Annotated in this window: 408 protein-coding genes, 4 tRNA genes, 5 pseudogenes and 1 riboswitch (2 of these 418 running past the window's edge); of the genes and pseudogenes, 147 read left to right on the forward strand and 270 right to left on the reverse strand. The window is 68.2% G+C overall.

From position 1 onward, the window contains the following. On the reverse strand, positions 1–1,002 hold the 5' portion of the coding sequence (locus tag CKW34_RS16625; RefSeq protein WP_059382278.1) for a 5-(carboxyamino)imidazole ribonucleotide synthase. 273 nt of this gene lie to the left of the window's left edge; the window shows 1,002 of its 1,275 coding nt (coding positions 1–1,002); its start codon is at positions 1,000–1,002; its stop codon lies off the left edge, out of view. Positions 1,003–1,191: 189 nt separating this feature from the next. On the opposite strand from CKW34_RS16625, the gene CKW34_RS16630 reads away from it, so the two are divergent. Continuing rightward, positions 1,192–1,728, forward strand: coding sequence for a GtrA family protein (locus tag CKW34_RS16630; RefSeq protein WP_059382279.1), 537 nt, complete (start codon positions 1,192–1,194; stop codon positions 1,726–1,728). A 69-nt stretch (positions 1,729–1,797) separates the two neighbouring features. Here the strand turns inward: CKW34_RS16630 and CKW34_RS16635 are convergent, their stop codons facing one another. The 4 genes from CKW34_RS16635 to CKW34_RS16650 form a co-directional block, all read right to left on the reverse strand. Further along, a complete protein-coding gene (locus CKW34_RS16635; RefSeq protein WP_059382280.1) occupies positions 1,798–3,105 on the reverse strand; it encodes a sensor histidine kinase in 1,308 nt (435 codons plus the stop codon). Positions 3,106–3,115: 10 nt separating this feature from the next. After that, positions 3,116–3,799, reverse strand: a complete 684-nt coding sequence (locus CKW34_RS16640; protein WP_059382393.1) for a response regulator transcription factor — start codon at positions 3,797–3,799, stop codon at positions 3,116–3,118. A 75-nt stretch (positions 3,800–3,874) separates the two neighbouring features. Next, positions 3,875–4,438: a PH domain-containing protein gene (locus CKW34_RS16645; protein WP_059382281.1), complete on the reverse strand. Its 564-nt coding sequence runs from the start codon at positions 4,436–4,438 to the stop codon at positions 3,875–3,877. A 55-nt stretch (positions 4,439–4,493) separates the two neighbouring features. After that, positions 4,494–5,339 carry a biotin--[acetyl-CoA-carboxylase] ligase gene (locus CKW34_RS16650; protein WP_059382282.1) on the reverse strand — a complete coding sequence of 282 codons (846 nt, stop codon included), beginning with the start codon at positions 5,337–5,339 and terminating at the stop codon, positions 4,494–4,496. Positions 5,340–5,455: 116 nt separating this feature from the next. On the opposite strand from CKW34_RS16650, the gene CKW34_RS16655 reads away from it, so the two are divergent. The 3 genes from CKW34_RS16655 (at position 5,456) to CKW34_RS16665 (ending at position 8,243) form a co-directional block, all read left to right on the forward strand. Then, the gene (locus tag CKW34_RS16655; RefSeq protein WP_016694905.1) at positions 5,456–7,096 is read left to right on the forward strand and encodes an acyl-CoA carboxylase subunit beta; all 1,641 of its coding nucleotides are present in this window, start codon (positions 5,456–5,458) and stop codon (positions 7,094–7,096) included. A 156-nt stretch (positions 7,097–7,252) separates the two neighbouring features. Further along, positions 7,253–7,579, forward strand: a complete 327-nt coding sequence (locus tag CKW34_RS16660) for an acyl-CoA carboxylase subunit epsilon (RefSeq protein ID WP_059382283.1) — start codon at positions 7,253–7,255, stop codon at positions 7,577–7,579. A 1-nt stretch (position 7,580) separates the two neighbouring features. Continuing rightward, positions 7,581–8,243 (forward strand): Maf family protein, encoded by a 663-nt coding sequence (locus tag CKW34_RS16665; protein ID WP_059382284.1) that lies wholly within the window; start codon positions 7,581–7,583, stop codon positions 8,241–8,243. A gap of 30 nt (positions 8,244–8,273) precedes the next feature. Here CKW34_RS16665 and CKW34_RS16670 read toward each other — a convergent pair whose 3' ends face one another. Then, the gene (locus CKW34_RS16670) at positions 8,274–8,690 is read right to left on the reverse strand and encodes a group III truncated hemoglobin (protein WP_059382285.1); all 417 of its coding nucleotides are present in this window, start codon (positions 8,688–8,690) and stop codon (positions 8,274–8,276) included. A gap of 62 nt (positions 8,691–8,752) precedes the next feature. Between CKW34_RS16670 and CKW34_RS16675 the strand changes: the two genes are divergently transcribed. From CKW34_RS16675 to CKW34_RS16725, 11 genes are all read left to right on the forward strand, one after another. Further along, positions 8,753–9,646, forward strand: a complete 894-nt coding sequence (locus tag CKW34_RS16675; RefSeq protein WP_059382286.1) for a sulfurtransferase — start codon at positions 8,753–8,755, stop codon at positions 9,644–9,646. Next, complete coding sequence (locus CKW34_RS16680; RefSeq protein WP_059382287.1) at positions 9,643–10,056, forward strand: SufE family protein; 414 nt, start codon at positions 9,643–9,645, stop codon at positions 10,054–10,056. The genes CKW34_RS16675 and CKW34_RS16680 overlap by 4 nt, the downstream gene beginning before the upstream one ends. Before the next feature lie 7 nt (positions 10,057–10,063). Next, the gene (locus CKW34_RS16685; protein WP_059382288.1) at positions 10,064–11,524 is read left to right on the forward strand and encodes a condensation domain-containing protein; all 1,461 of its coding nucleotides are present in this window, start codon (positions 10,064–10,066) and stop codon (positions 11,522–11,524) included. Between the two features lie 120 nt (positions 11,525–11,644). Beyond that, on the forward strand, positions 11,645–13,435 hold the full coding sequence (locus CKW34_RS16690; RefSeq protein WP_059382289.1) for an acetyl/propionyl/methylcrotonyl-CoA carboxylase subunit alpha: 1,791 nt from the start codon (positions 11,645–11,647) through the stop codon (positions 13,433–13,435). A gap of 136 nt (positions 13,436–13,571) precedes the next feature. Beyond that, positions 13,572–13,949 (forward strand): DUF1707 SHOCT-like domain-containing protein, encoded by a 378-nt coding sequence (locus tag CKW34_RS16695; RefSeq protein WP_059382290.1) that lies wholly within the window; start codon positions 13,572–13,574, stop codon positions 13,947–13,949. A 119-nt stretch (positions 13,950–14,068) separates the two neighbouring features. Beyond that, on the forward strand, positions 14,069–14,506 hold the full coding sequence (locus CKW34_RS16700) for a DUF1707 SHOCT-like domain-containing protein (protein WP_059382394.1): 438 nt from the start codon (positions 14,069–14,071) through the stop codon (positions 14,504–14,506). A gap of 3 nt (positions 14,507–14,509) precedes the next feature. Continuing rightward, the gene (locus CKW34_RS16705; protein WP_059382291.1) at positions 14,510–14,872 is read left to right on the forward strand and encodes a VanZ family protein; all 363 of its coding nucleotides are present in this window, start codon (positions 14,510–14,512) and stop codon (positions 14,870–14,872) included. A 97-nt stretch (positions 14,873–14,969) separates the two neighbouring features. Further along, on the forward strand, positions 14,970–15,287 hold the full coding sequence (locus tag CKW34_RS16710) for an SAV_915 family protein (RefSeq protein WP_059382292.1): 318 nt from the start codon (positions 14,970–14,972) through the stop codon (positions 15,285–15,287). After that, on the forward strand, positions 15,284–15,565 hold the full coding sequence (locus CKW34_RS16715; protein ID WP_059382293.1) for a hypothetical protein: 282 nt from the start codon (positions 15,284–15,286) through the stop codon (positions 15,563–15,565). The genes CKW34_RS16710 and CKW34_RS16715 overlap by 4 nt, the downstream gene beginning before the upstream one ends. A 2-nt stretch (positions 15,566–15,567) precedes the next feature. Beyond that, positions 15,568–16,713 carry a hypothetical protein gene (locus tag CKW34_RS16720; RefSeq protein WP_229565202.1) on the forward strand — a complete coding sequence of 382 codons (1,146 nt, stop codon included), beginning with the start codon at positions 15,568–15,570 and terminating at the stop codon, positions 16,711–16,713. Further along, on the forward strand, positions 16,700–17,635 hold the full coding sequence (locus CKW34_RS16725; protein WP_059382295.1) for a hypothetical protein: 936 nt from the start codon (positions 16,700–16,702) through the stop codon (positions 17,633–17,635). Before CKW34_RS16720 ends, CKW34_RS16725 begins: the two co-directional genes overlap by 14 nt. A gap of 3 nt (positions 17,636–17,638) precedes the next feature. On the opposite strand, the gene CKW34_RS16730 is transcribed toward CKW34_RS16725, so the two are convergent. From CKW34_RS16730 to CKW34_RS16740, 3 genes are all read right to left on the reverse strand, one after another. After that, positions 17,639–18,469, reverse strand: a complete 831-nt coding sequence (locus tag CKW34_RS16730) for a tyrosine-protein phosphatase (RefSeq protein ID WP_059382296.1) — start codon at positions 18,467–18,469, stop codon at positions 17,639–17,641. Between the two features lie 48 nt (positions 18,470–18,517). After that, a complete protein-coding gene (lat, locus tag CKW34_RS16735) occupies positions 18,518–19,852 on the reverse strand; it encodes an L-lysine 6-transaminase (protein ID WP_059382297.1) in 1,335 nt (444 codons plus the stop codon). A gap of 67 nt (positions 19,853–19,919) precedes the next feature. Further along, positions 19,920–20,327, reverse strand: coding sequence for an Lrp/AsnC family transcriptional regulator (locus CKW34_RS16740; protein ID WP_229568375.1), 408 nt, complete (start codon positions 20,325–20,327; stop codon positions 19,920–19,922). Positions 20,328–20,420: 93 nt separating this feature from the next. On the opposite strand from CKW34_RS16740, the gene amaB reads away from it, so the two are divergent. Beyond that, positions 20,421–21,926, forward strand: a complete 1,506-nt coding sequence (amaB, locus tag CKW34_RS16745) for an L-piperidine-6-carboxylate dehydrogenase (protein WP_059382298.1) — start codon at positions 20,421–20,423, stop codon at positions 21,924–21,926. Between the two features lie 93 nt (positions 21,927–22,019). Here amaB and CKW34_RS16750 read toward each other — a convergent pair whose 3' ends face one another. Then, positions 22,020–22,277 carry a DUF7218 family protein gene (locus CKW34_RS16750; protein WP_059382299.1) on the reverse strand — a complete coding sequence of 86 codons (258 nt, stop codon included), beginning with the start codon at positions 22,275–22,277 and terminating at the stop codon, positions 22,020–22,022. A gap of 100 nt (positions 22,278–22,377) precedes the next feature. On the opposite strand from CKW34_RS16750, the gene CKW34_RS16755 reads away from it, so the two are divergent. From CKW34_RS16755 to CKW34_RS16775, 5 genes are read left to right on the forward strand one after another with little or no spacing between them, the layout of a single operon-like run. After that, positions 22,378–23,925 carry an AMP-binding protein gene (locus CKW34_RS16755; protein ID WP_059382300.1) on the forward strand — a complete coding sequence of 516 codons (1,548 nt, stop codon included), beginning with the start codon at positions 22,378–22,380 and terminating at the stop codon, positions 23,923–23,925. Next, on the forward strand, positions 23,922–25,307 hold the full coding sequence (locus CKW34_RS16760) for an FAD-binding oxidoreductase (protein WP_059382301.1): 1,386 nt from the start codon (positions 23,922–23,924) through the stop codon (positions 25,305–25,307). The genes CKW34_RS16755 and CKW34_RS16760 overlap by 4 nt, the downstream gene beginning before the upstream one ends. Before the next feature lie 37 nt (positions 25,308–25,344). Beyond that, positions 25,345–25,905: a hypothetical protein gene (locus tag CKW34_RS16765; RefSeq protein WP_059382302.1), complete on the forward strand. Its 561-nt coding sequence runs from the start codon at positions 25,345–25,347 to the stop codon at positions 25,903–25,905. A 51-nt stretch (positions 25,906–25,956) separates the two neighbouring features. Then, positions 25,957–30,519, forward strand: coding sequence for an ATP-dependent helicase (locus CKW34_RS16770; RefSeq protein ID WP_059382303.1), 4,563 nt, complete (start codon positions 25,957–25,959; stop codon positions 30,517–30,519). Position 30,520: 1 nt separating this feature from the next. Further along, positions 30,521–31,321, forward strand: a complete 801-nt coding sequence (locus tag CKW34_RS16775; protein WP_059382304.1) for a DNA-formamidopyrimidine glycosylase family protein — start codon at positions 30,521–30,523, stop codon at positions 31,319–31,321. Here CKW34_RS16775 and CKW34_RS16780 read toward each other — a convergent pair. Next, positions 31,291–31,947, reverse strand: coding sequence for a TetR/AcrR family transcriptional regulator (locus tag CKW34_RS16780; protein ID WP_059382305.1), 657 nt, complete (start codon positions 31,945–31,947; stop codon positions 31,291–31,293). The genes CKW34_RS16775 and CKW34_RS16780 overlap by 31 nt on opposite strands. Before the next feature lie 163 nt (positions 31,948–32,110). On the opposite strand from CKW34_RS16780, the gene CKW34_RS16785 reads away from it, so the two are divergent. Further along, positions 32,111–32,632 carry a hypothetical protein gene (locus CKW34_RS16785; protein ID WP_059382395.1) on the forward strand — a complete coding sequence of 174 codons (522 nt, stop codon included), beginning with the start codon at positions 32,111–32,113 and terminating at the stop codon, positions 32,630–32,632. A 6-nt stretch (positions 32,633–32,638) separates the two neighbouring features. Here CKW34_RS16785 and glpD read toward each other — a convergent pair whose 3' ends face one another. After that, the gene (gene glpD / locus CKW34_RS16790; RefSeq protein WP_059382306.1) at positions 32,639–34,369 is read right to left on the reverse strand and encodes a glycerol-3-phosphate dehydrogenase; all 1,731 of its coding nucleotides are present in this window, start codon (positions 34,367–34,369) and stop codon (positions 32,639–32,641) included. A 139-nt stretch (positions 34,370–34,508) separates the two neighbouring features. Here glpD and glpK point away from each other — a divergent pair, with 139 nt between their 5' ends. After that, the gene (gene glpK / locus CKW34_RS16795) at positions 34,509–36,023 is read left to right on the forward strand and encodes a glycerol kinase GlpK (RefSeq protein ID WP_059382307.1); all 1,515 of its coding nucleotides are present in this window, start codon (positions 34,509–34,511) and stop codon (positions 36,021–36,023) included. Positions 36,024–36,062: 39 nt separating this feature from the next. On the opposite strand, the gene CKW34_RS16800 is transcribed toward glpK, so the two are convergent. Continuing rightward, positions 36,063–37,460 carry an NAD(P)H-quinone dehydrogenase gene (locus CKW34_RS16800; RefSeq protein ID WP_059382308.1) on the reverse strand — a complete coding sequence of 466 codons (1,398 nt, stop codon included), beginning with the start codon at positions 37,458–37,460 and terminating at the stop codon, positions 36,063–36,065. 212 nt (positions 37,461–37,672) lie between these two features. Here CKW34_RS16800 and CKW34_RS16805 point away from each other — a divergent pair, with 212 nt between their 5' ends. Further along, complete coding sequence (locus CKW34_RS16805) at positions 37,673–38,143, forward strand: gamma-glutamylcyclotransferase (protein ID WP_059382309.1); 471 nt, start codon at positions 37,673–37,675, stop codon at positions 38,141–38,143. Between the two features lie 4 nt (positions 38,144–38,147). Here CKW34_RS16805 and CKW34_RS16810 read toward each other — a convergent pair whose 3' ends face one another. The 3 genes from CKW34_RS16810 to CKW34_RS16820 all read right to left on the reverse strand — a co-directional run bounded on the left by CKW34_RS16810 (position 38,148) and on the right by CKW34_RS16820 (position 41,239). Beyond that, complete coding sequence (locus CKW34_RS16810; protein ID WP_059382310.1) at positions 38,148–39,305, reverse strand: M20 family metallopeptidase; 1,158 nt, start codon at positions 39,303–39,305, stop codon at positions 38,148–38,150. Continuing rightward, positions 39,302–40,462: a M20 family metallopeptidase gene (locus CKW34_RS16815; RefSeq protein ID WP_059382311.1), complete on the reverse strand. Its 1,161-nt coding sequence runs from the start codon at positions 40,460–40,462 to the stop codon at positions 39,302–39,304. Before CKW34_RS16815 ends, CKW34_RS16810 begins: the two co-directional genes overlap by 4 nt. Positions 40,463–40,540: 78 nt before the next feature. Further along, positions 40,541–41,239 carry an enoyl-CoA hydratase/isomerase family protein gene (locus CKW34_RS16820; RefSeq protein WP_059382396.1) on the reverse strand — a complete coding sequence of 233 codons (699 nt, stop codon included), beginning with the start codon at positions 41,237–41,239 and terminating at the stop codon, positions 40,541–40,543. Positions 41,240–41,305: 66 nt separating this feature from the next. Here CKW34_RS16820 and CKW34_RS16825 point away from each other — a divergent pair, with 66 nt between their 5' ends. After that, complete coding sequence (locus CKW34_RS16825) at positions 41,306–42,118, forward strand: purine-nucleoside phosphorylase (protein ID WP_059382312.1); 813 nt, start codon at positions 41,306–41,308, stop codon at positions 42,116–42,118. After that, positions 42,115–43,614: a phospho-sugar mutase gene (locus CKW34_RS16830; RefSeq protein ID WP_059382313.1), complete on the forward strand. Its 1,500-nt coding sequence runs from the start codon at positions 42,115–42,117 to the stop codon at positions 43,612–43,614. The genes CKW34_RS16825 and CKW34_RS16830 overlap by 4 nt, the downstream gene beginning before the upstream one ends. A gap of 54 nt (positions 43,615–43,668) precedes the next feature. Here the strand turns inward: CKW34_RS16830 and CKW34_RS16835 are convergent, their stop codons facing one another. Next, the gene (locus tag CKW34_RS16835; RefSeq protein ID WP_080968240.1) at positions 43,669–44,316 is read right to left on the reverse strand and encodes an MspA family porin; all 648 of its coding nucleotides are present in this window, start codon (positions 44,314–44,316) and stop codon (positions 43,669–43,671) included. A gap of 219 nt (positions 44,317–44,535) precedes the next feature. Further along, positions 44,536–45,159, reverse strand: a complete 624-nt coding sequence (upp, locus tag CKW34_RS16840; RefSeq protein WP_024101551.1) for a uracil phosphoribosyltransferase — start codon at positions 45,157–45,159, stop codon at positions 44,536–44,538. Positions 45,160–45,271: 112 nt separating this feature from the next. Between upp and CKW34_RS16845 the strand changes: the two genes are divergently transcribed. The 5 genes from CKW34_RS16845 to CKW34_RS16865 are packed head-to-tail and all read left to right on the forward strand — an operon-like array spanning position 45,272 to position 48,649. Continuing rightward, complete coding sequence (locus CKW34_RS16845) at positions 45,272–45,631, forward strand: type VII secretion target (protein ID WP_059382315.1); 360 nt, start codon at positions 45,272–45,274, stop codon at positions 45,629–45,631. Beyond that, positions 45,628–46,623, forward strand: a complete 996-nt coding sequence (locus tag CKW34_RS16850) for a C40 family peptidase (protein WP_059382316.1) — start codon at positions 45,628–45,630, stop codon at positions 46,621–46,623. The genes CKW34_RS16845 and CKW34_RS16850 overlap by 4 nt, the downstream gene beginning before the upstream one ends. 59 nt (positions 46,624–46,682) lie before the next feature. Then, positions 46,683–46,997: a hypothetical protein gene (locus CKW34_RS16855; protein ID WP_059382317.1), complete on the forward strand. Its 315-nt coding sequence runs from the start codon at positions 46,683–46,685 to the stop codon at positions 46,995–46,997. Beyond that, positions 46,994–47,341, forward strand: a complete 348-nt coding sequence (locus tag CKW34_RS16860; RefSeq protein WP_059382318.1) for a YbaB/EbfC family nucleoid-associated protein — start codon at positions 46,994–46,996, stop codon at positions 47,339–47,341. Before CKW34_RS16855 ends, CKW34_RS16860 begins: the two co-directional genes overlap by 4 nt. Before the next feature lie 60 nt (positions 47,342–47,401). Then, positions 47,402–48,649 carry a hypothetical protein gene (locus CKW34_RS16865; RefSeq protein WP_059382319.1) on the forward strand — a complete coding sequence of 416 codons (1,248 nt, stop codon included), beginning with the start codon at positions 47,402–47,404 and terminating at the stop codon, positions 48,647–48,649. An 86-nt stretch (positions 48,650–48,735) separates the two neighbouring features. On the opposite strand, the gene CKW34_RS16870 is transcribed toward CKW34_RS16865, so the two are convergent. Genes CKW34_RS16870 through CKW34_RS16880 form a run of 3 tightly spaced genes read right to left on the reverse strand, consistent with a single transcriptional unit; the run spans position 48,736 to position 51,574 of the window. Beyond that, positions 48,736–49,821 carry an adenosine deaminase gene (locus CKW34_RS16870; protein ID WP_059382320.1) on the reverse strand — a complete coding sequence of 362 codons (1,086 nt, stop codon included), beginning with the start codon at positions 49,819–49,821 and terminating at the stop codon, positions 48,736–48,738. A gap of 57 nt (positions 49,822–49,878) precedes the next feature. Then, positions 49,879–51,162, reverse strand: coding sequence for a thymidine phosphorylase (locus CKW34_RS16875; protein ID WP_059382321.1), 1,284 nt, complete (start codon positions 51,160–51,162; stop codon positions 49,879–49,881). Continuing rightward, positions 51,155–51,574, reverse strand: a complete 420-nt coding sequence (locus tag CKW34_RS16880) for a cytidine deaminase (protein WP_080968241.1) — start codon at positions 51,572–51,574, stop codon at positions 51,155–51,157. Before CKW34_RS16880 ends, CKW34_RS16875 begins: the two co-directional genes overlap by 8 nt. A gap of 326 nt (positions 51,575–51,900) precedes the next feature. On the opposite strand from CKW34_RS16880, the gene sdhC reads away from it, so the two are divergent. From sdhC to CKW34_RS16900, 4 genes are read left to right on the forward strand one after another with little or no spacing between them, the layout of a single operon-like run. Next, on the forward strand, positions 51,901–52,236 hold the full coding sequence (gene sdhC, locus CKW34_RS16885; RefSeq protein WP_006550128.1) for a succinate dehydrogenase, cytochrome b556 subunit: 336 nt from the start codon (positions 51,901–51,903) through the stop codon (positions 52,234–52,236). A gap of 1 nt (position 52,237) precedes the next feature. Then, positions 52,238–52,678, forward strand: a complete 441-nt coding sequence (locus tag CKW34_RS16890) for a succinate dehydrogenase hydrophobic membrane anchor subunit (RefSeq protein WP_059382323.1) — start codon at positions 52,238–52,240, stop codon at positions 52,676–52,678. Positions 52,679–52,693: 15 nt separating this feature from the next. Beyond that, positions 52,694–54,445 carry a succinate dehydrogenase flavoprotein subunit gene (gene sdhA, locus CKW34_RS16895; RefSeq protein WP_059382324.1) on the forward strand — a complete coding sequence of 584 codons (1,752 nt, stop codon included), beginning with the start codon at positions 52,694–52,696 and terminating at the stop codon, positions 54,443–54,445. Beyond that, positions 54,445–55,221: a succinate dehydrogenase iron-sulfur subunit gene (locus tag CKW34_RS16900; protein WP_059382325.1), complete on the forward strand. Its 777-nt coding sequence runs from the start codon at positions 54,445–54,447 to the stop codon at positions 55,219–55,221. Before sdhA ends, CKW34_RS16900 begins: the two co-directional genes overlap by 1 nt. Before the next feature lie 195 nt (positions 55,222–55,416). Here the strand turns inward: CKW34_RS16900 and CKW34_RS16905 are convergent, their stop codons facing one another. The 4 genes from CKW34_RS16905 to CKW34_RS16920 form a co-directional block, all read right to left on the reverse strand. Further along, positions 55,417–55,647 (reverse strand): LapA family protein, encoded by a 231-nt coding sequence (locus CKW34_RS16905; protein ID WP_059382397.1) that lies wholly within the window; start codon positions 55,645–55,647, stop codon positions 55,417–55,419. A gap of 68 nt (positions 55,648–55,715) precedes the next feature. Beyond that, on the reverse strand, positions 55,716–56,744 hold the full coding sequence (locus CKW34_RS16910) for a YhjD/YihY/BrkB family envelope integrity protein (protein WP_059382326.1): 1,029 nt from the start codon (positions 56,742–56,744) through the stop codon (positions 55,716–55,718). Between the two features lie 16 nt (positions 56,745–56,760). Continuing rightward, entirely contained in the window at positions 56,761–57,801 is a 1,041-nt protein-coding gene (gene trpS, locus CKW34_RS16915; protein ID WP_059382398.1) for a tryptophan--tRNA ligase, read from the reverse strand. Between the two features lie 74 nt (positions 57,802–57,875). Then, a complete protein-coding gene (locus CKW34_RS16920; RefSeq protein WP_059382327.1) occupies positions 57,876–58,679 on the reverse strand; it encodes an exodeoxyribonuclease III in 804 nt (267 codons plus the stop codon). 217 nt (positions 58,680–58,896) lie between these two features. Here CKW34_RS16920 and CKW34_RS16925 point away from each other — a divergent pair, with 217 nt between their 5' ends. From CKW34_RS16925 to acnA, 3 genes are read left to right on the forward strand one after another with little or no spacing between them, the layout of a single operon-like run. Further along, positions 58,897–59,673, forward strand: a complete 777-nt coding sequence (locus tag CKW34_RS16925; RefSeq protein ID WP_059382328.1) for an IclR family transcriptional regulator — start codon at positions 58,897–58,899, stop codon at positions 59,671–59,673. Beyond that, complete coding sequence (locus CKW34_RS16930) at positions 59,670–60,872, forward strand: CaiB/BaiF CoA transferase family protein (protein ID WP_059382329.1); 1,203 nt, start codon at positions 59,670–59,672, stop codon at positions 60,870–60,872. The genes CKW34_RS16925 and CKW34_RS16930 overlap by 4 nt, the downstream gene beginning before the upstream one ends. After that, on the forward strand, positions 60,869–63,499 hold the full coding sequence (gene acnA / locus CKW34_RS16935; protein ID WP_059382330.1) for an aconitate hydratase: 2,631 nt from the start codon (positions 60,869–60,871) through the stop codon (positions 63,497–63,499). Before CKW34_RS16930 ends, acnA begins: the two co-directional genes overlap by 4 nt. 45 nt (positions 63,500–63,544) lie before the next feature. Here the strand turns inward: acnA and CKW34_RS16940 are convergent, their stop codons facing one another. After that, positions 63,545–64,759, reverse strand: coding sequence for a hypothetical protein (locus tag CKW34_RS16940; RefSeq protein WP_059382331.1), 1,215 nt, complete (start codon positions 64,757–64,759; stop codon positions 63,545–63,547). Between the two features lie 144 nt (positions 64,760–64,903). Further along, positions 64,904–66,121: an NADP-dependent isocitrate dehydrogenase gene (locus CKW34_RS16945; RefSeq protein ID WP_059382332.1), complete on the reverse strand. Its 1,218-nt coding sequence runs from the start codon at positions 66,119–66,121 to the stop codon at positions 64,904–64,906. Between the two features lie 268 nt (positions 66,122–66,389). Then, a riboswitch (SAM riboswitch) is annotated at positions 66,390–66,500 on the forward strand. 134 nt (positions 66,501–66,634) lie between these two features. Here CKW34_RS16945 and metX point away from each other — a divergent pair. Continuing rightward, positions 66,635–67,762 carry a homoserine O-acetyltransferase MetX gene (gene metX / locus CKW34_RS16950; protein ID WP_059382333.1) on the forward strand — a complete coding sequence of 376 codons (1,128 nt, stop codon included), beginning with the start codon at positions 66,635–66,637 and terminating at the stop codon, positions 67,760–67,762. On the opposite strand, the gene CKW34_RS16955 is transcribed toward metX, so the two are convergent. The 3 genes from CKW34_RS16955 to CKW34_RS16965 are packed head-to-tail and all read right to left on the reverse strand — an operon-like array spanning position 67,759 to position 70,405. Beyond that, positions 67,759–68,043: a DUF3017 domain-containing protein gene (locus tag CKW34_RS16955; protein ID WP_059382334.1), complete on the reverse strand. Its 285-nt coding sequence runs from the start codon at positions 68,041–68,043 to the stop codon at positions 67,759–67,761. The two genes, metX and CKW34_RS16955, sit on opposite strands and share 4 nt — an antisense overlap. A gap of 26 nt (positions 68,044–68,069) precedes the next feature. Next, entirely contained in the window at positions 68,070–68,924 is an 855-nt protein-coding gene (locus CKW34_RS16960) for a bifunctional methylenetetrahydrofolate dehydrogenase/methenyltetrahydrofolate cyclohydrolase (protein WP_179161825.1), read from the reverse strand. A gap of 5 nt (positions 68,925–68,929) precedes the next feature. Next, entirely contained in the window at positions 68,930–70,405 is a 1,476-nt protein-coding gene (locus tag CKW34_RS16965) for a wax ester/triacylglycerol synthase domain-containing protein (protein WP_197700674.1), read from the reverse strand. A gap of 119 nt (positions 70,406–70,524) precedes the next feature. Between CKW34_RS16965 and CKW34_RS16970 the strand changes: the two genes are divergently transcribed. After that, positions 70,525–71,739: a glycosyltransferase gene (locus tag CKW34_RS16970; RefSeq protein WP_059382336.1), complete on the forward strand. Its 1,215-nt coding sequence runs from the start codon at positions 70,525–70,527 to the stop codon at positions 71,737–71,739. Between the two features lie 10 nt (positions 71,740–71,749). On the opposite strand, the gene CKW34_RS16975 is transcribed toward CKW34_RS16970, so the two are convergent. From CKW34_RS16975 to CKW34_RS16990, 4 genes are all read right to left on the reverse strand, one after another. After that, entirely contained in the window at positions 71,750–72,364 is a 615-nt protein-coding gene (locus CKW34_RS16975; protein ID WP_059382337.1) for a maleylpyruvate isomerase N-terminal domain-containing protein, read from the reverse strand. A 115-nt stretch (positions 72,365–72,479) separates the two neighbouring features. Continuing rightward, complete coding sequence (locus tag CKW34_RS16980) at positions 72,480–73,208, reverse strand: GNAT family N-acetyltransferase (RefSeq protein WP_059382338.1); 729 nt, start codon at positions 73,206–73,208, stop codon at positions 72,480–72,482. 1 nt (position 73,209) lies between these two features. After that, positions 73,210–74,241 carry an aldo/keto reductase gene (locus tag CKW34_RS16985; protein WP_059382339.1) on the reverse strand — a complete coding sequence of 344 codons (1,032 nt, stop codon included), beginning with the start codon at positions 74,239–74,241 and terminating at the stop codon, positions 73,210–73,212. Between the two features lie 187 nt (positions 74,242–74,428). Continuing rightward, positions 74,429–75,142 (reverse strand): DUF2510 domain-containing protein, encoded by a 714-nt coding sequence (locus CKW34_RS16990; RefSeq protein WP_080968243.1) that lies wholly within the window; start codon positions 75,140–75,142, stop codon positions 74,429–74,431. Positions 75,143–75,286: 144 nt separating this feature from the next. Here CKW34_RS16990 and CKW34_RS16995 point away from each other — a divergent pair, with 144 nt between their 5' ends. Then, positions 75,287–75,751, forward strand: coding sequence for a tRNA (cytidine(34)-2'-O)-methyltransferase (locus tag CKW34_RS16995; RefSeq protein WP_080968244.1), 465 nt, complete (start codon positions 75,287–75,289; stop codon positions 75,749–75,751). Here the strand turns inward: CKW34_RS16995 and CKW34_RS17000 are convergent. From CKW34_RS17000 to CKW34_RS17010, 3 genes are read right to left on the reverse strand one after another with little or no spacing between them, the layout of a single operon-like run. Beyond that, on the reverse strand, positions 75,748–76,056 hold the full coding sequence (locus tag CKW34_RS17000) for a rhodanese-like domain-containing protein (RefSeq protein ID WP_016692855.1): 309 nt from the start codon (positions 76,054–76,056) through the stop codon (positions 75,748–75,750). The two genes, CKW34_RS16995 and CKW34_RS17000, sit on opposite strands and share 4 nt — an antisense overlap. Beyond that, entirely contained in the window at positions 76,049–76,903 is an 855-nt protein-coding gene (locus CKW34_RS17005) for a DUF4349 domain-containing protein (protein WP_059382342.1), read from the reverse strand. The genes CKW34_RS17000 and CKW34_RS17005 overlap by 8 nt, the downstream gene beginning before the upstream one ends. 11 nt (positions 76,904–76,914) lie before the next feature. Continuing rightward, positions 76,915–80,166: an error-prone DNA polymerase gene (locus CKW34_RS17010; RefSeq protein ID WP_059382400.1), complete on the reverse strand. Its 3,252-nt coding sequence runs from the start codon at positions 80,164–80,166 to the stop codon at positions 76,915–76,917. A gap of 189 nt (positions 80,167–80,355) precedes the next feature. Between CKW34_RS17010 and CKW34_RS17015 the strand changes: the two genes are divergently transcribed. After that, a complete protein-coding gene (locus CKW34_RS17015; protein WP_059382343.1) occupies positions 80,356–80,814 on the forward strand; it encodes an SRPBCC family protein in 459 nt (152 codons plus the stop codon). Beyond that, positions 80,801–81,133 (forward strand): ArsR/SmtB family transcription factor, encoded by a 333-nt coding sequence (locus CKW34_RS17020; RefSeq protein ID WP_006550100.1) that lies wholly within the window; start codon positions 80,801–80,803, stop codon positions 81,131–81,133. Before CKW34_RS17015 ends, CKW34_RS17020 begins: the two co-directional genes overlap by 14 nt. On the opposite strand, the gene CKW34_RS17025 is transcribed toward CKW34_RS17020, so the two are convergent. Beyond that, positions 81,127–82,032, reverse strand: coding sequence for a D-isomer specific 2-hydroxyacid dehydrogenase family protein (locus CKW34_RS17025; protein ID WP_059382344.1), 906 nt, complete (start codon positions 82,030–82,032; stop codon positions 81,127–81,129). The genes CKW34_RS17020 and CKW34_RS17025 overlap by 7 nt on opposite strands. 112 nt (positions 82,033–82,144) lie before the next feature. Here CKW34_RS17025 and CKW34_RS17030 point away from each other — a divergent pair, with 112 nt between their 5' ends. From CKW34_RS17030 to CKW34_RS17045, 4 genes and pseudogenes are all read left to right on the forward strand, one after another. After that, positions 82,145–82,552: a YciI family protein gene (locus tag CKW34_RS17030; protein ID WP_006550097.1), complete on the forward strand. Its 408-nt coding sequence runs from the start codon at positions 82,145–82,147 to the stop codon at positions 82,550–82,552. Positions 82,553–82,554: 2 nt separating this feature from the next. Continuing rightward, positions 82,555–83,694 carry an RNA polymerase sigma factor gene (locus CKW34_RS17035; RefSeq protein WP_006550096.1) on the forward strand — a complete coding sequence of 380 codons (1,140 nt, stop codon included), beginning with the start codon at positions 82,555–82,557 and terminating at the stop codon, positions 83,692–83,694. A 74-nt stretch (positions 83,695–83,768) separates the two neighbouring features. Further along, a pseudogene (locus CKW34_RS17040) lies at positions 83,769–85,288 on the forward strand (multicopper oxidase family protein). A gap of 285 nt (positions 85,289–85,573) precedes the next feature. Further along, entirely contained in the window at positions 85,574–87,697 is a 2,124-nt protein-coding gene (locus CKW34_RS17045) for an MMPL family transporter (RefSeq protein WP_059382345.1), read from the forward strand. Positions 87,698–87,724: 27 nt separating this feature from the next. On the opposite strand, the gene CKW34_RS17050 is transcribed toward CKW34_RS17045, so the two are convergent. Further along, positions 87,725–88,603 (reverse strand): sucrase ferredoxin, encoded by an 879-nt coding sequence (locus CKW34_RS17050; protein ID WP_059382346.1) that lies wholly within the window; start codon positions 88,601–88,603, stop codon positions 87,725–87,727. A 55-nt stretch (positions 88,604–88,658) separates the two neighbouring features. Beyond that, positions 88,659–89,183, reverse strand: coding sequence for a hypothetical protein (locus CKW34_RS17055; protein WP_059382347.1), 525 nt, complete (start codon positions 89,181–89,183; stop codon positions 88,659–88,661). 51 nt (positions 89,184–89,234) lie between these two features. Here CKW34_RS17055 and CKW34_RS17060 point away from each other — a divergent pair, with 51 nt between their 5' ends. Beyond that, positions 89,235–90,341, forward strand: coding sequence for an alcohol dehydrogenase catalytic domain-containing protein (locus CKW34_RS17060; protein WP_059382348.1), 1,107 nt, complete (start codon positions 89,235–89,237; stop codon positions 90,339–90,341). 36 nt (positions 90,342–90,377) lie between these two features. Here the strand turns inward: CKW34_RS17060 and CKW34_RS17065 are convergent, their stop codons facing one another. The 4 genes from CKW34_RS17065 to CKW34_RS17080 are packed head-to-tail and all read right to left on the reverse strand — an operon-like array spanning position 90,378 to position 94,446. Next, positions 90,378–91,292: an exodeoxyribonuclease III gene (locus CKW34_RS17065; protein ID WP_059382349.1), complete on the reverse strand. Its 915-nt coding sequence runs from the start codon at positions 91,290–91,292 to the stop codon at positions 90,378–90,380. A gap of 11 nt (positions 91,293–91,303) precedes the next feature. After that, positions 91,304–92,092, reverse strand: coding sequence for an alpha/beta fold hydrolase (locus CKW34_RS17070; protein WP_059382350.1), 789 nt, complete (start codon positions 92,090–92,092; stop codon positions 91,304–91,306). A gap of 15 nt (positions 92,093–92,107) precedes the next feature. Further along, the gene (locus tag CKW34_RS17075) at positions 92,108–93,688 is read right to left on the reverse strand and encodes a DNA polymerase Y family protein (RefSeq protein WP_059382351.1); all 1,581 of its coding nucleotides are present in this window, start codon (positions 93,686–93,688) and stop codon (positions 92,108–92,110) included. Beyond that, complete coding sequence (locus CKW34_RS17080; RefSeq protein WP_059382352.1) at positions 93,685–94,446, reverse strand: hypothetical protein; 762 nt, start codon at positions 94,444–94,446, stop codon at positions 93,685–93,687. Before CKW34_RS17080 ends, CKW34_RS17075 begins: the two co-directional genes overlap by 4 nt. Before the next feature lie 274 nt (positions 94,447–94,720). Between CKW34_RS17080 and CKW34_RS17085 the strand changes: the two genes are divergently transcribed. Continuing rightward, entirely contained in the window at positions 94,721–95,869 is a 1,149-nt protein-coding gene (locus CKW34_RS17085) for a serine/threonine-protein kinase (RefSeq protein WP_080968245.1), read from the forward strand. Positions 95,870–95,882: 13 nt separating this feature from the next. On the opposite strand, the gene CKW34_RS17090 is transcribed toward CKW34_RS17085, so the two are convergent. Beyond that, on the reverse strand, positions 95,883–96,569 hold the full coding sequence (locus CKW34_RS17090; protein WP_059382354.1) for a response regulator: 687 nt from the start codon (positions 96,567–96,569) through the stop codon (positions 95,883–95,885). Beyond that, the gene (locus tag CKW34_RS17095; RefSeq protein ID WP_228525701.1) at positions 96,566–97,888 is read right to left on the reverse strand and encodes an ATP-binding protein; all 1,323 of its coding nucleotides are present in this window, start codon (positions 97,886–97,888) and stop codon (positions 96,566–96,568) included. The genes CKW34_RS17090 and CKW34_RS17095 overlap by 4 nt, the downstream gene beginning before the upstream one ends. Positions 97,889–97,985: 97 nt before the next feature. Between CKW34_RS17095 and CKW34_RS17100 the strand changes: the two genes are divergently transcribed. Together CKW34_RS17100 and CKW34_RS17105 are read left to right on the forward strand one after the other, a co-directional pair. Next, entirely contained in the window at positions 97,986–99,461 is a 1,476-nt protein-coding gene (locus CKW34_RS17100) for a PspC domain-containing protein (RefSeq protein ID WP_059382401.1), read from the forward strand. Next, positions 99,454–99,687, forward strand: coding sequence for a hypothetical protein (locus CKW34_RS17105; protein ID WP_059382356.1), 234 nt, complete (start codon positions 99,454–99,456; stop codon positions 99,685–99,687). Before CKW34_RS17100 ends, CKW34_RS17105 begins: the two co-directional genes overlap by 8 nt. Before the next feature lie 139 nt (positions 99,688–99,826). Here the strand turns inward: CKW34_RS17105 and guaA are convergent, their stop codons facing one another. The 4 genes from guaA to guaB all read right to left on the reverse strand — a co-directional run bounded on the left by guaA (position 99,827) and on the right by guaB (position 106,103). Further along, positions 99,827–101,401, reverse strand: coding sequence for a glutamine-hydrolyzing GMP synthase (gene guaA / locus CKW34_RS17110; protein ID WP_059382357.1), 1,575 nt, complete (start codon positions 101,399–101,401; stop codon positions 99,827–99,829). Positions 101,402–101,468: 67 nt separating this feature from the next. Continuing rightward, positions 101,469–103,193, reverse strand: a complete 1,725-nt coding sequence (locus tag CKW34_RS17115; protein WP_059382358.1) for a GMC family oxidoreductase N-terminal domain-containing protein — start codon at positions 103,191–103,193, stop codon at positions 101,469–101,471. 181 nt (positions 103,194–103,374) lie between these two features. Further along, entirely contained in the window at positions 103,375–104,508 is a 1,134-nt protein-coding gene (locus tag CKW34_RS17120; protein WP_059382359.1) for a GuaB3 family IMP dehydrogenase-related protein, read from the reverse strand. Between the two features lie 71 nt (positions 104,509–104,579). Beyond that, the gene (guaB, locus tag CKW34_RS17125; RefSeq protein WP_059382360.1) at positions 104,580–106,103 is read right to left on the reverse strand and encodes an IMP dehydrogenase; all 1,524 of its coding nucleotides are present in this window, start codon (positions 106,101–106,103) and stop codon (positions 104,580–104,582) included. Between the two features lie 260 nt (positions 106,104–106,363). On the opposite strand from guaB, the gene CKW34_RS17130 reads away from it, so the two are divergent. After that, the gene (locus CKW34_RS17130; protein WP_006550077.1) at positions 106,364–106,774 is read left to right on the forward strand and encodes a DUF5319 domain-containing protein; all 411 of its coding nucleotides are present in this window, start codon (positions 106,364–106,366) and stop codon (positions 106,772–106,774) included. 93 nt (positions 106,775–106,867) lie between these two features. Here the strand turns inward: CKW34_RS17130 and CKW34_RS17135 are convergent, their stop codons facing one another. The 3 genes from CKW34_RS17135 to CKW34_RS17145 form a co-directional block, all read right to left on the reverse strand. After that, on the reverse strand, positions 106,868–107,944 hold the full coding sequence (locus CKW34_RS17135) for an anti-sigma-D factor RsdA (RefSeq protein WP_059382361.1): 1,077 nt from the start codon (positions 107,942–107,944) through the stop codon (positions 106,868–106,870). After that, positions 107,937–108,515, reverse strand: coding sequence for a sigma-70 family RNA polymerase sigma factor (locus CKW34_RS17140; RefSeq protein ID WP_059382362.1), 579 nt, complete (start codon positions 108,513–108,515; stop codon positions 107,937–107,939). Before CKW34_RS17140 ends, CKW34_RS17135 begins: the two co-directional genes overlap by 8 nt. Before the next feature lie 128 nt (positions 108,516–108,643). Then, positions 108,644–109,585: a hypothetical protein gene (locus CKW34_RS17145; RefSeq protein ID WP_059382363.1), complete on the reverse strand. Its 942-nt coding sequence runs from the start codon at positions 109,583–109,585 to the stop codon at positions 108,644–108,646. Between the two features lie 524 nt (positions 109,586–110,109). Here CKW34_RS17145 and CKW34_RS17150 point away from each other — a divergent pair. Continuing rightward, a complete protein-coding gene (locus CKW34_RS17150; protein ID WP_006550073.1) occupies positions 110,110–110,403 on the forward strand; it encodes a WhiB family transcriptional regulator in 294 nt (97 codons plus the stop codon). Between the two features lie 259 nt (positions 110,404–110,662). Here CKW34_RS17150 and groL read toward each other — a convergent pair whose 3' ends face one another. Beyond that, entirely contained in the window at positions 110,663–112,273 is a 1,611-nt protein-coding gene (gene groL / locus CKW34_RS17155) for a chaperonin GroEL (RefSeq protein WP_059382364.1), read from the reverse strand. 87 nt (positions 112,274–112,360) lie between these two features. Further along, positions 112,361–112,663: a co-chaperone GroES gene (groES, locus tag CKW34_RS17160; protein ID WP_006550071.1), complete on the reverse strand. Its 303-nt coding sequence runs from the start codon at positions 112,661–112,663 to the stop codon at positions 112,361–112,363. Positions 112,664–112,974: 311 nt separating this feature from the next. On the opposite strand from groES, the gene CKW34_RS17165 reads away from it, so the two are divergent. Further along, positions 112,975–114,696: an Hsp70 family protein gene (locus tag CKW34_RS17165; RefSeq protein WP_059382365.1), complete on the forward strand. Its 1,722-nt coding sequence runs from the start codon at positions 112,975–112,977 to the stop codon at positions 114,694–114,696. A gap of 38 nt (positions 114,697–114,734) precedes the next feature. Here the strand turns inward: CKW34_RS17165 and tsaD are convergent, their stop codons facing one another. From tsaD to glmS, 8 genes are all read right to left on the reverse strand, one after another. Continuing rightward, complete coding sequence (tsaD, locus tag CKW34_RS17170; protein WP_059382402.1) at positions 114,735–115,763, reverse strand: tRNA (adenosine(37)-N6)-threonylcarbamoyltransferase complex transferase subunit TsaD; 1,029 nt, start codon at positions 115,761–115,763, stop codon at positions 114,735–114,737. Between the two features lie 44 nt (positions 115,764–115,807). Beyond that, complete coding sequence (gene rimI / locus CKW34_RS17175) at positions 115,808–116,323, reverse strand: ribosomal protein S18-alanine N-acetyltransferase (RefSeq protein WP_059382366.1); 516 nt, start codon at positions 116,321–116,323, stop codon at positions 115,808–115,810. Beyond that, the gene (gene tsaB, locus CKW34_RS17180) at positions 116,320–116,988 is read right to left on the reverse strand and encodes a tRNA (adenosine(37)-N6)-threonylcarbamoyltransferase complex dimerization subunit type 1 TsaB (RefSeq protein ID WP_059382367.1); all 669 of its coding nucleotides are present in this window, start codon (positions 116,986–116,988) and stop codon (positions 116,320–116,322) included. Before tsaB ends, rimI begins: the two co-directional genes overlap by 4 nt. A 79-nt stretch (positions 116,989–117,067) precedes the next feature. Beyond that, positions 117,068–117,526, reverse strand: a complete 459-nt coding sequence (gene tsaE, locus CKW34_RS17185; protein ID WP_080968248.1) for a tRNA (adenosine(37)-N6)-threonylcarbamoyltransferase complex ATPase subunit type 1 TsaE — start codon at positions 117,524–117,526, stop codon at positions 117,068–117,070. A 22-nt stretch (positions 117,527–117,548) separates the two neighbouring features. Next, on the reverse strand, positions 117,549–118,607 hold the full coding sequence (locus CKW34_RS17190; protein ID WP_059382369.1) for an alpha/beta fold hydrolase: 1,059 nt from the start codon (positions 118,605–118,607) through the stop codon (positions 117,549–117,551). 4 nt (positions 118,608–118,611) lie between these two features. Next, on the reverse strand, positions 118,612–119,784 hold the full coding sequence (gene alr, locus CKW34_RS17195) for an alanine racemase (RefSeq protein WP_059382403.1): 1,173 nt from the start codon (positions 119,782–119,784) through the stop codon (positions 118,612–118,614). A gap of 58 nt (positions 119,785–119,842) precedes the next feature. Beyond that, entirely contained in the window at positions 119,843–121,294 is a 1,452-nt protein-coding gene (locus tag CKW34_RS17200) for an NAD(P)H-hydrate dehydratase (protein WP_059382404.1), read from the reverse strand. A 28-nt stretch (positions 121,295–121,322) separates the two neighbouring features. Then, positions 121,323–123,188 carry a glutamine--fructose-6-phosphate transaminase (isomerizing) gene (glmS, locus tag CKW34_RS17205; RefSeq protein WP_059382370.1) on the reverse strand — a complete coding sequence of 622 codons (1,866 nt, stop codon included), beginning with the start codon at positions 123,186–123,188 and terminating at the stop codon, positions 121,323–121,325. A 128-nt stretch (positions 123,189–123,316) separates the two neighbouring features. Between glmS and CKW34_RS17210 the strand changes: the two genes are divergently transcribed. Further along, on the forward strand, positions 123,317–124,165 hold the full coding sequence (locus CKW34_RS17210) for an alpha/beta hydrolase family protein (protein ID WP_016690935.1): 849 nt from the start codon (positions 123,317–123,319) through the stop codon (positions 124,163–124,165). A 24-nt stretch (positions 124,166–124,189) separates the two neighbouring features. Here CKW34_RS17210 and CKW34_RS17215 read toward each other — a convergent pair whose 3' ends face one another. From CKW34_RS17215 to eccCa, 9 genes are all read right to left on the reverse strand, one after another. Continuing rightward, positions 124,190–125,227, reverse strand: a complete 1,038-nt coding sequence (locus CKW34_RS17215) for a hypothetical protein (protein ID WP_059382371.1) — start codon at positions 125,225–125,227, stop codon at positions 124,190–124,192. Beyond that, entirely contained in the window at positions 125,224–125,613 is a 390-nt protein-coding gene (locus CKW34_RS17220; protein WP_059382372.1) for a hypothetical protein, read from the reverse strand. The genes CKW34_RS17215 and CKW34_RS17220 overlap by 4 nt, the downstream gene beginning before the upstream one ends. 119 nt (positions 125,614–125,732) lie before the next feature. Continuing rightward, complete coding sequence (gene glmM, locus CKW34_RS17225; RefSeq protein ID WP_059382405.1) at positions 125,733–127,073, reverse strand: phosphoglucosamine mutase; 1,341 nt, start codon at positions 127,071–127,073, stop codon at positions 125,733–125,735. 152 nt (positions 127,074–127,225) lie between these two features. Continuing rightward, positions 127,226–127,729, reverse strand: a complete 504-nt coding sequence (gene rpsI / locus CKW34_RS17230) for a 30S ribosomal protein S9 (protein WP_006550056.1) — start codon at positions 127,727–127,729, stop codon at positions 127,226–127,228. Continuing rightward, the gene (gene rplM / locus CKW34_RS17235) at positions 127,726–128,169 is read right to left on the reverse strand and encodes a 50S ribosomal protein L13 (protein ID WP_006550055.1); all 444 of its coding nucleotides are present in this window, start codon (positions 128,167–128,169) and stop codon (positions 127,726–127,728) included. Before rplM ends, rpsI begins: the two co-directional genes overlap by 4 nt. Positions 128,170–128,473: 304 nt before the next feature. After that, positions 128,474–128,764 (reverse strand): WXG100 family type VII secretion target, encoded by a 291-nt coding sequence (locus tag CKW34_RS17240; RefSeq protein ID WP_059382373.1) that lies wholly within the window; start codon positions 128,762–128,764, stop codon positions 128,474–128,476. A 64-nt stretch (positions 128,765–128,828) separates the two neighbouring features. Then, complete coding sequence (locus CKW34_RS17245) at positions 128,829–129,182, reverse strand: WXG100 family type VII secretion target (protein WP_229565273.1); 354 nt, start codon at positions 129,180–129,182, stop codon at positions 128,829–128,831. Between the two features lie 130 nt (positions 129,183–129,312). Then, positions 129,313–130,833 carry a type VII secretion-associated protein gene (locus CKW34_RS17250; RefSeq protein ID WP_229579409.1) on the reverse strand — a complete coding sequence of 507 codons (1,521 nt, stop codon included), beginning with the start codon at positions 130,831–130,833 and terminating at the stop codon, positions 129,313–129,315. Beyond that, positions 130,833–134,816 (reverse strand): type VII secretion protein EccCa, encoded by a 3,984-nt coding sequence (gene eccCa, locus CKW34_RS17255; protein WP_059382406.1) that lies wholly within the window; start codon positions 134,814–134,816, stop codon positions 130,833–130,835. Before eccCa ends, CKW34_RS17250 begins: the two co-directional genes overlap by 1 nt. A gap of 193 nt (positions 134,817–135,009) precedes the next feature. Between eccCa and eccD the strand changes: the two genes are divergently transcribed. Beyond that, positions 135,010–136,464: a type VII secretion integral membrane protein EccD gene (gene eccD / locus CKW34_RS17260; protein ID WP_064059800.1), complete on the forward strand. Its 1,455-nt coding sequence runs from the start codon at positions 135,010–135,012 to the stop codon at positions 136,462–136,464. Next, positions 136,461–137,825, forward strand: coding sequence for a type VII secretion-associated serine protease mycosin (mycP, locus tag CKW34_RS17265; RefSeq protein ID WP_059382376.1), 1,365 nt, complete (start codon positions 136,461–136,463; stop codon positions 137,823–137,825). Before eccD ends, mycP begins: the two co-directional genes overlap by 4 nt. A 1-nt stretch (position 137,826) precedes the next feature. Here mycP and eccB read toward each other — a convergent pair whose 3' ends face one another. Beyond that, positions 137,827–139,281, reverse strand: coding sequence for a type VII secretion protein EccB (gene eccB, locus CKW34_RS17270; RefSeq protein ID WP_059382377.1), 1,455 nt, complete (start codon positions 139,279–139,281; stop codon positions 137,827–137,829). A 244-nt stretch (positions 139,282–139,525) separates the two neighbouring features. Here eccB and eccE point away from each other — a divergent pair, with 244 nt between their 5' ends. After that, positions 139,526–141,100: a type VII secretion protein EccE gene (eccE, locus tag CKW34_RS17275; RefSeq protein ID WP_226949862.1), complete on the forward strand. Its 1,575-nt coding sequence runs from the start codon at positions 139,526–139,528 to the stop codon at positions 141,098–141,100. Here eccE and CKW34_RS17280 read toward each other — a convergent pair. Continuing rightward, entirely contained in the window at positions 141,088–141,663 is a 576-nt protein-coding gene (locus CKW34_RS17280; RefSeq protein ID WP_059382378.1) for an NADPH-dependent FMN reductase, read from the reverse strand. The genes eccE and CKW34_RS17280 overlap by 13 nt on opposite strands. Then, positions 141,660–142,265: a TetR/AcrR family transcriptional regulator gene (locus CKW34_RS17285; protein WP_059382379.1), complete on the reverse strand. Its 606-nt coding sequence runs from the start codon at positions 142,263–142,265 to the stop codon at positions 141,660–141,662. The genes CKW34_RS17280 and CKW34_RS17285 overlap by 4 nt, the downstream gene beginning before the upstream one ends. A gap of 69 nt (positions 142,266–142,334) precedes the next feature. Between CKW34_RS17285 and CKW34_RS17290 the strand changes: the two genes are divergently transcribed. Then, positions 142,335–143,477 carry an acyl-CoA dehydrogenase family protein gene (locus tag CKW34_RS17290; protein WP_059382380.1) on the forward strand — a complete coding sequence of 381 codons (1,143 nt, stop codon included), beginning with the start codon at positions 142,335–142,337 and terminating at the stop codon, positions 143,475–143,477. A gap of 59 nt (positions 143,478–143,536) precedes the next feature. Then, on the forward strand, positions 143,537–144,403 hold the full coding sequence (locus tag CKW34_RS17295) for a phosphotransferase family protein (RefSeq protein WP_059382381.1): 867 nt from the start codon (positions 143,537–143,539) through the stop codon (positions 144,401–144,403). A 252-nt stretch (positions 144,404–144,655) separates the two neighbouring features. Here CKW34_RS17295 and CKW34_RS17300 read toward each other — a convergent pair whose 3' ends face one another. The 9 genes from CKW34_RS17300 to infA form a co-directional block, all read right to left on the reverse strand. Next, positions 144,656–145,657 (reverse strand): alpha/beta hydrolase, encoded by a 1,002-nt coding sequence (locus tag CKW34_RS17300; protein WP_059382382.1) that lies wholly within the window; start codon positions 145,655–145,657, stop codon positions 144,656–144,658. Positions 145,658–145,692: 35 nt separating this feature from the next. Then, positions 145,693–146,529 carry a tRNA pseudouridine(38-40) synthase TruA gene (gene truA, locus CKW34_RS17305; RefSeq protein ID WP_231921738.1) on the reverse strand — a complete coding sequence of 279 codons (837 nt, stop codon included), beginning with the start codon at positions 146,527–146,529 and terminating at the stop codon, positions 145,693–145,695. A gap of 65 nt (positions 146,530–146,594) precedes the next feature. Further along, complete coding sequence (gene rplQ, locus CKW34_RS17310; protein ID WP_006554582.1) at positions 146,595–147,149, reverse strand: 50S ribosomal protein L17; 555 nt, start codon at positions 147,147–147,149, stop codon at positions 146,595–146,597. A 30-nt stretch (positions 147,150–147,179) separates the two neighbouring features. Then, on the reverse strand, positions 147,180–148,241 hold the full coding sequence (locus CKW34_RS17315; protein WP_016694607.1) for a DNA-directed RNA polymerase subunit alpha: 1,062 nt from the start codon (positions 148,239–148,241) through the stop codon (positions 147,180–147,182). Positions 148,242–148,342: 101 nt separating this feature from the next. Continuing rightward, positions 148,343–148,948, reverse strand: a complete 606-nt coding sequence (rpsD, locus tag CKW34_RS17320) for a 30S ribosomal protein S4 (RefSeq protein WP_059382408.1) — start codon at positions 148,946–148,948, stop codon at positions 148,343–148,345. Between the two features lie 22 nt (positions 148,949–148,970). Then, positions 148,971–149,384, reverse strand: a complete 414-nt coding sequence (gene rpsK, locus CKW34_RS17325) for a 30S ribosomal protein S11 (RefSeq protein ID WP_006554585.1) — start codon at positions 149,382–149,384, stop codon at positions 148,971–148,973. After that, a complete protein-coding gene (rpsM, locus tag CKW34_RS17330; protein ID WP_016694609.1) occupies positions 149,384–149,752 on the reverse strand; it encodes a 30S ribosomal protein S13 in 369 nt (122 codons plus the stop codon). The genes rpsK and rpsM overlap by 1 nt, the downstream gene beginning before the upstream one ends. A gap of 209 nt (positions 149,753–149,961) precedes the next feature. Beyond that, complete coding sequence (rpmJ, locus tag CKW34_RS17335; RefSeq protein WP_003938068.1) at positions 149,962–150,075, reverse strand: 50S ribosomal protein L36; 114 nt, start codon at positions 150,073–150,075, stop codon at positions 149,962–149,964. Positions 150,076–150,167: 92 nt separating this feature from the next. Continuing rightward, positions 150,168–150,389: a translation initiation factor IF-1 gene (gene infA, locus CKW34_RS17340; protein WP_006554587.1), complete on the reverse strand. Its 222-nt coding sequence runs from the start codon at positions 150,387–150,389 to the stop codon at positions 150,168–150,170. A gap of 219 nt (positions 150,390–150,608) precedes the next feature. On the opposite strand from infA, the gene dtd reads away from it, so the two are divergent. After that, positions 150,609–151,046: a D-aminoacyl-tRNA deacylase gene (gene dtd / locus CKW34_RS17345; RefSeq protein WP_059382409.1), complete on the forward strand. Its 438-nt coding sequence runs from the start codon at positions 150,609–150,611 to the stop codon at positions 151,044–151,046. Positions 151,047–151,098: 52 nt separating this feature from the next. Here dtd and map read toward each other — a convergent pair whose 3' ends face one another. The 25 genes from map to CKW34_RS17470 all read right to left on the reverse strand — a co-directional run bounded on the left by map (position 151,099) and on the right by CKW34_RS17470 (position 165,871). After that, a complete protein-coding gene (map, locus tag CKW34_RS17350) occupies positions 151,099–151,896 on the reverse strand; it encodes a type I methionyl aminopeptidase (RefSeq protein WP_059382410.1) in 798 nt (265 codons plus the stop codon). 14 nt (positions 151,897–151,910) lie between these two features. Then, the gene (locus tag CKW34_RS17355) at positions 151,911–152,456 is read right to left on the reverse strand and encodes an adenylate kinase (RefSeq protein ID WP_006554590.1); all 546 of its coding nucleotides are present in this window, start codon (positions 152,454–152,456) and stop codon (positions 151,911–151,913) included. Continuing rightward, the gene (gene secY / locus CKW34_RS17360) at positions 152,453–153,766 is read right to left on the reverse strand and encodes a preprotein translocase subunit SecY (protein ID WP_059382411.1); all 1,314 of its coding nucleotides are present in this window, start codon (positions 153,764–153,766) and stop codon (positions 152,453–152,455) included. The genes CKW34_RS17355 and secY overlap by 4 nt, the downstream gene beginning before the upstream one ends. A gap of 227 nt (positions 153,767–153,993) precedes the next feature. Further along, complete coding sequence (rplO, locus tag CKW34_RS17365; RefSeq protein WP_059382412.1) at positions 153,994–154,437, reverse strand: 50S ribosomal protein L15; 444 nt, start codon at positions 154,435–154,437, stop codon at positions 153,994–153,996. Positions 154,438–154,439: 2 nt separating this feature from the next. Further along, positions 154,440–154,619, reverse strand: coding sequence for a 50S ribosomal protein L30 (gene rpmD / locus CKW34_RS17370; RefSeq protein ID WP_006554593.1), 180 nt, complete (start codon positions 154,617–154,619; stop codon positions 154,440–154,442). Continuing rightward, positions 154,619–155,266, reverse strand: coding sequence for a 30S ribosomal protein S5 (rpsE, locus tag CKW34_RS17375; protein WP_006554594.1), 648 nt, complete (start codon positions 155,264–155,266; stop codon positions 154,619–154,621). The genes rpmD and rpsE overlap by 1 nt, the downstream gene beginning before the upstream one ends. Positions 155,267–155,297: 31 nt before the next feature. Further along, positions 155,298–155,705 carry a 50S ribosomal protein L18 gene (gene rplR / locus CKW34_RS17380; protein ID WP_006554595.1) on the reverse strand — a complete coding sequence of 136 codons (408 nt, stop codon included), beginning with the start codon at positions 155,703–155,705 and terminating at the stop codon, positions 155,298–155,300. Positions 155,706–155,707: 2 nt separating this feature from the next. Further along, complete coding sequence (rplF, locus tag CKW34_RS17385; RefSeq protein WP_016694616.1) at positions 155,708–156,247, reverse strand: 50S ribosomal protein L6; 540 nt, start codon at positions 156,245–156,247, stop codon at positions 155,708–155,710. A 15-nt stretch (positions 156,248–156,262) separates the two neighbouring features. Beyond that, on the reverse strand, positions 156,263–156,661 hold the full coding sequence (gene rpsH / locus CKW34_RS17390) for a 30S ribosomal protein S8 (RefSeq protein WP_006554597.1): 399 nt from the start codon (positions 156,659–156,661) through the stop codon (positions 156,263–156,265). 173 nt (positions 156,662–156,834) lie between these two features. Next, complete coding sequence (locus CKW34_RS17395; RefSeq protein WP_006554598.1) at positions 156,835–157,020, reverse strand: type Z 30S ribosomal protein S14; 186 nt, start codon at positions 157,018–157,020, stop codon at positions 156,835–156,837. 4 nt (positions 157,021–157,024) lie between these two features. Beyond that, entirely contained in the window at positions 157,025–157,591 is a 567-nt protein-coding gene (gene rplE, locus CKW34_RS17400) for a 50S ribosomal protein L5 (RefSeq protein ID WP_059382413.1), read from the reverse strand. 1 nt (position 157,592) lies between these two features. After that, a complete protein-coding gene (rplX, locus tag CKW34_RS17405) occupies positions 157,593–157,910 on the reverse strand; it encodes a 50S ribosomal protein L24 (RefSeq protein WP_006554600.1) in 318 nt (105 codons plus the stop codon). After that, positions 157,910–158,278, reverse strand: coding sequence for a 50S ribosomal protein L14 (rplN, locus tag CKW34_RS17410; protein WP_059382414.1), 369 nt, complete (start codon positions 158,276–158,278; stop codon positions 157,910–157,912). Before rplN ends, rplX begins: the two co-directional genes overlap by 1 nt. A gap of 315 nt (positions 158,279–158,593) precedes the next feature. Beyond that, positions 158,594–158,878, reverse strand: a complete 285-nt coding sequence (rpsQ, locus tag CKW34_RS17415; protein WP_024101619.1) for a 30S ribosomal protein S17 — start codon at positions 158,876–158,878, stop codon at positions 158,594–158,596. Continuing rightward, a complete protein-coding gene (rpmC, locus tag CKW34_RS17420) occupies positions 158,875–159,111 on the reverse strand; it encodes a 50S ribosomal protein L29 (protein ID WP_006554603.1) in 237 nt (78 codons plus the stop codon). Before rpmC ends, rpsQ begins: the two co-directional genes overlap by 4 nt. After that, entirely contained in the window at positions 159,111–159,527 is a 417-nt protein-coding gene (rplP, locus tag CKW34_RS17425) for a 50S ribosomal protein L16 (RefSeq protein ID WP_006554604.1), read from the reverse strand. Before rplP ends, rpmC begins: the two co-directional genes overlap by 1 nt. A gap of 4 nt (positions 159,528–159,531) precedes the next feature. Then, complete coding sequence (rpsC, locus tag CKW34_RS17430; protein ID WP_059382415.1) at positions 159,532–160,329, reverse strand: 30S ribosomal protein S3; 798 nt, start codon at positions 160,327–160,329, stop codon at positions 159,532–159,534. Continuing rightward, a complete protein-coding gene (rplV, locus tag CKW34_RS17435) occupies positions 160,329–160,721 on the reverse strand; it encodes a 50S ribosomal protein L22 (protein ID WP_006554606.1) in 393 nt (130 codons plus the stop codon). The genes rpsC and rplV overlap by 1 nt, the downstream gene beginning before the upstream one ends. Then, positions 160,718–160,999 carry a 30S ribosomal protein S19 gene (gene rpsS / locus CKW34_RS17440; RefSeq protein ID WP_003938088.1) on the reverse strand — a complete coding sequence of 94 codons (282 nt, stop codon included), beginning with the start codon at positions 160,997–160,999 and terminating at the stop codon, positions 160,718–160,720. Before rpsS ends, rplV begins: the two co-directional genes overlap by 4 nt. A 19-nt stretch (positions 161,000–161,018) precedes the next feature. Next, positions 161,019–161,852 carry a 50S ribosomal protein L2 gene (gene rplB / locus CKW34_RS17445; RefSeq protein WP_059382416.1) on the reverse strand — a complete coding sequence of 278 codons (834 nt, stop codon included), beginning with the start codon at positions 161,850–161,852 and terminating at the stop codon, positions 161,019–161,021. A gap of 38 nt (positions 161,853–161,890) precedes the next feature. After that, complete coding sequence (gene rplW, locus CKW34_RS17450; RefSeq protein WP_006554608.1) at positions 161,891–162,196, reverse strand: 50S ribosomal protein L23; 306 nt, start codon at positions 162,194–162,196, stop codon at positions 161,891–161,893. Further along, entirely contained in the window at positions 162,193–162,876 is a 684-nt protein-coding gene (rplD, locus tag CKW34_RS17455) for a 50S ribosomal protein L4 (protein ID WP_016694619.1), read from the reverse strand. Before rplD ends, rplW begins: the two co-directional genes overlap by 4 nt. Further along, positions 162,873–163,526 (reverse strand): 50S ribosomal protein L3, encoded by a 654-nt coding sequence (gene rplC, locus CKW34_RS17460; protein WP_006554610.1) that lies wholly within the window; start codon positions 163,524–163,526, stop codon positions 162,873–162,875. The genes rplD and rplC overlap by 4 nt, the downstream gene beginning before the upstream one ends. A gap of 45 nt (positions 163,527–163,571) precedes the next feature. Then, positions 163,572–163,877: a 30S ribosomal protein S10 gene (gene rpsJ, locus CKW34_RS17465; protein ID WP_003938093.1), complete on the reverse strand. Its 306-nt coding sequence runs from the start codon at positions 163,875–163,877 to the stop codon at positions 163,572–163,574. Positions 163,878–164,362: 485 nt separating this feature from the next. Then, the gene (locus CKW34_RS17470) at positions 164,363–165,871 is read right to left on the reverse strand and encodes an amidase (protein ID WP_059382417.1); all 1,509 of its coding nucleotides are present in this window, start codon (positions 165,869–165,871) and stop codon (positions 164,363–164,365) included. Between the two features lie 282 nt (positions 165,872–166,153). Between CKW34_RS17470 and CKW34_RS17475 the strand changes: the two genes are divergently transcribed. The 4 genes from CKW34_RS17475 to CKW34_RS17490 all read left to right on the forward strand — a co-directional run bounded on the left by CKW34_RS17475 (position 166,154) and on the right by CKW34_RS17490 (position 169,801). Beyond that, a complete protein-coding gene (locus tag CKW34_RS17475; RefSeq protein WP_059382418.1) occupies positions 166,154–166,849 on the forward strand; it encodes a GntR family transcriptional regulator in 696 nt (231 codons plus the stop codon). Between the two features lie 150 nt (positions 166,850–166,999). Then, positions 167,000–168,079 (forward strand): daunorubicin/doxorubicin resistance ABC transporter ATP-binding protein DrrA, encoded by a 1,080-nt coding sequence (locus CKW34_RS17480; protein WP_059382419.1) that lies wholly within the window; start codon positions 167,000–167,002, stop codon positions 168,077–168,079. Then, positions 168,076–168,942 (forward strand): ABC transporter permease, encoded by an 867-nt coding sequence (locus CKW34_RS17485; protein WP_059382420.1) that lies wholly within the window; start codon positions 168,076–168,078, stop codon positions 168,940–168,942. Before CKW34_RS17480 ends, CKW34_RS17485 begins: the two co-directional genes overlap by 4 nt. Positions 168,943–168,946: 4 nt before the next feature. Further along, the gene (locus tag CKW34_RS17490; RefSeq protein ID WP_059382421.1) at positions 168,947–169,801 is read left to right on the forward strand and encodes an ABC transporter permease; all 855 of its coding nucleotides are present in this window, start codon (positions 168,947–168,949) and stop codon (positions 169,799–169,801) included. A 22-nt stretch (positions 169,802–169,823) separates the two neighbouring features. Here CKW34_RS17490 and CKW34_RS17495 read toward each other — a convergent pair whose 3' ends face one another. The 17 genes from CKW34_RS17495 to mftE form a co-directional block, all read right to left on the reverse strand. After that, the gene (locus CKW34_RS17495) at positions 169,824–170,720 is read right to left on the reverse strand and encodes a glycosyltransferase family 2 protein (RefSeq protein ID WP_306303672.1); all 897 of its coding nucleotides are present in this window, start codon (positions 170,718–170,720) and stop codon (positions 169,824–169,826) included. Positions 170,721–170,885: 165 nt separating this feature from the next. Beyond that, positions 170,886–171,953, reverse strand: coding sequence for an alpha/beta hydrolase (locus CKW34_RS17500; protein WP_174479622.1), 1,068 nt, complete (start codon positions 171,951–171,953; stop codon positions 170,886–170,888). A gap of 123 nt (positions 171,954–172,076) precedes the next feature. Further along, on the reverse strand, positions 172,077–187,430 hold the full coding sequence (locus tag CKW34_RS17505) for a non-ribosomal peptide synthase/polyketide synthase (protein WP_331717185.1): 15,354 nt from the start codon (positions 187,428–187,430) through the stop codon (positions 172,077–172,079). A gap of 212 nt (positions 187,431–187,642) precedes the next feature. Beyond that, the gene (locus CKW34_RS17510; protein ID WP_059384664.1) at positions 187,643–209,224 is read right to left on the reverse strand and encodes a non-ribosomal peptide synthetase; all 21,582 of its coding nucleotides are present in this window, start codon (positions 209,222–209,224) and stop codon (positions 187,643–187,645) included. 136 nt (positions 209,225–209,360) lie between these two features. Then, positions 209,361–233,366 carry a non-ribosomal peptide synthase/polyketide synthase gene (locus CKW34_RS17515; protein ID WP_231921739.1) on the reverse strand — a complete coding sequence of 8,002 codons (24,006 nt, stop codon included), beginning with the start codon at positions 233,364–233,366 and terminating at the stop codon, positions 209,361–209,363. Positions 233,367–233,751: 385 nt separating this feature from the next. After that, positions 233,752–234,102, reverse strand: a complete 351-nt coding sequence (locus CKW34_RS17520) for a hypothetical protein (RefSeq protein ID WP_059383257.1) — start codon at positions 234,100–234,102, stop codon at positions 233,752–233,754. A 65-nt stretch (positions 234,103–234,167) separates the two neighbouring features. Then, a complete protein-coding gene (locus CKW34_RS17525; protein ID WP_059383258.1) occupies positions 234,168–236,138 on the reverse strand; it encodes an acetoacetate--CoA ligase in 1,971 nt (656 codons plus the stop codon). A gap of 139 nt (positions 236,139–236,277) precedes the next feature. Further along, positions 236,278–236,547 (reverse strand): GlsB/YeaQ/YmgE family stress response membrane protein, encoded by a 270-nt coding sequence (locus tag CKW34_RS17530; RefSeq protein ID WP_059383259.1) that lies wholly within the window; start codon positions 236,545–236,547, stop codon positions 236,278–236,280. A gap of 146 nt (positions 236,548–236,693) precedes the next feature. Beyond that, positions 236,694–238,361 (reverse strand): AMP-binding protein, encoded by a 1,668-nt coding sequence (locus tag CKW34_RS17535; RefSeq protein ID WP_059383406.1) that lies wholly within the window; start codon positions 238,359–238,361, stop codon positions 236,694–236,696. Positions 238,362–238,502: 141 nt separating this feature from the next. Continuing rightward, positions 238,503–239,903: an MFS transporter gene (locus tag CKW34_RS17540; protein WP_059383260.1), complete on the reverse strand. Its 1,401-nt coding sequence runs from the start codon at positions 239,901–239,903 to the stop codon at positions 238,503–238,505. Positions 239,904–240,050: 147 nt separating this feature from the next. Continuing rightward, positions 240,051–240,599 carry a hypothetical protein gene (locus tag CKW34_RS17545; RefSeq protein ID WP_059383261.1) on the reverse strand — a complete coding sequence of 183 codons (549 nt, stop codon included), beginning with the start codon at positions 240,597–240,599 and terminating at the stop codon, positions 240,051–240,053. 133 nt (positions 240,600–240,732) lie between these two features. Further along, positions 240,733–241,257: a DUF779 domain-containing protein gene (locus CKW34_RS17550; RefSeq protein WP_059383262.1), complete on the reverse strand. Its 525-nt coding sequence runs from the start codon at positions 241,255–241,257 to the stop codon at positions 240,733–240,735. Between the two features lie 93 nt (positions 241,258–241,350). Next, positions 241,351–242,874: an aldehyde dehydrogenase gene (adh, locus tag CKW34_RS17555; RefSeq protein WP_059383407.1), complete on the reverse strand. Its 1,524-nt coding sequence runs from the start codon at positions 242,872–242,874 to the stop codon at positions 241,351–241,353. Between the two features lie 66 nt (positions 242,875–242,940). Next, positions 242,941–244,239, reverse strand: coding sequence for a GAF domain-containing protein (locus CKW34_RS17560; RefSeq protein WP_059383263.1), 1,299 nt, complete (start codon positions 244,237–244,239; stop codon positions 242,941–242,943). Between the two features lie 36 nt (positions 244,240–244,275). Next, a complete protein-coding gene (gene mftG / locus CKW34_RS17565) occupies positions 244,276–245,736 on the reverse strand; it encodes a mycofactocin dehydrogenase MftG (RefSeq protein WP_059383264.1) in 1,461 nt (486 codons plus the stop codon). 1 nt (position 245,737) lies between these two features. Then, entirely contained in the window at positions 245,738–247,171 is a 1,434-nt protein-coding gene (gene mftF / locus CKW34_RS17570) for a mycofactocin biosynthesis glycosyltransferase MftF (protein ID WP_059383265.1), read from the reverse strand. Further along, positions 247,168–247,851 carry a mycofactocin biosynthesis peptidyl-dipeptidase MftE gene (gene mftE, locus CKW34_RS17575; RefSeq protein ID WP_059383266.1) on the reverse strand — a complete coding sequence of 228 codons (684 nt, stop codon included), beginning with the start codon at positions 247,849–247,851 and terminating at the stop codon, positions 247,168–247,170. Before mftE ends, mftF begins: the two co-directional genes overlap by 4 nt. A 97-nt stretch (positions 247,852–247,948) precedes the next feature. Here mftE and CKW34_RS17580 point away from each other — a divergent pair, with 97 nt between their 5' ends. Next, on the forward strand, positions 247,949–248,932 hold the full coding sequence (locus tag CKW34_RS17580; RefSeq protein ID WP_059383267.1) for a GNAT family N-acetyltransferase: 984 nt from the start codon (positions 247,949–247,951) through the stop codon (positions 248,930–248,932). Here CKW34_RS17580 and CKW34_RS17585 read toward each other — a convergent pair. From CKW34_RS17585 to mftA, 7 genes are read right to left on the reverse strand one after another with little or no spacing between them, the layout of a single operon-like run. After that, positions 248,907–250,892, reverse strand: coding sequence for a mycofactocin system FadH/OYE family oxidoreductase 2 (locus CKW34_RS17585; RefSeq protein WP_095092043.1), 1,986 nt, complete (start codon positions 250,890–250,892; stop codon positions 248,907–248,909). The genes CKW34_RS17580 and CKW34_RS17585 overlap by 26 nt on opposite strands. A gap of 2 nt (positions 250,893–250,894) precedes the next feature. Continuing rightward, on the reverse strand, positions 250,895–251,707 hold the full coding sequence (locus tag CKW34_RS17590; RefSeq protein WP_024101647.1) for a mycofactocin-coupled SDR family oxidoreductase: 813 nt from the start codon (positions 251,705–251,707) through the stop codon (positions 250,895–250,897). A 50-nt stretch (positions 251,708–251,757) separates the two neighbouring features. Next, a complete protein-coding gene (locus tag CKW34_RS17595) occupies positions 251,758–253,659 on the reverse strand; it encodes a mycofactocin system FadH/OYE family oxidoreductase 1 (protein WP_059383268.1) in 1,902 nt (633 codons plus the stop codon). A 13-nt stretch (positions 253,660–253,672) separates the two neighbouring features. Continuing rightward, positions 253,673–254,881, reverse strand: coding sequence for a pre-mycofactocin synthase MftD (gene mftD, locus CKW34_RS17600; protein WP_059383269.1), 1,209 nt, complete (start codon positions 254,879–254,881; stop codon positions 253,673–253,675). 23 nt (positions 254,882–254,904) lie between these two features. Next, positions 254,905–256,146, reverse strand: a complete 1,242-nt coding sequence (mftC, locus tag CKW34_RS17605) for a mycofactocin radical SAM maturase (RefSeq protein WP_059383270.1) — start codon at positions 256,144–256,146, stop codon at positions 254,905–254,907. A 19-nt stretch (positions 256,147–256,165) separates the two neighbouring features. Next, positions 256,166–256,480, reverse strand: coding sequence for a mycofactocin biosynthesis chaperone MftB (mftB, locus tag CKW34_RS17610; protein ID WP_370670861.1), 315 nt, complete (start codon positions 256,478–256,480; stop codon positions 256,166–256,168). Position 256,481: 1 nt separating this feature from the next. Continuing rightward, on the reverse strand, positions 256,482–256,577 hold the full coding sequence (mftA, locus tag CKW34_RS17615; protein ID WP_006553546.1) for a mycofactocin precursor MftA: 96 nt from the start codon (positions 256,575–256,577) through the stop codon (positions 256,482–256,484). A gap of 120 nt (positions 256,578–256,697) precedes the next feature. Between mftA and mftR the strand changes: the two genes are divergently transcribed. From mftR to CKW34_RS17630, 3 genes are all read left to right on the forward strand, one after another. Then, positions 256,698–257,363 carry a mycofactocin system transcriptional regulator gene (gene mftR, locus CKW34_RS17620; RefSeq protein ID WP_059383272.1) on the forward strand — a complete coding sequence of 222 codons (666 nt, stop codon included), beginning with the start codon at positions 256,698–256,700 and terminating at the stop codon, positions 257,361–257,363. Next, positions 257,360–258,163 (forward strand): mycofactocin oligosaccharide methyltransferase MftM, encoded by an 804-nt coding sequence (gene mftM / locus CKW34_RS17625; RefSeq protein ID WP_059383273.1) that lies wholly within the window; start codon positions 257,360–257,362, stop codon positions 258,161–258,163. The genes mftR and mftM overlap by 4 nt, the downstream gene beginning before the upstream one ends. An 82-nt stretch (positions 258,164–258,245) precedes the next feature. Then, positions 258,246–258,692 (forward strand): hypothetical protein, encoded by a 447-nt coding sequence (locus CKW34_RS17630; RefSeq protein ID WP_059383274.1) that lies wholly within the window; start codon positions 258,246–258,248, stop codon positions 258,690–258,692. Here the strand turns inward: CKW34_RS17630 and CKW34_RS17635 are convergent. Further along, on the reverse strand, positions 258,615–259,520 hold the full coding sequence (locus CKW34_RS17635) for an NAD(P)H-dependent oxidoreductase (RefSeq protein ID WP_059383275.1): 906 nt from the start codon (positions 259,518–259,520) through the stop codon (positions 258,615–258,617). The two genes, CKW34_RS17630 and CKW34_RS17635, sit on opposite strands and share 78 nt — an antisense overlap. Positions 259,521–259,652: 132 nt before the next feature. On the opposite strand from CKW34_RS17635, the gene CKW34_RS17640 reads away from it, so the two are divergent. Next, positions 259,653–259,997, forward strand: coding sequence for a winged helix-turn-helix transcriptional regulator (locus CKW34_RS17640; protein ID WP_059383276.1), 345 nt, complete (start codon positions 259,653–259,655; stop codon positions 259,995–259,997). Positions 259,998–260,018: 21 nt separating this feature from the next. On the opposite strand, the gene CKW34_RS17645 is transcribed toward CKW34_RS17640, so the two are convergent. From CKW34_RS17645 to ggt, 4 genes and pseudogenes are all read right to left on the reverse strand, one after another. After that, positions 260,019–260,696: a MadR family response regulator transcription factor gene (locus CKW34_RS17645; protein WP_059383277.1), complete on the reverse strand. Its 678-nt coding sequence runs from the start codon at positions 260,694–260,696 to the stop codon at positions 260,019–260,021. Continuing rightward, positions 260,693–262,066: a MadS family sensor histidine kinase gene (locus tag CKW34_RS17650; protein WP_059383278.1), complete on the reverse strand. Its 1,374-nt coding sequence runs from the start codon at positions 262,064–262,066 to the stop codon at positions 260,693–260,695. Before CKW34_RS17650 ends, CKW34_RS17645 begins: the two co-directional genes overlap by 4 nt. Then, positions 262,063–263,295 (reverse strand): iron-containing alcohol dehydrogenase, encoded by a 1,233-nt coding sequence (locus CKW34_RS17655; RefSeq protein ID WP_059383279.1) that lies wholly within the window; start codon positions 263,293–263,295, stop codon positions 262,063–262,065. The genes CKW34_RS17650 and CKW34_RS17655 overlap by 4 nt, the downstream gene beginning before the upstream one ends. Before the next feature lie 205 nt (positions 263,296–263,500). Beyond that, positions 263,501–265,499 (reverse strand): annotated as a pseudogene (gene ggt, locus CKW34_RS17660) (gamma-glutamyltransferase). 159 nt (positions 265,500–265,658) lie between these two features. Here ggt and CKW34_RS17665 point away from each other — a divergent pair. Both CKW34_RS17665 and CKW34_RS17670 read left to right on the forward strand, forming a co-directional pair. Further along, positions 265,659–266,018, forward strand: coding sequence for an ArsR/SmtB family transcription factor (locus CKW34_RS17665; RefSeq protein WP_059383280.1), 360 nt, complete (start codon positions 265,659–265,661; stop codon positions 266,016–266,018). Positions 266,019–266,103: 85 nt separating this feature from the next. Beyond that, positions 266,104–266,589 carry an SRPBCC family protein gene (locus tag CKW34_RS17670; RefSeq protein ID WP_059383409.1) on the forward strand — a complete coding sequence of 162 codons (486 nt, stop codon included), beginning with the start codon at positions 266,104–266,106 and terminating at the stop codon, positions 266,587–266,589. A 7-nt stretch (positions 266,590–266,596) separates the two neighbouring features. On the opposite strand, the gene madC is transcribed toward CKW34_RS17670, so the two are convergent. From madC to mdo, 3 genes are all read right to left on the reverse strand, one after another. Then, positions 266,597–268,051, reverse strand: coding sequence for a MadC family VWA domain-containing protein (gene madC / locus CKW34_RS17675; RefSeq protein ID WP_231921940.1), 1,455 nt, complete (start codon positions 268,049–268,051; stop codon positions 266,597–266,599). Positions 268,052–268,169: 118 nt separating this feature from the next. After that, entirely contained in the window at positions 268,170–269,258 is a 1,089-nt protein-coding gene (locus tag CKW34_RS17680; protein ID WP_059383281.1) for a MadB family AAA-type ATPase, read from the reverse strand. Between the two features lie 80 nt (positions 269,259–269,338). Next, positions 269,339–270,610 carry an NDMA-dependent methanol dehydrogenase gene (gene mdo, locus CKW34_RS17685; protein ID WP_059383282.1) on the reverse strand — a complete coding sequence of 424 codons (1,272 nt, stop codon included), beginning with the start codon at positions 270,608–270,610 and terminating at the stop codon, positions 269,339–269,341. A gap of 299 nt (positions 270,611–270,909) precedes the next feature. Here mdo and CKW34_RS17690 point away from each other — a divergent pair, with 299 nt between their 5' ends. Further along, entirely contained in the window at positions 270,910–271,965 is a 1,056-nt protein-coding gene (locus tag CKW34_RS17690) for a ferredoxin--NADP reductase (RefSeq protein ID WP_059383283.1), read from the forward strand. A gap of 52 nt (positions 271,966–272,017) precedes the next feature. Here the strand turns inward: CKW34_RS17690 and CKW34_RS17695 are convergent, their stop codons facing one another. From CKW34_RS17695 to CKW34_RS17705, 3 genes are all read right to left on the reverse strand, one after another. Next, positions 272,018–273,268: an MFS transporter gene (locus CKW34_RS17695; RefSeq protein WP_016690903.1), complete on the reverse strand. Its 1,251-nt coding sequence runs from the start codon at positions 273,266–273,268 to the stop codon at positions 272,018–272,020. Between the two features lie 139 nt (positions 273,269–273,407). Then, entirely contained in the window at positions 273,408–274,211 is an 804-nt protein-coding gene (locus CKW34_RS17700) for a glutamate racemase (protein ID WP_059383284.1), read from the reverse strand. Between the two features lie 67 nt (positions 274,212–274,278). Then, positions 274,279–275,484, reverse strand: coding sequence for an NAD(P)/FAD-dependent oxidoreductase (locus tag CKW34_RS17705; protein WP_059383285.1), 1,206 nt, complete (start codon positions 275,482–275,484; stop codon positions 274,279–274,281). A 210-nt stretch (positions 275,485–275,694) separates the two neighbouring features. Between CKW34_RS17705 and CKW34_RS17710 the strand changes: the two genes are divergently transcribed. Genes CKW34_RS17710 through CKW34_RS17730 form a run of 5 tightly spaced genes read left to right on the forward strand, consistent with a single transcriptional unit; the run spans position 275,695 to position 278,224 of the window. Continuing rightward, the gene (locus tag CKW34_RS17710) at positions 275,695–276,156 is read left to right on the forward strand and encodes an Asp23/Gls24 family envelope stress response protein (RefSeq protein WP_026060889.1); all 462 of its coding nucleotides are present in this window, start codon (positions 275,695–275,697) and stop codon (positions 276,154–276,156) included. Further along, positions 276,153–276,464 (forward strand): hypothetical protein, encoded by a 312-nt coding sequence (locus tag CKW34_RS17715; protein WP_059383286.1) that lies wholly within the window; start codon positions 276,153–276,155, stop codon positions 276,462–276,464. The genes CKW34_RS17710 and CKW34_RS17715 overlap by 4 nt, the downstream gene beginning before the upstream one ends. Further along, positions 276,461–276,655, forward strand: coding sequence for a hypothetical protein (locus tag CKW34_RS17720; protein ID WP_006552248.1), 195 nt, complete (start codon positions 276,461–276,463; stop codon positions 276,653–276,655). Before CKW34_RS17715 ends, CKW34_RS17720 begins: the two co-directional genes overlap by 4 nt. Then, positions 276,648–277,664, forward strand: coding sequence for a DUF6286 domain-containing Asp23/Gls24 family envelope stress response protein (locus CKW34_RS17725; protein ID WP_059383287.1), 1,017 nt, complete (start codon positions 276,648–276,650; stop codon positions 277,662–277,664). The genes CKW34_RS17720 and CKW34_RS17725 overlap by 8 nt, the downstream gene beginning before the upstream one ends. After that, positions 277,661–278,224, forward strand: a complete 564-nt coding sequence (locus CKW34_RS17730; RefSeq protein ID WP_059383288.1) for a hypothetical protein — start codon at positions 277,661–277,663, stop codon at positions 278,222–278,224. The genes CKW34_RS17725 and CKW34_RS17730 overlap by 4 nt, the downstream gene beginning before the upstream one ends. A 21-nt stretch (positions 278,225–278,245) precedes the next feature. Here the strand turns inward: CKW34_RS17730 and CKW34_RS17735 are convergent, their stop codons facing one another. Further along, positions 278,246–279,421: an oxygenase MpaB family protein gene (locus CKW34_RS17735; protein ID WP_059383289.1), complete on the reverse strand. Its 1,176-nt coding sequence runs from the start codon at positions 279,419–279,421 to the stop codon at positions 278,246–278,248. A gap of 45 nt (positions 279,422–279,466) precedes the next feature. Between CKW34_RS17735 and CKW34_RS17740 the strand changes: the two genes are divergently transcribed. After that, a complete protein-coding gene (locus CKW34_RS17740; protein WP_059383290.1) occupies positions 279,467–280,099 on the forward strand; it encodes a TetR/AcrR family transcriptional regulator in 633 nt (210 codons plus the stop codon). A 150-nt stretch (positions 280,100–280,249) separates the two neighbouring features. Continuing rightward, positions 280,250–281,413, forward strand: coding sequence for a serine hydrolase domain-containing protein (locus tag CKW34_RS17745; RefSeq protein WP_059383291.1), 1,164 nt, complete (start codon positions 280,250–280,252; stop codon positions 281,411–281,413). A 129-nt stretch (positions 281,414–281,542) separates the two neighbouring features. On the opposite strand, the gene tuf is transcribed toward CKW34_RS17745, so the two are convergent. From tuf to CKW34_RS17780, 7 genes are all read right to left on the reverse strand, one after another. Further along, entirely contained in the window at positions 281,543–282,733 is a 1,191-nt protein-coding gene (gene tuf, locus CKW34_RS17750; protein WP_016690893.1) for an elongation factor Tu, read from the reverse strand. A 92-nt stretch (positions 282,734–282,825) separates the two neighbouring features. Further along, the gene (gene fusA, locus CKW34_RS17755; protein WP_024101663.1) at positions 282,826–284,928 is read right to left on the reverse strand and encodes an elongation factor G; all 2,103 of its coding nucleotides are present in this window, start codon (positions 284,926–284,928) and stop codon (positions 282,826–282,828) included. Between the two features lie 146 nt (positions 284,929–285,074). Further along, the gene (gene rpsG, locus CKW34_RS17760) at positions 285,075–285,545 is read right to left on the reverse strand and encodes a 30S ribosomal protein S7 (protein ID WP_016690891.1); all 471 of its coding nucleotides are present in this window, start codon (positions 285,543–285,545) and stop codon (positions 285,075–285,077) included. Further along, positions 285,545–285,919, reverse strand: coding sequence for a 30S ribosomal protein S12 (gene rpsL, locus CKW34_RS17765; protein WP_006552258.1), 375 nt, complete (start codon positions 285,917–285,919; stop codon positions 285,545–285,547). The genes rpsG and rpsL overlap by 1 nt, the downstream gene beginning before the upstream one ends. A 324-nt stretch (positions 285,920–286,243) precedes the next feature. Next, complete coding sequence (locus tag CKW34_RS17770) at positions 286,244–286,777, reverse strand: DUF3558 domain-containing protein (RefSeq protein WP_059383292.1); 534 nt, start codon at positions 286,775–286,777, stop codon at positions 286,244–286,246. Next, the gene (locus CKW34_RS17775) at positions 286,774–287,325 is read right to left on the reverse strand and encodes a DUF3558 domain-containing protein (protein WP_059383293.1); all 552 of its coding nucleotides are present in this window, start codon (positions 287,323–287,325) and stop codon (positions 286,774–286,776) included. The genes CKW34_RS17770 and CKW34_RS17775 overlap by 4 nt, the downstream gene beginning before the upstream one ends. Positions 287,326–287,335: 10 nt before the next feature. Beyond that, positions 287,336–287,965, reverse strand: a complete 630-nt coding sequence (locus CKW34_RS17780; RefSeq protein WP_016690888.1) for a TetR/AcrR family transcriptional regulator — start codon at positions 287,963–287,965, stop codon at positions 287,336–287,338. 161 nt (positions 287,966–288,126) lie between these two features. Here CKW34_RS17780 and CKW34_RS17785 point away from each other — a divergent pair, with 161 nt between their 5' ends. Further along, positions 288,127–288,771 carry a TetR/AcrR family transcriptional regulator gene (locus tag CKW34_RS17785; protein ID WP_059383294.1) on the forward strand — a complete coding sequence of 215 codons (645 nt, stop codon included), beginning with the start codon at positions 288,127–288,129 and terminating at the stop codon, positions 288,769–288,771. A 44-nt stretch (positions 288,772–288,815) separates the two neighbouring features. Here the strand turns inward: CKW34_RS17785 and CKW34_RS17790 are convergent, their stop codons facing one another. The 3 genes from CKW34_RS17790 to CKW34_RS17800 form a co-directional block, all read right to left on the reverse strand. Continuing rightward, a complete protein-coding gene (locus CKW34_RS17790; protein WP_059383295.1) occupies positions 288,816–289,976 on the reverse strand; it encodes an acyl-CoA dehydrogenase family protein in 1,161 nt (386 codons plus the stop codon). Between the two features lie 68 nt (positions 289,977–290,044). Continuing rightward, entirely contained in the window at positions 290,045–291,193 is a 1,149-nt protein-coding gene (locus tag CKW34_RS17795) for an acyl-CoA dehydrogenase family protein (protein ID WP_059383296.1), read from the reverse strand. Positions 291,194–291,260: 67 nt separating this feature from the next. Then, positions 291,261–292,055 carry a TIGR03084 family metal-binding protein gene (locus tag CKW34_RS17800; RefSeq protein WP_059383297.1) on the reverse strand — a complete coding sequence of 265 codons (795 nt, stop codon included), beginning with the start codon at positions 292,053–292,055 and terminating at the stop codon, positions 291,261–291,263. A gap of 94 nt (positions 292,056–292,149) precedes the next feature. Between CKW34_RS17800 and CKW34_RS17805 the strand changes: the two genes are divergently transcribed. After that, the gene (locus tag CKW34_RS17805; RefSeq protein WP_059383298.1) at positions 292,150–293,013 is read left to right on the forward strand and encodes an EamA family transporter; all 864 of its coding nucleotides are present in this window, start codon (positions 292,150–292,152) and stop codon (positions 293,011–293,013) included. A gap of 21 nt (positions 293,014–293,034) precedes the next feature. Here CKW34_RS17805 and CKW34_RS17810 read toward each other — a convergent pair whose 3' ends face one another. Then, positions 293,035–293,928, reverse strand: coding sequence for a LysR family transcriptional regulator (locus tag CKW34_RS17810; protein WP_016690882.1), 894 nt, complete (start codon positions 293,926–293,928; stop codon positions 293,035–293,037). A 101-nt stretch (positions 293,929–294,029) separates the two neighbouring features. Between CKW34_RS17810 and CKW34_RS17815 the strand changes: the two genes are divergently transcribed. After that, positions 294,030–295,055 carry a YeiH family protein gene (locus CKW34_RS17815; protein WP_059383411.1) on the forward strand — a complete coding sequence of 342 codons (1,026 nt, stop codon included), beginning with the start codon at positions 294,030–294,032 and terminating at the stop codon, positions 295,053–295,055. A 3-nt stretch (positions 295,056–295,058) separates the two neighbouring features. Here CKW34_RS17815 and CKW34_RS17820 read toward each other — a convergent pair whose 3' ends face one another. The 4 genes from CKW34_RS17820 to CKW34_RS17835 all read right to left on the reverse strand — a co-directional run bounded on the left by CKW34_RS17820 (position 295,059) and on the right by CKW34_RS17835 (position 298,019). Beyond that, on the reverse strand, positions 295,059–295,391 hold the full coding sequence (locus CKW34_RS17820; RefSeq protein ID WP_059383299.1) for a DUF202 domain-containing protein: 333 nt from the start codon (positions 295,389–295,391) through the stop codon (positions 295,059–295,061). Between the two features lie 13 nt (positions 295,392–295,404). Beyond that, positions 295,405–295,770, reverse strand: a complete 366-nt coding sequence (locus tag CKW34_RS17825; RefSeq protein ID WP_059383300.1) for a YidH family protein — start codon at positions 295,768–295,770, stop codon at positions 295,405–295,407. Positions 295,771–295,795: 25 nt separating this feature from the next. Then, a complete protein-coding gene (locus tag CKW34_RS17830) occupies positions 295,796–296,251 on the reverse strand; it encodes a Rieske (2Fe-2S) protein (RefSeq protein ID WP_059383301.1) in 456 nt (151 codons plus the stop codon). A gap of 91 nt (positions 296,252–296,342) precedes the next feature. Then, complete coding sequence (locus CKW34_RS17835) at positions 296,343–298,019, reverse strand: FAD-dependent oxidoreductase (RefSeq protein WP_059383302.1); 1,677 nt, start codon at positions 298,017–298,019, stop codon at positions 296,343–296,345. Between the two features lie 166 nt (positions 298,020–298,185). Between CKW34_RS17835 and CKW34_RS24925 the strand changes: the two are divergent. Beyond that, positions 298,186–298,998 (forward strand): annotated as a pseudogene (locus CKW34_RS24925) (acyl-[acyl-carrier-protein] thioesterase). Next, a complete protein-coding gene (locus CKW34_RS17845) occupies positions 298,995–299,486 on the forward strand; it encodes a SixA phosphatase family protein (protein WP_059383303.1) in 492 nt (163 codons plus the stop codon). The pseudogene CKW34_RS24925 and the gene CKW34_RS17845 overlap by 4 nt, the downstream one beginning before the upstream one ends. 135 nt (positions 299,487–299,621) lie before the next feature. Here CKW34_RS17845 and CKW34_RS17850 read toward each other — a convergent pair whose 3' ends face one another. The 26 genes from CKW34_RS17850 to CKW34_RS17975 form a co-directional block, all read right to left on the reverse strand. Next, the gene (locus CKW34_RS17850; protein ID WP_059383304.1) at positions 299,622–303,593 is read right to left on the reverse strand and encodes a DNA-directed RNA polymerase subunit beta'; all 3,972 of its coding nucleotides are present in this window, start codon (positions 303,591–303,593) and stop codon (positions 299,622–299,624) included. Positions 303,594–303,708: 115 nt separating this feature from the next. Beyond that, the gene (gene rpoB, locus CKW34_RS17855; protein ID WP_059383305.1) at positions 303,709–307,215 is read right to left on the reverse strand and encodes a DNA-directed RNA polymerase subunit beta; all 3,507 of its coding nucleotides are present in this window, start codon (positions 307,213–307,215) and stop codon (positions 303,709–303,711) included. A 389-nt stretch (positions 307,216–307,604) separates the two neighbouring features. Then, positions 307,605–308,426 carry a hypothetical protein gene (locus tag CKW34_RS17860; RefSeq protein ID WP_059383306.1) on the reverse strand — a complete coding sequence of 274 codons (822 nt, stop codon included), beginning with the start codon at positions 308,424–308,426 and terminating at the stop codon, positions 307,605–307,607. A gap of 31 nt (positions 308,427–308,457) precedes the next feature. Then, a complete protein-coding gene (locus tag CKW34_RS17865; RefSeq protein ID WP_059383307.1) occupies positions 308,458–309,054 on the reverse strand; it encodes a hypothetical protein in 597 nt (198 codons plus the stop codon). A gap of 140 nt (positions 309,055–309,194) precedes the next feature. Continuing rightward, positions 309,195–310,442 carry an MCE family protein gene (locus CKW34_RS17870; RefSeq protein ID WP_059383308.1) on the reverse strand — a complete coding sequence of 416 codons (1,248 nt, stop codon included), beginning with the start codon at positions 310,440–310,442 and terminating at the stop codon, positions 309,195–309,197. Further along, a complete protein-coding gene (locus tag CKW34_RS17875; RefSeq protein WP_059383309.1) occupies positions 310,439–311,752 on the reverse strand; it encodes an MCE family protein in 1,314 nt (437 codons plus the stop codon). The genes CKW34_RS17870 and CKW34_RS17875 overlap by 4 nt, the downstream gene beginning before the upstream one ends. Before the next feature lie 14 nt (positions 311,753–311,766). Then, positions 311,767–313,017, reverse strand: a complete 1,251-nt coding sequence (locus CKW34_RS17880; RefSeq protein WP_059383310.1) for an MCE family protein — start codon at positions 313,015–313,017, stop codon at positions 311,767–311,769. Next, on the reverse strand, positions 313,017–314,015 hold the full coding sequence (locus CKW34_RS17885) for an MCE family protein (RefSeq protein ID WP_059383311.1): 999 nt from the start codon (positions 314,013–314,015) through the stop codon (positions 313,017–313,019). Before CKW34_RS17885 ends, CKW34_RS17880 begins: the two co-directional genes overlap by 1 nt. After that, the gene (locus tag CKW34_RS17890) at positions 314,012–315,091 is read right to left on the reverse strand and encodes an MCE family protein (RefSeq protein WP_059383312.1); all 1,080 of its coding nucleotides are present in this window, start codon (positions 315,089–315,091) and stop codon (positions 314,012–314,014) included. The genes CKW34_RS17885 and CKW34_RS17890 overlap by 4 nt, the downstream gene beginning before the upstream one ends. Further along, entirely contained in the window at positions 315,088–316,461 is a 1,374-nt protein-coding gene (locus tag CKW34_RS17895) for an MCE family protein (RefSeq protein WP_059383313.1), read from the reverse strand. Before CKW34_RS17895 ends, CKW34_RS17890 begins: the two co-directional genes overlap by 4 nt. Next, positions 316,458–317,318 carry an MlaE family ABC transporter permease gene (locus CKW34_RS17900; protein ID WP_024101684.1) on the reverse strand — a complete coding sequence of 287 codons (861 nt, stop codon included), beginning with the start codon at positions 317,316–317,318 and terminating at the stop codon, positions 316,458–316,460. The genes CKW34_RS17895 and CKW34_RS17900 overlap by 4 nt, the downstream gene beginning before the upstream one ends. A 4-nt stretch (positions 317,319–317,322) precedes the next feature. After that, positions 317,323–318,114 (reverse strand): MlaE family ABC transporter permease, encoded by a 792-nt coding sequence (locus CKW34_RS17905; RefSeq protein WP_006552286.1) that lies wholly within the window; start codon positions 318,112–318,114, stop codon positions 317,323–317,325. Between the two features lie 67 nt (positions 318,115–318,181). Further along, a complete protein-coding gene (locus CKW34_RS17910; protein WP_059383412.1) occupies positions 318,182–319,255 on the reverse strand; it encodes an ABC transporter ATP-binding protein in 1,074 nt (357 codons plus the stop codon). Positions 319,256–319,567: 312 nt separating this feature from the next. After that, on the reverse strand, positions 319,568–319,954 hold the full coding sequence (gene rplL, locus CKW34_RS17915; RefSeq protein ID WP_024101686.1) for a 50S ribosomal protein L7/L12: 387 nt from the start codon (positions 319,952–319,954) through the stop codon (positions 319,568–319,570). 123 nt (positions 319,955–320,077) lie between these two features. Further along, entirely contained in the window at positions 320,078–320,605 is a 528-nt protein-coding gene (gene rplJ, locus CKW34_RS17920) for a 50S ribosomal protein L10 (protein WP_059383314.1), read from the reverse strand. Positions 320,606–321,020: 415 nt separating this feature from the next. Further along, a complete protein-coding gene (gene rplA / locus CKW34_RS17925) occupies positions 321,021–321,734 on the reverse strand; it encodes a 50S ribosomal protein L1 (protein ID WP_059383315.1) in 714 nt (237 codons plus the stop codon). 115 nt (positions 321,735–321,849) lie between these two features. Then, positions 321,850–322,284 carry a 50S ribosomal protein L11 gene (gene rplK, locus CKW34_RS17930; RefSeq protein WP_006552290.1) on the reverse strand — a complete coding sequence of 145 codons (435 nt, stop codon included), beginning with the start codon at positions 322,282–322,284 and terminating at the stop codon, positions 321,850–321,852. A 95-nt stretch (positions 322,285–322,379) separates the two neighbouring features. After that, positions 322,380–323,216 (reverse strand): transcription termination/antitermination protein NusG, encoded by an 837-nt coding sequence (gene nusG / locus CKW34_RS17935; protein ID WP_016694306.1) that lies wholly within the window; start codon positions 323,214–323,216, stop codon positions 322,380–322,382. A gap of 50 nt (positions 323,217–323,266) precedes the next feature. Further along, positions 323,267–323,692 carry a preprotein translocase subunit SecE gene (gene secE, locus CKW34_RS17940; RefSeq protein ID WP_059383316.1) on the reverse strand — a complete coding sequence of 142 codons (426 nt, stop codon included), beginning with the start codon at positions 323,690–323,692 and terminating at the stop codon, positions 323,267–323,269. A gap of 32 nt (positions 323,693–323,724) precedes the next feature. Continuing rightward, a tRNA-Trp gene (locus CKW34_RS17945) sits at positions 323,725–323,797 on the reverse strand. A gap of 179 nt (positions 323,798–323,976) precedes the next feature. After that, positions 323,977–324,402: a (3R)-hydroxyacyl-ACP dehydratase subunit HadB gene (gene hadB / locus CKW34_RS17950; protein WP_019291230.1), complete on the reverse strand. Its 426-nt coding sequence runs from the start codon at positions 324,400–324,402 to the stop codon at positions 323,977–323,979. Next, positions 324,389–324,964 (reverse strand): (3R)-hydroxyacyl-ACP dehydratase subunit HadA, encoded by a 576-nt coding sequence (hadA, locus tag CKW34_RS17955; RefSeq protein WP_016694308.1) that lies wholly within the window; start codon positions 324,962–324,964, stop codon positions 324,389–324,391. The genes hadB and hadA overlap by 14 nt, the downstream gene beginning before the upstream one ends. 84 nt (positions 324,965–325,048) lie before the next feature. Beyond that, entirely contained in the window at positions 325,049–325,216 is a 168-nt protein-coding gene (rpmG, locus tag CKW34_RS17960) for a 50S ribosomal protein L33 (protein ID WP_003941903.1), read from the reverse strand. A gap of 59 nt (positions 325,217–325,275) precedes the next feature. Further along, a tRNA-Met gene (locus CKW34_RS17965) sits at positions 325,276–325,351 on the reverse strand. Between the two features lie 43 nt (positions 325,352–325,394). Next, a tRNA-Thr gene (locus CKW34_RS17970) sits at positions 325,395–325,467 on the reverse strand. Positions 325,468–325,842: 375 nt separating this feature from the next. After that, positions 325,843–325,925: transfer RNA gene (locus CKW34_RS17975), tRNA-Tyr, on the reverse strand. Positions 325,926–326,074: 149 nt separating this feature from the next. Here CKW34_RS17975 and CKW34_RS17980 point away from each other — a divergent pair. After that, on the forward strand, positions 326,075–326,566 hold the full coding sequence (locus CKW34_RS17980) for a YajQ family cyclic di-GMP-binding protein (protein WP_059383317.1): 492 nt from the start codon (positions 326,075–326,077) through the stop codon (positions 326,564–326,566). Between the two features lie 117 nt (positions 326,567–326,683). On the opposite strand, the gene htpX is transcribed toward CKW34_RS17980, so the two are convergent. Continuing rightward, positions 326,684–327,544, reverse strand: a complete 861-nt coding sequence (gene htpX / locus CKW34_RS17985) for a zinc metalloprotease HtpX (protein WP_059383413.1) — start codon at positions 327,542–327,544, stop codon at positions 326,684–326,686. A 101-nt stretch (positions 327,545–327,645) separates the two neighbouring features. Next, positions 327,646–328,692, reverse strand: coding sequence for a polyprenyl synthetase family protein (locus CKW34_RS17990; RefSeq protein ID WP_059383318.1), 1,047 nt, complete (start codon positions 328,690–328,692; stop codon positions 327,646–327,648). Positions 328,693–328,801: 109 nt separating this feature from the next. Here CKW34_RS17990 and CKW34_RS17995 point away from each other — a divergent pair, with 109 nt between their 5' ends. Continuing rightward, positions 328,802–330,076: a geranylgeranyl reductase family protein gene (locus CKW34_RS17995; RefSeq protein ID WP_370670863.1), complete on the forward strand. Its 1,275-nt coding sequence runs from the start codon at positions 328,802–328,804 to the stop codon at positions 330,074–330,076. Between the two features lie 24 nt (positions 330,077–330,100). On the opposite strand, the gene CKW34_RS18000 is transcribed toward CKW34_RS17995, so the two are convergent. The 3 genes from CKW34_RS18000 to menD all read right to left on the reverse strand — a co-directional run bounded on the left by CKW34_RS18000 (position 330,101) and on the right by menD (position 332,953). After that, positions 330,101–330,802, reverse strand: a complete 702-nt coding sequence (locus CKW34_RS18000; protein WP_080968322.1) for a demethylmenaquinone methyltransferase — start codon at positions 330,800–330,802, stop codon at positions 330,101–330,103. A gap of 82 nt (positions 330,803–330,884) precedes the next feature. Beyond that, positions 330,885–331,337 carry a DUF3592 domain-containing protein gene (locus CKW34_RS18005; RefSeq protein ID WP_059383320.1) on the reverse strand — a complete coding sequence of 151 codons (453 nt, stop codon included), beginning with the start codon at positions 331,335–331,337 and terminating at the stop codon, positions 330,885–330,887. Continuing rightward, positions 331,334–332,953, reverse strand: coding sequence for a 2-succinyl-5-enolpyruvyl-6-hydroxy-3-cyclohexene-1-carboxylic-acid synthase (gene menD / locus CKW34_RS18010; protein WP_059383321.1), 1,620 nt, complete (start codon positions 332,951–332,953; stop codon positions 331,334–331,336). The genes CKW34_RS18005 and menD overlap by 4 nt, the downstream gene beginning before the upstream one ends. A 52-nt stretch (positions 332,954–333,005) precedes the next feature. On the opposite strand from menD, the gene CKW34_RS18015 reads away from it, so the two are divergent. Next, positions 333,006–333,611, forward strand: a complete 606-nt coding sequence (locus CKW34_RS18015; RefSeq protein ID WP_059383322.1) for a flavin reductase family protein — start codon at positions 333,006–333,008, stop codon at positions 333,609–333,611. A gap of 80 nt (positions 333,612–333,691) precedes the next feature. Then, positions 333,692–334,552 (forward strand): siderophore-interacting protein, encoded by an 861-nt coding sequence (locus tag CKW34_RS18020; protein ID WP_059383323.1) that lies wholly within the window; start codon positions 333,692–333,694, stop codon positions 334,550–334,552. Between the two features lie 106 nt (positions 334,553–334,658). Here the strand turns inward: CKW34_RS18020 and CKW34_RS18025 are convergent, their stop codons facing one another. The 3 genes from CKW34_RS18025 to CKW34_RS18035 form a co-directional block, all read right to left on the reverse strand. After that, positions 334,659–335,099 carry a DUF6918 family protein gene (locus CKW34_RS18025; RefSeq protein WP_033096107.1) on the reverse strand — a complete coding sequence of 147 codons (441 nt, stop codon included), beginning with the start codon at positions 335,097–335,099 and terminating at the stop codon, positions 334,659–334,661. A 98-nt stretch (positions 335,100–335,197) separates the two neighbouring features. After that, positions 335,198–336,127: an o-succinylbenzoate synthase gene (locus CKW34_RS18030; protein WP_059383415.1), complete on the reverse strand. Its 930-nt coding sequence runs from the start codon at positions 336,125–336,127 to the stop codon at positions 335,198–335,200. An 80-nt stretch (positions 336,128–336,207) separates the two neighbouring features. Beyond that, positions 336,208–336,840, reverse strand: coding sequence for a PaaI family thioesterase (locus CKW34_RS18035; RefSeq protein ID WP_059383324.1), 633 nt, complete (start codon positions 336,838–336,840; stop codon positions 336,208–336,210). A gap of 64 nt (positions 336,841–336,904) precedes the next feature. On the opposite strand from CKW34_RS18035, the gene CKW34_RS18040 reads away from it, so the two are divergent. Next, positions 336,905–337,798, forward strand: a complete 894-nt coding sequence (locus CKW34_RS18040; RefSeq protein ID WP_059383325.1) for a 1,4-dihydroxy-2-naphthoyl-CoA synthase — start codon at positions 336,905–336,907, stop codon at positions 337,796–337,798. Positions 337,799–337,885: 87 nt separating this feature from the next. Here the strand turns inward: CKW34_RS18040 and CKW34_RS18045 are convergent, their stop codons facing one another. Then, positions 337,886–338,182, reverse strand: coding sequence for a DUF4193 domain-containing protein (locus CKW34_RS18045; RefSeq protein ID WP_016694322.1), 297 nt, complete (start codon positions 338,180–338,182; stop codon positions 337,886–337,888). Positions 338,183–338,367: 185 nt separating this feature from the next. Here CKW34_RS18045 and CKW34_RS18050 point away from each other — a divergent pair, with 185 nt between their 5' ends. The 7 genes from CKW34_RS18050 to CKW34_RS18080 all read left to right on the forward strand — a co-directional run bounded on the left by CKW34_RS18050 (position 338,368) and on the right by CKW34_RS18080 (position 343,203). Further along, on the forward strand, positions 338,368–338,814 hold the full coding sequence (locus CKW34_RS18050) for a hypothetical protein (RefSeq protein ID WP_059383416.1): 447 nt from the start codon (positions 338,368–338,370) through the stop codon (positions 338,812–338,814). 2 nt (positions 338,815–338,816) lie between these two features. Then, on the forward strand, positions 338,817–339,200 hold the full coding sequence (locus CKW34_RS18055; protein WP_059383326.1) for a VOC family protein: 384 nt from the start codon (positions 338,817–338,819) through the stop codon (positions 339,198–339,200). Between the two features lie 193 nt (positions 339,201–339,393). Further along, the gene (locus CKW34_RS18060) at positions 339,394–340,575 is read left to right on the forward strand and encodes an inorganic phosphate transporter (RefSeq protein WP_016694325.1); all 1,182 of its coding nucleotides are present in this window, start codon (positions 339,394–339,396) and stop codon (positions 340,573–340,575) included. Beyond that, a complete protein-coding gene (locus CKW34_RS18065) occupies positions 340,572–340,832 on the forward strand; it encodes a hypothetical protein (RefSeq protein WP_016694326.1) in 261 nt (86 codons plus the stop codon). Before CKW34_RS18060 ends, CKW34_RS18065 begins: the two co-directional genes overlap by 4 nt. A gap of 12 nt (positions 340,833–340,844) precedes the next feature. Continuing rightward, positions 340,845–341,144 (forward strand): DUF3349 domain-containing protein, encoded by a 300-nt coding sequence (locus CKW34_RS18070; RefSeq protein ID WP_006552314.1) that lies wholly within the window; start codon positions 340,845–340,847, stop codon positions 341,142–341,144. After that, entirely contained in the window at positions 341,117–342,286 is a 1,170-nt protein-coding gene (gene menE / locus CKW34_RS18075; protein ID WP_059383327.1) for an o-succinylbenzoate--CoA ligase, read from the forward strand. Before CKW34_RS18070 ends, menE begins: the two co-directional genes overlap by 28 nt. A 47-nt stretch (positions 342,287–342,333) precedes the next feature. Next, positions 342,334–343,203, forward strand: a complete 870-nt coding sequence (locus CKW34_RS18080) for a 1,4-dihydroxy-2-naphthoate polyprenyltransferase (RefSeq protein ID WP_059383328.1) — start codon at positions 342,334–342,336, stop codon at positions 343,201–343,203. Between the two features lie 41 nt (positions 343,204–343,244). On the opposite strand, the gene CKW34_RS18085 is transcribed toward CKW34_RS18080, so the two are convergent. Next, positions 343,245–343,634 carry a phage holin family protein gene (locus CKW34_RS18085; protein ID WP_059383329.1) on the reverse strand — a complete coding sequence of 130 codons (390 nt, stop codon included), beginning with the start codon at positions 343,632–343,634 and terminating at the stop codon, positions 343,245–343,247. Positions 343,635–343,745: 111 nt separating this feature from the next. Between CKW34_RS18085 and CKW34_RS18090 the strand changes: the two genes are divergently transcribed. Continuing rightward, positions 343,746–344,732 carry a hypothetical protein gene (locus tag CKW34_RS18090; protein WP_059383330.1) on the forward strand — a complete coding sequence of 329 codons (987 nt, stop codon included), beginning with the start codon at positions 343,746–343,748 and terminating at the stop codon, positions 344,730–344,732. A 12-nt stretch (positions 344,733–344,744) separates the two neighbouring features. Here the strand turns inward: CKW34_RS18090 and CKW34_RS18095 are convergent, their stop codons facing one another. The 4 genes from CKW34_RS18095 to CKW34_RS18110 all read right to left on the reverse strand — a co-directional run bounded on the left by CKW34_RS18095 (position 344,745) and on the right by CKW34_RS18110 (position 347,099). Continuing rightward, positions 344,745–345,308, reverse strand: coding sequence for a Clp protease N-terminal domain-containing protein (locus CKW34_RS18095; protein ID WP_059383417.1), 564 nt, complete (start codon positions 345,306–345,308; stop codon positions 344,745–344,747). Positions 345,309–345,313: 5 nt separating this feature from the next. After that, on the reverse strand, positions 345,314–345,529 hold the full coding sequence (locus CKW34_RS18100; RefSeq protein ID WP_016694332.1) for a helix-turn-helix domain-containing protein: 216 nt from the start codon (positions 345,527–345,529) through the stop codon (positions 345,314–345,316). 101 nt (positions 345,530–345,630) lie between these two features. Further along, positions 345,631–346,728 (reverse strand): L-cysteine desulfhydrase Cds1, encoded by a 1,098-nt coding sequence (cds1, locus tag CKW34_RS18105; RefSeq protein WP_059383331.1) that lies wholly within the window; start codon positions 346,726–346,728, stop codon positions 345,631–345,633. Then, entirely contained in the window at positions 346,725–347,099 is a 375-nt protein-coding gene (locus CKW34_RS18110; RefSeq protein WP_059383332.1) for a DUF4229 domain-containing protein, read from the reverse strand. The genes cds1 and CKW34_RS18110 overlap by 4 nt, the downstream gene beginning before the upstream one ends. Before the next feature lie 208 nt (positions 347,100–347,307). On the opposite strand from CKW34_RS18110, the gene CKW34_RS18115 reads away from it, so the two are divergent. Both CKW34_RS18115 and CKW34_RS18120 read left to right on the forward strand, forming a co-directional pair. Further along, positions 347,308–347,517, forward strand: coding sequence for a BldC family transcriptional regulator (locus CKW34_RS18115; protein WP_006552323.1), 210 nt, complete (start codon positions 347,308–347,310; stop codon positions 347,515–347,517). A 190-nt stretch (positions 347,518–347,707) separates the two neighbouring features. Beyond that, a complete protein-coding gene (locus CKW34_RS18120) occupies positions 347,708–347,908 on the forward strand; it encodes a hypothetical protein (RefSeq protein WP_059383418.1) in 201 nt (66 codons plus the stop codon). Between the two features lie 50 nt (positions 347,909–347,958). Here the strand turns inward: CKW34_RS18120 and CKW34_RS18125 are convergent, their stop codons facing one another. The 7 genes from CKW34_RS18125 to hemL form a co-directional block, all read right to left on the reverse strand. Then, the gene (locus CKW34_RS18125; protein ID WP_095092045.1) at positions 347,959–348,924 is read right to left on the reverse strand and encodes a MinD/ParA family ATP-binding protein; all 966 of its coding nucleotides are present in this window, start codon (positions 348,922–348,924) and stop codon (positions 347,959–347,961) included. A gap of 51 nt (positions 348,925–348,975) precedes the next feature. Beyond that, a complete protein-coding gene (gene ccsB, locus CKW34_RS18130) occupies positions 348,976–349,965 on the reverse strand; it encodes a c-type cytochrome biogenesis protein CcsB (RefSeq protein WP_059383333.1) in 990 nt (329 codons plus the stop codon). Next, complete coding sequence (gene resB / locus CKW34_RS18135) at positions 349,965–351,629, reverse strand: cytochrome c biogenesis protein ResB (protein WP_059383334.1); 1,665 nt, start codon at positions 351,627–351,629, stop codon at positions 349,965–349,967. Before resB ends, ccsB begins: the two co-directional genes overlap by 1 nt. Further along, on the reverse strand, positions 351,626–352,444 hold the full coding sequence (locus CKW34_RS18140; protein WP_059383335.1) for a cytochrome c biogenesis CcdA family protein: 819 nt from the start codon (positions 352,442–352,444) through the stop codon (positions 351,626–351,628). Before CKW34_RS18140 ends, resB begins: the two co-directional genes overlap by 4 nt. 2 nt (positions 352,445–352,446) lie before the next feature. After that, a complete protein-coding gene (locus CKW34_RS18145; RefSeq protein ID WP_059383336.1) occupies positions 352,447–353,052 on the reverse strand; it encodes a TlpA disulfide reductase family protein in 606 nt (201 codons plus the stop codon). Further along, the gene (locus CKW34_RS18150) at positions 353,049–353,699 is read right to left on the reverse strand and encodes a histidine phosphatase family protein (protein ID WP_059383337.1); all 651 of its coding nucleotides are present in this window, start codon (positions 353,697–353,699) and stop codon (positions 353,049–353,051) included. Before CKW34_RS18150 ends, CKW34_RS18145 begins: the two co-directional genes overlap by 4 nt. A 61-nt stretch (positions 353,700–353,760) precedes the next feature. After that, on the reverse strand, positions 353,761–355,086 hold the full coding sequence (gene hemL, locus CKW34_RS18155) for a glutamate-1-semialdehyde 2,1-aminomutase (RefSeq protein ID WP_059383338.1): 1,326 nt from the start codon (positions 355,084–355,086) through the stop codon (positions 353,761–353,763). 126 nt (positions 355,087–355,212) lie between these two features. On the opposite strand from hemL, the gene CKW34_RS18160 reads away from it, so the two are divergent. Continuing rightward, positions 355,213–357,159, forward strand: a complete 1,947-nt coding sequence (locus CKW34_RS18160) for an acyl-CoA dehydrogenase family protein (RefSeq protein WP_059383339.1) — start codon at positions 355,213–355,215, stop codon at positions 357,157–357,159. Here the strand turns inward: CKW34_RS18160 and CKW34_RS18165 are convergent. From CKW34_RS18165 to CKW34_RS18200, 8 genes are all read right to left on the reverse strand, one after another. Beyond that, positions 357,141–357,629 carry a hypothetical protein gene (locus CKW34_RS18165; RefSeq protein ID WP_059383340.1) on the reverse strand — a complete coding sequence of 163 codons (489 nt, stop codon included), beginning with the start codon at positions 357,627–357,629 and terminating at the stop codon, positions 357,141–357,143. The genes CKW34_RS18160 and CKW34_RS18165 overlap by 19 nt on opposite strands. Before the next feature lie 251 nt (positions 357,630–357,880). Further along, positions 357,881–358,414, reverse strand: coding sequence for a hypothetical protein (locus tag CKW34_RS18170; protein WP_228526014.1), 534 nt, complete (start codon positions 358,412–358,414; stop codon positions 357,881–357,883). Next, positions 358,411–359,388, reverse strand: coding sequence for a porphobilinogen synthase (gene hemB / locus CKW34_RS18175; RefSeq protein ID WP_059383420.1), 978 nt, complete (start codon positions 359,386–359,388; stop codon positions 358,411–358,413). The genes CKW34_RS18170 and hemB overlap by 4 nt, the downstream gene beginning before the upstream one ends. An 86-nt stretch (positions 359,389–359,474) precedes the next feature. Continuing rightward, positions 359,475–361,040: a bifunctional uroporphyrinogen-III C-methyltransferase/uroporphyrinogen-III synthase gene (locus CKW34_RS18180; protein ID WP_016693742.1), complete on the reverse strand. Its 1,566-nt coding sequence runs from the start codon at positions 361,038–361,040 to the stop codon at positions 359,475–359,477. A 63-nt stretch (positions 361,041–361,103) separates the two neighbouring features. Beyond that, positions 361,104–362,114 carry a hydroxymethylbilane synthase gene (gene hemC / locus CKW34_RS18185; protein WP_059383342.1) on the reverse strand — a complete coding sequence of 337 codons (1,011 nt, stop codon included), beginning with the start codon at positions 362,112–362,114 and terminating at the stop codon, positions 361,104–361,106. Next, on the reverse strand, positions 362,111–363,532 hold the full coding sequence (locus tag CKW34_RS18190) for a glutamyl-tRNA reductase (RefSeq protein WP_059383343.1): 1,422 nt from the start codon (positions 363,530–363,532) through the stop codon (positions 362,111–362,113). Before CKW34_RS18190 ends, hemC begins: the two co-directional genes overlap by 4 nt. Beyond that, positions 363,529–364,398 (reverse strand): redox-sensing transcriptional repressor Rex, encoded by an 870-nt coding sequence (locus CKW34_RS18195; protein WP_026061479.1) that lies wholly within the window; start codon positions 364,396–364,398, stop codon positions 363,529–363,531. The genes CKW34_RS18190 and CKW34_RS18195 overlap by 4 nt, the downstream gene beginning before the upstream one ends. Positions 364,399–364,557: 159 nt before the next feature. Beyond that, on the reverse strand, positions 364,558–364,848 hold the full coding sequence (locus CKW34_RS18200; protein WP_059383344.1) for a glutaredoxin family protein: 291 nt from the start codon (positions 364,846–364,848) through the stop codon (positions 364,558–364,560). A gap of 242 nt (positions 364,849–365,090) precedes the next feature. Between CKW34_RS18200 and CKW34_RS18205 the strand changes: the two genes are divergently transcribed. Then, on the forward strand, positions 365,091–366,047 hold the full coding sequence (locus tag CKW34_RS18205) for an HAD family hydrolase (RefSeq protein ID WP_059383345.1): 957 nt from the start codon (positions 365,091–365,093) through the stop codon (positions 366,045–366,047). 12 nt (positions 366,048–366,059) lie between these two features. Here CKW34_RS18205 and CKW34_RS18210 read toward each other — a convergent pair whose 3' ends face one another. The 7 genes from CKW34_RS18210 to CKW34_RS18240 form a co-directional block, all read right to left on the reverse strand. Further along, entirely contained in the window at positions 366,060–367,043 is a 984-nt protein-coding gene (locus CKW34_RS18210; RefSeq protein WP_016693736.1) for a lysophospholipid acyltransferase family protein, read from the reverse strand. Next, positions 367,040–368,071, reverse strand: a complete 1,032-nt coding sequence (locus CKW34_RS18215) for an NAD-dependent epimerase/dehydratase family protein (protein ID WP_016693735.1) — start codon at positions 368,069–368,071, stop codon at positions 367,040–367,042. Before CKW34_RS18215 ends, CKW34_RS18210 begins: the two co-directional genes overlap by 4 nt. A 224-nt stretch (positions 368,072–368,295) precedes the next feature. Further along, complete coding sequence (locus CKW34_RS18220) at positions 368,296–368,397, reverse strand: 30S ribosomal protein bS22 (protein WP_003402602.1); 102 nt, start codon at positions 368,395–368,397, stop codon at positions 368,296–368,298. Positions 368,398–368,658: 261 nt separating this feature from the next. Continuing rightward, on the reverse strand, positions 368,659–368,895 hold the full coding sequence (locus CKW34_RS18225) for a helix-turn-helix domain-containing protein (protein WP_059383346.1): 237 nt from the start codon (positions 368,893–368,895) through the stop codon (positions 368,659–368,661). 237 nt (positions 368,896–369,132) lie between these two features. Beyond that, the gene (gene proC, locus CKW34_RS18230) at positions 369,133–369,993 is read right to left on the reverse strand and encodes a pyrroline-5-carboxylate reductase (protein ID WP_059383347.1); all 861 of its coding nucleotides are present in this window, start codon (positions 369,991–369,993) and stop codon (positions 369,133–369,135) included. A 51-nt stretch (positions 369,994–370,044) separates the two neighbouring features. Continuing rightward, complete coding sequence (locus CKW34_RS18235; protein WP_059383348.1) at positions 370,045–370,902, reverse strand: thioesterase family protein; 858 nt, start codon at positions 370,900–370,902, stop codon at positions 370,045–370,047. Next, complete coding sequence (locus tag CKW34_RS18240; protein WP_059383349.1) at positions 370,899–371,564, reverse strand: MerR family transcriptional regulator; 666 nt, start codon at positions 371,562–371,564, stop codon at positions 370,899–370,901. Before CKW34_RS18240 ends, CKW34_RS18235 begins: the two co-directional genes overlap by 4 nt. 93 nt (positions 371,565–371,657) lie before the next feature. Between CKW34_RS18240 and CKW34_RS18245 the strand changes: the two genes are divergently transcribed. After that, a complete protein-coding gene (locus tag CKW34_RS18245; RefSeq protein ID WP_059383350.1) occupies positions 371,658–372,074 on the forward strand; it encodes a hypothetical protein in 417 nt (138 codons plus the stop codon). On the opposite strand, the gene CKW34_RS18250 is transcribed toward CKW34_RS18245, so the two are convergent. Genes CKW34_RS18250 through CKW34_RS18260 form a run of 3 tightly spaced genes read right to left on the reverse strand, consistent with a single transcriptional unit; the run spans position 372,033 to position 375,200 of the window. Beyond that, positions 372,033–372,986: a sugar phosphate isomerase/epimerase family protein gene (locus tag CKW34_RS18250; RefSeq protein ID WP_059383351.1), complete on the reverse strand. Its 954-nt coding sequence runs from the start codon at positions 372,984–372,986 to the stop codon at positions 372,033–372,035. The two genes, CKW34_RS18245 and CKW34_RS18250, sit on opposite strands and share 42 nt — an antisense overlap. Positions 372,987–372,990: 4 nt before the next feature. Continuing rightward, entirely contained in the window at positions 372,991–374,250 is a 1,260-nt protein-coding gene (locus CKW34_RS18255; RefSeq protein ID WP_059383352.1) for a hypothetical protein, read from the reverse strand. Then, positions 374,247–375,200, reverse strand: a complete 954-nt coding sequence (locus CKW34_RS18260; protein ID WP_080968326.1) for a Ppx/GppA family phosphatase — start codon at positions 375,198–375,200, stop codon at positions 374,247–374,249. Before CKW34_RS18260 ends, CKW34_RS18255 begins: the two co-directional genes overlap by 4 nt. Positions 375,201–375,245: 45 nt before the next feature. On the opposite strand from CKW34_RS18260, the gene CKW34_RS18265 reads away from it, so the two are divergent. Further along, positions 375,246–376,076 carry a hypothetical protein gene (locus CKW34_RS18265; RefSeq protein ID WP_059383354.1) on the forward strand — a complete coding sequence of 277 codons (831 nt, stop codon included), beginning with the start codon at positions 375,246–375,248 and terminating at the stop codon, positions 376,074–376,076. Here the strand turns inward: CKW34_RS18265 and CKW34_RS18270 are convergent. From CKW34_RS18270 to CKW34_RS18280, 3 genes are all read right to left on the reverse strand, one after another. Beyond that, on the reverse strand, positions 376,058–376,747 hold the full coding sequence (locus tag CKW34_RS18270) for a response regulator transcription factor (RefSeq protein ID WP_059383421.1): 690 nt from the start codon (positions 376,745–376,747) through the stop codon (positions 376,058–376,060). The genes CKW34_RS18265 and CKW34_RS18270 overlap by 19 nt on opposite strands. Positions 376,748–376,809: 62 nt before the next feature. Further along, positions 376,810–377,991 (reverse strand): sensor histidine kinase, encoded by a 1,182-nt coding sequence (locus CKW34_RS18275; RefSeq protein ID WP_059383355.1) that lies wholly within the window; start codon positions 377,989–377,991, stop codon positions 376,810–376,812. 199 nt (positions 377,992–378,190) lie between these two features. Further along, complete coding sequence (locus tag CKW34_RS18280; RefSeq protein ID WP_059383356.1) at positions 378,191–378,937, reverse strand: phosphoglyceromutase; 747 nt, start codon at positions 378,935–378,937, stop codon at positions 378,191–378,193. Between the two features lie 195 nt (positions 378,938–379,132). Here CKW34_RS18280 and CKW34_RS18285 point away from each other — a divergent pair, with 195 nt between their 5' ends. Continuing rightward, the gene (locus CKW34_RS18285; protein WP_080968328.1) at positions 379,133–380,905 is read left to right on the forward strand and encodes a hydroxysqualene dehydroxylase; all 1,773 of its coding nucleotides are present in this window, start codon (positions 379,133–379,135) and stop codon (positions 380,903–380,905) included. A gap of 76 nt (positions 380,906–380,981) precedes the next feature. On the opposite strand, the gene CKW34_RS18290 is transcribed toward CKW34_RS18285, so the two are convergent. The 6 genes and pseudogenes from CKW34_RS18290 to CKW34_RS18315 form a co-directional block, all read right to left on the reverse strand. Beyond that, positions 380,982–382,568, reverse strand: coding sequence for an AMP-binding protein (locus tag CKW34_RS18290; protein WP_059383358.1), 1,587 nt, complete (start codon positions 382,566–382,568; stop codon positions 380,982–380,984). Positions 382,569–382,793: 225 nt separating this feature from the next. Then, positions 382,794–383,120 (reverse strand): annotated as a pseudogene (locus CKW34_RS18295) (transglycosylase family protein); the annotation flags it as partial. 442 nt (positions 383,121–383,562) lie between these two features. Continuing rightward, entirely contained in the window at positions 383,563–384,117 is a 555-nt protein-coding gene (locus CKW34_RS18300; protein ID WP_059383360.1) for a type III secretion system chaperone family protein, read from the reverse strand. Beyond that, positions 384,114–385,448 (reverse strand): D-inositol-3-phosphate glycosyltransferase, encoded by a 1,335-nt coding sequence (gene mshA / locus CKW34_RS18305; RefSeq protein ID WP_059383361.1) that lies wholly within the window; start codon positions 385,446–385,448, stop codon positions 384,114–384,116. The genes CKW34_RS18300 and mshA overlap by 4 nt, the downstream gene beginning before the upstream one ends. Beyond that, positions 385,445–386,344: an alpha/beta fold hydrolase gene (locus CKW34_RS18310; RefSeq protein WP_059383362.1), complete on the reverse strand. Its 900-nt coding sequence runs from the start codon at positions 386,342–386,344 to the stop codon at positions 385,445–385,447. Before CKW34_RS18310 ends, mshA begins: the two co-directional genes overlap by 4 nt. A 5-nt stretch (positions 386,345–386,349) precedes the next feature. Continuing rightward, complete coding sequence (locus CKW34_RS18315) at positions 386,350–387,543, reverse strand: MFS transporter (protein ID WP_059383363.1); 1,194 nt, start codon at positions 387,541–387,543, stop codon at positions 386,350–386,352. A gap of 185 nt (positions 387,544–387,728) precedes the next feature. Between CKW34_RS18315 and CKW34_RS18320 the strand changes: the two genes are divergently transcribed. After that, positions 387,729–388,823 (forward strand): tocopherol cyclase family protein, encoded by a 1,095-nt coding sequence (locus CKW34_RS18320; protein ID WP_059383364.1) that lies wholly within the window; start codon positions 387,729–387,731, stop codon positions 388,821–388,823. Positions 388,824–388,839: 16 nt separating this feature from the next. On the opposite strand, the gene CKW34_RS18325 is transcribed toward CKW34_RS18320, so the two are convergent. Together CKW34_RS18325 and CKW34_RS18330 are read right to left on the reverse strand one after the other, a co-directional pair. Then, entirely contained in the window at positions 388,840–390,165 is a 1,326-nt protein-coding gene (locus CKW34_RS18325; RefSeq protein ID WP_059383365.1) for an ROK family transcriptional regulator, read from the reverse strand. Positions 390,166–390,448: 283 nt separating this feature from the next. Next, positions 390,449–391,126 carry a TetR/AcrR family transcriptional regulator gene (locus CKW34_RS18330; RefSeq protein ID WP_059383366.1) on the reverse strand — a complete coding sequence of 226 codons (678 nt, stop codon included), beginning with the start codon at positions 391,124–391,126 and terminating at the stop codon, positions 390,449–390,451. Positions 391,127–391,209: 83 nt separating this feature from the next. Between CKW34_RS18330 and CKW34_RS18335 the strand changes: the two genes are divergently transcribed. Beyond that, positions 391,210–391,959 carry an SDR family NAD(P)-dependent oxidoreductase gene (locus CKW34_RS18335; protein ID WP_059383367.1) on the forward strand — a complete coding sequence of 250 codons (750 nt, stop codon included), beginning with the start codon at positions 391,210–391,212 and terminating at the stop codon, positions 391,957–391,959. A 64-nt stretch (positions 391,960–392,023) separates the two neighbouring features. Continuing rightward, a complete protein-coding gene (locus CKW34_RS18340) occupies positions 392,024–393,058 on the forward strand; it encodes a DUF2804 domain-containing protein (RefSeq protein ID WP_059383368.1) in 1,035 nt (344 codons plus the stop codon). 18 nt (positions 393,059–393,076) lie between these two features. Here CKW34_RS18340 and CKW34_RS18345 read toward each other — a convergent pair whose 3' ends face one another. Beyond that, on the reverse strand, positions 393,077–394,123 hold the full coding sequence (locus tag CKW34_RS18345; RefSeq protein WP_059383369.1) for a UDP-N-acetylmuramate dehydrogenase: 1,047 nt from the start codon (positions 394,121–394,123) through the stop codon (positions 393,077–393,079). Positions 394,124–394,194: 71 nt separating this feature from the next. On the opposite strand from CKW34_RS18345, the gene CKW34_RS18350 reads away from it, so the two are divergent. The 3 genes from CKW34_RS18350 (at position 394,195) to CKW34_RS18360 (ending at position 396,124) form a co-directional block, all read left to right on the forward strand. Next, positions 394,195–394,704: a DUF2505 domain-containing protein gene (locus CKW34_RS18350; protein WP_059383370.1), complete on the forward strand. Its 510-nt coding sequence runs from the start codon at positions 394,195–394,197 to the stop codon at positions 394,702–394,704. A gap of 76 nt (positions 394,705–394,780) precedes the next feature. Then, a complete protein-coding gene (locus tag CKW34_RS18355; protein ID WP_059383371.1) occupies positions 394,781–395,281 on the forward strand; it encodes a DUF2505 domain-containing protein in 501 nt (166 codons plus the stop codon). A gap of 3 nt (positions 395,282–395,284) precedes the next feature. Then, the gene (locus tag CKW34_RS18360; RefSeq protein ID WP_059383372.1) at positions 395,285–396,124 is read left to right on the forward strand and encodes a hypothetical protein; all 840 of its coding nucleotides are present in this window, start codon (positions 395,285–395,287) and stop codon (positions 396,122–396,124) included. An 11-nt stretch (positions 396,125–396,135) separates the two neighbouring features. Here the strand turns inward: CKW34_RS18360 and CKW34_RS18365 are convergent, their stop codons facing one another. Continuing rightward, positions 396,136–396,753, reverse strand: a complete 618-nt coding sequence (locus CKW34_RS18365) for a type IV toxin-antitoxin system AbiEi family antitoxin domain-containing protein (protein ID WP_006552373.1) — start codon at positions 396,751–396,753, stop codon at positions 396,136–396,138. Positions 396,754–396,857: 104 nt separating this feature from the next. On the opposite strand from CKW34_RS18365, the gene CKW34_RS18370 reads away from it, so the two are divergent. Further along, positions 396,858–397,607, forward strand: coding sequence for an LmeA family phospholipid-binding protein (locus tag CKW34_RS18370; RefSeq protein WP_059383373.1), 750 nt, complete (start codon positions 396,858–396,860; stop codon positions 397,605–397,607). 36 nt (positions 397,608–397,643) lie between these two features. On the opposite strand, the gene deoC is transcribed toward CKW34_RS18370, so the two are convergent. Next, complete coding sequence (gene deoC / locus CKW34_RS18375) at positions 397,644–398,309, reverse strand: deoxyribose-phosphate aldolase (RefSeq protein ID WP_059383422.1); 666 nt, start codon at positions 398,307–398,309, stop codon at positions 397,644–397,646. A gap of 100 nt (positions 398,310–398,409) precedes the next feature. Here deoC and CKW34_RS18380 point away from each other — a divergent pair, with 100 nt between their 5' ends. From CKW34_RS18380 to purU, 3 genes are all read left to right on the forward strand, one after another. After that, positions 398,410–398,943 carry a GNAT family N-acetyltransferase gene (locus CKW34_RS18380; RefSeq protein ID WP_059383374.1) on the forward strand — a complete coding sequence of 178 codons (534 nt, stop codon included), beginning with the start codon at positions 398,410–398,412 and terminating at the stop codon, positions 398,941–398,943. Next, the gene (locus CKW34_RS18385; RefSeq protein ID WP_080968329.1) at positions 398,940–399,830 is read left to right on the forward strand and encodes a class I SAM-dependent methyltransferase; all 891 of its coding nucleotides are present in this window, start codon (positions 398,940–398,942) and stop codon (positions 399,828–399,830) included. Before CKW34_RS18380 ends, CKW34_RS18385 begins: the two co-directional genes overlap by 4 nt. 91 nt (positions 399,831–399,921) lie before the next feature. After that, complete coding sequence (gene purU / locus CKW34_RS18390) at positions 399,922–400,809, forward strand: formyltetrahydrofolate deformylase (protein ID WP_016693701.1); 888 nt, start codon at positions 399,922–399,924, stop codon at positions 400,807–400,809. A gap of 65 nt (positions 400,810–400,874) precedes the next feature. Here purU and CKW34_RS18395 read toward each other — a convergent pair whose 3' ends face one another. The 6 genes from CKW34_RS18395 to CKW34_RS18420 form a co-directional block, all read right to left on the reverse strand. Further along, on the reverse strand, positions 400,875–401,912 hold the full coding sequence (locus CKW34_RS18395) for an alpha/beta fold hydrolase (protein WP_059383375.1): 1,038 nt from the start codon (positions 401,910–401,912) through the stop codon (positions 400,875–400,877). A 40-nt stretch (positions 401,913–401,952) separates the two neighbouring features. Then, positions 401,953–402,876, reverse strand: coding sequence for an AurF N-oxygenase family protein (locus tag CKW34_RS18400; protein ID WP_059383376.1), 924 nt, complete (start codon positions 402,874–402,876; stop codon positions 401,953–401,955). A 164-nt stretch (positions 402,877–403,040) separates the two neighbouring features. Further along, on the reverse strand, positions 403,041–403,331 hold the full coding sequence (locus tag CKW34_RS18405) for a DUF2516 family protein (protein ID WP_024101750.1): 291 nt from the start codon (positions 403,329–403,331) through the stop codon (positions 403,041–403,043). Between the two features lie 64 nt (positions 403,332–403,395). Beyond that, positions 403,396–404,322, reverse strand: coding sequence for a hypothetical protein (locus CKW34_RS18410; RefSeq protein WP_059383377.1), 927 nt, complete (start codon positions 404,320–404,322; stop codon positions 403,396–403,398). Beyond that, a complete protein-coding gene (locus CKW34_RS18415) occupies positions 404,319–404,795 on the reverse strand; it encodes a helix-turn-helix domain-containing protein (RefSeq protein ID WP_059383424.1) in 477 nt (158 codons plus the stop codon). The genes CKW34_RS18410 and CKW34_RS18415 overlap by 4 nt, the downstream gene beginning before the upstream one ends. A 61-nt stretch (positions 404,796–404,856) precedes the next feature. Continuing rightward, positions 404,857–406,068, reverse strand: coding sequence for a DUF445 domain-containing protein (locus tag CKW34_RS18420; RefSeq protein ID WP_226950083.1), 1,212 nt, complete (start codon positions 406,066–406,068; stop codon positions 404,857–404,859). A 156-nt stretch (positions 406,069–406,224) separates the two neighbouring features. Between CKW34_RS18420 and CKW34_RS18425 the strand changes: the two genes are divergently transcribed. The 3 genes from CKW34_RS18425 to CKW34_RS18435 are packed head-to-tail and all read left to right on the forward strand — an operon-like array spanning position 406,225 to position 408,252. Further along, positions 406,225–406,968: a TetR/AcrR family transcriptional regulator gene (locus tag CKW34_RS18425; protein ID WP_026061465.1), complete on the forward strand. Its 744-nt coding sequence runs from the start codon at positions 406,225–406,227 to the stop codon at positions 406,966–406,968. A gap of 44 nt (positions 406,969–407,012) precedes the next feature. Then, entirely contained in the window at positions 407,013–407,366 is a 354-nt protein-coding gene (locus CKW34_RS18430) for a DUF4873 domain-containing protein (RefSeq protein ID WP_059383379.1), read from the forward strand. Positions 407,367–407,394: 28 nt separating this feature from the next. Then, a complete protein-coding gene (locus CKW34_RS18435) occupies positions 407,395–408,252 on the forward strand; it encodes a polyphosphate kinase 2 family protein (protein WP_059383380.1) in 858 nt (285 codons plus the stop codon). Positions 408,253–408,401: 149 nt separating this feature from the next. Here CKW34_RS18435 and CKW34_RS18440 read toward each other — a convergent pair whose 3' ends face one another. The 4 genes and pseudogenes from CKW34_RS18440 to CKW34_RS18455 form a co-directional block, all read right to left on the reverse strand. Then, the gene (locus tag CKW34_RS18440; protein WP_059383381.1) at positions 408,402–408,623 is read right to left on the reverse strand and encodes a hypothetical protein; all 222 of its coding nucleotides are present in this window, start codon (positions 408,621–408,623) and stop codon (positions 408,402–408,404) included. Positions 408,624–408,686: 63 nt separating this feature from the next. Then, positions 408,687–409,251: pseudogene (locus tag CKW34_RS18445) on the reverse strand (dihydrofolate reductase family protein). After that, positions 409,248–410,231, reverse strand: a complete 984-nt coding sequence (locus tag CKW34_RS18450) for a helix-turn-helix transcriptional regulator (protein WP_059383382.1) — start codon at positions 410,229–410,231, stop codon at positions 409,248–409,250. The pseudogene CKW34_RS18445 and the gene CKW34_RS18450 overlap by 4 nt, the downstream one beginning before the upstream one ends. 67 nt (positions 410,232–410,298) lie before the next feature. After that, the gene (locus CKW34_RS18455; protein WP_059383383.1) at positions 410,299–411,156 is read right to left on the reverse strand and encodes an SDR family oxidoreductase; all 858 of its coding nucleotides are present in this window, start codon (positions 411,154–411,156) and stop codon (positions 410,299–410,301) included. A 105-nt stretch (positions 411,157–411,261) separates the two neighbouring features. Here CKW34_RS18455 and CKW34_RS18460 point away from each other — a divergent pair, with 105 nt between their 5' ends. Further along, the gene (locus tag CKW34_RS18460; RefSeq protein ID WP_080968330.1) at positions 411,262–412,281 is read left to right on the forward strand and encodes an iron-containing redox enzyme family protein; all 1,020 of its coding nucleotides are present in this window, start codon (positions 411,262–411,264) and stop codon (positions 412,279–412,281) included. A gap of 79 nt (positions 412,282–412,360) precedes the next feature. On the opposite strand, the gene CKW34_RS18465 is transcribed toward CKW34_RS18460, so the two are convergent. The 3 genes from CKW34_RS18465 to CKW34_RS18475 all read right to left on the reverse strand — a co-directional run bounded on the left by CKW34_RS18465 (position 412,361) and on the right by CKW34_RS18475 (position 414,390). Continuing rightward, positions 412,361–412,633, reverse strand: coding sequence for a hypothetical protein (locus CKW34_RS18465; RefSeq protein ID WP_016693687.1), 273 nt, complete (start codon positions 412,631–412,633; stop codon positions 412,361–412,363). A gap of 79 nt (positions 412,634–412,712) precedes the next feature. After that, on the reverse strand, positions 412,713–413,819 hold the full coding sequence (locus tag CKW34_RS18470; protein ID WP_059383384.1) for an NAD-dependent epimerase/dehydratase family protein: 1,107 nt from the start codon (positions 413,817–413,819) through the stop codon (positions 412,713–412,715). A 25-nt stretch (positions 413,820–413,844) separates the two neighbouring features. Beyond that, positions 413,845–414,390: a Dps family protein gene (locus CKW34_RS18475; protein WP_059383385.1), complete on the reverse strand. Its 546-nt coding sequence runs from the start codon at positions 414,388–414,390 to the stop codon at positions 413,845–413,847. 218 nt (positions 414,391–414,608) lie between these two features. On the opposite strand from CKW34_RS18475, the gene CKW34_RS24485 reads away from it, so the two are divergent. Beyond that, positions 414,609–414,764 carry a DUF6131 family protein gene (locus tag CKW34_RS24485; protein WP_006552398.1) on the forward strand — a complete coding sequence of 52 codons (156 nt, stop codon included), beginning with the start codon at positions 414,609–414,611 and terminating at the stop codon, positions 414,762–414,764. 207 nt (positions 414,765–414,971) lie between these two features. Here the strand turns inward: CKW34_RS24485 and CKW34_RS18485 are convergent, their stop codons facing one another. The 4 genes from CKW34_RS18485 to CKW34_RS18500 form a co-directional block, all read right to left on the reverse strand. After that, the gene (locus CKW34_RS18485; RefSeq protein ID WP_059383386.1) at positions 414,972–415,250 is read right to left on the reverse strand and encodes a CDGSH iron-sulfur domain-containing protein; all 279 of its coding nucleotides are present in this window, start codon (positions 415,248–415,250) and stop codon (positions 414,972–414,974) included. Positions 415,251–415,254: 4 nt separating this feature from the next. After that, positions 415,255–415,881: a HemK2/MTQ2 family protein methyltransferase gene (locus tag CKW34_RS18490; RefSeq protein ID WP_059383387.1), complete on the reverse strand. Its 627-nt coding sequence runs from the start codon at positions 415,879–415,881 to the stop codon at positions 415,255–415,257. A gap of 199 nt (positions 415,882–416,080) precedes the next feature. Beyond that, positions 416,081–417,673 (reverse strand): phytoene desaturase family protein, encoded by a 1,593-nt coding sequence (locus CKW34_RS18495; RefSeq protein ID WP_059383388.1) that lies wholly within the window; start codon positions 417,671–417,673, stop codon positions 416,081–416,083. Then, positions 417,670–418,113 carry an SRPBCC family protein gene (locus CKW34_RS18500; RefSeq protein ID WP_059383389.1) on the reverse strand — a complete coding sequence of 148 codons (444 nt, stop codon included), beginning with the start codon at positions 418,111–418,113 and terminating at the stop codon, positions 417,670–417,672. The genes CKW34_RS18495 and CKW34_RS18500 overlap by 4 nt, the downstream gene beginning before the upstream one ends. Positions 418,114–418,228: 115 nt before the next feature. Here CKW34_RS18500 and CKW34_RS18505 point away from each other — a divergent pair, with 115 nt between their 5' ends. Together CKW34_RS18505 and surE are read left to right on the forward strand one after the other, a co-directional pair. Next, positions 418,229–419,188, forward strand: a complete 960-nt coding sequence (locus CKW34_RS18505; RefSeq protein ID WP_059383390.1) for a 1-phosphofructokinase family hexose kinase — start codon at positions 418,229–418,231, stop codon at positions 419,186–419,188. Next, entirely contained in the window at positions 419,185–419,976 is a 792-nt protein-coding gene (surE, locus tag CKW34_RS18510; RefSeq protein WP_059383391.1) for a 5'/3'-nucleotidase SurE, read from the forward strand. The genes CKW34_RS18505 and surE overlap by 4 nt, the downstream gene beginning before the upstream one ends. 101 nt (positions 419,977–420,077) lie before the next feature. Here surE and CKW34_RS18515 read toward each other — a convergent pair whose 3' ends face one another. Further along, positions 420,078–421,133, reverse strand: a complete 1,056-nt coding sequence (locus CKW34_RS18515; protein WP_059383392.1) for an alpha/beta hydrolase — start codon at positions 421,131–421,133, stop codon at positions 420,078–420,080. Positions 421,134–421,319: 186 nt separating this feature from the next. Between CKW34_RS18515 and CKW34_RS18520 the strand changes: the two genes are divergently transcribed. From CKW34_RS18520 to CKW34_RS18530, 4 genes are all read left to right on the forward strand, one after another. Further along, a complete protein-coding gene (locus CKW34_RS18520) occupies positions 421,320–422,846 on the forward strand; it encodes an FAD-dependent oxidoreductase (protein ID WP_059383393.1) in 1,527 nt (508 codons plus the stop codon). Positions 422,847–422,937: 91 nt separating this feature from the next. Further along, complete coding sequence (locus CKW34_RS18525; protein WP_059383394.1) at positions 422,938–423,504, forward strand: type 1 glutamine amidotransferase domain-containing protein; 567 nt, start codon at positions 422,938–422,940, stop codon at positions 423,502–423,504. Positions 423,505–423,608: 104 nt separating this feature from the next. Next, the gene (locus CKW34_RS24490) at positions 423,609–423,755 is read left to right on the forward strand and encodes a hypothetical protein (protein WP_167388363.1); all 147 of its coding nucleotides are present in this window, start codon (positions 423,609–423,611) and stop codon (positions 423,753–423,755) included. A 139-nt stretch (positions 423,756–423,894) separates the two neighbouring features. Next, positions 423,895–425,337: an alpha,alpha-trehalose-phosphate synthase (UDP-forming) gene (locus CKW34_RS18530; protein WP_059383395.1), complete on the forward strand. Its 1,443-nt coding sequence runs from the start codon at positions 423,895–423,897 to the stop codon at positions 425,335–425,337. An 84-nt stretch (positions 425,338–425,421) separates the two neighbouring features. Here the strand turns inward: CKW34_RS18530 and CKW34_RS18535 are convergent, their stop codons facing one another. Beyond that, the gene (locus CKW34_RS18535) at positions 425,422–425,619 is read right to left on the reverse strand and encodes a hypothetical protein (RefSeq protein ID WP_059383396.1); all 198 of its coding nucleotides are present in this window, start codon (positions 425,617–425,619) and stop codon (positions 425,422–425,424) included. A gap of 199 nt (positions 425,620–425,818) precedes the next feature. Between CKW34_RS18535 and CKW34_RS18540 the strand changes: the two genes are divergently transcribed. The 3 genes from CKW34_RS18540 (at position 425,819) to CKW34_RS18550 (ending at position 428,342) form a co-directional block, all read left to right on the forward strand. After that, positions 425,819–426,478, forward strand: a complete 660-nt coding sequence (locus CKW34_RS18540; protein ID WP_059383426.1) for a PAS and ANTAR domain-containing protein — start codon at positions 425,819–425,821, stop codon at positions 426,476–426,478. A 114-nt stretch (positions 426,479–426,592) separates the two neighbouring features. After that, positions 426,593–426,949 carry a hypothetical protein gene (locus CKW34_RS18545; protein WP_033096139.1) on the forward strand — a complete coding sequence of 119 codons (357 nt, stop codon included), beginning with the start codon at positions 426,593–426,595 and terminating at the stop codon, positions 426,947–426,949. 154 nt (positions 426,950–427,103) lie between these two features. After that, positions 427,104–428,342, forward strand: a complete 1,239-nt coding sequence (locus CKW34_RS18550) for a glycosyltransferase (protein WP_231921743.1) — start codon at positions 427,104–427,106, stop codon at positions 428,340–428,342. A gap of 32 nt (positions 428,343–428,374) precedes the next feature. Here the strand turns inward: CKW34_RS18550 and CKW34_RS18555 are convergent, their stop codons facing one another. Together CKW34_RS18555 and CKW34_RS18560 are read right to left on the reverse strand one after the other, a co-directional pair. Further along, positions 428,375–428,869 (reverse strand): hypothetical protein, encoded by a 495-nt coding sequence (locus CKW34_RS18555; protein ID WP_059383398.1) that lies wholly within the window; start codon positions 428,867–428,869, stop codon positions 428,375–428,377. 187 nt (positions 428,870–429,056) lie between these two features. Continuing rightward, entirely contained in the window at positions 429,057–429,500 is a 444-nt protein-coding gene (locus CKW34_RS18560) for an STAS domain-containing protein (protein ID WP_059383399.1), read from the reverse strand. A 307-nt stretch (positions 429,501–429,807) separates the two neighbouring features. Between CKW34_RS18560 and CKW34_RS18565 the strand changes: the two genes are divergently transcribed. Together CKW34_RS18565 and CKW34_RS18570 are read left to right on the forward strand one after the other, a co-directional pair. After that, on the forward strand, positions 429,808–430,227 hold the full coding sequence (locus tag CKW34_RS18565) for an anti-sigma factor (protein WP_059383400.1): 420 nt from the start codon (positions 429,808–429,810) through the stop codon (positions 430,225–430,227). Further along, on the forward strand, positions 430,224–431,006 hold the full coding sequence (locus tag CKW34_RS18570) for a SigB/SigF/SigG family RNA polymerase sigma factor (protein ID WP_059383401.1): 783 nt from the start codon (positions 430,224–430,226) through the stop codon (positions 431,004–431,006). Before CKW34_RS18565 ends, CKW34_RS18570 begins: the two co-directional genes overlap by 4 nt. Before the next feature lie 43 nt (positions 431,007–431,049). Here CKW34_RS18570 and CKW34_RS18575 read toward each other — a convergent pair whose 3' ends face one another. The 4 genes from CKW34_RS18575 to aceA form a co-directional block, all read right to left on the reverse strand. Beyond that, on the reverse strand, positions 431,050–432,108 hold the full coding sequence (locus CKW34_RS18575) for an NAD(P)-dependent alcohol dehydrogenase (RefSeq protein ID WP_059383402.1): 1,059 nt from the start codon (positions 432,106–432,108) through the stop codon (positions 431,050–431,052). 79 nt (positions 432,109–432,187) lie between these two features. Continuing rightward, complete coding sequence (gene metE, locus CKW34_RS18580; protein WP_059383427.1) at positions 432,188–434,488, reverse strand: 5-methyltetrahydropteroyltriglutamate--homocysteine S-methyltransferase; 2,301 nt, start codon at positions 434,486–434,488, stop codon at positions 432,188–432,190. A gap of 105 nt (positions 434,489–434,593) precedes the next feature. Next, positions 434,594–435,490, reverse strand: coding sequence for a 3-hydroxybutyryl-CoA dehydrogenase (locus CKW34_RS18585; protein WP_059383403.1), 897 nt, complete (start codon positions 435,488–435,490; stop codon positions 434,594–434,596). Between the two features lie 168 nt (positions 435,491–435,658). Then, positions 435,659–436,948 carry an isocitrate lyase gene (aceA, locus tag CKW34_RS18590; RefSeq protein WP_006553580.1) on the reverse strand — a complete coding sequence of 430 codons (1,290 nt, stop codon included), beginning with the start codon at positions 436,946–436,948 and terminating at the stop codon, positions 435,659–435,661. A 535-nt stretch (positions 436,949–437,483) separates the two neighbouring features. On the opposite strand from aceA, the gene CKW34_RS18595 reads away from it, so the two are divergent. The 15 genes from CKW34_RS18595 (at position 437,484) to atzF (ending at position 454,861) form a co-directional block, all read left to right on the forward strand. Further along, on the forward strand, positions 437,484–438,629 hold the full coding sequence (locus CKW34_RS18595) for a globin domain-containing protein (protein ID WP_059383404.1): 1,146 nt from the start codon (positions 437,484–437,486) through the stop codon (positions 438,627–438,629). 53 nt (positions 438,630–438,682) lie between these two features. Continuing rightward, positions 438,683–440,095 carry an acetate metabolism transcriptional regulator RamB gene (gene ramB, locus CKW34_RS18600; RefSeq protein ID WP_006553582.1) on the forward strand — a complete coding sequence of 471 codons (1,413 nt, stop codon included), beginning with the start codon at positions 438,683–438,685 and terminating at the stop codon, positions 440,093–440,095. Positions 440,096–440,114: 19 nt separating this feature from the next. Beyond that, positions 440,115–440,516: a PPOX class F420-dependent oxidoreductase gene (locus tag CKW34_RS18605; protein ID WP_059383405.1), complete on the forward strand. Its 402-nt coding sequence runs from the start codon at positions 440,115–440,117 to the stop codon at positions 440,514–440,516. Positions 440,517–440,629: 113 nt separating this feature from the next. Further along, on the forward strand, positions 440,630–441,082 hold the full coding sequence (locus CKW34_RS18610) for a hypothetical protein (RefSeq protein WP_059384853.1): 453 nt from the start codon (positions 440,630–440,632) through the stop codon (positions 441,080–441,082). Continuing rightward, positions 441,055–442,095, forward strand: a complete 1,041-nt coding sequence (locus CKW34_RS18615) for a DDE-type integrase/transposase/recombinase (protein WP_226949771.1) — start codon at positions 441,055–441,057, stop codon at positions 442,093–442,095. Before CKW34_RS18610 ends, CKW34_RS18615 begins: the two co-directional genes overlap by 28 nt. Positions 442,096–442,232: 137 nt before the next feature. Then, positions 442,233–443,117: a type IV toxin-antitoxin system AbiEi family antitoxin domain-containing protein gene (locus CKW34_RS18620; RefSeq protein WP_059384731.1), complete on the forward strand. Its 885-nt coding sequence runs from the start codon at positions 442,233–442,235 to the stop codon at positions 443,115–443,117. A gap of 184 nt (positions 443,118–443,301) precedes the next feature. Further along, the gene (gene urtA, locus CKW34_RS18625) at positions 443,302–444,576 is read left to right on the forward strand and encodes an urea ABC transporter substrate-binding protein (RefSeq protein ID WP_059384724.1); all 1,275 of its coding nucleotides are present in this window, start codon (positions 443,302–443,304) and stop codon (positions 444,574–444,576) included. 26 nt (positions 444,577–444,602) lie between these two features. After that, entirely contained in the window at positions 444,603–445,487 is an 885-nt protein-coding gene (urtB, locus tag CKW34_RS18630; protein ID WP_059384723.1) for an urea ABC transporter permease subunit UrtB, read from the forward strand. After that, entirely contained in the window at positions 445,487–446,623 is a 1,137-nt protein-coding gene (gene urtC / locus CKW34_RS18635) for an urea ABC transporter permease subunit UrtC (protein ID WP_059384722.1), read from the forward strand. The genes urtB and urtC overlap by 1 nt, the downstream gene beginning before the upstream one ends. Then, positions 446,620–447,402 carry an urea ABC transporter ATP-binding protein UrtD gene (urtD, locus tag CKW34_RS18640; protein WP_016693072.1) on the forward strand — a complete coding sequence of 261 codons (783 nt, stop codon included), beginning with the start codon at positions 446,620–446,622 and terminating at the stop codon, positions 447,400–447,402. The genes urtC and urtD overlap by 4 nt, the downstream gene beginning before the upstream one ends. Next, positions 447,402–448,094 (forward strand): urea ABC transporter ATP-binding subunit UrtE, encoded by a 693-nt coding sequence (urtE, locus tag CKW34_RS18645; protein WP_059384730.1) that lies wholly within the window; start codon positions 447,402–447,404, stop codon positions 448,092–448,094. The genes urtD and urtE overlap by 1 nt, the downstream gene beginning before the upstream one ends. Then, a complete protein-coding gene (locus CKW34_RS18650; protein ID WP_059384721.1) occupies positions 448,094–448,780 on the forward strand; it encodes a GntR family transcriptional regulator in 687 nt (228 codons plus the stop codon). The genes urtE and CKW34_RS18650 overlap by 1 nt, the downstream gene beginning before the upstream one ends. A 53-nt stretch (positions 448,781–448,833) precedes the next feature. After that, a complete protein-coding gene (locus CKW34_RS18655; RefSeq protein WP_059384729.1) occupies positions 448,834–449,364 on the forward strand; it encodes a carboxymuconolactone decarboxylase family protein in 531 nt (176 codons plus the stop codon). A gap of 101 nt (positions 449,365–449,465) precedes the next feature. Further along, on the forward strand, positions 449,466–453,107 hold the full coding sequence (gene uca, locus CKW34_RS18660) for an urea carboxylase (RefSeq protein WP_059384720.1): 3,642 nt from the start codon (positions 449,466–449,468) through the stop codon (positions 453,105–453,107). Further along, complete coding sequence (gene atzF, locus CKW34_RS18665) at positions 453,107–454,861, forward strand: allophanate hydrolase (protein ID WP_231921744.1); 1,755 nt, start codon at positions 453,107–453,109, stop codon at positions 454,859–454,861. The genes uca and atzF overlap by 1 nt, the downstream gene beginning before the upstream one ends. Before the next feature lie 73 nt (positions 454,862–454,934). On the opposite strand, the gene CKW34_RS18670 is transcribed toward atzF, so the two are convergent. From CKW34_RS18670 to CKW34_RS18685, 4 genes are all read right to left on the reverse strand, one after another. Further along, positions 454,935–456,371 (reverse strand): fatty acid desaturase family protein, encoded by a 1,437-nt coding sequence (locus tag CKW34_RS18670; RefSeq protein WP_080968449.1) that lies wholly within the window; start codon positions 456,369–456,371, stop codon positions 454,935–454,937. A gap of 28 nt (positions 456,372–456,399) precedes the next feature. After that, positions 456,400–457,497: a ferredoxin reductase gene (locus tag CKW34_RS18675; RefSeq protein WP_059384719.1), complete on the reverse strand. Its 1,098-nt coding sequence runs from the start codon at positions 457,495–457,497 to the stop codon at positions 456,400–456,402. Positions 457,498–457,565: 68 nt separating this feature from the next. Continuing rightward, positions 457,566–457,898, reverse strand: coding sequence for a cupin domain-containing protein (locus CKW34_RS18680; protein WP_059384718.1), 333 nt, complete (start codon positions 457,896–457,898; stop codon positions 457,566–457,568). Next, positions 457,898–458,710 (reverse strand): class I SAM-dependent methyltransferase, encoded by an 813-nt coding sequence (locus CKW34_RS18685; protein WP_059384726.1) that lies wholly within the window; start codon positions 458,708–458,710, stop codon positions 457,898–457,900. Before CKW34_RS18685 ends, CKW34_RS18680 begins: the two co-directional genes overlap by 1 nt. Positions 458,711–458,889: 179 nt before the next feature. Between CKW34_RS18685 and CKW34_RS18690 the strand changes: the two genes are divergently transcribed. After that, positions 458,890–459,567: an ArsR family transcriptional regulator gene (locus tag CKW34_RS18690; RefSeq protein WP_228526005.1), complete on the forward strand. Its 678-nt coding sequence runs from the start codon at positions 458,890–458,892 to the stop codon at positions 459,565–459,567. A 74-nt stretch (positions 459,568–459,641) separates the two neighbouring features. On the opposite strand, the gene lpdA is transcribed toward CKW34_RS18690, so the two are convergent. Next, positions 459,642–461,045, reverse strand: coding sequence for a dihydrolipoyl dehydrogenase (gene lpdA / locus CKW34_RS18695; protein ID WP_059384716.1), 1,404 nt, complete (start codon positions 461,043–461,045; stop codon positions 459,642–459,644). Between the two features lie 63 nt (positions 461,046–461,108). Next, positions 461,109–461,373 carry the final stretch of an ABC transporter permease gene (locus CKW34_RS18700; RefSeq protein WP_059384715.1) on the reverse strand. The gene runs 557 nt beyond the window's last position, so 265 of the gene's 822 nt are visible here — the last part of the coding sequence; the start codon falls outside the window, past its right edge — the gene reads right to left on this strand; its stop codon occupies positions 461,109–461,111.

The raw sequence follows: 461,373 nt of genomic DNA on the forward strand, positions 1-461,373 counted from the left end.
GAGCACGTTCGCCATCACTGTCACCGGGGCGATCGGGCTCGTGTCGCCGAGGGGGTAGTCGAGCACGGCGCGCAGGTGCTGTTCGAACTGGCCGGTGCGAGCACCGTCCATGCCCCAGTGCCCGGAGTTGTGCGGACGCATCGCAAGTTCGTTGACGATCAGCTCACCGGAACGTGTCTCGAACAGCTCGACCGCCATGACACCGACGACGCCGAGCTCTCCGGCGATGCGCAGCGCGAGTTGCTCGGCGGCGGTGGCGACGTCCTCGGGCAGATCCGGGGCGGGTGCGATGACGACGGCGCACTGGCCGTCGCGCTGGACGGTCTCGACGACCGGCCACGACGCGCCCTGGCCGAACGGGGACCGCGCGACCATCGCCGACAGTTCGCGAGTCCACTCGACCTTCTCCTCGGCGAGGAGCGGGACACCTGCGGCTAGCTGCTCGGCGACGACCTTCTCGAGTTCGGCGCGGTCGTCGAGGATCCACACGCCGCGGCCGTCGTAGCCGCCGCGTGCGGCCTTGAGCACGTACGGATCGCCGAGCGTGTCGAGGGCGGCGCGGGCGTCCTCGACGGAGGTGATCTCCGCAAACTTCGGCATCGGTGCGCCGAGCTCACCGAGCCGCTTGCGCATCGCGATCTTGTCCTGGGCGTAGATCAGGGCCTGCGGGGGCGGCAGCACGGCGACGCCTTCGCGCTGCAGGACCTCGAGATGCCGGGTCGGTACGCCCTCGTGGTCGAAGGTGAGGGCGTGCGCGCCGGTCGCGGCGCGGCGGAGGGCGTCGAGGTCGTCGTGGCTGCCGAGCACCACGTCCGGGCTGACCTGCGCGGCGGGTTCGTCGACGCTCCCGGCGAGGACGCGCAGCGTCTGACCGAGCGCGATCGCCGCCTGATGGGTCATCCGCGCGAGCTGTCCACCACCGATCATCGTGACGACCGGCATACCCGTCGTCAGGGTGCGGGGCGTGTCGGATCTGGGGGACGATTCAGGTCTGCCTGTCACGGCTGTCCATGGTGTCACAGCATGTCGTGGCGTCGTTCCGCTGCTCCCCTGCCGAGCGGCGAGGGACCTCCCACCGACCCGTTGCGGCGTGTGCCGACGCTGCGGGACGACCCGCGCGGCGGTGTGGGAATGCCGACATGTGCGGTCGGGTTTCGGAAATTCACATCTTCGTTTCGTACACTTCTCCAAGTGACAATCGTCGATGAAGCGTTGAGCAGAGTTCCCCAGCCTTTCCGGGGGCTGTTGCTCCGGCATCGCGAATTGATCAAATTCGCCATCGTCGGCGGCACCACCTTCGTGATCGACTCGGTGATCTTCTACACGCTCAAGCTCACAATTCTGTCCGACAAGCCGGTGACCGCCAAGATCATCGCCGGTGTCGTCGCGGTGATCTGCTCGTACATCCTCAACCGCGAATGGTCCTTCCGTAATCGCGGCGGCCGCGAGCGCGCCCACGAGGCGTTCCTGTTCTTCTTCGTCAGCGGTATCGGCGTCGTGCTCTCGTTCATCCCGTTGTGGATCTCGAGTTATGTCTTCAACCTGCGCGTACCCGAGGTGAGCCTCGCGACGGAGAACATCGCCGACTTCGTCAGCGCGTACATCATCGGCAACCTGCTGCAGATGATCTTCCGCTTCTACTGCTTCAAGAAGTTCGTCTTTCCGGAAGAGATGGTTCCGGACGCTCCCGTCGACGAACCCTCCGAGCAGCAGCTCGACCCGTCCTGAGCCCGAACCGTCCTGAGCCCCGACCCGTCCTGAGCAGAGCACCCCGACCGGTCCCGACCGGATGACGGTCTAGCGCGGTTCGCGCGTGCCGTTCGGCACGGGGGCGTCCCGATCGCGGGGCGCGCCGAGGAACAGCGCGAACAGTGCGGGCCGGCGTCGTTGCAGTTCGAGACGACCGCCGTCCGCCTCAGCGAGGGCGCGCGCGAGCGCCAGCCCGACCCCGGTCGACCCACCGCCGGAGAAGCCGCGGTCGAAGACGTACGGCGCGACCTCGTCGCTGACGCCCTCTCCCTCGTCGGCCACCTCGACACACACGGTGGCGTCGCCGCGGGTCGCGACCTGCCTGACCGAGACCGTGCACGTGCCGCCTCCGTGCACGAGCGCGTTGTCGACGAGCACCGCCACGGCTTCACGCAACCGCGAACCGGTGACCGCCGCCCGCAACGACGGATCGCCGCGCAGCACCAGCTCCCGTCCCGCCTCCTCGTAGGGGCCGCGCCAGTCGGCGACGACCCCGGTGAGTTCGCCGACCACGGAGACGTCGGTGCGTTGGTCGGCGCTGCTGTCGCGGGACTGGCGCACGAGGCCGTCGATCGCGGTGGTCAGCCGGTCCACCTGCGCCATGGCCGCCTCGGCCTCCTCCACCACGGCGGGATCGTCGTGTGTGGACAGCTCGTCGAGCCGCAGCCGGATCGCGGTCATCCGGGAGCGGAGCTGGTGCGAGACGTCGCCGACGAGCGCGTGCTCGCGCTGCAGGCGGTGCGAGATCTCCACGGCGGCCGAATCCAGGACGTCGGAGACGCGATCGAGTTCGGGGATACCGTGGCGCCGGGCCACCGGGCGGAAGTCGCCCTCGGCGAGACGGGCCGCCCGGTTCGCCACGTCGCGCAGCGGGTCGGCGAGCCGTCGGGCGGTCGCCACCGCGACCAGCGCTCCGGCCGCGACGGACAGCAGCACCAGCAGGCTCACCGCGGCGAGCACCTGCTGCTGCAGGGAGCGCATGCTCTCCGAGGGGACCTCGATGAGCAGCGAGCCCGACGTTCCCATCGACAACGATTCGACGATCGACGCCTCGAGCACAGGGGTGCCGATGTCCAGCCGCGCCGCGACGTTCTCGGGTGTCGGGTAGACCACGACGGCCCGCCCGTCGGTGGGGACGAGCAGGCGCAGGGAGCTCGTGTCGAGGCCACCGACGACGAATCCGTCGGTGCCCTCCTGGGCGATGATCTCGTCGGCCATGCGTTCGAGCCGGTTCTGCAGGTCGCGGCGGGCGGTGTCCTCGACGAACAGGAATGCCGTGTAGGCGAGCGGGATGCCGAGCAACAGCGCGACGAGCAACACGGTCGCCAGGACGGCGTTGAGGATGCGGCTGCGCACGCCGGAGACGCTAGTCGGTGTTCAGCCGGAAACCGACACCGCGCACCGTGGCGATGCGACGTTCCCCGGCCGGCCCCTCGTCGCCGATCTTGCGGCGCAACCACGACATGTGCATGTCGAGTGTCTTGGAACCGCGCAGGTCGGCGTCTCCCCACACCTCCTCGAGGATGGCGTCGCGGGAGACGACCTGCCCCGCGTGCTCGAGCAGCACGCGCAGGAGCTCGTACTCCTTGTTGGCGAGCGTCACCTCGGAGCCGTCCACGAGAACACGGCGGGCGGCCCGTTCGAGCCGGATCCCGGCGACGTCCACGATGTCGTCGTTCTCCGGTCCGCCGCGCCGGCGCAACAGTGCGCGCACGCGCGCCATGAGCTCGGCGAGACGGAACGGTTTGCCGACGTAGTCGTCGGCGCCGGCGTCGAGACCGACGACGAAGTCGACCTCGTCGGTGCGGGCGGTGAGCATGAGCACGGCCAGATCGGAGCGGCTCGCCCGGATCTGGCGACACACCTCGAGTCCGTCCATCCCGGGCAGACCGAGGTCGAGGATGAGCAGTTCGAACCTGCCCGACAGTGCCTGTTCGAGCGCGGCCGGACCGTTGTCCTCGACGGTCACCTCGTACCCTTCGCGTCCCAGCGCGCGGGACAGCGGTGCAGCGATTGCGTCGTCGTCTTCGGCGAGTAGAACGGCAGTCACCACGCCAGCCTACGGATCGGGGTTCGCTTTGTCGGGATTACCGGTGGGTCGTGTCGGTGCCCCTGCAACTCGTGGTCACCAGGCCTTGCGGTGCTCGTGCTCGTCGCGCCGATAGCGGGTGGTGTGACGGTCGTCGGGACGCTGGTCCTGCGCATCGAAGGCCTGCCGGTAGAGCAGGGCGTGCACCTGCTGGACGTCGGGGATGTCGTCGAACTCGATGGGATCGTCGGCGGCGGAGACCACGACGAGCGTGCCGGTCCGGAGCATCCGGTCGACGAGGCCGTGCCGGAACTGGACGTTGCTGATCCGGCCCATCGGGATGTCGATGCCCGTGTGGGTGAGCACACCGGTGCGGACGAGGACGCGCCGGTCCGTGACGATGAAATGCGTGGTGAGCCACCCGACGAAGGGAGGGACGCACCGCCAGCCGACGAGGCCGATCCACGCCGCGACCACGGCGAGGCCGCACCAGGTCGCGGCGGCACCGTCGAGCCGCGCCTGGACGAGTCCCAGCAGGAAACCCGCAACCATCGTCGACACGAGGAAGGTCGCCGTCGGCAGCACGAGAGACTTCCAGTGCGAATGCCGATGCAGAAGCAACTCTTCCTCGGGTGCGAGGGCGTCCTCCGGGTATCCCATACCGCCCACGATGGCATATGTCGGTCTTGTACCGATGCGAGCGGTCGCAGGGGGCTCAGACCGGTCGCAGATGTGTGATGTCGCCCGCAGCGACCGCCACGGCTTCGCCCCCACCGTCGGGCCGGATCACGATCCGTCCCTGGTCGTCGACGTCGGTCGCGACACCGTGCAGTTCGGTGTCGCCGGGCAGGATCGCGCGGACACGCTGCCCGACCGTGCTGCACCGTTCGCGGTAGGCCGCGGCGAGTTCGGTGGTGTCCCATCCCGCTCGGGCCCACGCCCGGATCCGGTCGCCGAAACCGGCGAGCAGCGCCTGCGCGAGCGGAGTGCGATCGAGTTCGGTGGCGTCCTCGAGCAGCAGCGAGGTGGCGGTGGGGACGGGCAGTTCGTCGCGTCCGAGGGTGGCGTTGATGCCGATCCCCGCGACCACCGTGGGCGCCGGCGAGGTGGCTGCGACCTCGACGAGGATGCCGGCGAGCTTGCGTCCGTCGACGAGGACGTCGTTGGGCCATTTCAGTTGTGCAGCAACGCCGGTGACGGATCGCACGGCGTCGACGGCGGCGATACCGCACAGCAGCGGGAGCCAGCCGATGTTCTGCAGCGGGCACTCGGGCAGCCGCAGCAGGACCGACACGATGACCTGCGCTCCGGGCACACCGTTCCAGGTGCGCGAGTGGCGGCCGCGGCCACCGTGCTGGAACTCGGCGAGCAGCACGCGGCGGTCGTCGCCGTCCGCGGCGACGGCGAGCAGATCCGCGTTCGTCGACGCCGTGTCCGCGACGACGTCGAGGCGTGTGTAGAAGCCCTCGCGCTCGGCGCCGACGAGGGCATCGCGCAGCGCCGCCTCGTCGAGCGGTGTGCGGAGGGCGAGAAGATCGGTCGTGGGCCGGTCGGATGCCATGTACACAGCCTAAAGTGGACCTTCGCTACCTACCCGCCGGTAGGTCCGGAGTGGTGGTCCGGCCTTCGGGACCTCGATGCAGCGGCCTTGTATGACGATCGCTAAGCTGACTGGCCATGACCACTGTCCAGGAGCCGTCCGCGCCCGAGGCGGCGAGTACGCCCGATATCCACACCACCGCCGGCAAGCTGGCCGACCTGCGCAACCGTCAAGCACAGGCCCGGGTCCCGGTCGGTGAGGCCGCAGTCGAGAAGGTTCACGCCAAGGGCAAGCTGACCGCTCGCGAGCGCATCCAGGCGCTCCTCGACGAAGGATCGTTCGTCGAGCTCGACGCCCTCGCTCGCCACCGCAGCACCAACTTCGGCCTGGCCGACAACCGTCCGCTCGGCGACGGCGTCGTCACCGGCTACGGCACGATCGACGGCCGCGACGTCTGCGTCTTCTCGCAGGACGCCACCGTCTTCGGCGGCAGCCTCGGCGAGGTCTACGGCGAGAAGATCGTCAAGGTCATGGACCTGGCCCTCAAGACCGGCCGTCCGCTGATCGGCATCAACGAGGGCGCCGGCGCGCGCATCCAGGAGGGGGTCGTCTCCCTCGGCCTCTACGGTGAGATCTTCCACCGCAACGTGCAGGCCTCCGGTGTCATCCCGCAGATCTCGCTGATCATGGGCCCCGCGGCCGGTGGTCACGTCTACTCCCCCGCGCTCACCGACTTCGTCGTGATGGTCGACCAGACCAGCCAGATGTTCGTCACCGGCCCCGACGTCATCAAGACCGTCACCGGCGAGGACGTCACGATGGAGGACCTCGGCGGCGCCCACACCCACATGGTCAAGTCGGGTGTCGCGCACTACGTCGCCGACGGCGAGCAGGACGCCCTGGACTACGTCAAGGACCTGCTGTCCTACCTGCCCAGCAACAACCAGGCCGCTGCGCCGCGTCTCGCGCCGAGCGACCCGATCGAGGGCGCGATCGAGGATTCCCTCACCGCGGAGGACATCGAGCTCGACACGCTCATCCCGGATTCGCCGAACCAGCCGTACGACATGCACGAGGTCATCCGTCGCCTGCTCGACGACGACGAGTTCCTCGAGGTCCAGGCCGAGCGCGCGAAGAACATCATCGTCGGCTTCGGTCGCGTCGACGGCCGCAGCGTCGGCATCGTCGCCAACCAGCCCACGCAGTTCGCCGGCTGCCTCGACATCGACGCATCCGAGAAGGCCGCGCGCTTCGTCCGCACCTGCGACGCGTTCAACGTGCCGATCATCACGCTCGTCGACGTTCCCGGCTTCCTGCCCGGCACGGAGCAGGAGTACAACGGCATCATCCGCCGCGGCGCCAAGCTGCTCTACGCCTACGGCGAGGCGACCGTCGGCAAGATCACGGTCATCACCCGTAAGGCCTACGGCGGCGCGTACGACGTCATGGGTTCCAAGCACATGGGTGCCGACGTCAACCTCGCATGGCCCACCGCGCAGATCGCCGTCATGGGTGCCTCCGGCGCCGTCGGCTTCGTCTACCGCAAGCGCCTGCTCGAGGCCGCCAAGAACGGCGAGGACGTCGACGCGCTGCGCCTCGAGCTGCAGAACGAGTACGAGGACACCCTGGTGAACCCGTACGTCGCGGCCGAGCGCGGTTACGTCGACGCGGTGATCCCGCCGTCGCACACGCGCGGTCAGATCGTTTCCGCGCTGCGCCTGCTCGAGCGGAAGATGGTTTCGCTCCCGCCGAAGAAGCATGGAAACATTCCGCTGTGACGCTCCGCGGCAGGACCGGGCGCATCCCGGTCCTGCCGCGACCGTACGGCGTAGCACGTCGCCGACGACGTGCGATGAACCCGAGAGAGGGATCGACATGACAGCGACCCGGTGGGCATCCGATGCCCGTGTGGACGCGTATCCGGGGGGTGCCCTGTGACAGCGACGGCAGAGGACAAGATCATCACCGAGTTCGAGGTCGAAGAGCAGTCGCCCGCGGTCGAGGCCACGGCCGCCGACGGTGCGGCCGAAGCGCCCCAGGAGAACACCGCGGTCGCCGAGACCGCGGCCGCCATCCGCATCGTCAAGGGCAACCCGTCCGACGAGGAGATCGCGGCTCTCGTCGCCGTGCTCGCCGCTGCCGCTGCGTCGGCGAGCGACGAGGTCGTCGACACCCGGCCGCCCGAGACCTGGGGTGATCCGACGCGGATGCACCGTCGGTGGGCGCCGTTCTCGCCGTATTCGTACCCGAACCGCGGCTGACATGCCCCGGCTCGTTCTGGCCTCGGCTTCACCCGCCCGCCTCGCGGTTCTCCACGCGGCGGGCGTGAAGCCGTTGGTGCAGGTGTCGGAGGTCGACGAGGACGCACTGATCGCGTCCCTCGGGCCCGGCACGCCACCGGCGCAGGTCGTCACCGAGCTCGCCCGAGCCAAGGCCACCGACATCCTGCCCGTCCTGCGCGAGCAGAGGCTGCGCGACGCCGTCGTCATCGGATGCGATTCGATGCTGCTGATCGACGGTGCTCTGCAGGGCAAGCCCGGCACCGTCGAGGCGGCCCGGAAGCGCTGGCGGACGATGGCCGGTCGCAGCGGTGAGCTGCTCACGGGCCACGCCGTGCTCCGCATCCGGGACGACGAGGTCGTCGCGGAGGCCGCCGACCACAGCGGCACCGTCGTACACTTCGGCACCCCCACCGACGAGGAACTCGAGGCATATCTCGACAGCGGTGAGCCGCTCGAGGTGGCCGGTGCCTTCACGCTCGACGGTCACGGGGGCTGGTTCGTCGAGCGCATCGAGGGCGATCCGTCGTCGGTGATCGGCATCGGGTTGCCGCTGGTGCGGCGCCTCCTCGCCGAGGTCGGCATCTCCGTCGCACGCTTGTGGGCCGAGAACGCCGCGATCCCCCTCGAGTCGCTCGAGAACTGAGCCGGACCGGCGAATCCGGTCGCGCGGGCTCTATCGAGCCGTGCCGCCGTACAGGGTCTTCTGCAACGAGCCCACCATCGCCGCGGCCTTGCTCTTCGCGCGCTCCGCGTCCACGCCGTGGAACATCTCGTCCACGGTCCCGCACCACAACTGCAGCCACCGCTCGAATCGGGCGGGGGTCAGTCCGTGGTGTCCGTGCAGCGCCCGGTGCACCGGCACGAATGCTCCGCGATAGCGGGTCGTGCGGAAGAGGATCTGCTCCCAGAAGTCGCCGACGACCACCAGATGGTCGTCGAGTCCGACCACAGCGAGCACGTCGAAGGCCGGCGCGAGCACGGGATCGTCGAGGGCCCGTTCGTAGAACCGCCGGACCAGCAGGTCGATGTGCTCCCGCGATGCGAGCTCGACCGGGACCGCCCGGTCGCCGTTGGTGTCACTGCGGGTCACGTCCCGTCACGGTACCGCCTAGAATCGACGGCGCACCTGCCACCACAGCCTCAGGAGCCCATGTGCCCGTCGCACCCGATAGCAACCCTTCGTTCGCCGTCTACGCGGATCCCAACCGTCTCGTGTCGACGGAATGGTTGTCCGCTCATCTCGGCCATCCCGAAGTGAAGGTCGTAGAGTCCGACGAGGACGTCCTGCTCTACGACGTGGGGCACATCCCCGGTGCGGTGAAGATCGACTGGCATCTCGATCTCAACGACCCCGTCACCCGCGACTACATCGACGGCGAGCAGTTCGCCGCGCTGATGGACCGCAAGGGCATCCGCCGCACCGACACCGTGATCATCTACGGCGACAAGTCCAACTGGTGGGCCGCCTACGCGCTGTGGGTCTTCACCCTCTTCGGTCACGAGGACGTCCGTCTGCTCGACGGTGGCCGCGACGCGTGGATCTCCGAGAACCGCGACACCACCCTCGACATCCCCGTCGCCACGACGAGCGGCTACCCGGTCGTCGAGCGCAACGACGCGCTGATCCGCGCGTTCAAGGACGACGTCCTCGCGCACCTGGGCAAGGGCCCGCTGGTCGACGTGCGGTCGCCGCAGGAGTACACCGGCGAGCGCACCCACATGCCCGACTACCCGGAGGAGGGCGCCCTGCGCGGCGGCCACATCCCCACCGCGGTGTCGATCCCGTGGGCGAAGGCGGCGGCGCCGGACGGCCGGTTCCGTTCGCGGCCCGAACTCGAGGAGATCTACGGCGACATCGACAAGGATGCCGACGTGATCGCCTACTGCCGGATCGGCGAGCGTTCGAGCCACACCTGGTTCGTGCTCACCTACCTGCTCGGATACTCGAACGTGCGCAACTACGACGGTTCGTGGACCGAGTGGGGCAACGCGGTCCGCGTGCCCATCGTCAAGGGCGAGGAGCCCGGAGAAGCGCCGGCAGCATGAGCATCCCCGCCCCGCTCGCCGAGATCGTCGACGACTTCGCCGCCGTCGAGGGTCAGGACAAGCTGCAGTTGCTACTGGAGTTCAGCCGCGAGCTCCCGCCCCTTCCCGCGGAGCTGGAGGAGGCGGCGATGGAGCCGGTGCCCGAGTGCCAGTCGCCGCTGTTCCTGTCCGTCGACGCATCCGACCGTTCGCGGGTGAAGCTCCACTTCAGCGCCCCCGCGGAAGCGCCGACCACGCGCGGCTTCGCGTCGATCCTGCATCAGGGACTCGATGGTCTGAGCGCGCAGGAGATCCTCGACGTACCCGACGATTTCTACGCGTCGCTCGGGCTCGCCGAGGCGGTCAGCCCGCTGCGGCTGCGAGGAATGAGCGCGATGCTCACGCGTATCAAGCGGCACCTCCGAGCCTGACGCGGTCATGGAGTTCACCGAGCTCGCCGACTACCGGATCCCCCCGGGTGTTCTCACCGAATGGCTGCCGTGCGCGGCCGAGGACGACTGGCGCGAGGACCCCCGCCCCGCCTCGTACATCCACGAGGCGCATCTGAGGCGTACCTCGGGGGTCCGGTACGGCGGGGGCCGCGACTCGTGGCTCGGCACGGCCTTCGAGGTCGCCGGTCCGCTCGACACCGAGCGGTTCCGGCGGTCCCTGCAGCGGTGGATCGACCGGCACGAACCGTTGCGCAGCCACGCGCACCTCGCCGAGGAGCAGAGCGGCGGCGGTCTGGTGCGGCGCACCGCTCCCCCGGGCCGGGTGTCGGTGCGGCCCATCCGGCACGATCCCGCCGATCCCGGCACCATCCACGACCACCTCCTCGGCCTGTTCGACGACTACACGACGCCGCACCTGTGGCCGTCCTACGTCTTCGCGACGCTCGAGCGGACACCGGACGGGAATGCCGACGACGCGGGGAGCGCGAAGGACACCGACGAGCGGTTCACGGTCTTCTTCGGCGCCGACCACTCCATCATCGACGGGTACTCGGTGGTGCTCGTGGCGCACGAGATCTCGGCGCTCTACGAGGAGGAGCGCACCGGTCGCGCCGCCGACCTGTTCCCGGTGGGCAGTTACATCGATTTCGGCGCCGCCGAACGCGACGACTCCGCGCAGCTCGACGACCACGACGAGGCCGTGCAGATCTGGCGGCGGACCCTCACCGAATGCGGCGGCGAACCGCCCGCCTTCCCCCTTCCGATCGGTCCGCGACCCGCGCACGCCACACCCCAGCAGCGACTCTCGGAACGCTGGTTCGACGACGACGAGGCGAGTGCCTTCGCGGCGTGCTGCCGGCGCGCCGGGACGGGTTTCTTCGCCGGTGTGCTGGCGTGTTTCGGCCGGGCGACGGCCGAGTTCACCGGCGCGGAGCGGTTCCGGACGGTCGCGCCCGCACACACCCGCGCCGGGCCGATCTGGGCGGGTTCGCTCGGTTGGTTCGTCGGCCTGCGCCCGATCGATCTGAAGCTCACGGACACAACGGATTTCGACACTCTGGCGATGCGGGCCGGCGACGAACTGCACCGCACCCGCGCGAGCGCCCGGGTGCCGTTCGTGCGGGTGGGTGAACTCCTCGGCGTGCCCATTCGTCCCCGTTTCGTCGTCTCGTACATGGACGTGCGGTTCGTGCCGATGGCGGCCCAGTGGCCCGAATGGAACGCCCAGGCGCTGCGCAGCCGCAGCTTCACGCACGACGTCTACGTGTGGATCAATCGCACGCCCGAGGGTGTGAACATGTCGGCGCGATTCCCCGACAACACCATCGCGGGCGAGAACGTTCCGAGCCTTCTCACGCGCACTCGCGAACTGATGCACGAGGTCGCGGTGGGTGGGCCGTGGATCGCGCAGCCGGAAACGGCAGCAGTCCCACCTACCGGTGAGTAGCATTGTGCGCTCGAACGGCCGCCGTAATGTATATGGGCATCCGGTTACATCGTCGATCCGATCGCCGCTTAGACTGCCCGTCGACGGAAATAACCTAACGATCGATCAACAGGAGGCTCCGTGCCCAGTCATGCCAGCGCGCAGATCACGAAGGTGCTCGTCGCGAACCGCGGCGAGATCGCTGTGCGGGTCATCCGAGCCGCCAAGGACGCGGGCTACGGCAGTGTCGCCGTCTACGCCGAACCGGACGCAGACGCACAGTTCGTGAAGCTCGCCGACGAGGCGTTCGCGCTGGGCGGCAACACCTCGGCCGAGTCCTACCTGGTGTTCGACAAGATCCTCGACGCCGCCGCCAAGTCCGGCGCCGACGCCATCCACCCCGGCTACGGCTTCCTCTCCGAGAACGCCGACTTCGCCCAGGCCGTGATCGACGCCGGCCTCATCTGGATCGGCCCCTCGCCGCAGTCCATCCGCGACCTCGGCGACAAGGTCACCGCCCGCCACATCGCCGAGCGCGCCAAGGCTCCGATGGCGGCCGGCACCAAGGACCCGGTCAAGAACGCCGACGAGGTCGTCGAGTTCGCGAAGAAGTACGGCGTGCCGGTCGCGATCAAGGCAGCCTTCGGCGGCGGTGGACGCGGCATGAAGGTCGCGCAGACCATCGAGGAGATCCCCGAACTGTTCGAGTCGGCCACTCGTGAGGCCGTCGCCGCCTTCGGTCGCGGCGAGTGCTTCGTCGAGCAGTACCTCGACAAGGCCCGCCACGTCGAGGCCCAGGTCATCGCCGACCAGCACGGCAACGTCATCGTCGCCGGCACCCGCGACTGCTCGCTGCAGCGCCGCTTCCAGAAGCTCGTCGAGGAGGCCCCCGCGCCGTTCCTGACCGACGAGCAGCGCAAGCGCATCCACGACTCCGCCAAGGCCATCTGCCGCGAGGCCGGTTACTACGGCGCCGGCACGGTCGAGTACCTCGTGCAGGGCGACACCGTCTCCTTCCTCGAGGTCAACACCCGCCTGCAGGTCGAGCACCCGGTCACCGAGGAGACCGCCGGCATCGACCTCGTGCGTCAGCAGTTCCGCATCGCCAACGGCGAGAAGCTCGAGCTCACCGAGGACCCGACCCCGCGCGGCCACTCCTTCGAGTTCCGCATCAACGGTGAGGACGCCGGTCGCGGCTTCCTCCCCGCCCCCGGCCCGATCACCGTCTACAAGGAGCCCACGGGCCCCGGCGTGCGCGTCGACTCGGGTGTCGTCCAGGGCGACGTCATCGGCGGTCAGTTCGACTCGATGCTCGCCAAGCTGATCGTCACCGGTGAGACCCGCGAGCAGGCGCTGCAGCGCGCTGCCCGTGCGCTGGCCGAGTTCGAGGTCGAGGGCCTGGCCACGGTGATCCCGTTCCACCGCCACATCGTCCGGAACCCGGCGTTCGTGGGCGACGGCGAGAAGTTCGACGTCTACACCAAGTGGATCGAGAACGAGTGGGAGAACACCATCGAGCCGTACACCGGTGGTGCCCCGATCGAGGACGAGGACGAGGCCCTGCCGCGTCAGAACGTCGTCGTCGAGGTCGGCGGACGCCGCGTCGAGGTGTCGCTGCCCGGCCAGTTCTCGCTCGGCGGTAACGGCGGCGGTGCCGGCGCGATCCGCAAGAAGCCGAAGCCCCGCAAGCGCGGTGGCGGCGGCGCCGGCAAGGCGTCGGGCGACGCGGTGACCGCACCCATGCAGGGCACGGTCGTCAAGGTCGCGGTCACCGAGGGCCAGGAGGTCGCCGAGGGCGAACTCATCGCCGTGCTCGAGGCCATGAAGATGGAGAACCCGGTCAACGCTCACAAGGCGGGCGTCGTCACCGGCCTGGTGGTCGAGCCGGGTGCCGCGGTCACCCAGGGCACCGTGCTCACCGAGATCAAGTAGGACGCCGCTCGAGCAACGCTCGGGCAACACGGCAGCTCCCGACGAGTCCCCCGCATCGCTCACGATGCGGGGGACTCGTCGTATCGGCCGTGTCGCGGCCCGGCTCCTGCGCGCGAAAAACCACTAGCCTGGAGTCATGGCCGACCGCCCCGACATCCGCATAGGCACCGCCGAGCGTGAAGAAGCCGTCGCGCTGCTCGGCGAGCACTTCGCCGCGGGCCGTCTCAGCCTGGCGGAGTTCGACGAGCGGGTCGCGCTCGCCACGCAGGCCACGGTGCGCGGCGACCTGATCCCCCTCTTCGCCGACCTGCCCTCCGCGCCGGCGGCGATGGCTACGACCGGGCCGCGTGATCTGGTGGAACAGCTGCTCACGCTGGTTCCGTTCATCCTGGTCGCGTTGCTCGTGATCGTCGTCTTCCGGCATCCGATCGCGCTGCTCATCGCCTTCGGCGTGCTGTTCGTCGTCGGTCGCCGGGCCTACCGGCTCCTCGGCGAGGGCCGCGGCCCGTCCTGACCTCGCGGTGCCCGGCCGCGCCTTCCTACTCCGGCGGAGATCCTGTAGCGGGTATCACAGCCTTTCGAGGAGCGCCCGTGGCTGTCGCCGGCCCGACGGCACAGGTTAGTGTGACCGGCATGTCAGAACACCCCGACATCCGGATCGGCAACGCAGAACGCAGTGAGGCGCTCGACCTGCTCGGCGAACACTTCGCACTCGGCCGGCTGACACTGTCGGAGTTCGACGAACGCAGCGCGAAGGCGTCGGCCGCCACGACGCGGGGCGATCTCCAGGTGCTGTTCACCGACCTGCCCGCCAACGTCACGGAGCTGCCCACCACGACCCGCGACGACCTGCCGGTGATCACCCCGAAAAACGATTCCGAGCGCTGGCGCGAGATCGTGATGGGACTGACCCCACTCGTCGCGCTCGTGTTGTTCTTCACGTTCGACACGTGGTTGTTCTTCCTGTTGATCCCCGCGATGGGCATCGTCCTGTTCGCCGGTCGCGACCGGGACGGGCACAGCACCGACAGCGACGCCGACGCCCGGCGGGGCGAGAAGAAGAACGCCTGAACCGTGCCGTCCACGCTCCTCCGGCACCGCACTCTGCCACTGATCGTCGCGGTCGTCGTCATCACCGCGATGCTGCTCTCCCCCGGCGGCACCGTGCCGAGCGGTCCGCCGCACGCCGACAAGGTCACGCACGCACTGATGTTCGTGGCCCTCGCGCTCTGCTCCCGCTACGCACGGATCTCCCCCGTCGTCACGGTGGTGTGGCTGGGCCTCTACGGCGTGCTGACGGAGATCCTCCAGGCCACCGTCGCGGTCCGGCGTTCCGGATCGTTCTGGGACTGGTGCGCCGATCTCGTCGGCGTTGCGATCGGCCTCGCCGTCGCGGCCGTCGTCGGCTCACGTTCTCGCACGCGGTCGAAACCGTAAGCATCAACCCGTGATTCGTCACAAACCCTGACGCTGGTAGCCTCCTCCGCGCCGACAGTCCGACGGGGGATCGGACGGGCTGCTCACGGGGGAACGAATGTCGCAGGAACAGGTCGCGGACGCACTACCGACGGTGCTCCCGCCGTATCTCTACCTACCGTGCGCGGAAGCGGTCTCGGATCCGGCCGATGCCACCGTCGACTATCGATATCTCAGCGACGGCCGCATCGCGCTGCTCGCCTACACGGCACTCGACCGTCTCCACTCCTGTTGCGGCGCCGGGCAACCGTGGCTGGTGCTGCCCACGCACGTGCTCCCGCGACTGCGTGAGGCACAGCCGTGGGATTCGCTGCTGCTCGACGTCCCGATACCCGAAGCGGAACGTCGACACCCGGCCTCCGGAGACGCGAGATGAGCCTGTACGTCGATCCCGACGAACTCGATCGGGCCGCAGGCATCTACACGGGTGCGGCCACGGACACCGCAGATCTCGTCGACACCTGCCCCACAAGCGTGGACGCGGGTCTCGCGACCGGCCCGCTCACCGGCATGCTTGCGCAGATCGTCACCGACCTCGCCGGCATGGTCGAGCTCCTCGGCGGAACGGGTGGCCTGCTGACGACCACAGCGCAGACGTACCGGGACGCCGACGACGAGGCCGCCGCCGCGCTCGTCCGGACCTGGTCGGAGTGACCGTGCCGATCGACACCTTCATCGCCGGCAACCCCACCGACATCCGACGGGTCGAGGACTGGATTCGCACGACGCTGGGCACCACGATCGGGAACGTCGCCGACGCCGCGGCCCGGGCGCGTCGCATCGCCGACGACGCCTGGGACGGCGACGCTTCCGAGACCTACCTCGACAGGTCGAGCGAACACGTCCACGCCATCGACGATTTCCACGAGCGGACATCGAGGACCGCCGATGTCTTCGCGGGCCTGGCGGGCGAACTGTCGCGCGCCCTGTCCGACATGGCCGACATCCGCGCTCGCGCCGCGGCCGCGGGACTGCCGGTGGTGTGCAACACGATCAGCGATCCTCCCCCGGGTGACGACGAAGCCGCTTTCCGAAGGACCTCGGCGTATCAAGAAGCGAGCGCAGCCGCCGAGGCGGTGCACGCTCGATGGTCGGTCGCAATCGCAACTGCCGTGAACACCTGGATCGGACACGTGTGGTCCGCGACTTTTCTGACAACCACCGGGTTCGACTCCGCCGACCTGTACCGGAGTGGTCGGGTGAAGGCATTGCTCGAGCTTCGGGAGAGTCTTCGTAACGCAGCACTCCTGTCGATGGAACGATTTCTCGCACTGCCGGACGGCACACCCTACGGTGAACTGCGACGTCTGTTCGATATCGCTCAGCATCCGCTTCAAGACCTCGCCGACACAGGCAGACACCTCGACGACGCGGTACCGCTGTCCCGAACTGCCGCCAGAGTCGCAGGGGCCGCAAACGCTCTCGGTTTCGTCGCCGGCGTCGGGCTGGACTTTTTCGCCGGCGGCGAGTCGCTCGAACAGGCTGTGGCCTCCAACAGCGCGGGTCTGATGGCATCGATGACGACCGGCGCCGCGGTAGGAGCCGCAGTCGGATCGGTCGTTCCCATTGCCGGCACCGCTGTCGGCACTGTGATCGGTGTGCTGGCGGGAACCGCCGGCGGAATCTTCACATCCGGCATGGTCGACCACATCTACGAGTCGGGCACGAGCTCCGCCTTGGGAACGGTCATGGCCGGGGTGAACGAACTCGGAGGTGCAGCAGACGCTACGGCGGATCTCCTCGACGCGACCGTCGGTGGAGTGACGCGACTGGGACGAGGAGTTCTCGATGCAGTTTTCTGACGGTTCCGACCTCCGCACCTACGGAAATCCGCGGGCACTGTACGTCATCGTGTTCACAGCCGTCGTCGGCCTGTTGTTCCCCGCACTTCTCGTCGGCGTCTTCGTCGAACAGGCAACAGCAGGAATGCCACTCGAAGCACCCACCGGCACGACCTTCCTGTTGGCTCTGGGGGCAACGGTTCTGGTGTATCCGGTGATCGGTTTCCTCATGTACAGCCCACGCACCCGAGCGGAGCACATCGTCGCGGAAACCGAAACCGACTTCCCGGCCTTGGTTCTGCGACAGTCACCTTCGGTCTTCTGGGCCGCTCCCGCTCAGATCGGGATGCTGACGCTGATGTTGCTCGCCGCCGTCTGGACGACCCCGAACGCCGGAGACCGGACGAGCGAGAACGTGATCATGACGATCGTCATCTGCTCGTGGCAGGTCGGTTTCTACTTCTTCGTCGCCCGGCGGACGCTGCGCCCCGGCCGGATCGCACTCTCCGTGGACGGAATCCGCTTCAGCGATCACGCCACCGACACCTGGATACCCTGGAACGCCACGGCATCCGGCGTTCAACCCGATCCCCTGTACGTCGTGCTGGTCGCCCTGCCGCAGTGGGGCGCCGTGACGAGCGCACGAGTTCCGTTGCCGTGGCGGATCATCGACGACCGCAAGGACAGCGACCTACGTCCCTCATCCCGACGCCGCCCCGGTCATACTGCCCGCATCGACCGGCGCCGGTTCGAGATCGCACCCGAACTCCTCGACGCCGTGCTCGACCACTATCTCCGCGACCCCGACGCCCGCGCCGAACTCACCGATCCCGACGCTGTCGCACGCCGAGTCGACGAGCTGCGCTCCTACGCACCCGGACCGCGGTGGCGACGCTACGGTCCGGTCCCCGTGCCGACCCTGAGCACGCCGGCGCCGAGGTGACGGTCAGGCGGTCACGTTCGAATCGACGAGCCGGGTCCGCAGGGCCTGCAGGGTGTCGTCGTCGAGACCGAGTCCGGCGGCGAAGTACTGCTCGATGGTTCCGTAGCGCGACAACGCCTCGTCGATCGCCACCTCGAGGTACTCGCGGCGCACACCGAGCAGGGGCGTGATCAGGTCCGGATCGCCGCCGAGCGATGCGAACCGGGCGAAGAAGTCGTCGAAATGCGGGAGCAGTTCGTCGTTGGTGCGGAGATAGTCGGTGAACACGGCCTCCTGGTCGGCGCCGGCGAACAGGAGCAGCGACGCCGCCGCCCACCCGGTGCGGTCCTTGCCGGCACTGCAGTGCACGAGCCCCGGAACGTCGCCGTGCGCGACGGTGTCGGCCAGGGTCCGGTACGACGCCACTGCGCTCGGAAGAGTGACGAAATCGCGGTAGCTCTGACGTAGGTAGTCGGTGGCGCGACCGTCGCCGAGTATCTGCGACACCAACTCCGGATTCGACACGAGTTGCGGCAGCGCCGCCGCGATCGATCCGCCTTCACGATCGGCGAGGACGTCGAGGCCGAGGTGCCGGGCGCCGTCGGGGACGCGATCGGGACGGGCCTGCTGCTCCTCGAGCGTGCGCAGGTCGAAGACCGTCGCGATACTCAGGGCATCGAGGGTCTCGATGTCGGTGTCGGTCAGGCGGCTGAGGTCGGTGGAGCGGAAGACCACCCCGGTGCGGACCACGCCGCCGAACGAACTACGGCAACCGCCGATGTCCCTCAGGTTGGCGAGCGACGGAATCGCGAAGGATTCGCCGCCGGTCACGGTCTCGTCCAGTGCATCGGCCATATCCGACAAGCTACCGCCGTGCGGCCCCGAACAGGGGGACCCGCCCCGTCATTCGTACTGCGAGGTCACCCTGTCGAGCGCGTCGAGGGCCTCGTCGAGCTCGTGGGTGGTGACGATCAGCGGCGGCCGGAAGCGGATGCCGCGCGTGCCCGTCCCGATCACGAGGACGTGCTCGTCGCGGTACAGCCGTCGCAGCACCTCGTCGCGGATCTCCGGAGTCGGGAGATCGACCGCGCACATCAGTCCGCGTCCCCGCGGTTCGGTGACGACCGGTCGTCGCGCGGCGATCTGCTGCAACCCCGACAGCAGGTGCGCTCCGCTCAACCGGGCGCGGTCGATCAGCCTGTCGTGTTCGACGACCTCGAGGATGCGGCGGGCCCGCACCATGTCGGTGAGATTGCCGCCCCACGTCGAGTTGATCCGCGAGCTCACGGCGAACACGTTGTCGGGTACCTCGTCGATGCGTTCACCGGCCATGATCCCGCACACCTGCGTCTTCTTGCCGAAGGCGACGATGTCGGGGGTGACGCCGAGCTGCTGGTAGGCCCACGCGGTGCCGGTCGTGCCGGCACCCGTCTGCACCTCGTCGAAGATCATCAGCGCGTCGTTCTCCCGGCACAACTGTGCGATCGCCCGGAAGAACTCGGGACGGAAGTGATGGTCGCCGCCTTCCCCCTGGATCGGTTCGGCGATGAAGCACGCGATGTCGTGGGGACGTTCGGCGAAGGCGCGGCGTGCCTGTTCGAGGGCCTTCTCCTCGGCCGCGGCGACATCGCGTCCCTCGGCGAGATAGGGCGCGTCGATCCGCGGCCAGTCGAACTTGGGGAACCGGTCGGTCTTGACCGGATCGGTGTTGGTCAGAGACAGGGTGTACCCGGTGCGGCCGTGGAAGGCCTCGGTCAGGTGCAGCACCGATCCGCCCAGGTGGGCGGGCAGACCACGGGACTCGTTGAGGCGGCTCTTCCAGTCGAACGCGACCTTGAGCGCGTTCTCCACTGCGAGCCCACCACCGTCGACGAAGAACAGGTGCGGCAGCGCCGGATCGCCGAGGACGCGCACGAAGGTCTCGACGAAGCGTGCCATGGGCACGGTGTAGATGTCGGAGTTGCTGGGCTTGTTCGCCGCGACGGCGGCGAGTTCGTGCGCTGCCTCCGGATCGGTCAGCGCCGGATGGTTCATCCCGAGCGTGGACGACGCGAAGAACCCGAACATGTCGAGCCACGTGGTTCCGTCCCGGGCGTCGACGAGGCGTACTCCGCGGGAACGGTCGAGATCGAGGACGAGGTCGAAACCGTCGGCGAGCATGTGCCGGCCGAGGATGCTGTGTACCCGGTCGGGGGCGAGGTTCTCGGCACCGTCCGGGTTTCGGAATGCAGTGCTCATGACCCCACCGTACGCGATAATCAACGGGGCAAACCCGGTATCACAGCAACACTTACGGCGTAGATGCCTATCGTTCGTAAAATGTTTGCAGGACGACGGTGCTGCGGGTCGCGACGTTGGCGGTCGCACGGATCTCCTGCAGCAGCCGTTCGAGAGCGCGAGGAGACTCGACACGTACGAGGAGGATGTAGCTTTCGTCGCCCGCCACCGAGTGACACGATTCGATCGCGGAGATGTGCCGGAGACGGGCCGGTGCGTCGTCGGGTTGCGACGGGTCGAGAGGGGTGATCGCCACGAACGCCGACAACATCAGCCCGAGCGCTTCGGGATCGACGCGCGCACTGTATCCGCGGATCACGTTGCGCGCCTCGAGTCGGCGCACCCGCGACTGCACAGCCGAGACGGACAGTCCTGCCTTCTCGGCGAGCGCCGCGAGCGTCGCGCGACCGTCGGCGACCAGTTCGCGCAGCAGCATCCGATCGATGTCGTCCAGCGACTCCTTCGACGAGTCGTTTCTCGAGGATTCGGGCACCAGCGCAGGGTATCCGAGCAGTAAAGGAGCTCACCGATGAATGCGACCACCGATCTCGCCGATCGCGCGGCGACCGCTCTGAGGCAGTGCGGCGTCGACGCCCTGCCCGACGACGCGGCGCTCGCGGTGACCAGCCCGATCGACGGCAGCGTGATCGGGCACCTCCCGGTCCACTCGGCCGCCGAGGTCGACGCGACGATCACAGCGGCGGCACAGGCCTTCGAACAGTGGCGGGACATCCCCGCTCCGGTGCGCGGCCGCGTGGTGCGAAGGCTCGGCGAGCTTCTCGTCGAACACAAGTCGGATCTCGCCGAACTCGTCACTCTCGAGGCGGGAAAGATCCCGTCGGAGGCCGCAGGCGAGGTGCAGGAGATGATCGACGTCTGCGAGTTCGCCGTCGGTCTGTCGCGACAGCTCTACGGGCGGACGATGCCGTCCGAGCGACCCGGGCACCGCCTCATGGAGATCTGGCATCCGCTCGGCGTGGTGGGCGTGATCTCCGCGTTCAACTTCCCCGTGGCGGTGTGGTCGTGGAACACCGCGATCGCGCTGGTGTGCGGCGACCCGGTGGTGTGGAAGCCGTCGGAGACCACCCCACTCACCGCGCTCGCGTGCGACGCCCTGCTGCGCCGAGCTGCCGCCGAGGTCGGCGCACCCGAAGGACTCCATCACCTTCTGCTCGGCGACCACACGGTGGGTGAAGCGCTCGTCGACGACCCTCGTATCGCGCTGGTCAGTGCGACCGGCTCCACCCGGATGGGGCGGATCGTCGGGCCGCGGGTCGCGGCGCGATTCGGCCGGAGCCTGCTCGAGCTCGGCGGCAACAATGCGGCGATCGTCGCTCCGTCCGCCGATCAGGATCTCGCCGTCCGAGGCGTCGTGTTCGCCGCCGCCGGAACGGCGGGCCAGCGCTGCACGACCCTGCGCCGGCTCATCGTGCACCGGTCGATCGCCGACGAGTTCGTCGAGCGCATCGCGAAGGCGTACTCGGGTCTGCGGGTGGGGAATCCGCTCGACGAGGGCGTCCTGGTGGGTCCGCTCATCTCCGAACGGTCCTACGAGGCGATGACCGCGGCGCTCGACCGTGCACAGACCGACGGGGGCACGCTCGTCGTCGGCGGCGAACGGGTGGAGGTCGCCGGTGGCGGCGTGTACGTCTCGCCCGCGCTGGTCCGGATGCCCGCGCAGACCGAGGTGGTGCGCGAGGAGACCTTCGCCCCGATCCTGTACGTCCTCGTCTACGACGACCTCGACGAGGCGATCGCGTTGCACAACGATGTACCGCAAGGACTCTCGTCGTCGATCTTCACACTCGACCAGCGTGAGGCCGAACTGTTCCTCGCCCGATCCGACTGCGGCATCGCCAATGTCAACATCGGCACCTCGGGTGCCGAGATCGGTGGTGCCTTCGGCGGGGAGAAGCACACCGGCGGTGGGCGCGAATCCGGATCGGATGCGTGGAAGGCGTACATGCGCCGGGCGACGAACACCGTCAACTATTCGACGGATCTGCCACTCGCCCAAGGAGTCGAATTCGGCTGATCCCGAACGACGTTCGCGCGCCGGAACGAGGCTCGCCGCCCCCACAGCAGGGGCGAAGCTCGTTTCGGCGCGCGAACTCGGGGGTCCGGTCGGCTAATGGTTGCGCAGTGCGTCGATCAGTTCGTCCTTCTTCATGTCGGAGTAACCGGTCATGCCCAGTTCCTTCGCACGCTTCTTCAGGTCGTCGACCGTCCAGTCGTCGTAGGAGCCGGACTTGCCGCCTTTCTTCCCGACCTGTGACTTGCCCTCGTTCGCAGCCGCGTTGGAGATCCGGGCCGCCTTCTCCTTCGAGGCGCCGTCCTCGCGGAGCTCCTCGTACATCTTCTCGTTCTTGATCGACGGATTCGGCATCGTCTTCTCCTTCCGTGGTCCTTCCGCACGGGTACCCGACGACACTGCGCCCAATCAGAGGATATGTGGTCTGCACCACATCCTGTGGTAGACCTTGGGCATGTATCCAGGGAACTTCGTCGCCACCACGCCCGACAAACCCGCGATCATCCGCCCCGCCACCGGGGAGTCGCTGACCTATCGCGAACTCGACGAACGCTCGATCCGGCTGGCGAAGTACCTGAGGTCCCTCGGCCTCGAGCGCGGCGATCACATCGCCCTGATCTCGAACAACGACCTGCGGGTCATGGAGGTCTACTGGGCAGCGCTGCGCTCGGGTCTCTACATCACCGTCGTCAATCGGCACCTGACCGCGGCCGAGGCCGCCTACATCGTCGACGACTGCGGCGCGAAGGCCCTCGTCGTATCTGCTCAGGCGGTCGATGCGGTCGACCTGTCCCCCGGCGCCTATCCCGGCGTCACCCACCTGTTGGTGTTCGGCGGGGCGCTGGACGGTTTCGAGGAGTACGAGGCCGCGCTCGCCCCGTTCGACGCGGCACCGCTCGACGACCAGCCGCGCGGCCAGGACATGCTGTACTCGTCGGGCACCACGGGCCGGCCCAAGGGCATCAAGCCGAAGCTTCCGGACGGGCAGGTCCAGGACATCCCCGACCCGTACACCGCGGTCTTCGCCCCGATGTACGGGTTCGACGACAGCACCGTCTACCTGTGCCCCGCGCCGCTGTACCACGCTGCGCCGCTGCGTTTCTGCGGCACGATCCAGTCGGTCGGCGGCACCGTGGTCCTCATGGACCGTTTCGATCCCGAGGAGGCACTCGCGCTCATCGACCGGTACTCGGTCACGGCGAGCCAGTGGGTGCCGACGATGTTCGTCCGGATGCTCAAGCTCCCCGAGGAGACCCGCGCGAAGTACGACGTGTCGAGCATGAAGGTCGCGATCCACGCCGCGGCACCGTGCCCGCCCGAGATCAAGCGCGCGATGATCGAATGGTGGGGACCGGTGATCAACGAGTACTACGCCTCCACCGAGGGCGCCGGTGCGACGTTCATCGACTCCGCACAGGCGCTCGCGCATCCAGGCTCGGTGGGCCGCGACGGAGGCCTGGGCACCGTCCACATCTGCGACGACCAGGGGCAGGAGCTGCCCACCGGATCGATCGGCACGGTGTGGTGGGAACGCGACGAGCGTCCGTTCGAGTACCACAACGACCCGGTGAAGACGGAACAGGCGACGCACCCCGAACATCCGACGTGGACGACCAGCGGGGACATCGGTTATCTGGACGAGGAGCGCTATCTCTACCTCACCGACCGGGCCGCGTTCACGATCATCTCGGGTGGCGTGAACATATACCCACAGGAATCCGAGAACGTCCTCACTCTGCATCCGAAGGTGTTCGACGTCGCGGTGATCGGCGTGCCGAACGAGGAGATGGGTGAGGCGGTCAAGGCCGTCGTGCAGCTCGTCGACGGGGTCGAACCGAGTCCCGAACTCGAGCAGGAACTGCTCGCCTACGTCCGCGACCGCGTGTCGCACTTCAAGGCGCCGCGCAGCATCGACTTCTCCGACGACCTCCCGCGCACCCCCACGGGCAAACTCGTCAAGCACAAGCTCCGTGCGCGCTACGTGGAGCCGGTGCGCGGATGAGCCGCCCGACCACCGACCCGACCCTGGTGCTCGACGAACTTGCCGGGCGGTTGCCCGCCGGCGCGCTGGTCACCGATCCCGACATCCTCGCCGGTTACCGGCAGGACCGCGCGCAGGATCCGGACGCCGCGGTTCCGCTCGCTCTCGTGCGCGCGACGTCCACCGCGGACGTGCAGGCGACACTGCGGTGGGCGAACGCCCACCGGGTGCCGGTGGTGCCCCGCGGTGCCGGCACGAGTCTGTCGGGCGGGTCCGGCGGGCTCGCCGACGGGATCGTGCTCAGCACCGAGAAGATGCGGGCGATCACCGTCGACACCGCGACCCGCACCGCCGTCGTCCAGCCCGGTCTGCTCAACGTCGAGGTGAAGCAGGCCGCGGCCGAACACGGGCTCTGGTATCCGCCGGATCCGTCGTCGTTCGAGATCTGCACGATCGGCGGCAATGCGGCCACCAACGCCGGTGGGTTGTGTTGCGTGAAGTACGGGGTGACGACCGACTACGTGCTCGGACTCGAGGTGGTCCTCGCCGACGGCACCGCGGTGCGGCTCGGCGGCCCTCGGGTCAAGGACGTCGCGGGTTTGTCGCTGACGAAGCTGTTCGTCGGCAGCGAGGGCACCCTCGGGGTCATCACCGAGGTGACCCTGCGGCTCGTCCCACCGCCGCCACCGGCCTCCACGATGGTCGCGACCTTCGCCACCGTGCAGGCCGCCGCCGACGCCGTCGTCGCGATCACCGCGGTCCTGCGCCCGGCGATGCTCGAGTTCATGGACCGGGCGTCGATCGGCGCGGTCGAGGACATGCTGCGCATGGGACTCGACCGCACCACCGAGGCGATGCTCATCGCCCGCTCCGACGCACCCGGCAGCGCGGCCGCGGAGGAGATCGAGATCATGGTGCGGGCGTGCCGCGAAGCCGGTGCCGACGACGTGTTCGCGACCGACGATCCCGAGGAAAGCGAGGCGTTCACCGTCGCCCGTCGCATGGCGATCCCGGCCGTCGAGCGCACCGGCAGTCTGCTGCTCGAGGACGTCGGGGTGCCGATCCCCGCACTGCCGGAACTGGTGAGCGGGATCGCCGATCTCGCAACCGAACACGATGTCACCGTGGCCGTGATCGCCCACGCCGGGGACGGCAACACCCATCCGCTGATCGTCTACGACCCCGCCGACGCGGACATGACGGCGCGAGCACAGGTGGTCTTCGGGAAGATCATGGATCTCGCGATCGAACTCGGCGGCACCATCACCGGGGAGCACGGTGTCGGCCGGCTCAAGAAGGCCTGGCTACCCGATCAGGTGGGGCCGGACGTGATGGCGTTGACCGAGCGGATCAAGGCCGCACTCGACCCGAACGCGATCCTGAATCCCGGCGTGGTGATCTGATGACCCGCACCACATCGACAGCGGTCATAATCGTCGCGTGAACACCCGTGTGCCCCCGTCGACGGCGGCCCTGCCGCTGCGTGAGACCAAGTACCGCGAGCTCGAACAGTATCCCGAGTTCGGCTCGGTCACGGCCTGGCTCCGCGACGTCGTGTCGTCGATCGTGCCCAACGCCCGCATGAGCGAATGCGAGTACTGGTCCGTCGTGTGTCTTCCCGCCGGGGATCCGGACGACCCGCGGAAGCCGCTGGTGTCGGTGCATGCCGGCAACATGGCGGTCGCCGGGGTGTTCCTCGATCTCTCCGACGGGCAGCGGCGCCTCGCCGGTTACGTCCGCGTGTCGGGGGCCGAACTGGAGAAGGCGTCGGGCTCGACCCGCGAGCAACTCGTGGCGGACTCCCCCGACCTCGTGTTCGTCGACGAGGGCTCCGTGGTGTGCGTGGTGTGGAGCGACGAGCCGGCCGTGCGGGAGCAGTTCGAGGCGCTGCCGTGGCGGGCCCCGGCACGGACGCTCGTGACGGAACTGATGCGCTACGGACGCAACTCCTGGGCCGACGATCACTGTCGGCAGATCGCACGGTTCGCATACAGCGACTGATCGGGTTCACGTGCGACGACTGAGTGTGTCGGTCGGCGGGTAGACGATGGGATGGTGACCGACATCCTCGATCGTTTCTCCGCGCCGACCCGGGCGTGGTTCGCCGGGGCATTCGAGTCCCCGACCCCGGCCCAGCTCGGCGCGTGGGATTCGATCTCCTCGGGAGCCCACACACTCGTCGTCGCCCCCACCGGGTCGGGCAAGACCCTGTCGGCGTTCCTGTGGTCGCTCGACCGGCTCTCGTCCACTCCGGCCGACGAGCACGCCGCGCGTGAGCACCGCACCCGCGTCCTGTACGTCTCGCCGCTCAAGGCCCTCGCCGTCGACGTCGAGCGCAATCTGCGCTCCCCGCTCGTCGGCATCACGCAGACCGCGAAACGTCTCGGCCTGACGCCACCCGACATCACCGTCGGTGTGCGTTCCGGCGACACCTCCCAGGCCGATCGTCGCGCCCTGGCGCGCACGCCACCGGACATCCTCATCACGACGCCCGAGTCGCTATTCCTCATGCTCACCTCGTCCGCGCGGGAGAACCTCGTCGGTGTCGAGACGGTGATCGTCGACGAGGTCCACGCGGTGGCGGGGACGAAACGCGGGGCGCATCTCGCGCTGTCGCTCGAGCGTCTCGATCAGCTCCTGCGCGCGCCGGCCCAGCGCATCGGGTTGTCGGCCACCGTGCGACCGCACGAGGAGGTCGGCCGGTTCCTCGCCGGTTCCGCCCCCATCCGGATCGTCGCGCCGCCCTCGGCGAAGACGTGGGATCTCACGGTGCGCGTACCGGTCGAGGACATGACCGAACTCGGGGTCTCCGAACCCGACGAGGAATCGTTCTCCCCATCACCGCAGGCCGGGTCGATCTGGCCGCACGTCGAGGAACAGATCGTCGACCTCATCACCGAGCATCGGTCGACGATCGTGTTCGCCAACTCCCGACGACTGTCCGAGCGTCTCACCGCCCGGCTCAACGAGATCCACGCCGAACGCCTCGGTGAGGATGTGGACCGCGAGAGCGCACCGCCTTCGCAGCTCGGGTCGCCCACCGAGACCAGCGCCGGTGCTGCACCCGTGCTCGCCCGCGCCCATCACGGGTCGGTGAGCAAGGACCAGCGCGCCCTGATCGAGGACGACCTCAAGTCGGGCCGGTTGCGGTGCGTGGTGGCGACGTCGAGTCTCGAACTCGGCATCGACATGGGTGCGGTCGATCTCGTGATCCAGGTCGAGGCTCCGCCCTCGGTCGCCAGCGGTCTGCAACGCGTCGGCCGCGCCGGTCATCAGGTGGGCGAGACCTCGCGCGGCGTGCTGTTCCCCAAGCACCGCACCGATCTCGTGCACTGCGCGGTGACCGTCGAGCGGATGGTCGAGGGGCACATCGAGGCCCTGCAGGTTCCGGCGAATCCGCTGGATGTGCTCGCCCAGCAGACTGTCGCGGCCACGGCCCTCGAACCCGTCGACGTCGACGACTGGTTCGACACGGTGCGGCGCAGCGGGTCGTTCGCGACGCTCTCCCGCGGCGTCTACGAATCCGTGCTCGACCTGCTCGCCGGTCGTTATCCGTCCGACGAGTTCGCCGAGCTCCGTCCCCGCGTGGTGTGGGACCGCACGGCCGGCACACTCACCGGCCGGCCCGGCGCCCAGCGGCTCGCCGTCACTTCCGGCGGCACGATCCCCGATCGCGGTCTGTTCACCGTGTACATGGTCGGCGAGAAGAACACGCGGGTGGGCGAACTCGACGAAGAGATGGTCTACGAGTCGCGGGTGGGCGACGTCTTCGCGCTCGGTGCCACCAGCTGGCGGATCGAGGAGATCACATTCGACCGGGTCCTGGTCTCCCCCGCCTACGGGCGGCCCGGCCGATTGCCCTTCTGGCACGGCGACAGTCAGGGTCGTCCCGCCGAACTCGGTGCCGCGCTCGGCGCCTTCCTCCGCGAGATGGGGCACGCCTCACCGGAGGACGCCGAGACCCGCTGCCGCAAGGGTGGTCTCGACGACTATGCGACCGGCAACCTCATCCGTCTGCTCGACGAGCAACGCACCGCCACCGGGCACCTGCCCACCGACCGCACGCTCGTCGTCGAACGGTTCCGCGACGAACTCGGCGACTGGCGGCTGGTGCTGCACTCGCCGTTCGGGTTGCGGGTGCACGCACCGTGGGCGCTCGCGGTGGGCGCGCGGCTGCTCGAACGCTACGGCGTCGAATCGCATCCCACTCCGTCCGACGACGGCATCATCGTCCGGCTGCCCGACACCGACGACGCCCCACCGGGTTCGGAGATCTTCGTCTTCGACACCGAGGAGATCGACGACATCGTCACCGAGCAGGTCGGTGGCTCCGCATTGTTCGCGTCCCGCTTCCGGGAGTGCGCGGCGCGGGCCCTGCTCCTGCCCCGCCGCAACCCGGGCAAGCGGGCCCCGCTGTGGCAGCAGCGCCAACGGTCGGCGCAGCTGCTCGACGTCGCTCGGCGCTATCCCGACTTCCCCGTCCTGCTCGAGACGGTTCGCGAGTGCCTGCAGGACGTCTACGACCTACCTGCCCTGCGCGACCTGCTCGGCAGCATCGCCCAGCGCAAGATCCGGCTGGTGGAGGTCGAGACCCCCACGGCCTCACCGTTCGCGACGTCGCTGCTGTTCTCCTATGTGGGCGAGTTCCTGTACGAAGGCGACAGCCCGCTCGCCGAACGGCGGGCCGCGGCACTGTCGCTCGACTCGACGCTGCTCGCCGAACTCCTCGGCCGGGTCGAGCTGCGCGAACTGCTCGACGCCGACGTCATCACCGAGGCCGAGCACGAACTGCAACGACTGACCCCGCAGCGACGGGCACGAGACGCCGAGGGCGTCGCCGATCTGTTGCGCCTGCTCGGTCCGCTCACCGACGCCGAACTGCGCGAGCGCACCACCGACGACCCGACGTCGTGGATCGAGGATCTCGAAGCGCAGCGACGCGCGCTGCGTGTCTCGTACGCGGGTGAGTATCGGTGGGTGGCGATCGAGGACGCTTCGCGTCTGCGCGACGCGCTGGGCGTGCCTCTGCCGATCGGCGTTCCGACGGTGTTCGTCGAACCGGTCCCCGACCCGCTCGGCGATCTGATCGCCCGGCACGCCCGCACCCACGGTCCGTTCACCACCGCGCAGGCCGCCGCCCGGTTCGGGCTGGGCACGGCGGTCGTCGAATCCGTCCTCGAGCGACTCGCCTCCGAGAAGCGCGTCACGGCAGGCGAATTCCGCCCCGGTGCGAGCGGTTCGGAATGGTGCGACACGGAGGTGCTCCGGAGGCTGCGGCGCCGGTCGCTCGCCGCCGCCAGGCAGGACGTCGAACCCGTCAGCACCACGACCCTCGGACGATTCCTGCCCGACTGGCACCATCTCGGCACCGGCACGGGCACGAGCGCGCTCTACGGCATCGACGGTGTCCTCACCGTCGTCGAACAGCTCGCCGGCGTACCGGTGCCCGCGAGCGCCCTCGAACCGCTGATCCTCGCTCCACGTGTCCGCGACTACACGCCGACGATGCTCGACGAGCTCACCACGACCGGCGAGGTCCTGTGGTCGGGTGCCGGGTCCATCTCCGGGAAGGACGGTTGGGTGGCGCTGCACCCGGCCGATCTGGCTCCGGTGAGCCTGGCTCCGGTCGACGACATCGAACTCGGGCCGGTGCACCAGGCGATCCTCGAGTCGCTCTCGGGCGGCGGGGCGTTCTTCTTCCGGCAACTCGTCGACGCCGTCACCACCCTCCACACGACGGCGAGCGACACGACGGTCGCCGATGCGCTGTGGGAGCTGGTGTGGAGCGGGCACGTCGCGGGCGACACCCTCGCCCCGCTGCGCGCCCTGATCGGCGACACCTCCCGCGCCAAGCCTGCCCACCGCACCCCGCGCCGGGCGCCGCGTGCCCGGATGTACCGCGCCCGGCCCACCCTGCCGAGCCGCACCGGGCCACCGACCGTCAGCGGGCGCTGGTCGATGCTGCCCGAGCGCGAGACCGACGCGACGGTCCGCGCGCACACCACCGCCGAACTGCTGCTCGAGCGGTACGGCGTGGTCACCCGCGGTGTCGTCGTCGGCGAAGGTGTGCCCGGCGGTTTCGCGACGATGTACAAGGTGCTCAGCCGGTTCGAGGAGACCGGCCGGTGCCGGCGGGGCTATTTCGTCGATTCGCTGGGCGGAGCGCAGTTCTCGACACCGTCGGTCGTCGACCGCCTGCGGTCGTTCTCGGATTCGATCGAGGGTCGGCACTCGGAGACCGCGGCCGTCACCCTCGCGGCGTGCGATCCCGCCAACCCGTACGGTGCGGCGCTGCCGTGGCCGAAATCGTCGGCCAACGACGACGCGCCGCGGCACCGGCCGGGCCGCAAGGCCGGTGGTCTCGTGGTGCTCGTCGACGGGGCGCTCGTACTGTTCGTCGAACGCGGCGGACGCACATTGCTCACCTTCGACGACGATCCGGGCCGGTTGCGCAGCGCATGCGCGTCGCTCGCAGCGACCGTCAAACGCGGAGGTGTCGACAAGATCGTCGTCGAGAAGGTCGACGGTGAGTCGATCCACGGGCACGAGTTCGCCGGATACCTTGCCGAAGCGGGATTCTCGGCGACACCGCGCGGCTACCGGTTGAGGTTCTGACGTGCCCGAGGGAGACACCGTGTTCCGCGCCGCGCACCGCCTCCGGACCGCTCTGGAGGGAAAGGTCCTCACCGAAACCGACTTCCGCGTGCCGCGTTTCGCCACCGCCGATTTCACCGGGTGCACGGTCGAGGAGGTGGTCTCGCGGGGCAAGCACCTGCTCGTCCGCGTCGCCGACGTCTCGATCCATTCGCACCTGAAGATGGAAGGTGAATGGCACGTCTACCCACGTGGAACACGCTGGCGCAAGCCCGGATACAAGGCACGCGTCGTGCTCGGCACCGAGGACGTACAAGCCGTGGGGTTCGAGCTCGGCATCGTCGAGGTACTCGCTCGCGACCGGGAGGACGACGCAGTGGGGCATCTCGGGCCGGATCTGCTCGGCCCCGACTGGGATCCCGAGCGCGCGGCGGCGAATCTCGCGGGCGACCCGAACCGCCCCATCGGGGTGGCCCTGCTCGATCAGCGCATCATGGCCGGCGTCGGCAACGTGTACCGCTCCGAGCTGTGCTTCCTGCGTGGCGTCGATCCGTGGACACCGGTCGCGCAGGCCGGGGATCCTGCGGCGTGGGTCGACCTCGCGCACCGGTTGCTGATCGCGAACCGCGACCGGACGACCCGCATCACCACCGGCGACCGGCGCCCCGGCCGCAATCTGTGGGTCTACGGACGTCGTGGGAAGCCGTGCAGGCGGTGCCGGACTCCGATCCGGTCCGGTGAGATCGGCACCGCGACCGATCCCGAGCGCGTGGTCTACCGGTGCCCGCGATGTCAGCCGCGTCCGGAAGGATCTCCGGCCTGATCGCCCTGCAGGCACGCCGCCCTGCCGGCGTCCTCGACGAGCGCGACACAGTGCCGGACGAGGGTCTCTCGCGACACCGCGAGGTCGCCTTCGAGATATCCCATGAACAGGCTGGTGAGGGCACCGACGACACCCACGGCCACCATGTGGCGCTGCCCCTCGTCGCCGCCCGGCGGTAGCTGGTCGCGGACCAGCGCGACGAAGGCCGGGGCGAGTTCGATACCGCGCCGGCTGATCGCGGGTTCGCGCAACGGAGCGAGGAGGAGCACGCGTCCCTTCGGGGGATCGTCGACCATGAGCTCGACGAACGCCCGCACCGCGGCCTCGGCGCGGCCGGTGGGGGGCGCGGAGAGCACCGCGTCGGCCAGCGCGTCGCGGGCGCGGTCTGCGACACGGGCGTAGACCTCGCGGACGAAGGTGTCGCGGTCGGTGAAGCTCTCGTAGAAGTACCGTTCGGTGAGTTCGGCGGCCCGGCACACGGCCCGGACGTTCGCCGCCGCGCCGTCGGGCGCTCCGAGCAGTTCGACGCCTACGGCGAGGAGACGTTCTCTGCGCAGCCGACGGCGTTCGTCGATGCCGACGCCCGCCCAGCTGCGGCGCGTGGTGTCCACCTTCTCGCTTCCCATCGTCGACTGCATGCCGGCCGAATCCTACTCCGACGAGGAAGAACGACCCGGCGATGTAGTGCAGCCCGAAGGTGACGGAGCGCCACCGTCCCACCGCCGTTTCACCCTGACACGACCTTCCGGTGGACGCGTCACCGGGGACGATGTGTGTCACGCTAGCGAAGTGTCCACACCCTCGTTCCTGTTGACCCAACAGCGCCATCCCCTGTCGCCGAGTTCGGCGGCCTCCCGTATCAGCGCATATGTCTACGGCAACATCCTGGTGCTGGCTGCGCTCGTCCCCATCACGACGTCTCCCGAGTACGTGGGAATCGCCATCGTCCTCGGCACCGCACTGTCGACATTCATCGCCCACGTCTTCGCGGAGACGGTCGCGCAGGCCGTCCGGTCGGGTGAACAACTCACGCGCAGCGAACGCATCGAGGAACTCCGCGACTCCGTTCCCATCCTGTCGTCCGCGGTGTTGCCCTGCCTGATCCTCCTGACGGCCTGGATCGGCTGGCTCGAACCACGCACCGCCCACATCCTCGCCGAGGTCGCGGTGCTCGTCCGTATCGGGTCGACGATCTTCGTCGTGCGCCGGCTCCAGGGCCGCAGACCGACCACCCGGACCGTGGTCACCGCGATCGGCCTCGCTCTGGTCGCCACGGTGGTGGTGATCGTCAAGGTGATTCTCACGCACTGACGCCGGTCAGGTGATCGGCACCGGTTCGAGGATCTCCGGCCGAGCCTCGGGGGCCGCTGCCCTCAGTGCGTCCGCGGATTCGTCGTCGGGTCGGTTCTGCGACTCGATCTCCGCCTCGACGCGCGCCCGATAGGTCGCGACCTCCCGGTCGATCATCGCGTCGTCCCAGCCCAGGACAGGAGCGACCAGCCGGGCCGTCTGCTCCGCGCAGTGCAGGCCGCGGTGCGGGTACTCGATCGAGATGCGGGTCCGGCGCGCCAGCAGGTCCTCGAGGTGCAGAGCGCCCTCGGCGGCCGCCCCGTAGACCACCTCGACCTGCAGGTACTGCGGGGCATCGGTCAGCGGTTCGAGCAGCTCGGGCCGACCCTTCGCGAGGCTCAGCACGTCCTCGACGAGGGAGCCGTAGCGGTCGAGCAGATGCTTGACGCGGTAGGGATGCAGACCGTACTGCTCGGCGAGGTGCATGGTCTGGTTGACCAGCGCGAAGTATCCGTCGGCCCCGACGAGGGGCACCTTCGCGGTGATCGACGATGCGATCCGGGCCGGGATGTCCTCGGCCGCGAGATCTATGGCGTCCTCGGCCATGACGCGGTAGGTCGTGTACTTGCCGCCGGCGACGGCCACGAGCCCGGGTGCCACCCGGGCGACCGCGTGCTCACGCGACAGCTTCGACGTCTCGTCGCTCTCTCCCGCCAGCAACGGTCGCAGACCGGCGTAGACGCCGTCGATGTCGTCGTGGGTGAGCGGGACGACGAGCACGCGGTTGACGTGGTCGAGGATGTAGTCGATGTCGACCTTCGTCGCCGCCGGGTGCGCCAGGTCGAGATTCCAGTCGGTGTCGGTGGTGCCGATGATCCAGTGGTTGCCCCACGGGATGACGAACAGCACCGACTTCTCGGTGCGCAGGATGATCGCCGAGTCGCTGACGATCCGGTCGCGGGGCACGACGATGTGCACGCCCTTCGACGCGCGGACCCGGAATCGGCCGCGTTGCCGCGACAACGACTGGATCTCGTCGGTCCACACACCGGTCGCGTTGATCACCGCGTGCGCCCGTACTTCGGTGACCGAACCGTCCTCGCTGTCGCGCACCCGCACACCCGACACGCGGTCGGCCTCGCGCAGGAAACCGACGACCTGCGTCGAAGTGCGTACGACCGCACCGTAGTGCGCGGCCGTCCGCGCGACGGTCATGGTGTGCCGGGCGTCGTCGACGACCGTGTCGTAGTAGCGGATTCCACCGACGAGCGAATTGCGCTTGAGACCGGGAACCATCCGCAGTGCACCCGACCGGGTCAGGTGCTTCTGCGCCGGAACGGACTTCGCGCCGCCGAGACGGTCGTAGAGGAAGATGCCCGCCGCGACATAGGGCCTCTCCCACACGCGATGGGTGAGCGGGAAGAGGAACTTCAGCGGCCTGACCAGGTGCGGGGCCAGGGTCGTCAATGCGAGTTCGCGCTCGCGCAAGGCTTCCCGCACCAGACCGAATTCGAGCTGTTCGAGATAGCGCAGGCCGCCGTGGAACATCTTCGACGACCGGCTCGACGTACCGGACGCGAAGTCGCGGGCCTCGACGAGCGCGACCCGCAGGCCCCGGGTCGCGGCGTCGAGCGCTGCTCCCGCCCCGACGACGCCACCGCCGATGACGACGACGTCGAACTGTTCGGTGGCGAGACGACGCCAGGCGTCGGCGCGCTGTTGCGGTCCGAGGAGTTGCACACCCGATTGGTTGGTCACCGCACCCGCTCCCGTGAGTCGCCGACGTATCCCGATCAAGGCTAGTAGCTTATCCCGATCAAGGCTAGTAGCTTCGGACCCGCAGCGCGCAGCGGAAGCGTTGCCGAACCGAGCCGTCCCCTTCACCCGAGGACCACCTGTGAACCAGTTCATCGCGGCGATCGACCAGGGCACCACGTCCAGCCGGTGCATCATCTTCGACCACGACGGGCGCATCGTCTCGCTCGCGCAGAAGGAGCACCGCCAGTTCCTCCCGCGGTCGGGATGGGTCGAACACGACCCGGAAGAGCTGTGGCTCAACACCCGTGAGGTGGGCGCCGCGGCACTCGCCAAGGCAGATCTGCGACGCAGCGACATCGCGGCGATCGGTCTGACGAACCAGCGCGAGACCACGGTGGTGTGGGACCGCACCACCGGAAAACCGGTGTACAACGCGATCGTCTGGCAGGACACCCGCACCGACAGGCTCGTCGAGGAACTCGCCGGTGACGCCGGGCCCGACCGTTACCGCGAGGTCACCGGCCTGCCGCTGTCGACCTATTTCGCCGGACCGAAGGTGCGGTGGATCCTCGACAACGTCGACGGTGCCCGCGAGCGCGCCGAGGCCGGCGACCTCGCGTTCGGCACCGTCGACAGCTGGATCCTGTGGAACCTCACCGGCGGTGTCGGCGAGGAGGGCCAGCCACCCGGACTGCACATCACCGATGTGACCAACGCCTCCCGCACACTGCTGATGAATCTCGGGACGCAGCAGTGGGATCCGGAGATCTGCGCCGAACTCGATATCCCGGAGTCGATGCTGCCGGAGATCCACAGCTCGTCGGAGGTGTACGGGCACGCCCGCGAACGTGGACCGCTCGCCGGGGTTCCGATCGCCGGCATCCTCGGCGACCAACAGGCCGCGACCTTCGGTCAGGGCTGCCTGTCCCCCGGCGAAGCGAAGAACACCTACGGCACCGGCAACTTCCTGCTGCTCAACACCGGCACGACCCCGGTCCGCAGCGAGCACGGCCTGATCACCACCGTCTGCTATCGAATCGGCGACGCTCCCGCGGTCTACGCCCTCGAAGGGTCGGTGGCCGTGACCGGTTCGCTCGTGCAGTGGCTGCGCGACAATCTCGGGCTCATCCGGTCCGCCGACGAGATCGAGGCGCTCGCTGCGAGCGTCCCCGACAACGGCGGGGCGTATTTCGTGCCGGCCTTCTCGGGTTTGTTCGCGCCGCGCTGGCGACCCGACGCGCGGGGCGTCATCGCCGGCCTGACACGCTTCGTCGAGAAGGGGCACCTCGCCCGGGCGGCGCTCGAGGCGACGGCCTACCAGACTCGGGAGGTCATCGAGGCGATGAACGCCGACTCCGGCGTCGACCTGCGCACCCTCAAGGTGGACGGCGGCATGGTCGCCAACGATCTGCTCATGCAGTTCCAGTCCGACATCCTCGGTGTGCCGGTCGTACGGCCCACCGTGTCCGAGACCACCGCGCTCGGTGCCGCCTACGCGGCCGGTCTCGCCGTGGGTTTCTGGGAGGACGAGGAGGACATCCGCCGTAACTGGACCGCGGACCGCACGTGGGAACCGGCGATGCCGGTCGACGAGCGCGAGCGCTTGTTCGGCGAATGGAACAAGGCGGTCGAACGCACCTACGACTGGGCCTGAGCAGGGCGGGATCGCCGTCTATCCCGCCCTGTCCGGTGTCTAGTCCAGATCGTCGTGGCGCATCAGCTGGCGGGCGGCCTCGGTGACCGATCCACTCAGCGACGGGTAGACCGAGAAGGTCTGCGCGAGGTCGTTGACCGACAGGTTGTTCTGCACCGCCAACGCGATGGGGAGGATGAGTTCTGACGCGGTCGGCGCAACGACCACACCGCCGATGACCACACCGGTCGCAGGACGGCAGAAGATCTTCACGAAACCGCGTCGCAGACCGGACATCTTGGCGCGCGGGTTGGTGTTGAGCGGGAGCATGACGGTGCGGGCGGGCACCTCGCCCTTGTCGATCGTCGCCTGACTGACACCGACGGCGGCGATCTCGGGTCGCGTGAACACCGCGGCTGCAACGGTTTTCAGCTTGATGGGGCTCACGCCCTCACCGAGCGCGTGGTAGATCGCGATGCGGCCCTGCATGGCCGCGACCGACGCGAGCGGCAGCAGTCCGGTGCAGTCGCCCGCGGCATAGATGCCGGGGACGGCGGTGCGGGAGACGCGGTCGACGGGAAGGTAACCACCCCGGTCGAGTTCGAGTCCGACCTTGTCGAGACCGAGATTGCGAGTGTTGGGCACCGAGCCGACGGTCATCAGCACGTGGCTGCCCTCGACGATGCGGCCGTCGGCGAGGAGCACGCGGACGCCGTCCTCCGTGCGTTCGACCCGGTCGGCGCGGGCGTGCTTGACGAGGGTCACACCACGCTCGGTGAGGACGTCCTCGAGCACGAGAGCCGCGTCCTCGTCCTCGTGCGGCAGGATCCGGTCGCGGCTCGAGACGACGGTGACCCGCACGCCGACCTCGGTGTAGGCGGAGACGAACTCGGCGCCGGTGACGCCCGAACCGACGACGACGAGGTGCTCGGGCAGCTTCTCGAGGTCGTAGAGCTGACGCCAGGTGAGGATCCGCTCACCGTCCGGCTCCGCACCCGGCAGGATGCGCGGGCTCGCGCCGGTCGCGATCAGCACGACGTCGGCGTCGAGCACCTTCTCCTCGCCGGTCAGCAGCTTGGCGCGCACCTGGTGGGCAGCCATGCCGGGCTGCGCGTCGACGAGTTCGCCGTAACCGGAGAACAGCTTCACCCCGGCGGCCTCGAGCTTGGTGCGGATGTCGGCGGACTGCGCGCGGGCCAGGCTCTTCACACGGCCGTGGACCTGAGGCAGCGACACCTCGGCGCGTTCGAGCTCGATGCCCAGGTCGGCGGCGCGGCGCATGTCGGTGCGCACGCCGGTCGAGGCGATGAAGGTCTTGGAAGGGACGCAGTCGAAGAGCACGCAGGCGCCACCGATCCCGTCCGAATCGATCAGTGACACCGTCGCGCCGTACTGGGATGCCACCAGCGCCGCCTCGTATCCTGCGGGGCCGCCGCCGATGATGACGATCCGGGTCATTGTTCTCCTCTGTATCGATTCCGAAGGGTGCCGGGTCGGGCTGCACGTGGGCGCCTGGTGGGCACACACGTCGGTCCTAACGCTATGCCAATGCCCCCACCTCGCGCACAAGGACCGGTGGACCCGGCACATCGGAGCCCTTCGACACTCCTCGTCCGCCCCTGCGCCGCCCCTCCGACGACTCCGGTGGACGACGGGTTAGCCTTAACCTCGTGCCGATCTACGCCGCCTACGGGTCCAACATGCATCCGGAGCAGATGCTGACGCGCTGCCCGCATTCGCCGATGGCGGGAACCGGGTGGTTGCACGGTTGGCGACTGACCTTCGCCGGCGCCGACATCGGCTGGGAGGGCGCCCTCGCGACGGTCGTCGAGGATCCCGATTCCAAGGTGTTCGTGGTGCTCTACGACGTGCCGGAGGACGACGAGCGCAGTCTCGACCGTTGGGAGGGGGCCGAACTCGGTTTCCACCGCAAGATCCGCGTGCGTGTCGACACCGCCGACGGCCCGGTCCTCGCATGGCTGTACGTCGTCGACGGCTACGAGGGCGGACTGCCGTCGGCCCGCTATCTGGGTGTGATGGCCGACGCGGCCGAGATCGCCGGAGCGCCCGCCGACTACGTGCGGGATCTGCGGACCCGCAACAGCCGCAACGTCGGACCGGGACGACCCGGCAGCTTCTGAGTCCTCAGCCGGCGCCGAGCACCAGATTCGTCATCACCCGCACACCCACGGCGAGCGCACGCTCATCGAGATCGAAGGTGGGCTGGTGGATGTCGAGCTCGGGTCCGACCCCCGGCCACACCCCGAGGCGACCCATGGCGCCGGGGACGTGTTCGAGGTACCACGAGAAGTCTTCTCCCCCACCGGATTGCGGGGTGTCCGCCAGGGCGTCGGGGCCGGTCGCGCGGATCGCGTCCTCGAACATGCGCGCCGACACCTCGTCGTTGACCACCGGCGGCACACCGCGGCGGTAGTTCAGTTCGTAGCTGACGCCCGTGGGTGCGAGCAGACCGTGCACGATCTCGCGGACCATCGGTTCGAGCAGTTGCCAGGTGTCGTGATCGCCGGTGCGCACGGTGCCCGCGAGCATGCCCGTCCGCGGGATCGCGTTCGGTGCCTTGCCTGCGCTGACCGCACCCCACACCATGACCGTGCCGGTCCGCGGATCGATGCGACGACTGAGCATGCCGGGAAGACCCGTGATGACGGCACCGAGGCCGTAGACGAGATCGCCGGTCAGGTGCGGCCGGGAGGTGTGCCCACCGGGCGAGTCGAGGACGAGTTCGACGGTGTCGGCCGCCGAGGTGATCGCTCCGACCCTCATACCGACCTTGCCCGCCTCGAGACGCGGGTCGCAGTGCAGCGCGAAGATCCGCGAGACCCCGTCGAGCCCGCCCGCCGCGACGACGTCGAGCGCTCCGCCGGGCATGACCTCCTCGGCGGGCTGGAAGACCAGCCGGACACCGACCGGGAGTTCGGGCATCGAGGCCAGGGCCAGGCCCGCACCGAGCACGACGGTGGTGTGAGCGTCGTGCCCGCACGCATGCGAGACGCCGGGAACGGTCGATTCGAACGGCAGTCCGGTGGTCTCCTGCATCGGCAGGGCGTCCATGTCGGCCCGCAGCGCGATCCGCGGTCCGTCGGCCGGGCCGAGATCGCAGATCAGACCGGTGCCGCGCGGCAGAACCTTCGGGTCGAGCCCGGCGGCGCGCAGGTGCTTCGCGACGAACTCGGTGGTGGCGTACTCCTGCCGGGCGAGCTCCGGATTCGCATGGATGTGGCGGCGCCAGAGCGAGAGGTCCTCGGTGTGGCGGTCCAACCACTTCTCGACGTACGGGTTCATCGGCGGCCGACCTGTTCCAGGAGCCGTGCCCGGTGTACCGGATCGGTCGCCGCGCGCACGGCGGTCGCTGCGAGCGCACGCGCTCCGTCGAGTACTGCCCGATCGGCGGACTCGGTGACGCATGCGGCCGCGAAGGCGGCCTGATGTGTCACCGCGCCACCGGAGTCGAGTCCGATGACCGGATGGATTCCCGGCACCACGTTCGTCACGTTTCCCATGTCGGTACTGCCCAGGGGGCGCGCTCCTTCCTCCTCGACGGGCAGCGGTCGGCGCCCGAGATCGATGATCTCCTCACGATATGCCTGCACCAGCCACGGGTCGGGAGTGAGTTCGGTGTAGGTCGGCGAGACCGTCCGGATCCGGTGGTTGCATCCGGTGGCCAGCGCCCCTGCGGCGAAGCAGTTGCGTGCGCGTTCGACGAGGTCGTCGAGGAGTTCGCTCGTCCCGGCCCGCAGGTAGTACAGCAGTTCGGTGTGGCTGGGCACGATGTTCGGTGCCGTCCCGCCCTGCGCGACGATCCCGTGGATCTGCTGCCCGGGATGCAAATGCTGCCGCAGCAGACCGACCGCGACCTGGGCGACGGTCGCAGCGTCGGCGGCGTTGAGCCCGTATTCGGGCGCCGCGGAGGCGTGCGCCTCGCGGCCGTCGTACTCGACGGCGATGTCGGCGAGGGCGAGCGACGTCGCCCCGGTGATGTCGAACGGGCCGGGATGCACCATCATCGCCGCACCGACACCGTCGAAGACGCCGCGTTCGAGCATGAGGACCTTGCCGCCGCCGGTCTCCTCCGCGGGGGTTCCGATGACGCGGACGGTCACGTCGAGTTCGTCGGCGAGCGCGGCGAGACCGATCCCGGCGCCCACGGCCGACGCCGCGATGATGTTGTGGCCGCACGCGTGCCCGATGCCCGGCAGCGCGTCGTACTCGGCGCAGAACGCGAGGACGAGTTCGCCGCTGCCGAACCGCGCATCGAAGGCGGTGGGCAGGTCGGCGATGCCGGTGGTGACCTCGAAATCGTGGTCGCGCAGCACCTCGACGATCTTCGCGGCGCTCCGGTGTTCCTCGAACGCGAGTTCCGGTTCGGCGTGGATGGAATGCGACAGGCCGACGAGGGTGTCGGAAGCAGCCTCGATCGCCGTGGCGTAGTCGGTCGTCACGGGGTCCAGTCTGTCATGCTCACCGCGTCCCGATCGATCGGCGCGTACGACCGGTTCGTCGACTTCGCGGCGGGGCGATCAGCCGAACCGGAAGTTCGACGCGTCGGTCCGGATCTCCAGTGCCGAGATCAGCGGCGCGTGCAGACCGCGCTTGATGCCCGACAGATTCGGCCCGCGGGTGGCAGTGAGCGCCGCTGCGCGCTCGACCGCCGCTGCGAGCACGGCGTCACCGGTGACGGCCTGCTCGGCGATGCCCGCGGCCACGGCGTCCTCACCGCCGTAGCGACGACCTGTGGTGATGGCCTCGACCGCCGTCTGGATCGGCAGGCGGGAACGGATCAGTGCGGACATCCCGACGGTGAACGGCATGTTCAGCTGCACCTCGGGCAGGCACCAGTAGCCGCGATCGCCGCGCATCACCCGGAAGTCGTGGACGAGCGCGAGCATCGCGCCGGCACCGAAGGCGTGCCCCTGCACGGCCGCGACCGTCGCCGCGGGGAAGGTGAGCAGCCGCACGTAGAGGTCGTGGACGGAGTCCAGATAGCCCGGCAGATCCGGCAGGTTCGCGCCGACCCAGTCGATGTCGAGTCCGTTGCTCCAGAACTTTCCGGTCGCCGCGGTCACGAGGGCGGCGGGTCCGTCGTGCGCTTCCACCTCGTCGAGGAGGGAGTGGATCGCGGCGAGACGATCGGGGTGGAACCGGTTCTCGGAGACCTCCACGTCACGGTCACCGAGATGCAGGACGAAGACGTCGCCGTCACGTTCGAGGTAAGGCATGCGCGTCAGCATACCGCGCCTACTTACCCGCGAGTAACATGCCGTGAGCGATTAGGGTCCGATGCCATGGGAGAACCCGATCACGTCTTCGACCCCGCCGCGGCCGCCGACGCCGCAGCCGCCGCTCTCGCCGAACGGACGGGGGTCGCCGAACACTCCGTCGCCGTCGTCCTCGGGTCCGGCTGGCGGGCCGCGGTCGAGAGTTTCGGCATTCCCGTCGCCACGATCCCCATGAACGAGCTGCCCGGCTTCGCACCGCCGACGGCAGCAGGCCATGCCGGGAACATCCACTCGGTGCGCGCCGGCGACAACGCCGTCCTCGTCCTCGCCGGTCGCATCCACGCCTACGAGGGGCACGATCTCGCCCGCGTCGTCCATCCCGTGCGCACGGCGGTCGCGGCGGGTGCCCGCACCGTCGTCCTCACCAATGCGGCCGGTGGCATCGACCCCGAGTTCTCCGTGGGGCAGCCGGTTCTCATCTCGGACCACCTCAACCTCACCGGCCGCTCACCCCTGGTGGGTGCCCAGTTCGTCGACCTCGTCGACGCCTACTCGCCGGACCTGCGCGCGCTCGCCCGCGAGATCGATCCGTCGCTGCGCGAAGGGGTCTATGCCGGTCTGCCCGGGCCGCACTACGAGACCCCGGCGGAGATCCGGATGCTGCGCACCCTCGGCGCCGACCTCGTCGGCATGTCCACGGTCCACGAGACCATCGCGGCGCGCGCGGCCGGAGCGCGGGTGCTCGCGGTCTCGCTGGTGACCAACGCCGCGGCCGGCATCACCGGTGCTCCCCTCGACCACACCGAGGTACTGGCCGCGGGGCGTGCGGCCGCGACCCGGATGGGCGATCTCCTGCGCGATCTGGCGGCCCGGCTGTGACGCTGCGGTTCGGCACCGCGGGGTTGCGCGGCCCGGTCGGCGACGGACCGGACTGCATGAACGTGCCCGTCGTCGTCCGCACCACCGCCGGACTCGGGGCGTGGCTCGAGGCGAACGGGCAGGGCGGTGGCACCGTCGTCGTCGGCCGCGACGCCCGTACGGGCTCGGCGGAATTCCACACCGCCGCGGCAGAGGTTCTCGCCGCGGCCGGCTTCGAGGTCGTCGCCTTCGGAGAGCCACTCCCCACGCCGGTGACCGCCTTCGCGGTACGGGCGCTGGGCGCCGTTGCGGGCGTGCAGATCACGGCATCGCACAATCCCGCCGCCGACAACGGGTACAAGGTCTATCTCGCCGACGGAGCGCAACTGGCCGCGCCCGCCGATCGGGAGATCGAAACGGCAATCGACGCCGTCGGCGATGCCGCGGACGTGCCCCGGGTGCCGGTCGCGCCGTCGGGGGACGACCTCGTCGACCGCTATCTCGCCCGGGTCGCGTCGCTCCCCCGCTCCCCGCATCGAGGCGTGCGTATCGCCCTGACGGCACTGCACGGTGTCGGTGGCGAGACGGCGGTCGCAGCCCTGCGTTCCGCGGGATTCGACGACGTCCACGTCGTGGCGTCCCAGTTCGCGCCGGATCCGGAGTTTCCCACGGTCGCCTTCCCCAACCCCGAGGAACCGGGCGCAACCGATGCTCTGCTCGCGCTGGCGGCCGAGGTCGACGCCGACATCGCCCTGGCGCTCGATCCCGACGCCGATCGTTGTGCCGTCGGTGTCCCGGGCCCGCAGGGATGGACGATGCTGCGCGGCGACGAGACCGGGGTCCTGCTCGGCGACCGGATCCTCGCGTCGTCGCCGCCCGGCTCGCTGGTCGCGACAACCATCGTCTCGTCGACCATGCTGGGACGGCTCGCGGCCGCACGCGGCGCGCGATATGCGCAGACGCTCACGGGTTTCAAGTGGCTCGCCCGTGCCGGTGACGGCCTCGTCTACGCGTACGAGGAGGCGATCGGGCACTGCGTGGATCCGGACGCTGTGCGCGACAAGGACGGCATCGCGACCGCCGTGGTGGTCGCCGACTACGTCGCGGACCTGAAGCAGTCCGGCCGGACCCTGATCGACGCACTCGACGACCTGCATCGCGAACTCGGTGTCCACGTCGGCGATCAGGTGTCGATCCGCGTCGACGACCTGCAGCGCATCGGCGCCGTGATGACGCGACTGCGTGCGGAGCCTCCGACGACCCTCGCGGGTCTGGCGGTGACCGCGACCGATCTCGCCGAGAGCCCGGGACCGATGAGCACCGACGCCCTCGTCCTCGTCGGTCGCGCGGATGCCCCGGACGGGCCGGCGGTACGCGTGGTGGTGCGTCCGTCGGGCACCGAGCCGAAGCTCAAGGTCTACCTGGAGGTGGTCACGGAACGAGACCGCCCGACCGCGGAGGCGACACTCGACGCCCTGCGCGGATGGGCGGCCTCGCTCGGTGACGAGAACCCCTGACCCGGCCGGATCCGGCCGGGTCAGGACCCGATTCGATCAGGCCTGCTGCTGCAATCAGACCTGCTGCGGCACACCGTAGGTGACGACGGTGTTCCGGTCGGCGGTGACAGCCTTCAGGTACGGACGGATCATCACCGGTCCGATGGCTCCCGAGACCGAGCCGTGCACGCCGACGATCCGGATGGTCGTCGAGCTGCCGTCGAACTCGAAGTCCTCGACGATCGGGACGGACGTGATGCCGCCCGGCTCGAGCGGGATCTCGATCTCCTGGGACGGGGTGATGTCGCCGCTGAGCGAACCACCCGCCTCCAGGCCGAGATCGAGCGAGGCACCACCTTCGTTGTCGAGCGAGAGGCCGATGGCTGCACCGTTCTCCACGCCCCAGGACAGACTCGGAGTGATGACGGTGACCGTCGCCCCCGGCAGCGCGACCGGGTAGCCGACCTGGAAACCGACCTCCACCGCCGTCCCGGCGAAGTTCGCCGCGTTCGGACCGGTGATCCGAACGGTCGCAACCTCGTCGTGGAAGAACTCGACACTCAGCGGTGAGCTGTCGAGCGGCGGCACCGACTGTGTCGAGGTGTCGGCCTGGATCACTTCGATCGCGTGCCCTCCGTCCAACGGGAGGATGCGCGAGTTGTCGACAGCGGCCGCAGCCGTGCCGTGACTCGTCACGGCAGCGAGGACGGCGACCGCGCCCACCGAAGCCGCTCTGACACTTCCACGAATCAGTTTGCGGGAGAAGATTCTTGCCATTCCGCCGACCCCATCTCTGGCTGTACCTACGCAGTGGACTTCACACGGAGCACACCGCGCGTAGGAAGAAATCGAGACCTGCGGGTTGTTTTCGGATAACGAGATGACTGCGGTCGTGTGTCACATTCGTACCGCCAGTCACACGAGTAACAGGCGGCGGACGATCTATCGCGGTCCGAACTGCCTGTCCCCCGCGTCACCGAGGCCCGGCACGATGTACTTGTTCTCATTGAGACCTTCGTCGACCGACGCCGTGACCAACCGGACCGGATGCCCCGACGCAGCAAGGGCCTCGACGCCCTGCGGTGCTGCGACCACACAGATCGCGGTGATGTCCGTGGCGCCGCGCTGGGCGAGGATGTCGAGGGTGTGCACCATCGACCCGCCGGTCGCGAGCATCGGGTCGAGCACGAAGACGGGAAGACCCGACAGGTCCTCCGGCAGCGACTCCAGATAGGGCACCGGCTCGAAGGTCTTCTCGTCGCGAGCGAGACCGACGAAACCGACCTGCGCCTGAGGAATCAGGGCGTGGGCCTGTTCGACCATGCCGAGGCCGGCGCGAAGGACCGGGACGAGCAACGGCGGCTGCTGCAGCCGCACTCCCGTCGTCACCGCGACCGGCGTCTTGACGTCGAACGTCTCGGTGGGCGCATCGCGCACCGCCTCGTAGACGAGCATCTGGGTGAGCCGCCTCAACGCGTGCCGGAAGGCAGCGTTGTCGCTGCGTTCGTCGCGAAGGATGGTCAGGAGCGAAGCAGCGAGCGGGTGGTCGACGACGAGCGAATCCATGTCCGAAGGATAGAACGACGGAACCGATCGGCAGTCGGGTGCGTCGAACCCGGCAGGGACGGAACCCTCCGAAGGTGCCGAATCCCACAGGAACGACGCGAGGGGCGACGAGGTGACCGAGAACTCCGGCAGGGACGCGATACGGATCGACACGAGTGCCGTCAGGAGGTTCGGCGACGACGCCGCCGAACTGGCCGCGCGCCTGCACGAGGCCGCCGAACGGACACGGCACGGCGCCCCCTCGGCGCTGAGCGCCGCACTGGGTCCGATCGGGGCACCCGTGCTCGCCGCTCTCACCGCGACCCACACCGCGCACGTGCGCGATCTCGGCCGACTCGGCGACCTGCTCGGCGGAATGGGAGACGCCGCGAAGGTCTCCGCGGCCGCCTACGAGCGGACCACCCACGAGACCGCCACACGACTCGGCTCCACCACCGCCACACGACTCGGCTCCGCCTCGGAGACGCTGTGATCTCCGCCGATGTGCTCGCTGCACCGTTGACCGGCCTGCTCGACGCGTTCGGCACCACGCTGCCACCCGGCGTCGATCCGGGCGAGATGGTGCGCATCGGTGCGCAGTGGGCCGAGGAGGTGCACGCGGCCGGACGCGACGCCGTCGCCGAGCTCGCCTGGGCCTGGTGCGGCACGGCCGCCTCGCAGGCCGTCGCGAGTGCCGAGCAGCTGCTCGCCGACGTCCTCACTGCGGCCGATCGTGGGTCGGCGCTGGCCGGGATCGCGCTCGAAGCGACCGTCACGGTGGTCACCGGTGCGGCCGAGATCGCGCGTCTCGTCGACTCGTTCGTCACCTTCGCCGAGCGGGCCGCACCCGCGACGTCGCTCCCGCAAGGTCGGCTCGCGCTCCTCGCGGTGGCGATCGACCACCTCGTCGCCGGGTTGGACGTGCTGACACGGGTGACCGGAACGCTCGCGGAGCTGACCGATCGGACGTCCGCGCTCCTGCCGCCCGAGCCCTCCGCTCCCCCGCTCGGCTCCGGCGACCACCGCGACCCCGACCCGGCCGGCGACGAGCCACGCACGTTGCACACCTTCGGTGGAGGATTCTCCGCGGGCGTGGAGGTGAGACTCCCGGACGGAAGCGTCAGCCTGGCACCGAACGAGACGGCAGCGGCAGCGGTGCGCCACGCCCTTGCCCAGCAGGGCACTCCGTACGTGTGGGGCGGCACGAGCCCCGGCTCCGGGCTCGACTGCAGCGGACTGACGCAGTACGCCTACGCGCAGGCCGGCGTCGAACTGCCGCGGTTGGCGCAGGAACAGGACGTCGGCACACGGGTGGATCCTGCGGCCGCCCTGCCCGGAGACCTCGTCGTATGGGACGGGCACGTGGCGATGGTGGTGGGCAACGGCCTCATGGTCGAGGCGGGCGACCCCGTCTCCGTGACGCCGATGCGCACCGGCAACGGAGGAATGGCCTTCCACGGCGTCTACCGACCCACCGCCGGCTGATTCCCGAGAATTCCGCACCGGGCGGGAACCGGCCGGGCTCGCGCTGCGTCCAACCCGGTATGGACAGCACGACGACGGAACCGATCACGGCCACCGCCCACAACCGGGCCGGGACGATCTCGGTGCGGACGACGGACGGTGGACTGCCCGTGGACCTTCGCATCGACCCCCGCGAGTTGCGTTACGGAGCCCGGCAACTGGCCGATCAGATCCTCGCCCTGAACCGGCAGGCCGCTCTCGAGGCCGCGGTGGTCCGCGGTGAACACCTCGCCGCCGAAGGGGTCCCTCGCGAGATCCTCGACCGGATGCGGCTGCCGTCCCGCGCCGACCTCGCGGACGGACCGGCCGCTCATCGACGAGGTCTCGTCCGATGAGCGAACGGATGGTGGAGGCGATCGTCGACCGAGCCCACGTCGGGCTCGATGCACTCGAACGCACAGTGGAGAGGCTCGGTGCGGTCCGGGGCACCGCGAGCAGCCCCGATGGACGGGTGACCGCCCGCGTGGACGGTTCGGGAGCGCTCGAAGGACTCGAGCTGGCCGAGCCGATCGGCGGTACCGATCCCCGGGAGCTGGCCGCGGTGATCCTCGCGACCGTGCACGAGGCCGCACGGCGGGCCGCTGTCGCGCGCGTCTCCGCGATGGACGATCTCCGCGCGGCACTCGCCGCGAGCGACTGCGGCCCGGTCACCGCGGGCGACCGTGCGGTAACGCAATGAAACCGGTACCGAGCTGCCCCCGGCTATATTCTCGGCGCGGACATGGCTAGGCTTCGCGCCATGGCTGGAGACATCGTCCCGATCGAGCTCGGTCTCACCGACGGCAACCTCGTGACGCTCTGGGCGCCGCGCTGGCGCGAAGGCGACGACGAGTGGGAGGCATTCCTCGGCCACGGCGACGACCTGTACGCCTTCCCGTCGGTTCCCGAACTCGTCGCGTTCGTGCGTTCGGGTGCCGACAACGACCTCGTCGAGCACGAGGCGTGGCCGATCGTGTCCAAGCTCGCGGCCTCGGAGTTCGAGCCCGACGAGCCGCACACCTACGACCTCGTCGGCGTACCCGAACTCGTGGCCGACGACCCGGATCCCGTCTCGGTGTCCGAGCTGCAGGACACCTTCGACATCGTGAGCATCCTCGGCGATGTCTGCGATCTCGACGTCGTGACGAAGTTCTTCGAACGCGAGGAGATCGACCTCCTGCTGCAGCACGGTGTCTCGGCCTTCCGCACCCGTGAGGGCCTCGACCTGTGGAATCGCATCGGGACCGCGGTCGCGCAGGACTGGGACGACGTGATCGACGCGCTCGACGCCGTGATCTCCACTCCCGACGTCGACGCCGCGGTGGTCGCCGAGATCGAATCCGAGCTCGTGGCGGTCGACGAGAACGAGGTCGAGGCGGACGACACGGTCGAGGACGTCGACGCCGACGACGAGTACGAGTTCATCGACGGCGAGGACGATGACGACGAGGACGACGGCTACGAGTTCTGGGCGCGGGTCGGCATCGATCCCATCCGGATCATCACGACCGACGGCACCTGGTACTCGCTGCGGTGCTACGTGAACGACGACGCAGTCTTCCTCGGCCACGACGGCACCATCGACGTCTTCCCGTCCGAGCGCGCGCTGGCCCGCCACCTCGCCGACAACCACGACCACGACCTCGCGACGCTCGAGCCGTACACGGAGATCCAGCTCGCGGCTGTCGACGGATCGCTCGACGTGACGGTCACCGATGACAACGTCTACGTGCTCACCGGAATCGCCGACGACATCGCCCAGGGTGTCGCGGCCGTCGACCCCGATCAGCTCGAACTGGCGGTCGAGTTGTTCGTCGACGCAGCGAACTTCGCGGACGACGACTCGACGGAGGCCGCGCTCGCCGCGTCCACGGAGCTCGGCTGGTTCGTCAACCACGTGATCGAACCCGATTCGGAACGCACGGCGCCCAAGCCGCCGTTCGACGCCGAGTCCCTCGCCTGGCGCGAGCTCGAGCGCGAGTTCGACGCGCGACTGCGCCGGCACTGACGCGCGGGTCGCGTCGGGTCGGCACTGACGCGGGTCGCGTCGGGTCGGCACTGACGCGGGTCGCGTCGGGTCGGCACCGACGCGGGTTACCCGACGAGGACGGCGTATCCCGGCTTGATGACGTCGTCGATCAGTTCCAGTCGCTGGTCGAACGGGAGGAAGGCCGACTTCATCGCGTTGATCGTGAACCGTTCGAGGTCGACCCAGCCGTAGTCGAAGGTCTCGACGAGCCGAACCATCTCCTGCGTCATCGTGGTGTCGCTCATCAACCGGTTGTCGGTGTTGACGGTGACGCGGAAGCGCAGGCGGGCCAGCAGGTCGAAGGGATGCTCGGCGAGGGTGCGAACCGCGCCGGTCTGCACGTTCGACGACGGGCACAGTTCGAGCGGGATGCGCTTGTCGCGGATGTAGTTGGCGAGCCGGCCCAGGGTGGCGGTCCCGTCGTCGTGCACTTCGATGTCGTCGACGATGCGCACGCCGTGGCCGAGCCTGTCGGTGCCGCAGAAGGCGACCGCTTCGTGGATGGACGGGAGCCCGAACGCCTCACCGGCGTGGATCGTGAAGTGCGCGTTGGCCGCGCGGGTGTACTCGAAGGCGTCGAGATGACGGCTCGGCGGATTGCCCGCCTCGGCGCCGGCGATGTCGAAACCCGCCACGCCGCGATCCCGGAAGCGCACGGCGAGTTCGGCGATCTCCAACGAGCGCGCCGCGTGCCGCATCGCGGTGAGCAGGCAGCGCACCCGGATGCGACGACCTCCCGCAGCCACCTCCGATTCCCCGGCGCGGAAGCCTTCGAGGACGTGCTCGACGACCTCGTCCAGCGACAGTCCCTTCTCCAGGTGCTGCTCGGGTGCGAACCGCACCTCGGCGTAGACGACGCCGTCGTCGGCGAGGTCGAGGACGCATTCGCGTGCGACGCGTTCGAGTCCTTCGGCCGTCTGCATCACGGCGACGGTGTGCTCGAAGGTTTCGAGATAGCGCTCGAGCGACCCGCTGTCGGCGGACTCGCGGAACCACCGGGCGAGATCCGCTTCGGTGTCCGCGGGCAACGACCACCCGCACGCGTCCGCGAGTTCGAGGACCGTCCTGGGACGGAGGCCGCCGTCCAGGTGGTCGTGGAGGACCACTTTGGGTGCGGTGCGAACGAGTTCGGGAGTCAGACGGCCGTTCATGATCGGGACGGTAGTCGGCGGCGGCCGGTTCCGCTCGGTCTCCGGCCGCCGGACCCGCTACGCCCGGATCCGCTCGATCACGAGCGGCTGCCGGTCGGGTGCCGTGTCGGAGATGCGGAGACCGCCGCGGAGGGCGGCGAGCGCGTCGGGAATGCGTCCCGGGGTGTCGGTGTGCAGCGTCGCGATCGACTGGCCCGCGCGGACACGATCACCGAGGACCGCGTGCAGTTCGATGCCGGCCCCGGGCTGGACGTCCTGGCCCTGCCGTTCGCGACCGGCTCCCAGACGCCACGCGGCGATGCCGACCGCGTACGCGTCGAGTTCGGAGATCACCCCGTCCGCGTCGGCGTGGAAGGTCTCGGTGTGGGTCGCGACGGGCAACGGCGCCGTGGGGTCGCCACCCTGGGCGGCGATCATCGCGTTCCATCGGTCCATCGCAGTGCCGTCGCGCAGGCGGTCGGCGGGATCGACGTCGTCGACACCGGCGGCCTCGAGCATCTCACGGGCCAGGGCCAGGGTCAGCTCGACGACGTCGTCGGGTCCGCCGCCGGCGAGCACCTCGACGGCCTCCCGGACCTCGAGCGCATTGCCCGCCGTACGCCCGAGCGGGCTGTCCATGCGGGTGAGCAGGGCCGTCGTGGGCAGCCCTTCGTCGGTGCCGAGCTCGACCATGGTGCGTGCCAGCTCGCGGGCCTCGCCGAGTTCCTTCATGAAGGCACCGCTGCCGACCTTCACATCGAGGACGAGGGCTCCGGTGCCCTCGGCGATCTTCTTGCTCATGATCGAGCTGGCGATGAGCGGGATCGACTCGACGGTCCCGGTGACGTCGCGCAGTGCGTAGAGCTTGCGGTCGGCGGGTGCGAGATCGGCGCTCGCCGCGCACACGACCGCACCGACGGCCGGGTCGGTGAGGATCTCGGCGATTTCCGCGGTGGTCAGATCGGCCTTCCAGCCCGGGATCGCTTCGAGCTTGTCCAGGGTGCCGCCGGTGTGACCGAGACCGCGGCCCGACAGCTGCGGGACGGCGACGCCGCAGGCGGCGACGAGCGGTGCGAGCGGCAGGGTGATCTTGTCTCCCACACCGCCTGTCGAGTGTTTGTCGACGGTGCGCAGTCCGAGCGCGGAGAAATCGAGGCGACGACCGGAGTCGATCATCGCGGTGGTCCAGCGTGCCGTCTCCGCCCGGCTCATGCCGCGGAACCAGACGGCCATCGCCAGGGCCGACATCTGGGCGTCGGAGACGATGCCGTGGGTGAACGCTTCGATGACCCAGTCGATCTCGGTGCCGGAGAGTTCGTGTCCGTCGCGCTTGCGGCGGATGACGGTGACGATGTCAGGCACGGCGGTCCTCGTTCTCCCGCACGGCCGCGAGATCGTCGGGGCCGAACGCGTCGGGGAGGAGCGCGGAGAGACGACGCGGGCCGCCCTGGGCGTCGACCTCGAGATCGGGGCCGCCGTGTTCGAGAAGCACCTGCCGGCACCGGCCGCACGGGGTCAGAACGTGGCCCCGGGAGTCGCACACGGCGACGGCCCGAAGGCGGCCTCCACCCTGGGCGATCAAGTTACCGACGAGTACACATTCGGCACATAGGCCCAGTCCGTGTGAGACATTTTCCACATTGCACCCGAGGACCATCCGACCGTCGACGGTGAGGCCGGCAGCCCCCACCGGGAACCCGGAGTAGGGGGCGTAGGCTCGACCCATCACCTCATGTGCTTTGGCGCGCAACATTTTCCAGTCGATGTCCGGCATGGTTCATCATCCTGTCACGGTGGCGTGGGCGACGGTAGGCGACCCCCACCGCGCCAGATCACAGTTGGAAAGGCAAACCTAACTTCGCATTTGGAGCCCTGTACGAATGGGGCGGGAGATTAGTTCCCGAGTTTGGGATGGGTCTAGAGTCGATCCAAGTCGGTTCAGGTTCACGTCGGGCCCGTACTGCGGAATCCCCCACAGGTAGGAGCAGCTCGACGCGTCCACCATTGACGTTGGAGGCACAGCACTCGATGAGCAGCACGACTGAAGCCGCCCCCGCAAAGGCGGGGCGCACACGGTCGCTTTACCGGGGAGACCCCGGCATGTGGTCCTGGGTATTGCACCGGATCACGGGCGTGGCGACATTCTTCTTCCTTTTCGTCCACGTCCTCGACACCGCACTCGTCCGGGTCAACCCCGAGACCTACGACGCGGTGATCGATACGTACAAGAACCCGATCGTCGGCCTCATGGAGCTCGGCCTGGTCGCGATGGTCCTGTACCACGCACTCAACGGCCTGCGGGTCATGCTCGTGGACTTCTGGTCGAAGGGCCCGAAGTACCAGCGCGTGATGCTCTGGACGATCCTCGCGATCTGGTTCGTGGTGATGATCCCCGCGGCCGTTCGCATCCTCTTCAACACATTTGCGGGGCACTGACATGACCGAAGCGAAGACTCTGGGTAAGGAATACGACCGGCCTGCCGGCCTCGACAACCCGCGCTCGCCGCGGCGCGCCGCGAAGAACAACTTCGAGCTCTACGCCTGGTTGTTCATGCGCCTGTCCGGCCTGGCCCTGATCATCCTGGTCCTCGGTCACCTCTTCATCATGCTGATGCTCGATGACGGCGTGCACCGCATCAACTTCGCGTTCGTCGCAGGCCGCTGGTCCAGCCCGTTCTGGCAGGTCTGGGACCTGTCGATGCTGTGGCTCGCTCAGCTCCACGGCGGTAACGGTCTGCGCACCGTCATCGCGGACTACGCACGTAAGGACTCCACCCGGTTCTGGCTCAACACGATCCTCGTCGTGTCGATGATCCTGATCATGGGCCTGGGCACCTACGTGATCTTCACCTTCGACCCGAACATCACGGCGAGCTAGGGGAGCCGAACCTTCATGCAGGAACATCGTTACGACGTAGTCATCGTCGGCGCCGGCGGCGCCGGCATGCGCGCGGCCATCGAAGCCGGCCCGCGTGCGCGCACCGCAGTGCTCACGAAGCTCTACCCCACCCGCAGCCACACCGGCGCCGCTCAGGGTGGCATGTGCGCCGCCCTCGCGAACGTCGAAGAGGACAACTGGGAGTGGCACACCTTCGACACCGTCAAGGGTGGCGACTACCTGGTCGACCAGGACGCTGCGGAGATCATGGCCAAGGAGGCCATCGACGCCGTTCTCGACCTCGAGAAGATGGGTCTTCCGTTCAACCGGACGCCCGAGGGCAAGATCGATCAGCGTCGCTTCGGTGGTCACACCCGCGACCACGGTAAGGCCCCGGTCCGTCGCGCGTGCTACGCCGCCGACCGCACCGGCCACATGATTCTGCAGACGCTCTACCAGAACTGCGTCAAGCACGACGTCGAGTTCTTCAACGAGTTCTACGCGCTCGACATCACCCTCACCGAGACCGAGAACGGTCCCGTCGCGACGGGTGTCATCGCGTACGAGCTCGCGACCGGCGAGATCCACGTCTTCCACGCCAAGGCCATCGTCTTCGCGACGGGCGGCTCGGGCCGTATGTACAAGACGACGTCGAACGCCCACACCCTCACCGGTGACGGCCTCGGCATCATCTTCCGCAAGGGCCTGCCGCTCGAGGACATGGAGTTCCACCAGTTCCACCCGACGGGCCTGGCCGGTCTCGGCATCCTCATCTCGGAAGCCGTGCGTGGTGAGGGCGGCATCCTCCGCAACGCCGACGGCGAGCGGTTCATGGAGCGCTACGCCCCCACCATCAAGGACCTCGCGCCCCGCGACATCGTCGCCCGCTCGATGGTGCTCGAGGTGCTCGAGGGTCGCGGCGCCGGACCGAACAAGGACTACGTCTACATCGACGTGACCCACCTCGGCGAGGACGTCCTCGAGGAGAAGCTCCCCGACATCACGGAGTTCTCCCGCACCTACCTCGGTGTCGACCCTGTCACCGAGCTCGTGCCGGTGTTCCCGACCTGCCACTACGTCATGGGCGGTATCCCGACCAACGTCGACGGCGAGGTCCTCCGCGACAACGAGAACGTCGTGCCCGGCCTGTACGCGGCCGGCGAGTGCGCATGCGTGTCCGTCCACGGCGCCAACCGTCTCGGCACCAACTCGCTGCTCGACATCAACGTCTTCGGTCGTCGCGCCGGCATCGCCGCCGCGGAGTACGCCAACAGCACGAAGCACGTCGAGATGCCGGACGAGCCGACGAAGTACGTCGACGAGTGGCTCGACCTGATCCTGCACCAGGGCGGCAAGGAGCGGGTGGCCGACATCCGCACCGAGCTGCAGCAGACGATGGACAACAACGCGTCGGTGTTCCGCACCGAGGAGACGTTGACGCAGGCGCTCAACGACATCCACGCGCTGAAGAAGCGCTACAAGGAGATCACCGTCCACGACAAGGGCAAGCGCTACAACAGCGACCTGCTCGAAGCGCTGGAGCTCGGTTTCCTCCTCGAGATGGCCGAGGTCACCGTCGTCGGCGCGCTGAACCGCAAGGAATCGCGCGGCGGCCACGCCCGCGAGGACTACCCGAAGCGCGACGACGAGAACTTCCTCAAGCACACCATGGCGTACAAGGTGGGCGAGGAACTGATCTCCGACATTCGCCTGGACTACAAGCCGGTGGTCCAGACCCGGTACGAGCCCATGGAGCGTAAGTACTGATGACAACCATCGAGAAGACCGACACGGGCGCGTCGTCACTGCCTCCCGTGCCCGAGGGCGCGACGATGGTCACCCTCAAGATCGCTCGGTTCAACCCGGAGGACGACAAGGGTCAGCACTGGGATTCGTTCCAGGTGCCGGCGCTGCCGTCCGACCGTCTGCTCAACCTGTTGGGCTACGTCAAGGGTTACCTCGACGGCACGCTCACCTTCCGTCGCAGCTGCGCCCACGGCGTGTGCGGCTCGGACGCGATGCGTGTCAACGGCGTCAACCGTCTCGCCTGCAAGATCCTCATGAAGGACCTGCTGGACAAGAACGGCAAGGACGTCACGATCACGATCGAGCCGATCCGTGGCCTTCCGGTCGAGAAGGACCTCGTCGTCGACATGGAGCCCTTCTTCGACGCCTACCGCGCCGTGAAGCCGTTCCTCATCGCCTCCGGCAACGAGCCGACCCGCGAGCGCATCCAGTCGCAGGCCGACCGTGCCCGGTTCGACGACACCACCAAGTGCATCCTGTGCGCGTGCTGCACCACCTCGTGCCCGGTGTACTGGAGCGACGGCAGCTACTTCGGCCCCGCCGCGATCGTCAACGCGCACCGGTTCATCTTCGATTCGCGTGACGAGGGTACCGCCGAGCGTCTGGACATCCTCAACGACAAGGAAGGCGTGTGGCGCTGCCGCACCACCTTCAACTGCACCGACGCGTGCCCCCGTGGCATCCAGGTGACGAAGGCGATCCAGGAGGTCAAGCGCGCGCTCATGTTCGCTCGCTGATCACCTCGCACGACGGCAGGCCCGCCCCTTCGGGGACGGGCCTGCCGTCGTCTGTGCTCACTCCGCTGTCCTCACTCCGCTGTTCTCACTCCGCTGTTCTCACTACGTGTCGTCCCGAACTTCATCGAGGAACAGGCCCGGCAGTCGATGGAGCAGGATTCCGCGCGCGGGTGAACCCGAACCGAGACGATCGGATCAGCGTCCGCGTGCGAACAGGAAGCCCGCGACCCACCCGAGCGCGAAGATGACGACGAGCACCAGCCACAACGGTGCCTGCAGCGAGATCCAGAAGAGGTCGATGCTCGTGCTCTTGCGGTTCTGGAGGACGAACAGCGCGGCGAGCAGGACCAGGACGGCCGCGAGAACTCTGCGCGGAGTCACCTGGAACGAGCGTCGGGGCGCGGCGGAGCGCGTCTGTTTTGCCACGCCTCCATCGTCGCCCGTCCGCGGCACGATCGGCACCCCCGAACCGGGTTTTCACCCCGGGAGTTCGTTCATTTCCTCCGGAATCGCAACCCGGCGAGGAGCCCCCCGAGCAGACCCGCTCCGAGGAGTACGGCCCCGCGGCGCGCGTCGAAACCTTCGTGCACCTCGAGACGCGGAGTGATGACAGCTCCCGTGGGCGCGGGATGGTGTGCGAGTGCGAGGCTCGCGCGGGACGTCGCTGCGAACGCGGTGCAGAAGAGCACAAGACGAGCCGTGAGATTACCGAACACGAGAATGCCGAGAATGGGCCCGAAGGCGACGCCCGCCGGCCCGTTGAGCACCCGTTCGAGATAGATCGAACCGGTCTGCTTGAGCAGTTCGAAACCGATCCCGGCGATCACACCTGCGACGATCGCGCTGCGGAACGGGACCGGTTCGCGGGGCAGGCGCGCGATCACCCAGGTGAACACCAGGGCGGTCGCGGCCGTGGCCGTGATCAGTGCCAGGATCCGCAGAACCACGCCGATGCCGACGAGGTTCTCCATGTTGAGCAGCTCGACGATTCTGCGCGCGATCGGCCCGCTGCTCAGCGCCGAGAGCCCCAACGACACTGTCATCGCGAGCCCGAGACTGACGAGCGCGCCGCCGTCGCGCAGCTTGACCACGAAGAAGTTGCCCTTGTCGCGCGGGTGCTCCCACATGGCGGTGAGTGCTTCACGCAGATTCGTGATCCAGCCCAGGCCCGCATACGAGGCGGTGAGCAGACCGATGAGACCTACCGCGCCGCGGGATTCGATCGCCGAGTCGATCAGGCTCTGGACGGTGCCACCGAGCTGACCGGGGATGTTCTCGGAGATGATCTGCCGGATCTGGTCGAGCAGCTCGGGGCGACCGGCGAGCACGAAGCCGGCCAGCGAGAATACGACCATGATGATCGGGACGATGGCCAGCACCGTGAAGAAGGTCAGACCGGCCGCGTAGTAATCGCCTTTGTTCTCCTGATACCGCACCCCGGCCCGGAGGATGCGGTCGAGCACCGGATGGGCCGCGCGTTGACGCTCGAGAAATCCCGGCTTCTCGTCGGGTTCGCCGGCCATCCGGGTGCTCCTTCGTCTAGGTCCGCGGCAGGAAACCCACCTTGTCATAGACCTGCGCCAAGGTGCGGGATGCGACCTCGCGAGCGCGGTCCGCGCCGCCCGAGAGAATGCGGTTCAGTTCGGCCGGGTCGGCCAGGTACTCGTCGACCTTGGTGCGGATCGGCGTGACGAACTCGGTGAGAACCTCTGCGGTGTCGGCCTTCAGGTCGCCGTAGCCCTTGCCCTCGTAGCCGGCGACGAGCTCGTCGATACTGCGGCCCGACAGAGCCGACTGGATCGTGAGCAGGTTCGAGACCCCGGGCTTGTTCTCGCGGTCGAAACGGATCTCGCGCTCGTTGTCGGTCACCGCGGAGCGGATCTTCTTCGCCGAGACCTTCGGATCGTCGAGGAGGTTGATCAGGCCCGCGTCGGTCGCCGCGGACTTGCTCATCTTCGACGTCGGATCCTGCAGGTCGTAGATCTTCGCGGTCTCCTTCACGATCGTCGGCTCGGGGACGACGAAGGTCTTGCCGAAGCGGGAGTTGAAGCGCTGCGCGAGATCTCGCGTCAACTCGAGGTGCTGACGCTGGTCCTCCCCCACCGGCACGTGGCTCGCGCGGTAGAGCAGGATGTCGGCGGCCATGAGGATCGGATAGGTGAACAGGCCGACGCCGGCGTGCTCGGTGCCCTGCTTGGCGGACTTGTCCTTGAACTGTGTCATCCGGCTGGCCTCACCGAAACCGGTGATGCAGCTCAGGACCCAGGCGAGCTCGGCGTGCTCGGGCACCTGGCTCTGCACGAACAGGACGGACTTCTCCGGATCGATACCGATTGCGAGCAGCTGCGCCACGGAGACGAGCACACGCTTGCGGAGCAGCTTCGGCTCGTGCGGAACGGTGATCGCGTGCAGATCGGGGATGAAGTAGAAGGCGTCGTTCTCGTCCTGCGCCGGAACCCACTGCGCCAGCGCCCCGAGGAAGTTCCCGAGGTGGAACGAATCCGAGGTGGGCTGGATGCCGGACAGCACACGGGGGCGGGCCTTCGGCTTCGTGGCGTTCTGTTCTGCAGTGCTCGACATGCCGTCGATGATTCCACGCAGGCCCCACCGCACTGCGACCGAGGTGGGCACTTCCGGGCGATCCGCAGAAGCGGTCAGCGATCGAAGGCCACCGTCACCGGTGCATGGTCGGACCAGCGCCGGTCGTAGCTCGCTGCGCGTTCGACGCGGGCCTCGGTCGCGCGGGCCGCCAGGCCCGGGGTCACGAGGTGGTAGTCGATGCGCCAGCCGGCGTCGGTGTCGAATGCCTTGCCGCGGTACGACCACCACGAATAGGGACCGGCGACGTCTCCGTGGAGGTCGCGCACCACGTCGCGCCAGCCCGCGTCGAGCAGGTCGCCGACCCAGGCGCGCTCCTCCGGCAGGAAGCCGGACTTCTTGACGTTGCCCTTCCAGTTCTTGATGTCCCGCTCGGTGGGGGCGATGTTCCAGTCGCCGCATACCACCATGTCGCGACCTGCGGCCGTCACCGCGGCGTACCGCTCGGCGAGATAGGTCGCGAAGCTCTTCATGAAGTGTTCCTTCTCGTCCTGCTTCGGCGTCTGCGCCTCACCGGTCGGAAGGTAGAGGCTTCCCACCGTCACGTCGCCGAAGTCGGCCTCGATGTAGCGGCCGGCCGACGCGAACTCGTCGACGTCGAATCCGACGCGGACCGCGTCCGCCGGTACACGCGAGAGGATCGCCACCCCGGCGCGGCCCTTGGCCGAGGACTCCGCGCCGACGCAGTGCCATCCGGCCTCGAGTGCAGGGGCGATCGCAGCGTGGAACTGCTTCTCGGTGGCCCGCACCTCCTGCAGGCACACGATGTCGGCGGCCGACGAGGCCAGCCAGTCGACGAGACCCTTGGCTGCGGCTGCGCGCACGCCGTTGACGTTCACGGTGGTGATCACGAGAGGCACCGGGTCACCGTAGCCGACACCCGCGACGCAACGGCTTCCCTGTGGGAGGGGCCTCCCGCGAGGGTGGTCCACCCCACGACCGGTCGTTCCACGGGACGGAACGAATTCACCACGTTCTCTCATACAGCGGAACGGACGAATGCACTTCCAGCTGAAATGCTGCATCGATCCATTCTGCGGATTGTTGAAACCGTTCTACGGACCTAGAGTGACTCACATGACACAGGCATCGACGGTCACCGGAGCCGACGGCGGCGTGCGGAGCGTCGCTCGCGCGTTCGATCTGCTCAACGCATTCGACGCCGAGCACCCGATCCGGACGCTGCGCGAACTCGTCGAGATCACCGGGCTCCCCAAGTCGACGGTGGTGCGCCTGCTGGGCACCCTCACCACGCAAGGGATCGTCGCCACCCGAGGCGATTCGACGACCTACAGCGTCGGCCCCGCCTTCCTTCGCTGGATCGGTCTGGCCGACGCGATGTGGGAGATCGGCGCCGAGGCACGGCGATCGATGACGGAACTGCGCGATCGATGCGGAGAGACCGTCAACATCTACATCCGACAGGACCTGCACCGCGTCTCCGTCGCTCAGGTCGAGGGCACGACGACGGTCCGCAGCGTCGTCCAGGTGGGTGCTCAGTACCCGCTCGTCGTCGGCGCCGCCGGCCGGATCCTGCTCGGTGGCTGTCCGGACAACGTTCTCGAAGCGCTCGCCGAGCAGGAGGGCACCACCAGCACGGCGGACCTGAGGACCGAGGCCGCCGGAGCACGGGAGGCGGGTTACGCCATCACCCACGGCGATCGGGAGCTGGGCGCTTCCGCGGTCGCCGCGCCGATCCTGTCCGCCGACGGCCGTGTCATCGCAGCCCTGTCGATCAGTGGCCCCACGTCGCGCTTCACCGCCGACCGGGTCGCCGCCTACGTCGATGCCGTAACCGACACCGCCCGGCAGATCAGTGCTGCCGGGCTCGGAACCGTGGAGGCCTTCCTGTGACCACCAACCTTCTGGAGGGCGTGCGCGTCCTCGATATGACCAACGTCCTGGCCGGACCCTTCGCGGGCTACCAATTGGCCCTGCTCGGCGCGGATGTGATCAAGGTCGAGACCGCCGGAAGCGGCGACCTGGCCCGTCAGCTCGGCGCCGATCCCGACCTGAGCGCCGAATACATGGGCGTGTCCTTCCTCGCCCAGAACGCCGGCAAGCGCTCGGTCACGGTCAACCTCAAGACCGAGGGCGGCAAGAAGGTCTTCGAGCAGTTGCTCGCGGACGCCGACGTGCTCCTCGAGAACTTCCGTCCGGGCGTGCTCGCCCGCCTCGGCTTCGACTGGGAACGTCTGCACGAGCTCAATCCCCGCCTGATCTACTGCGCGGTCTCCGGATTCGGCGCCACCGGCCCGATGAGCAGCCGACCCGCCTACGACCAGGTGGTCCAGGGACTGTCCGGCATCATGAGCGTCACCGGCGACACCGAATCCGCGCCGCTGCGCGTCGGCTATCCCGTCTGCGACAGCTTCGGCGGTATGGCCGCGGCCATGACCGTGTGCGCCGCCATCGTCCGCCAGCGACAGACCGGGCAGGGCGCGTACCTGGACACCTCGATGCTCGACGCGGCCATCACGTCGATGGGCTGGGTGGTCTCGAACCATCTGGTGACCGGCAAGGAACCGGTGCCGATGGGCAACGAGAACATGACCTCGGCGCCGTCGGGTGCGTTCCGCACGGCCGACGGAGTCCTGAACATCGCGGCGAACAAGCAGGAACAGTACGAGATCCTGTGCAAGGTGCTCGGCCGCGAGGAACTCGTCACCGACCCCCGTTTCGTCACCCGCGAGGACCGCAAGCGCAACCGCGAGATCCTGCGCGACGAACTCGAGATCTCCCTCAAGGAGAGGACCGCGGCCGAGTGGGACGAGATCCTGCTCGACACCGGCGTTCCCGCCGCGCCCGTCGCTCCGGTGTCGGAGGCGCTGCGCTCCGATCAGATCCGCCACCGCGGGTTGATCTCCGAACTGGACGTGGCAGCCGGCTCCGGCACGGTCCAGGTCCTCGGTCTGCCCACGCACGTCGACGGTGAGTCGGTCCGTCCCGATACTCCGCCGCCGACGCTCGGAGAGCACACCGACGAGATCCTCCGCGAGATCGGCTTCAGCGCCGAGCAGATCACCCGTTTCCGGGAAGAAGGCGCAGTATGACGACCGATCCCTTCCGCTCCCTGACCGCTCTGCCGGTCTCGGTCGAGGCCGGCGCTCCCCTGCACTACTACAGCCTGGCCGAGGCCGAAGCACACGGTGCCGGGCCGATCGCCGACCTGCCGTGGTCGCTGAAGACGCTCGTCGAAGGGATCCTGCGTCACCAGGGTCATCCGCAGGCGCTGCCCGAGCACGTCCACGCCGTCACCCGCCGCGACGAGACGGCCGCGATCCCGTTCTTCCCGGGTCGTGTGCTGTTCCAGGACGCCTCCGGGATCCCGGTACTGGCCGACATGATCACCCTGCTCGAACGCGCCCGGGCCGAGGGGTTGGACACGTCCGCGCTCGAACCCGCGTTGCCCCTCGACCTGGTCGTCGATCACGCACTCGAGGTGGATGAGTACGCGAATCCGGAAGCGGCACTTCGCAACATCGATCTGGAGTACGAGCGTCACCGCGATCGGTACCGTTTCCTGCGCTGGGCGCAGGACCGGCTTCCGGGCCTTCGGGTCGTGCCGCCGGGGCTCGGGATCTGTCACCAGCTGAACCTCGAGGTCCTCGCGCCGGTCGTGACCGCCACCGAATCCGGGGGCCGGCACGTCGCAGCGCTGGACAGCCTGGTCGGCACCGACTCGCACACCACGATGATCAACGCGCTCGGCGTCACCGGCTGGGGCGTCGGCGGCATCGAGGCCACCGCCGCGGCCCTCGGGCAGGCCGTCATGATCCGCGTGCCCCGCGTCGTCGGCATCGAACTCACCGGACGTCTCGCACCCGGGGTGTTCGCCTCCGATCTCGCCCTCACCCTCGCCGAGAAACTGCGCGCACTGAATGTGGTCGGCGCCGTCGTCGAGTTCCACGGTCCCGGCCTGGAGGCACTGTCGGTGCCCGACCGCGCGACCGTCGCCAACATGGCACCCGAATACGGCGCGACCATGGCCTGGTTCCCGGCCGATCGCCGGACGATCGAGTACCTGGCCGCGACGGGCCGCTCCCCCGAGCGTGTCCACCTCGCCGAGCAGTACCTGCGAGCCCAGGGACTGTTCCGCACCCCGAGCAGCCCGGCACCACGGTTCGAGACCGGCCTGTCGATCGACCTCGCGAGCATCACCACCACCCTCGCCGGTCCGTCCCGACCGCACGATGCCCTGTCGCCCTCCGAGGTCCCGACCTCCCGCGGCGAGAGCGGACCGCTCGATGGCGACATCGCGATCGCTGCGATCACCAGCTGCACCAACACCTCCAATCCCCGGTCGCTGGTCGCGGCGGGGTTGCTGGCGCGCAACGCCGTCGCGGCCGGTCTGCGTCCACCGGGCTGGACGAAGACGTCGTTCACGCCCGGCTCGCGGGCCGCCGCCGACCTGCTGGCCTCGGCGGGTCTGCAGGATCACCTCGACCGGCTCGGCTTCCAGGTCGCGGGATTCGGATGCGGCACGTGCATGGGCAATTCCGGGCCGCTCAGCCCGGCCCTGTCCGAGTCGGACCGGACGAAGGACACCGCGCTCGCGGCGGTGCTGTCGGGCAACCGCAACTTCACCGGACGCATCCACCCGGCGATCGCGCACGCCTACCTCGCCTCCCCGGCGATGGTCGTGGCCTACGCCCTCGCGGGCAACGTCCGGATCGACGTGACGCGCGACCCGATCGGGCGCGCCGAGGACGGCACCGACGTCACCCTCGCCGACCTGTGGCCCTCCGACGAGGAGATCGACGCGATGCTGGCCGAGCACGAGGCCGCCGCGCTCGGGCGTGACGCTCACCGGGAGTTGACCACCACGCGCTGGCAGGAACTCGAGTACCCGCGCGGTGAGCACTACCGCTGGGACGGGGAGGCCGGCAGCATCCGTCGCCCGCCCTTCACCGATCCGGAACTGACGTCGCCCACCCTCACCGGCGATCTGACCGCGCGGCCCCTGCTGGTCCTCGGCGATGCGGTCACCACCGACCACATCTCGCCGGTCGCACGGGTCCTGCCCGACTCCGCGGCGGGTCGCTGGCTCCGCGAGCGCGGTGTGGGCGACCGGGCACTGGGCACCTTCAGCTCCCGGCGGCTCAACCACGACGTCATGATCCGCGGCGGCTTCGCCAACACCCGCCTCGCGAACCTGCTCGTGCCCGAGAAGCAGGGCGGCTGGACGCGCACGGCACCCGGCGAGGAGCCGGTGCCCGTCCACGAAGCGGCCGAGTACCACCGCCGGCAGGGCACCCCGGTCGTGGTGGTCGCCGGTGAACTGTACGGCGCCGGGTCGGCGCGGGACTGGGCCGCGAAGGTCACGCGGCTGCTCGGCATCCGCGCGGTCCTCGCCCGTAGCTTCGAACGCATCCACCGCACCAACCTGGTCGCGATGGGTGTCCTGCCGATCCAGTGGCAGGGCCCCGCCCCGGAGACCTTCGACGGCAGCGAGGAGATCGACCTGCTCGGACTGGCCGATCTCGGGTCGACCACCGAGATCACCGTCCGGGTCCGCCGTGCGGGCGAGATCGTGTGGCAGGGCACGGCACTCTGCCGGATCGACACTCCCCTGGAGTGGGAGTGGCTGCGCGCCGGCGGTCTGTTCGGCCATCTGCTGACCGAGCAGACGGAGCGGCAGGGCGCACCGCACCGCGATCCGGTGGGCGCACACCGGTAGACGAGTGGATCGACGGGGACGTCCTCCGAGGGGGCGTCCCCGTCGTCATGTCCGGTCCGCCGGGGCGGCGCGGGCGACGGTGCGCGCCCGCACGATCAGATGACGGAGCGGCGGGACGGAACCCTCCGCTCGACCGTCCCTCCGGCCACCGTCGACCTCGGCACGCCGCACCCGGTACCGCTCGCGCAGCACAGCGGCGCGCAGGGCGGCGGTGACACCCGGGAAGCGACCGTGACGGCCGAACCCGACGGTGCCGAGGAGCAGGACAGCGGCCGGCAGGATTATCCAGGCGTACAGCACGGCGGCGGAGGCGATCGCCTCGGCGACGGCATCCTCGTCGAGCGCCGCCCATACGATTCCTGCGCCGACCACGACGTAGAGGGTGCCGCCCAGCGCCGCGGCCAGGACGGCACCGACGTATCGACGGAGCAACCAGCACCGGACCGTCCACAGCACGAGGACGGCGGCCGTGAACATCGTGATCGCGGACATGACCACGACGAAGACGACGTCCGAGGAGTCCGGCAGCGGTCCGGAACCCGACTCGTCGTCGAACACCACGACCATCAGGAGCCCTGTCGCCACCGTGACGACGGCCAGGAGAGCGAGTTCGACGGCGAGCGCCGCGAAGGGGTGCCCGGCGGCCCGTGAGTCGGCGGGGCGCAGCCTCGCCGCCGTGGCGAGCAGTTCGCGGCGGCGCAGCAGTGACGCCTCCCGGCGCAGACGACGACGGGCACCGACACCGCGCTGGGTCGCGAGGAACAGATCCTGGCTGAGCACCACGATCACGAAGACCGCCGGGAACAGCAGCAGCGCCGCCAGATCCACGGAGTGCGGAAGGCCGTCGAGCAGCGCGGCGACGAAGGTCATCGTCGCCCCGACGCCGAACACCGACCCGCACAGTTCGAGGTGTTCGAGGCGCAGCGCCTCGGTCGACCGGGACGAGCCCTCGGCGGTGATGGCCGGTCCGAGCGACCACGCGATGAGATTGAGCGCGATGACGAGGGCGGCGAGCACACCGAGGACGGCGGCGGCCTCACCCATCGTGAGGGTGGTGAGTACGCCGCTGCGCACCGGCGTGGACCGGTCGTAGGCCAGTTCGTCGGTACGGCGGGCGACCGCGTGGATCAGGTTGGGGGCGAGGGCGACCGGCAGATAGGCCAGCGCCGAGCCGAACATCAGCATCCATACCCGGGTCCAGAACCGCCGGCGGGCGTGCGCTCCACCGCGGGCTTCGGAGTCGGTGGCAGTGGTGGTCACGGCCGTCCCTCCTCCCGGACCTACGGTGATGCGACTGACAGTGGTACACGAAACGGTAACCGGTGCCGGGAGTGCTCGGGAAACACGACACGGGACGCCCGGTGCGGGCGTCCCGTGTCGTGTTGTCGAGAACGGAGCGGAAGGTCAGGCGCGAGCCTTCTGCAGATTCTCGTCGAGTGCGCCGAGGAACTCCTCGGTGGTCAGCCAGCTCTGCTCGGGGCCGACGAGCAGTGCGAGGTCCTTGGTCATCTGACCGGCTTCGACGGTCTTGATGACGACGTCCTCGAGCTGCTGCGCGAACTCGATGACCTCGGGGGTGTTGTCGAGCTTGCCGCGGTGCTCGAGGCCACGGGTCCAGGCGAAGATCGACGCGATCGGGTTGGTCGACGTCGGCTTGCCCTGCTGGTGCTGACGGTAGTGCCGGGTGACGGTGCCGTGTGCGGCCTCCGCCTCGACGGTCTTGCCGTCCGGGGTCATCAGGACGGAGGTCATCAGGCCCAGCGAGCCGTAGCCCTGCGCGACGGTGTCGGACTGGACGTCGCCGTCGTAGTTCTTGCAGGCCCAGACGTAGCCGCCCTCCCACTTGAGGGACGATGCGACCATGTCGTCGATGAGGCGGTGCTCGTAGGTGAGACCGGCGGCGTCGAACTCCGCCTTGAACTCTTCCTCGTAGATCCGCTGGAACTCGTCCTTGAACATGCCGTCGTAGGCCTTCAGGATCGTGTTCTTGGTCGACAGGTAGACCGGGTAGTTGCGCTGCAGGCCGTACGAGAGCGAGGCGCGCGCGAAGTCCTGGATGGACTTCTTGTAGTTGTACATACCCATCACGACGCCGCCGTCCTCGGGGATCCGGCAGACCTCGTGCTGGATCGGCTCGCTGCCGTCCTCGGGCGTGAAGGTGATGGTGACGGTGCCCGGGCGGTCGACCTTGAAGTCGGTGGCGCGGTACTGGTCGCCGAACGCGTGGCGGCCGACGATGACGGGCTTGGTCCAGCCCGGCACCAGGCGCGGCACGTTCGAGATGATGATGGGGGCGCGGAAGATGGTGCCGCCGAGGATGTTACGGATGGTGCCGTTGGGCGACCGCCACATCTTCTTCAGACCGAACTCCTCGACGCGCGCTTCGTCGGGGGTGATGGTGGCGCACTTGACGCCGACGTTGTACTTCTTGATGGCGTTCGCCGCGTCGACCGTCACCTGATCGTCGGTGGCGTCGCGGTTCTCCACGCCGAGGTCGTAGTACTCGAGATCCACGTCCAGGTACGGGTGGATCAGCTTGTCTTTGATGAACTGCCAGATGATGCGGGTCATCTCGTCGCCGTCGAGTTCGACGACCTTACCCTCAACCTTGATCTTGGACATATGCGCTTCGTGTCCTCCTAGGACGTTTCTGTGGTCCCCAATCGACCGCACTTTGTGGGTGCGATCGCCGTCGGCTCGCGAGCAGCGAGCATGGCCGTGTCCACGTCCTGGACTCCGGCCAAACATGACAAGCGTACTGCTATTGGTGAAGTCCGCAAAGCGCCTCGTCCCGCCCTCGCGCCCTACCGACCGGTAACTTTCCTGCTGGTCAGCGATGTTCAGAGGGTGCATAAGACCCTGCGACGGAGAGTCGCTAGACTGCCGGGAAAGTCATGAGTGCCAGCGTCAAGCCCCGGCTTGCTGGCCGGCAACCCTCCGACGGGGTGGGGTGCTCCGGGTGATGACACGGTCGGTGGAACCCCACCGACAAGCCTGTTGTCGGGAGGACTGAGATGATGATGTGCTGTCGCACGCAAGCCACGATCACACCTCCCATCGCCGCCGGAAGGACACGATGACCGACATCCGCAGCCGGCGCTGCCAGCCCACCGCGAGCCTCGAGGCGGTCACCTCTTGACGGCGGGCACCGAGCGGCGTCGCGTCGAACTGCCCCCGGCGGACGGACGCCTCGACACCATCGACATCGGCGATCTCGCGCTCGAGAGCGGCGAGACGCTGCCGAACGTCACCGTCGCCGTGCAGAGGTGGGGCGAACTGTCCCCCGCCCGCGACAACGTGGTGCTCGTCGAACACGCCCTCACCGGCGACTCGCACGTCACCGGCCCCGCCGGACCGGACCATCCCTCGCCCGGCTGGTGGTCGGGCATGGTCGGCCCGGGCGCTCCTATCGACACCGACCGCTGGTGTGTGGTCTCGACGAACATCCTCGGCGGGTGCCGCGGCACCACCGGCCCCGGCAGCACGGCGCCCGACGGCAAGGCCTGGGGATCCCGCTTTCCGCTGATCACCGTCCGCGACCAGGTGGCCGCCGAGGTGGCGCTGCTCGACAGGCTCGACATCGACGTCCTCGCCGCCGTGACCGGCGGATCGATGGGCGGCATGCGCACTCTCGAGTGGATCATCGCGTACCCGGAGCGCGTGCGGGCGTCGCTCGTCCTCGCCACCGGTGCCCGCGCGACCGCCGACCAGATCGGCACCCAGAGCGCGCAGATGGCGGCCATCACGGCCGATCCCGACTGGCAGGGCGGCGACTACTACGGCACGGGGCGGCGTCCCGAAGCCGGACTCGCCATCGCCCGGACCATCGCGCACCTCACCTACCGGACCGAATTCGAACTCGACACGCGCTTCGGGAATCTCCCCCAGGACGACGAGGACCCGTGGCGCGGCGGCCGGTACGCCGTGCAGAGCTATCTCGAGCACCAGGCACGCAAGCTCGTGGCGCGCTTCGATCCCGGCACGTACGTGGTGTTGTCCGACGTGATGAACCGGCACGACGTCGGTCGCGGACGCGGCGGTGTCGAGGCCGCACTCGCGTCCACCCCGGTCCCGACGATCGTCGCCGGCGTCGACTCCGACCGGCTGTACCCACTGCGCCTGCAGCAGGAGATCGCCGATCTGCTCCCGGGATCGGGCGACCTGCGTGTGCTCGTCTCCCGCGACGGGCACGACGGATTCCTCACCGAGGCCGACGAGGTGGCGAAGCTCCTCGTCGAGCTGATGAAGCTCGCCGAGGGCTAGTCGGTTCCCAGCGGGTCGATCGACGCGGCGAGTGCCACCACGATTCCGCCGACGACCATCATCGAGGCGACGTCGAACGTCTTGCCGCGCACCGCGAGGACACCGACCTTGTCCTCGTCGATCACCCAGCGGAACAGTCCGGCGAGGATGGTGGCGCCGCCGAAGACGAACGCTCCGCGTCGCCACCGGTCGGCGATCACCAGGATCACCGCTGCCGCGATCACCAGGGTGACCGCGAGCAGCGGCAGGTTCAGACGCGTGAATCGCAGAGCCTGAGCCATGTCGTCTCCCGGGTTCGTCGACCTGCTTATCGGGCCGCGAGCTGCTCGGCCCGCTCCACGACGTTGGTCAGCAGGAAGGCGCGGGTCAGCGGCCCGACGCCACCGGGGTTCGGGGACACGAAGCCCGCAACCTCACGCACGTCCGCGGCGACGTCGCCGCGCAGGCCGTCCTCGGTGCGGGAGACACCCACGTCCAGCACCGCGGCGCCGGGCTTGACCATGTCCGCCGTCACCAGGCCGGGAACGCCCGCGGCTGCAACGACGATGTCGGCGCGACGCACCTCTGCAGCGAGGTCGCGGGTGCCGGTGTGGCAGAGGGTGACCGTCGCGTTCTCCGAACGCCGGGTCAGCAGCAGACCGATCGGGCGACCGACGGTGACGCCACGACCGATGACCACCACGTGCGCGCCGGCGATCTCCACGTCGTAGCGGCGCAGCAGATGGATGATGCCGCGCGGCGTGCAGGGCAGCGGAGCCTCCTTGCCGAGCACGAGACGACCGAGGTTGACCGGGTGCAGTCCGTCGGCGTCCTTACCCGGATCCATGCGCTCGAGCGCCGCGTTCTCGTCGAGGTGCTTCGGCAGCGGGAGCTGGACGATGTATCCGGTGCAGGCGGGATCGGCGTTGAGCTCGTCGATCGCCTCGAACAGCTGCTCCTGGGTGATATCGGCGGGCAGATCCTTGCGGATCGACGTGATGCCGACCTTCGCGCAGTCGTTGTGCTTGCCGCGCACATAGGCCGCGGATCCCGGATCGTCGCCGACGAGGATCGTGCCGAGGCCGGGCGTGACGCCCTTGGCCTTCAGCGCATCCACGCGGACCTTCAGGTCCTCGAAGATTTCGTCGCGGGTTGCTTTGCCGTCCAGGATCGTCGCAGTCACGTCGCTCATTCTTCCAGGCGCCCGTCCGCCGTCGAATCGCGGCCGGTACCGGAAACCGTCCGAGCACCCGGAGGCAGGCAGTCCCGGGACAGTTCCGCGAAGGCTTCGGCGAGATACCTCTCGTACTGTTCGGGGTCCGGCATGCAGGAGTCCGAGACCAGAAAAGACAAGGTGAGAACCTCTCCGAGCGAGGTCACGGAGTGGACGAGACCGTAGTTCCGGTTGAGCATCGGAGTACCGATCGCCTCGACGGCGGGACTGTCACCGAAGCGGAGGCCCTCGACCGGCCCACGAGGCACATTCGTCACGGTGGTGTTGGCCAGCGGCACCACGTCTCCCGTGGGACCCACCCGCCCGCGGTACGCACGGCGGATCGACATCGCCAGGTCGAACGCGGGCGATGCATCCACCGCGGCAGCGGAGGCAGCTGACTCCGGACGCCGGATGCGCTGTTTCTCGAGGGCGGCGGACTCGTGGACGCTGTGGAGTCGTTCGCGCGGGTCGGCGCGATCGATGTGGAGGTCGACATACATCAGCGTGACCTTGTTCTCCGATTCCGCCCCCGCCCGGTCCCGGATCGATCCCGGGACGATCGCCGCCGGAGCGACGGCCGGAATCTCCTCGTAGGACGCGAGGTAGGAGCGCAGTCCTCCCGAGACGATCGTCAGGATCACGTCGTTCACCGAGGTATCCGTGGCGCGTGCGACGGCACGTACCTCCGGCAGCCGCATACGGACGACGCCGAGCTGCCAGGGACCACCGGCATCGGTGTCGAAGCGGGTCCGGGGACGCTGGGGCCGGGGCGCGACGATCTCCCCCGAGGCGGTGAGGTCACCCAGCGCTCGTCGAGCGCGACGTGCTGCGACCAGGGCCGGGAGCATCCTCGCGTACCGGAAGGGCAGGGCTGCCGCCGCGCCGACCGTTCCCGGCACGGCGACGACACGTCCACCCGACGACGGTGCGGCCGCAGGATCGTCGAACAGCGCACGAGCGATCTCGACGGCTCCGAGTCCGTCGGTCACCGAGTGGTGCAGGAGCAGCGCCACGATCGTCGCGACCTCGGGAAGGTCGTCGACCCCGCGGATGTCGGTCAGGACGTGCACTTCCCACGGCGGCACGGACAGATCGAGGCGGCGTTCCTTCATCGACGCGAGCAGCCGATGCAGCCCGCTGCGCGAGGTCGGGCCGATCGTCTCGTACCGGACGTGATCGTCCGGATCGACGTCCGTCTCCACCCAGTAGGGGAAGTCGAGGTCTGCCGGCACGCGGTGCAGGCGTCGGGTGAGCGCCGGTGTGCGATGCAGGCGGTCCCCGATCCACGTGACGGCATCCTCACGGGTACGGATGGGAGCCTCGCCTGCCCGGGCGTCGAACACGTAGAAACTCACCATGGTCGGTGGTGGAGCGTCGGGGTCGGTGTCCCCCACGAAGATGTGGAGCGCGTCCCGCGCGGCCAGTCGGATTCCGCGTCGGCGTGTCATCGCGATGGTTCTCTCCCGGGTCGCCCGCTGCTCGTGCCTCTCGATTGAACCAGTTACCGCTCGGGACCACACCCGATCGGCGGTTCGCGAACACGAGCCTCACGCGGTGTAATTCGGCCATGGCGTACCGAGCCGGATCGACGACCGGCACCGAACGAGACCGGGCCGCGCGTCGTGTCCTGTTCTCGTTCGCAGGCGGCCTCGGCCATCTCGCACCGATGCTCCCGATCGCCGACGTCCTGCGCGAGGCCGGTCACCGTCTCGGCGTGTGCGGCGACGCGGACGTCCTCGCAGGCACCGAAGGCTTCGACGCGTACTTCCCCGAGGGAGACACGACATTCGTTTCCGGTCGGTCCACCGGCACGCTCGTTCCTCCGGATCTCGACCACGAGTACTCGGTGATCGGCACCCACTTCGCCGGTGTGCTCGCGGCGCGACCATTCGACCTGGTCCGCGATGTCATCGACCGCTGGAGTCCGGATCTGGTGATCTGCGACGAGATGGACTTCGGTGCGATGACGGCAGCCGAACACGCCGCCGTTCCCCGCGTGGTGGTCGACGTCATCGCGTCCGGAGCACTCACCCGGATCGACCGCATCCGTGAGCCACTGGGACGACTACGGGCGACCCATGGACTCCCCTCGGATGCCGAGTTCTCCTTCCTGAAACGGGATCTCGTCATCTCACCGTTCCCGCCGTCGTTCCGCGATCCCGACTTCCCGTTGCCTCCCGCAGCCGTCTCCATAGGGCCGGGCCCGTCGCGCGCGTCCCACGGACACCCCGCGATCGACTGGCTTCGTAGCGGCGAGGAGCCCCACCGCGTGTACGTCACGCTGGGTACCGTCTTCAACACCGAGTCCGGTGATCTCTTCGTCCGCCTCGTCCGGGGGCTGCACCGACTGCCTGCGCGCGTGCTCGTCACCGTCGGCTGCGACGTCGACCCGACCACCCTGCCGTCACCGGACGACAACGTCCGCATCGAGCGGTTCGTGCCGCAGTCGACCGTGCTCCCACACGTCGATCTCGTCGTCAATCACGGCGGATCGGGCAGCGTCATCGGTGCACTCACCCACGGCGTTCCGGTCGTCGCGCTTCCGATGGGTGCGGATCAGGAACTCAACGCCCGACGGCTGGTCGCGCTGGGCGCAGGGACCACGATCGATCCCGTCACCGTAACCTCGGCAGAGCTCGGAGGGATCACCCTCGACGCGCTGTCCTCGGGCTCTCTCCGCCGCGGTGCCGAGCGATTGCGCGACGAGATCGCACGATTGCCTCCCCCGGCATCCGTGCTCGCGTTGCTGGAGGACCGAATGTTCCGGTCCCGGCTGCGCTGAACGTCGCCGCTCACACGACGGAGTAACCGTCCGGTAGCGACGTCCGCCCGGTCAATGCCCGCAGCACGGTCGTGCCGTCGCCGAGTGCCAGCGCGATCCTCGTGGCCAGCAGGGTTGCTTCTTCGAGGACGTCGGCCGGAGGCGTGAAGGGGACGTCCGCCGCAGCTGCGATGTCGAGACCGTGGACGGCGAGCTCGAAGGTGCGCGTCGGCAGATAGGAGTGCAGACGGATCCCCTTGTCTCCGATCACCCGGATCAGACGGTCCTCGCCGGCACCGAGCCGTTCGATCACCGCGGTCGACAGAGCATCGATCGTGGCCACCGGGTCGTCGCCGAGGTCGGCACCGGCACGACGTCCGCGTTCGACGATGTCCTCCGCGCCGAGAACCGAGGTGAGTTCCTTGACGTGGACGTAGTACTGCTCCGCGCTCGCGAGGTCCTCGGTGTCGGCGGGACCGTCCAGATAGGTCGTGACGGTCGTCAACGAGCGCGAGGTGTGGCCGATCAGCGCTCGGAGATCCCATTCACCCAGGCCCGGGCCGCCCCAGCGGTCGTCCGGTACGGCACGTACCAGCTCCGAGAAGCTGCGCACCGCCGAAACGTACGTCGCTACCGGTGATTCCATGACATCTCCCGAGGTCGACCGGACCGGACCCGACACGAGAATGAAAGCACGCGTCCCGCGGCTGTGAACGAAAGCGCGCGTTCCACGGCTGTGAACGAAAGCGTGCGTTCCGAGGTTATGCCGACGGTGTGCGCACACGGATCAGCACGGATCGTTTGCGCAGCGTGAATCCCAGGTTCTCGTAGAGCCGGATCGCGGTCATGTTCGCGGCCGACGCGTGGAGGAACGGGATCTCGCCGCGTGCGCGGATACCGGCACCGACAGCCTTGACCAGGCGCGTGCCGAATCCGCATCCCCGGAAATCGGCGTCCGTGCACACCGCGCTGATCTCGGTCCATCCCGGCGGATGCAGCCGCTCCCCCGCCATCGCGACGAGACGTCCGTTCACCCTGATACCCGGATAGGTGCCCATCTCGACGGTCCGCGGCAGGTACGGTCCCGGCCGGGTGCGGGCGACGAGTTCGAGTATCTCCGGGACATCGGTGGGGCCGAGCACCACGAGTTCCGGATCGGGTTCGACGACCAGGCCCGTCCCGTCCATCTGGACGAGCCCGAACGAGCCGAGCACCTCCCAGCCGGGTGGTGGTGTGTGCCCCGGTCCGCGCACGGCCACCTCGGCCGACGGGCCCACGAGTGCGGCCAGGTGCGCCCAGTCGTCGTCCGTCATCGCCGTCGGGTGCCCGATGTGCCCCGCGACGTCGGGGTGGTATCCACCGATCCGGCCCGACCACCGCGCGAAATGTGCGTGCACTCCGCGCAGCGACTGCCGGATCGGATCGTCGAGCGGATGGACGTCCTCGTCCACCTCGACGGCGTCGACCGCCGGCGAAGCACCCGCGGTCATGTCAGAGACCGAGTCCGGTGCCGTGGACGCCGTACTCGTCGATGACGGCGAGCTCGTCGTCGGTGAGCGGCGGGAAGCTCAGGGCCTCGAAGTTGTGGTCGAGCTGCCAGGTCGAGCTCGCGCCGACGAGCGCCGAGGTCACCGCCGGTTGCCGGAGCACCCACTGCAGCGCCAACTGGGCCAATGACTGCCCACGCGACCGGGCGAGTTTGTCGAGTTCGGTGACGCGCTGCCGGTAGGTCTCGTCGATCACGTCCGGGGAGAGGAACGCACTGTCCGCCGCTCGCGCGCCGTCCGGGATGGTCTCGAGATACTTGTCCGTCAGAAGTCCCTGTGCGAGCGGCGAATACACGACGAGCCCGAAGCCGCCCTGCTCGGCCGCGTCGAGCAGACCGTTCTGCTCGATGCTCCGGTCGAAGATCGAGTAGCGCGGCTGGTGGACGAGCAGCGGGACACCGGCCTCCCGCAGAAGTGTCGCGGCCTCGTGCGCACGATCCGGCCGGTAGTTCGAGATGCCGACGTAGAGCGCCTTCCCCTGCTCGACGGCGGAGACGAGTGCCCCGACCGTCTCCTCGAGCGGCGTCGACAGGTCCGGACTGTGGCTGTAGAAGATGTCGACGTAGTCGGTGCCGAGATCACGCAGGCTGTGATCGAGCGAGCCCAACAGCGACTTGCGCGACCCGCCCTTCTGGTAGGGACCGGGACCGATCGGGTTGCCGGCCTTCGTCGACAGGATGATCTCGTCCCGGTAGGGCGCGAGATCCTTGCCGAGGATCCGGCCGAAGTTCTTCTGTGCGGCGCGGTGCGGCGGACCGTACCGGTCGGCGTTGTCGAAGTGGGTGATGCCCAGATCGAAGGCGTGGAGGATGATCTCCCGCTGCGTCTCGAACGGATGGTCGGTGCCGAACTTCTGCCACAGCCCGAACGAGAAGGCCGGCAGGTCGAGGCCGGACCGCCCCGAGCGCCGGTAGGGAATCGTCTCGTAACGGTTCTCGGATGCGGTGTACGGGGTTTCGATGGTGCCGTGCGACATCGGGCGGGGTTCGCCTTTCGGTTCCAGCGGAATTCGAGTCCACGGGTACATCGCCCACCGAAGGATTCGGCGGGCGACATATCCGTTCGACACTCGATCACGGGCGCGTCCGGCCTGTCACCGGTTCCGCTCAGGCTGCGCAGAATGCATCCGCCGAGCGCCGGTGCACTGACGTCGACGGGTGGTTCTAATTCGGTGACTGCCAACGGTCCCGGCCATCCGAGCCGGGAGCGCACACCATCGGAGTCCCCTTGGTCGTAACTCCGGTGGCACCTGGGGTGGAACAGAACGAACCGCCGTGCACAGTTCCGCCCGATTGCTGGGCAGGAGCCGGTGGCGGCGTGTACGCAGGCGCCGGCGGGGGCGTGTACTGCGTGACCGGCGGCGGGGTGTACTCGGGCGTCGGGGGCGGCGTGTACTCCGTCGTCGCAGGCAGGGTGTATGCGGGCGCGGGCGGGGTGTACTCCGTCGTCGTTTCGACGACGGTCGTTCCGGCCTGGGGAACCAACGGCACCACGGCAGGCGAGTCGGAGGTCATGATGGGCGCCGGTGTGGTCGTCCGGGGCGTCGTCGTGGTGGGCTTCGCCGTCGTCGTGGTCGGCGCCACCGAACTGCTCGTCGTGGACACCACCGAGGAGGTTTCCGTCTTCGGCTCCTCGTCACCGACAGCGGCGCCGAGAGCCACGAGTCCGACGAGGCCGGCGCCGAGCGCCCACGGCCACTTGCGCCGCTTCTGTTCGCCTCCGGCAGGAGGATTGCCGCCCTGGCCGACAGCCCCGAACACCTGCGTGGGGTCGCCGCTGCCCTTGGGCCTGGTCTGGTTCGTCCACTGCTGACCGTCCCAGTAGCGATCGATGGACGGGTCGTAGGGGTCGGGATGCCAACCGGCAGGAGGGTTCATGCTCGATCCGTTCTGAGGAAAACGTTCCGCAGAACGTCGCCGGTACCGATCGGTGTGTTACACCGACGATTCGGAAACCTCACAGCGGCAGGTCGGGGAGACGTGCGAGCCGGGACACACAGTGCCGACTTGTTAACCTGCGTTGTGTTCAGAGTGATGTTCCACGAGCCGCGCATTCCCCCCAACACCGGCAATGCCATACGCATGGTCGCCGCGACCGGCGCGGAACTGCACCTGGTGGAGCCCCTCGGTTTCGACCTGTCCGAGCCGAAACTGCGCCGCGCGGGGCTCGACTACCACGATCTCGCGTCGGTCACCGTGCACAGCAGCCTCGACGCCGCATGGGCGGCGCTGGCCCCCGAGCGGGTGTTCGCGTTCACCGCGCACGGCACGTCGAGCTACGCGGAGATCGAGTACCGGGCCGGCGACGTGCTGCTGTTCGGACCCGAACCGACAGGGCTGTCGCCCGAGGTGCTCGCCGACCCGCACATCACCGAGCAGATCCGTATCCCCATGCTGCCCGGGCGGCGTTCGTTGAATCTGTCGAACGCCGCCGCCGTCGCCTGTTACGAGGCGTGGCGGCAGCACGGTTTCCCCGGAGCGGTCTAGGCGCCGCTCTCCACCGGACGACCCGAGCGGGCCCATCCGTCGGTGCCGCCCGCGACGGAGACGGCGTCGACACCGCGACCGGCGAGATACTGCGCGGCCTGCAGGCTGCGGCCACCCACGGCGCAGACGACGTACACGGTGCCCTCGGTGGGGATCTCGTCGATCCGCGCGACGAACTCGCTGAGCGGGATGTTCGTGACGCCGGGTACGCGCACCTGGGCGTATTCGTCGCGTTCACGCACGTCGATGACGGTCGCCCCGTCGGTGAGCGCGGATTCGAGTGCGGCCAGGTCGACCTCACGCATCGCTGTCGGTCCTCTCGGTATCGGGCGTCCCGGTGGTTCCGGACGAACGTCCCCGTCGGGTGATGAGCCGGATGACCAGGTAGAGGACACCTGCACACACGAACAGGAACGCCACCCACGGTATCGCGGCGCCGATACCGACCACCGCGGCCCCCAGCGCGGCCCACAGGCTGTTCCATCCCGCGACCAGCCCGTCCCAGAAACTGTCCTGCTCGGAGGGGAGGCGATCGGTGGTGATGTCGACGGTGAGCGTGGACAGTTCGATCCGGTCGCCCAGCTGCCGTCGCTGCGCCTCGAGACTGTCGAGTTCGGCCTGTCGTTCGGCCAGGGCGGTCTCTGCGGCGATCAGCGCTTCGACGTCGGCCGACGACTCGAGCAACGCGCGCAGGCGGTCCACCGAGGCCCGCAGCGCACCCACCCGGGCTTCGAGATCGGTGTACTGCATCGTCACGTCGTCGCGTGTGGTGCTCAGGCTCGTGACACGGCCGAGCGTACGGATCTCGTCGACGACCTCGTCGAGCCGGTCGGCGGGCACCCGCACCGTGAGCACGCTGCTCGCCTCGGGTTGCTCGGTGAGCGAGTCGACGCGCCCACCGGCCTCCTCGACGACCGTCACGACCCGGCGGCCCGTTGCCACGGGGTCACCGGCATCCATCTCGAGGTAGCCGGTGACGACCTCCTTGCGGTCGGCCTCTTCGGGTTGCGACTCCCGGAGACCGCCGTCGACGATCGCGGGTGCCGAGATCGCAGGCGCGGACGCCGAGGAGCCCTCCCCACCCCCACCCTCGTCGCAGCCGGTGACGACCAGAGCGAACAGAGCCAACGAGACCGGCCACAGGCGTTTCACACTCGGCGATGCTAGCGAAAGTCGCGTGATCTGCTCGGCATTCGCAGATCCATGGCTTCGAGATGGTCGGCGAGGAGCGTGACCACGCCCTCGGCGTTCTGGAGCCGGCCGCGGACGAGCAGGGCGGGAGCCGTGTGGGCCACGGTCCGGTAGCGCGCCCACAGACCGACCGAGCACACCACGTTCACCATTCCGGTCTCGTCCTCGAGGTTGAGGAAGGTGACACCGGCGGCGGTCGCCGGACGCTGCCGGTGGGTCACGGCCCCGCCGACGAGGATGCGCGTCCCGTCGGGGACCTGCAGCAGCTCCGCGGCCGGGATCACCCCGAGTTCGTCGAGCCTCTCGCGCAGGAACTGGGTCGGATAGCTGTCGGGCGAGATTCCCGTGGCCCAGACGTCGGCGGCGGCGAGTTCGAGAGCGCTCATGCCCGGCAGGGCCGGAGCCGGCACCGTCCCGATCCCGGGAAGCCGGCCGGGGCGTTGTGCCGCCGCCGGAGCCGCACCCCAGAGGGCTTCGCGGCGGGTGACACCGAACGAGGAGAACGCTCCCGCGGTGGCCAGTGCCTCGACCTGCGCGGTGGTGAGACCGACGCGGGCGGCGAGGTCGGCGGGCGAGGTGTACGGGCCGTGGGCACTGCGTTCGGTCACGATGCGTTCGGCGAGGTCGTCGCCGATGTGCCGCACCGTCGCCAGGCCGAGCCGGACCTCTCGCCCTTCGTTCTCGAGGGTGGCGTGCGCGAGGCTCGCCCCGATGTCGGGGCCGTGGACGACCACACCGTGACGGCGGGCATCGGCGACCAGCGATTGCGGCGAGTAGAAACCCATCGGCTGAGCACGCAGCAGACCCGCGCAGAACGCTGCGGGATGGTGCAGTTTGAACCACGCCGAATAGAACACCAGCGAGGCGAAGCTCTGCGAATGACTTTCGGGGAAACCGAAATTCGCGAAGGCGTAGAGCTTCTCGTAGATGCGGTCGGCGACGTCCCCCGTGATGCCGTGCAGGTCCCGCATGCCCTGATAGAGGCGTCCCCGCAGACGCTCCATCTTCTCCGTCGACCGTTTCGATCCCATGGCGCGACGCAACCGGTCGGCCTCCGCCGCGGTGAATCCCGCGGCGTCGACGGCCATCTGCATGAGCTGTTCCTGGAAGAGCGGAACGCCGAGGGTGCGTTCGAGGGCCTTCTCGAGGCACGGATGGTCGTAGGTGACGGGTTCGAGACCGTTGCGCCGCCGGATGTAGGGGTGCACCGAACCGCCCTGGATCGGGCCGGGCCGGATGATGGCCACCTCGATGACCAGATCGTAGAAGCAGCGCGGCTTCAACCGCGGCAGAGTGGCCATCTGCGCCCGCGACTCCACCTGGAAGACACCCACCGAGTCGGCGCGGCACAACATCTCGTAGACCCCCGGCTCGGAGAGGTCGAGGTGCGCGAGATCGACTCGGATGCCTTCGTGTTCGTCGACGAGGTCGATCATGTAGTGCAGCGCGGAGAGCATGCCGAGGCCGAGCAGATCGAACTTCACGAGACCCGCTGCAGCACAGTCGTCCTTGTCCCACTGCAGAACGGTGCGTCCTTCCATTCGCGCCCATTCGACGGGGCACACGTCGGCGACGGGCCGGTCGCAGATCACCATGCCGCCCGAGTGGATGCCGAGATGCCGTGGGAGACCTTCGATCTGTTCGGCGAGATCGAGAACCGTCTCCGGGATCCGTTCGTCGGTCTCTACCCGCACCCCACCCCACCGGCCGATCAGCTTGCTCCACGCGTCCTGCTGTCCCTGCGAGTATCCGAGAGCACGGGCCATGTCGCGGACGGCGGAACGACCGCGGTAGGTGATGACGTTCGCGACCTGCGCCGCATTGATGCGGCCGTACTTGCGGTAGACGTACTGGATCGCCTCCTCGCGCCGGTCGGATTCGATGTCGAGGTCGATGTCGGGTGGGCCGTCGCGTTCGGGCGACAGGAAGCGTTCGAACAGCAGCTTGTTGCCGACGGGGTCGACGTTGGTGATGCCGATCGCGTAGCAGACCGCCGAGTTGGCGGCCGATCCTCGTCCCTGGCAGAGGATGTCGCTCCGCTTGCAGAAGTCGACGATGTCGTGGACGACGAGGAAGTATCCCGGGAATCCCAGCCGGCCGACGACGTCGAGTTCGTGTTCGATCTGCCGATAGGCGTCGGGGCGGCGCTCGACCGGACCGTAGCGGCGACGCGCCCCGTCGTAGGTGAGTTCGCGCAGCCAGGTGAACTCGGTGTGCCCGTCGGGAACATCGAAGGGCGGCAGTTTCGGGGCGACGAGACGCAGATCGAAGGCGCATTCACGACCGAGTTCGGCGGCATGGTGCACGACACCCGGAAAGGCCTCGAACAGCCGCGTCATCTCCTCCCCCGACCGCAGGTGCCCGCCTCCGGTCGGGGGGATCCGGCCGACGGCGTCGTCGAGGCTCTGCCGGTCGGAGATCGCCGCCACGGCCATCGCCAGACGTCGTCGATGGGGATGCGCGAAGTGCGCCGCCGTGCTCGCGATGCACGGAATGCCATGTCGCGCGGCAAGTTCGAAGAGGGCTGCGTTGCGTTCGTGGTCGTCGGGATATCCGTGACGGGTGAGTTCGACGGTCACGCGGTCGGCGCCGAACCGGTCGACGAGATCGAGCAATGCTGCTTCGGCGGCAGGGATCCCGCCCGTGGCGAACGCCTGTCGCACATGCCCCCGACGGCAACCGGTGAGGATCTGCCAGTGCCCACCGGCGGCGTCGGTGAGCGCGTCGTAGTCGTACGTCGGGTTGTTCTTCTCCCCTCCTGCGAGGTGGGCGTCGGCGATCTGCCGCGACAGGCGTCGATAGCCCTCCTGACCGCGGGCGAGGACGAGCAGGTGCGCATCGTCGAGACCCAGCTCGGCTCCGAAGACGGTGCGGATGCCGAGTTCGCGTGCGACTTCGGCGAATCGCACCGCTCCGTACAGTCCGTCGTGGTCGGTCACCGCGAGGGCCTCGAGTCCGAGTCGTGCCGCCTCCTCGGCGAGTTCCTCCGGCGTGGAGGCACCGTCGAGGAAGCTGAACGCGGAGTGGGCGTGCAGTTCGGCGTAGGGCACGACCGGCCCTTCCGGACGTCGGACCCGCGCCTCGTACTCGGTGCGGGTGCGCGACCACGCCGGGCTGTCGCTCCCGTCGCCGGGATGTTCGGCATCGCGGCGGGAAGTGCCGGGTCGTCCCGAGAGCACACGTTCCATCTCCGACCAGGTCGGCGGACCGTTTCCCCATCCCACTCCGACACCTCCTCGACCGGTCCAGTATCGCACATGTGTTCGAACGAGACGTTCGAACACATGTGCAGTTCTCGTCGCGACACGCCGGGAGTCGTCGGCGAGAACTGCACGATCGGCTGCAACCAAGGGGTTGCATCATGAGCGAGCAAGTGCAACGCTGGGGTTGCATTCCCATCGAAGGAGGCAATCATGACCGACGAACTCGACCGCATCGAACGCGACATCACCATCGACGCCCCCGTGGACCGGGTGTGGACACTCGTGGCCGAACCCGGCTGGTACATCAACGACAACGAGTGGACCGAGCACCGCCTCGAACACGACGGAGATCTCACCACCGTGCACGATCCGGTCCACGGCGCCTTCGTCTTCCGCACCGTGACCCTCGACGAACCGCACTACGCGGCCTTCCGCTGGCTCGCCGACCACACCGATCCCGACAGCCCGTCGACCCTCGTCGAGTTCCGGCTCACCGCCCTCGACACCGACACGACCGAATTACGCGTCACGGAAACCCGATTCGACTCCCTGCCCGGCGACGCGAGCGAACGCCGCACCCGCTTCGAGGAGAACTCCCGGGGCTGGACCACCGAACTGGAGATCGCCAAGCACCATCTCGAGAAGGACGGAAGCGTTGCCCGACGCTGAGTTCTCCGCCGACCTGCATCCCGTCTTCGCGGCCCTGGCCGACGACACCCGGTGGCGCATCCTGCAGCGACTGGGCCGATCCCCGGCGTCGGCGTCCGGGCTCGCGGCCGAGTTCACGGTCTCCCGTCAGGCCATCGCCAAGCATCTGGCGGTGCTCGAACGGTGCGGTCTCGTGACCTCCGAGCGCGCCGGACGGGAGATCCGCTTCTCCGCCGTCGGATCGCGGCTGAGCGCGGTCGGGCGTGCGATCGACGCCGTGGGGGCAGGCTGGGACCGCCGCCTGTCCGCGATCAAGAAGGCGGCCGAACGGCCTCAGTAACCCGCGTTCGGATCGACCCGGGCGATCAACTCCTCACCCGCGGCGAACCGGCGCACGTTCTCCTCGAGGGTCGGCGCGAACGTCTGCGTCAGCCGGCTGCGCGTATTGGCGATGTGCGGTGTGATCACGGCGTTGTCGAGATCCCACAGCGGATGACCGTCGGGCAACGGTTCGGGATCGGTCACGTCGAGGACCGCCCCGGCGATCGCACCGTCCCCGAGCGCCTTCACCAGCGCGTCGGTGTCGACGAGGTTGCCCCGCGCGACGTTCACGAGCCACGCCGACCCGGGCATCGCCGCGAGCGCGGCGGCGTCGACGAGATGATCGGTCTCGGCGGTCGCGGGTGCGGCGACGACGAAGTGATCGGCCATCGACCACACCTCCGACGTGCGGTCGGCCGGCAGCGTGACCTTCGCGCCGTCGACGGGACGGCCCGAACGATTGACCGCGACGACGGACGCGCCGAGGGCATGCAGGCGCGGGATCATCGCCCGGCCGATACCGCCGCATCCGACGATGGCCACGGTCGAGCTGTGGAGGGTCCGCACCCGCGGGTCGAGAACGTCCTTGGTCCACCGCTTCGCGGCAACCGAGGCGTGGAACTGCCGCAACCCCACGAGCAGCGCTCCCACCGCGTACTCGGCCACGTTGTCGGCGTACACACCGGACGCATTCGCCCACAGCCGCCGGTCGTCGATCACGCCCGCCCGGAAGAACGGTTCGATACCCGCGTAGGTGAGCTGCACCCAGCGCACCCGGTCGGGCAGATCCGGGAACTCCTCGGCGCTGCCGTCCCACACCAGGGCATCGGCCTCGTCCAGTTCGGAGAGGGTTCCACCGCCGGAGACGATCGCGGCGGCGAGGTGTTCGTCGTGGCCCGGTCCGAGATGAATACGCATGCCGCGACCCTAACCTCGAATCGTTCGCGGAGGGATGTCGAGAATCCGGAAGCGGCTCCGTCTCCTCCATGAACGCGGCCACAATGGGCCGTACCGCACGGAGGAGAACATCATGGCCAAGTACCTGCTGCTCAAGCATTACCGCGGCGCCCCGGCAGCGGTGAACGACGTACCCATGGATCAGTGGGAGCCGGACGAGGTGTCGGCCCACATCCGGTACATGCAGGATTTCGCCGCCCGTCTCGAGAGCACCGGCGAGTTCGTCGACGCGCAGGCGCTCTCCCCGGAGGGCACCTTCGTCCGTTACGACGGTGAGGGACGTCCCCCGGTCACCGACGGGCCGTTCCCGGAGACGAAGGATCTCATCGCCGGGTGGATGGTGATCGACGTCGACAGCTACGACCGGGCACTGGAGTTGGCCGCCGAACTGTCGGCCGCGCCGGGAGCCGGCGGGAAGCCGATCCACGAATGGCTCGAGGTGCGCCCGTTCATGTCCGAGCCGCCGACCGTCACGGAGTAGACGTGGACGAGGCTCTGCTGCGCACGCTCGTCCCCACCGTGATCGGCATCCTCGTCCGCCGCGGAGCGGATTTCGCAGCGGCCGAGGATGCCGTGCAGGACGCGCTCGTCGAAGCCCTGCGGGTGTGGCCGGAGGATCCGCCACGCGACCCGAAGGGCTGGCTGGTCGCGGTGGCGTGGCGCAGATTCCTCGACACCGTACGCGCCGACGCATCCCGCCGGCGCCGCGAGATCCTCGTCGACGCCGAGCCCCGGCCCGGTCCGGGCACACCGGTGGACGACACCCTCGCGTTGTACTTCCTGTGTGCCCACCCGTCGCTCACGCCCGGGTCGGCGGTCGCGCTGACCCTGCGGGCCGTCGGTGGGTTGACCACCCGGCAGATCGCGCAGGCCTATCTCGTCCCGGAAGCGACGATGGCCCAACGCATCAGCCGGGCCAAGCGCACGATCGCGGACGTCCGGCTGGATCGGCCGGGCGATGTCGCGACGGTGCTGCGGGTGCTCTATCTCGTGTTCAACGAGGGTTATTCGGGTGACGTCGACCTGGCCACCGAGGCCATCCGGCTCACGCGCCGGCTGGCAGCGGTGATCGACCACCCCGAGGTGTCGGGTCTGCTCGCGTTGATGCTGCTCCACCACGCCCGGCGAGCGGCGCGCATCCGGCCGGACGGCAGTCTCGTCCCCCTCGCCGAACAGGACCGCAGCCTGTGGGACACGCGCATGATCGCGGAGGGCGTGGAGATCCTGCAGGCCGCACTCGCCCGCGACAGGCTCGGCGAGTTCCAGGCACAGGCCGCCGTCGCCGCCCTTCACGCCGACGCACGCACTGCGGAGGAGACCGACTGGGTGCAGATCGTCGAGTGGTACGACGAGCTCCTGCGGTTCACCGACAACCCGGTGGCCCGCCTCAACCGCGCCGTCGCGGTCGGTGAGGCGGACGGACCGCAGGCCGGTCTCGCGGCGCTGGCCGAACTCGACCCCGGCTTGCCTCGGTACACGGCGGCCGCGGCATATCTCCACGAACGCGCCGGCGACACGGCCACGGCGGCCCGGCTCTACACGGAGGCCGCACACCTGGCGACCAGCGTCCCCGAGCGGGACCATCTCGTGCGGCAGGCGGCACGTCTGCACAGCGTTTCCTGAGGGTCGGTCAGGGTTCTCCCCCACCACGAAATCCGGTGCCACGCCGGATGTGCCGAGAGTGCGGGAGAACGAGCATGGATGTCGTGAAACTCCTGGTGCGTCTGCTCGCCATACCCTTCGTGCTCTTCCTCGCGTTCGTGGCGGTCATCGGTGGCCTGGCCGTCCACGCGTGGACCACGCGCGCGATCGACACCACCGGACGCGTCGACTTCGACACCGCCCTGCGCATCCCTCCCGTCGAGTCGGGCACCGTCGACGCCGACGGCACACGCGTGTTCGACCTGACCATGCAGCGCGGCACGACCGACCTCGGGCACGGCCCCGACACCCGGACGTGGGGAGTGAACGGCAGCTATCTCGGGCCCACCCTCCGCGCCGTGCGGGGTGAGAACGTGCGCGTGAACGTCACGAACGAACTCGACGAGACGAGCACGATGCACTGGCACGGCATGCACCTGCCCGCGGCGATGGACGGCGGACCGCACCAGCCGATCGAGCCGGGAACGACATGGTCGCCGTACTGGACCGTCGATCAGCCGGCCGCGACCCTCTGGTACCACCCGCACCTGCACGGTTCCACCGCCGCGCACGTGTACCGGGGTGTCGCGGGCATGTTCCTGATCGACGAACCCGGCACGTCGCCGCTCCCCCACGACTACGGGGTCGACGACATCCCCTCATCGTCCAGGACCGGAAGTTCGAGGGCGATCAGCTCGACGACAGCAACGCGATCTTCGCCGACGTCGGGACGCTCGGCGACGAGATCCTCGTCAACGGCACACCGCGACCGTTCCTGGACGTCGGCACCGAGACGGTCCGGCTCCGGGTGCTCAACGCGTCGAACGCGCGCGTCTACAACTTCTCGTTCGACACCGGGATGCCGTTCCTCGTCGTCGGCAGCGACGGCGGTCTGCTCGAGGAACCGCAGGCCGTCCGCAGCCTCCAGCTGTCGCCGGGTGAGCGCGCCGAGATCGTCGTCCGGCCGGAAGCAGGTTCGAGCCACGTGCTGCGCAGCACCCCACCCGAGCTGAAGGCCGGCTTCTTCCAGGACCGCTTCTCCGGTGGTGACGATCGCCTGGACGTCCTCGAACTGCGGGCGGCACCCGTGCTCGGGTCGTCGGCCGCGATCCCGGAGAAGCTGACGACCCTCCCGGAGCTCGGGGAGCCGAGCAACACCCGCCGCATCGACCTGACGTCGTCGACGACCATCAACGATCGCGAGATGGACATGAGCCGGATCGACGAGGTGATCGTCGCCGGCACCACGGAACTGTGGGAGGTGACCAACGCCAGCGGCACGATCCACAACTTCCACATCCACGACGTGCAGTTCGAGATCCTCGGCATGACCGGGATGAGTCCCGACCATCCGTCCCTGGCGGGGCGCAAGGACACCGTCTTCATCCCGCCGGCGGCGACGGTGCGGCTGCTCGTTCCGTTCGGTAGCCACACCGATCCGGCGATGCCGTACATGTACCACTGTCACCTGCTCAAACACGAGGACGCCGGGATGATGGGGCAGTTCGTGGTGGTCGGCGCCGACGAGGTGACGCAGGTGGCCGGCACGGCCCACCATGCCCACGACGGCGGGTGAACCCGGTCACGTCCGGCAGGGCGGGGAATGGATCCCCGCCCACCCCTGTTGAGGAGTGTGGATCGGCGCGTCGCGTACGCCCCGGAGCCAATGAGAAACCGCCTTCGTGGAATACCGTCCGGCTGGAGCCACGTTGCGCACCGTGCCGTGAGGCATCCGGCGCGTCGGTCCACCTACTTCCTCCCCTGATCTCGTGCCCGTTCCGGCCGAGCAGGGTAAAGCCCTCCCACTCCACGCCAGTACAGTTGCCGATCGTCACAATCGTCAGCGGAACCGGGAGTGGGCATGAGTCGCTGGGCCGAGATCGTCGTCACCAGGAGCCGATGGGTACTGGCGATCGTGCTGCTCGTCGTGCTCTTCGCCGGCGCCTGGGGCGTCGGGATCTTCGGCAAGCTGACCGGCACGGGCTACTACGACCCGAACAGCGAGGCCGTCGAGGTCGAGCAGATCATCTACGAGAACTTCGGGTCGCAGGCCGCGGACATCATCGCGCTCTACGCCGCACCCGAGGGACGCACGATCGACGACATCCGTCCCGACATCGAGAGAACCCTCGCCGAGTTCCAGGACGCCGTCCCCGCCGAGTCGATCCAGACCTACTGGACCGCTCCCCCGCCGATGAACCAGCTGCTGCTGGCGACCGACCAGCGCAGCGTGGCAGCCTCGATCACGCTCGGCGCGAATTCCGGACTCACCGCCGCGAACTTCCCCGATGCCCTCGAGCTGCTCGAGGTACCCGGTGTGGAATCACAGTTCGCCGGCAACACCGTGGTCGCGATCGAATTCACCGACACCCTGGAGAGCGACCTCATCCGCTCCGAGCTCATCGCGGTGCCCATCACGCTGGTGCTGCTGGTGTTCATCTTCGGCGGCGTGATCGCCGCTGCGGTCCCGGTCTTCGTGGGTGTGCTCGCGATCTTCTCGTCCCTCGCCACCCTGCGTCTGCTGTCGAACTTCACCGAGGTGTCGTCGTACGCACTGAACATCACGTCGCTGATCGGTCTGGGTCTGGCGATCGACTACGGCCTGTTCATCGTCAGCCGCTACCGCGAGGAACTCGCCGCCGGTTCGGACGTCACGTCGGCGGTCAAGCGGACGATGTCCACCGCCGGTCACACCGTGATGTTCTCCGCTGCCCTGCTGATCTGCGCGTTCGCGGGCATGCTCGTCTTCCCGCAGACCGTGCTGCGGTCGCTGGGCCTCGGTGCCATGGCCGCCGTCCTCGGTGCCGCCGTCCTGTCGCTGACTGCAGTTCCCGCGCTGCTGACGATGCTCGGCCACCGCATCAACGCGTGGACCTGGGACCGTGAGACCTCCACCCGCGCCGAAGCGCGGGCACGCCGCTTCTGGGGTGGGGTCGTCCGCAAGGTCGTGCGCCGTCCCGCCCTGATCGCCGTGGTGATCACCGGCGGTCTGCTCGTGCTCGCGTCGCCCGTGGTGGAGGCACGGTTCGGGGAGATCGAATACACCGCGCTGCCCGAGGACAGCCAGGCCCGCGCGGCCACCCAGACCCTGCTCGACGAGTTCCCGAGCACCGGCAACGGCGCCACGCTCGTCCTGCGCGGCGAGAACGGGCAGGCGCCGGACAGCGCTGCCGTGCGCACGGTGTCCACCGAGGTCGCCAAGGTCGACGGCATCTCCCAGACCGTCATCGTCGGGCAGGAGTCCGACGTCGTGGTCCTGCAGGGCCTCTACGCGCAGGGCGTGGACGGCACCACACGGGCGAGCGAGATCACCGGCGAGCTGCGCGCCCTGGACGTGCCGGACGGCACCGACCTGCTCGTCGGTGGTGGCCGGGCCCTCGTCGACGACGCCAACCAGGCCGTCTCGGATTCGCTTCCCTGGATGATCACCATCATGGTGCTCTCGACCCTGGTGCTGCTGTTCCTGGCATTCGGGTCGGTAGCACTGCCGATCAAGGCGGTGCTCATGGCGGCACTGAGCCTCGCCGCGACCTTCGGTGTGCTGACCTGGGTGTTCCAGCTGGGACACGGCGCCTCGTGGCTGCACGTCGTGCCCGCGGCGATGGAGCCGACCTTCGTCGTCCTCATCCTCGCCGTGGTGTTCGGCCTGTCGACCGACTACGAGGTGTTCCTCATGTCGCGCATGATGGAGGCCCGCGCGGCCGGGGCGACGACCGTCGAGGCCGTCGAGTACGGCATCTCCCGCACCGGGCGTGTCGTCACCGCCGCCGCACTGTTGCTGATCGTGGTCACCGGGGCCTTCACCGTCTCCGGCCTGTCGATCATGCGTTTCCTCGGTGTCGGCATGATCGTCGCGCTCATCATCGACGCGACGATCGTGCGCATGCTGCTCGTACCGTCGCTGGTCAAGCTCATGGGCGAGGCCAACTGGTGGGCACCGGCATGGATGAAGCGCGTGCACGCGAAGGTCGGCCTCGGTCATTAGACCGCAGGGCAGGTGTTCGGGACGTCGCTACAGCGGCGTGATCGTCGTCGCGACGACGGGGCGTGCAGGCTTGGCCGCGGCACCGCAGCTCGCCGGCCGAGCCGGTAGTTCCGAGGTTTCCACCCCGACCCGCCATGCGCGGCCGTCGCGATGACGCACGATCGGCTCGTCCCCGTCCTCGACCGTCACGGCGTCGACCGCGAACTCGTCGATCGCCTCGCGCACCGCGATCTCGGCGGCCTGCCCGGCCGCACCCCAGGTACTGCGCCCGCGCAGGCCACCCGCATGGATGTGCCCGTTCCGGGCGTCGCGGACCGTGGCGAGGCTGTCGTCCTCGTCGAGCCGTCCATAGGTGTATCCGGTCGGCAGCGTGATCATCGACGGCGCGAAACGGTGTCCGCCGGTGTGCGAGCACTCCCACACGTCCTGCCCGAACTCGGCGGTCAGAGCCGCCGCGATCGGACGCCCCAGCACAGCGCAGCACCGGTCCCGTTTGCCGTGGGCACACACCAGGGCGATCGGGTCCTGCACGGCGGCACCGATACCGGGGGCGGGGCCCGCGACCACGCGCGGGACGATGTCAAGCAGTTCCGCCGGCTCGGTGATCTCGAGCCGCTCGCACCAGGTGTTCCCCGGTTCGGTGCGGGCCAGCAGGACGGTCCGGGTCTCCCGCACCACGTCGCGGCCGGGTCTCCGGATGAACAGGATCCGCACGTCCGCGGCCTTCGCCCGAGCGGACAGCTCGTCCGACAACTCGGCGCCGAGGGCGGTGCCGTCGAGCACGTCGCGTCCCCAACCCGTCGGCACCTCGAGGCACACGTAACCGGGCGCGGTGGCCGCCGTACCGGGCAGCGGCTCGTCGAGCGCGGACAGTGCGGAACAGGTGGGAGCGGCAATGGTGGTCACGCGGACATTGTGGCCCGGACACCCTGGTGACGGCCCGGCACCCCGCGGTGACCGGTCAGCCGCGGCGAAGAAGCCGCCGTGCCGCACCGCCCCACATCCGCAGGAATCCCTGCGACAGGTACGCGAAACTGCCCAGCGCCAGCACCCACTTGGTGACGCTGACGGTCGAGGCGGCCCGGACCGTCCGATCGTCGATCCGGGTGCGGTGATCCAGCAGGTACAGGCCGACGACGTTCTCGACGTAGTCCCCCGCTGCGGCAACGACGGGCGCCGCCATCAGGATCCGACGCGTGCCCGACGACAGCGGGCGGTGTTCGTCGAGCGATCGTGCACCGGCCCGCAACGCGATCGCGAAGGTCGCCGGATGGACCATGTCCCAGTAGTAGTGCTGCCGGTAGCGCTCGATCTCCTCGGGACCGAGATTGTCGAGGATCTTCCGGTACTTCGCGGCCGAGAAGGTGGTCTGGAGGGTGCCCACCGTCGGGGCCGTGGAGCCGAGAACCCGACCGATGTTCGCCTGGGACACGAGGAAGACTGCGGTAGCACCGATGAGGAAGCGGTCGGCCCGGGTGAGTGTCATGCTCGTGATGCTAGGGGTAGATGAACCCGCGACCCTACGGAAGGGAGACCCGTGCAGATCACCGGAGCAGTCCTGGAGGAGATCGGACGTCGACGGCGGTACGAGGAGTCCACCCCGCTCAGCGTGGACCTTCTCGAACTCGACCCACCGGGACCGGGTGAGGCGCTGGTCGAGATCGAATGCGCCGGTGTGTGCCACTCCGATCTGTCCGTGGTCGACGGCAACCGGCCCCGCCCGGTGCCCATGCTCCTCGGGCACGAAGCGGCCGGACGCATCGTCGAACTCGGCGACGACAGCACCGGGTTCTCCGTCGGCGAGCGGGTCGTCATGACCTTCATGCCCCGCTGCGGCGAGTGCGAGGGTTGCGCGAGCAACGGCATCCGCCCCTGTATCCCGGGATCGGCCGCGAACGCTGCGGGAACCCTGCTGTCGGGTGCCCGGCGGCTGCACCGCGACGGGAACGACCTCCATCACCACCTGGGAGCATCGGCCTTCGCGACCCACGCCGTCGTCGACACGCGGTCGCTCGTCGGTGTCGGCGACGACGTCCCCGCCGAGGTCGCCGCGCTGATGGGCTGTGCCGTGCTGACCGGTGGCGGTGCGGTCGTCAATGCTGCTCGTCCTCAGGCCGGAGACACGCTGGTCGTCGTCGGTCTCGGCGGAGTGGGCATGGCCGCACTGCTCGTGGCGCTGGCCCACGACGACGTCACCGTGATCGCCGTAGACACCTCCCCGGACAAGCGCGATACGGCCCGCTCGCTGGGAGCCGAACGCGTCCTCTCACCGGACGAGGCCGTCGAGCAGGGTGTGAAGGCGCGGCTGGTCATCGAGGCCGCGGGGAGCGTGCCCGCGCTCGCCACGGCGGTCGCGCTCACCGGGCCGGGTGGCACCACGATCACCGTCGGACTGCCCGCCCCCGACGCCCGACTCGAGATCTCACCCACCGCTCTCGTGGGCGAGGGCCGCTCACTCGTCGGCAGCTACCTCGGATCCGCCGTCCCGGCCCGCGACATCCCCCGGTTCGTGGACATGTGGCGCGAGGGGCGACTGCCGGTCGAGCGGCTCGTCACCGACCGTCTGCCGCTGGGCCGAATCAACGAGGCGATGGACGCACTGGCCGACGGAACCGCCCTCCGTCAGATCCTCACCATGGACTGAGCCTCGGCCCACGCCGGTGGTCGGTCGTTCAGTGGTTCAGATGTCGTAGTCCACGACGACCGGCGCGTGATCGCTGATCCTCCGGTCCGGCGCCGGATCGCGGTCGGTCCCTGCGGAGATCGCGGTCCGGGCCAGTCGCGGCGTGGCGAGGTGGTAGTCGATCCGCCACCCGGAATCGGAGGCGAACGACTCCCCCAGCCACGACCACCACGAGTAGGGACCGTCGACCTCGGGATGATGCCGGCGGACGACGTCGACGAGCGTGCGCGGCGACAGTAGCGAATCGAACCAGGCGCGTTCCTCGGGCAGGAAACCCTCGGCCTGCCCGCGACGCCGCCAGTTGCGCACGTCGTAGCGCGTGTGGGCGACGTTGAAATCACCCATGATCAGGAACTCCCGCCCCTGGGCGCGCGCCGCGAGCCGGCTGCGGGTCAACTGCCGGGCGAAGGCGGACAGGAACCGCATCTTGCGCTGGTAGCGCACCCCACCGTCCGGTTCGTCGCGCATGCGCCCGGGCTTCTGGAGGTGCGCCGGGAGCCCGCCCTTCGGCAGGTACAGCGACGCCACGGTGATCGGGGCATCGGCGAGATCCACCTCGACGTACCGCCCCTCCTGGGCGAATTCGGACAGTCCGCGTGCCAGCGGCCCCCGATCGAACCCGATCCGGTCGACGTGTTCCTCACCGGGAAGTCGCAGCAGTGCGGTACCGCTCCAGGTGCGCACGGCGGCGGGTTCGTGCAGGGTCAGGATCCCGACGCCGTTCCGGCCGGGAAGGGTGCCCTCCTCGTAGGCGAGGTGGTACTTGCCGAAGACTCCCTGCGGGATCGCGGCCGCCGGGGCGCGTACCTCCTGCAGGGCCACCACGTCGGGGTTGCGCTCACGCAGCCAGTCCTCGAATCCGCGTCGCTGTGCGGCGCGGATTCCGTTGATGTTGAAGGTCGCGATGCGCACGATCGTCCAGTCTAGGCAACCGTTCGATCCGTGAGGAACGGGACGACGGCCGCTGCGAAATCGCGGGCACGGTCACGGTGGATGCTGTGCCCGCAGCCGATCTCCCGCACGGAGGCCGAAGGCAGCGCGTCGACTGCCGCCGTCAGCAGGCGCGGGTCGACCATGCTGCCGCGCCGCACTCCGCGCAACAGCAGGGTCGGGGCGTCGAGGGACGGAAGATGCTGCCACCACACCGGATTCGGTGTGTGGAACTGGGCGACGACGGACGGCGTCATCGAGCGGTCGAAGGCGGTGACCGCGCGCGGGTTGAGCGCCATGCTGGTCGCGGCGTGCCACAACTCCGCGGGAGTCGGACGGTGGGCCGGCACCTCCGGAACCGGATCCCCCTCCCGCAGCGGCAGGGGTGTCTCCTCGAGGACGAGCCGCCGGACGAGGCCGGGATTCTGTTGCGCGACCAGCGATCCCACATGACCGCCGAGCGAGTGTCCGACGAGGTCGACGGCCTCGACACCGAGGTGGGCGCACAGGCCGGCGATGTCGGCGGCGAACTCGTCGAAACGGTACGAGGGGGCCCGGCCGCTGCGTCCGTGCCCGCGCAGGTCGATGGTGATCACCCGTCGGCCCGCCTTCACCAGGTTTCCGGCGAACCGGGTCCATGTGCGCCCGTCACCACCCATCCCGTGCACCAGCAGTACGGGCACGGAACGGGCGGCGGACCCCGCGGATTCGCGGGACGCAGCGTATTCGCGATACGCCAGGGCGACCCCGTTCGGCGCGACGGTGAGGACCGGAGATCTCATGATGTCCGAGCCTACTCAGTCGTAGACGCCCTCCACCCGCCAGCCGTCGGCGCCGAAGAACACCAGCAAGGCCCGTGATTCCTCGAGCAGCACCTGCAGACGGGCGGCGCACCGGGCTGCGGCCGGATCCCACCAGTACTCGTCCACCGGCCACGGACCGGCCCATCCGATCACCGTCCAGCTGCGACTTCCCCATCGCAGCCGAGCAGGCGACCCGCTGAGCAGTCCGCGCTCGGTCACCGAGACCGGATTCCCCACGTCGTCGTCCAGTCGGATCGCGGGAGGTGTGTGCAACACCAGCGCGGGAGCCGGGGGCGGGAGCCGGCCCGGCCACGGTGCGTCCGGGTCTGAGTGCGGTATCGCCTCGTCGCCGACGGGCACGAGGACGATCCGTTCGGTGGGTCCCCGGCCGCCGCCGAGCACTCCGATCCGGACGGCGTCCCCACCGAGCAGGCCCTGCACCCGGACGAGCGCCCGACGTGCGCGTTCGTCCTCGTCGCCGACACCGCCCCAGAGCCCGAGCTGCAGCGCGCCGGCGGCCACGACCTCGACCGGTTCGAGACGTAGCAGCACGATTCCCGCCGTGGGCCGGTTCGTGTTGCGGCCGGTGAGCCATCCGTCGAGCTGCCATCGCACACGATCGGCCGTGCCCTCGGGGGTGAGCGGTTCGGCGCAGCGCCAGGTGCGCGCGAGTTCCTCCCCTGCCCCGGTGCGTGCCGTCACGAGCAGTCGCGTGCAGGCGACTCCCGCTGCCGCGAGCCGGGTGTGGAGCAGTTCGGCCAGTGCGCGACCGGCGAAGGCCGCAGCGTCGACCCGCTCCACCGGCGGGTCGCAGGGTTGCTCGACCGTCAGGTCCGGAGGGATCGGCCGTCCCGACGGGGGACGTTCCGGCAGTCCCCGCGCGCTCCGGTGCGCAGCGACGACGTCCGCGTCGAAGCGTGACGCCACATCGATCGGGGACAACGCGGCGAACGCTCCGATGGTGCGGATACCGAGACGACGCAACAGATCCACCGTGTCGGCCCGCCGAGGAGCCGCCAACGCCGGTTCCACCGCGAGATACGAGACCGGCAACGGCGCCAGGAACTCGGCACACCTCCCTGTCGGGACCAGCGCGTTCCGTCGCGCGGCGAGGACCGCGGTGGACAACTCGTCGGCGACACCGACCTGGCATTCCACGCCGGTCGCCGCGACCGCGTCGATCAGGGCCTCCGCGGCGGCCTCCTCCGAACCGAACCACCGGACCACACCGCGCGCGGCGAGGACCACCAGACCCGGGCGCAGCACCTCCACGCCCGGGGCCACCGCATCGATCGCGGCCACCACCGCCTCGAACGTCCGCGCTTCCAGGTCGGGATCCGAGCGGGCCACATGCAGTTCCGGGCAGCGTGCCTGCGCCTCCCGTCGCCTCAGGCCGCGCCGGACACCCGCGGCCCGCGCCGAGGCCGAGCAGGCGACGACACGATTCGCCGAGACCACCGCCACCGGGACGATCGCGGGCAGCTCCGCGGCGGCGGCGACGGCGACGGCGGGCCAGTCGGGGCACCAGAGGGCCACGACCCGCGCGGGTGCCCGCAGAGAGGACGAGTCGTTCACCGGACCGCCTTACGGAAACGCCCGTCCTCCAGCCGATTCCGCTCTTCACTCGCCCATTCGACGGCACTGCGGTCGGCGCACACCTCCACGCGGGTGGCGCGCGGAGGGAATGCCCGCCCGTGCGCTCGGACCGACAGGCGGGTCGCGCACAGGCGATCCCGGCCGGGACCGTCCACACCCCGATACCCGTCGACCCGCGCCTCCAGCCGCACGTGGGCACCTTCCCAGCGACCGTCCGTGACCACGAGGACCGACTGCTTGCTCCGCGCCCGGGCGGCGACCGCACGAGCGCGGGACGGGGGCACCGATGCTCCACCGAGTCCCAGCACCACCAGGTCGATCCCGTCGAGCAGCACCGCGGCGATCTCCACGGGATCCGGTCCGGGATCGGGGATCACGGCCAGCCGGTGCAGACGGGCGCCCATTTCGGCGGCGGCGAGCAGACCCAGCCGGCGCTGACCGATCACGGCGGCGTACCCGCCGGAGGCCGTCACGGACGCGAGCATCCCGAGGAGAAGCGAGGTGGCTCCGGACACCGAGACGACGCTGCCGCGTACCAGTCCGCCCTGCGGCAACAGTTCCGCGAGCGGAGTCGGGACGGGCAGGATGCGGTCGGAGGCGGCCTCGACCCGGCCTCGCGCGACGGACTGGACCTCACCGCGTGCCGGCACGGCCGCGATCCGACGCCGCAGTGCCTCGATCCGCTCCGCACGACCCGCTTCCTCGTCGTCCACCGGAAATTCGGCCACCTCGCCCACTGTCACCCCTGTCATCCGCCTGCCGCCTGACACACACGACCGGCCGACCACGGGGAAGTCGTGGCCCGGCTCGCACTCTATTCGAACATACTTTCGATCTTCATCAAGTAGAACCGACCCGAATCCTTCCCGTCAAGCCGGAAGCACCGCCCCCGCCGGTGACTACAGTGCAGCTCACACGTTTTTCGGCCGGGCCGGACACCTCCGATCGACTACTCTCGATCGAGTGGCGGAGCAGGCGTGGGCAGGACGGGCCGTAGGGCCGGATCACTTGGTGGCCGGTCGATATCGGCTCGACTCCAAGCTCGGCGGTGGCGGCATGGGTGCCGTCTGGCTCGCCCGCGACAACCGTCTGGGCCGCGACGTCGCCGTCAAGCAGGTGATCTCCACCGCAGACCTCGATCCCGACGAGGCCGAGGATCTGCGCCGCCGAGCGCTTCGCGAGGGCCGGGCCGCCGCCCAACTCGCCCACGAGCACGCCATCTCGATGTACGACATGGCACTGCACTACGGCGAACCGTGGCTCGTCATGGAACACCTGCCGTCCCGCAGCCTGGCGCAGGTGATGAACGTCGTCGACACCCTCCCGCCGTACGTGGTGGCGCAGATCGGCGCGAACGTCGCCGACGCCCTGGCTGCCGCGCACGCCGCCGGCATCGTCCACCGCGACGTCAAGCCCGGCAACATCCTCATCGCCGAGCGCGGCCGCGACGCCGGCATCGTGAAGATCAGCGACTTCGGCATCGCCCGCGCGAAGGGCGACAACGACCCCGACGGCGTGATCATCGGCACCCCCGCCTATTTCGCACCCGAGGTCGCGCGCGGCAACGACCCCACCGAGGCCAGCGACGTCTTCTCGCTGGGCGCGACCCTCTACACCGCGGTCGAGGGGCAACCGCCCTTCGGTTTCGAGACCGACTCGATCGCATTGCTGCACCGGGTCGCCCGGGCGGAGATCATCATGCCCACGCACACCGGTCCGCTCACCGAACCCTTGCTCGAGATGCTCCAGCCCGATCCGGCGCGACGCCCGACGATGGCGCAGGCACGCGATCTCCTCGCCCGCGTGGTCCTCGGACCGGGCGGATCGGCGGCGGCCCTGCGCGGCCGTCCCATCCAGAACGAGGACGGCACGATCCCGTCATGGGCGCAGCGTTCCGCGCACTTCGCCGAACCCGCACGTCCCCGTGGATCCTTCGTCGACCGCCCCCTCGGTGCCGCGACGCAGTCCACCGGTGGTCCGAGGAAGTCGGCGAAGGGTTTCGCCCCGGCGGATCTGCTCGACCGACTGCTGCCGAAGGGTCCCGTACCCGACAACCCGCAGGACCGCATCGTCGCCTATGCGCCCCTGGCGATGGCGGCGATGGTCGCGGTGATCCTGGTGGCGCTGCTCGTCGCCCTCGTCATCGCGCTGGTCGTCTGATCCGACCCCACCCTCAGTCGATACGGCGCCGGTGCGCCCACCGGGTCAGCGCGTTGCGGTTCGACTGCTGTGTCTTGCGCAGCACGTTCGACGCGTGCGTCTCGACGGTCTTCACCGAGATCACGAGTTCCTCGGCGATCTCGCGGTAGGTGTAGCCGCGAGCGAGCAGACGCAGCACCTCGAGTTCGCGCGGCGTCAGCGAGTCGAGTTCGGGATCGAGGGGCGGTTCAGGTGCGGCCGACCGGCCGGTGAACGAGTCGAGCACGAAACCGGCCAGACGCGGGCTGAACACGGCGTCTCCCCCGGCGACCCGCCGGACGGCGTCGGCCAGATCCGGGCCGGAGATCGTCTTCGTCACGTACCCGCGGGCGCCCGCGCGGATGACGGCGATGACGTCCTCGGCCGCGTCGGACACGCTGAGTGCAAGGCAGACCGGGCCGTCCGGGATCCGTGGGAGGACGGCGACACCGCCGCCGTCGGGCATGTGGACGTCGAGGAGCACGACATCCGGTTTGCTCGCCTCGATCCCGGCGACGGCCTCGGCGACTCCTCCGGCCTCGCCGACGATCTCCATGTCGGCCTCGCGCCCCAGTTCGGTGCGCACTCCGGAGCGGAAGACCGCGTGGTCGTCCACCAGGAAGACACGATAGGGACGGTTGTTCTCGGTGGCATCGGAGGATGTCGCCGGAATCGAAGTCACTGTGTCTGCTCCTCGGGGTGGGGGTCGTTCACCCCCCACTCTAAGGTCGACTCGGTGTCCTGTTCGCGTTCGGTATCCGTCCGGCCGGCACGCGGCACATGGATGCGCACCTCGGTTCCCTTGCCGGGACTCGACTTCACGACCGTCCGGCCGCCGCGACGTTCGATGCGCGCCCGGATGGACTTGGCCAGCCCCTGCCGGTCGGCCGGCACCTCGTCGGGATCGAATCCGACGCCGCGATCGCGCACGAACACGCTCACCTGATGCGGTTCCACCTCCGCGAAGAGGTCGACGCTGTCCACCCCGGCGTGCTTGGCGGCGTTGACGAGTGCCTCGCGGGTCGCGCCGAGCACGGCGGTCGCGGCCTCCGGGGTCAGATCGCTGTCGTCCGGCGCGACGTCGCCGACGATGACGGGTTGGACGGACAGGCCGTACTGGTCCTCCACCTCACCGGCGATGGTGCGCAGCGTCTCGGCGAGAGAGGTACTCGGCGTCTCGTCCCCGCCGAACAGCCAGCGGCGCAGTTCGCGTTCCTGGCTGCGCGCGAGCCGCACGACCTCCTGCTGGTCGCCCGCCTGCTTCTGGATGAGCGCGAGGGTCTGGAGCACCGAGTCGTGCAGGTGCGACGCGATCTCCTCGCGCTCCTCGTTGCGCACCCGGGCGGCACGTTCGGTTTCGAGGGCACGCCACATCCGGATCCACAGCGGAACCGACAGCAGGACCGCACCGACCAGCGTGACCACCACGGCGACCAGCGACGACCGCAGCGCCGCGACGTCGACCTGCGCGATGACCATCACCCCGAGTCCGGTGACGACGAGGGTCAGGCCGCCGAGTACGCGGGCCCACGTGAGGACCGTCGGGTGCGCGGGCAGGCCGAGTACCGATCGGGGACCTTCGACGTCGAATTCGCGCCATACGAGCGCCGCACCGACGACCACCACGACGATCGGCAGCACCACGCCTGCGGCACCACCGCTGAACAGCCACGAAAGGCCCACCGCCAGGCCGATACCCATGAAGGCGAGGCCGATGGCGCGGCGACGTTCGGGGCCGGTGGGACGATCGGTGTCGGAGCCGGGGGGCACGAACATCCACAGCAGGCCGTAGGCCGCGATCCCGAAGCCGCCGAGGGCGGCGAGCACCGTGAACGCGACCCGCACCTTGGTGGCGTCGATGCCGAGATGATCGGCGACACCGCCGGCCACACCACCCACGATGCGACCGCCCACCCGCCGTTCGAGGCGGGGAACGGTCACGGGTAATCCAGGTACCGGTTGCACACCTCGATACTGGCACGGAGATCGCCGGCCCGGCATCGGGGACGAACCCTGATGTCCGGGTTCCGATCGGACCCTCGGAAATCAGGGTTGGTCCCTGATGTGCCGCGCGCAGAAGCCCAGCAGGATGGGTGCCATGGACACGAGGAGCTTTCAGGACCAGGTGGCGGACATGTGGCGGACCCGCCCCGTGCGTCTGCCGAAGGAGGGGCACATCGCGGGTGTGTGCTCGGGTATCGGAGTGCGCTACGGCGTCGATCCCGTGCTGATCCGTGTCGTCTTCGTCGCGTCGGCGTTGTTCGGCGGTGGCGGTCTCGTCCTCTACCTGGCTGCCTGGCTGATGTTCCCCCGTCACGGCGACCAGGTCTCCTCGCTCGAATCGCTCGTCGGGCGGGGTCCGAGCTCGGACTCGACCACCAAGGTCGTCGTGATCCTCGTGGCCCTGGCGATCGCGGCGGGCGCCATCGGACCGGTGGGTGCGGGTTCGGGTGGTTCGGGATTCATCGGAACGCTCCTGTTGCTCGGCGGCTGGTGGCTGCTCTATCAGCGGCGTCCCGAACCGCCGGTACTGCCGGCGCCCGAGGGAACGTCCTTCCCCACCCAGGGGGCCTTTCCTCAGCCTCCGGTGACGAACTCGTACTGCTCCCCGTGGGGCGCGCACACCGGTGCATGGAACATGCACGCGGGTCCGGCGGCCACGGCGACACCGAGCGCGGAGGCGACCCCGCCTGCGCAGGCCACCGACGCGACGGAGGCCATGGACATCACCGACGCCTCGGCCACCGGCACCCCCGCCCAAGGCACCGACGCCCCTGCTCCGGGCACCGGAACCACAGCGTCCACCGATACGACGGAGAGGAAGACGTCCCCGATGCCCGACCTACGCAAGGACACCGACGTTCCGCTCCCGGGTGTCGACGAGCTCACGCCCCACCGTTCGGCACCGCCGGCATGGGATCCCCTCGGGGTCGCCCCGTTCGCATGGGATCTGCCCGAGCCGGCGCCGAAACACGAACCCGCGGTCGTCACGAATCGTCGCTCGCGCCTGACCACGACGGTTCTCGGCCTCGCCGTGATCGCCGCTGCCGTGACCGGCGCGCTCGGCGCCGCCGCCGACCTGGCCTGGGTGACCCCCGCCCGGGTGGGTGCCGTGGCCCTCGCGGTCATCGGTCTGGGCCTGCTGATCGGCGCGTTCCTGCACCGTGGTCACGGACTGCTCGTCGTCACCGGTCCCCTGCTGGGATTCGTCGTCCTCGCCTCGATCGCCGGACCGGTCGACACCTCGAACTGGGGTAACCGGACCTGGGCTCCGACCAGCGCCGACCAGCTCGAGCCCGAGTACAGCTTCCAGTTCGGGGCGATGACCCTCGACCTGCGGGGACTCGAACTCACCGAGGACCGGACGGTGCAGGTCGACGGCCGCTTCGGCAGCGTCGAGGTGCTGCTTCCGGAGAACCTCGACGTCCGCGCCGACTGCACGGTCGGCCCCGGTGAGATCAGGGGATGCCCCGCCCCCGGCATCGACGGCGGCGCCGACGGAGTCGACGACGGGCCGGTTCTGAACCTGAACGCGAACATGGAATTCGGATCTCTGGAGGTGCGTCGTGGCTGATCACGAAACCGGAACACACACCGAGGATCGGGCCGAGCGCACCCGCAAGGGACCGTCGCTCCTGCTCCTCCTGGCCGCACTGGCAGCGCTGGTCGTGAGCGGATGGGCCATGATCGGACCGTTCTCCGTCGAGTTCCTCGCAGCCGTCGACCTCGGGTGGGTCCTGGTGGGCGCGGCCCTGCTGATCGGAGCGGTGCTGGTCTTCCTCCCCAACCGCCGGAGGTAGCCACCCACCTACACGACGTCCCCCGGACCTGATCGGTCCGGGGGACGTCGTCGTCTCACCGCCTCCGGTGAGCGAGGATCACTCCCACGCAGTCACACGCGAGTGGGATCACTCCCACTCGGCCACACGCGAGTGAGGATCACTCCCACTCGATCGTTCCCGGGGGCTTGCTCGTCACGTCGAGCACCACTCGGTTGACCTCCGCCACCTCGTTGGTGATGCGGGTGGAGATCCGCTCGAGGGTCTCGTAGGGCAGGCGCGTCCAGTCGGCGGTCATCGCGTCCTCGCTGGAGACCGGGCGCAGCACGATCGGGTGACCGTAGGTGCGGCCGTCGCCCTGCACACCCACGCTGCGGACGTCGGCGAGCAGCACGACCGGGCACTGCCAGATCTGTCCGTCGAGTCCGGCGGAGGTGAGCTCCTCGCGGGCGATCGAGTCGGCGCGGCGCAGGATCTCGAGGCGGTCGCGGGTGACCTCACCGATGATGCGGATGCCGAGGCCGGGGCCGGGGAACGGCTGGCGGCCGACAATCTCCTCGGGCAGGCCGAGCTGACGTCCGACCGCGCGCACCTCGTCCTTGAACAGCAGTCGCAACGGCTCGACGAGCTCGAACTCGAGGTCCTCGGGAAGTCCACCGACGTTGTGGTGGCTCTTGATGTTCGCGGTGCCGGAGCCGCCGCCGGACTCCACGACGTCCGGGTACAGGGTGCCCTGCACGAGGAACTTCACGGTCTCGCCCTTGTCGGCGCCCTCGCCGAGCACCTCGGAGACCGCGCCCTCGAAGGACCGGATGAATTCACGGCCGATGATCTTGCGCTTGGTCTCGGGGTCGGTGACGCCGGCGAGCTCGCGCAGGAAGGTCTCGGATGCGTCGACGGTGATCAGGCGGGCACCCGTCGCGGCGACGAAATCCTTCTCGACCTGCTGCCGTTCACCCTCGCGCATGAGACCGTGGTCGACGAACACACAGGTCAGACGGTCGCCGATGGCGCGCTGCACCAGTGCGGCCGCCACAGCGGAGTCGACACCGCCGGACAGGCCGCAGATCGCACGTCCGTCGCCGATCTGCTCACGAACCTGCTCGACGAGCGCGTCGGCGATGTTCGCTGCGGTCCAGTCGCCCGGGATCCCGGCGATGTCGTGCAGGAACCGGCTCAGCACCTGCTGGCCGTGGGGCGAGTGCAGAACCTCGGGGTGGTACTGGACACCGGCGAGGCGGCGGGCGCGGTCCTCGAACGCCGCGACCGGGGCGCCGGCGCTGGTGGCCGTGACCTCGAAGCCCTCGGGAGCCTCGGTGACACCGTCGCCGTGGCTCATCCATACGGGCTGCGTCTCGGGCAGGCCGTCGTGCAACACACCTCCGGACACCGACAGCTCGGTGCGGCCGTACTCGCGCGAGCCGGTGTGCGCGACCGTGCCGCCGAGCGCCTGCGCCATCGCCTGGAAGCCGTAGCAGATACCGAAGACGGGGACGTCGAGATCGAACAGCGAGGGATCGAGGCGCGGTGCGCCCTCCTCGTACACGCTGGCGGGGCCACCGGACAGCACCACTGCGCGCGGATTCTTCGCCGCGATCTCCTCGACACCGGCCGTGTGCGGCACGACCTCCGAGTAGACGTTGGCCTCACGAACGCGCCGAGCGATCAGCTGCGCGTACTGAGCTCCGAAATCGACGACGACGACCGGTCTGGACTGCTGGCTTTGCGACGACACCCGAACAGTCTAAGCGGCCGCGCCGGGTGTTCCCGACGCGGCCGCTCATCCGATCGTTTCCGGGTCGCTACGCGACGCCGCTGTGCTTGACCTCGACGACCGGCAGTCGCAACGCACCGGGCGCGTCGACGGGCACCACCGGGTTCTTCGGTTCGACCGGCGCGACACGACGGTAGGGCTGTCCCTGCTCGGGACGCTGGTCGTCCTCACCCTTGTTGGGCCACAACGACGCAGCGCGTTCGGCCTGCGCCGCAATGGTGAGCGAGGGGTTCACGCCGAGGTTCGCGGAGACCGCGGCCCCGTCGACGACGCTCAGCGTCGGATAGCCGTGGACGCGGTGGTACGGATCGATCACCCCGTGGTCGCGATCGGATCCGATCACGGCACCGCCGAGGAAGTGTGCGGTGAGCGGAATGTTGAAGATCTCACCCCACGTGCCGCCCGCGACACCGTCGATCTTCTCGGCGATGCGGCGCGTTGCCTCGTTGCCGGCCGGGATCCAGGTGGGATTCGGCTGCCCGTGGCCCTGTTTGCTGGTGACCTTGCGACGGCCGAACAGACCCTTGGTCGTGTAGGTGGTGATGGAGTTGTCGAGGTTCTGCATCACCAGCGCGATGATGGTGCGCTCGCTCCACCGGTGCACCGAGAGCATCCGCAGCATCTTCACGGGGTTCCGCGCGACTTGCCCGAGGAACTTCACCCAGCGCGGGGTGCGTCCGTCGCCGTCGGTCATGAGGGTCTGCAGCAGGCCCATCGCGTTCGATCCCTTGCCGTACCGCACGGGCTCGATGTGCGTGTCGGGGGTGGGATGGAACGACGAGGTGATCGCGACACCCTCGGTGAGCTTCAGATCGGGGTCGATCCTCATCTTCCCGGCACCGACGATCGATTCGGAGTTGGTGCGGGTGAGTTCGCCGACCTTGTCGGACAGCTCGGGCAGCGCACCGGTGTCCTTGAGGTGGTGCAGCAGGTGCTGCGTGCCCCACGTTCCGGCCGCGAGGACGACGTGCGCGGCCGTGTAGGTGCGCCGCCGCTTGCGGACCCACGCGCCGGTGCGTTCGGTGATCACGTCCCAGGTGCCGTCGGCGGCCTGCCGGAGATCGGTGACGGTGGTCAGCGGGACGATCTCGGCTCCCGCACTCTCGGCGAGACCCAGATAGTTCTTCACGAGGGTGTTCTTGGCACCGTGCCGGCAACCGGTCATACACTCGCCGCACTCGATGCAGCCGGTGCGGTCGGGGCCGGCGCCGCCGAAGTAGGGATCGGCCACGGTGCGGCCGGGTTCGCCGAAGAAGACGCCGACGGGGGTCTGGACGAAGGTGTCTCCGACGCCCATGTCCTCGGCGACGGACTTGATGACCTTGTCGGCGTCGGTCATCCGTCCGTACTGCACCACGCCCAGCATGCGCTTGGCCTGCTCGTACCAGGGGCTGAGCTCGTCGTGCCAGTCGGTGATGCCGGCCCACTGGCGGTCCTCGAAGAAGGCTGCCGGCGGCTTGTACAGGGTGTTGGCGTAGTTCAGCGACCCGCCGCCGACGCCCGCGCCGGCGAGGATGAGGCAGTCGCGTAGCAGGTGGACACGCTGGATGCCGAAGCAACCGAACTTCGGCGCCCAGAGGAAGCGGCGCAGGTCCCAGCTTGTCTTCGCGAAGTCGGCGTCGGCGTAGCGACGACCGGCCTCGAGAACGCCGACCTTGTAGCCCTTCTCCACCAGGCGCAACGCCGTGACGCTTCCACCGAAACCCGATCCGACGATCAGGACGTCGTAGTCCGTGACCCGTTGCTTACCCATGGAACCTCCAGCGACGAGAGTTGTTACCGGCCAGTATGCACCTCGGCGGTGTGACTACAGGCACAGCTCCGACTCTACCCGTTACGTGGAGTTGCACGAAAACCATGGGCGAAAACGCCGATGGCCGGTCACCGCGTCCTGCGACGCTGTGACCGGCCATCGGGATGTACCGGGAAGGTCTTTATCCGCGAACGGACAGACCGACCTTCTGGAATTCCTTCAGATCGGAGTATCCGGCCTTCGCCATCGATCGACGCAGACCACCCACGAGGTTGAGCGAGCCCGACGGATCGTCGGACGGGCCGAACAAAACCCGGCCGAGGCCCGGTCGTTCGTCCTCTGCGATCCGGACGGCAGCGCCGCGCGGCATCGACGGATGTCCGGCCACCGACGGCCAGTACCAGCCCTTGCCTGCGGCCTCCTCGGCGAGAGCCAGCGGCGCGCCGAGCACGACCGCGTCGGCGCCGCACGCGATCGCCTTCGCGAGGTCGCCGGCATTCTCGATGTCGCCGTCGGCGAGCACGTGGACGTAGCGGCCACCGGTCTCGTCGAGGTAGTCGCGCCGGGCCGCAGCGGCGTCGGCGATGGCGGTGGCCATCGGGATGCCGATGCCGAGCGAGGAAGACGTGGTGGTCGCCTGCTTCGTGGAGCCGAAGCCGACGATGACACCGGCCGCACCCGTGCGCATCAGGTGCAGCGCGGTGCGGTGATCGCTGACACCACCGGCGATGACCGGCACGTCGAGCTCCGAGATGAACGTCTTGAGGTTCAGCGGCTCGTCCTCACCGTGGGCCACGTGCTCGGCCGAGATGATGGTGCCCTGGACGACGAGGAGATCGATACCCGCCTTCACGAGCTCGGGCGTGAGCGCCCGAGCGTTCTGCGGGCTGACGCGAACCGCGGTGGTGACACCCGCATCCCGCACCTGTGCGACGGCGGCGGCCAGCAGATCACCCTGCAGCGGAGCCGCGTGCAGCTCCTGCAGGTAGCGGACGGCCGCGCGCGGATCCGTGCTCGCGATCTCCGCGAGACGGGCCACGACGGCATCGACATCGGCATGGCGACCCCACAGGCCCTCGCCGTTGATGACGCCGAGACCGCCGGCCTTGCCCAGCTCGATCGCGAAGGTGGGCGACACCAGCGCGTCGGTGGGATGCGCCAGCACCGGGATGTCGAAACGGTAGGCGTCGATCTGCCAGGCCGTCGACACCTCCTTCGACGAACGCGTCCGGCGCGACGGGACGATGTCGACGTCGCCCAGCTCGTACGTACGTCGGGCCGTGCGACCCATGCCGATTTCAACGAGGTCGCGCACGCGCGCCCCTTTCTCCTCTTGGACGATGCTCCCGCCCTACTCGGAACGGGACCCTGCTGCGGACGCGAAAACTACCGGACCACGTAGTTCGGTGCCTCGGCGGTGATCGTGATGTCGTGCGGGTGGCTCTCCTTGAGGCCGGCGGCGGTGATCTGCACGAACTGCGCCTCCTGCAGCTGCTCGATCGTCGTCGCACCGGTGTAGCCCATCGCTGCACGCAGACCACCGATGAGCTGGTGCGTGACCTGCTGCAGCGGACCGCGGAACGGCACACGTCCCTCGATGCCCTCGGGCACGAGCTTGTCCTCGGAGAGCACGTCGTCCTGGAAGTAGCGGTCCTTCGAGTACGACTTGGCCTCGCCGCGGCTCTGCATCGCGCCGAGCGACCCCATGCCGCGGTAGCTCTTGAACTGCTTGCCGTTCACCAGGATCAGCTCACCCGGCGACTCGGTGGTGCCGGCGAGCAGCGAACCGAGCATCGCGGTGGACGCACCGGCCGCCAGGGCCTTGGCGACGTCGCCGGAGAACTGCATACCGCCGTCGGCGATGACCGGCACGCCGTGGGCGCGCGCCACCGTGGACGCCTCGAGGATCGCCGTGATCTGCGGCGCGCCGACACCCGCGACGACACGCGTGGTGCAGATCGAGCCGGGGCCGATACCGACCTTGACCGCGTCGACACCGGCGCCGATGAGCGCCTCGGTACCCGCGCGGGTCGCGACGTTGCCGCCGATGATCTGCACGCGGTCGCCGACCTCGGTCTTGAGCTTGGAGATCATCGACAGCACGTTGGCCGAGTGGCCGTGGGCGCTGTCGACGACGAGGACGTCGGCTCCGGCGTCGACCAGCGTCATGGCGCGGGTCCAGGAGTCGTCGCCGACACCCACGGCGGCGCCGACGAGCAGGCGGCCGTCGCGGTCCTTCGTGGCGTTGGGGTGCTGCTCGGTCTTGACGAAGTCCTTGACGGTGATCAGGCCGGTGAGCTTGCCCTGACCGTCGACGATCGGCAGCTTCTCGATCTTGTGGCGACGCAGGAGACCGAGCGCGGCCTCCGCGGTGACGCCTTCGCGGGCCGTGACCAGCGGAGCCTTCGTCATGACCTCGGCGACCGGGCGGTTCTGGTCGACCTCGAACCGCATGTCGCGGTTGGTGATGATGCCGACGAGCTGACCTTCGTCGTCGGTCACCGGCAGACCCGAGATGCGGAATCGCGCACACATCGCGTCGACCTCGGCCAGCGTGTCGGTCGGCTTGCAGGTGACGGGATCGGTGACCATGCCGGCCTCCGACCGCTTGACGGTCTCGACCTGCCCGGCCTGCGTCTCGGTAGGCATGTTGCGGTGCAGCACGCCCATGCCGCCGGCCCGGGCCATCGCGATGGCCATGCGGGACTCGGTGACGGTATCCATCGCGGAGCTGACCAGCGGGATCCGCAGACGGATCTCGCGGGTGAGCTGACTCGACGTGTCGACCTGACTCGGGACGACGTCGGAAGCCGCGGGAAGCAGCAGCACGTCGTCGAAGGTCAGACCCAGCATTGCGACCTTGTTCGGGTCGTCACCGCCGGTGTGCACGCGCCCTCCGGTACTACTCATGCGGTTCGGACCCTCCGTGACAGTCGATGGGAGCGGACGGCAGAACCGTCCGGCAGCGGGAATGAATGAAGGCAGTGCACGCTCGTCGCACCGACGGGCGGTTGGAGAGCGGCACGCACCCATTCATGTTATCTGCTCCGGGGAACAAGCTCGGCTCCCACCCTGTTCCCTGATGTTCGTCACATCACCTCGTGTGATTTCACGGCGTGTCCCCTGGCGACCGCTGGCGCAGACCCCCTCGGTCTGCGTACCGTGGAGTCGTGCGTGATCAGTTGCCTCCCGGACTCCCACCGGACCCGTTCGCAGGAGACCCCGACGATCCGTCCGCAGCACTGGACGCGATCGAGCCGGGCCAGCCCCTGGATCCTGCGGAGCGGCTCGCGGTGGAAGAGGACCTCGCAGACCTGGCCGTCTACGAGGCGCTGCTGGCTCCCCGCGGCGTCCGCGGACTCGTGGTGTGCTGCGAGGACTGCCACCAGGACCACTACCACGACTGGGACATGCTGCGGGCGAACCTGCTGCAGCTGCTCGTCGACGGCACCGTCAGACCGCACGAGCCGGCCTTCGATCCGTCACCCGACGCCTATGTCACCTGGGACTACTGCCGCGGCTATGCGGATGCGTCCATGAACGAGGCTCTTCCCGTCGACCCCTACGGTCTGGATTCCTGAGTCCTTCCGCCCACTGCGAACCACGCATCACGGCACTTCGACAAGAGAACGGGCCCGGCAGCATCTGCTGCCGGGCCCGTTCTCTCGTTGGTTCTACTCGCCTTCCGGCGTCGTGAGCGACGCCGGCGCCATATCGGCGGCGGGCCCGTCCTGCGTCGACCGCGGCGACGACGCGGTCGTGGTGGGTGCAGTGGTCTGGGACTCCGACGTCGCCGGCGGCGGTTCGCTCGGCGCAGGTGACGGCTGCGTGCTGGAAGACGACGACTGCGGCGCGGTCTGCGACGGCGTGGACGTGTCGGACACCGGAGGCGGCGCCTGCAGGATGGTCGGATCCACGGTCGACGACGACGTGGGCGGCGCGGTGGTGCCCGTGTCGGTACCCGTGCCCGTCGTGGGAGCGGGCTGCTGACCTTCCGTGCCGGGTGTCGTGACCGGCGGCGGAACGACGGCGCCCGGAGCCACCGGTACCTCGGGTGCCACCGGCACCGCCGGCGGCGGAGGCACCTGCGGAATCAACCGGCCGAGTTCCTCGGCGAGGCGTTCCAGCCAGTCGCCGAGCGCATCGCGCTCCTCCGCGTCCCGGACATCGCCGGAACGGGACTCCGCGGACGTCAGCAACTCGCGTGCTTCCTCCGTGTTGCCCTCGGCGATGAGTTGTTCTGCACGTTCCAGGGTGGATGTGGTGTCGATCCGGGCCTCGGTGGATTGCGCCTGCTCACTGAACACGACCTGCTTGACGCCCCACAACGGGTCGCCGGGTTCGGCGCCGTAGGACACCGCGGTCGCGCTGCCGACGGCGACGGCGACGAGCGCTGCTGCACCTGCGAGCGGACGGAGCAACCGGAGTTGCCCCTTCGATCTCGGGCGCAGAGGGGTGACCTCCGGGGCCGGAGCGAGCGTTTCCCGTGTTCCCAGTTCCCGGTGGACGGCGGCGACCACTTCGTCGAGGTCGGGGCCGGCGGGCATCGGTTCGGCGAGGATCTCCGCACGCCAGTCGGCGAGCCGCGTGGCAAGTTCGTACTCCTCTGTGTCCTTCGTCTCGACGAGCCCGTTACCGGAGATCGCGTCGATCAGCGCGTCGTCACGGCGCACGGCGGCGAGGTCCACGGAGGTTTCGTCGTCGGGAAATTCGTCGTCGAAGCCGTCGCCCGAGAAACGCCCCCTACCCATTCCGCTCACCTGCTCTCGTGACTTCCTTCTTGAGTCTCGCGATGGCCCGGTGCTGGGCCACCCTGATCGCTCCTGCAGTACTACCCACAGCTGCGGCCGTTTCCTCGGCCGACAATCCCATGACGAGACGGAGGATGAGGATCTCGCGCTGCTTCTCCGGCAGGATGCCCAGCAGCCGCTTCATCTGCCGGCCCGCCTCGGAGTTGATCGCGTATTCCTCGGGGCTGTCGTCGAGCGACATCACCTCCGGCACATCCGCCACGGGTTCCGCGCGGTTGCGGGCCGCACTGCGGTGCGCGTCGGCGACCTTGTGAGCAGCGATCCCGTATACGAACGCCATGAAGGGGCGGCCTTGGTCCTGATATCTCGGCAGAGCGGTCATCACGGCCAGGCACACCTCCTGTGCAACGTCGTCTGCAGAGAGCTGGCCGCGCTCTGCAGATCCGACCCGTGCGCGGCAATACCGCACGACGAGGGGCCGGACACTTGCAAGAACCTGAGCGAGAGCCGCCCGGTCGCCTTGCGCAGCCGCAGCAACCGCGGAGTCCAGCTCCTCACCCATAACAGTCATCGATTGCGCAAGTCCTGGCGTTACAGACGGCACCACCCCCCCGGGCGGGCTTCCACCTGACCGTGGAACACCCCCAGAGTAGCTACAACGACCGACCGGTCGGGTCACCCCCCGCGCGCGAGTGGAACTCAGCAGGCAGAGGAGGTCACGAACCGGCCCCCACGCCCCACGATGGTGGTCGCGCAGAGATCACGGACGCGACCCGCATCGAGATCACGGACGCGACCCGCATCTCTCCCCGCCCCCAGCCCGTCGAGGAGCATCGCCGCGGCCCATTGCAACGGAATCAGTCCGTGTTCCTCCGCGCGCGCGAGGACGTCGGCGGCCAGGTCCATGGCCGGACCGTGGTCCGGCAGTCCGGTCAGAGAGGCCGACCGCACGAGGTCCGACTTCACGGAGTGCCGGATCGATCCGAATCCGTCCGCAAGTTCCACCGCGCGGTCCGCCCGGCTGCGCGCACGGGTGAAGTCGCCTGCCGCGAGAGCGGATTCGGCCCCGACCCATGCGAGACGGATCCGCTGTCGCACGAAGGCCTTCTCCCCCGCTTCCGATTCGGCAGCGTCGAGAGCGGCTGCACATCGGTCGAGGAGCGACCCGCACACCGCGAGACGGCCCCGCCCGAGCGCATCGGCCGCCAACCCCGTGGCGGCGTCGCACCATGCAGCGACAGCATCGGCGTCGCGCGATGCGGCGACAGGGTCGACGTCGCGCCGTGCGGCGACAGTGTTTCCGGAGCTGGTTCGCAGCGACCCCGCCTCGGCGAGAGCACGTCCGTCCAGGACGGCGGCGGCGCGATGTCCGCCCAACTGACGGAGAAGGGAGGCCTCGGTGCTCGCTCCGAACGACGACCACACTCCTCCGGTTCCACGCACTCGGGCCAGCTCGGCCCGCGCGGCGGCGTAACGTCCCTGCCCACCGAGCGCGACGGCCCGCAACCAGTTCTGTTCGGGTCCGTGCGCCGCAGGGAGCGGATGTGCCCCCGGGGACGGGCCGAAGGCCGCGGCGACCAGGATCGCGTGGCGGTCGGACGGTGTCGGTGCCGTGTGCCGGCGGGCGTCGGAATGTGCCATCGCGGAATCATCGCACCAGCGGATAGCGGCGATACGCGGGGCTCCGGGCCGACGCCGGGCATTTGTCGGAGAGAAATTATCACCGTGAGCGCAAATTGTCTCGATGATTGGAACGCAGGGATGCACAGAAGACATTTCCGAACATTTTGTTAAACATCGCGTTAAAACATGCGTGGTGCATGTATGGTGCCGCCCCCGCCCTCCGAACCCGAGTCGGAGCCACATCCGGCCGCCGAAAGGCCGGGTTACCAGCGAGTAAGGGACCTTCTACCCACGTCGGGTGCGGAGAGCACCCCGGATCGTCCCCGCTCGCAGCGCACAGGCACGACTCCTTGTGAAAGTAAATATTTCCGCGGTTAAATCTTGGCCGTTCGGTTATGGACTATCCCACTTGTCGAAAATATTGACGACGAATCGATACAGATCCTACGGTGAGTTTGTTTGATTCGGATCACAGCGGGAATCCCGATGTGTCCACGGTCCGCTCGCACAACTCACGCGAGCTTGCTGCAAAGGAGTGCCACATGCCTGCACCACACACACTGCCCGGCCCCAACGCGGACCTCTGGGATTGGCAGATGCACGGTAAGTGTCGTGGTGTGGACTCCTCGGTGTTCTTCCACCCCGACGGAGAGCGCGGTCGTGCCCGCGCCCAGCGGGAGAACCGCGCAAAGGAGCTGTGCCGCACCTGCCCCGTGCTGGCCCGTTGCCGCGACCACGCCCTCGCCGTCGCCGAGCCGTACGGCATCTGGGGCGGCATGTCGGAGACCGAGCGGGAGATGTACACGAGGCAACGACGGCGGAAGGTCGCTGTGTGAGGCGGTCACCCGCCCCGTGACGACACCGTCACGGTCGTGACCATGTCGACACCGTCACGGTCGTGACCATGTCGACACGACCGTGACGGTACGACCGGGAGGCCGGTTGGAGGAGATGCGTCGATACGACGAAGGCCCCGCAGGGAATGCGAACATTCCTTGCGGGGCCTCGCTGTATTCGTGCCGTCCGGAACGACTTTCACGTCCGGCTCGACCTACGGACCCGCCGGGCGGCGGGTCCGCGGCCCTGACCGGTCGCTCAGTGCGCGTGACCGTGGCCGTGCCCGGCCTCGGCCTCTTCCTCCGGCTTGTCGACGACGGCGCTCTCGGTGGTGAGCACCATGCGTGCGACCGACGCGGCGTTGACGACGGCGGAGCGCGTCACCTTCACCGGGTCGACGACGCCCTCGGCGACGAGGTCGCCGTAGGAGAGGGTCGCGGCGTTGAAGCCCTGACCGCTCTCGGCAACCTTGCTCACGACCACCGCACCGTCGATGCCGGCGTTCGTGGCGATCCAGTACAGCGGCGCGGTGAGCGCGGTGCGCAGCGCGGCGACGCCCGTGGCGGCGTCGCCGGAAAGGGACGCCTGGAGCTCCTCGAGCGAGCGTGCGGCCTGCACGAGAGCCGACCCGCCACCGGGGACGATGCCCTCCTCGATGGCCGCCTTCGCGGCGTTGACTGCGTCCTCGACGCGGAACTTGCGCTCCTTGAGGTCCGTCTCGGTCGCCGCACCCACACGGATGACGGCGACGCCACCGGCGAGCTTCGCGAGGCGCTCTTCGAGCTTCTCGCGGTCCCAGTCGGACTCGGTGGCCTCGATCTCACGACGCAGCTGAGCGGCGCGCGCCTCGATGTCCTCGGCGGTACCGGCACCGTCGACGATCGTGGTGCTGTCCTTCGTGACGACGACGCGGCGGGCCGAGCCGAGCAGGTCGAGTCCGGCCTCCTTGAGGGACAGACCCAGATCGGAGTTGATGACCGTACCCGCGGTGACGACGGCGAGGTCTTCGAGGAAGGCCTTCCGGCGATCACCGAAGTACGGAGCCTTGACGGCAACGGCCTTGAGGGTCTTGCGGATCGCGTTGACCACCAGGGTCGACAGCGGCTCGCCCTCGATGTCCTCGGCGATGATCAGGACCGGCTTGCCGGACTCTGCGATCTTCTCGAGGAGCGGGAGGAAGTCGGGAAGCGAGCTGATCTTCTCGCGGTACAGCAGGACGAGCGCGTCCTCGAGGACGGCTTCCTGCGCGTCGATGTCCGTGATGAAGTAGGGCGACAGGAAGCCCTTGTCGAACTGCACGCCCTCGGTGACGACCAGTTCGGTGCTCAGCGTGGAGGATTCCTCGACGGTGACGACACCGTTCTCCCCGACTCGGGTCAGCGCCTCGCCGACCATCTCACCGATCTCCTCGTCGCGCGAGGACACGGTGGCGACCTGCGCGATGGCGGTCTTGCCCTCGACGGGAGTTGCGGCAGCGAGCAGAGCCTCGCTCACCTTGTCGGCACCCTGGGCGATACCGGCACCGAGCGCGATCGGATTGGCGCCTGCGGCAACGTTCTTCAGGCCGGCCTTGACGAGCGCCTGGGCGAGAACGGTCGCGGTGGTGGTGCCGTCACCCGCGACGTCGTTGGTCTTGGTCGCGACACTCTTGACGAGCTGGGCGCCGAGGTTCTCGAACGGATCCTCCAGCTCGATCTCACGGGCGATGCTCACACCGTCGTTCGTGACGGTGGGACCACCGAAGGCCTTGGCGAGCACGACGTGCCGGCCACGCGGGCCGAGCGTCACCTTGACGGCGTCGGCCAGCTGGTCGACACCGCGCTCGAGAGCCCGCCGCGCGGTCTCGTTGAACTCGATTTGCTTGGACATGTTCTGCGACTACTCCTGGACTCGGATGTTCCCCAACGTATTCCGCCCCGGGTCCGAAACGGGACACCGGGGCGGAATGCAAGCGGCCTACTTGGCGACGACAGCCAGGACGTCGCGCGCAGACAGGATCAGGTACTCCTCACCGGCGTACTTGATCTCGGTTCCGCCGTACTTGCTGTAGATGACGACGTCGCCTTCCTTGACGTCCAGCGGGATGCGCTTGTCGCCATCTTCGTCCCAGCGGCCGGGGCCGACGGCGACGACGGTGCCCTCCTGGGGCTTCTCCTTCGCCGTGTCCGGGATGACCAGGCCGGAGGCAGTCGTCGTCTCGGCCTCGTTGGCCTGGACGAGGATCTTGTCCTCGAGCGGCTTGATGTTCACGCTCGCCACGATGAGCCCTCCACTTTCAGGGGTAATGGGGTCCGAGAACCGGTGTTCTCGAACACGGGTGTGTTCAGTCATCACGGTGACTCCGCACGCGTCCCGTCGTCGCGGGTGCCGGGCCGACGCTCGGTGTCACTAGCACTCTATACACGAGAGTGCCAGCGCTCAAGGGCAGCGGGTGCAAACACGCCGGAAGGCGTGAAACCAGGCACCATGTTACGGTTGAATAACGGAAACCCATGAGCGTGATCGTTCGGTGACCTCAGCCGAGGTAGGCCCTGGACGCCTGGTCGTCGATCACGCACGGAAGGTGAACAATGCCCACGTCGCTCGGCATCTCCGTCGGCGCCTCCGGCGTCGGCTCGGCCCTGCGCGTCGATGCTGCACACGCGCCCACAACGGAATTCCGCAGACTCGCCTCCGAGTCACAGCCGGGGCGCGATCTCGGAGATCTCGTCTTCGACGCCGTCTCTCTCACGACTCCTCGCGGAACCGCCCGCGGAGCCGACGGCCCCGACATCGTCACGGTCGCATACCGCACCGAGGAGCAGGCGAACGAGATCCGCACGGCCGCCGAACGGACGGGCAACATGGTCCGCCTCGTCCCGGAGACCACCGCCGCCCTCGAATACCTCTACACCGTAGGGGTCCGTCGCGAGCCCGGCGCGATCGCGCTCGTGGACATCGGGGCCACCGGCACCACCGTCTCCGTCCTCGACTGCGAGACCGGCACCCTGCTGCGGTCCGCACGCACCGAGACGGTCGGCGGCGACGCCCTGACCGCACGCGTGCTCGATCATGTCCGCAACGCGACCGAGCGGATGCGCACCCGCCGGCAGATCGACCCCGGCCTGCTGGCTGCCCGCTGCCAGGGCGCGCAGGAGGCCCTCGCCACGGCGTCCACGACCCGCATCGACATCGCCGAGGCCGGTCCCGACGCGACGGTCACCCTCACCCGCGCGCAACTGGACGAACTGACGACCGATCTCGCCGACGAGGCGGCAGCGTTCACCCGGCGCATCTGCTCGAGCACCGATCCTGTTCCCGAGACCATGGCCCTGATCGGGGGCGCGGCCGCGTCCCCCGTCCTCGCCGCGGCGATCTCCGCGGAATTCGACGGCGAGATCGTCACCGTCCCCGAACCGGGAGCGGCTGCCGCGATCGGTGCGGCTCTGTCGGCCGACTCCCCGTCCTCGGTCGGATACACCGTGGTCGGCGCCCTGTCGCACACCGGCAACCGATCCTCGGGTCGTGTCTCCGGCGCGGTCGCCGGACTGCTGGTGCTCAGTGCGATCATGGCCGGCTTCGCCACCCAGCACTTCACCGAACACGAGAGCAGCGACGCCCAGGTGTCGCCGCGGTTCACGAGCGGCGACGTCCCCACGCAGGAGGTCGGTCCCGGCGAGTCGGCCGTCCCGTCCCACGATCCGCCGCCCGAACCCGTGACGTCCCGGAGCACCCAGGACGCCCCCGCTCCGACGACTGTTCCCTGGCCGTTGCCGACCGTCGAGCACACCGTTCCGTCGACCCAGGATCCGTGGCCCACTGTGCCCGAGTCATCGAGCACCACCGTGACACCCACGCCGATCGATCAGGTGCCGACCCCCGGGTCGACAGCGGAGGAAGAGTCCGACACGGACCGACCGTTCACGTCGCCGGATTCCGAGACCGCACCGAGGCCCGATCCGGACACCACGGCTCCCGACACGACCGCTCCGGACACCACGGCTCCCGACACGACGGCTCCCGACACCACCGAGCCGACCACGCCGCCGGAGACGACGAGCCCTGCGCCCACCGATCCGGAGACGACCGAACCGAGCACCGATGTGAGCCCGACACCCCCGTCGACCACATCGCCGACCGAGACGCCGTCCGCGTCGTCCACCGGCGCATATCCGACCGACGTGTCCTCCACGATCGCGTCCGTCACGGAGGAGGGCACGACCGTGCCGTCCACCGGACAGACCACGACGGGGGAAACGACCACCGGGGAGACCACCACCGGATCCGGGACCTCGGAGATCGCCCCCACCTAGGCAGCGCGCCCTCCTCGGGTGGGGGTCGGTCGGGACGGTCAGGCCACGACCTGCGACACCGAGACCGACAGGCCCGGATCCGTCGCAGCGCCCAGCGAGGACGGCTGCGCCCCCGCGGCGATGAGGTGCGCGCCCAGCGACGCGATCATGACGCCGTTGTCGGTGCACAGCTTCGGTCGCGGCACGCGCAGGGTGATCCCTGCGGCAGCACAACGCTCCTCGGCGAGTTCGCGCAGCCGGCTGTTGGCGGTCGCTCCGCCACCGAGGACGAGCGTGTCGACACCGAGATCCTGGGCGGCGCGCACGGCCTTCATCGTGAGCACGTCCGCCACCGCTTCCTGGAAGCCCGCGGCGACGTCGGCGACCGGCACCGGTTCGCCCGCACGTTCCTTCGCTTCGACGAATCGGGCCACTGCGGTCTTGAGGCCGGAGAACGAGAAGTCGTGACGCGCGTCGCGCGGACCGGTCATGCCGCGAGGGAAGACGACCGCGGTGGGGTCGCCCTGCCGTGCCAGCCGGTCGACCTCGGGACCGCCCGGGTAACCGAGCCCCAGCAGTCGCGCGACCTTGTCGAAGGCCTCACCGGCGGCGTCGTCGACGGTGGTGCCGAGTTCGACGATCGGTTTGCCGAGATGTTCGACGTGCAGAAGATGGGTGTGACCACCGGAGACGAGCAGCGCCACGCAGGGCGGCATCGGTCCGTGTTCGAGGGTGTCGACCGCGACGTGGCCCGCGAGGTGGTTGATCGCGAAGAACGGCACGTTCCACGCTGCCGCGTAGGCCTTCGCCGCGGCGACACCGACGAGCAGCGCTCCCGCGAGGCCCGGCCCGATCGTCACGCACACCGCGTCCGGCTTCTCGATCCCGGCCTCGTCGAGGGCGCGCCGCATCGTCGGCCCCATGGCCTCGAGGTGGGCGCGGGATGCGATCTCCGGCACCACACCACCGAAGCGGGCATGTTCGTCCACACTCGACGCCACGGCGTCGGCCATCAGCTCGAGGGTGCCGTCGCCCACCCAGCGGACGATGCCGACACCGGTCTCGTCGCACGAACTCTCGATGCCCATCACGACGGGGCGCTCGGGCAGCTCGAATCGGGGACTGGTGGTGCTCACGCCGGTGACTCCTCTCGCGGATCCGGACGACGCATCGTGTACGCGTCCGCACCGCTCGGCTGGTAATAACGCTTCCTGGTTCCGACGATCTCGAAGCCCTCGCGCCGGTACAGGGCGATCGCCGCATCGTTGTCGGTGCGCACCTCGAGGAAGACCGGCCCTCCCCAGCGGTCGGCGACGGCCAGCAGCTCCCCCAGGAGGGCTCCGCCGATCCCCCGGCGGCGCGCCGCGGGGTCCACGCCGATGGTGTGCACCTCGGATTCGGGGTCGATGGCCGTACCGAGTCGCGCGAGGCCCGCGTAACCGATCAGCCGGCCCTGCGGGTCGCGCGCCGCGAAGTAACGGTTGTGGGGCGAGGCCAGTTCCGAACGGAAGGCGTCGGCACTCCACGGGTCGTCACCGGGGAACAGGATCTGTTCGAGTTCGGCACAGCGGGGTGCGTCCTCCGGACGCAGTGCATCTATGACGACCGGGTTCTCGGCGGCCGGGTTCTCCTCGGGTGTGCTGTTCATGCTCGGCGGTTCGCGGTCTCCACCGCGTCGGGCCGGCGCAGGTACAAGGGCACGAGCGGCTCCGGTTCGGCTCCGGCGCGCAGGTCGTCGGCAGCGACGGTCACCAGGCCCGCCGGGGACGGCGTCTGCACGTCCACCGCCGGGAGGTCGAACAGCGCGACGTGCGACGGCGAACCCGCCACCCGTACCGACGGCTCGGCGGGCACGTCGGCGGGCTTGCGCACCTCGGGTCCTTCGACGCGGCGGCCGCCGGAATAGCGCGCCCAGTAGATCTCGCGACGGCGGGCGTCGGTGACCACGAGCAGGTCGTCGTCCGTACCGTGCTCGCGGTGGACGTCCGCGGCGATCGCGTCGAGGCTGCACACGCCGTGCACGGGGATGCCGAGCGCATCACCGAAGGCCGCGGCGGTGGCCATACCGACGCGGAGACCCGTGAACGGGCCGGGTCCGATACCGACGACGATCGCGTCGAGATCGGTGGGTGCGGCGCCGGCCTCGGCGAGGCATTCGAGGATCTGCGGGGTCAGGACTTCGGCGTGCGCTCGCGGATTGTCGAGCACGCGCGCGGCGACCGTCTCGGGCCGGGCATCGTCCCGACCGCGGTCGAGACGGACGACTCCCGAGGTCACGGCGGGGGTGGCGGTATCGACGGCGAGCACGAGCACGATGTACCAGCCTACCCCGCACGACCTGCCCGGTCGGTGCGCAGTGACGGAAGCCACCGGCACGCGGGGTGCCGGTGGGTCAGCCGATCCACTCCCACGAGGCGCGGCGGACGTCGGTGCCCGGGTCCCGCCGGAGCCGGACCCTCAGATGCCGATCGGCGAGCTGTTCGACCAGGCCACCGCCCCATTCGACCACCACGACGGTGTCGGTCAGGTCGGTGTCGAGGTCCAGGGCGTCGAGTTCGTCGAGGGCGCCCGGGCCGTCGCCGAGACGGTAGGCGTCGACGTGGACGAGCCCCACCGGTGCGCGGCCCTCCGGACTACCGGGACGGTGTTCGCGGGCGATGACGAAGGTCGGTGAGGTCACGCGTCCCTCCACGCCGAGGCCGGCGGCGATTCCGCGGGTCAGCGCCGTCTTGCCCGCGCCGAGCGGCCCGTCGAGCACGACGAGGTCGCCGGCCCGCAACTCGGCTGCGAGCCGCCGCCCGAACGCCTCGGTGTCCTCCACGGTCGGCAGTTCGATGCTCTGCTCCCCCACCTGCGGCCCCCTCGATTGCGACTCACCCAATTGCGATCTGCTTTCCGTTCACACCCTGCGTGAAACTCCGCTGGATCAGGCGATCGAGGGCACGATCGACGACCTCGGGGAACTCCAGCTGCACGAGGTGCCCGGCACCACGCACCCGCTTGAGTTCGACGTCGGGCAGTTCCTCCGCCAGCGCCTCGGAACTCGCGTACGGGATGACCATGTCGGCGTCGCCGGACAACACCAGCACGGGCACGGTGCCCAGGACCGGAAGCGCCGCGGACTCGTCGTGCAGTTCGAGGGTGCGGAGGAAGTTGACGATGGTGAGCACCGACGTCTCGTCGAGCATTCGGTCGGACAACTTCACCAGGCGGGGGCTCACCACCGTGCCGTAGGACGCCGCGCGCAGGATCGGGGTCACGACGGCACGGGCCGCGCCGCGCGCGAACTGCACGAATCCCGGGGCGGTACGCGCCGCGTACCGGAACGCGTCGATCACCGGGTTCTCGAGATTGCGTCCGATACCGGTCTTGCTCAGACCTGCTGCGGTGGTCGCGAGGAGACCGACCCCCACGATGCGTTCGCCGAACAGGTCCGGTCGCTGGGAGGCGAGGGCGATCGCGGTCATGCCGCCCATCGAGTGGCCCACGACCACCACCGGACCGGTGGGCGCGACCTCGTCGATCACCCGGCCCAGATCGCGGCCGAGCTGCGCGATGGTGCACTTCTCGGCGCCGGAGAAACCGGATTCGCCGTGGCCACGCTGGTCGTAGAAGACGGCGCGCACATCGCGTCCCCACTGTTCGCGCAGGTGCCGGTACTGCATGTGCCAGGACTGCATGCGCAGGCAGTAGCCGTGGACGAACACGACGGTGAGCGGAGCCAGGGCAGAGCCGCTCTCGCGGACCACGAGCGGAACACCGTCCTCCGTGGTCACGGTGCGGCGCGGGAGCCGGAGGATCTCGTCGAAGTCCTCGTTCTGATAGATCTCGTGGGCGGGCGCACCCGCGGTCTTGACCGCGTACAGTCCCGCCGACGATGCGAGCGTCGCGAGGCTCGCACCGAGGAGTCCCATCCTGTTCACGAGGGACATGACGTCACGCTCCCTTCGCTCCGACATAGGTCCGGACGGTCCGTCCACCGATGCCGGTCACGATCTCGTAGTTGATCGTGTCCAGCTTGTCGGCCCAGTCCTGGGCGTTCGGCTCTCCGTGACGCCCGTCTCCGAAGAACAACGCCTCGTCGCCCTCGCTTACTCCTGCCCCGTCGGGACCGAGGTCGACGACGACCTGATCCATGCACACGCGGCCGATCTGCGGGCACCGGCGCCCACCGAGCTGCACCTCGATCCGCCCGCTGAGATTGCGGCGGATCCCGTCCGCATATCCCATGGGCAGCAGCGCCACCGTCGTATCCGCGGGAGCGGTCCAGGTGTGCCCGTAGGACACGCCGTCCCCCGCCTTCACCTTCTTCACCAGCACCACCCTCGTCCGCACGGTCATCACCGGCCGGAAGCCCAGGTCGCCGAGTTCCGGGATCGGTGTCAACCCGTACATCGCAATTCCGGGCCGAACCATGTCGAATCGCAGGTCGGGACGGGTGACGGTGGCCGCGGAGTTCGACAGGTGCACCACCTCGGGAGCCAGATGGTGCCGCCGCAGATCCGCGACGGCCTCACCGAGCCGGTCGCGCTGCTCGGCGTTGCCCGGATGCTCGGGTTCGTCGCCGTGAGCGAGGTGCGAGAAGGCTCCGCGCACGCGCACGACACCTTCGGACTGAGCCCGGCCCAGATCGCGCAGCATGTCGTCCCACTCGTCGACGGCGACACCGTTGCGGTTGAGACCGGTGTCGACCTTGACCGTGACGGTCGCGGTGACCCCGACCTGCCGGGCCGCCTCGACGACAGCAGCGAGGTGCCGCGGCGAGGACAGGCCGAGTTCGACCCCGGCCTCGACGGCGGGCGCGAAATCGGAATCGGCGGTGTGCAGCCACGACAGGATCGGGGCCTCGATACCCGCGGCGCGGAGTTCGAGGGCCTCGCCGAGCGTCGTCACACCCAGTTCGCGGGCACCTGCGGCGAGCGCGGCCCGCGCGACCGGCACGGCCCCGTGGTTGTAGGCGTCGGCCTTGACGACGGCCATCACGGCAGCCGGACCCGCGTACTCCCGGAGCGCTCGTACGTTCTCCGCCACGGCATCGAGATCGATGACGGCTTCGGCTTGGGGAAGAACGGTACGTGCAGGTCGCGGGGTGCGTTGGGTCGTGGTCACGTCTGTCGATCCTGCCACTGCGCCGTCGGACGCCGACGGCGTGTCCCCGTGTGCCACGTCACGATTCGGCAATGTGGGTGCGCAGCAGTCGAATCGAGTCGCCGAGTCGCGCGAGGATCGCGCTCGCCGAGATCGGCGCCGCTCCGGGAGAGTCGGGGTCCTGCGCAGCGAGGTTCGCGGCGAGCGCATGGGCCCGTGCACCGGCGGCTGCGGCCAGGTCGACAGGCATACCCGACGAGAGCAGCGACCCGATGATGCCGGACAGCACGTCCCCCGCGCCCGCGGTCGACGCCCACGACCCGCCCGCATCGTTGACGAAGACGTGCCCGTCGGGTCGTGCCACGAGGGTCGCGCGGCCCTTGAGCAACACGTGCACGCCCCAGTCGGCGGCGAGGGAACGTACCGCCGCGACCCGGTCCGGTTCGGGGGGCTGCCCGGTCAGGCGTGCGAACTCGCCGGCATGCGGGGTGAGCAGGGTGGGCGCGGACCGGCCCCGCACGAGACCGGGCTCGCGGGCGAGGAGCGTGAGTCCGTCGGCGTCGACGAGCACCGGCAGGTCGGTGGCGAGGATGTCGCGCAGGTTCGCGCAGGCGTCGTCGTCGGTACCGGCTCCCGGCCCCACGACCCAAGCCTGTACCCGCCCGGTCTCGGCCACCGACGGCGACACGACGACCTCGGGGAACCGGGCGAGCACCTCGGAGGCACCCGACCCGGCATAACGCACCATGCCGGAGGTCGCGGCCACGGCCGCTCCCGTACACAGCACACCCGCCCCCGGATACCGGGCACTGCCTGCACGGATACCCACCACACCCTGGGAGTACTTGTCGTCGTCGGCACCGGGCACCGGCCAGATCGCACCGATCTCGGACGGTTCCGCCGCGACCAGTCCGGCTTCCGGGAGTGTGAGTCCGATGTCGACGAGGTCGACGCGGCCGCAGCGCGCGGCGGCGAGGGCATGGACCGGTTTGTAGGCACCGAAGGTGACGGTCACCGCGGCGGTGATCGCCGGTCCGTCCACGGCACCGGTATCGGGGTCGACACCGCTCGGTGTGTCGACGGCGATGATCGGCGCGGTGATCTCGTCCACGACCGAGGCCGCCGCCGGTCGCAGCGGGCCGCGTCCGGAAATGCCGACGATGCCGTCGAGCACGAGGTCCGGGTCGCCGACGTGCTCGGGAGTCGCCGGGAGGATCCGCCCGCCGGCCTTCCGCAGCGCCCGCAGACCCGCGGGGTGCGCCCGGTCGGGGTCGAGCAGCAGTGCCGTGACGGACACGCCGCGGCGGCGCAGGAGGGTTCCTGCCCACAGCGCGTCGCCGCCGTTGTCGCCGGATCCGACGAGCAGGCTCACCCGCCGACCGGCGATCCCACCGGTGCGTTCGCGCAGCTCGGAGGCCACGACCCGCGCGAGTCCGTAGGCGGCGCGCCGCATGAGCGTTCCCTCGGGGAGGGACGCCAGCAGCGGGGCTTCCGCCGCACGGACCACGTCGGACGGGTGAAAACTGCGCATCATCCCTCCTGCACCGGCGGACGGGCCGCTATTCGACGGTGACCGACTTCGCGAGGTTGCGGGGCTTGTCGACGTCGTAACCACGAGCCTGCGCGACCTCCGCAGCGAAGACCTGCAGCGGCACCGTCGACAGCAGCGGCTGCAGCAACGACGGCGACGACGGGATCTCGACGAGGTGGTCGGCGAACGGCCGGACCGTCTCGTCGCCCTCCTCGGCGATGACGACGGTGACCGCTCCGCGGGCCTGGATCTCGCGGATGTTGCTGAGCAGCTTGCTGTGCAGCACGGCGCGGCCCTTCGGCGACGGCATCACGACGATGACGGGCAGCCCGTCCTCGATCAGCGCGATCGGGCCGTGCTTGAGCTCACCGGCGGCGAAGCCCTCGGCGTGCATGTACGCCAGCTCCTTGAGCTTGAGCGCCCCTTCGAGCGCGACCGGGTAGCCCACGTGCCGGCCCAGGAACAGCACGGCCGGCGAGGCCGACAGCTCACGCGCCAGCGCCCGCACCGGCTCCATCCCGGTCAGCAACTCGGCGATCTTCTCCGGCATCGCCGCCAGGTCCTGGTACTCGCGGGCCACCTCGTCGGGATACTTCGTGCCGCGCGCCTGCGCCAGCGCCAGACCCACGAGGTAGTTCGCGGCCATCTGCGCCAGGAACGCCTTCGTCGACGCCACACCGATCTCCGGGCCGGTGCGGGTGTAGAGCACCGCGTCGGCCTCCCGCGGGATCTGCGCGCCGTTGGTGTTGCACACCGCCAGCACGCGCGCCTTCTGATCCTTGGCGTGCCGGACCGCTTCGAGGGTGTCGGCGGTCTCACCGGACTGCGAGATCGCCACGACCAGCGTGGACCGGTCGAGCACCGGATCGCGGTAGCGGAACTCCGAGGCCAGTTCGACCTCGACGGGCAGGCGGGTCCAGTGCTCGATCGCGTACTTGGCGACCAGGCCCGAGTGGTACGAACTACCGCAGGCGACGACGAACACCTTGTCGATGTCGCGCAGTTCCTGATCGGACAGGCGCTGTTCGTCGAGCACGATGCACCCGTCGACGAAGTGACCACGCAGGGTGTCGGCGACCGCGGCCGGTTGCTCCTCGATCTCCTTGAGCATGAAGTAGTCGTGGCCGCCCTTCTCGGCGGCGGCGAGATCCCAGTCGATGGTGAACGGACGCGTCGCCACGTCGGTGTTGCCGTCGAAGTCGGTGACCTCGTAGGAGTTGTTCGTGATCACCACGACCTGGTCCTGACCGAGCTCGACCGCCTCCCGGGTGAACTCGATGAACGCCGCGACGTCCGAGGCGATGAACATCTCGCCGTCGCCGACCCCGACGACCAGCGGCGTCGACCGGCGCGCGGCGACGATCGTGCCCGGATGATCGGCGTGCGCGAAGACCAGCGTGAACGCACCCTGCAGCCGGCGCAGCACACTGCGGGCACTGTCGACGAAGTTGCCCGCCGTCGGGCCCTCGGCGTAGGCGCGGGCCACCAGGTGCACCGCGACCTCGGTGTCGGTGTCGCTGGCCAGCTCCACGCCCGACTTCTCGAGCTCCTCACGCAGCGGCGCGAAGTTCTCGATGATGCCGTTGTGCACCACTGCGACCTTGCCGGTCGCGTCGCGATGCGGGTGCGCATTGCGGTCGGTGGGACGACCGTGGGTGGCCCACCGGGTATGCCCCATCCCCGCGGTACCGGCGAAGTGCTCCTCGCCGATCTCGGCGAGCTCGGCCTCCAGATTGACCAGCCGCCCCGCCTTCCGCTCGACGGCCAGACCACCCTTGCCGTCGAGGATGGCGATTCCCGCCGAGTCGTAACCCCGGTACTCCATCCGCCGCAGCGCTTCCACCACGACGTCGAGAGCACGACGGTGCCCGACATAGCCCACGATTCCGCACATGCCTAGCAGGGTACTGGTCGACCCCCGTCCGGGAACAACACACCGGTGAGCCCGTACACCTGCATCGGGGCACGCCGTCCGGTACGCACCGACCCCGCCGCGCAGCGCCATCCGCTAACGTTCAGGCCGTGGCGGCGAACCCCAAGAAACTGGCTCAGGAACTCTCCCGGCGCGGCCCGCACTCGGTGCTGCGTGGCGACCTGGCGCTCGCCGGTCAGCCGGGTGTCGTGTACACCCCCGCGGAAGGCTTCGATCTGCCCGCGATCGCGTTCGGGCACGGCTGGCTCACCGGGGTCACGAAGTACACGAAGCTCTTCGAGCATCTCGCGTCCTGGGGAATCGTGGTGGGCGCCCCCAACACCGAGCGCGGACCGGTGCCGTCGGCGATCGGCTTGTCGACCGACCTGCTCACCACCCTCGACATCTGCACCGGCGTGCGTCTCGGCACCGGGCGGATCAGTGTCCACCCGTCGAAGCTCGCGCTGGTGGGCCACGGCTCGGGCGCCGGAGCGGCAGTGCTCGCCGCAGCGAGGCGTGAGGTGGCGGCCGTCGCCGCGCTCTACCCCTCGCCCGTCTCCCCCGCCGCCTCCGACGCCGCGGGCCGCGTGCGGGCACCGGGCCTCGTCCTCGTCGGTGAGAAGAGCATCGGGTCGATGACCAGCGATGCCGTCGCGGTCGCCCGGGGCTGGGGCAGCGACGACGTGCAGCTGCGGGTCGTGGACAAGGCGAACGACGAAGGACTCGTCGAGGGGCGCCGCCTGCTCGGAGCTCTCGGCGTCGGTGGTGCGGAGCGTCGCACCCAGGAACGCACTCGTGCGCTGCTCACCGGCTTCCTTCTGCACCGTCTCACGGGCGACAAGACGTACGCGATCTTCTCCGACCTCACCACGGAACTGCCCGGCTCCACGGTGATCTCCGACCCCGACGTCGTCGATCGTGATCTCGGCACGCAGGTCAACCTGCTCCTCGGGCGCTGACGGACCTCCGTTCCGTCGTTCGCGTCACAGCGGCCCGGCTTCCGCGAGCACGACTCCCGTATCGCCCTCATCGTTCTCGTCCTGCCGGCGGTCGCCCTCGAGCGGTCCGGAGGCATGTTCGCGTCTGCGTTCGCCCGGGCGGATCCCGGGAACCGGTGGCAGTGCACCTTGATTCGGCGGGTCGCTCGGTCCGTGCTGCATCGACCCGTTGTCGACGACGGGAGCCACCGTCCCGGCACCGGACGCGCCCACGGCCACCCCGGCACCCTCGGCGACGCGTTCGGTGGTCGTCGCCAGGTCGGTGACACTGCCGGCGATCCGGCGGCCGGCCTCCTCACACGCCCCGAGCACCACGTCGACGGCGTACCGGACCGCCGGGGCCAGATGTTCCTCGACCCATTTCCGGCACTCGGCGGCAGGGTCGGCCACGTCGCAACCGGGCGGGTCGCCCACGTCGCCACCGGGCGGGTCGCCCACGTCGCCACCGGGCGGGTCGCCCCCGTCGCAACCGGGCGGGTCGCCGAACCAGCGTGTGTGCTGCTCCGGGGTCGGTCCGTGCGGGATCCCGCTCGCTCCGGCGACGATCGTGTCGATCTCGTCCCTCGTGCGACCGTCGACGGTGCCTTCCGCGAGATCCCCGACGACGCGGGCCTTCTCACGCAACGCCGCGGCGATCGCGGTGGCGGCCGACTCCAGGGCGACCGCGAGATCGGTCAGCGACGCACACAGCGCCACTCCGGCACGGACGGTGGCCGTCAGCTCCGCGCGAGCCCGGTCGGCGGCGGATCCGTCCCACGAGTCGTCGAGTTGCAGCAGGAGACGACGCTGTTCGTCGGTCCGACGACCGAGGGAGGTCGCGAGCGAGCGCGTCGTTGCGGCGTCGTCGGCGAGGGCGGGCAACGCGAGGGTTCGTTCCTCGTCGTAGCGTGCCCGGACGTCCGCGACACAACAGCCGGACTCGAGTCCGAGAGCATGCAGGGACTGCACGAGTTCGGTCAGACGGGCCAGGCCGGGCGCTCCTGCGTCGAGGATCTCGCCTGCGCTCTCGGGAGAGGTCCTCACGGCTGCCGGGTCCCTGCGTCGCCGAACCCGGCGCTATCGAGTTCGGCACCGGTCACAGCGGTGAGAGCGATGCCGGTCGCGTCGTCCTGGTGCCGGTAGGTGTCTGCCGCCACGCGCAGCGCGTCGGCATGCGCCTGCACGGTCGCCGCCCAGCTCTCGCAGGCAGCACGCATCCTGCGATATCCGGTCTCGACGCGGACGCCGGCCGGCCGGTGCGTCGATCCGGCACCGGCACCGTCGAAGACGAGACCGCCGAAGCCGCGACGGATCTCGTCGTCGGCGTCCTCGGCGACCTCCGCGAGTCGTGCCGCGACGGCGCGCACCGCCTCGCCGTCGAACCTGATCGTGCCGTGCTGTGTCGCCGCGCTCTGCTGCTGTGTGTCCATGTCTGCCCTTCGCCCACCGAACCCTCTCGAAGAGTTAGGACGCAGCAAAGGGCGATCCGGTTCCACCGCAGCGGGACTACCCGTGGAATGCGGCTACGAGGAGCCGGTGACCGCGCAGATCAGACGGCGGCGACGACTCCCGCGAGACGGTCGGCGACCGTCCGGGCGTGATCGTCGTCGGCGGCTTCGACCATGACGCGCACGAGCTGCTCGGTACCCGACGGACGCAGCAGCACCCGGCCGGTCTCACCGAGTTCGCGCTCGGCCTCCGCGACCGCAGCTGCCACCGCAGGATCGTTCGCGACGGCGACCTTGTCGTGGACCCGCACGTTCACGAGAACCTGCGGGAGCGACGTCATCACCGAGGCGAGCTTCGCGAGCGGCAGGCCCGTCGTGGCGATCCGCTCCATCAGGCGCAGACCCGTGAGCACGCCGTCGCCGGTCGTGCCGTGCGCGGGCAGGACGATGTGACCGGACTGCTCACCGCCGAGGCCGTAGCCACCGCGGCGGAGCTCCTCGAGCACGTAGCGGTCGCCCACACCGACGGTGCGCACCTGGATTCCCGCCGCGCGCATCGCGAGATGCAGACCGAGATTGCTCATCACCGTGGCGACGAGGGTGTCGTCGGGAAGTTCGCCGGCTTCGTGCATGCCGAGGGCGAGGATCGCCATGATCGCGTCGCCGTCGACCACCGTGCCGGTCGCGTCGACGGCGAGGCAGCGGTCGGCGTCGCCGTCGTGCGCGAGACCGAGGTCGGCGCCGTGCGCGAGCACGGCCTGCTGCAGCACGGACAGGTGCGTGGATCCGCAGCCGTCGTTGATGTTCAGTCCGTCGGGTTCGGCGTTGATCGCGATGACCGTCGCACCTGCGGCCGCGTAGGCGGCCGGGCCGGCCTGTGAGGCGGCGCCGTGCGCGCAGTCGACCACCACGGTCGTACCGGTGAGCGGCTTGTGCACGGCCGTCGCGAGATGCGCGAGGTAACGGTCGAGGGCGTCGGACACGACGCGTACCCGGCCGATGTCCGCGCCGGTGGGGCGTGCGGCGCTCTCGGCGTCGCCGTGCAGCACCGCTTCGATCCGGTCCTCGACCTCGTCGTCGAGTTTGTGCCCGCCGGCCGCGAAGATCTTGATGCCGTTGTCGGGCATGGGATTGTGCGACGCGGAGATCATCACGCCGAGGTCGGCGCCGTAGTCACCCGTGAGGTACGCGACCGCGGGCGTGGGCAGCACGCCCACCGAGACCACGTCGACTCCGGCTGCGGTGAGTCCGGCCGTGACGGCCGCCTCGAGCATCTCCCCGCTCGCGCGCGGATCTCGACCCACGACTGCGACCGGTCGCCGCTCGGCACCCTGAGGGGCCAGGACCGCTGCTGCAGCGCCTGCCAGACGTACTGCCAGCTCCAATGTGAGCTCGGCGTTGGCCAAGCCCCGGACTCCGTCGGTGCCGAACAACCGACCCATGTACACAGCCTCCCAGTCGTGTGCGGCCCCCGCCGCGGATGTCGATAGAGGTCAGAATGCACGAAAGCAGGCGCCGGTAGGAGATGTCTACCGACGCCTGCTCTCGTGGTGGAACAGGTGCCGACTCTGACGAAATCAGCGTCGGCGGCACATCAGCGCTTGGAGTACTGCGATGCCTTACGGGCCTTCTTCAGGCCGTACTTCTTGCGCTCGACGGCACGCGGGTCACGCGTGAGGAAGCCGGCACGCTTGAGCGCGGGGCGATCCTCGGGGGTGACCTCGGTGAGTGCACGCGCGATGGCGAGACGCAGCGCGCCGGCCTGGCCGGACGGGCCGCCGCCGTGCAGGCGTGCGTGGATGTCGAACGACTCGGTGCGCTCGACCGTCACCAGGGGCGACTTCACGAGCTGCTGGTGCACCTTGTTCGGGAAGTAGTCCTCGATGGTGCGGCCGTTGAGGGTGAAGTTGCCGGTGCCGGGCACGAGGCGGACGCGGACGACGGCCTCCTTACGGCGACCGACGGTCTGGACCGGACGGTCGAACACGATCGGGGCAGCAGGTGCCTCGACGACGTCCTCGACGTACTCGTCTGCAGCGACCTCGACGTTCTCGACGTACTCTTCGGGGTTCACGTTCTGTTCCTCGGGCGTCGTCACTGTGCCACCTGCTTGATCTCGAACGGCACCGGCTGCTGCGCGGCGTGGGGGTGGTTCGGGCCCGCGTAGACCTTCAGCTTCTTCGCGATGGCGCGACCGAGCTTGTTCTTCGGGAGCATGCCGGTGACGGCCTTCTCCACGAGGCGGTCGGGGTTCTTCTCGAGAACCTCGCCGACGGAACGAGCCCGCAGACCGCCCGGGTGACCGGAGTGGCTGTAGAGGAACTTGTCGGTCCGCTTGTTGCCGGAGACGGCAACCTTGTCGGCGTTGATGATGACGACGAAGTCACCACCGTCGACGTGCGGCGCGAATGTGGGCTTGTGCTTGCCGCGGAGCAGGTTTGCCGCCTGCACCGCGAGGCGGCCGAGCACCACGTCGGTGGCGTCGATGACGTGCCACTGATGGGTCACGTCGCCGGCCTTCGGTGTGTACGTAGACACAGATCTTCCTCGTCTATCGTTTCGCTGCTGGCCTGCATGCCGACGGTTGCCACGCCCGGCGGCCAGTTGGGACCCGGGAGAGGTGTTCGTCGCGCCACAGGGCACGACGACGTGCGACACGCCGAGGGGACACTCTACCGGGCGGACGCGGGGCCGGTCAAAGCGCCGCAGTGCCTCCCTGACCCAGCACCTCCCTGACCCAGCGCCCCCGGACGGAGCACCCGGACACAGCAGCACGTCCCGGCGGCCTCTCCACCACCGGGACGTGACAGCGCCGGATCGGTCCGGATCCGGCGGACCCGGATCAGCCCGGGAAACGCTGCTGGTTCAGTCGCTCGACCTCCTGCATGTTGTCGTTACCGGTCGAGACCACTCGACCGATGTCGTGCAGCACCTGGATGAGGCCGGCCTCGGCCTCGTTCCAGCGGGCCTGCGTGGCGGCGTACCGTTCCTGCGCCCCGCTGTCCCAGGTGGCGATGAGGGGCGCGACCTGCCCCTCGATTCGGTCGAGCGTCGCCTCGATCGCCTTCTGACCGGATACGAGCTGGGCGTGCAGGTCGGCGACGCCGCCGAAGTTCTGATAGATCTCGGACACGGATCGTTTCTCCTTGTTCTCTCGTATGTGTGCCGGAGGGCCTGTGCGCCGGAGGGACCGGCGATCAGGTGAACGAGCCGTTGAGAACCGAACCGCCGTCGGGGTCGATCGCCGACAGGGACTGTGCCTGCTGGTCCTCGGCCGCGGCGTACGACCGTCCGCTGGTGCGCACGGCCTCGGCCAGTTCGTCCAGGGCGTTCGACAGCTTGGTGTGGTTGACGTTCCAGCGCTCCATGATTCCGGCGAACTGTTCCGCCGAGCGGCTCCGCCAGACCGACGGCGCGGACTGCACCACGCCCGTCAGTCGACCGAGGATCGCGTCGAGTTCGGCGCGGGAGTCCTGGAGTTGTCCCGCGACGACCTCCATGGTCGCCACATCGGTGGTGAGGTGATTCGAATTGCCGGTCGGTTGGGTCAACGGCGTACTCCTTCGCTCGTGCGTGGGTCGTCCGGCTCGGCGTCGAGCCGGTCCTGGCTCCTACATGTGGTTGGACGCACCCGATCCGGTATCGGTTCCACCCCTTCCGAAATTCGTGGACCTTCTTTCCTCACCCGACCCGGAGGGTGTGGACGGCCTGCTCGCATTCGCTGCGGATACGAGTCCATTCCTCCTCGAGGTACTGGCACCCCACGGAGACCTGAAGCCCGCGCCCGGTCGGCGTCGCCGATGAGGGGAAGACCAGGACCGACCACCGCACCACCGAGTAGTCGTCGGGAACCTCGGTGTACGCCACGACCTTGCGGTCGGCGAAGGTCGTGTCGGTGTCGAGGTCGCGGATGACCGGTGCACGTTCGGCGGCCCGTTCCGCCAACGCGGCGGCGACCGAGTGCTCGTCGGTCCCGCCGGGGAGATCGCGGTACACCACCAGGATCCGACGATCGGTTCCGCCGACCGGTACGAGTTCCGCGCGACCCTCGGGCACGGTCGCGGCGTCGCGGACACGCCAGTCCTCCGGCAGGTCGAGGTGCAGTGGGCCGGCGTCGATCCGCGTCGACGGGGACGGACCGGCGTCGGCGGCCGATTCGTGCTCACGCGCGTCGGCCGGCACCTCCGCTGCAGCAACGACTTCCGGTGGATCCGGGGCCTCCGCATCTCCGCCTTCTCCGGCGAGACGCGGCCACAGGAAGATCGCTGCGGCGAGCAGGGACGGAATCACCGCACCGGCGACGACCAGCGTGCGCACCGCGCCGGCCCGTCCGGCACGAGGGGGATCCGGGCGTGCGCGCACCTCGCTCAGCCACGGCAGTGTCCTGTCGGGTCCGTCGGTCGTCGACGCGACGGCCGGGGTCCTCGCGGTCGATCCGTTTCCGGCCGGCGGCGCAGGAGGGCCGGTCACCGCGACCAGCATCTCCGAGGCCGCGACGGGCACCACCCGGCGACCCGCGCCCACGAGATCGTCGGCGAGAGCGAACGATTCGACACCGGACGGTTCGCCCGGCCCGCCGGTCACCACCACGACCTCCGGTCCGGCCCCACCGCACACCGAGGTCAGCAGATTCTCGAGTCGCGACGCGGCGTCGGAGGAGTGCACCGACAGACCCGGATCGCGCGCGAGTCGTTCGACGGTCGGCCCGTCGGGCCCGGGCGGAGCCATGCTCACGGCGGTGACTCCCCCGGCGGCGAATTCGAGCACCACGCACCGCTCGTGCGGCGCAGGGTCGGCGGCGCGCACGGCGGCCACCGCGACCGGGAGCAGGATCGTGTCGCCCGCGACCTGCCGTACGGCGGTGCGGAAGAGATCGCGTCGCCGCTCGTTCCACCAGGTGGGGTGTATCGCGCACGCCACCCCACCGATGTCCGGTGCACCCACGGTCGCTGCGGCGTAGGAGACGAGCCCGCTCAGCAGTTCTCCGAGTTCGGCCTCCGTTCCGACCGCGGCCGTATCCACCAGCTCTGCGAGGCCTACCGGCTCCGACTCCTCCCCCGCTGCCGCTCCGTACACGCGCCGGTCACCGAGATCGGCTGCGAGAGCGGGCACACTGCGCGTCGTTCCGGGCCACCCGATGTGGAGGGACCCGGGTGTCAGCGTGAACGCGACCGCGGCGACCGGCTCGTCCCGGATCGCCATCACGCCTCCGGCGTCCAGGCGGTCTGGACGAGCGCGGTGCCGTCGCGTCGTACGAACGTGCCGCGGCCCGGCGGCATGGGCGACGGACGGACCGCGCCGACGAGCGCTCCCTCGTCGCGGCTACCGCTCATGATCAGACCCGGAGTCGACAACTCCCGCAGACGCCCGAGGATCGGTTCGTACATCGCGCGACCTGCACCACCCGAGCGACGCGCGACCACCAGGTGCAGGCCGATGTCGCGTCCCTGCGGAAGGTAGTCGAGCAACGGCAACAGCGGGTTCTGGCCCGAGGTGGCGACCATGTCGTAGTCGTCGATCACCACGAACACCTCGGGTCCGGTCCACCACGATCGATCGCGCAGTTGTTGTTGCGTCGTGTCCGGGCCCGGCAACCGACCCTCGAAGATGCCGGTGAGTTCCCGGACCATGGCGGCGAGGACCGTCGCCGACGGGGCGTATCCCCCGAGATGGTCACCGCCGACGACTCCGAGCATCGTGCGGCGGTAATCACCGATGATGATCCTGGTCTGCGAGCCGCTACCGGCTTCGACCAGTCCGCGACACAGCCCTCGCAACAGGTTCGTCTTGCCGCATTCCGAGTCACCGAAGATCAGCAGGTGCGGGTTGTCGGCGAAATCCACCGATACGGGTGCGAGTTCGGACTCGTCGATGCCGATCGGGACGGAGAGCCGGACCGCCGGGGACGCGTCGGAAGGCGGCGGCCACCCGGTCCGCAGAGTTGCGAGGAGGTCGGACCGGTCGATGCGTTCGGGCAGCATGCGCACCGGCGGCGCCGAACGTCCCGGCGTGGCCGCACGGACCGCTTCGACCGCCGCCGCGACACCGACCGCGAGATCGGCCGGATCGGAGCTTCCGTCCACCCGGGGCAGCGCCCCCAGGATGTGCAGGCCGTCGCGGTCGATACCGCGTCCCGGTCGCCCTTCCGGCACCGTCGCCGCTCTCTTGCGGCCGTACTCGGAGTCGGACGGGTCGCCGAGACGGAGTTCGAGCCGTGTACCCAACAGGTCGCGCATGGCGGGCCTGACGTCACCCCAGCGCGGGGCGCTGAGCACCACGTGGATGCCGTAGGACAGGCCCTGGGCGGCCAGGATCCCGATCGTCTGTTCCAGCGCCTCGAAGTCCTGCCGGATGCTGGGCCAGCCGTCGACGACGAGGAAGACGTCGCCGAACGGATCGTCGGCGGCCGGTGCGATCGCGTCGGCGCGCATCCGCCGCAGCTGGGCCATGGACTCGATGCCGTTGTCGGCGAAGGACCGTTCGCGACGACGCAGCAGCGACATCATCTCCGCGACCGTGCGGCGCACCCGGTCGGTGTCGTGTCGTCCCGCGACGGAACCGACGTGCGGCAGGCCTGCCAGACCGGACAAGGTGCCACCGCCGAAATCGAGACCGTAGAACTGCACCTGTTCGGCGGTGTGCGTGAGGGCCATCGACAGGACGAGGCTGCGCAGCAGTGTGGACTTTCCGGACTGCGGGCCGCCCACCACCACGACGTTGCCGGCGGATCCCGACAGATCGACCACCAGCGGATCGCGGCGTTGCTCGAAGGGCCGGTCGACGACACCGACGACGCAGCGCAGGGTCGCGTGACGCGGCACGTCGCCGGTGAGCACCGACCTGGGCAGCAGCATATCGAGCGACGGGGATTCGTCGAGCGGAGGAAGCCACACCTCGTGCGCCGGTGTTCCGTGCCCCCGGATCCGGTCGACGACCACGTCGAGCACGCTCCGTCCGTCGCCGACGGGAAGAACCGGGAGCGGCTCCATGACCGAGGCGGGAGGACCGGCGCCGACCGGCACCGCCCGGGCGGTGAAGAGCCGGGGCCCGGACGTGCCGGCCGGCACCGCCGATCGGGTGCGCCGGGTGGGTCGGCCGGGCTCGTACGGTCCCGAGACGTACGCCGCGGAGAACCGCTGGATGTCGGCGGAATCGGTCCGCAGATATCCGGCGCCGGGTGTCGACGGCAGGTGGTAGGCGTCGGGAACGCCGAGGACGCTCCGCGATTCGTTGGCGGAGAAGGTCTTCAGACCGATGCGGTACGACAGGTGGCTGTCGAGGCCGCGGAGGCGACCCTCGTCGAGACGTTGACTGGCGAGCAGCAGGTGCATGTGCAGCGACCGGCCCAGACGTCCGATCGCCGCGAAGAGGTCGGCGAATTCGGGCTGTTGCGAGAGCAGTTCGGAGAACTCGTCGACCACGATGAACAGCGCGGGCAACGGACCGAGTGGTGCACCTGCCGCCCTGGCCTTCTCGTAGTCGCCGACGTTGGCGAAGTTGCCGGCGGTCCGGAGGAGTTCCTGCCGGCGGTTCATCTCGCCTTCGAGGGCGTCCTTCATGCGGTCGACCATCGCGATCTCGTCGGCGAGGTTGGTGATCACCGCCGCGACGTGCGCGAGCCGCTCGAGACCGAGGAAGGTCGCGCCACCCTTGAAGTCCACGAGGACCAGGTTGAGCGCCTCCGGTGGGTGCGTCGCCACGAGACCGAGGACCAGCGTCCGCAGGAATTCACTCTTCCCCGAACCGGTTGCGCCGATGCACAATCCGTGCGGTCCCATCCCGTTCTCGGCAGCCTCCTTGAGGTCGAGTTCGACGGGCGCACCGTCGATGCCGACACCGATCGGTACCCGCAGGCGGTCGCGTCCGCGGCGCGGCACCCACGCCTGGGCAGGGTCGAAACGGGCCACGTCCCCGAGTCCCAGCAGCTCCTGCCAACTCGACGGCCGGTCGTCGCCGGCGCTCTCGTCCACCGCCCCGCTCACCACCCGGTACGGCGCGAGCCGCCTGGCCAGCGTCTGTGCCTGCGGAGTCCCGATACCGTCGGCATCGGCGAAGATGTCGACGTCGGTGCCCGTGGCGACCCCGACCCGTCCGTCCTCGACCACCAGGCGCAGGCCACGCGTCGCGCTGAGTCGTGTGGCGTAACCCGAGAGATCGAGCACGGTCACCGCGTCGAGACCGTCGTCGAGCACACCCGAACCCGATCCCGTGACCCCGCCGTCGACGACCACGACGAGGTGCACGACACCTTCGCCGGCCGGGGTGTTCCGGACGAATCTGCTGCGACCGGCGAGGACCGCCGCGAGATCGGTCTCGAGTTCGAACAGCGAACCGAACACCGTGCGTGCGCTGCCCGCACCGTCGCGCAGGACCGGGTTCTGCGCGTGCGGCAGCCACTTGATCCATTCCCATTCCACGGCGGTGTCGGGACCGCACACGACGGCGACCTGCAGCGTGTCGGGACCGTGGAAGGTACACGCCTGCGCGAGCATCGCCCGCGCGAGCGAGCGCGCCGCACCGCGATCGCCCTCGATGCCGATCGCGGCGAAACCCCGCAGCGACACGGCCGTGGGCAGCGCCTGCACCACCGAGTGCGCGCGCACGAACCTGCGCAGCGACAGGGCGGCGACGGGTTCGAGATCCTCGACCGGTCCGGTGTCGGGAGGCACGAGCCGGGTCGCAAGTCGTTGCCCACCGCGCCCCACCCGGAGATGGCCGAAATCGAGATCGGCGCTGCGCCGCTCCCACATCCGGACAGTGCCGGCCAGGGTCCACAGCAGGGCCGGGTCGGGATGCGACCATTCGAGCGCCCGACGCTGCTCGTGCGCCGTGTCGGTGACCTCGCGCCGGAGTTGGTCGAGATAACGCAGATAGTCCTTGCGATCCTCGTTCGCCTCGGCGGTTCTCGTTCCGCCGCTGCGACCACCGTTGGCGAGCATGCCCACCAGGGACACGACCATCATGAGCGGGAAGATCATCGCCATGGGGCTGCGTGCGGCGCCGGTGGTGAACATCAGCGCGACCATCCCGATCATCGCGGCGACCATCACGAGAGGGAGCAGCCTGGTCACCAAGTTCCCGGGCGTGGCCCGGGGGATGTCCGGTGGCGGTTGGACACTCACCTCGCCGCTGGGAGCGCGCGGCGCCTCCCGCCGTGCTCTGCGCACGAAACGCACGGTACTCACGTTCGTCACCCCCGGGACGCCGTCGGCCGCCCCCTACGGCCCCACGGTCGTGGAAGACTAACCCATGGCGTGACCTTCCGTGTTCCTGCTCGCTCGTCGGTCCCTCGACGGGCAACTCGGGCAGGACACCGGTCGGGACGATGTCGTATGGTCTGCGTCGTTCGGACTGCAGTGACGGGGGGAACCGAGGCCGATGACATCTGTGCGTGCGCGATCCGAGACCCCGGGGCAGGTGGGAGCCCCGGATCTGTGCCGGATCACCGTGCTCGCCCGCCACACCGAGGTCGATCTCGCGCTGCCCCTCGATGTTCCGGTGGCACTGCTGCTCCCGGGGATCGTGGATCTCGTCGCCGGTCACCGGCCCGACAACGACTTCGACGCGACACCCGAACGCACGGAACCCGACGGCTGGGCGCTCGCCCGGATCGGCCGGGCCCCGCTCTCCGGTGCGCTGAGCCTCGACGAGCACGGTGTCCGCGACGGCGAGATCCTCGTCCTGGAGGATGCCGGATCCCCTGCTCCTCCACCGTTGTTCGACGACGTCATGTACAGCGTCGCGGCCTCGGACCGGACCACGACGCCGTGGGGTGCGGGTCCGTCGGGTCTCGTCGCGGCCGTCCTGGGTCCGGTCGCGCTCGCGGCGGGCTGCGTGCCGTTGCTGTTCCTGCCCGACGGTGCGAGTCGTCTCGCCCTCGGGGGCGTGTGCGCCGCGCTGCCGCTCCTGGTGCTGCTCGCCGCAGGCATCCTCGCCCGGCTCCACGGCGATCGACGGACCGCCACCGCACTGCTGTGGTGCACCTTCCCCCTCGCGTCGACCGCCGGTGCGTTGCTCGTTCCCGGCGATTCGCCGGCGCCGCGTCTCGTCCTCGCGGCGGCACTGACCGGTGCGGTCGCAGTGCTCGCCGTGCGTGTCACCCGCATCGGCCTCGCACCGTGCACGGCGGTCGCCGCGATCGCCGCGGGTGTCGTCGTGACGGCCTCCCTCGCGTCCACCACCGATCTCGATGCGCGTGCCCTCGGGGCCGGAACGGTCGTGGCGGCGCTGCTGCTCGCAGGCACGGCACCCCGCCTCGCGGCGATGCTCGCGAAGCTCCCCATCCCCCCGGTCCCCGCTCCGGGCGCTCCGCTCGAACCGGAGAGCACCGAGAGCAGCAGCGTGTCCGGGTTGCCGTCACCGGCGGAGCTCGAAGACCGGGCCGACCGGGCACGCAGCGCGCTGACCGGCATCGTCCATGCCGTCGTCGTACTCACGGCGGGCGGGGCGTGGTGTGCCGCATTCCCTCGGGACGGAGAGGTGTTCGTCCCCGCGGTGGCACTGGCCGTCGCTGCGGCCGTGGTCCTGGTCTTCCGTGGTCGCACCTACACCGCGACCGCGCAGGCGGCTCCCCTCGTGGCGGGTGGCGCGGTACTGCTGGTCGGGCTGCTCATCGGCGCGGCAGCGAGCGGGGCGTTGCCGCCGTGGGCGGTGTTCGCGTCCGCTACGGCTCTCGCGTGTGCCGGTTTCCTCTTCGGTGTGGTCGCGCCGCGACGGACGTTCACCCCGGTGCAGCGCCGGATCGCCGAGCTCGCCGAGTACGCAACGATCGCGACCGTCGTGCCGTCGGCCTGCTGGGTCGCCGGTGTGTACGCGGCGATCCGCGGACTGTGACGGTGCGGCTGGCACACCGGTTCGCGGTCCTGGCCCTCACCGCCCTGGTGGCGACGACCACGCCGGGTCTCGCGATCGCCGCGCCGCCGGTACCCGATCCGGCGCAACTGCCTGCCGGCGCGACACCTGCGCCTCCCGAGGCCACCGAGATGCGCGTGCTGTGCGCGGAACTGCCGGATGCTCCCGACGGACCACAGATCCCTCGGGCACAACGCATCCTCGACTTCACGTCCGTCTGGCCCATCACCCGGGGAGCCGGGCAGGTGGTCGCCGTCATCGACACCGGGGTCCGTCCGCATCCGCGGCTGCCGGCCCCGATACCCGGGGGCGACTACGTGTCCACGGGTGACGGCACCGAGGACTGCGACGCGCACGGCACCCTCGTCGCCGGACTGATCGCGGCGCGGCCGACACCCGGATCGGGTTTCGCCGGCGGCGCACCCGATGTCGAGATCATCACCATCCGCCAATCCAGTGGCCATTTCTCCGACCGCTCCCGATCGGACGACGAGGCCGCACGCAACGCCTCCGGATACGGCGACGTACGGACCCTCGCTGCGGCCGTCCGACGGGCAGTGGACCTCGGCGCCACCGTCGTCAATATCTCCGAGGTCGCCTGCCGGACGGTAGCCGAGGGCCTCGTCGACGGTCCGCTGGGAGCGGCGGTGCAGTACGCGACGGATGTGCACGACGCGGTCGTCGTCGCGGCGGCCGGCAACACCGACACGTGCCGCGAGGGCAATCCACGCTCGGTGGATCCGGCCGATCCCGGTGCGGATCCCTGGGATTCGATCGTCACCATGGCGTCACCGGCCTGGTACGACGAGTACGTCCTCACCGTGGGTGCGGTCGAGGACGACGGCACACCGGCCGAGTACAGCCTGCCCGGGCCGTGGGTCGACGTCGCCGCCCCCGGGAGCGGGCTCGTCTCGCTCAATCCCGGCACCGACGGTCTGGCCGACCTGATCCCCGGCCCCCAGGGCGGCAGGCCGGTGTCCGGGACGAGTTTCGCGGCACCGCTCGTCGCGGCGACGGTCGCGCTGGTGCGCTCGCGGCATCCGCAATTGTCCGCCCGGGAGGTGATGGCTCGCATCGAGCGCACCGCCCACTCCCCCGCGGAGGGATGGAATCCGCGGGTGGGGCACGGGGTCGTCGATCCGCTCGCCGCGGTCACCGCGCCGCTACCGGTCGAGCGCGTGCAGCCGGTACCGGTTGCCGTCGCCGCGCCGAGTCCTCCGCCGGTACCGGATCACCGGCCGCGCACTATCGCGCTGATCTCGGCTGCGGCGGTGCTCGCCGCGACCGTCCTCGTTCTCGTTCTCACCGCCCCGGCACGACGACTCGCCCGATCGCGGACCTGAGTCAGTTGCCCGCCCGGACGGGAACCGCCCCCGGGTCGGCGGCGACACCGTCGTGTGCGAGCAGCGCCTGCTCCCGGCCGAGCGCAGGTCCCGGAGCGAGCAACTGCAGGATCGGCCACGGGACCCGGGCGGGTGGAGCCGTGAAGCCGAGCGCCGCTGCGGCGTCCGCATCGGTGATGCCGTATCGCACACCGGTGTCGGCGACGTAGAACAACGAGCCGAGACGGTCGGTCTCCGAGGTCAGCGAGGTGGTCTGCACGTATCTGCCGTGACCCGGCGGGATGTGGATCGCGTCGACCTGCGGTCCGGCGCCGTCGGCCTGGGCCGGGACCACGGGCACGGCGTCCTTGTCGGTGGGCAGGGCCGTCCCCGCGGACAACCGCAGAGCCGAACGGTGCCGGTCGTCCTCGGCCGCGCCCGGCTGCCAGGTCGAGCACGCCACGGGCCTCTCCCCCGGATCGACGACGCGCGGAACGACCTCGGGAAAGGTGTCGACCGGCAGTTCGTGCACGACCGGCGCGGCCGCGAGGGCATCGGGCGGAACCACCGGAATCTCCGGTGTTCCTTGCGAATCGGAGAAGTGGATGAGATGTGCGGTGGCCCGCGAGACCTCCTGCACACCGTCCTCGAGCACCACGTGGAAACTCTGACCGTCCGGTTCGGACACCGCGACGACCGAGCCGACGCGCGCACCCGGGATCGACATGCTCGGGGTACCTCCGGCACCGGCGATGAGGGGTGCCGTCAGTTTCGGCACCTCCGGGACCGCAGCGAGCAATCCGGGGCTCGCGGGGCGCGCACGGGAGACGTCGATACCCAGCAGGCGCACGAGCGACCGGTCGTCCGGGTCGATCTCGGCGCGTCTGCCCTCGTAGAGCAGGTAATATCTGCCGTCCGCGGTCACGAGGAGCGCTTCGTCGGCGGCGAGCACCGAGCCTGCCCGGTGCTCGGGGGTGCCGGCGAGCACGGCGGTGGTCGAGGACTGCAGGCCGTTCGGATCGGCGACGTCGCACACCGTCCACGGCACTTCCTCCGCGTCGTGGGCCAGGGAGGACGGTGCGCCCGGGATCCCCACCAGCGGTCCGCGCGGGCGTGTCGTCAGTTCCTCGTCGGCGACGACCGCCGGTTCGGCGGGAGATCCGAGGATCAGCCGCGCCGACGCGAGGTTCAGGACGGGATGGAAGGTCCTGTCGATCGCGACGTAGAGCGCACCGGAGTCGCGCCCGACGACGACGGAAGCATCACCGATCCGGTCCTGGGGCCGGAACAGTGCAAGGGCGGCACAGCCTCCCAGGACGACACAGGCGACGACCACTCCGACGACGAGTGCCCGGAACTGGGAACGCATGGGATCGTGGATCATTCGTACGTCGCCCCGCACCAGCGCATGATCCATGCGCCGTGCCAGGAAACGGTATCCACTGACCTGCCATCGCGTGGTCGGTTGCGCTGCCATCGATCTCCCCCCGTACGGCACGCTCTCTGGCGCAACACAGTACAGTCCTGTCGGGCGCTCACCACACGCGCTCCGCGCGGTCAGGGGGTAGGTCGGCACCGCGCCGGAACCATTGCCGTCGTCGGGGGGATCGATGCAACGGACTGCGTCCGAGTCGGAGGATGCACGGGTCGATACAGCGCCCGACGGTGCACGGGCCCGCACAGCAGCAGGTGATGCGAGAAGTCGTGTCGCGGTACGACTGGTGGGCGCGCAGTGCGTGGCCGTCCTGGTGTGGGCGTTGGCTGTGGCGTCGGGGGCGTCCGTGTGGGTGGCCTGCGTGATCGCCGTGCCGCCGGCCACGCTGTGCCTCGTGCGGATCGGTGGGCGCGGCACGGCCGAATGGATCGCGACCGTTCTGCGCCGGCGCCCGGACGATGTCCCGGTTTCGGGTGTCCTCCGCGACTTCCACATCGGGTCGGCGGTCCCGGTGGGGGTGCGATGGGACGGCCCGTACGCGACCGTGGTGCTCGAACTCGCCTCACCGGCCGGCGCGATCACCCGCCTCGGGCGCGACAGTGAGGAGACGGGGCGAATCCTTCCCCTCGACGCCATCGCCACCTGCCTGTACCGGCACGATGTCGTCCTCGACGGGATCGATGTCGTGGTGCAGGGGCGTCGGGTTCGCGACTCGACCCCGGCGGGGCAGGCATACGCGCAGTTGCTGGGTCCGCTTCCCGCCGCGGCCGAACGCACAGTGCGAGTGGTGCTCCGTCTCGATGTCACGTCCTGCGCGGCCGCTGCCGCTCGTCGGGGCGGCGGCTCCGAGGGTGCGGCCCGGACCGTCGTCGCGGCGGCGCGGCGCGTGATCCGGGCGCTCGGCGACGCCGGGTACGGCGCGCGACTGCTCACCGCGAACGAGATCGAACAGGCCGCACTGCGCATCTCCCATGGGGTGCCGGCGACGGAGTGGGTCCCGGCGCACCGGCACGTCGCCCTGTCCTCCGCCTTCGACTCGGGCGGCGCCTTCGACCCCCGACGGATCGATCGCCACCACACGGCCGCGATCTGGTCGCATCCGACCCTGGCGTCGACGCTGGTCCTCCGGTTGCGACCGGGTGATCACGGTTCGATCCGGGTCGGGGCGCTGGCACGGTTCACCACGCGGGAGGCGGACCTCCCCTCGGTGGCCGGACTGCTCCCGGCATATGGACGCCACGCCGAACTCCTCACCGCTGCACTGCCCGTCGGGGTTCCGCAGCTGGAGGACCGGGTTCCGTTGCGCGAATCACGCACCGGGGAACTCGACGCCCTCGCACTTCCGGCCGGTGGGTGCGGGCAGCTCGTCGGATCGGACGACGCCGGTCGCGCCGTCACCGTCCGTCTCACCGGTCCCGGAGTCCGCTCGGTCCACATCGCGGGCGAGCGGTATCTCGCCCAGCAGGTGGTCTTCCGTGCCGTCGCGGTGGGGGCGCGGGTCGTCGTCCACACCGATCGTCCCGGCGCGTGGCGTGGCCTGGTCGAATCCGCGGCCGGACCCGACCGGCTGCGTCTGGCGGGCGAGTACGCGGGCGACCGCGATTTCGACACGGTCGTCTACGACGGCGTCCCGCCCACCTCGTCCATGCCGCACGCGACCGCGATCCACGTGCACGTCCACCCGGACGGATGGCCGCGCGAGCGTCCCACGGTGTCGCTGCTCCAACCCGGGGCGGCCGGGGACCGTGTCGTGCTCACGGCGGGCGACGAGCGCACACTCCTCACTCTCGTGACGATCGCGGCGGAGAGCACCCATCTCGGCCGGTCGCGCATGCCGGATCCGGCGCCTCAGCCGGGATAGCGGTCGAGAGCGGTTCCGGCGCGGACGGTGCGTGCCCACCACGCGATCTGGTCGAGCATGCGTTCCGCGCCGTCGATCGCGGCCTCGTCCGTGGTGGTGCCGTCGGCAGCGAAGGCGTGCTTGACGCGGGGGAAGCTCACCGACTGCCGCACCGGCACCATGTGGACCTCGACGACGACCTGCCGTAACTGTTCGACCGCGCGCAGGCCGCCGGACAGGCCACCGTAGGAGACGAATCCGACCGGTTTGGTGCGCCATTCGTGTTTGACGGTGTCGATGGCCGTCTTCAGCGCGGCGGGATAGCCGTGGTTGTACTCGGAGGTCACCACCACGAAGGCGTCCGCGGCACCGATACGACGGGTGAAGGCGTCGGCGGCGGGCCCGCCCGAGAGGTCCTGTGGGAGCGGGGTCTCGGCGAGATCGAGAACGCCGACGTCGAACTCGGTGCGCTGCCGCGCGGTGGCCGCGAACCAGTCGGCGACGACCGGGGCGATGCGCCCGGCGCGGACACTGGCTACGACGACCTCGAGGCGGATCGGATCGTTCGGTGCTGCCGTGGTCATGGAGTCGATCGTAGGTGCGGTGCGGCCGAGAGCCCGTGCGCGAGCAACGCGGCGAGTTCCCGATAGGCACGTGCGTCCTCGACACCGGTCGCCTCGGCCACCTGTCGTTGCTGGATGCGCACCATGACCGAGGCGACGACGTCGGCGACGAAGGCGGCATGGACGTCGCGCAGTTCACCGGCCTCGACGCCGTCGGAGATGAGCTGGCGGACGCGGTCGGCGGCGAACCGGGTGTTGCGTTCGTAGACCTCGCGCGCGACCGGCGTGTGGGCGATGTCCTCCATGAACCGCGTGGAGGCGGGTTCGAGTTCGCGCCCCACGGCCTCGAGGTAGGCGCCGATGCGTGCCTGCGCGTCGGCGGCCCGCGCGACGTCGGCCTCCACCCGGTCGGCAGCGCCCTTGAAGAAGTGGACGGTCGCTGCGTAGACGAGCCGGTCCTTGTTCTCCGCGAGTGCGTAGAGCGTCGATTTCGAGCAGCGCAGGCGCGCGGCGATGTCGTCGAGGGTCAGGTGCGCGAAGCCTTCTGCCAGGAACAATGCGACCAGATCGTCGAACAGTTGCGCCTGCCGGGCGGTGGGTCGCCGGCTACCGACTCTTGCCATACCGAAAACAGTACTGCAGTATCGTCCCCAGTACTATTTTCGGTCCCCAGCCTTCCAGGAGGAACCACCGTGCCCGTCGAGCGTCTGCTTCCCACCCGCGAGGCCTACGACCTGATCGATCTCACCCGCGACGTCGCCGACAAGGTACTCGCCCCGCGCGTCGACGAGCACGAGCGCAACGAGACCTTCCCCGAGGGCGTCTTCCCCGCACTCGGCGCCGCGGGACTGCTGAGCCTGCCGTACCCCGAGGAGTTCGGCGGCGGCGACCAGCCCTACGAGGTGTACCTGCAGGTCCTCGAGGAACTCGGCGCCCGCTGGGCGGCCGTGGCGGTCGCGGTGAGCGTTCACGGACTGTCGTGCTTCGCGCTCGCCACCCACGGCACCGACGAGCAGAAGAACAAGTGGCTCCCGGAGATGCTGGGCGGCAACACCATCGGCGCGTACAGTCTGTCCGAGCCGCAGGCCGGATCCGATGCCGCCGCCCTCGCATGCCGCGCGAAGCCCGTCGACGGCGGCTACCGCATCACCGGTTCGAAGGCGTGGATCACCAACGGCGGCAAGGCCGACTTCTACACCCTGTTCGCCCGCACGGCCGACACCGGCAGCAAGGGCATCTCGTGCTTCCTCGTGCCCGCCGGCACCGAGGGCCTGTCCTTCGGCAAGCCCGAGGAGAAGATGGGTCTGCACGCCGTCCCCACCACCTCCGCCCACTACGACGACGCCTTCGTCCCGGCCGAGCGCCGGATCGGCGCCGAGGGACAGGGACTGCCGATCGCGTTCAGCGCACTGGATTCCGGACGTCTGGGAATCGCCGCCGTCGCGACGGGTCTCGCCCAGGCCGCCCTCGACGAAGCGACGGCCTACGCCAAGGAACGACAGGCCTTCGGCAAGCGCATCATCGACCATCAGGGCCTCGGCTTCGTCCTCGCCGACATGGCTGCCGCCGTCGACTCGGCCCGCGCCACCTATCTCGACGCCGCCCGACGCAAGGACGCCGGGCTGCCCTACTCGCGGCAGGCATCGGTGGCCAAGCTCGTCGCGACGGATGCCGCCATGAAGGTCACGACCGACGCGGTCCAGGTGCTCGGCGGATACGGCTACACCCGCGACTTCCCGGTCGAGCGTTTCATGCGCGACGCGAAGATCACGCAGATCTTCGAGGGCACCAATCAGATTCAGCGACTCGTGATCGCACGATCCCTCGCGGGGTGATCGATCGTGAGCCGGAAGCGGCAGGGGTCCTCGCGGCGAAACATCGCTAGAGTGCCTCCATGCCGGATGCCCTGGAGCGGCTCACTCCACAGCAACGCCACCTGCTGACGCAGCGGTTCGGCCGCATCGTCGTGGTCTCCGACATGAGTTGGGGGCTGGTGTCGACCACCGTCCTCGCGGTCGACACCGACGACGGCCGGTTGGTCGTGAAGGCGGGCGGATCTCCGGATCGGCACATCGGCCGCGAGATCAGCGCCCACGAGCGGTGGACCGCTCCGTGGGTACGGCACGGTCGGGCCGCCCGCATGGTGTTCGCCGACCGCGCGTCGAAACTCGTCGTGACGGAATACCTTCCGGGCCGGCTGATCCAGGGCACCGCCGCGTCGTCCCGTCTCGACGTCTACGAACAGGCCGGCGCGCTGCTCGCCCAGTTCCACCGCCAGGAGCGCGTGGTGGACGAGGGTTACGAGCGATCGGCGAACACGAAGACGCTGCGGTGGCTCGCGGCGCCGCACCGGATCGGCCCCGACGTCGCAGGCCGGCTACGCTCGATGGTCGAGGGGTGGCCGACACCGACGGTCACCCTGGTGCCCACCCACGGCGACTGGCAGAGCCGGAACTGGCTCGCCGACGACACCGGCGTGGTGAAGGTGATCGACTTCGGGCGGGCCGCGATGCGCCCGGCAGGTGAGGACTTCGAGCGGCTCGCGGTGCGCGAGTTCCTCCGGGTCCCCGGGGCCGAGCAGGCCTTCCTGCGCGGCTACGGCGAGGATCCACGTGAGGAGGACGCCTGGTTCCGCCAACGTGTCCGTGCGGCGGTCGCGGTCGCGGTGTGGTCCTTCCATGTGGGCGACGACTGTTACGAGGCGGAGGGTCATCGCATGATCGCCGAGGCGCTCGCTCGGACGTCGGCCGCCGCGCGTTAACACCTTTTCATCGGATATTTGTCACACTCGAGAAGGTTGCCTGTTACCGGCGGTTTTCGCTTGAATCAGATCTGGACATACGTCCGATTCTTTTCCGACATGGAGGTCACCACATGCTTCTCGGTTCGCTCGACGCGCTCATCAGCAACGTCCTCCACTTCCTGGACTGGCTGATCTGACGAGCATGTGAGAACGCCCGAGGGGGTGAGGTCGCAGACCTCACCCCCTCGGTGCTTTCTCGGCGTGTCCGGCTCAGGCGCCGATGGCCTCGCCGAGCACGGGCCACGAGTCGTGCAGGGCCTCCTGCCAATAGCCCCAGGTGTGGGTTCCGTCGGGTCGGACCGCGTAGGTCGCCTCGACCCCGGCTGCGTCCAGCGCACCGCGCAATCGCGTCGTGCAGTCGTTCACGCCCGCCTCGATGAGCCCGAGCAGAGCCACATCGGGAAGGACGGCGACACCGTCCTGCTCCCATGCCTTCAATTCGTACGGGCCCGGGACACCGCTGCTCGTGGAGACGTACACGGCCTTGCCGCGCAGCTTCTCGGCATTGAGCACGACGTCCTGTTCGGTCCAGTGCTCACCGGCGACCGGCCCCCACATGTTCTCGACCTCGCCTCCGCCGAACGCGACGACGATCTCGGCGTAGCGCGAACCGATGTCCGACGCCGTCTCGGCGCATCCGCTGTACGAACCCACCGCCTGGTAGAGATCGGGCGCCTGCTGGGCGAGCGCGAGCGCCGACGTCGCCGACATCGACACACCGGCGATCGCGTTGCGGCCGCTCGCGCCGAGCGTCTCGTCGACCACCGACGGGACCTCCTCGGTGAGGAAGGTCGTCCACTTGTTGCGTCCGAGAACAGGATCGTCCTCGAGCCAGTCGGTGTAGTAGCTGAACGCGCCACCGACCGGGGTGACGACGTTGACGTTCTTGTCGCCGAAGAACTCCACGACGTCGGTCTGGTCGCGCCAGGTCGCTCGGTCCAATCCCCCACCGGCACCGTTGAGCAGGTAGAAGACCGGTCGCGGCGCGCTCGTGTCGGCCGGGCGCAACACCTGCAGCTCGATGGTGCGTTCCATCGACGGCGAGTACACGAACAGCGACCAGTCGCGGTCGGTGTGCTTCTCGATGCGTTCGACAGTCGCGCTCTGCGACCGGGTCTCGCCGGTCGCGGCGGCCGGGAGGTCCTCGGCGTGGGCGACCGCGGCACCGGGCAGGACCAGCGACGAGACGGCGAGCGCCCCGATCGTCCCCATCAACGCAAACCGTCGTGCGCGCACATTCGTTCCCTTCATCCGCAACAGCCGGGCGTGATGGGCCCGCGCATCTCCCGCGTCGCAGCGTTGCGCGCGGCCAGTTCCTCGTCAGCAGGGTAGTCGACGCGGACCAGTGACAGGCCGTGGGCCGGTGCCACCGCGACGGAGGCCGCACGTTCGCGTTCCTCCAGCAGAGCCGTCATCCACTCGACGCTGCGGCGCCCCTCCCCCACGGCCAGCGCCGCCCCGACGAGACTGCGCACCATCGACCAGCAGAAGGCGTCGGCGCTGACGTAGGCGGTGAGGATGTCACCCTCGCGAGTCCAGTCGTATCGCTGCAGTTCGCGTACGGTCGTCGCACCCTCGCGTCGCTTGCAGAAGGCAGCGAAGTCGTGCAGGCCGAGCAGCGACTGCGACGCGCGTTGCATCGCAGCGAGATCCACGGCCTTGGGCCACGCGACGGTGTCGCGGGCACGCAGCGGCTCGGCGCCGTACACCGCTGTGGTGAGGCGGTATTCGTAGTGACGCCGGATCGCCGAGAACCGGGCGTCGAAATGTTCGGGGGCGACGGAGATCCCGGTGACCCGCACGTCGCGGGGCAGGAACCGTGCGAGACGGCGGACCCAGCGCGACGGATCGTCGGGCAGCGCCGCGGTGGGGATGTCGACGTGGGCGACCTGCCCGGACGCGTGCACGCCGGCGTCGGTGCGACCGGCGACGGTGAGCAGCACGGGGGTACGGACGATTGCGGAGAGCTTCTCCTCGATCTCCCCGCACACGGTGCGACGTCCGGGTTGTCGTGCCCAGCCGGAGAAGTCGGTGCCGTCGTACGAGATGTCGAGTCGCAGACGGGTTGTCTCGTGAGAAGCCACGAGCCCGCCGCCCTCGGAAGGGACGGCGGGCTCGTGAGCTTCAGCAGATGCCGAAACCAAGTGGACTAGTCCTTCTTGGCCTCGTCCGCCTCGGGTGCGTCGGCAGCCGTGGCGTTGGTGTCCTCGACACCCTCGACGACGGCGTCGGCGTTCGCGACCTCGGCGTCGGTGGCCTCGGCCTCGACGGCCTGGACCGCGTTGTCCTCGGCGGGTGCCTGCGAGGCGGCGACGCGACGAGCGCGGTCGGCCTCGGAGGTGACGGTCTTCTCGCGCACCAGCTCGATGATGGCCATGGGGGCGTTGTCGCCCTTGCGCGGCATCGTCTTGATGATGCGGGTGTAGCCGCCGTTGCGGTCCTCGAAGGAGGGACCGATCTCCGCGAACAGCGAGTGGACGACGTCCTTGTTGCGGATGACCTTCAGCACCTCACGACGCGAGGCCAGCGTGCCGGCCTTGGCGTGCGTGACGAGCTTCTCGGCGTACGGGCGCAGGGCCTTGGCCTTGGCCTCGGTGGTGGTGATGCGGCCGTGCTCGAAGAGCGCGGTGGCCAGGTTGGCCATGAGCGCCTTCTGATGCGAGGCCGATCCGCCGAAGCGGGCGCCCTTCTTGGGCTTGGGCATGATTTTCTCCTAGTAACGGACCGTGAGCTGCTACAGCTGCTCGGTCTCGGCGTAGTCCTCGTTGCCGTCGTTGTCACCGAAGGAGCCGGCCTCGGTATCGCTCCAGGTACCGGTCGCGGCGTCGTAGCCGGCAACGGTGCTGGGGTCGAACGATGCCGGGCTGTCCTTGAGGGACAGGCCGAGCGAGTGCAGCTTGACCTTGACCTCGTCGATGGACTTCTGGCCGAAGTTGCGGATGTCGAGCAGGTCGGACTCCGTCCGTGCCACGAGCTCGCCGACGGTGTGGACACCTTCGCGCTTGAGGCAGTTGTAGGACCGGACCGTCAGGTCGAGGTCCTCGATCGGAAGTCCGAAGGAGGCGATGTGGTCGGCCTCGGCGGGCGAGGGACCGATCTCGATGCCTTCTGCTTCGACGTTCAGCTCACGAGCCAGACCGAAGAGCTCCACGAGGGTCTTGCCCGCCGAGGCGAGCGCGTCCCGCGCGCTGATCGAGTTCTTGGTCTCCACGTCGAGAATGAGTCGATCGAAGTCGGTGCGCTGCTCGACGCGGGTCGCTTCCACCTTGTACGTCACCTTGAGCACCGGCGAGTAGATCGAGTCGACCGGGATACGGCCGATCTCGGCGCCGGACGCCTTGTTCTGCACGGCAGGAACGTAGCCGCGACCGCGCTCGACGACGAGCTCGATCTCCAGCTTGCCCTTGTCGTTCAGGGTGGCGATGTGCAGATCCGGGTTGTGGATGGTGACACCGGCCGGGGGCACGATGTCGCCGGCCGTGACGGTTCCCGGTCCCTGCTTGCGGACGTACATGGTGACCGGCTCGTCCTCTTCCGAGCTCACCACGAGACCCTTGAGGTTCAGGATGATGTCGGTGACATCCTCCTTCACGCCGGGAACGGTGGTGAACTCGTGGAGCACGCCGTCGATGCGGATGCTGGTGACAGCGGCGCCCGGGATCGACGAGAGCAGGGTGCGACGAAGCGAGTTGCCGAGGGTGTACCCGAAGCCAGGCTCGAGCGGCTCGATGACGAACTTCGAGCGGTTTTCAGCGATGACCTCTTCGGTCAGTGTGGGTCGCTGAGAAATGAGCATCTGTTGCCTCCTTGTGGGCGTCCGCCATATGACGCCCTAGTGGAATGGAGCGGTGTCCTCCCGTCCGGACGGACCGGAGGACACCACGACACCGAGGTGTCTTACTTCGAGTAGTACTCGACGATCAGCTGTTCCTGCAGCGGGATGTCGATCTGCGCGCGCTCGGGGAGCTGGTGGACCAGCACCCGCAGACGCGGGCCGACGACCTGCAGCCAACCCGGAACCGGGCGCTCGCCCTGGGTCTCGCGGGCGACCTGGAAGGGCAGCGTGCTCAGCGACTTCTCGCGGACATCGATGATGTCGTACTGCGAGACGCGGTAGCTGGGGATGTCGACCTTCTTGCCGTTGACCAGGAAGTGGCCGTGGCTCACCAGCTGGCGGGCCTGACGACGCGTGCGGGCGAGGCCGGCACGGTAGACGACGTTGTCCAGGCGCGACTCGAGGATGGTCAGCAGAACCTCACCGGTCTTGCCGGGGCGGCTTGCGGCCTCTTCGTAGTAGCGGCGGAACTGCTTCTCCATGACGCCGTACGAGAAGCGGGCCTTCTGCTTCTCCTGCAGCTGGAGCAGGTACTCGCTCTCCTTGATCCGCGCGCGGCCGTGCTGGCCGGGCGGGTAGGGGCGACGCTCGAAGGCCTGATCGCCTCCGACCAGGTCGACGCGAAGACGACGCGACTTACGGGTAACGGGACCGGTATAACGAGCCATTATTCTTTACCTTCCTTTCCCGTTAGACGCGACGCCGCTTGGGCGGACGGCAACCGTTGTGCGGCTGCGGGGTGACATCGGAGATGGTGCCGACCTCGAGGCCTGCGGCCTGGAGGGAACGGATCGCCGTCTCGCGGCCCGAGCCCGGACCCTTGACGAAGACGTCGACCTTCTTGACACCGTGTTCCTGCGCCTTGCGGGCGGCGTTCTCGGCGGCGAGCTGCGCGGCGAACGGGGTCGACTTGCGCGAACCCTTGAAGCCGACGTGGCCGGAGGACGCCCAGGAGATCACGTTGCCCTGCGGGTCCGTGATGGACACGATGGTGTTGTTGAACGTGCTCTTGATGTGAGCGGCACCGTGCGGAACGTTCTTCTTGTCCCTGCGCCGTGCCTTCTGGGTCTTCTTCGGACCGGTGCTGCGTGACTTGGGAGGCATTACTTCTTCTTTCCTGCGACGGTGCGCTTCGGACCCTTGCGGGTGCGGGCGTTGGTCTTGGTGCGCTGTCCACGCACGGGCAGACCACGACGGTGTCGCAGGCCCTGGTAGCAGCCGATCTCGATCTTGCGGCGGATGTCCGCCTGAACCTCGCGACGGAGGTCACCCTCGACCTTGTAGCTCTCCTCGATGTACTCGCGGAGCTTGGCGAGGTCCTCGTCCGTCAGATCCTTGCTGCGCAGGTCCGGGTTGACACCCGTGGCCTCGAGGATCTCCTTGGAGCGGGTACGGCCGATGCCGTAGATGTACGTGAGTGCGATCTCCATCCGCTTTTCGCGGGGAAGATCGACACCTGCGAGACGTGCCATGTGGCATTCCTATTCGGTGTGCGGAGGTCTGCTCCCAGCCCGTCCCCTGCGTCGAAGAACTGTGTGATTCATAAACACAGTGGGGCCCCGGCCTCCGTACCGGGGGTTGATCGCGCAGCTCCTCGACGGATCGAGGATCGTAACCACGCGACTGGTGCTGGAAGGTCTTCGTGCTTGTTGCCAAGCAGATCTTCGAGACGAAGGTGGATCTAGCCCTGACGCTGCTTGTGGCGCAGGTTCTCGCAGATCACCATGACCCGACCGTTACGGCGGATCACCTTGCACTTCTCGCAGATCTTCTTGACGCTAGGCTGAACCTTCACGTAAGTCCGATCTCCTGTATGTGCGCCGCCGGACACGGCAGAGCCGGCCCGGCGACATGATTCTCCCCGACCGTGTGGCCGGGGAAGCTTCGTTACTTGTAGCGGTAGACGATGCGTCCACGCGTGAGGTCGTAGGGAGAAAGCTCCACGACAACGCGGTCCTCGGGAAGGATACGAATGTAGTGCTGGCGCATCTTTCCGCTGATGTGGGCGAGAACCTTGTGCCCGTTCTCCAGCTCGATGCGGAACATCGCATTGGGCAGCGGTTCGATTACCCGGCCCTCGACCTCGATTGCCCCGTCTTTCTTAGCCATATCCTCCGCGATCCGTTGTTCGGCGTTGTGGTTGCATCGGCATCCGTTACCGTGACGCTCGGCAACTCCGGGACCGGACACGAACCGAGATTCGAAGGAATTCGACACGAGACCGATCGGAGCGCAGCGCGCACCACCGATCAATGGTACGGGAAGTTGACCGTCCAGGACAAATGAGCTCGGGCACACTCGTGCCCACGACCAGGAGGAGGACCGCACGTGCGGGCGTTGATCCAGCGGGTGACCACGGCGGCAGTGGCGGTGGACGGAGCCGAGGTGGCCCGTATCACGCCGGCCGAAGGTGGTCACGGCCTGCTCGTGCTGGTCGGCGTCACGCACGACGACGACGAGGCCAAGGCCGCGACACTCGCCCGGAAGGTGTGGACGATGCGCATCCTCGAGGACGAGCGCTCCGCCTCCGACGTCGGCGCCCCGATCCTGGTGGTCAGTCAGTTCACGCTCATGGCCGACACGAGGAAGAGCCGGCGTCCGTCGTGGTCGGCCGCCGCTCCCCGCCCGATCGCCGAACCCCTCGTCGATGCGTTCGCGAACGCTCTACGAGATCTCGGCGCGACGGTGGAGACCGGGAAGTTCGGGGCCCACATGGAGGTGAGCCTCGTCAACGACGGACCGGTCACGCTCCTCGTCGAGGTCTGAACCCACGCGGCGTGACCACGACCGTCACTCCGGCCGGACGGTGAGGATGCCGTCACTCCGGCCGGACGGTGAGGATGCGGGGGCCGTCCTCGGTGACCGCGACCGTGTGCTCCCAGTGCGCGGCGCGGCTGCCGTCGACGGTCACGACCGTCCACTCGTCGTCGAGGACCTCGGTCTCGTAGGTACCGAGCGTGAGCATCGGCTCGACGGCGAGCACCGACCCGACGACGAGCTTCGGCCCCTTGCCCGGCTTGCCCTCGTTCGGGAGGAACGGATCCATGTGCATCTCGCGCCCGATGCCGTGACCGCCGTAGCCGTCGACGATCCCGTACGAGCGGCCGTGCAACTTCTCGGCGGCATGCGTGCCCTGCTCGATCGCATGCGAGACGTCGGTCAGGCGGTTACCCGGGAGCATCGCCGCGATACCGGCCTCGAGCGACAGGCGGGTGGCCTCGCTCAGGTCGATGTCGGCCTGCGACAGCTCCCCGATCCCGAAGGTCCACGCCGAGTCGCCGTGCCAGCCCTCGAGGATCGCACCGCAGTCGATCGAGACGAGGTCGCCCTCGGCGAGCACCACCGACGCCGATGGGATGCCGTGGACGACGACCTCGTTGACCGACGAACAGATCGAACCGGTGAAGCCGTGGTAGCCCAGGAAGGACGGAACGGCCCCCGCATCACGGATGACCGATTCCGCCACCTGGTCGAGTTCCAGGGTGCTCACGCCCGGCTTTGCCGCCTCACGCACTGCGACGAGTGCGGCACCGACCACGGCTCCCGCCGCCGCCATCGCGTCGAGTTCACCCGAGGTGCGGAACGGAACCACTGAGCGCTTGCGCCCGAAACCCATATCGAACTACCCGTCTACTTTCCGAGTGCGGACAGTGCCCGCGAATTGATCTCCTCGACCTCACCGATCGCGTCGACCGTGATGATCGAGTCGGCGTAGTAGTCGAGCAGCGGGGCCGTCTCCTCACGGTAGACCCGGAGACGGTTGCGGATCACGTCTTCGGTGTCGTCGGCGCGACCGCGGGCGAGCATGCGCTCGACCACGACGTCCTCGTCGATGACGAAGGACAGCACGCCGTCGAGCTCGACGCCGAGATCCTTCAGGATGTTCTCGAGTTCCTTGGCCTGCTCCACGCTGCGCGGGAAGCCGTCGAGGAGGAAGCCGTTGGCGGCGTCGGGCTCGGCCAGACGCTCACGCACCATGTTGTTGGTGATCTCGGCGGGAACGAGCTCCCCCGCGTCGATGTACTTCTTGGCCTCGACTCCGAGCGGGGTGCCCTGCCCGATGTTCGCGCGGAAAAGATCGCCCGTCGAGATGGCGGGGACGCCGAGCTTCTCGGACAGAATCGCGGCCTGTGTGCCCTTGCCGGCACCGGGAGGACCGAGCAGTACAAGTCTCACTTGAGGAACCCTTCGTAGTTGCGCTGCATCAGTTGACTTTCGATCTGCTTGACAGTGTCCAGCGCGACACTGACGAGAATGAGAACCGCGGCGCCACCGAAGATGCTCGAGGCCGTCTGGCTGCCGGACAGGAAGAAGTTCGGCAGTGTCGCGATGAGACCGAGGTAGATCGAGCCCGGAACCGTGATGCGGTTGAGCACGAAACTGAGATATTCGGCGGTCGGGCGACCGGGGCGGATGCCCGGGATGAAGCCGCCGTACTTCTTCATCTCGTCGGCCCGCTCCTCCGGATTGAAGGTGATGGCGACGTAGAAGAAGACGAAGAACACGATCAGCGCGAAGTAGATCGCGATGTAGACCGGGTTGTTCGGATTGACCAGGTACTCGTTGATGATCCGCTGCCACCAACTCGGATCCGGGTTGGTCGTGGCACCGGTGAGCTGCGCAACGAGGTTGGGCAGGTACAGCAGCGACGACGCGAAGATGACGGGGATGATGCCCGCCTGGTTGACCTTCAGCGGCAGGTAGGTCGACGACCCGCCGTACATACGACGGCCGACCATGCGCTTGGCGTACTGCACCGGGATGCGGCGCTGACCCTGCTCGATGAACACGACGCCCGTGATGAGGGCCAGGGCCACGACGCAGACGATCGCGAAGACGAGGCCGCCGCGGGATTCGAGGATCATGCGGCCCTCGCTCGGCAGCGCGGCCGCGATACCGGAGAAGATCAGCAGCGACATGCCGTTGCCGACACCGCGTTCGGTGATGAGCTCACCGAACCACATGACGACGGCGGCACCGGCGGTCATGACCAGCACGATGACGACCATCCCGAAGATGCTGTCGTCGGCGAGGATCGGCTCCGAACAGCCCTGCAGCAGCTGCCCTCGGGCGGCGAGGGCGACGATGCCGGTGGCCTGCAGGACGGCGAGCGCGACGGCGAGATAACGCGTGTACTGCGTCATCTTGGCCTGGCCGGACTGGCCTTCCTTGCGCAGTTCCTCGAATCGTGGAATGACCACGGTGAGCAGCTGGACGATGATGCTCGCGGTGATGAACGGCATGATGCCGATCGCGAAGACCGACAGCTGCAGTAACGCGCCGCCGGAGAACAGATTGATCAGCGAGTAGATGCCGGCCTGCTCGCTGCCGGCGAGCTGATCGACACAGGCCTGGACGTTGCCGTAGTCGACGCCCGGGGACGGCACGGTAGCACCGAGGCGGTACAGCGCCACGAGCCCGAGGGCGATGAGAATCTTCCGCCTCAGGTCCGGTGTCCTGAGGGCCGAGACGAAGGCGGAAAGCAAAGATCCTCCTGGCGGGCCGATCGGGGACGACGGATCGAGAGGGATCCGTCGGACGGTAGACAACTCTGAAACTCTAACAGTGGGCCCCGATGAGAGGGGTAGCCCGGTAGCCTATGTCACCGCTGCGAACGCAGCCTATGACACCGCTGTGAAAGCGCGAACGGCCGCGGTGCAAGGATCTGCACCGCGGCCGTTCGACAGCCGTGACTCACACGCGAAAGTACAGGTCAGGCCTGGACGGTCGCGCTGCCACCGGCTGCAGCGATCTTCTCCTGAGCGGAGGCCGAGAACTTGTCGGCGGTGACCTGCACGGCCACCGTCAGCTCGCCCTCGCCGAGGACCTTGACGAGCTGGTTCTTGCGAACCAGACCCTTCGCCACGAGGTCCGCGACACCGATCTGTCCACCCTCGGGGAACGCGCGAGCGATGTCCCCGACGTTGACGATCTGGTACTCGGTACGGAATGCGTTCTTGAAACCCTTGAGCTTCGGCAGACGCATGTGGATGGGCATCTGGCCACCCTCGAAGGCCGGCGACACGTTCTTGCGTGCCTTCGTGCCCTTCGTACCGCGGCCGGCGGTCTTGCCCTTCGAACCCTCACCGCGTCCGACGCGGGTCTTGTCCGTCTTCGCACCCGGTGCCGGGCGCAGGTGATGCAGCTTGATGGTCATTCTCAGACCTCCTCAACAGTGACGAGGTGACGCACCACGTTGATGAGGCCGCGGTTCTGCGCATTGTCCTCGCGGACGACGGACTGGCGGATCTTCCGCAGACCGAGGGTCCGGAGGCTGTCGCGCTGATTCGACTTGGCCCCGATGGTGCTCTTGATCTGGGTGATCTTCAGCTCTGCCATTACTTCACGCTCCCAGCAGCCTGTGCACGTGCGCGCAGCATGCCGGCGGGGGCAACTTCCTCGAGGGTGAGGCCACGGCGAGCCGCGACTTCCTCGGGACGCTGCAGACCCTTGAGGGCCGCAACCGTCGCGTGCACCACATTGATGGCGTTGTCGGAGCCGAGCGACTTCGACAGGATGTCGTGGACACCCGCGCACTCCAGCACCGCGCGCACAGCGCCACCGGCGATGACACCGGTACCGGGGGAAGCCGGACGCAGCAGGACGACACCGGCTGCAGCCTCTCCCTGGACGGGGTGGGTGATGGTTCCGCCGATGAGCGGGACGCGGAAGAAGTTCTTGCGAGCTTCCTCGACACCCTTCTGGATGGCCGCGGGAACTTCCTTGGCCTTGCCGTAGCCGACGCCGACCAGACCGTTGCCGTCGCCCACGATCACCAGAGCGGTGAAGCTGAAGCGACGACCGCCCTTGACGACCTTCGACACACGGTTGATCGAGACGACACGCTCGATGTAGTTCGACTTCTCGGCAGCGTTGCCGCCACGCGAGTCGCGGTCGCGGCGGTCGCGACCGCCGCGGTTGTCACCGCTGTTGGGGTTCTGTCCGGCGGGGCCGTTGCCGCCGTCACGCCGCTGACGTCCCGGCATCAGGCGTTCCTTCCGTTCGAGAAAATGGTCATCAGAACTTCAACCCGCTTTCGCGAGCCGCGTCCGCGAGGGCCGCGATGCGTCCGCTGTAGGTGTGGCCACCGCGGTCGAAGACCACGGCTTCCACGCCGGCAGCCTTCGCGCGCTCGGCGATCAGCTGACCGACCTTCGCGCCGCGAGCCTTCTTGTCGCCCTCGAGAGCGCGCACATCGGGTTCGATGGACGACGCTGCGGCGAGGGTGGTGCCCGTCAGGTCGTCGACCAGCTGCACGTGCAGGTGGCGCGAGGACCGGTTGACGACGAGGCGGGGACGCTCGGCGGTGCCGGAGATCTTCTTGCGGAGGCGGAAGTGACGACGCGTCTTCGAAAGGCGACGCGTGGTGGAGGCGTCCTTGCCGCGCGGGATGCGCTTGGCCTTCTGGTTCTCGGTCTGGCTCATGATCACTTACCCGTCTTTCCGACCTTGCGACGGACCTGTTCACCCTCGTAGCGGATGCCCTTGCCCTTGTACGGGTCGGACTTGCGCAGCCGGCGGATGTTGGCCGCGATCTGGCCGACCTTCTGCTTGTCGATGCCCGAGATCGAGAAGCGCGTGGGGTTCTCGACGGCGAACGTGATGCCCTCGGGAGCCTCGATCAGCACGGGGTGGCTGTAGCCGAGCGAGAACTCGAGGTCCTTGCCCTTGAGAGCCACGCGGTAGCCGACGCCGTGGATCTCCATCTTCGTGGTGTAACCCTCGGTCACGCCGACGATGAGGTTCTGCACGAGCGTCCGCGACAGGCCGTGCAGCGCACGGCTGCGACGCTCGTCGTTCGGGCGCGTGACGTTGATTGCCCCGTCCTCGCCCTTGGCGACGGCGATCGGCTCGGCGATCGTCAGGGACAGGTTGCCCTTGGGGCCCTTCACTGCAACATCCTGGCCGTCGATGGTGACCTCGACGCCCGAAGGAACTGCAACGGGGAGTTTTCCGATTCGCGACATTGTGGTGGCCTCCCTTTACCAGACGTAGGCGAGGACTTCCCCGCCCACTCCCTGCTTGGCCGCCTGGCGATCGGTGAGCAGGCCGGAGGACGTGGAGATGATCGCCACGCCGAGGCCGCCCAGGACCTTGGGCAGGTTGGTGGATTTCGCGTACACGCGCAGGCCGGGCTTCGACACGCGGCGCACGCCGGCAAGGCTGCGCTCACGGGAAGGTCCGTACTTGAGGTCGACGATGAGGGTCTTGCCCACCTCGGCGTCCTCGGTGCGGTAGTCGGAGATGTAACCCTCGCGCTTGAGGATCTCGGCGATGTTCACCTTGATCTTCGAGGACGGGAGCTTGACCTCGTCGTGGTACGCCGTGTTGGCGTTACGCAGACGCGTCAAGAAGTCTGCGATGGGGTCGGTCATGGTCATGGCTGACCTGTTCACCTTTCTCGATGCGGTTCCCATGCAACGCCGGAACATGCCGGCCGTGGGCCTACATCGAAACTCGGTTCGATAGCGGGTTCGTCGGCCGGATCGGCGACGAACCCATGACAGCGCGACAGTGGGCGGAGAACTACTCGGTCCTCCGCCCACCGATCACGTCACCAGGAGCTCTTGTGAACTCCCGGAAGTTCTCCGCGGTGTGCCATCTCGCGAAGGCAGATGCGGCAGAGTCCGAACTTGCGGAAGACCGAGTGCGGGCGCCCGCAGCGCTGGCAGCGGGTGTAGGCGCGCACCGCGAACTTCGGCTTCTTGTTGGCCTTGTTGACCAGTGCCTTCTTAGCCATGGGCTCAGTTCTCCTTGAACGGGAAGCCGAGGTGCTTGAGCAGGGCACGGCCTTCTTCGTTGTTGGTAGCGGTGGTCACGACAGTGATGTCCATGCCGCGCGGGCGGTCGATGCGGTCCACGTCGATCTCGTGGAACATCGACTGCTCGTTCAGGCCGAACGTGTAGTTGCCGTTGCCGTCGAACTGGTTGCCGTTGAGGCCACGGAAGTCCCGGATACGGGGAAGCGCGATGGACACGAGACGGTCCAGGAACTCCCACATACGGTCGCCGCGCAGCGTGACGCGCGCACCGATCGGCATGCCCTCGCGCAGCTTGAACTGTGCGATGGACTTGCGGGCCTTGCGGATCTCCGGCTTCTGACCGGTGATGAGCGCGAGGTCGTTGACGGCTCCGTTGATGAGCTTCGCGTCGCGGGCGGCGTCGCCGACACCCATGTTGACGACGACCTTCACGACGCCGGGGATCTGCATGACGTTCGCGTAGTCGTACTCCGCGTTCAGCGCGTCGCGGATCTCCTCGCGGTACCGCACCTTCAGGCGCGGCTGGGTCTTGTTCTCGGTGCTGGTCATGTCAGAGGTCCTTCCCGTTCTTCCGGGAAATCCGAACGCGCTTGCCGGTTTCCTCGTCGGTGCGGTAGCCCACGCGGGTGGGGTTTCCGTCCGAGTCGACGACCGCAACGTTGGAAACGTGGATCGGGGCCTCCTGCGTCACGATGCCGCCGGAGGAGGCGCCACGCTCGTTCGCAGAGACGGCGGTGTGCTTCTTGATACGGTTCACGCCCTCGACGAGGACCTTGCCGGTCGCCGGGTAGGCCGCGATGACCTTGCCCTTGGCGCCCTTGTCCTTGCCCGAGATGACGAGCACGGTGTCACCCTTGTGCACCTTCATCACAGCACCTCCGGAGCGAGCGAGACGATCTTCATGAACCGCTTGTCGCGAAGCTCGCGACCGACGGGTCCGAAGATGCGGGTTCCGCGAGGATCGTTGTCGCCCTTGATGATGACGGCAGCGTTCTCGTCGAACTTGATGTACGAGCCGTCCGGCCGGCGGCGCTCCTTGGTGGTGCGCACGATCACGGCCTTGACGACCTCGCCACGCTTGACGTTGCCGCCGGGGATCGCGTCCTTGACGGTGGCGACGATGATGTCACCGATACCGGCGTAGCGACGGGACGAGCCACCGAGAACGCGGATGCAGAGGATCTCCTTGGCACCCGTGTTGTCGGCGACGCGCAGTCGCGACTCCTGCTGGATCACTTACTTCTCCTTGACCTGGATTGGTGTGTACGTCAGATTTCCGACCTGGACGTACGCGGTCGTCGGTCACCTGCGGCGCACGTGCGAATCACACACGGGTCCCGTAAGCAACCCGTCCAGAGTAGGCCATATACCGTACGCAGGGCAAATTCGCGAATTGTGATGTCACTCCCCACCCCGGAACCGGGCGTGTCGCAGCGACATCCACGTCTCCCCCACGTGCGGCCTGCACCTATCGGACGCACAGCACCCCACCACCCGCGGTGCGGGTGGTGGGGTGCTGCATGTCTCGGGTCCTGTCGAGGACGAGAGGCCTTACTTGGCCTTCTCGAGCACCTCGACCAGACGCCAGCGCTTCGACGCGGACAGCGGACGGGTCTCCATCAGCTGAACGCGGTCGCCGATGCCGGCCAGACCGTTCTCGTCGTGCGCCTTCACCTTGGTCGTACGGCGGATGATCTTGCCGTACAGCGGGTGCTTCACTCGGTCCTCGAGCTCGACGACGATGGTCTTCTCCATCTTGTCCGAGACGACGTAACCGATGCGGACCTTACGGCTCGCGCGCTGTTCCTGGTTGCTCACTGCCTTTTCCTCACTCATGCCACGTCACCCGCATTCGGGCCGGTGGCCAGTCCGAGCTCGCGCTCGCGCAGCACCGTGTAAATACGGGCGATCTCGTTGCGCACGACGCGGAGCCGACGGTTGTTGTCCAGCTGGCCGGTGGCCATCTGGAAGCGGAGGTTGAACAGCTCTTCCTTGGCTTCGCGGAGCTTGTCGGTCAGCTCTTCGTCGCTCAGCTCGCGGAGTTCCGCGGCGGGGGTACCGGTAGCCATCAGAACTGCTCCTCCCTCGTCACGATGCGGCACTTGCAGGGGAGCTTGTGCATCGCGCGACGCAGAGCCTCGCGCGCAATCTCCTCGTTGGGGTAGCTCATCTCGAACAGCACGCGACCGGGCTTGACGTTCGCGACCCACCACTCCGGCGAACCCTTACCGGAACCCATGCGGGTCTCGGCAGGCTTCTTGGTGAGGGGGCGATCCGGGAAGATGTTGATCCAGATCTTGCCGCCACGCTTGATGTGCCGGGTCATGGCGATACGAGCGGACTCGATCTGCCGGTTGGTGATGTAGGCCGGCTCGAGAGCCTGGATGCCGTAGTCACCGAAGGCCACCTGGGTTCCGCCCTTGGCGGCACCCGTACGGCTCGGATGGTGCTGCTTGCGGTGTTTGACCCGCCGGGGGATCAACATTGCGTCAGCCCTCCTTGTTCTCGGTCGAGGCAGGAGCGTCGCTCGATGCGGCGCGGCCGGCCTCGGTGCTCGTCGCGGTGGTGCCCGAGGCGCCGGAACGACGCGGGCGGCTCGGACGCTCACGACGCGGCCGGTCGGCGGGAGCAGCTGCAGCAGCAGCGAGCTCACGACGGCCACCGACGATGTCGCCCTTGTAGATCCAGACCTTCACGCCGATACGGCCGAAGGTGGTCCGTGCCTCGTAGAGGCCGTAGTCGATGTCCGCGCGCAGCGTGTGCAGCGGGACACGACCTTCGCGGTAGAACTCCGAACGCGACATCTCGGCGCCACCGAGGCGGCCCGAGCACTGCACGCGGATGCCCTTGACGTTCGGCTGACGCATGGCCGACTGGATGGCCTTGCGCATCGCACGACGGAAGGCGACACGGTTCGAGAGCTGCTCGGCGACGCCCTGCGCGACGAGCTGAGCCTCGGACTCCGAGTTCTTGACCTCGAGGATGTTCAGCTGGACCTGCTTACCGGTCAGCTTCTCGAGCTCGGCGCGGATGCGATCGGCCTCGGCGCCGCGGCGTCCGATGACGATGCCCGGACGAGCGGTGTGGATGTCCACACGCACACGGTCACGGGTGCGCTCGATCTCGACCTTCGCGATGCCGGCGCGCTCGAGGCCGGAGGCCAGGAACTTGCGGATCGCGACATCTTCCTTGACGTAGTCCGCGTACTGCTTGTCGGCGTACCAACGAGACTTCCAGTCGGTGGTGATGCCCAGACGGAAGCCGTGCGGGTTGATCTTCTGGCCCACTACTGAGCTCCCTTCCGGCGGTTACGAGTCGAAGCCGACCCGACGCTTTCCACGATCACGGTGATGTGGCTCGACCGCTTGCGGATGCGGAACGCACGGCCCTGAGCACGCGGCTGGAACCGCTTCAGGGTCGCACCCTCGTCCACGTACGCCGTCGCGACGACGAGCGTGCTGGGGTCGAGGTTGTAGTTGTTCTGCGCGTTCGCAGCGGCCGATGCGATCACCTTGGCGACCGGCTCGGCCGCGGCCTGCGGCGCGAACTTGAGGATGGCCAGGGCCTCCTCGACGGACTTACCGCGAACGATGTCGACGACGCGGCGCGCCTTCATCGGGGTCACGCGCACGTGGCGCGCAACAGCCCGAGCGCTGTTGGTGGTGGTTTCAGTGCTCATCGACGCTTGCTCTTCCGGTCGTCCTTGATGTGGCCCTTGAACGTACGGGTCGGCGCGAACTCACCGAGCTTGTGACCGACCATGGACTCCGAGACGAACACCGGCACGTGCTTGCGTCCATCGTGGACAGCGAACGTATGACCGATGAAGTCGGGCAGAATCGTGGAACGGCGCGACCAGGTCTTGATGACCTGCTTGGTGCCCTTCTCGTTCTGCGTGTCCACCTTCGCCAGGAGGTGGTCGTCGACGAACGGGCCCTTCTTGAGGCTGCGTGGCATTCTCTAACTCCCTCCTTGACTAGCGCTTCTTGCCGGTACGGCGACGACGGACGATGAGCTTGTCGGACGCCTTGTTCTTGCGGGTGCGGCCCTCGGGCTTGCCCCACGGGCTGACCGGGTGGCGACCACCCGAGGTCTTGCCCTCGCCACCACCGTGCGGGTGGTCGACCGGGTTCATGACGACACCACGGACGGTCGGGCGCTTGCCCTTCCACCGCATACGGCCGGCCTTGCCCCAGTTGATGTTCGACTGCTCGGCGTTGCCGACCTCGCCGACCGTTGCGCGGCAGCGCACGTCGACGCGACGGATCTCGCCGGAGGGCATACGCAGCGTGGCGTAGGTGCCTTCCTTACCGAGGAGCTGGATGCTCGCACCGGCGGAACGGGCCATCTTGGCGCCGCCACCCGGACGCAGCTCGACCGCGTGGATGGTGGTACCGGTCGGGATGTTGCGCAGGGGCAGGTTGTTGCCGGGCTTGATGTCGGCATTGGGGCCCGACTCCACGGCGGCACCCTGAACGAGTCCCTTGGGGGCGATGATGTAGCGCTTCTCGCCGTCCACGTAGTGGAGCAGCGCGATGCGCGCGGTGCGGTTGGGGTCGTACTCGATGTGAGCGACCTTGGCCGGCACGCCGTCCTTGTCGTTGCGACGGAAATCGATCAGGCGGTAGGCGCGCTTGTGTCCGCCACCCTTGTGACGGGTGGTGATGCGGCCGTGCGCGTTACGTCCACCGCGACCGTGCAGCGGGCGGATCAGCGACTTCTCGGGCGTCGACCGAGTGATCTCGGCGAAGTCCGACACGCTGGCGCCACGGCGGCCCGGCGTAGTCGGCTTGTACTTACGGATTGCCATGAGTCTTCTCGTCCTCTATCTCTCGAGAGTTCCGATCGCTACGCGACCGGGCCTCCGAAGATCTCGATGGGCTTGCTGTCGGCCGTGAGGGTCACGAGCGCGCGCTTGGTGTTCTTGCGCTTGCCGTAACCGAACCGGGTCCGCTTGCGCTTGCCCTGACGGTTGGCGGTGTTGACGCTGCTCACCTTGACGCCGAAGACCTTCTCGACGGCAATCTTGATCTGCGTCTTGTTCGAGTCCGGGTGCACCAGGAAGGTGTAGGTGCCCTCTTCCATCAGCCCGTAGGACTTCTCGGAGACGACGGGAGCCAGCAGGATGTCGCGAGGATCGGCGATCGTGCTCACTTGCTCTCCTCCTTAACTTCCTGGCCGGACTCGGCCGGCCCGTGGATGAACGTGTTGAGCGCCTCGACGCTGAACACGACGTCATCGCTGTAGAGCACGTCGTAGGTGTTCAGCTGATCCGGCGCGAGCGCGTGGACGTTGGGAAGGTTCTGAACCGACTTCCACGCCGCCACGTCTTCACGGCCGACGACGAGCAGGACCTTCTTGCGGTCGCTGATCTCGCCCAGGAACGTGCGAGCACTCTTCGTCGACGGGGTCTGACCCGCGACGAGTTCGGTGATCACGTGGATGCGCTCGTTGCGCGCCCGGTCGGAGAGGGCTCCGCGCAGGGCGGCGGCCTTCATCTTCTTGGGGGTGCGCTGGCTGTAGTCGCGCGGCTGCGGGCCGTGGACGGTGCCACCGCCGGCGAACTGCGGCGCACGGGTCGAGCCCTGACGTGCGCGGCCGGTGCCCTTCTGGCGGTACGGCTTCTTGCCACCGCCGCGGACGTCGCCGCGGGTCTTGGTGGCGTGCGTTCCCTGGCGGGCCGCGGCGAGCTGCGCGGTGACGACCTGGTGCAGCAGCGCGATGTTCGCGGGAGCGTCGAAGATCTCGGCGGGGAGATCGACGGAGCCGGAGGTCTGGCCACCGGGGGCCTTGACGTCCAGGGTCAGCTTGGTTGCGGTCTCGGTGCTGGTCATGCCCGTGCACCACCCTTCACTGCGGTCTTGACGATCACGAGGCCGCCCTTGCGACCCGGGATCGCGCCCTTGATCAGCAGCAGACCGTTCTCGGCGTCCACCTTGTGGACCGAGAGGTTCTGCGTCGTGATGCGGTCGGAGCCCATACGACCGGACATGCGCGTGCCCTTGAACACGCGGCCCGGGGTGGCGCAACCACCGATGGAGCCCGGACGACGGTGCACGGCCTGCGTACCGTGCGACGCACCCTGGCCGGCGAAGCCGTGACGCTTCATGGTGCCGGCGAAGCCCTTGCCCTTCGAGGTGCCGGTGACGTCGACGTAGGCGCCGTCCTCGAACACCTCTGCGGTGAGTTCCTGGCCGACCTCGTACTCGGAGGCGTCCTCGATCCGGAGCTCGACCAGGTGACGGCGCGGCGTGACGCCGGCCTTCTCGAACTGGCCGCGAACCGGCTTGTTGACCTTGCGCGGCGCGATGGCACCGTAGGCGAGCTGCACGGCGTTGTAGCCGTCGCGCTCCTCGGTGCGGATCTGCGTGACCACGTTCGGTCCGGCCTTGACGACGGTGACCGGGACGACCCGGTTGTTCTCGTCGAAGACCTGGGTCATGCCGAGCTTGGTGCCCAGGATTCCCTTGATCTGGTTAGTCATGTGTTGTCTCCGCTGCGTCTTTCACAAGCTCGCTGTAATCGAATGTCACTGAATGTTGACGTCGACACTCGCCGGGAGATCGATGCGCATGAGCGCGTCGACGGTCTTCGGCGTCGGGTCGAGGATGTCGATGAGCCGCTTGTGCGTCCGCATCTCGAAGTGCTCGCGCGAGTCCTTGTACTTGTGCGGCGAGCGGATGACGCAGTACACGTTCTTTTCAGTGGGCAACGGCACCGGGCCGACCACGCGGGCACCCGTACGGGTCACCGTCTCGACGATCTTGCGCGCAGATGCGTCGATCGCCTCGTGGTCATAGGCCTTGAGCCTGATGCGGATCTTCTGTCCCGCCACGCTTAGTGTCCTTTTCTTGCCGCGTTTCGTGATCCCCGGCGGAGCCGGAAACCACCTCGTCTGCACAGTTCCCCGGGGAACGGCGACCGAGAACAGCACTCGAAACACAGTGCGAGCCGGACGTATCCGATCCGCTTGCCGCTGTTCATCTGTCATTGTTCTCCGGTCCACGCGGTCGGGCGTGTCGGCCCGCCGCTCATTCCCCGGCGTCGATGCTCGAAGGCTTCGACACCGCAAGGAACGGAACCGGCTGCGCTCCGCAGGAGCACACAGGGGTACTGCTTCCGTCTTGCATGTGGCCGCGACCAGGCCGTGAGGCTCGATCCGCGACTGTCACGTCTTTCCCGTTCCGAGCCGCGAAACATCCATGGCCCGGTCAAGGCAACCCGACCAGTATGCAGGAGCACGGCCGAGAGTTCAACTCACGACGGTGCGTGATCTGCACCTCGGCGATACGCCGTGCGGTGGGGTCCGCGTGGGCGAGCCTAGCCGATGGGGTTCATCGGCAGGGTCCGAACCGGAGCGGCCGCCCCGATCGTATTCGTCGGGTCGGGGCCGGGACCCGGCGGCACCTGCGCCACCTCGGGAACCCGCGCACCGGCGGCGACGAGTTGCGGCTCGTCACGCCAGACCGGCAGCGCCTCCTGCAGTTCGAGCCCGATGCCGATGAGACGTTCGTCCTGCCACGGCCGCGCGCCGAGCTGCACACCGACCGGCATCCCTGTCGCGGCGGAGTACCCGGCGGGCAGCGTCACCACGGGGGCACCGGAGTAGTTCGCCCAGCGCACAGGACCCGTCACTCCGGCCGTGACGCTGATGCCGAGGAACTCCTGGCGCCGTGCGCCGTCGACGGAGGCGCCGGGCAGCATGATCGCGTCGAGATCCTGGTCGACGAACATCCGGTTGTAGTCGCTCTGGTAGCGCAGGCGGTCGCGTTCGAAGGTGAGGTAATCGCCGACCGGCACGGCCAGCGAGGCCACCGCCGTGCCTGCGGCCACCGCGTTCTCGGGACGGTACAGGCCGAGCCGGTCGGTGAACTGCTGGTGGTAGGCGCCCATCTCGACCTGGTCGCCGGTTGCGAGGGAGTCCGGCAGGGGCGGCATCGTCACCGGGACGGTGACCGCGCCGAGCGACTCCGCCACCCGCGCCGCGTCGTCGACGACGCGCTGCACCGCCTCGGGGGGTGCGGGATTCGTGTTCACGGGCAGTCCGATCCGCACGCCGGCGAGGGGACTCGCTCCCCCGGCGGCCGTCACGGGGTAACCACCCTCGGGAACGTCGGGGCCGAGTGCCGTGATCGGGTCGGCCGGGTCCGCGCCCGCGAGCACGGTCATCATCAGGGACGCGTCGGCGACGCTGCGGCCCATCGGACCCACGTGGTCGCGGGTCCAGGTCAGCGGGATCATGCCGTGCGAGGTGATGCGCCCGTAGGTCGGCTTGATCGAGGAGACACCGCAGGCGCTCGCGGGGAACCGGACCGAACCGCCCGTGTCGCTGCCGAGCGCGAGGGGTGCGAACCGCGCGGCGAGCACGGCCGCGCTGCCGCCGGACGATCCGCCGGGCGACATCTCGGTGTTCCACGGATTGCCCACCTGAGGGGTGGCGACACCGATCGCGAACTCGTCGGTGTGGGCGTGCCCCATGAGCACCGCACCGGCGTCCTCGAGTCGACGCCACACACCCGAGTGCCCGGCCGCGATGTTGCCCTCGAGGACGCGACTCGACGCGGTGAGCGGAAGCCCTGAGACCGCGAAGATGTCCTTGAGGGCGATCGGAAGCCCACACACGAGTGGCGCCGGGGCCTGGTCGCGGCGCGCGCGGGCGAGCCGCTCCCCCGCCGCGTCGGCCGCCGCGTAGGCGACCTCGGGGTAGAGCCGGATCCACGCACCGATCGCTCCGTCGTACGAGCGCGTGCGGTCCAGACAGGCGTCGAGCAGTTCCCGGGGGTGCAGTTCGCCGGCGTGCAGCAGCGCTGCCGCCTCGACCGCACTCATCCTCGCGGGATCGGTGACGGTGACGGTGTCGGGTGGAGGAAGCCTGCGTGGCGGCGCCGCACGACCGCTCCCTGCGGTCGCACCCCACGCGAACAATCCGCCGGCGGCCCCTCCCAGTAACCGTCGGCGTGATACTCCGGTGCTCACCTCGCCAACCAAACCACGAACCGCGACACGATCCGGGCGAGGCGGGGAATGTGTGCCACATGTCACCCCCGGCCGTGATGCCGCCGAGACCGTGCGGTGATAATGCGAGCCGTCCACTAGTGGAAGGCGCGTGCCATGAACTCGTCCGCTTCGTCCGGTTCGTCTCGGTCTCCCGTGGTGCGCCGGCGACCGCAGCTCTCGGACGAGGTGGCCGCGCACGTGAGAAACCTCATCATGTCCGGCGGTGCGCGACCCGGGGATTTCGTCCGTCTGGACGAGACCGCGGCCGAACTCGGGGTGAGCGTGACCCCGGTGCGCGAGGCCCTGCTGACGCTCCGCGGTGAGGGACTCGTCGAACTCGTCCCCCACCGCGGGTACGTCGTGTCCCCGCTCGACAGATCGGACATCGACGACATCTTCTGGCTCCAGGGCAGACTCGCCGAGCGACTCGTGGAGCGCGCCGCGACCCTGATGACGGCCGAGACCCTCGCCGAGCTCGACGAGCTGGCCACGCGTTTCGCCGAGGCCGTACGGGTCGGTGACGGCGCGCGCATCGAGGACCTCGAATTCGAGTTCCACCGCACCCTGAACCGCGCGGCGGGTTCGCGCAAGCTCGCGTGGTTCCTCCACAACGCGACCCGGTACACGCCCGTGCACTTCTACTCGGACGATCGCAGCTGGGGGACGGATGCGGTCGCCTCGCACGAACGGTTGCTGCAGGCGCTGCGCACCGGTGACGTCGAGGCCGCCGGACGCGAGACGCGCGAACACTTCACCGACGGGGCCCATCGACTCGTCGAACACCTCGACGATCTCGGCGTCTGGTCCTGACCGGCCGGCGTGGACACCCCGAGGGGCGGGGCGTCGGCGCCGACGCGCATGTCCGTCCGCCCCTCCCGGGACCGTTCGCACCGGTACGATTCCGACGGTGACGGACCGACCCGTCCCCGACGGGGACCGAGATCTACGGCGGGGTGTGATGTGAGCGATCACGACCAGGCAGTTCTCGTGGAGGACGTCCACAAGTCGTTCGGCGACGTCCACGCACTCGACGGGATCAGCTTCTCTGCACCGCCGGGCCGTGTCCTCGCCATCCTCGGCCCCAACGGCGCCGGCAAGACCACGATGGTCAAGGTGCTGTCGACGCTGTTGCGCCCCACCTCGGGTCGCGCCGTGGTCGCCGGGCACGACGTGGTCGCCGACGCCGCGGCGGTCCGGCGTTCGATCATGATGACCGGCCAGTTCGCAGCACTCGACGACACTCTCACCGGCCGGGAGAACCTGATCCTGTTCGGGCGCCTGATGGGCCTGGACAAGAAGTCCGCCACCCGGCGCGCCGACGAGCTGCTCCGGGAGTTCGATCTCGTCGACGCCGGTCGCCGTCCCGTGAAGGGCTACTCCGGCGGTATGCGCCGACGGGTCGACATCGCGTGCGGACTGGTGGTCCGTCCCAAGGTGGTCTTCCTCGACGAGCCGACCACCGGTCTCGACCCGCGCAGCCGGCAGGGCGTGTGGTCGCTGGTGGCGGCGCTCAAGGACCAGGGCATCACGGTGCTGCTGACGACGCAGTACCTCGAAGAGGCCGACGTGCTGAGCGACAACATCATCGTCATCGACAAGGGCACCGTGATCGCGGAGGGCACCGCGAACCAGCTGAAGTCCTCCGCCGGGGGCACCCACTGCGAGATCGTTCCGGTCGACTCGCGGGCGATACCCGAGATCCTGCACGTCCTGGAAGGTCTCCTCCCGCAGGACGTGCTGGTGGGCACGGTCCCCGACACGGATCGGGTGTCCGTCCCGGCGCCCGACGGCGCCGCGACCCTCACCGAGGTGCTGCGGCGCATCGAACCCCTGGGCATCGAACTCGCCGACATCGGTCTGCGACGTCCCTCGCTCGACGACGTCTTCCTCCGCCTCACCGGGCACTCCGCATCCGCTCCGGACGGTGGCGGACCGACAGACGGTGGCGGACCCACAGACGGTGGCCCCACGGACGGTGGCCCGACAACACTGCCCGACGCGGAACGAGCGGAGCCTGCGCCGGCGGGTGACCGGCCGTGACGGCCCGTACCGACGAGACGGTCCGCGGGACCGCGGCCCCCACAGTCTCGTTCGCCGAATCCTCGTCCACCCTTCCCGCACGTCGGGGAGGCGTCCACCGCCGGATCACGCCGTCGGGGGTGGAGCAGTGGTGGGTGCTGACGCTCCGGTCGTTGCGCACGATGGCGCGGTACGGCGAGCTGGTCCTCGCAGTCCTGGCACCGTTCGTCTTCGGTCTCGGTTTCTATCTGCCGCTCAAATTCGTCATGCAGTTGCAGGGCATCGACTACGCGCAGTTCCTGATGCCCATCATCGTGCTGCAGTCGATGGCCTTCACCGCCATCTCGGCGGCGCAGCTGGCAGCGCAGGAGGGCACGACCGGTGTGACCTCGCGTCTGCAGACGATGCCCGTCGCCCCGGCGGCGCCCCTGGCGTCACGGGTGACGGCGAGCATGGTGCGGTCGGTCATCTCCTTGGCCGCCTCGATCGGATTCGGTTATCTCATCGGTTTCCGTTTCTCCGCCGGCCCCGGGCAGGCAGTGCTGTTCTGCGCGACCGCACTGATCATCAGCCTGTTGTTGTGCCTGGGCGCCGACGCGATCGGATGTCTGTCCCGGAGCCCCGAGGCGACAGCGCAGGCGCTGACCCTGCCGCAGCTGATCCTCGGAATGCTCTCGTGCGGTTTCGTGCCCGAGGAGGGATTTCCCGAGTGGATCAGACCGTTCGTCCGCAACCAGCCGATCTCGCAGTTCTCCTTCGCGATGCGCGACATGGCCCAGGACGGCGTGACCTGGGAGGTCTTCCGGCCGAGCCTGTTCTGGATGATCGGCCTGGCCGTGATCTGCATCCCGGGCGCCGTGTGGGCCGCGACGAGGCGGGAGTGAGTCGATGAGCGAGACCGTCGAGACACAGTGGGCAGGGACCGCGGGCCGCACCTTCGCGTATCCCGAACCGGATCGCATCCGCAGCGAGAGTTCCCTGGGTGCGTTGTGGGAGCACAGCCGCCTGCAGTGCGGTCGACTGCTGCTCAGATGGGCCCGTGATCCCGCCACGATGATCCAGGCGCTCATCTATCCGGCGCTCACCCTGGTGATGTTCCGCATCGTGCTCGGGGACAGCATCACCGCCGCGACCGGATATTCGTCGATCTTCGGCACGGTGCCCATGATCGTGCTCGTCGGCGCGATGTTCGGCTCGGTGGTCAGCGCGGTGGGACTGCGCACCGAACGCGATTCGGGTCTGCTGAGCCGGTTCCACACGCTCCCCGTCCACCGCTCGTCCGGTCTGGTGGGACGGTTGATGGCGGAGATGGTGCGCGTGTTCGTCACCTCTCTCGTGATCTTCGCCGCCGGTATGGCGTTGGGTTTCCGGTTCACGCAGGGCATCGGCCCCACGCTGCTCATCCTCGTGGTCCCGCTGATCTTCGGTCTGGGCTTCGCGATGATGGTGACCGCTCTGGCGACCCTGCCGGGACGCACTCCCCTGGTCGAGACCGTCTCGATCCTGTGCACCCTGCTCATGTTCTTCAATTCGGGGTTCGTGCCGGTCATGGCGTATCCGAGCTGGCTGCAACCCGTCGTGGCGAACCAGCCGATGTCCTGCGCGATCGACACCATGCGCTCGCTCGCGATGGGTGGCCCGATAGCGGAACCGTTCCTGAAGACCGTCCTGTGGTCGGCCGGGATGGTGGCAATCTTCGCGTGGCCCGCTATCCGGGGATATCGCAGGTCAGCACAAAGCTGAGCTGCAGGTACGCGAGCAGCGATCAACGAACCGGCAGCGCCCTCCCCGACCCACCGAGAATCGCACGCTTGATCGAGAAGCGTTTCCTGGTGGGGTCATACGGCCGGTATGCCAACCACACTGCAACGTGCCCGAACCAATGGGTGAGGACTGCGAAACGGATTCGGAAGCCCTCGATGCCGTGTACGCGGCCGGTCTCGAGAGTCGCCTTTACATACGTCACGAATCTGATCGGTGACGTGTACGCACGACGCGGCGAGACCTCGACACGCATCTGGTCGAGCTGTGCAATCTCGTACCCTGCTTTGGCGATACAGATCCCGAGATCGAAGTCCTCGTGAACGCCGGGATCGATGCACACCTGATCCCGCACGGTCTTCCACGCGTCGTACCGTATTGCCATGTTCGCGCCGTGCATGTTGGCCAGACGCCGCTCGCACCCGAGCATCCCACGGGAAACCTGCCAATCCACGGACCATCGTTTGAGCTTCCGGTACGGCGAGTCGTACGAATCGTTGAGGCCGGTCACTCCCCCGACCTTCTCGGTGTCGCCACGGCCGAAATAGTTCAATACGTCCCGCGCCCAAGTGCTCGTGACTCGGGTGTCCGCATCGATTCGTCCGAGGATGTGTCCCGTAGCCTCGTCGAACCCTCGGTTTCGGGCGTACACGACCCCCGGTTGCACCTCGGAGACCATTCGAATGAGCGGATAGTTTTCCGCATACGAAGCCACGATTTCCATCGTGGAATCCGTGGAATTGTTGTCGACGACAATTATCTCGTGAATATCCGCGCATTGTCGCAGTAGCGACTCCAAGCAGGGGCGGATGTATTCTTCTTCGTTATATACGGGCACGATTACCGAAAGACTCAACCCCGACATGTAATCCAGGCAAGCACTGCCGGTCCCGTCTTGCACGGCCAACCCCGAATTATTGTGGTGTACGTCATAATCATACGTGCGATTCATTACTTTTGTCCGTACCGCAGGATCGATGAAATGCGACCGAACGACAGTGCGGGGTCCGCCGAAGCGGACCCCGCACTGTTTACCGGAACGAACGGCTCGATTACGCCTGCCGCATCACTTCTCATCCGACTCGAGCGCCTTCGAGAGCACAGGCCACGAGTCCTTCAGATCGTCCTGCCAGTACGCCCACGAATGCGAACCGGAATCACGGAAGTTGTACGTGGCCGGGATACCCAGATCGTCGAGTCGATTCTTCAGGTTGTGGGTGCAGTAGTTCGTCGCTGCTTCGATCACACCACCGACGACCACCTGGTTCGCGAGCACCTCCACATTCCCGTCGATACCGGGACCATTGAGAGTGTCGTACGGTCCGGGCAGGCCGTTTCCGTTGGAGATGTAGAGGTCGAGGCCGCGGAGCCCCTCGGCATTGACGTACGGGTCGTTCTCGACCCACGCAGGATCGTCCGACGGGCCCCACATGTTGGTGGTATCACCACCACCCCAGGTCTCGACTGTCAGCTTCACGAACTGCTGGCCGATGGGATCCGATGTTTGTGCGCATCCGCTGTAGGCCGCCACACCTCGGTAGAGGCCCGGTGCAGCGATCGGCATCTGCAGCACTGACGTGCCGGACGAAGACAAACCTGCGATGGCGTTGACGCCATTCGTGTCGAGAACCTCGTCGATGAGTGGCGGGATTTCTTCGGTCAGGAAGGTCGTCCACTTGTTGACGCCGAGCTCCGGATCCTCGTTCTTCCAGTCGGCGTAGTAGCTCCACCGTCCGCCGATGGGCGAAACGACATTGATGTTCTTGTCCGCGAAGAAATCGCGAGCATCGGTGCGGTAGCGCCAGGTGGCACTGTCCTCACCACCACCGGCACCGTTGAGCAGGTAGAGCGTCGAACGCGGCTCGCTGGTGTCCGCCGGACGCCAGACGTCGAGGGTCACTTCCTTGTCCATCGACGCCGAGTACACGGTAACGAGAACTTCGCGTTCGGCGTAAGGCTTGACCGCCGTGATCTTCGAACCGTTCGGCGACGTGACGGCGGGAATCCGAAAGTCCTCGTCTGCGAGCGGATCGGCGGTCGCCACTCCCACGAAAGGAACCGTCACCAGGGCGGCAGTGAGCAGAACACCTCCCACCCGTCGCACGGAACGGGCTGCTCTCCTGGCAAGCACCATCTGTTCATTCACCTTTACTGTCGGCACCTTCGTGCTGTTCGGACTCGTTCGGGTGGAGCCTTGTCTGCTTTACCGGTATCGAGTATCGGCCCGGTCACGTTACCCCACCGATGAATGCTGATCTCATTTCGATGAATCTCCCTTGCCGGCGAGGGCGTCACGCACGATCGCGAAGATCTCTGGCGACATCATCTGCCAGTGGGTTTCGGATACGACGGTGTTGTTCACGCGCCCCGTCACGAAGGGGAACCAGCTGGACATCGCGCGTTCTCCCGTCCGATCGTCGTGACCGGCCGTGACGAAGTCGATGTCTCCTCGGAAGATGCCGGGCTCGTTTCGTTCGGCCAAGCGCATGTCACGGTTTGCATTGGCCAGCAGTTTCGTCACGAGAGCCTCGGCATCCTCGACAGAGACACCGTAGGTCCGTGAGACCGCACGGACGATTCCGGTCGATTCCTCACCCTGCGAGTCGATCGTCGCCGGATCGAGCCCGATACCTCCCAGGAGCTCACGTGAGGTCAGCGCGTCGAGTCCCTCGACCGTGACGGCCTCCGCGTTGCTGTAGCTGTCGATCAGGACGAGGGAAGCAACGTCAGCACCGTCCGCTTGCAACTGAACTGCGATCTCATGGGCGAGCGCCCCACCGAGGGACCAGCCGACGAGATCGTACGGACCCTCCGGAGCCACCTTGCGGATCTCATCGACATATCTGCCCGCGATGTCCCGAAGCGAGTGGGGATCGAAATCGGGTTCCCTCAACGCCGGAGTCTGCAGCCCGTACAGCGGCCGATCGTCGATGTACTGGGCGAGCCCCACGTAACACCAGGCGAGACCCACGATGGGGTGTACGCAGAACACCGGCCGGCCGGACCCCGTCGTGCGAATCGGCAGCAGAACGTCGGTGCCCGCAGTCGAGATACCGACCGCACCGTCGATCCTGGCTGCAAGACCCGCTGGAGTCGGGTCGACGAACATCCACTGCAGTTTCATCAGCCGCCCCTGCGCCGCCAGACCCGACACGATTCGGGTTGCCGACAACGAGTTACCACCCAGAGCGAAGAAGTTGTCGTCCAATCCGACCCGTTCTACTCCGAGCACCTCACCGAAGACCGCCGCCACGATCTGCTGTGTCTCGGTCCGCGGAGCACGGAAGGAGTCGGTCTCGAAGACGGGCGTAGGCAACGCGCCACGATCCAACTTGCCCGACGCATTGAGCGGGAGCTCATCGAGCACGACTACGCGCGAAGGCACCATGTACGACGGCAGCAGTCCTCGTACCGAAGCAACGACCTCATCCGGATCGATCTCGACGTCAGCAGTCGGTACAACATATCCGATGAGAGCGTCGCCCGACTCGCGCCGGAAAACTGTTGCGACAGAACGTGCTACGCCAGCCAGTGCATCGAGAACCGCTTCGATCTCACCGAGCTCGATGCGCTGACCACGGAACTTCACCTGGAAATCGGTGCGACCCAGATACTCCAGCTCACCGTCTCGCGTCCACCGCACCAGATCACCCGTGCGATACATCCGCTCGCCGGAGCCGAAGGGATCGGCCACGAACCGCTCCGCCGTCAGATCCACCCGCCCGTGATAACCCCGCGCGAGCTGAACACCCGACAGATACAACTCACCCGCCACCCCGACCGGCACCGGCCGCAACCGACCGTCGAGCACAAGCACCCGAGTGTTCCGTACCGGTGATCCGATCGGCACCACCCGACCGTCGGACGAATCGAGATACGTGAACGACGTCGCCTGGATCGTCGCCTCGGTCGGACCGTACAGATTGTGCACCTGAGCCGAACACGTCTGCCGCGTCCGAAGCGCTGTACTGGCGGAGAGCTCTTCGCCGCCGGTGAAAAGCGCCCGCAGCGAAGTCCACATCCCGGACGACCATTGGTCGAGCACCGCCTCGAGCACCGACGGCACGAACTGCACCGCCGTGACCTGCTGCTCGTCGATGACCCGCGCCAGATACTCCGGATCCCGATGCCCGTCCGGCTCCGCCACCACCAACCGCGCACCGGCCTGCAACGGAAGCAACAACTCCCACACCGACGCATCGAAGGTGAACGGCGTCTTGAGCAACACCACATCGTCAGCGCCCAGAACGAACCGTTCCTGCATCCACAGCAACTGGTTGACCACCGAACGATGCTCGACCGCCACACCCTTCGGCCGACCCGTCGACCCCGACGTATAGATCACATACGCCGTATTCTCCGGACGCAACACCGCACGACGATCGGAATCGGTCACCGGAGCATCCGACACCGACGACAGATCCACCTCGTCCACAGGAACCACCGGCACGGAATCCGGCGCACCGAAGCCGTCCCGTGACGTCGTCAGCACCAACACCGGCTCCGACGAATCGAGCACATACCCCGTCCGCTCCACCGGATGATCCGGATCCACCGGCACATACGCACCACCGGCAGCAAGCACCGCATGCACCGCCACCACCAGATCCACACTGCGACGCATCGCCACCGCCACCCGCGACTCCGGCCCCACACCCACCGAAATCAAATACCGAGCAAGACGATTCACCCGCGATGAAAATTCTCCATAGCTCACCTCACTGCCGTCCGATACCAACGCGGTCGTATCCCCCGACACAGACACAGACGAATCGTACAGTTGAGGCCACGTTTCAGCAGGTCGAGTCTGCGTGGTGTCGTTCCACGAGTCGAGCACCGACACCCGCTCCTCGGGAGCCAACAACTCCACATCCCCGACCGGCACCGACACATCCGCCGCCACCGCCTCGACCAACCGCACGAACCGCTCCGCGAACGACACCACCGTCGCCTCGTCGAACAGATCCGTCGCATACGTCCACGCCACCGACATCCCCGCCGGCGCACCCGACTCATCGAACTGCTCGGCCACCGTGACATCGAGATCGAACTTCGCCGACACCGCATCGAGCTCCACCGGAGCCACCGTCAACCCCGGCAACTCCAAACCCGCACGCTCGAAATTCTGGAACGACAACAACACCTGGAACAACGGATGCCGCGCCTGCGAGCGCTCCGGATTGAGCACCTCCACCAACCGCTCGAACGGCACATCCGCATGCCCGAACGCCGCCACATCCACCGCACGCGCCTGCTCGAGCACCTCCGCGAACGACGCAGACGACTCCACCCGAGTACGCAACACCAACGTGTTGACGAACATACCCACCAGATCGTCGAGCGCACGCTCCCCACGACCGGCAACCGGCGTACCGATCGCAATATCGTCGGTACCCGACAACCGAGCCAACAACACCGCCAACGCCGCATGCACCGCCATGAACACGGTCACCCCACGCTCACGCGCCACCCGCGTCAACGCCTCGTGCACACCCGCATCCACCACACCGACATGCATCGCCCCACGATTCGACGCCACCGCCGGACGCGCACGATCCACCGGCAGATCCAACTGATCCGGCAACCCCGCCAAACTCTCCCGCCAGAACCCGACCTGACGCGAGATCAGCGACTGCGGATCGTCCTCCGACCCGAGCACCTGCCGCTGCCACAACGCGAAATCCGCATACTGCACCTCGAGCGGCGCCCAGCCGGGCGCCTCACCACGACACCGGGACTCGTACGCCACCATCACATCCCGAGCCAACGGCCCCATCGACACACCATCACCGGCGATGTGATGCACCACCACCACCAACACGAACTCGTCCACCGCATCCACGACCCGGAACAACCGCACCCGCACCGGCACCTCGACCGCCACATCGAACCCGGCCGTAATCGCGTCGACTGCCCGCGTAGCGACTTCGGCAGCGCCCACGATCTCTTCGTTCAAGTCGAGGTCGACTTCCGAGCGCGGCAGTACGCGCTGGTAGCCAACACCATCAGTCATCGGATACACCGTCCGCAACGACTCGTGCCGCTCGACCACATCCGAAACCGCAGCAGCCAACGCCGCCACATCCAATGCCCCTGACAAACGCAGCGCCATTCCCACGTTGTTGGTTCCGGAGGACGTGTCCAACCGGTTCAGGAACCACATCCGCTGCTGCGCAAACGACAACGGCACCCGCTCCGGACGCTCCTGCGCCACCAACGGCACCCGACCACCGGCACCGGCATGCTCGGCCACCCGCGCCGCCAACACCTCGACCGTCGAACCCTCGAACAACACCCGCACCGGCACCGCAGCATCGAGAGCCGCACCGATCCGCGAGACCACCTGCGTAGCACTCAACGAGTTGCCACCGAGAACGAAGAAATCATCGTCGAGACCGACCCGCTCGATGCCGAGCACCTCACCGAAGACCGCAGCGACCGTCTGCTCCACCGGCGTACGCGGAGCACGGAACTCCACCGCCTCGAATACCGGCTCCGGCAACGCCTTACGATCCAACTTGCCCGACGCATTGAGCGGCAACTCATCGAGCACCACCACCTGCGAAGGCACCATGTACGACGGCAACACCGACCGCACCGCATCGAGCACCACACCGGAGTCGACCGCACCGGCCACATAGCCGACCAACCGATCACCGACCTGCGCATCCGAATGCAGCACCACCACGGCCTGCCCCACCCCCGGCACCTGCTGCAGCGCCGACTCGATCTCACCGAGCTCGATGCGCTGGCCACGCAACTTCACCTGGAAATCGGTGCGACCCAGATACTCCAGCTCACCGCTTCGCGTCCACCGCACCAGATCACCCGTGCGATACATCCGCGCACCCGAACCGAACGGATCGGCCACGAACCGCTCCGCCGTCAGATCCACCCGACCGTGATAACCCCGCGCGAGCTGAACACCCGACAGATACAACTCACCCGCCACACCGACCGGCACCGGATGCAACCGACCGTCGAGCACAAGCACCCGGGTGTTCCACACCGGCGACCCGATCGGTGCCACCGAAGCCCCCGGATCAGCTGCCCAAGCGGTGACCACCTCCGCCTCGGCCGGCCCATACCAGTTGTGCAACTGCGTATCGCCGGCCACCGCCGCGAACCGCCGCACCGTCTCCATCGGCAATGCTTCACCGGCGACGAACACCCGACGCAGACTCGACCCCACCGAACCGGGGATCGCCGACAAGAACGCGGCAAGCATCGACGGCACGAAATGCACCGTCGTGACCTGCTGCTCGTCGATGACCCGCGCCAGATACTCCGGATCACGATGCCCGTCCGGCTCCGCCACCACCAACCGCGCCCCGGTCTGCAACGTCCAGAACAACTCCCACACCGACACATCGAAGGTGAACGGCGTCTTGAGCAACACCACATCCGTCGCATCGAGCGGATACCGATCCTGCGCCCACAACAACTGATTGACCGTCGCCGCATGCGGCAACGCCACACCCTTCGGCCGACCCGTCGACCCCGACGTATAGATCACATACGCCGTATTCTCCGGACGCAGAATGGACACCCGCTCCGCAGCCGAGACGGCATCCGCCGAAAAATCGGACACATCAAGCTCATCGACCGCCACCACCGGAACGGAATCCGGCGCACCGAAGCCGTCCCGTGACGTCGTCAGCACCAACACCGGCTCCGACGAATCGAGCACATACCCCGTCCGCTCCACCGGATGATCCGGATCCACCGGCACATACGCACCACCGGCAGCAAGCACCGCATGCACCGCCACCACCAGATCCACACTGCGACGCATCGCCACCGCCACCCGCGACTCCGGCCCCACACCCACCGAAATCAAATACCGAGCAAGACGATTCACCCGCGACGCGAACTCACCATAGGTGTACTCACCACCGTCGAACACCACCGCCGGCGCACCCGGCGACCGCTGCACCTGCTCGTCGAACAAGTCGGTCAGCAACCGCGCCGACACCGCATGCCCGGTCGCATTCCACGAGTCGAGCACCGACACCCGCTCCTCGGGCGCCAACAACTCCACATCCCCGACCGGCACCGACACATCCGCCGCCACCGCCTCGACCAACCGCACGAACCGCTCCGCGAACGAGACCACCGTCGCCTCGTCGAACAGATCCGTCGCATACGTCCACGCCACCGACATCCCCGCCGGCGCACCCGACTCATCGAACCGCTCGACGAACGTGATCTGCAGATCGAACTTCGCGGTGTCCAGATCCGCCTCCACCCCGGCCACCGTCAGGCCCGGCAACTCGAACGTCGTCTGGGCGAAGTTCTGGAAGACCAGCAGGACCTGGAACAACGGGGCGTGCGCCGTCGACCGGGTCGGAGCCAACTCCTCCACCAGCCGCTCGAACGGCACATCCGCATGCCCGAACGCCGCCACATCCACCGCACGCGCCTGCTCGAGCACCTCCGCGAACGACGCAGACGACTCCACCCGAGTACGCAACACCAGGGTGTTGACGAACATGCCGATCAGGTCGTCGAGCGCACGCTCCCCACGACCGGCGATCGGCGTACCGACAGCCACGTCGTCCGACCCGGACAACCGCGACAACAACACCGCAACCGCGGCGTGGACCACCATGAACATCGTCGCATCGTTCTCACGTGCGACCCGAGTCAAAGCGCGGTGGGCAGAGGCGGAAACGTCCGAAGGTACTGTCGCTCCGCGGAAGGACTGCACGGGAGGCCTCGGACGGTCCGTCGGCAGCGACAACACTTCCGGTACGTCCGCCAAGTTCTCCCGCCAGAACCCGACCTGACGCGAGATCAACGACTCCGGATCGTCCTCCGACCCGAGCACCTGCCGCTGCCACAACGCGAAATCCGCATACTGCACCTCGAGCGGCGCCCACCCCGGAACCTCACCACGACACCGGGACTCGTACGCCACCATCACATCCCGAGCCAACGGCCCCATCGACGAACCGTCACCGGCGATGTGATGCACCACCACCACCAACACGAACTCGTCCACCGCATCCACGACCCGGAACAACCGCACCCGCACCGGCACCGCCGCCGCCACATCGAACCCGGCCGCGATCACCTCACCGACCCGCACCGGCACCTCGTCCCCCGACACCGACACCGGCGACAGATCCAACCCCACCGCCGAGACCGGAACCACCACCTGCGCCGGACCCTCAGGCCCCGCCGGATACACCGTCCGCAACGACTCGTGCCGCTCGACCACATCCGAAACCGCAGCAGCCAACGCCGCCACATCCAGAACACCGGACAACCGAATCGCCAATGGCACGTTGTACACCGCAGAGGACGGATCGAACTGGTTCAGGAACCACATCCGCTGCTGCGCAAACGACAACGGCACCCGCTCCGGACGCTCCTGCGCCACCAACGGCACCCGACCACCGGCACCGGCATGCTCGGCCACCCGCGCCGCCAACACCTCGACCGTCGAACCCTCGAACAACACCCGCACCGGCACCGCAGCATCGAGAGCCGCACCGATCCGCGAGACCACCTGCGTAGCACTCAACGAGTTGCCACCGAGAACGAAGAAATCATCGTCGAGACCGACCCGCTCGATGCCGAGCACCTCACCGAAGACCGCAGCGACCGTCTGCTCCACCGGCGTACGCGGAGCACGGAACTCCACCGCCTCGAATACCGGCTCCGGCAACGCCTTACGATCCAACTTGCCCGACGCATTGAGCGGCAACTCATCGAGCACCACCACCTGCGAAGGCACCATGTACGACGGCAACACCGACCGCACCGCATCGAGCACCACACCGGAGTCGACCGCACCGGCCACATAGCCGACCAACCGATCACCGACCTGCGCATCCGAATGCAGCACCACCACGGCCTGCCCCACCCCCGGCACCTGCTGCAGCGCCGACTCGATCTCACCGAGCTCGATGCGCTGGCCACGCAACTTCACCTGGAAATCGGTGCGACCCAGATACTCCAGCTCACCGCTTCGCGTCCACCGCACCAGATCACCCGTGCGATACATCCGCGCACCCGAACCGAACGGATCGGCCACGAACCGCTCCGCCGTCAGATCCACCCGACCGTGATAACCCCGCGCGAGCTGAACACCCGACAGATACAACTCACCCGCCACACCGACCGGCACCGGATGCAACCGACCGTCGAGCACAAGCACCCGGGTGTTCCACACCGGCGACCCGATCGGTGCCACCGAAGCCCCCGGATCAGCTGCCCAAGCGGTGACCACCTCCGCCTCGGCCGGCCCATACCAGTTGTGCAACTGCGTATCGCCGGCCACCGCCGCGAACCGCCGCACCGTCTCCATCGGCAATGCTTCACCGGCGACGAACACCCGACGCAGACTCGACCCCACCGAACCGGGGATCGCCGACAAGAACGCGGCAAGCATCGACGGCACGAAATGCACCGTCGTGACCTGCTGCTCGTCGATGACCCGCGCCAGATACTCCGGATCACGATGCCCGTCCGGCTCCGCCACCACCAACCGCGCCCCGGTCTGCAACGTCCAGAACAACTCCCACACCGACACATCGAAGGTGAACGGCGTCTTGAGCAACACCACATCCGTCGCATCGAGCGGATACCGATCCTGCGCCCACAACAACTGATTGACCGTCGCCGCATGCGGCAACGCCACACCCTTCGGCCGACCCGTCGACCCCGACGTATAGATCACATACGCCGTATTCTCCGGACGCAGAATGGACACCCGCTCCGCAGCCGAGACGGCATCCGCCGAAAAATCGGACACATCAAGCTCATCGACCGCCACCACCGGAACGGAATCCGGCGCACCGAAGCCGTCCCGTGACGTCGTCAGCACCAACACCGGCTCCGACGAATCGAGCACATACCCCGTCCGCTCCACCGGATGATCCGGATCCACCGGCACATACGCACCACCGGCAGCAAGCACCGCATGCACCGCCACCACCAGATCCACACTGCGACGCATCGCCACCGCCACCCGCGACTCCGGCCCCACACCCACCGAAATCAAATACCGAGCAAGACGATTCACCCGCGACGCGAACTCACCATAGGTGTACTCACCACCGTCGAACACCACCGCCGGCGCACCCGGCGACCGCTGCACCTGCTCGTCGAACAAGTCGGTCAGCAACCGCGCCGACACCGCATGCCCGGTCGCATTCCACGAGTCGAGCACCGACACCCGCTCCTCGGGCGCCAACAACTCCACATCCCCGACCGGCACCGACACATCCGCCGCCACCGCCTCGACCAACCGCACGAACCGCTCCGCGAACGAGACCACCGTCGCCTCGTCGAACAGATCCGTCGCATACGTCCACGCCACCGACATCCCCGCCGGCGCACCCGACTCATCGAACCGCTCGACGAACGTGATCTGCAGATCGAACTTCGCGGTGTCCAGATCCGCCTCCACCCCGGCCACCGTCAGGCCCGGCAACTCGAACGTCGTCTGGGCGAAGTTCTCGAAGACCAGCAGGACCTGGAACAACGGGGCGTGCGCCGTCGACCGGGTCGGAGCCAACTCCTCCACCAGCCGCTCGAACGGCACATCCGCATGCCCGAACGCCGCCACATCCACCGCACGCGCCTGCTCGAGCACCTCCGCGAACGACGCAGACGACTCCACCCGAGTACGCAACACCAGGGTGTTGACGAACATGCCGATCAGGTCGTCGAGCGCACGCTCCCCACGACCGGCGATCGGCGTACCGACAGCCACGTCGTCCGACCCGGACAACCGCGACAACAACACCGCAACCGCGGCGTGGACCACCATGAACATCGTCGCATCGTGTTCTCGAGCCAGTTTCTTCAGGCCGGAGTGCGCCGCCGCCGGCACCTCGAACGGCACCCTCGCACCCCGGAAGGACTGCACCGGAGGGCGGGGACGGTCGGTCGGCAACGTCAAGCTCTCGGGAAGGCCGTCGAGCGTCGATCGCCAATAGGCGGTCTGCTGTGCGATCAGCGAATCCCGGTCGGACTCGTCGCCCAGGACCTGCCGCTGCCACAACGCGAAATCCGCATACTGCACCTCGAGCGGCGCCCACCCCGGAACCTCACCACGACACCGGGACTCGTACGCCACCATCACATCCCGAGCCAACGGCCCCATCGACGAACCGTCACCGGCGATGTGATGCACCACCACCACCAACACGAACTCGTCCACCGCATCCACGACCCGGAACAACCGCACCCGCACCGGCACCGCCGCCGCCACATCGAACCCGGCCGCGATCACCTCACCGACCCGCACCGGCACCTCGTCCCCCGACACCGACACCGGCGACAGATCCAACCCCACCGCCGAGACCGGAACCACCACCTGCGCCGGACCCTCAGGCCCCGCCGGATACACCGTCCGCAACGACTCGTGCCGCTCGACCACATCCGAAACCGCAGCAGCCAACGCCGCCACATCCAGAACACCGGACAACCGAATCGCCAATGGCACGTTGTACACCGCAGAGGACGGATCGAACTGGTTCAGGAACCACATCCGCTGCTGCGCAAACGACAACGGCACCCGCTCCGGACGCTCCTGCGCCACCAACGGCACCCGACCACCGGAACCGGCATGCTCGGCCACCCGCGCCGCCAACACCTCGACCGTCGAACCCTCGAACAACACCCGCACCGGCACCGCAGCATCGAGAGCCGCACCGATCCGCGAGACCACCTGCGTAGCACTCAACGAGTTGCCACCGAGAACGAAGAAATCATCGTCGAGACCGACCCGCTCGATGCCGAGCACCTCACCGAAGACCGCAGCGACCGTCTGCTCCACCGGCGTACGCGGAGCACGGAACTCCACCGCCTCGAATACCGGCTCCGGCAACGCCTTACGATCCAACTTGCCCGACGCATTGAGCGGCAACTCATCGAGCACCACCACCTGCGAAGGCACCATGTACGACGGCAACACCGACCGCACCGCATCCCGAACCGCCACCGGGTCCAGAATCGCGTCCACCGCGGAAACCACGTAGCCCACCAGATGCTCACCGAGGTCACCGCCGCGCACGACGGTCACCGACTGGGCTACACCCTCGACGCCCAACAGAGCTGTCTCGATCTCACCGAGCTCAATCCGCTGACCTCGGAACTTCACCTGGAAATCGGTGCGACCCAGATACTCCAGCTCACCGTTTCGCGTCCACCGCACCAGATCACCCGTGCGATACATCCGCTCGCCGGAGACGAAGGGATCGGCCACGAACCGCTCCGCCGTCAGATCCACCCGCCCGTGATAACCCCGCGCGAGCTGAACCCCCGACAGATACAACTCACCCGCCACCCCGACCGGCACCGGCCGCAACCGGGCGTCGAGCACCAGAACGCGGGAGTTCCACTGTGGCAGACCGATCGGAACGCTGCGTAGCTCGCTGTCGGACCTCACGACCTTGCGATAGGTGATGCTCACGGCCGCCTCGGTCGGACCGTAGAGGTTGTGCAGTGGTGCCGGCGACCGCCGCACGAATGCGCGGACGGTTTCGGGCGGTAGCGCCTCCCCGATGACGAAGACGTCCCGGAGCGTTGCCAATTCATCGGCGCGGGCGTACTCGGCGAAGACGGTGAGCATCGACGGCACGAAGTCGGTGAGGGTCACCTTCTGTTCGGACACCGTCCGCGCGACATAGGCGGGATCGCGGTGGCCGTCGGGGGTTGCGATCACGAGATGGGCACCCACCTGGAGTGGGAGAAAGAATCCCCACAGGGACACATCGAAGGTCGTCGCCGTCTTCTGGAGGTAGACGTCGGACGGGGACAATGCGTATGCGTGGCGCATCCATGCCATCTGGTTCGCGATCGCCCGATGCGGAACCGCCACGCCCTTCGGTCGGCCGGTCGATCCTGACGTGTAGATCACGTAGGCCGTATTCTCCGGTCGCAGCACCGAGACACGGTCGGAGTCGGCGACCGGGGCGTCCGACATCGAGGACAGATCGATCTCGTCGATCGATACGACCGGCGTGGACCCCGGAACCTCGAATCCGTCCCGCGAGGTCGTCAGCACCGCAACGGGTTCGGCGGACTCGAGTACGTAACCGGTTCGCTCGATCGGGTGATCCGGATCGACCGGCACGTACGCGCCGCCGGCCTCGAGAACCGCGTAGATCGCGACCACGAGATCGACGCTACGGCGAATCGCAAGAGCCACACGGGATTCCGGCCCTACTCCGATGGAGATGAGATGCCGTGCCAGCCGGTTGACCCGGCGATCGAATTCGTCGTAGGTCAGTGCGGCGCCTTCGTAACTCACCGCAACGGCATCGGGCGTCTCGACGATCTGGCGACGGTACCGCTGCAGGAGCAAAGTCTCCTCGACCGGATGACCGGTGTTGTTCGCATCGACTACCAGGCGGGTCACCTCGGCCTCGTCGAGAAGAGGAACGTCGCCGACCGGCAGTCCTACGTCGGAGACGAAAGTATGCAGGATTCGGAGGTAGCGATCCGCAAACTCCCGAATTGTGTCCTCGTCGAAAAGATCCGTCGCATAGGTGAAGTCGACGGCCATTCCGCCGTACTCCGAATCGGTTCCCAATCGCTCGGCGACGGTGAGTTGAAGGTCGAACTTGGCTGTCGAGTAGTTCGACTCGACGGCCCCGATGGTCAGGCCGGGAAGTTCGAACGTCGTCTGGGTGAAGTTCTGGAAGAACAATGCGACCTGGAACAACGGATGCCTGGCCTGAGAGCGTTCCGGGTTGAGCACCTCGACGAGGCGCTCGAACGGGACGTCTGCATGAGCGAAAGCGGCCAGATCGACTTCGCGAGTCCGTTCGAGAAGCGACGAAAGCGAGGTGTCGGATTCGACACGTGTGCGTAGCACGAGCGTGTTGACGAACATGCCGATCACGTCGTCCAGCGCGCGCTCCCCGCGCCCGGCGACCGGTGTACCGATGGCGATGTCGTCCGTACCGGACAATCGTGCGAGAAGCACCGCCAGTGCAGCATGAACCACCATGAACATGGTGACGTCGTGTTCGCGGGCGGCGGCGGCGAGGGCTGCATGCAGATCTGCCGGTATCTCGGCGGAGAAGTTCGCGCCTCGGTTCGATGCCACCTGCGGACGCACACGATCAGCCGGAAGGTCCAGCTGTTCCGGAGCCCCCGCCAAGGTCTCACGCCAGAAATCGAGCTGGCGGGAAATCATCGATCCCGGATCGGTTTCGTCGCCCAGGACGCGGCGCTGCCACAGTGCGAAGTCGGCGTACTGCACTTCGAGGGGAGCCCATCCCGGGGACTCACCGCGGCACCGGGACTCGTATGCCACCATCACGTCCCGAGCGAGCGGCCCCATCGAGGAACCGTCACCTGCGATGTGGTGTACGACGAACACCAACACGAACTCGTCTGCTGCATCGACGATCCGGAACAGGCGGGCACGGAGCGGGACCTCGGCGGAAACATCGAAGCCGAGCGAGATCACCTCGGCCACTGCATCACCGATGTCCGCCGCAGCGACGTCGACGGGCCCGAATGCCAACGGAACATCTTGTGCCGGAACGATCTTCTGGTAGCCGACACCGTCGACATCGGGGTACATCGTCCGCAACGACTCGTGGCGGACGAGCACGTCGGAGATCGCCGCAGCGAGTGCCTCTACGTTCAGTTCCCCCGACAGTCGTAGCGCCATCGGTATGTTGTCGACCGCGGACCCCGGAGCGAGTCGGTTCAGGAACCACATCCGTTGTTGCGCGTACGACAACGGCACACGATCCGGACGTTCCTGCGCCACGAGCGGTTCACCGACGGATTCGACGTGCTCGTCCACGTATCGCGCAAGCGCCACCACCGTAGGTGACTCGAACAGTGCACGCACCGGAACGTTCACACCGAGGTCATGGCCGAGTCGCCCTGCGACCTGCGTTGCAAGCAGAGAATTGCCGCCGAGCGCGAAGAAGTCGTCGTCGAGACCCGCCCGATCCACACCGAGCACCTCTGCGAAGACGGCAGCAACCATCTTCTCGGATCCGCTGACCGGGGGTCGGAATTCGGCGTTGCCGAAGACCGGATCCGGCAGTGCCTTCCGATCGAGCTTCCCGTTCGGTGTCAACGGGATGGTGTCGAGAACCATGAACGACGCCGGGACCATATGCGCGGGAAGGCTCCCGGCGATGTGCTCGCGGAGCCTGTCCACGTCGAGATCTCGAGAATTCACGGGCAGGATGTAGGACACCAGTGAGGTCACCCCGGCATCGTTCACGTGGCCGATCGTCGCCGCGAAGTCGACGTTCTCGTGGGCCGCGAGGACGGCGTCGATCTCCCCGAGTTCGATGCGGAAGCCGCGAACCTTGACCTGGAAGTCCGAACGTCCGATGTATTCGAGTTCAGGCGCGCGCCCTTCCTCGGTGACGACCCACCGCACCAGGTCGCCGGTGCGGTACATACGAGCTCCCGGCTCGCCGTAGGCATCGGCGACGAAGCGTTCGGCGGTGAGGCCTCCTCGCTTGTGGTATCCCCGCGCGACTCCCGCACCGGAGAGATACAACTCACCCACGACGCCGAGAGGGACACGCTGAAGGTGGGCGTCGAGGACCCTCGCCGACATGTTCGGGATGGTTGTACCGAGGGTGATGCGGTCGCCGGGGGACAGCGGCGCGCCGATATTCGTGACAATGGTGGTTTCGGTCGGGCCGTAACAGTTGTGGAAGTTCCTTCCTGGCGCCCACCGAGCAACCAGTTCCTGCGGGTACGCCTCGCCACCGACGGCGACGGTGCGCAGGTCGGGCACGTTGTCAGGGTCGAGGGACGCCAGTGCCGCCGGAGTGATGAATGCGTGGGTCACACGCGTGCGGCGCAGGAACTCCTCCAGCTCTGCCCCTCCGTACAGATCGGGGGGTGCGATCACCATGGTCGCGCCGGCACCGATCGCCAGCAGCAATTCGAGTAACGAGGCGTCGAAGCTCGGCGACGCGAAGTGCAGAGTGCGAGATTCTGTGGTGATCGCGTAGCGCTCGCGTTGCGCGGCAGCGAGTGCCGCCAGACCACCGTGGGAGACCACCACGCCCTTCGGGAGACCTGTCGAACCCGAGGTGTAGATGATGTACGCCGCATCCTCGAGACGCAGCGGAGCGACACGATCGGCATAGGTCGGGTTCGAAACCGGGAATTCGACGAGCCGCTCCCGTGTCTCGGGTGCGTCGAGCACGATCCATTCCACGGAATCCGGCAGATCCGTGACATATCGGTCCACGGTGAGTCCCACGGACGCTCCGGAATCTGTGATCATGTGGGCGATACGTTCGGCAGGATAATTCGGATCCACGGGTACGAATGCGGCGCCGGTCTTGGCCACGGCCCACAACGCCACCATCGAATCGAAGGAACGACGGATCCCGATCGCGACGAAGGCACCCGGGCCGATGCCGCGTCCGATGAGCATATGAGCGATCCGGGACGAGCGGGCATCCAGATCCGCGTAGGTCATTTCCCGACCGTCGAAAACGAGAGCAATGCCGGAGGGATTCGTTTCGACAGCGGTTGCCAGCAGTTGCGGCAGAAGCGGGGTCCGACTGGGGCGGGGACGACGAGCGGGCCGGTCCGGCCGACGGCGGCGCTCCCGCCCACCTGCCACCACACCGTCAGACGTTTCGCGTGTCACCGAGAATTCCCCTTCACTTCGATGCGACTGTGCACAGGCACAGGCACAGACATACGGGCACGACCCCCGCAACGGACGGCCCCGGGCCGGAAGCCCGGGGCATCCCCCGTTTGCATCGGGCGTGCCCGTGTGAGTCTACGTATCCACCCAACCTGTTCCTCGCGCCGCAATGCCAGGTTCGTTACGCCACGCGACGAGCAACCGCTCGGTTCCTACTCGTCACGCGGAGCGGCCCCCTCGAACGGATCCGCCGTCAACGAGAGGACAGTGCGTCCCTCGGACCACTCGACCGGTAGGTTCCCGGCATCCCCTCCGGAGACAAGAATCACTGCCAGATCCTCGAGTTCCTCGGCTTCGGAGGCAGCGAGTTCGTGGGCGCCGACGAAGGCGTGCGTCACCCACTCGTCCGCCAGCACATCGACAAGAGTCCGATCATCGTCCTCGCCGATGTGGACGACAGCAGCACCCGAGGTCGTAGCCAGGAGAATCTCGAGGAGACGGACAGCGTTCGGAGCCTGTGAGAGGTAGGTACGCGATTCGTAGTCGACCGCGTACTCCTCCCGGGCCCTCTCCAGGATCCCGACGATCTCCGTCTGCGTGACCGCCCGACCGTCGACGACACAGGCAGCATCGCCGGCTCCGATCACTCCCGTCCGGTCCGCATACGAGAACGGACGGTCTTCGCGCGCGGCGATCGCACGGGCGCAGTCCTCGTCGTCGAGGACGACCCACTCGGTATCCCCGTCGGGTCGTTGCCCCGCCGTGACGCCGAGAGGAGCACGCACCGCGGCTGTCTCCTCCGGTCCGACCAACAGGACGGCAGCACCCGTCTTCACCACCGCCCACACGGCGACGACGGCCTCGTCCGATCGCCGCAGCGCGACCGCCACGGTTCTGCCGGGTCCCGCTCCCCGGGCAACAAGCTCCCGAGCAAGCTTCGATGACGAACGGTCGAGGCTTTCGTACGTGGATTCGTCGTCGTTTCCGACAAGAGCCGGAGCGCCTGGGTCCTCCTCGACGACTTCACCCAGCCGTGCGGCGAGGGACGCTGCGAGCGTGACCGACGGCACCTCGTCGGTCACCGACGGAGCGGTGATCTCGTCCGCCTCGGTGATGTCGATTGCACCGATCGTGGCGCGGGCATCGTCGATGAACATCTCGAGGATGTACTTCAGTCGGCGACCGAGCGCGTCGACCTCGTGCGCCGTGAACGCATTGCGCTGCGAGTCGAGGGTCAGGACCAGCTTCTCGTCCGCGACGGCGAGGAGCGTGAGCGGATAGTGCGACCCGTCTCCACTCTCGATGCCGGTGATCTCCATCCCGTCGAGCGCTGCTCCTGCCTGCGCGAGCGCTTCGCGATCGATCGGATACGACTCGAACACCAGAAGGGTGTTGAACAGTTCGCCGATACCGGCGGCGCGCTGGATGTCGGGAAGACCCACATAGTGGTCGTCGAGCAGACCGGCCTGAGCAGCCTGAAGTGACTGCAGCACCGTGCCCACCGACGCCCCTGGTGGGAGGTCCACCCGAACAGGGATGGTGTTGATGAACAGACCCACCATCGACTCGACACTCCGCAACTCGGCCGGCCGGCCCGAGACCGTCGCTCCGAAGACAACGTCCCGCCGTCCGGTCATGCGTCCGAGCAACACGGCCCACGCGGCTTGCACGACCGTGTTGACGGTGACACCCGAGTCCGCCGCCAGCCCGCGCAGAGCAGCGGTCCGTTCCTTCGTGAACTCGATGGTCACGCGGTCCGATCCGACTTCCCGTGGGTCCGCCGACTCGGTCGACGTCAGCATCGTGGGACCGTCCACACCGTGAAGGGCCTCTGCCCACCGATTCAACGATGCCTGCTGATCCTGCTGTGACAACCATTCGAGGAACTCACGGTAGTCCGGCGCCGGGGGCAAGACCGTTCCGTCTCCTCCGAGCGCATAGAGCGCCATCAGATCCTGCATGAGCAGCGGCATCGACCAACCGTCCATCAGGATGTGGTGCGTGGTCACGCCGAGGGCCCACGAGTCCGACGCCGTACGGATCAATGTGAATCGCACGAGCGGCGGTTCGGACAACACGAAGCCGCGGTTGCGGTCGTCCTCGAATGCGTGCTCGATCGTCCGGGCGCGCTCCGATTCGAGGGCGTTACGGGCATCCAGCTCCCGCCAGGGAACGGTGACGTTCCCGAGCACGACCTGGACCAGTCGTCCGGTGGCACCGCTGGTGAAAGCGGTCCGCAGGTTCGCGTAGCGGGACACCAGTGCGTCCGCGGCGCGCCGCAGCCGATCCGCATCCACCCGGCCACCCAGATGCACGACCGTCTGCATCGTGTATGCGTCCACACCCCCCTCGTCGACCGATGCGAGGAAGGCAAGACCCGCCTGCAGCGGGGACAGCGACCAGACGTCGACGAGTGCCGGATAGGTCCGGGACCAGCTGTCGATGTCGGACTGTGTGACCGACACGAGTGGCAGGTCGGACGGCGTCAGGCCCCCGGCGGACGGATCGTCGGCGTGAGTCCTCAGGTTCGACAGTGCCGTCTCCCAGCGTTCCGCGAAGTCCCGAACCGCCGAGAACGCAACGACGTCGGTCCGGAAGGCGAATTCCACGCTGAGCCGCCCGCCCTGTTCCACGACGTCGACCGTTAGGGGGGCAGGGAGCGCGGATACGTCGTCGTAGTGGACGCGTGCGGCGACTCCTTCGATCGCACTGCGGTACCGCACGGCTACCGCCGGCGACGCGAGTCCGGACAGCTCGGGAGCCTTGCCTGCATACCGCGCGGCCGCGAATCCTGCGGCACGCCCACGAGCCTCCGCCAACTGTTCCTTCGCGGCACGGAAGAGCGCTCCGGCGCCACCCTGCCGTTCGATCGGAACGCGCACCGGGAACGCGACGTCCAACGCTGCAATCGGTCGACCGATCTTCCGGTCCCGACGACGGACAGACCCCTCGACGAGGATCAACGCCGAACCCTCACCGTTGCCGGTTACGCCCGACAACGATCCCAGTGCAGCTGCGGTAGCGGCCACGACGGAGACCTCCGCATCCGTTCGGTACAGGCGCGGGAGCGTCTCTACGACGGCGGTGCCCACCTCGGCGGGAACTTCCACCACCGTCCGGGCGACCGTCGGCTCCGAGGAAACGGATCCGCCGTCGCCCAGCGGAGTCGGGCCGGGTTCGAGGATGCGGCGCCACATCGAGAGGTCCGCCTCGTCCTGGCCCACCGTCTGCAGCAGTTCCGACACGGCCCGTTGTGCAGGGACGCGAGCGTCCGTGAGCACGAACCGTCGCCCTGCCACTACGTCCCGATACGCGTTCGACAGATCCACCGCGACCATGCCTGCGGCTGCAGGGTCGGTCACGTACGGATGTGTGACGACGAGGATCGTCCCGTTGTCGTCCGCAGTCTCTGCACCGAACGCAACGACGCGCACGACGTTACCTCGTTCGACATCGAGTTCGGCCGCGGCGAGACGTCTCGCTCGCGCGCCGATCCCGTGGAATGCGTCCTGGTCCGTGCCGGCAGGCAGAGTCTCCACCCGGAGGGACGCGGACGCGTCGATCTCATCCGGAGAGGTGATCTCGAAGTGCGCCGAGCCGTCGACATGCACCAGCGTGGACCGAAGCATGTCGTGGTGTTCGAGGACGGCTGTCCACGCCCGCAGGAGCGCATCGGGATCGAGCGGTCCGACCAGCGGGGACACCGCGGCGTACGAGAGCGCACCGTGGTCGACCCCGCGAGCGAGCAGTTCCACGGCCCGCGGAGACACCGGCACCTCTCCCGGGAGATCGGGAAGTCCGTCCTCGGCGATCGAATCGATCCCGGCAACCTCTGCCAGGCCTGCGATGGTGCGTGCCTGGAAGACGTCGATGGGTCGCAGAACAATTCCTTGTGCCCGCGCCCTCGACACGAGCTGGATCGACAGGATGCTGTCACCACCGACGGCAAAGAAGTCGTCATCGATACCGACAGTTTCGCGCCCGAGGAGATCTCCGACGATCCGCGCCAGCGCGGCCTCCACGTCGGTCCGAGGAGCTCGATATTCGATGGCTTCGAACACCGGATCGGGTAGCGACCGCCGATCCACCTTGCCGTTGACGGTCAGCGGCAGCGTCTCGAGCATCTCCAGGTGCGTCGGCACCATGTAGTTCGGCACAAGCTCGGCGACTCCTGCAGTGACCACGGAAGGATCGGGCGCCGAGTTCGGTTCGGGAACGACATAGCCCACCAGATGCTCGGCCCCGCTGTGACTGTCGGTGACTACCGCCACGACGGCCTCCGACACACCCTGCTGGGCCACGAGTGCCGCTTCGATCTCTCCGAGTTCGATCCGGTAGCCGCGAACCTTCACCTGGAAGTCCGACCGACCGACGTACTCGAGTTCTCCCTCATTCGTCCACCGGACGAGATCGCCCGTGCGATACATCCTCTCGGCAGCACCACCGAAAGGATTGGCGACGAAACGTTCCGCCGTGAGATCGGGGCGCCCGAAATAGCCCCTCGCCAGTTGCGCACCGGCGAGGTAGAGCTCACCGACAACCCCGGCAGGCACCTCGCGCATACGCCGGTCGAGCACGTACACCTGCGAATTCCATTGCGGCATCCCGATCGGAACGGACGAATCGAAATCGTCGGAAACCTCATGGACAGTGATCGACACCGCAGCCTCGGTCGGACCGTAGAGGTTGTACAGCGTCGCCGAACCGTTCTCTTCGGTGAACCTACGGGCAAGCGCGCCGGGGAGCGCCTCACCGATCGCAAGTACACGACGGAGCGAACCGGCCAGTGGTCCGTCGGCGTCGACGATCAGAGCCTGCAGCATCGACGGCACCGTGTGGAGTGTTGTGACCTCGCCCTGTTCGAGAAGCCGGTTCAGGTACTCCGGATCGACCTGGGCACCCGCATCGGCGACCACGACGCGCCCACCCGACACGAGTGCGGACCAGAACTCCCACACCGACAGGTCGAATGTCGCAGCGGTCTTGAGCAGCACCGCATCCGAACCGTCCATGTCGAAGAAATCACGCTTCCACAGCAGCTGGTTCACGATCGCCCCGTGCTCGACTGCGACACCCTTGGGCACACCGGTCGATCCGGACGTGAAGATCACATATGCCGTGTTGCCCGGACGAAGCGGCCGGAGGCGGTCGGCGTCCGACACCGGGTCCCCGGAGAAGGCCGACAGATCGAGTGCGTCGATGTGTACGGTCGGATACTCGATCGCGAGCTCTTCGGCGTCCTCACCGGATGTAAGTACGATCTTCGGCCTGGCGGACTCGAGCACGAGCGCGACACGTTCCGCGGGATGGTCCACATCGATCGGCACGTATGTGCCGCCTGCCATTGCGACAGCGAACATACCCACCAGAAGATCGATGCTCCGTCGCATGGCGAGCACGACACGATCCTCGGGCCCGACCCCTTCTGCGACGAGATAGCGGGCGAGCCTGTTCATCCGTGCGGCAAACGCCTCGTAGTCCAGTTCACCCTGTGACGCGACGAGCGCCGGAGCCTGCGGAGAGACCGCGGACTGCACTGTGAACAACTCCGGCAGAGTAACCTCGCTCACGGGGTGGTACTCGCCGCGGCTCCATCTCGTGAGAGCCGAACGCTCCTCCGCCAAAAGCAGATCCAGATCGCCGACGGGGACGGCGGTGTCCTCGATGATCGCACGCAGCACCTGGATGTAGCGCTGGGCGAATCCCTGGACGGTGCGCTCGTCGAACAGGTCGGTCGCATAGGAGAACTCCAGACCGATGGGTCCGGGTGCGCCCGACTCGTCCTGCTGGTCGACGACCGAGATATGCAGATCGGTCTTCGCCAAGGACGTCTCGAAGGGGGCCCGTTCGATCTCCAGGTCCGCAAGTTCCAAAGTGCTCAACCGAAGATTCTGGAAGGCGAAGCCGACCTGGAACAACGGATTACGAGCGGTCGACCGAACAGGATTGAGAACCTCGACCAGTCGTTCGAAAGGCACGTCCGCATTACCGAAGGCGGCCACGTCCGTCGCTCGCGTCTGTTCGAGCAGTTCGTCGAACGAGGCCGCAGGATCCACCTCGGATCGCAGGACCAGGGTGTTGACGAACATGCCGATGAGATCGTCGAGTGCGCGTTCACCACGGCCTGCAATCGGGGTTCCGACAGCGATGTCCTCGGTACCCGACAGACGTGCCAACAACACCGCCACGGCAGCATGCATGACCATGAACAGGGTGGTGTTGCGTTCTCGCGCGATCCGGACGAGATCTCGGTGCATCGAGGCATCCACCGACAATGCCACTGTGGCGCCGCGGAACGACTGGACCGCGGGCCGGGGTCGGTCGGCCGGCAGATCGAGTTGTTCCGGAAGACCTGCGAGCGCACCTTTCCAGTAGGCGATCTGTCGGGAGATCACCGATTCCGGATCGTCCTCGCTACCGAGCACACCGCGTTGCCACAGCGCGTAGTCGGCGTACTGGATCTCGAGCGGCGCCCATCCCGGGAGTTCCCCGCGCCGCCTGGCCTCGTAGGCCACCATGAGGTCGCGTGTCAGCGGCCCCATGGACGAGCCGTCACCGGCGATATGGTGAACGACGAACACCAGTACGAATTCATCCGAGTGCCCGGCAACCGAGAAAAGACGTGCCCGGACGGGCACTTCGACGGTGACGTCGAACCCACCGACCGCAACCGCCGTGACCTTCGCCTCGAGTTCGTCCGAAGAAACGGTCTCGAGCGACAGGTCCGGCACGACCTCGGTCGCCGGGAGGACGCGTTGATACGCCCCCCGATCATCGGAGGGATAGACGGTACGCAGAGTCTCGTGTCGTTCGACGAGGTCCGCCATGGCCGCTTGCAGTGCCGCCACGTCGAGGTTTCCGGTGAGTCTTATGGCGACCGGAATATTGTCGACGGCCGACGACGTGTCGAATTGGTTGAGGAACCACATCCGCTGCTGCGCGAACGACAGCGGCACCCGTTCCGGCCGCTCCTGCGCCACCAACGAAACGCGGTCGCCCGAATCGATGTGCTCGGAGACCCGAGCCGCCAAACCTTCGACCGACGAGGCTTCGAACATCACCCGGACCGGTACCGCGGTGTCCAACGCGGCACCTATCCGGGCAGCGACCTGGGTTGCGGACAGCGAGTTGCCCCCGAGCGCGAAGAAATCGTCGTCGAGCCCGACCCGCTCCACCCCGAGAACCTCACCGAAGACCGACGCGACGATCTCCTCCACCGGGTTGCGGGGTGCGCGGAAGGCAGCGGATTCGAAGACCGGTTCCGGCAGGGCCCGCCGATCGAGCTTGCCGATCGGGGTCAGGGGCAGCGCGTCGAGCACCATGATCTGCGCAGGCACCATGTAGGACGGCAGCGTCCGTCCCACGAAATCCCGCAGTTCTGCAGGATCACACGATGCCTCGCTCGACGGCACGACATAGGAGACCAGCGTCGGTACACCTGCGGGCCCGGTATGGCCGACAGTGACGGCGGACTGCACCGAGTCGTGAGCCAGCAGCGCCGAGTCGATTTCGCCGAGTTCGACGCGGAAGCCGCGAACCTTGACCTGGAAGTCGGACCGGCCCACGTACTCGAGGTCGCCACCGGCGGTCCAGCGCACCACGTCACCTGTGCGGTACATCCTGCCGCCGTGCTCGTCGAACGGATTGGCGACGAACCGATCGGACGTCAGGCCCGGGCGGTCATGATACCCACGGGCGAGCGCGGCGCCGGCGAGATAGAGCTCTCCGACCGCACCCGCCGGGACCGGATGAAGTCTCCGGTCGAGAACCAGAGCGGACATCCCGTGGATCGGTCTGCCGATCGTGATCGGCGCCCCGGCATCGAGTTTCGCGAACGAGGAGATGATCGTGGTCTCGGTCGGGCCGTAACCGTTGAAGTAGGTACGTCCGCGCGACCACCGCTCGACGAGTTCGGGTGTCGAGGCGTCGCCGCCGACGGAGACGACTTCGAGGTCGGGGACCTGCGACGGATCCACCGTCCCGAGCACCGCCGGGGTGATGATCGTATGGGTGACCCTTTCACGACGGAGCAGGTCGGTCAGTTCCGGACCGCCCAGCACGTTCGGAGGCACGATCACGAGGGTGGCGCCCCGCGAGAACGTGGCCGTCCATTCGAGTACGGACGGGTCGAAGCTCGGTGAGCACACGTGCAGGAAACGGGAGCGGAAGGTCAGCCCGTACAGCTCGGCGGCCGTGTCCAGCACCCCGCCGAGTCCGGCATGAGTGACAGCGACACCCTTCGGCACACCGGTGGAGCCCGAGGTGTAGATGACGTATGCGACGTTCCGGCGGTGGATCACCGCGGTCCGCTCGAACTCGGAGACGGGATCGGAGGAGAAGGCCGCCACCGATCGCTGCAGATCCGGATCGTCGACCAGGAGCCATCGGACGTCACCGGGCAGGGACTCCGCGAACTGCGAGGACGTCACGCCGACAAGTGCATGCGAGTCGGCGAGCATGTGCTGGATACGGTCCTGCGGGTATCCCGGGTCGACGGGCACGAATGCCGCTCCGGTCTTCGCGACCGCCCACACCGCGGCGACCATCTCGAACGAACGGGGGAACGCCAGCGCGACGACCTTCTCCGGTCCGGCACCGAGACCGATGAGGTAGCGCGCCATCCGGCTCGATCCCTCGTCGAGTTCGCGATAGGTGTACGACCGTCCGTCGCACCGCACCGCGATCGCGTCCGGATCGCGGTGGACCGCCCGGGTGAGGATCTCGGGGAGATGCCCGACCGCCATGACGTCGTCACCGTGGACGTGCGTCAGCCGATCGAACTCGTCGGGAGCGAGCAGAGCGATGTCCCCGACCGGCACGGTGGCGTCCGAGACGATCGACTCGAGCACGCGCACGAAGCGGTGCGCCATGGTCTCGACCGTGGAACCGTCGAACAGATCTCGCGCATAGGAGAATTCACCGATCATGCCGGTGACGTGCCCCTCCGCGTCGTACTCCTCCCCCAGGGTCAAGCCGAGGTCGAACTTGGCGGTCTCATCGTCCACCGCCAATCCGGAGACCTCGAGTCCCGGCAGCGTGAATCCGACCGGCGCGAAGTTCTGGAAGGACAACGCGACCTGGAACAGCGGATGACGCGCCTGCGAACGGACAGGATTGAGGACCTCGACCAGGCGCTCGAACGGCACGTCCGCGTTGCCGAACGCTTCGACGTCCACCGCGCGCGCCTGCTCGAGCACTTCGGCGAACGAGGACGACGAGTCGACCCTGGTGCGCAGGACGAGGGTGTTGACGAACATGCCGACGAGATCGTCGAGTGCCTGCTCACCCCGACCCGCGACGGGCGTACCGATCACGATGTCGTCGGTACCGGACAGTCGTGCCAGCAGGACTGCCAGCGCCGAGTGAACGACCATGAACAGGGTCGTGTCATGGTCGCGAGCACGGCCGACGAGCGCCTCGTGCAGGCTGCCGTCGATCGAGAATCGCACCCGTCCACCGCGATAGGACTGCGTTGCAGGTCGCGGCCGATCGGACGGAAGGTCGAGTTGGTCGGGGATGCCTGCCAGTCGATCCGTCCAGTACGCGATCTGCTGCGAGACGACCGACTCGGGGTCGCTCTCGGCGCCGAGGACCTGCCGCTGCCACAACGCGAAGTCGGCGTACTGGACTTCCAGGGGGGCCCAGCCGGGGACACTGCCGCGCACGCGCGCTTCGTAGGCCACCATCATGTCCCGGGCGAGCGGCCCCATGGACGAGCCGTCTCCCACGATGTGGTGGACCACGAAGACGAGTACGTGCTCGCGGTCGGCGTCGGAGATCCGGAACAGCCGGACCCGCACCGGAACGTCGACGGTGACGTCGAATCCCTCCGAGACGAACGCGGTGACCTCGGCGACCACGGCTGCCTCCGGGACGTCGACGGGTGCGAGGTCGAGTTCGGGACGGGCGACGATCGCCTGGTACGGACGCCCCTCGTCGGCCGGGTAGACCGTCCGGAGGGATTCGTGGCGATCGAACAGGTCGGCGATCGCGGCAGCGAGTGCCGCAGCGTCGAGATCACCCGAGAGCCGCAGTGCGAGCGGGATGTTGTCGGCCGCCGACGAGGTGTCGAACTGGTTGAGGAACCACATGCGCTGCTGCGCGAACGACAGCGGCACCCGTGCCGGGCGCTCCTGCGCCACCAACGGGGAGTGGGTTCCCGCGCCGACGTGTTCGGACACCCGGCCGGCCAGATCCTCCACGGTCGACGCCTCGAACAATGCGCGCACCGGTACCGATGCGTTCAGCGCCGCCCCGATCCGGGACACCACCTGAGTCGCGGACAACGAGTTGCCACCGAGCGCGAAGAAGTCGTCGTCGAGGCCCACACGGTCGACCCCGAGAACCTCTCGGAACACCGACGCGACGATCTCCTCCACCGGGGTGCGGGGTGCACGGAAGGCCGCGGTCTCGAAGACGGGTTCGGGCAGTGCGCGGCGGTCGAGCTTGCCCACCGGGGTGAGCGGCACTTCGTCGATGACGACGAAGGCGCTCGGGACCATGTAGGAGGGCAGGCGCCCGGCCACGAAATCCGCGAGCTCGTCGACGTCGACGGTGTTGCCCCGGGCCGGCTGGACGTATGCGACCAGCACGGTCGCACCCGACTCCGGCCGATGGCCCGTCGTCACGGCGAATCGCACCGAGTCGTGCGATTCGAGCGTGGCGTCGATCTCGCCGAGCTCGATGCGCAGACCACGGACCTTCACCTGGAAGTCCGAGCGCCCGACGTATTCCAGTTCGCCCGAGCGGGTCCAGCGGACGAGGTCGCCGGTGCGATACATGCGCTCGCCCGGAGTCCCGAACGGGCTCGCGACGAAACGCTCGGAGGACAGTGCCGGCCGCGCATGATATCCACGTGCAAGGGCATCGCCCGAGATGTACAACTCTCCCGTCACGCCGATCGGAACCGGGTGGAGCCGGTTGTCGAGCACCTGGAAGGCGCGGCCCGCGAGGGGACCGCCGATGACCAGCGGATCGGACGGATCGAGAGCGGGGCTCGAGGACGCGAGGATCGTCGTCTCCGTCGGCCCGTAGACGTTGAAGAACCGGCGGCCCGGAGCCCAGCGCTCGACGAGTTCGGAGGTGTACGACTCACCACCGACGAGGACGACCCGCAGGTCGTCCAGTCCGAGGTGGTCGACCGAGCCGAGAGCAGCGGGGGTGATGAAGGCATGGGTCACCCGCTCCTCCCGGAGCAGGGTGGCCAGTTCCGTGCCGCCGTAGATCGACGGCGGCGCGATCACCAACGTCGCTCCGTGGGGTGCGGCGAGAAGCAGCTCCAGCACCGAGGCGTCGAAACTGGGCGACGCGACGGCCAGAATCCTGGACTCGCTGTCGACGCCGTAACGCAGACGCTTCTCGGCGGCGAGATTCGCGAATCCGCCGTGGGTGACGGACACACCCTTGGGCAGGCCCGTCGACCCGGAGGTGTAGATCAGATATGCGGTGTTCTCGGGCCGCAGCGGCGCGATCCGTTCGCCGGGATCGATCCGGTCGCCGGAGATCGTCGTGAGGCACTCGCGCATCCGGGGATCGTCGAGCACGAGCCATTCGGCCTCGTCAGGAAGACCGTCCGCGTACTCGGATGACGTGATCCCGAGTCGCACACCGGAATCCGACAGCATGTGCTGGACACGCTCGACGGGATAGGTCGGATCGACCGGCACATATGCCGCGCCCGTCTTCGCGACGGCCCAAACCGCGACCGTCATGGCATACGACCTCGGCAGCGCCAGGGCCACGATGGTTTCCGGAGCGATGCCCTCGGCGATCAGCAGGCGGGCGAGCCGGGAAGAATCCGAGTCCAGCTCGGCGTAGGTGATCGAGCGGCCTTCGCTGCGCACGGCGATCGCGTCCGGATCGAGCGCCGCCCCGGCGACGAGCAGGTCCGGCAGCGTGCCGTCGGCCTCGAGCACCGGCCCGGACACGGGAACCAGTGCGGCGATTTCGGCGTCGTCGAGCAGGGCGATGTCGCCGATCCGCACGGACGCATCCGCCACCACCGACTCGACGATCCGCACGAACCGCTCCGCGAAGGCGGTGATGGTGGATTCGTCGAACAGATCGGTCGCGTAGGTCCACCCCACGGACATTCCCGCCGGTGCGCCCGAGGCGTCGAAACGCTCGGCCACGGTGACGTCGAGATCGAACTTCGCGGACACCTCGTCCAGTTCCACCGGAGCCACCGTCAGCCCGGGGAGTTCCAGACCGGCCTGCTCGAAATTCTGGAAGGACAGGGCGACCTGGAAGAGCGGATGCCGGGCCTGCGATCGTTCCGGGTTGAGCACTTCGACGAGCCGCTCGAAGGGCACGTCCGCGTGCCCGAAGGCCGCCACGTCCGCCGATCGGGCCTGCTCGAGCACCTCGGCGAAGGATGCGGAGGGATCCAGCCGGGTACGCAGCACGAGGGTGTTGACGAACATGCCGATCAGGTCGTCGAGCGCGCGCTCCCCACGACCTGCGATCGGCGTACCGATCGCGATGTCGTCGGTACCCGACATCCGGGCGAGGAGAACCGCCAGTGCCGCGTGTACGGCCATGAACACGGTCACCCCGTGCTCGCGTGCCGTACGTACGAGACCGTCGTGTGCCCCCGCATCCAGCGACAGTTCCACGACCGCGCCGCGATACGACGGGAGTTGTGGGCGCGGACGGTCGGTCGGCAGGTCCAGCTGCTCCGGCAGTCCGGCCAGCGCGTCCGTCCAGTACTCGATCTGCCGGGAGATCAGCGACTGCGGATCGTCCTCCGACCCGAGCACCTGCCGCTGCCACAGCGCGAAGTCCGCGTACTGCACCGGAAGCGGCATCCATCCCGGTGCCTCACCGCGGCACCGGGACTCGTACGCCACCATGACGTCCCGCGCGAGGGGTCCCATCGACACGCCGTCGCCGGCAATATGGTGCACGACGAAGACCAGCACGAATTCGTCTGCGGCATCGGCGATCCGGAACAGTCGTGCCCGTACAGGAACTTCGGACGCCACATCGAAGCCGGCCGAGATCACCCCGGAAACCCCCGACGTGAGGTCGGCGGCCGCCACATTGACCGGACGGAGATCGAGCCGTGTCTCCTGCACGGACAGGATCTGCTGGTGCCCGACACCGTCGATCTCCGGATAGATCGTCCGCAGGGACTCGTGACGGGCGAGCACATCGGCCACCGCAGCGCTCAGCGCCTCGACGTCCAGAGCACCGGACAACCGGATCGCCAGCGGGATGTTGTTGACCACCGAGCCGGGATCGAGCCGGTTCAGGAACCACATCCGCTGCTGCGCGAGCGACAGCGGCACCTGGTCGGGCCGTTCCTGCGCCGCCAGCGGAATCCGTCCCCCGTCACCGGACCGCGACTCGATCCGGGCGGCGAGATCCTCCACCGTGGACGTCTCGAACATCACCCGTACCGGCACGTCCGTGTCGAGCGCGCCACCGATCCTGCCCGCCACCCGCGTCGCGGACAGCGAGTTGCCGCCCAGCGCGAAGAAGTCGTCGTCCAGGCCCACCCGTTCGACACCGAGCACCTCGGCGAAGACCGACGCCACGATCTCCTGGACCGGCGTCACCGGTGCCCGGAAGACCACCGCCTCGAACACCGGCGCCGGAAGTGCCCGCCGGTCGAGTTTCCCGTTCGCTGTCAACGGCAGTTCTCCGAGCACGAGCACCTGCGCCGGAACCATGTACGACGGAACCCTCGTGGCGACGAACGAGCGCACCGACTCGCCGTCCGCGTCGGTGCCGCCGTCGGTCACGGCGTATCCGACGAGCCGGTCCCCGTGCTGATCCGAGTGTACGAGCGCAACGGCCTGTCGCACGGCAGGATGCGCGAGCATCGAGGCCTCGATCTCGCCGAGTTCGATGCGCTGGCCACGCAACTTCACCTGGAAATCGGTGCGACCCAGATACTCCAGCTCACCGTCGCGCGTCCACCGCACGAGGTCGCCGGTGCGGTACATCCGGCTGCCGTCACCGGCGAACGGATCGGCCACGAACCGTTCCGACGTCAGATCCACACGACCGTGATAGCCGCGGGCAACCTGCGCACCGGAGACGTACAACTCACCCGCGACACCCACCGGTACCGGCTCGAGACGACCACCGAGGACATACGCACGCGAGTTCCACACCGGGCGCCCGATCGGCAGGATGTCGGGAAGTTCGTCGGGCAGCCGGGCCGCCGTGATGTGCACCGTCGATTCGGTCGGCCCGTACAGGTTGTGCACCACCGCAGCGGGGAACCGCTCGCGCATCGCGAGCACCGTGTCCCTGCCCAGCGCCTCCCCCGCGGACAGCACCAGCCGCAGAGATGCACACGTACCGGCGTCCGCGCCGGCGACAAACACCGCGAGCATCGACGGGACGAACGACGTCGCCGTCACCGCGTGCTCGTCGATCATCCGAGCCAGATAGGCCGGGTCGCGGTGACCGTCGTGCGACGCGACGACGATTCGTCCGCCGACATCGGTCGCCGCGAACAGCTCCCACACCGACACGTCGAAGGTGACCGGTGTCTTGAGGAACACGGCATCCGACTCGTCGAGACCGTATTCACCAGCCAACCAGCGGATCTGGTTCACCACTGCCGAGTGGGGAACCGCCACACCCTTGGGCATACCGGTAGAACCCGAGGTGTAGATCACGTAGGCGGCGTTCTCCGGCCGCAGCACGGAGATCCGGTCCGCATCGGTCACCGGTGCGTCCGAAAAGGCCGACAGGTCGACGCTGTCGACATCGACCACCCGATGCCCCTCGGCCCCTGGCGCGTCCTCGCCGCTGCGGGACAGCACCAGCACCGGTTCGGCCGATTCGAGCACGTGGCGGGTGCGTTCGGCCGGGTGGTCCGGATCGACCGGCACGTAGGCACCACCCGCGGTGAGCACCGCATAGATCGCCGCGAGCATCTCCGGACTGCGCCGCATCGTCAGGGCGACCCGGGACTCCGGACCGACACCCATCGAGATCAGATGGCGGGCAAGACGATTCACTCGGGATGCGAACTCCGCATAGGTCCACGCGCAATCCTCCCCGAGCACCGCGAGGGCATCCGGACGGCACGCCACCTGCTCGGCGAATCCGTCGAGGAGCACGCCCTCCGCGACCGCCCGCTCGGTGGCGTTCCACGAGCGGATCACACGCTCGTACTCGTGCCAGCCGAGCAGGTCGATATCGCCCACCGGCACCGAAGGCGTGCGCGTAACCGCCTCGAGGACGTCGACGAAGCGCCGGAGGATCGTCCGGATCGTGGATTCGTCGAACAGGTCGACGGCGTAGATCACATTGCCGGTCAACCCTTCCGGGTTACCGTGCTCGTCGTACCGATCGGCGACCGAGACGTGCATGTCGACCTGCGCGATGCCGGGATCGAACTCGATCTCGCTGACATCGACGTCGCCGAGATTCAATCGGATCGGCGCGATGTTCTGGAAGGAGAAGCCGACCTGGAAGATCGGGTTGCGCGCCGTGGACCGCTCGGGATTGAGGTGCTCGACGAGCCGTTCGAACGGCACGTCCGAGTGCGCGAAGGCCGCCAGATCGAAATCCCGGTTGCGGCGGAGCACGTCGACGAACGGATCGGCGGGACGGAAGCTGGTCCGGAACACCAGGGTGTTGACGAACATGCCGACAATGTCGTCGAGAGCCTCGTCGCCGCGACCTGCCGTCGGCGTACCGACGGCGACATCGTCGACGCCGGCCAGGCGTGCGAGCAGCACCGACAGTGCCGTCTGAACCACCATGAACAAGGTGGCGTTGTTCTCACGGGCCAGACGCGCGAGCTCGGCATGGAGTCGCGCGTCGACCTCGAAGGTCACGTTCGAACCGCGGTAGGACGCCACCGCAGGACGCGGCCGGTCGCTCGGAAGATCCAGCTGCTCGGGCAGACCGCTGAGCGCTTCGCTCCAGTACGCGAGCTGACGCGAGACGATCGAATCGGGGTCGTCCTCCGAGCCGAGGATGCGGCGCTGCCACAGGGCGTAGTCGGCGTACTGGATCGGAAGGGGCTGCCAGGAGGGCGCTTCACCCCGGCGCCGCGACTCGTAGGCAACCATGACGTCGCGTGTGAGCGGACCCATCGAGAAACCGTCACCTGCGATGTGGTGCACGACCATCGACAGGACGTGATCGCGCGGGGCGAGCCGGAACAACCTCACCGCGAACGGCACGTCCACCTCGACGTCGAATCGCGTCGAGGCGTTCTCGACGATGCGGTCGTCGAGCTCGTCCTCCGTGATGTCGACGACGGTGAGCGGCCGTACGACTCGATCAGCGGGCAGGATCTCCTGCACGGGACCGTCCGGGGTGGACGGATACACCGTCCGGAGCACCTCGTGCCGGACGACGAGGTCCTCGAGGGCCGAGGATAGTGCTGCGACGTCGAGATCGCCGCGCAGCCGCACGGCCATCGGGAAGTTGTACACCGCGCGGTCGGTGTCGAAGCGGTTGAGGAACCACATGCGCTGCTGCGCGAGGGACAGCGGGATCCGTTCCGGGCGCGGCCCGGCAACGAGAGCCGCACGATCGCCCGTGGTGACCTCGGACTCGACCCGTGCGGCGAGCGCTTCGACCGTGGACGTCTCGAACAGTGTGCGCACCGGAACGTGTGCTCCGAGCGCGGACCCGAGCCGGGAGACCAGCTGGGTCGCAACGAGCGAGTTGCCTCCGAGTTCGAAGAAGTCGTCGTCGAGTCCCACGCGTTCGATGCCGAGGACCTCGCCGTAGATCCGCGCCACAGTCTCCTCGATCGGGGTCGAGGGCGCGCGGAACTCCCGTGCCTCGAAGACGGGTTCCGGCAGGGCGGAGCGGTCGAGCTTGCCGTTGGCGTTCAACGGCAGGTCGTCGAGTTCGACGATGGCGGACGGCACCATGTACGACGGCAGGGCGGATTCGACCGCCGAACGCAGTTCCGCGGTGTCCACGACGGCACCGGGAGCCGGAACGACGTATCCGACGATGTGGTCGCCGATCTCGGTGGACCGGACGACGGCCACGCAACGGGTGACGGCGGGGTGAGCCGACAGTGCCGCCTCGATTTCGCCCAGTTCGATCCGCTGACCGCGGAACTTGACCTGGAAGTCGGTACGACCGAGATATTCGATCTCACCGGTCGGCAACCACCGGACGAGATCGCCGGTGCGGTACATGCGTTCGCCGTCTGCGCCGAACGGGCTCGCCACGAAGCGGTCCGCGGTGAGATCGACTCGACCGAAGTATCCACGGGCCAGCTGCCGACCCGCCAGATAGAGCTCACCGCCGACGCCGACGGGCACGGGGTTCAGGCGTCCGTCGAGGATGTAGGCGTGCGCGTTCCGGACGGGGGTGCCGATCGACACCGTCGTCACGCTGTCGGCCTGGACCTCACCGGCCGTGGCGTGGACGGTGAACTCCGTGGGTCCGTAGAGGTTGTGGATCTGTGCGTCGCTCACCTTCCGGAAAGCGACCACGGTGTCGATGGGCAGTGCTTCCCCGGCCACGAGAACCGTTCGCAGGGAAGCGATCTTCGACGGGTCGACGACGGAGGAGGCGAACACCGAAAGCATCGACGGGACGAACGAGGTGATCGTCACGGCCTGCCGGTCGATGACCTCGGTGAGATAGGCGGTGTCGCGGTGGCCGTCGTACTCGGCCACGACGGTCCGCGCACCGACGGTCGCACCTGCGAAGATCTCCCAGACCGAGACGTCGAAGGTCGCGGGAGTCTTGAACAGCACGACGTCGTCGCGGTCGAGTCCGTATTCGCCGATCAGCCAACGGATCTGGTTGACCACGGAAGCATGCGCGACGGCGACACCCTTCGGACGTCCGGTCGATCCCGAGGTGAACAGGACGTATGCGGTGTTCGCCGGGCGCAACGGCGCGAGGCGGTCGTCGTCCGTCAACGGTTCGGCCGACAACGCACCGGTGTCCGGATCGTGCAGATCGACGAGGCGGCGCCCACCGGCGAAATCGGGACGCGGCCCTCCCGCGGTGAGGATCAGGACCGGATCGGCCGTGTCGAGGACGTGCGTCGTCCGCTCGACGGGATGATCGAGATCGAGCGGCACGTAGGCGCCACCCGCGACGAGCACGGCGTAAGCGGCGACGATCCAGTCGTCGCTGCGCCGGAGCGCCAGCGCCACACGGCTTTCGGGTCCCACGCCGAGAGACACCAGGTGACGGGCCAACCGGTTGACGCGGGCGGCGAGGTCCTCGAAAGTGATGTGCGTGCCGTCGAAGGTCAGTGCGGTGCGATCCGTATTGCCGGCTGCACCTTCCGCGAGCAGGGAGACCAGTGTCTCCGGCGCGTCGGGCCGATCGGTGGCATTCCATGCCTCGAGTACCCGGGCGCGTTCCCCGGGAACGAACAGATCGATGTCCCCGACCGCTACCTCCGGCGCCCGGGCGACCGACTCCAGAACGGCGAGGAACCGATCGGCGAAGGCGCGCATCGTGTTCCGGTCGAACAGATCCGTGGCGTAGGTCAGCATCGCGTCGAGGCGCGTGACCTCCCCCGCATCGTCGCGGATCTCCGCGAGGGTGACCTGCAGGTCGAACTTCGCCGTCTCGTCGCCGAGAGGGACCCCGGAGACAGTGAGACCCTCGAGCTCGAAGTGCGGGGTCTCCTGGTTCTGGAAGGACAGCAGGACTTGGAACAGCGGGTGGCGGGCCTCCGACCGCGTGGGATTGAGCACCTCCACGAGCCGCTCGAAGGGCACGTCCGCATTGCCGAACGCCTCGAGATCGACACTGCGGGCACGATCGAGCAGCGACGCGAAGGACTCGGCGGGATCGATGACGGTCCGCAGGACAAGGGTGTTGACGAACATGCCGACGAGATCGTCGAGCGCTTCCTCTCCGCGGCCTGCGACCGGAGTACCGACGACGACGTCGTCGGTTCCGGAGAGCCGGGCGAGCACCACGGCGAGCGCCGCGTGCACCACCATGAACATGCTCGCGTTGTGGTCGCGCGCGCGATCGGCGAGAGCGGCGTACACCTCGGCAGGGATCGAGAAGTCCACGTTGGCGCCGCGATAGGACGCCACCGCCGGGCGGGGACGGTCGGCGGGCAGATCGAGTTGTTCCGGAATACCCGCGAGAGTGTCCGTCCAGTACCGGATCTGTCGGGCGATCACCGAATCGGGATCGTCCTCGTCTCCGAGGGTCTCACGTTGCCACAGCGTGAAGTCGGCGTACTGGACGGCCAACGGCTCCCATTCCGGCTTCGAGCCACGGGTGCGGGACGCGTAGGCGACCATCACGTCGCGGGCGAGCGGGGCCATCGAGACGCCGTCGGCACTGATGTGGTGGGCCACGAGCACCAGGACGTGCTCCTCTGGCGCCACGCGGACGAGCGAGACCCGGAACGGGATCTCCACGGTGACGTCGAAACCGCGGAGGATCGGCACCCGGACGAGATCGGGGAGCGTCTCCGGTGAACCGTCGACCACCTCGAGGCGACGGGCGACGTCGACGGCGTCGAGCACGAGCTGATGGCCGCGACCGTCCACCTCCGGATAGATCGTGCGCAACGACTCGTGGCGTTCGAGCACGTCATCGATGGCGGCGTCGAGCGCCTCGACGTCCAGGGATCCGTTCAACCGCACCGCGACGGGAATGTTGTTGACCGCGGACTCCGGATCGAAACGGTTGAGGAACCACATCCGCTGCTGCGCGAGCGACAGAGGGACCATGTCGCCGCGCCGACCCGCGGACAGTGCGGCGCGGTGCCCGCCCCCATCTGCGACAGCCGCGTCACAGGCGGCGGCGAGCGCTTCGACGGTCGGCGAATCGAAGAACGAACGCACGTCGAGCCGTACACCCAGGGCCGCGTCGAGCCGCGAGATGACGCGCGTAGCACTGAGCGAGTTGCCACCGAGATCGAAGAAGTCGTCGTCGAGGCCGACTCGTTCACGGCCGAGCAAGGCAGCGAAGATCTGGGCGACGATCTCCTGTGTCCGGGTCTCCGGCGCGCGGTATTCGGTGACCAGCACCGAGAAGTCCGGTGCGGGCAGCGCTTTCCGGTCGGTCTTTCCGCTCGAGTTGAGCGGGAACTCGTCGAGCCGCACGTAGAGCGAGGGCACCATGTACTCGGGCAACGCATCCTTCAGCGTCGCTGCCAGGGCGCGCCGCTCGATCTCGTGCTCGGACACGACGTACGCGACAAGGTGATCACCGAGTTCGGCGTCGCTGTGCACGACCGCGACGGCCTGCGAGATCCCCGGGACGTCGAGCAGAGCACTCTCGATCTCTCCCAGCTCGATCCGCAGACCACGGAGCTTGACCTGGAAGTCGGTGCGGCCGATGTACTCGAGTTCACCGTCGTCCCGGCGACGAACGAGATCGCCGGTCCGGTACATACGAGAGCCGGGCTCCCCGAGGGGGTTTGCGACGAATCGATCCGAAGTCAGATCAGGTCGCGCGACGTAACCGCGGGCGAGCTGGATGCCGGCGAGATAGAGCTCGCCCTCTTTTCCGGCGGGGACGGGGAGCAGGTCTGCGTCGAGCACGACCAGATCAGTGCGGGCAACCGCACGCCCGATGGGCACGGACGTGACATCGGCCTCGGTGACCTGGTGATAGGTGACGTCGACTGCGGCTTCGGTGGGGCCGTAGAGGTTGTGCAACTGTGCGGAGGACAGCTCGCGGAACCGAGCCGCGGTCCGGGCGGGAAGCGCCTCTCCCGAGGCGAAGACGGCGCGCAGCGAGGTGACCTGCGCCGCCAGGGGTTCCGCCACGAACAATGCGAGCATCGACGGGACGAAGTGGACCACGGTGACCCCGCGGTCGATCATGGTCCGCGCGAGATATTCGGGATCCCGGTGGCCGTCGGGCCGCGCGATGAGGACGCGGGCACCCACTTGGAGGGGCCAGAAGAACTCCCACACCGACACGTCGAAGGTGAAGGGCGTCTTCTGGAAGACGATGTCATCGGCCGTGAACCGGTACTTGCTCTGCCGCCAGCGCAGATTGGCGACGATCGCCTCGTGCTCGACGGCGACACCCTTGGGCCGGCCGGTCGAGCCCGACGTGAAGATCACGTAGGCCGTCGAGTGCGGGAGGAGCGGACGCAGACGGTCGGCATCGGTGACGGGCTCGTCGGAGTAGCCCGAACAGTCCTCGACATCGATCTCGAGGATCGGGACGGAGACGTCGGCAAGCGCATCGCTACGGTCGGCCGAGGTCGTCAGGACTGCGACGGGACGTGCGGTCTCGACGATGTAGGCCACGCGGTCGGCAGGATGATCCGGATCGAGAGGTACATACGCACCACCGGCCTTGACGATGGCGTACATGCCTACGAACAGATCGAAGGAACGGCGGATCGACAGGCCGACGAACGATTCGGTGCCCACCCCCGACTCGACGAGTCTGCGGGCGAGACGGTTCGCTCTGCGGTCGAACTCGGCGTAGGTGAGTGTTTCACCGGCGTATTCGAGGGCCACCGCGTCGGGGGTCGCGGCAACAGCATCGGCGAACAATCGGGCGAGTGTGTCGGTGGCCTCCGTAGGTGCTTCTCCTGCCGCCGACACGATGGAATCCGCATCCGCGAGAAGGCGCTCGACAGCGGCGCCCAAGGCACCGTCACCGGCCGCGACGAGGTCCGGCACGAGATTGCTCAGAGCGACCGGAACGAGGGCGTCCGGCCCCAGGACACCCCCCATCGCGGTATCCAGTTCCTTCAACTGCGTGTCGAGAGCGGCGTAGGTGATCGCAGCGTCGTTGTGGACGAGCGCTACGCGACCCGGTTCGGTGCCGACGACAGCCGATACCAGCCGTGGCAGATCCGCGACCGTCGGAGCCGGACGGTCCTGCTTTTCAATCGACATCTACCAGATCCTCCCAATACGCTACGAGCCGTCTTCCCCCCGATGGACCGACGGGCACGCCGAACACACACACGAACCTTTGATCCTAGCGCGCCGATGAGAGCTTCCTGCGTCGGCTACGAGCCGCGTGAACCGATCACCCCCCGTTCTGCACAGCTACGGCCCGGTCGATGATCGTTTCGAGAGCCGCACGGTATCCCTCGGCTCCCAGTGCTTGCAGCAGTCCGGGCAACAGCGCGGACAGTGCAACCGTGACGAGAGCATCCGGTTTCAGTGCTCCTCCCATCGACGACGACACCGTCGTCAACTGGACGTCGAGTTCTCGTAAGGTCACCGCCCTGCCGCCGTGCTCGAGCACGACCGTTTCCGGTGCCGTCTCGGCTGCAGCCGAGACCAGGGCGGGCAGGTCGGCGACAGTCGGTCGCGGAGCGGCCTGCTGCAGCTCCCGAGCCGTACGGACGTCCACGGACCGGACGACGAGGGAGGGGTCGGATGTGACCGTCTCCAGCACCGTCACGAATCTCTCAGCGAATGCCGCGATCGTGGATTCGTCGAACAGATCGGTCGCGTAGGTGATCAGCATCGGCATGCCGACCAGTGCGCGGTCCGCGCCGTACTCCTCTCCGATCGCCAACTGCAGGTCGACCTTTGCCTGTCCCAGATCGCTGTCGAACGCCGAGATCTCCAGACCCGGTAGCTCGAGCGAGGCCTGCTCGGTGTTCTGATACGTGAGCATCACCTGGAACAGTGGCGGATAGGCGGACGAACGCGAACGCCCCAGTGCATCCACAAGACGTTCGAACGGCAGCTCCGCGTGAGCGAAAGCGGCGAGATCCACATCGCGTACATCTTGGAGGAGCTCCGAGAACGTCGCTGTCGGCGACACCTCGGTCCGCAACACCAAAGTGTTGACGAACATACCGATCAGATCGTCGAGCGCCTGCTCCCCACGGCCGGCAACCGGAGTACCGACGGTGATATCGGAACTGTTCGACAACTTCGAGAGCAGTACCGTCAGCGCGGAGTGCACAACCATGAAGACGGTCACGCGTTCCTGACGGGCAAGGGCTTCGATCCGCTCCGCCAGATCCGGCTCCACCGTGAAGGAATAGGACGCGCCGTTGGTCGACGGGCGCGACGGTCTCGGCCGATCCAATGGGAGATCGAGCACCTCGGGTGCGCCCTCGAGTGCCCTGGTCCAATACTCGAGCTGTTCGGCCGCGACGCTGCCGGGATCCTCGTCATCGCCCAGAACATCGCGCTGCCACAGCGCGTAGTCGGCGTACTGGACACGTAGCGGATCCCAGCCGGGAGCCGAGTTCTCGGACCGGGCATGGTAGGCGGTGACCACGTCCCGCGTCAGCGGTCCCATCGAGAAGCCGTCCGCACTGATGTGGTGCACCACGACGACGAGAACGAACTCCGTCGGGCTCGTCTCGAACAGACGGATCCGGACCGGGACCTCTCTCGACACGTCGAATCCGGTGGTGACGGCCTCCTCGACACGAGCGACGAGTTCCGTTTCGTCCACTTCGACGTGCGGAACATCGACAGCGAATTCCGTCACTGCCAGGATCCGCTGGAGCGGGCCGGTCTCGGTGTCCGGATAGACAGTGCGCAGTATCTCGTGCCGGGCCACCACGTCGCGAACCGCCGCTCGGAGCGCTGAGATGTCGAGCAGACCGGAGAGTCGGATCACCACGGGGATGTTGTAGACCGCCGACGAGGTGTCCACCTGATTGAGGATCCACATCCGCTGCTGGGCGAGCGACAGCGGTACGGCCTCCGGCCTCGGCCGACGCGTGAGATCGATTCGTGGACGCCCCGACGCCTCGTCCTCCGCGCGTGCAGTGAGCGCACGAACGGTCGGTGCCTCGAACACGGCTCGAACCGGTACCCGGGTGTCGAGAGCCTCTCCGAGGCGTGCCACCAACCGCGTGGCGATCAGCGAGTTGCCGCCCAACTCGAAGAAGTCGTCCTCTGCGCCTACGCGATCGAGACCGAGGAGCTCGGCGAACACCGATGCGACGACCTCCTCGACCGGCGTGGCCGGCGCCACGAACCGACGTGCCTCGAACACCGGCGCGGGAAGCGCACGACGGTCGATCTTGCCGTTGACGTTCAGCGGCAAGCTGTCGAGCACCATGATCGCCGAAGGCACCATGTACGACGGCAGGACCTCACGCAGGGCCGCAGTCACCTGGACCGCATCCACATCGGTGTCCGGAGTCGGCACCACGTACCCCACCAACTGTTCGGAAGTGCGGTCGTCGCGATGCACGGTAACCACGCATCGAGCCACCTCGGGACGCGCTCGCAATGCGGCTTCGATGTCCCCGAGTTCGATCCGGTAACCACGTAGCTTCACCTGGAAATCGGCGCGGCCGATGTACTCGAGGCGGCCGTTGTACGGATCGGAGGGATCCGTGACCCACCGGACGACATCACCGGTCCTGTACATCCGGGAACCACCCCCACTGAACGGATCGGCGACGAACCGTTCGGCGGTGAGATCCCCGCGCATGTGGTAACCCCGGGCGAGCTGAGCACCCGACAGGTACAGCTCACCGGCAACTCCCGGCAGCACCGGCCGAAGCCGGGAATCGAGGACGTAGACGCGACTGTTCCATACGGGACCACCGATCGGAACGGTGGCACCCACGTCCTCCGTAACCTGCTGTTCGGTGATCGACACGGCTGCCTCCGTCGGGCCGTACAGGTTGTACAGCTCCGCATCGTTGCCGGACGACAGGAATCGCCGCGCCGTCTCGGCCGGCAGTTCCTCACCGATCGCGAGTACCCGGCGCAGAGCATCCGGAAGCCGGCCGTCGTTCTCTTCGAGGAGCATCTGCAGCATCGAGGGAACGACATGCAGCGTGGTCACGGCCTCGGACTCCATCAACCGGACGAGGTAGCCGGGATCCCGATGTCCATCGGCATCTGCGATGACGAGCCGACCGCCACAGGCCGCGGCGGACCAGAACTCCCATACCGACAGGTCGAAGGTCGCAACCGTCTTGAGGAGCACGGCGTCGTCCGGGCCCATACCGAAGCGCGCACGCTTCCACAACAGCTGATTGGCGACAGCGGCGTGAGGCACCGCCACCCCCTTCGGGCGTCCGGTCGACCCCGAAGTGAAGATCACATAGGCGGCGTTGGCCGGCCGCAGCGGCGCGGACCGCTCCTCCGGCACGATCGGGGCCTCGGACACCCCGCTCATATCCAGCTTGTCGATGAGGATCGACGAGCAACTCCCGTGCCCGGTGAAGTGGTCACGCTCCGTGCTCAGGATGCAGAGCGGGTTGGCACTCGTGACAATGGTCGCGATCCGCTCAGCAGGCTGATCCGGGTCGATCGGGACGTAGGCAGCGCCGGTCTTGGCAATCGCGTACATACCCACGACGAGATCGATCGATCGCCGGATAGCCAGGCCGACAAGGCACTCCGGACCGACCCCGCGACCGATGAGGTAGCGGGCGAGACGGTTCACCCGGGAATCGAGCTCGCGGTAGGTCACCTGTTCGCCGCCGGCGACCAAGGCGATCGCATCGGGCGACGTGGACACCTGGTTCTCGTAGAGCGACACCAGCGTCGAGGATGCGTCCACCGTGTGATCGGTGTCGTTCCACCGGACGAGCATGCGCTCACGCTCGGCCGGATCGAGCAGATCCACCCCGCCGACGAGCACGGACGAATCCGCAGCGACCTTGTCGACCAACCGCACGAAGCGTTCCGCAAAGCCGTCGACCGTGGACTGTTCGAACAGATCCGTGGCGTAGGTGAAGGTCGCTTCCATCCCGGCAGGTTCACCGTCCGGGCCGTAGTCGTCGGACAGGATCAAGTGCAGATCGAACTGCGCAAGTCCTGCGTCGACCTCGAACGGTACGACGTCGAGACCAGGAAGCCGGAACTCTCCACGCTCGTGGTTCTGGAACGAGAAGCCCACTTGGACCAGTGGATGCCGTGCGGTCGAGCGAGACGGGTTGAGCACCTCGATGAGCCTCTCGAACGGCACATCCGAATGGGCGAACGCGTCGAGGTCCTTCTCTCGTACGGACGCGAGCAACTCGTCGAAGGTCTTGTCCGGCGACACCTCGGTGCGCAGCACCAGGGTGTTGACGAACATGCCGATCAGATCGTCGAGTGCCTGCTCCCCACGACCGGCGATCGGCGTGCCGATCGCGATGTCGTCACCACCCGACAAGCGCGCCAACAACACGGCGAACACGGCGTGTACCGCCATGAACAAGGTGGTGTTGTTCCTCCGGGCCAACGTCGTCAGTGCGCGATGCTGGTCCGGGGACAAGGTGAAAGTCGCGCGGCCACCCCTGAAGGACTGCACCGCAGGGCGCGGATGATCCGTCGGCAGCTCGAGTTGCTCGGGGGCATCCCGCAACATCTCGACCCAGTAGTCGAGTTGCTGGGAGATCAACGACTCGGGATCGTCCTCTGCGCCGAGTACCTGCCGCTGCCACAGGGCGTAATCGGCGTACTGCACCTCGAGCGGTTCCCACGCCGGTGCAGCACCTGCGGAACGCGCGGTGTACGCGAGCATCAGATCCCGGGCGAACGGCACCATCGACGACCCGTCGGCGCTGATGTGATGAATCACCGCACCGAGCACGAACTCGTCCTCGCCGACCCGGAACAACTCCATCCGCACCGGAATCTCCGAGGTGACATCGAAACGAGTGGTCACCAACTCGAACAACTTCCGTTCGAGCTCGTCACCGGCGACGATCACCGCTTCCAGCGACACGGACGGAACCGGCAGGATCCGCTGCGCCGGACCGTCCACCGTCTCCGGATACACCGTCCGCAACGACTCGTGCCGGGCGAAGACGTCACCGACCGCCTCGGCCAGCACGGCAACATCGACTCGGCCCCGCAACCGCAGAGCCATCGGAATGTTGTATGCCGTCGATTCGGTATCGAACCGGTTCAGGAACCACATCCGCGTCTGCGCCAACGACAACGGCACATTCTCCGGACGTTCCTGCGCCACCAGCGCCGCCCGTGCACCGCTACCGATCTGCGATTCGAGTGCCGCGGCCAACGCCCCCACCGTCGACGCCTCGAAGAACATCCGCACCGGCACCTCGGTATCGAGCGCAGCACCGATCCGCGCGACCACCTTCGTCGCCAACAGCGAATTACCACCGAGTTCGAAGAAGTCGTCGTCGACACCGACCCGAGCCACCTCGAGCACATCGCCGAACACCTGCGCGACGATCTCCTCGACCGGCGTGGCCGGCGCTCGGAACTCGCGCACCGCGAACACCGGTGCCGGCAACGCCCGACGATCCAACTTGCCGTTGACCGTCAACGGAATCTGCGTCAACACCACGAACGCCGACGGCACCATGTAATCGGGCAACCGATCGGATACATGCGCCCGCAGAGCTTCCGGATCCACATCCGCACCCGCGGCCGCCACCACATACGCCACGATCCGCTGGTCACCGGGGTTGTCCTCACGCACCACCACGGCCACCTGCGCCACCGAGTCGTCCGACAGCACCGTCGCCTCGATCTCACCGAGCTCGATACGGAAACCGCGCACCTTCACCTGGTCGTCGGCACGACCGAGATACTCGAGCTCCCCGTCCCGGTTCCACCGGGCCACGTCACCGGTGCGATACAGCAACGACCCGTCCGTGTCGAACGGATCGGCCACGAACCGCGCCGCCGTCAACGACGGACGACCGTGATAACCCCGCGCCAACTGGCCACCGGCGACATACAACTCACCCGCGACACCCACCGGCACCGGCCGCAGACGCCGATCCAGCACGAACACCCGCAAACCGGAAATCGCCTCACCGACAATACTTCCGGCCGCAGTACGCGCCGTCACCTCATCGATACGACGATGCGACACATGCACCGTCGTCTCGGTGATGCCATACATGTTCACCAACCGCGGAACACGATCGCCACGACGCTCGAACCACGGCACCAGACGCCGCAACTCCAACGCCTCACCACCGAAGATCACATACCGCAACGCCAACTCCGGCGCCGGAACCGCGGTCCGATCCACCTCCGCCAGCTGATAGAACGCCGACGGCGTCTGATTGAGCACCGTCACCCGCTCGCGCTCGAGCAACTCCAGGAACTGCTGCGGCGACCGCGACGTGAAGTAGTCGACCACCACCAACGTCCCGCCGTAGAGCAACGCCCCCCACAGCTCCCACACCGAGAAATCGAACGCATACGAGTGGAACATCGTCCACACGTCCTGCGGCCCGAACCCGTAGACCGACTCGGTATCGGCCAACAACCGCACCACGTTCCGATGCGGAACCAGCACACCCTTCGGGCGACCCGTCGACCCCGACGTATAGATCACATACGCCACCGACTCCGGACGCAGCACACCACGCCGCTCCGCCGGCACGATCGGATCCGCCGACACCTGACCCAGATCCAGCCGATCGATCTCGACGACCTGCACCCCGGCAGCGAAATCGACCTCACGACCCGACCACGACACCACACAGGTCGGCGCCGAATCCTCCACCACATACGCCAACCGGTCGGCCGGCGACGACGGATCCAACGGCACATACGCCCCACCGGCCTGCACCACCGCCAGCAACGCCACCACCAGATCCGCAGACCGCGGCAACGCCACACCGACCAACGACTCCGCACCGACCCCCAGATCGATCAGATGCCGCGCCAGACGACGCGACCGCGCCGCCAACTCCGCATACGACACCCGCTCGTCACCGAAGACCACCGCCGTCGCATCAGCGGCAGCCACGACCCGTTCGTCGAACAACTCCGCCAACGTGACCGCACCCGCAGCACCCACACCACGACCGGGCCACCGCCGAACCACCAACTCACGCTCGACCGGATCCAGAATCTCCAGATCCCCCACCGGCACCCGCGAATCCGCCACCACCGCAGACAGAATCCGCACATACCGCTCCGCGAACCCACGCACCGTCGACTCGTCGAACAAATCCACCGCATACGTCAACGTCGCCGACATACCCGCAGGGGTTCCCTGTTCGTCGTACTGCTCGACCAGGGTCAGCTGCAGATCGAACTTGGACACGGCATTGGGGAGTTCGACGGGCCCGACCGCCAGTCCCGGAAGTTCGAGCTGGGCCTGCTGCTGGTTCTGGAAGGCGAGCATCACCTGGAACAACGGATGCCGCGCCTGCGACCGCACCGGGTTGAGCACCTCCACCAACCGCTCGAACGGCACATCCGAATGCCCGAACGCCGCCAGATCCGTCTCCGCGATCTGTCCGAGCAAGCCCGTGAAATTCACCGCCGGATCCACCTCGGTGCGCAGCACCAGGGTGTTGACGAACATGCCGATCAGATCGTCGAGTGCCTGCTCCCCACGACCGGCGATCGGCGTGCCGATCGCGATGTCGTCACCACCCGACAAGCGCGCCAACAACACCGCCAACGCCGCATGCATCACCATGAACGGCGTCGCACCCTCACGACGCGCCAACGCATCGACCGCCGCATGCAGACCCGCATCCACCTCGAAGTGATGCTCCGCGCCCTGGGCGCTCGATCGTTCCGGCCGGGGGCGGTCTGCGGGGAAGGTCACCTCGTCGGGCAGATCTGCCAGCGCACCCCGCCAGTAGTCGAGTTGCTGGGAGATCAACGACTCGGGATCGTCCTCTGCGCCGAGTACCTGCCGCTGCCACAGGGCGTAATCGGCGTACTGCACCTCGAGCGGTTCCCACGCCGGTGCAGCACCTGCGGAACGCGCGGTGTACGCGAGCATCAGATCCCGGGCGAACGGCACCATCGACGACCCGTCGGCGCTGATGTGATGAATCACCGCACCGAGCACGAACTCGTCCTCGCCGACCCGGAACAACTCCATCCGCACCGGAATCTCCGAGGTGACATCGAAACGAGTGGTCACCAACTCGAACAACTTCCGTTCGAGCTCGTCACCGGCGACGATCACCGCTTCCAGCGACACGGACGGAACCGGCAGGATCCGCTGCGCCGGACCGTCCACCGTCTCCGGATACACCGTCCGCAACGACTCGTGCCGGGCGAAGACGTCACCGACCGCCTCGGCCAGCACGGCAACATCGACTCGGCCCCGCAACCGCAGAGCCATCGGAATGTTGTATGCCGTCGATTCGGTATCGAACCGGTTCAGGAACCACATCCGCGTCTGCGCCAACGACAACGGCACATTCTCCGGACGTTCCTGCGCCACCAGCGCCGCCCGTGCACCGCTACCGATCTGCGATTCGAGTGCCGCGGCCAACGCCCCCACCGTCGACGCCTCGAAGAACATCCGCACCGGCACCTCGGTATCGAGCGCAGCACCGATCCGCGCGACCACCTTCGTCGCCAACAGCGAATTACCACCGAGTTCGAAGAAGTCGTCGTCGACACCGACCCGAGCCACCTCGAGCACATCGCCGAACACCTGCGCGACGATCTCCTCGACCGGCGTGGCCGGCGCTCGGAACTCGCGCACCGCGAACACCGGTGCCGGCAACGCCCGACGATCCAACTTGCCGTTGACCGTCAACGGAATCTGCGTCAACACCACGAACGCCGACGGCACCATGTAATCGGGCAACCGATCGGATACATGCGCCCGCAGAGCTTCCGGATCCACATCCGCACCCGCGGCCGCCACCACATACGCCACGATCCGCTGGTCACCGGGGTTGTCCTCACGCACCACCACGGCCACCTGCGCCACCGAGTCGTCCGACAGCACCGTCGCCTCGATCTCACCGAGCTCGATACGGAAACCGCGCACCTTCACCTGGTCGTCGGCACGACCGAGATACTCGAGCTCCCCGTCCCGGTTCCACCGGGCCACGTCACCGGTGCGATACAGCAACGACCCGTCCGTGTCGAACGGATCGGCCACGAACCGCGCCGCCGTCAACGACGGACGACCGTGATAACCCCGCGCCAACTGGCCACCGGCGACATACAACTCACCCGCGACACCCACCGGCACCGGCCGCAGACGCCGATCCAGCACGAACACCCGCAAACCGGAAATCGCCTCACCGACAATACTTCCGGCCGCAGTACGCGCCGTCACCTCATCGATACGACGATGCGACACATGCACCGTCGTCTCGGTGATGCCATACATGTTCACCAACCGCGGAACACGATCGCCACGACGCTCGAACCACGGCACCAGACGCCGCAACTCCAACGCCTCACCACCGAAGATCACATACCGCAACGCCAACTCCGGCGCCGGAACCGCGGTCCGATCCACCTCCGCCAGCTGATAGAACGCCGACGGCGTCTGATTGAGCACCGTCACCCGCTCGCGCTCGAGCAACTCCAGGAACTGCTGCGGCGACCGCGACGTGAAGTAGTCGACCACCACCAACGTCCCGCCGTAGAGCAACGCCCCCCACAGCTCCCACACCGAGAAATCGAACGCATACGAGTGGAACATCGTCCACACGTCCTGCGGCCCGAACCCGTAGACCGACTCGGTATCGGCCAACAACCGCACCACGTTCCGATGCGGAACCAGCACACCCTTCGGGCGACCCGTCGACCCCGACGTATAGATCACATACGCCACCGACTCCGGACGCAGCACACCACGCCGCTCCGCCGGCACGATCGGATCCGCCGACACCTGACCCAGATCCAGCCGATCGATCTCGACGACCTGCACCCCGGCAGCGAAATCGACCTCACGACCCGACCACGACACCACACAGGTCGGCGCCGAATCCTCCACCACATACGCCAACCGGTCGGCCGGCGACGACGGATCCAACGGCACATACGCCCCACCGGCCTGCACCACCGCCAGCAACGCCACCACCAGATCCGCAGACCGCGGCAACGCCACACCGACCAACGACTCCGCACCGACCCCCAGATCGATCAGATGCCGCGCCAGACGACGCGACCGCGCCGCCAACTCCGCATACGACACCCGCTCGTCACCGAAGACCACCGCCGTCGCATCAGCGGCAGCCACGACCCGTTCGTCGAACAACTCCGCCAACGTGACCGCACCCGCAGCACCCACACCACGACCGGGCCACCGCCGAACCACCAACTCACGCTCGACCGGATCCAGAATCTCCAGATCCCCCACCGGCACCCGCGAATCCGCCACCACCGCAGACAGAATCCGCACATACCGCTCCGCGAACCCACGCACCGTCGACTCGTCGAACAAATCCACCGCATACGTCAACGTCGCCGACATACCCGCGGAACGACCGTCTTCGGTGAAGTTCTCCGAAAGGGTGAGCGCCAGATCGAACTTCGACGTGTCCGACTCGATGTCCACGCCCGAGATCGACAGGCCGGGCAGCTCGAACGAGGTCGTTCCGAGGTTCTGGAAGGCGAGCATCACCTGGAACAACGGATGCCGCGCCTGCGACCGCACCGGGTTGAGCACCTCCACCAACCGCTCGAACGGCACATCCGAATGCCCGAACGCCGCCAGATCCGTCTCCGCGATCTGTCCGAGCAAGCCCGTGAAATTCACCGCCGGATCCACCTCGGTGCGCAGCACCAGGGTGTTGACGAACATGCCGATCAGATCGTCGAGTGCCTGCTCCCCACGACCGGCGATCGGCGTGCCGATCGCGATGTCGTCACCACCCGACAAGCGCGCCAACAACACCGCCAACGCCGCATGCATCACCATGAACGGCGTCGCACCCTCACGACGCGCCAACGCATCGACCGCCGCATGCAGACCCGCATCCACCTCGAACGTGATGCGGCCTCCGGCGTAGGACGACACCGACGGGCGCGGTCGGTCGGTGGGGAGTCCGATCTCCTCCGGGAGATCTGCCAGCGCACCCCGCCAGTAGTCGAGTTGCTGGGAGATCAACGACCCGGAATCGTCCTCGGACCCCAGCAGCCGCCGCTGCCACAGGGCGTAATCGGCGTACTGCACCGGCAACGGCACCCAGGAAGGTGCATCCCACTCCGAACGGGACGCATACGCGATCATGACGTCCCGAGCCAGCGGCCCCATGGACCACCCGTCGGCGCTGATGTGATGGACGACCATGACGAGCACGAACTCGTTATCGGAGAGGGCGAACAAGCGCGCGTGTACCGGCACCTCGGTCGTGACGTCGAATCCGGTGGACACCAGATCGACGACTGCCCCGTGCAGTTCGGTTTCGTCCACCTCGACGGGTCGGAGATCCGGGACGACGGACGCCGCTTCTCGGATGACCTGGACAGGGCCGGCCGGCGTGTCCGGGAAGACGGTCCGCAACGACTCGTGCCGCTCGATGACATCCATGACGGCGACCTGCAATGCTGCGATGTCGAGACGTCCCGAAAGCCGGATGGCGACCGGAATGTTGTTGACGGCCGATTCGGTATCGAACCGGTTCAGGAACCACATCCGCTGTTGAGCCAACGACAACGGCACCCGATTCGGTCGGGGTCCTGCGGTGAGGGGTTCCCGCCCACCTGCACCTGCGTACGACTCGACGCACGCTGCCAGTGCTCCCACCGTCGAGTGTTCGAACACTGCCCGGACGGGTACGGATGCATCGAGCGCGGCACCGATACGTGAGGCGACCTGAGTAGCGCTGAGCGAGTTGCCGCCGAGTTCGAAGAAATCGTCGTCCACACCGATCCGCTCGATACCGAGGATCTGCGCGAAGACACCCGCCACGATCTCCTCGAGGACCGATGCCGGCGCACGGAACGCCCGCGTTTCGAACATCGGCTCCGGCAGGGCTCCTCTGTCGAGCTTGCCTGCCGGTGTCAACGGCACCTCGTCGATCACCACGACAGCACTCGGCATCATGTAACGCGGCAGGAAGTCACCCGCTGCCTCCCTGAGCGTTTCCGCATCCGCAGTGGAGCCTTCTGTGAGCGTCACATAGGTGACCAGCGCGGGGGCGCCACCGATTCCTTCCCTGCCGAGGGTGACGACGAAATCCACGTCATCCATGGTGGAGAAGACGGCGTCGATCTCGCCGAGTTCGATGCGGTGGCCTCGGATCTTCACTTGGAAGTCGGCACGCCCCACGAACTCGAGTGCGCGTGAGCCGTCCGGCATGACGACCCAGCGAACAACATCGCCTGTGCGGTAGAGACGTTCACCCGTCCCGGAATAGGGGCTCGCAACGAATCGCTCGGCTGTGAGAGCGGGGCGTCTGCGGTAGCCACGGGCGACCGTTGCACCCCCGACGTACAACTCGCCGGCGACACCCTCCGGCACCGGATGGAGCCTCCGGTCCAGGACGTACAAAGGGGCTCCGGGCAGCGCGTCACCGATGGGAATGATCGGCTCGTCGCCGGTCAGCGGGCGGCTCGCGGCCGCGACGATGGTGGTCTCGGTCGGGCCGTAGAGATTGAAGAAACGGCGTCCCGGCGCCCATTTCGCGACCAGGTCGCGGGTGCACGCCTCGCCACCCACCATCACGGTCCCGAGGTCGTCGAGCCCGGTGGGATCGATCGACGCGAGAGCCGCGGGCGTGACGAACGCATGGTTCACGCGCTCTGCGCGAAGCAGTTGGGCGAGTTCGTGACCACCGACGACCGACGGCGGAGCGATCACCATCGTTGCGCTCGCACCGACGGCGACCAGGAACTCGAGAATCGACGCGTCGAAGCTCGGCGAAGCGAAATGCAGAACGCGGCTTCCCGATTCGATCGCGAACCGTTCCCGCTGGTCCGTGATCTGGGTCGCGAGACCGCGGTGACTGACCACCACGCCCTTCGGCAATCCGGTGGATCCCGAGGTGTAGATGACGTATGCGGGATCCGCCGACCGGATGGGACGGACAAGGTCGTCTCGGGTGAGACGTTCCGGCGATCTGGATTCGAGCTCACGGATCACCGCCGGCTCGTCGAGCGCGAGCCAATCGATGTGGTGCGGTAGGTTGCCTCCCACCGCCGCGACCGTGAGGCCCAGAACGGCCCCGGAATCGACCACCATGTGTTCGACTCGCTGAGTCGGGTAGGAAGGATCGACCGGGACGAAGGCTGCACCGGTCCGGGCGACCGCCCAGACCGCCGCCACCGATTCGATCGAGCGAGGCACCGCGACCGCGACGATGTCGCCGGGGCCCACACCGTGGTCGACGAGTAGGCGCGCAGCCCGATTCGAGAGGGCATCGAGCTCGGAGTAGGTGAGAGTACGTCCGGCACACGTCACAGCCGAGACGTCCGGCGCGCCGTCCACGGCCTCGAGGAGCACCTCGGGCAAGGTGATCGATGCAGGTGCGGACGAATCGATCCACAACAGGGCACGACGCTCGTGCTCGTCGAGGAGGTCGATATCACCGACTGCAGTATCCGGCGAGGCGATGACAGCGTCGAGCAACCTGACGAAACGGGCGGCGAACGTCTCGACCGTGGACTTCTCGAACAGATCCTCGGCAAAGACGAATTCTGCCGGCAACGCCTGCGGGGAATCGTTGCCTGCCGGTTCCAGGACGGTCAGTTGCAGGTCGAACTTTGCAACATCGACGACGACCTCTTCAGCGCGCACCGTCAGGCCGGGCAGTTCCACTTCCGTGGGACTTTCGGTCTGGAACGACAGGATCACCTGGAACAAGGGGTGCCGTGACTGCGACCGTGCCGGGTTCAAGACCTCGACGAGACGTTCGAACGGGATGTCCGCGTGGCCCATCGCCTGGAGATCGACGTCGCGGACCTCGTCGAGCAATTGCGAGAACGATGATGCCCCGTCGACCTTCGTCCGGAGAACCAAGGTGTTGACGAACATACCGATCAGTCCGTCGATCTCGGATTCACCTCGACCGGAGATCGGTGTTCCGACTGCGATGTCGTCCGATCCCGCAAGACGGGCGAGCAGTACCGCGAATGCGGCATGCAGCGCCATGAAGGGAGTCATATTGTGAGCACGCGCCAGAGCGAGGAGCCCTTGGTACGACTCGGATGGGATCTCGAAACCGACACGTCCGCCACGGAAGGACTGGGTCGCCGGTCGGGGATGGTCGGCCGGCAGATCCAGCTGGTCGGGTACGCCGTCCAACTTCGACTTCCAATATGCGATCTGCTTGGCTGCAAGCGAATCGGTGTCGGATTCGACTCCGAGAACGTTGCGCTGCCAGATGCTGTAGTCGGCGTACTGGACCGGCAGTTCCTCCCATTCGGGTGCGGCGCCATCCATCCGGGCGCTGTACGCCGCGATGACGTCCGAAGAGAAAGCGCCGAACGAGTAGCCGTCTGCCGCGATGTGGTGCACGACGACCGTCACTGCGACGTCGTCGGGAGCGGTCCGGAAGATACGAGCGCGGATCGGCACGTCCTTCGTGACATCGAAGCCGTGCTCTGCGAACTCTCTCAGGCGTGCAGGTAGGGAACTCTCGTCGACGTCCTCGACCGGAGCCTCGAACCCGAGGGTGTTTGCGGGTAGCACGACCTGATGCGGGATTCCGTTCTCCCCCTCGGGGAATACGGTCCGCAACGCTTCGTGACGATCGATGACATCTGCCAGTGCCTGCTCGACGACTAGGGTGTCGACATCTCCTGTCATCCGGACCACGAACGGCAGATTGTAAGTAGCCGCAGTGGGATCGAACTGGTTGAGGAACCACATTCGCTGCTGGGCCCACGACAACGGGATCAGCGCTGTCCGCTCTTGTCGGACCAGGGGAACGCGCCCTGTTCCGACAGTCGATGCGACCGCCCCTGCAAGACGCTCCACCGTGGACGCTTCGAAGAGCAGCCGCACCGGTACCGAAGCATCCAGTGCCGCTCCGATTCGCGCAGCGACCTGCGTCGCCGACAACGAGTTGCCACCCAGGGCGAAGAAGTCGTCGTCCAGGCCGACCTGCTCGATGCCGAGCACCGCAGCAAACACGAGGGCGACCGTCTGCTCTACCGGCGTCCGCGGAGCACGGAAGTGCACCGCCTCGAAGACCGGTTCCGGCAATGCCCGCCGATCGAGCTTGCCCGATGCATTCAACGGGAACTCGTCGAGCACCAGGATCTGCGACGGCACCATGTACGACGGCAGTACCGACCGCACCGCATCACGAGTTGCGGTCGGTTCGGGTGCCGAATCACCCACTGGGACGACATATCCGACAAGATGTTCACCGAACTCGCCGGCGTGCACCACGGCCGCTGCCTGTCCCACTCCGGCGACTCCGAGCAGCGCCGCTTCGATCTCGCCGAGCTCGATGCGCTGACCACGGAACTTCACCTGGAAATCGGTGCGACCCAGATACTCCAGCTCACCGTCTCGCGTCCACCGCACCAGATCACCCGTGCGATACATCCGCTCGCCGGAGCCGAAGGGATCGGCCACGAACCGCTCCGCCGTCAGATCCACCCGCCCGTGATAACCCCGCGCGAGCTGAACACCCGACAGATACAACTCACCCGCGACACCCACCGGCACCGGCCGCAATCGACCGTCGAGCACGAAGACCCGGGTGTTCCGTACCGGTGATCCGATCGGCACCATGCGCCCGTCGGACGAATCGAGATACGTGAACGACGTCGCCTGGATCGTCGCCTCGGTCGGACCGTAGAGATTGTGCACCTGAGCCGAACACGTCTGCCGCAACCGCGACATCGTCAGTCCCGACAATGCCTCACCACCGGTGAAGAGCGCCCGAAGCGAGGTCCATCGACCCGGCTTCAGACGGTCGAGCACCGCCTCGAGCACCGACGGCACGAACTGCACCGCCGTGACCTGCTGCTCGTCGATGACCCGCGCCAGATACTCCGGATCCCGATGCCCGTCCGGCTCCGCCACCACCAACCGCGCACCGGCCTGCAACGGAAGCAACAACTCCCACACCGACGCATCGAAGGTGAACGGCGTCTTGAGCAACACCACATCGTCAGCGCCCAGAACGAACCGTTCCTGCATCCACAGCAACTGGTTGACCACCGAACGATGCTCGACCGCCACACCCTTCGGCCGACCCGTCGACCCCGACGTATAGATCACATACGCCGTATTCTCCGGACGCAACACCGCACGACGATCGGAATCGGTCACCGGAGCATCCGACACCGACGACAGATCCACCTCGTCCACAGGAACCACCGGCACGGAATCCGGCGCACCGAAGCCGTCCCGTGACGTCGTCAGCACCAACACCGGCTCCGACGAATCGAGCACATACCCTGTCCGCTCCGCCGGATGATCCGGATCCACCGGCACATACGCACCACCGGCAGCAAGCACCGCATGCACCGCCACCACCAGATCCACACTGCGACGCATCGCCACCGCCACCCGCGACTCCGGCCCCACACCCACCGAAATCAAATACCGAGCAAGACGATTCACCCGCGACGCGAACTCACCATAGGTGTACTCACCACCGTCGAACACCACCGCCGGCGCACCCGGCGACCGCTGCACCTGCTCGTCGAACAAGTCGGTCAGCAACCGCGCCGACACCGCATGCCCGGTCGCATTCCACGAGTCGAGCACCGACACCCGCTCCTCGGGCGCCAACAACTCCACATCCCCGACCGGCACCGACACATCCGCCGCCACCGCCTCGACCAACCGCACGAACCGCTCCGCGAACGACACCACCGTCGCCTCGTCGAACAGATCCGTCGCATACGTCCACGCCACCGACATCCCCGCCGGCGCACCCGACTCATCGAACTGCTCGGCCACCGTGACATCGAGATCGAACTTCGCCGACACCGCATCGAGCTCCACCGGAGCCACCGTCAACCCCGGCAACTCCAAACCCGCACGCTCGAAATTCTGGAACGACAACAACACCTGGAACAACGGATGCCGCGCCTGCGAGCGCTCCGGATTGAGCACCTCCACCAACCGCTCGAACGGCACATCCGCATGCCCGAACGCCGCCACATCCACCGCACGCGCCTGCTCGAGCACCTCCGCGAACGACGCAGACGACTCCACCCGAGTACGCAACACCAACGTGTTGACGAACATACCCACCAGATCGTCGAGCGCACGCTCCCCACGACCGGCAACCGGCGTACCGATCGCAATATCGTCGGTACCCGACAACCGAGCCAACAACACCGCCAACGCCGCATGCACCGCCATGAACACGGTCACCCCACGCTCACGCGCCACCCGCGTCAACGCCTCGTGCACACCCGCATCCACCACACCGACATGCATCGCCCCACGATTCGACGCCACCGCCGGACGCGCACGATCCACCGGCAGATCCAACTGATCCGGCAACCCCGCCAAACTCTCCCGCCAGAACCCGACCTGACGCGAGATCAGCGACTGCGGATCGTCCTCCGACCCGAGCACCTGCCGCTGCCACAACGCGAAATCCGCATACTGCACCTCGAGCGGCGCCCAGCCGGGCGCCTCACCACGACACCGGGACTCGTACGCCACCATCACATCCCGAGCCAACGGCCCCATCGACACACCATCACCGGCGATGTGATGCACCACCACCACCAACACGAACTCGTCCACCGCATCCACGACCCGGAACAACCGCACCCGCACCGGCACCTCGACCGCCACATCGAACCCGGCCGTGATCACCTCGGATGCGCGCTCGGTGATCTCATCGACCGACACATCGACGGGAGACGGATCGAACACGACGTCCGACGACGGCCGGACATCCTGGTGTCCTACGCCGTCGATCTCCGGATACACCGTCCGCAACGACTCGTGCCGCTCGACCACGTCCGAGAGCGCAGCAGTCAGTGCGGCCGTGTCCAGGGCGCCCGACATACGCAGGGCCATGCCCACGTTGTTGGTGCCGGCCGTAGTGTCGAACCGATTCAGGAACCACATGCGGGTCTGCGCCAACGACAACGGCACCCGCTCCGGACGCTCCTGCGCCACCAAACGCACACGTCCCGAACCGACATGCGTCTGCACCCGTTCTGCAACACCCTCCACTGAGGACGCCTCGAACAGCACGCGCACCGGGACATCGGTGTCGAGAGCGGCACCGATCCGGGAGACCACCCGCGTCGCTACGAGAGAGTTGCCACCGAGAGCAAAGAAGTCGTCGTCCAGACCCACCTGCTCCACGCCGAGCACCTCGGCGAAGACATCGGCCACTGTCTGCTGTACCGGCGTTTCCGGCGCCCGGAACCTCCCGGCTTCGAAGACCGGTGCAGGAAGAGCCCGACGATCCAACTTCCCGTTGACCGTCAGTGGCAACTTCTCGAGAACCACGAAAGCGGAGGGCACCATGTAGTCGGGAACAAGATCGTTCACGCCCGCACGCAGCCGTCCGATTTCGAGCGAATCGGATGCCTCTCCGACGACGTACGCGACGATCCGAGGATCGCCAGGAGTGTCCTCTCGAACGACCACGGCCGCGTGGGAGACACCCGGCTGCGTCGTGACAGCCGCCTCGATCTCGCCGAGTTCGATTCGGAATCCACGGATCTTGACCTGGTCGTCGGCGCGCCCGAGATACTCGAGTTCTCCCGCCGAACTCCATCGGGCGACGTCACCGGTTCGGTACAACCGCTCGCCCGAGTCGGAGAAGGGGTTCGCGACGAATCTCACCGACGTCAACGCCCGTCGACCGAGATATCCACGCGCGAGTTGCCCACCCGCCACGTAGATCTCGCCGGGTACACCGACAGGAACGGGCCGAAGCCTGTCGTCCAGCACGAAGACACTCAGGCCCGCGATCGGGCTACCGACCACACTCGGAGCGCCGGAGACCGCGAGTTGCTGTCCGATCGGCCGGTACGACACGTGCACCGTTGTTTCCGTAATCCCGTACATATTGACGAGACGGATCTCGTCGGAATCGTGACGGGAGAACCAACCGCCGAGACGGCGTGGCTCGAGGGCTTCGCCTCCGAAGATGACATACCGCAGTGCAAGCCTGCCGTCGGCGCGACGGTCGGCTTCGTCGAGTTGATAGAAGGCGGACGGCGTCTGGTTGAGGACCGTCACACCCTCTCGAACGAGCAGTTCACGGAACTGGTCCGGCGAACGGGACGTGAGGTAGTCGACGACCACCAACGTACCGCCGTAGAGCAGCGCACCCCACAGTTCCCAGACCGAGAAGTCGAAGGCGAAGGAGTGGAACATGGTCCATACATCCGACGCGTCGAACCCGTAGAGGTGGTCGGTATTGACCATCAACCGCACGACGTTGCGGTGCGGGATCAGGACACCCTTGGGTTGCCCCGTGGAACCTGAGGTGTAGATGACATATGCAGTGTTGGCCGGGGACAGCCGTCCTGTACGTTCGTCCGAGCAGATCGGCGAATCGTCGATAGCCGACAGATCGTCCACATCGAGAAGAATCTGTGGCATGTCGGCGGTACCCGACAGACCGGAATCGCTGCGCGTGACGAGTACCGCGGGGGACGCGTCGTCGAGAAGGAAGGCGATCCGTTCGTCCGGATAGTTCGGGTCCACCGGAAGATATGCGCCCCCGGCTTCGACCACCGCAACCAGAGCAACGACCAGATCGAGTGACCGCGGCAACGCTACGGCGACAAGGGATTCCGGCCCGACGCCGAGTTCGATCAGTTTGCGGGCGAGACGGCGTGACCTCGATGCGAGCCGGCCGTAGGTCAGCGAGTCGTCACCGAAACGAACAGCCACCTCATCAGGACCGGCGGCGACCATCCGACCGAAGAGATCGACCAGCGTGTCGTCTCCCGAGAACCGGTCCACCCCAACCGAGTTCCATTCGGAAAGGAGACGGGTACGCTCTGCGTCGTCGAGCAGTTCGATATCACCCACGGATGTACTCGGGCACCGGACACCGGCATCGAGCACACGAAGGAAACGCTGCGCGAAGGATTCGACGGTATGTGCATCGAACAGTGCGGTCGCGTACTCGAACGAAGCGTCCAGTCCCGACTCACCCGCTGCATCGGCAACGGTCAGCTGAAGGTCGAATTTGGCAGTGCCGACCTCGATTTCGGAAACGGCAGCGCGGACGCCCTCGATCTGCACGCCCGCAGCCGCGGGGGCGCCGACGTCCATCGACAACACGACCTGGAAGAGGGGGTGCCTCCCTGGCACACGCGTGGGATCGACAACTTCGACGAGCCGCTCGAACGGCACATTGGCATGCGCGAGGGCCGAGGCGTCGCTCGAGCGAACCTGCCGGACGAACTCCGCAAACGAAACGGACGGGTCGACAGACGTGCGCAGAGCAAGGGTGTTGACGAACATGCCGACGAGGTCGTTCAGCACCGGAAGGTCCCGTCCGGATACCGGGGTACCTACCACGATGTCGCGGGTACCGGACAGACGTGCGAGGAGCACCGCCAGCGCAGCATGCAGAACCATGAACCGGGTCACTCCGAGGTCGGAGGCCAGCGCAGAGATCCCCTCGACGACGTCGGCGGGAATGCGGAAATCGATTCGCGCCCCGTCGGTGGTGCCGTCCTCCGGACGCAGCCGGTCGGCGGGCAGATCGAGCTGATCCGGCACACCGTCGAGGATGTCGGTCCAGTAGCGCAGTTCACGCGAGGCGAGCGATTCGGGATCGTCTTCGGAACCGAGGAGTTCTCGCTGCCACAGAGTGTAGTCCGCATACTGGATCTCGAGAGGAGTCCACTTCGGTTCCTGCCCGTCGACCCGAGCGGCGTAAGCACTCAGGATGTCACGAGCGAGGGGGACGAAGGACAGACCGTCGGCGGCGATGTGGTGCAGGCTCAGGGTCACGACATGATCGGTCGGATCGAGGCGGAAAATCGCTGCCCTGAAGGGTATTTCGGTTGCCAGATCGAAACCTGCCCGAGCGAAACACCGCAACTCGTCGTCGAGATCGTCCGCAGAGACATCGACGATCTTCGGATCGATGCGAACGTCGTTCGCCGACAGAATGTTCTGGTACGGAGTTCCGTCGCGGTCGGGAAAGACGGTGCGCAGCGTCTCGTGACGGGAGAGGATGTCGGACAACGCCGCGAACATGGCGTCGACATCCAGGTCACCCTGCATCCGCACACTCAGCGGAAGATTGTAGAGCGCGGACTCGGGTTCGAGCCTGTTCAGGAACCACAGTCGCCGTTGAGCAGTCGACAAGGGCAACGTCTCGGGCCGCTCGGTGCGACCGAGCGCGGGCACCGGCAGTTCCGCTGCGACGATCGAGACGCGCTCGGCCAGGTCGATCACGGTAGACGAATCGAAGAGCAACCGAACCGGGACACGAATTCCCAGTTCCGTACCGATCAGGTGCGCGAGTTTGGTTGCAACGAGCGAATTCCCGCCCAGTTCGAAGAAATCGTGGTCGAGACCCACCCGCTCGATGTCCAAGGTCTGCGCGAAGGCGTCCGCCACGACACGCTCGACGTGGTTGCGAGGTTCGCGGTACTCACGAACATTCGGGACGATCGGCTGCGGCAAGGCCTTACGGTCGAGCTTCCCACTCACATTCAGCGGAAGCTCGTCCAACTCCATCACGAATGCCGGGACCATGTATGCCGGCAGCCGTAGGGCTACCTCACGTCGCAGGATCTCCGGATCGACCTGAGCCCCCGCCGTGGGTACGACATAGGCGACGAGCTGATCTCCGGCCGCCCCTGTGACGAGCTGCACCACCGCGCGTGCCACGCGAGGATCGTCCAGGAACGCAGCCTCGATATCGCCGAGTTCGAGTCGCTGACCCCGCAACTTGACCTGGAAGTCGCTGCGGCCTACGTATTCGAGTTCTCCCTCGTCGGTCCAGTAGACGAGGTCGCCGGTCCGATAGAGCCGCGATCCCGGCGTCCCCAGTGGATTCGCGACGAAGCGGTCGGCGGTCAGGTTCGGCTGAGATGCGTATCCCCGAGCAAGCTGGACGCCCGCGAGATAGAGCTCACCCGTGACTCCTCGCGGTGTCGGTTCGAGCTTCGAGTCGAGGACGTAGACCTGGGTGTTCCATACCGGGCGTCCGATCGGTACCGACGCCCGGTCCTCTCGGTCGTCCGCGCTTGTGAATTCGTGGAAGGTCACGTCCACTGCGGCCTCGGTCGGTCCGTACAGGTTGTGGACACGTACATCCGGCAACAGTTCCACGAGCTGACGAGCGGCACGAACCGGCAGAGCTTCGCCCGAGGCGAAGATGTTGCGCAGCGACACGCACCGTGCAACACCCTCGGTGGTGAACACTTCGAGCATCGAGGGGACGAAATGCATCGTGGTGATGTTCTCGTGCACTACCAGCTGTTGCAGATACGCGGGATCGCGGTGCCCGTCCGGCACCGCGACGACGAGACGTGCACCTACCGCGAGAGGCCAGAACAATTCCCAAACCGAGACGTCGAACGTGATCGGCGTCTTCTGCATCACCGCGTCGCGTGCTGAGAGTGGGTACTCCGATTGCATCCACTCCACGCGGTTGGCGATCGCTTCGTGGGAGACCGCGACGCCCTTGGGTCGTCCGGTCGATCCGGAGGTGAAGAGCACATAGGCGGCGTTGTCCCGACGGAGTGGGACGGACCGCTCGGCGTCGGTGACCGGTCCACCCGCGTAGGAATCGAGATCGAGGTCGGCCACGACGTGAATCGGCCTACCGCCGAAGACATCTGCTTCATCGGAGTCGGCGAGCACGACGACCGGTGCCGCTGTATCGAGAATATGGCGGATGCGTTCGACGGGTTGATCGATATCGATCGGGACGTAGGCGCCACCGGCACGGACGACGGCATGGATCGCGACCAACAGGTCGATCGATCGGCGCATCGCCACCGCGACCTGACGTTCCGGCCCGACCCCCTCACCGATCAGGAAACGGGCGAGCCGACCGACCTTGTCGTCGAACTCCGCAAAGGAGACACTTTGCCCCTCGAATGTGACGGCGGGGGCGTCCGGCGTCGATTCGACCTGTGCGTCCAGCATCGAAGCCAGAGTGGCGCCGGTATCCACCGCGTGTTCCGTGCGATTGGGTTCGACGATGACCGCGGCAAGCTCGTCGGAGCCCATGACGGCCACCGAACGCGCGATCCGGTGGCTCGGCGCTTCGAGGAATCGTTCGAAGAACTCCAGGAATCGCTCGTGATGTGCTCGGGACTCCGAGTCGGTATAGATATTGGGATTGGTTTCGAAGTCCACATGGGTCCGGGAACCCGCCACGCTCTGATAGACGTTTACGCTGAGATCTTCGACCGTACCGGTCGAGAGCACGTGGAGGTGACCCGTGCTCTCGCCGATGGCAAGCTCGTTGTGGAAGAGCATGAGGTTGATCAGGGGGCCGAAGAACTCCCGCTGAGTCCGCCCTGCCGTCGAGTCCCTACGAATGTCCTCGTGCCGGTAACGCTGATGCCGGAGGGCACCCGTGACTTCGAGACGCACTTGCGCCAACAACGCTTCGATGTCGACCTCGGAGCCGACGTTCAACCGCAACGGCACGATGTTCGACACCATGCCACCCGAGTTCTTCATGAACTTGGTGATGCGTGCCGTGACCGGGAGACTGAGGATCACCTCGTCGCGTCCGGTCATCCGAGCCAGATACGTGGCGAAGGCCGCGATCACCAGATTCGCGAGGGTGGTTTCGTGCCGTTCGGTCGCGTCGGCGACCAGACGGTCGATTCGATCGGACAACCGAGCGCTCGACACCTGGTTCACCGGTGCAGGCGGTCCGGTGCGACGACTGAGACTGATTCCTTCTTCCAGCCCTACGACGCGAGCTAGCCAGTATTCGCGGTCGGTATCGAACCGTGCCGACTGCCGATAGGCGATCTCGTATTCGCTGAGCCTGCGGAGATCCCCATCCGGCGCGGACGGCTCCTCGGTCCCGGATGACCAGGCCGTGTAGAGCTCGGCACATCGGCTGACGAGTGTCGTGGCGGAGTAGCCGTCGAGCGCAATGTGATGAACCCGCGCGTACCAGAAGTAGCGGCGGTCGTCGATCCGGAGAAGCGCCGAACGGACGAGCCGGTCGCGCAAGAGATCGAAGGGAGCTCCGTACTCGGCTCGCATCCATTCGTGGGCAGCGGCGACGGAGTCCGCGTGATCACGGAGATCGACAAGGGGAACGGAGCCGTCCTGGTCGTAGTCGATCAGCTGGAAGGGCTGAGCATCGACTTCGATAAGACGGACGAACCCCGATCCGAGTTCCCTGGCGGCCTGATTGAGTGCAGTTTCGAGACGCTCGACGTCGACATCGCCTTCGATGTCGACGTACTGCGCAATCGTGATCGGTACATCAGGATCGAGATGTTGGGCGAACCAGATGCCCATTTGGGCGGGAGAAAGAGGGAAGGCCTCATCGGGAACAGATCCGCGCACGACCCCTTCGGTACCTGCAGCCGCGGCTGCGTGTGCCGGAACACTCGCAGTGCCGAACTCCGATGCGCCGAAACCCAGCGAATCCAAACCCCAACCTTCCTCTCACCTGCGGGTAGCGGCAGTTGCCACCACACCACCGTACCGGGGCGTTTATCTGCCGATCAGGTGGAGAACGTTACGGCGCCGACGCGCAGTGAATACCCGATCGACCACGGCGTAGCGCCGAGCTCCGTCCTGCCGGTAGGTATCGCCCGGCGTAGCCTACCCACCGGTATCCAGTGCGCTCACCTCGACCGCACCGAGCCAACCTACACGGCTCTACCGACCTTTCGACGCCTGGTCTGCACAGCAGAGCAACTCGAGTGGTGCTATGAAACGTGGATCGTCACCACGCCACGGCGATGATCACATTGAGAATGCCCAGACCGCCGGCGACATGGGCGAGCGTCGCGGTCGAACCGGGATTCTGCTTCTCCTTCTTCAGACCGATGAAGGCGACGACCAGCACGGCGAGGGCGACCAGCAGCTTGATGCCGATCTTCATGTGGTTCACCTCGACGACGTCCTGCGCCTCCCGGAGGCCCACCAGGGCGACACCGGTCACGACCTGCAGGATGGCGCCGTGCAGCATGCCGGCGACGACGCGCGGTTCCTTGATGACCGCGAGCCACGAACCGATGATGCCCGCGAGGCCGATGAAGTGCAGGATGAGGAAGATCTTGATGGCGATGTCCATGGGCGCAATCCGACCATTCCGGGCGTGGGCTGTCCAGTAAGGCGACACTCAGCGAGTGCCTGGGATCACGCCTGGCTGCGGTACCAATCGAGCAGGTCCGGGTCGTCGATCGCGGTGCGGTCCACCGCCCTGGCGGGATCGGCTCCCTGCAGGATCCGTTTGAGGGGAACCTCGAGCTTCTTACCGGTGCGGGTGTGCGGCACCCCGGGCGCGGCGACGATCTCGTCGGGCACGTGCCGGGGCGAGGCGTGCTCGCGCACGGCCGCACGGATCCGTTCCTTCAGGTCGTCGGTGAGCGTGGCTCCGTCGGCGAGGACGACGAACAACGGCATGCGGTACGTGCCGTCGGGTCGTTCGATGCCGAGGACGAGCGACTCGACGATCTCGGGCAGGGTCTCCACGGCCTGGTAGATGTCGGCACTGCCCATCCGCACGCCGTGACGGTTGAGCGTGGAGTCGGACCGGCCGTGCATCTCGAAGGTGCCGCGCTCGGTGATCGTGATCCAGTCGCCGTGCCGCCACACGCCCGGATAGACGGAGAAATAGGAGTCGCGGTAACGACTGCCGTCCGGGTCGTTCCAGAACCGCACCGGCATCGACGGCATGGGAGCGGTCACGACGAGTTCGCCGACCTCTCCGCGCACCGGTCGGCCCGCCTCGTCGAAGGCGTCGACCGCCACACCGAGGCAGGGCACCGAGATCTCCCCCGGCCACACCGGCACCGTGGGGACGGCCCCGACGAATGCCGTGACGACATCGGTCCCGCCGGAGATGGACATCACCTGCACGTGTTCCCCCGCATTGCGCGCCAGCCACGACGACGAGGAGGCGGGCAGCGTCGACCCGGTGACTCCGACGCCGCGGAGGGCCGACAGATCGTGGTCGTCCTGCGGGACGACACCGGCCTTGATGCAGGCCAGCACGTATCCGGGGCTCGTCCCGAGCACCGTGACGTTCTCGTCGGCCGCGATCCGCCACAGGCGATCGACCTCGGGATGGGAGGGGGCGCCGTCGTAGGTGACGACGGTGCATCCCACGAGCAGTCCCGAGAGCAGGAAGTTCCACATCATCCAGCTCGGGCTGGTGTACCAGAGGAAGCGGTCGCCGGGACGGAGGTCGAGGTGCAGCGATAACGCCTTGAGATGCTCGAGCAGCACACCGCCGTGGCCGTGCACGAGGCCCTTCGGCGGGCCGGTGGTGCCCGAGGAGAAGACCACCCACAGCGGGTGGTCGAAGGCGACGGGCAGGGGTTCGAGGTCGGCGTCGCCGGAGACGGCGTCCTGCCAGTCCAGGACGGCCCCGGTCTGCCCGGTCGTGTCCGACGGCGGCTCGCCGTCCGTATCGACGGACGTCCCGCCGTCCGACACGACGACCGTCAGGGCGAGGCCGGGCATCGCGGCGCGGAGCCGGTTCACCTCGTCGGCGCGGTCGTGCCGCCGTCCTGCGTAGCGGTACCCGGTCGCCGTGACGAGTGCGCGCGGTTCGAGCCGGCCCAGACGGTCGATCGCCGCGGGCACGGCGTAGTCCTGTCCGCAGCCCGCCCAGACGGCGCCGATGCTCGCCGTGGCGAGCAGGGCGACGATCGCTTCGGGGATGTTCGGCAGGTAACCGACGACACGGTCGCCCTCCCCCACCCCGTGCGCTCGGAGGGTCGCGGCGAGCGCGGCCGTGCGACGTTCGAGTTCGGCCCAGCCGATCTCGCGCCGGTGTCCCTCCTCGTCGAGGTGGACGATGGCTGCCTCGTCCGGGGGACGCTCCCGGAAGACGTACTCGGCGAAGTTCAGTCTCGCGCCCGGGAACCACACGGCGCCGGGCATGGCGGCGTCGGCCAGAGCCGGGCCGGGATCGGTGTGGGAGACGACGTCGAAGGCATCCCACACGGCCTGCCAGAAATCACCGGGCTCGTCGACGGACCACTGCCACAACGCCCGGTAGTCGGGCAGGTCGAGTCCGTGTCTCTCCTCGACGAACCGGGTGAACCCGGTGACGTTCGCCTGCTCGATATCGACGTCTGTCGGGGTCCATTGCGGTTCCACCACAGTTCACCTCCGGTCCGGGACCGTATCCGAACACGCGCGAAGGCCCCGCTCGGGCCCGACAGGAGGTGGTGCACGGCCGATCGCCGTGCACCACGTCCCGGTCGTCCGGGCGGAGCCCCGCGCGACGGGCTCTCGACTATCTCCTCTCGCGCGTCGCAGAGGTGTAGATGAGAGTGAGAACCACCGCGACGGCGATGGAGATGATCCAGCGGATCCAGTCGATGCCGGAGGTGTCCTCGTTGCCTTCGGACGAGATCATGCCCCAGATCCAGTAGCCGATCAGCGCGCCGATGATGCCGATGATGATCGTGATGATCATGCCCATCGCCTGCTTACCCGGGATCACCAACCGGGCGAGGATGCCGATGACTGCGCCGAAGATGATGGTGCCGATGATTTGTCCCATGGTGAGCCTCTCTGTTCGGCGCCGCACCTGCGGGCGGCGCAACCTCGACGACCATGTACCTCCTCAGTGTCGATCATGAACGGCGCACGCGGAGGCCGAATCGACGTCCCTTCCGGGTGAATTTCCTTCTCCGGCAGGCCGGGATCTCACCGGACCCCGTCTGCTCCGGCCGCCTCGAGCAGCGCGATCGCCTGCTCGCGCATCTCCACCTTGCGGACCTTTCCGGTCACCGTCATCGGGAACTCGTCGACCACGTGCACGTAACGCGGGATCTTGTAGTGGGCGAGTTTCCCGGTGCAGAACGCCCGGAGCGACTCGGCGTCGAGCGGCGCCGCGCCCTCGCGCATCCGGATCCACGCCATCAGTTCCTCGCCGTACTTCGTGTCGGGCACGCCGACCACCTGGGCGTCGAGGATGTCCGGGTGGGTGTAGAGGAATTCCTCGATCTCGCGGGGGTAGATGTTCTCCCCACCCCGGATGACCATGTCCTTGATCCGGCCCGTCACCGAGACGTACCCGTCCTCGTCCATGACTCCGATGTCGCCGGTGTGCATCCATCGGGCCGCGTCGATCGCCTCGGCGGTCTTGTCGGGCTGATCCCAGTAGCCGAGCATCACCGAGTAACCGCGGGTGCACAGTTCGCCGGGTTCGCCGCGCGGCACCGTCAGTCCGGTGACGGGGTCGACGACCTTGACCTCGAGATGCGGGCCGACACGACCGACGGTGCTCACGCGCCGCTCGATGCTGTCGTCGCTGCGGGTCTGCGTCGAGACCGGGGAGGTCTCGGTCATGCCGTAGCAGATGGACACCTCGCTCATGCCCATCCGGTCGATGACCTGCTTCATCACCTCCACCGGGCACGGTGATCCCGCCATGATGCCGGTGCGCAGGCTCGACAGGTCGTAGTTGTCGAATCCCGGGTCGGCCAGTTCGGCGATGAACATCGTCGGCACGCCGTACAGCGACGTGCACTTCTCCTCGGCGACGGCGCTCAGCGTCGCGGTGGGATCGAAGCCCGGCGCCGGCAGCACGATGGTCGCGCCGTGGCTCGTGCACGCGAGATTGCCCATCGTCATCCCGAAGCAGTGGTACAGCGGGACGGGGATGCAGACCCGGTCGCGTTCGGTGTAGTGGCACAGCTCGCCGACGAAGAAACCGTTGTTGAGCACGTTGTGGTGACTGAGGGTGGCGCCCTTGGGGAAACCGGTGGTGCCCGAGGTGTACTGGATGTTGATCGGATCGTCGGGCGACAACGAGGCCTGGGCCGCGTCGAGCGGTGCCCGGTCCTCGGTGAGCGCGGCGCGGCCGGAGTCGACGAGTTCGTCCCACCGCGGCGAGTCGAGCAGGACGACGTCCTCGAGGTCGGGACAGTTGGGCCGCACGGTCTCGATCATCTGCGCGTAGTCGGAGGTCTTGAACGTCGGGGCGGACACCAGCATCCGCACACCGGCCTGCTCGAGGACGTACTGCAGCTCGTGCGAGCGGTAGGCGGGGTTGATGTTGACGAGGATCGCTCCGATCTTCGCGGTCGCGTACTGCACGAGCACCCACTGCCAGCAGTTGGGTGCCCAGATGCCGACGCGGTCGCCCTTGGTGATGCCCGCCCGCAGCATACCGAGCGCGAGCGTGTCGACGTCCGCGACGAATTCGCTGTAGCTCCAGCGCTTTCCGGCGGCGGAATCGACGAGCGCCTCACGGTCGCCGAAGCGGGCGGCGGTGCGGTCGAGGTTGTCGCCGATGGTGTCGCCGAGCAGCGGGACGTCCCAGGCACCCTGGGCGTAGCTGGGCAGACGGTCGACGTCGAGGCCGGACATCGCATTCTCCTTCACGAGACGGGGATACGGCTGTGGTGGCGGTCGTCGGGCTGCTGCCGGACGACCGCCACCGGGGGTGGATCGGGGTGGAACGGATCCACCGGGTGTGGATCGGTGCGCGACGGATCCGCCTACTGCGGATCAGAGAGCCCGGTCGCGGGTCTCCACGAGCGCGGCGGTGCAGACCAGGCTCACGAGGCCGATCGCGGCCAGCATGATCCCGATCGCGATACCGCCGTAGGAGGCGGCGAGCGGTGCGGCGATCATCGGCGGGATGGCGCCGCCGAGGACACCGGCGAAGTTGTAGCCCAGACCGGCACCGGTGTAGCGGTAGCGGGTCGCGAACATCTCGGGCAGCAGTGCTCCGCACGGTCCGTAGGCGATACCGAAGATCGCGAGGGTGATCATCATCCCGAGCACGAACGCGATCGGTGAGCCGGTGTCGAGGAGCGGGAACAACACCAGTGCCCAGACCACGGAGAAGGCGCACGAGACCATGATGACCTTCTTGCGCCCGAAGCGGTCGGAATACAGCGCGGACAGCACGATCGCGAGACCGAAGACGAGCGACGAGGCGATGCCCACCATCAGGACGAACGGCCGATCGAATCCCAGCTTGGAGGTCGCGTAGCTGGTCAGGTAGGCCGTGCCCATGTAGAAGAAGGCGAACATGATGGCCAGCGCGCCGCCGGCGAGGAAGATCTCCTTGGCCTGGTAGCGCAACGCGTCGAGGAAGGGCAGCCGGCGCGGGGCCTCGATCTCGGCGGCCGGGGCGCTACGGCGGGCTTCCTGCTCCGCACGAAAGACAGGAGTCTCTTCGATGGCGAGGCGCATGTAGAGGCCGATGCCGACGAGAACGATGCTGAGCAGGAACGGGATCCGCCAACCGTAGTTCAGGAAGGCGTCGTTGGTGTCGCCGAGGGCGAGACCGGTGAACAGGAAGGTTCCGCTCGACAGGGCAAAGGCGATGGCGGGACCGAGCTGCGGGAACATCGCGTACAGACCGCGTTGACCCGGTGGCGCGTATTCGGCGGTGAGCAGGGTCGCGCCGGCCCACTCACCGCCCACTGCGAAGCCCTGGGCGAATCGCAACAGCACGAGGATGATCGGGGCGGCGACACCGATGGTCTCGGCGCCGGGCAGAAGGCCGATGAGCAGGGTGGAGATACCCATCAGCAGCAGCGTGGAGATCAGCGTCTTCTTGCGTCCGATGCGATCACCGAAGTGCCCGAACAGCATTGCGCCCACGGGGCGGGCGATGAAGGCGACGGCGAAGGTCGCGAAGGAGGCGACGGTACCCGCGGTCGATCCGAGCGCGGGGAAGAAGACCGTCGGGAAGACGAGCGCTGCGGCGGTGCCGTAGATGAAGAAGTCGTAGAACTCGATCGTCGTACCCATGCAGCTGGCGACGGCGACGCGCCGGATGCCGGGCCCTTCCTTCGAGGGTCCCGCGTGGCGGGGTGTGGATGGATCGGGACGCGAACGTCCCACCGGTCCGGCGACGGGGGGTTCGGCAGCCCCCGGGGTCGACACACTGGTCACGTGAGTCCTCCGTTGTCCGTTCGAACCGCGGGCGTGATCGCCTCGGCGGATGAACGAAAACGTAGTGATGCCGGTCACCCCCTCACCACCCCCGAAAGGGGGGTAGGGGTGACCGGCATCACATAGTGTACCAAACGAACGAAATTGTCAGCGGCCGGCGGCGCCCGCGATCTCTTGGCGCATCTCGCCCCACACGGAGGCGTAGGAGTCGATGTTGGCGGCCGTGGCCCACGCCAGCGAGCCGCCCTTGATCTTCTCCAGGGCCTCGGCGAACAGGTCCTGGTAGCGCGACAGGCGCGGCACGAACGCCGACACGTCGTCGAACAGACTCTGTGCCCGGCGGTCGAGGTCGATGAGGCCGTCGACGAATCCGTCGGCGTCCGCGTTCTCGAGGAGCGTGTTCAGCTCTTCGTCGAGCGGGAGGAACTGGTCGTAGAGCTCCGAGATCGAATCCTCGTCGATGGAGACCCGCTCGGCGTCGAGCTGATCGTTCAGCTCGGAGACACCCTTGTCGCTGAGACTGATTCCGCCGTCGTTCTCCGACGCCTTGCCCTGCTCGAGGAGTGCGGCCACTGCGGCCTGGCCGGCCGCCACCGACACCCCGAGGTGCGCGGCGAGCACCTCGGCCGTGACCTGCTTCTTCAGACGCACCGTCTGCAGCAGTGCCAGTTCGTCCACGTTGCCTGCGAAGGCCATGCCCACTCCTCGTCGCACCCGCCGGGCGCCCACGTCGTCGTCCGGAATCCGGACGGATTCCGTCCCGATTCTGACGCACACCGGCAACCGGCAGGTGAGTCACCCTCCTCCCGATGGGATCACGCAGATGCGATCACGGGGACAGGCCGGGCACCGGGCACGCGTCGGCGGCCTCGGCGACCACGGTGGGCACATCGGACACGGCGGGCTCCACGCCGGCCTCCCGGTCCCGCCCGGTGAGCGGCCGGTCGGCTTCCAGGAGGGCCAGTTCGTCGGGGGTGAATGCGCGCCCCCTGCTGAGGAACCGCACCCCCTCCGGACTTTCGAGACTGAACCCGGAGCCGCGTCCGGGCACCACGTCGAGGACGAGACAGGTGTGCTTCCACGCCTCGAACTGCGAACCGGAGATCCACACCGGCACGGCGTCGGCGCCGACCGGCGGATCGGAGCGGGTCTCCCCTGCCCCGAGACGCAGGTCGAGGACTCCGAGGAGCACGTCGCGGTCACCGACGACGAAATCGCCGTCGGGATAACACATCGGCGCGGAGCCGTCGCAGCATCCGCCGGACTGGTGCATCATGAGCGGTCCGTTGCGCTGCGCGAGACGGCGCAGCAGGGCGACGGCATCGACGGTCGCCACGATTCGCGGGACGGTCACAGGCCTGCCTTTCCGTTGGGGTGCACGATGTTCCGAGCGTATGGCAACGGCGCCTGCCACGTCGTGCGGACGTGACAGGCGCCGAAGTTCGGATCAGAAGAAGCCCTGTGCCTTGGGGGCGTAGGACACCAGGAGGTTCTTCGTCTGCTGGTAGTGGTCGAGCATCATGTGGTGGTTCTCGCGGCCGATGCCGGACTGCTTGTAACCACCGAAAGCCGCGTGCGCGGGGTACTGGTGGTAGGTGTTCGTCCACACCCGGCCGGCCTGGATGGCGCGACCGGCACGGTAGGCGACGCCACCGTCGCGGGACCACACACCGGCACCGAGACCGTAGAGGGTGTCGTTGGCGATCGAGATCGCATCGTCGAAATCGCTGAAGGACGTCACGGACACGACCGGGCCGAAGATCTCCTCCTGGAAGATGCGCATCTTGTTGTCGCCTTGGAAGATCGTCGGCTGCACGTAGTAGCCGCCCGAGAGGTCGCCGCCGAGATCGGCGCGCTCACCACCGGTGATGACCTTGGCACCCTCGCTCTTGCCGATCTCGATGTACGACAGGATCTTCTCGAGCTGGTCGTTCGAGGCCTGAGCGCCGATCATCGTGTCGGTGTCGAGCGGATCGCCCTGGCGGACGGCCTTGGTGCGGACCGCGGCGAGCGAGAGGAAGTCGTCGAAGATGTCCTGCTGGATCAGCGCACGCGACGGGCACGTGCACACCTCACCCTGGTTGAGGGCGAACATCGTGAAGCCTTCGAGCGCCTTGTCCTGGTAGTCGTCGTTCGCCGACAGCACGTCGGAGAAGAAGATGTTCGGGCTCTTGCCACCGAGTTCGAGGGTGACCGGGATCAGGTTCTGCGAGGCGTACTGCATGATCAGCCGGCCGGTGGTGGTCTCACCGGTGAACGCGATCTTGCGGATGCGCGGGCTCGACGCGAGCGGCTTGCCCGCCTCCACACCGAAACCGTTGACGATGTTGACCACGCCGGGCGGCAGCAGGTCGCCGATGATCGAGATCAGGTGCAGGATCGACGCCGGGGTCTGCTCGGCGGGCTTGAGGACCACCGCGTTGCCGGCGGCCAGGGCCGGCGCGAGCTTCCACACGGCCATGAGGATCGGGAAGTTCCACGGGATGATCTGGCCGACGACGCCGAGCGGCTCGTGGAAGTGGTAGGCGACCGTCTCGGAGTTGATCTCGGAGATCGAACCCTCCTGCGCGCGAATGGCTCCCGCGAAGTAGCGGAAGTGGTCGATCGCGAGCGGGATGTCGGCGTTGAGGGTCTCGCGGATGGGCTTGCCGTTGTCCCACGACTCGGCGAGGGCGATCGACTCGAGGTTCTCCTCGATGCGGTCGGCGATCTTGTTGAGGATCACCGCGCGTTCGGCGGGCGAGGTCTTCCCCCAGGCCGGTGCGGCGGCGTGGGCTGCGTCGAGCGCGAGTTCGATGTCCTCTTCGGTGCCGCGAGCGACCTCGGTGAACACCTGGCCGGTGACGGGGGTGACGTTCTCGAAGTACTCCCCCTTCACCGGCGGCACCCACTGGCCGCCGATCCAGTTGTCGTACCGGGACCGGAAGGACATGAGGGCGTCGGGCGAACCGGGACGGGCGTACACGGTCATGTGCATCTCCTGCAGCGTCGAGCGGTCGGTATGTGATCCGGAACACTACGAACGCGAGGGTTGCAACTACGTTGCGAGCTGCCTGTCCAATCGGGTCAATGTGGCATCGACCTGCGCGAAGCGGGGCGACCGAGGATCGATCGATGCCCGGTAGGCCGCCCAGGCGGTGATGTCCTCGCGACCGTGGACGGACGAGGTCCATTGCGCGAGCAGATGCTCCTCGCCGCAGCGCAACAGCGCCGCCCGCACGCCCGAGCGGAGTTCGTCGCGGATCTCCTCGATGCCCGGCGCCACCGATCCGGGCAGGATCTCCCCGGTACAGAGGCGGACCGCCGAGGCCACGTCGCCGCGGTCGAGTGCGCGACGCACGTCCGCGACATCGGTGTCGAGCGTGGTGAGCAGCCGGTAGGGCCGCGATCCGAGGTGTTCGGCCCCGAGCACCTTGCGCAGGCGCGACATCTCGGCGCGGATGGTCACCGAGTCGAGTTCGTTCTCGTCGAGCAGCATCGCGAGCCGGTCGGAGCTCAGGCCCTCGGGATGATCGGCGAGGATCAGCAGGATCTCGGCGTGCCGGCGGGACAGGCCGACGCGTTCGCCTCCGCGGTGCAGGGCGGGCCGCCCGGCGCCGATCGTCTCGATGCGCGGCGTCGCCGAGGGGAACAGCGGGCGGCCGCTCAAGGCATGCAACCGCAGTTCGGCCTCCGCCGCCGCGACCGTCGCGCGGACGAGTTGCAGGACCTCGGGCGCGGCGACCCGATGCCCACCGGTGATGTCGATGGCACCGAGGACCCGGCCGCTGGTGGGGTCGTGCACGGGAGCAGCCGAACAACTCCATTCGTGCACCGTGCGGTTGAAATGCTCGGCGCCGAAGATCTGCACCGAATGATCTACGGCGAGAGCCGTTCCCGGAGCGTTCGTGCCGACGCGGTCCTCGCTCCAGTCGGCCCCTTCGACGAAGCTCATCGACAGGGCGCGGTCGCGCGCGGCGTGATCGCCCTCGACCCACAGCAGCCGTCCCTGCCCGTCGGTGATGGCGACGAGCAGTCCGCTGTCGGCGGCGTCCTCGACGAGGAGCTTGCGCACCACCGGGCGGATCAGCGACATAGGGTGGCCGGCGCGGTACTCCTCGAGGTCGTGCCCGGAGAGCAGTGCGGGTTGTTCGACGACGTCGGGATCGATGCCGCGTTGCAGGCTCCGACTCCACGAGTCGCGGACCACCGAGCGCACCCCGTCGAGCCGATCCTTGCCGCGTGCGGAGACGAACGTGCCGTGCGCGCGCAGCACCGCACGTGCGTGCGCGGCCACGTCCGCTCCGGGGTCCAGTGCCACCCAGGGGTTGGTCGTCGCGATTCCACGATCCGTCATGTACCGGCGCCTCCTCCCCCGACACTGTAGTCGGGATCACACCGTGTGCGGCAGGGCATCCCTCGCGGTCGCGGCGACGCGGTGGGCGAGCATCACCGCGGTGGCATGGGGTCCACGGCTGGGGACCTGCGGAAACACCGAGGTGTCGACGACGCTCAACCCCTCGATCCCGCGCACGCGGCACCACTCGTCGACCACGGCGTGCTCGTCGTCGCCCATCCGGCACGTTCCGGACAGGTGCAGCGACGTTCCGAGCGTGCCGCCGCTCGCGTCCACGCTGCCGGCCTCGACGACGCCGGTGGTCGCGGCGAGGAGGTCGGCGGCGAGTCGGACACCCTCCTCCAGGGCTTGCCGGTCGGCCGGGTCGGTCAGGTATCGGTAGTCGAGCAGGGGTGGACGTCGCGGGTCGCGTTCGTCGAGCACGATGCGTCCGCGACTGCGTGGGCGCGTCAGGACGACGCCGAGCACCGGATCGGCGATGCCACTGCCGGGGATCGCCGCTCCGAATGCCGCGGTGTACGGGCGCAGTTCGAGGTTGCCGGTGTGCACGACCGTCTCGAGCAGCACCGTGTGCGACGGGAGACCCGGGCGGAAGCGGTACGGGACGGTGAACTCCGGATGGTCGGAGAAGTTTCGACCCACCCCGGGAAGGTCGTGCAGCGGCACGATGCCGAGCCGTCGCAGCTCGTCGGCCGGTCCGATCCCGGAGAGCATCAGCAGCTGCGGGGACCTCACCGCGCCCGCGGCGACGATCACGTGTCCGGCCGAGATCGTGCGTGGTCCGTCGGGTCCGGCGATCTCGACGCCCGCCGCGCGACCGCCCGACATCACGATGCGCGTCGCGGTCGTCCCGCCGGCGATCGTCAGATTCGGCCGGTCCAGGACGGGCGCCAGGTACGCGAGGAACGGACCCACCCTCGTGCCGTCGCGGAGGTTCGACGGGACCGCACCCACCCCGTCGGGTCCGGGGGCGTTGAGGTCGGCGACCGGTGTGAATCCTGCGTCCTCGGCAGCGTCGACGAAGGCACGCGAGAGCGGATGCATCCGTTCACGCGGCACCCGGGCGACCGGTATCGGGCCGGAACTTCCGTGCAGGTCGCCGGGGACATCCGCGTCGGTCTCGACGGCCCGGAAGTACGGCAGTACCTGCTCGTACGACCACGAGGTGGGCCACGACGCGAAGTCGTCGGGTCGCGCACGCACGAAGTAGGCGCCGTTGACCGCGCCGGAGCCGCCGAGCACCCGGCCTCGCGTCACGGTCGCCTCGACATCCGGAGTCAGCCGTGCGGGAAAGTCTGCGGTCCACGGGCTCTCCGGACCCACCGGAAGGACGGCGGCATCACGGATCTCGCGCGGAACAGCGGATGCCGATCCGAACGCCGCGCCCTCCTCGAGCAGCAGCACGGTGCGGTCCGGATCGTCGCTGAGCCCGGCGGCGAGAACGCAGCCGCAGCTTCCGCCGCCGACGATCACCACATCGGCGTGCGCCGGGATCATGTCACTTCCGGATGTCGGGTACGAGCGCGGCCGCCGTGCGGGCGTCGAGCGCACCCTTCCACAGCCCCGCGCCGTAGGCGAGGTCGTCGAGTCGCTTGTAGAGCAGGTACCGGACGGGATCGAGACCGCCGCTCTCGCGGTGCGTCTTCCAGTCCCAGATACCTTCGGCCACAGCACAAGCCAGAACCGCTCGACGCACCCGGCGAGAGAACACCGCTGCGACGACCGTCACGGGCCAGTAGTGCCGGCACACCGCCGACGCCACCTGCCACAGTCCACCGGCGAATCCCTGGGCCGTGAGCATCCCGGCGATGCGGTCCGGCCGGTCGAGCTCGGAGAACATCCGTCGCAGCCGCACGAAGGTGGCCACCTGGGTCAGTACCGCTGCGATCACCCCGATGCGGGTGAAACTCGCGATCGCGACGCACGTGAGGAGCGTCCAGACAGACATCACCATCGGTGGGACGGAACCCGGATGCCGCTCGGCGAGCGGGGCCGCACCGGTTCCGTAGAATGCCTTGCGCGTCAACCACGTCCGGAAGCGGGTGCGATGGTCGTGCGCGACCCGCGAGATGGGCTCGTACCGCAACCGCCACCCCGAGGTCTGCAGTCGCCGGCACAGATCGACATCCTCGGCCACGTGCATCGTCTCGTCGAAACCGCCGCAGGCGACGAGCGCGTCGCGGCGCACGAGCAGCGCCGCGCTCGGCACGTACGAGACCGGACCACCCGCGACCACGGCGGATTCCCGGCTGCCGAGGTCGAGCGACGAACGTGCGTGCTCGTACTTCGCGAGCGCGCTGCTGTCGGGTTCGAGAGCGACGATGCGCGGCGCGACGAGAGCGACCGCGGGATCGGTGAAGTGCCCCAGCGATCGTTCGAGCCAGCCGAGTTGCGGGACCACGTCGGAATCGAGGAAAGCAACGAATTCCGTTGTCACCTGCTGCAATCCGGTGTTCCGGGCCGCTGCGGGACCGCGTGAGGTCTCGTGGCGGATCACCCGGACGCGACCGCGTTCCGGCGCCTCGACCGGCTTCTCGGAACCGTCGTCGACGACCACGACCTCGTGCCCTTCGACGGCGGCGAGCAAACGCGCGAGGCCGGACGGATTGTCCTTGACGGGGACGACCACGGTGACGGCGGAACTCGGCGGCAGCTTCGTCGGGCGTGGGTTCCCGATTCCCGAATCGAGCAGGCGGCGCGCGACCGCGGCGCTCTGCGCGTCGACGACCTCGACGAAGTCCTCGTCGATCATCGCTGCGGCGGCGGGTGCGAGCTTGAGAATGCGCGTAGGTGATCCTCCGACGAGGACGCGCCCTCCGGCGAAGCTGCGTACCCGTGCGTCGATGCGCACACCGAAACCGTCGGGGAGCCGGGTCGCCCGGGGCTGTGCCGCCTCCGGGGAGGTCGCCTGTGGAGTGATCGCCCGACTCACCGAAGCCTTCCTTCCGTTCCCGGCTGCCACCGGGCGACCTGTGCACTCGCCCGCTCGACCAGACTCGCGAACAGGCGCGCGCCGAGTTCTGCGGTGGCCTCGGTGGGGTCTCCCAGCACTCCGTTCGCGGACACCGAGACGATACCGGCTTCGCGCAGTCGTGGCATCAGTGCTCCGATCGGTTCCGTCGCTCCGACCGCGGCCCGTGTCATGTCGACCGTCCCGGGTGCCAGGTGCAGCAGCAGACTCGTCTCCGTGACACCGGCGTGGGCGTCGGATCCGGGCACCGCGCACGGAAGCCAAGCAGCGTCGCGGCCTTCGTATCGCAGGAGGCTCACCGCCTCGATCAGCGGATAGGCGTTGCCGCCGTGCCCGTTGACGAAGACGACCCGCTTCGCCCATCGGCACACCGACCTGCCGTATTCGACGATCAGCGCCTTCGTCACCTCGGCCCCGATCGAGACGGTGCCGGCGAAACCTTCGTGTTCGCCGCTCGCTCCGTAGGGCAGCGGCGGGGCGAGGACCACCTCGGGCAGCGCCGCGGCGACAGCAGTCGCGATCCGGGTGTCGGTGTCGAGGGGAAGGTGCGGGCCGTGTTGTTCGAGCGCACCGATCGGGACGGCCACCGTCACCCGGTCGGGTTCGATGTCCGTCCAACAGGCGTCGGCGAGCTCCCGCATCACCGCTCCGATGCTAAGGGTTTCGCGGGCGTGCACGAAACCCGGAGGTCCCGGTAGGTACGCCCGGACGCCGAGATCCGATCGGTACGCTTTCCCGGTGCTGATCGAACCTCGTCCGCTGGACGATCCGGACGTGCAGGACCTCATCGGCGAGGTCCAGCTCGAATACGTGCGGAGGTACGGCGGACCCGACGACACCGAACTGGCGCCGCACGAATTCGAACCGCCACGCGGGGTGTTCCTCCTGGCGGTGGCCGACGGGGTTCCGGCCGGGATCGGCGGCTGGCGTGCACCGGAGCATTCGCATCGAGGGGTGCGCGACGATGATGCCGAGATCAAGCGGATGTACGTGCGGGCGAGCATGCGGCGACGTGGTGTGGCAGCACGGGTGCTGGGTGCGCTGGAGCGGACGGCGACCGATGCCGGTCGCCGCCGCATGATCCTCGAGACGGGCAGCGAGCAACCCGAGGCGATCGCGCTGTACGCGAAGGCCGGGTACGTGCCGATGACCGAGCGCTTCGGGCTCTACGCAGAATCACCGACGGCGATGTACTACTGCAAGGAACTGCCCCCGATCCGTCCGGCGACCGACGACGACCTGCCGGTGCTGCAGGAGATCGAACGCGCGGCGGGCAAGCCCTTCGCCGAGATCGGGATGGCGTTCGTCGCCGACGACGATCCTCCGTCCGTCGAGGAGTTGCGCGCCCACCGGGACGCGGGCCGCTGCTGGGCGTGGTTCGACGAGCAGGGACGAGCGGTCGCGTATCTCGTGGCCGACGTCGTCGACGACGGTGTCCACATCGAGCAGGTGTCGGTGCATCCCGATCACGCGCGTCGCGGGATCGGCCGCAAGCTGATCGACCATGTCGCGGGGTGGGCTCGGGACGCCGGGTTCGGATCGCTGACGCTGACCACCTACCGCGACGTGCCGTGGAACGGCCCGTACTACGCGCGTCTCGGCTTCCGCACGGTCGCGGACGACGCCCTCTCCCCCGCGCTCACCCGGATCCGCGCGGAGGAACGGAAGCACGGCCTCGACCGCTGGCCGCGGATCGTCATGCGTCGCGGGCTGGAGGCGTAGGAGCCAGGTCCCTGGCGGCCCGCTCCCCCTCGGTGATCGCGGCATGCAGGCGGCGGGGGGTCACCGCATCGCCCACGCGGATCACCCTCGTGCCGGCTCCCGCGAGTTCCCGCCACAACTCGTCGACGGGCTCCTGATGGGTGGCGACGACGACCGCGTCCACCGTGAGCGTCGTCTGCTCACCGGTCGCGTGGTGGACCAGGGCGACCTCGGCGCCGCCCGGCAGGTCCACGACACCGCCGACGGCGACGCCGGCGAGTCGCTCGATCCGCTTGTCGTGGGCGCGGTGCAGCCAGCCGTCGAGCTCGAGCGTCAGACCGAGGTCCTGGCCCACGAGCATCCCCGGCGTACACACCGTCACCGCACATCCCCGGTCCGCCAGCAGTTCGGCGACCGACGTCGCCTGGTGGAAACCGAGATCGTCGACGACGAGGACCCGGCCGGAGGGTGCAGTGCGACCGGTGAGCACATCGCGCACATCGCTCACCCGTGCGGACGATCCCGCCCAGGCGGGCCGGTGCGGGCGCGCGCCCGTCGCGACGACCACGACGTCGGGCGCGAGCGCGTGCAGTGTCGCGGCATCGGCGGTCACACCGGTGCGGATGTCCACTCCCCTGCGGCGGCACTCGGCGTCGAGGTGGGTCACCGCACCGAGCAGTTCGGCACGGTGCGGGGCTGCGGCCGCCTCACGGATCTGACCGCCGGTACACCGGTTCCGTTCGAGCAGCGTGACCGAATGCCCCTGCCCGGCAGCCGTCACCGCCGCCTGCAGACCCGCGGGTCCGCCGCCGACGACAACGACCCGATGCGGTACGGCGGTCGCGGCGGGAGCGTCGGATTCGTACCCGGCATGGGAATTGACCGCGCACGCGATGGGACGGTTGAGCCCGACCCGTCCGATGCATTCCTGGTTGCAGCCGATGCACGGCCGTATCTCGTCGTCGCGGCCGGAGAGGGTCTTGTTCGCGAAGTCCGGGTCGGCGATCTGCGCACGCACGGCGCCGACCAGATCGCACACTCCGTCTGCGAGCGCGGCACCGATCTGTTCAGGTCGGGTGAAGCGCCCGACCCCGACGACCGGCAGCGACACCGCTGCCCGGATCGCGTCGGGGACGAACAGCGAATAACCGTGCGGGGTGGACATCGGGGCTTCGACCAGATGCAACGTCTCGGTCGCGACACCCACGGACGTGTTGAGGTAGTCGACGTCACCGCTCGCCTCGAGCATCTGCGCGACCTGCACGGCGTCGTCGATGCCGACACCGCCGGCGGTGCCGTCGTGACCCGTCAGCCGCACGCCCACGACACGGTCGCGTCCGACGGCCCGTCGCACAGCGGACACCACCTCGAGCAGCAGCCGGGCCCGCCCGGCGAGATCCCCGCCGTAGCGATCGGTGCGACGGTTCGTCGCGGGTGCGAGGAAGGCACGGAGGACGGATGCCTGGGAGCACTGGATCTCGACACCGTCGAAGCCGCCTTCGGCGCAGCGGCGGGCGACGTCCGCGTAGCCCCCGACGAGTTCGGCGATGTCGGATTCCGTCATCACGCGCGGGACCTCACGGAAGAGCGGGTCGGGTTCGGGACTCGGCGCCCACAACGGTTGCCCCGTGTACATCGAGGTGCCCTGGGCGCCGTTGTGGTTGAGCTGCGCGAGGATCCGCGTGCCGTGCCGGTGGATCGCGTCGGTGAGGCGACGGTAACCGGTGATCACGTCCGGGTCCCAGCCCCGGATCAGTTTCTCGTAGGGCCGGTCCGAGGGGTGCACGGTGTGCTCCTCGGTGACGATCATCGACGCGCCGCCGCGTGCTCGGGCTTCGTAGTACGCGATGTGCCGGTCGGTGACGGTGCCGTCGACCGAGAAGTTGGTCAGGTGCGCCGGGAAGACGATGCGGTTGCGCAGGGTGACCGGACCGATCCGCAACGACGCGTGCGGAACGGTGCCGGTCGCCGTGCGCGTCACCGTCAGACCTTCGAGTTGCCCTGGTCGATGGCCATCTGGCTGCCGGTGATCGTGGAGGCCCGATCGCTCGCGAGGAACAACACGGTCTCGGAGATGTCGTCGGGGTCGGCCGCGGGCTTCTCGGTGAGGATGGGGACGAAGTTCGGTCCCCACGACGGGTTCTTCTCGAACAGCTTCAGGACGCTGACGTCGGTGCCCATCGGGGTGTTCACGCCGTAGGGGTGGATGGAGTTGACCCGGATGCGGTACGGGCCGAGTTCCTTCGCCGCGGCCTGCGTGATACCGACGAGGCCGAATTTCGCTGCTGCGTAGTTGATCTGGCCCGGCATCGCCTTGAGGCCCGCCACCGAGCTGACGACGATGATCGATCCGCCGTTGCCGGCCTCGATCATCGCGGGGGCGGCGGCCTTGAGGGTCTTGAAGACACCGGTGAGGTTGATGTCGATCAGCTCTTCGAACTGGTCGTCGGGCATCTCCCAGAAGCGGTTCCAGCTGCAGATGCCGGCATTGGCGACCACCACGTCGAGGCGCCCGAACTGGGCGACGCCCTCGTCGACGACGGCCTTCAGTGCGGCACTGTCGCGCACGTCCGCGACACGGGCGAGGATCTTCCCGCCGGCCTCCTCCACGAGGCGGACCGTCTCGTGGAAGTCGTCCTCGGTGGCCTGCTCGTAGGTCACGTACTCCGAGACCGGGGCCGCAATGTCGACGCCGATGACGGACGCGCCCTCGCGCGCGAACCGGATGGCGTGGTTGCGGCCCTGCCCGCGTGCGATCCCGGTGATGAAGACGACCTTGCCGTCGAAATCTCCCATGTCGGCCCTTCCGTAGACCCGGATTAGAACGCGTTTCAGTGTGCCCCACGTTACAGCGCCGTGGCCACCCGGTATCCCTCTCGGACGGCCTCGCGCACGGTCCTCGGGGCCACGCGGTCGCCGATCGACCACGATCCAGGCCACTCGGACACTTCTGCCGGTAGCAGGGGTGCACAGTCGACCAGGACAGCGTCCGCGACCCGCGTGGATTCCCCGGACACCCGGTCGACGAGCACGACGCCGTCGTCATCGACCGAAGCGACCCGGCACCCGAGATGTCTCACCACGCCCGCCCGCTGCATGCGGACGTCGGAGGCGACGAGGTCCCCCGTCGGCGCGAGTCGTGATCCGGCGACCGGGTCACCCGTCGCATAGTGGACCTCCCCGCCGAGCTCCACGAGACGGTCGACGACGGCACCCGCCACCGGACCGCCCGTCGGATCCCACACGACCGTGGGGGACGTGGGCTGCCGGGTCCCCGAGAGCACCTCTGCGGCGGTCGCGTACCGCTCGGGCGCGGTCACCGGAAAGGAGGGCGGACGGGCAAGCCCGCCGGTGGCCTGCACAACCGCAGTGCCGGCGGCGAGCGCATCCGCGATGTCGGCGGCACTCGCTTCCGTGCCGGACCGGATGTCGACGCCCGACTCCCGGCACTGCTGTTCGAGCCAGTCGACGAGCGCAGCGAAGTCGGGTCGGCCCCCGCACGAGACGGCGGCGATCGTCCCACCGACCCGCTCGTCCGCCTCGACCAGGACGACACGGTGACCGCGCATCGCTGCCACGCGGGCAGCTTCCAGTCCGGCGGGCCCGGCACCCACCACGAGTACGTCGCGTGCGGAGGTCACCGGTTCGGGTGGGTCCCGTGTCTCGTCACCGGCCTCCGGGTTCGCGATGCACCCCACGACCGGATTGTGGAAGTCGTCGACGAGGCACGCCTGGTTGCAGCGCACGCAGGGACGCGGCCGACGACCGCGACGGGCAGCGAGGACGAGGTCGGGGTCGGCGATCTGCGCGCGGGTCATCTCGACCAGGTCACACGCGCTGTCGGAGAGAACCCGCTGCGCGTGGCCGGCGTCGACGATGCTGCCCTGCAGAGCGATCGGGACCGATCCGGAGACCTCGTCACGGATGCGGCGGCACAGGTCGTCGTTGAACCCGGCGGGGACATGTGCATCGGGCCGATACGACTCGGGTGAGAACAATCCACCGCGCACCACGGTGAGCAGGTCGACCGATGATGCGATCGCGCGGACGTATCCGGCGGCGATGTCGGGTGTGATGCCCGCCCACGGCGCGTTCTCGTCGCACGAGAGTCTCAGTGCAAGAATGCGATCCGAGCCGATTCGCACGCGAACGGCGGCAATCGACTCACGCAGCAGCCGCAGGCGTTCGGTGCCGTATGCGTCGTCGCGACGGTTGGTCAGCCCGGAGAGGAACTGCCGCAGCAGCGAGGTCGGTCCGGCGTCGAGTTCCACTCCGTCGAGACCCGCTTCCGCGGCGACGACGGCAGCACGGGCGAAGGACTCGACCAGTTCGGCGATTTCACGCTCGGTCGCCTCGGCAGGCAGTTCGCGTGTCACCGGATCCGGCACGCGCGAGGGTGCCCACAGCGGTGCCCGGGTCCACGCGCTCGAACCCTGCAGGCCGCGATGACCGAGGCCGGCGAGCACGAGTGTGCCGTGCGGACGGCAGGCCTCGACGATCCGCCGGTAGCCGTCCCCGCAGTGCTCGGCCAGCGGCGCGCGTTCGTAGGGGTGGTCGGACGGGTGCACCGACGCCGTCTCCGTGACGACGATCCCGCACCCACCCCGCGCACGTCGCGCGTAGTACGCGACGTGACGGTCCGAGAATGCCCGGCCGTCACCGAGATCGGTGACGTGCGGACCGAAGATCACCCTCGACGGAGCGGTGCGTCCGGCGAGGGTGATCGGTTCGGTGAGCGCGGGGCTCATGTCGTCGGTTCGGTCAGATGCCGAGGTCGCGGCGGAAGCCGTCCGGCACGAAGACGTCGTCGGGGGTGAGCTCGTGGATCGAGTTCTTGCCCAGACCCATGAGGGCGGAACCGATTCCGCCGGACAGGATGTCGAGGACGTTCTCCACGCCCGCCTGACCGTTCGCGGCCAGACCCCACAGGTACGCACGGCCGATGAGCACGGCCCTGGCGCCGAGCGCGATCGCCTTGACGACGTCGCTGCCGCGGCGGATACCGCCATCGAGCAGCACCTCGACGTCCTTGCCCACCGCTTCGGCGATCGCCGGCAGCGCCCGGATCGGCGCCGGGGTGCCGTCGAGATTGTTGCCACCGTGGTTGGACACCGAGATGGCGGTGACCCCGGCGTCGACGGCGCGCTTGGCGTCGTCGACGCGCATGACGCCCTTGAGCATGAACGGTGCATCGCCCCACTGCTCACGCAGCCACGCGACGTCCTCCCAGGTGGGCAGGGGCGTGGTCATCCACTCGCCGTAGGCGCCGAAGAAGGTCGGGGCCTGGCCGTCCGGCGGTGTGAGATTGGGGGTGGTCAGATCCGGCACCCCGCCGGTCTTCGCCCATTCGAGCAGCCACTTGGGGCGGGTGATGCCCTCGGGGGCGAACTTGACCATCGCCTCGAGGTTCATCCGCTCCGGGATGGCGGGGCTGCCCCAGTCGCGACCGTTGGAGAACGACCAGTCCAGCGTCATGATCAGACCCTTCGCACCCGCGGCGCGGGCACGTTCCATGCGCTGGATCAGCGTGTCGCGGCTGCCGACCCAGTACATCTGGAAGAAGGTCTTGTCGTTGACCGCCGCGACCTCCTCGATGGACTTGCTCGCGAACGACGACAGACCCATCGCGGTGCCGCGGGCGGCGGCCGCGCGGGCCACGGCGACCTCACCGTCCGGGTGCACGGCCTGCACACCGGTCGGCGAGATCATCACGGGCAGGGACACATCCTGTCCCATGATGGTCGTGGCCATCTCCCGCTTGTCGGACAGTCCCGCGACGTGCGGGGCGAACCCGAGTTCGCGGAAGGCGGTGGTGTTGTCGTCGACCGTGATGCCGGCCTCGGACCCGGCGACGAGTGCGCCGTAGACGGACTTGGGCAGGCGCTTACGGGCGCGCTGCTGTGCGATTGCGACGGTCTCGAACCACGGGTCCTGGGCCCACGGATTCTTCAACCAGGAAGGCTTGGCCATCGTCGGTCGTCTCCTCGGAAGATCTAGAGCCCTGCGAGCGGATTCTCGTCGCAGAACTTGGCGGGGGGCTTGGTGAGCAGAGTCAGCGGTACCGGTGCGGCCGGGGTGCGCCGTTCGGCGCGCTTGCCGGTGCGCGAGTGGTCGACGCTCGACTGCGGCACGGTGCGCTCGGCTTCGAGCGCGGACTGCCCGTAGCCCTGCACGCATTCGGGATCGGGGCCGTCCATCGGCAGGCCGGTGAAGAACTTCGCGGCCATGCAACCGCCGCGGCACGCGTCGAAGAAGTTGCACGAGGCGCACGCACCGGCGGACTGCGGTTCGCGCAGTTCGCGGAACAGCTCGGAGTTCTTCCACACCGACGCGAAACCACCGTCGGTGAGGATGTTCCCGGCGTGGAAGTTCTCGTGGATCGCGAAGGGACACGCGTAGACGTCGCCGACCGGGTCGATCAGGCACACCACGCGTCCCGCGCCGCACAGGTTCAGTCCGGGCAGCGAGCCGCCGCCCTCGCCGCCGAAGGCGGACAGGTGGAAGAACGAGTCGCCGGTGAGCACGCCCTCGCCGTGGGCGACGAGCCAGTCGTAGAGCTGCCGTTGCTGCTCGTGGGTGGGATGCAGGTCGTCCCACACGTCCACGGCGCGGCCGGACGGGCGCAGTCGCGTGATGCGCAGGGTCGCGCCGTAACGGTCGGCGAGAGCCTTGAATTCGTCGAGCTGGTCGACGTTCTGGCGGGTGACGACGACGGAGATCTTCGCGTCGCGGAAACCGGCCTCGGACAGGTTCTCCAGCGCGCGCACGGCCATCGCGAACGAACCCGGCCCGCGCACGGCGTCGTTGACCTCGGCGGTGGCGCCGTCGAGGGAGATCTGCACGTCGACGTAGTCGGAGGCGGCCAGCCGGGCGGCGACCTTCTTGTCGATGCGCACACCGTTGGTCGAGAACTTCACGCCCACCTGGTGTTCGGTGGCGTAGTCGACGAGTTCCCAGAAGTCGGATCGCACGGTGGGTTCGCCGCCACCGATGTTGACGTAGAAGACCTGCATGCGTTGCAGCTCGTCGATGATCGCCTTGCACTGTTCGGTCGACAGTTCGCGTGGGTCGCGCTTGCCCGACGAGGACAGGCAGTGCACACACGAGAGGTTGCAGGCGTAGGTGAGTTCCCAGGTCAGGCAGATCGGGGCGTCGAGGCCCTTCTCGAACTGGTCGACGAGGCGGCCGACCTTCGGCGGGGCGGAGGTGGTGGGCGGTTCGAGCAGCGAGGTCATGGGCTGGTCCTTACAGACGTCAGGCAGGAACGATCATGTGCGAGTCGGCCAGGGTGCCCAGGGCGCGCACGTAGGGGCGCTCGGCACTCTCATCGATCCCGTGCGCTCGCAACGCTTCTCGCACCGACCCGTGGTCGCCGAGGGATCGGACGACGTCGACGATGACGGTGTTCTTCAGGAACGACAACTTGCGGGTGCCGAAGTGGTAGAGCAACGCCCCGAACGGCTCGGGGCGAAGCGCTACCTGCGGGTGGAGCCGCCAGCCGGCACCCGGATCGAACATCTCGGTGTCCATTGCTACGGGGGACACATCGGTGGCTCCGGGCGCGGTCATGTCAGTACACGCCGCACATGCCGTCGATGGAGACCTCTTCGACGAGGGACTCCTCGATCAGATCGGATTCGATCACGGCGTTGTCACGATCGGACATGTTTCCTCCTCGGTTTCTTCTCCTGGATCGGAGTCGGTCGTCACAGTGGGACTTGCGCTGTGAGCCGGTTCACCACTGTAATGGCATCGAGTGCAGAATGTCACCCCTCCGGGAGGAAGAATGACGCGTAGCCGCGGGAAACCGTCCGCTCGGATAGGTCGCCGCCCGTCCACCTCGAAGGAGGAACTCGCCGCAATCGGCATCGAGCTGTTCATGGAGGCGGGCTTCGACGAGACGAGCATCGACGACATCGCCGAGGCGGCCGGCATCGCGCGACGCACCTTCTTCCGCTACTTCCCATCGAAGAACGAGGTGGCCTGGGGAAATTTCGACGAACACCTCGCCGGCATGCGCGCGAGTCTCGAAACGATCCCCGAGGACGTCCCGCTCTCGGCAGCGCTGACCACCGCCCTGCACGACTTCAACACCTTCCCCGACAGCGAGGCCGAACGACACCGCGCACGGATGGGACTCATCCTGCACACACCCGCGCTGCAGGGCTATTCGTCGGTGATGTACCAGGGCTGGAGACGTGTCGTCGCCGAGTTCGTCGCCCGTCGCACCGGGGCCGATCCCGACGACCACATCCCCCGCACCGTCGGTTACCTGCTGCTCGGTGTCGCGATCTCCGCCTACGAGGCGTGGCTCGACGACCCCGGATCGGACCTGCACGAATTCCTGGCCACCGGGATGGGGACACTGACCGCCGGTCTCGACTACAGTGACCCGCACTCCCCTTCCACGCCTTCCCCTTCCACACCTCCGAAAAAGGTTGCGAAACAATGACCCTGCTCGATTCGCTCGCTCCCTGCGGCCCGGGCCGGTGGACACACGACCACGTGACGGTCGAACGCGTATCCGCCGGGCCGCTGAACGTCCGGCGCGAGGACGACCGACTCCACGTCACGCATTCCCTCACGGCCGAGCAGATCAGCGAGCGACTCGTCGCCGAGGTGACCGCCTCGATCCAGGATGCCGAGTTCGGCCAGGACGAGTTCGAGCTGACGATGGTGGGACTCGTCCGCTCCACGGTGCCCGGCGCGCTCGACTCGTGGGTCACCTACTACCGCAACTCGCTCGGCGAACTGCTCGACGGTACAGCCGATTTCGCGCCCATCCACGATCGGGCCGCCGAACTCGTGCGTGGGAGCGTGCTCGACCTGGGGTCGTGTTTCGGCTTCCTGCCTCTGCGGCTCGCCGCCGCCGGCACCGCCGTCACCGCCACCGACATCCTGCCCGGCACGATGCGTCTGCTCGATGCGGTCGCACCGCGGCTCGGACTGCACGTCGACACGCTCGTGTGCGACGCGGCGAACGTCCCGGTGCCCGACGGCAGCGCCGACACCGTCACCGCGATCCACCTGCTCGAGCACGTCGACGACGCCCTCGGTGCCACGATCCTCGCCGAGGCGCTGCGGATCGCCCGGGAGCGGGTGGTGGTCGCGGTGCCGTTCGAGGACGAGGCCACGGCCTGCCACGGACACGTGCGCACCTTCGACCTGCCCGCGCTCGAGGAACTCGGGCGCAGCACCGGGCGCCCCTTCGAGGTGTTCGAACACCACGGCGGGTGGCTCGTCATCGGGTGATCCACCCGGGCCATCCGCCTGCCCGCCCATCCGTTTCCCGTCCGGCGACGAATACCCGGTGTGGACGGAAGGAGGTGGCGCGATGGACCACATCGTCGAGAGCCACTTCGGCTGGACGACCCGCCGCGTCGTCCTCCCCCGCCGCGCCGCGGACCGGGAGATGCCATCGTCGTCCGGAGTGGTGACGGACTGTCGGCCGCTCCCCGAACGACCGGACGTGCGACTGCTCGTCTACCACGACGACGCGGACGACTCCGACTACGACGCCGTGGCGATCGGAAAGACCGACGGCGCGAACGACATTCCGGTACTCACCACCGTCGAGGAGTGCCTGCTCGTCACCGCGGTCCGGCCCGGGACGGGTCCCGCGATCGTGCTCGCCGCGCCGCCGGGTGAGGACGAGGGCCGACGGGTCCGGGAGATCACCCGGCAGCTTCTTCGAGGCGGACCGCTACTGCGCCTGATCCTGTACACCGGCGCACTGTCGGTACTCGTGCCGCTGCACTCGCCTGCTCCGACCGGACGCTGACGCGGTGTGGACGTCGGGTCCGTATTCGCCCGGGCAGACGTGGTCGACCAGCACGTGCTCGCGGTCGTACTCGCCCCCACGCAACGGCCTGTACGGGATTCCGGGGTCCGACGACAAGCCGTCGAGACGATCGTGCAACCGACGCTCCTCGCGCAGGAAGGCCTCCTCGTCGAGTCGGTCGGCACTCGCGACGAGATGCGGTCGCAGTACCCGCATTCCGGTGTAGAAGCCCGTGCCGTGCAGGAGCGGCCACAGCACGTGATCGATCGACCCGCTGATTCCGCGCGGTCCGAGCGCTGCGGCCCGATCGCCCGCCGTGACGACGGCGAGCATGGTTCTGCCCGCCAGTCCCCCGTCGCCGTATTTGCGGACGCGCCCGTGCTCGTCGCGGACACCGAATGCGAAACCGTTGGTGAACACGCGGTCGAACCATCCCTTCAGGATCGCCGGCATGCCGTACCACCACAGAGGGAACGACACCACGAGGTGGTCGGCGGCGCGCAGCGCGTCCTGTTCTCGGCGGATGTCGTCGGCGAGGAGTCCGGTGGCCGTGGCGTTCTTCTGTCGCTCCGACAACGTCCTCCCCGGCGTCGCACCGAAGTCGGTGTCGGAGAGCACCGGATTCCAGTTCATCGCGTAGAGATCCGAGATCGCGACGTGCGTGCCCGACTCGCGTAGTCGTGCCGCCCCCGAGCGGACGAGGGCGTGCCCCAGTGAGGCGTCGTCCGGATGGGCGTGCACCCACAGAACCCTACCCTTCTCGACACTGCCCTTCTCGACACTGCCCTTCTCGGCACTGCCATTGTCTGCACTGTTCTTCTCGGCCATGTCTCCATAGTCTGGGGACGGGAACGGTATGGGAAGTACGCACTTTGCGATCACATACGGACCGAAAGGTAACCATCGGCGATGACCAGGGAATTCCGATGACACAGGGGTTTCGATGACACAGGGGTTTCGATGACACGGAAGGCCGTGGAGACGGCGATGCAGGTGTGCCCGGTGGAGATCGCGGTGGCGGTTCTCGGGGGCGCGTGGAAGCTCACGATCGTCAAGAACCTGATCGACGGGCCCTGCCGGTTCGGCGAATTGGGCCGGCGGGTCGGTCCCGTCAGCGCGCGGGTGCTCACCCGGCAGCTCCGCGAACTGGAGGCCGACGGGATCGTGTCGCGCACGGTCTTCGCCGAGGTACCGCCGCGGGTGGAGTACGAACTGACCGAGCTCGGCCGGACCCTCGAGCCGGCCGTCGCGTGGCTCGACGACTGGGGTGCGGCCTACAGCAGCAGGCTCACCGCGCAGAGCTGAGTGCCGGAAGGGGCCGGGCGGTCAGATCAGCCCCTGCTTGCTGGCGGCATAGACCGCCTCGGCCCGGCGACTCACTCCGAGCTTGCGCATGATGTTACTGACGTGGAACTTCACGGTGGTGGCCGAGATGAACAGCTGCTCACCGATCTTCACGTTGGACATGCCGGCGGCGAGAAGCTTCAGCACCTCGAGTTCGCGGCCGGTCAACTGTTCGGCGGATGTGCCCTGCCCGTTGAGTGAACGCACGACCGCCGCCGCGCTGCGCGAGTCGAAGGCGCTCTCGCCGCGGGAAACCGCCCGGATGGCGCGCACCAGCTCGGTGGTGTCGACGTCCTTGACGACGTAGCCGCGCGCGCCGGCGTGCACGGCCCGCACGACGAGCTGTTCGTCGAGGAAGGTGGTGAGCACGAGCAGACCGATGCCCGGATGCGCCGAGGACAACCGTCCGCACAATCCCAGTCCCTCGAAGTCCGATCCGGCCGAGAGCTTGAGATCGAGCAGCACGATGTCGGGGCGCATGCGGTCGACGAGCGCGAGAGCTTCCGCGTCCGTCGAGGCCTCCCCCACAACTTCGAGATCCGGTTCGCGGTCGAGGATCGAGCGGAGTCCCTGGCGGAGGATCGCGTGGTCGTCGACGAGCGCGATGCGCACCGTGCCGGGCCGCGCCCGTGGGGTCGCCTGCGGCGGTGTGACGGTCATGACGGTTCTCCCACCTGTTGAGCTACAGCATTGTCCTGCAACGGGATCCGGGCAGCGATCCGCACACCGCCAAGCCGGGAACGACGCACCTCGAGCGTGCCGCCGAGTTCGCGGGCACGAGCCTGCATGTTCGCGAGACCGCGACGGCTCCCGTCGAGATCGTTGGCGGCGAGTCGCAGCATCACCCGCAGACGGGCGGGGTCGCCGTCACCGTCGTCGGCAACCGACAGCAGGACCGCGTCGCGTCCGTAACTGAGCCGCAACACCACACGACTCGCGTTGGCGTGCACGGCCGCGTTGAACAGCGCCTCGCCGGCGATTCTGAGCAGGGCGTGCTCGGCCTCGCCGCTCAGCTCGACCGGTGTGCCGCCCGTCCTCGTCCTGACCTCGAGTTCGCCCGGCATGTGGGCCACGCTGAGCTGTTCGAGCATCTCCGGCAACGACATCCGTTCGGAATCGGACGGCCGGTTCAGCGCATAGATCGCCGACCGCAACTGCTCGACGGCACCGCGGGTGAGTTCCTTGGCGAGGTCGAGTCGTTCGCCGCGTTCGGCGTCGGGGATGTCGCTGCGGCACACCTCGATCTGCATGCCCGCCGAGAGCGCGGCCTGGGTGACGCTGTCGTGGAGTTCGCGTGCGATGCGGTGGCGTTCCTCGTCGAGCGCCTGGTTCCGGTGGGCGACGCCCAGTTGTCGCTGCGTGACGGCGAGTTTCTTCAGGGTCGCTTCGAGTTCCTCGTTGCGTGCCTGCAGGTCGGCAGCGGCGCGGTTCGCTTCGCGGTAGGCCTGTTCGGCGCGTTCGAGCAGGAGTTGTCCGCGCTGGTAGAGCGCGGAGTTCTGCAGCGCGACCGCGGTCTGGCTGGCCAGGATCGACAGGACGGCGCGGTCGGTGGTGTCGAGGACGCGGTGGTCCGGCGTCCACGCGGCGATGGCACCGGCGACTCCCCCGTCGAGGACGATGGGCACGAACGCGTGGTGGTTCTCGACCAGCTCGCGACGTTCGACGGCACCGGTGCGCACGGCGTCGAGCAGTGCCACGACCTCGTCGGGCAGGGGCGGACCCTCGACGTTGTCGACGAGGAAGGGGGTGGCGTCGGGGCCGAGCACGAGCCTGCGCGGCCCGGCATCCGGCAGGACACCGTCGGCGAGGGCGAAGGCAACCCACGTCGCGCTCAGGTGCGCACGGGCGGCTTCGGCGACGGCGCAGATGAGCGTCTCCGGCCCCTCGACCGTGCGGACCAATGCCCGGGAGATCAGTTCGAGTGCGTGGACGACGCGTTCGAGTCGTTCGGCGGCGCCGCGGTACTGCGGATAGAAGGTCGACTTCCCGGAGCGGAGTCCGGTCAGTGCCGACAGGTCGGGAGCACTCACAGCGCCGTCCGGAACAACTCGATCATCTGGTCGCGGGTCGCGGTGCGCGGATTCGTCGACATGCACGCGTCGCGCAGTGCTCCCTCGGCGAGTCGCGGCAGGTCTTCCTCCCGCACACCGAGTTGGCGCAGTCCGCGCGGCACGCCCACCTGGCGGGCGAGGGCGTCGATGCGCGACGCGACGGCCTCGACGGCCTCGGGCGCGGCACCGCGCGCCTCCTCCAGACCGAGGGTCGCGGCGATCTGGACGAACGGCTCGGGATCGTCTGCACCGTTGAACCGGATGACGTGCGGCAGCAGCACCCCGTTGATGACCCCGTGCGGCAGGTCGAGCAGACCGCCGACCTGATGGCTCATCGCGTGGGCGGCACCGAGGATCGCGTTGGTGAACGCGAGTCCGGCCTCGAGACTGGCCTGGGCCATGGTGGCGCGAGCGGGCATGTAGGTCGGGTCGTCGATCGTGCGCACGAGCGTGCCGGTGACCATGCCGACCGCCCGCAGTGCGTGATGGTCGGTGAGGGGGTTGTGGGCGCGGGAGACGAACGCCTCGATGCCGTGGGTGAGTGCGTCGAGTCCGGTGGCGGCGTTGAGGTCGTCGGGCATGGTGGTGAGCAGTCGCGGATCGATCACCGTGAGGTCGGGGACGAGCGACCGGCCGATGATGGTGATCTTGCTACCGCGCGCGGTGTCGGTGACCACGCAGAACTGGGAGACGTCGGCTCCCGTCCCGGACGTCGACGGCACCATGACCATCGGCGGGATGGGCAACGGCGCTCGGTCGACGCCCTCGTAGTCGAGGATGTTGCCGCCGTTGGCGGCGAGGATCGCGACACCCTTCGCAGCGTCGATCACCGAGCCACCGCCCAGCGCGACGAGGACGTCGCAGCCCTGCGACCGGTACAGCTCGTGGCCGGCCGCGACCTCGTGGTCCTTGGGGTTGGGGGTGAGACCGGCCCACACGGTGGCGTCGACCCCCTGGTCACGCAGGTGCTGCAGGAGTTCGTCGACCCAGCCGGCCTCGATCAGCCCCGGGTCGGTGACGAGCATGGGGCGGACACCGCCGAGCCGGACCGCGGCGTGGGCCGCTTCGACGAGCGAGCCCTCCCCGAAGACGATCTCGGGGGCGTGGAACTTGACCAGGGTCGGCCCCGAAGCGGGGTGGTCGTCCCGAGGGGTCGCGGAAGCACGGGGATGGGTCGTGTTCTGGTGTCCCGGCATGACGACGGCCACTGTTCACTCCTGACGATCCGCACGATCCGCGCACCTGTGTGATCCAGCTTACGGTGCACGGGTTGTCGGGCGGAGCGGGCACGGGACGCACCGGACCGATGGTGAGGTCGGCACCTATCCGACAGGGTAGGTCACGGGCGTCGATCCGCGCTCGACAGATATATCGACAGCCTGCGCCGATCCGTCGACAGTCCTGCGCCGATCGTCACTGCCCGCCGGTATCGCCCATCACGGCGCCCTCGCGGCGGGGGTCGGCGCCACCGACCCATCCCTCCCCCTGACGCAGCAGCGCGCTCAGTCCACTGGACTGCGGGGCGACGGACACCTCGTGGCCCATGTCGCGGAGCTGCTGCACGAGTGGATCGTTCGCTCCGTCGTCGGCACCGTCGATCGCCGGATGTTCGCCGCCGACCCCTGTGACGGGGGTGTTCGCGGCGCCGAACGACACGGCCGAGACGGCCTGCTGCGGGTCGAGTCGCCAGTCGAGAGTGTTCACGAGTGTCTTGACGACGAATTGGATGATCACCGAGCCGCCCGGCGACCCGACCACCATCCGGATGTCGCCGCGACCGCCGTCGGGTGTGCGATCGAAGACGAGCGTCGGAGCCATCGAGCTGCGCGGCCGCTTGCCGGGTTCGACGCGGTTGGCGACGGGCAGTCCCTCCTCGTCGACCGGTTCGGCCGAGAAGTCGGTGAGCTGGTTGTTGAGCAGGAAGCCGTCGGTCATGTGGAACGAGCCGAAGGCCGACTCGATCGTGGTCGTCATGGATGCGACGTTGCCGTAGCTGTCGGCGACCGAGATGTGGCTGGTGCCGTGCTCGGGGCTCTGCGGCGGCATGCCGAGCGGGACCGGACCGAAGTCGCCGGGCTGCGCCTCGCCCATGCTCTTGCCGGGGTCGATCAGCCCTGCGCGTTCGGACAGGTAGTCCGGGTTCACCAGGGTCTCGAGCGAGCCACCCGGCAGGGGGACGAAATCGGCATCGGCGACGTACTTGTCGCGATCGGCGTAGGCGAGTCGTTCGGCCTCGGAGATCAGGTGCACCGCGTCCGCGTCGGGGACGCCACCGTCCGCATCGACGTCGGACGGCGGCAGTGCCGCGAGGTCGAAGTTCTCGAGGATGCCGAGCGTCGCCGCGACCGCCATGCCACCCGAGGACGGGTTGGGCATCCCGCAGATCTCGTACTCGCGGTAGGGGGTGCACAGCGGTTGCCGTTCCTTCGCCTCGTAGACGGCGAGATCCTCGAGGGTCATCGTTCCGGGTGTACGCCCGCCGGAATCGGTGCCGGTGGACTCGACGATGCCGGCCGCGATGTCACCGGTGTAGAAGGCGTCGGCGCCGTCGGTGGCGATCGCCGAGAGTGTCTTGGACATCGCCGGGTTCGTGAGGATCTCACCTTCGGGCTTGGGCGAGCCGTCAGCTTGCAGGAAGTAGGCGCGGGCCTCGTCGTCGACGGCGAGCTGCTCGGCGGAATCGGCGATCGACTGCGCCAGACGGTCGCTGATCGGCGAGATCGATGGCGGGGCGGAACAATTCGCCCCAGGCGGCACTCCCGTGTTCCGCGTGGACGGTTTCGAGCATCCGCACGACGCCGGGCACGCCGATCGAGCGGCCGCTCGCACGTGCGTCGGGGCGGGGTTCGGTGCGATCGGTGTCGCTGATCCAGCGCAGATAGTTCTCGGTCGCGGACATCGGTGCCGTCTCGCGGCCGTCGTATGCCTTCACCTCACCGGACTCGGCGTCGTAGTACACCAGGAACGCTCCGCCGCCGATACCCGACGACTGGGGTTCGACGAGACCGAGGACCATCTGGGCGGCGACGAGTGCGTCGGCCGCGGTCCCGCCGTCGCGCAGGACCTCGCATGCCGCTTCGGTGGATGCGGGATTGGCCGTCGACACGGCGAAGGAGGAGGTGGTCACCGCGGTCATGCGGGCGCGGTAACCGGTCGCGATCTCGGGGTTCGTGGAGATGTCGCGATCCCCGGTCTCCGTCGCCGGCTGCGTATCGGTGATCGGGGTGCCGTTGGGTTCGGCGGTGCAGGTCGCGGCTGCCGCGGTCTCCTGCACGTCAGCCGTACCGCCCGGCCCCATATCGCCCACTTCCGTATCGCCCGACGCGGACGTACACGCGCCGAGGAGGGTGATCGAGACGGCCGCGGCGAAGGCCGCGCGGACACCGGACCGGGCTCTCGAGGGCAGGACCATCCACCGACCGTAGCCGGGCGCGTGAGTGCCCGTAGGGAATTCGACCGCGATCCGCTCGCGTCCGCGCGCCGTACCCCTTGACACGGCCGTCGCCCGGGGAGCATCCTTTCTTCAACCGGATGGTTGATAAACCGGAAGGTTCACGAAGCGGAGGCGATCGTGTACGACGACGAGACGGACGACACCGCGCTCGACCTGGCGTTCGCTGCCCTGACCGATCCGGTCCGCCGCCGCATCGTCGCCCGGCTCAGCCGGGGCCCGGCCACGGTCACCGAACTCGCGGAACCCTTCGCGATCACCACACAGGCGATCTCGAAACACATTCGGGTGCTCGAACACGCAGGGCTCGTCACGCGCACGCGCGACGCCCAGCGCCGGCCCGTCCACCTGAACCCCGCACGGCTGGAGATGCTGACCTCCTGGATCGACCGCTACCGGTTGGTGAAGGAGCAGCAGTTCCGCGGTCTCGACGCCGTGCTGACCCGGGAAGCGGCCCCCGATCGTCCACGGGGTGCGTAGCCCACCCCGATCCTCACAGCGTGCGTAGCCCACCCCGATCCTCACAGCGTGCATGGCAGCGCACCCCGATCTCCGGAGGACCACCATGAGCAGCAATGCAGTCACCCTCTCGATCCCCGAGGGCGTCCCCTTCATCGACTACGAGCGGGAGTTCGACTTCCCCCTCGAGGACGTCTTCCGCGCCCACAAGGATCCCGATCTCGTCGCGCAGTGGCTCGGCCCGCGCGGCATGGAGATGAAGATCGAGGAGTACGACCTCCGCACCGGCGGTTCGTACCGCTACGAACACTCCGACGACGGCGGCAGCTACCGCTTCGCGGGTGTCTTCCACACCGTGCGCGAGAACGAGCTCATCGTCCAGACCTTCGAATATCTCGGATTCCCGGATGTGGTGAGCCTCGAGACGCTCACCTTCGTCGACCTCGGGAACGGCCGCTGCAAGCTGGTCGGCCATTCCGTGTACCCGAGCCAGGAGGCCCGCGACGGCATGGCGGAATCGGGTATGGAGACCGGCCTGACCGAGGGCTTCGAACGACTCGAGGAACTGCTGACCGGGTCCGCGACGCGGTGAGCACCGTTCACCGCAGGGCGTGGCCGAGTTCGGCGGCGCGCGCGAGCAGTTGCGCGCCGTCGCGGGCGACGACCACCTCGTCGCACAGTTCGGCGTAATCGGGCATCGCGCAGGTCGCCTGCGGCCAGTACCGCTCGGGTTCGGGCGTGATCCACGCGAGGCGGTGCACGCGGCGACGGAGTTCCTCGAGCCGATCGGTGCGCGGGGGCAGGCCGTTGCAGCGCCCGTCCCCCACGACCAGCACCGACGTCCGGCCGTCGATCGATCCGGAGTGCTCGGTGAGCAGTTCGTCGAACATCCGGCCGTAGTCGCTACTCGCTTCGAGATCGACTGCGGGATGGGCGAGTACGGCGGCCAGAGCACCGTCACCGCCGGCAGCGAGCAACTGCGTCGTCACGTCCACCGGACGATCGACGAAGGCGACCACCCGGCACCGGTGCGCCCGCCCGTGCATCGCCTGGGCGAGCCGGAGCGTGAACGCGGTGATCGGACGGACCGACAGCGAGACGTCGGCGAGGACGAGCAGCCGCACCCGGTCGGGGCGGGGCGCGCGGACGACGAGCCGGAAGGGCACCCCGTCGGTCCGCATCCCCGCTCGGGCGGTCCTACGCATGTCGAGCCGTCCGCGAGTCCGCTCACGCGGATGGGGCCGGACCGGTCCGCGCATGCGGCGCAGCACCTCGTGGCATGCGAGCTCGATCTCGGCACGGTCGATGCCGGCGGCGTCGTGTGATTCGGGTGCCTCGACGCCTTCGGTCCCCGGCACCGCGGCGGCGAGCGAGGCCACGAATGCCTCGACCGCGTCCACGAGTCGCGCGAGCTGTGAGGCGGAGAGAGGTTCGTCGAGGACCTCTCCCCCGTACGTGCGGTGCGGGTCGTAGGCGTCGAGCCACGCGAGGATCGACGCCGGGTCGTCCCACGACAACGATCCGACGACCGCGGCCCCCGGTTCACCGGACAGATCACCCACCGTCGTGGTCGCCGCGTTCTCGACGTCGACGGTGTAGGTGACGCCGCGACGGCCCGAGTCCGCATCCGTGTCCACCGACAGATCGGCGTCGGACGACGTCATCGACACATCGTCGTCGTCCTTGTGCGGGTTGAATCCCTTGCGGGCCTCCGGGGTGTCGAAGTGGTCGCCGACCTCGGCTGCGCGTTCGTTGTACTCGGCGTAGCGCGCGATGCTCGGGTCGTCGCCGATCTCGAGTGCCGCCGGCAGGGACTCGGCGAACTGCGCGCGGGCGGGACCGCCGCCGCTCGCGGCGACGGCGGCGTCGACCGCACCGAACAACTCGTCGAAGGCGCGCTCGAAACCGGCCCTCTCGTGCGGGTACTTGGCGCACACCGCCCGCAGGCACGCGCGCAGCGAATCCCGCTCGCGGGCGGGGACCATGTCGAGCACCCGGCGCACCTCGATGCTCTCGGCGGGTGACGCCGCGACACCGTGGCGTCGCAGGAGCATGCCGAACACCGCCGCCACCACGTCGAGCACGTAGCGGGGGCGACGCTCGTCGAGCGCGGTCACCCGTGTCGCCCGGGGTGTGGACACCCGCCCCACTCGGGATGCGTACATCGCGGGGTCACCCCCGCAGTCCGCTGCCCGCGGCATCGCGACCGCCACCACCGCGTCCCCGGAAGACGGAGGTCGTGGTGTTCGCCGGGCGTGATGCGACCGTCACACGTTCGTGCGACGGAACAGGTTCGGGTGCACTCGCTTCGGACATATCCGGTTCGGACGTCGCGGTTGCCGGTGCCGCACCGCCGAGCCGCGTCTTCGCGAGGTCGACGTCGCCGGTGTACTTGAGCAGGGTCGCCAACAGCACGTCGCGCATGCCGCCCAGCGAATCCGGGTCGTCGGCGTCGTGTCCCATCACCGTCGCTGCGCGCGCGGCGTCGATGACCTCCGAGATCGAGGGGCTCTTGCGCAGCGGCAGATCGCGCAGGGTCCGGGACAGATCGACGATCTGGTGGGCCGTTCCCGGGCGCACGTCCGGGACCCGCGCGGTGACGATCTCGCGTTCACGTTCGGGTGTCGGGTACCCGACGTGGTAGTGCAGGCAGCGCCGCTTGAGCGCGGGTGACAACTCGCGAGTGTCGTTGGAGGTCAGGATCACCCAGGGTATGGACCGGGCCGTGAACGTGCCGACCTCGGGGATCGTCACCTGCCGCTCGGCGAGCACCTCGAGCAGCAGAGCCTCCATGGACTCCTCGGTGCGGTCCACCTCGTCGACGAGCAGGACCACCGGCTCTTCCGAGAGCACGGCCTCGAGTAGCGGCCGGACCGAGAGGAATGCCTCCGAGTACAGACCGAAGTCCTGCTGCGCGAGGAACTTCGACGCGTCCGCGAGTTCGGCGTGACCGGCGAGCAGTTCGCCGATGCGGTCGCGCAGCATCTGCACGTGCAGCAGCTGTTTGGCGTAGTCCCACTCGTACAGGGCGCGGCTGTCGTCGAGCCCTTCGTAGCACTGCAGTCGCACCAGTTTCCGGTCGCCGACGGCGGCGAGCGCCTTGGCCAGTTCGGTCTTGCCGACCCCGGCGGGGCCTTCGAGCAGCAGAGGCCGCTCGAGTGCGGTGGCGAGGTGCACGACGGTCGCGAACTCGTCGTCGGCGATGTAGTCGTGCCGGCGCAGCGCATCCTTCAACTCGGCGCCCGAGGCGAACGGGGTCATCCGGGGTCTCCTTGTCTGGCGTGGTCGCAGCGGAGCAGGGCGCTCCCGGGGCGCAGGGGACGCCCCGGGAGCGCGGGTTCTCAGTAGGACCGGTTGATGCAGTGGTCGACGACCGGGATCATCGAGTCGACCGTGACCTCACGGGGGTTGCCCGGGGTGCACCAGTCGTCCTGGATGTGCTCGGAGATGGCGCGGACGGTCTTCTCGTCGCCGCGGATCGTGTCTCCGCGACCCGCGTACTTCTTGGTGTTCATCTGGTTCTTCTCGTACGAGTCGGTGCGCACCTGACCGAAGTTGTCGGGGATGCCGACGTCCTTCGCGAGACGGATCGCCGCTTCGACCGCTGCGTCGGCGGCCTGGACGGTGGTCATGTTGCGGGTGTCCACGCCCATCGCGGTGGCGATGCGGGCGTACTGCTCGTAGCGGGAGGGCAGGTTGTACTCCCACACGCGGGGCAGAGCGATGGCGTTGTTGAGGCCGTGGTGGCTGTCGAAGAAGGCGGAGACGGCGTGCGAGATGGAGTGCACGATGCCGAGGCCGCCGGAGTTGAAGGCCTGCGCGGCGATGTACTGGGCGTTCATCATGCCTTCGCGGGCCTTGAGGTTGCGCGGTTCGAAGACGGCCTCGCGCAGGTTCTTCGAGACGAGTTCGATCGAGTACAGGGCGTTGCCGAGCGACGGGGCGAAGTCCAGCCGGGAGACGTACGGCTCGGAGCCGTGGGCGAGGACGTCGAAGCCGCAGTAGGCGGTGAAGTGCTGGGGGCAGCTGTAGTAGAGCAGCGGGTCGTCGATCGCGAGGGTGACGATCGTGGCCTCGTCGAAGCCGACCCACTTGTGCGGGTGGTCCATGTCGGAGGTGTCGGTGATGACGTACGCCCAGGACGTCTCGGAGCCGGTGCCGGCGGTCGTGGAGACGGCGATGTGCGGCGGGTTCTCCTTGTTGGTGGACTTCGCGAAGCCTTCGAACTCGTTGATGTTGCGGCCGTCGTGGGCGATCACGACGCGCGCGCCCTTGGCGGCGTCGTGGCTCGATCCGCCGCCGACGGAGATGATCGAGTCGCACTTCTCCTTCTGGTAGAGCGCCGCGGCCTCCATGACGTTGTAGTCCTTGGGGTTGGACTCGACCTTGTCGTAGAGGACGACCTCGACGCCCTGGTACTCGATCTTGCCGATGAGCTCCTCGATGATCCCCGATCCGCGCAGGCCGGTGGTCATCAGCAGGGCGCGCTTGAAACCGAGGTTCTTCGCCTCGACGCCGAGGATGTCGTGGGCACCGACGCCCATCAGCGCGCGGGGGAAGGGATGGAATTCCTTGATCGGGAAGTCCCAGATCTGATTGAGCTCGATTGCCATGGTGTATCTCCTCGCAGAGGGGGTGTACCGGATCGGGAGTGTGATGTGGACCTCATCCGCGATTCACCATCGACCAGAGTCGCGAGGCGTGAAAGGCACAGCGGCCGAAACCGTCCGGTCGCTGCGGGGGCACCGCCCGTTCGGGTAGGGGACCTCCCGCTGACCGGGTGGGCTCCGCACCCGCCCGAGCAGTGCCGGTACCGTTTTCCTCATCCCATGCGCGCTGGTAACCTGAATTAGAACACGTTCTAGATTCGGTCGTGCGCGGCCATCTTTGCAGGAGAGGACGAGACCTACCCATGACGACTGTCGAGGTGCCCCACGGCTCACGCTCGGTGATCCTCACCGTGTCCGCCGTCGTCGAGGAGACCGCCGACACGCGGTCGATCGTGTTCGCCGTCCCGGACGAGCTGCGCGACAAATTCGCCTACCGGCCCGGCCAGTTCCTCACCCTGCGCATCCCGAGCGACCGGACGGGCTCGGTGGCCCGCTGCTACTCGCTCGCGAGCTCGCCGTTCACCGACGACGCCCCCAAGGTCACCGTCAAGCGCACCTCCGACGGCTACGGATCCAACTGGCTGTGCGACAACATCGCGGCCGGACAGACCCTCGAGGTGCTGCCTCCCGCGGGCGTCTTCACCCCGAAGTCGCTCGACCACGACTTCCTGCTGTTCGGCGCCGGCAGCGGCATCACCCCGGTGATCTCGATCCTCAAGTCCGCGCTCACCCAGGGCGGCGGCAAGGTGGTGCTGGTCTACGCCAACCGCGACGAGAAGTCCGTCATCTTCGCCGAGGAGCTGCGGGCGCTCGCGGAGAAGTACCCGACGCGCCTGACCGTCGTGCACTGGCTCGAGTCCGTGCAGGGTCTGCCCACGGCCGACCAGCTCGCGGCGATCGCAGCGCCCTACGAGTCGTACGAGGCGTTCATGTGCGGTCCCGGACCGTTCATGGACACGGTCCACCAGGCCCTGAACACCGTGGGCATGCCCCGCGCCCGCGTGCACGCCGAGGTCTTCAACTCACTGTCGGGCGACCCGTTCGCCGACCAGGCGCCGGTCGAGGTCAGCGACGAGGACGCCGCCGACGCCGCGACCGTCGAGGTCGAGCTCGACGGCGAGGTCCACAAGCTGTCGTGGCCGCGCAAGCAGACCCTCGTCGACATCATGCTCGCGAAGGGCATCGATGTGCCGTATTCGTGCCAGGAGGGCGAATGCGGGTCGTGCGCGTGCACCGTGCTCGAGGGCAAGGTCGAGATGGAGAACTGCGACGTGCTCGACCCCGAGGACATCGAGGCTGGCTACATCCTCGGTTGCCAGGCCCGGCCGGTGACCGACCACCTCAAGATCGAGTTCTGAACCGGCGGGGTCACGCCCCGCTGCCCGCTCCCTCTGCGGAAGTGCCCGGCCCCTACGAACGTGCGGGGACGGGCACTTCCCGCATCCCGGCGGAGTCGGGCTTCGGCTTGCGCACGAGCACGCCGACCCCGGCCACGAGCGCCAGCACGGCCACGACCACGCCGTAGCCGACGGCGGTGGACATCAGGCCGAACGATCCGGCCGCCACCCCGGCGGCCATCGCGGGCACCGAGAACGCGAAGTAGCAGACGACGAAGGTCGTCGCGAAGATCCGGCCGCGCTCATGGGGTCGGCCGAGCGAGCCGACGACGCCCATGGCCGCGACGAAGGTCGAGCCCCAGCCGAAACCGGCGACGGCGGTACCCGCGTAGTACACCGCGACCCATCCCGTGAGGAGCGCGGTGATCACCGCGGCCAGTCCCGTCGCGAGCAGCACGGCCCCGAGGACCACGATGCGATGCGGGTCGCGGCGGGCCGTGGTGGTCGCCGCGACGGTGCCCGCCGTGAAGAGGGTGCCGATCGCCAGGCCCGCAGCGAGACGGTTGTCGATACCGAACACCGAGTCGACGATCGACGGTCCCAGCGACATGTACAGCCCGCCGAGCGCCCACGCCGACATCAGGCTGGGCAGGATGAGCAGATAGCGGCCCCGGACCTCACGGGGCACCGACGCGCTCGGCACCAGGCTCCGCAGGGCGTCGCGTCGCGACGGGAAACCCACCGACGGCGACGTCTCGGGCACGAAGATCAGCGCAATCGCCAGCACGACGGCGAGAACGCCGACGACCGCATAGCTCAGGACCGTCGGGAACGGCGCGAACTGCACGAGCACGCCCGCTCCCGCCGCGCCGAGCGCGAGGCCGAGCGACGGCGCCGCGGTGTTGATCAGCGGGCCGATGTGTCTGTTCGGCTGCATCTCGATCACGGCGGCGGCCAGCGCGCTCGTCGCCGCGCCCACCGCGAGACCCTGCAGGATCCGCGCGAGAATCAGCCACCCCACGCCCGGGGAGGCGATGAACACCACCATGCTCGCCGCGAGCAGCAGCAGGGCCGTCACGATCACGGGTCTGCGCCCGACGTGGTCGGACAGCGACCCCACCGTCACGAGCGCCGCGAGCAGTGCGAGCACGTAGACCGCGAACACCACCGTGAGCATCGCCGCGGAGAATCCCCACATCTGCTGATAGACGGGATACAGCGGTGACGGTGCCGACGACGACGCGGTGAGGGTGAACGCTCCCAGGCCGACCACGGCGAAACCGAACGAGCGGATACGGCCGCGGGGCTGTACGGGAGCAGTCATCGAACCTCCAGAAGGTGATCGGCGCGTTCCACGCGAGAGACGAACGGCGTGCCCCCGCGCGAATTGGTGAACACCCCTTCACCAACATACTTCGCTCGACGAAGTATTCCTCCGGCCACCCACCCGGCGGCTCGGACACTCAGAGAGAGGTGGCGTCCTCGACGTCCGCGTCGCGCATGTCGCCGGGCGCCGCGAGCAGGGCACGACCGGCGGCGAAGACCGTCGCTGCCGGCGGCAACTCTCCGGGCACACCGCTGCGGAAGACCTCGACACGACCCGAGCCCGAGGCGGGTCGCCCGAGCGCATCGATCCGGCGCAGCGTCTGCCGTGCGACGGCCTCGGCGCTGTCGAACAGGCGCACCCCGGCCGGCAGATGTTCGGTGATGGTGTCCGCGACCAGCGGGTAGTGGGTGCAGCCGAGAACCACACCCTGCACGTCCCGAGGGGTGCGCTCGGCCGCGGAGGCGACCGCTGCGGCGACGGCCACCCGATCACCCGCATCGATGGCATCGGCGAGTCCGTGGCACGCCACACCGACGACCTCGGACCCGTTCGCGAACTGTTCGATCAGATTCGCCTGGTACCTGCTCGCGGTGGTCGCCGCGGTGGCCCAGATCGCCACGGAGTCGCACGCCGCGGCCGCGGGCTTGACCGCGGGAACCGTGCCCACCACGGGCACCGACGGGCCGAGATCGGCCCGTACGTGTTCGAGGGCGGTCACCGATGCGGTGTTGCACGGGAGCACGACCACCTCGGCGCCGCGGTCGACGGCGCGGCGGGCGGTGGTGACGACCCGGCCGATCACCCAGTCCGGTGACTTCGGCCCCCACGGGGCGCCGTCGGGATCCGTCGACAACATGAGGTCGAGATCGGGACGCAACCGTCGCAGCCACGCGGACGTCGGCAACAGCCCGAGACCCGAGTCGATGAGCGCAACGATCACCCTACGAATCTAGCGGGTCGCGCACCGCCGACCCGAGTGCGGTCGGCGCGACGCGCAGCCCACTCCCCTATACCGCTGCCGCGAGCAGCTCGTCGATCGGGGCGCCCGCGGCGATCTTCGCGCGCGACTTCATGACCAGCGCGGGCAGGCCGCCGCCCACGGCACCGACGAGCCTGCCGTCGCGCTCGTAGTACGCGAGGAACTTGCGGCCGTCGTCGCGCACGACGTGCACCGTGTCGTCGGCCGTGACCGCACCGAGGCCCTGGATCTTGATGTCGTACTGGTCGCTCCAGAAGTAGGGCACCTGCGCGGCCGCCCCGGCCTCGACACCCATGATGGTCCTGGCGAGGACGGATGCCTGCTCACCGGCGTTCGTCCAGTGCTCGATGCGCCGGCGGCCACCGGCCGGCACCTGCCAGGACGCGACGTCGCCGACCGCCCACACGTGCGGGGTGGAGGTGCGGCCCGTGCCGTCGCACACGACTCCGTTCTCGACCTCGACACCCGAACCCTCGAGCCACTCGGTGGCCGGGATCGAACCGATGCCGAGGACCACGAGATCGATCTCGATCTCGCTGCCGTCGCCGAGGACCGCGGAGGTCACACGCTCGTCGCCGCGGATCTCCGACAGACCGACGCCGGCGCGCACGTCGACACCCTCGGCGGTGTGCAGCCGCGTGACGAGAGCACCGACCTCGGCACCGAGCACCGACGCGAGCGGGGTGGGCTGCGGTTCGACCAGCACGACCTCGACCTCGCGCGACCGCAGGCTCGCCGCGACCTCGCATCCGATGAATCCGGCGCCGACCACCAGTGCGCGGGCACCCGGCACGATCGCCTCGCGCAGCGCGCGGCTGTCCTCGAGCGACCGCAGGACATGGACTCCCGCCAGATCCGGCAGACCGGGGATGCGGCGGGGCCGCAGACCCGTGGCGACGACGAGTTCGTCGTAGCCGAGTTCGGTGCCGTCCGTGAGGGTGAGGGTGCGCGCTGCGGTGTCGACCGAACGGGCCGCCGCACCGAGCTTCAGCTCGATGCGGTTCTCCTCGAAGAATTCGCTCGGGCGGAGGGTCGTGTCGTCGCGGTCGCCGCGCAGGACCTCCTTCGACAGGGGCGGGCGGTCGTAAGGCAGGTGCGTCTCGTCGCCGACGAGCACAAGTTCGCCCTCGTATCCGGCCCGGCGCAACTCCTCGGCGGTACGCACCGCCGCCAGACCGGCGCCCACGACGACGACGCGCTCCGGCGTACTCTCGGTCTCCCGCTCGTTCGACACCCTCGGCCCATCCTTCGCTTCGTCTGTGACACGAATGCTCGTGCCGCGCGTCAGTGATGTATCCCACCCTGCGCCCCACGTTCTTACCAAACAGCGACGGCGGGCGACAGACCTACGTCGGCCGTTAGAGTTCGAGGCACCGTGAGGACAATGGGATCCAGCACAGGATCGAGCACGGAACACGACCGGTACACCTACCTGGGAGCCCTCATGACCAGCGACAGCGGCGCAGGTATCAGCCGCATACAGTTCGGCGCCGGAACCTCCTCCGGACCCGCCGACCCGCAGGGCCGCACGATCATCGCGGACGCGGTGGTGGCCAAGATCGCGGGGCTCGCGACCCGCGAGATCAGCGGCGTCATCGAGGTGGGCGCCGGCACCGCCCGCGTCGTGGGCGCACTACGCGACCGCATCCCCGGCGCGCGGATCAACCACGGGCAGGGGGTCGCCGTCGAGGTCGGTGAGCGTCAGGCCGCGATCGACATCGGCATCGTCGCCGAATACGGCGTCGCGCTGCACGAACTCGCCGTCGCCATCCGGCACAACGTCATCGCCGCGGTCGAGCGCATGACGGGACTCGAGGTCACCGAGGTCAACATCACGGTCTTCGACGTCATGCTCCACGAAGAGGCCGCGGCCCTCACCGACGACGCCAAACCCCGCGTGCAGTGAACCCCGGATCCGCAGCGCAGGCGAACGCGGCCGACCTGGTCGCGGACGCCGCGCTGTCCGTTCCCGGCGTCGTGGGCCTGCACCGCGGCGCATTCGGGGAGGTCGCCACCTACCTGCCCGGGCGACGCGTCGAAGGCGTGCGGCTGACCGATCGACTCTGCGCGGTGCACATCGTCGTGCGGATCCCTGCCGATCTCCCGGCCGTCGCCGACGCCGTCCGCGTCCGGGTGTCCCCGCTGGTGGACGTGCCCGTCCAGGTGACGATCGAAGACGTCCACGCCGGTGAACGAGAAGGAGCCCCATCGTGAACCACACACCCGTCAGCAACACCGTCGTCGGACTCCTCGCGGGGCTGCTCCTGGCCCTCGCCGGCATCATCGGCGGGTTCAGCGGCCTGCTGTTCGCCGTGCTGCTCGGCGCGCTGGGTGCCGCGATCGGCGCCCACCGCGACGGCCACCTCGACCTCGGCGCCCTGCTGAGGAGTCGGGGCCGTGGCTGACCCCACCGCACCCGACGTCGGGACATCCGACGACACCGCGACCGAGGGGACGGGGGTCGTGCCGCCGGGCGAACGCGGCAGCCTCGTCGTCAAGGACCGCGCGATCGAACGCATCGCCGCGGCCGCCGCGCTCGGCGTCCCCGGTGTGGTGCGGCACAGCGGAGGCGGCATCCTGCGTCTCACCGGCCGCGACCTGCCCAGGGCCGACGTCACCACCGGCGCGAAGGCCGTCGCGGTGAATCTCTACATCGCCGCCGAATGGCCGTACGACGCGGCGATGCTCACCCGCCGGGTCCACGACGCGGTCGAACGCCAACTGCACGACCTGACAGGCATGCGGATCAGCGAACTCAACGTGCTCATCGTCGCGACCGCGCTCGTCGAGGACGGCGAGACCGACGAGGCACAACCACCCGTCGAGTACCTGGAATCCGACATCGTCGCGGCGCGGACCACCCCGCATCCCGACATCCCCACCGTCGCTCCCCTGCCACCGCTGGCGCCGCCCGCGGCCGCACCCGCCGCCGCGATCGTCGCGATCGCGGCACTCGCCCTGTCGTTCGTCGCTGCCCGGGAACTGCTCATCGTCAACGGGACGTACGGCGGCGCCCCGTGGCTGCGCAACTCCTTCGAGTGGTTCGGCCGCCTGCACTGGCACACCTGGCTCGCACCGATCGCGGCGGTGTGCCTCGTCCTCGGAATCGTCCTGATCGTCGTCTCGCTCAAACCCCGTCGCCGGACGCATGTCCCGCTGCAGGTCGCGGGACCGGTGCCCACGGTGTGGATGCGGCGCACCGACGTCGCACGCATGTGCAGCGCCCACGCATCCGCGCTCACCGGTGTGCGCACGGCCCGCACGGTCGTCGATCGTCGCCGTGCCGTGGTGCGTATCTCGATCGAGGACGAGACGCCGGTCGACGAGATCACCGCCTCCGTGCGCGGCGCGGTCGCCCCGAACCTCGCGGCGCTCGCCGACCCCGTCGAACTCGTGGTGGAGGTGGCGCGGTGAAACTCCGTACCGTGCTGGCGAATCGGCTCGTCACCTTCCTGACGGGCCTCGCGCTCGCCGGTGCCGGCGCATTCGCCCTCGCCTGGGTGTGGCAGGTTCCCGCCGCCCGCGAACAGCTCTCGCGTCTCGACCGTCCCCGCGTGACCGACATTCCGGACCAGTCGTGGTGGACGCCGGCCCTGTGGTCGGTCTTCGCGGGCGGACTCGTGCTCGGCATCGCGTTGCTCGCCGTCAACCTGTCGCGCCGGCGCACCTCGACCGTGCAGCTCTACGACCAGGTCACCGACGCCACTCTCGGTGTCGAACTCGGTCCCGTCGCCGACGGTGTGGCAGCCGAACTCGCCGCCCTACCCGGCGTGCGGGCCGTGCGCGGACGCGCCGTGGTCGAACGCCACCTGCCGACGCTCTCGGTGGTGGTGCACGCCGACCCGACCATCGACGTCACCGAACTGACGGAAGCCGCCGAGGATGCCGCCCAGCGGGTCGCGCGGGCTCTTGGTGGGGCGCACGTGGCGACGCAGGTCCTGGTACATCTCGACCCGGCCGTCGACGTCCACTGAGCCCACCCGGCCCGGGGCGGCTCAGCTTCGGGCCGCGTCCACGAGGTCGTGCTCGACGCGGTAGTCCACGCGCATCCGGTCCATCGCGACGTCGCGCACCTTGTACGCCCGCTGCGTGGTGCGTTCGAGGTCCGGGTAGCGGAGTTCCTGGACGCGGTCGACGAGCGCGAGCAGCGGCCCGACGCGTCCGAGGACGTGCTTGAGCGGACTGTCGGGGATGTGCAGGGCGTCGGCGTCGGCGTCGCCGATGAACACCCGCTGCAGCGAGTGCATCACCGTGCGGGCGACCGCCGTCCGGATCGGTGCGGGGCCCGGCAGCAGGTTCGCCAGCTCCGGGACGAGATACTGCTCGGTCAGTGCGGTGACGAATTCCCGGTCCTCGTCGCTGGGGCCCGGCGAGGTGAGCCGGTAGAGGTCCTCGACCGCGATGTGGTCGCGTTCGGTACGCAGGCCCAGTTCCTCGCCCATCCCGATCACGTGCCCGACATATCGCCACAGGTGGTAGATGTCGTCGAGTTCGCGATCGGTGAAGCGCACCCCGAGGACCTGCATCGCCTCGACCGCGATGTGCCCGAACTCGGCCATCGTCAGCGCCATGTACGACTGCGGGATCGGCACTCCCCAGGCGTCCTCGTCCCACACCCCGCTCGCGAGGATGCCCTTGCGCACGTGGGCGTGGATCAGGCGCACCCGCACCGTGAACGCGAATCCGCCTCCGTCGCGGCGCATTCCGCCGCGAGTGAGGACGTGCCGTAACCACTCCCCGACCTCGACCGACCGCACGGCCGGCCGACTCACGTAGCGGCCCGTCAGTGCGAGAGGCTTTCCGGCGATGAAGTTCCCGGCACCGCGCAGCAGCGAGGCGGCACCGAGCACCATGCCGAGGATCGGCGTGTGCCGCACGAGCGCGTCGGCGGCGTTGTCGATGCGGTCGTGGTCGACCCAGGCGGGTTCGTCGTCGAGGAAGGCGAACAGCTCTCGCAGGGAGTCGGGTGCGTCGGGGACCGCGTCGACACCGTCGGCGAGTGCGACGCGCACGGCGTCGGTCGCGGAGGTCGGACCGAAGTCGTCGTTCACCACGGCGTCGGCCAACGGGTCGGCCTGCCACATGCCGTCGAGCCAGCGCTCGCCGAGATCTGCGTATCGGCGCACCGCAAGGTCGGCGTTGACGAGATCACGTGGGATACGTCGCTCCATACATCCATGGAAACACGAGGAATCCTCACTTACTATTCACTTTTCATGAGCTCCCCGCGCGGTGACAGAACCGCAGGAAAAGCACCCCGGAAGCGACCTGTACAGCAGCGGAGTCACGACACCCGCAAGTTGCTCCTCACCTCTGCGCACGAGTTGCTCGAGCGCAGCCCCACCGCGCGGATCAGCACCACGGCACTCGCCGAGCACGCCCACGTGAGCATCGGGACGGTCTACCGGTACTTCCCCGACGTCGACGCCGTGCTCGACGAACTCCGCATGACCGCCGTCCACGCGATCACCACCTCGCTGTCCACCGCCATCGGACGGGCGATGGACCAGGAGCCGGCGGAGGCCATGGTGACGGTCGTGGAGAGTCTCACCGCCGCGTTCGAGAAACACGCCGCGGTGCTCCGGGTGTCGTACACCTCGGAGGAGATCGAGTTCGGGCTCGCGTGGGCCGAGGTCGAAGGTCCGCTGCGGCCGCTGGGACGCATCATCCCGGCCCGGCTGCGACCCGATCTCGACGACGCAGCACTCGACGATCTCGTCTTCATCGTGATGGGAGCGACGGCGAGCCTGTGCTCGCGGATCGCCCTCCTACGTCCCCGGAGATCCGATCGGACGCGGATGGTTGCGATGACGGCGCGGATGCTCCTCGCCGCGATCGAGAGCGCCTGATCGAGAGCGCCGACCACACGGCGCGGTTGACAAGAATGCTTCACATACGGGGCGGTCGTTTTTCGGCCCGAAAACAGACCCGATGTCCTGCCGAACGGCACATACTGATCACTGTCGTCCTCACACCGTCGTCTCGACCGGGAGAATGCCGTGCGCCGACTACCGATCGTGTCGTCCGCCGTGATCCTCACCGTCGTGGCCGCCTGCGGCAACGACACCGCCGAAGAATCACTGCCGGCCGCAACATCCGAGGCGACGGCTACGGATTCGACCGCCACCGGCGAGGCGCCCGCCGACGAGTTCCAGGACGTGCTCGACCGCATGCGCGAGGAGGTCGGTTTCCCCGGAGTCGTTGCGCGTGTGGTCACCCCGGACTACGAATGGACCGGTGCGTCCGGCACGATCGGTGCGGATCGATCGGAGGAGCCCGGCCCCGACGATCACACCCGTATCGGCAGCATCACGAAGACGATGACGGTCACCGCTCTGCTGCAACTGGCGGAGGACGACGAATTGTCGCTCGAGGATCCGATCGGCCGCTATGTGCCGGGTCTGCCGAACGGGGACACCGCCACTCTGGGGCAGCTGGCCTCGATGGTGAGCGGTATCCCCAGCTACACCTTCGACGAGGAATTCCAGCAGCGGCTCTTCGCCGATCCGGAGGCCCCGTGGACCCCTGACCAGCTCCTCGACTTCGTGCGCGGTGACGCACCGAACTTCGCTCCCGGCGAGCGGTTCGAGTACTCGAACACCAACTTCATCGCGCTCGGGCTGGTCGTCGAGCAGGTTTCCGGGCAGAGCCTGCACGAGTACTTCCGGGCGAACGTCTTCGAGCCCCTGGGCATGGCCGAGACCGTCATGCCCACCGACGCGGCGATCGCGTCACCGCACCTGTACGGGATCACCGAGCAGGGGCAACCGGACGGGCAGACGGCCGATGCGACCGACTGGAACCCGTCGTGGGGATGGTCGGCCGGCGCGGTGATCTCCACGGTCGACGATCTCGAGTTGTGGGGCACGGCCCTCGGGACGGGCGAGGGCATCCTCTCCCCCGAGATGCAGCAGCTCCGTCTCGATTCGTTCCTGTTCGACATCCCCGGTGCGACCGACACCCGCGCCTACGGCCTCGGGCTCGGTATCGAGAACGGCTGGCTCGGCCACACGGGCGAGCTCCCCGGGTTCAACACCTATGTGGGGTACCTGCCCGAACGCCGGGCCGTGGTGGTCGCTGCCGTGAACAGCGACATCGCGACGGCCGACGGGGAGGAACCGGTGACCCCCGTGGCGAACCAGCTGAAGGAGATCGTCGGCTGATCGCCTCCGCCCCGGAACACCTGACGGCGCCCGCGCCGGAACACCTGACGGCGCCCGCGCCGGAACAGAAACGCCGAACGGCGCCCACCCCGAAGGGTGGACGCCGTTCGAGCGTCAGTGAGAACTAGCTCACTTGATGATCTTCGTGACGCGACCGGCGCCGACGGTGCGGCCACCCTCGCGGATCGCGAAGCGGAGGCCCTCGTCCATGGCGACCGGCTGGATCAGCTTGACGGACATCTCGGTGTTGTCACCGGGCATGACCATCTCGGTGCCCTCGGGGAGGGTAACAACGCCCGTCACGTCCGTGGTACGGAAGTAGAACTGCGGACGGTAGTTGTTGAAGAACGGCGTGTGGCGGCCGCCCTCCTCCTTGTTGAGGATGTAGGCCTGGCCCTCGAACTCCGTGTGGGGAGTCGTGGTGCCCGGCTTGACGACGACCTGGCCGCGCTCGACGTCCTCGCGCTTGATGCCGCGGACGAGGAGACCGACGTTGTCACCGGCCTGGCCCTGGTCGAGCAGCTTGCGGAACATCTCGATGCCGGTGACCGTGGTCTTGGTCGACTCGGGGCGGATGCCGACGATCTCGACCTCTTCGTTGACGTTGATCACGCCACGCTCGATACGGCCGGTGACGACGGTGCCACGACCCGTGATGGTGAAGACGTCCTCGACGGGCATGAGGAACGGCTTGTCGGTCTCACGGACCGGGTCCGGGATGGAGTCGTCGACGGCCTGCATGAGGTCGACGATCGACTGGACCCACTTCTCGTCACCCTCGAGAGCCTTGAGAGCGGAGATCGGGACGACCGGAGCGTTCTCGTCGAACTCCTGCGAAGCGAGGAGCTCGCGCACCTCCATCTCGACGAGCTCGAGGATTTCCTCGTCGTCGACCATGTCGGCCTTGTTCAGGGCGACGAGGATGTAGGGAACGCCGACCTGGCGGGCGAGCAGCACGTGCTCACGCGTCTGCGGCATCGGGCCGTCGGTGGCGGCCACGACCAGGATCGCGCCGTCCATCTGGGCGGCACCGGTGATCATGTTCTTGATGTAGTCCGCGTGACCCGGGGCGTCGACGTGCGCGTAGTGGCGCTTGTCGGTCTGGTACTCGACGTGGGAGATGTTGATCGTGATACCACGAGCCTTCTCCTCAGGTGCCTTGTCGATCTGATCGAAAGCGAAGCTCTCGTTCAGGTCGGGGAACTTGTCGGCAAGCACCTTGGTGATCGCAGCCGTGGTGGTGGTCTTGCCGTGGTCGACGTGACCGATGGTGCCGATGTTCACGTGCGGCTTGGTCCGCTCGAACTTCGCCTTCGCCACTGGATGTCCTCCTGGACTGTTGTTGCTTGCTGTATGCAGCAGTGCGGTTTGTATTACTTGGTCGTGCAGGTGACCGAGGGATAACCCGGAGGTTACTCGCCGGTCGCCTTGGCGATGATTTCCTTCGCGACGTTCGAGGGAACCTCTGCGTAGGAATCGAACACCATGGAGAAGTTCGCACGACCCTGGGTCTTCGACCGCAGATCGCCGATGTAACCGAACATCTCCGAGAGCGGAACCAGCGCCTTCACGACACGGGCACCACTGCGTTCCTCCATGGCCTGGATCTGGCCACGGCGGGAGTTCAGGTCGCCGATCACTTCACCCATGTAGTCCTCGGGCGTGGTGACCTCGACCGCCATGAGGGGCTCGAGGATCACCGGGGCGGCCTTGCGGGCCGCTTCCTTCAGTGCCTGCGAGCCGGCGATCTTGAACGCCATTTCGGACGAGTCGACGTCGTGGTACGCACCGTCGATGAGGGTGACCTTCAGGTTCACCAGCGGGTAGCCGGCGAGCACGCCGTACTGCATGGCGTCCTGAGCACCCGCGTCGACCGACGGGATGTACTCGCGCGGGATGCGACCGCCGGTGACCTTGTTCTCGAACTCGTAGGTCGCGCCGTCCTCGCCGACGAACGGCGAGAGGCCGATGATGACCTTTGCGAACTGGCCCGAGCCACCGGTCTGCTTCTTGTGCGTGAACTCGAGCTTCTCGACCGGCTTGGTGATCGTCTCGCGGTACGCGACCTGCGGCTTGCCGACGTTGGCCTCGACCTTGAACTCGCGCTTCATGCGGTCGACGAGGATGTCGAGGTGGAGCTCGCCCATACCGCCGATGACGGTCTGGCCGGTCTCGTCGTCGAGCTCGACCGAGAAGGTCGGGTCCTCTTCGGCGAGCTTCTGGATGGCCGTCGACAGCTTCTCCTGGTCGGCCTTCGACTTCGGCTCGATGGAGACCTGGATGACCGGGTCCGGGAAGGTCATCGACTCGAGGACGATCGGGGCGTCCTGCGCGCACAGGGTGTCGCCGGTCGTGGTGTCCTTCAGGCCGATCATCGCGTAGATGTGGCCCGCGACCGCCTCGTCGACCGGGTTCTCCTTGTTGGCGTGCATCTGGAACAGCTTGCCGACGCGCTCCTTCTTGCCCTTGGTCGAGTTGAGCACCTGGGTGCCCGAGTCGATCCGGCCGGAGTACACGCGGACGAAGGTCAGCTTGCCGAAGAAGGGGTGCGCAGCGATCTTGAAGGCGAGAGCCGAGAAGGGCTCCTCCTTCGAGGGCTTACGACGCAGTTCCTCTTCTTCGTTACCGACCTGATGGCCGATGACGTCGCCGATGTCGAGCGGGTTCGGCAGGTAGTCGATGACCGCGTCGAGCATGGGCTGGATGCCCTTGTTCTTGAAAGCGGAGCCGCACAGCACCGGGTAGAGCTCGGAGTTGACGGTCATCTTGCGGATGGCCGCCTTGATCTCGGCGACGGTGAGTTCCTCGCCGCCGAAGTACTTCTCCATGAGCTCTTCGTCGGACTCGGCGACCGTCTCGAGCAGCTTCTCGCGGTACTCGGCAGCCTTGTCGGCGAGGTCGGCCGGGATCTCCTCGACCGTGGCCTCGGTGCCGATGTCGGTGGTGCCACGCCAGGTGAGCGCCTTCATCTCGACGAGGTCGACGACGCCGTCGAAGGCATCCTCGGCACCGATGGGGAGCTGGAGGACCAGCGGCTTCGCGCCCAGGCGATCGATGATCGTCTGCACGGTGAAGTAGAAGTCCGCGCCCATCTTGTCCATCTTGTTGACGAAGCAGATGCGCGGAACGTCGTACTTGGCAGCCTGGCGCCAGACCTGCTCGGACTGGGGCTCGACGCCCTCCTTGCCGTCGAACACGGCGACTGCGCCGTCGAGGACGCGCAGCGACCGCTCGACCTCGACCGTGAAGTCGACGTGGCCGGGGGTGTCGATGATGTTGATCTGGTTCTTGTTCCAGAAACAGGTCACAGCAGCGGAGGTGATGGTGATACCACGCTCCTTCTCCTGCTCCATCCAGTCGGTGGTCGAGGCACCGTCGTGCGTCTCACCGATCTTGTAGTTGACACCGGTGTAGAAGAGGATGCGCTCGGTGGTGGTGGTCTTGCCGGCATCGATGTGCGCCATGATGCCGATGTTGCGGACCTTGTTCAGGTCGGTCAGCACTTCCTGTGCCACAGGTAACCCCGCTCGTAGCTCGTGTCGGTCCTTGGGTGCGGACCACATGTTCTTGTGTTGTCAGCCGGCCTTTACGGGACCGACACAGTTGTGCGAGCAGCCGACCGGGAGGTCCGTGATGACGGCATCTCCCGGTCGGCGACGACTCACCAGCGGTAGTGCGCGAACGCCTTGTTGGCTTCAGCCATCTTGTGCGTGTCCTCGCGGCGCTTCACGGATGCGCCGAGGCCGTTGCTCGCGTCGAGGAGCTCGTTGGCGAGCCGCTCGACCATGGTCTTCTCGCGACGCTGACGCGCGAACGTCACCAGCCAGCGCAGGGCGAGGGTGGTGGAACGACCGGGGCGAACCTCGACCGGCACCTGGTAGGTGGCACCACCGACGCGACGGCTGCGGACCTCGAGGGCGGGCTTGACGTTGTCGAGCGCGCGCTTGAGGGTGACGACCGGATCGGTGCCGGTCTTCTCGCGAGCCTGCTCGAGCGCCTGGTAGACGATGCGCTCGGCGGTGGACTTCTTGCCGTCCAGCAGGATCTTGTTGACCAGCTGGGTGACCAGCGGCGAACCGTAGACCGGATCGGCGATCAGGGGGCGCTTGGGAGCGGGACCTTTACGTGGCATCAGCCCTTCTCCTTCTTCGCTCCGTAGCGGCTGCGGGCCTGCTTGCGGTTCTTGACACCCTGGGTGTCGAGCGAGCCGCGGATGATCTTGTAGCGCACACCCGGGAGGTCCTTCACACGACCGCCACGCACGAGCACCATCGAGTGCTCCTGGAGGTTGTGGCCCTCACCCGGGATGTAGGCGGTGACCTCGACCTGGGAGGTCAGACGCACACGGGCGACCTTCCGGAGAGCCGAGTTCGGCTTCTTCGGGGTGGTGGTGTACACGCGAGTGCACACGCCGCGACGCTGGGGGCTGCCCTTGAGCGCCGCGCTCTTGACCTTGGCGGCCTTGTCGCGGCGGCCCTTGCGGACCAGCTGATTGATGGTTGGCATTAACCGGCTTTCTTCGTTGTCTGAAGCTGCTCACTTCGAGCAACCTCGGCTGTTCTGAAATTAGGGATCCATCGGTTGGGGCAAGAAAGCTGCTGCCCCTCACTCGCCCCTCGTGTGCACACGAGGTCGGGTGTGTCGCGTACCCCCACACAGGCAGCCGGGGGCTCGCTCCTGCAGAAATCCACAGACCGCGCGCACGGCACTACCTCGCATAGGCACACAGACCGGCCCGGGCATGCCGGACACGACCCACAACGATACCCGGCGGGCGCACATGAGGTCAAAGTGAGGAGCGCGCACCCTCCCGAGGATCCGCACACACCGTCAACTGCTGAGGTTCAGTGTGAGCCGGGCCAACGTAGCAGCAGCTTCACACGGGTCCGTTCCCCCGGAGGTGTACTGCACCCACCAGCCGAAGATCCCGGTCGTCGACGCCCCGGAACTGACCCCGCACGAACGCGGATCGCCCGGTCGGCGCATCTGCAGTGCCCGCCGGCCTTCGATGGTCGTGTTCTCGATCTCGTAGCCGAGCCCTTCGGCGGCGGCGCGTTCGTGGTCGAGGGAACCGGTCTCGAACCAGTTGAAGGTGACCTTCACTACTCCGGCGGGTCCCTCGCCGTCCCAGCGGCAGATCGCACCGAAGAATCCACGGTAGACGTAGTCCGCGCCCACCGCCTCGGCGATCTTCTCGTCGGCGACCGCGTCGCACTCGGTGAGCAGCCGGGTGAACTCGGCACCCGTGCCGCTACCGATCCCCTCGGGAACGGCACGCCCCTCGATGGTGCGGGTGCACCCGGTGAGCAGAGCGCCAGTCGTGAGGACGGTCGCGAGCGCGGCACCCCAGCGGCGGGCGTTCACTTCTGCACCCTTTCCACACTCGTGGCGGCCAGGCCGCGAGCGACCATGCAGGCGTCGGCGACGGGCGTGAGGTTCGAGTACGAGACCGACCAGTGGACGAAGTCGCCGCCGAAGTCCACACCGATCTCGCACAGCGTCGTCTGCCCCAGTTCGTTCTGGTAGGACCCCATGAAGCCGGACCGTCCCCCGATCTCGACGTCGGCGGCGGGCCGGCCGATGAGATCGGAGCCTGCCCGTTCGCGGCCGATGGGACTTCCCCGGTACCAGGAGAAGCTCACGCTGGGACCGCCGACGTAGATCTCCCACTCGCAACCCACCGAGTTGCGCGTCACCGTCGTGAACGTTCCGAGACCGAAGGCCGCCGCCACCTCGTCGTCGGACATCGCGCCGCACTCGTCGAACAGCGGGCCGGGGTCGGTGACGGACGCGGTCGGCGCGGTTTCGGCCTGTTCGGCGTCGTCGGAGTTCCCGCACGCCGCCGCACCGAGACCCATGAGACCCACCGTGGCCACGGCAGCCGCCGTCCTTCCGATGCGCGGGAGAGGCATGGCGGGAAGACTACCGAGCCGGGCCCGCCTGCGTGCGACGACTCGAGGACTCCCGGAGCACCTCGTCGAGCTGCGCGGCCCAGTGCCGGACGATCTCCCGTCGGCGCGCCGAGTCGTCGGTCAGCACATCGGCCAGACCGAGGCCGCGCGCGAGATCCAGGGTCGCCTGCACGGTTCGGTGCACGACCGGGTCGGTGTCGTCGGCGCCGAGCTGCTCGACGGCCACCGCGTGCGAGACGCGCCCGAACTTCTCCTCGAGCGGCAGGAGCATCTCGCGCAGAGCCGGATCGGCCGCCGCGGCCGTCCACACCTGCAGGGCGGCCTTGAACATGTTGCCGGTGCACTGGTCGACGATGCGCTCGACCACCGCCTCCGTGCGGCCGACGCCCTCGGGCACGTCGAACGGCTCGGTGCGGACCCGTTCGATGCGACTGTCGAACATGAACTCGAGCGATGCGGTGATGAGATCCTCCCGGGTCGGGAAGTGATGCTGGGTGGCCCCGCGCGACACTCCCGCCCGTTCGGCGACCACACTCACCGTGGTTGCGGCCCAACCGGATTCGGCGAGGCAGTCGATCGTCGCCTCGAGCAGTCGCCGCCGCGTGGCGCGGCTGCGATCCTGCTTCGGTTCTCGCGCCATCGGGTCTCCTGTTCCTGCCTGTCCTGTCCCCACCACCGGTCACGACCGTTCCGTCACGACTGATCTTCCGCCGAACGGGTATTCGTGCGACCCCGAGACCGTACGCAAAGCTCATCATCCGTACACTCGTATAACGGGTCGGGGCGAAAGGGGAGCACCACGTGGCGACCATCGTCAGGCGCGAGGACTACTTCGACGCCGCGCTGGCCATCCTGGCCACCAACGACCATGCCGGACTCAAGCAGGCACGGTTGTGCAGTCACCTCGAGGTGACGACCGGCTCGTTCTACAACTATTTCGAGAGCTGGGCGCAGTTCAAGACCGAATTCCTCCAGCACTGGCTCGAGAGCCAGACGCTCCAGCTCGCCGCCGCGGCGCGCCTCGAGGGTTCGATGACCCGGCGACTCCGGTTGCTCGTCGAATTCGCGTGCAGCCTTCCCCACTCCGCCGAATCCGCCATCCGCGGTTGGTCGCACAGCGACTCCGGGGTCCACGAGGTGCAGAGCAAGGTCGACGAGCTGCGCTACGCGGTGGTGGCCGAAGCGGTGGCCCAGTACATCGGTTCGAGGGAACAGGCCGAGCGGTTCGCTCGGTTGGCCCTGTACGCGCTCGTGGGCTACCAGCAGACCGTGCCGCTGCAGGACGTGAACTCGTTGCGGTGGTCCCTCGCATATCTGCTGGGCACGCTGCTCCCGGAGGAGGAGGCGGCCGGCCTCTTCCCGTCGGATTCCTTCCCGCCAAACGCCGGAACCTCCGGGTCCGAGGTGTCGAACCCCGAAACCTCGAACCCGGAAGCGTCCACCTAGAACGACTGCGGCCTGGAACGACTGCGACCTGGAACGACTGCGGCCTAGTACGACTTCGGCAGACCCAGCGAGTGCTGGGCGACGAAGTTGAGGATCATCTCCCGGCTGACCGGCGCCACTCGGGCGATGCGCGCGGCACCGAGCATCGCCGCGAGGCCGTACTCCCGGGTCAGGCCGGCACCGCCGTGCGTCTGGATCGCCTGGTCCAGCGAGGCGATCGCGGCCTCGCCCGCTGCGTACTTGGCCATGTTCGCGGCCTCGGCGGCCCCGAAGTCGTCGCCGCTGTCGTAGAGGAAGGCGGCCTTCTGCATCATGAGCTTGGCGAGTTCGAGCTCGATCTTGCGCTGCGCCAGCGGGTGCGCGATGCCCTGGTGCGCACCGATGGGCTGCTTCCAGACGGTGCGCTCGTTGGCGTAGCGCACCGCGGCGTCGAGGGCGTACCGGCCCATGCCCACCGCCATCGCCGCGCCCATGATCCGCTCGGGGTTCAGGCCGGCGAACAGCTGCATCAGCGCGGCTTCCGGCTCACCGACCAGTGCGTCGGCGGGAAGCCGGACGTCGTCGAAGAACAGGGAGAACTGGTAGTCCGGCTCGAGGATGTCCATCTCCATGGGCGTCTTCGTGAAGCCCGCAGCGTCGGTCGGCACGATGAACAGGGCCGGGCGGAGCTTGCCGGTCTTCGCGTCCTCGGTGCGGGAGACGACGAGCACGGCGTCGGCCTGGTCGACACCGGAGATGTACACCTTGCTGCCGGAGAGGATCCAGTCGTCACCGTCGCGGCGGGCGATGGTGGTGATGTTGTGCGAATTGGATCCGGCGTCGGCCTCGGTGATGCCGAAGGCCATGATGCGGGAGCCGTCGGCGAGCCCGGGCAGCCACTCCTGCTTCTGGGCGTCGGTGCCGTACTTGGAGATGATCGTGCCGCAGATGGCCGGGGAGACCACGACGAGCAGCAGTCCGGCACCCTTGGCGGAGAGTTCCTCCTGCACCAGCGCGAGTTCGTAGATGCCGGCGCCGCCGCCTCCGTATTCCTCCGGGAGGTTCACGCCGAGGAAGCCGAGCTTGGCCGCCTCCGCCCACAATTCGGTGAGCGGCTCGTGCGCGCGCGACTTGGGGAGCACGTAGTCGACGTAGTTGTAGCGCTCGGCCAGAGCCGCCACCGCAGCGCGCAGTTCCTTCTGTTCTTCGGTCTCGATGATGCTCACGAGGATGCCTTCCGGGTTCGGGTGAGAGGACGCGCGGCCGTGGACGGTCGCGTGAGGGAACAAGTCGGTCAGGTGCCGTAACCCAGCCGCTTGGCGGCGAGTTCGGTGAGAATCTCGGTGGTGCCGCCACCGATGCCGAGGATGCGCATGTCGCGGTACTGCCGTTCGACCTCGGATTCGGCCATGTACCCGAGTCCGCCGAACAACTGGACAGCCTGGTTGGCGACCCACTCGCCGGACTCGACAGCGGTGTTCTTCGCGAAACACACCTCGGCGATCAGGTCGGTCTCCCCCGCCACGGCGCGTTCGGTGACGTGCCGGGTGTAGACGCGCGCGACGTCGATGCGACGCGCCATCTCGGACAGCGTGCGCTGCACGGCCTGGCGGGTGATCAGTGGCCGCCCGAAGGTCTCGCGATCACGGCACCACGCGACCGTCAGGTCCAGGCACCGCTGCGCGCCCGAGTAGGCCTGGGCGGCGAGGGCGATCCGCTCGGAGACGAAACCCTGTGCGATCTGCCAGAATCCGGTGTTCTCCGCGCCGACGAGGTTGGTGACCGGCACGCGGACGTCGGCGAAGGACAACTCGGCGGTGTCCGAGGCGCGCCATCCCATCTTGTCGAGTTTGCGGGAGACGGTGAAACCCGGTGTGCCCTTCTCGATCACGAGCAGCGAGACTCCCCCGGCGCCGGGACCACCGGTGCGAACCGCGGTGACCACGAAGTCGGCGCGGCACCCCGAGGTGATGTAGGTCTTCGCGCCGTTGACGACGTAGTGGTCGCCGTCGCGCACCGCGGTGGTGGTCAGATGACCGACATCCGATCCGCCACCCGGTTCGGTGATCGCGAGGGACCCGACGAGTTCGCCTGCGAGAGTGGGCCGTACCCACCTGTCGATCTGTTCGGGATCACCGGCTGCGATGAGGTGCGGCAGTGCGATGCCGCACGTGAACAGCGACGCGAACGCACCGCCCGAGGCACCCGCCTCGTGGAACGCCTCGCACACGGTCAGCGTGTCGGCGCCGTCGCCGCCGGAACCACCGACCTCCTCGGGGAATCCGGCGCCGAGCAGTCCGATCTTCGCGGCCTCGACGTGCAGTTCGCGAGGCAGTTCGCCGGCGCGCTCCCAGTCGTCGAGATGAGGAAGGATCTCGCGCTTCACAAAACCGGTGACGGTCTCGCGGAGGGCGAGACGCTCGGGGGTGGTCCACATACTCACGATGTCTCCGATGGTGTTCCGGTCGACGATGTTCCGGCCGGGGTGTCTCGACTGTGGGGCGGTGGCCTCAGGAGGCGGACGAACCGGCTTCGCGTCCGGCGCCGGGCGCGCCGGCGAAGGCCTGTGCGAGACCGAGCCATTCCTCCGCGTCCGGGCCGTCGGCGACGAGGGCGGTGTCGTCGCGGTGGATACGCTGGGTGACGAGCAGGCAGAAGTCGAGGGCCGGGCCGGTGACCGACTGCGCCGCGTCCTCGGGACCCCACTCCCAGCTGTCACCGTCGGGGGCGGTGAGCACCACGCGGAACGGTTCGGCGGGCGGCCTCCGGTCGCGGATGACGTACGCGAAGTCGCGCGTCCGCACTCCCAGGTGCGCGATGTTCTTCAGGCGCGCGGTGGGTGTGCGGGTGACGCCGAGTGCGTCGGCGACGTCTCCCCCGTGCGCCCAGGTCTCCATCAGCCGCGCGGTCGCCATCGAGGCCGGCGACATCGGCGGTCCGAACCACAGGATCTTCGTACCGCGCGGGACCTCGGCGAGCGCGTCGGCGAGTTCGCGGCGGGTGTCGCGCCAATCGGCGAGCAACTCCGCGGGCGGGCGGCCCGCCTGCTCCGCGGCACCGACATCGACGAATCCCAACGGGTTCCCGAACGCCGCTTCGACCGTCTTCACGAAGGCGTCCGGGTCGCGGACGGCGGTGAGCGCCGCCCGGTCGGTCCACAACAGGTGGCCGATCTGGTGGGCGATGGTCCAGCCCTCCGCCGGGGTGGGCAGTGCCCAGTTCTCGTCGGGCAGGGTCGCGACGAGAGCGTCGAGATCGTCGCCCTCCGCGCGGAGATCGTCGAGCACGGTGTGCAGATCGGACATGCGGCAAGCGTCACACGTCACAGCTCCAAAATCAAGCACACGTGATTGTTTTTCGCGGCGGGCGTCGTTCGTGCCCGTCCGACAGACTGGCGGGATGGCCGACGATTCCCGCTCGCACCCCGTCGGGCCGGTCGTCGCGGTCCTCACCGCGGTGCTGTCGATGCAGTTCGGGGCGGCCTTCGCCGCGACCCTGTTCGACCGGGCGGGCGCCCTCGGCACCGTGACCCTGCGCCTGCTGTTCGCGGCCGTGATCCTCTGCGTGTTCACCCGGCCCCGGCCACGGACGTGGACACCGGAGCAGTGGCGGGCCGTGGTGACGCTGGGCGCGAGTCTCGCGCTCATGAACACGGCGTTCTACGGTGCGTTGACGCGACTGCCCCTCGCCGCGACCGTCACCATCGAGTTCCTCGGCCCGCTCGGGCTGGCCGCGATCCTGTCCCGACGCATCCGCGACGTCCTGTGGGTGGTACTCGCGCTGGCCGGGGTGGTGCTGCTCGGCGTGGGCGACGGCGCCGGACTGTCCACCGGTCTCGATCCGCTCGGTGTCGCCTTCGCGCTGGTCGCCGCATCGGGGTGGGCCTGGTACATCATCGCCGGGTCACGTGTGGCGACGACCCTGCCCGGATCGGCCGGACTGGCGGGAGCCACCACGATCGCGGCCGTCGTCGTCCTGCCGTTCGGCGCGGCGACCGCCGGCACCGCACTCCTCCGGCCCGACCTCGCGCTCGCAGGACTCGCCGTGGCGCTGCTGTCGTCCGCGATCCCGTACACCCTCGAGATCCGCACCCTGCGCGACCTTCCGAAGAAGGTGTTCGCGATCCTCATCGCTCTCGAACCCGCCGCCGCTGCACTCGCCGGTGCCCTGGTGCTGGGGCAGTTCGTCGACCCTCTCGCCCTCGTGGGCATCGCACTCGTCGTGATCGCCGGAGCCGGCGCTCTGCAGCATTCGCGCGCGTGAATATTGCGAATATACGACCGGTCAGCGGGTACGGGTGATCAGACGGACCAGCTCCCCTGCCGGACCGGACAACACCCGTGGCGGCCTCCAGACCGCGCGGAGCACACGCTGCAGGTCGAGTCCGTCCACCGCGACCGCGACCAGGCGACCGGAGTCGAGGTACTCCTCCACCGCGAGGGTGCTCAGCACCGCCGGGCCCGTACCCCCGAGCACGCTCGTGCGGACCGCTGCTCCGCTCCCGAGTTCGAGCAGCGGTGCGGCCCGGTCGTACTCCTGCAACGCGAGGTCGAGGGTGCGGCGGGTACCAGACCCCTCCTCGCGGACGACCAGTGGTGTCGCCGCGAGTTCGGCCACGGTGAGCGGCCGACGCCGCCGCGCCCAGGGATGCTGCGGCGGGACGACCACGACGAGGCGATCGCGTGCCACCGCGACACTGTGCAGTCCCTCCGGCACTGTCGGTCCTTCGACGAACCCGACGTCACATCCGCCCTCGGCGACGACATCGCACACCCGCATCGAGTTGTGGACCTGCAACTGGATCTGGACGTCGTCGCGGAGCGTGCGGAAGGCACCGAGCCATCGCGGGATGAGGTGTTCGGCGACCGTCATCGACGCCGCGACCACCAGTTCGGGTTGCTGCTCGACGCGCAGTGCGGCAGCGGCGTCGAGGAGACGTTCCGCGTCGGCCAGGACCTCCCGAGCCCAGTGCGCGACCACCGTGCCCTCCGGGGTGAGCACCGAACCCGTCCGGCCCCGCCGCACGAGGACCGCGCCGAGTTGCCGTTCGAGCCGGCGCAGCATGCGGGTCGCGTTGGGTTGGGCGAGACCGGCCGCGCGGGCCGCGGCGCCGAGCCCGCCCCGGTCGTCGACCCCGACGAGCAGTTCCAGAGCGACGAGATCCGGCCAGCTGGTCATGCACGAACGATATGCCGGACCCTCTGCACATATCCATTCGATATGAGCTCATGTCCGATCGACGGCTGGTGCGGACACCGCTGCGACGGAAGAGTCGAGGCATGCTCACCGTCCACGCGCCCGCATCCCGGCCCACCGTCGTCCCGGGTCTCCTGGTGGCCGCGGCGGGCGCGGTCGTCGCACTGGGAGCGGCGCACCTGATCCCCGGGGCGAGCCCGTTGCTCGTCGCGATCGTCCTGGGTGTGGTCGTGGCGAATATCGGTCTGCCCGCACCGGTGATCGGCCTTCTGGAGCCGGGCCTGGGTACGGCGTCGAAGCGTCTCCTCCGAGTGGGCGTCGCACTTCTCGGCGTGCAGCTCGCGGTCTCCGATCTCGTCGACCTCGGGTGGGGCACAGCGATCGTCGCGGCGACCGTCGTCGTCGCGGGTATCGGCGGATCGCTCGCCTTCGGCCGGTGGCTCGGTATGGGCTGGACCCAGCGTCTGCTCATCGCGTGCGGCTTCTCGATCTGCGGGGCCGCGGCCGCGGCGGCGGTCGACGGCGTGATCGACTCACGCAAACGCGAACTCGTCACCACCGTCGCACTGGTGGTCGTGTTCGGCACCGCGATGATCCCGCTCGTCCCGCTCGCCGCCGACATGCTCGGGCTGACCCCTGGGACGGCCGGCCTCTGGGCGGGTGCGGCGATCCACGAGGTCGCCCAGGTGGTCGCGACCGGCACCGCCCTCGAGGTCACCGCCGGTGGGGTGCTCGCCGCGGCGGTGACGGTCAAACTCGCCCGGGTGGCACTGCTGGCCCCGGTCGTGGCTGTCGTCGGGGTCGTCGCCCGGAGGCGCGGTGACGGCCGCCGCGACGAGCGAACTCCCCCGATCGTGCCGGCCTTCCTGCTGGGCTTCCTCGCGTGCGTCGCACTGCGCTCGACCGGACTGCTCGATCCGATCGTGGTGGAGGCCGCGGGGACGGTGCAGAGGGCACTGCTGACGGTCGCGATGTTCGCCCTGGGCGCGGGGGTTCGCCGGGAGGTGCTCCGCGGGGTCGGATGGCGCCCGATCGCCCTCGCGGCAGCGGCGACCGTCTGGGTCGCGGCGATAGCGTTGATCGGTGTGTCGTCACTCGGCGGGCCGTGAGGATCAGCGGGCGGTGACGATCAGTACGGCCGACGAGATCGCGAGCACCACGACCGTGGCGGTGACCGCGACATTGCGCCACCAGAAATAGGGCACGCGCCCCGCGACCAATCCGCGCACACGCGCGCGGTGACCGATCCGGGACGCGAGCAGCACCGCGAGCACGGGCACGAGGCAGACCAGGCCGATCGTCGCGACCACGGCACCCGGGCCGGGCACGAACCGCATGAATCCGAGCACCACCGCACCGAGCACCGAGGCCGTGCGCAGCCACGCCAGACTGGTCCGTTCGGGCTGCAGACCGGCGTCGCCGTGCCGCAGATCGTCCGGGCTCACGATGCCGCTCGTCTCACCAGGCGATCGCGACGGCGAGCACGACCCCGGAGACCCCGAGGGCGACGGCGAGAAAGTAGGCCACCCACGGCACCGGGAGTGCACGTCCGGTGCGCATCGCGTGCTCGACGCGGTGCCAGCGGATCAACGCGAACACCGTGAGCACGGCGGCGAATCCGAGTAGCGCGCACGCCAGCACCGTGCGGAGCCCTTCCGACACGATGCCGCCCGCGAAGGTCTCCAGCGCGACAGCCGCGGCGATGACGCCGAGCGCGGTCCGCACCCACGCGAGGAAGGTGCGCTCGTTGGCCAGCGTGAAACGAGGGTCCGGGTCCGTACCCTCCCGCAGCGCCTTCGGGCGCCAGCCTCCGCTGGTCTCCACGGAGCGGACTCTATCCCCGGACCGATCAACCCACGACGAGATCCGACCCGCGCGCCGTCACGGGACGGGTCTTCAGCGGCCGCTTCGCCGGTCCTTCGATCGGGGCACCGTCGAGGTCGTACCGGCTGCCGTGGCACGGGCAGATGATGCGGTCGCCCTCGACACCGCTGAGATTGCAGCCCTGATGGGTGCAGATCGCGATAAACGCGCGGAAGTCGCCCTCCGCGGGCTGGGTGACGACGAGCCTCTTCGATTCGAGCATGACGCCCCCGCCGACCGGCACGTCCGCGACCGCGGCGACGACCTCCGCGTCGGGTCCGGGAGGCGCCGTCGTGGTCGGTGCGGGCACCGCCGATCGCGCCTCGCCGGTGTCGCCGGACGATCCGCAGGCCGTGAGGGCCGCGCCGGCCGCCACCACACCGGCACCGCCGATGAGAGTGCGGCGCGTGAGCGCCGTGCGGTCGAGATTGTCGCTGCTCATGCACATGTCCGTTCGGGTCGGGATTCGGTTCTCCCGAGCCTATCGACGAACGTCCGGCCGGGCCGCGACCTGCGTCACCCCCCCCGCTCGGTCAGTGACGCAGCGAGGCGAGCAGCGGAAGCCGGCGTCGGCGACGACCGAGTTCGACGAGGGTCTCGCGATCGGTGATCTTGACGCGGGGCCGGCCCTGGGCCCGTCCGGCGCGACGTTCGACGGCGTCGATGGTCTTCCAGCCGTCCAGGTCCACCCGATCGGGCCGGCGCTGTCCGAGCAACCGGTTCAGCGCACGACGGTCGCCGCGGGGATCGGCGAGCGCACCGGAGTCGAAGTCTGCCAGCAGCGCGGCGACGGTCTCCTTCGCGCACCCCTTGTTGGTACCGATGACGCCGCTCGGCCCGCGCTTGGCCCAGCCGGTGACGTAGACGCCGGCGTCCACACGACCACCGGTGTTGGGAACGACCCCGCGGACGTCGTCGAAGGGCACACCCGGCAGCGGAACGCCGCGATAGCCGATCGACCGGAGCACGAGCGTGGCAGGCAGGTCCTCGAACCGGCCGGTGGGACGGGCGGTGAGGCGGCCACCGTCGTCGACGAGTTCGGTGCGTTCGACCCGCACGCCGGTCACGTGGTCGTCGCCGAGCAGTTCGCTCGGCGCGGCGAGATACCGGAAGACGATGCGGCGGTGCCCGGGACGGACGGGCCGTTCGGCGTACTCGCGGGCGAGACGGACACGCAGCGCGGTCGCCGCGTCCTCCTCCACGGCCCGGGCGCTCGCCGGATCGAGTTCGAGGTCCGCGTCGTCGACGACGATATCCACCCCGGTGAGGTCGCCGAGGGCGAGGAACTCCGGGTTGCTGTACGCGGCCTGGGCCGGGCCGCGCCGGCCGAGCAGGACGACCTCCCGGATGTTGCTCTCCCGCAGTGCCCTCAGAGCGTGGTCGGCGATGTCGGTGCGCGCGAGTTCGTCGACGTCCATGGTGAGGATCCGTGCGACGTCGAGGGCGACGTTGCCGTTGCCGACGATGACGGCGCGTTCGCCGGACAGATCGAAGGTGCGGTCGGCGTAGTCGGGGTGGCCGTTGTACCAGGCGACGAACTCGGTGGCGGCGTGGCTGCCGGGCAGATCCTCGCCCGCAATCCCGAGGCGGCGGTCGGACGACGCACCGGTCGCGTAGATCACGGCGTGGTGGTGTTCGAGCAGTTCGGCGTGAGTGATGTCGCGACCGACCTCGGTGGCGAGGTGCAGGGCGAACTCCTCACGCCGGAACGACCATTCGAACGATTCCGTGACCGCCTTGGTCCCCGGATGGTCAGGAGCGACACCGGCGCGCACGAGGCCGAAGGGAGTCGGGAGCCGATCGAACATCTCGACCTCGACGTCGGAGCGTTCGAGGAGTTCCTGGGCGGCGTAGCAGGCCGCGGGGCCGGCGCCGACGATCGCGACCCGCAGCGTTCCGCGATCACGCGGAGGCGCCGGGGTGGGCACGAGGGGCTGCCACCCCTCCGGCGCCGGGTGGTCCTCGTACCAGGCCGCGTTGATCTCGGCGAACCGCTTCTGGGAGGGGTCGAGCTTGTCGTCGGGCAGGATCGCCTCGACCGGGCACGCATCGGCGCAGGCGCCGCAGTCGATGCAGGTCTTCGGATCGATGTGCAACATCTCGGCGGTGGCGAATCCGGGCTCGTCCGGCGAGGGGTGGATGCAGTTCACAGGGCAGACCGCGACGCAGCTCGCGTCGTTGCAGCAGGTCTGGGTGATCACATAGGCCATGGGAAGGGTCCTCGGCAGCCGGGCGGAGCGTCCGCGAATTTCATGTAACGGTCCGTAACAGTTAACTCGACTGTAGCGGCAGTCACCGCGGGTTCGCAAGAGAACCTGCGACCACCCACCGAAGCTGCGAGAATCGCACGATCGGACATCCGACCCGGGGGGACACATGGCCACGTCGACGCCGAGCACCGATCTGCCTCGGACGCGACCGCTGACGGAACTGCCCGAGGAAGCGGATCCCTTCTCCACCGAGCGCACCGTCCGCACCGGCGACGTCGACACGGGCAAGCGACTGCGACTCGACGGCATCGCCCGCTATCTCCAGGACATCGGCACCGACAACCTCGCCGCCGTCGGCGCATCCGAGACCGACCCGCTCTGGATCGTCCGGCGCACGATCGTCGACGTGCACCGCCCCGCCGAGTACGGCCGCACGCTCCGGTTGCGGCGCTGGTGCGATGCCCTGTCGACACGGTGAGCGAACGTGCGGGTCCGCCTCGACGACCCCGACGACGCCCCGGACGGCCCGCTGATCGAGACCGCGGCGTTCTGGATCGACATCGGCCCCACCACCGGCGCTCCCACCCGCATCAGCGACGGCCTGTTCGAGCACATGGCCCGCTACGCGCACGACACACGCCTGAAGTGGACGGCGTGGCTGCCCGGTCGCGCACCCGACGAGGTCGACGACGAACGGGTCTTCCCTCTGCGCGCCACCGATCTCGACCCGTTCGGGCACGTCAACAATGCCGTCTACTGGCACGGCCTCGAGGAACTCCTACCCCTCCGACCGGACGTCCCGGACGCGCCGTACCGGGCGGTGATCGAACACCTGCGCCCCGTCGCCGCCGGCGAGACCCTCACACTGCGGACGACCCTGCGAGAGGACGGACTGACGGTCTGGTTCACGGTCGAGGATCACACTCGCGCGGTCGCGTGGATCGGCCGGAAACCGGACGCTCTACGGTGGACCCCATGACCCGTACCCTGATCTTGCTGCGCCACGGCAAGTCCGCGTACCCGGACGACGTGGACGATCACGAGCGTCCCCTCTCCCCCCGCGGACGCCGCGAGGCCGGACTCGCCGGTCGCTGGATCCGGGCGAACCTGCCCGAGGTGGACGCCGTTCTGTGCTCCACCGCGACCCGGACGCGCAAGACACTCGCCGAGGCCGCCGTGGAGGCTCCTGTCGAGTACCGCGACAGCCTGTACCACGCCGATCCGGAATCCCTGGTCGCCGAGATCCGGGGAACGGCCGACGACGTGCACACCCTGCTCGTCATCGGGCACGAGCCGACCCTCTCCGCGACCGTCCTCGGGCTCATCACGGATCACAGCACCGACGCCGCCCATCAGGTGGCCGAGAAGTTCCCCACCTCCGCGATCGCAGTCCTCACGGTGAGCGGATCGTGGTCCGAGCTGTCGCGGGGCACGGCCGAACTCGTGGACTTCCACATCCCGCGCTGACCCACACCCCGCGCGGAACCGCTGCGAGACGCTCGCGGCGAAGCAACGACGGCGATCACCGTCGAGAACAAATGACGAAGGCCCCGCCCCCGAAGAGAAGAGGGCGGGACCTTCGTCGTCTACTACGGCAGCGAACTACCGGTAGTCGTTGGAGTAACCGTAGTCATCCAGCGGCACTGCAGCGCCGGTGTTCTGGCCGAAGCCGTCCGGCGAGTAGTACTGGTCGTCGTACGCCGGGATGGCGTACGCGGCCGCGCGGGCCTCCTCGGTCGGCTGGACCTCGATGTTCCGGTACTTGTTGATACCGGTACCGGCGGGGATCAGCTTGCCGATGATCACGTTCTCCTTGAGACCGATCAGCTTGTCCGAGCGGCAGTTGATCGCCGCGTCGGTCAGCACGCGAGTGGTCTCCTGGAAGGACGCCGCCGACAGCCACGAGTCGGTGGCCAGCGACGCCTTCGTGATGCCCATGAGGACCGGACGGCCGGCAGCCGGCTCGCCACCCTCCTGGACCACACGGCGGTTCGCAGCCTCGAACTCGCTGCGCTCGACGAGCGAACCGGGCAGGAACTCCGTCGAGCCCGAATCGATGATCGTCACGCGACGCAGCATCTGGCGCACGATGACCTCGATGTGCTTGTCGTGGATCGACACGCCCTGGCTCCGGTAGACCTCCTGGACCTCGTGGACCAGGTGGACCTGAACCTGACGCGGGCCCATCACGCGCAGCACCTCGTGCGGATCGGCAGAGCCCTCGAGGAGCTGCTGACCGACCTCCACGTGATCGCCGTCCGAGAGAACACCCTCGGTGCCGTCGGCCTTGCGGATGACGTGCAGACGCTGACGCTTGGACAGCTTGTCGTACACGACCTCCTCGCCACCGTCGTCGGGGATGATCGTGATCTTGTAGAAACGATCGTCGTCCTCGAGGCGGATGCGGCCGGAGACGTCGGCGATCGGGGCCTTGCCCTTGGGGACGCGGGCCTCGAACAGCTCCTGGACGCGGGGCAGACCACCGGTGATGTCCTCACCGACGCCACCCTGGTGGAAGGTACGCATCGTCAGCTGCGTACCGGGCTCACCGATCGACTGGGCGGCGACGATACCGACGGCCTCGCCGATGTCGACGAGCTTGCCCGTCGCCATCGAACGGCCGTAGCAGGTCGCGCAGACGCCGGTGCCGGTGTCGCAGGTCAGGACCGAGCGGACCTTGACCTTCTGGATACCGGCCTCGAGCAGCGCCTCGATCGCCGGGTCGCCGAGGTCGGAACCACGCTCGACGACGACGTTGCCGTTCGCGTCGACCGCGTCCGTCGCCAGCGTACGGGCGTAGGTGCTGGTCTCGATGTGAGCGTCGCGCACGAGCTCACCGGTCGGCTGACCGGTCGCGTCGCGTGCGAGCTCGGCGATGGTCATCTCGATGCCGCGCGGCGTGCCGCAGTCGACCTCGCGGACGATGACGTCCTGCGAGACGTCGACCAGACGACGGGTCAGGTAACCCGAGTCGGCGGTACGGAGAGCGGTGTCGGCGAGACCCTTACGCGCGCCGTGCGTGTTGATGAAGTACTCGGCGACGGTCAGGCCCTCACGGAAGGAGGACTTGATCGGGCGCGGGATGAACTCGCCCTTCGGGTTCGTCACCAGACCCTTCATGCCCGCGAGCGAGCGGATCTGGGTCATGTTGCCCGCAGCACCGGACTTGACGATCGTGGGGATCGGGTTGTCGTCCGGGTAGTGCGCCTCCATGACCTGACCGACCTCTTCGGTCGCTTCCTGCCACAGCTTGACGAGCGAATCGCGACGCTCGTCCTCCGAGAGCTTTCCTCGGTCGTACTGCCGCTGGATGGCATCGGCCTGCGTCTCGTACCGCTCGAGGATGTCCTTCTTCTCCGGCGGAACGAGCACGTCCGCCATCGAGATGGTGACACCCGAACGCGTGGCCCAGTAGAAGCCGGCGTCCTTGAGCTTGTCGACGGTCTGCGCGACGACGATCATCGGGTACCGCTCGGCCAGGTCGTTGATGATCGCGGCCTGGCGCTTCTTCGGCATGATGTCGTTGACGAACGCGTAGTTCGTCGGCAGCAGCTCGTTGAACAGCACGCGACCGAGGGTGGTCTGCGTGGTCCACGGCTGACCGAACTTCCAGCCCTCCGGGAACAGCTCGCTCTCGACGTCGCGCGGCGGACGCAGCTGGGTCAGGCGCACCTTGATCGGGGCCTGGACCGACAGCACGCCACGGTCGACGGCCATCTGAGCCTCGGCCGGCGACGAGTAGACGCCCTGCTCGGGCTCGTCGGCGGTCGCGGCCCTGTAGGCGCCGGGGGCGTCCTCGACCAGACGGGTCAGGTGGAACAGACCCGTCACCATGTCCAGACGCGGCATGGCCAGCGGGCGGCCCGATGCCGGCGACAGGATGTTGTTCGACGACAGCATCAGGATGCGGGCCTCGGCCTGCGCCTCCGCGGACAGCGGGAGGTGCACGGCCATCTGGTCGCCGTCGAAGTCGGCGTTGAAGGCCTCACACACGAGGGGGTGCAGCTGGATGGCCTTGCCCTCGACGAGCTGCGGCTCGAACGCCTGGATACCGAGGCGGTGCAGCGTGGGAGCACGGTTCAGCAGAACCGGGTGCTCGTTGATGACCTCTTCGAGAACGTCCCACACCTGCGGGCGCTGACGCTCGACCATGCGCTTGGCGGACTTGATGTTCTGCGCGTGGTTGAGGTCGACGAGGCGCTTCATCACGAACGGCTTGAACAGCTCGAGCGCCATGAGCTTCGGCAGACCGCACTGGTGCAGCTTGAGCTGCGGACCGACGACGATGACCGAACGGCCCGAGTAGTCGACGCGCTTACCGAGCAGGTTCTGACGGAAGCGGCCCTGCTTGCCCTTGAGCAGATCGGACAGCGACTTGAGCGGACGGTTACCGGGACCGGTGACCGGCCGGCCACGACGGCCGTTGTCGAACAGGGCGTCGACCGACTCCTGCAGCATCCGCTTCTCGTTGTTGACGATGATCTCGGGGGCACCGAGGTCGATCAGTCGCTTGAGGCGGTTGTTGCGGTTGATGACGCGGCGGTACAGGTCGTTGAGGTCGGAGGTCGCGAAGCGGCCACCGTCGAGCTGCACCATCGGACGCAGTTCCGGCGGGATCACCGGCACGGCGTCGAGCACCATGCCCATGGGCGAGTTGCCGGACTGCTGGAACGCCGCCACGACCTTCAGGCGCTTGAGAGCACGGAGCTTCTTCTGGCCCTTGCCGCTGCGGATGGTCTCGCGCAGCGACTCGGCCTCGGCGTCGATGTCGAAGTTCTCGATGAGCTTCTGGATCGCCTCGGCACCCATGGCACCGGTGAAGTACTCGCCGTAGCGGTCCTGCAGCTCGCGGTAGATCATCTCGTCGACGATCAGATCCTTCGGCTTCAGCTTCGTGAAGGTCGTCCAGATCTCGTCGAGACGGTCGAGCTCGCGCTGCGCACGGTCGCGGAGCTGACGCATCTCGCGCTCGCCGCCGTCCTTGACCTTGCGGCGGACGTCGGACTTGGCGCCCTCGGCCTCGAGTTCGGCGAGGTCGGCTTCGAGCTTCTGCGCACGGGCCTCGAGGTCGGCGTCGCGCTGGTCGGCGACCGCCTTCTTCTCGACCTCCATCTCGGCTTCGAGAGTGGAGAGCTCGTTGTGGCGCAGCTCGTCGTCGACGGACGTGATGACGTACGCGGCGAAGTAGATGATCTTCTCGAGATCCTTCGGCGCGAGGTCGAGCAGGTAGCCGAGGCGGCTCGGCACACCCTTGAAGTACCAGATGTGCGTCACCGGAGCGGCGAGCTCGATGTGGCCCATGCGCTCACGGCGGACCTTGGCGCGGGTCACCTCGACGCCGCAGCGCTCGCAGATGATGCCCTTGAAGCGGACACGCTTGTACTTGCCGCAGTAGCACTCCCAGTCCCGGGTGGGACCGAAGATCTTCTCGCAGAACAAGCCGTCCTTCTCGGGCTTGAGCGTGCGGTAGTTGATGGTCTCCGGCTTCTTGACCTCGCCGTACGACCAGTTACGGATGTCCTCGGCGGTGGCCAGGCCGATCCGGAGTTCATCGAAGAAGTTGACGTCGAGCACGTAACTTCCTTTCCCCTGTGCGGGTTGTATTGCTGCTAGTTGTCGCTATCGCTGCCGGGGCCCGATGCGGTACGCGCCCGGTGGTGTCGGGGTGCGTACCGCATCGGCTCGGCTCCTAGTTCGCGAGGTCGTCGACCGTGGCCGACTCGTTGCGGGAAAGGTTGATGCCCAGGTTGGCGGCCGCCCGCTCGAGGTCCTCGTCGTCGCCGTCGGCCATCGCGATGGCCGCGCCGTCGCTGGAGAGGACCTCCACGTTCAGGCACAGCGACTGGAGTTCCTTGAGGAGCACCTTGAACGACTCGGGGATACCCGGCTCGGGGATGTTCTCGCCCTTGACGATCGCCTCGTAGACCTTGACGCGACCGACAACGTCGTCGGACTTGATCGTGAGCAGTTCCTGGAGGGTGTAGGCGGCGCCGTAGGCCTGCATCGCCCAGCACTCCATCTCACCGAAGCGCTGACCACCGAACTGCGCCTTACCACCGAGCGGCTGCTGCGTGATCATCGAGTACGGACCGGTCGAACGCGCGTGGATCTTGTCGTCGACCAGGTGGTGCAGCTTGATGATGTACATGTAGCCGACCGACACCGGGTACGGGAACGGCTCGCCGGAGCGACCGTCGAACAGCGTCGCCTTGCCGTCGGGGCCGACCATGACCTCACCGTCGCGGTTCGGCAGCGTCGAGGACAGCAGACCCGTCAGCTCCTCCTCGCGGGCACCGTCGAACACCGGCGTGGCGATGTTGGTGTCGGGCTCGGCGGCGAGCATCTCCTCGGAGAGGTTCTGCGCCCACTCGGGACGGCTGCCGTCGTCGGCCACCTGGATCTGCCAGCCGGCCTTGCCGACCCAGCCCAGGTGCGTCTCGAGGACCTGGCCGATATTCATACGACGCGGAACACCGTGGGTGTTCAGGATGATGTCGACCGGGGTGCCGTCGGGCAGGAACGGCATGTCCTCCTGCGGGAGGATCTTGCCGATGACGCCCTTGTTGCCGTGGCGGCCGGCGAGCTTGTCGCCGTCCTGGATCTTGCGCTTCTGCGCCACGTACACGCGGACGAGCTCGTTGACGCCCGGAGGCAGATCGTCGTCGTCCTCGCGCGAGAACACGCGAACACCGATGACCTTGCCGTTCTCACCGTGGGGCACCTTGAGCGAGGTGTCGCGGACCTCGCGCGCCTTCTCACCGAAGATCGCGCGGAGCAGGCGCTCCTCGGGGGTCAGCTCGGTCTCGCCCTTCGGCGTGACCTTGCCGACGAGGATGTCGCCGTCGCGGACCTCGGCACCGATGCGGACGATGCCACGCTCGTCGAGGTCGGCGAGGACCTCGTCGGAGACGTTCGGGATGTCGCGGGTGATCTCCTCGGCACCGAGCTTGGTGTCGCGGGCGTCGATCTCGTGCTCCTCGATGTGGATCGAGGTGAGCACGTCCTCCTCCACGAGGCGCTGCGACAGGATGATCGCGTCCTCGTAGTTGTGGCCCTCCCACGGCATGATCGCCACGAGCAGGTTCTTGCCGAGCGCCATCTCACCGTTCTCGGTGCAGGGGCCGTCGGCGAGGACCTGGCCGGACTCGACGCGCTGTCCCTCGTCCACGATCGGACGCTGGTTCGAGCAGGTGCCCTGGTTCGAACGGTCGAACTTGCGCAGACGGTAGGTCTTGCGGGTTCCGTCGTCGGCCATGACGGTGATGAAGTCGGCGGAGACCTCTTCGATCACGCCGCTCTTCTCGGTGACGATGACGTCGCCGGCGTCGACGGCGGCACGCAGCTCCATGCCGGTACCGACGATCGGCGACTCGCTGCGCACCAGCGGGACGGCCTGACGCTGCATGTTCGCGCCCATGAGGGCACGGTTGGCGTCGTCGTGCTCGAGGAACGGGATCATCGCGGTCGCGACCGACACCATCTGGCGCGGCGAGACGTCCATGTACTCGACCTGGTCGGCAGCGACGTACTCGATCTCCGCGCCCTTCTTACGGACGAGGACACGCTCGTCCGAGAAGCGGCTGTCGGAGCCGATCGGCGAGTTGGCCTGCGCGATGAGGTAGCGGTCCTCCTCGTCGGCCGTGAGGTACTCGACCTCGTCGGTGACGACACCGTCGACGACCTTGCGGTAGGGCGTCTCGATGAAGCCGAACGGGTTGACCCGCGCGTACACCGACAGCGAACCGATCAGGCCGATGTTCGGGCCTTCCGGGGTCTCGATCGGGCACATGCGGCCGTAGTGCGACGGGTGGACGTCGCGGACCTCGAGGCCGGCGCGCTCACGCGACAGACCGCCGGGGCCCAGCGCCGACAGACGACGCTTGTGCGTCAGGCCCGACAGCGGGTTGTTCTGGTCCATGAACTGCGACAGCTGGGAGGTTCCGAAGAACTCCTTGATCGCGGCCACGACCGGACGGATGTTGATCAGGGTCTGCGGCGTGATCGCCTCGACGTCCTGGGTGGTCATGCGCTCACGGACCACGCGCTCCATGCGGGACAGGCCCACGCGGATCTGGTTCTGGATGAGCTCACCGACCGTGCGCAGACGACGGTTGCCGAAGTGGTCGATGTCGTCGACCTCGACGGGAACCTCGACGCCGCCGGGGACGGTCATCTTGTTCTCGCCCGCGTGCAGACGCACGAGGTACTCGATCGTGGCGACGATGTCTTCCTCGGTGAGGGTGGACGCCTCGATCGGCTGACCCGTGTTCAGGCCGAGCTTCTTGTTGATCTTGTAACGACCCACGCGCGCCAGGTCGTAGCGCTTGTCCTTGAAGAAGAGGTTCTCCAGCAGGGTCTGCGCGCTCTCCTTGGTCGGCGGCTCGCCCGGACGGAGCTTGCGGTAGATGTCGAGGAGCGCCTCGTCGGTGCCCGCCGTGTTGTCCTTCTCGAGCGTCGACATCATGATCTCGGAGAACCCGAAACGCTCGACGATCTGCTCGGTGGACCATCCCAGCGCCTTGAGCAGCACGGTGACCGGCTGGCGGCGCTTGCGGTCGATACGCACACCGACGGTGTCGCGCTTGTCGACGTCGAACTCGAGCCAGGCACCGCGGCCCGGGATGACCTTGACGCTGTGCAGGTCCTTCTCGGTGCTCTTGTCGACGGTCTTGTCGAAGTACACGCCCGGCGAACGGACGAGCTGGGACACCACGACACGCTCGGTGCCGTTGATGATGAAGGTGCCCTTGTCGGTCATCATCGGGAAGTCACCCATGAAGACCGTCTGGCTCTTGATCTCGCCGGTGTTGTTGTTGATGAACTCGGCAGTGACGAACAGCGGAGCCGCGTACGTCATGTCCTTGTCCTTGCACTCCTCGACGGAGGCCTTGACCTCGTCGAAACGAGGATCGGAGAAGGACAGGGACATCGAACCCGAGAAGTCCTCGATCGGCGAGAGCTCGTCGAGGATCTCCTCCAGGCCACCGACGACGTGACCGTCGCCGCGCTCGGCAGCCTTCGCGCGCCAGCGCTCCGAGCCGATCAACCATTCGAAGGAATCGGTCTGTAGATCGAGGAGCCCGGGAACTTCGAGGGGTTCGCGAATCTTCGCGAACGACACCCTCGTCGGGGCTCCGGGGATTCCGGCTACTGCCTTGGTCTGGCTAGAGACTGCCAAGATGCGTCCTTCCAGCACCTCACGCGGGCCGCTCCAACCGGTGCGACCGCCGCTGTACCTGCTTCTTCATGTGGGGCGTTTTCGCTGGTCGCAACCCGAACGAGAACCCCACCGACGCACCGAAACGGTCTCGCCCGAAAGGGCGGATTCCGACTCGACGATCAGAAGGTGAACAGGAGGCAGCCAGCGCAAAGAACTAACCTACACCAAAGTAGGCAAAATGTCCACAGGGGTGCCTCAAAGAAACCTGGCAAACGACCTCGAACGGCTCACGATGAAGCCTTCAGTCGAACAGGCGTACCGATAGAGTGACCGCTCGCGTCGCCTGCGTCAAGACTGCGCGTCCGGAACGATCCGCGCGTCGCGGCCGCGGACGCCCCCGGTGAGGGGGCGATCCGCAGCCGTCGTCACCGGTCGCGGATCTCCGAGACCAGCCATCGTCCGTCCGACTTCTCCATCCTCACCAGCAGCGGTGCGGCCGCGCTCCCCTGGGCGATCCCATCGCCGGTGGCGCTGACGTTGATGTAGGCGGCGACCTCGGCGCGGGTGTCGTCGAGCATCGTCGGGCCGATGTGCTCGACCATCACCTCGGTGACCGTGCGGGTGTCGATCGCGGCCTTCTTTGTGACGTCCGCGGTCGAGTCGAACTCCTCGAGCCGCTCCGGGGTCAGCAACTCCCGGATCCGGCCGAAGTCCTCGTCGATGGTGCGGTAGTCGTAGCCGTGCATGGTCTCGATCGCGACCTTCGCGGCCTCGGTGACCTCCCGGGTCTCCGCGGTGTCGACCCACGCGACGTTCGAGACGTCGGCACCGGGACGGAAGGCTGCGACCGCGGCGATCACCGCGAGCACCACCGCCACCGCACCGACGAGAATCACCGGGCGCCACCCACCGGAGGCACGCGACCCGCCGGCCTCACCGGCGGGAGGCTCCGGTGGATCCCCGGGCTCGGTCGCAGTCTCCGCCGGGCTCGCTGCCGGGGACCCGGCCGTGTCGGCGGCCGCCGGCGCGGGCTTCTCCTGCTCGTTCTCCTGGGTCTCCGCCGGTCCGGTACTCCCCTGTTCGGGCGGCGTGATCGTCCGCTCCGTCCGGGACGGGCGTTCGTCCTGCGCCGGGGTCGGGCGTTCGTCCTCTGCAGGGGTCATCCGGGGCGGTCGGGACGTGCCGGCGACCTTCGGCCGACGGCGCGGGGGCCCGCTGGGGCCGGTCTTCCGTCGCTGCGGGGGCACTACACGTTCTCCTTCGTCGACTTGCCGAACATCATGGGCCCGCCTCGCCCTCGGGCGCGGGCGCCCCGGAATCGTCGGGCGCGGGCGCCCCGGAATCGTCGGGCGCGGGCTGCGCGCCGGGATCGGGAGCCGGAGCACCGGGGACCGGGCCCGACTCCATCTCGACGGAGGCGAGCGGCTCGATGGTCTCGGCCTTCCACACGTCGCCGTCCTTGCGCAGCGACACGAGCACCGGGACCTTGTTGGTCACGAAGTACTCGGGGGTCTGGGTGCGCACGGCGAGCACGACGAGCGCCTTACCCAGATCGTCGTCGGTGTTGAGTTCGGTGAGCGTTCCGAACAGCACCTCGGCCGACATGCTGGTGCCGGTCTCCGCGACCCGGGCCCGGATGTCCTCCTCGGTCGCCGCGAGATCGTTGCGCAGGGCGTCGCCGGTGATCGACGACCGCATGTTCTCGATCGACAGGTCGACGTCGTTCGCGTCGACACTGTTCAGGTTGACGGCCGCCTGCATGGCTCCCGAGAGTGCGGCGTCGCGCGCCTCGGCGGCCGAACGGTCCACCAGGAGCGCACGCCCCCAGCCGTAGCCGAACCACACCGCCGCCGCGAGGGCGACGACGGCGAGCACCGAGACGACGGCGAGGGCCGCCCTGCGTGCCCCGCCCGATCCCCGGCCGTCCGCGGGCGAGTTGCCGTCGGCGGATGGGGGCGGGGTGGGCGGAGCGTCGGAGGAAATTGGTGCACTCACTCCACAAACCTACTAACTGCTCACTTCGGGGTGACTCCGAGCAACGGCGCGAGCTGCGTCGCGATCGGATTCAGGTTGAGCTTGTCGGGGTCCTTCTTCGGCTTGAAATCCCAGGGCTGGATCGTGTTCGGATCGGCGAAGACGATGCGGTTCGCGCTGCGCACGCCGGTGACACTGCCCTGCGGCACCTCGCACGAGGCGTTCGTGTTGAACGGGAAGTCCTGCTGGGTCTCGTCGAAGTTCGGATCCTGCGCGCGCATCTGCGCGAGGATCTCCTGCGTCCCCTCGTACCCGATGGTGCACGAAGGCGGGTTGTTGGTCTCGAGCACGATGCCCTGACGCACCGCACCGTCGCCCGGAGCGACCGTACTCGCACTGCCCGCGACGGCGGGAAGGAAGGCCAGCAGCGGCTGCAGGGCGATCGACTGCGGCGCGGCCACTTCCGCCACCGCCGCGAGGTTCGCGAGGTCGGTGGTCAGGCCCGGGCCGGAGCCCTCGATCAGCTGCGAGAGCTGGTCGCTCGCGTCGGTGCCGGTGTCGATCAGGCGCCGCAGATCGGGATCGCTGTCGCGGAGCTGTGCGGTCACCAGGTCCAGATCCGAGCTGAACTGCTGGATCGCCGACGACTGGTCGGACTGCGTGTCGAGCACCGTGAGGCTGTCGCGGATCAGCGTGACGGTCTGCGGCAGGTACTCGGCGCCCTTCTCGCTGAGACCCGCGAGCGCGTCGACGAGCACCTGCAGGTCGTCGCCGCGGCCGTCGAAGGCCGCGCCGAGCTCGGTGACGACGGTGCGCAGCGGCTCGAGCGGAACCGAGTACACGAGGTCGTTCGTGCTCAGCAGCAGGTCCTCGACCGGCGTGGGCAGATCCTCCTCGGTGCCCTCGATGACGGAGCCCTGTTCGAGATAGGGACCCTCGTCGTTCGGCGGCTGCAGATCGACGTACTGCTCACCGATCGCCGACCGGTTCGCCACGACCGGTCGCGCCGACGCCGGGATCTGCGGTCCGCCGTTGTCGAGACGCAGCTCGACGTTGATGCCGTCGTCCGTGAGGCTGAGCGCCCCGACACGGCCCACGGGCACCCCGCGGTAGGTGACCTCGGCGTTCGGGAAGATGCCGCCGCCGGTCGGGAACCGCGCGTCGACGGTGTACTGCCCGAAGCCCATGAGGTTGTCGAGCCGCACGTATCGGGCACCGACGAACACGATGCCGAGCAGCGCGATGATCACGAACAGCGCGAGCTGCACTTTCACCAGGCGCGATCTCACTGCCCACCCCCGAGTCCGAGCTGATTCAGCAAACCTTCCAGCGGCCCCGGCGGCGGGGCCTCGTCACCGTCGGTGCCGGTGTCGGTGTCCGTACCTGCCTCGGTGATCCCCGGGATCTCGATGCCGTCGGGCAGCGACACACCTTCGGGCAGGGTCACGCCGGGCAGACGCGGAGTGGGAAGCACCGGCAGCAACGACACGGTGGGCCAGCCCGGGGCAGGCCCGTTCCCGTCGTAGTAGGGGTTGGACGGGTCGACGAGCGGCTTCGGATTGCCGAATTTCGGCTGGCGGTAGACCGGGTCGCCCTGACCCACACCGAGCGCGGCCAGCGCGTTGCCGATCTGCAGGTCGACGACGAGGAAGAGGTTCACCGAGTTGCCCAGCGCGACCTTCTCGACACCGTCCGGGAAGGGCACGGTGGGAACGAAGGCGAGCGCCTCGACGAGGTCGTCGCCCGACGCCGCGAGTGCCTGGAGGGTCGGGCGCAGCGCCAAAAGGTCGGCGATCAGATCCTCCTTGGACCGATCGAGGACGTCGACACCCGCGGTGCCGAGCCGGTCGAGCTGGCCGAGCAGCTGCGTCAGCTGCGGCCGTTGTTGCTCGAGCACCTCGGTCGCGACCGGCAGTTCGTCGAGCACGGCGGCGATCTTGTCGTTCTGCTCCGCGACCCGCACCGTGAGCTCATCGAGTCCGTCGAGCGCCCGGGTGATGTCGTCGCGTTGTTGTTCGAGACCGGTGATCAGGGTCTCGGCCTGCTCGATGAGGCTGCGCGTGGTTCCCTCGCGGCCGTCGAAGGCCGTCGACAACTCGCTGACGATCGGCGCGAGCTGGCCGACACCGCCACCGTTGAGCAGCAGCGACAGCGCACCGAGCACCGGTTCGAGTTCGGTGGCGTGCCGGGTGCGGTCGAGCGGGATCACGTCGCCGTCGGCGAGCCGGCCCGTCGGGGGCTCGTCCTCCGGAGGCGTGAGCTGCACGAACTTCTCACCGAGCAGACTCGACTGTTCGACGCTCGCGAGCGCGTTCGCCGGCAGGTCGACACTCGAGTCGAGCACGATGCCGACGTCGGCGGTCCACCCGAAATCGGATGCGACCGAAATCGATTCGACGCGCCCGACCGGCACACCGTCGACCTTCACGCTCGACTGCGGAACCAGGTCGAGCACGTCGTCGAACTGGATGGACAGACGGATCGGATCGCTACCCACGTCGGCGCCGCCGGGCAACGGGACGTCGGACAGACCTCCGCACCCCGTGACCGTCACCGCGACCACGCACGCGGCCGCTCCGAAGACACCTGTGCGGCCCATCCTCTTCGCGCCGCTCACCGATCTCCTCCCTGGAGGTCGAGCCGGGGCGAGACCACGCCGGGCACCGTGCCCGGGGTGACCTGCCGCTGGATGTTCTCGCCGCTCAGGACACCGAACGGCAGGATCAGATCCGGGGACCGCTGGTCTTCGGTGATCTGCGTCGCGACGTCGCGGCACCGGTCGATCAACGGCTGCATCTGCCGGCCGAGCTGCTCGAAACGCTCGTCGCCGGGCACGAGATTGCCCAGATCGATGAGCTTGCACACTGCTCCCGCAGGGTCCTGCAGGTCGGGCAGCACGAGCCGCGATGCGAGCACGCCCGCTTCGGCGTCGTACGAGTTGACGAGGTTGCTCACCGCGAGCGGGAGCAGCGTCAGCGAATCCACGAGTTCCTGCCGGCGGTTCGCCAGTGTCTCCGTGATCGGCACGAGTGCGTCGACGTTGTCCTTCACCGCCGCCTGGTTGTCGCGCACGAACGTCGCGACATCGCCGAGCGTGACCGACAGCGTGTTCAGCGCCTCACCGAGGTTCTGCCGCTCCCCCGCCAGGAATCCCGACAGGTCCGAGAGCTGCGCGTTGAACTGGCGTACCTGTTCGTCGTTGGCCGCGAGAGCACTGACGAACAGCTGCAGGTTCTCGATCGTGCCGTAGAGGTCGTCGCGCGACTGGTCGAGCGTGCGCGCGGCGGCCGAAAGGTTCTCGATGCTCTGCCCGAGGGCCTCACCGTTGCCGGCGAGGTTCTCCGCACCGACCTCGACGAAGTCGGTCAGCGCGCCCTCGCGGTTCGCGCCGTCGGGACCGAGCGCGCGGGACAGTTCGTCGATGCTCGCGTAGAGCTCGTCGACCTCCACCGGGGTGGCGGTCCGCTCGCGGTCGATCACCGCACCGCTGCTCATCGTGTCGCCACCGGTGTAGGCGGGGGTGAGCTGCACGTAACGATCGGCGACGACCGACGGGGTGATCTGCACGGCGCGGGCGTCGGCCGGGATGTCGACGCCGCGGTTCACCCGCAGACCGACCTTCACGAGGTCGCCCTGCGGTTCGACGGAGGTCACCTTCCCCACCTCGACGCCGAGCACCCGCACGTCGGAACCCTCGTAGATGCCGACGGCCTTGTCGAAGTAGGCGGTGATCTCGGTGGTGCCCAGTCGGGTGAACATCCACCAGCCCGCTCCGGCCAGGGCCACCGCGACCGCCACGACGGCCGCGATCAGCGCGATGCGCCCGCGATTGCTGCGGGACTCGCCGTTCTCGGCGTGTGCCATCAGTTGCCCCCTTCCAGGCGGCGACCGGGCTCGCGGTAACCGGGGATCTCCGGCAGGCCCGGCGGGGTCAGGTTCACGACGACCTGGTCGAACCACCGGCCGTTGCCGACGACGTTGGTGTAGACGCGCACGAACGGCTCGTACAGTTCCATGGCCCGATCGAGGTTGTCGTTGTTCTCCTGGAGGATGTCGACGACGCCGCGCAACTGCTGCAGGGCGGGACCGATGGTCTCGCGGTTCTCCTCGACGAGCCCGGAGAGCTCGGCCGACAACCGCTTGGTGCCGTCGAGCAACTGCGAGATCGCCTCCTGCCGGTTGTTCAGTTCCGCGACGAGCAGCGCACCGTCGGAGAGCAACCGGTTGAACTCGGCGTTGCGGTCGGCGAGCACCTTCGAGACGTTGCCGGTCGCGTCGAGGAGCTTCTTCAGCTCCTGGTCACGACTCGCGACCGTCTCGGACAGGCGGCTGATGCCGTCGAGCGAGGCCCGGATGTCGTCGGGTGTCTCCGAGAAGGCCTCCGACAGGGTCTGGAAGCCGGTTGCGAGCTGCTCGGAGTCGATCTCGCCGAGGGTCGTGGCCGCCGACGAGAACGCCTCGATCACGTCGTACGGCGCGACGGTCCGGTCGAGCGGGATCCGGTCGTCCGGGTCGAGCACCTCCCCTCCCCGCGGCTCGAGCGCCAGATACTTCTGCCCGAGGATCGTCTTGATCTGGATGGAGGCCGCCGTGTCGTCCCCGACCCAGGCGTCCTGGACCTTGAACGAGACGATCACGCGGTCGCCCTCGAGGTCGACTCCGGTGACCTTGCCGACCTTCACGCCGGCGATGCGCACCTCGTTGGTGGGTTTGAGACCTGCGGCCTCACTGAACTCGGCCTTGTAGGTCGCGCCTGCCCCGATGATGGGCAGTTCGTCGAGAAAGAAGGCGGACAGTGTCCCCAGCAGCACCACGACGATGCCCAGGGCACCGGCGGCGGCCGGACTGCGACGTTTGCTCATCGTCCCTGCAACTCCTGCATCCCCTCCTGCGAGCAACGCTTCGCCGCATTCGTGTAGATGGGTTGGTTCACGGTGGGCAGCCCCGTCGGCAGATTCAGATACGGGACCGAACCGGGACCTGCGACGACGTCGATACCGCACAGGTAGAACTGGAACCACGACCCGTAGCTGGCCACGCGCCCGAGCTTGTCGAGCTTGACCGGCAACGTCTCGAGGACGCGGTCGACCTCGTCGCGGTTCGCGTTGAGATTCGAGGTGACCTGTTCGAGCGCCGTGATCGACTGCGCGATCGACGGGCGGGTGGGCTCGAGGACGTCGGAGACCGCGTCCGTCAGCCCGGCCATCGACGCGACCGCCGAACCGACGGTCTCCCGGTCGGCCGACAATCCGCTGACGAGTGCCTGCGTGTTGACCAGCAGCGAATCGAGCTGCTCGTCGCGCTGGTCGATCGTGGCCAGGACCGTGTTGAGGTTGTCGATCACCGCACCGATCACGCGATCCTTGTCGGCGATGGTGTTGGTCAGCGACGCGGTGCTGCGCACCAGATCGTCGATCGTCCCGGCCTCACCCTGGAAGACCTGGATGATCTGGAACGAGAGCTTGTTGACGTCGTCGGCGCTCAACGTCTGGAACAACGGACGGAAGCCGTCGAAGAGCGTCGTGAGGTTCACCGCCGGCTTCGTGCGCTCGATCGGGATCGTGTCGCCGCCCGTGATCTTCTCGCCCTGCGCGCCCTCACCCTGACCGAGCGCGATGTAGCGCTGGCCGACGAGATTGCGGAACCGGATGGTCGCGGTGGCTCCGGCCGGGAGCCAGTCGCGCTCCTCGAGCGAGAAGGTGACCCGCGCCTGCCGTTCGTCGAAGACCGAGATCTCCTCGACCTGTCCCACGCGGACACCCGCGATGCGGATGTCGTCGCCCTTGTTGAGGGAGGTGACGTCGGAGAAGATCGCGTGGAACTTCGTTCCTCCCCCACCACCGACACTGGCGATGGTCGCGGCGAGGACACCGGTCGCGAGGATGGTGACCACGGCGAACACGATGAGTTTGATCAGGGGTGCTGCCAGACCTCTCACTGGAAGCTCACCTCCGTACCGCGGATCGCCGGAGCCCCGAGCCGGGTGGTCCAGGACGGGACCTCCTCGGGGTCGACGCCGGTGGCCTGCCCGTAGATCACGTCGAGCGTGTCCTGTTCCAGACGCGAGCCCGCGTACGAGACGGGAGTGGCGCCGCCGTCCGAGGTGCCGATGATCTCGCCGACGTCGTCGGGGACACCGGACCCTGCCGGGGCAGGGAAGAAATCGATGGTCTCGGGGCCGGGATTACGCGACGGCACCTGGTACGAACCGTCGTTGACCGAACCGCCCGGATACTGCGGGAAGTTGCGGCCCGGAGCGGTCACGTCGTTGTAGCAGGCCGGTCCGCGATCGTCGAGCAGACGCGGTTCGTCCTGGTTCGGCAGGTAGCGGCCCTTGGGGTTGGTGAACTGGATGTTCGCACGCACACCCGGGAACGGGTCGTCGGCTGCGAGCAGGTCGACAGCGGCCGGCTTCGCGTCGGCGAATCCCTTGAAGGTGCAGGGGAAGGACGGCGAGTAACGGGCGAGCAGCTGCAGCGCCTCCTTCGAATCGGCGGACAGCGTGATGATCGAGTTCGAGTTCTGCTCGATGAAATCGGCCGTCTGCGACGACGCTCCCGTCGCGCTCGCGAGCAGCGTGCGGATCTGGTTCTGCTGTTCGACGACCGTGCCACCCGTCGTGCGCAGGTTGTTCAGCGCCTCGACGAGCTCCGGTGCAGCCTCGGAGTAGGTCTGCGAGAAGTCGGCGAGTCCGCGCAGATCCTCCTGCAGCGTGGGCAGTTCGACGTTCACCTCACGGAAGATCCGTTCCAGATCGTCGACCGTCCGTCCCAGCTTCTCGCCGCGTCCGCTCAGTCCCTGGGCGAGGGCGCCGAGCGTGTTGGCGAGGTCCTGCGGCGGGACGGCCTCGAGGAGTGGGAGCAGCCCGTCGAGCACATCGCCGAGCTCGACGGTGCGCTCGCTCGTGTCCTGCACCAGCACATCGCCGTTCGTGACGGGACGGCCCGGATCGTCGGGGATGATCAGCGAGACGTAGCGCTCACCGAAGAGGGTCTTCGGCAGCAGCTGTGCCGTGGCGTTGACCGGGATCAGTTCGGCCTTGTCGGGGTCGAGAGCGAGATGTGCGGTGACGTCGCCGCCTTCCGCGCTCGTTCCGCGGACCTCGCCGACGAGCACACCGCGCGCCTTGACGTCGGCGTTGAGCGGCAGGGCGTTGCCGATGCTGTCGGTGCGGAGGTCGACCTTCACGACCTTCGTGAACGTCTTGTTGTACATCGCGATCGTGACGTACAGGAACAGCGCCAGCACCACGAAGAAGATCAGTCCCAGGGTGCGGCGACGCACGGGCGAAGTGGTCGTGTCGCTCATCCGGCCACCCTCACCGTGGTCGTCGTGCCCCAGATCGCGAGGCTGAGGAAGAAGTCGAGGATCGCGATCGTCACGATCGCGGTACGCACCGCGCGGCCCACGGCCACACCGACGCCGGCAGGGCCGCCGCTGGCGTGGAAACCGTAGTAGCAGTGGATGAGGATGACCACGAACGCGAAGACGAGCACCTTCGCGAACGAATACAGCACGTCCTCCGGTGGGAGGAACAGATAGAAGTAGTGGTCGTACGAGCCGCTCGACTGGCCGTTGAACAGCGTGCTGATCGTGCGGGTCGCGAGATAGGCCGCGAGGAGACCGATGATGTACAGCGGGATCACGGCGACGAAGCCGGCGATCATCCGGGAGGTCACCAGGAACGGCAGCGACGGCACGGCCATCACCTCGAGGGCGTCGATCTCCTCGCTGATCCTCATGGCGCCGAGCTGCGCCGTGAAGCCGCAGCCCACGGTCGCCGACAACGCGAGCGCTGCGACGATCGGGGCCAGCTCGCGGGTGTTGACGTAGGCCGAGAGGAAGCCGGTGAGCACCGACGAGCCGAGCTGCTCGAGCGCGGCGTAACCCTGCAGACCCACGACGACGCCGGTGAAGCCGGACATCATCGCGATGACGCCGATGGTGCCACCGATCACGGCGAGCGCACCGCTGCCGAAGGTGACCTCGGCGAGCAACCGCAGGACTTCCTTGCGGTAGTGGGTGAGGGTTCGCGGGGTCCACGCGACGGCGCGCGCGTAGAAGGACATCTGGTCCCCCGCGCGGTCGAGCACGTTCAGCGGTGCGCGCACCGCTCGGCGACCCCGGAGAAGAACGAGATCTCCGCGGCCTCTGGAGACTGTCATCTGGTCAGGATCCCTTCGCAGGAACGATCTGCAGGTACACCATCGTCAGGATCAGGTTCGCGAAGAAGAGCAGCAGGAACGTGATGACGACGGTCTGGTTCACGGCCTCCCCCACGCCCTTCGGACCCGCACCGGGGTGCAGTCCCTTGTAGGACGCGACGACTCCGGCGATCAACCCGAAGATCGCAGCCTTGAGTTCGGCGACGTAGAGGTCGGGTAGCTGTGCCAGGGCGGAGAAGGAGGCGAGGTAGGCGCCGGGGGTACCGCCCTGCAGCACGACGTTGAAGAAGTACCCGCCGGCGATGCCGATCACGGAGACGAGACCGTTGAGCAGGAGCGCGACGAGCACCATCGCCAGTACTCGCGGGACGACGAGTCGCTGGATGGGATTGATACCCAGCACCTCCATCGCGTCGATCTCCTCGCGGATCGTCCGCGATCCGAGGTCGGCCGTGACCGCGGAGCCGGCTGCACCGGCGATCAGCAGGGCCGTCACGATCGGACTGCCCTGCTGGATGACCGCCAGGACGCTCGCGGCGCCGGTGAACGATTCAGCGCCGAGCTGTTTGATCAGCGACCCGGTCTGCAGCGAGACGACGGCACCGAACGGGATCGCGACGAGCGCCGTCGGAAGAATCGTGACGCTGGCGATGAACCACGCCTGTTCGATGAATTCCCGGAACTGGAACGGTCGGCGGAAGGTGTTCCGCACGACGTCGACGAACAGTTCGACGATGTTGCCGGCCTGGGTGAGTGCGCCGTGAACCGGCCGCACGAGCGAGCTGCCCGCCCCCATCTACTCTCCTACTTCTCCAGCCTGCGGCTGTACTACCACTGACGTTGTACGACTGCTGCGGCTGTTGCTACTTCGGGGCCTGCTCGTATCCCTCTCCGGTGTAGGCGGGAATGATCTGGGTGTCGTCGTCGGCGTATCCACGGGAGGTCTGGGGCGCGCCGGTGTGATCGAGCGACTCGAGGATGGCGCTCTGGGCGGCCGGGGGCAGAGTATGCAGGATCGACCGCACCCGCTCCTGCCGACGCGCCACCGCCTGCCGCTCCGGCATCCCCGGAGTCGCCTGCATCTGCGGCACGATCCCCTCGACATCCTCCACACCACCGGCATGATGACCCGCATCGACGAGCGCCTGCTCGTGCGCCATCGTCGCCTCGTCCTTCTCCTCCGACATCCCGATCGGACCGATCATCGTGCCGTTGAGGAACTGCTTGACCACCGGCTCGTCCGAAGTCAGCAACACTTCGCGCGGACCGAACATCACCAACTGCCGACGGAACAACATGCCGATGTTGTCCGGCACCGTGCGCGCCAGATTGATGTTGTGCGACACGATCAGGATCGTCGCATCGATCTCCGCGTTGATGTCGATCAACGTCTGCGAAATGTAGGTGGTGCGCACCGGATCGAGACCCGAATCCGGCTCGTCCACCAGAATGATCTCCGGATCGAGCACCAACGCCCGCGCCAGGCCGGCGCGCTTGCGCATACCCCCGGAGATCTCACCGGGCAGCTTGTCCTCGGCGCCGAGCAGACCGACGAGCTCGAGCTTGCTCATCACGATCTGCCGGATCTCCGACTCGGACTTCTTGGTGTGCTCGCGCAGCGGGAAGGCGACATTGTCGTAGAGGTTCATCGATCCGAACAACGCACCGTCCTGGAACAGCACCCCGAACAGCTTGCGGATCTCGTAGAGCTCCTTGCTCGAGCACTGCAGGATGTCGGTGCCGTCGATGACGATCGAGCCCTCCTCCGGGCGCAGCAGACCGATCAGCGACTTGAGGAACACCGACTTACCGGTACCCGACGGACCGAGCAACGCACTGACCTCGCCGGCTGGCAGCGTCAACGTCACGTCCTGCCAGATACGTTGCGAGCCGAAGGACTTGGTCAGCCCCTCGACGGAAACCTCGACTCCCACGATTACCTCCGCTGTCCGATACCGTCGCCCCCGTGTGGGTTGGGCCACTCTATCGCATGGATAGTGGTACCTGTGACAAGCGATCCTACTCATGAGTAAGGACCTCGTACAAGGGGGTCCGCATATCTCGACTTACGCCGTGACCTGCATGAACACCGTGCGGAATCGGATTCCTCCGATATCGGACATAACGCTCGCAATTCTCGTCCGAAAATGCAGAAGGGCCGTTTCCGCGAAATGAATTCGCGGAAACGGCCCTGTGCGGAACCGTCCCGGAGAGCGTCGGAACGCTCGACGGAAAGTTCGGAAACCGTCTTACTTGACGGTGACCTTGGCGCCGGCCTCTTCGAGCTTGGCCTTGGCAGCGTCGGCAGCGTCCTTGGCGACCTTCTCGAGGATCGGCTTCGGAGCACCCTCGACGAGGTCCTTGGCTTCCTTCAGGCCCAGGCCGGAGACGATCTCGCGAACGACCTTGATGACCTGGATCTTCTTCTCGCCGGCACCCTCGAGGATGACGTCGAACTCGTCCTGCTCGGACTCGGCCTCGGCAGCAGCGGCCGGAGCACCGGCGGCAGCGACGGCAACCGGAGCAGCAGCGGTGACCTCGAAGGTCTCCTCGAATGCCTTAACGAACTCCGAGAGCTCGAGCAGGGTCAGTTCCTTGAACGCGTCGAGCAGCTCTTCGGTGGTGAGCTTCGCCATGGTGGCGGTCCTTCCTGATAAGTCCCATGTCGCTGATCCGCGACCGGATGGGATGGTGCGTGCCGGAGCACGCGTGGATGTATCTTTCGCGGTGATGCGGATTCGCGGTGATGCGGATCAGCGTCAGGCGGCTTCTTCGCCCGCCTTCTTCTCCTGCAGAGCGGCCGCGAGGCGGGCCACCTGAGAAGCAGGGGCGTTGAACAGGCCTGCGGCCTTTGCCAAGTTGCCCTTCATCGCGCCGGCAAGCTTGGCCAACAGCACCTCGCGGGACTCGAGGTCCGCGATCTGGTTGACCTGCTCCACGGACAGCGCAGCGCCGTCCATGTAGCCGCCCTTGATGACGAGAGCCTTGTTGTCCTTCGCGAAGTTCTTCAGAGCCTTCGCAGCGTCCACCGCTTCGCCCTTGACGAACGCGATGGCGGTCGGACCGACGAACAGGTCGTCGAGACCCTCGACGCCCGCCTCAGCGGCGGCACGCTTGACCAGGGTGTTCTTGGCGACGGAGTAGGTGGCACCCTCTCCGAGAGCGCGACGCAGCTCGGTCAGACTTCCCACCGACAGACCACGGTATTCCGTGACCACGGCAGCGGTGGAGGTCTTGAACTGCTCGGTGATCTCCGCAACTGCGGAAACCTTCTCGGGCTTTGCCATACTTCGCCTCCTCTCAGTAACAGTCGTTTTCCCGGTGTCCCGAGTGGGACGCCCCACCGGACGACCGCCGGGACCGGAAAACGACGAACGCCCCGGCGCAGGGCACACGGGGCGTAAAAGGAGGAGGAACTCGAATGCACCCGAAAAGGCACATCGCGGCTCACATCTCCCCTAACCTCGTCCTCCTGCGTGGGCCGCCGGACAACTCCGGACCTTCAACCGATCCGCACGCGGATTCGGTGACCAACGGTCTTGGGTAGAACATGATCGGGGTGAAGATCGGCGCACGCCGAACTACCCGACCACTGTAGCGGACGACGTGCGCGAGATGCAAAACGGCCGGCACAGCGATGCTGTGCCGGCCGCTTCAGGCTGCAAACCCACTGCGTGCAGTGTGAATTACGTGCAGTGCGATCTACTCCGCGGTCTCGAGGAGGTTGCGGGTGCGCTGCGGATCCACCGGGATGCCCGGGCCGGTGGTCGTAGCGATCGTGACCTTCTTGATGTAGCGGCCCTTCGCGCTGGACGGCTTGGCGCGGAGCACCTCGTCCAGAGCAGCAGCGTAGTTCTCGACCAGCTTGGTCTCGTCGAACGAGGCCTTGCCGATCACGAAGTGCAGGTTGGCGTTCTTGTCGACGCGGAAGCTGATCTTGCCACCCTTGATGTCGGTGACGGCCTTCGCGACATCCGGCGTGACCGTACCCGTCTTCGGGTTCGGCATCAGACCACGGGGACCGAGGACGCGGGCGATACGACCGACCTTCGCCATCTGGTCGGGGGTCGCGATCGCGGCGTCGAAGTCCAGCCAGCCGCCCTGGATGCGCTCGATCAGATCCTCGGCGCCCACGACGTCGGCACCTGCGGCCTCGGCCTCGGCAGCCTTCTCGCCCACCGCGAAGACGATGACGCGAGCGGTCTTACCCGTGCCGTGCGGCAGGTTGACCGTGCCACGCACCATCTGGTCCGCCTTGCGGGGATCCACACCGAGTCGCATGGCGACCTCGACGGTGGCGTCGTAGTTCTTCGAGGTGGTCTCCTTCGCGAGCTTCACAGCTGCGAGGGGGCTGTACAGGTTGTCCGAGTCGATCTTCTCGGCCGCGGCGAGGTATGCCTTGCTGCGCTTTGCCATGTTCTTTCCTAACTTCTCACCGGCAGGTGAATGGTTCGGGCGTGGTAGCGGGCCTGGCCGGCCCTCCCACGAGTGCTACTGCAGGCCGGGGACTGCTCCCCGGAACAGTGAGGGCTCAGCCCTCGACCGTGATGCCCATCGACCGAGCGGTGCCGGCGATGATCTTCGCGGCAGCCTCGATGTCGTTGGCATTCAGGTCTTCCTGCTTGGTCTTGGCGATCTCGCGCACCTGATCCATGGTCACCTTGGCGACCTTGGTCTTGTGCGGCTCGCCGGAGCCCTTCTGCACGCCTGCGGCCTTGAGCAGGAGCTTTGCGGCCGGCGGGGTCTTCAGCTTGAAGTCGAACGAGCGGTCCTCGTAGACCGTGATCTCGACCGGCACGACGTTGCCACGCTGCGACTCGGTCGCGGCGTTGTACGCCTTGCAGAACTCCATGATGTTGACGCCGTGCTGACCCAGCGCGGGGCCGACCGGCGGAGCCGGGTTGGCCTGGCCGGCCTGGATCTGGAGCTTGATGAGCCCGGCGATCTTCTTCTTCTTGGGGGGCATCTCTATTCCTAGTTTCTTGCTCGGTGTGGTTCTTGCGTACTGCTACTGCAAGCTTGTGCGCGCCGGATGCCGGCGCCGTCGGGTCCCGGGGACCGTCAGATCTTCGACACCTGGTTGAACGACAACTCCACGGGAGTCTCACGGCCGAAGATCGACACCAGGACCTTGAGCTTCTGCTGCTCGGCGTTGACCTCGCTGATGGAGGCGGGCAGCGTCGCGAACGGGCCGTCCATCACGGTGACGGACTCGCCGACCTCGAAGTCCACCTCGATGGCGGGCTTCGCAGCGGCGGCGGGAGCCTGCTCGCCTGCGGCCGGAGCACCGGCCGCCGGCTTCTTCTTCGCCTGCTGCGGGAGGAGGAACTTCACGACCTCCTTGATCGTCAGCGGCGACGGACGCGACGTGGCTCCGACGAAGCCGGTCACGCCGGGCGTGTTCCGGACGGCACCCCACGACTCGTCGTTGAGTTCCATCCGGACGAGGATGTAGCCGGGCAGGACCTTGCGGTTGACCTGCTTGCGCTGACCGTTCTTGATCTCGGTGACCTCTTCGGTCGGCACCTCGACCTGGAAGATGTAATCGGCGAGGTCGAGGTTCTGGACGCGGGTCTCGAGGTTGGTCTTGACCTTGTTCTCGTAACCGGCGTAGGAGTGCACGACGTACCAGTCGCCGGGCTCACGCCGCAGCTGCTTCTCGAGGGCCTCGGCCGGATCGACCTCGTCCTCTTCGGCGGGCGCGTCAGCGGCGTCCTCCGCTGCGTCGGAGACATCGGCATCGGACTCGACATCGGTGCCGGACTCGACAGCAGCGTCGGACTCGGAAACCTCGGTGTCCGCATCCGCCGACTCGGCCGTCACGTCGTCAACCAAGGCCTCGTCCGAAACGTGCTCCTCGGCCGAAGCCTCGTACGAGTCGTTCTCGGGGGTGCTCACCGGGCACTTTCCTCTCGTCGATCACATTTTTCGTCTCGCGCGGACAGGCGCTAACCGAACAACCAGCTGACGCCCTGTACGAACGCCAGATCCAATCCGAAGATGAACGCCGTCATGACGGTCACGAACGCAAGGACCACGAGTGTGTAGGTGGTCAACTGCTTGCGGTTGGGCCAGATCACCTTGCGGAGCTCGGCGACGACCTCACGGAAGAAGCGCACGAGTCGCTTGAAGATGTTCTCGGACTTCGCGGCGGGACGATCGCTCACGGCCGTGGCCGAACGCGACGTCTTCTTCATGGACACCGCGCTCGTCGTGGAAGCCGAGGAACCGGCTGCACCACGACGGGTGGCCCGCTTGCCGGTCGGCCGAGCAGCCGCGGAGGAACCGTCGGGGGTCGCGCCGGTAGCCGTTTCAGCGTCGCCGGGGATGTTCCCTGCGGTGCCGCTGTGGCGCTGACCGCGCTCCTCGCTCACATCGTTCCTCTCGGTCGCTGGCAGTCCGGGGGCAGGGGCGACAGGACTTGAACCTGCAACCTGCGGTTTTGGAGACCGCTGCTCTGCCAATTGAGCTACGCCCCTCTGGTCGGACATCCACACTCGTACGAAGCGAGTGTCCGGAACCGACCCATCTGCGACCACATGACACGCGCGCTACCCCGTCGGGCCGTTACGGCCTTCGTAGAGCAGCGCGCTGCTATGCGATCCCAGAAGCCTAAGTGTACTGCATTGCCCCGGGACAAACCCAATCCGCTCGGCCGTCAGGCCAAACGGACCGTTGCCGTGGCCCGACCGAAGATCTTGCGACCGTCGGACTTCGCCACGATAGCGACCACTGCTGTCTTGCTCTCCGCGTCCACCGACTTGATCTTGCCTGTGAACTCGATCTCGGCGGCCTTGTCGGCCTCCACATATACCGGACTGGTGAACCGAACGTTGTATTCGGTCACCGCGCCGGGGTCTCCCAGCCACTCCGTGACGAAGCCGGCCGCGATGCCCATCGAGAGCATGCCGTGCCCGACGACGTCGCGCAAGCCGGCCAGTTCGGCCACCTTGTCGCTCCAGTGGATCGGGTTGGGATCGCCCGACACACCTGCATAGTTGACCAGATTTCCGCGCGTGAGCGTGACGACCTTCGACGGAAGCTCGTCCCCTACCGCGACATCCGCGAAACTACGGAGTGTCACTGTGCATCACCACATCCTTGACCGCGTGCGCGATGTTGTCGTCGACCTCGCCACCGGAACGGGCGACGAGCGTCGTCCAGGACGTGAGCACGAGATTGTCGTACTGATCGGTGATCACGTTCTTGGTGGTGATGATGTCGCTGCCGGCAGCCTGACGGAAATCGTCGAGGTAGACGTCGCAGAACAGCCTGTCGCCGGCCTGGATCGGGCGATGGTAGACCATCCGCTGGTCGGTCTGCATGATCTGGCTCAGGTCGTATCCGGTGACGACCTCTTCGAACAGCTTGCGCTGCGCGATCATGCCGACGATCGAGACGAAGGTCAGCGGCGCGATCACTCCGTCGTACCCCAGCCCGCGGGCTGCGTCGTCGTCGTGATGCGCCGGATGCGAATCGCGCACGGCACGGGCGTACTCGCGGATCTTCTCGCGACCCACCTCGTAGTAGTCGTCCACCCGGTAGTGGTGGCCGACCATGGACTTGGCGTGCGCGGCGGCATCGAACGGGATCCCGGCCTGTTCGGTCGCGTCCACCGATTCCTGGTTCTCGAGTACGTTCGTCATACGCAAAACCTCCGCAATTCCGACGACGCCAACTGGCACGGTCGGTATTGCGGAGACCTTACGCGTCGACGTCGTTCCGACCGGCTACTTGGACTCGCGGTGCGACTGGTGCGTACCGCAGTTCGGGCAGAACTTCTTCAGTTCGAGCCGGTCGGGGTCGTTGCGACGGTTCTTCTTGGTGATGTAGTTGCGGTGCTTGCACACCTCGCAGGCCAAGGTGATCTTCGGCCGAACGTCAGTAGAGGAGGCCACGGGATGCCTTCTTTCGCGTCAATCCGATCAGTATCGATCAGGGTGGATCAATGAACTTTTGGTAGCGGTGACCGGACTTGAACCGGCGACGCAACGATTATGAGTCGTTTGCTCTACCAACTGAGCTACACCGCCTCGGTGCCGAGTGTCGCTACGAAGGCGGCACCTCAATCCAGCGAGCCCCCTGACGGAATCGAACCGTCGACCTTTTCCTTACCATGGAAACGCTCTGCCGACTGAGCTAAGGGGGCGTGGCCTCCGGAGCATCTCTGCTCGCTGCGGCCTCCAAAAGATTACACACACTCGGTCCTGGTGCAAAATCCGCTGGTAGAGGCCCATAAACGGCGCTCCTCCCCGAGCTCTGTGCACCCGCACGCACCCGTGCCCACACGTACGCGCGCGGAGGGCCGGCGGTGGGTACAGGGCGCAGGACGGAACGGCACCGCGTGCCGAGCCGGCCTGAACCTCGGGAGAGTCCCGGGAGAGCAGGACCCACACTCCCGGACCACACTCCCGGACCACACTCCAGGGCCTGCGCTACAAGGACCTGCACTACAGAGAACCCGCACTACAGAGACCCCGGAATGCAGAACGGCCCCGGTTCCGAAGAACCGGGGCCGTTCCGGTGGCAGGTGTAGGATTCGAACCTACGTAGGCGTAAGCCGACGGATTTACAGTCCGCTCCCATTGGCCGCTCGGGCAACCTGCCGGGTGCGATCGGGACCGCGTCCTCGATGCGTTTGGAAGAATACAACGCATACCCCCCCGAAACGCAAACCGAGTGGTCACAGCCCCGCGCGACCCGATAGCGTCGGGTGGACAGAACCCTTACAGACCGACCCGGAAGTGGAGTGAGACGTGGCTGATTCGTCGTTCGATGTGGTGAGCAAGGTCGACCGCCAGGAAGTGGACAACGCGCTGAACCAGGCGGCGAAGGAGATCGCCAACCGCTTCGATTTCCGGAACACCGGGGCGCACATCGAGTGGTCGGGTGACGAGGCCATCACGATCTCGGCCGAGACCGAGGACCGCGCACTCGCCGCGCTGGAGGTCTTCAAGGAGAAGCTGATCCGCCGAGACCTCTCGCTGAAGTCCTTCGACGCCGGCGAGCCGACGCAGTCCGGCAAGGTCTACAAGATCACCGGAACCCTGGTTCAGGGCATCAGCCAGGAGAACGCCAAGAAGATCTCCAAGCTCATCCGTGACGAGGGCCCCAAGGGCGTCAAGGCGCAGATCCAGGGCGAGGAGCTGCGCGTGACCAGCAAGAAGCGCGACGACCTGCAGGCCGTCATCTCGCTGCTCAAGAATGCCGACCTCGACATCGCCCTGCAGTTCGTCAACTACCGCTAGTTCGTCGAGCACCGCCGGTTCGTCGAGCACCGCCGACGAAACCTCTCCCCTACGACACCGCCCGCGGTTTCCGTCGCGGGCGGTGTCGTCTGTGGGGGTCGTGCGAGTTGTCCGGGGTCAGCGGATCCCGGCCATGCGCTCGAGTCGTTCGATGCGGTCGGTCATCGGCGGGTGCGTCGAGAACAACCGGCTCATCTTGTCGCCCGCCCGGAACGGGTTGGCGATCATCAGGTGCGACTGGGCCGCGAGCTTCGGTTCGGGCGGCAGCGGGGCGGCCTGAGTGCCGAGAGCGAGCTTGCGCAGCGCCGAGGCCAGGGCCAGCGGGTCGCCGGTGAGCTCGGCACCGGACTGGTCGGCCTGGTACTCACGCGACCTCGACACGGCGAGCTTGACGACCGACGCCGCGATGGGGCCGAGCAGGGAAACAAGCAGCAGCGCCAGCGGATTCGCGCCACCCTCCCGGTTGCCGAAGGCCGACGCGAAGAACGCGAAGTTCGCCAGACCCGAGATGACGGCCGCCATCGCGCCGGCGACCGACGAGATGAGGATGTCGCGGTTGTAGACGTGGGCGAGTTCGTGGCCGAGCACCGCGCGCAGTTCCCGTTCGTTCAGGATCTCCAGGATGCCCGTCGTACAGCACACGGCGGCGTTGCGCGGGTTACGTCCCGTGGCGAACGCGTTGGGGGCGTTGGTGGGGCTGATGTAGAGCCTCGGCATGGGCTGGTGCGCCGCGGTCGCGAGCTCGCGCACGATCCGGTACATCGCCGGAGCCTGCACCTCGGTGACCGGCTGGGCGTGCATCGCCCGGAGAGCGAGCTTGTCGCTGTTGAAGTACGCATAACCGTTCATGCCGACGGCGAGCACGATCGATATCAGCAGGATCGTCGAATTCTGGAACAACGCTCCGACGAACACGATCAGCGCGGACATTCCGATCAGCAGACCGGCCGTCTTGAGACGGTTCGAGTATCCGTGCACGTCGCACCCCTTCCGCACCACGATTCCCCACTCGTTCGTCCAACGAACGAGCGCGCGGCGCGGTTCCCGCCCCGAACGGGGCGGGACCACACGACGATGCGTCAGCCGACGCGGGCGACGGTGAAGTCCACGAGGCGACGCAGCGCCTCGTTCGCCGGGCCCTGCGGCAAGGCATCGAGTTCGGCATGGGCGCGGGCGGCGTACGTCGCGAGGGTCGCCTTCGCCGCATCCATTCCCGGCGAGCGGACGAGCAGCTCGAGCGCCTCTGCGACGTGCGCTTCGTCCTCGATGGGACCGACGAGCAGTTCGCGCAGGCGATCGGCCTCCGGCCCGGTCTCCCGCAGCGCGTAGAGCACCGGCAGGGTGTACACACCCTCGCGGAGATCGGTTCCGGGGGTCTTGCCCGACTCCGTGGTGTCGGACGCGATGTCGATGATGTCGTCGACGATCTGGAAGGCGGTGCCGACGGCGTCGCCGAGTCGTTCGAGACGCTCGACATGTTCCGGATCGGCGCCCGAGAACGTACCGCCGAAGCGACCGCTGGCGGCGATCAGCGAACCGGTCTTCTCCCAGATCACCCGCAGGTAGTGCTCGACCGGGTCGTCGTTGCTGCGCACACCGATGGTCTCGCGCATCTGACCGGTGACCAGCTCGGCGAACGTCTCCGCGATGATCTGCACGGCCGACGGACCGAGGGTCGACACCAGTCGCGAGGCATGCGCGAACAGGTAGTCGCCGGCGAGGATCGCGACGCTGTTGCCCCAGCGCACGTTGGCGCTCGGAGCTCCGCGACGCATCGTCGCCTCGTCCATCACGTCGTCGTGGTAGAGCGTCGCGAGGTGCACGAGCTCGACGACGGTCGCCGCCGTCACCACGGCGGGATCGGTGGGCTTCGGCCCGAGCTGCGCGGTGAGGATCGTGAACAGCGGCCGGAACCGCTTGCCACCCGCCTTCGCCAGGTGCAGTGCGGCCTCCGTCAGGAAGTCCTCACCGTCGGACAATTCCTCGACCAGGAGTTTCTCGACGCTCGCGAGGCCGTCCCCGACTGTCGCGGCGAGGACCGGATCGCCGAGTTCCACACCGGCCACGACGGTGCTCGGCGCCGCATCGGCCGAACCGGCGGTCCGAGCCGCCCCCTCAGTGCTCACGATGACGTACCCATCCTGTTCTGTCGCCTCGACTTCACCGTAGTGAACCTAGCCGTTCGTTCCCCGATCCACCTCGTCGAGGCGGCCGATCGCGGCCTGAGAGGATGGAGTGGTGGTGGCCGAACACTCCGCGCGAGATCCGCGGCAATCCCAGTCCTGCGTTCCCGACAGTACCGATGTTCTCGTCGTCGGTGCCGGTCCAGCCGGTTCCGCCGCCGCTGCGTGGGCTGCCCGCGCCGGTCGCGAGGTGCTGCTCGTCGATGCCGCGACCTTCCCTCGCGACAAGACCTGCGGTGACGGACTGACCCCGCGCGCCGTCGCCGAACTCGACGAACTCGGTCTCGGCGACTGGCTGCGCACCCGCACCGTCAACCGCGGTCTGCGTCTCGAGGGCTTCGGTGGCCGCTTCGAACTCCCCTGGCCCGACTCGTCGTTCCCCGTCGTGGGCAGTGCCGTGCCGCGCACCGAGCTCGACGCCCGGATCCGGCAGGTCGCGCTCGACTCGGGTGCCCGTGCCGTGGAGGGAACGAAGGCCGTCGACGTCGAACGCGACGGCGACCGGGTCTCGGCGGTGATCTTCCGCACCGCCGACGGGCCGCGGACAGTCCGGTGCCGCATGTTGATCGTCGCCGACGGCGTGCGCTCTCCGCTCGGCAAGGTGCTCGGGCGTCGCTGGCACCGCGACACCACCTACGGGGTGGCCGCGCGGGCCTACGCCACCTCCCCACGCAGCGACGATCCGTGGATCACTTCGCACCTCGAACTGCGCGACGACGCGGGCACCGTCCAGCCGGGCTACGGCTGGGTGTTCCCGCTCGGCACCGGCGAGGTGAACCTGGGGGTGGGCACCCTCGCGACCGCCTCGCGCCCCGCGAACGGATCGCTGCGACCGCTCATCGACCTGTACGCGCGGCAGCGTCGCCCGGAATGGGAGCTCGGTGAGGTGACCCGTGTGGCGTCCGCTCTGTTGCCCATGGGCGGAGCCGTATCGGGGGTCGCCGGCAGGAACTGGGCGCTGATCGGCGACGCCGCGGCGTGCGTCAATCCGCTCAACGGCGAGGGCATCGACTACGGACTCGAGGGCGGACGGCTGGTCGCCGGACTGCTCGACTCCGACGACCTCACCGACCTGTGGCCGGCGACGCTGCGCTCCCACTACGGCCGGGCGTTCTCCACCGCACGTCGTCTCGCGAGCCTGCTCACGATCCCGAAGTTCCTGCCGGCGACGGGTCCGATCGCGATGCGGTCGCGAACGATGATGTCGGTCGCGGTGCGGGTGATGGGCAATCTCGTCACCGACGAGGACGCCGACTTCGTCGCCCGGGTGTGGCGGACGAGCGGTCATCTCTCGATGCGCTGGGATCGGCAGCCGCTCTTCGCCTGAACGCCCCCCACAGCGCCCGCCCGGCTACTTGCGCACCGCGCGGTGCAGGGCGGTGATGCCCCCGGTGAGATTGCGCCACTTCACGTCGCTCCAGCCCGCGGCCTCGATGCGCCGGGCGAGCTGTTCCTGATCGGGCCAGGCCCGGATCGATTCGGCGAGGTAGACGTAGGCGTCGGGATTGCTGCTGACCGCCCGCGCGACCCGCGGCAGCGTCCGCATCAGGTACTCCATGTAGACGGTGCGCAGCGGTTCCCGCACCGGCGTGGAGAACTCGCACACGACGAGGCGTCCACCGGGCTTGACCACCCGGGCGATCTCGCGCAGCCCCTCGTCCGGATCGGCGACGTTGCGCAGGCCGAAGGAGATGGTCGCGGCGTCGAAGACGGCGTCGGCGAACGGCAGTCGCATCGCGTCGCCCGCGACCATGGGGACGTTGCGGAACTCACCGGCGTGCAGCATGCCCTTGGAGAAGTCGGTGGCGACGACCCACGCTCCGGACCGTCCGAGTTCGACGGTGGACACCCCGGTGCCGGCGGCCAGGTCGAGCACGCGCTCGCCGGGCTTCAGGCCGAGTGCCGCACGGGTCGCGCGACGCCACCCGCGGTCCTGCCCGAACGACAGGACGGTGTTGGTCAGGTCGTAGCGTGCAGCGACCCCGTCGAACATGGACGCGACCTCACGCGGGTCCTTGTCGAGCGACGCGCGTGATCCGTGAGTTGTTGCCACGGCCGAAACGTTACCCGCTCCCCTGCGCCACCCCGGCGGTCGTGCCGCCCCGGAGGCGACGTCGCGACGAACGTTGCGTTCGTCACACCTGCAGCTGCCGATCCTTCTCCTCGGAGGTGGCCGCAGCAGCCGCGCCCCCCTTCCGCCGGAGCCAGATCGACACGGGCGTGGCGATCAGCCATGTGACGACAATCACCGATCCGGTGGGGATCAGCGCGACGCGGGCGTCACGTCCGGTCACACGGACGAGATCGGGATCACTCCGGGCGTATTCGACGGCGATCCGCTGCCCGGTGGCCAACCCCGTCGGATACAGAACACCGAGCTCGGGATTGTGCGTCACCCCATCGGGAGTGACGAAACTCACCGCGGACCGCAGGGATCCGGCCGAGAGCACCTCGGCGACGGCCGTGCCCGTGTCGGAGCGGATGGTGAGGTCGTTCCGGAGGGCGCCGAGGAACAGGATCACCGCGAGGGCGGAGATCGCCGCCGCGACGATGAGAACCGCGCGCCGCGCGCGCTCGGGTCCGCTCACAGCTGCGCCCGCACCGCCGCGTGCAGTTCGCGCAACCCGGCCCGATCCGTGGTGACCTCGACCACACGGATGCCCGCGGGCGGCACCGTGTCGTCCGCGAGGGTGAGGGCGAGGCCCTGCAGATCCACCCGCTCGTGCGGGACGCGGTAGGCCGCGCACAGTGCCGCGAGGTCCATGCCGTGCGGCGTGCCGAAGACACGCTCGAAGACACCTGCGTACTGCGGGTCGCCCTGTTCGAGCAGTTCGAAGATTCCGCCGCCGTCGTCGTTCGCGACGACGATGGTGAGGTTCTGCGGACGCGGCTCCGACGGTCCGATGAGCAGGCCTGCGGCATCGTGCAGGAAGGTCAGGTCGCCGAGCAGTGCGACGGTCCGTCCCTGTTCGTAGGCGAGTGCGGCACCGACGGCGGTGGAGACCGTGCCGTCGATCCCGGCGACACCGCGGTTGGACAACACCTTCACGTCGGGCTTCGGGTAGCTCACGAGCGCCGCGTCGCGCACCGGGTTCGATGCCCCGAGCAGCAGTTGGTCGCCGGGCTTCAGCGAATCCGTCACCACCGCGGCGACGTGCAGTCCGGTTGCCTTCGGGTGCCCGTCGAGCTGGGCGCGCACGGCCTTGTCGGTGTGCGCCGACAGCTGGCGGCATCGTTCGAGCCACGCCTCGTCGGGTGTTCCCGACACCACGGCACGGGTGCCGGTCGCGATGACGTTGCCCGAGACGTCGGGCCAGCGCGGGCCGGTGGTCAGGGCGTAGACGGTGACGGCGGGGTCGGCGAGCAGGTTCGACACCGGCCGGTGCAGCGTGGGCCGGCCGGTGATGATCGCCTGGCGCGGCTTCAGGTGCGGCAGCGCCATCGGATGCACCGGGATGCCGTGCAGCGGTGCGGTGGGTTCGGCGACGGTCGGCAGCCCGGACAGCTCGGGGCGATGGGCGGAGCCGTGACCGGAGACGACGATCGTGTCGGGGGTCAGATCGATCTCGAGCGGGACGTCGAGGGTGGCGTTCACCGTGGTGGTCCAGGCCTTGCCGTCGGGACGTCCCTCGGGCACCGGTCCCTTCGCGTCGAGCTCGGGCACGAGCGGTTCGCGCAGCGGGATGTCGAAGTGGACCGGGCCGGCGTTGCCCGATCGGGTTCCGCGGGCGGCGGCGAGAACCCGGGAGACCGCCGAACGCCACTGGCTGTTCTGTTCGATGCCTTCGGCGAGTCCGAGGCTGATGGTCGCGCGTACCTGGGTGCCGAACATCCCGAGCTGTTCGACGGTCTGGTTCGCGCCGGATCCGAGCAGTTCGTAGGGGCGATTGGCGCTGAGTACGACCAGCGGCACGCGAGCGTAGTTCGCCTCGAGCACGGCCGGCGCGAGGTTGGCCACGGCAGTACCGGAGGTCATGACGACCGGTACGGGACGACCCGAGGCGAGGGCCAGGCCGATCGCGAGGAATCCGGCGGTGCGCTCGTCGATACGCATGTGCAGGCGCAGACGTCCTGCGCTGTCGGCGGCCTGGAGCGCGAAGGCCAGCGGCGCGTTGCGCGAGCCCGGGCACAGCACGACGTCCCGAACACCGCCCCGGGCGAGTTCGTCGACGACAGCAGTGGCCTGGGCAGTGGACGGATTCACGGAGTCCAGGGTAATTGCGCCGGAAGTGTGGCCGGGTACAGGTGCGGTCAGAATGGAGGCCGTGCGCACAGTCTTCGATCCCGCCGAGTCCGGTCCCGGCCGCTTCTACCGCCTTCTCACCGCGACAATCGTGCCGAGACCGATCGCGTGGGTGTCGACCGAGGCCGAGGACGGTGTGTTCAATCTCGCTCCGTACAGCTTCTTCACGGTGGCGAGTACCGCACCGCCGGTCGTGCAGTTCACGTCCGTGGGCCGGAAGGACAGTCTGCGGAACATCGAGCAGACGGGCGAGTTCGTGATCAACATCGCAACCGTGCCGTTGATGGAGAAGGTCAACGCCTCGTCGGCGGCGTTCCCACACGACATCGACGAGTTCACCGAGGTGGGGCTGCACGCCGAGCCGAGCGAGCGGGTGCGGCCCCCGCGGGTCGCGGAGGCACCGGCCTCGATCGAGTGCCGGCTGCACCGGGTGATCGAGATCGGCGACTCGTTCGTCGTGATGGGCGACGTCCTCGCGGTGACGGTCGATCCGGAGGTGCTCGCGGAGGACGGTGCCCCCGACTTCGCGGCGCTCGGCGCGGTGAGCCGATTGGGACGGACGGAATGGGGCCTGACGCCCGCGGTGCGGAGACTGCAGCGGCCCGGCACTCCCGGGTGAACACAGGTTAGGCTTCGCTGAACGATCGTCGGGATGCTGCACGTCGTCAACGGTGGCATCCGAGCAACCTCGGAGGGCGTATGGCGAAGAGCACCGGAACCGCACGGCGCGATCCCTATCTCAAGCCCGAGTCGCGGCGGATGGCGCGCGCGCAGGTGCTCGCCACCGAGCGGATCAGCCCGACCTTCGTGCGCATCACCGTGGGCGGTGACGACATCGACTCGATCGCGCCGATGGGCTTCGACCACTGGTTCCGGATGTTCTTCCCTACCCCGGAGCAGCAGGAACTCACCCTCCCCGGGGCGACGGACGACCGTTGGTGGCCCGAATACCAGGAACTGCCCGAGGAGCAGCGTCCGGTGTTGCGGAACTACACGTTCCGCCGCGTGCGACCTGCGGGAACCGGGTTGTTCGGCCCGACCACCGAGATCGAGATCGATTTCGCGTCGCACGGCGATCTGGGTCCGGCCTCGGCGTGGGCGGAACGCGCGCAGCCCGGCGACGAGATCGGCATCCTCGACGAGGGCATCAGCAACCTCCCTCTCGACGAGGCGCGGTCGTGGCTGCTCGTCGGTGACGAGAGCGCCGTGCCCGCGGTGGCCGGCATCCTCGATTCGATCCTCGCCCTCGACCCGCTCGCGGCGGTGGAGGTCCTCGTCGAGGTTCCGCACCCCGACGACCTCACCGCCCAGAACGTTCCGACGGGCGAGAACGTGCTGGTGCATCCGGTGATCAGGACGGATCCCGAGGCCGTACCGGGCAGTCTCGTCGCCGACGTGGTGCGGAAGTCGACCCCGTCGTCGGATTCCGCCCACGCATTCGTCGCGGGCGAGTCGTCGCTCGCGACCGGCGTGCGTCGTCATCTCGTGCGCGAGTGCGGCTGGGACCGGTCGGCGGTGACCTTCATCGGATATTGGAAGTACGGCGAGCCGGTCTACTGAAAGTCGGAACCACCGAGAGACCGAATCTCTCCGGAACGACGAACGTCGCGGTACCGACCGGCGAACCGGTTCGGGACCGCGACGTCCGGATGTCGCTGGTGTCGGCTCAGCCGGCGTGCTTCTGGATGAGATCACCCAGGCGCGGCAGGGCCTCGACGACGTGCTTCTTGGCCGAGGGGCGCAGCGAGTCGTAGACCTTCTTGACGCCGGACTTCGACGTGCCGGCGATGCGCTCGTCGGTCACCCCGAGGAGAGCGTCGGCGACGACCTCACCGCGGGCGACCAGGAAGTCCGAGAACGAACCGTTGCCTGCGTACTCCACCCAGAAGGGCTGGAGCTTCTCGACGAATTCGGGCAGCAGACCTTCGACGGCACCCGGAACGATGCCCGGGCCGACCTTCTTCACTGCTGCGTAGCCACCCTTGAGGGCGAGACCGGACGCACCCTTCTTGTCCGACACCTCAGCATCGATCAGGGCTTCGACGTCTGCCTTGACCGCCGGGAACTTGTCGGCGCCGAGGAGGGCATCGCCCAGAGCTGCAACCACTTTCACTGCCTCCGTAGATGTGACACTTGTGACCGTTGGGACGCGGGGAACGATATACGACGATTCCGTGCCGTCACAGTCCGCGTCCGGCGAGGTCGTCACAGTCCGCGTCCGGCGAGCACCGTACGGCACCGACGCACCCGTTCGCACCACCACTCGATGCGGTCGGGATCGGCTCGCAGCGCATCGAGTCGCTCGGGTTCGGGCTCGACGGCGACGACATCGAGCGCTCCGTCGGACATGTGCAGAGCCGGCGCGACGTCGGCTTCGAAGAATCCGCCCGTGCCCAGTCCGCAGGCATACGGGAGGTCGGGCAGGGCAGCGGCCGCCGCGAGACCGGTGGCGATCCCCACCGCGGAGTCGAGGGCGCTCGAGACGACCACCTCGACGCCGTGTCCGGCGAGTTCGTCGGCGAGCGCGACGAGACGTCGGACCCCGCCGAGCGGCGCGACCTTCACAACGGCGACGTCCGCTCCCCCGGCCCGCACGACCCGCAGGGGATCCTCGGCGCGGCGGATGCTCTCGTCCGCCGCGATGCGCACTCCGGGCAGTCGCCGGCGCACCTCGACGAGTTCGGGGACGGTCGCGCACGGCTGCTCGGCGTACTCGAGCGGTGCGTCGGCGGTGAGCGCCGTGAGCGCGCGCACGGCCTCGTCCACGCTCCAGCCGCCGTTCGCATCGATCCGGACGTTGGGCACGTGCTCGCGCACGGCCCGGACGCGAGCGACGTCCTGTGCGAGATCCTGGCCCGGCTCGGCGACCTTCACTTTCGCGGTGCGCGCACCGGGGAATCGGGCGAGGACCTCGGGGACGCGCTCCGGGCCGACGGCGGGGACGGTCGCGTTGACGGCGATCCGGGAGCGGCGCGGAGCAGGATGGCCCTGCCAGGCGGCCTCGATCGCGGACTGCAACCAGTGCGCCGCCTCGTCGTCGCCGTATTCGGGAAACGGCCCGAACTCGCCCCACCCGGCGGGTCCGCGCAGCAGCAGCACCTCGCGTTCGGTGATGCCGCGGAACCGGACGCGCATGGGCAGCGAGACGACGACCGCCCCGTCGAGCAGTTCGTCCGCGGACGGGAGGGGCGGCGAGGACGGGAAGGGCAGGGAGGTCACGGCTGGCCCGGCAGCAACTGGACCATCAGCGCCTCGCAGTCGGCGAGGAGATTGCCGTCGACGTCACGCAGTTCGGCCTTGCAGAAGGCCTTACGACCGTCGACGCGGTCGACCCAGCCGTCGACGACGAGTTCGGTCTCGATCGGGGTGATCCTGCGGTAGTTGACGTGGAGATAGGCGGTGCGGGCGATCGGCCGTCCGTTGGCGTGGATGACCATGCCGAACAGGTCGTCGAACAGCAGTGGCAGTGTGCCGCCGTGCGCGGCTCCGTTGCCCCCGAGGTGGTAGCGGCGGAAGACACCGCGTTCCCGGACACCGTCCGGCCCGAACTTCTCGATCGTCCACGGCAGCAGCAGCGCGCTGCCGCGTCCGGGCAGGTCGATGTTGAATCCGGCGGGCGAGCCGCCCTCGGGTACGGCGTGCTCGGCGAGCAGGTCGATCAGGGCCTCGGTCTGCTCGATCGCGCGGTCGACGACCTCGTCCGGCGGATTCGTGGAGACCATCAGATCCTGCAGACGCCGGAAGGTCTCGACGAAGCGACCGTAGTTCGGCCCCGCCTTCACCGGTTCGTAGACCGGGAATCCCCCGTGGTGTTCGTAGTCGTCGCGGGGATCGGTCTGCTCACTCATGGTTGTGCACGTTATCGGGCGACAGCGCACGTCGTCGCGATGCCCGGCCCTTTATGGTGACGAGGTGACCTTCGATCCAGAATTGTGGCGCCCGGTACCCGGGTTCGAGAACCTCACCGACATCACCTATCACCGACACGTCACGCAGGGCACGGTCCGCGTCGCGTTCGATCGTCCCGAGGTGCGCAACGCCTTCCGTCCGCACACCGTCGACGAGCTCTACCGCACGCTCGACCACGCCCGGACCACCTCCGACGTCGGCGTCGTGCTGCTCACGGGCAACGGCCCGAGCCCGAAAGACGGCGGATGGGCGTTCTGCTCCGGCGGCGACCAGCGGATCCGTGGCCGCAGCGGTTACCAGTACGCCAGCGGCGAGACGGCCGACACCGTCGACAAGGCCCGCGCCGGCCGACTCCACATCCTCGAGGTCCAGCGACTGATCCGGTTCATGCCGAAGGTCGTCATCGCCCTGGTCAACGGCTGGGCCGCCGGTGGTGGGCACAGCCTGCACGTCACGTGCGACCTGACGCTCGCCTCCCGCGAGCACGCCCGCTTCAAGCAGACCGACGCCGACGTGGGCAGCTTCGACGGCGGCTACGGCAGCGCCTACCTCGCCAAGATGGTCGGCCAGAAGTTCGCGCGGGAGATCTTCTTCCTCGGCGACACGTACACGGCCGAGGAAATGCACCACATGGGTGCGGTCAACAAGGTCGTCGACCACGACGAGCTCGAGAACGTCGCGCTGGAGTGGGCGCAGAAGATCAACGGCAAGTCGCCGCAGGCGCAGCGCATGCTCAAGTACGCCTTCAACCTGCAGGACGACGGTCTCGTCGGCCAGCAGTTGTTCGCGGGCGAGGCCACCCGCCTGGCCTACATGACCGACGAAGCGATCGAGGGTCGCGACGCCTTCCTGGAGAAGCGCGATCCCGACTGGTCGCCGTACCCCCACTACTACTGATCCTGACGCGACGAACCGGGCTTCGCCCCTGCTACAGCAGGTGCAAGGCCCGGTTCGCCGCGCAAGGAGGGGTCGTCGGACGGAAGGTCAGACGCAGTCGCGGCAGAAGGCCTGCTCGCCGTCGCCCGTCGCGCGGCGGCTGTGGTGCTGGACGAGGAAGCAGCCCATGCAGGTGAACTCGTCCGACTGCTTCGGCAGGACCTGGACCGAGAGCTCCTCCGCCGACAGTGCCGAGAGGTCGGCGCCGGGCAGGTCGAGGGTCTCGAGGATCTCGCCCTCGTCGGTGTCGGCGGCCGCGGTGGGCTTGATGTCCAGCTCGTCCAGGGCAGTGCCACCGCCGCCCAGGATGTCGGTGGTGCGGGGAGCGTCGTAGTCGGTCGCCATGGCAGTTCTCCTCACTCGTTGTCGGCGGTGCCGCGCAGTCGCGGGTTACGGCTGCGTCGGACCCGCTGTGGCAGGCCGGCGCTGTCATGGGCACCGTTGCCGTCAGTAATGTCCCACCCGAAGCTTCGTCAAACACATATGTCCAGTTACGTTCGAACTGTGTGCTCTCGGGCACACTGTGGGACATGACCGATCGCCAGAGTCCGCGAACCGCCCACACCCGCCCGGAAGGCGTCTCCGACGCCACTGTGAAAGCGACCGGCAAACTGTCCGAGGCCCTCGAGACCGTCGAGCAGGCGCGGGGCCATCTCTATGCCTTCCACCAGCTGATGGGCCGCGCCGATCTGCTCACCGGCGACGCCGAGGAGCTGTTCCGCGAGGCCGGGCACGACGAGATCGCCGAGCGTCTCGGCACCGAGATCATCGGACGCAACATCGCCGAGGGTCGCTGGACCTTCCAGCTCGTCGAGGAGTTCGACGACGGCTACTGGTCGGACTTCCGCACCTTCGAGAAGCAGGTGCGCGACGAACTCGTGCAGGGCCGGCGCCATCTGTTCGAAGCAGAGATGAAGGAATCGCGGCGCACACACGGCCGCCGCCATCACGAGGCCCGCCCGGCCGAGGAGCAGTGACGGTGGAGATCCTCAGCAGCCGCACCATCCTCCGGCCGCGCGATCAGGAGGCCGCCGTCGAGTTCTACGGCTCGACGCTGGGACTGGCGATCGCCCGCGAGTATCCCGGCGGAACCGTCTTCTTCGCGGGGCAGTCGCTCATCGAGATCGCCGCCCACGGCCGGTCCGACGACAGCGACGAGGTGTTCCACGGCGCCCTGTGGCTCCAGGTGCGCGACGTCTACGACGCCGAGGCCGAGCTGGCACTGAAGGGTGTACGCATCGTCCGGGGTGCGAAGCAGGAGCCGTGGGGACTGCACGAGCTGTGGATCGCCGATCCCGACGGGATTCCGATCGTCCTGGTGCAGATCCCCGAGGACCATCCGTTGCGCCGCGACCTCCGCTGACGAACGGAGGTACCCGGGCACGACCGCAGACAGTCGCGCGGCGCCGGTGATCTTGCACACAAGCCGCGCGGTCTGCTCTGCACTCCGCTCATGGTCGGAGTCCGAAAGAACCGGTCGGGCGTGACGCCGAGACGCAGAATTCACACCCCCGTCGCTGTACATTCACGTGCCCGCTACCCCACAATCGACAGACGTGACCGCAGAGTTCGTCGTGCTCCTGGTGGTGGTCGTCACTGCCCTCGCATTCGATTTCACCAACGGCTTCCACGACACCGGCAATGCCATGGCGACATCCATCGCCACCGGCGCCCTCAAACCCAAAACCGCGGTCACTTTGTCCGCGACCCTCAACCTCGTCGGCGCCTTCCTGTCCGTGGAAGTCGCCGCGACCGTCGCGAAGGGTGTCGTCGACCTCGACACCGTCGGCGGTACCGATCTGTTGCTCATCGTCTTCGCCGGTCTGGTCGGAGCGATCCTCTGGAACATCTCGACCTGGCTGTTCGGCCTGCCGTCCAGCTCGTCGCACGCCCTGTTCGGCGGTCTCGTCGGCGCTGCACTGGCGTCGATCGGTGTCCAGGGCGTGGTGTGGGACGGAGTGCTGGGCAAGGTCCTGATCCCCGCCGTGCTCGCGCCCGTCATCGCGGCGCTGGTGTCCACGGTGGGCATCTGGTCGATGCACCGCCTGACCCGCTCCGTCTCCAACGAACACCGCGACCGCGGCTTCCGGCTGGGACAGATCGGCACGGCGTCCCTGATGTCCCTCGCGCACGGCACCAACGACGCGCAGAAGACGATGGGCGTGATCTTCCTGGCCCTCGTCGCCCACGGCACCATCACCGCCGACACGGACATGCCGTTCTGGGTGAAGGTCGCCTGTGCCGTCGCGATCGCACTCGGCACCTATCTCGGCGGCTGGCGCATCATCCGCACGCTGGGCAAGGGTCTCGTCGAGATCGCCCCGCCGCAGGGCCTGGCCGCCGAGTCGTCGTCGGCCGCCATCATCCTCACCTCGAGCCATTTCGGTCTGCCGCTGTCGACCACGCACGTCGCCACGGGCTCGATCCTCGGCACGGGTCTGGGCACCAAGGGCGCCGAGGTGCGCTGGTCGGTGGCGCGACGGATGGTCGTCGCGTGGGTCATCACCCTGCCGTGCGCCGCGGTCGTCGGAGCGATCTGCTGGGGGCTCGCCCACCTCATCGGCGGCATGCCCGGCGTGCTCGTCGTGTTCGCGATCCTGTGCGCCCTGGCCGTGTTCATGTGGCTGCGCTCGCGCCGGCAGCCCGTCGACGCCTCCAACGTCACCGCCGACTGGGACGACAAGCTCGCCCCGGCGCCGGGTGCCTCCGAAACGGTCACCGGGGAAGGACGCTCGTGAACCTGCTGACGCACACCCTCGACTCCCTGTGGCAGGTCGTTCTCGTGGGCCTGCTGCTCGGCGCCGGCCTGCCCTCCCTGTTCGCGCTGGGGGTCCGCGCGCTCGACACCGGTCGCGGCAGCGACGGCACACCCAATCCGGCGGCACGGACCGCCGCGGTGCTGTGCTTCGCTGTGGTGGCCTGCGCGATCCTGGCGGGCATTCTCCTGCTGGCGTCCGATTTCCTCGCCGGAACATTCGGCATCGACATCTTCTGATCGGAGTGACGGGTGGCCCTCCCGCCGTTTCTCGCTTCCATCGTCGAGTGGCTCCGCGCCGGTTACCCCGAAGGGGTGCCGGAACAGGACTACGTACCCCTGTTCGCACTGCTCGCGCGGCGCCTGTCCGACGAGGAGGTCGCCCAGGTCGCCGACACCCTGGTCGAGGACGGTGACCTCTCGATCAACCGCATCGACATCGCGGTCCTCATCAGCAAGATCACCAACAACATGCCGTCGCCCGACGATGTGGACCGGGTCCGCCGCCAGCTCGAAGCGGGCGGATGGGACACGACACAATACGATCTGTGACCACACTCGAGCTTCTTCCCGTCCCTGCCGGGCCCGCCGTCCGTTCCGTGCTGCCCGCCCTGCAGCGCATGCTCGACGGTGACGGGCCGGCGCTGCTCCCCGTACCCGCCGGGGACGAGCGGGAGACGCTCCGCCTCACCGACGCGCTGAGCCCCGGTGACCCCGTCGCGGACGGCGTCGGACTGGTGGTCGCGACCTCCGGCACGACCGGGATCCCGAAGGGCGCCCTGCTCTCCGCACAGGCGCTGCGCGCGAGCGGCGACGCCACCCACGCCCGGCTGGGCGGAACGGGCTCGTGGCTCCTGGCCCTGCCCGCCCACCACATCGCGGGCATGCAGGTACTGCTGCGCAGCCTGCTCTCCGGAACCGAACCCGTCGTCGTCGACGTGTCCGCCGGTTTCGATCCCGCGGGTCTGCCCGCGGCGGTGGACGCCATGGCAGGCCCCCGTCGGTACAGCTCGATGGTTCCCACCCAGCTGATCAAGGCCCTCGACCATCCCGACGCCACCGCGGCGCTCGCCCGCCTCGATGCGATCCTGCTCGGTGGGGCCGCGACTCCCGTGCCGGTCCTCGAACGCGCCCGCGCGGCCGGTATCACGGTCGTCCGCACCTACGGCATGAGCGAGACCTGCGGCGGCTGCGTCTACGACGGCGTGCCGCTCGACGGTGTGCACGTGCGCGTCGACGGCGAATCGCGGGTGTGGCTCGGCGGCGCCACGCTCGCCTCGGGTTACCGGAACCTGCCCGATCATCCCGCCTTCGCCGAACCCGGCTGGTTCCGCACCGACGACGCGGGCACGCTCGACGACGGGGTCCTGCGCATCCTGGGGCGGCTCGACGAGGCCATCTCGACCGGCGGACTCACCGTGGTCCCCCAGGTGGTCGAGGCCGTGCTCGTCGAGCACCCGGCCGTCCGGGAGGTCGCGGTGGTGGGTCTGCCCGACACCCGGCTCGGTCAGCGCGTCGCGGCTGTCGTCGTGCCCGTCCCCGGCGCCACGCCGACGCTCGCCGAACTCCGCGACCACGTCGAGGCCACGCTCGATCCCACTGCTGCGCCGCGTGAGCTGCAGCTCGTCGACGCACTACCGCTGCGTGGGCCGGGCAAGGTGGATCGCCGCGCCCTCGTCGCGCGCTTCTCCTGACGGGTGCGCACGACGCGGCAAGCGGACCCGGGTGCGAAGATCGATCCATGGCAACGGCTGGTCAATGGCTCGAAGGCGCTCGTCCGCGCACCCTCCCCAATGCGATAGCACCCGTCCTGGCAGGTACGGGCGCTGCGGCGTGGCTCGGTGAGGTCGTGTGGTGGAAGGCGCTGCTGGCACTGGTCGTCGCGCTCGGATTGATCATCGGCGTGAACTTCGCCAACGACTACTCCGACGGCATCCGCGGCACCGACGATGAGCGGGTCGGGCCGATGCGGCTGGTGGGTTCGGGCGCGGCGAGCCCCGGCGCCGTCAAGCGCGCCGCGTTCGTGTGCTTCGGGATCGCGGCCGTCGCGGGACTCGCTCTCGCCGTCACGACCGCCTGGTGGCTCGTGCTCGTCGGCGCGGTCTGCATCGCCGGGGCCTGGTATTACACCGGCGGGAAGAACCCGTACGGATACAGCGGATTCGGAGAGATCGGAGTCTTCGTCTTCTTCGGGCTCGTCGCGGTGCTCGGCACGCAGTTCGTGCAGGCCGGTCGCGTCGACGGGGTGGGTCTGGCGTGCGCGGTCGCCGTCGGCTCGCTCTCGACGGCCGTGCTGGTGACGAACAACCTCCGCGACATCGCGACCGATGCGGAGACCGGTAAGAGGACCCTGGCGGTCAAGCTGGGTGATCCGAGGACCCGCACGCTCCACCTGGTGCTGATCGTGGTGCCGTTCGTGATGTCGCTCGTGCTGGTCGCGGCGACGCCGTGGGCGCTCGCCGGCTTCCTCGCCGCGCCGTTCGCGATCCGCGCGCACAAGCCGGTGCGGGCCGGTGCCCTCGGTCTCGCGCTGATCCCGGCGTTGAGCGATTCGGGTGTCGCGATGCTCGTGTGGGCGGTGGCCACCGCGCCCGCGCTGGCCTTCGGCTGACCAGGACGCGGGCGCGGCGGAATCGGTCGCGGACGGGCGGATCAGTCGCGGTCCGGGACGATCAGTCCGAGGACGAAGTTGACGATCGCGATGATGACGCCGCCCCACAGTGCCGCCCAGAAGCCGTCGATCGTGAGGCCGTACTCGGTGAAGCCGCTCAGCCACGCGGTGAGCATGAGCATCAGCGCGTTGACGACGAGCAGGAACAGCCCGAGGGTGAGGATCACCAGCGGCAGCGACAGCAGCTTCACCAGCGGCTTCACGAGTGCGTTGACGACGGTGAAGATGGCGGCCAGGACGACGAGCGTGATGACCGCGCGGGTCGTGTCGGAGGTGCCCGCGGGATCGGTGAAGTCGATCCCGTCGACCAGCTCGACCGCGAGCCACAGACCGACCGCGTTGATAATCAACCGCAGTATCAGAGAAATCATGGTGCCACTGTGGCACACGGAACCCGGTCTCGTAACGGGCAAATCGGACGCATCCGGGGCCGCCCCTCCCCCTCAGCGGCCTCTCAGTGACGGACGGTAGCGTCGGCCGGCGTGCGTTCACGTCTTCTCCCCCTGCTTCTCACTGTGACCGGACTGCTCCTCGTGGGCACCGGTGCGGTCTTCGCCTGGCTCGATCGCCCCGAGACGACGGTCGCGACCGTCGTGGAAGAGCCGAGTCCCTCGGCGGACGGCGTCGACGAGGCGCGGAGCAACCTGCAGCGGGCCGGACTGCCGCTGTCGGTGCTCGACGGCGGGGTCGGGCAGCTGACGGAGGGCAGCACCCAGCTCGACGACGGTGCCCGTCAACTCTCCGACGGCCTCCGGCAGGCTCGCGACGGTGGCGAGCAGCTCGCCGACGGCCTCGGGCAGCTCGACGGCGGTGTCGACATGCTCGGCGACGGCGCCCGCCAGGTGAGCGGTGGCGTCGACGAGGTGGTCGACCGGCTCTCCGGTTTCGGGGAGATGCAGGGCGACGTCACGGCGCGCCTCACGGCCGTCGCCGACACGCTCGGTGCGTCCGCGGATCCGGTCTCGCAGGGCGCGGCCGGCCAACTGCGCGGACTCGTCGAGACCCTCGACACGCAAGGCCTCGGGCCGGACACCCTCGACCAGCTCGGGCAGTTGCGCGACGGCGCACGGCAGCTCGCCTACGAACTCACCGATCCGAACGCGCAGTTCGTCGCGGGCATGGCGCAGGCGGCCGACGGCTCGCGACAGCTCCGCGACGGCCTCGTCCTCCTCGACGACGGGGGCCGGGCCCTGACGGACGGCACCGGACAGCTCGTCGACGGTGTCGGGCCGGTGGCCGATGTCGTCGGCGGGATCGCCGACAACGTCCGGTCGGCCACCGAAGCGCTGCCGCGCACCGCGCCGGTCGCCCCGGACACGCAGGCCGCGGAGGTCACGGCGACGTCGGATCGTCAGTGGTGGCCGTTCGCGACGATCGCGGTCGGCACGCTGCTGCTCGTCGCGGCGACGGTCGTCCCGCTCGTCGCCGGGCGTCCGCTCGCCGTCGCTCCCGCCCAGCCGACCCGGTAACCGCCCGAAGGATCAGGCGGCGGCGTCGAGGTGGCCGTTCAGTCGCTGACGGAGCTGCGCGCGCGGCACGTGCGCTTCCACGACGGCGACGGTCGCCGGATCGTCGCTGCGCAGCAGTCCGAGCAGGATGTGTTCGGGGCGAATGACGCGTTCGCGGCGTGCGATCGCCTCCCGCAGCGCGAGTTCGAGCGACTTCTTGGCCGCCCGGTCGAACGGGATGTGACCGAGCCGGTTCGCGCCGGCCCGCCGGTCGGTGCCCTTCCCGTCGAGCACCCCCTTGCCGAAGGCCGCTTCGAGACGGCTCCGGACCTCGTCGAGGTCGATCCCGATCGCTTCGAGTGCTGCGGCGTCCTCGTCGCCGAGCGGGGAGTCGGCGGTGCGGGCGGCCCGATCGGAGCGGAGCCCGTCGACCGTGAGACCTTCTTCCGCGAGCAGGACCCGCAGCGGTTCCTCCGCGGCGACGGCGACACCGATGAGCAGGTGCGACGCCTCGATCCGGGGATCGTGCACCCGGATCGCCTCCTGTTGCGCTGCGACGACGACGGATCTGGCACTGTCGGCGAATCGTTCGAACATGTCGATCACCTGCGCTTCCGGTTGTGCTTCTGATGGACCGCCTGGCGGCTGACGCCGAGTTCGTCGGCGATGGCCTGCCAGGACCAACCCCGCTCACGGGCATTCGCGACCTGGACCTCCTCGAGCCGTTCCAGCAGGCGGCGCAGGGCACGCACGGCGCGCAGGCCCACTGCGGGATCGGAGCTCGCGGCGGCAGCGGCGAGGGTGGTGGCTTCACTCATGTTGTCAATATAGGTTGACAATGAGAGCGCGTCAACGAAAATTGACAGAAGACGTGATCCGCGCAGGTGGTGGAGGCTCTACCGAGGCCACTGACCGCTGGTCACCGAGGCCACCGACCGCTGGTCGCGAACTTTTCCAGCACCTCGAGCGGGCCGGTCAGGTCCATCCCCTCGGCAGCGACCCACTCGTCGGAGAAATAGGTGTCGGCGTAACGCTCGCCGCCGTCGCACAGCAACGTCACGACGCTGCCCTCACGGCCTTCTTCGAGCATCTCGGCGATCAGACCGAAAGCTCCCCAGAGGTTCGTGCCGGTCGAGCCGCCCACCCGTCGTCCGAGCGCGGTGCTCGCGTGCCGCATGGCGGCGATGGACGCCGCGTCGGGCACCCGCACCATCCGGTCGACGACCTCGGGAACGAAGGACGGCTCGACGCGCGGACGTCCGATTCCCTCGATACGCGAGGGCATGCCGGTGGTGTAGTCGGCCGAGCCCGTCTCGAACCCGCCGAAGAACGCCGAGTTCTCCGGGTCGACGACGGCCAGCCGCGTCCGGTGACGGCGATAGCGGATGTAGCGGCCGAGGGTGGCGCTCGTGCCACCGGTCCCGGCACCGACGACGATCCACTCCGGTACGGGATGACGCTCGAGACGCATCTGCGAGTAGATGCTCTCGGCGATGTTGTTGTTGCCCCGCCAGTCGGTGACCCGCTCGGCGTTCGTGAACTGGTCCATGAAGCAGCCGCCGAGTTCGTCGGCGAGCCGCTGCGCCTCGGTGTAGATCTCCGGCGGGCGGTCGATGTAGTGGCACCGGCCGCCCTGGGCCTCGATGAGCGCGACCTTCGCCGGTGAGGTGCGGCGCGGCACGACGGCCACGAAGTCGAGACCGAGCAGCCGCGCGAAGTACGCCTCGCTCACCGCGGTGGAACCCGAGGACGCCTCGATGACCGGGGTTCCCTCACGGATCCAGCCGTTGCACAGGGCGTAGAGGAACAGCGAGCGCGCGAGGCGGTGCTTGAGGCTGCCCGTGATGTGCGTCGACTCGTCCTTCAAGTACAGGTCGATGCCCCGGTCCGCCGGGAGCGGGTAGCGGAGCAGGTGGGTGTCGGCGCTGCGCTGGGCGTCGGCCTCGATGAGCCGGACCGCGTCGTCGACCCAGTCGCGGGGTGCGCTGCGGTCGACGACCGCGCCGGTCGCCGTCACCGCCCGTTCTCGCCGCGCATGCGCTTCTCGAGGTCGGCGCGCTCGGTACGCCGGCGCTCGTCGACCGCGGCGATGCCCTCGTTCACGCGACGCCGCAGCGACGCGAAGAGCACGAGCGAGACGGGCAGCGCGATGAGCACAGCGAACAGGGCCGCGACGAGGAGGGGGATTTCCACCCCGAATGCACGCGGAACGTAGAGAATGAGCAGTGTGAGCGCGACCACGAGGGCGAGTCGTGCCGCGGAGTACAACGCGACGTCCCGGATCAGGGACCCGGTCCCCGCCCTGCCGGTTGCGCTCTCGTCACGAGAGTGTGGAGTGCGCTGGGAGGGGGTATTCGAGGGTTCGTTCCGGCGTTCGTCGTTCACCACTCCAGGTTAACCGGCCGCCCGGACCACGAGCTCCGCGACGATTTCCGGAAGTCGGACATCCGTCCGTTTTGTCTATTACTTCCGCTTTACCAACCGTAGACCGTTCGAGCAACCAGGGGTATCGGTGCCACCATGGGCTTGGACATCCCGATCGAACAACTCGATCGCGTCGAACAACACGATCACGACAACCGGGAGGACATTCGCAATGAGCGCACCCACTTTCAACGGCGCGAAGGAATCCCTGCTGACCCCGGGCCAGGTGGCAGCACTGTTCCATGTGGATCCCAAGACCGTCACCCGGTGGGCCCACGCCGGCCGATTGGGCTCACTGCGGACCCCCGGCGGCCATCGCCGCTTCCGTGAGTCCGAGGTCCTGGCGCTTCTCCGCTCCCTCACGACCGAAGCGACGCGCTGATCCGAGACACGAGAATCCGCACCTCCGGCGTGCACCTGCCGGACCCCGGCCGACCACCCGCGGAACCCACGTGCCGGACCGGGTTCCGCACACCTAGAATGTGGACAAACCGGTCTGCGGTCGCCGCGGCCCGGAGGTGTACGGCGAGGGCACGTCCTCGTCCGGCACCGCCACGGTCAGGAGGTGCAACGTGCTCTATCTGTTGGCACTCATCGGTGCGGTGACACTCGCCGTCCTGCTGTGGAAGGCGTACGGTCCCACGTCTCGTCCGCCCACCCGCGTGATGGGTCCGGACGACGATCCCGACTTCCTGTGGAAGGTCGATCGTGAGGTGCACCGCCGCCGGAGTGGCGACGGCACCGGCGAGTCCGATCAGGACCGGGGCGACTGACCGTTCGCGGTGTGCGGTGAGCCTGTCACCGTGGCGGAGCTGCGAGCCTGTCACCGTGCGGTGAAACCGTCGGCGATATCCGCGGCGAGCCCGAGCAGGGCGCGCCGCGTACCCGACTGCAACCGGTCCGGATCGATCTCCGCTCCTTCTTCGAGGTGGGGGTCGAAGGGTAGGACGTGGACCGCGCGGCACCGCTGTTCGAAGTGCCGCACCATGAGGTCGAGATCGACCTTGCCCGACCTCGGCCGCACCGCGTTGACGACGGCCACCGACCGCTCGACCAGGTCGCGATAGCCGTGCGCGTCGAGCCAGTCGAGCGTGGCCGACGCGCTGCGGGCGCCGTCCACCGATCCCGAACTGACGACGACCAGCGTGTCGGCGTTCTCGAGGATCGCGCTCATCGCGGAGTGCATGAGCCCGGTCCCGCAATCCGTGAGCACGATGCTGTAGAACCGCTCGAGCAGCCCGAGCGTCCGCTCGTAGTCGTCGGCGCTGAAGGCCTCCGAGACCGCCGGATCGGCGTCCGAGGCGAGCACCTCGAGACGATGCGTGTTCTGCGAGGTGTAGGCGCGCACGTCCGCGTACGTCTCGAGCAGCGCGTGATCGCGCAGCAGCGTGCGCACGGTGGCCGGCGTCTGTTCGGCCACCTTCTGACTCAATGTCCCGCGGTCCGGATTCGCGTCGACCGCGACGATCCGATCGCCCCGCAACTCCGCGAAGGTCGAGCCGAGCGTGACCGTGGTGGTGGTCTTTCCCACCCCGCCCTTGAGGCTCAGCAGGGCGATCCGGTGGCATTCGCGCAACGGTGCACGCACCCGCTCGACCGATTCGTCCCTGCGCTGGTGCCGGGAGCTCTCCCCGATGCGGACGCGCCCCCCGGTCGCGCGGTAGACCACTTGCCGCCAGCCCTCCCGCGGCGGCGCAGCGACCGGGCGTACCAGTAACGACGAGTCCAGCGCCGTCGCGTCCAGTGCGTGTCCGTCGAGCCCCGACGTACCGTTGCCGGCCCCATCCACCGCGTTCTCCCCCCGTCGACTGTCACGGACGACGGCGCGACGATAGCAGCCTCAGTTGAGCCCGGCGTACGAGTGCAGGCCCGAGACGACCATGTTGATGATGAACAGGTTGAACAGCATCGCGATGAAACCGGCGACGTTGATCCAGGCCGCGCGGGTGTTGCGCCAACCGGAGGTCGCGCGGGCGTGCAGATAGGCGGCGTAGACGACCCACGTGATGAACGAGACCGTCTCCTTCGGGTCCCAGCCCCAGAAGCGTCCCCAGGCGGCCTCGGCCCAGATCGCACCGAGGATGATGCCGGCACCGAACAGCGGGAAACCGATGATCGTGGTGCGGTAGGCGAGACGGTCGAGGGTCTGGGCGTCGGGCAGACGCTCGGCGAGCGCCGCGAACACGCCGCTGTGCTCCTCACCCTTGGGGAAACGGATGCGCAGCAGGAACAGCAGGCTCGCGACACCCGAGACGAGGAAGATGCCGCTGCCGACGCTGATGATCGTCACGTGGATCGGCAGCCAGAACGAGCGCAGCGCGGGAACCACGGGAGCGGCGTCGGCGTAGAGCACGGTCGCCGCGAGGAACATGAGGATCAGGACGGGGACCAGCAGGTACACCCACATGATCCGGTAGGCCGGCTTGCGCAGGACGACCAGGCCGAAGAGCACGGCGGCGGTGCACGCCATCGCGACGAACTCGTACATGTTGCCGAGCGGGAAACGCTCGGTGGCCAGGCCGCGCAGCACGATCGAGGCGACCAGCAGTCCGGCGACCACGACGACCAGCGCGCGGCCCATGTTGCCGACACGCTGCGACAGGGTGCGCTTCGGTGTCTCCTCGACACGACCCGGGCCGGCGGTGCGTTCGACGGTGTCGGAGGCCGGTCGTCGGCCTGCCGCGACGAGTTCGCGTTCCCGCTCGGCCACGACGTCGGCGCGGTGGGTCGCGTATTCGGCGACGAGCAGCACCAGCGCCAGCACGAGCACCGCGAACGCCGATTCGAAGGCCCAGTCGCTGTACCGCGCCAGGGTGTCGTTCTGTGTCATCAGTTCTTCTTCTCCTGTGCCGCCGGGGCGGAGGGTGCATCGTCACCGAGAAGACGTTCGACCAGTCGGTCGAACTCGTCTCCCCATCCGGCCTGATCGGTCCGTGCGAGACCACCGAGTTCTACTACGGTTCGTCGTTCACCGTCGTTCACTGTACCGCTCGGGTACGCGCGCGCCCACACTCTGCGTCGTTTGACCAGCAACGACACGAGCAGACCGGCCATCATGGAGATCGCCGCGACGAGTACCCACTGCTGCGCCGGGTCGTGCGAGACCTGCAGGTTGACGAAGTCGGTGGCCTTGTCGAACCGCACCTCGGTGCCGTCGGCGAGCGTCACGCTCTCCCCCGGACGCAGGTTCACGCGGTCCTGCTTCACGAGGCGGCCCTGGTTGATCAGTTCCTTGTTGAGCGAGAACAACGACTGCGGGCTGCCGGTGTCGAGACCGGAGTCGCCCTTGTAGACGTCGATGGCGACGGCGGGGTCCATCATCGCCGGGAAGATCGACGTGAGCAGCGTGCCGTGGAAGGACGCCGTCGGCGCGAACAGGCCCTCGAGCGCGATCTGGTTCTTCCGGCGCTCGTCGGCGTCGGGATACATGCCGCCGGGCGGGTCGAAGCGCATGGCGCCGCTGCTGAGGAAGGTCGTCGCGTCGTCGGGCGCCCACTGCATCGTCTCGGTGCGGGTCTCGCCGTTCGGCCAGGTGACGGTGAAGGTCGGGGCGTAACCGTGACCTTGCAGGTAGACGCGGTCGCTGCCGACCCGCAGCGGATGGTTGACCTTCAACTGCGCATCGCGCCAGGTGTTCGTGACGAGGTCGCCGCCGTACTGGTACTCGATGTCGGAGGTGAACATCTCGGCCTGGCCGTTGTCGAGATAGTCGGCGGCGAAGGTGTTCACCCGCACACACATGGGATTCAGGCCGGTGCCGTCGAGCGTGCTGCCGGCGCGGAACGAGTCGAAGGAGGCAGGTGAGGTGGTGCAGAATTCCTCGCCGTTCGCCACGAGGATGCGCTGCCCCTCGTAGCCGAAGAGCTTGCCGGCGGCGACGGCGACGAGCAGCCCGACGAGGGAGATGTGGAAGACCAGGTTGCCGGCCTCGCGCAGATATCCCTTCTCTGCGGACAGGGTCGCCTCGCCGTCATGTCCGCGGGCACCGCCCTCGCGGCGCACGACCTTCCAGCCGCGCAGCTCCCCCTGGATCCGGTCGAGCGCGTCGGCGGGGCTGTCGGCCACGGTCGTCTGCGTGTGGTGCGGCAGGCGCTGCAGGTTGCGCGGCGCGGCGACCGGCGGGGTGCGCAGGGCGTGGAAGTGCTCGACGCAGCGCGGCAGGATGCAGCCGACCAGCGAGACGAACAGCAGCACGTAGACGGCGGTGAACCAGAAGCTGCCGAAGACGTCGAACAGCTCGAACCGGTCCATGATCGGTCCGAGCGTCGGGCGGGCCGCGATGTACTCGTCGACCTTCTGGGTGTTGAGGCTGCGCTGCGGCAGGAGTGCGCCCGGGATCGCGGCGAGCGCGAGCAGGAACAGCAGGACCAGTGCGGTCCGCATCGATGTCAGGCCGCGCCAGGTGTTCCGCACGAAGGCCGTGGCACGTCCGAGCGCGCCCTGTCGCGGCGGCGACGGTTGCGGTGCGGGGGTCGGGGTGTGGGTCGCGGTCATACGGGCAGAGTCACTTCCGAGATGAACGAGTCACGGATCCAGGACACGAACAGGTCCCACGCACCGGTGACGAGAGCGATGCCGACGGCCATGAGCATCAGGCCACCGACGATTTGCACGGTCCGCGCGTGGGTGCGCAGCCAGCCCACCCCGCGCAGCGCCCGCGCCGAACCGAGCGCGAGCACGACGAACGGCAACCCGAGGCCGAGGCAGTAGGCGACGATCAACGTCACCCCGCGTGCCGCGGTGGTGCCCTCGGTGCCCGCCGCGAGCGAGATGACGCCGGCGAGGGTCGGGCCGAGGCACGGGGTCCACCCGAGCGCGAACACCGCGCCGAGCAACGGGGCTCCCGCGAGGTTCGAGATGCGCCGGGGCGCCGGGCGCGTGTCGCGTTGCAGGGCCGGGATGAGGCCGATGAAGACCAGGCCCATCACGATGGTGACGACCCCGCCGACACGCATGAGCAGTTCGCGGTTGACGGCGAGCGCGGAGATCGCCCCGAACACCGAGGCCGTCGCGAGGACGAACACCACGGTGAATCCCAGGACGAACAGCCCGGCGGCACCGGCCACCCGGAGGCGGCCGTCGCTGCGGATCGTCGTGGTGCGGGCACCGGCCTGCTCGGCGGTGACGGCGGGAGCCTCGGCTCCCACCACCCCGGCGAGATAGGACAGATAGCCGGGAACGAGCGGCACGACGCACGGCGACGCGAACGAGACGAGACCGGCGAGCAGGCACACGCCCATCGCCAGCAGCAGCGGACCCGACAGGGCCGCGTTCTGGAAGGTCTCCCCGACACCCGACGCAAGGATCACTGTTACTGCTCCGAATCCGGTTCCGCCGCGACCCGCTCGACGACCGGTTGCAGGTCCTCCGCGAGCAGTTCGGTCAGGTAGACCGCGGCCACGCGGTGCTCACGATCGAGAACGACCGTCGTCGGCACGACCGAGGTCGGGTAGTTCCGTCCGAGTGCGAGCAGCGAACGCATCGGCGGGTCGTAGATCGACGGGTAGCCGATCTGCTGGTCGGTGACGAAGTCCTGGGCCTTGTCGCGCTGGTTGTCGCGGACGTTGATGCCCAGGAACTGCACGCCGAGATCCTTGGTGGCCTCGTGGACCTCCTCGAGATCGTCGGCCTCGCTGCGGCAGGGCGCACACCACTGGCCCCACACGTTGAGCACGACGACCTGGCCCTCGTAGTCGTCGAGGGAGATGGTCTCCCCCTCGTTCATGAGGTCCTCGCCGGTGAGCTCACCGAGGGTGCCGCGTTCGGCCGGGGGGTCGTAGAAGATGCGGGTCTGCCCGCCGGGCGAGACGAAGTCGAACGTTCCCCCGGTGGCGACGGCGTCGTCCCCGGTGGCGCAGGAGGTGAGCAGGACGGCACCGCAGATCGCGGCGACCGTCGCCCGGAACACCTTTCTCATGCGCCGTGGACGTTCGGGTCGGAGGCGCCGGCCGGCTCGGAGTAGACCAGGTCGACGAGGGTGTCGCCCTCGTAGACCAGGGAGGTCAGCGAGGCGAGGCTGCACTGGCGGCGACGCGGGTCGTGCCACAGGCGCTCGCCCTCGAGGAAGCGGCGCAGCGTCCACACCGGGAGCTGGTGGCTCACGCACACCGCTTCGCGTCCCGCTGCGGTCACGCGCGCCGCGTTGACGGCGGCGAGCATGCGGTGGGCGATCTGCAGGTAGGGCTCGCCCCAGGAGGGGGTGAACGGATCGCGCAGCTTCCACCAGTGGCGCGGACGGCTCAGCGCACCGTCGCCGACCGCGACCTTCAGTCCCTCGAAGTCGTTGGCCGCTTCGATGAGGTTGTCGTCGGTGCGGATCTGCAGTCCGTGCTTCTCCGCGATCGGGGTGGCGGTCTGCTGGGCCCGTTCGAGCGGGGACGCGACCACGTGTGCGATGTCGTGGTCGGCGAGCGACGCCGCGACCGCCCGTGCCTGGGCCTCACCGGTCACCGACAGCCGGAATCCGGGCAGGCGTCCGTAGAGGATTCCGGAGGGGTTGTGGACCTCTCCGTGGCGGAGCACGTGCACGATCGTGCGGGTCTCGGACGGGGCGGCGTCGGTCACGTCGATGTTCCTCGAGGGGTGTGGGAGGGGCGGGGCGGGCTGGGCAAGCAGGAAGAAAGGACTACGGCGCGGTCGCAGCGGCGGCCGCGCGAGCGGCGTGCGGCAACGCGTCGGCGATCCGCGAGAACGCGTCGTCGTCGAGCGCGGACGAGACGAACCACGTCTCGAAGGCACTCGGGGGTCCGTAGACGCCGCGCTCGAGCAGCGCGTGGAAGAAGGCCGGGAAGCGCCAGGTCTGCGCGGCCTTGGCCTGCTCGTAGTTCGTCACCGGCTCGTCGGTGAAGAACACGCTCAGCAGCGTGCCGGCGTTCTGGACGCGATGCGGCACCCCTTCTGCGGCGAGTGCCTCGCCGAGCAGACGACCGAGGGTCTCGGCGTTGCGGTCCAGGGCGGCGTAGACGTCGGCGTCGGCGGCACGCAGGCTCGCGAGGCCCGCGGCGACGGCGACGGGATTACCGGACAGGGTGCCGGCCTGGTAGACCGGTCCGTTCGGGGCGAGATGGGCCATGACATCGGCGCGACCACCGAAGGCCGCGGCGGGCAGACCACCGCTCATGACCTTGCCGAAGGTCATGAGGTCGCCGGAGACCCCGTCGATGCCGTGCCAGCCGGTCGGGCTCGCGCGGAAGCCGGTCATCACCTCGTCCATGATCAGCAGCGCGCCGTGCTCACGCGTGAGCTCGCGCAGACCCTCGTTGAAGCCGGGGACCGGCGGGACGGTGCCCATGTTGCCGGCGGCGGCCTCGGTGATGACCGCGGCGATCTCACCGGGGTTCGCCTCGAAGGCGGCACGCACGGCGGCGAGGTCGTTGTAGGGGACGACGACGGTGTCGCCCGCCTGGGCGCCCGTGACGCCGGGAGAGGTGGGCAGACCGAAGGTGGCGAGGCCGGAACCGGCGTCGGCGAGCAGTGCGTCGACGTGACCGTGATAACAGCCCGCGAACTTCACGATCTTCGACCGGCCGGTGAATCCGCGCGCGAGACGGACGGCGCTCATCGTCGCCTCGGTGCCGGAGTTGACGAGCCGGACCTGCTCGACGGGCGCGATGCGGGCGACGATCTCTTCGGCGAGTTCGACCTCGCCCTCGGTGGGGGCACCGAACGACAGACCCGCCAGCGCGGTCGATCGGACGGCCTCGACGACCGCGGGATGCGCGTGCCCGAGAATCATCGGACCCCAGGAACACACCAGGTCGACGTATGTTTTTCCGTCGACGTCGGTGAGCAGCGGACCCGATCCCGATGCGAAGAAGGGAGGATTGCCGCCGACCGATCCGAACGCGCGGACCGGAGAGTTGACGCCCCCCGGTGTCACCTTCGATGCCCGGTGGAAGAGTGCGGCGGATCGAGTGTCGTGGGTGGACGAAGCATCGGGGGTCGCAGTCACGACTTCCAGTGTCCGTAGTTTCGCGGGATTTGCCAAAAACAGAGGTCCTCAAACCTCATGTGTTTTTTCTCCCTTACCAGGAAAAAGGGACACCGTGAGTGACGTGTCGCACCTATCGTCTGAGGCATGCCGACGACAGCCGAACACCTGCGCATCGCACTCGACGGTGCGTGGCACGAAGCACGCGAACGCGCACGCAAGGATCTCGCGCACGAGAAGTTCGCGCCGCACTACACCCCCGAGACCGACAAGGCCCGCGCCATCACGCTCGAGCAGATGCGCATCCTCGCCGAGCACGGCTACGCCGCGGCGGGCTTCTCCGTCGAGTCCGGCGGCACGGGCGACGCGGGCGGCGCGGTCGCATCCATCGAGATGCTCGCGATGTCCGACCTGTCGCTGATGGTCAAGGCCGGCGTGCAGTGGGGCCTGTTCGGCGGGGCCATCGAGAACCTCGGCACCGAGCGGCACCACGAGAAGTACGTCAAGCAGCTCATCGATCTCGACGTGCTCGGCTGCTTCGCGATGACCGAGACGGGCCACGGCAGCGACGTGCAGTCGCTCGAGACCACGGCGACCTACGATCCGGACACCCAGGAGTTCGTGATCCACTCCCCCACCCCGTCGTCCCGCAAGGACTACATCGGTGGCGCGGCGCAGCACGCCCGGTTCGCGTCGGTCTTCGCGCAGCTCGTCACGCAGGGTGAGACCCACGGCGTGCACTGTTTCGTCGTCCCGATCCGCGACGAGGACGGCAACGACCTGCCGGGCGTGACGACCTCCGACTGCGGTTACAAGGGCGGCCTGCCGGGCGTCGACAACGGCCGCATCGTCTTCGACCAGGTCCGCATCCCCCGGGAGAACCTGCTCAACAAGTACGCCGACGTCGAACCGGACGGCACCTATGTCTCGGACATCGACAACCCGAGCCGGCGGTTCTTCACGATGCTCGGCACGCTCGTCCGCGGTCGCATCACCGTCGGCGGCTCGGCGGGTGCGGCGGCGCGGGTCGCGCTGAGCATCGCCACCCGCTACGCCGAGAAGCGCCGCCAGTTCGACGCCCCCGGACGCGACGGCGAGGTGCCGATCATGGACTATCTCGTCCACCAGCGTCGCCTGCTCCCGCTGATCGCCCGCTCGTACGCGCTCGGCTTCGCCCAGAACGAGCTGCTCACCACGATGCACCGGCTGCAGTCGACGTCGCTGCAGGAACTCGACGCGCAGGAACAGCGCGAACTCGAGGGTCGCGCGGCGGGCCTCAAGGTCGCCAACACCTGGCACGCGTCGCGGGCGATCCAGGAGTGCCGCGAGGCGTGCGGTGGTGCCGGCTACATGGCCGAGAACCGGCTGACGGCGCTGCGCGCGGACGTCGACGTGTTCACCACCTTCGAGGGCGACAACCACGTCCTGACCCAGCTGGTCGCGAAGGAACTGCTCACCGCCTACGCCGACGAGGTGCAGGGCATGAGCCCGGTGGAGTGGATGCGCTTCGCCGCGACCACCATCTCCGACATCGTCAAGAAGCGCACCGCGGCGCAGCAGATCATCCAGACGATCGTCGACACCCGCCAGGACAACGAGGAGGACGGCAGTCTCTTCAACCGCGGTACCCAGGTGACGATGTTCGAGGACCGGGAGCAGTACCTGCTGTCCACCGCGGCACGGCGTCTGCAGGCCGCGATGAAGCGCGAGGACAACCCGTTCGACGCGTTCAACTTCGTGCAGGACCACGTTCTGCACGCCGCCCGCGCGCACATCGACCGGGTCGTGCTCGAGGCGTTCGTCGCCGCGATCGAGGACTGCAAGGACGAGACCGCCCGCGACCTGCTGTCGGAGCTGTGCGATCTCTACGCGCTGACGATCATCGACGAGGACAAGGCGTGGTTCATGGAGCACCGCCTGCTGTCGGTCGAACGCGCCAAGGCCGTCACGCGCGGGATCAACGAGCGGTGCCGCAGCCTGCGTCCGCACGCGCTGACCCTCGTGGACGGGCTGGGTGTGCCCGACTATCTGCTCGGCTCGGCCATGCTCGACCGTGAGGGAGCGGTCGTCCCGCCTCAGGAAGTCGCGGTCTGACCGGGGTCGCCGACGAGCTCACCGAGCCGTGCTCGCAGCTCGTCGGCGTCCTTCGCCCACGCCCGCACGAACGTCCCTCCGGTGAGCCGCAGTCCGACCGGCTTGCGGCCGCGCGGCACGTCGGCCAGTTCGCCGAGGCTCCGGGCGGTCTCCCAGCGTTCCGGATCGCGCCGGTCCTCCGGTGGCGGCGGCAGCACCGCCTCGATCTCGGCGACGGGTAGTTCCTCGGTGCCCTGCCGCAAGGTGGTGGACGTGAGCTCGACGCTGACGTGCCGGCGGGCCGCCACGACCATCACGTAGGAGAAACCGGCGAGCACGATCGCGATGATCGGCAGCGCGGCCCAGTGCACGACGGGACCGGTGAACAGTTCGACGACGAGGGCCACGGCGCAGAACAGCGGGCCGATGGCGACCGTGCGCCAGCGCGCTCCGGGTTCGTGGAACAGCGGCCCGGTCGCGTCGGTGCCCATCGGATCGGGGGTCGTCGGCTCGGGGACCGTCGGGTCGGTCAAGCGGCGAATGCGCCGGGGATCACCAGCAGCACGGTGGTCACCAGGCCGAGGAGGGCGATGAGAGCGATCAACACCAGTTCGCGACGGCGCCCATAGGGCCGCGGTTCCACCTGCATGACGTCCTTTTCGCTCGACGGGAAGGGCCTTCGGGCCCATATGGTGAGCCCACCGTACTCTTCCGTCGCACGCAACGAAACCGAGTGGTACGTCTATTCTTCCGGCAGTCTCAGGAAGAAGCGGTTGGCATCGCGCCGGTGCATCAGCACGATCGCTCCGACGGTCGCGACGGCTTGCAGAATGCCCACCACACCGAGTATCCAGCCCGCGCCGCCCTCCCCGACGCCCACGCCGAAGACGGTGGGCAGGGTCGACAGCGACATGAACACCCCGAGCAGTGTCAGCAGCATCCGGGCCCAGTTCTTGGCCTTCAGCAGCTGCCTGACCACCAGATACAACAGTCCGACGATCACCAGGCCGATGCCGGCCGTCAGTGCGACCAGCACCGGCACCGCCGACTCGAGTTGCTCCGTCGTGACGCCCTCGACGGCCTGATCGGTGGCCATCGTGCTCATGAGATCGAGCAGTTCCTCGCGTCGACTCAGCAGATCGGCGAGACTTGCCGCCAAACTCACGACGGCGAGGGCGAGTACCCCGCACCACAATTGGTAGGCCGTCGTGACGTCTCCGGGAACGGGACGATTCGCCGCGGGGCCGGGCCCGACAGGAGGTGCGGGAAAGCTCATGACAGGCGACCCGCGACCTCGGCGGCCCAGTAGGTGAGGACGACGTCCGCGCCGGCCCGCCGGATGCCCACCAGCGATTCGAGGATCGCCGCGTCGCGATCGATCCAGCCCTTCTGCGCGGCCGCGGTAATCATCGAGTACTCCCCCGAGATCTGGTAGGCGGCAACGGGGACGGGCGAGCGGTCGGCGACCTCCCGCAGCACGTCGAGGTACGACATCGCCGGCTTCACCATCACCATGTCGGCGCCCTCGGCGAGGTCGAGGTCCACCTCGTGCAGCGACTCGCGACGGTTCGCCGGATCCTGCTGGTAGGTGCGGCGATCGCCCTCGAGGGACGAGCCGACAGCATCGCGGAAGGGACCGTAGAACGCCGAGGCGTACTTCGCGGAGTAGGCGAGCTGACCGACCTCGGTGTGCCCGGCCTCGTCGAGCGCGGACCGGATGAAACCGATCTGGCCGTCCATCATGCCGCTCGGGCCGAGCAGATGCGCTCCGGCCTCGGCCTGTGCGACGGCCATCTCGGCGTAGCGCTCGAGGGTCGCGTCGTTGTCGACGACACCGGTGTCGGTGAGCACACCGCAGTGGCCGTGATCGGTGAACTCGTCGAGGCAGGTGTCGGCCATGATCACCGTGGAGTCGCCGAGTTCGCTGCGCAGCGACCGCAACGCGCGGTTGAGCACACCGTCGGGATCGCTCGCCGCGGTACCGCGGGCGTCCTTGTCCTCGGGGCGGGGCACACCGAAGAGCATCAGGCCGCCGACACCGGCGGTCACGGCCTCGGCCGCGGCCTTGCGCAGCGAATCGGCGGTGTGCTGGTACACCCCCGGCATCGACGCGATCTCGCGCGGCTCGTCGAGGCCGTCGGCCACGAACATCGGGAGCACGAGGTGGCGGGGTTCGAGGGAGGTCTCTGCCACGAGCCGTCGGATGGCAGGTGTGCTACGCAGCCGGCGGGGACGGATGTCGGGAAACATGGGGAGAACACCTTCCATACGGGTCGTGCGCGGCCCCGGTAGTGGCGACTACCGGAACCGCGCACGGATCATCGGATCACGAGAGATCAGCGGCGGGCTCGGGACTTCTTCCGCGGCGGGGGCAGTGCGCCCTCGGCGCGGAGCCGGGCCGCATGCTCGGCGAGCGCGTCGACCAGGGGCCCGATCTGCGCCGTCTCGGGCTGCACGTCCACCCGCAGACCGAACTCGATCGCCGTCTCGGCCGTCTTCGGGCCGATGCACGCGACGATCGTGCGGGCGTGCGGCTTGCCGGCGATACCCACGAGATTGCGGACGGTCGACGACGACGTGAAGCACACCGCGTCGAAACCACCGGTCTTGATCATCTCGCGGGTCGCGGCCGGCGGCGGAGCGGCACGCACGGTGCGGTAGGCGGTGACGTCGTCGATCTCCCAGCCGCGCTCGCGCAGGCCCTCGGCGAGGGTCTCGGTGGCGATGTCGGCGCGCGGCAGCAGAACCCGGTTGACCGGGTCGAAGACGTCGTCGTACGGAGCGAACTCGGCGAGCAGGCCGAGGCTGGACTGTTCGCCGCTGGGCACGAGTTCGGGGATGATGCCGAACGAGCGCACCTTCGCGGCGGTGGCCTCACCGACGCACGCGATCTTCACGCCGGAGAAGGCCCGCGCGTCGAGACCGAACGCCTCGAACTTCTCCCACACCGCACGCACCGCGTTGGTGGAGGTGAAGACCACCCACTGGTAGCGGCCGTCGACCAGGCCCTTGACCGCGCGTTCCATCTGCGCGGGGCTGCGCGGCGGCTCGACCGCGATGGTCGGCACCTCCATCGGGATCGCGCCGTGCGTGACGAGCCGCTCGCTCATCTCGCCGGCCTGATCCTTGGTGCGGGGCACGAGCACGGTCCAGCCGTACAGTGCGCGTGACTCCCACCACGACATCTTGTTGCGGTGCGAGACGACCTTGCCGACGGTGACGACCAGCGGACCGACGAGCTCGGAACCCGCATCGTTCAGGGTCGCGAGGGTGGCCTCGACGGTGCGCTGCTGACGGGTGGTGCCACGCACGGTGATCGCGGCGGGGGTCTGCGGCGCGAGACCGTGCTCGACGAGCGCGCTGGCGGTCTCGGCGAGGTGACCGGAGGTCGCGTGGAGCACGAGGGGGCCGGGGGCTGCGGCGAGCGCTGCCCAGTCGACCTCTCCGCGCACGTCGACCTCGGTGTGGCACGAGCCGAGCGCCATACCGGCGTAGCTCGGCACCGACGACCCGGCGGGCAGGCCCGGCAGGACCTCGAAGACCACCTGGGTGCGGGCGACGGCGTTGACCTCGGCGATCACCGAGTCGGTGGTGAGGGGGTCGCCGGCGACGAGGCGCACCACGTCGCGTCCGGCCTTCGCCTCGGCGACGAGCGTCTTGGCGACCTCGGCGGGCTCGCCGAGTGCGGGACGGACCTCGGCGACGGGCTCACCGGTCTCCGGATCGGTGCCGTGATCGACACCCACGAGGGCCACGACACCCTTGTCGACATCGGGGTCGGTGAAGGCGATCGTGGCGCCCGCCAGCACGTCACGCGCGCGCACGGTGAGCAGCGCAGGATCGCCCGGACCCGATCCCACGAACAGGATGCGCCCGGGGTTGTGCTTACGGACTCGGCTCATCGGTCATTCTCCAGTGCGGTCAAATCAGCGGTAAGGGCAAATCGGGTGACGGTGACGGCTGGGTCAATCATCGGCAGGTCTCGTCTCGGGAACGACCCCGTGCTCGACCATGAGCTCGCGCGCACCGAGCTCGAGAAGTTCGCGGGCGACACGACGACCGAGTTCCTCGGCCTTCTCCGGCGCCCCCACCGCGCTGGCTCGCAGCACATCCGATCCGTCCATGGCGGCGGCACATCCGCGTACCGACAGCTCCTCGATCACCCGGCCGTCGTCGTCGAGCGATTCGACGACGTCGGCGATCGCCCCCACCGGTGCGGTGCATCCGGCTTCGAGTTCGGCGAGCAGCGAGCGCTCCGCGACGACGGCGGCACGGCTCGGTGCGTGGTCGAGTCCGGCGAGCAGCTCGATCATCTCGGGATCGTCCGATCGGCACTCGACGGCGAGCGCACCCTGCGACGGCGCGGGCAGCATCTGCACCGGTTCGAGGGCCTCGGTGACGCGGTCCAGGCGTCCGATGCGCGACAGTCCGGCACGCGCGATGACGATCGCGTCGAGTTCGCCGGAATCGACCTTGCCGATGCGGGTGTCGATGTTGCCGCGCAGCGGTTCGATCTGCAGTCCCAGGCCGAGCGCGGCGAGTTGTGCCCGCCGGCGCGGCGCCGAGGTACCGACCTTCGAGCCGGGCGGCAGCTCGCCGAGGACGAGTCCGTCGCGGGCGACGAGCGCGTCGCGCGGGTCCTCCCGCTCGGGGACGGCCGCGACGACGAGACGCGGATCCTGGAAGGTCGGCAGGTCCTTGTAGGAGTGCACGGCGACGTCGACCTCACCGGCGAGCAGCGCCTCGCGCAGCTCGGCGGTGAACACCCCGACGCCGATGCGCTGCACCGGGCCGGGCGTCACGTCGCCCTTGGTGGTGATGACGACGAGCTCTGCCGGGCGACCGGCGGCGATGAGTGCGTCGCGCACGGTCCCGGCCTGGGTCGTGGCGAGCACGCTGCCGCGGGTACCGATCCGCAACGGACGATCCTGCCGAGCAACATCGTCGCGGGAAACCGATGCGGCTTCGGTGCTCATGCGGTGCCGTCCTTTCGTGAGGCCTGGAGTTCGGTGGTGACAGCGGGGTCCAGTGCGGCGGACAGATCCCCCGAGAGGGTCGGATCGGTCAGCGAGCTCAGATCCTTGGTGGGTGTCGCGACCGCGTCGACCGACCCCGGGCTCAGCTCGAACAGCTCGCGCAGGGCCTCGGCGTACTGGTCGCCTCCCGGCGTCGACGCGAGCTGCTTGACCCGCACCGTCGGTGCGTGGAGGAGCTTGTCGACGACCCGGCGCACGGTGCGGGCGACCTCGCCGCGCTGGCCGTCGTCGAGATCGGGCAGTCGCGATTCGAGGCGCATCAGTTCGCCCTCGACCACCTCGGCGGCGCGCTGACGCAGTGCCGTCACGGTGGGGGTGACCTCGGCGAGTCGCTGCGCGGTGAGGTACTGCGACAGCTCGGCGGCGACGATCTTGCGGGCAGCCTCCGCGTCGGTCGCGGCGGCGCCGGCCGACGGGTCGCGCTGCAGCGACTCCATGTCGAAGACCTGCACACCGGGAAGACCGGCCACGGCGGTGTCGACGTCGCGCGGCAGACCGAGATCGCAGATAGCGAGGGGGCGTTCGCCGCGGCCGGGCTGCGCGAGTGCGCGGTGCGCGTCGGCGAGCGTGACGACGGCGCCCACGGCTCCGGTGCAGGTGACGGCGACGTCGGCGCGGCTCAGTGCGGTCGCGAGATCGTCGAATCCGACGACCTCGGCGTCGACACCGGCGGCCCGTGCGGTCTCGGCGAGTCGCTCGGCACGGTCGCGGGTGCGGTTGGCGACGACGATCGAGCCGACCTCGGCCCGGACGAGATGTGCGACGGCGAGGCCGCCCATGGCGCCGGCACCGATCACCGCGGCGGTGCGGCCCTTCAGGTCGCCTCCGAGGAAGTTCGAGGCCTTGTCGAGCGCGACCGACACGACGGATGCGCCGGCGGCGTCGATGCCGGTCTCCGAGTGCACCCGCTTGCCGACGCGCAGCGCCTGCTGAGCGAGTTCGTGCAGGGTGCGGCCGGCGGCCTGCTGGGCGTCGGCGGCGGCGTAGGCGGTACGGATCTGGCCGAGGATCTGCTGCTCCCCCACGACCATCGAGTCGAGCCCGCTGGCGACGGAGAAGAGGTGTTCGGCAGCGGCCTCGCTGTACCGGACGTAGGCGTGCTTGTGCAGTTCGGTGACGGGCAGACCCGAGTGCTCGGCGAGCAGTTCGCTGACCGCGGCGAGCGCGCCGTGGAAGGCGTCGACCACCGCGTAGATCTCCACCCGGTTGCAGGTGGAGACGATCATCGCTTCGGAGATCTTGTCCGACGCCAGCATCTTGTCGGTGAGCTTGGGGCGGTCGGTGTCCGTGACCGCCACCTTCTCGAGCACCGGGACCGGTGCGCTCCTATGCGATATCCCGACGAGGAGAACACTCACGGTGCGATCACCGATCCGTTTCTGGTCGCGGCCGAGCCCATCGGACCCGCCTTTCCTGTTGTGGTACGCCGTGCAGAGCTCCGGGTGGACACCCGCGGGATGCCGGCGGGGCGTACGTCGCCGGCTGCAGGACGAACGTCGGCGGTCGCCGCACGGGGGGTCTCCCCGTTGCGCGTGCTGTTGAACGAGAGAACCTGCATCTCGACGGACAGATCGACGCGTCGGATCTCGACGTGGTCGGGGACATCGAGTTCGACGGGAGCGAAGCTCAGGATGCTGCGCACGCCTGCGAGCACGAGCCGATCGCACACCTGCTGCGCTGCCTCGTCGGGGGTGGCGACGACTCCGATGGTCGCGCCGAGTTCACGGGCTCCGTTCTCGAGATCGTCGACGTGCCGCACGACGAGGTCGCCCACACGTGTGCCCACGACGTCGGGATCGGAATCGAAGAGACCGGCCATCGTGAAACCGCGGCGGTCGAAGCCCGGATACCGGGCGAGGGCGCGGCCGAGGCTGCCCACTCCGACGAGCACGACGCGATGGCCCCGGTCGAGTCCGAGAGCTGCTTCGATGCGGGACTGGAGGCGCAGGACGTCGTAGCCGACGCCGCGCACTCCGTTGGGTCCGAGGAAGGACAGATCCTTGCGCAGCTTGGCCGAACCGACGCCGGCGGCGGCCGCGAGTTCCTCACTGGAGACGATGAGGGTGCCGGCCTCGGCGAACGCACCGAGGACCCGGAGGTAGGTCGCGAGACGCGTCACAGTAGCCTGTGGGATATCGCGGACCGGAGGGGTGGGAGTGGCACCCTCGCCGGACTCGGCGGTGCCGCGAGCGTCCTCGCCCTGCGGTGGGTGCAACTGCGTCACGGTACGTGGCTCCTCGTCCGGCCGGTGGATACACGCCTGGCCTCACGGTGATCCGGGAATTCGTTCACACCACGGTAACCGCTTGTGAAGCCATGCACAAAGTTGCTCGAAGCACCCCGAATGTGCTTCCCACCTGCTGTACGACGAGGACCTGCCCACTCAGCCGGCGAGATCTGCGCGCAGTCGCGGCTCGTCCACCTCCCAGTAGCTGTGCTCGCGTCCGTCGAGCAGAACGACGGGCAGACGGTCCCCGAATTCGGCCCGCAGATCGGGATCGGTTGCGGCAGCGACATCCACGTCGATGCAGGTGACCTCGACGCCGAGCTCCTCCGCGAGCGCCTCGAGCTGCTCGCGCGCCGGACCGCACGCACCGCACCCGGCACGCACCAGAAGGGTCAGGTGATGACGGCTCGCGGAGCCGCTCGTTGCCGATGACGATTGCTCACTCATGCCTCCACTGTGCGGCACGACCTGTCGAGATGAACGTCACACCCGGTCACGGGGGCGACGGCCTCCCGGTGACGGGCCGTATCGCGGGCTAGGCTTGGCGCGGGTCACCCGTGTATGCGGTCGCCGTGTGCGCGGCGCCCGGAAGTGCAGGGGTCACACGGGGCCCGCCCGTTTCGACAGCCCCGCCCGTTACGACACCGGAGGTGCGAGTGCCAGGACGTTCGTTTCCCTACGGATGGGGCATGGGTGAGACGTGGGCGCGCATCATCCGTCCCGGACGTCGGCTCTTCTCTCGCAAGTTCGGGCCCAGCGAGGAAGAGGTCCGCGCCAATCTCGCAGGTGAGGCGAGCGCCGATGCCGCCCTCGCGTTGCAGGAATCCCGCGTCGAACCCGAGCCCTCCCCCGACACCGCTCCCGTCCCGCGCGATCTGACCGCGGCGGCGTTCTTCGACGTCGACAACACGATGGTGCAGGGCGCGTCGATCATCCACTTCGCCCGCGGCCTCGTCGCCCGGGACTACTTCGACAAGTCCGACCTGTTCGAGTTCGCCTGGCAGCAGGTCAAGTTCCGCCTGACGGGCAAGGAGAACATGAACGACGTCGCGTCCGGTCGCGACAAGGCGCTGTCGTTCGTGCAGGGCCGCTCCACCGAGGAACTGCGCCGGCTCGGCGAGGAGATCTACGACGACATCATCGCCGACAAGATCTGGCCGGGCACCCGCGCGCTCGCGCAGATGCACCTCGACGCGGGCCAGCAGGTGTGGCTCGTGACCGCGACGCCGGTCGAACTGGCCGACGTCATCGCCGAACGCCTCGGCCTGACCGGTGCGCTCGGCACCGTCGCCGAGTCGAAGGACGGTGTCTTCACGGGCCGTCTCGTCGGCGACATCCTGCACGGTCTCGGCAAGGCACACGCCGTGCGGGCCCTCGCGATCCGTGAGGGCCTGAATCTCAAGCGCTGCACGGCCTATTCGGACAGCCACAACGACGTGCCGATGCTCTCGGTGGTCGGCACGGCCGTCGCGATCAATCCCGATCCGGATCTGCGGCAGGTCGCGCGTACACGCGGGTGGGAGATCCGCGACTTCCGGACGGCGCGCAAGGCTGCGAAGGTCGGGGTACCCACGGCGCTCGGTCTCGGTGCCGCGGGTGGTGCAGTCGCGGTCCTCGTGGGCCGCCGCCGCGATCGAGCGGCCTGATTTCCGTCTTTCTCAGCCGAGGAAGACGTTCCGCCGGCGCGTGAGCAGCTTGTAGAGGGTCTGCTGGATCGTCTCGCGCACGTGGTCGGTGACCTCGAACAACACCATCGGATCCTCCGCCGCGGCGTCGTCGTACACGTCGGTGACGATCGGTGTGCCGAACTCGATGTACCACTTCGACGGCAGCGGCACGATTCCGAGCGGGCCGAGCGCCGGGAACAGCGGGGTGATCGGGAAGTAGGGCAGGCCGAGCAGACGCGCGAGCGAGGTGAGGTCGGCGATGTTCGGGTAGATCTCCTCGGAGCCGACGATCGAGCACGGCACGATGGGCGCCTGGGTGCGCAGGGCGGCCGACACGAAACCGCCGCGGCCGAACCGCTGCAGTTTGTAGCGCTCCTTGAACGGCTTGCCGAGTCCCTTGTAGCCCTCGGGGAAGACCGCGACCACCTGGTCCTGCCGGAGGAGCCGTTCGGCGTCGGGATGGCACGCGAGGGTGTGGCCGGCCTTGCGCGTCACCGTTCCGACGACGGGCATACCGAAGGCGAGGTCGGCGGCGAGCATCCGCAGGTGACGATCCGCGTGATCGTGCACGGCGACGGAGGTCATCAGTGCGTCGACGGGGAGCGTGCCGGCATGGTTGGCGACGACGAGTGCGCTGCCCTCGGCGGGGATGTTCTCGACGCCGCGGACCTCGACGCGGAACCACTTGTCGAACAGGGGTCGCAGCACCGGCAGGACGACGTTCTCGGTGAAGTGCGGGTCGAAACCGAAGTCGTCGACCTCGTAGTCGCCGGTCATCCGGCGACGGACGAACTCGGCGGTGGCGGTGACCTGTTGTGCGAGTGTGCCGCGCAGGTCGTCGAGGAACCGGTCGGTGCGGCTCACCTGCTCGGGCGTGGGCGGTGGCCCCATCGACGGATGGGGTGTGCGTGTGACCCGTTCGCCGGGACGGCGGTTGCCGGCGTGCAACGGGATGACCTTCGCGACCTCCGTCATCGCGTCTCCCTCGTCTCTCCGAGCACGGAGAGCGCCATCGACTCGGCCTTGTCCACCCATTCGGTCTTCACGATGCGGGTGAGGGCGAGGCCCCGGGCGAAATCGTCGAGCGCTTCTCTCGTGGTCCAGCGTGGTTCGAATCCGAACTCGTTGCGCATGCGCGTGGTGTCGAGTCCGCATCCGAAATGGAAATAGTCGAGTTCTTCCTTGGTGAAGGAGTTCATCACCGAACCCATGAGGGCGTGCCCGACCGTGCGGAACAGCGCGTAGGGCATCGGCACGGTGACGCCCCCTGCCCGGCGCACGGCCTGGGTCATCATGACGATGCCCTCACCGGCGATGTTGTACGTCCCGGGTGGTCCGGCGACGACCGCGTGTTCGAGCGCGCCGAGCGCGTCCTCCTCGTGCAGCAGCTGCAGTCGCGCGTCGCGGCCGAGCACGTTGGGGACGAGCGGGGAGGTGAGATAGCTCGACACCGAGCCGGGCAGCCGGTTCCCGACGGTGGGTGCGAGCCGGAGGATGGTGGTCGCGATGTCGCTGCGCCGGCGGGCGACGCCACGCAGGTAGCCCTCGACCTCCATCATGTCGCGGGCGAAGGCGCCCGTGGGCCGTCGGCGGGCGCTCATCTCCTCGGTGAACTTCGCGGGATCCTTGGCACTCGAGCCGTAGACGACGGACGACGAGCGCAGCACGATCCTGCGCACCGAGGGTGCCTTCTGGCACACCGCGAACAGCTGCATCGCGCCGAGGACGTTCATGTCCTTCATCGCCGTGCGGCTCCCCGACTTGGGGGCCTTCGTGACGGCGGACGCGTGGACGACGGTGTCGACGTCCATGTTGCGGATGATCTTGCCGATGAGAGGGTTGCGGATGTCGGCGAGCACGAACTCGGCCCGCCCCATGCGCCGGAGCATGTCCTTCGACGGCGACTGGGTGTCGACGCCGATCACCCGCTCGATGTCCGGATTCTGAGCGAGCCTGGTGACGAGGAAACCACCCAGGAACCGACTTGCTCCGGTGACCAGCACGACTCGTGGACGTGCCACTTCGTGCCCCTGCGAAACCACTCGTGAAACCCCCTGCTGCACCACACGCGTCATCGGTCACATTCGCCCCGACGCGGTATGCCGTCCCACAATACGGCCACTTCGCTGCCATCGCACGACTCGCGGGTGAGCTTCCGGGTACCGGGATGCACAGACGAACGATGCCCGTCACCATGGAGGTGACGGGCATCGGACAGGCGCAGGGCTTATTTGCCGAGTTTACGACGCTGCACTCGGGTGCGGCGGAGCAGCTTGCGGTGCTTCTTCTTCGACATGCGCTTACGGCGCTTCTTGATCACAGATCCCATGTGGGCATCCCTCACGTTCCTTGTAGCGTTCCTGCGCACGCCGGTGACGTACGCCTGATGTATGTCGACGCTGGGCCTCGTGGCGACGAGTAACAGCGCCTCACGACACCGGCTGGCCGGTACGACGACAAGCAATCCTACCGGGGCGGCCCACCCGGCGTGAAACCGAGGTCCGCCCCGGAACGCGACTTCCCTCGCGCACCGGATCCGTTCGTCGTACCGTCGTCCCCCGACGACGCGCCGACCGTCCCTGCTCTACCTCTATCCGACGTCGAAGTACGACGTCTCGAGGTAGTCGTGGACGGCCTTCGCATGCACGCGGAACGAGCGTCCCACGCGCACTGCGGGTAGTTCGCCACTGTGCACCAGCCTGTACACGGTCATCTTCGACACCCGCATGAGAGCTGCCACCTCGGCAACCGTCAGGAACTGGGTACCGGCGAGAACCGACTGTCCGTCTCGAGGTTGACCCTTCGACGGCGTGTTTCCTGAAACCATTACACACCTCCGGCACGCCCGCGCCGCCGGCTTCCCCTCCGGCGGAACAGACACGCACGTGCTGATTCGAGCTTAGCGTGACGAATGGTTCCTGTGCGACGATGCAACTGGGGAATTTCCGGCGGGCGGCTGTTCGTCGCCACGCTACGCCCCGCAGTGACGTCTGTCAGCGTTCCGCAGTGACGCCTGTGAGCGCTCCGCAGGGACACCCAGCGAGAGCCTCGGGTGGACGCCCTGTCAGGCGGTTCCGGACAGCCCCTCCCGGGCCGCGGGCGACGGCTGGTCCGATGCCGCCCCGAGCTGCGCGGAGCGACGCTTCGCGGCGTCGAGCGCCTCGTAGAAGGCCGTACGCAGCCCTCCACGCTCGAGTTCACGGATGGCAGCCGCCGTGGTGCCACCCGGCGAGGTGACCGCGGCGCGCAGATCGGCGGCGTTGTCCCCCGAACGCGCGAGCATCGCGGCCGAGCCGGTCATCGTCTGCACCACCAGATCGGTGGCCACGGCCCGCGTCAGGCCGAGCGAGACACCGGCGTCGATCATCGCCTCCGCGACGAGGAAGAAGTAGGCGGGGCCGGATCCGGAGACCGCGGTGACCGCGTCGATCTGCGATTCCGGGACCACCGAGACCGTTCCCACGCTCGCGAGGATCTCGCGGACCGTGTCGAGGTGCTGCTGCTTGACGTACCGACCGGCGGACAGCACGCTCGCGCCCTCCCCGACGAGCATCGGGGTGTTCGGCATCACGCGCACGACGGGGAAGCCCGCCGGGAGCTTGGTCTCGTAACGGACCGTCGGGATGCCTGCGGCCAGCGACACCAGGATCTGCTCGTCGTCGTTCCCGGCGTCGACCGCCGCGAGGGCGGTGACGACGACGTCCACGTCGTTGGGCTTGACGGCCACGACCACCACATCGGCGCCTTCCGCGGCGTCGGAGGTGCTGTCGGTGACCCGGATCGAGTAGGTCCGCGACAGTTCTTCGCGTCGTTCCTCGAACTTCTCGGCGACCACGAGGTCCTTGGTCGCGAAGCCGTTCTTCAGCAGGCCCGAGACCAGCGCCTCGCCGATCCTGCCGCCACCGATCACTGCGATTCTCGTCATGGGGACAGCCTGCCACGACCGCCCGTGCGGCCTACACCACAGTGGGGTGTGTCAGCGGGGCATCATGGCCAGCTGACGCGACTGCACGACGACCTGGCCGGTCGAGTCGACGACGGTGTGGTCCTCCTCGAACCAGGTGTTGCCGAGGACGCTGCTCTCGGCGATGACACGCAGCCATCCCGGAGCCGGCACCCGCCGCAGGTACGCGGTGAGCTGCACCGTCGGCGCCCAGCCGAAGCGGCCGAGGTTCATCGCGACGGGAGCCGAGACGTCGCCGCACATGAGCGCGAACAGCACCGAGGTGTCGACGTCCGCCTCGTCGCCCGGCGACGGCCGCGTCCACATCGACACGAGTGGTTCGCCCTGTTGCCCGTCGAGGAAGCGTGCGGTCGAGGAGTCGATCCGGAGCCGGGAGGTTGCGGCGAACTTCACGATCTGCCCCATGGGGTGCTCGGGGGTGACGAGCACCGACTCGGCCGGCGGGTCGGCGGACATGGTGGTCGCGCGGTGCGGCACGGTGTGGAAGGGCTCTCCGGTGTCCGGGGCGCCGAGGGTGACACTCGCCCGCACCGCTACGCGTCCGGCCTGGGACAGTTCGACGTCCACGAGACCGATCTGCTTGCCCTGCTTGCGCAGGACGGTGGTGAGCTCGACGTCGCCGGGATCGGGCGCGGCGACGAACGAGGCGCTCACGGCCAGGGGCTGGGTGAGCGGGTCGACACCGGCGTCGAGCACCGACCTGCGTGCTGCGGACGCGCAGACCGCGAGCATGCATCCGCCGTGCACCTTGGGTCCGATGGTCCACACCGGATCGATGTGCGCCTGCCAGGCAGAGGTGCCGTCGGGGTGCTCCCCCGGCACCCGGGTGACCGAGGTCAGGTCGAGGAAGGGCTGGTCGGTGAGAGTCATTGCTGCTCCTGGTCGTCGTTCGGGGCCTGATCGGCGCCGGTCGTGGGAGATTCACCGGACCCGAACACGCGGGCGGCGAGATGCTGGTGGGCCAGTCGGCGCATGGCCGTGAGGACCGGTTCGTACAGGGCCGTCCCGAGCACGGCCGCTTCCACGGTGGCCTCCCGGGAGTGCGTCGGCAGCAACTCGAGGTCGACTTCGGCGATGGCGCGGACGTGCCGGCCGTAGGCGTCGATCCGGCGGTCGTCCATCCGCAGGCCGGCGGCCTCGAGGGCTGCGAGCGCATGTTCGAGTTGCGCCACGGCCGCGAACCGCGGGTCGTAGATCTGGCCGAGGCGCTCGAGCAGGCGGCGGGCGCGGGGATAGTCGGGACCGGCCGAGTCCTCGACGTAGGGCGGCAGCGCGGCGATGGCGTGGCCGAGTTCGACGAACAGGTCGTCGCGCGGGTTGTCGACGAGATCCACGACGGTCTTGATCTTCTCGAGGGGCAGGCCCTGTGCGGCGAGAGCGCGGACCAGACCCAGGCGGCGGACGTGCCGGTCGTCGTAGGTCGCCGAGGTGACGCTCGTTGCCACGCCCGGCATGAGCAGCCCTTCACGCAGGTAGTACTTCACCGTCGGCAGCGGTACGCCGCAGCGCTCGGCGAGTTCCGAGATACGCACAGATCACCTCCATCCCTTGACACCGGATACTACAACTATCCAGTATTGGATAGTGAAACTATCCGATACTGGAGTCCCGGCCGAGGAGGCCTCATGCATCCGCTCTTGACCATCGTTCTCGGGAGCACCGTGCTCACCGTCGCAGGCATCGCCTTCGGAGGCACCTTCCTATTACGCGTCGCCGCGGGCGGCGTACCGACCAACGACCTGCAGAAGACGTTCTTCCGTGCCGGTCACGCCCACGCGGGAGTACTCGTCACGCTCGGGCTGCTCATCGCCGTCCTCACGCACGTCGTGGGCGCATCACCCGGTTGGTCGGCGGCCGGCGCCATCGCCGTGCTCGTCGCCGCGATCCTGATCCCGGCAGGCTTCTTCCTGTCGGTGCTCGGGCCCGATCCGGCCCGGCCCGGCCGGATGTTCGCGGCGGTGTGGCTCGGCGCCGCCTCCCTCACCGCGGGCGTGCTGATCTCAGGCGTCGCCGTGCTCGCCGCCGGAATCGCCGGCCTCTGAGGCGGGGACGCGCGCGATGTCCGTGTGCCGGGGACTCTCGGGGCCGGCGGTGATCGCGCGCGTCGCCGAGCGATCCAGGTGCGTGCGCGCGAAGGCCAGCGAACGCGCCAGCATCCCGGCGCGCTCCGCACGCGTCCGTGCACTCTGAGTGCTGATCTCGAGGACCACGTGACCGCCGAAATCGCTCTCGGCGAGCCGGCGGCAGACATCCGCACACGGCTGCGTGCCCGTTCCCGGGACGAGATGTTCGTCGAGCGAGGAGCCCCGGCCGTCGGCGAGATGGAGGTGGGTGAGCCCCTCCCCCATCCGATCCGCGAGCGCGAGGGCGTCGGCCCCCGCAGTCGCGGTGTGAGACAGGTCGAGCGTGTAGTGCGCGAAGCCGGTGTCGGTGGGGTCGAGCGACGGGCTGTAGGCCGAGACCGCGCGGCCCGGCCCGCGCCGACGCAGACGTTCGGCGCCGCGATCACGACCGCCGAAGACGACATCGGCTCTCATCGGGTACATGTTCTCGACCGCGACCACCACGTGACTGTCGGCCTCGAGCGCCGCGACCTGGTCGGAGAATCCCTCCGCATAGCGACGCTGCCACCGGAAGGGCGGATGGACCACGACGGTCTCCGCACCGAGGATCTCGGCGACACGTACCGAACGGTCGAGCTTGGCGGCCGGATCGGATCCCCACACGCGCTGCGAGATCAGCAGGCACGGCACGTGCACGGCGAGCACCGGCACGCCGTACCGGCGGACCAGACGTTCCACCGAGGTGGGGTCCTGACTCACCGGTTCGGCCCACACCATCAGCTCGACCCCGTCGAAACCGAGATCGGCGGCGAAGCGGAACGCCGCTTCGGTGTTCTCCGGATAGACCGAAGCGGTGGACAGCCCTACCCGGATTCCCTGCGCGGTCGGCATCGGCTCACCCGGGCAGCAGGAACAACAGCGGCCCGAAGGCCACGAATGCTCCCACCGCGAGCGCGATGAGCTGACTCGTGATGTCGTCGGTGCGCCGCAGCACACGCACCAGTGCGACCAGGCCCACGATCACCAGCAGCGCGAGCGCGAAGGCGACCCACGGCAGGAGATCCCACAATCGTTCGAATCCCTTGAAGAGCAATCCGCCCGCGACGATCGCGGCGACACTCTCGCCGATCAGCAACGCCCACTGCTTGAGGCCGCTGCCCTGCTCCGCGTCGGCGGACTCGTCGTCGTCCACACTCTTCCGTGCCGAATCGTCGGCGGCGTCGGCCGCTGCCTTCCCGCCCTTGCCGCGCGACTTCCGCGACCGCGACGATGCCGCCTTCTCGGAGGCGTCGGACCCGGTGTCCGCGGCACCGATGGTGTCGGTCGAGTCCTCGGCGCCGGAGCCGGTGCCCTGCAGGTCGCTGGCCGGGCCGGAGAGCAGTCGCGGTTCGGCGACGTCGGCCTTGCGCACCGACACCGCCGGGGCGCTCGCCTTCTCGGACTTCGTGTCCGACTTCTTGTCGGCGACCGCTGCTCCCTCACCGGACGGCGAGCCGGTCGCGGCCGCTCCGAGATGCGCCCGCGCGCGACGGGGAAGCGCCTCGGGACGGATGACCTCGGTCGGCGACTCGATCTTGGGCGGAGCCGCCTTGGACGCCGCTTCCGTAGGTGCGGCGGCCTTGGAGACCGCATCCGTCTTCGACACCGCGTCGGTCTTCGACACCGCGTCCGTCGATGCGGGCGTCTTCGCGGCGGGCGGTGTCTTCGCGGCGGGCGGTGTCTTCGTGACAGCAGGCGTGCTCGTTCCGGTCTTCACCGGCGGCGTCTTCGTCCCGACGGCGACCCGCGGGGTCACGGTGGTCTTCTCGATGTCGGACAGCGCGAAGGTCGCCGCCTTCGGCGTCTCGAGCTTCGGGGTCTCGACCTTGCGTGGCGCCGGGACGGCCTTCGGCGGGGTCTCCGCCTCGACAGCAGCCGTCGAGGTCGACGAATCCGCCTGCCCGGCAGCGCTTTCCGCATCGGTCGCGGTGTGCCGCTCGACCTTGCTGTCTGCGCGGGTGATCGGGATCTCACCCGTCAGTTCGGCGACGGAGATGCCGCCGCTCGCGCCTCGTCGGCGTCGTCCCCCGGCCCGCGTTCCCACCTTCTGGCCGTTACGCGCCAACAGCTCGGCCACGGAGATCTGCCCCGTGTCGTTGCTGCGATTCCCGCTCATCCGGTTGCCACCACCAGTTCGCCACCCATATCCGTATCGAGCTTCCGAAGAATCAGGCCTTCGCGCAACGCCCACGGGCAGATCTGCAGCGTCTCCACCCCGAGGGCACGCATGCTCGCCTCCGCGACGAGGGCGCCGGCGACGAGTTGCTCGGACCGATCCGAGCTGACGCCTTCGAGTTCCGCCCGGTCGGCCGTGGTCATCCGGGAGATGAAGGCGATGAGCTGGCGCAGTCCGCTCGCCGTCAGAGTCCGTTGTACCCGCAGGCCGGCCGAGGAGGGGGCCGCGCCGGTCAGGCGGGCCAGGGTCCGGAAGGTCTTGGAGGTACCCACACACAGGTCGGGGTCGCCCGCGCTGCGCAGCACCTTCGCCGGTTCGGCGAGTTCGGCGTCGAGCCAGTCGCGCAGCGCGGAGATCCGGCGCTTGCCGGGCGGGTCCTCGCGGAACCAGTCGCGGGTGAGCCGTCCCGCACCGAGCTGGAGGGAGTAGGCGATCTCGGGGTCCTCGTCGCCACCGAAGGTGAGCTCGAGCGAACCACCGCCGATGTCGAGGTCGAGGATGTTCCCGGCGCTCCAGCCGTACCAGCGGCGCACGGCCAGGAAGGTCAGCCGCGCCTCGTCCTCACCGGAGAGCACGTCCAGCGACACCCCGGCCTCCCGGCGCACCCGATCGAGGACGGTCTCGGAGTTGCCGGCGTCGCGCACCGCGGACGTCGCGAACGCCATGAGCTCGCCGCATCCAGAGGTGCGGGCGATACTGGCGAACTCGGCAGTGGTCTCGACGAGCCGATCGGCGCCCTTGGAGGTGATGTCGCCGTTGTCGTCCATGTTCTCGGACAGCCGCAGCGTGGCCTTCGTCGAACTCATCGGCGTGGGGTGCCCACCACGATGGGCGTCCACCACCAACAGGTGAACGGTGTTGCTTCCGACGTCGAGTACCCCTAAGCGCACATCAATACGGTACTGGGTCTACCGTCGGGACCTGTGACAGCAGGTATGTCCCATGCCCCACACAAACTCGACCCGGCCCCCGAAGTCCCTCTGGACTTTCCTCGGGAGTGGGTGGAGTTCACCGACCCCGACAACGACGAACACGTCATCGCCGCAGACATGACATGGCTGCTCTCGCGGTGGACCTGCGTGTTCGGCACTCCGGCGTGCCAGGGCATCATCGCCGAGCGCCCCGACGACGGGTGCTGCTCGCACGGCGCGTTCCTGTCCGACGACGACGATCGCAAGAAGCTGGCGAAGGCAGTGAAACACCTCACGCCGGCCGATTGGCAGTTCATGGACAAGGGCCTGGGCAAGAAGGGCTACCTCGAAGAGGACGAGATCGACGACGAGCCCGCCCTGCGCACCCGCCGCTACAAGGGTGCGTGCATCTTCCTCAACCGTCCCGGATTCGAGGGCGGCCAGGGCTGCGCCCTCCACACCATGGCGTTGCGACGCGGCATCGAACCGCTGGAGATGAAGCCCGACGTGTGCTGGCAGCTCCCGATCCGCCGCACCCAGGACTGGGTGGAGCGTCCCGACGGCACCGAGATCCTGCGCACGGTCATCACCGAGTACGACCGGCGCGGCTGGGGTGAGGGTGGCCACGATCTCGACTGGTACTGCTCCGGCTCCCCCGACGCTCACGTCGGCGAGCGCCCGGTCTGGCAGTCGTACGCCCCCGAACTCACCGAACTCCTCGGTGCGGCGGCCTACGACGAGCTCGCGCGCCTGTGCCGGCGACGCCAGGGACTGGGTCTGATCGCGATCCATCCCGCGACGTCGGCAGCACAGGCGCACTCGGCTGCCGGTTCCGATCAGGCTTCGAGCTTGTAACCCAGGCCGCGCACCGTCACGAGGTGGCGCGGCTTGGCCGGGTCCTCCTCGATCTTCGAGCGCAGTCGCTTGACGTGGACGTCGAGGGTCTTGGTGTCGCCGACGTAGTCGGCGCCCCACACCCGGTCGATGAGCTGTCCGCGGGTGAGCACCCGCCCGGAGTTCCGCAGGAGATATTCGAGCAGGTCGAATTCCTTGAGCGGCATGGCAATCGGCTCGCCGTTGACATGCACGACGTGACGGTCGACGTCCATCCGCACGGGCCCGGCCTCGAGCAGTCCGTCGTCCGCCGCCGCCTCGCTCTCGGTGTCGGATCCGCGCCGCAGCACCGCGCGGATCCGGGCGATGAGCTCGCGCGCCGAGTACGGCTTGGTGACGTAGTCGTCGGCGCCGAGTTCGAGCCCGACGACCTTGTCGATCTCGCTGTCGCGGGCGGTAACCATGATGACCGGCACACCCGAGCGGGTCCGCAGTTGCTTGCACACGTCGGTGCCGCTCATTCCGGGGAGCATCAGATCGAGCAGGACGATGTCGGCACCCTTCCGGTCGAACTCGGCGAGGGCCGACGGGCCGTCGCCGGCGATGGTCGTCTCGAACCCCTCCTTGCGCAGCAGGAAGGCGAGCGGATCCGCCAACGATTCCTCGTCCTCGACGATCAGCACACGCGTCACGAGCTGGTCCTCCGTCTGTTTCTCGGTGTCCGTCCGCCCGGGAACCCGGGTGGGGGTCTGTGTCACGATCCGACCGCCTTCTCGGTGCGGCCGGCGGTGTCGTCCTCGTCGTCGTCGGCGTCCTCGAGGTGGGCCGGGACGAGAAGGGTGAAGGTGGAGCCGGTACCGGGCTTGCTCCACAGGGTGATCTCGCCGTGATGGTTCGCGGCGACGTGCTTGACGATGGCCAGGCCGAGGCCGGTGCCTCCGGTGGCCCGCGACCGGGCCTTGTCGACGCGGAAGAAACGCTCGAAGACCCGTTCCTGGTCCTCCTTCGCGATACCGATCCCCCGGTCGGTGACGGCCATCGCGACCTTGCCCTCGCGCAGCGACCTGCTGATCGTCACCGGTGAGCCGGCCGGCGAGTAGGCGATCGCGTTCTCGATGAGGTTGGTGAGGGCGCTGACGAGCAGCGTTCGGTCGCCGAGGATCTCGAGACCGCTCGGCCGGTCGGTGCTGATGGTGATCGAGGCGTTCTCGGCGGTCAGGCGCGTGCGGTCGAGGGCCTCCTCGACGACGGCGTCGACGTCCACGACCTCGAGATCGGGCAGTTTCTCGGCGCCCTGGAGTTTCGAGAGCGCGATCAGCTCGGTCACCATGTTGCCGAGGCGCGTCGCCTCGCGCTGGACCCGTTCGCCGAAGTGGCGGACGGTGTCGGGATCGTCGACGGATTCGAGCAGCGCCTCCGCGAGCAACGCCATCGCGCCGACGGGCGTCTTGAGTTCGTGGCTGATGTTGGCCACGAAGTCGCGCCGGGTGGCCTCCATGCGGACGTGCTCGGAGTCGTCGAAGGCGTAGAGCACGACGAAGCGCGGGTCCTGGTCGAGCAGCGGCCGGACGGTACAGCGCACCGCCACGGGCTCGCGGCCGAGCAATGCCTTCGCGCCCAGGTCGAGTTCGATCGGCTTCCTCGTCTCGAGCACCCGGCAGGCGGCCACCCAGGCCCGGTCGTCGATCTGCCGGTTGCGGACGAGACCGAGTTCCTCGGCGCGCGGGTTCGACAGGACGACGTCGTGGAATTTGTCGACCACCGCGATCCCGGTCGACGCCCCGTGGACGACCCGGTCGAGCACGTCGAACATCGTGAGGTCGGCTTCGTCGCTACCGTGGGCCCGGCGCTGCACCAGCCTCCCGACGGCGACGGTGACGATCCCGCCGAGGACCGCTGCGACCACGGCCAGCAACACGGCCTGCGTAACACTCACACTTCGAATCGTAATGACACCGGTACCCCACCGGACACCGGGTCGACGGCATTTCCCGCACGTCACACCGCATTTCTCGGTTGTTGGAGTGTTGTTCACCCTTTGTTCGCCCGGAACGGACGACTCCGCGACGGACCTGCACGAACGAACCGACCCCGTCACCGATCGGCGACGGGGTCGGTTCGGTTCCGAGGAACTGTTACTTGGCGCCCTGGTTGGCGACCGCTGCCGCACCGGCGGCCGCGGCCTCGGGGTCGAGATAGGTGCCGCCCGGATTCAGCGGGCGCAGGTTCTCGTCGAGGTCGTAACGAAGCGGGATGCCCGTCGGGATGTTGAGACCGGCGATGTCGTCGTCGGAGATCCCGTCGAGGTGCTTGACGAGCGCACGCAGCGAGTTGCCGTGCGCGGTGACCAGCACGGTCCTGCCCGCGAGCAGATCCTTGGAGATCGTCGACTCCCAGTACGGGATGAGGCGGGCGACGACGTCCTTCAGGCACTCGGTGAGGGGGACCTCGTCGACGTCGGCGTAGCGCGGATCGGCGTCCTGGCTGTACTTCGAACCCGGCTCGATCGGCGGCGGCGGGGTGTCGTAGCTACGACGCCACAGCATGAACTGCTCCTCGCCGAACTCGTCCTTGATCTCGGACTTGTTCTTGCCCTGGAGCGCACCGTAGTGGCGCTCGTTGAGACGCCAGTCGCGGATGACGGGGATCCAGTGCCGGTCGGCGGCGTCGAGCGCGAAGTTGGCGGTGCTGATCGCGCGGCGCAGCAGGGAGGTGTAGGAGACGTCGGGAAGCACGTTGTGCTCGACGAGGAGGGCACCGGCCCGCTTGCCCTCGGCGATCCCCTTGTCCGTCAGATGCACGTCCACCCAGCCGGTGAACAGGTTCATCGCATTCCATTCGCTCTCGCCGTGGCGGAGCAGAACAAGTGTTCCGATAGTCATGACCCAATCCTGACATGCACGGATGGCGATTTCGCCACGGGCGCCCCCGATCGTGGGCTATATCTGACAACGCGCGTTGCCAGGAACGCGGGAGTCGGCGCCGCGCACCACAGTTCGTCATCACCGACACACACGGGGGGTTCGATGTCACACGGGGGTCCGAAGTCACACGGGGGTCCGCAGCCCGACACACGCATGTCCCGCCGCACCGTCCTCACCGCCCTCGGGGCGCTCGGTGCCGCCGCAGCCCTTCCACCCACGGCAGCCGCCCTACCACCCACAGCGGCACAGCCGGGCCGCCGCGCGCCGGCGGTGCACTCCGGCGGACGTCGGGTCGCGATCCTCGGTGGCGGGATGGCCGGACTGGCCGCCGCGCACGAACTGATCGAGCGCGGCTTCGAGGTCACCGTCTTCGAACCGACCGCGCTCGGCGGCAAGGCGCGCAGCATCCCCTCCCCCGGCACCGCGGCAGGCGGCCGCCTCGATCTGCCCGGCGAACACGGTTTCCGCTTCTTCCCCGGCTTCTACCAGCACATCCCGGACACGATGCGGCGGATCCCGTTCCCCGGCAACCCGAACGGCGTGTTCGACAATCTCGTTGCGGGACACGGATTCCGGATGGCGATCCCCGGGGCGCCCGACCTCACCGCCCCGGCCTCCATCGCACCGCTGCGCTTCGACGTCTACGACCCGCTGAGCCTGCAGGAGAGCCTGACGGCAGCCTTCTCCCTCGGCGGCTCGATCCCCCCGCACGAGCTCGCGGTCTTCATGCGCAAACTCGTCATGTTCCTCACCAGCAGCCTCGAACGTCGCAACGACCAATGGGAACACCAGACGTGGGCGCAGACCCTCGAAGCCGACGGCAAGTCGAAGGGCTACCGCGAGATCCTCGTCTCCGCACTGACCCGTCAGCTCGTCGCGGCACGGCCGCAGACCGTCTCGACCCGCACCATCGGCATCATGGGCCAGGCCTTCGTGTGGAACGCGATGGGCACCGTGCCCCAGTACGGACATCTCGACCGCCTGCTGTCGGCACCGACGAACGAGGCGTGGATCGACCCGTGGGCGCAACTCCTGCGCGACCTCGGCGTGAAGTTCGAAATGGGTTGGGCGGCCGAGGCCCTGGAGATCTCCGGCGGACGGATCACCGGTGCACGGGTCGTCGACGGGTCGGGCAATCGGGCCCGCGCCGAGGCCGACTGGTTCGTCGCGGCGATGCCGGCCGAACGCGCGGTCTCGCTGTGGTCACCCGAGATCCTCGCGGCCGATCCCGGCCTCGAACGGATGAACGCTCTGGTCACCGACTGGATGGTCGGCATCCAGTACTTCCTTCGGCGACCCACCCCCATCACGCCGGGTCACGTCGCCTATCTCGGTTCGCCGTGGGCGCTCACATCGATCAGCCAGGCCCAGTTCTGGCGCGGCGACTTCGCGCAACGGTACGGCGACGGTTCGGCACACGACTGCCTGTCGGTGGACATCTCCGACTGGGACACCCCCGGCATCCTCTACGGCAGAACCGCCAAGCAGTGCACGCCGGAGGAGATCGCCCGCGAGGTGTGGGCGCAGATGTCGGCCTGCCTCGAGGACGGGACGGGCGCGATCGACGAGAACGATATCGTCTCGTGGTTCCTCGATCCCGGCGTGAAGTGGGGAGCCGGCGGCGTCACCAACGACACCCCGCTGCTCATCAACACCGCCGGGTCGCTCGCGAACCGGCCCGAGGCGCACACCGCGATCCCGAACCTGTTCCTCGCGGGCGACTACGTCCGCAACGACATCGACCTCGCGACGATGGAGGGCGCGAACGAATCGGCGCGGGCGGCAGTGGGTGCACTGCTGCAGACGGCGGGGTCGCCCGCCGCACCGCCCGCGCTGTACAAGTTGCACGAACCGCCCGAACTGGAACCGTTGCGGCGCATCGACGCCGACCGGTACCGGGCGGGACAACCGCACATGCTGGCCTGATCGGACAGGGTCCGGACAGCGGAATCCCCGGGAGACACACGGTCTCCCGGGGATCCACATTTCGTCGGCCCGTCCGTCAGGCGTTCAGGGCACGCAGATCCTTCCGAAGGATCTTGCCCGCAGAGGATTTCGGCACCGTGTCGATGAACTCGACCTGCCGGACCTTCTTGTGCGGCGCGACCCGCGCGGCCACGAAGTCGATGACCTCGTCCTCGGTGACCGTCGAATCCGGCTGCCGGACGACGAAGGCCTTCGGAACCTCCTCGCCCTCGTCGTCGCGGACCCCGATCACCGCGGCGTCGGCGATCTGCGGGTGCGTGAGGAGCAGGGCTTCGAGTTCGGCCGGCGGCACCTGGTAGCCCTTGTACTTGATGAGTTCCTTGAGCCTGTCGACGATCCGGACGGCGCCCTTCCCGTCGACGGTGGCGATGTCGCCGGTGTGGAGGAAGCCGTCCTCGTCGAGGGTGTCGGCCGTGGCCTCGGGGTTGCCGAGATAACCGGCCATGACGTTGGGCCCCTTGCACCACAGTTCGCCGGGCGCCGAAACACCGTCGCCGGTGGGATATTCGACTTCCTCGCCGGTCGCGGGATCGACGATCTTGCATTCCATGTTCGCGATCGTCGGACCCACGGAGTCGAGCTCGGTCTCGTTGTCGTCGAAGGGGATTGCGTGCGACACGGGAGACATCTCCGACATGCCGTAGCCCTGTCGGACGTTGCAGCCCAAGCGCTTCGCAACGGATCCGGCGAGTTCCTTGTCGAGTGGTGCGGCACCGGAGAAGACCGTGTGCACACTCGACAGGTCGTACTGGTCGACGAGGGGGTGCTTCGCGAGCGCGACGGCGACCGGCGGTGCGATGAACACGTACGTGCACTTGTGTTCCGAGATGTAGGTGAGGAAGTCGACGAGGTCGAACTTCGGCATCGTCACCAGCGACGCCCGGTTGTACAGCGCGGCGTTCAGCAGCACGGTCATGCCGTAGATGTGGAAGAACGGCAACAGCGCGAGCACACGGTCGTCGGCGGAGATCCCCATCCGCGGGGTGATCTGGCAGACGTTCGCGACGAGATTGCGGTGCGTGAGCATCACGCCCTTGGGCCGGCCGGTCGTGCCCGAGGAATACGGCAGCACCGCGAGATGCGTCGCCGGATCGAACTCGACGGTCGGAGCCGGGGAGCCCTCGGTGAGCAGGTCGCGCAGGGACGGGTGGCCCTCGGCGCCGTCGAGCACGAAGAGCAGCTCGTCGGGGATCCCCGCGGCCGCGGCGGCCTCCTCGGCCTGCGGCAGGAACGGGGAGACCGTGAACAGTGCGGCGGCCCCCGAGTCGTCGAGCTGCTTCGAGATCTCACCGGCCGTGTAGAGGGCGTTGATCGTGGTCGCCGTGGCACCGGACCTCAGGATGCCGTGGAAGACCGAGGCGAAGGCCGGCACGTTGGGTGCGAGCAGCCCGACGACCTTCCCCACGCCGATGCCCCGGGCGGCCAGCGCTCCGGCGACGGCGTCGATGTGGGCCACGAGTGTGCGGTAGTCCGTCACGGCGCCGGACGCGCCGTCGATCAGCGCGGGTCGATCGAGCTCGGACTCGTCGAGCGAACCGAACAGGAAGTCGTAGACACTCGATGCCGGGATGTCGACGTCGGGAAAGGGACTGCGGAAACTCATTACTCATCCTCCGAGCATTCTGCTGGCACGCCGTGCCGACTTTCGGTCGAGTTCACACTACCGCAGCGGCTGTGAAGCCCGTCACACGTGTTGTGTGAGGATTGCGAGGATACCGTTCCCGGCGCGATTCGCCTGCCGGAGAGCACGAACCCCGCATGCGACGGATCGCACGCGGGGTTCGGAAGCTACCGGGTCTGCGCCCGGAGGCTACCGGAGCTGCGCTCAGAGGTACTGACCGCAGACCGGCCATGCACCGACGCCCTGTCCGGCGAGCACGTTCTCGGCGACGCGGATCTGCTCCTCGCGCGAGGCGTTGCTCGCGGTGCCGGAGCCACCGTAGGCCTCCCAGGTGCTCTGCGAGAACTGCAGGCCGCCGTAGTAGCCGTTACCGGTGTTGATCGCCCAGTTGCCACCGCTCTCGCACTGTGCGACGGCATCCCAGTTGCCGGATGCGGCGTTGGCGGTACCGGCACCCAGGGCGAACGGGGTCGCAACGAGTGCAGTGGAGGCAGCGAGGGTGCCCAGGGCGCGCTTGATCGTGAACTTTGCCATGTGGATGAATCCTTTCCGGCTGCTTGCGAGGCCCCGACGCAATGGGTCCGCCACATATGGCTGGACGGTCGGTGCCGGCAACACGGTGCGGTGCTGATACACGCCCGGTCGCTCTCTCGCTCCACCCCTCGGCAGGTTGTGGATCCGACAATCCCGCGGGGGTGGAACGAGCGGCTGCGGGGCCGGTGTGTAACGCCCGTCGGTATCGGGCCTACATCGACGGTAAGGGTTCATCACGGCGAGGTCACGGGTCGATTTTCCGGTACGGCTGTGCGAGAAACCGAACCGGCGATCGACAAAACCGCAGGTCGCTTCGAGGGAACGCACCGTTTCCCGGACGTTTCCAGCGGATTTCGATTGTGGTGATGGTCACACGATACGGCCGTGCAGACCTCTCCAACCGGACATGTTCACGGCGCGGTAACGGTGTTCGGCAACGCCGTCACCCGTTCGCTTCGCGCCGATCCTCGGGTTCGTCGTCGTCCACATCGGGCTCGAACGGCGTGCCGGTCTCCTCCTCGATGAGGTGACGGAACGGCTCGAGATTGCGCAACGGTTCGCCGCGCGAGACGCGCCATTCCCATTCGCGCTTGATCGACGTGATGAAGCCGAGACCGAGGATGATGTTGAAGTCGTGGTCCGCTGCCTCGAGGACCTGCCCGAGGACCGCGTCGATCTCCTCGGGGGTCACCGCGTGCGCGGCGATGCGTCCCACCAGGTAGATGTCGCCGACCTTGTCGAGCGTGTACGCCACGCCGTAGAGGCGCCGGTTGCGGCGCAGCAGGTAGCGGTACACCGATTCGAAGTTTTCGTCCGGCTTGCGGCACACGAACGCCTCGACCCGCACACCGTGCTGTCCGACGCTGAGCAGGGTGGTCGTCTTGAGTTTCTTCTCGCCCGGGAGCTCGACGACGAAGTGCCCGCCCTCCTTGACGGAGAATTCGAGCTCGCGATCACGCAGCGTCGAATCGATCAGTTCGATGAGCCGGTCGCTCATGCCGTGACTCCCCTCGTCCGTCGCAACTTCCACACTCCACGCTGCCGTCGCAGCGAATGCTCGCCGGTACCGAAGGCGCGGTTGCGTCGCATCCCGGCCCGTCGGTAGCTGTCGAGCAGTCCTTCCGCGGTGTGTTCCCACGAGAAGGACTCCGCATGCACGGGCGCGGTCGCCGCGAACCGGGCGAGACGATCCGGATCGCCGACGAGGGAACGCAGCGCCGTCGCCCAGTCGTCGATGCGGTGCCCGTCGACGAGCATGCCGGTCTCCCCGTCGCGCACGGCGACGCCGAGACCACCGACGTTCGCGGCCAGCACGGGCGTGCCGCAAGCCTGCGCCTCGATCGCGACGAGACCGAACGACTCCGAATAGCTCGGCACCGCAACGAGATCCGCAGCACGGTAGACCTGGACGAGACGGTCGGGCGGCTGCGGCGGGAGGAAGGTGACCCGCGACGCGATACCCAGTGCGGACGCGAGTTCGATGAGCGCGTCGGGGCGCTCGAGACCCGTTCCCGACGGCCCTCCCACCACCAGGACCCGCAGCGGCATGCCGGGGTCGTCGGCGAGTGCCCGCGCCGCGGCTTCGAGCAGCACGTCGGGAGCTTTGAGCGGCTGGATGCGGCCCACGAACGCCACGACGGTCTCGCGCGGGTCGAGTCCGAGTTCGGCGCGGGCGGCCGCGCGGTCGCCGGGCCGGTAACGATTCAGGTCGGCGCCCGGCGCGACAACGTCGATCTTCGCGGGATCGGCCCCGTAGATACGTTCGAGCTGCCCCGCCTCGTCGGCGGTGTTGGCGACCAGGCGATCGGACTCCGCGACGACCTGCTGCTCCCCGATCTGCCGGGCCGCGGGTTCGGGGGTGTCGCCCTCGGCGAGCGAGGCGTTCTTCACCGCGGCGAGCGTATGGGCGGTGTGCACGAGCGGCACGCCCCAGCGGTCGCGGGCGAGCCAGCCGACCTGCCCCGACAGCCAGTAGTGCGAATGCACCAGGTCGTAGTAGCCCTGCGGGTGCCGTGCCTCCTCGCGCAGCACGCCGGCGGCGAATGCGCACAACTGCGTCGGCAGATCGTGTTTGTCGAGTCCTTCGAACGGACCGGCCTCGATGTTGCGGACGAGCACCCCGGGCGCGGCCTGCTGCACGGCCGGGGCGGCCGACGAGGTCGCGCGGGTGAAGATCTCGACTTCGACGCCGCGACGCGCGAGCTCGACAGCGGTCTGCAGGACGTACACGTTCATACCGCCTGCGTCCCCGGTTCCGGGCTGCGCCAGCGGCGAGGTGTGGACCGAGATCACGGCCACGCGGTGCGGGCGGCTGGGCTGGGACGTCACCCCTCCATACTGCCCTGCTGCCGATCTTCGCGTGTCGCCGCCTCCGCCGTCGCAGCTCGAGCGAACTCTCCGACCTCCGACGCGAACCGGTCGGGATCCTCGACGAACGGACCGTGGTCTACGCCCTCCCAGATCGAGGTCGTGGCGCGGCGCAGCAGCGACGCCGCATGGTGCGCCGCGGAGACGTCGACGACCGAGTCGGCGTCGCCGTGCAGGAGGAGAACCGGCACGTCCAGGCCGGCGAGCAGGTCGTCGTTGCCCACCGCTCGGTCGAACAGCGCCGCACGGACCCGGGGCGGGGTGGACAGGCTCGCGCCGAACAGTGCCTGCGACACCGCACCCTTGCCCTCGAGGAGAGCGCTGTCCTCGACGGGACCGGTGAGCGCGTTGCCGAAGGAACCGAGCGCGCGCACCGCTTCCTTCGGGTCCTCGGACATCGCGGCGGGGATCGCGGCACGCATCGAGGCACCGACGCGTCCGCCCTTCTCGCCGCGCCCGATGCTCGTGATGGCACCCACGAGGACGAGGCCGGCGACGGCTTCCGCGCCGTGTTCGGCGAGATAGTCGCAGATCACCAGACCGCCGTAGGACCATCCGAGCAGCACCGCCGGGTTCGTCCCGGAGACGTTCTCGGCGGCGAGCACCGCGGCGAGGTCGCCGGCCCAGAGCTTGCGATCGGCGTATCCGGTCTCGGGAGCCTGCGAATAACCGTGTCCGCGCAGGTCGACGGCGACCACACGGAAGTCGCGGGCGAGTGCGTCGAGAACCCCGTCGCCCCAGCACCGCGACGACTGCGCCCATCCGTGGAGCAGCACCAGGACCGGTGCCGTTTCGGAGCCGAATGCGCGATACACGAGGGAGGTGCCGTCGATACCGGCCACTTCACGAACTGCCATGCGCGTCACTCTAACCGTGCCCGCACATGGATCCCGCCGGCACAGGTGACCGCGAGGATGCCCGCGGCGACCGCCACGAGATAGCCGGTGCCGGCATCGGTCCGGTCGATGACCTGTCCCACCAGCGCAGAACCCGCGGCGACACCGACCCCGAGACCCGCGACGGTCCACGTGATGCTCTCGGTGAGCCGGTCGGGCGGCACGATCTGCTGCGTCAGCGACGTCGCCACGATCATGATGGGCGAGATCGCGCATCCTGCAACGAAGTACAGCACCGTGAGCATCGGCACCGAACCGGCGAGCAGCAACGGGCACAGCAGGACGGCGAGAGTGCCGGTGGCGACGAACAACTGGCGGGTCGGGGCATTCGACCCCACCCGGCTCCCGAAGACAAGGCCGCTCAGCGCCGAACCCGTCGCGAACAGTGCGAGCGCGAAGGTGGCCGATCCCGGGGAGTCCTGTTCGGCCGTGAACGCGACGGCCGCGACGTCGATCACCCCGAAGACCACACCCATCGCGACCATCACCACGACGATGGACAGGAGGACGGGCATGCGCAGGATGTTCGTCCGCGCACGGCCGTCGGTGTTCGGTTGCACGGGCGGTTCCGTGCTGCGCAGCGCCGCGAGGGCGAGGGTGCCGACGAGCAGCAGGACCGCGCCGAGCAGCGGGCCGGCCTCGGGGAAGACCGCCACGCTCAGGCCCACCGACAGGACGGGGCCGACGATGAAGCACAGCTCGTCGACCACCGCTTCGAGCGCGAAGGCGGTGCGCAGTCGTGGAGTGCCGCCGTAGAGCTGCGTCCACCGCGCTCGCACCATCGCGCCGATCGTGGGCATGAGTCCCGCCGGGATCCCGCAGACGAACAGCCACACCGTGGGCACCTCGAATCGGACGCCGGCGAGCATCGCGAGGGTGGCGACCGCGCTGACGGCCGCCGCCGTGGGGAGGACCCGCCGCTGGCCGTACCGGTCGACCGCGCGGGAGACGAGCGGGGTGAGTACGGCGTACGACAGCGCGAACACCGCGGACAGTGCACCGCCGACCGCGTAGTTCCCCTCGAGCTGCGAGAACATCGTGACGATGCCGATCCCGACCATCGCGATCGGCAGGCGCGCCACGAATCCCGCGAGGCAGAACGCGGCTGCGCCCGGCGCTGCGAACAACTCGCGGTACGAGCCACCCTTCTCTCCTGTCACGTGCTTCTCGCGTTCTCTTCGGTCCGATCCGGTCCGGTCAACGTTATGGCCGACCGACCGCGCCGGGTGCAGGTGCCTCCCCGCGTCCGCACATCGCTGCCCGATTCCGCACGTTCCGTGACGGGAGCGGCCATGCTGGGTACATCCGGAGAACGGACAGGACGGATCTACGGAACGGAGCGGGCATGGCGGTGCACGAACGACACGGACGGCTCTCGTCGAAGGAACTCTCACCGAGGAATCTGTGGACCCGGTACCGCGCATCGGGAGCGGATCTACCCTTCGGGAATCCGCTCGCCGCGCACGGCGTCGCGATGGAGGGTTACTTCTGGCGCTTCACCCAGCCCGGAACCGACCGCGTCGTCATCGCCCTGTGCGGGGTCAACCGTGCCGACGACTCGGCAGGACCGGGCTCGCACTGGGCGACGCTCGGCCTGGCCGCCCATCCCGGCGGTTTCCTGCGCACCGCCGCGCATCCGGTGGCCGCTGCCGATCCCGATCGGCTCGGCGCGTCGGCCGGCGACGTCTTCTGCGGCGACAGCGAACGCGTGTGGATGGATCTCGGCGACGACGCCCGTCTCGACATCCGACTGTCGGATCTGCGGCCTTGGCCGCGACGCCGCTTCGGCGCGTCGAGCGTCTTCCATTCCGTCCCCGGCCTCAACCAGTACTGGCATTCCTGGCTGCTCGGCGGCCGGGTGGAGGGCCACGTGATCCTCGGCGACGAGAAGTGGGATCTGACCGGATCCCAGGTCTACGGCGAGAAGAACTGGGGCAAGGGAGGTTTCCCCGCATCGTGGTGGTGGGGTCAGGCGCAGGGCTTCGCCGATCCGCAGGCGTGTGTGGCCTTCGCCGGTGGGCAGGTGCACTCCGGTCCGCTGCGCACGGAGGTCACGGCGGTGGTCGTCGCGTTGCCCGACGGGCGCGTGGTGCGACTGGGCAATCCCGTCACGTCCCCCGTCCGGGCGACGGTCACCGACGAGAGCTGGCACCTGCGCGGCCGCAACGCCCGCTGGAGCGTGGAGATCTCCGGAAGTTCACCCATCGGAGCGGCGCACGTCCTACCGGTCCCGCTGCCCGCGGAACGACGGAACGTCGCCGGTTCGATCGAACATCTCGGCGGTCACATGACCGTGACGGTCCACGAACGCGGGAAACTGGTGTGGGCCGACGAGTCGCATTCGGCCGCACTCGAACACGGCGGGCTCGACCGGGCCCGGGCGGAACTCGATCGGCGGGGTGCCGCAGCGGACGCGACGGACGCCCCACCGATCGTGTGAAGCCGGCGGGGCTCCGTCAGAGTTCGGTGCGCTTCATCGCCGCGATCGGATCCGAGAACAACGAGCTGAGCGAGACGACCCCCGCGGCGTGGGCCTGCACCCGGTTGCCGAAGCCGGTGATGCGGATGTCCTTGCGCGGCAGGGTGGTCGACGCGGCGAACGCGCGGGCGACGTGCGGGACCGCGGCCGGGTACTCGGTGAAGGCCTGTCCGCCGAGGATCACACGGTCGGGGTTGAACAGGTCACGCAGCATTCCGACGGTGCGGCCGAGCACCGTGGCCCGCTCGACGAGCAGACCGTGCGCGGCCTCGGATCCGTCCCGTGCGAGGCGGTAGAGCGACCCGATGGTGGCGTCGCGGTCGGTGAGGATGCCCTCGGCCACGGCGCGCTGTACGACCGCCCGGTCGCTCACCGTCGCTTCGAGGCAGCCCGTGCCGCCGCACGAGCACCGCGCCGACGAACCGGTGGGGAAATGCGTCACCGAGCCCGGACCGCCGGCAGGGGTGTGCACCTTGCCGTCGAAAGTGATTGCCACACCGGCCGTCTCACGAACGTAGAAGTACAGGCCGGTGCCCTTGGCCTCGGGGGCGTCGCGATCGGGGGTGAGGAGCAGTTCGGAGGCGGCCATCGCCTCGACGTGCGCGGCCACCGAGACCGGCAGTCCCATACCGCCACCGACGATCGCGCCGACCCGGGCGTCGACCCAGCCGAGCCGCGGGTGCGTGACGACGGCGGTGTTCGAGTCCACCCGCCCGCCGAGTGCGACGCCGACCCACAGCGGGGTGCGGCGGTGCCACCGTGCGGCGAAGACCTTGGCGCTCGCGGTGATCGACGCGAGCGCGGCGTCCTGGTCGCCGGTCGGCGTGGGGACCTCGACGGCGCCGATGATGCGACCACGCAGGTCGCTGGCGACGATGCCGGTGGTGACGGCACCGATGTGGATGCCGACCGTCAGGTACCGCTCGTGGTCGACCTCGACGGGAACGCGCGGCCGGCCGACGGCGCCGGGTTCGGTCAGGTCGGCGCGCTCACGCAGAAGACCGGCCGAGAGCAGGGCCGACACCTGACGATTGACGGTGGCGATGCTCGCACCGGTGACCTTCGCGATCACGTCGCGGGAGACGGGGCCGCGGTTGGCGGCGACACGGAAGACCGACGCTCCGGTGCCGTCGGCGATACGCAGGTCCGGCGGGACGATCCGGACCGGGCTCGACACACGAAAGGTGCGGGGACGGACGACCGTTGCGCGCGTGGATCCACGAACAGCGGAACCGGTGGCGCGACGGGGCGCGGACGACCGCGAGGGAAGGGAAACGGACGGCGAGAGAGTGGGAACCGACACGGCGCTGATCCTTGGCTGCTGATCCGGACGTGATGACCGGAGGACGGGCGGGAGACGATCGACGCACCGAGACCCCGGCGTGGAGAACACGATCGGAGACGGACCCGCACGACGAGGGGCGGGATCGGTGCGGAGTTACTTTCCGCAGCAGCGACAACAGAGTTCGCGCGCCAGAGGCAGCCGTGATCCCAGCGCGGCGGTCACGTAGGTGACCCGCGGTGCGGAGGTGTGGCCGACTGACATGTCGATCAAACTATCGCCCCGACCGCGTCGTGTCCAATCCTCACCGACCCGGTGGGAAACCTTCCCGCACATCCCCGCGCGCCTGCGCGGTCTCCGCCGACACCGGGGCGAGCAGCAATGCCTCCCACGCGTCGACGAGCGCGGCGAGTTCGACCGTGGTGGGGGATTCGCCCGCACGATGACATCGCGCCAGCGCACCGACGGTGCCGGAGTAGACCAGTCGCAGACGTTGCCCGGCGATGTCGTCGGGCAGCGGCCCGAGCAGGGTCCGCAGCGCAGTGTCGGACCGGCGGCCGCTCTCGGTTCCCGTCGGTCCGGTGACGCGGAAGCACTCGGCGAACCGGTCGTGGTTCGACAGCCGGTCGAGGAAGGCGACGTAGTGGTTGGTGCGGCCGAGCGTGCCGGCCAGGGGGCGGATGATCACCCACAGCAGGTCGCGGACCGAGAGGGTCTCCCGCGTCCGCAGCATCTCGGCGAGGAGCGCTTCCCGCTGGGAGTTCAGGGCGGGCAACCGGTGGGAGAAGACCGCCTCGAGCAGTCCCTCCTTGGTGCCGAAGTAGTACCCGACCACCGAGGAGTTGTGCTGTCCGGCGGCCTTGCGGATGTCGGCGAGGGTGACCCCGTCGTATCCGCGGCGGGCGAAGAGCCGCTCGGCGGCCTCGACGAGCCGGATCCGGGTCTGTTCTCCCGAGCTGTATCGACCGCGGGTGGTGGTCATACGCCGCAGGGTAGCCGCACGGAGGGGACTTCGCAGGCCGGGAGGTGGGGCGTCATCCGGTGCCCGACACTACGATTGCCCCCATGAGCATCTCTCCCGATTCCCGCGTCGCCGTCGTCACCGGAGCCTCCTCCGGAATCGGCGAGGCGACCGCCCGCACGCTCGCCGCACAGGGCTTCCACGTCGTGGTGGGCGCACGCCGACTCGACCGACTGCAGAAGCTCGCCGACGAGATCGGCGGCACCGCCCTCGAGCTCGACGTCACCGACGAGGATTCGGTCGACGCATTCACCACGGTGCTGCCGCGGGTCGACGTGCTGGTCAATAACGCCGGGGGCGCCAAGGGGCTCGCACCGGTGGCCGAGGCCGTCGAGGACGACTGGCGCTGGATGTGGGAGACCAACGTCATCGGCACCATGCGCATCACCAAGGCGCTGATCCCCGAGCTCATCGCCTCGGGCGACGGCCTGATCGTCACCATCACCTCGGTCGCGGCCTTCGAGGCCTACGACAACGGCGCCGGCTACACCTCCGCCAAGCACGCGCAGGCCGTCCTGCACCGCACGCTGCGCGGCGAACTGCTCGGACAGCCCGTCCGTCTCACCGAGATCGCGCCGGGCGCGGTCGAGACCGAGTTCTCGCTGGTGCGCTTCGAGGGCGACAAGGATCGGGCCGACAAGGTGTACGAGGGCATCACCCCGCTCGTCGCCCAGGACATCGCCGAGATCATCGGCTTCGTCGCGTCCCGTCCGTCGCACGTCAACCTCGACCAGATCATCGTCAAGCCTCGCGACCAGGCCAACGCCGGCCGGTTCCACCGCGTCACCGAGTGATCCCGTCGCGGTGGTGGGCGCGGCGGGACGCTCGCGTCCACCACCGTCGGTACTGTCCCGGACTATGCGCCAACGACGCCTCGCGCCCGGCCCGCTGCTCGACGACGACGGAGTGCTCGCCGAAGCCGGCTGGAACACCTCCGAGGTCCGCACCTACGACCGGCAGCGGGTCGCGGCGCCGCGGTTCCGCATCAAGGAGTGGGACTACTACTGCGTTCTGTCCGACGGGGTGGACGGACCGCTCGGGATCGCGCTGACCGTCGCCGACAACGGTTACATGGGGCTTCTCGGAGTCAGCGTGCTCGACCTCGCGGGTCGCTCCGAGACCACGGAGAACGCCCTCGTCCCCTTCCCGCTCGGCCGGATGCGCCTGCCGCACACCGCCGACGGCGGCGACGTCGTCGTCGAGCACGGCGGTCTCCGCATCGAGTACCACCACGAGGGGCTCTCGCGGCGGCTGATCGTCGACCACCCCCGTTTCGGCGGTGGGCGCGGACTGTCCGGAGAACTCGTGCTCACGCAGCCGTCCGACGACCGGATGGTGATCGCGACACCCTTCCCCCGCGCGCCGAAGGCCTTCTACTACAACCAGAAGATCAACTGCCTGCCCGCGCAGGGCACGATCACCGTGGGTGGGCGCGATCTGGTCTTCGATCCTGCCACCGCGTTCGGGGTGTTCGACTGGGGTCGCGGGGTGTGGACCTACGACAACACCTGGTACTGGGGGTCGGCCTCGGGAATCCACGAGGGTGTGCGATTCGGGTTCAACATCGGCCACGGCTTCGGTGACACCACCGCGGCGAGCGAGAACATGCTCTTCCACGACGGTGTGGCGCACAAGCTCGACCGCGTGCACTTCCATCTGTCCCGCGACACCTACGACGGGGCGCCGTGGCGGTTCACCAGCAACGACGAGCGGTTCGAGATGGAGTTCGAACCGATCCTCGACCGCGCGGCCGACGTGAACGCCCTGCTCGTGCGGTCCACGCAGCATCAGGTCTTCGGACGGTTCACCGGCAGCGTCGTCCTCGACGACGGCACCCGGCTCGAGATCGAGAACCTGCTCGGCTTCGCGGAGGAGGTCCGCAACCGCTGGTGACCCGGGCCGGACCGTCCGTCAAATCACACAGTTCACGGTGACGGGTTCGGGATGCAGACGCACTCCGAAGGCGTCCTCGACGCCGTCGCGCACCGTCCGCGCCAACGCCACGAGATCCGCCGTCGATGCCGCTCCCCTGTTGGTGAGCGCCAGCGTGTGCTTCGTCGACAACCGCGCCGGTGCGTCGGCGGCGGGGAAACCCTTCGCGAAACCGGCCCGCTCGATGAGCCATCCGGCCGACAGCTTGGTGCCGCCGTCCGCGGGGAACTGCGGGATGCGCACGTCCTCCCCTACCTTCGCCGCGATAGCCGCGAGCACCTGCGGCAGGCGGTCGTCGGGGACGACGGGGTTCGTGAAGAACGATCCGGCGCTCCAGGTGTCGTGGTCCTCGGCGTCGAGCACCATGCCCTTGCTGCGGCGCAGCGCGAGGACGTGCTCGCGGACCTGGGCCGCCGGCCGGCGCTCGCCCTCCTCCGCCCCCAGCGCGACCGCGAGTTCCCGGTAGGCCAGGGGCGCGGAGGAACCATCGCTCCGCACGTCCAGTTCCACCTCGAGGACGACTGCTGCGTCGGTGTGCTTGAGGATGCTGGTCCGGTAGCCGAGACCGAGTGCCTCGGGGCCGACCCACGGGTCCTGGCCGGTGGCGCGGTCGAGCAGGCGGACGCGACGCAGGATCGAGCCCACCTCGACGCCGTACGCGCCGACGTTCTGCACCGGCGTCGCTCCCGTGGATCCGGGGATACCCGACAGGCATTCGAGGCCGCCGAGGCCGGCGTCCACGGTGGCCGCGACGACGGCGTCCCATTCGGCTCCCGCATCCACCCGGACGTGGTCGTCGCGGAGGTCGACACCGGTGGTCGCGACACGGACCACGACGCCGTCGAAGCCGTCGTCCCCGATCACGAGGTTGGAGCCGCCCGCCAGGAGCAGCAGCGGCACTCCCTGCTCGTCCAGCAGGCGCACGACCTCGATCAACGACGCGGTGGACGTGCATTCGACGAGATACCGGGCGGGACCACCGAGCCGGAGGGTCGTGAACTCCGACAGCGACACCTGCTCGGACACCGTGGCTCCCGTTTCGACGAGCCGGGCCCTGATACGTGGATCAAGCACCAGCAAACGGTAGCGTGCCCCGTATGGGCAGCCCTATCGACCACACTGCGAACTACTCGTCCCCGCCTGCTGCGGTCCACACGGCGTTCGTCGATCCGCAGTACTGGCAGACCCGGCTGCGTGAGGTCGGGGGCCCGAATGCTGCGGTCGAACGCGCCGACACCGGTGACGGCACCATCGAACTCGACCTCCATCAGGCGATCCCGGCCGAGCACCTGCCGAGCATGGTCACGAGCCTGCGCCCGGGCGACCTCGTCATCCGGCGTCACGAGGCGTGGGGTGCGTTCGCGGACGGTCGCGCCGAGGGCAGGTTCTCGGCCCACGTCGACGGCATGCCCGGCGAGGTCACCGGGGGGATGACCCTCATCGCCGACGGGACGGGTTCGTCCGTCGTCATCGACGGCACCGTCGAGGTGAAGATCCCGTTCCTCGGTTCCAAGATCGAGGGCATGATCGTCGAGCAACTCGTCGAGCTGTTCGACGCGGAGCGCACCTTCACCGAGCAGTGGTTGAACGGGGACCACTCGGCCTGATCGCACGCCCGCGGGGCTTCCCCGTGGACGATCGCGATTTCCGGAGAGGCCGTCCGGCGCGGTAACCTGGCCGGTCGTGGCACGGCGTATCGACTACTCCGCCCGCTTCCCTCATCCACCGGAGCGGGTGTACGAGGCTCTCGCCGACCCCGATCACTGGGAAGCGCGGATGACCGAGATGCGCAAGTACTCGGAGAACCACGTCCGCGAGTTCACGGTCTCCGAAACGGGCATCGCGCTGGTGTTGCACCACGTCCTGCCGCGTTCCGACCTGCCGGAGATCGCCCGCACGGTGATCAAGAAGGACATGGTCATCACGCGCAAGGAGACCTACGGGCCGTTCACCGACCGTGCGACCGGCACCTACCAGGCGTCGATCCCCGGCGGTCCGGGCAGTCTCACCGGCACGATGGACCTCTTCGGCGACGACCGCGGTGCCACGCTCCGCACCACTTCCGAGGCCAAGGTGCACATCCCGTTCGTCGGCGGCAAGCTCGAAGAACTCATCCTCACCAATCTCGTCGACGTGTTCCGCACCGAAGCGGCCATCACCGCCGACTGGCTCGCCGGTCGGTAGCGCGTGCGGAATCGAGGACCCGTCGGTGTCGTCACGCGCGGCACCACCGGCATCAACAGGCTGCGCCGCAGCGACCGCTGGGCGATGCACGACCCTCACATCACGAGGGCGTTGACGCACGCCGCCGACCCGCTGGTGGTCGATCTGGGTTACGGCGCCATGCCGGTGACGACCCTCGAACTCGCCGCGCGGCTGCGTCGGGTCCGCAGCGATCTGCGTGTGGTCGGTCTCGAGATCGATCCGGACCGTGTGGTCCCGGGCCGCGACGGTGTCGAGTTCGCCCGGGGCGGTTTCGAACTCGCGGGCCTGCGCCCCACCCTGGTCCGGGCCTTCAACGTGCTCCGGCAGTATCCGGAGGAGGCGGTCGAACCGGCGTGGGCGCACCTGCGTTCCGGTCTCGCTCCCGGCGGCCTGCTCATCGACGGCACCTGTGACGAGCTGGGCCGGCGCTGCGCCTGGGTGCTCCTCGACGAGCACGGTCCCCGTTCGCTGACCCTGGCGTGGAGTCCGTTCCATGTGGAGAGACCGTCCGACGTCGCCGAACGGTTGCCGAAGGCGCTGATCCACCGGAACGTCCCGGGCGAGCCGATCCACGCGCTGCTCCGCGCGGCCGACCGCGCGTGGGCGACGAGCGCTCCGCACGCGGCGTTCGGGCCGCGGATCCGGTGGAAGGCGACGCTCGAGCTGCTGCAGGATCAAGGCTTCCCGGTGTCCCCGCCCCGCCGCCGTCTGCGCGACTGCGTGCTGACGGTGCCGTGGGACGCGGTCGCGCCTACCGGCGCACCTGTCGCATCCGAGCGAGTCGGCCGAGGAACTGCGCTCGGCGCGCTCGTCGCGGTCTGAGACCCCGTCGGTCAGCCCGCGGCGAGGAGCGCGAGCTCGATCCGGTCGGCCACCGCGGCCGGCTGGTTCGCCACCGCGGCGTGCAGCTGGTCGGAGTCGACCCGGCCGAGCGCGATCGCGTCGCCGACGAGTTCGTCGAGCACTTCCTGGGACACGCCACCGGCCGCGAGGTCGACCGCGGTGCGGGCGGGAGTGGTGATCCGGAAGGCCCCGACGACCTCGCAGTCCTCCTCCGCCAGCGTCCGGTGGTGCAGCGCGAGCCGGTTGCTCGGCACGGTGCGCTGGTCGGGGGTGGACAGGTGCAGGAAGCGCGGCTGGAGGTGACCCATGCCGTGCAGGTCGGCGGCGCTCTGGTGCGAGACGACCGCTTCCCCCTCGTACCAGGTGCACCACTGGGCGAACTCGTCGAACTTCGTCCGTGGGCTGTCGCTGAGGCGGAACAGTTCGGTCTCGACGCGGATCCACAGTCCCGCCTCGATGCGTTCCGCGAAGTCGTGAGCTGCTATTCCGTGACCGACGGCCTGGCGTGCGGTGAAGAACCCGGCTTGCGTGGCGGCGAGGCGCCGCAGCGAGTCGTCGGCATCGGCCCGCCCGGTTGCGTCGTAACCTGAATCCGTCCACCCTGTCATGGCGCCCAGCGTAGCCGACGAATGTGGTACACCTCACATATTTTCCTCATCCGGCGGCCGTGTGCTCAGTCGATCCTCAGTGTCTTCCGGAAGAATCGGCGACCATGACGCAACGGAAGCGCAACCGCACCGTCACGATCGCCGTCGTTCTCGTCGCGGCGCTGGTCGCAGTCCTGGTGGGCGCGGAGGTGTACGTCCGCAACCGCGCGACCACGTGCCTCGCCCAGTCCTTCGAGAGCGAGCTCGGCACGGGAGTCGACGTCGACCTGAGCTGGAAGCCGGTACTGCTGCAGCTGCTCGACCGGCAGGTTCCCTCGGTCGCCCTCGACAGCGACGACACCGCCTTCGGTCCCGCCCAGCAGATGCAGGTGCACGCCGAGGTCAACGATGTCGACCTGCGCGACTCCGCCGAGGGCGCCGGCACCATCGGCAGCTCGAGTGCCGACGTGTCGTGGCCGACCTCCGGGATCCTCGCGACCGTGCAGAGCCAGCCGGTCGGCGGCCTCGTCACCGACGTCACGGCCGACGAGAACGCGGGCACCCTGACGTTCACGGTCGGCGGTCAGGGTCTTGCGGAGTTCACCGCGCGACCGGTGGTGAACAGCGGCGTGGTGACGGTCGAGACGACGGACGCGACGATCCTCGGCATCGGGCTCCCGACGGCCCTCGTCGACGGCGTCGTGGAGATCCTGACCTCGGGTCTGCAGCAGTACCCGCTGGGGATGCAGGCCACCGAGGTGAACGTCACCGACGCCGGCATCGATCTCCGCCTCGAGGGTGGCCGCTTCGTGCTGCCGGAGGCCCCGCAGGGACAGCAGCAACAGCAGGAGGGCAGCTGCGGCCTCCTGTCGTGACCGAGGAGGCCGGTCCGGCAGACCGTCGAGAGCTGCTCAGCTCTGCAGACCGTCGAGGACCGCGCGACTACCGGACAACCCGAGGCGCGTGGCCCCGGCGTCGATCATCGCGGTCGCGCTCATGGCGGTGCGGATTCCGCCGCTCGCCTTGATGCCGAGCCGGCCGCCCACCGTCTCCGCCATGAGCGCGACCGCGTGGGTGGTGGCGCCGCCCGCGGGATGGAAGCCGGTGGAGGTCTTCACGAAGTTCGCCCCGGCCTTCTCCGCGGCGCGGCACACCTCGACGATCGCCTCGTCGGAGAGCACGGCGGATTCGATGATGACCTTGAGGACCGGGTCGAACCCGATCGCTTCGCGCACGGTGAGGATGTCGGCGAGGACGGCGTTGTAGTCGCCGGCCACCGCTGCCCCCACGTCGATCACCATGTCGATCTCGCGTGCACCCTCGTCGACGGCAAGTCGCGCCTCGGCGCCCTTGATGAGCGAATGGTGCTTGCCCGACGGGAAACCGACGACCGTCGCGACCGTGACCCCCTCGGCCCGCAGGGGCAGCATCGACGGCGACACGCACACCGCATACACGCCGAGCTCGACGGCTTCGTCGACGAGGGCCCGCACGTCCTGTGAGGACGCTTCGGGTTTGAGGAGGGTGTGGTCGATCATCGACGCGACCTGCGTGCGGGTCAACGGGGTTCCGGACATGACTGCAGCTTCCCACACGGCGGGCCCGAGCATCCGGAACCGCCTCGCAGCTTCGGTAATCCACTCGCGCGCGGTCCCCTCCGGCACCCACAATGATCGCGTGCTGATCCGTCGAGAACTCCCCGCCGACGTCCGTGCGATCGCCGACGTGCATCGCACCGCCTTCGCACCGTTCGCCCCGGAGGGCTGCGAGCCGGTCGAACCCGGTCTGGTCGCGTCGTTGCGGGCGAGCGACGCGTGGCTGCCCCCGTTGTCGCTCGTGGCCGAGGACGTCTCGGGCGCGATCGTCGGTCACGTGGTCGCCACTCGCGGTCATGTCGGCAGCACTCCTACCCTGGGCCTCGGTCCGCTCGGTGTCCGTCCCGATTCGCAGCGCTCCGGTGTGGGCGGCGCTCTCATGCACGCCGTTCTCGGAGCGGCGGACGCTCTGGACGAGTCGCTCGTGCTCCTGCTCGGGCATCCCGACTACTACCCCCGTTTCGGTTTCGTGCCCGCCGCCGAACTCGGGATCTCCCCGGACGTCGAGGAGTGGACGTCCCATTTCCAGGCGCGGGCGCTCACGGCACACGATCCCGAGCTGCGGGGTGCCTTCCGGTACGCCGAGCCGTTCTACGCTCTCGAGGAGCCGGCATGAACGACGATCCCGAGAATGTCCGGGCCGCCTCCGATGTCCGGGCCGATTCCGCCGAGACCGCGCGCACCTTCGACGCGGCGAGCGGTGATTTCGACGAGTTGACCCCGACGGTCTGGGGACCGGCCGGGCAGGCTCTGGTCTTCCAGCTCGGTGTCTCCCCCGGCGAGGCGGTGCTCGACGTGTGTTGCGGAACGGGATCGTCCGCGCTTCCCGCCGCCGCAGCAGTCGGACCCGAGGGGCTCGTCCACGGCGTCGACGTCGCCGACGAGATGCTCGAACGCGGCCGCGTGACCGCGGAACGCCGCGGACTGAAGAACATCGAGTTCGTCTGTGCGGACGCCTCGCAGTGGGAGGCGCCGTCGGACGTTCCCGCCGCCGGCTACGACGTGCTGTCGATCTCCTACGGGGTGTTCTTCCTCCCGGACATGGACCGCACCTTCTGGCGTCTGGTCTCGCTCGTGCGGCAGGGCGGACGCGCCGGCGTGACGGTCTGGCGACACGGCGCGATGGAGGAGTTCTCGTCGATCGTGTTCGACGTCGCGTCCCTCCACTCCCCCGAACTGCGCGAGCGCGGCGCCCTGCGCGATCGAACACCGCTGCACCGGATCGACACGCCGGACACGCTCGAGGCGTGGCTCGCCGACGCCGGAACCGATTCCGTGGAGGTCCGCACCCTGTCGAATCTTCTTCCGGCGACGGACGAGTTGTGCTGGTCACTGGTGACGGGCACCGGTCTGCGCGCGGCGCTGACCGGGCTCGACTCAGGACGGGTGGCATCGGTGCGGGAGCAGATCGCCGAGGAGGTCACCGCACGCGGACTGCACACGATCGACGCGACCACCCTCGTCGCCACGGGCACGGTTCGACGCCCTCCGGTGTCGGGCTGACGACCGGCAGCAGCGCCGACGGGGGCAGCGCCTACCGAAAGCAGAGCCGACCGGAAACAGAGCGCAACGTGTCACCTGAGACAATCGGGGCATGACGCTCGCCTCATCCGCCGACGATCGACGTTACGTTCTGACCCTGGGCTGCCCGGACACCACCGGGATCGTCGCCCGCATCGCGACCTTCCTCGCGGAGGTCGGCGGCTCGATCGTCGAGGCGGCCTACCACGCCGACCAGGACACCGGCTGGTTCTTCACCCGCCAGGCCGTCCGGGCGTCGTCGATCCCGTTCGGCCTCGACGAGCTGCGCGAGAAGTTCGCGAGCGTCGCCGCCGACATCGGGCCGCAGACCGAATGGACGCTCTCCGACACCGGCAAGCGCAAGCGCGTCGTGCTGCTCGTGAGCAAGGAAGGGCACTGCCTGCACGACATCCTCGGACGTGTCGCCGCAGGGGAACTCGACGCCGAGATCTGCGCCGTCATCGGCAACCATCGCGATCTCGAACCGGTCGCGCAGCGGCACGGCATCACCTTCCACTATGTGTCGTTCCCGAAGGATCCGGCCGAGCGCGGACCGGCCTTCGAGCAGGTCCGCAAGCTCGTCGACTCCCACGACCCGCACGCGGTGGTCCTCGCCCGGTTCATGCAGGTGCTCCCGGAGGAGCTGTGCGAGCACTGGGCCGGCCGGGCGATCAACATCCACCACAGCTTCCTGCCGTCGTTCATCGGCGCACGGCCCTACCATCAGGCCTTCACGCGCGGTGTGAAGCTCATCGGCGCGACCTGCCACTACGTCACCGCCGAACTCGACGCGGGCCCGATCATCGAGCAGGACGTCATCCGCGTCAGTCACAGCGACAGCGTCAGCGACATGGTCCGGCAGGGCCGCGACGTGGAGAAGCTGGTCCTCTCACGCGGTCTGCGCTGGCACCTCGAGGACCGGGTGCTGGTGCACGACAGCAAGACCGTCGTCTTCCGGTAGATCCCCGGAGCCGAAACCGGTCCACCCGCGAACGGATGGACCGGTTTCGTGCGTGAGTGATCGGCTCAGCCGACGGGCACACCGGCTCGTTCGACGAGGTGCGCGACCTCCTCGTCGAACCGATCGATCGCTTCGACCGAGCTCATGTGGCCGACTCCGTCGAGCACCACGAGACGTTCGAGGTTGCCCGCACGTTCGAGTTCCTCGGCAAGACGCCGGGCGTGGACCGGCGGGGTGAGACGGTCGGCGGTGCCGACCAGCACCGTCGTCGGGACGGTGAGGTTGCGCAGGCCCTCACGGATGTCGAGGGCGCTGAGGACCCTGCCCCAGCCGCCCCGCGTGCGCGGCGGGCAACCGAGCACGATCTTCTCGCAGAACTGCACCTCCGCGGTGCTCGCGCCGGGCGACAGGGCCACGTAGCGCAGGGCCCGCGTCGTCACCGGGGACGCGGCGAGCGGAACCGTCGCGCCCATGAGCCGGCTCGCGACGGGCACCGGTACCCGCGGGAAGCGTTGCGGCAGCGGCACGATCGCCGAGTCGGCGACGAGCCGGTCGGTGCCGGTGCTCGCGAGCAGCACGCCCGCGACCGTGCGGTCGACGTTCTCCGGGTACTTCTCGGCCCACGCGATGATGCTCATCCCGCCCATGCTGTGACCGGTGAGTACGGCCTTCGCGCCGGGCCGGACCACGGCGTCGAGGACCGCCTGCAGATCGTCGGCGAGCACGTCGGCTCCCAGCGGCCGTGCCCCGGCCTCGCTGTCGCCGTGCCCGCGCTGGTCGTAGACCACCACCCGGTAGTTCTCCGCGAACGCGTTGATCTGCGGGGTCCAGTACGCGGCGTTGCACGTCCAACCGTGGCAGAACACCAGCACGGGAGCGTCCGCGTCGCCGTAGGCGAGCACGTTGAGCCGGGCACCGTCCTCGGCGCGGACGTCGAGGATCTCGGGTTCGAGTTCCGGTTCTCGCAGCAACTCGTGCGGCGCGACGTCCTCGGTACGGACGACCGTCCGACGACGCCGGCGGACGAGCACGGCGGTGGTCGCCGCGGCAGCGAGAACGATCGAACCCGCGACGATCGACGCGGTCGGGGACGGCTTTCTCACGGGTGGGATTCTCCTGTCGGTTCGGTGGAGCAGCGCGGCGTCACAGGACGTGCGCGCGACGCAGAAGCAGAGTGGACGGACCGCCGATCAGTCCCACCTCGTCGAGGAATTCGACGGTGCGGCGAGTGCCCTGGCGGAGCTTGTCGTGGTAATGCCTGTTCTCCCGCGCGGCCTTCTTCGCCTCGGCGACGTCGAGTCCGGCCGCCGCGTAGACCTGGTCGTTCACGAGGCTGGTGACGACGAAGTACGCGCTCACCCCGAGGTGGATCCGGATCCATGCCCGCTCGAGACGACCGAGCCGGGCCGAGCGCCTGCGGGTCTCCTCGCGGGCGTAGCGGATGTGCCGCGACTCCTCCACGACATGGACGTGGCTCACCGTCCGGGTGATGGGCTGCACCCGCTCGTCGCGCATGAAGTCGCGCTGCATCATGTCGAGGATCTCCTCGGCGAACAGGGTGCCGCCGTAGGCAAGGGCGCCGCGCGCGACGGCCTTGAACAACCGGCCGGTCTCGCGGATCCAGCGCTTGGGCCGGTAGGAGGGGATGCCGTATCGCTGCGCCGACCGCGCGAACATGATCGAGTGCCGGCATTCGTCGGCGATCTCGGTGAGCCCGAACTGCACGTAGGGGGTCGCCGGATCGTGCCGGTAGAGATCGCGCACGAGCATCTGCATGAGGATCATCTCGAACCAGATCCCGGTGCCGGCGATGCTCGCGGCCTCGTGCTCGGTGAGGGTGATGCGCTGATCCTCCGACATGCGTTCCCACAGGTCGGTGCCGTAGAGACTGCACCATTCCGGGGTCATGCCGTACTTTCCGTCCACGAGCGGCGCATCCCAGTCGATCTCGAGCTCAGGATTGTAGGAGAGCCGCGCCGACGAATCGAGCAGTCGTTGCGCGGTTTCCTGCCGGTGATCCGTGGAGTGTTCACCCGGCAGGCTGTCGTGCTTTCGAAGGAGCGTCATCGCCGACCACCTCGTCTCGGAAAATTATCCGTTACCCGAAGTGTCATTATCTGGATCACACTTGTCAAGCGAAAGGGAGGCCCACCCGCCCTACCACCGAGGACGACGGACCTCCCTGATCACCACCGCGGAGTTCGGACCCCGCAGTCATCACCGCGGAGCGGTCACCACCGCGGGCGCTGGACCTCCTCGACCCGCGGGCGGACGTCCACGAGGTACACGCACACCGCGACGACCGCGATGATCCCGAGCAAACCCACCGCGCCGAAGACGACGAGGACGAGCAGCGCAGCCACGAGGATGCCGAGCCAGACGGGCTTGGTCAGCTTGTCGACGGCCGGAAACGCCTCGGCGGGCTGACGCACGACGTGGAACAACGCGAATCCCGCCCCGGCGATGGCGATGATCTGCAGCGCGAGGATGATCAGACCGGCAAGTGAATCGACATTCGTCACCACACCAGTCTACGAGAATCGGCCCCCGTGCGAGTTCGCACGAGGGCCGACCGATCGCTGCAGGTCAGGAGCCGCTGGTCTTGCGCGGAGCCGCCTTCTTGGCAGGGGTCTTCTTGGCCGGAGCCTTCGCCGGGGTCTTCGCGGCGGTCTTGGCCGGAGCCTTGGCGGCCGGCGTCTTGGCAACCGTCTTGGCCGGGGCCTTCGCCGGGGTCTTGGCGGGAGCCTTCTTGGCCGGAGCCTTGGCGGGGGTGACCTCGACCGGCTCGACCGGGGTGGCCACGGACTCGACCTTCTCCGCGGCCTTGTCGGCCGCTTCGCGGACGTCGCCGCGGGCCGAGTCGACCCGTCCGGCGGTCTCGGAACCCGTCTCCTCGGCACGCTCACCGAGCTCGACGACGCGCTCGGCGGCCTTGTCGCCGGCGTCGGACACGGCCTCGCTCACCTCGTCGCTCGCCTCGGAGATGCGACCGGCCGCGCGACCCGCGAGCTTCGCGGCCTGCTCGCCGACCTCGCGGGTCCGGCGGGCCACCGTCCCGAGGGCTTCCTCGGTGAGGTCGGCGGCGTCGCCGAGTACGGCTTCGGCGCGACCGATGCCGTCCTCGAGGGCCGGCTGGGAGCGCAGACGCTCGAGCGTCTCCTCACCGCGCTCGGCGAGAGCGGTGTAGAGGTCGGAGGCGACCTTCAGGTACGCCTCGGCGACCTTGCGCAGCTCCTCGGCACTGAAACGCTCGCGCAGCTCCGCGATCTCCTCGGGCAGCTCGGCCGGGAGTTCGGCGAGGCGCTCGCGGAGGGATTCGACGGTCTCGGTGAGATCGGCGGGCAGGGTCACGAAGCGGTCGCGGGCGGTCTCGACCCGCTCGGCCACCTCGGTGCGGTTGGTCTCCGCACGTCGGCGCGCCTGGGCCACGAGGTCGGCGACGGCCTGGACGACGGCGTCGCCGGCACCGACCGCCGCGTAGAGGGAGGTACGGATGCTGGTGGGATCGGTCATGAAGATTTCTCCTCGTCGAAGTCTGTCGGATGGTCGGGCCGGGCATCGCCGGTGTTCTGCTGGTTCTCCCGGCAGAACGAGTCGTAGATGTCGAGCAGGACCTGCTTCTGCCGCTCGGTGAGAACGGTGTCGACGAGCACCGCGTCGCGCACGGCACTCTCCGCTCGATGCTCGAGGATCCCCGCTCGTACGTAGAGAACCTCGGCCGAGAGCCGCAACCCCTTGGCGATCTGGGCGAGAACTTCCGCGGACGGCTTGCGCAGTCCGCGTTCGATCTGGCTCAGGTACGGGTTGCTGACACCGGCCAGTTGCGACAACTGCCGGAGCGAGACCTGGGCGGCCTCGCGCTGCGACCGGATGAAGGCGCCGATGTCCTGGGCGGCATTGTTGACCACCCGGGCGGCGATATCCCCCGGTCCGGCACTGTCGTCCGGCGTGTCCGAGCCCTCGATCGGATCTGGTTCCGTGGACACACCGACCACTCTACGGACAGGTGCTAGCTACAGCAAGCACTCTGCTAGCACGTGACGGTTGTCACGCGAACAGCAGCTCCGAGACCGTGTAGATCGCAAGGCCGGCGAGCGAGCCGACCACCGTGCCGTTGATGCGGATGAACTGCAGGTCGCGCCCCACGGCGAGCTCGATCTTGCGGCTGGCCTCCTCGGCGTCCCAACGCTCGACCGTCTCGCGGATGACGGACGTGATCTCGTCGGCGTAGTTGGACGCGACGAAGCGCACCGCGTCGAGCAACCAGCCGTCGATCTTGGTGCGCAGCTCGGCGTCCTCGCGCACCCGGATGCCGAACGCCATGACGTTCTCCGCGATCTTCGTACGCAGGGTGCTGTTCGGGTCGTCCACGGAGTCGAGGATCATCCGCTTGGCCGTCCGCCAGGTCGCCGCGGCGAGTCCGGTGATCTCGTCGCGGCCCATGATCTCGGCCTTGACCTTCTCCGCCTTGGCGATGGTCACGGGATCGCTCTGAAGGTCGCGGGCGTAGTCGGCGAGGAACTTGTTGACCGCGAGGCGCACCTCGTGGTCGGGATTCGACCGCACCTTCCACGTGAACTCCACGAGTTCGCGGTGGATCTTCTCCCCGAGCAGCAGGTCGACGAACTTCGGCGACCACGACGGCGAGTCGCGGCTGATCACGCGGTCGATCGTCTCCTGACTCCCGAGCGCCCACTGGTGCGCGCGTTCGGCGAGCATGTCGACGAGCGGGAGGTGACGGTTCTCGGCGAGCAGTTCGGTGAGGACACGCCCGATGGGCGGTCCCCATTCCGGTTCGGCGATGCGCTTGACGATGGTGTGGTCGATGATCTGCTGGATGTCGTCCTCGCGCAGGATGCCGACCACGCCGCGCAGGACCGTCGACGTCTCCTTGGCCACACGCTGGGCGTTCTCGGGTTCCGCGAGCCAGCTACCGACCCGCAGCGGGATCTGCGCCGACTCGACCTTGGCGGAGACCACCTCGGGTGCGAGGAAGTTGCTGCCCACGAACGAGCTCAGATTGGCGCCGAGTTGATCCTTCTTCCGCTTGATGATCGCTGTGTGCGGGACGGGTATCCGCAGCGGGTGGCGGAACAGGGCGGTCACGGCGAACCAGTCGGCGAGCGCGCCGACCATGCCGGCCTCGGAGGCCGCGCGCACGTAGCCCACCCACGCGCCGGCGCCTCGGGTTTCCTGCCAGCGGCAGAAGAGATAGATGATCGCGGCGACGACGAGGAAGCCGGTCGCGACCGCTTTCATACGGCGGAGTTCTCGGCGCTTGATCTCGTCGTCGGTCGTCAGGAGCTGCACCCGATCGATTGTGCCGAAAGTCGACTCTCGGCGGACGGAACGCCCTCGAGTTCTGAAGGACGGGAGACCGGATCGTAGACTGAGCCGACGATCGAAACCGAACGGATGTGCCACACAGTGTCCAGCAGACCGCAGACGACTTCGAACCCGACCTCGAGCGAGGCCGCCCCGCCCGTGAAGCAGGACGGCCGCAAACGGCGCTGGCACGAGCACAAGATCGCCCGCCGGGAAGAGCTCGTGGACGGCACCATCAACGCGATCCGCACTCGCGGCCACGAGATCGGCATGGACGAGATCGCCGCCGAGATCGGCGTGTCGAAGACGGTGCTCTACCGCTACTTCACCGACAAGAGCGACCTGACGACCGCCACGATGCTGCGGTACGTCGAGACGGTCCTCGCTCCCCGGATCTACGCGGCGGTCGCGGAGGATCTCGACGAGTACGAGCTCACCCGGGAGGCGATCACCGCCTACGTCGAGACCGTCGCCGATGATCCCGAGGTCTACCTGTACGTGATGAGCAACAGCGCGTCGGCGGGACGCGACGTGGTCGCCGATTCGGAGCGGATGATCGCCGAGCTCGTCGCCACCGTCCTCGGGGAACGGCTGCGGCTGCTCGAGATGGATTCGGGCGGTGCCGTGCCGTGGGCGTACGGGATCGTCGGCGGCATCCAGCTCGCGACGCACTGGTGGATCTCGAACAAGTCGATGACCACCGAGGACCTCATCGACTACCTGACGATGATGATCTGGGGCGGCATGACCGGCATCGCCGGAGTCGCCGGATCCCCGGTGCGTTTCAAGTCGCAGCCGCATCCGCTCCTGCCGGAGTCGTCGACCACTCCCTGATCGACACCTTTACTGTTACTCGAAGTTGCACGTATAGTGCGGGCATGAGCGACCACGCCGACGACCTGCACGACGAGGACGACCCCGGCTACCGCGGCCCCGCCGAGGTCACGGTGGGCGACCGCACGGTCGTCGTCGACGTCGAGATCTCCGGGCGGTTCGATCCCCTGCTCGGCCGGCACGTGTGGCGGGGCCGGCTCCGCAGGCTCGCCGAGACCCTCGGCGCAGACGCCTCGCCGGCGCCGGGCACCACCGTGACCATCACGGTGCCCGACGCCCCCGAGGCCGCGACCGCCCGCATCTCGGAGGTCGACCTGTGGGGCAGCCACATGGTCGACGGCGTCTCGCGTCCGCCGTACCCCCTGCCGACCGAGACCGACGGTGTCGATCCCGCCTGATCCCTACTGCGTGTGACACGCTGGCGGGATGACGAAGGACGACGTCTTCCGGCCCGCATCGATCATCGAAGCCCTCCGGGCGACGCCCGAGACGCGCGTCGCCGACCTCGACACGAACGGCACCCCGGGATTCGACGGCGACAAGGCGCTCGGCGAACGTCTGCTCGCCGAACGCGGCGCCGTCCTCTCCGACCTGCAGGAGATGCTCTTCGCCGAGGGGCGGACCGGCGGCACCCGTTCGGTGCTGTTGATCCTGCAGGGTATGGACACCGCCGGTAAGGGCGGCATGGTGCGTCACGTCGTCGGTCACGTCGATCCGCAGGGCGTCGACCACACGGCCTTCGGGGTGCCGACGGAGGAGGAGAAGCGTCACCACTTCCTGTGGCGGATCAACAAGGCGCTCCCCCGCAACGGCCAGCTCGGCGTCTTCGACCGGTCGCACTACGAGGATGTGCTGGTCGCGCGGGTGAGATCACTGGTGCCGGAGAGTGTCTGGCGGGGGCGCTACGACGAGATCAACCGGTTCGAGAGCGAAGTCGTCCGCGAGGGCACGACCATCGTGAAGGTCGCGATGTTCGTCTCGTTGGACGAGCAGAAGAAGCGTCTCGCCGAGCGCCTCGAGCGTCGCGACAAGCATTGGAAGTACGACCCGAGCGATGTCTCGGAGCGCACCCTGTGGCCGCAGTACCAGCAGGCCTATCAGGACATGTTGGATCGGACGAGCACCGACGACGCTCCCTGGTACGTCGTGCCGTGCGACCGCAAGTGGTACAGCCGCCTCGCGGTGACGGAACTGCTCATCGACGCGTTCGAACGTCTCGACCTGGATTGGCCGGAGCCGACTTTCGACATCGAAACGGAGAAGCGCCGACTCGCAGAGTCGTGATGTGACCGACTCGCAGAGTCGTGATGTGACCGACTCGCAGAGTCGTGATGTGACCGACTCGCAGAGTCGTGATGTGACCGACTCGCAGAGTCGTGATGTCGTGTGAGTGACGCGAGTCGGCTTTCACCGACTCTCGTCAGGTATCACCCTCAGAACAGATGCGGGGTGTCGTAGTGCCGTCTGTGGTCTCGGCGCACGGTTCCGGCCATCATGCCGAATGCCGCGCCGAGTGCGACGACAGCGCCGAGCGCCGCGACGAGCGCCCAGCCCGAGAAACCGTACCCTGCGGCGACGATCGTCAGCGCGATCAGCAGGATCGAGGCGAGTGCGAGCGCATAGGCGCTCCAGGCTACGAACAGATTGAGTTTCACGACCGGCCTCCTTGGACGAGGTGTGTCCCTCTCGATGCCGACGGTACCTGCACATGACGCGCATCACAACCGGCCGGTGGAGTCCTTCAGCACCTCGTAGCGGAGGACGGCGAACTCGCCGCTCTGCCCGAGATCGGTGAGGCGCATCTCCACGTGCCGCGGGAGCAGCGGCCGACCGGAACCGATGGTCACCGGCGCGAACGAGACGATCAGTTCGTCGAGCAGCCCGCGTTCGGCGAACTGTCCGGCGAGATCACCGCCGCCCACCATCCACAGGTCGCGGCCGTTCGCGGCTTCAGCCATCTCGTCGTAGACCTGCCGGACGTCCTTCTGCGTGAAGCGGATGTCGCCGGGTTCGTCACCGGTCCGGGCGACGGGCAGGTCGTTGCGATGCGTGAACACCCAGCAAGGCAGGTCGTACTCCCACTCGTCCTCCCCTGCATGGTCGAGCACCCAGCGGTAGGTGGACGATCCCATCGCGATGGCGCCGATACCGGCGATGAACTTCTCGTAGTCGAACGGCCCGCCGTCGCCGGACTCCCGGGTGAGCAGCCAGTCGAGCGAGTGGTCCCTCGGTGGCGAGGAAGCCGTCCAGTGTGCTTGCGGTGTAGTAGATCATCCGGGTCATGAGCTACTCCTGTTCCAGTCGAGTGGATCTCCGTGATCGACGTCGAGGCCGGCCGCCCGCATCATGTGCCGTACGAGTTGACGGCGGTGCGCGGCGAAGGTGAGGACGTGGGCGACCACTCCCCCGAGGACGAAGCTCTCGGGCGGGTCGCACAGGGCGTCGATGAGTATGTCGCCCCAGGCGCCACGGCGATGGATGTCGCGGATCGTCTCCACCCAGCGCGGAGCGACGTCCTCGAAACGGGCTGTCAGAGCCTCGATCCCGCCACCCACATCCTCGGGGTGGTCGGCGCCGGCCATCGAGGCCAGCCACATCTCCTTGGCGCGCACCAGATTGCCGAGCACCCTGGAGACGGATTCCTCGGGGCCGTCCCATTCGAGGACCACCAGGCCGGGGAACCGGATCCGGTCGCGCTCGTCGTCGTCGAGTTCGGTGGCGCGCGCGAGGAGATGGCGAGTGTCCGCGAGATCGTGCTGCACCATCTGCGCGAGGACCTCGGCCGCCGGGTAGGCGGGCGCGGTGGGTCGCCGCCCGTCCTCCTCGACCCAGAGATTGGTCGGCGGATGGAAGTGGACGCCGTTGGGGGCGGGCAACCAGTGATTCACGGGCGCGGACACCCCGGGGTCGACGGGCGCGGGCGCCCCGGGGCCGCTACCGCCGATGCCGAGCACCCGGGCGGCGGCACTGGGCGGATATCCGTAGGCACGGGCGAAGGCGCGCGCGAACCCTTCGACGCTGTCGTAGCCGGCGGCGAACGCCGCATCGGTGACCGAACTGCCGTGACGCAGTTGCCAGGCGGCGCGCTCGAGCATCACGCGGCGCCGCAACGCGACCGGTGACTCGCCGGTGCCCACCGCGAAGGTGCGGCTGAAGTGCCACTGCGACGCGTAGGCGTGCTGCGCCATCCGTTCGAGGGTCGCGTTGTTCTCGTCGAGAACGGCGTCGAGCAGTTCCCGGAGTCGGTCACGGCCGAAGGTCATGCGTTCAGTGTCGCGCGCAGACCCCGGCCGCCGCCCGACCGTTCTTGCTCTCTACCGGCTTCCCCGGTCAGCCCGGCATGGTCTCGCCGCCGAGCGGAGCGAGCACCTCACCGCTGTAGTACGACGACATCGTCTCCGACGCGAAGAAGACGTAGGACGGGGCGATCTCGTCGGGCTGCGCGGCGCGCCCGAAGGGCGCCTGCTGCCCGAACTCGGAGACCTTCTCTGCATCCATGGTCGCGGGGATCAGCGGTGTCCACACCGGTCCCGGTGCTACGCAGTTCACCCGGATCTGCCTGTCCCGCAGCGCCTGCGCGAGTGAGTAGGTCAGGGCGATCACTGCACCCTTGGTCGCCGAGTAATCGATGAGCGTCTTGTTGCCGCGCAGACCGTTGACCGACGCGGTGTTGATGATCGAGCCGCCCGGCGTCAGGTGCGGCAGGGCCGCCTTCGTCACATGGAAGAAGCTGTCGATGTTCACGGCGAAGGTGTGCCGCCACTGCTCCTCGCTCAGCTCGGCGAGGTCGTCGACGGGCTGCTGGGTACCGACGTTGTTGACGAGGATGTCGAGGCCACCGAGTTGCTCGACCGTCTCGGCCACCACCGCCCGGCAGTGCTGCGCGTCGCCGAGGTCGCCCGCGATCACGTGGCATGTGCGGCCCTCGCGTCGCACCAGGTCGGCGGTGTGTTCGGCGTCGCGGTGTTCCTCGAGATACGCGATCGCGACGTCGGCACCCTCCTTCGCGAAGGCGACGGCGACCGCCCGTCCGATGCCGGAGTCGCCGCCCGTGACCAGGGCCTTGCGGCCGGACAGCAGCCCGCGGCCGACGTAACTGCGCATCTCGTCGGCGGGGCGCTCGGCCATCTCGTCGGTCTCACCGGGATAGTCGATGGTGTGGGGTTCTCGTTCGCGGTCCTCGCTCATGGCCGCCGGATACCCACAGGCTGCACCGATATTCACGCCTGTTCACCCGGTTCGCACGGACCGGGAGGTCGTTTCTGTGCGGCTGAGAGAGGGTAACCCCGGCGTATGGCTCATGAGACCCGGATGTGCGACGTGCACGACGCCCCGCTGCCCACGCCTCGCGGCCCCGTCTCCGCCGAGATCGTCGAGCGACTCGGCGGCCCGGTGGACGATGCCGTGTGGGACGTCGCGACCGACGGCGCGGATGCCTACGGCGAGGACGTCCAACTCGCCCTGGCCGTTCTCTACGAGCTCCACTACCGCGGATTCGCGGGCGTCGACCCGGCCTGGGAATGGGCGCCGGGTCCTCTCGGGGTCCGGGCGCGTCTCGAGCGTATCTTCCTCGATCGTTTGCGTGCCGACGTCCCTGCCTCGGACGATCCGCAGGGTGTCCTCGAGGACCTGTGCCGTGAGCCGGACGATTCGTGGGGCGTCTCCCACGAGCTCGCTGCGAACGGCACGTGGGAGATGATGCGCGAGTTCTTCGTCCATCGCTCGATCTACCACCTCAAGGAAGCCGACCCCCACGCCCTCGCGATCCCGCGCCTGTCCGGCCGTGCGAAGGCCGCGCTGGTCGCCGTCGAGTTCGACGAGTACGGCGGAGGGCGGGTCGAGCGTATGCACTCGCGGCTGTTCGCCGACCTGCTGCTCGCCGCCGGCCTGAAGGACGACTATCTGGGCTATCTCGACGTCGTTCCCGCCGTCACCCTTGCGACGGTGAACTTCATGTCGTTGTGTGGTCTGCACCGCGCACATACGCCGATGCTGGTCGGGATGTTCGCCGCGGCCGAGATCACCACCGCCCCGAGCGCCCGGCGCATGGTCGAGGCCCTCGAACGTCTGGGTGCCGACGACGCGTGCGTCCTCTTCTACTCCGAGCACATCGAGGCCGACGCCGTCCACGAGCTCGTCCTGCGGCACGACGTGGTGGGTTACATGCTCGAACAGGACCCTACTTGCGCGCAGGACATCTCGTTCGGCGCGCAGGCCATCGAGTTCCTCGAGGGCCGGCTCGGCAGTCATCTGCTGGGCAGCTGGGCCGCCGGTCGCAGCTCGCTCCTCACGTCGGCCGAGGCACCGGCCTGACCAAGCGGGTACGAGACAACGAACGGAGCCCCTGGACAGTGTGTCCCGGGGCTCCGTTCGTCGGTGCCGGAGTTCCGGCTCAGTCGATGAGACCGGGTTCATGTGTGGGGGTACCACCGGATCCGCGCAGGCGACGTCGACGGAGGTTGAGAGCGGACATCACCACGCCGACGACGATGAGCACGAGCGCAGCGATGGCCCCGACGAGCACCCATCCCTCGAATCCGTCGCCCGCCGCGTAGAGGACGAGAGCGACGACGGCGATCCCTGCGAGGATGCAGGCGTATCCGACCCAACCCGAAGCTCGGGACGCAGTGGTGGAAGCGTGAGCTCGATTCGATGGTTTCGTCATGGTCGTGGATACCGCATCCGATCCTCCCCGAAACCACGGGGAGGCAAGAGGGGAGCGGATGATTCTGCGCGGGAGAGTGTTACGGCGGGATCCGCCGGCCGATGGGCCCACGTTCGACGAGCGCGGCGAGTCGTTCCCGCGCGCTGCGCGGAGAGAGGACGGGGCTGTCGGTGCCCGTCGCACTGCGCATGCCGCGTACCGTCTCGGACCACACCTCGGGTCCGTCGTACTTCGGCGACCATCCGAGCTCCTCGCGGGCCCTGCTGCAGTCGAGCATCGGGCAGGTGTAGGCGAGGTCGATCCAACCGCCCTGCACCGGTTGCAGCCGTAGGCGCCAGGTCGCTTCGGCGAGCGCCGACAGACCCCATCGCGGCACCGGAATCGTCGGGCAGTCGAACGGAGCGGCGAAGTCCCGCGCCCCGACCGGTGTCGGTGCACCCAGGTTGAACGGGCCGGGCACCCGCCGTTCGAGCGCTGCGACCAGCGCGTCCGCGACATCGTCGGAATGTACGGCGGGGATCGTGAGCCGGTGGTCGATCGGGATCAGCGGCAGGTGGTTCGTGATGCCGGCGGGCACGAACTCGGGCAGCACGTAGCGTTCGAGACCCGAGCCGGAGACGAGCTGCCCGATGAATCCCGGACGGAAACGGGTGAGGACGGGCGCCTTCGTGCCGGACTCGAAGTCGTCGAGGAATTTCTCCGCCGCGACCTTGTCGACGCTGTACACGCAGGTGGGTACACCTTCGCGCGTCCACGATTCGTCGACCTCCCGACCGTAGGCGCCGTCGGAGTACACGGCGGCGGAGGACATGTGGACCACGTGCTCGACACCGGCGTCGGCGGCGGCCGTCACGACGGCGCGGGTGCCGTCCACTGCCACCCGCCGGAGATAGTCACGACGGTGCGAGGGCTGGAATCCCCACGCCAGGTGCACGACGGCGTCGGCCTCCGCGAAGATAGGCGTCAGGACCTCGGCGGCGTCGGGAGCCGCGAGATCCACGGCGCACCACCGTGCCGCCGCATACGGATCGCGCGCCGGGGGAATCCGGCGCGCGATCGCGACGATATCGAGTTGTGCGGGATGAGCGGCCAGCCGGCGCAGAAACGCCGTGCCGACATTTCCGCTCGCTCCGGTGACGACGATGCGTCGTGGCAGACCGGTTCGGGATGTGGAAGCCATCGGCATCGCCGGTATCGTCCGAGCGTCCCGGTCAGCGGGCCGATTCCGCTGCGTCCTTCTCCGTCTGCGCATCGGCGTTCGGGAGAGTACCGGCAGCGTTCTCGAGGTGGGCGCGGACGAACCACTGGAACTTCTCCAGCTGGCCGGTCTGGCCGATCAGGACGTCCTCGGTGATCGGGTCGAGCTTGCCGACCTCGTCGATCGCCTTGCGGTTGTCGGTGATGATGCCGTCGTAGACGAGGTCCAGCGCGGCGAGGTGCGCCTGCGCGGTGTCGCGGCCGACCGAGTAGTCGTCCCATGTGCGGTTCTTCTCGATGGCGCCGGGCGTGCCCTTGGGGGACGCACCGAGCGCGGCGATCCGCTCGGCGACCTCGTCCGCGTATCCACGCACGAGCTCGACCTGGGGGTCGATCATCTCGTGGACGCCGATGAAGTTCGGACCGACGACGTTCCAGTGGATGTGCTTCAGCGTGAGGTGCAGATCGTTGTAGGCACTCAGGCGCTCCTGGAGAATCTGCGCGGTGCGCGAGCCGTCGGCATCGCTCAGACCGGGAACCGTGTAGCTCGAGTTCGACATATTCTTCCTCCAGAATGCTCGCGGGTGTGTCGGAGGGCGGATACCCGAGATCCGGTGACATCCAAACATCCGGGCGCACCGAGCGACCCGTGACCTGCGTCGAAGAATTTCGTCCGAATTCGGCGAGTCACAAACGTTTGGAAACGGACCAACCCGGTTATTCGTTCGCCGGGCACCGAAGCCTCCAGGTTTCGGTCATGACATACGAGGTGGCGACAATGATCATTCTGGGTCTGATTCTGTTGGTGGTGGGGTTCTTCACCGGCATCTCGATTCTCACCACACTCGGAGTGATACTCCTGGTGATCGGCGTGATCCTTGCGATCCTGGGCGCGACGGGCCGGGCGATCGGCGGACGCGCACACTGGTACTGACCCCGATCGATCGTCCGTGCCGGAAGGAGACGTCCGGCACGAGACAGGACTGCGGATCCCGGGTGCTCACAGCACCCGGGATTCGTCGTTTCGGGACCTCCACGCACGGCCCCGCCCGGACAGGCGGATCGAGGAGCGGATCTCGGAACGACATCCGGGCCGGCCCCTGTGCAGGGACCGGCCCGGATCGGCGGAGTCGCTCGGTGACTACGTGTCAGTGCTCGCCGCGGCCTTCGGTGTCTCGGTGCTCGCCGCCTTCGGTGCACGGAGTGTGCGATGGCTGGTGTCGCAGAGGGGGTACAGGGCGCTGCGGTGACACCGGCACACGGCCACCACGAAACGGTCCGAGACCGTCTCGGCGCCGTCGTCCTCGACGATGCGCACCGGCCCCTCGACGAGGGTCGGCCCGCCCCTCACCTGACGCACGACTCGTGCTTCGCACTCTCCGTCGGCGGTGAGCTGCGTGATCTTCGGTGTCCTGCTCACGTCCTCAACTCCTCGTGCGAGGACGGTCGGCGCGAACGACGACCACCTCCTCGGTCAGTGCCCCCGGCTCGGCCATCTGTGACGAGTACAGATAATCCGTGCGGCTGCGAAGGACCGGGCCGAAGGGGATACGACTGCGGGCGACGACGGACGCCTTGAGGTCCGCGTCGCGCAGCCGGGACAGTGTCGCTTCCACACCGGTGAACTCGGAGTGCACGATCAGCGCGAATCCGCCGGGTGTGAGCAGCGTGGGAAGGCTGTCGCACAGGGGATCGAGAACACAGCGGCCGTCGGCGCCGGCATCCCAGCGCGGGTCGCGGTTCTCCCCGTCGCACGGAACGTAGGGCGGATTCGACAACACGACATCGAACGGACCGTGGCGCAGGGCCTCGTCCAGACCTCCCTGCCGGGCACGGATCGGCAACCGGCGCGACCACGCGTTGACGCGGGCGCTGAACACGGCGCGCGGGTTGATGTCGAAGGCCGTCACCGACGAAGCACCGAGCATGGCGGCGTTCACCGCCAGAAATCCCGTCCCGGTGCAGAAGTCGAGAACCTTCGCACCCTTCGTCCCGCCTGCGTCGGCAAGCGCGCCGGCGAGCAGGTACGAATCCTCCTGGGGGCGGTACACCCCCGGAAGGCGCCATACCCGCGTCGAATCCGATCCGTCCAGTGCCAGGGAAGCTGTCACGTCACACCACCTCGGTATCTCGAGTTCGACGGCATCTCCACCACCCCGGGCCGAAGGCCCGGATCCGTCCGTTCGCGGGCGGATACCCGCGCGATTCACGTGTGAAACACGCCACCGATACGCGAGGGAGACCGGGTTGTCACGAGAACAGCACCCGGCGCGCGGCATTTCGCACGCGCCGGGTCACCGGAGCAGTGCGTTTCCGATCCGAGAGAGCGGCGTGAGCGGCGTTCCAGCCACCCATACCGTGGACTCCCCCGCCCGGATGGGCACCCGAACTGGCGAGATACACCCCTTCGACCGGGGTTCGCGGTCCGCCGAAACCGGGCGTGGGCCGCAGGAACAACTGCTGGTGGACCTGCGCGGTTCCACCGTTGACGGCGCCGCCGACGAGATTCGCGTTCGCCGCTTCGAGGTCGCCGGGACGCTGGACGTGCCGACCGACCACGCGCGCGCCGAAACCCGGTGCGTAGGCCTCGAGTTGCGCGTCGACGCGTTCGGCGAGGAGGTCGGCGGCCGCGTCGTCGGTGATCCCGCGCGGCAGATGCGTGTAGGCCCAGCAGCTTTCGGTGCCCTCCGGTGACCTCGTGGCGTCGGCCGTGGTCATCTGACCGAACAGCAGGAAGGGGGACTCGGGGACGACGCCGGTGGACAGATCGGCCGACCACCGGATCATCGCGTCCGTATCGGCACCGACGTGCACCGTTCCGGCGCCGCTCAACGACGGCGAACGCCACGGCACACGACCGTCGAGCGCGTAGTTCACCTTCACGACCGGGGTGTCCCATTCGAACTTGCGGATGTCGTCGAGTACCCGCGACCCGACCGCGTCGGCCGGGAGGAGTCGTGTGTACAGGGCCGGGGCCGAGGTGTCGGCGAGGACGGCGCGTCGCACCTTCACCCGTTCACCGCCGGCGGTCCGAACGGCGGAGACCTTCCCGCCCTGTACCTCCACGCCGACGACCGGCGAGTCGCACCGCAGCTGGGCTCCCGCCGAGGCGCCGCGGCGGACCAGCGCGTCTGTGAGCGCTCCTGCCCCGCCGACCGGCGCGGGGAATCCGACGTCCTGCGCGAGCATGGTGAGTATGTAGCCCATGACCCCGCTGCCGGGGGCCTCGGGCGGTGTGTCGGCGTGCATGGCATTGCCCAGGAGCAGCAGCCGCGCCGCCGAACCGCCGAACAGTTCGGCGGACATCCGGGTGACGGGCAGCGCCAGCATGCGCGCGTAACGCAGCAGATCACCCGTCTTCATGGTGCGCAGCAGGTCCATGGTGCCCCGGACGGGCGGGAACGGGCCGAGGAGCAGTTCGAGCAACGGGCCACGCACCTGTTTCCACTGGTCGAACAACGCCAGCCACGCTTCCCCGTCACCGACGCAGCGACGCTCGAGGTCGGCCGCCGTGTCGGTGGGATCCGGAGAGACGACGATCGCGTCCTCGTCGTCGGGGCCGAGCGGATGACCGAAGGCCTTCGGCGAACGCGCCCAGCGGAGGCCGTGCGACGCGAGGTCGAGAGCCTGGAAGGCCGGTGAGGCCACGCCGAGCGGATAGAACGCGCTGAACAGATCGGCGCAGTATCCCGGGTGGAGTTCCGCGCTGCGCACGGCTCCACCGGGTTCGGGTTGTTCCTCCAGCACGAGGACGTCCCATCCGGCGTCGGCGAGCACCGCGGCGGCAGTCAGACCGTTGGGTCCCGCGCCGATGACGACCGCATCGACCGTCGTGTCGCTCATTCGGTGGCGCCTTCGGCGAGCAGCACCAGCCGTCTCAGGCATTCCTGGTTCCGTGGCAACACCATTTCCTCCTGTACACGGTCAGGGACGAGGGCGTACGGCCCTTCGACGACGTGTTCGGCCATCGTGATGCGGGTGCCGCCGTCGTGGGTGGGTTCGAGCGAGATCGCGATCTCGGCCTTGCCGAACAGCCAGGCACGTGCGCGCAGCACCAGTTGCCGTTCGGGCACCACCGCGCGGACCTCGGTGTGGTCGTCGAGCAGGAGTGGCCACAGACCCACCGAATGGTGGATCCGGGTGTCCGTTCGCGGCCAGGCGGGGTCGACCGCGCGGATGCGGGACGCACCCACCACCCATGCCGCGTACCGCCAGCCGTCCGCGAGGATCTCCCACACTCGCGCCGGCGCCACCGAAGTCTCGATCGTCGCGATCCTGGCCATGCCCGCTCCTCATCTGCTGGACGACAGCTCGCTTGCGGCAGACGCATACCCCGCTACCGCAGGTGTCACACGACGCCGGGTGTCATCGCTGTTCGGAGGGGGTATCCGGGCGGGCATGGAAGCCGAGCACACCCCCTCCTCCAACCCGTACGCCTTCGTCTTCGCGCCGTCCCCGCTCCTCACTGTGACACTCGAGAAGGCACCCGACGGAAGCACCGAGCTGCACGTCCATCCCGGCGGGCAGGGATTCTGGATCGGCCGCATGGCGGCGACCCTGGGAATGGACGTGCATCTGTGCGGACCGTTCGGCGGCGAGTCCGGCACGATCCTCGTCGACATGATGAACCGCGAAGGCGTGACGGTGCACGCCGTGGAGACCGCGTCGCCCAACGGTTCCTATATCCACGACCGTCGCGAGGGCGAACGGAAGGAGATCGTGGAGATCGACCCGCCGGCGCTCACACGGCACGAGACCGACGATCTGTTCAGCGCGTCGCTGGCGTCGGCGATGTGCGCGAAGGTCGCGATGCTGGGCGGACCGCACTGCGACGACGCCGTGCCGACGGAGGTGTACACGCGGCTGTGCTCGGATCTGGGAGCCCTCGGTATCCCGGTCGTCGCCGACCTGTCCGGCCCCACCCTCGGTGCGGCCCTCGAAGGCGGGGTGACCGTGCTGAAGGTGAGCCACGAGGATCTCATCGAGGACGGTCGCGCGAAGTCCGAGGATCTCGACGATCTCATCGAGGCGATGCACCGTCTCCACGACGAAGGCGCCGCTTCGGTGGTGATCTCCCGCGCCGGCGATCCGGCGATCGCGCTGGACAACGGAACCGTCTGGGAGGTGGAGGCGCCCTCGGTGCAGACGGTGGACCACCACGGTGCCGGTGATTCGATGACCGCCGGCATCGCGTCGGCCTACGCCGCGGGCGCGAAGTTCGAGGACGCGCTGCGTCTCGGCGCCGCAGCAGGTGCGGTCAACGTCACGCGCCGCGGTCTGGCGACGGGGCACCGTGGCGCGGTGGAGAAGATGGCCGAGAAGGTGGAGGTCCGGAAGGTGAAGGGGAAGCGTTCATGAAAGCACTGACCGTCAACGACGACGGCATCGACAGCCCCGGTCTCGCTCTGCTCGCCCGCCTCGCCGTCGAGGCGGGATTCGACGTGCAGGTCGCGGCGCCCCATGTCGAGCGCAGTGGCGCCAGTGCATCCCTGACCGCTCTCCAGGACGAAGGAAAACTCCTGTTGAGCCGTCGCCCGCTCGACGACCTGCCCGAGGTGGAATCCTATGCGGTGGAGGCGTCTCCGGCGCTGATCACCTTCCTCGCCTCGTACGGTGCGTTCGGGACGGCACCGGATATCGTGCTGTCCGGAATCAACCTGGGCCCCAACACCGGTCACGCGATCCTGCATTCGGGCACGGTGGGTGCGGCCCTGACCGCGGCCACCCACGGTGCCCGCGCGGTCGCGTTGTCCCTCAACGGGACAGCTCCGTCACAGTGGGAGACCGCCGAGCTGGTGGCCCGTCGCGCTCTCGAGTGGGCCGTCGAACACAGCCGTCCGGGTGCGGTTCTCAACGTCAACATCCCCGACATACCCGTCCACAAGTTACGCGGACTGCGCAGTGCTCCGCTTGCAGAATTCGGCGCTGTCCAGGCGGAGATCGGGGAAGTCGAGGACGATGGCGACATCTCCCGTGCCCTACCGGTCACCTTCCGGGCCGTCGAACTCGATGAATCCCACGACAGCGACGCCGTTCTCGTGTGCCGGGGGTGGGCGACCGCGACCGTGCTGACGATGCCTTTCCAGGTGGCGGAGGCCGATCTCGGAACCTTGGAATTCGCCCACTCGGGTAGTTCGCGGAAGTAGGTGCAGTAGAAGGTTCGGGACCGCTCGGTCACGAGCACCGTGACCGAGCGGTCCGAACCCAATTGCTTCGGGCCGCTGCAGTTCTCAGGGCACGGCAGTTATCAGGCGACTGCGGAATCGGAGACGTAGCGGGAGATCGGCGTGACGACGGACCGTTGCGCACGACCGGTCGTGTCCGTCACGGACTGCACGAACCGGCCGGCCTCGGCGAGCGCACGCCGGCTCTCGGGAACGCTGTCGGCGAAGATCGGGAAGGCGTGCACCTGGTGTCGCCACAGGTGCAGGTCGCAGCTGACCCCTGCCTCCCGCACGGCCCGCGCCATGGATTCTGCGTCGCTGCGCAGCAATTCGTCGTGACCGGCGTGGATCATCACCGGGGGCAACACACTGAGGTCGTTGTCGAGCGGGCACATCAGCGGTCCGGGCTCCCCGTCGACGGTGAGACGGGTATGGGTGCCCTCGATGTAGCGTACGAGCGACTGCACGGCCGATCCGGGGAACATGGGGCAGGCCGCCTGCATGTCGTGTTCGGCGCGACGATCGGAATCGAGGTCGACGAGGGGCGACAGCGCGACGATTCCGGCCGGGCGGGGCAGATCGGATTCCGCGATGGCCAAGGCCGTCATGAACGACAGGTATCCACCGGCGGAGTCGCCTGCGATGACGATGTCCTCCCCCCGATAACCTTTCTCGCACAACCACTCGTAACCGCGTACCGCGTCGTCCACCGCGTGTGCGATGGGAGCGTTCGGCAGCATGCGGTAGTCGACGCTGAGCACCGCGCCGTCGGCGCGATCCGACAGGCTCACGGCGAGCGAACGATGAGTGTTCAATCCGCACATCAGGAAAGCGCCCCCGTGCAGGTACAGCACCGCGCGCTTGGTCGATCGTCCTTCCGCGCGGATCCACTCCGCACTGCACGCGCCCAGGTCGACGTCCACGTACTGGGCTCCGGAAGGCTTGGGGAGGAGGGACGCAGCGCCGTCGACGACCGACAGTGGCCACGCGAGGTCGGGCCGGGCCATCCATGCCCCGACGACCGGCTTCGCGAGTGCGCGTACCGCGCCCCGAACGACTCGGGAGCGCACGCTTCCACCTCGGTGGGTGCGGCTGACGCCCTCACCTCCACCGAAATCGTCCATCTCAGAAGACAGCATGGAACCTCCCGTGGGACACCCACGAAACCGGTTGATTTATTTCGCCTTACGCGACGTGGTACTGCGGTTTACCCACACCTGTCCGGCATCGAAACACCCGGTTCGGATCACGAACCGGAAACAACGGTGCGAGAGGCTCCCGCAGCGCCCCGTTTACCGGCCCGACCGGGGAGGTAACCAGCGCATATGCCTACCGAGACCACGGTGTCCCTCTGGCGGGATCGCGCCCCGCAAACCGCGACGTACGACGACTGGACGGCCCGCCGGGAGCGCTACGACGTCGTGGTCGTCGGTGCCGGGATCACGGGCACCGTGACGGCGCTGCTCCTCGCCGAGCGGGGACTGCGCGTCGCGGTGCTCGAAGCCCGGGACATCGGGGCCGTGACCACCGGGAACACCACCGGCAAGGTCAGCGTCCTGCAGGGCACACGCCTGTCGCAGATCGGCCGCAGACATTCCGGTGCGATCCGTCAGGGATATGTCGACGGCACCCTCGCGGCGCAACGATGGGTGGTGGACTTCTGCACGCGGCACGGACTCGACTTCGACCGTGCGGACGCCTATACCTACGCGCAGGACCCGTCGAATGCGAGCATGATCGACGCGGAATACCACCACTGCCGCGCCGCCGGTCTGCCGGCCGAGCGGGTCGGTGAGATCCCGCTTCCCTTCGGTGTGGCCGCGGCGGTCACGATCCCCGACCAGGTGCAGGTCGATCCCATGCCCATCCTGTTCACAGCGGTCGACCGTGCGCGTACGTGCGGCGCCGAAGTGTTCGTCGGGCGTCGCGTGAAGACCGTGGACACCGAGGACGCAGGATGCATCGTCCGCACCGACGACGGCGACATCCGTGCAGATCGCGTGGTACTTGCGACCGGCATCCCCATCCTGGACCGCGGCGCATTCTTCGCCAGGATGGAACCCGACCGCTCGTACTCCATCGCGGTCGAAGTGCCCGGTGGCCCGCCGGAAGGGATGTTCCTGTCCGCGGACAGTCCCACCCGGTCGCTCCGCACTGCCTCCGCGGCGGGAACGTCCTCGTCGGCGGATCGACTGCTGCTCGTCGGCGGCAACGGGCACGTCGTCGGCCGGCACGATTCGACCCGCTCCGCATACGACGACCTGCTGCGATGGAGCCAACGGACCTTCCCCGGCGCCCATGAGCTGTACCGGTGGTCGGCCCAGGACTACACGAACATGGACAGCCTCCCCGAGGTCGGGCCCGTTCTGCCTGGTGCCGACCGGATCTGGGTGGCGACCGGCTTCGGTAAGTGGGGTATGACCGGCGGGGTCGCGGCGGCCCACATCATCGCGTCCCGGTTCTCGGAATCGCCGGACCCCGAGGTCGAGGCCTGGGCGCCCGCCATGGCGGCCTGGCGCACCGAACTGGTGACCGGCACTCCCACCGCAGCCAAGCTCAACGCCACCGTCGCGTTGCACATGGCCAAGGGCTGGTTGCAGGCCGCGACGTCCTCCGGGCCGGAGCCGGACGAAGGACAGGGACGGGTGGTGCGCAGTTGCGGGCGTCCCGTCGGGGTGTCCACGGTCGACGGTCGGACGCAGCGCGTGAGCGCGGTCTGCCCGCACCTCGGTGGAATTCTGCGGTGGAACGACGCGGAATCGTCGTGGGACTGCCCGCTGCACGGCTCCCGATTCGCCGCCGACGGCGCTCTGCTGGAGGGACCCGCGACCCGCAACCTCTCCCCCAGGTGATGCCGAGGGTGAAAGGAAGGGTGAGAGCCCGCGTTTCACATCCACCGCAGCCGGGTAGTTCTGACAGCAGCCGAGAAAGGACCACACGAACATGAATTCCGCCGATGGGGCACGACTGTCCGGACTGACCGTCGCAATTCTCGCGACGAACGGAGTCGAGGAGGTCGAGCTCGTCGAGCCGCGTAAGGCTCTCGAGGACGAGGGTGCCACCGTCCGACTCGTCTCGATCGAGCAGGGCGAGATCCAGGCCATGGAGAAGGACGTCAACGCCGCAGGGAAGTACACCGTCGATCACCTCGTCTCGGAGGTCTCCGCCGGCGACTTCGACGGCCTGGTACTTCCCGGTGGAACCACGAATCCCGACCAGCTGCGCCAGGACGACAAGGCCGTGTCGTTCGTGCGGGAGTTCGTCACCTCCGGGCGTCCCGTCGGTGTGATCTGTCACGGGCCGTGGACGCTCGTCGAGGCCGACGTGGTGCGCGACCGCACCCTGACGTCGTATCCGAGCGTCCGCACCGACATCCGAAACGCCGGCGGAAACGTCGTCGATCAGGAGGTGGTCGTCGATCGCAACCTCGTCTCGAGCCGCAACCCCGGCGACCTGCCGGCCTTCTGCAAGGCGCTCATAGATCTCTTCGCCGCGAACCCCGCGAGCTGAATCGTGCGGGCCGCGCACGACGCAGGCCCATCCTCGTTACTTCACCGACCGCGACCACAGAGGTCCCGGTCCATCTCCACCTGTTTTCCGAAAGGACCTCGACGATGCTCGACCAGAGCCCCGTTTCCGGCGCCACCGTCTTCCCGTCCGCAGCCCTCCACCAGGGCGTGCGATTCAGTACCGCGGAGATCAAGAAGCGTATCGACGAAATGTTCGACAACCCGGCCGCTCCCCTGCCGAGCGAAAGCTGATCTTCCGGAGAACTGCTGGTCGAAGGCCCGCAGCGGTGCACGCGGTTTGCGGCCCCCTACCCGCCTTGATAACAAGAAGTAGTCGATTTCGAACATTTGGGATTGGTTCGCCGTAAGGCAGTTGCACGAAGGCGGGATTATGAACGAACCGAACTCCGACGATTTCGTCGTGGTCGCCAACCGTTTGCCGGTGGATCTCGAGACGCCGACCGACGGTGGCCCGCCGGTCTGGCGACGCAGCCCCGGTGGCCTGGTGACCGCAATGGAAACCGTGCTCCGGTCCAACAGTGGCGCCTGGGTCGGCTGGCCCGGCACTCCCGACGTGACGGTCGATCCCTTCGAGGAGGACGGGCTCTCGCTGTATCCGGTGGAGCTGTCCTCCCAGGAGGTCGAGGAGTACTACGAGGGTTTCTCGAACGACACCCTGTGGCCGCTCTACCACGACGCGCTCATCCCACCCACTTTCGATCGCCGGTGGTGGCGGACCTATCGCGCGGTCAATCAGCGATTCGCCGAGGCCGCGGCCCGTGCCGCCGCCCCCGGGGCGACGGTGTGGGTGCACGACTACCAGCTCCAGCTCGTTCCCCGGATGCTGCGCGAACTCCGGCCCGACGTCACGATCGGCTTCTTCCTCCACATCCCCTTCCCGCCCACCGAACTGTTCCTGCAGTTGCCGTGGCGGAAGGCGATCGTCGACGGTCTGCTCGGCGCCGATCTCGTCGGTTTCCATCTCCCCGGCGGGGCACAGAACTTCCTCTATCTCGCCAACCGGCTCTTCGGACTGCCGGCACCGCGCGGGACCTCGTCGGGCGGCACCATCGATCTCGGCGACCGGCAGGTTCGCGTCGGCGCCTACCCTATCTCCATCGACTCCGCGCAGCTCCGGGAACGTTCCCGCGACAAGGCCGTTCGGGAGCGCGCCGCCGAGATCCGCAGGGACCTGGGCGATCCGGAGGTCATGCTGCTCGGCGTCGACCGTCTCGACTACACCAAGGGGATCGACGTACGCCTGGAGGCTCTGCACGAGCTGTTCGCCGAAGGCACCCTCGATCCCGAGAAGGTCGTGATGGTGCAGTTGGCCACGCCGAGCCGCGAGCGTTTGACGGCGTACGCACAACTCCGCGACCAGGTGGAGCGCGAAGTGGGGCGGATCAACGGTGAGTTCGCCCGGCTCGGTTCCCCCGTCGTCCACTACCTCCATGCCTCGGTCGACCGCGACGAGCTGCTCGCGATGTACACCGGTGCCGATGTCATGCTGGTCACTCCCTTGCGCGACGGCATGAATCTCGTCGCCAAGGAGTACATCGCCTGCCACCCCGACGGCAGCGGTTCGTTGGTGCTCAGCGAATTCGCTGGGGCGGCAGCGGAACTCCGTCGCGCGCTCCTCGTCAATCCGCACGATCTCGAAGGCGTCAAGCGCGCGATAGTGGAGGCGATCGAGGAGGATCCGGCCGAACGGAAGAGGCGTATGAAGACCATGCACGCGCACGTCATGGAGCACGACGTCGCCCGTTGGTCGCGCACCTTCCTCGAGGATCTACGGGACACCTCGGGTGCGCACGTCGCTGCCGCCGAAAACTAGGGCACAGGTCCCTCTCCGGCTCGTACCGGAGAGGGACCCGCGGCCCCGAACCTCGAAGAACCGCAGACCCGAAGAAGTGCAGACCTACTGGCTCGGCTGCGGTACCTCGCACTCGACCTGGGGATTGACGCCCGCGTAGTTGAGCGGCCCGGCCACCACCGTGACCGCCACCGTCGCGAGACTGCTGCAGTTCTGGTCCGAGTCGCTGAAGTAGCCGCGCTGACCTGCTGCCACCGCACCGATGATCAACCAGATCAGGACCACGAGACTCAACAATCGCACGACCTCACCTCGATCCGCCTCATACGCCGGACCGTCCGGCCGGGTAGCAATACCCGACGCGGAAATCGAACAAACGCACCGAGGAACATGATCCGGCCATACCGGACGCAACACCCCTGTCCGTACATCCGGGTGCGAACCATCGCGTGGGAGTACCGGCATAATTTCTCTTGTGACCGACTCGCCCACCGATGAAGCGTTGAGCCGGATCCTCGCCGACGACGTCTCCCGGCACGTCGGAAGTTTCCGGTACCTGTCGACCGACGACTCGTGGGAATGGTCGGCTTCCGTCGCCCGGATACACGGCTACGAACCCGGCACCGTCGTACCCACGACCGAACTCGTCCTCCGGCACAAACACCCCGACGACAGGGAGGACATCACGACGCTCCTCACCTCCGTCCGTACCACGGGTGAACCGTTCAGCAGCCGGCACCGGATCGTCGACACCCGAGGCACGATCAGACATGTCGTCGTGATCGGCGATCGCATCGTGGACGAGGACGGCTCGGTTCTCGGCACGTCGGGGTTCTATCTCGACCTGACCGACGCTCTCGAAGAGGACCTGCGGGCAGCGGTCGACGCGGCGATGTCGTCCCTGGCGGACGCCCGTGCCGTCATCGAACAGGCCAAGGGCGCTCTCATGCTGGCGTACACGATCCCGGCCGAGCGCGCGTTCGAGATCCTGGTGTGGCGTTCCCAGGAGACGAACGTCAAGCTGCGGTCACTCGCCGAACGGCTCGTACACGAGATCTCGACCACCCCCGGGCTCCTCGAAGAGTTCCGCGGCCGTTTCGATCACCTGTTCCTCACCGTGCACGAGCGAGTCCGCTCGGGCGACCCGCTCCCTTCCGATTGAGCGACCCGCTCCCCTCCCCGATTGAGCGACCCGCTCGGGGGTACCCGAAGGTGGAGTCGCGTCCGGCGCCGCACCGGTCGCTGCGCCCGCGCGCCCTTCGAAGTGAGGAGAGCCATGACCCAGGATGTGGAGAAACGTTGGAACGACCCCCGCACGGCCCGTAAGGCCACGATGTACGCCGGGGGCGTGATCGTTGCTGCACTCGTGGTGATGGGCGTCGCCATCCTCTGGGGCACGAACTCCGGACAGGATTGCAGCGACGCCGCATTCGCGGTGTGCACCGATCCCGCCCGCCAGATCCTCGTCTTCGGCCCCACACTCGTGCTCCTGCTCGGCGGTCTCGGTGCACTGTGGACAGCGTACCGCACATGGAAGCGCGGCGGTCGCTGGCCGATCTGGCAGGGCGCGGGATGGGCACTGCTGGTGCTGATGGTCGCCTACGCCACCATCTCCGCACGCGCCATCATCTGACCGGGCGCCCGGTCGTCCCGGCCCGGGACGGCCGAAGTCGCCGACCCCACACGAACGAACAGGCGGAACAACAGCACATTTCGGTTCGTACCGACGCGCCGTGACCGGTTTATCCCCCATCACACACGGGAATACCGCTGTGGTGAAGATCGCGATGGTTGCCGGACAAGTGAATCCCCTGCTCGGTCACGGTACGCACGCAGGTGCGGCGCCGCAAGGACTGCATGTCCATCTGGCCGAACTGTCCTCCGCCCTCGCCGGGGCCGACCACGAGGTGGTGGTCTACACACGTCGCGAGGATCGCGACGGCCCCGACCGGATCTCCGCCCCTGGTGGATACGAAGTGGTGCAGGTGCCGGCAGGTCCGCCGTCCCCGCTGCGCCCCGACGAAACTGCCTCTGCGATGGGCGAATTCGGGAGCTTCCTGGATCGGGAGTGGCGTCAGCGGCCACCGGACATCACCCACGCCCACTACTGGCTGTCCGGACTGGCCACCCAGCTCGCCACCCGCTCGCTGGGCATCCCCACGGTCCAGACCTTCCACTCCCTCGGCACGGTCGAGCACCGCATCCGGGAGAAGACGGCGATGGACGCGTCCGCGCGCGACCGAATCCGCTTGGAGCGACTCATCGCCCGGGGCGCGACGCGCATGATCGCGACGAGTTCCGACGAGGTGTTCGAGCTGGCGCGCATGGGACTCCCCCGCACGCGGACCACGGTGGTGCCGAGCGGAGTGGACGCCGCGCACTACAGCACCGCCGCCGCTCCCGACACCACGAGGACCCGCAAGCATCGCCTGCTCGCAGCCGGTCCTCTCGAACCGGGCTCCGGATTCGACATCGCCATCGAAGCGCTGGCGGGCATTCCCGATACCGAGTTGGTCATCGCCGCGCATCCTGCTCCCCCGTACCTGTCGCGTCGATCCGACGAGCAGGAGAAGTCCCGCCTCGTGAAGCTCGCCCGCGTACGTGGCGTGCAGGGACGCGTCCGGATCCGACGAGACGTCGGGCGGGACGAGATGCCCGGTCTGCTCCTGTCCGCCGACGCCGTCGTCTCCACCCCCTGGCACGATCCGTCGGGCATGCTCGCCCTGCAAGCGATGTCGTGTGGTCGCCCGGTCATCGCGACCGCCTCCGGCGGAATGCTCGACACCGTGCTCGACGACGCCACCGGCCTTCTCGTGCCCACCCGCTCCCCCGAGGCCGTCGCGGCAGCTGCGCGCCGGCTCCTCTCCGACGCGACGACACGCGCCACCTTCGGTATCGCCGGACGCGACCGCGTGCTCGCCCGGTACACCTGGGATCGCGTGGCGGAGGACACCCTTCGCGCCTACGAACGCTGCGTGCCGGTCCGGCGTACTGCACACCGGACCGCACGGACCGGTGTGCAGTAGCGCCCGTCGAACCTTTACAGGCGCCGGAACGATCAGCGACGGAAGTCCTGATCGTTCCGGTGTGCGCCCGCTCGGCCGGCCTCGTCACCCGGCACGTTGTTCGGGATCCGATCCGACGAACCTGCCTCCCGCGGAACCGGATCCGCGCGGCGGTCACCGCGCTGCTCGGCACGTTCCGCCGAACGGGGATCCAGCTCTTCCGCCCGACGACGACGCTCGTCCAACTCGGCCCGCGCCGCTTCGGCGGTATGGCGTTCCTCCTCGGAGCGGGCGCGCAGCCGCTCCGCCTCGGCCGCCTTGGCTTCGGCTTCCGCCGCGGCGCGCCGGGCCTCCGCTTCGGTGCGTTCGGCCGACGCCGCTCGCTGTTCGACTCCCGGCCTGTTCTCCTCGACGCTGCGACGCAGACGTTCGGCTTCGGCACGCCGGCGCTCGGCACGCCGGTTGCGGAGCGTCCACACCAGCACCGCCACTACCACCAACGCGACGACCACCGCTATCACCAGCAGAATCCAGTCGTTCGTGCTCATCTCGACCTCCTCGGGTTCACCAGCGGGTTCCCCCGGGTCGAAGTGACGAAACGGGCACCTCGGGCCGAGCGGCGGATCGGAGATGCCCCCGAACAGAACCGTTGCCGCCCGGGAGACCCGAACGGCAACGGTATGGAGGGGCGTGGCGGATTGCGGGCCACGCCGTATGGTCGGCTCTCCCGGTCTGCTACTTCACGGGAGCGACCGCAGCGAGTGCTGCTTCACGTGTCCTGCAGGCCTTGGCGGCGATGGCCGCATCGGCGACCCGGAGCAGTCGTTCCACCGGCCGGCCGCTCAGAAGAGCCCATCGGACGTTCAGGGCACGCGCGCGCTCGTCGAGATCGTCGAAGACCGACAAACCCGCCGCGCCGAAGAACTCGACTGCGCCGAGATCGACGACCATACGGATCGATTCCCCGAGCTGCCGGTGGGTGAATGCGTGGAGAGCGTGTGCGTTGCGGATGTCGATCTCGCCTCGTACGTCGATCCAGACGAGATCCGGCTCGATCCTCTGAGCACTGAATTCCGCACCGACGACCCGCTCTGCGGGAATATCGGACCTGATCGGTTGAGCCGACCACGCGGACGGGCCGGAATCTACCTGTGCGGCAATTCGCTGAGGAACTGTCATAGCACTTCCCAACATCGAAAATTTCAGGAAGCACGACCTACGAGACAGGCACAACCGGTAACCGATCGGAACCCTCCCGAAACGGGGGTGCTTCCGTGTTCTCGGCTGTATGCTCAACCTTCTGCCCCAACAGTAGTCCACGAACCCCGGGCACTCAACATGTCGAGCGTGCATTTCGGGCATGGTGCGGACAGCCGCCCAGGTCAAGGCGGATGGATTGGATTCGCGGTATCTGGGTAATCTCTCGGACGACCAGACATACACGACCCGCTCGTACCCCACTCCCCGTACTGGAGACATCAGGCTCATGGCAAAATCCGCGTCGATCGAATCGGCACGCGACCACAATCCCCCGGTAGTCGAACTCCGAGTAGAGGCTCATCCCGACCAGCTCGCAGTGCTCCGAGCAGTAGCCGCCGCGATCGCGCTGCAGCACGACTTCGACCTCGATACCGTTGCGGATGTGAAGCTCGCCGTCGACGAAGCGGCCACGCGGCTGATCATGGGCGCACCCGAGGACGCGATCCTCGCGTGCTCGTTCCGGGCGGCTCTCCCGCTGCTGCACATCAGTCTGTCGGCGCCCACGAACGACGCCTCCGCGATCGGGCAGCCGCGCTCCTTCGGTTGGCACGTGCTCAACTCGCTGACCGAGTCCATCTCGGTGACGAGCGACGACTCGCGCGCCACGATCGACATGTCCATCGCCGAAGGCAGCGCCGATCGGTGACGCGCAACACGGGTAGGTCGAGCGACGAGTACGCCGACGTCACCGAAACGTTGAGAACACTCCTCGCACTCGAGGAGGGCGACCCCGGTCGCATCCGCATCCGCGACGCAGTGGTCGAGCGGTGCCTGCCGCTCGCCGAGCACATCGCCCGGCGCTTCGACGGCCGTGGTGAGGCCTTCGAGGATCTGCTGCAGGTCGCGCGCCTGGGCCTGGTCAACGCGGTCGACCGTTTCGACCCCGAACGCGGTTCGGATTTCGTCTCCTTCGCGGTCCCCACGATCATGGGCGAGGTGCGCAGGCACTTCCGTGACGCCGGCTGGGCCGTTCGTGTGCCGAGGCGCATGAAGGAACTGCACCTGTCCCTGAGCAAGGCCACCTCCGAGCTCTCCCAGCAGCTCGGACGTGCACCCACCGCCTCCGAGCTCGCCGAGGTACTCGGCATCGATCAGGAGGAGGTGCTGCAGGGTCTCGTGGCCGGCAACGCCTACCAGACGGTGTCGGTCGACCGGTCGTCCCCGTCCGGCGACGACCGGCTCACTCTCGCCGACACGCTCGGCGACTACGACGCCGCGCTCGACGAGGTCGAGAACCACGAGGCGCTGCGTCCGTTGCTCGAGGCCCTTCCGGCCCGCGAACGCACGGTCGTGCTGCTGCGCTTCTTCGGCAACATGACGCAGACGCAGATCGCCGAGCGCGTGGGTGTCTCGCAGATGCACGTGTCGCGTCTGCTCACGAAGACCCTCGCGCAGCTCCGCGAGCAGCTCGGCGACAACTTCTGACGGGTCGACGTCCCGGGCTCCCGTGCCCGGGACGTCGACGCGGTCAGAACGTCGAGGCGTCGATCACGAAGCGATAGCGCACATCACTGGCGACCACACGGTCGTATGCCTCGTTGATACGGTCCGCGGAGATCAGCTCGATCTCCGCACCGATGCCGTGCTCTGCGCAGAAGTCCAGCATCGCCTGCGTGTCGGGGATTCCGCCGACATTCGATCCCGCCATCGCACGATCGTTCATCGCGAGCGAGAACGCCCGCACCGACAGCGGCTTCTCGGGCAGGCCGAGGCCGACGAGGGTGCCGTGCAGCCGCAGCAACGACATGTAGCGGTCGAGGTCGAGGTTGACCGAGACGGTGTTGAGGATCAGATCGAACTTCCCGCGCAACTCCTTGAAGGTCGACTCGTCCTCGGTGGACCGGTAGTCGACCGCACCGAAACGCAGGCCGTCGTCCCGCTTCGACAGCGAGTGACCGAGCACGGTCACCTCCGCACCCATCGCTGCCGCGATCTTCACTCCGACATGCCCGAGACCGCCCATGCCGATGATCGCGACCTTGCTCCCCGGCCCGGCATTCCACCGCTTCAGCGGCGAGTACAGGGTGATTCCCGCGCACAGCAGAGGCGCCGCGGCGGCCGGGTCGAGTCCGTCGGGAATCCTCAGGACGAAGTGTTCGGTGACGACGATGTGTGTCGAGTAGCCGCCCTGGGTGACGGAGCCGTCGCGGTCGACGGAGTTGTAGGTTCCCGTCACCCGATTGGTGCAGTGCTGTTCGAATCCTGTTCGGCAGGGCTCACATCCACCACAGGAGCTCACGAAGCAACCCACGCCGACGCGGTCTCCGACGGCATGCTTCGTGACCCCGGAACCGACGGCGGCGACAGTGCCGACGATCTCGTGGCCCGGCACGATCGGGTACTTGGTTCCGCCCCACTCGTTCCGGGCGGTGTGGATGTCGGAATGGCAGATGCCGGCGAACTCGATGGCGATGAGCACGTCGAGCGGGCCGAGGGCACGTCGTTCGACGGTGGTCTTCGACAGGGGCGCGTCGGGCGCGGTGGCGGCGTATGCGGCGACGGTGGTCGTACCGGTTGTGGACGTCATTCCTCCACAACTACTCCGCCTCGCGACGACGTGCACCCGCGGGGGACTACCGCAGGTGCACGTCGTCGAGACGGTTCGGTTATCCGGCCTGGTCGGACCGATGTGCCGCCCGGCGGCGCAGTCGTCGTGCCGCAGCGACGAGGTTGCGCAGCGACGGCTCGAGCTGCCAGTGGTGACGGGTCTTGAGACCACCGTCCGGATTGGCCCACAACCGGTCGAGTTCCACCGATTCCGCCGCCTCGGTGAGCAACTCGTCGAGCTCGTCGATGTCCGGGATCCGGGCCGAGCGGGACTCGTAGACACCGGGACCGACACCGTGGGACAGCGCGCGGTCCTTGATCGCCTCGAGCACCCAGCGGATCGAGCGCGTCGCCACGATCGCCGTGACGTCGGCGTCGAGCCGCTCGATCGCGTCGACCACCGACGCCTGACCCGAATAGGTCAGGTGCGTGTGGATCTGCGTCTCCGGCTTCGCGCCACCGGTGGCGAGACGGAAGGCGTCGACGGCCCAGTCGAGGTACTCGGAGCGCCCGTCCTGCCGCAGCGGCAACAGTTCCCGGATGGCCGGTTCGTCGACCTGGATGATCGCGATGCCCGCCCGCTCGAGATCGGCGATCTCGTCGCGGATGGCCAGCGCGAGCTGGTCGGCCGTCTCGTGGAGCGGCTGATCCTGACGCACGTAGGAACGCGCCAGCATCGTCACCGGACCGGTGAGCATGCCCTTGACCGGCTTGTCGGTCAGCGACTGCGCGAACGAGATCCACTCGACCGTCATCGGCTTCGGCCGCACGATGTCGCCGTAGAGGATCGGCGGACGCGTGCAGCGCGAACCGTAGGCCTGCACCCAGCCGAAGTGCGTGGTGGCGAAGCCCTCCATCAGCTCGGCGAAGTACTGCACCATGTCGTTGCGTTCGTGCTCGCCGTGGACGAGGACGTCGAGACCGATGTCCTCCTGCAGACGGATGGTGGACTCGATCTCCTCCTGGATCCGCTTGACGTACTCGTCGTACGACATCCGGCCACGACCGAGTTCCGCTCGTGCCCTGCGGATCTCCGCGGTCTGCGGGAACGACCCCAGGGTCGTCACCGGCACCGGCGGCAGATCCAGGCGCTTCTGCTGCGCGACGCGGCGCTCCTCGTACGGCGCACGCACCCGATGGGCGGGCGTGACCGCGTTCAGACGTGCACGGACGGTGTGCTTCTGCTTGAAGTGCACCGACACGGGCGGCTTGCGCCACCGCTCCTCGGCACCGGTCGTGAGCGCCTTGGCGAGGGAGACCACCTCCCCCACCTTCTGCTTCGCGAACGCGAGACGATCGGCGACGTCGCCGGGGATGTCGTACTCGACGAGCAGGTCGTAGGGCACGTGCAGCAACGAGGACGAGGTCGACACGACGAGATCCGGTGCGACCGCGACGATCGACTTCAGGTACTCGAGGGTGCGGTGGCGGTCGACCTTCCACACGTTGCGGCCGTCGACGACACCGGCGTAGATGCGCTTGCGCTTGAGTCCGGGCACGGCGGCCAGTTCGTCCGCGCTGATGCGGCCGTTGACCAGGTCCAGGCCGATCGCCTCGATCTTCGACGCGGCCAGGATCGGCAGTGCCTCACCGAGATGCCCGTACGGGCCGGTCACGAGCAGACGCGGACGCAGCGGAGCGTGCGAGAGCACGTCGTAGGCACGCGCGAGGGCTGCGAGCTCCTCCTCGCTGCGGTCCTCGGTGAACGACGGCTCGTCGAGCTGCACGCAGGTCGCGCCGGCGCGGGCGAGCTGCTCGAAGAGCTTCTCGTATTCGGGGAGCAGTGCGTCGAGCAGGTCGAGGGTGCGGAAACCCTCCTTCGTCGACGTCGGTGCGACCTTCGACAGCAGCAGCAGCGAGACCGGGCCGAGCACCACCGGCCGCAGCTCGATACCCTCGGCCTTCGCACGCTCGAACTCGTCGAGTACGGCCGCCGAATTCAGCTCGAAGACGGTGTTCTCGTCGAGTTCGGGCTGGCGGTAGTGATAGTTGCTGCCGAACCAGCGCACCAGCTCGAGCGGCGGGAAGTCCTCGCGGCCACGACACAGCGTGAAGTACAGATCGAGCGGGTCGAGCTCGTCGGCCAGCGGACGGAACCGCTCGGGCAGCGCGCCGAACAACAGCGCGTTGTCCAGGACGTGGTCGTAGTAGGAGAACGTGTTGCCGGGTACCTGGGTCAGACCCGTGGCTGCGAGCTCGCGCCAGGTGTTCTCCTGGAGCTCGCGAGCGACCGCGACGAGTTCGTCGCGCGTGCCCTCACCGTGCCAGTAGGCCTCGAGGGCGAACTTGAGCTCGCGGCGGGGCCCGATGCGCGGGTACCCGAGGATGCTCGATCCGTATCCGTCGGCGAGAGTTGCCATGTCGGCGTCGACCTTTCCCTCATGCACGTCGCGCCCGTGCACCGGTGACCAGTGTTCGGAACACTGTCGCCGGGCACGGGCGCCGTGTGCGGTGGTGCTACCTGGCTAGCCGGCCTTCTTGACCGTGCGACCGTTGTCGGCGTACTCGTAGAAGCCGGCGCCCGACTTCTTGCCGACGAGTCCCGCCTCGACCATGCGCTGCAGCAGCGGCGGGGCCGAGTACAGGGGCTCCTTGAACTCCTCGTACATGGAGTCGGCGATCGACTTGACGGTGTCCAGACCGACGAGGTCGGTCAGGGCGAGCGGACCCATCGGGTGGGCGCAACCCAGGACCATCGTCTTGTCGATGTCCTCCTTGGTGGCGAAGCCGGACTCGACCATCCGGATCGCCGAGAGCAGGTACGGCACCAGCAGTGCGTTGGCGATGAAACCTGCACGGTCGGAGGACCGCACGACCTGCTTGCCCAGTACGTCGGCGGCGAACGCCTCGGCGCGCTTGGTGACGGTGGGGCTGGTCTTCAGGGTGGTGACGAGCTCGACGAGCGGGAGCACCGGCACAGGGTTGAAGAAGTGCATGCCGATGACACGCTCGGGCGCACCGGTCGCGATACCGAGCTTCATGATCGGGATCGACGAGGTGTTCGAAGCGAGCACCGCGTTGGGATCGGTGACGATCTTGTCGAGCTCCGCGAAGATCTCGCTCTTGACCTTCTCGTCCTCGACGACGGCCTCCACCACGAGCTGCCGATCGGCGAAGTCACCGAGATCGGAGGTGAAGCGCAGACGCCATGCGGCCTGCTCACGCTCCCGTTCGGTGATCTTTCCGCTGCTCACGCCCCGGTCCAGCGACCGGAGGATGCGGGCACGTCCGGCAGCCGCGAGTTCACGGGTCTGCTCGAACACCAGTACGTCGACATGAGCGCGTGCGCACACCTCGGCGATACCTGCGCCCATGATGCCGGCGCCGATCACGCCGACGCGCTGAATCTTTTCGCTGGTCACGTCAGCTCCTTCTCGTTGTGGGGGTCGTGGCCGAGGCCGGAAGTACAAGCGAGGACCCGTCGGGTGCGCGCGTTTCGAACTGCTCCGGATACGCACGCACCCCGCGGCAGGACATGGGGACCTGTGGATCCCGCCGCGGGGTGGTGGACCTCGGGGTGGCGCTGGTTCCTAGTGGAACTGGCCTTCCTCGGTGGAGCCCTTCAGGGCAGCCGTGGAGGTGTTGGGATCGACGGTGGTGGCGATGGTGTCGAAGTAGCCGGCACCGACCTCACGCTGGTGCTTGATGGCGGTGAAGCCGCGCTCCTTGGCCGCCTTGAACTCGCGCTCCTGCAGGTCGACGAAGGCCGTCATGCCCTCGCGGGCGTAGCCGTGCGCCAGGTCGAACATGCCGTAGTTGAGCGAGTGGAAGCCGGCGAGGGTGATGAACTGGAACTTGAAGCCCATCGCGCCGAGCTCCTTCTGGAACTTCGCGATGGTCGCGTCGTCCAGGTGAGCCTTCCAGTTGAAGGACGGCGAGCAGTTGTAGGCCAGCAGCTGGTCCGGGAACTCGCTGCGGACGCCCTCGGCGAACTTCTTGGCGACCTCGAGGTCCGGAACACCGGTCTCCATCCAGATGAGGTCGGAGTACGGAGCGTAGGCCTTCGCACGGGCGATGCAGGGCTCGATGCCGTTCTTGACGTGGTAGAAGCCCTCGGCGGTGCGCTCACCGGTGATGAACGGGCGGTCGCGCTCGTCGACATCGGAGGTGATGAGGGTCGCGGCCTCGGCGTCGGTGCGGGCGATGACCACGGTCGGGACGTCCGCGACGTCGGCCGCGAGGCGAGCCGAGGTCAGGGTGCGGATGTGCTGCTGCGTGGGGATGAGCACCTTGCCACCGAGGTGACCGCACTTCTTCTCCGACGCGAGCTGGTCCTCCCAGTGCGAACCGGCGACGCCGGCCGCGATCATGGCCTTCTGCAGCTCGTAGACGTTGAGGGCGCCACCGAAGCCGGCCTCACCGTCGGCGACGATCGGAGCGAGCCAGTTGTCGACGGAGGTGTCGCCCTCGACCTTGGCGATCTCGTCGGCGCGCAGCAGCGCGTTGTTGATACGGCGGACGACCTGCGGAACCGAGTTCGCCGGGTACAGCGACTGGTCCGGGTAGGTGTGGCCGGACAGGTTGGCGTCGCCGGCGACCTGCCAACCGGAGAGGTAGATGGCCTTCAGGCCGGCGCGGACCTGCTGGACCGCCTGGTTACCGGTGAGGGCGCCGAGCGAGTTGATGTAGTCCTCGTTGTTGACGAGGTCCCACAGGATCTCGGAACCGCGGCGAGCGAGGGTGGCTTCCTCGACGACGTTGCCCTGCAGCTTGGCGACCTGCTCGGCGGTGTAGTTGCGGGTGATCCCCTTCCAGCGCGGATTGGTGTCCCAATCCTTCTGGATCTCTTCTGCAGTCCTCGGGGTGCCGGTGGTCGACATCAAATCTCCACTCTCTAGATCTGCCCCGCTCGGGATGAAGCAGTACGCGTGTACGACTTCACATCCTTTGCGTGCCGTTCGGATGTACAAGAACGACAATGACACAGTCCAAAAAACCCGTCTACCTGTTGCTAATGCCAATCTCGGCTATTTTCGTCGCAGCCATTGCGAAGATTGCTAATCGATGGTCGGTCCAACTACCCGAATCGGGCACGGGTTTATTACCCGCGAGTAGTAACTACCTCGGCTTTTGCCGCTGCCGTCCGGCCCACACCGCCGGGACGCCTCGTCCCGCCGACTCCCCCACCTCGGGACGGATCGGACACCTGTCTGTGACTGCCTTCACAAGCGGTGATCGCGGTTTGTGATCCCCATTGACCCCTGGAATCCCATCCGTAACATGTCTCGGGCCGGATCGGGGCCGGTGCGTCGCAGTGCCTTCGTGTCTCAGGGCCCCGGCCGAACAGCCCCCCGAACACGAGGAGTCGACATTCTCTCGAGTACGTCGCGGTCGATCGTCGAAGCGACCCTGCCGGTGGTCGGCGCCGAGATCGGCACGATCTCACGTGTCTTCTACAACCGGCTCTTCCGGGCCGTCCCGTCCCTGCGGGACACCTTCAACCGCACCAACCAGGCCAACGGGGCCCAGCAACGTGCGCTCGCCGACTCGGTCGCCGCTTTCGCATCACTGCTGGTCACCCACGCACCGACCGACATCGACCCGATCATGGAGCGGATCGCCGCCAAACATGCGTCCCTCGGTGTACAGGCCGCGCACTACGGGATCGTGCGGACCCACCTGTTCGCCGCGATCGCCGAGGTGCTCGGCGACGCCGTCACACCGCAGGTCGCCGTGGCCTGGCACGAGGTGTACACGCTGATGGCGAACTCGCTCGTCGAGCAGGAGACGGAGTTGTACCGGCGGGCCGGTGTGGCCCCCGGTGACATCTGGCGTCGGGTGGTCGTCACCGAACACGAGTACGACGGCGCGCACGCGGCCACCTTCCACCTCCGCTCCGTCGACGGTCGGCCGCTGCCGGCCTTCCTTCCCGGCCAGTACATCTCGGTGCGGGTCGCGCTGCCCGACGGCTCCGAGCAGATCCGCCAGTACACCGTCTTCCCGGGCAGGACGAGCGGCGAGTGGGCCGTCACCGTCAAGCGCGTGCCGGGCGGACTCGTCTCCCCCGTGCTGTGTGACGGCCTGCGCGTCGGCGATCACCTCCTCGTGTCACCGCCGTTCGGCAGCGTCGTCGTCGATCGGGGCAGCGAACCGTTGCTGCTCGTCTCGGCGGGCGTGGGCGTGACGATGACGATCGCGGCGCTGCGCGACATACAGTCCCGGGGCGACGGTCGGAGCGTCGACGTCGTCCACGTCGACCGCACCCCCTACGAACAACCGCACCGGACCGAGCTCGCCATCCTGGTCGACTCGTTGCCGGACGCCCGGCTGCACGTGCGCTACACCGAGTACGACGAGATCCGCGGCGACGGACGAACTCCCCTGTCCGGTCTGACGATTCCGGGCGATGCCCGCACCTACGTGTGCGGTCCGATCCCGTTCATGCGTGCCATCCGCTCCGATCTCGTCGCGTCGGGCGTGCCCCCCGGGTCGATCCACTTCGAGGCGTTCGCGCCGGGCTCGTGGTTCGGTCTCGAGGCCCCACCGATCTCCGTCGATTAACACGCTGCGAACGCTGCCTTGCGAAGGCTGCGAGGCAGTTCTACCCTGGGCGAATGGCCAAGACCTATGTAGGCGCCCGGCTGCGGCAGCTACGCACCGAGCGAGGACTCAGCCAGGCTGCGCTCGCCAAGACCCTCGAGATCTCGGCGAGCTATCTCAACCAGATCGAGCACGACGTCAGGCCCCTGACCGTGCCCGTCCTGCTCCGGATCAGCGAGGTCTTCGGGGTCGACGCCACCTTCTTCTCCTCGCAGGACGACACCCGTCTGATCGCGGAGATGCGGGAGGTCGCGCTCGACCGGGAGATGGGCATCGAGGCCGACGCCCAGGAGATCGCCGAGATGGTCGCAGCCCACCCCACTCTGGCGCGCGCGATGGTCAATCTCCACCGGCGCTTCCGCAACACCACCGCGCAGCTCGCCGTCGCGACCGAGGAGAGATACAGCGACGGCAGCGGCAGCGGTGCGATCACCATGCCCCACGAAGAGGTCCGCGACTACTTCTACCAGCGGCAGAACTACCTGCACGATCTCGACACCGCGGCCGAGGAACTCGCCAACCGCATCCGGTTCCACCGCGGCGACGTCGGGGGCGAGATCGCCCGCCGCATGACCACGGTCCACGATGTGCAGATCGTCAAGCGCATCGACCTCGGCGAGAACATCCTGCACCGTTACGACCCCGAGACCCGTGTCCTGGAGGTCGCGCCGCAGCTGTCCGGCGGGCAGCAGGTCTTCAAGCTGGCCATCGAACTCGCGTACCTGGAGTGCGGAGAGCTCATCGACCGCCTCGTCGCGGAGGGTTCGTTCACGAGCGATGCCTCACGCGCGCTGGCCCGGCTCGGGCTCGCCAACTACTGGGCGGCCGCGCTGATCCTGCCGTACACGCAGTTCCACGAGATCGCCGAGGACTTCCGCTACGACGTCGAACGCCTGTCGGCCTTCTACGGCGTCAGCTACGAGACGATCGCGCACCGACTGTCGACACTCCAACGTCCGAAGCTGCGGGGCGTCCCGTTCTCGTTCGTGCGCGTCGACCGCGCGGGCAACATGTCGAAGCGCCAGTCCGCCACCGGTTTCCACTTTTCCACCAGCGGTGGCACGTGCCCGTTGTGGAACGTCTACGAGACCTTCGCCTATCCCGGCAAGATCATGACGCAGATCGCGCAGATGCCCGACGGTCGTCGCTATCTGTGGGTCGCGCGCACGGTCGAGCGTCGCGCCGCGCGTTACGGCCAGCCGTCGAAGACGTTCGCGATCGGCCTCGGCTGCGAACTGCGGCACGCGCATCGCCTGGTCTACGCCGACGGTCTCGACCTCGACGAGTCCAATCCCGGCACACCGATCGGCTCGGGTTGCCGCGTGTGCGAGCGGATGAACTGCCCGCAGCGAGCCTTCCCTCCCCTGGGCAAGGAGATCGACATCAACGAGCACCGTTCGTCGGTCTCGCCGTATCTGGTGCGCTGAGCGTCGGTAGGCTCGTCGCATGGCACGCACCCCCGACTCGATAGGCGCGAAGGCACTCGAGTTCCTGTCCGAGTACCACCTCGCGACGCTCACGACCCTCCGCAAGGACGGCTCGCCGCACGTCGTCGCCGTCGGGTTCACGTGGGACGGCGAGGCGGGCCTCGCCCGCGTCATCACCTTCGAGGGCTCCCAGAAGACCCTCAACGTCGAGCGCGGGGGGTATGCGGTGGTGAGCCAGGTCGACGGTGGTCGCTGGCTCACCCTCGAGGGCCCGGCCCGCGTGACGCGCGAGCCGGCCGACGTCCGCGAGGGCGAGCGTCGCTACGCCGCCCGCTACCGCGAACCCCGCCCCAACCCCCGCCGCGTCGTCATCGAGATCGCCGTCGAGCGCGTGATGGGCTCGGTCCTCGACCCCGCCTGACGCATCCGCTACGGGATTCGCCATCCGCTACCGCAATTCGTTGGTTGTCAGGATGGTCGTGAGACATCCTGACAACCAACGCGGGGATCGGAGCGACACAGATGTCCGACCTCATGACCATCCCCGTAGGACGAACCCAACAAGGCCACCGCGCGTTCTCCATGGCCTACAAAATCGAGTTCTTGCGCCGATGGGACACCTGCGTCGAACGCGGCGCCAAGACCCGACTGCTGCGCGAGAACAATCTCGCCCAAGGCACCGTCCGCCGCTGGCTGCAGGCCCGCGATGAGGGACACTTGCAGAAGTCGATGGTCGAAGCAGCAGACAAAGCGAGGGACCGATTGGACAGTCGAGACCGCGCGGAGCTCGCCGAACTCCGCCGCGAAAACGAACGCCTCCGCGACAAAGTCGCCCAGAGCGACGCCGCCGTGGAGATCCTGGGAAAAGCATTCGAGCTCTTGCAGGGGATCCACAAGACCTCGACCGACGAGACCACCGAGATCCCGCCGGCATTGATGAGCGCACGCGAGTACGCGCTGTGGCTCGAGCGCAAAGCGTTGTCCTGACCGACATCGTCACCGAACTGACCGAGGCGGGAATGTCGGTCACCCGGGGATGTGCGCTCGTGGGGATCGCCCGGTCGAGCTATTACCGGCGGGCCCACCACTACCGGCACTATCGGCCGGTCACCGATCCGATCCCGCAGCGACAGCGGCAGCAACCAGCGGCACTGTCGCCGGCCGAGAAGGCCACCATCGTCGCGTTGATCCTCGCCGAGGAGAACGCGGATCAGTCTGTGTGTCAAATCTATTGGCGTTCGTTCGATGACGGATTGGTGGACTGCTCGGAGGTCACGTTCTATCGGGTGGCCCGGGCCGAGAAGCTCACCGGGGACCGGCGTCGCAGCCGCACCGGAGGACCGTCGACGCCCCGCTGCGCACCGGTCGTCGAGGCCATCGACGTCGGGGACCTGTGGTCGTGGGACATCACGACACTCAAGGGGCCCCGCACGCAGGACCAGTTTCGGTTGTATCTGGCAATCGATGTGTACTCACGGTTTCCGGTGGCGTGGCGCATCGAATACCACGAGGACAAGGCCAAGGCGGTAGAGATGTTCACCGAAGCGTTCACCGCGTTCGGGGCGCCGGGGGTGTTGCATGCCGACAACGGGGCATCGATGCGGTCGGGGTTGTTGCTCGATGCCCTCGCCGCGGCGGGGGTCGTGTCGTCGTTCTCCCGTCCGCGGGTCAGTGACGACAATCCCTTCTCGGAGTCATTGTTCAAGACCATCAAGTACGACCTGACATGTCCGGATCGGTTCGATGATATCGATCATGCTCGGCGGTGGACCGAAGACTTCATGAACCGGTATGCGCTCGAGCACCGGCACGCAGGGCTGGGGCGGTACACGCCGGTGTCGGTGTTCCTCGGCAGTGCCGCCGAGGAACACCGACGTCGGCAGGAGCGTCTCAACCGGATCCACGAAAAGTATCCGCATCGGTTCCGGCGTCGACCGGCAGCGCCGGCGTTACCGCAACCGACGGGAATCAACACACCTGATCTGTCTCAGACAGGTTGACAACTTCCGAATTGCTGTAGCGAATGACGAAAGATGTAGCGAACGCGTTGTCCACAGGGCGACGACTCATCCACAGATCGGTCGGAATCCCCGACTCCCGCGATTTTCGGGGGCAGACGTGCGGCACGGTGGTCGCCATGGAGCCCATCCTGCGCGGCGACGCCCTGACGACCGGCCTCAGCGACGCCGAGATCCGCCGAGCACTGCGCAACGGTGAACTCGAACGACTCGAACCCGGGGTGTACATCGCCGACGCATCCCTCGACGACCTCGACCGCTACCGCATGCGCGTCCGGTCCGTCGGTGCGCGTCTGTCCGACGACACCGTGATCAGCCACGAGTCCGCCGCTGTCCTTCACGGACTCGCCTTGTGGAAGCCGGACCTGGCACGAGTGCACGTGACCCGCGACAGGTCGGCCGGTGGACGCAGGACTGCGAGTCGCCACCTGCACGTCGCGCCATTACCCACCTGCGACCGGTCGGAGGTGGACGGCGTTCCCTGCACCTCGATGGCCCGAACGGTCGTGGACCTCGCCTGCACGCTCGACTTCGACGCGGCCGTGATAGCCGGCGACTCCGCCGGGTCCCGTGAGCCGGAGTTCGCGGAAGCGCTCACTCGTTGCCTGGCCGAGTCGGGCCCTCGTACGGGCATCGCCGCGGCACGGCGGGTGGCAGCGTTCGTCGACGGTCGCAGTGAGAGTCCCGGCGAATCGCTCAGCCGGGTGCGTATGCAGGAGGTCGGCATGCCGTCACCGATCCTGCAGCAGGAGATCAGAACCCCCGGTGGGCTCTTCGTCGGGCGAGCCGATTTCTACTGGGAGGACGAAGGCGTCGTCGGTGAATTCGACGGCATGGGCAAGTACGACGACGGCGGGATCGAAGCGGTCCGTCGGGAGAAGCGACGCGAGGACGCACTGCGCGATCTCGGCTTCGAGGTGGTGCGCTGGACGTGGCCGGAACTGTTCCGGTTCGACGTGGTCCGCGCCCGTTTCGATCGGGCCGTCGCCCGCGCCCGGAGATAATCGGTAGCGGATGCTTGTGCGCACTTTGTAACACACGCGAAATCTGTGTCACGCGACCGTGACCGGACGATATTCCCGCGCAACAACTCCCTTCTACTGTGTGGCCTCACGGATACAGCGCTGTATACGCCTCCCGGATACACCGGGGTCCTCTCCGGCCACACCTTCGAAGGAAGGGCTCTACATGTCTGTTGTCAGGTCCAGGCTCGCCACCCGCGCCATCGCGGCCCCCGCAGCACTCGTCGCAGTCGGACTCGTGTTGTCCGCCTGCGGAAGCCGCGCGGGTGACGAGGGCAGCACGGCCGCCTCCGGTGCTGCGTCGTGCGTCGACACCTCGGGCGACACCATCAAGGTCGGCTCGCTCAACTCCCTGTCGGGCACGATGGCGATCTCCGAGGTCACCGTCCGCGACTCGATCGCGCTGGCCGTCGAGGAGATCAACGCCGACGGCGGTGTCCTCGGCAAGCAGATCGAGATCGTCTCCGAGGACGGCGCCTCCGAACCGACGGTGTTCGCGGAGAAGGCCGAGAAGCTCATCGGATCCGACTGCGTCGCAGCGGTATTCGGTGGTTGGACGTCGTCGAGCCGCAAGGCGATGCTGCCGGTCTTCGAGGACCGCAACGCGCTGCTGTACTACCCCGTCCAGTACGAGGGTCTCGAGTCGTCGTCGAACATCTTCTACACCGGCGCGACCACCAATCAGCAGATCGTGCCGGCCCTGGACTACCTGAAGGAACAGGGCGTGACGTCGCTCTACCTCGTCGGTAGCGACTACGTCTTCCCGCAGACCGCCAACCGCATCATCAAGGCGTATGCAGAGGCCAACGACATCGAGATCAAGGGCGAGGACTATACCCCGCTCGGCTCCACCGACTTCTCCACCATCGTCAACAAGGTGCGCACCGCCGACGCCGACGCGGTGTTCAACACCCTCAACGGCGACTCCAACGTCGCATTCTTCCGCGAGTACACCAACGCCGGCCTCAACGCTAAGGACATGCCGGTCGTGTCGGTGTCCATCGCCGAGGAGGAGGTGGGCGGCATCGGTGCGCAGAACATCGAGGGCCAGCTCACCGCGTGGAACTACTACCAGACCGTCGACTCCCCCGAGAACACCTCCTTCGTCGAGGCGTACAAGGCGATGTACGGCGCCAACAAGCCGACCTCCGATCCCATGGAGGCCGCCTACACCTCGGTCTACCTGTGGAAGAACACGGTCGAGAAGGCCGAGTCCTTCGAGGTCGACGACGTCATCGAAGCCGCCGACGGCGTGACCTTCGATGCCCCCGAGGGCACCGTCACGATCGATGGCGACAACCACCACATCACCAAGACCGCCCGCATCGGTGAGATCCGCGGCGACGGCCTGATCTACACCGTCTGGGAGTCCGACGGCGCCATCGAGCCCGACCCGTACCTCGAGTCCTACGACTGGGCGTCGAGCCTGTCCGGTAACTGACAGCGGAAGCCGAAGAGGGAGACGACATGGATGTCCTTGTAGGACAGCTCTTCACAGGATTGAGTATCGGATCGATCCTGTTGCTGGCAGCACTGGGGCTGTCGCTGACGTTCGGCCAGATGGGCGTGATCAACATGGCCCACGGCGAATTCATCATGGCCGGCAGCTACACCGCGTTCGTCGTGCAGCAGGTGATCTCGTCGGCCGGGGTGTCCCTGTTCGTCTCCCTCCTCGTCGGCTTCCTGGTGGGCGGCGTGATGGGCGTGATCCTCGAGGTCACCCTCATCCGCCGCATGTACCACCGCCCGCTCGACACCCTGCTGGTCACCTTCGGTGTGGGCCTGCTGTTGCAGCAGGCCGCCCGCGACATCTTCGGCGCCCCCGCCGTCAACGTCATCGCACCGTCCTGGCTCTCCGGCGGCGTGGAGATCTTCGGGGCCGTCGTCCCGAAGACCCGCCTGTTCATCCTCGCCCTCGCTGTGGTGTGCGTGGTCGCCCTGATCGCATCGATGAAGTACACGCCGATGGGACGACGGATCCGGGCCGTGGTGCAGAACCGCGATCTCGCCGAGACGGTGGGCATCTCGTCGCGCCGCACCGACATCACCACCTTCTTCCTCGGCTCCGGTCTCGCCGGCCTCGCCGGGGTGGCCCTGACACTCATCGGCTCGACCAGCCCGACCATCGGCCAGTCGTACCTCATCGACGCCTTCCTCGTCGTCGTCATCGGCGGCCTCGGCCGCATCGAGGGCGCGGTGCTCGCGGCCGTCGCACTGGGCCTGCTCAATTCGTTCATCGAGTACTCCACGACCGCGTCGATCGCGAAGGTCATCGTGTTCGTGCTCATCGTGATCTTCCTGCAGGTCCGCCCGCAGGGCCTGTTCGCCGTCAAGACGAGGAGCCTGGTCTGATGTCGTCGACATTCTCGGTCCGCAGCTTCACGAAACCCGGGCCCGTCCGCACAGCAAGCGGATTCGCGATCGCCGCGATCATCCTGTTCGGTCTCGCACCCGCCGTCCTCTCCGATTTCCGTCTCGGCCTGCTCGGCAAGTTCCTGTGCTTCGCGATCGTCGCCGTCGGCATCGGTCTGGCCTGGGGTCGCGGTGGCATGCTCACCCTCGGCCAGGGTGTCTTCTTCGGCCTCGGCGCCTACATCATGGCGATGCACCTGAAGATCTCAGACGCCGAACTCCGCGGCGACACGGTCCCCGACTTCATGCAGATCGCGGGCATCCGCGAACTCCCCGCCTACTGGGTGCCGTTCGCCTCCCCCGCCGTCACACTGCTGGCGATCCTGATCGTGCCGGCCCTCATCGCCGCCCTGCTCGGCTTCGGTGTGTTCGCCCGCCGCGTCAAGGGTGCCTACTTCGCCATCCTCTCCCAGGCACTGGCCGCCGCGTTCGCGATCCTGCTCGTCGGCCAGCAGTCCACCGGAGGGTCCAACGGCCTCAACCGTTTCCGCACCTTCTTCGGCTACGACCTGTCCGATCCGGTCAACAAGCGGATGCTGTTCTTCATCGTCGCCGCGATCCTGCTGCTCGTCGTCGCCGCGACCCGCCAGCTCATGCAGTCCCGCTACGGCGAACTGCTCGTCGCCGTGCGCGACCAGGAGGAGCGGGTCCGCTTCCTGGGCTACGACCCCGCCCTGATCAAGGTGGCCGCCTACACCGTCGCCGCCTTCTTCGCCGGCATCGCCGGTGCGATGTTCGTGCCCATCGTCGGCATCATCTCCCCCGCCGACGTCGGCATCGTCCCGTCCATCGCATTCCTCATCGGTGTCGCCATCGGCGGACGCACCACCCTGCTCGGCCCGGTCCTCGGCGCGGTGGGCGTGGCGTGGGCACAGACCACCCTGTCGGAGAACTTCCCCTCCGCCTGGACCTACGCGCAGGGCCTGCTGTTCATCGTCGTCGTCGGCTTCTTCCCCGCCGGCCTCGCCGGGGTGATCACCCTGCTCCGCCGGCGCCGCCGCACCACCCCGACGGAACCCACACCGCCGGCCGAACCCGAGACCGCCGACCTTCCCGAGATGGAGCCCGTGCGATGAGCAAACCCGTCTACGGCGGCAACGCCGGAATGAGCAGCGACTACCTCGAGATCCGCGACCTGCGTGTCACCTTCGACGGCTTCACCGCCGTCGACGGCGTCGACCTCACTCTCCTCCAGGGCGACCTGCGGTTCCTCATCGGCCCCAACGGCGCCGGCAAGACGACCCTCGTCGACGCCGTCACCGGCCTGGTCCCGGCGACCGGCTCGATCACCAAGTCGGGCGTCGAACTGCTCGGCAAGAAGACCCACAAGATCGCGCGCCTCGGCGTCGGCCGTACCTTCCAGACCGCCTCGGTCTTCGAGGAACTGTCGGTTCTGCAGAACCTCGACATCGCCGCCGGCGCGGGCCGCTCCCCGTGGCAGTTGCTGCGGCGCCGCAAGGACGTGCTGCCCGAGATCGAGGAAGCGCTCGAGACGATCGGCCTGACCGCTCACCGTGACACTCCCGCGGGCATCCTCGCCCACGGGCAGAAGCAGTGGCTCGAGATCGGCATGCTGCTCGTGCAGAACGCCGACGTGCTGCTCCTCGACGAACCCGTCGCCGGCATGAGCCACGACGAACGCGAGGAGACCGGGCAGCTGCTGCGCCGCATCGGTGCGCAGCGCACGGTGGTCGTCGTCGAGCACGACATGGACTTCATGCGCGCCTTCGCCACCTCGGTCACCGTCCTCGCCCGCGGCAAGGTCATCGCCGACGGCACCGTCGACCAGGTCCAGAACGACCCGCAGGTCCAGGAGGTCTACCTCGGGACCGCCACCGCTCCCCAGGAGGCATGATGCTCGAACTCGTCGACGTCCACGCCGGTTACGGTCGCACCGAGATCCTGCACGGCATCTCCCTCACCGTCCCGACCGGGAAGACCGTCGCGGTCATGGGCCACAACGGCGCCGGCAAGACCACACTGCTGCGCGCCGCCGTCGGTCTGCTGCCCGTCACGAAGGGCAAGATCCTCTTCGACGGTGACGACATCACGTCGCTGCGACCGTCCGCGCGGGTCGCCCGCGGCCTGGCCTACGTCCCACAGGGGCAGCAGTCCTTCGGTCAGCTCACCTGTCGTGAGAATCTGCAGGTCGTCGCCGACACACGCCGCAACGGCCGGCAGCTGGTCGCCGACATGCTCGACCTGTTCCCCGCCCTCGTCCCGCTGCTGGACCGGCGGGCCGGTCTGCTCTCCGGCGGCCAGCGCCAGCAACTCGCCATCGCCCGCGCGCTGATCACCGAGCCGCGCATGCTCATCCTCGACGAGCCCACCGAGGGCATCCAACCGTCGGTGGTCGCCGAGATCGAGAACACCATCGTCGAGCTCGGTCGCAGCGGCGACCTCGGGGTGCTGCTCGTCGAACAGCACATCGGTTTCGCCCTCGACAACGCCCTGCACTACTACGTCCTCGAATCCGGGCGCATCACCTCGACGGGTGACGGCGGTGTCGACGCCGCCTCCACCGTCCGTGCGGCGATGGCGATCTGATGGCCGCCGACACACGGCGTGAACGGGTCTACAAGGCCCTGCGCGCCCGTCTGATGTCCGGGACACCCTCCCCCGACGAACGACTCAGTGAAGAACGCCTCGCCGAGCAGTACGGGGTGTCGCGTACTCCGGTGCGCGAGGCCCTCGCCCGGTTGGTCTCCGACGGGCTCGTCGAACGTCGCGACCAGGGTCTGTATCCCTACCGTCCGCGCTTCGACGACCTCGCCGATCTGTACGAGCTGCGGACCACCCTGGAACTGCGCGGTATCCGCCGCGCGCTCGACGGCGAGTCGGTGCGGCACGATCCCGACGTCCTCGGCCCCGAGCTCGACCGCTGGTACGAGATCCGCGAGGATCCACCCGAACCCGACGCCGGCTTCGTCACGCTCGACGAGCGCTTCCACATGACGTTGCTCGCCGCCTCCGGCAACCGCGCACTGTGCGATGCACTCGCCTCGGTGAACGCCAAGGTGCGCCCGGTGCGGATGTTCGACTACCTGACCCCCGACCGCATCGTCGCCACCGTCGACGAACACATCGAGGTCGCCGAGCTGGTCCTCGCCGACAAGCTCGACGACGCCCACGACCTGCTGCTCGCCCACATCGACACCTCGCGTTCGGTGGTCGTGCGTCGGGCCGAGGAGGCACGCGCCTTCGCCCGGATGGCCCGCGCCGTCCGAGACTGACCCTCCGGTCGTGTCACGTGACCGGACGGGTTCGTTCGGGCACACTGGCGCTCATGACACCCCGCATCCCGCCCGGACGTTTCAAGGAGCTCGGCCCGATCAACTGGGTGACATGGAAGGCCCTGTCCGCTGCCGGCGGTACCTCGGACGCCCACCTGTTCAGCACCCTCGGCCGCACCGGACGGCTGTTCCGCGGGTGGTTGCACTATGCCGGCATGCTCATGCCGTTCGGCCGCCTCGGCCGGTTCGAATCGGAGATGGTCATCCTGCGCGTCGCGCATCTGCGTGAGTGCGGTTACGAATTCGACCACCACACCCGCCTGGGCCGCCGTGCCGGGATCACCGACGAGGTGCGCGAGCGTATCGTCGCCGGACCCGACGCTCCCGGCTGGCAGGCGAGGCATCGTGCGCTTCTCGCCGCCGTCGACGAACTCGTGGCGACGAAGGATCTGTCCGACGAGACGTGGGCGTCGCTCGCGCAGTTCTACGACGATCGCAGACTCATCGAATTCTGCCTGCTGGTCACGCAGTACGACGCCCTCGCCACGACCATCGGTGTGCTGCGGATCGAACGCGACTTCTGATCCGCCCACACCGGCCGGCACCCGTTCGGCGGCGCGATCCCTAACAAGGCTGTTACACAACGTCACAGCGGCGTCATTGCTGGTCCATAGCGTATACAGCCATGTCCACAAAGACGTATACAGAAGCGTCGGTCCCCTCGACCTTCGCCTTCGACACCCTGCTGGTCGCCAACCGCGGCGAGATCGCGTGCCGCATCATGCGGTCCGCGCACAAGCTGGGTCTGAAGACTGTTGCGGTCTACTCGGACGCCGACGCAACGGCCGCACATGTCGAACTCGCCGACATCGCGGTCCGGCTCGGCCCGGCTCCCGCAGCCGAGTCCTACCTGCGGGCCGATCTCGTCGTCGAGGCGGCCCTGGCCACCGGTGCGGGAGCGATCCATCCCGGTTACGGGTTCCTCTCGGAGAACGCCGAATTCGCTGCTGCCTGCGAGGCGGCGGGAATCGCCTTCGTCGGGCCGACCCCCGACCAACTGCGCGTCTTCGGCGACAAGCACACCGCCCGTGAGGCCGCCCTCGCGGTGGGCGCGCCCCTCGTCCCCGGAAGCGGACTGCTCGAGTCGCTCGACGACGCGCTCGCCGCGGCCGACGACATCGGATATCCAGTGATGCTCAAGGCCGTCGGCGGCGGTGGTGGTATCGGCATGCAGGCCTGCCACAGCGCCGACGACCTGCGTGAGGCGTACGAACGCGTCATCCGGCTCGCCACGGCGAACTTCTCGTCCTCCGGTGTCTTCCTCGAACGGTTCGTCCCCCGCGCCCGGCACGTGGAGGTGCAGGTCTTCGGCGACGGGCACGGCCGGACGATCAGCCTCGGCACCCGCGACTGTTCGTTGCAGCGCCGGAACCAGAAGGTCGTCGAGGAGGCGCCCGCGCCGAACCTCCCCGACCACATCGTCGAGCGGATGCTCTCGTGTTCACGCGCTCTCGCGTCGTCGGTGCGGTACCGGTCGGCGGGCACGGTCGAGTTCGTGTACGACGTCGATCGCGGCGAGGTGTCCTTCCTCGAGATGAACACCCGGCTGCAGGTCGAACATCCGGTCACCGAGGAGGTCACGGGCGTCGACCTCGTCGAGTGGATGCTGCGCCTCGCGCGCGGCGACGACAGCATGCTCGACGGACTGCCCGATTCCGGACCCGAGATCACCGGGCACGCGGTGGAAGCCCGGGTGTACGCGGAGGATCCGGGCCGCGACCACCGGCCGAGCGCGGGTCTGCTCACGCACGTCGAGTTCCCCGCCCACACCCGCGTCGAGACGTGGGTGGACACGGGCACCGAGGTCGGCACCTTCTACGACCCGATGCTCGCGAAGGTGATCGTGCGCGGCGAGTCGCGGCGTACGGCCTTCGCCGGGTTGGCGGAGGCGCTCGACGACACCCGGATCCACGGCGTACAGACGAACCTGTCGCAGTTGCGCATGATCTGCTCCGAGGCAACGGTTCTCGACGCGGAGCATGTCACCACGACACTGGCGGACATCCGCCCCACCGCACGTCGCATCGACGTGCTGCGCGCCGGCACGATGACGACCGTCCAGGACTTCCCGGGACGGATCGGACTGTGGGAGGTCGGCATTCCGCCGTCCGGTCCGATGGACGATCTCTCCTTCCGCGCCGCGAACGTCGCCGTCGGCAACCCGGAGGGCACGCCCGGTCTCGAATGCACCCTGCTCGGTCCGCGCCTCGGGTTCTCCGATCCGACGATCGTGTGTGTCACAGGCGCCCCCGCCGAGGTCACCGTCGACGGTGCGCCGGTGCCGATGTGGGAGCCCGTCGAGGTCCCCGCCGGTTCCGTTCTCGACGTCGGCACCCCCGTCGACGCAGGCCTGCGCACCTACCTCGCGGTCCGCGGCGGACTCGACGTGCCGCTCTACCACGGCAGCGCATCGACGTTCACGCTCGGCGGTTTCGGTGGACCCACCGGCAGGGCGCTCGCGACCGGCGACGTGCTCGGGCTTGCGTCCGGTGGCGCACTCACCGATCCGGCCCCGGTCCCCACCGGGATCCGCCCCGCCTTCGGGCACACATGGCATCTCGCGGTGACCGAGGGCCCGCAACCGGCCCCGGCCTACTTCACCGCCGACGACCTGCAGCAGTTCTACGACGCGACGTGGACGGTGCAGACGCACGCCAACCGCACCGGCATCCGGCTCGACGGCCCGAAGCCCACCTGGTCGCGCACCGACGGCGGCGACGCCGGTCTGCACCCGTCGAACCTGCACGACAATCCGTACAGTGTCGGCGCACTCAACGTCTCCGGCGACACCCCGATCCTGCTCGGTCCGGACGGTCCGAGTCTCGGCGGCTTCGCGTGCCCGCTCACGGTGGTCTCCGGCCACCGCTGGAAGCTCGGCCAGATCCGCCCCGGCGACTCGCTGCGGTTCGTGCCGGTCACCGACGAGGGCGCCGTCGAGCTGCGCAGCAGTGCGGCCCGCGGCGCCGACCTCCCACCGGTCGCCCGGCAGAGCGCACCCGACTGTGGTCGTCTCGGTCGCATCGAGCCGTTCCTGGACCACCCCGAGGTCGTGTACCTGCGCGGTGGCGACGACAATATCCTCGTCGAGTACGGCGAGATGGTGCTCGATCTCGGCCTGCGCATGCGCGTGCACGCACTGTCGGAGGCCCTGGCCGCCACGCGCCTGCCCGGGATCGTCGACGTCACGCCCGGTGTGCGCTCGCTGCACATCCACTTCGATCCCGACGTGCTGCCGCAGTACCGCCTGCTCGGGGTGCTGCAGGATCTCGAGACGGAACTTCCCGCGACGCGCGATCTGGTGGTGCCGAGCCGCACCATCCGTCTGCCGCTGTCGTTCGACGACCCGTCGATCGCCGAGGCCATCTCGCGCTACCGCAGCGGGGTGCGCGACGAGGCACCCTGGCTGCCGTCGAACACCGAGTTCATCCGGCGCATCAACGGTCTCGACTCGGTCGAGCAGGTCCGCGACACCGTCTTCGACGCCGAATATCTGGTCCTCGGCCTCGGCGACGTCTATCTCGGTGCGCCCCTGGCCGTTCCGCTCGATCCTCGGCACCGGCTGGTCACGACGAAATACAACCCCGCCCGCACGTGGACGCCGTCCGACGCAGTGGGCATCGGCGGCAAGTACCTGTGCGTCTACGGCATGGAATCGCCCGGCGGATACCAGCTGGTCGGACGGACGATCCCCATCTGGTCGGGCTACCGGCAGACGGGGCCGTTCGAGGAGGACAAGCCGTGGCTGTTCCGGTTCTTCGACCGCATCGTCTGGGAACCGGTGACGCCCGAGCAGTTGCTCGAAGACCGGGCCGCGGCGAAGGCGGGCCGGTTCGACGCCGACATCTCCGACGGCACCTTCGCTCTCGCCGACCACCTGCGTTTCCTCGAGGACAACGCCGACTCCATCGACGCCTTCCACGCCGCGCAGTCCCGTGCGTTCGACGCGGAGAAGCGGGCCTGGCTCGAGGCCGGAGAGTTCGACCGCGTCGACAGCGAGCCGATCGAGATATCCGCTGTCGGTGATCCCCTGGACGGGATGCCGGCAGGTGCCGTCGTCGTCGAGGCGCCGATGGTCGGCAACGTCTGGCGCGTGGGGGTCGCCGAGGGCGACACCGTCGCCGCCGGGGACACCGCGGTGGTCCTCGAAGCGATGAAGCTCGAGATGCCCGTGCCGGCGGAGACCACCGGCACGGTCCTGAAAGTTCTCGTGAGCCCGGGCACGAAGGTTGCACCCGGGACCCCCCTTCTCGTGATCGGAGCAGTCTGATGAGCATCGGCAGTACCCTCGACAACCCGGGTGTCGGATTCACGGCGCCCGCCCCCTCGGTGAGGGTGTCCGCCACCGATCGCGTTCGTGCCGCACTGGGCCGCATCGACGAGGTGGACCGACCCGAGGTGTGGATCACGCTGCGCAGCGCCGACGACCTCCTCGCCGACGCCGCCGCCGTGGACGCGCGGGTCGCCGCCGGTGAGTCGCTTCCGCTCGCCGGTCTGGTCGTGGCGGTCAAGGACAACGTGGACGTCGCGGGAATCCCCACCACCGCGGCATGTCCCGAGTTCGCATACGTCCCGGACGAGACTGCCTCGGGTGTCGAGCGTCTGGTCGCCGCCGGTGCCGTCGTCCTGGGCAAGACCAATCTCGACCAGTTCGCGACCGGTCTCGTCGGCACCCGCAGCCCGTACGGGGCGGTGCGGTGCGCATGGGATCCCGAAAGGGTCTCGGGTGGTTCCAGTTCCGGTTCGGCGGCCGCGGTGGCGCTCGGCATCGCCGACATCGGGTTGGGCACCGACACGGCCGGTTCGGGACGCGTCCCCGCCGCGCTGCACGGAATCGTCGGCATCAAGGCCACTCTCGGGGTGATCCCGGCGCACGGTGTGGTCCCGGCCTGTGTCGACTACGACTGCCTCACGGTCTTCGCGACATCGCTCGAGTCGGCGGCGACCGCGGTCCGGATCATGGCCGGACCCGAACCCCGCGACCCGCGCAGCAGGGCCTGGCCCGCGGACGTGCGACTCGCCGCGCCGAACACTCTGCGCGTCGCGGTGCCGCGCGCCGAGGACCTCGAAGCGCTGTGCGAGCAGTACCGCGACGCCTTCACCCGCACGGTGGCCGCGGCGCGCGAGTCCGGCGTCGAGATCGCGGAGGTGGACGTCTCACCGCTGCTCGACGCGGCCCTGCTCCTGTACGACGGTGCCGTGGTGGCCCAGCGTTATGCGGCCGTCGGCGAGTTCCTGTCGACGGCACCGGAGGGAGCCGATCCCACCGTCGCCGCGATCGTCGCCGGGGCGAAGAAGCCCGCCGCCTACGAACTCGTCGAGGACCTCGACACCCTCACCCACGTGAAGGCGTTCGCGAGTGAACTGCTCGCCGGATTCGACGGGTTGCTGCTCCCGACGACGACGGAACACCCGACGATCGCCGCGGTGCAGGCCGATCCGATCGCGATCAATCGGCGGATGGGTACCTACACGAACTTCTGCAACCTGCTGGACATGGCGGCGGTGGCGGTGCCCGGTGTGCCCACGGCGGCCGGCGAGCCGTTCGGGGTCATGGTCGTGGTCCCGGCTTTCGGCGACCAGGTGGCGGTGGACGTCGCGGCGGCGCTGAACGGTGTGGACGCACCGCGCATCGTCGAATCCGGTGTGGAACTGGCGGTCTTCGGAGCACACCTGCGCGGTCAGCCGCTGCACTTCCAGCTCGAGGAACTCGGGGCGCGCTTCGTCGAAGAGGTGCACACCTCCGACGCGTACCGTCTCACCGCACTGAACACGACGCCGCCGAAGCCGGGCCTGGTGCGTCACGCACCGGGCGAGGGCGCCGCGATCGTGGGCGAACTGTTCCGGCTGTCGGAGGCCGGTCTGGGCCGGTTCCTCGCCGCGCTGCCCGCCCCGATGACGTTGACGAGCGTCGAACTGGCGGACGGACGGTGGGTCGTCGGTTTCGGGTGCACGCAGGACGCAGCCGCCGACGCGGTGGACATCACCGGGTTCGGCGGCTGGAAGGCCTATCGGGCGTCCTGACCCCGGGCTCCGGAGTGCAGTTCTCGTCGGCGATCTCGCGCATCGTCGACGAGAACTGCACGCCGGATGACGGTCAGCGGGGCGGCGGATCGACCTTCACGCCGCCACCGGCGTGTTCCGGTCCGGCGTCGGGATGATCGGCCGGCAGGCGGTCGCGGAACCGTGCGGCCTCGCTGGGGACGGGACCGCCGGTGGGATCCTGCGAACGACGATACGGTCCGGGCTTGGGCCGGGCCTTGCCGCCGGGGAAGGCGAGCCGGGCGATGGTGCGGTGCACCATGTACCACTGCTTGCCCAGTCTGCCCGAGTTGTAGGGCAGTTCGTAGCGCTCGCAGATGTCCTTGACCTTCGGCGCGACTTCCGCGTAGCGGGTGCTCGGCATGTCGGGGAACAGGTGGTGCTCCACCTGGTAGCCGAGATTGCCGCTGAGGATGTGGAACAGCGGGGTGCCTTCGATGTTCGCGGCGCCGACGAGCTGTCGCACGTACCATCCTCCGCGCGACTCGTTCTCGACCTCCTTCTTGGAGAAGGTGTAGGTCTGGTCGGGGAAGTGCCCGCAGAAGATGATCGCGTGCGCCCACACGTTGCGGATGATGTTGGCCGTGATGTCGGCGAGAACCGTCGCGAGGAAGGTCTTCTCGACGCCGGGCAGATACCGGTCGGCGAGATGGGCTGCGGTGCGGAACTTTCCGGCCCGGCCCTTACCCATCGGCCCCGTGCTCATCGTCCGCAGTCGTCGACCCAGACGCGAGGTCTTCGGCTGGGGCAACCGGCCCTGCAGCGCGACCTGCGCGAGACCGAACAGCGCGGCGCTCACCAGCGGCCAGCCGACGTAGTCCTTGACGAACTGCGCGCGGGCCTTGCCGAAGATGCCCTTCAGCTCCTCGATCACCTGCGCGGTGGACTTCTCGCCGGCCCACAATGCCTCGAGGTCGAGGTCGTGCAGCGCCACACCCCATTCGAAGAGCACGGTGAGCAGCGCGTTGTAGAGCGGTTGCGCCAGGTAGACGGGGTGCCACTTCTGGTGCGGGTCGATCCGCATGATCTCGTAGCCGAGATCCTTGTCGAGACCGCGGATGTTCGTGAACGTGTGGTGGATGTAGTTGTGCGAGTGTTTCCACGCCTCCGCGGTGGAGGCGGTGTCCCAGTCCCACACCGACGAGTGGATGTCCGGATCGTTCATCCAGTCCCACTGGCCGTGCATGACGTTGTGGCCGATCTCCATGTTCTCGAGGATCTTCGCCACTCCGAGACAGGCGGTCCCTGCCACCCATGCGGGCTTGTACGACGACGCGAAGAGCAGTACCCGCCCCGCGACGACCAGCTGACGCTGCGCGGCGATGACGTTCTTGATGTACTGCCGATCCTTGTCGCCGAGACTCGAGTACACCTCGTCGTGGATGGCGTCGAATTCCTTGGCGATCTGCTCGAGATCGTCGTCGCTCAGATGCGCGAGCGGGCTCTGTGGCTCCCGCGTCCCGGTGTCGGTCCTGTCGATGCTTATCGTCACGACGCCCCCTGCTTCGAAGCCGGTTGCTTCACAGTTCTATTTCGATGTCGCCCTCCGCGGTGTGGATGCAGGTACGCACCGCAGCCCCGGTGGGCTCGCTCACCTCGTCGGTCCGAAGGTCCCGGAGTTGCCCGGATTTCAGCGTTCCGACGCACGTGTGGCAGATGCCGATACGGCAGCCGTACGGCAACTTCAGGCCGGCGTTCTCGCCTGCGGCCAGGATGGGTGTTCCCCCGTCGCACTCCACCTCTTTCTCGCTGTCGAGGAAGTGGATGGTGCCGCCCTCGCCGCTCCCGGCATTCCCACCGATGATCGGCTGGAAACGTTCGAGGTGGAATCTTTCGGGATCGCCGTGCTCGTCCCAGTGTTCTTCGAGGGCGTCGAGCAGGTCGCGCGGGCCCGAGCAGAAGGTGTCGCGCTCGCGCCAGTCGGGGCACAGATCGTCGAGGTCGTCGGGGGTGATGCGGCCGCGGTCGCCGCTGAGCCACAGCTCGAGACGCATTCCGGGATGACGTTCGTCGAGGTCGCGCAGGGTCGAGCCGAAGATCACCTCGTCCTCGGTGTGAGCCGAGTGCACGACGACGACGTCGTCGAGGCGGTCGCGGTGGCTGAGGCTGCGCAGCATGCTCATGATCGGTGTGATCCCGCTGCCCGCGCTGATGAACAGCATCTTCGCGGGCAGCGGGTCGGGCAGGGTGAACACGCCCTCGACCTCACCGAGCCGGACGATGTCGCCGGGCTGGAGTTTGCGGACCAGGTACGGCGAGACCACGCCGTTCTCGACGAGCTTGGGTGTGACGCTGATGAGCCCGTCGACCGGATCGGGGTCGGAGGTGAGCGAGTACGCCCGCCAGTGGTAGACCCCGTCGATGATCACCCCGAGCCGCACGTACTGGCCCGGCTCGTGACCGCGCCACTCGTAGGCCGGGCGGATGAGTACCGATGCGGCGTCGCCGCCCTCGGGGACGACCCGTTCCACACGGCCGCGCAGTTCGCGGGTCGTCCAGAGCGGGTTGATCATTTCGAGATAGTCGTCGGGCCGCAGAGGTGTGAACAGGTGCCGCACCGTGCGCAGCAACCATCTCCGAACTGGGTGCACGTGTGGGCGAGCGCCGCGTTCCGCCATGACGCGACACTACGCGGGCATACACGCCGCACGTGCGAATTCCTTGCCGATGTGGGATCGGTGACAGCTCAGCGCAGGATCGTCAGCTGCACCACGGAATCGGCGTTCGCGACGAGGCGGTGCACGATGCCGGCGTCGACGTGGACGGCGGTGCCCGGCACGAGCGACACGGTCTCGTCGGCGGTGCTGAACGAGATGTCCCCGGTGACGGTCTGCACGAGAATCGGAGCGCCGGCCTTGTGGTCGTCCATCGTCTGCCCGGCGGTGAAGGACAGCCGCACGACGGTGGCGCCGGTGACCGCCGCGAGCTTCTCGATGCGCGGCCCGCTCCCCTCACCCGCGTTGAGCTCCGCGAGACCCTCGATACGGGTGAGCCTGCCCTCGACCTGCTGTGTACTCATCACGCTTCCTTCTTCGTGGCGACGATCTCGATCGCGACCAGATGCTTCTTGTACTTCGTGAACGTCGACCGCATCTGGAGCACCCGGCTGCGGGCGTCGGAGTCGCGGAGGACGTTGCGGACGAACTTCAGGGTGCCGGGCAGGCCCTCGTCGGCGAGGATGCGCCTGGGTTCGAGCAGCGCCATGGGCGCGAAGCCGACCTTCTCGACCTCGAATCCGTTCTCCTCGAACAGGGTCCGCCATTCCTCCGCGGTGAGCGGGCGGGCGTTGACCTTGATCGAGCGCGCGAGCGACTTGCGGATCTCGGTCTTGACCTCGTCGTCGACCTCGTCGGGTTCTATCGCGAGTTCGTGGATGGCGTACCGGCCGCCGGCGCGGAGCACCCGGCGGGCCTCCTGCACGATCTCCGCCTTGTGCCTGTCGGTCTGCATGGTGAGCATCGCCTCGCCGACCACGACGTCGGCGACCTCGTCGTCGAGTCCGGTCTTCGACGCCTCGCCGCTGACCACCCTGCCGCCACCGGCGATGGCCTTGCGCGTCAGTTCGGCTGCCGTCTCGTCGGATTCGACGCCGGTGTAGCTGCCGGGCGAGTACGCGAGGATCTCCTGTGCCGTCCGGCCGAGGCCGGGCGCGAACTCGACGACGTCCGCGCCGCGCAACCGCGCGTCGGCGAGCACGCGTGCCGTCAGTTCCTTGCCGCCGGGCCGCAGCACACGCTTGCCCAGGCGGGCGAGCAGCCAGTGCCCCGGCAGGTGGGCGGTGTCCCTACCCGCAAGGGGCAGAGCGTCTTCCGATGCGCGCTCATTCGTCATGTTCTGCACTCTTTCTCGCGAGGCCAAGGGTAGCCACAGTTCCGAGGCCTTCCGGACCGGTCGTAACGTGGACGGTGAGCCGGTCGTCGCCTCCATGACGCCGACTATAGAGGATTTTCTTCCTTTTAATAAGGTGACCCTCACCTAAGGGGCACCCCGGGCGCGACGGGAGAGCGGACTTGGCACGGCGGGTGAAGCAACGCGAGCGGATTCTCGGACTGCTGCGGGAGTCCTCGGGCCCGGTCGACGCCCATCACCTCGCCGCCGCGCTCGCCCTGCACGTCACGACCGTCCGCTTCCATCTCGCGGGCCTCGAGGACGAAGGTCTCGTGCGTACACAGCAGCTTCCGGCCGAGCGGGTCGGGCGCCCGCGCCTCGGCTACGTCGCGGTGAAGGAACCGTCCTACACCGATCTCGTCGCGCTGCTCGCCGCGCGGCTCGGGGGCACCCCCACCGAGCGCGAGGACAAGGCGTTCGAGGTGGGCTCGGACTGGGCGGGCATGCTCGCCCTCGCACCCGCACCGACCGTCGACGCCGGCACGCTCGTCATCGACGCCCTGCAGCAGTTGGGTTTCGAGACACAGACCGCGACGAACGCCTTCGGCACCCACAGCCTCACGTTGTGCACGTGCCCGCTCGCGGAGATCGCCCGCACGAATCCCGAAGTGGTGCGCGGCATCCAGCGCGGATTGATCCAGCGCGTCCTCGACGACCACGCCGACCTGCTGCGCAGCCGCTACGCCGTCGACGTCCGGCCCGACCCGCAGGACGGCAACTGTCTCGTGCAGCTGGTGCTGCGCCCGGAGAAGGGCGGAACGACGTCAGCCCGCGACGACGGTCGAGTCGTCACGGGCTGAGCCGGTACATCCGAGCGGGGATCCGCCCACACGGAAGAAGGGTGAACGCGGGGCCTCGGGTCGGCCCCGCATCCTCAGAAGTTGATCATGTGTCCCGCGAGACCGTGGATGGCCTCCTGCAGCGCCTCGCTGAGCGTCGGGTGCGTGTGGACGTTGCGCGCGAGCTCGTTGACCGTGAGGTCCCACTTCTGGGCCAGGGTCAGCTCGGGCAGCAGCTCCGAGACGTCGGGGCCGATGAGGTGACCGCCGATGAGCTCACCGTGGGTCTTGTCGGCGATGAGCTTGACGAAGCCGTTGGGATCACCCAGACCGTGTGCCTTGCCGTTGGCGGTGAACGGGAAGGTCGCGACCTTCACGTCGTAGCCCTCGGCCTTCGCCTGCTCCTCGGTGAGACCGAAGGAGGCGACCTGCGGCTGGCAGAAGGTCGCGCGCGGCATCATGCGGTAGTCGCCGAGCTCGAGGGTCTCGGCACCGCCGATGGTCTCGGCCGCGACCACGGCCTGTGCCTCCGCGACGTGCGCGAGCTGCAGCTTCGCGGTGACGTCGCCGATGGCGTAGATGCCCTTGACGTTGGTGCGCATGCGCTCGTCGATCGCGATGGCACCGCGGTCGGTGAGCTCGACGCCGGTGTTCTCGAGGCCGTAGCCCTCGACGCGCGGCGCGAAGCCGACCGACTGCAGCACCTTGTCGACCGTGACGGTCTCGACGTTGCCGGACTTGTTGTCCTTGATCTCGACGGTCACCTTCGAGCCGTCGTCCGAGATCTTCTGCACGGCGGCACCGGTCTTGATGGTGATGCCGAGCTTCTTGTACGCCTTGGCGATCTCCTTGGAGACGTCGGCGTCCTCGTTGGGCAGTGCGCGGTCGAGGAACTCGACGATGGTGACGTCGACCCCGTAGTTCTTCAGGACGTAGCCGAACTCCATGCCGATGGCGCCGGCACCGACGATGACGATGGACTCGGGGAGGTCGCGGGTGAGGATCTGCTCCTCGTAGGTGACGACATTGTCGCTGAGCTCGGTGCCCGGCAGCAGCTTCGTGACGGAACCGGTCGCGATGATGACGTTGTCGAAGGTCACCTGTTCGGTGCCGCCCTTGGTGAGGGCCACCTCGATGGTCTTGGCGTCGACGAACGAGCCCTTACCGTCGTATTCGGTGATCTTGTTCTTCTTCATGAGGAAGTGCACGCCCTTGGTGCGCCCGTCCGCGACCTTGCGGCTGCGGTCGTAGGCGGCACCGAAGTCGAAGGACACGTCTCCCGAGATGCCGAAGGTCTTGGCCTCTTTGTTGAAGAGATGTGCCAGCTCGGCGTTGCGGAGAAGTGCCTTCGAGGGGATGCAGCCGACGTTCAGGCAGACACCACCCCAGTACTTCTGCTCGATGATGGCGGTGCTCAGTCCCAGCTGTGCCGCGCGGATAGCAGCGACGTACCCACCGGGACCGGCTCCGAGGACAACGACGTCATAGTGTGAGGTCACGGATATACAGGGTAGTCCCGCCCGATTCCGGTGTCTGCCGATGGTCCGGTTACCGGCCGGTAGCTACCGGATCCGGTGATCGGCCGTGTATCGGCGCACCGCGAGCGGGACCGTCACGACGAGCAGCACGACGCACCAGCCGAACGCCGACCACACCGGATGGTGCAGCGGCCACGCCACATCCGCGGGTACCGGCGCGGACGCCGAGAGCAGCTCACGCAGCGCACCCACGACGGCACTGACGGGATTCCACTCCGCGATCTGCCGGACCACCACCGGCATCGTGTCGGTGGGCACGAAGATGTTCGAGAACATGATCGCGCCGAAG

The organism is Rhodococcus rhodochrous, from assembly GCF_900187265.1.
Lineage (GTDB): Bacteria > Actinomycetota > Actinomycetes > Mycobacteriales > Mycobacteriaceae > Rhodococcus > Rhodococcus rhodochrous.

Coding starts and splice junctions, on each gene's coding strand:
- urtD (WP_016693072.1), top strand. CDS start 446,620: ATGAGCAAACCCGTCTACGGCGGCAACGCCGGAATGAGCAGCGACTAC.
- CKW34_RS18560 (WP_059383399.1), bottom strand. CDS start 429,500: ATGACAGTTCCTCAGCGAATTGCCGCACAGGTAGATTCCGGCCCGTCC.
- CKW34_RS16910 (WP_059382326.1), bottom strand. CDS start 56,744: ATGGCCGGCGAACCCGACGAGAAGCCGGGATTTCTCGAGCGTCAACGC.
- CKW34_RS17150 (WP_006550073.1), top strand. CDS start 110,110: ATGCCTGCACCACACACACTGCCCGGCCCCAACGCGGACCTCTGGGAT.
- CKW34_RS16715 (WP_059382293.1), top strand. CDS start 15,284: ATGAGCCTGTACGTCGATCCCGACGAACTCGATCGGGCCGCAGGCATC.
- CKW34_RS17165 (WP_059382365.1), top strand. CDS start 112,975: ATGCCCACGTCGCTCGGCATCTCCGTCGGCGCCTCCGGCGTCGGCTCG.
- guaB (WP_059382360.1), bottom strand. CDS start 106,103: ATGAGTAGTACCGGAGGGCGCGTGCACACCGGCGGTGACGACCCGAAC.
- CKW34_RS16770 (WP_059382303.1), top strand. CDS start 25,957: ATGGTGACCGACATCCTCGATCGTTTCTCCGCGCCGACCCGGGCGTGG.
- CKW34_RS17630 (WP_059383274.1), top strand. CDS start 258,246: ATGGACCACATCGTCGAGAGCCACTTCGGCTGGACGACCCGCCGCGTC.
- CKW34_RS17645 (WP_059383277.1), bottom strand. CDS start 260,696: ATGACCGTCACACCGCCGCAGGCGACCCCACGGGCGCGGCCCGGCACG.
- CKW34_RS17845 (WP_059383303.1), top strand. CDS start 298,995: ATGACCCGTACCCTGATCTTGCTGCGCCACGGCAAGTCCGCGTACCCG.
- CKW34_RS16750 (WP_059382299.1), bottom strand. CDS start 22,277: ATGCCGAATCCGTCGATCAAGAACGAGAAGATGTACGAGGAGCTCCGC.
- uca (WP_059384720.1), top strand. CDS start 449,466: ATGTCCACAAAGACGTATACAGAAGCGTCGGTCCCCTCGACCTTCGCC.
- ccsB (WP_059383333.1), bottom strand. CDS start 349,965: ATGACACAGAACGACACCCTGGCGCGGTACAGCGACTGGGCCTTCGAA.
- CKW34_RS17780 (WP_016690888.1), bottom strand. CDS start 287,965: ATGGCGCGAGAACCGAAGCAGGATCGCAGCCGCGCCACGCGGCGGCGA.
- CKW34_RS18320 (WP_059383364.1), top strand. CDS start 387,729: ATGGCGGTGCACGAACGACACGGACGGCTCTCGTCGAAGGAACTCTCA.
- CKW34_RS18080 (WP_059383328.1), top strand. CDS start 342,334: ATGGCAACGGCTGGTCAATGGCTCGAAGGCGCTCGTCCGCGCACCCTC.
- rplE (WP_059382413.1), bottom strand. CDS start 157,591: ATGACCAGCACCGAGAACAAGACCCAGCCGCGCCTGAAGGTGCGGTAC.
- CKW34_RS16730 (WP_059382296.1), bottom strand. CDS start 18,469: ATGGCCGATGCACTGGACGAGACCGTGACCGGCGGCGAATCCTTCGCG.
- CKW34_RS18020 (WP_059383323.1), top strand. CDS start 333,692: ATGGCGAAGAGCACCGGAACCGCACGGCGCGATCCCTATCTCAAGCCC.
- rplJ (WP_059383314.1), bottom strand. CDS start 320,605: ATGGCAAAGCCCGAGAAGGTTTCCGCAGTTGCGGAGATCACCGAGCAG.
- tsaD (WP_059382402.1), bottom strand. CDS start 115,763: ATGGGCATCGAGAGTTCGTGCGACGAGACCGGTGTCGGCATCGTCCGC.
- CKW34_RS18250 (WP_059383351.1), bottom strand. CDS start 372,986: ATGCCGACCGCGCAGGGAATCCGGGTAGGGCTGTCCACCGCTTCGGTC.
- CKW34_RS17560 (WP_059383263.1), bottom strand. CDS start 244,239: ATGACGGATCGTGGAATCGCGACGACCAACCCCTGGGTGGCACTGGAC.
- CKW34_RS18685 (WP_059384726.1), bottom strand. CDS start 458,710: ATGACGAATGAGCGCGCATCGGAAGACGCTCTGCCCCTTGCGGGTAGG.
- CKW34_RS17300 (WP_059382382.1), bottom strand. CDS start 145,657: ATGGGGACGATCGGGGCGCTCGCCGTCTCGTCGCTGGTCCTGCCCGGT.
- CKW34_RS18620 (WP_059384731.1), top strand. CDS start 442,233: ATGGAGCCCATCCTGCGCGGCGACGCCCTGACGACCGGCCTCAGCGAC.
- CKW34_RS18475 (WP_059383385.1), bottom strand. CDS start 414,390: ATGTCGAACTCGAGCTACACGGTTCCCGGTCTGAGCGATGCCGACGGC.
- CKW34_RS16945 (WP_059382332.1), bottom strand. CDS start 66,121: ATGTCCAAGATCAAGGTTGAGGGTAAGGTCGTCGAACTCGACGGCGAC.
- CKW34_RS18265 (WP_059383354.1), top strand. CDS start 375,246: ATGTCCCATGCCCCACACAAACTCGACCCGGCCCCCGAAGTCCCTCTG.
- metE (WP_059383427.1), bottom strand. CDS start 434,488: ATGGCAACTCTCGCCGACGGATACGGATCGAGCATCCTCGGGTACCCG.
- ramB (WP_006553582.1), top strand. CDS start 438,683: ATGGCCAAGACCTATGTAGGCGCCCGGCTGCGGCAGCTACGCACCGAG.
- CKW34_RS17055 (WP_059382347.1), bottom strand. CDS start 89,183: ATGACACTCACCCGGGCCGACCGCTTCCTCATCGGTGCTACCGCAGTC.
- CKW34_RS18350 (WP_059383370.1), top strand. CDS start 394,195: ATGGGCAGCCCTATCGACCACACTGCGAACTACTCGTCCCCGCCTGCT.
- CKW34_RS17470 (WP_059382417.1), bottom strand. CDS start 165,871: ATGAGTGCGGTCGAGGCGGCAGCGCTGCTGCACGCCGGCGAACTGCAC.
- rpsQ (WP_024101619.1), bottom strand. CDS start 158,878: ATGAGTGAGGAAAAGGCAGTGAGCAACCAGGAACAGCGCGCGAGCCGT.
- urtC (WP_059384722.1), top strand. CDS start 445,487: ATGTCGTCGACATTCTCGGTCCGCAGCTTCACGAAACCCGGGCCCGTC.
- CKW34_RS18420 (WP_226950083.1), bottom strand. CDS start 406,068: ATGAAAGCGGTCGCGACCGGCTTCCTCGTCGTCGCCGCGATCATCTAT.
- rpmD (WP_006554593.1), bottom strand. CDS start 154,619: ATGGCAGAGCTGAAGATCACCCAGATCAAGAGCACCATCGGGGCCAAG.
- CKW34_RS18505 (WP_059383390.1), top strand. CDS start 418,229: ATGGAAGCCGAGCACACCCCCTCCTCCAACCCGTACGCCTTCGTCTTC.
- CKW34_RS18335 (WP_059383367.1), top strand. CDS start 391,210: ATGAGCATCTCTCCCGATTCCCGCGTCGCCGTCGTCACCGGAGCCTCC.
- CKW34_RS17535 (WP_059383406.1), bottom strand. CDS start 238,361: ATGTCCGGCCTCGACGTCGACCGTCTGCCCAGCTACGCCCAGGGTGCC.
- CKW34_RS16975 (WP_059382337.1), bottom strand. CDS start 72,364: ATGGAATCACCGGTAGCGACGTACGTTTCGGCGGTGCGCAGCTTCTCG.
- CKW34_RS17815 (WP_059383411.1), top strand. CDS start 294,030: ATGCTCACCGTCCACGCGCCCGCATCCCGGCCCACCGTCGTCCCGGGT.
- CKW34_RS17510 (WP_059384664.1), bottom strand. CDS start 209,224: ATGTCGATTGAAAAGCAGGACCGTCCGGCTCCGACGGTCGCGGATCTG.
- CKW34_RS17640 (WP_059383276.1), top strand. CDS start 259,653: ATGACACGGAAGGCCGTGGAGACGGCGATGCAGGTGTGCCCGGTGGAG.
- CKW34_RS16680 (WP_059382287.1), top strand. CDS start 9,643: ATGAGCATCCCCGCCCCGCTCGCCGAGATCGTCGACGACTTCGCCGCC.
- rpsE (WP_006554594.1), bottom strand. CDS start 155,266: ATGCCGGGACGTCAGCGGCGTGACGGCGGCAACGGCCCCGCCGGACAG.
- CKW34_RS18545 (WP_033096139.1), top strand. CDS start 426,593: ATGACCCAGGATGTGGAGAAACGTTGGAACGACCCCCGCACGGCCCGT.
- CKW34_RS17250 (WP_229579409.1), bottom strand. CDS start 130,833: ATGGCGATCCGGGACGAGCCGGTCGCCGCGGTCGCGTTCACGCTGACA.
- CKW34_RS17500 (WP_174479622.1), bottom strand. CDS start 171,953: ATGGTGCTTGCCAGGAGAGCAGCCCGTTCCGTGCGACGGGTGGGAGGT.
- CKW34_RS17810 (WP_016690882.1), bottom strand. CDS start 293,928: ATGACCAGCTGGCCGGATCTCGTCGCTCTGGAACTGCTCGTCGGGGTC.
- CKW34_RS18610 (WP_059384853.1), top strand. CDS start 440,630: ATGACCATCCCCGTAGGACGAACCCAACAAGGCCACCGCGCGTTCTCC.
- CKW34_RS18035 (WP_059383324.1), bottom strand. CDS start 336,840: ATGAGTGAGCAGACCGATCCCCGCGACGACTACGAACACCACGGGGGA.
- urtE (WP_059384730.1), top strand. CDS start 447,402: ATGCTCGAACTCGTCGACGTCCACGCCGGTTACGGTCGCACCGAGATC.
- rplF (WP_016694616.1), bottom strand. CDS start 156,247: ATGTCGCGAATCGGAAAACTCCCCGTTGCAGTTCCTTCGGGCGTCGAG.
- rplX (WP_006554600.1), bottom strand. CDS start 157,910: ATGAAGGTGCACAAGGGTGACACCGTGCTCGTCATCTCGGGCAAGGAC.
- CKW34_RS18205 (WP_059383345.1), top strand. CDS start 365,091: ATGGGTGAGACGTGGGCGCGCATCATCCGTCCCGGACGTCGGCTCTTC.
- CKW34_RS16710 (WP_059382292.1), top strand. CDS start 14,970: ATGTCGCAGGAACAGGTCGCGGACGCACTACCGACGGTGCTCCCGCCG.
- CKW34_RS17100 (WP_059382401.1), top strand. CDS start 97,986: ATGGACACGAGGAGCTTTCAGGACCAGGTGGCGGACATGTGGCGGACC.
- CKW34_RS16650 (WP_059382282.1), bottom strand. CDS start 5,339: ATGGCATCCGACCGGCCCACGACCGATCTTCTCGCCCTCCGCACACCG.
- CKW34_RS18400 (WP_059383376.1), bottom strand. CDS start 402,876: ATGACGCTCCTTCGAAAGCACGACAGCCTGCCGGGTGAACACTCCACG.
- rplO (WP_059382412.1), bottom strand. CDS start 154,437: ATGACCATCAAGCTGCATCACCTGCGCCCGGCACCGGGTGCGAAGACG.
- rpsM (WP_016694609.1), bottom strand. CDS start 149,752: ATGGCACGTCTCGCAGGTGTCGATCTTCCCCGCGAAAAGCGGATGGAG.
- CKW34_RS16955 (WP_059382334.1), bottom strand. CDS start 68,043: ATGGCTCAGGCTCTGCGATTCACGCGTCTGAACCTGCCGCTGCTCGCG.
- CKW34_RS16965 (WP_197700674.1), bottom strand. CDS start 70,405: ATGACACGCCGACGCGGAATCCGACTGGCCGCGCGGGACGCGCTCCAC.
- CKW34_RS17595 (WP_059383268.1), bottom strand. CDS start 253,659: ATGAGCCCCGCGCTCACCGAACCGATCACCCTCGCCGGACGCACCGCT.
- CKW34_RS17030 (WP_006550097.1), top strand. CDS start 82,145: ATGGCCAAGTACCTGCTGCTCAAGCATTACCGCGGCGCCCCGGCAGCG.
- CKW34_RS16740 (WP_229568375.1), bottom strand. CDS start 20,327: ATGCTGCTGCGCGAACTGGTCGCCGACGGTCGCGCGACGCTCGCGGCG.
- trpS (WP_059382398.1), bottom strand. CDS start 57,801: ATGTCGAGCACTGCAGAACAGAACGCCACGAAGCCGAAGGCCCGCCCC.
- rplA (WP_059383315.1), bottom strand. CDS start 321,734: ATGGCAAAGCGCAGCAAGGCATACCTCGCCGCGGCCGAGAAGATCGAC.
- resB (WP_059383334.1), bottom strand. CDS start 351,629: ATGACCGCGACCCACACCCCGACCCCCGCACCGCAACCGTCGCCGCCG.
- mftR (WP_059383272.1), top strand. CDS start 256,698: ATGACGCGTAGCCGCGGGAAACCGTCCGCTCGGATAGGTCGCCGCCCG.
- acnA (WP_059382330.1), top strand. CDS start 60,869: ATGACGACCGATCCCTTCCGCTCCCTGACCGCTCTGCCGGTCTCGGTC.
- mdo (WP_059383282.1), bottom strand. CDS start 270,610: ATGGCAATCGAGCTCAATCAGATCTGGGACTTCCCGATCAAGGAATTC.
- CKW34_RS17045 (WP_059382345.1), top strand. CDS start 85,574: ATGAGTCGCTGGGCCGAGATCGTCGTCACCAGGAGCCGATGGGTACTG.
- CKW34_RS17905 (WP_006552286.1), bottom strand. CDS start 318,114: ATGGGGGCGGGCAGCTCGCTCGTGCGGCCGGTTCACGGCGCACTCACC.
- CKW34_RS18460 (WP_080968330.1), top strand. CDS start 411,262: ATGGCTCATGAGACCCGGATGTGCGACGTGCACGACGCCCCGCTGCCC.
- CKW34_RS17875 (WP_059383309.1), bottom strand. CDS start 311,752: ATGGGCCGCACAGGTGTCTTCGGAGCGGCCGCGTGCGTGGTCGCGGTG.
- hemB (WP_059383420.1), bottom strand. CDS start 359,388: ATGTTTCCCGACATCCGTCCCCGCCGGCTGCGTAGCACACCTGCCATC.
- CKW34_RS18365 (WP_006552373.1), bottom strand. CDS start 396,753: ATGACAGGGTGGACGGATTCAGGTTACGACGCAACCGGGCGGGCCGAT.
- CKW34_RS16725 (WP_059382295.1), top strand. CDS start 16,700: ATGCAGTTTTCTGACGGTTCCGACCTCCGCACCTACGGAAATCCGCGG.
- rplQ (WP_006554582.1), bottom strand. CDS start 147,149: ATGCCCAAGCCCAAGAAGGGCGCCCGCTTCGGCGGATCGGCCTCGCAT.
- mftB (WP_370670861.1), bottom strand. CDS start 256,480: ATGACCGCGCCCGGAGCCACCGATGTGTCCCCCGTAGCAATGGACACC.
- CKW34_RS18435 (WP_059383380.1), top strand. CDS start 407,395: ATGACGAAGGACGACGTCTTCCGGCCCGCATCGATCATCGAAGCCCTC.
- CKW34_RS16655 (WP_016694905.1), top strand. CDS start 5,456: ATGACCACTGTCCAGGAGCCGTCCGCGCCCGAGGCGGCGAGTACGCCC.
- rpsS (WP_003938088.1), bottom strand. CDS start 160,999: ATGCCACGCAGCCTCAAGAAGGGCCCGTTCGTCGACGACCACCTCCTG.
- CKW34_RS18425 (WP_026061465.1), top strand. CDS start 406,225: ATGTGCCACACAGTGTCCAGCAGACCGCAGACGACTTCGAACCCGACC.
- CKW34_RS18255 (WP_059383352.1), bottom strand. CDS start 374,250: ATGAGCGGGAATCGCAGCAACGACACGGGGCAGATCTCCGTGGCCGAG.
- mftA (WP_006553546.1), bottom strand. CDS start 256,577: ATGTCCGATCGTGACAACGCCGTGATCGAATCCGATCTGATCGAGGAG.
- CKW34_RS17015 (WP_059382343.1), top strand. CDS start 80,356: ATGACCGACGAACTCGACCGCATCGAACGCGACATCACCATCGACGCC.
- CKW34_RS18675 (WP_059384719.1), bottom strand. CDS start 457,497: ATGGCGGAACGCGGCGCTCGCCCACACGTGCACCCAGTTCGGAGATGG.
- adh (WP_059383407.1), bottom strand. CDS start 242,874: ATGACCGTGTACGCCCGTCCCGGTTCGCCCGACGCCCTCATGTCCTTC.
- rpmC (WP_006554603.1), bottom strand. CDS start 159,111: ATGGCTACCGGTACCCCCGCCGCGGAACTCCGCGAGCTGAGCGACGAA.
- rplL (WP_024101686.1), bottom strand. CDS start 319,954: ATGGCGAAGCTCACCACCGAAGAGCTGCTCGACGCGTTCAAGGAACTG.
- CKW34_RS17530 (WP_059383259.1), bottom strand. CDS start 236,547: ATGGGACAAATCATCGGCACCATCATCTTCGGCGCAGTCATCGGCATC.
- CKW34_RS18160 (WP_059383339.1), top strand. CDS start 355,213: ATGCCGACGACAGCCGAACACCTGCGCATCGCACTCGACGGTGCGTGG.
- proC (WP_059383347.1), bottom strand. CDS start 369,993: ATGACGAGAATCGCAGTGATCGGTGGCGGCAGGATCGGCGAGGCGCTG.
- CKW34_RS18225 (WP_059383346.1), bottom strand. CDS start 368,895: ATGGTTTCAGGAAACACGCCGTCGAAGGGTCAACCTCGAGACGGACAG.
- CKW34_RS18565 (WP_059383400.1), top strand. CDS start 429,808: ATGGCAAAATCCGCGTCGATCGAATCGGCACGCGACCACAATCCCCCG.
- deoC (WP_059383422.1), bottom strand. CDS start 398,309: ATGTCCGGAACCCCGTTGACCCGCACGCAGGTCGCGTCGATGATCGAC.
- CKW34_RS18170 (WP_228526014.1), bottom strand. CDS start 358,414: ATGAGCTTTCCCGCACCTCCTGTCGGGCCCGGCCCCGCGGCGAATCGT.
- CKW34_RS18200 (WP_059383344.1), bottom strand. CDS start 364,848: ATGAGTGAGCAATCGTCATCGGCAACGAGCGGCTCCGCGAGCCGTCAT.
- CKW34_RS18285 (WP_080968328.1), top strand. CDS start 379,133: ATGTCCCGCCGCACCGTCCTCACCGCCCTCGGGGCGCTCGGTGCCGCC.
- map (WP_059382410.1), bottom strand. CDS start 151,896: ATGGGTTTCGGGCGCAAGCGCTCAGTGGTTCCGTTCCGCACCTCGGGT.
- CKW34_RS17315 (WP_016694607.1), bottom strand. CDS start 148,241: ATGCTCATTTCTCAGCGACCCACACTGACCGAAGAGGTCATCGCTGAA.
- CKW34_RS17635 (WP_059383275.1), bottom strand. CDS start 259,520: ATGGCCGAGAAGAACAGTGCAGACAATGGCAGTGCCGAGAAGGGCAGT.
- CKW34_RS18500 (WP_059383389.1), bottom strand. CDS start 418,113: ATGGCCAGGATCGCGACGATCGAGACTTCGGTGGCGCCGGCGCGAGTG.
- CKW34_RS18050 (WP_059383416.1), top strand. CDS start 338,368: ATGACCGATCGCCAGAGTCCGCGAACCGCCCACACCCGCCCGGAAGGC.
- CKW34_RS16695 (WP_059382290.1), top strand. CDS start 13,572: ATGGCCGACCGCCCCGACATCCGCATAGGCACCGCCGAGCGTGAAGAA.
- CKW34_RS16685 (WP_059382288.1), top strand. CDS start 10,064: ATGGAGTTCACCGAGCTCGCCGACTACCGGATCCCCCCGGGTGTTCTC.
- CKW34_RS18145 (WP_059383336.1), bottom strand. CDS start 353,052: ATGAGAAAGGTGTTCCGGGCGACGGTCGCCGCGATCTGCGGTGCCGTC.
- CKW34_RS17710 (WP_026060889.1), top strand. CDS start 275,695: ATGACCAGCGACAGCGGCGCAGGTATCAGCCGCATACAGTTCGGCGCC.
- rplB (WP_059382416.1), bottom strand. CDS start 161,852: ATGGCAATCCGTAAGTACAAGCCGACTACGCCGGGCCGCCGTGGCGCC.
- CKW34_RS18235 (WP_059383348.1), bottom strand. CDS start 370,902: ATGACTCTCACCGACCAGCCCTTCCTCGACCTGACCTCGGTCACCCGG.
- CKW34_RS16865 (WP_059382319.1), top strand. CDS start 47,402: ATGGCTGGAGACATCGTCCCGATCGAGCTCGGTCTCACCGACGGCAAC.
- sdhC (WP_006550128.1), top strand. CDS start 51,901: ATGTGGTCCTGGGTATTGCACCGGATCACGGGCGTGGCGACATTCTTC.
- mftD (WP_059383269.1), bottom strand. CDS start 254,881: ATGGCCAAGCCTTCCTGGTTGAAGAATCCGTGGGCCCAGGACCCGTGG.
- CKW34_RS17880 (WP_059383310.1), bottom strand. CDS start 313,017: ATGGCACACGCCGAGAACGGCGAGTCCCGCAGCAATCGCGGGCGCATC.
- CKW34_RS18655 (WP_059384729.1), top strand. CDS start 448,834: ATGACACCCCGCATCCCGCCCGGACGTTTCAAGGAGCTCGGCCCGATC.
- CKW34_RS16645 (WP_059382281.1), bottom strand. CDS start 4,438: ATGGGATACCCGGAGGACGCCCTCGCACCCGAGGAAGAGTTGCTTCTG.
- CKW34_RS16780 (WP_059382305.1), bottom strand. CDS start 31,947: ATGGGAAGCGAGAAGGTGGACACCACGCGCCGCAGCTGGGCGGGCGTC.
- CKW34_RS18430 (WP_059383379.1), top strand. CDS start 407,013: ATGAGCGACCACGCCGACGACCTGCACGACGAGGACGACCCCGGCTAC.
- eccD (WP_064059800.1), top strand. CDS start 135,010: ATGACATCTGTGCGTGCGCGATCCGAGACCCCGGGGCAGGTGGGAGCC.
- CKW34_RS16755 (WP_059382300.1), top strand. CDS start 22,378: ATGTATCCAGGGAACTTCGTCGCCACCACGCCCGACAAACCCGCGATC.
- glmS (WP_059382370.1), bottom strand. CDS start 123,188: ATGTGCGGAATCGTGGGCTATGTCGGGCACCGTCGTGCTCTCGACGTC.
- CKW34_RS18330 (WP_059383366.1), bottom strand. CDS start 391,126: ATGACCACCACCCGCGGTCGATACAGCTCGGGAGAACAGACCCGGATC.
- CKW34_RS16760 (WP_059382301.1), top strand. CDS start 23,922: ATGAGCCGCCCGACCACCGACCCGACCCTGGTGCTCGACGAACTTGCC.
- groL (WP_059382364.1), bottom strand. CDS start 112,273: ATGTCCAAGCAAATCGAGTTCAACGAGACCGCGCGGCGGGCTCTCGAG.
- CKW34_RS17520 (WP_059383257.1), bottom strand. CDS start 234,102: ATGGACATCGCCATCAAGATCTTCCTCATCCTGCACTTCATCGGCCTC.
- rimI (WP_059382366.1), bottom strand. CDS start 116,323: ATGAACAGCACACCCGAGGAGAACCCGGCCGCCGAGAACCCGGTCGTC.
- CKW34_RS18455 (WP_059383383.1), bottom strand. CDS start 411,156: ATGAGCGAGGACCGCGAACGAGAACCCCACACCATCGACTATCCCGGT.
- CKW34_RS18030 (WP_059383415.1), bottom strand. CDS start 336,127: ATGCGCGTCCGGTTCCGCGGCATCACCGAACGCGAGGTGCTGCTGCTG.
- CKW34_RS18530 (WP_059383395.1), top strand. CDS start 423,895: ATGAACGAACCGAACTCCGACGATTTCGTCGTGGTCGCCAACCGTTTG.
- CKW34_RS17095 (WP_228525701.1), bottom strand. CDS start 97,888: ATGCCGGGCCGGCGATCTCCGTGCCAGTATCGAGGTGTGCAACCGGTA.
- CKW34_RS18115 (WP_006552323.1), top strand. CDS start 347,308: ATGAGCGCACCCACTTTCAACGGCGCGAAGGAATCCCTGCTGACCCCG.
- mftE (WP_059383266.1), bottom strand. CDS start 247,851: ATGCGGGAGCTCGCCGACGCCTGTTGGACGGACATCGAACCCGACCGG.
- CKW34_RS17895 (WP_059383313.1), bottom strand. CDS start 316,461: ATGAGCGACACGACCACTTCGCCCGTGCGTCGCCGCACCCTGGGACTG.
- madC (WP_231921940.1), bottom strand. CDS start 268,051: ATGCTCCTGCGACGCCACGGTGTCGCGGCGTCACCCGCCGAGAGCATC.
- CKW34_RS16870 (WP_059382320.1), bottom strand. CDS start 49,821: ATGAACGGCCGTCTGACTCCCGAACTCGTTCGCACCGCACCCAAAGTG.
- CKW34_RS17775 (WP_059383293.1), bottom strand. CDS start 287,325: ATGCCTCTCCCGCGCATCGGAAGGACGGCGGCTGCCGTGGCCACGGTG.
- CKW34_RS18465 (WP_016693687.1), bottom strand. CDS start 412,633: ATGACGAAACCATCGAATCGAGCTCACGCTTCCACCACTGCGTCCCGA.
- CKW34_RS16880 (WP_080968241.1), bottom strand. CDS start 51,574: ATGCCGGACATCGACTGGAAAATGTTGCGCGCCAAAGCACATGAGGTG.
- upp (WP_024101551.1), bottom strand. CDS start 45,159: ATGGATTCGCTCGTCGTCGACCACCCGCTCGCTGCTTCGCTCCTGACC.
- CKW34_RS18100 (WP_016694332.1), bottom strand. CDS start 345,529: ATGAGTGAAGCCACCACCCTCGCCGCTGCCGCCGCGAGCTCCGATCCC.
- rplK (WP_006552290.1), bottom strand. CDS start 322,284: ATGCCCCCCAAGAAGAAGAAGATCGCCGGGCTCATCAAGCTCCAGATC.
- CKW34_RS18085 (WP_059383329.1), bottom strand. CDS start 343,634: ATGATTTCTCTGATACTGCGGTTGATTATCAACGCGGTCGGTCTGTGG.
- CKW34_RS16990 (WP_080968243.1), bottom strand. CDS start 75,142: ATGAACCCTCCTGCCGGTTGGCATCCCGACCCCTACGACCCGTCCATC.
- eccB (WP_059382377.1), bottom strand. CDS start 139,281: ATGGCAGCGCAACCGACCACGCGATGGCAGGTCAGTGGATACCGTTTC.
- CKW34_RS16860 (WP_059382318.1), top strand. CDS start 46,994: ATGAGCGAACGGATGGTGGAGGCGATCGTCGACCGAGCCCACGTCGGG.
- CKW34_RS18290 (WP_059383358.1), bottom strand. CDS start 382,568: ATGAGTTTCCGCAGTCCCTTTCCCGACGTCGACATCCCGGCATCGAGT.
- glmM (WP_059382405.1), bottom strand. CDS start 127,073: ATGGGTCGGTTGTTCGGCACCGACGGAGTCCGGGGCTTGGCCAACGCC.
- CKW34_RS16810 (WP_059382310.1), bottom strand. CDS start 39,305: ATGAACCCGTACGTCGAGAAGTGGTTGGACCGCCACACCGAGGACCTC.
- CKW34_RS16700 (WP_059382394.1), top strand. CDS start 14,069: ATGTCAGAACACCCCGACATCCGGATCGGCAACGCAGAACGCAGTGAG.
- hemC (WP_059383342.1), bottom strand. CDS start 362,114: ATGAGCACCGAAGCCGCATCGGTTTCCCGCGACGATGTTGCTCGGCAG.
- menE (WP_059383327.1), top strand. CDS start 341,117: ATGGGACACGACACAATACGATCTGTGACCACACTCGAGCTTCTTCCC.
- CKW34_RS16980 (WP_059382338.1), bottom strand. CDS start 73,208: ATGACCGCGGGTGCTTCGCCGGCGGTCGACGCCGTCGAGGTGGACGAG.
- urtB (WP_059384723.1), top strand. CDS start 444,603: ATGGATGTCCTTGTAGGACAGCTCTTCACAGGATTGAGTATCGGATCG.
- CKW34_RS18340 (WP_059383368.1), top strand. CDS start 392,024: ATGCGCCAACGACGCCTCGCGCCCGGCCCGCTGCTCGACGACGACGGA.
- CKW34_RS18550 (WP_231921743.1), top strand. CDS start 427,104: ATGGTTGCCGGACAAGTGAATCCCCTGCTCGGTCACGGTACGCACGCA.
- amaB (WP_059382298.1), top strand. CDS start 20,421: ATGAATGCGACCACCGATCTCGCCGATCGCGCGGCGACCGCTCTGAGG.
- CKW34_RS18310 (WP_059383362.1), bottom strand. CDS start 386,344: ATGGCAGTTCGTGAAGTGGCCGGTATCGACGGCACCTCCCTCGTGTAT.
- CKW34_RS16800 (WP_059382308.1), bottom strand. CDS start 37,460: ATGACCCGGATCGTCATCATCGGCGGCGGCCCCGCAGGATACGAGGCG.
- rpsK (WP_006554585.1), bottom strand. CDS start 149,384: ATGCCTCCCAAGTCACGCAGCACCGGTCCGAAGAAGACCCAGAAGGCA.
- CKW34_RS17740 (WP_059383290.1), top strand. CDS start 279,467: ATGAGCTCCCCGCGCGGTGACAGAACCGCAGGAAAAGCACCCCGGAAG.
- CKW34_RS18165 (WP_059383340.1), bottom strand. CDS start 357,629: ATGGGCACCGACGCGACCGGGCCGCTGTTCCACGAACCCGGAGCGCGC.
- CKW34_RS17805 (WP_059383298.1), top strand. CDS start 292,150: ATGGCCGACGATTCCCGCTCGCACCCCGTCGGGCCGGTCGTCGCGGTC.
- CKW34_RS18450 (WP_059383382.1), bottom strand. CDS start 410,231: ATGACCTTCGGCCGTGACCGACTCCGGGAACTGCTCGACGCCGTTCTC.
- CKW34_RS17220 (WP_059382372.1), bottom strand. CDS start 125,613: ATGGACACACAGCAGCAGAGCGCGGCGACACAGCACGGCACGATCAGG.
- rplR (WP_006554595.1), bottom strand. CDS start 155,705: ATGAGCCAGACCGAGAACCAGAAGGCCAAGCGCATCCCGCGCGGCAAG.
- rpsG (WP_016690891.1), bottom strand. CDS start 285,545: ATGCCACGTAAAGGTCCCGCTCCCAAGCGCCCCCTGATCGCCGATCCG.
- CKW34_RS16855 (WP_059382317.1), top strand. CDS start 46,683: ATGGACAGCACGACGACGGAACCGATCACGGCCACCGCCCACAACCGG.
- CKW34_RS17280 (WP_059382378.1), bottom strand. CDS start 141,663: ATGACCACGGCAGCACCGAACGATCCGATCCGCCTCGAGGTCGTCGTA.
- hadA (WP_016694308.1), bottom strand. CDS start 324,964: ATGACGAACGTACTCGAGAACCAGGAATCGGTGGACGCGACCGAACAG.
- rpsH (WP_006554597.1), bottom strand. CDS start 156,661: ATGACCATGACCGACCCCATCGCAGACTTCTTGACGCGTCTGCGTAAC.
- CKW34_RS17490 (WP_059382421.1), top strand. CDS start 168,947: ATGAGCGAGACCGTCGAGACACAGTGGGCAGGGACCGCGGGCCGCACC.
- CKW34_RS18470 (WP_059383384.1), bottom strand. CDS start 413,819: ATGCCGATGGCTTCCACATCCCGAACCGGTCTGCCACGACGCATCGTC.
- infA (WP_006554587.1), bottom strand. CDS start 150,389: ATGGCTAAGAAAGACGGGGCAATCGAGGTCGAGGGCCGGGTAATCGAA.
- CKW34_RS17145 (WP_059382363.1), bottom strand. CDS start 109,585: ATGGCACATTCCGACGCCCGCCGGCACACGGCACCGACACCGTCCGAC.
- CKW34_RS18525 (WP_059383394.1), top strand. CDS start 422,938: ATGAATTCCGCCGATGGGGCACGACTGTCCGGACTGACCGTCGCAATT.
- CKW34_RS17070 (WP_059382350.1), bottom strand. CDS start 92,092: ATGAGATCTCCGGTCCTCACCGTCGCGCCGAACGGGGTCGCCCTGGCG.
- CKW34_RS18605 (WP_059383405.1), top strand. CDS start 440,115: ATGGCACGCACCCCCGACTCGATAGGCGCGAAGGCACTCGAGTTCCTG.
- CKW34_RS17695 (WP_016690903.1), bottom strand. CDS start 273,268: ATGACTGCTCCCGTACAGCCCCGCGGCCGTATCCGCTCGTTCGGTTTC.
- CKW34_RS18555 (WP_059383398.1), bottom strand. CDS start 428,869: ATGAGCACGAACGACTGGATTCTGCTGGTGATAGCGGTGGTCGTCGCG.
- CKW34_RS18520 (WP_059383393.1), top strand. CDS start 421,320: ATGCCTACCGAGACCACGGTGTCCCTCTGGCGGGATCGCGCCCCGCAA.
- rpsD (WP_059382408.1), bottom strand. CDS start 148,948: ATGGCTCGTTATACCGGTCCCGTTACCCGTAAGTCGCGTCGTCTTCGC.
- CKW34_RS18410 (WP_059383377.1), bottom strand. CDS start 404,322: ATGACCGATCCCACCAGCATCCGTACCTCCCTCTACGCGGCGGTCGGT.
- CKW34_RS17115 (WP_059382358.1), bottom strand. CDS start 103,193: ATGGGTAAGCAACGGGTCACGGACTACGACGTCCTGATCGTCGGATCG.
- CKW34_RS17830 (WP_059383301.1), bottom strand. CDS start 296,251: ATGAGCAGCGACAATCTCGACCGCACGGCGCTCACGCGCCGCACTCTC.
- CKW34_RS17735 (WP_059383289.1), bottom strand. CDS start 279,421: ATGGAGCGACGTATCCCACGTGATCTCGTCAACGCCGACCTTGCGGTG.
- CKW34_RS17545 (WP_059383261.1), bottom strand. CDS start 240,599: ATGGCCTTCGCAGGCAACGTGGACGAACTGGCACTGCTGCAGACGGTG.
- mftM (WP_059383273.1), top strand. CDS start 257,360: ATGACCCTGCTCGATTCGCTCGCTCCCTGCGGCCCGGGCCGGTGGACA.
- CKW34_RS17025 (WP_059382344.1), bottom strand. CDS start 82,032: ATGCGTATTCATCTCGGACCGGGCCACGACGAACACCTCGCCGCCGCG.
- CKW34_RS17190 (WP_059382369.1), bottom strand. CDS start 118,607: ATGTCCCTCGTGAACAGGATGGGACTCCTCGGTGCGAGCCTCGCGACG.
- CKW34_RS17200 (WP_059382404.1), bottom strand. CDS start 121,294: ATGCGCAGTTTTCACCCGTCCGACGTGGTCCGTGCGGCGGAAGCCCCG.
- CKW34_RS17800 (WP_059383297.1), bottom strand. CDS start 292,055: ATGTCCGATCTGCACACCGTGCTCGACGATCTCCGCGCGGAGGGCGAC.
- CKW34_RS17285 (WP_059382379.1), bottom strand. CDS start 142,265: ATGGCAAGAGTCGGTAGCCGGCGACCCACCGCCCGGCAGGCGCAACTG.
- CKW34_RS18575 (WP_059383402.1), bottom strand. CDS start 432,108: ATGACGTCCACAACCGGTACGACCACCGTCGCCGCATACGCCGCCACC.
- CKW34_RS16820 (WP_059382396.1), bottom strand. CDS start 41,239: ATGCCTTACCTCGAACGTGACGGCGACGTCTTCGTCCTGCATCTCGGT.
- CKW34_RS16985 (WP_059382339.1), bottom strand. CDS start 74,241: ATGTCGCACGGCACCATCGAAACCCCGTACACCGCATCCGAGAACCGT.
- CKW34_RS16900 (WP_059382325.1), top strand. CDS start 54,445: ATGACAACCATCGAGAAGACCGACACGGGCGCGTCGTCACTGCCTCCC.
- rpsL (WP_006552258.1), bottom strand. CDS start 285,919: ATGCCAACCATCAATCAGCTGGTCCGCAAGGGCCGCCGCGACAAGGCC.
- CKW34_RS17900 (WP_024101684.1), bottom strand. CDS start 317,318: ATGACAGTCTCCAGAGGCCGCGGAGATCTCGTTCTTCTCCGGGGTCGC.
- rplP (WP_006554604.1), bottom strand. CDS start 159,527: ATGTTGATCCCCCGGCGGGTCAAACACCGCAAGCAGCACCATCCGAGC.
- CKW34_RS18095 (WP_059383417.1), bottom strand. CDS start 345,308: ATGTTCGAACGATTCGCCGACAGTGCCAGATCCGTCGTCGTCGCAGCG.
- CKW34_RS18280 (WP_059383356.1), bottom strand. CDS start 378,937: ATGACTATCGGAACACTTGTTCTGCTCCGCCACGGCGAGAGCGAATGG.
- CKW34_RS18300 (WP_059383360.1), bottom strand. CDS start 384,117: ATGAGCGACCGGCTCATCGAACTGATCGATTCGACGCTGCGTGATCGC.
- CKW34_RS16890 (WP_059382323.1), top strand. CDS start 52,238: ATGACCGAAGCGAAGACTCTGGGTAAGGAATACGACCGGCCTGCCGGC.
- CKW34_RS17590 (WP_024101647.1), bottom strand. CDS start 251,707: ATGGGAGATTTCGACGGCAAGGTCGTCTTCATCACCGGGATCGCACGC.
- mftC (WP_059383270.1), bottom strand. CDS start 256,146: ATGACCTCGCTGCTCGAACCGCCCACCACCTCCGCCCCGCCGAAGGTC.
- purU (WP_016693701.1), top strand. CDS start 399,922: ATGACGCTCGCCTCATCCGCCGACGATCGACGTTACGTTCTGACCCTG.
- CKW34_RS17000 (WP_016692855.1), bottom strand. CDS start 76,056: ATGCGTGAGGTCGACCTGGCCGCACTCGAATCCGCGCTCACCGACGGG.
- CKW34_RS17835 (WP_059383302.1), bottom strand. CDS start 298,019: ATGGCCTATGTGATCACCCAGACCTGCTGCAACGACGCGAGCTGCGTC.
- sdhA (WP_059382324.1), top strand. CDS start 52,694: ATGCAGGAACATCGTTACGACGTAGTCATCGTCGGCGCCGGCGGCGCC.
- CKW34_RS16925 (WP_059382328.1), top strand. CDS start 58,897: ATGACACAGGCATCGACGGTCACCGGAGCCGACGGCGGCGTGCGGAGC.
- lat (WP_059382297.1), bottom strand. CDS start 19,852: ATGAGCACTGCATTCCGAAACCCGGACGGTGCCGAGAACCTCGCCCCC.
- CKW34_RS17690 (WP_059383283.1), top strand. CDS start 270,910: ATGACGACTGTCGAGGTGCCCCACGGCTCACGCTCGGTGATCCTCACC.
- CKW34_RS16665 (WP_059382284.1), top strand. CDS start 7,581: ATGCCCCGGCTCGTTCTGGCCTCGGCTTCACCCGCCCGCCTCGCGGTT.
- CKW34_RS18495 (WP_059383388.1), bottom strand. CDS start 417,673: ATGAGCGACACGACGGTCGATGCGGTCGTCATCGGCGCGGGACCCAAC.
- mftG (WP_059383264.1), bottom strand. CDS start 245,736: ATGATCCCGGCGCACGCCGATGTGGTGATCGTCGGCGGCGGAAGCTGC.
- CKW34_RS17475 (WP_059382418.1), top strand. CDS start 166,154: ATGAACTCGTCCGCTTCGTCCGGTTCGTCTCGGTCTCCCGTGGTGCGC.
- CKW34_RS18210 (WP_016693736.1), bottom strand. CDS start 367,043: ATGACGGAGGTCGCGAAGGTCATCCCGTTGCACGCCGGCAACCGCCGT.
- CKW34_RS18220 (WP_003402602.1), bottom strand. CDS start 368,397: ATGGGATCTGTGATCAAGAAGCGCCGTAAGCGCATGTCGAAGAAGAAG.
- CKW34_RS18385 (WP_080968329.1), top strand. CDS start 398,940: ATGAACGACGATCCCGAGAATGTCCGGGCCGCCTCCGATGTCCGGGCC.
- CKW34_RS18245 (WP_059383350.1), top strand. CDS start 371,658: ATGCATCCGCTCTTGACCATCGTTCTCGGGAGCACCGTGCTCACCGTC.
- CKW34_RS17395 (WP_006554598.1), bottom strand. CDS start 157,020: ATGGCTAAGAAGGCACTGGTCAACAAGGCCAACAAGAAGCCGAAGTTC.
- aceA (WP_006553580.1), bottom strand. CDS start 436,948: ATGTCGACCACCGGCACCCCGAGGACTGCAGAAGAGATCCAGAAGGAT.
- urtA (WP_059384724.1), top strand. CDS start 443,302: ATGTCTGTTGTCAGGTCCAGGCTCGCCACCCGCGCCATCGCGGCCCCC.
- CKW34_RS17670 (WP_059383409.1), top strand. CDS start 266,104: ATGAGCAGCAATGCAGTCACCCTCTCGATCCCCGAGGGCGTCCCCTTC.
- CKW34_RS24490 (WP_167388363.1), top strand. CDS start 423,609: ATGCTCGACCAGAGCCCCGTTTCCGGCGCCACCGTCTTCCCGTCCGCA.
- rplD (WP_016694619.1), bottom strand. CDS start 162,876: ATGACCAGCACCGAGACCGCAACCAAGCTGACCCTGGACGTCAAGGCC.
- CKW34_RS24485 (WP_006552398.1), top strand. CDS start 414,609: ATGATCATTCTGGGTCTGATTCTGTTGGTGGTGGGGTTCTTCACCGGC.
- CKW34_RS18680 (WP_059384718.1), bottom strand. CDS start 457,898: ATGAGTACACAGCAGGTCGAGGGCAGGCTCACCCGTATCGAGGGTCTC.
- CKW34_RS18370 (WP_059383373.1), top strand. CDS start 396,858: ATGACGCAACGGAAGCGCAACCGCACCGTCACGATCGCCGTCGTTCTC.
- CKW34_RS16970 (WP_059382336.1), top strand. CDS start 70,525: ATGGCGTACCGAGCCGGATCGACGACCGGCACCGAACGAGACCGGGCC.
- CKW34_RS17135 (WP_059382361.1), bottom strand. CDS start 107,944: ATGGGTAGGGGGCGTTTCTCGGGCGACGGCTTCGACGACGAATTTCCC.
- rplV (WP_006554606.1), bottom strand. CDS start 160,721: ATGAGCACTGAAACCACCACCAACAGCGCTCGGGCTGTTGCGCGCCAC.
- CKW34_RS18180 (WP_016693742.1), bottom strand. CDS start 361,040: ATGAGCCGAGTCCGTAAGCACAACCCCGGGCGCATCCTGTTCGTGGGA.
- atzF (WP_231921744.1), top strand. CDS start 453,107: ATGAGCATCGGCAGTACCCTCGACAACCCGGGTGTCGGATTCACGGCG.
- CKW34_RS17295 (WP_059382381.1), top strand. CDS start 143,537: ATGCCGGATGCCCTGGAGCGGCTCACTCCACAGCAACGCCACCTGCTG.
- CKW34_RS18045 (WP_016694322.1), bottom strand. CDS start 338,182: ATGGCGACCGACTACGACGCTCCCCGCACCACCGACATCCTGGGCGGC.
- CKW34_RS17885 (WP_059383311.1), bottom strand. CDS start 314,015: ATGAGCAAACGTCGCAGTCCGGCCGCCGCCGGTGCCCTGGGCATCGTC.
- CKW34_RS17680 (WP_059383281.1), bottom strand. CDS start 269,258: ATGACCCCGTTCGCCTCGGGCGCCGAGTTGAAGGATGCGCTGCGCCGG.
- CKW34_RS18015 (WP_059383322.1), top strand. CDS start 333,006: ATGGAGGCCGTGCGCACAGTCTTCGATCCCGCCGAGTCCGGTCCCGGC.
- CKW34_RS17140 (WP_059382362.1), bottom strand. CDS start 108,515: ATGACTGTTATGGGTGAGGAGCTGGACTCCGCGGTTGCTGCGGCTGCG.
- CKW34_RS18515 (WP_059383392.1), bottom strand. CDS start 421,133: ATGCTGTCTTCTGAGATGGACGATTTCGGTGGAGGTGAGGGCGTCAGC.
- rplC (WP_006554610.1), bottom strand. CDS start 163,526: ATGACTAACCAGATCAAGGGAATCCTGGGCACCAAGCTCGGCATGACC.
- CKW34_RS18650 (WP_059384721.1), top strand. CDS start 448,094: ATGGCCGCCGACACACGGCGTGAACGGGTCTACAAGGCCCTGCGCGCC.
- surE (WP_059383391.1), top strand. CDS start 419,185: ATGAAAGCACTGACCGTCAACGACGACGGCATCGACAGCCCCGGTCTC.
- CKW34_RS16825 (WP_059382312.1), top strand. CDS start 41,306: ATGGGAGAACCCGATCACGTCTTCGACCCCGCCGCGGCCGCCGACGCC.